Below are 461,373 nucleotides of genomic sequence, written 5' to 3' on the forward strand. Positions count from 1 at the left end.
CCGCCCGCCGGAGTTCGACGCCAGATTCCTTCGCGCTTCAATGGGGCCGCGCGCTAGGACGCGCGGAAGGCTCCGTTCCATCGGGCCCACCGTTCGATCCTTCTGGCGCTTCAATGGGGCCGCGCGTTAGGACGCGCGGAAGGCATGAAATTAAACACGTGGGCCGGGTCGACCTGCTTGCTTCAATGGGGCCGCGCGTTAGGACGCGCGGAAGGGCAGCCGATGGGGCGGGCCGATCACAGACATCATCGCTTCAATGGGGCCGCGCGTTAGGGCGCGCGGAAGGCGCAAAAAGTCGACCACGCAACTCGCCCGCCGCTATCGCTTCAATGGGGCCGCGCGTTAGGGCGCGCGGAAGGCGCAAAAAGTTGACCACGCAACTCGCCCGCCGCTATCGCTTCAATGGGGCCGCGCGTTAGGACGCGCGGAAGGCCCCGCATAGGCGGGAAAAGTCACCGGACCGACGTCGCTTCAATGGGGCCGCGCGTTAGGACGCGCGGAAGGGGAGCAAGGTCTCGATCGCGTCGAGCGCAAAGCCGAGCTTCAATGGGGCCGCGCGTTAGGACGCGCGGAAGGGCCGTTCAGGATGGTGTCAGACGAGTAGTCACCATCGCTTCAATGGGGCCGCGCGTTAGGACGCGCGGAAGGGGGCCTCCAAAGGCCCGGTGCGACTACTGGGTCGGAGCTTCAATGGGGCCGCGCGTTAGGACGCGCGGAAGGAGGCCAAGGACGCGGCGGCGTTCGGCGATGCAATCGAGCTTCAATGGGGCCGCGCGTTAGGACGCGCGGAAGGGGAGTCATTAAGGGCCGTGGACCGCTACGGCGTCACGCTTCAATGGGGCCGCGCGTTAGGACGCGCGGAAGGCCTTTCAAGGGGTTTGAGTTGTCGCTTGCTTCGCTAGTGCTTCAATGGGGCCGCGCGTTAGGACGCGCGGAAGGCTATCGATGAATGTACCCCTGATTGAAATTGAACCGGCTTCAATGGGGCCGCGCGTTAGGACGCGCGGAAGGGGTCATCGCGTCAGCCCTATCTCGACGGCTTGAGCGGGCTTCAATGGGGCCGCGCGTTAGGACGCGCGGAAGGGTGATCGGAACGGTGAATGTGCCCCCTGTCGGTTGGCCGCTTCAATGGGGCCGCGCGTTAGGACGCGCGGAAGGGAAACGGAGCATGGTGGACTGGCGAGGGCGCGGCTGTCGCTTCAATGGGGCCGCGCGTTAGGACGCGCGGAAGGGAAGTAGAGGCCGCTCAGTGTTTGCTTATAGAATACGGCTTCAATGGGGCCGCGCGTTAGGACGCGCGGAAGGGCCTCCGGGGGTGAGGGGAGAGTGAACCAACGGGAAAGCTTCAATGGGGCCGCGCGTTAGGACGCGCGGAAGGCGGGTTCGGCTCCTCAGTAGATGGCGAGGAGTACGGGCTTCAATGGGGCCGCGCGTTAGGACGCGCGGAAGGGTGGGCGGTTGTGAATCGGCTCACCGCGTTTGGCAAGGCTTCAATGGGGCCGCGCGTTAGGACGCGCGGAAGGCAGCAATGGAGTACGCAAACAATCAGAAGGAAGTTAAGCTTCAATGGGGCCGCGCGTTAGGACGCGCGGAAGGATTGAACCGGAGCCTCCGGCATCGGGAGCGGTGAAGCTTCAATGGGGCCGCGCGTTAGGACGCGCGGAAGGTTCAGCGCGATCAAGTACGTCACCCGACACCGCCGCGCTTCAATGGGGCCGCGCGTTAGGACGCGCGGAAGGTATCTTTGAGATGATCAAAGACGACACACCGGCAGATGCTTCAATGGGGCCGCGCGTTAGGACGCGCGGAAGGGAGGCCTTGCGCAAACAGGAAACGACTCATATCCCGCTTCAATGGGGCCGCGCGTTAGGACGCGCGGAAGGCTTCACCTGTAGCCGCAAGTCGCGCACGGCGTTTTCGCTTCAATGGGGCCGCGCGTTAGGACGCGCGGAAGGGGCGAACAAGACGGCCGCGGATCCACAGAACGGTTCGCTTCAATGGGGCCGCGCGTTAGGACGCGCGGAAGGTTCCTCTATACCGTTCAAAGGAAACATCAACATATTCGCTTCAATGGGGCCGCGCGTTAGGACGCGCGGAAGGCTGACCAATGAACAACTCCTACATCTTTGATGTTCGCTTCAATGGGGCCGCGCGTTAGGACGCGCGGAAGGCAACTCGGAAGTTGATTACGTGATGGTGATCTCATTCGCTTCAATGGGGCCGCGCGTTAGGACGCGCGGAAGGGGCTCAAGGAGGACATCGGCCGCTGCAAGATCGGCGGGCTTCAATGGGGCCGCGCGTTAGGACGCGCGGAAGGGACTCGGCTGACAGGGACAGGACTTCGCTGGGTGGTGCTTCAATGGGGCCGCGCGTTAGGACGCGCGGAAGGTGCTCGCTTCGCAAATCGTTCTGAAACCACAACTTAACGTCCGCGATTCGAGCGGTTCGGGGATCGACGGGCAGCCGAGGGCGTTGCCAACGACCCGGCTGCGTAAGTGGTTGTCAAAGAACGAGTTCCGCATGCGAGGGCTCACGGGGGTTTGCGCGGCACCGAACCGCTCGAAGAGTATAATGCGATTTTGCCGCCATCTCAAACGATAGTGGCAGCCGGTTCAGACGGTTCGACAAGAGGGGCTCCCCAGTACTCGATGCTGTCATCGGCGGCGCCGCCGACCGGACCGAGTCTCAAGACCATGACCCGGTCATCATCAAGTTTTAAGATATTCCACAACCGGCTTTTCAGGTCCTGAAGTTCCAGCGGTGTCAGTTCACAGCGGAAGATCGAGTACTGTAGCGGATCGCCAAAGCCTTTCATCTGGCGGTGGACCCGGCGCAGCCGCTTCGCGTCACAGATATCATAGGCGATGACATAGAGCGTTCGCATGGCTTCCCCTTTGCGTTAATTAACGCGTCGTAAAAGGGACGTACTCCGGGAGATCGCCGAGCACCCGTCGGGAGAGCAATCGGCTTTGCACTTCGAGGACGCGGCGGTAAGAGATCTTATAGCCGAAAATCGGATGCGTGATTTCGGTCGAGAGGCGACGTTCGAACGCAGCGAGAACGGCTTTGCGGGCGGTGTCGGTCAAAGCCACGGCACCGGCGCGAGAAATGAAGCTGCCCGGGGTCAGCTCACCGTTATTAAACAGAGTGAGTGTGACGGAGTCGCCGATGAGTGGCCGGAACTCCTCGGCCAGATCGAGTGCCAATGAGGGGCGACCGTAGCGGGGTGTGTGGAAGAATCCGAGCAGCGGGTCGAAGCCGACGCTTCTTAAAGAGACGGTCAGCTCTTTGACCAGCAGGGCATAGACGAAGGAGAGGACCGCGTTAACCGGATCCTTCGGCGGTCTCCGATTGCGGGAACTGATATCGAATTCGTACGGACCGCTAATCAGAGGAAAGAATGCCTGAAAATAATCTCGCGCAGCCGCGCCTTCGAGGCCGAGAAGTGTCGGGGCGGAGTCGGCCGCAGCAGCCTCGGCGGCGGCAACTTTTAATCGACGAAGGACGTCGGCGCCCGGGTCGCCGAGATGCCGCCGGAGCAAGGTCCGGCAATTCTTAATCTTGCCGACGATCAAATCGCGGGCAAGACATAGCGACTCCTCGGGTCGGCTCGCGATGCCGAACTGCCGGATGCGAAGTTCCACGTTCTTGTGGTCGTGCCCCGTCGTCATCGAGTGGAACCAGCCGCCGTAGGTGTAATGACAGATCGGAATATTCCGGACCGAAAGCTCCTTCGCAGCGGCGGCCGAGACAATGACATTGCCGAATAGCGCGACCTGGCTGACGTCGATCAGCTTGGTATCAGAAAGCTGCTCACCCTTAAATTTAACCGTCAGCCGTTCACCGGACTTACCCACGAAGGCTCCCTGTTTCGTCACATACAGTGGCAACGCGTTGTCACGAGACGGAAGAAGTTTGCGGAGTCCGTTGCGGGTCGAAGCGGAGGTGTGGTCCTCTAAATCGTTGTTCGGGGTGATGCGCTTCAGAAAGTTCGTCTCGTCCGGCAGGCAGATGCCGACGAGCGAGCAACGGGGACATTTCGGGCTGTCGTCGAGCGGCGGCGGCATCTGCTCGGATTCGGTCGCCTGTGTTAATTCGGAAACAAGTGATCGCGTACGACTGACAAGTTCATCGTCGAACGGCACGACGACGCGCTTTTTCGAGGCGATAAAGTAGAGCACTCCTCCGTCGGACTGAAAGCCGTTCTCGCGGAGAATTAATCCCTGAGCACAGAGTTGAACCCGCTCGGGTTCGTAAGCCTGCGCCGGCACATCGGGGACGCGGCCGCGTTTATAGTCGACGGGAGTGGCGACGTTGCCTTCGATCTCGGCGAGGTCGAGCTTGGCGACGAGACCTTCGGCGGGTGCGGACAGATCGAGCGAACGGGCATGAAGCTTCGGCGGCTCATCGTCACAGGCTTCGCTCTGCTCTTCTTCGGCACCTTCTTTCGGCCTGCGGATAAATTTTCGATCGGGCCGATCGACCCGCCGATGCCCGAAGGTTCCTTGGGCGGTTTCGAGGTTGTCGGCCCACTCCCCCTGCACCCACTCGAGGTAAGCGAGCCGGGGGCAGTAGGCGAACTCATTGAGCATCCGGGCGGGGATGAGGGGGGTGGTGAGCGTCGCGTCGGTCATCGGCTGCCTCACACGATGCGGCGGGCGGGGGTGAAGTTCTTGTAGTAGGTGCTCGGGCGGAACTGGTCGGATTGATAGACGGCGGATATTCCCCTTTCCGTTGCTTCACGGCGCCCGTCATCGGTGGTGGGCCAGGAGAGTGTTAAGAGGGACTTAACGAGTGAAGCAGAAAGCGGGCGATTCCAGATCGGCCAGACGAAAGCCGGATCGTTCCGTTTCGCAGTTTTGCGAAAGCCCACCGTTGCGGCAGAGCTGGGTCGTGGAACAATTGGGAAGAATGGTAGCCCTACGAGCGCCAAGAAGTTCGCGCCGCGCACGGACTCGGGCTTTTCGGTCTTGGGATCGTCGGCCCGATAGGCGTAGGACTTTGCCTCTTCGGGAGCGAGACGAAGTGGCGAGCCTGCGGGTCGAAAAACCCACCTTTCGAAAAGGGCGTGCCGGACTTCTTCGAGCGTAGCTTGCTGGATGATCTCGTGTGCGTAATGAAGGAACCCCTGTCCTTGCGCGTCTCCGGACCGGACCATTCTGAGCGCGGTGTCGATGAAGGCACTTCCACCTTTCGAGGCTATATCCACCCCTAGAGCCGCGAGCAAGTCCGCTGCGACGCGCGATTCGCCTGAGGCGGCGTGCTGTTTTTTAATAAGATGCTCGCGGAACTTGAGGCGATCGAACGGCAACTTTTTGTCGATCACCCAGCAGTCACGGGGCATGTTCTTCAACTGGTCGGTGACGACGTTTGGGAAGTCGACAGAAGCAATGCCGTGCCCTGTTAACCGTGGCAGCCACGTGCCGCGTGCGGATTCCCAACAGAGACGGACCATATCTCGCGCACCAATTTCGGATACGACCCGCAGGAGCCCCACGGCGGCGAGGAAGCCGAGCGGGTTGGTGCCGTCCAGGCCGGGCAGGAGGAGGCCTTCGGACGGTTCGGCGGTCTGAGTTGCGGTCATCAAATCTTCCGTTTCCCGTTGAAGGATTTATGCGTTGTCTTCCTTCGCGCTGGCCCGTTGATCGGCGAGGCGGAGGAGGGCTTCGAGGTAGGCCAGGCCCCACCAGCCGTACCGGCGGGTAAGTCGCCAGAAGCGTTCCCCGACGCCGGAGTCGAGCCGGTGGGCGGGGATGAGTTCGGACCGCTGGGCTGCCGTCAGCGCGACGTCGTCGACGCGGACGGCGGGGAGTTCTTCATCGGGCACGACGGGCGCGAAGGGGCGGGCATAACCGTGGTGCGCGGCGATGAGATGCAGGGTCAGTTCGGGATCGCCTTCGCCTGCAGCCAGGCCGTGGGCCTCGACGAGTTGCATGCTCAACATTTCGTGCCGGAAGCCCCACGGGAGGCCGGCGCGTCGATACGCGTCTTTAATTGCAGTCCGACTGAGGGGAACGCCATCGGATTTGGCAAGGATCCGGGCTGAGGTCCCGGCCCGAAGGCACGCATCGGTGCGGTCGCCCCGCCAGAGCATCGCCTGAAAGCGTTCATCGGCTTTTCCCAAGTCATGCCATTTCGCGGCGTTGCCGAAGAGTTCGTGAGGGAGACTTTGGCCGACCAATGCCAGCGTCTGTTCGATCTCGGCGACGACATGGGCCGTGTGATCTTTCAGGGAGATTTCTCCCAGCTGGTTACGCGAAGTTTCGTCCTCTTCGTCGTCGAGCGTGGGGAGGGTTTGGCCGTGGTGCGGGTCGAGACGGTTGCGGGCATAAAGCACGACGCCCTTGCGGTCGGGGTAGAGTTCGATCCGCGGGTTGCCAAGCGAGGCGAAGGCCGAAAACTCGGCGTGCTTATCTGCGGCCGCGTCGATAAACCCTTGCCAATCGTCATTCGAAAGCTTCTCGTGAAGGTGCCGGGATGCCGCTTGGAACAGCGCTTCGATCGCCGGCGCATCGGCGGGGTACAGGTGCCGCAGCGCGGGATGGAGTCGGACCGCGGCGCGGTTCTTGGCGGTGCGAAAGGCCTGTTCGGCGCGGTCTCGGATTCGGGTCCGCGTCTCTCCCTCATTCTGCACCTGCTCCCAATCAGGGAGATGCCCGAGCCATGCGGAGTTTTCCATATCGGCCGGAAGGACGAGCGTGGATCCGGGCTTAAGATCTGCCGGCTCTGATAGGAGCGTGGAATCTCGTTTCCCTTTCCAGAGAACCCCCAAGGGCGGGCGATCACCTTTCGTCTCTTTGGAGCCGTCGTCCGGTTCGGGTTGACCGAGCGTGTCGGCGTATTGATTGACTTGGTCGAGCGCGCCGTCGAGCCAGCGTCGGACGCGTGAGATCGGCAGCCTCAGACATTCGGCGGAGGTCGGCGGGAGGAGCGCGACGGTGTCACACCAATTCTTCGGCCCGGAGCCGTCTTCGTTGATCAGGTCGGCCCGCCAACAGACCGCGACGTCGGGTTCGGTCTCTTGGGGGCCGTGAATGAAGAGGGCGACATCGGGGTCCGGTTCCGGAGTCGGCTCGGTTTGGCACCACAGGTCGACGTAGGCGGGCATCATCACCGGCGCGTCGAGGAGCGCCGAGGGTGGCAGCTGGGCGGCCGGAATCCGCCCGGAGTCATCGCTCTGCTTAAGAAGCCTTGTGAAGGCGTCGATGCCAAAGTCGACCTGGTCCGCTTCGGACTTTGCCTCGGTTAGCCAGTTCCACGTGCGGGCGAGGGCGTTCCCGTAGATCGGGTCGAGCGGCTTGTCGTCCTTCAGCTTGTCTTCGGCTTTGACATCCTTCTGGTAGATGAAGATCGAGGCCCGGGCTTCGACCGGACGGCCCCCGCGGTTAAGCCGGCCGAACCGCTGCCGCAGGGCGTCGAGCGATGCGCACTCGGTAAGCAAGACATCGAAGTCGTAATCGGCACCGACCTCCAGACACTGCGTCGCGACGACGATGCTGGACACCTCGGACTTGTCGGGGCGCTCGATTCCTCCAACGAGCGCTCGCAGTCGACGCGCCTGATCGTCCCGGTCGATCGGCCGCGTGGCGCCGATGACGAGTTCGATCGCGGTTCCTTCGGGAAGGCTCGGCTTTTTCGACTTCTTATTTCCCGTTTCTTTCGGCAGCGCTTCGAGCGTGGCGAAGATCTCCCGCGCGGTGGCGACGCGATTGACGATGATGCCGATCGCCGCCGGGCCGTTGTTTAACAATTCCGTCGCTTCGCTGACGACGTCCTTCTGGAGGTTCTTCGAGGGCGGTCTCAGGGTCGCCGGTTTCGACGCTTCGAGCCGACGCTTCAGGCGGTCGTTCGCGCGGTCCGCCTCACCGAGCCGGACGACGCCACGGCTTTGCATCGCTTCGTTGGGCGTGGCGGTCATGGGGACGACGGTGAAAGGCGGGACGCCGATGTCCCTTTCGGCCCATTTCGTGGGATCGACGAAGCGGGAGACGTTCTCCAACGTCTGTCGAAAGGGTTCGCTGATGTGGGCCTCGTCGAGAAACAGGAGGGAGTCGTAAGCGATCAGCGCTGCCGGGATCGGGGCGGCTTTCGAGGAGACCCCGTAGCCGCGAAAGAGGAGCCGCGAGCCGAGCTGATCTGGCGTCGTGCAGACGACGGTCGGCTGGACGACGGAGCGGGCCCAGCGATTGTCGCGGTAGATTCCGCCGCGGAGCTCGAGTACGTCGAGCGGCGGAGCGGGATCCTCGGGTTCGGTCCCGGCGATTCGCCGCAGGTTTGCCGCGACCTGCCGAAGGGCCGGCTTGTCGCCGGCGTCGGACTGTTCTGCGATCCACAGGGCGTTGGCGATCCTCCGAGATCGTTCGAACGCTTCGTCGACGATGACGCGCCGGTTGACGCTGAAGAAGATCCGGCGGGGGGCAGAACGTTCGGCAGGCGAACGATCGGCTTGGGCGGCGAGCGCGAAGACCGCGATGTCGATGCAGGCCGTCTTCCCACTGCCGGTGGGCAGATCGACGGCTCCCGGCCAGTCCCCTTCGATGGCATTCTCCGCGAGGCGGTGCTGCCAGTCGTAAGGCGGGTGTCCGTGCAACTCTTCGAAGAAAGACGCAAAGTCGAGGCGCGTTTCATTCACGATCCGGCCCTCCAGGGCTTGAAGAATCCGTAGCCGCGGTAGCGCCCCGCCCCGATGGCGATCGGGCCGATAACCGGGTCGGCGAACCGCAGGAAGACGTGCACCTGCGGCCGCGAAGCGTTGGTGCCTTTCGACGGATAAGGCGGAAACCCGCCGCCGGTCGCGACGGTCTGCGGCGCGGCGTCGCCTCTGTCGGTTCGCAGCTTGCGCCGCTTGCTCGTCGCGCGTGGGCTCCCGCGATGCCAGCTCGTCGTGTCGACGTCGATCTGCTCCGGCCGGGGCAAGCCGATTCGATCAACGCCGCCGCGGATGATCTCGCGGACCTCTTCTTCCCACGCGATGCGGTCGTTGCGGCGGTCGGCTTTGGGGAAGCGATCAAGGACGACCGGTGTGACCGACGCCCAGCACTCGGAACCGGGACGTCGGTTTCCTGACCCGGTCCACGTCTCGGGGTCGAGCGTTTGACTCGGTTCGTCCCACGACCGCTTTTGCAGCGTCACCTTGCCGATCCCGTGCAGATCGAGGGTGACCGCTTTCGCGCGGCCTGATTCGTCGATCAGGAGCGGGCCGAGGATTTGCCCGCGTTCGCTGCGGGTCACGTCTTCGGGAAAGGCAAGGGCGAGCCCGAGCAAATGGCCATCGGCGTGCTCCCTCCCGACGAACGGCAGCGGAAGAAACGAAAGGTGGCCGAATTGTCGATCGGCCGGCTTTCCATCGGCCGCGTGCCCGCTGACCCAATCGGGCACCTCGCCGCCTGCGGCGTCCATCACGGCCCGGCGGAGTGCCGCGGTTGCCTTGAGCGTTGTGGCGAGTAGCAGCCGGGGGCCCGATTCCTGGGCGAGGATCAACAGGTCGGAATCGAAGTGTGAGGAGCGCAGCTCGGACGGCCGAGCCTTCACGCGGGCGTAGCCGGTCCGCTGGCCGACGTGGGGCCGTAGTCGGGCCGGTGTCGCTGCGTTCGCTTTGTATTTTTCTCCCGTCTGCTCCTCGTAGGCTTTCTTCGCAATCTTCTGACGTTCTCTCGCGGCTTTCTGCAGGGTTTTGTCCCCGGACCCCTTCATCGCGGCGACGTCGCGTTCGGCGTCTTGAATTTCTGCGACCAACTCGGCGAATCGCTCGATACGCGGAATTTGCGTTTGGTCGGGAAGCGAATCCAGAAGCCCGGGAGAAATCGCGCGGCAGAAATGCTGTGACGACAGTTCTTCAGGAACCCAGACCTCTCCCGCGTCCGGCCCTGCGTCATCATCGGCGACCCACATCCGCACAAGCGAACTCGAATGCCCAATGCGGGTCACCTTGGCGCACAGGCGGTCGAGGGCGTCGCGATGTGATTCGATCGCGTCCGCCTCGGCCCAATGAAGGCGGCATGGCTCGGAGCCGACGTACCGGCGGGGAAAGGTCCGCGGCTGTCGACTTCGCGTCATCGCCGGCGTGGCCTGAATCGTCGCCGCGGAGGGGCCGGCCTTGTCGTTGACCGGAACATAGACCGTGACGATCGACCGTTCGGACGCGGCGTCGACCCGAGGCAAATGCAGCTCCGGTTCGCCGAGCCGTTCGATCACGCGGAGCACATCGGCTTCGGCGGCATAGTCCTGCCGCGCGATCTCATCGGCATCGACACCGGGCTCGGTTTCGAACCAGGCCGCTGCGAGTGCCATGAAGACGCGGGCCGGGTGGGGCGGCCATTCGGCCTGATCGCGATTCGTCGGGTCGGTCGCGACGGCGTAGCCGGTGAGGTACTCCCAGGCGATGGTGAGATCGGGCATCAGTCCTCCCCTCCCTGCTGCGCGGCGAGCTGCTGGCTCTTGGCGACCAGCTTCACCAAGGCATCCGATGGCGTGAGGACGAGGGGCTGCTCCATCCAGGGCAGGCCGACGTTGCGGGCCGCGTCGACGGCGTCGTGAAACACCTTGATCGCATCCTCAGCGGGGAGGTGGAAGGCTTCGACGCCTGAACGATCGAGGCGTTCCCACTGCAGGTCGCCCTTGGTTGGGTAAAGCAGGCACCGCGAGCGGAGGTCGAGGCCCGATTCATCGGCCAGCGCCGCCGCCGCGAGACCGAGCGCCGCGAGCACCGTCCGGCCCGCCCGATCCCGTTCGACGGAGAACACACCGTCGACGGGAAATCGCAATCGCCGCAGAGCGGGAAGGGAGAGCACGATCGTCTGCTCCGCGTAGGCGATCGTGACGCCGCCTGATGACGTGACGTCCGGGGTCACGTTGCCAAGGTTTATTTCCGAGACTTTTTTCCCGAAAGGCTTTGGGTTCTTCTTTGAATCTTTGGCGGCTTCCGGCTCCAGAACCGTCCACCCGCCGTCTTCGGCTTGGTACAGCTCCGGGTTCTTCCGGACGATCGGATCGACGCGACTCGCCGTGCGCACGCCGTGTGTGGCGTCGATCCCGACGATTTCGCTCACGATCGCCCGTTCGAATTTCGCCCCCAGGCCCCCCTTCGGACCCGTCGAGTCCCACATTCCGAACAGCAGGGCGGTCGGGCAGAGTTCGAACAGCGGGGTCGCGTTCTTCAGTGAGACGCGGTCGACCGCCCGGCCGCGTTCCGATTGGCGGAAGGGGACGCCATCGAGCAGGCTGTCGCGCAAGATCGCATCGGCGATCCGGTGCGGGGCTTCCAAGGATGTCACCTTGCCGACCGGGTCGAGCAGCCGCATCCCCTTGTCTTCGAGCGCTTCGTCGCCCGGATAGAAGGGATCGAAGTTGACTTCAATCAAGGGCAGGCGGAGACGCCCCTCGTCGAACGCCCGCTGCAAGGCTTCCTCCATGCGATTGGCCTGGCTCTGGACGGAATCGAGCAAAACGCAGTCGACCTCTGCGGTCAGGTCGGGGTTTTCGTCGGTGGGGGCAGGGACGCAACGTTTTTCGGTCGCGTACACCGCGCCGGCATAAGTCGGAGGAAAGACCTTATCGCCTTGGCCGCCGGCGGGTTGAAGCCGGGTCCGGCAACGAAAAGCCGCCGCGGTACCGCTGACGGCGGCGTGAAGGGTGTCGAGGGTGAGGGTCATCAGTAGGTTCCTTTCGATGGGTTTCCGAACTTCTCGATGAGTTTCCGAAGTTCACGTCAATTTCAGTATGCAGTCATTCCCGTTCCGCCGCCTGATACCGCCACACTAACTCCTCAGCCTCAGCCCGAATCGCCGCGACCAGTTCCTCCGGCTCCAAGACCGTGGCCTTACCGCCGAACGACAGAATCCAGCTCTTGAGCTCTTCGGTGGAAGTAAGAACGAAGGTGGTTGTCAATGCTCCGTCGTTTCCCCAGGACTTCGCTGTGCAGCCAGGCCAATAATGCTCGTCGATGTAGCGGGCGACCTGCGGGGCGAAGCGGATGCGGACGGTCGTCGGCGGGCCTTCTTCCACATAGACGCCGAAGCTGCCTTCATGGAACTTCTTAAGATTAAATGTGGGGTCTCGCACGAACTTAAAATTCTCGACGGTGACCGAACTGACGCGGTCGACCTTAAAGGTCCGGAATGTGCCGTGCTCCTCGGAGTCGGCCGTCAGGTAAAGCGTCCCTCGGTGGTTGGTCAGGCCGTACGGGAAGACGCGATAAGTGACCGGTTCGGTCGATCGCATCGATTGGTAAGTGATCTCGGCGATCCGATTTTCGTCGACCGCCATGCACAGCCGATCGACGACGTCCGCCTGTTTGCTGTAGTCGCTGAATCGCTGGCGGGTGTCGTGGAAGCCGGCGGGGAGCCGGTCGAGATGCTTCAGCATGTCCTCGCTGAGTGACGCCCGGACCTTCCGCATCAGTCGATTCAGGCCGTCCCATAAATGCGTCCCGGCGAGTGGCAGGAGCATCCGACGCGCGACGAATAGGGAGAGTAATTCGTCGTAGGTCGCTCCGATCTTAACGGCCTCATTCGGCTCTGTAAGTTTCCAGCGTTTTCGTCCGTAAGATTCTTCCACCGCTTCGAGTGGGAAGCCCATCGTTCGCAGGAACTCGACATCTCGCCGGATGGTTTTCTCGGTGACATCAAGTTCCTGTGCCAAATCCTCGACCGTGCAACCGAGCTTCCGCGCGGAGAGAATCCGCAGCAGCAGAAACTGACGTTCGATCTGCTTGAATTCACTCATACCGCGTTCCAGGTCTTGAATAATCTCGGACGGGTAGAAGTTAACGACCCGCGGTGCCAGCCCGTGTCCAACCCGCGCGTACAGATGTGATACATGTTCACATTTGCCGGTAAAAGCCGCCGCGATTCAAGCGAGTTCGAATCGGTGGAGGGCAGGCGGAAAATTGGTTCCTGCGCTCATCGCACCGCAGACTCTCGCCGGTTGGGCGATTGAACCCGGCCGTTTCGACGCGGTGCAGAGAACAGCACCGCGTTAAGACTGAAAAAAGATCAGCCTAAGCAGCGGCGACATGGAGCGACGTAGGTCGCGGGAATCGACGGACGCTGTTGCCGATCACGATTGGTTGATACTTAGCGCGTCGATTTCGACGACCCTTAATAACCAGCACTCCCAACGCTCCGGCCAGCGCGGCGGCGATGGTAATCGTATCCCCCGCCTCATCCGGCCCGGTCGACATTGCAGCGTACCTGACATTCGCCGCCATGTCAGCCGGCGGAGCCGTCACGATCATGTGCCCCGCAGTGAAGCACTTCTTCGAGGCCCGGCCCAATGCACTGACGTTGAGGCCGACGCCGGCGACGGTGATGGCGTCCATCACGCCGAACTTGCCGTCTTGGAAGTTCTGATAGGAGTTGTGCAGGCCCCCGGCCAGGTCAATGCTCTCTCTCGCCATAATCGCCGTGCGAGCCGCACGAGACTTTGCGAACAAGGCGCCACAACGAACCAGCCCCGGTCCGTAAATGCTGATCGCGAAGTCGACGGCGACACCGGTCACCACCCCGACAGTCTGCCCGGTCGCATAGGCATCGGCCTGACGATACGCCGGCCCGAGGTCCGGCACATTCAGCCAGTCGACGTGGCTGAACGGGTTGACGGTGTCGAGAAACCCGTCGGTCCAACCACGCAGGGCATCGTCGGAACTTCTGCCATTTAGATCTAATCGAATCTTCTCTAATTAAGGAACTGCACTTGGATGCATTAGCGTGACGCATGTAATATTTTGGCAGTCACTTGAGTATTGTAAATGGATAGACTTTTTGTCATCGTCGTACCGATCCCACGGTGGATTTCGTCCAAGAATAGAATCTTGATGCTGCTCGCAGCAAAGAGTCGGATCGCCCAATTGCTTGCGAACATCCTCCTTCGAATAGCTAAATCTCAACCCACATGGCAGCAGTCCCTCAAAGCGTGAGAAATTGTCCTCGAATTTCGAGTAACTTTCCGCATGTCCTCCGCACAAGAAAATGGACTCTATAAATCCTGACAACGACGCATTAATATTCACGCCGATATCTGGAAGGTGTAAATACATTATATCCCCTTCCAGCCCCGTTTCTCGCTCACCAATATCTCCATTAAACCAAGCTTGATCCGGAGTACTGTCTATCGGCTTTCCCAAGCATTCGATCAGGCGCGAAGCATCAATTGGGGGTATCATTAGTATATTCCACTTTTCTTGTTGAGTTTATCGAGAATCTTAAAAGCCTCGTCAATTTCCGCAGCTTTAAATCCCTCATCCAGAAGCTGCTGACGCCAAGCGTCGCGATCTGCCCGAAACGCCTTTCGAAGATCTTGAGCATCCCCTAAAATTCTTTGAGTCGAATTTCGCCCCCCCATACGTTCGTGAAGATTTTTGATGGCTACGTGTGCGAACCATCATCGCATTCGTTTCGCGCCGAAGGGCTCGAAATTCCGCATCGGTCAATTTTTGACTCCGAGATAGTTCAATCTTTTTTCGAATCGCCGCAAGCGACGGCATATGATCCGGCGTTAATCCATCGCCGATGCTACGTCGAGAAAGAGGGCCGAACGATCCGGTATCCAATATGTTAACGCCATCATAATCCGCATTATGCACCAGCACCGGCGGGCCGCGGGGGGCGTCGACGGCGGCGACGTAGTAGGTGTGCGCTCCGGCGACGCGGAAGTTGTAAACCGCAACGCCTGCGGGACGCTCCACGCGTTCGGTGAGCACCACCGTGTGTGACCGGCAGCCGGGGCAGGTTCCCCGTCGAAAAGACCGGCTTCGTCGCCGTGAAGCGACGAAATACCCATCATCTCCTTCCGCCCAATGACTGCCTCACACCGCTCGACGACTGACCTGCGCGGCTGTCGGTCAAACGTATACTCACGGATGCTCTTGCTCGTCGCATTTTCCGTTAGCGTAGTGATAATGTTCTGCATATGCGGACGAGAACCGCCCGATAAACTCCGACGACCTTTGATGAGCTTTGGTCGGCTTAAAAAAATTACGGCCAATCGCCCAATCGTACACAGGAGTATCAAGTTCGTACGCAGTCAAGGTGCCGGAAAGCTCATTTTCAGCAATCCACATTTCTGCAATCTCTCGCTCGCTAAACACTGCGGCGGAATGAATACCTCCCTCGCCCAAGAACACCCAAACAATTGTGTATTCCGACTCTTCCATTTATTTCCCCTCAAAATATAGCTTCCATCTCCACCATTTTCGAATTTGATTAATCGCTTTCCGGATATCTCTTTTGTTTTCGGTGATCACCGTTTTCTGGGCTGCTGACAATGGACGATCTCCATCCAAAGGCTTTCCATTGGCACCAATCCTAGTTCCTAGGCCTTGTCCGTATACGTGAGCATGCGCTGGCAAGTGGTCGTTACTGCGTGTGTAATGCTCTACACGGACGCCTTTTCGCTCCAAAATCGTCTTGTTGGGCAATGTCGGCTCAGTGTAGGTGGCATTATGCACCAGCACCGGCGGGCCGCGGGGGGCGTCGACGGCGGCGACGTAGTAGGTGTGCGCTTCCGCGACGCGGAAGTTGTAGACCGCGACGCCTTCGGGATGCTCCTCGCGTTCGGTGAAGACGACAGTGTGGGTCTGGCCGTCGGGGCCGGTTAATTTCTCGCCCGCCTTCAGCTCTCCCGCGTCGATCCATGCCTCGCGGTTGGCCGACCAGAACGGGTGCTCGTCCGTCGTTTCGAACGTTTGCGTCTCGCCGGATTCACTGCGGACTTTTAAGAACCGCAGATGGTCGGAGGTGCGTTCATATATCTCATCGACCTCCTGCCAGCCGATGGCTTCGCCGTGTTCATCACGGGCTAGCACACGGTCACCGACTTTAATGTCCTCGATCGGCTTGCGGTGTGAGGTATCGAATTCGGCCGGAGTTGCGATTGCAGCGGTAGACACCGCCGTCGCCGTCGCTTCGCCGAGGAAGAAGCTTCCCGCCAGCACGGCCGCGCTGCCGAGTAATAGCGTCAGCCCGATCACGCTTCGCCATAGCGAGTTGCGGGACCTTCGCGGCCGCTCAAGCGGCGCGTCGACTCGCTGCGGTTCTTCGATTCGCTCAACCGGCTCCGGCGGTGTCGATAGGAATCGCTGCGGCTCGCTTTGATCGAGCCCGCCATTGAGATCGAATTCGTTATTAAGGTCGACACCGACATCGCCGACGCCGTCCGGAGTCGCCGACGTGTCCCAGCCGGTCGCTAACAGTTGCCAACCCTGCGGCTTCATCTCACGCTCTCGTTTATCGCGTCGGCCTCTTAATACCACCAGCCCCAGCACCCCGGCCGCGATGACGATCGTGTGCCCGGCTGTGACTTGTAAATTTGCATGTATTATCCCAGCAACTCACAATTCATTGTGCCCAACTCCACTCAAGCCCGTGCGCGACAACTCGCAATGACCAGTCATCTCCCGGAAGGATGAATTCAATTCCGCCAAATTTCTCCATCCCAAGCTCCTCAACCAACTTAGAATTCTGCACCGAATAAAAGAAAGGGTCCGGGCATATATTTGTCCTAGTCCATCTTTTCATTCCGCCAGAGAAATCTGATGATCGCCGTGACGCCACTGGAATCTTTGTTAGATCGTAGCGCGAATCGTCAAACGATTCTCGATTTCCGATTGCACACATGAGCCTGATATCAGCGGGATGATGGAATCTTAACTCAACGGAAAACTTAGAATTCCCGCTCAGATCGCGAAGACTTAAAACCGCAAATTTAACCGACAGTCCTTCCGATTCATTGAAAGTGACGGAGATGCCTGATGCGCTCGAAAAGTTATGCCACGGCACAGGAACCGGAATTAGTGTTTCGCGCATTTCAATTCACCAAATTACTTGAGATTAATCTGCAATTGGAAGAAGAATGTCGAACAACCACCTGCCACCATCCCTGAGTTCTGTTACAGGGATAACGCGACCGCTTCCGCCTAACGTCTCCATTTTCTCAATAGCTTTACGCAGTTTTTTCGTGGTGCGGACCTGCAAAGTCTTTGTCGGCTTCTTGCCAGCGAGCGCCAATGCAGCGAGCGTTCGATTATTCGCCGTATAATACTTTCCCTTGTGACGAAAAAAATAAACTGTTACATCATCTGGTTTCAATTTCCCACTTCTTAGATCCGCCGCTACGTCTGCAACACTCCGGCCCCGAATAAGGGGATTCGGGCCATCTATCCGAAAGCGTGGTTTCATATTTGGTTGACTAAATAAGATTTCTTGATTGCAAGTGTTATGCACCAACACCCCCGCGTCGCCGGCGCGGTAGACGTGTTGACCAAGCACTTCGAGGTTATAAACCGTCTCGGGCGGGCCGCGGGGGGTGATGGCGGTGATTAGCCGCGGGCCGTGGAGTGTGTCGACCTGTTCGCCGATGTTGAGATCGCCGGCGGGGATGAAATCCTGGCGGTCGACCGACCAGTACGGGTGGTTGGCCGTGACGCCGGTCGGCGTGTCATCGCCCTCGACGGTGAGATTAATCAGCGGCGCATCGCTGGTGTGGACGAAGCGGCCGGTGACGACATGACCGGCTCCCGCTTCGATCGGCGGGCAGGCGGCGATCGCGATCACCTCGGCCGCGCCGAAGGCGCCGAGTTCCGGCATGTCGAGGTCGACGTGAGAGCCGACCGAGGCGTCGTGCGCTTCCAGCCAAGTCCGCGGCCTGAGTAGTTCGACCGTGAGGTCATCGAGCTTCAGCGTCACGGCTCGCCATGAGGCGTCCGGTTCGGGTCCATGTTCAACTTCCTCTGCGAGCGGGTTCTCGCCCAGCACGCGATGGCCGAGCCGGATGTCCTCGATCGGCCGCGAGAACGGCTCCGCCGGACCCTCAACCGTCGATGCCGCCAGCGCCGGTGCCGGCCCCGCCGACAGCCCGAACCCGAGACCTTGCAAGGCCAACCCCGCCGAGATGGTCAGGCAACCGACTAGCCACAGCCAACGGAAGACGGGGGGTTCACTTCGTGAGCGGCTCACCAGATCGGCCTAGTTCAAATACTACGACGTAACAGACTGCGCTATGGCGTACAGAGTTACGCTTTCAGTTCGCAGAAACACACACAATTCCAAGTAATATTACCGGTAGTTTTCTGAAATAAAACAAATTAGTGGAACCGCCACGCAACTTCAGAAAATCCGAAGTCAAATCGATCATTAATCACCACAAAGTCGAACTTGCCCTCAAGATATATTATGACCAAAATAAATGCTATTCAGCATGCGTCACGAGTTTAGGACACCCCTTATCGATCACCATGGTTGTAGTACTTCTTCATCTCTTCCCGGCCAATCAAGACCGTACCAACTATCCCAATCAAGCGATGAAGGGCACCGGCCCGAATTCACGTATTCCTTTAATCCTTTAAAGGTTTTTTCAAGCGAGATGAATATCCGGGCAGGCTCGCGATAGAAGGCCCCCCCATCAAACACAAGTCGATATTCGTCCATTTTGCCGTCAGATATCGCAACCGAAATTGCTTTGTCTACTTTGTTGAAGAAAATAAGCCTGAATTCACTCTCGGAGCCTCGGGTCAGTGTTAATTCGCTAAGCACAGTTCCGTCGACAACGCACGAAAAAGCTCCTTGTCCCGAGCCAGACTCCCAATAGCTCGTATCGTGCTCGTAAACGGTTCTGCGAATAAACGAAGCTGGCGGATTCTGGATCCGATGTCCTGAGGGGGATTCATATTCGATTTCCCAGTCTCTCTGCACGCTATTAGAAGACATTTATATTACCCAATTTGTCAAGAATGGTCACGGAATCAAGCTCAAGTAAATCCTTTATACCCTCAATCGTGCCGTCATTTTGACAAAACCGGCAGGTGCGTCTATCGACAAAGATTGTGATATTTTTTCGTGCGGATGAGATAATTTCGCCTGACGCTTCCATCAATGCTTGGGCCTCGGCGTGGTGGAGAGCTCTGGCTCTTCGATTTGTACCCGCGGCATCAGCAAATCCGCGACGTATCGACGGGGGAATCTGAGAGCTCGCGCCGTTTACACCATAGAACGTCTTCCCGTTCACGCTTATTCTCGCCACTGTCCCACTTGCGGGATCGCTCGGGTCGAATGGAGAAAGACCATTTCGACTTCTGAACGAGTCAATATCTTGGAAGCCACGAGGAATTCCGTTTACCTCATAATCCGCATTATGCACCAGCACCGGCGGGCCGCGGGGGGCGTCGACGGCGGTGACGTAGTAGGTGTGCGCTTCCGCGACGCCTTCGGGATGCTCCTCGCGTTCGGTGAAGACGACGGTGTGGGTCTGGCCGTCGGGGCCGGTTAATTTCTCGCCCGCCTTCAGCTCTCCCGCGTCGATCCATGCCTCGCGGCTGGCCGACCAGAACGGGTGCTCGTCCGTTGTTTCGAACGTTTGATACTCGCCGGTGTCACTGCGGACTTTTAAGAACCGCAGATGGTCGGAGGTGCGTTCATAAATCTCATCCACCTCCTGCCAGCCGATGGCCTCGCCGTGCTCGTCGCGGGCCAGGACCTTGTCACCGATCTTAATTTTCTCGATCGGCTTGCGGTGCGAAGTGTCGAATTCGGCCGGAGTAGCGATCACAGCGGTAGGAACCGCCGTCGCCGTGGCTTCGCCGAAGAAAAAGTTCCCCGCCAGTGTCGCTGCGCTGCCGAGTAATAGCGTCAGCCCGATCACGCTTCGCCACAGCGAACGACGTGATCGGTGAGAATTCTCAGGCGGTATTTCGAACATATGGGTTTCTACAGTCATTGTGTCGCAAGTTGCCAGTATTCGATTCCGGTGACTTCTTTCGATTCGAGTCTTGATTGAAGTGTCTCAGAAATGATTGTCACCATCTTGTATTCACGCAGTCGAAGCATGTGAAGATTGTCGGCCCTTGGCGGATCGATTACGAGCTTTGCAATACCTCGAATGGTCCCCGCACGATCTCCGTCACCTTCCTCATATCGCTGAACCCACGAATGAGTAAGATCGACGCAATTGCGCGACTCAAGTTCATTCATCACGAACCAATCGTTATCGCTTCCGTGCACCGATGCGGGGACAAACTGCACAGAATCCTTTGCGACATCGCGAACTATTGCGGCAAACTTTGCCGAAACGATTTGAGCACCGAACGCGGTCGGATTGTAATCCGTCGCTGGCCCGCAACTAGCTACGTCAAATGGGATGGGTATTGCACCCTCGTATTTCTTGCATCTTATAAATGCCCATCGGTCGACAGGTGTCCCATCATCAAATGCACGAGAAATCGACAATACCCACTGATCGTCTCCCGGCAACATTTTGAAATAGTGCATCATTAATACCCCCGAACGTCAACCTTCGACGCGGCAGCTTTCAAGAGTGCATCGAGCCCTTCGTTGTGGATTTCACGCCGAAGCTGATATAATTCATCAAGTAATGCTTCACGAAACGCATCTCCAGATTTTCCTGCGGTTGCCGATTGTAGACGCTCCAACACGTATGAATTGTAAAATTTTCCGTGTGGCCCTACGTGACCTCGGATACGCGTTCTGTTGTATGAATGCTGCAAGCTAATTCCGGCTTCATTAAATAATTCCTGGAATTGGGTCTTATATATTTGGTCTTTATCGGACGCGATATGATGAATCATGCCTCGATTCCGCTGCTTCGGCTTCAACGATAACAAGCCCATTTCGAGTGCTTCATCAATCGAATGTGAATCATAACTGGCATTGTGGACCAGCAGCGGGAAACTTCCAGCCGAATCTTTGCTCCCCACGTAGTACGTATGAGCGTCTGCAACGCGAAAGTTGAAGACCGCAATTCCTTCGGGGTGATTGATTCGATTTGAAAGGACGAGCGTGTGAAAATGGCCCTTAGAATCAATAAGCTTTTCGCCAGCTTTGAGGTCTCCCGCGTCGATCCATGCCGCGCGACTCGCGGACCAGAACGGGTGCTCGTCGGTCGTTTCGAACGTTTGCGTCTCGCCGGATTCACTGCGGACTTTTAAGAACCGCAGATGGTCGGAGGTGCGTTCATATATCTCATCGACCTCCTGCCAGCCGATGGCTTCGCCGTCTTCGTCGCGGGCCAGGACCTTATCACCGACCTTAATCTCCTCGATCGGCTTGCGGTGCGAAGTGTCGAATTCTTCTACAGTGGCCTGCGTGGCTGCAGCGGTAGACACCGCCGTCGCCGTCGCTTCGCCGAGGAAGAAGCTCCCCGCCAGCACGGCTGCACTGCCGAGTAATAGCGTCAGCCCGATCACGCGTCGCCACAGCGAGTTGCGGGACCTTCGCGGCCGCTCAAGCGGCGCGGCGTCTCGCTGCGGTTCTTCGATTCGCACGATCGACTTTTGCGGTGTCGATAGGAATCGCTGCGGCTCGCTTTGATCGAGCCCGCCATTAAGATCGAATTCGCGATTAAGGTCGACACCGACATCGCCGACCGGAGTCGCCGACGTGTCCCAGCCGGTCGCTAACAGTTGCCAACCCTGCGGCTTCATCTCGCGCTCTCGCTCGCGTCGATTTCGACGACCTTTAATAACCAGCAGACCCAACGCTCCGGCCAGCGCGGCAGCGATGGTAATCGAATCCCCCGCCTCATCCGGCCCGGTCGACATTGCAGCGTACTCGACATTCGCCGCCATGTCAGCCGGCGGAGCCGTCACGATCATGTGCCCCGCGGTGAAACACTTCTTCGAGGCCCGGCCCAATGCACTGACGTTGAGGCCGACGCCGGCGACGGTGATGGCGTCCATCACGCCGAACTTGCCGTCCTGGAAGTTCTGATAGGAGTTGGGCGCGTTTAACGATGCGACATGGTTGAATAGCTAAAAAGCGTCGAGGAAGATTGCGGTCCTATTCCCAGTTTTCGAACGTCAGCCCAGGCAACTTCTTAGGATCCTTTCCCTCGAACACGGAAATGATGGCCTCCCCGGCTTCTTGATAAGTGACCTCTTTCTGCAAGCCGCCGCTGAGCTCCGCGAGCGGCACCTCCATGACGATTGTCTCCGGGTCTAGATATGCGAACTGCAGCACGTCGTTTTCCTCGTTGACGACTCCAAAAAACGAACCCTTGACCGCATTCAGAATTACCCATCGGTCGAGGGCGTCGGCGAGTGTGCCGACAAGCGGATCGTCTGACGGACATCCCCGACGATACTTGGCGTCAAAGTAAAAGTGCCCCAACGACGGGTGATCGGGGTCGACGTTGTAGTCGGGTAACTTCGATGGTGACGGAACATCCGACCGCAGTGCATCCAGTTCCGCCTTGTAGTCCGGCGTCGGGCCGTCGAGCGGTTTGTATTTGTCGAACAGAGCAATCAGGCGGTCGGACTCCGGATTCTCACTGAGGATCACATATTTTCGCGCCGAATTGCCACCCTTCGCGTGCTCTCGATTCGGATCAGCTCCGCGCTTCAACATTTCCTCGATCACGTCAAACCGCCACGGCTGGTTGTTATGAACGAATGAAAGCAGAGGGATGTCGCCCTCATCATTAACGATGTCCACGTCCGCCCCTGCCTTGAGCAGCACCATCACCGTATCGGGCGTTGTCGACCGGCAGGCGTAATGCAGCGGCGTCCAGTTATGACGATCCCTCGCGTTGACATCGAGGCCAAGGCCGATCAGGTACCGCACCGCCTCGGGACTCGAAGAGCCAGCTAACGTGTCGACACCTTGGTGAAGATAAGTCTTTCGGTCATTCTCGGTAACTCGGAAAATGTTGATCCCATCGGAAATGAATGCTTGAATTTTCCCGATATCGCCTTTGCGAATAGCACGGAGTAACCAGACGCTGTCATCAATATTGCTGAAATCCATGGATCAACTACCGTTTTCGAGAAATTCTATCATGTCGTCCAAAATATCACCGATATCTCCTTTACCTGCCTTTTCTCCGAAATGTCTCAGATTATCCATTCGATCCTGAAGCTGAAAGTAGTCCGGTCTACTGTTAACGAAATCGTTCAACTGTTTCTGCGACAGGTCCAATTGATCCGCAGCCTCCGCGATGCGGCGATGCTCGTAGCCTTTTCTATGCCCGAAATGAAAGTCGTCATAGACGGCGCCCGTTTCTTTGTCCTTAAATCTTCCATTTCCGAGAGGTAAATAATCGTCCAAGATTTTCCGCTTAGTCCCGGCCCGCAGCGACGGTCGTCCTAGATTCCCTCCGGCAGGTCCGCCGGAGTAAGCGAAGCGGCCGTCGGAACCGTGGAGATTCCCAAGATGATCTCGCTTCGTTCCCGGGACATCATAATCCGCATTATGCACCAATACCGGCGGCCCGCGTGGTGCATCAACAGCGGCGACGAAGTACGTATGCGCTCCGGCGACGCGGAAGTTGTAAACCGCGACGCCTTCGGGATGCTCCTCGCGTTCGGTGAAGACGACAGTGTGGGTTTTTCCGTCGGGGCCGGTTAATTTCTCGCCCGCCTTCAGCTCTCCCGCGTCGATCCATGCCCCGCGAATCGCCGACCAGAACGGGTGCTCGTCCGTCGTTTCGAACGTCTGCGTCTCGCCGGATTCACTGCGGACTTTTAAGAACCGCAGGTGGTCCGACGTGCGTTCATAGACCTCATCGACCTCCTGCCAGCCGATGGCTTCGCCGTCTTCGTCGCGGGCCAGGACCTTATCACCGACCTTAATCTCCTCGATCGGCTTGCGGTGCGAAGTGTCGAATTCTTCTACAGTGGCCTGCGTGGCTGCAGCGGTAGACACCGCCGTCGCCGTCGCTTCGCCGAGGAAGAAGCTCCCCGCCAGCACGGCTGCACTGCCGAGTAATAGCGTCAGCCCGATCACGCGTCGCCACAGCGAGTTGCGGGACCTTCGCGGCCGCTCAAGCGGCGCGGCGTCTCGCTGCGGTTCTTCGATTCGCACGATCGACTTTTGCGGTGTCGATAGGAATCGCTGCGGCTCGCTTTGATCGAGCCCGCCATTAAGATCGAATTCGCGATTAAGGTCGACACCGACATCGCCGACCGGAGTCGCCGACGTGTCCCAGCCGGTCGCTAACAGTTGCCAACCCTGCGGCTTCATCTCGCGCTCTCGCTCGCGTCGATTTCGACGACCTTTAATAACCAGCAGACCCAACGCTCCGGCCAGCGCGGCAGCGATGGTAATCGAATCCCCCGCCTCATCCGGCCCGTTCGACATTGCAGCGTACCTGACATTCGCCGCCATGTCAGCCGGCGGAGCCGTCACGATCATGTGCCCCGCGGTGAAACACTTCTTCGAGGCCCGGCCCAATGCGCTGACGTTGAGGCCCACGCCGGCGACGGTGATGGCGTCCATCACGCCGAACTTGCCGTCCTGGAAGTTCTGATAGGAGTTGTGCAGGCCCCCGGCCAGATCGACCGCCTCCCGCGCGGCGAAGGCGCGGTGAGCCCAGGTGCCGCATTTAACCAGCCCGGGTCCGTAAATGCTGATCGCGAAGTCGACGGCGATGCCGCTGACGACCCCGACCGTCTGCCCGGTGGCATAGGCATCGGCCTGACGATACGCCGGCCCGAGGTCCGGCACGTTCAGCCAGTCGACATGACTGAAGGGGTTGACGGTGTCGAGAAACCCGTCGGTCCAACCACGCAGGCCGTCTTGAAGACTGCCGTCGTTGGCGTCCTGAAGCGCTCCGCCGACCGCATCGATGTAGTACTGGCCGAAGCCGGCGGCAGCCGCGAAGAAGGACTGAGTTTCTTCGGGGAAGATATTGATCCAATCGGCACTGGCCGGGTCGACCATTGATGTTGAGAGCAGATGTTCGTGATCCTCGAACGTCGTGCCGATGAGATTGGGAGAACTAAAAGGTGTGCCCGGAAGTGTGGGGGTTACGTTTACAATGATGGTGCCGAGGATCGACGGGTTGCCGCCGTCCATAACCGCGTGAATTTGGACGAAATCAAACTCAGGTTGCCACGTGGACCAATTAAACGGGCTGATATCTCCGGTCCAGGATGCCGTCATCTCTTCGGCCAATTCCCAGGCCGTACCCGCATCGACGAGGTCGTCGACATCAATCGAGTGATCATAGATTTCGGTGTAGGTCCAATCGGAGGAAATGTCCTCGTCGAGGGCATCGTCGACGACAACGAGCGTCGGATTGCTGACGACGTTGCCGGAACTGTCGACCCAGGTATCGATTAAGCCGTCGCCGTCGGTATCTTCGTGCTCCTGCAGCATGTCGCCGTTGGCATCGGTCATGAACCAGGTGGGAATTGTCTGGCCGACCGTATGGTCGAGCGATTCGTTAATGGTAAAGTCTGTGCTACCCGTTTCGCTGTAGGCAATGACTGGTGGTTCGTCTGCGGACAGGATCGCGGAGTAGTTCATGGAGATGTTCATCTCTCCATTTCCGGTACCGGTATGGGTTTGATCAATCCGCAATTCGGCGGTCAGACCTTGCGCGACGCTATCGGAACTGAGTGTGCCTTCGGCTTTTTCGTTGAGTGAGAAGTCCGAGTCGCCGTTGGCGATGTAGGAGACGCTGACGTTGATTTTGCCGTCCGGGTCGGCGCCGCCCCGCTGAATCAGCGTTCGGTTGGAGGAATTCTTGTGGTGGCCTTTATTCGTATAGCTGATGTCGCCGACGGCATCGGGCCATTCATCGGCCCCTTCAAAGAACCCCGGGACGACCCACGTGTAGGGAATGTCTTTCTTAATATCCCAGGTTTCGTCAAACGAGTCTGAGTCAATCTCGACGCTGCTGAAGCCTGCGGTGACGATTTCGGGATCGTTGGAGCCATCGTGCGTGACAATTCGATCCTCGGTCGAGAATCCTGTCACCTCGGAAATCGATGTGCTTTTCCAGCTATTAATATCGGGACTTGATCGGGTCACGACAACCTTTTGGTAGTCTCGGTTCATGCCGGTGATTTCCCCCTTTATATTTTCACGGGAGCCATCGGCATAATTGGTTAGTGTTCCGTAAAATCCTCGTCCGTGTTGGTAGTCTCGATCGGTGGTCGTGGTGTCGACCGTCACCCCATTTTCGACCGTTTGCTCTTCGGAATTCGTGGTCACCTCGACCCCGCTGTACGATAGTCTTGTCGAATGATTGACGATCTTGGTGGCGGGGTCGACGTTACTGCCGGACTCAGGATCCTTGTAGAGGTCGATTGGGTCGTCGGGCAATCCGTGCTGCTTGACCGTTTTAATTTTCGATGCGGTTGTTTTCGTCGTGTGCAACTTTTGCACTTCGGACACATAGACGTCACCGTCTCCGCCGACCTGAAGCACCGAATTGATGCCATTCAGAACGGCTGAGTAGAAGTTGCTATTCCAGATACCCAGCGAGCCGACTAACGAAGCGGCTGTAAGGCCTGTCGCGACATTCAAGAACGATTCCGCTTTCGCGCGGTTTTCGGACCTGCGGTCATGCGTCTCGTACCGGTCGGTCGTGACGGTCGTTTCACTACCCCATTGCTCTTCGCCGTTAGTGCCGAACACGAGTTCGGCTGTTCCGGCGGTATGCACAGTTTCAGACGAAGTGCTGTCGCCTGTCTCGAACAGGTCACGCCAGCCGTGCCCGAAATACCCGTTGGCCGACCCGCCGATCAGGCGCCAGTCGTTGTCGGTCACTTTCTTCGTACTATGAGAGTTGGTCTTAGTAGTCACTGTCGATTCGGTCTCAGAGTTTCCTCCGTCACCGGTAACGGTTTCGGTGCCGTCGAAGTCGTTCACGACGGTCTTGGCGAGTGATGCGCTGAATGAGCTTTCACCGATCTCGGTCGTGGTATCGGTCTGGTAGAGTTTCGTCGTCTTTTTCGGGCTGATGCCGACCGCTTGGCGTTCGTAAATCGTCGAGTCAATGATGACGGTCGTCGACTCGTTCCAATCCGAAGTTCCTTCGATGTTCGGGGTGCCCGATGTGGAGCGGGCGACGGTGGTCGTTTTTGTTTCGCCATCAGCATTGGTTTCGATTGTCACCGATTCGTCAAAGTTTTCGGTGACGGTGCTGTCGGTAAGTTCGGACTCGATTTGAGTACGGTCGTTGCGACCGCCGTGGGTCGGCTCGTTGATCCGCTCGGAAGTTTGAGTGAGGGAAATGCGATTGAGGCTGGTCGTCAGGTTCGATGTTCCGACATGCGTCGCCGATTCGATGCTGTTCGACTGAGCGAGGGCGTCCGTGGTGACGGTGGTTTCTGTTCGTTCGATCGTGGATTGCGTGGTCGAGTCGCCGTTCTCCGTCTGAAACGAGTTCGCAATGATCGTTAACGTTGTCAGCGGGTCGATGTTGCGTGTTCCGGTGGTCAGTGAGTTCGTTCTCGAAGTTTTGTCTGACTCGGCGGTGAAGTCTTCGTAGATGTAATTGGTCTCGGTCGTGGTCGACTCGCCAATGCCCGGGTCGGGGGTCGCGCTGGTCGTTTCGTAGTAATATGTCCCGTCCACCTTCTTGTCGGTCTGAGTGATATTAATCGTATCAGTTCTTGTAAGACCGGCATGACTTGGAACCGGTTTGGAGACGACCCGATTTGTTGTGGACTGTTTAAACTCGTCAAAGTTACCCGATTCGATACGCTCGAACGATTCGGACGATGACGCTTCTGCGTCCGAGTCGATCGATTCGAAATTGGAAGCGTCGATCGTGAAATAACCTTCCCGACTGGTATGGCCCGATGAGTCGATATCGTTTGTCGACTGTCCTCCCGATGCTGCGCCGTAGTCACGGTTGTCGTGAAAGAAAGATGATTTGTCGACATTTCCTGACCCGTCGACCGTGACAGTCTCTTCTCCGACTCGACCGGAGTTTGACGTCGTCCAGTCCCAAGTGGTCGTCGTCTTAATTTCCTCGTCAGTGACTTTGTCCGTCGACCCGCGGGTATGCGAACGCGTATAGCTGCCCGAGGAGTCGCTACCTGTCGAATCAGTGCTGAAGATACTTCGGGTCGTACGCTCCGGCGTGCTTTCGACAACGACTTCGTTACCCTGATCAAGTTCCGTTCGGAAAGAGGTGCCCGACTGATCGTGTCCGAAGTCGAGCCGCCGCGTCGTGTCGGCTGCCACTGTCGTATCGGCGTCAGTCACGGACCGGTCGTTCGATTCATAGCGGACGAGTTCGCCATCGACAGTCACATACCGCTCGATGTCTGCGGTAGAGCTCTCCAAATTGTTCGTGTTCAAAGACGTGACAAACTGGTCGGAGCCGGAATATACAAGAATTTCGCCGATGAAGTCGGCACGGCGCGATTCGTTCGACGTTGTTGTCGACTGGAATGATCCGTTTCCAGACGCGTCCTTCGAAGTCGTTTTTTCATCCTCCTTTGTACCTGCTGCGGATGACGATGTGACCTTCCGCGATGTCTCAGCGAGCGATTGAAACTCGGATGTCCCAGTCGCATCAGTGGTGCCGTTTCGATCCCATTGCTCAAAGCCTGACGTCGCTCCGTTGTCGTTTAGCGAGTAGACTTCCGTTCGGTCACTGTAGGTTTCACTTGTCGTGCTCTGACTATTCTGCCAGTTCATCGAGCCACGGGCGTTATCGACCGGCCCGCCCATTTGAATTCCCAAATTGCGAACGTCCGTTGGGGAAAGCCCGCCTGTTGACTGAGGTGGCGCGCCGGTATAGGCGGCGACTTCGCTTGAAACGCTGGAGGTGATGGTGCCGTCGTCTCGATCCTCTACCTCGCGACTCTCTTCAACACGACTTGCGAGAACTCCGTTTGTAAGGGTTCGATCCACATCAAAGTCGAGTAAATATGTCCCCGTTCCACTGTCGGTCGCACCATTCGTCGAGCCTGAAGCGCTGACAGATACGAGTTCGCTACCGGGCGTCGAGATCTGGTCCACTCGACGATAGCCGGTTGTCGACAGTCCCGAGTAGTCCGACCATGAGGTCGTTCCGGACTCATCGAAGTCATAGTTCGAGGATGAATTTTCCGAGCCGTCGGCGAATGTCGTTGTTCCGAGGACCGTGATCTCTGTGTAAGATCCGCTGCGGCTCTCACTCGATCCTCGATTCACTATGGAATGAGAGGTGCCATTCGGATCAGACCCGCTGTTTGATACGGAAGTGAGGTTGAATGCCGAACTCGCATTCGACTGCCCCGACTCGCTCCACGTTTCCGTTTCTGAATAGTCCAAGCCCGCATTGCTGATTACCCCGGTGCCGGTCGTCGTGACGGTATACTTCCCCGAGATATTAGAGGAAGAGTTTTGGTTTGATGTCGTAAAAGTCCAGTCTTCCGTTGCTCCCTGACTAGCGGCCCCCGTCAAGTGGGTCGCGTTCTGTTTTTCCGAGTGTTCTTCACCCTGAGTTCCCCATCGGAGACCGGTGTGCGACTTCGTACCACTCGCAATGCTTACGGTTCCATCAATGATCCGCTCGGTTGTATTTAACGTATTGGCCCAACTCCCGTGACCTATATCCGAATCGCTACTCGAGCCTTCTGAAAACTCGGTGCCGCCGTCGGAAGCGTCGTCGTCAGTATAAGTTGAGAAGGACTCATTACTGCGGTCCCACAGAAGAATCCCGAAATCGAAGTCGGAACTCGTGACTGTGATGTCGGAACCCGTGATAGCTGACCCGGTCCCGGAAAAACTCCCAAAGGTCGTCTCCGTGAAGAGGCCTTTGCCGAGTTGATGGTTCGAGTCACCGACGTTGAACGATTCGAATGCTCCTGTCGGCGCGGTGTAACTGCCATTGGCAGTCAAGTCATGTTTGACATCCGACTGCAGGCGGAACGTCGAGCCAAATCCATCCACGTATCCGCTCAGTGACTGGCCGCCGACCGGGTCATCGTGATGGGTGCTGGCAACTATAAAAGAGTAGTCTCGATTGCGAATCTCCGCCGTCTCGACCTTGTCTTCGAATATATAGTTTGGACCCGAGTTCGAGGTTCGGGTCGTCGTGTCTGTTCGATTCCAGTTGAGAATGTCGTCGATGATGTTCTGAGTCGAATGCTCAACCGTGGTGTTTTGAACGCCGTCGACATCGATCTGTCGAGTTCCCTCGGCCTCATAGAGCAGCGTCTGCGTCCCGACCAGACTGCCGACTTCGGTAACAGTTCGGACAATTGATTCGGCACCGATCGTGTCGGTCTCCGTCGTCGTATGGTCGACGATTATGCTGTAAGGATCGACGATGCTGTGAGAAAATTCGAACTCTTCTTCAGAAACCGAAGTTTCGCCCGGAGCGGCAGTGACCGTGGCCTCCGCGGTGAAATCCCAGTACTCGGTACTGTCGACTCCAATCGCAAGAAAGCCCCCTGAGTAAATTTCAGTCGACGTCGATTCGCCAGTCACACCAGAAAGGCTTGTCTTAAAGTAGTCGGTGTAGGGCTGAAGCGATGTGTCTGATGCCCCATCGGCACGCCGGACTCCTTCGAAAATTCCCAGGTAGTTCTGGTTTCCTGAGATGACACGACCGGTTTCCGGAACATATTCGACGGAATCATTTTGGAATTCTCGCACGCGATAAACGCTGGTCGCGCCAAGTCCGTGCGCCTCGACACTGTACCCGTAGCTCCCTGACAGCGTGACGGTATAGTCGCTGCCGCCTGCAGTCGCGAAATCTTGAGTGACAATATATGTCGCGCTTAGCGATTCCAGTCGATGCCAAACGCCCTGAGCATCTTCATACGAATGCTCAGTTCGTTGTCCGGCGATCGTGGTCGTTACCGTCAGGGTGCCGCCGTCGATGTCGGTAACCTCAACGTTCACATTACCAATATCGAAACTTGCGTCGTCGATTGCAGCGTACGTGAGTAGCCCGTTCAACGGATTAGTGTCGAACACACGAACTCCGCTATTACCGATATATGTGCCGGCAAGGTAAGCGTTCGCTTGATCGGCACGCTGGGCAGCACCGGGCCAGAAAGTCCCATCTGCAAAAGTGAGCCGGTTTTCCTCTTCAATCGTTACGGTCGGAACTGACGGGCGATCGACGATTGTGGCGGCAGCCTCGATCGTCCTTTCGAAATCGACTGTGACTAATGTCCAATCTCCCGCGGCGACGCTGCCATCGACCGCCTGCAAGGGTGCGACTCGTAGTCTGACGTTATATATCCCGTCTGCAGTCAGATATGGCAGAAGATTCAACACAAATTCGCCGCCGGACGAGACGTCGGCATAAGTTTGGCCATCCACGACTCCGTCGCCGTTGAAGTCGAACTCCACCGCGTAGACATCGGCTCCATCGTCAACGGTTGACAATACTCCCGAAATCACCGGAGCTGACGTCGGGCCCGAAGGAGAATTGACACTCGTGATCTCGGGCAGGTCGACAGGCTCAACGTTGACATCCCAGTCGAAGGCAAAGCTTGTCGAATCGCCACGAACCGCCCGCCCGTCTGGCTCGTAGCGAATCAGCGTCAGTAGGACGGTATGGCTTCCCGGTTGGCCTAGGTCCCCTGTCAAGTCGATCTCGAATGTTCCGTCGGACGCCGACCACACAACTTGATCCGCGACGCCATCACCGGTCCATTCCAGTTCAACCAGATAGGTTGAGTCGGCTTGAAGATCGGCGACCGAGCCGACCACGATTGGCCTGGCCGCTGTTGGATTGCCCGCGCCAGCTATGGGATCCAACAGTCCGACTTGGTTGAAGCTCGGGAGAACGTTGTCGAGCGAGACGGCGAGCGCCGTCCAATTTCCCAATACCTGCACTCCGTTCGCATCGATCCCGACGGCGCGAAATGCAATCTCACTGCCGAACGACTCCGGAGTGATCGCCCAGAGTGCAAATTCGAAAGATCCGTCCGACGCGATGTTTACTATGATTTCGTCATAGACGCCGTCGCTATCAAAGTCGACTTCAACAAGTGGTTGGGAGTACGACAATGTGGCATTAACCAGCGTACCCGTGATAATGCCTTCACCGCCTACTGCCGTTGTCTGCAGAAGGTTTTCCACACTTAGCGGCTGGGACTCGGCTTCGACCAGCCGTATGCCGAGACTCACCCAAGTCCCTTCGAGATAATTCGAGGTCGCCGGGTCCCATGTTCGCGCCCTTAGTGCAACAGTGTGTTCACCCGTGACTAGACCGGCAGCAAGAAGGTCGATCTGAAATGTACCGTCGATTTCAGGTGTGACGGCCCAATCCGAGAGGCCGTCTTCGTCGAAGTCGACCAAAATTTCGATGAACGAGTCGGTAGAAAACGTTCCGCTTATCAGATTGCCCGAAATCATGCCGTCAGACGTGACGTTCCATTGCCCGTCGATCGTCGAGTCGATCGCGATCAAATTTTCGACTTCGGGCACCGCCAGCTGCGCCGGACGGTTAATCTCAAATCGTTCCCAGTCTCCATAGACCGTCGCGAATGTTGTGTCGTCTTCCAACACCGCTCGAAAAAAGAGTGCCTGCGATCCTGAGCCGATTTGCGCAGCATCAACAGTTAAGGAGAATACTCCGTTGACGAGTTGAACGATCTGCTCCGAGACGCCGTCGCCGTCACGGTCAAACTCGACGGATATGCCTGTCTGGCCCGCAGGCGCAAGAATTGTTCCTGTAAGATTCAAGTCTGCGTTGGGGTCCGTGAATCCAGCATCGTCCGAAGGAGCAAAGATCACGCGCGGTGCAGAGTCGTCGTTGCCAGTCGGAGGTGCGTTCGGGTCCACATACTCGAAGATCAGTGATTTCCAATCGCCAACGCTGACGTTGCCGCCTAGATCAGTTGATGTCGCCCTGACTTGAATTTCGACGACGCCGGGCACGGAAGCCCCCGACAAGTCAATTGAAAAATTTCCGGTGGCACTCAGGCCTTGGGTAAGGTCGGCAATGCCGTCATCGTCGATGTCGACCTCGATCACGACATCAGATTCGGGAGAGATTCCGATGACCTCTCCCTCGATAGTTGGATCAAACGTAGCGAGTTGATCGTTGAGCGAACCTGCACTGCCGATTCGCAAATTCGCGACCTGCGGGTACTCGACCTCAGGCAGGACAATCGGCTCAAGTGAAACTGCGACAGTAAGCGTCGCCGTACCGCCGAACGAGTCGGTCACGAGAATGGTCAGTTCACGCGTTTCCGAGTTTGTAGAGAACCAGTCGGCAGCGAGTACCAGTTCTCCTCCGAAACCGACGCCGAACAAGCCGTCGTCGTTTCCGGACGTGATTGCAAAACTTAGGTCACTAACGGAGCCGATTTCAGGAGGTGGGACGAGCGAACCAACAAGCGTCCCTTCGCCGGAGTCGGTTTGTATGACGAAGCTCAGTGCCGCATCGCTTGGAACTTGGGCGACCAGTCGATTATCTATAACAGTTACCGATACGACTTGGTCGCTACTCGTCGACCCGTCTGACACCCGGATCGTCAACGAATGAATTCCAACTTGTAGAGGGCCAGCGTTCTCGTTTACAAGAAGCCGAGATCCGTCGATCGAGAACGTATCGGAACCGCCGACAATTTCGAAACTGACATCGGCGGACTCCGGGTCGACCGCCCGCAGCTCACCTACTAAGTGAGGGCCGACTTGTCGCTGGTCGATCGTGAATGCGGACGAGATTATCGTCGGCAATTCATTGACATCGTTGATACTCAGCGACACCGAAGACGTTGCTGCCGGCTGGTCCGTGCCGTCGAACCACGCCTCAACCAAGAACGTGTAACTCGGAGTCTGTTCGTGGTCGAGCGGCCCGCTAACCAATAGTGAGCCGTCCGGTCCGATCGTAACCGGGAGTGATTCGTCCGATGATCGGATCCTGTAGGTGACCGGCAATCCTTCAGGGTCGATCGCAGTCACTGTGCCCGGCGAGTTTAGTGCCTGATTTTCGTCAACGTCGAAGTCGTAGTGTTGCTGGGAAAACAAAACCGGCTCGTCGACATTCACGACGAGGACTTCGATCGGGATAGTGTTGATTCCTCCATATTCATCAACAATCTCCACATCAAATATCAAAGTCGTATCAACCTCGGCGTCGACTGAGCCTACAAAGCTCAGCGTTCCAGTCGTCGCATTGATGGCGAACCGCGAAGAATCCCCGCCTTCCCGAATCGAGAATTGTGCAGATTTGGTGACTCCCGAATTCACCTTGCCGAAGGCAGCGTCGGGCGGGACGGACTCTTCAACGGAGAATTGCTGCGTCTCATTCGATACTTCTGCAACATCCTCGACCTCGACCGCTACGGTAAGTGCGAGCGATCCGTACTGACCGGAGGCCCGGATCGAAAGCGATTGGATCGAAGCTAGTTCGTGATCAACCAAGCCGGTCAGCGTCAAAACACCGCTCTGCGCGTCGACGCTGAAGTCCGTATTTTGCCCGTTCATCGCAAAAGCGATTGGTCCCCCCAGCAGCTTCCTCAACTCATAGCTTGCCACCGATCCCAACTCTGTACCGGATGTCGCCGCCTCCGAGACGGAGAATCGGCGACGCAAAGTGACTCCGGTTTGCGAGGAGTCCAAATCGTACGCAGGAAGAACATCGATGCGGACGTCTGTGGTAGAAGACGCACCCTCGCCATCGGAAACGGAAACAATGATGTTGTAAGACCCGACTAGAGCGCGGTCGAGCGGTTGGACGAGACTCAGGTCGCCGGTGCCCGAGTCCAAGGCGAAAGGGCCGCTATCGCCGACGATCGTGTATATCAAGCTGCCGTGATTTTCCGGATCGGTAGCCGAAACTCTGCCGACGATAACCCCGCCATCATACGGGGCGTCCTCCTCCAAAAAGAATACATAGCTCGCCGAGTCAAAAATCGGGGCCTGATTGGCGACAACGGTTAAGGTGACGACTGAATTGCTTGTTGTCGTCCCATCGTCGGCGGTGACCGTCACCTGATGTGACGTGGCCGCCATATAGTCGAGCGGGGCAGCGAGGGTTAATTGGCCGTTGCTGTCAATATTAAACATCGCGGCGTCGGCGCCGCTGAGGGACCAGGTAAGGGAGTTGGTGTCTCCCGTGGACGCGAATTGATGGACTAGGGTGCCGGTGGGTCTGCCGTCGAGCAGGGATGTTGATACATCCGCGATCGCCGGCGCGGCATCCTGAATATTAATCGTTACATTGGCCGATGTGGCGACTCCATCGCCGTCGGTCGCGATAACTTCAATGACTTCGGTCGGCGACTGCTCGAAATCGACTGAGCCGGTGAGCGTGATCTCTCCGCTGATCGCATCAATCGCGAAACGATCCGAGCCCGTCCCCAGCGAGTAGGTGATCGTCCCGCCGGCTTCATCATCGGGATCGACGGCTACGGCGGTGCCGACGGAGGTCTCGTTCTCCGCGAGTTGGAACGGTCCCGCATTATTAAAGACCGGGGCTTCCTGCTGATCGGTGACATTAATAACAATCGTCGCCGTGTCTTTGAAGGCCGCGTTATCGGGGTCGGTGGCTTCGACGGTGAGCGTGTATTGGCCGGGGCCAACTTCGTAGTCGAGCGTCGCGGCTGCGGCGACGGTAATCGCGCCGGTTGCCGCGTCGATGGTAAACTGACCGTCTTCGTTCCCGGCTGTGATGGCATAGGTAGGCGGCAGGCTATCGAAGTCGGCATCGGTCGCCATGACAGTCGCGACGGGCGTGCCTGCAGCAGAGTTCTCGATAACGTTAGCGTTGTAAACCGGTTGCCCGAAGATCGGCGCGTTGTCGTTCACCGGTAGAACATTAATCGTGACGAGGACCGTAGCGGTTCTTAAAGCGTCATCCGGATCGGCTGCCTCAATTTGCAGCTGGTATTGAGCGGGAGGCGTGTCGGCATCGAGCGACTCTCCGGCTGCGAGCGCGATCTCGCCGCTGGATGCATCGATAGCGAATTTGCCGTCCTCATTGCCCGAGACGATGGAATAAACGGGAGAACCGCTCTCGGCATCATCGTCGATCGCCGAGACTGTTCCGACGAGCGTTTCCGATGCGGCGTCTTCACCGATCTGCCATGTGTAAGATGCGGCCCCGAAGACCGGGTCGAATTCATTAATGTCCGTCAGTTCGACGGTCACCCAATGCGTGACCGCGGTACCGCCATCGTTGCTCGCTTCGATTAAGAGCGTGTAGTCGGCGGCGACTTCCCGATCGAGTGTTGCGCCCGAGGCCACGCTGATCTGACCGGACGCGTTGATGTCGAACAAGGCACCTCCGGTGCCATCGACGATCGAGTACCCAGGAGTCGTGCCGTCGGCATCGGTCGCCGTCACTATGCCAACCGCAGTTCCGGACGAGCTGTTTTCATCGATTGAAAACGGCGAAGCCGGAGGGTCAAACACCGGCAGATTGTCGTTCTCATTAAGAACGTCAATCGTTACGACGGCCGTGTCGGTATTAAGGCCGTCAGTCACTTCAATAGTGATCGAGTGCGAGGTGGCCGTTTCATAGTCGAGCGTACCGGCTAGTCTGAGTGTGCCATCCGGGTCGATCGAAAACAGTTCATCGTCGGTGCTGCCGGGATCGTTAACGATCGACCACGTGAGGGAATTAGTGTCACCGGTCGGAATGAATTGCGTCACCGCCGTGCCGATTGCGGCGTTTTCCGCAAGGCTCGTCGTCAGGTCTGAGATTGAGACTGGAGCATCGGTGATATTGATCGTCACCGTCTCAACACTCAGCAACGTCGAATCAACGGCATCGCGAACTTCAACGTCGAGCGTGTAGCTAGCGACCGTCTCGTAGTCGAGCGATGTGCCGGAGGCGACTCGCAATTCACCGGCGGCGTTAATCTCGAACAGCCCCTGGCCGCTGCCGCCGACGATGACATAGACGGGATCAGCCGCCCCCACATCAGGGTCGAGCGAGTTCAGCAGTCCAAAGGGACTCGTGCCGTCGTCAGTCTCGTCGATCGAAAAATTGAACGGTGCGCCGACAAAAGTCGGGGCTTCATTCGCATCGGTGACATCAATCGTCACGACGGCCGTGTCGGTATTATGGCCGTCCGTGACTTCAACAGTGATCGAGTGCGAAGTGGCCGTTTCATAGTCGAAAGTGCCGGCCAGCCGGACGGTGCCGTCCGGGTCGATCGTGAACAGTTCATCGTCGGTGCTGCCGGGATCGTCAACGATCGACCATGAGAGCGAATTGACATCGCCGGTCGGGATGAGTTGCGTAACCGCCGCTCCGGCCGCAGCGTCTTCCGCAAGGCTCGTCGTGACGTCTGCGATTGAGACTGGGGCATCGGTCACGTTAATCGTAACGCTCGCCGTGACGGCGGCATTCACGCCGTCACTCACCGAAATGGTCAAGACATACTGCGGCGTCGTCTCATAATCGAGTACGGCCCCGCTTGCGACCGAGATAAATCCATTATTGTCGATCGTGAACTGATTTAGCGGATCGCCTGCGGTGATCGCATAGCTTAATGGTTGCTGCTCGGGATCAGATGCACTGATTGTTCCTGCCGGCGCCTCATCTTCCCGTAGTTGAAGCGGCCCGTTCGTCGCGAAGCTTGGAGCTTCGTTCACGTCAGTGACGTTTATTGTGACGACGGCGGTGACGAGATGATTTCCATCGTCCGCGGAAATCGTCAGTTGGTGTTGCTGGGTGGCCTCATAGTCGAGCGTCTTACCGCTCGCGACGGAGATCACGCCGGAGCCGTCAATCGTGAACAAACCGAGCGGGTCGCCGCCCACAATGTCGTATGTCAGCGGAAGTTGCTCAGGGTCGACCGCAGCGACCGACCCGATGATTAATTCGTCTTCGGTAACCTCAATCGGAGCCAATGTCGGGAAGGCTGGAGCTTCGTCGACATCGCCGATATTAATTTCAATCGTCGCCGTTGCCGGAGCATTCTGCCCGTCGCTCGCTGAGACCGTGAGTGTGTATTGCGGTGTGGTCTCGTGATCGAGGCTGACCCCGGCGGCGAGTTTAATGGTGCCGGACGCATCGATCGTAAAGAGATCGGAGCCGTCGCCCGGTACAATCGCGTAGACCGGTGTTGTGCCGTCGGCGTCCGTTGCGCTAACGGTGCCCACCGCCGCCGCGGCCACTTCGTCCTCGTCAATCGTAAACGCATACGAGGCCTGACCGAACACGGCCGGTGAATCGACCAGATCATTAACGTCAACCGTCAGCAGGAATTCATCGAAGTAACTCGTGTCGTTCTGGTTCGTCGCCTCGACGATGAGATTCAGTTGCGAATCGGCCTCGTAGTCGATTGGCCCGGCGACGGTCACCCGTCCGTCGGAATCAATCTGAAACAGCCCGGCATCGTCACCGGAGAGGGAGTAGGTGACAGGGTCGCCATCCGGAATGATCGCGGCAAATTTTTCCACCAGCGTGCCGAGGGCGACATTCTCGTCCACGCTGATCGACTTCGTCGGAGGATCGGCGACGATCACCCCGGCGGCTTGCAGGCCGTTCTCCGGAATGACCCCCGCCTCGGCGAGCCAGTTACTGACGATGACGCCTGACTCGGCGAGCGGATCGGCGATAGACAGGCCGTTATCGAGCGTGACTTTGTCGAGACGGACGTAGGACGTGCCGTACCAGTAGGTTCTTAATTCGATGACGGCATCGTCAGCCGACGAGAATTCGAGTGCGAAGTCCTGATAGGTCCACGAAGCATTAAATTGCTGACGCGTGAGAATGCGGCTTGTAAGAACCTGTTGACGAGCCGCGTCGACGACATCAATCTTCACCACATTGGCATTATTCGCCGTGTGATTGTCGACCAATAACCGATAGGTCGCGACGTGATCACCTGCGGGTACCGAGTGGGAATAGGGACCGTACGCCATGAATTGTCCGGGCGTGTCGACTCCGACTTTCGCCCGCCAACCATCAGCCTGAGCTACTCCGATTTGGTGGTAGAATGCTGCACTTTCCGCTTCGTAGACGACGCGATCGACCCGTGCCCCAGGCACCTCGGTCACGTCGACCCGATCCATGCGGACGTAGGAGTTCCCGTGCCAAAACACGCGAAGCTGAAGACTCTGGCCCGCGCTTGCTTCGTAGAAAAGATCAAAATCCTGATATGTCCAAGCCGAATGAAACTCTTTTCGAGTGATCGTTCGCTGAGCAAGCGGCTGCAACGTTGCATTATCGAAGACATCGATCGTCACAATTTGATCGTCGGCGAAGGTGTTATTGTCCACCATCAATCGAAACGACGCCTTGCCCGCCCCGGTGACGGTCGCGGTATGCCCCTTGTAAGCCAGATAGTTCGGTGTATCGAGTGCTGTATTCGCCGACCAGCCATCGGCATCAGCTCGCCCGACTGGATGTGCGAAAGCGTTCTCAGCTTCGAAGGTTCGCTTCGCGAGTCGACCACCGGGGTGCTCGGTGAAGGTCACATTGTCGACCCACACGGCTGCGGTGTCGGTCCAGAAGGCACGGAAGCCGTAGGTCTTGCCTTCTTCGGCTTCGAAGGCGATGTGGAAGTCCTGATATGTCAGCGCGGCGTCAAAGTCGTAGCGACGAATCGTCCGTTCGTGCAGTGTATTGCCCGTGGCTCCATCGTAAACATGCAAGTGGAAGATCGCGTCGTTGCTTGACGTGTGGTTATCAATTTTGGCGCGAAATGTGACGGTATGCACTTCCGCATTAAGCGCCAGCGGAACTGGAGAGTGGACGATGTAGTTTGCCGAGTCGTCAGCCACAGTCGCCGACAAACTGGTACCGTCGACATGACCGATGACGTACCCAATGTCGGTTTCCGCTTCAAACACCGTGTGGGCCAATCGAGCGCCCGGATGTTCGGTCAGCGTGACACGGTCGATCCGAATGCCGGTCGAATCATACCAGTACGTGCGAAAGCCGTACGTAGTGCTGCCGTCCGCTTCAAAAGCGAGGTGAAAATCCTGGTATGTCACCGGGTCGTCGAATTCAAAGCGGCTGATCGTCCGCTCGTGAAACACCGTCGCGCTGTTATTAAAATCAAAGACTTCCAGCCGGACAATATCGATGTCGCCGGACGTGTTGTTATCGACCAGAAGCCGTAACGTCACGGAGTGAACTCCGGCCGCCAGATCGTGCCCGGTCGGGCTCTTCGCTACGTAGCCAGCGTCGTGCAGACTGACACCAAGCGCCCAACCATCGACGCCGACCTGCCCAACATCATGTTGCAGTTCCGTCTCCGCTTTATAGGTCGTATTGGCCAGCCGAGCCCCGGGATGCTCGGTGACGGAGACGTGATCGACCTTCACAGCGGCCGCGTCGAGCCAGTACACGCGAATGCCATAAGCCGTGCTGCCGTCTGCTTCGAACGCGAGATGAAAGTCTTGAAAAGTATTTGCCTCACCGAAATCAAAGCGGCTCACCGTCTGCGACTTAAGTGCCGTGCCGCTATTAAAGTCATAGACTTCCAGCCGGGCGACATCGATGTCGTCTTGCTCACTATTATTGACCGAGAGCCGGAACGTGGCGGTGTGAACCTCGGCATTAAGATTCAGGGCGGTCTGGCTCTGAGCCATATAGCCGGCGTCGTCGAGACTGACCGACGTCGACCAAGCGGCGCCCTCCTGCCGGCCCACGGCGTTCTGCAAGTCGCTTTCGGCCTCGAACACCTGAGGGGCCAGACTCAGCGTTACTTCGGAGTCATCGGGCGATGCACCGCTGAGCAACACCCGCTGCTCCAAGGGCTCCGTAACGACCATAGGTCGTCGGCGAGTCCGAGCCACGCGGCGGGATCGAAAATACGGCGCGTACCGGGAGCGCAAATCGGTCAACCAATGGGAAAGAAGCATGGCGAGGCGAGAGGGGCGACGAGTGCGGCAGCCCGAGCACATCCTGCCGGGCGATCAGGTAGTGGTGGCAAAGACACTACCCGGATGGCTTAGGGTGTCAACACCCATGGTTGTGAAAATATTTATTGGTACAACCGGACCGATGACAGAACCTGTCACCTGTATGATAGTGCGGTATTCCGCGGTTGGCCGTAAGTGGTTACTTCGCGGGGCATTGCGGTCTACCCGCACGGGAGCGGGAAAAACGAAATGGCCGATCTCGAATTCGGAAACAATCGTCCCCATTTCTGACGCATCCGGCCTCAAGGCCCCTGATAGCTAAAAAAACCAAGGCCCGTCTCTCCCGTGATTGAATGGGAAAAAGCAGCGGCGGTTGATGTCTCGACCGCCGCTGCATTGTAGCTACTATGGGACTGAAGCCATCGAATTCAGCTTCGCCGTCGTCGTCGCCTTCGGCGACTTGGCCGCCCGTCATACTGGCAAAGCCACAATTCGGTCCCTCCGATGACAGTGAGGTGAATAAGTTCTTCCACTTTGTCTCCAAGAATTCCGTGTAAGTTAAGCCGATGTCAGGTGGTCTGCTTCCGCGATCGCTGCGAGAACAGCGACGTGTTCCGCCGGAGGTCGACGGCGTCCCAGTCGATGTAGGAGCCGCTTTTGTCCTCTTCATCCGGTCCGAAGCCGCGATGCTTGATGGTCTGGACGGTCTCGCCCGTCGCTCGGGCGACGGCACGATAGAGGTCAATGCTTTTCATTGATCGGAACCTTTTCTGGAATTAAGAAAGGCCGCTCCCTTCGGGAGCGGCCTGCGGGATTAAATCGTTGGTACTGGTTTCGCCATGCGGCTCAGCCGAATTCCTCATCAACCTTACATAGAACAGCCGACGGAGAGTTCCGCGGCCGTCAAGTTCAGCGTCTGCTCCGGCTCAGTCGGGATTCCCCGGAGCCAGCGGACGTACTGGTCCGGCATTAAGCCCGCGGCGATATGGGCGGTGTAGATCACCCCGCGGGCGGTGCAGCTTCCAGCTTGAGCCTCGTCTTGAGTAACAGCGTCGCCTCGTGCCGCTGCCGGAGCCGCTCCCGAATCTTGAGAGCCGCCCGGGCGGCCTCTCTGGTCTCCATAGTTGGTCTCCTTAATGAAAGAAGCCGGGCCGATGGTGTGCGTCGACCCGGCTGCGGTGTGTGGCGATGCGAAAGCGTCAAGCCGCGTGCCGGGCACTGTCGCCTTCGTCGGGGTGATCGAGACGCGATCACCCTCAGTCAGCACCTGCTCCGACGAAGCGGGGAGCCGGTTGACGCGAATGAGATAGTCCCGCGGCGACCCGTGGGGAATGTGCTTGGCGAACAGCTGCGAGGTCGTGGTGCCATCGGCGACCTCCACCCAGTCCGCGAATCTGCCGCCATCGTTGTTGGTCAGCATAACCTTCATAGGTTCGTTTCTTCAGTAAATGGATTTCATTAATGTCAGTCAGCGCATGAAAAGAGCCGGCTCTGAGCTGGATGAGCGAGTCGTCGTTTCCGCTATAGATTCCGCTTCAAGAAGGCCTCCTTTCGATTGGGGGCTAAGAGTTCAAACGACTAATTCGCTCCATAGATATATGCCACAAAACGAGAAGCAATTAAGCATCCGCCCTGAGTTCCAATCCGGGCCGCTGCCATTCGGTGTAAATGGTAGTGTTGGGCGGATGGAATCGATCGTCAGTGCCGCCGGTGAGGTGGCCGGTCACGGCCTGCGGATGCACTATGTGTTCCAAGACCTGACGCAGGCCAAAGACATCTACGGCGACCGCTGGCAAACCTTCGTTGCCAACTCCGGCGTCGTGCAATGCTTCTCGGCCAACGACATCTTTACGGCCGAGTGGATCTCCAAACGCCTCGGCCGCACGACCGTCGCCTACAGCGAACGCAGCGGCGCCTCCGGCATGGCCCTCGCCAGCCAACCCTTCGCCGGAACCGGCCGCACCGAAACCGTCGACCTCCTCGCCCCGCATGAAGTGATGCGGTACTTCGCCCGAGAGGATCGACACCTACGGCAACTACTGCTCGTCTCCGGCCAACCGCCGCTGGTGTGCCAGAAGGGGTATTACGACAAGATCAAGATGGTGGTTTAAAAGAGACGAATGCACTGTCGGCACCTGAGACGTGCAGATTTCGGGTTATCAAAGAGCCGCTGCCATCATACACCAGCACCACGTCGTCGAGTCCACCCTTGGCCGGGTCGGAGTCGTAGAGATAGCGGAACTCTTCGTCGATCGTCCCGTCGGCGTTCGAATCGACCGTCTTGCCGATCCGGCGGTTCGAGGCGTCGTAGGTGTAGCTGACGATCTTGGTCGCCACGCCGAGCGAGTCGCGGAAGGTGACTTCCGTCAGCCGATTGCGGTGGTCCCACTTGTATTCAACGTAATCGCCGGTGGCGATCGTGGTCTTGTTCTCGTCGCGGGCTTTGTTAAGTTGATCCGCTAGCCTAGCTCAAATCGCCCGCTTCCAGTTGGCGGAAGCATTATGCCCGACGTAGCGTGCCGATATATTAAGTGTCAACGGTCGATGTGTATTGCCCCGCGCTCGCTGGGGGCGACTAAAAGGTCGTCCCCAGCCACCCGTCGCGCGATGCAAAGCCCGTCTGCCGAGAAGGCAACCTCCGTTGCATCCCAGTTCGGCAATGTGTCGAAGACGCGACAAAGTGTGGGCCGAGGCCAAAGTTATTCAGAAAGTGTGGCGACTTTTGCTCGAAATGGCTGATCGACGTCAGATAGTGATCTGGCGGAAAATGCTTCGCGGACGGCACGTTTTCGTCCGCAGCAGCGTTGAGCATGTGTTCGTTATACTAATGCGATTATGAAACGGCTTCTAAAAAGTTGATGAGCAAATGCCGCTGGCTTGGGTACCTTCAATTTGTGCTGGCAATTACTTCGGCTTTGGGGACAAGCGTCGGATCCTTAAAGTCAGGCCCGATCTGTTCCGCGTAGTCGTCGAGGACCTTTTGCAAAGTCGCTCTCGCGGTCTCCGCGTCGGGAGATCCGGTTCCTAAGCTGATATCGTGAGTCTCATCAATATCAGTTTGCAGGTCATAGAAACGTCCGTCCCACAGTAGTTTGTAGCGAGTTCCAACCACGTAGCGGCGGTGCGCCTTCGGGACGCCATCGTAAAATTGCGAGAGTTCGCCCTTAACGATATTGGGATGAGACCCATCGTCAATATAAACCCATTCGCGAGGATTGCCCTGCTCTCCACGAATTTGTGGAAGCAGCGAGACTCCGTCGAAGGTGTCATCGGACGGAAGTTCCGCACCTGCCGCCGCAACGCAAGTCGGCAGTAGGTCTGTGATACACATTAACTCATCCCGGACCACTCCCGAAGCCCCGCCCGCCGTCCAGTTGGCGATGAAAGGCACCCGAGTCGCCCCCTCATAAAGTCCGCCTTTTGTGCCGGGCAGGTAAAGTTGGCCTTTTGCGATGCTTTTTTTATCAGCGGGGCTATCCTTGTGACCGTTATCACCAACAAACAAGATCAGCGTGTTGTCTCGCACTCCGGCTAATTCCAGAGCCTCGATAATTTGTCCGACGAGCGTATCAACGTAATTCACCGAGTTGGCATAGGAAGGCTCCGCGTCGACGCGAGGGATTTTAGGGTGCCTGATATGTGCTAGTTTCGTCGCATAATACAGGAAAAATGGATTCTCCTTGTGACGAGTGATAAAGTCACAAGCCCAGCGATTCATAACATCCGGCCCGAATTGCCCCTTGAGCACGGTCGCGTGCTCCGCCTTATAGACGTTGTCGACTGTCGCGCAGTGCATGTCGCCGCCGTTGATTCGTTTTACACTCGTCGGCTGGTTGAATTCGCTTAAGTAGCCGCGGGCGTTGAAAGTCATGACTTGCGGATCATGAAATTGGTACTGTCCGCAGTAGATGGCGGCCTCGTCATAGCCCTTGAGTGACGGGTTAAAAAGCGGCCCCATCATCCACTTGCCGACATGCCCCGTCGTATAACCTGCCCGCTTCATTAACTTCGGGATAAATATCGTTTCGAGCTTGGGTTTCGGATAGCGAAATCCGTGCTTGCCGGTCATCAATGTCTGTCGGGTCGGCGAACACATCGCCCGGGCGTGCGCGTGAGTCCATCGCACGCCGGTCTCAGCAAGGGCATCGATGTTGGGCGTGTGAATAGGAATGCCCCGGCATGTCAGGCCCCCGTTTGCCCCGACGAACTGGTAACCCAGTTCATCGACAATGATTAGAACGACATTCGGACGTGACGCCTTACGCGGCGGTTCGGCCGCTCCTGCAAGTGTCGCGATCGGACAATATGCAAGAGCCGCGAAGGCGAAAGATAATTTAACCAACCGACCAGATTGGGGAACCGTCGTCATTAATGATCTCAGTCTGAAAGTTGATTTTACTATCGAGGTGCTCGGCTTCAGCTCAAAAAGCTAAACGATCTCCAGCCCGCGCATCGTGCCCGTGCTAGTGGCGAAGCTGTCGGTCTCGATGCCGAGCCGTTGCAGAACGCTGACGAAGAGGTTGGGGAGCGGATAGTCAGAGTGGCCACCCAACGCCTGATAGCCTGAGTGACGAAATCCGCCACCGGCAAGCAGCACGGGTAGGTTCGTGTTCGTGTGAGCATTCCCGTTGCCAAGCGGAGTGCCGTAAAACACGGATGTCTCATCCAGCAGGGAATGACCACCGGTACGTGAATCATCCAGGCCGGCCAACAGATTGCGAAGCTCTTCGAATTGAGCCGATTCAATCAGTCGCAACTGCTTGAGCTTCGCGGGTTGATTGCCGTGGTGCGTCAGCGGGTGGGTGCCGGTGTCGACGCCTTTTATGTTCGGCTTCGCAGCGTTTTGGTGGATATAGATCGAAATTAATCGCGTGGAGTCGGTCTCAAAGGCGAGTCGGGTCAGGTCGAACATCGCTCGCGTTTTTTCAATGAGTGCGCCGGGGTCTTTAAAGTCCTGCGGCGGATCCATCTCGACTCGCGCCTTCGGCTTTAATTCCCACTGCTCGGTCTTGTGCAGCCGTTGCTCCAAGTCGCGGACGCCCGTATAGAACTGATCGAGCTTTTGGCGATCAGCCGGCCCGAGCCGTTTTCCTAATTGCCACGACCGTTCGCCGATCGAATCAAGAATGCTGCGGCCTTGCCGCAGTTTCTTAACCTGTGCATTCACGGCCTCGGGCGAGCCTTGAATAAATAGTTTTCGGAATAGGCTCGATGGCGAGTCTTCTCCGGGGATTTGCACTCCCGACTGCGTATAGGAGAGGCTTTGCTTTGTCCCGATCGCCAGTGCGAGCGAGGGAAAGCGGGTCAGGTGACCGATCCGCTCAGCGGCGAACTGGTCGACCGAAATTGTATTGCGAAAGCCGCTGCGGCCGGGATGAGGCGCGGCTGTGAGGAAGCAGCGCTCCGCGGTATGCCCGCCGTCGACTTCCGGGTGCGAGACGCCGGCAAAGGCCGTCATCCGATCTCGGAAAGGCTTTAGGATCTCCAGGTACGGCGACGTCTGTTTCCGCTCGCCTTCACCCTTGGCGAAGAAGTATTGCGGGAGAATTCCCTGATTGGTTTCAATCGCGACGAATCGCTGCGGACCTACCGCGTCGGTGCTCTTTGCAAAGGCCGGGGTCATGGCGTCCAAGGCAGGCAGAGCCAAACCGACGCCGACTCCTCGCAATACGGTGCGTCGGCTTAACTGTGATCGGCTGGTCGATCGAATACTCATTGCAAGTACCTCTTCTATTTCAATTGAACTGTCTTGTTGACGCTGAAGCCGAATCAATTCGACGATGAAAACGACCTCGAAGAAAGCTTCGGCTACTTCGACCGGAACGCTTCGCTGAGAACAATATCTCGCAGGATCGTCTGCACGGGATATCCGTCAGACGCGGTCTTCTGCAGGATCGATTCGATTTCGAGCCGATCCGCGAACGTCGGGCGGGCACCGGTCGCAAATGTCATCAGGCGTTCGGTCAGGTTACGCGCGAGTTGCTCTTCACGACTGAGCAGGTAGTCGCGGAACTCGTGAATATCCTTAAAAGACGACCCTTCATAGGTGACACCCGACGCATCGACCGGCAGTCCGATTTTATATTTTCCTCTCCGCTCGTTCGGCGGGATCTTCGCTGTTGTTCCCATGCCGAGCGAGCGGTAGTTCTCTCGCCATGCTCCCATGACGTCGAAGTTTTCTAACGCAAAGCCGGGGGGATCGATCTTCGCGTGACACGCAGCGCACGATTCGAACCGGCTATGTTTGGCGAGCAAGTCACGGATGGTCGTCGCCCCTCGTGTATCGGGTTCGATCGCGCCAGCCCCCGGCGGGGGAGGGGCGGGCGGGGTACCGAGAATGCGGTCTTGCACCCATGCTCCCCGCAGCACCGGCGAAGTTGTTAAACCATTCGCCGTTATCTTAAGAATGCTGGACTGCGTTAAGAAGCCACCGCGGGGCGAGTCGGATGGGAGCGAGACCCGCTGAAGCTCTCTCCCTTCAACGCCCTCGATATCATAGAGCTTGGCCAGCCTTTCGTTCACCATGACGAAGTCAGCATCGACAACCGTCTTGGCCGGAAGGTTATCGCGGACCATCACGCCGAATGTCGCCACCGTCTCATCGACTGCTGAGTCAACGAGGTGGTTGTCGCAGAAGTATTCCGGAAACAGGTCTTTGTCGGGCGACGTGTCGTGAATCTTTCGCAACTCCAGCCATTGGCCTGCGAAATCACCAAAAAATCGCCCGGCTCTCGGATCAGCGAGCAGCCGCGAGAATTCACGCATCAGGACGGCATCACGTTGTAATCCCTCTGTCCGTGCCGCCTCAAGCAGCGACTCGTCCGGAGTGGTCCGCCATAGCAAATAGGAGAGTCGAGTCGCTAACGCATAGTCATCCAAGCGACCCGGTGCTTCTTGGAAGTACAGAAAATCAGGGGAGCAAAGCACCGCCTTGTAAGCCGTCCGCATCGCATCCTGAAAACATAGCTTGTTCTTAATACCTTCGATCGCGAAGGCGAGGCATCTTTTGACCTCCGATTCCTCGGGTGGTCGGCGGTAGGCACGGTACATGAACTGTCGCAACAGTCGTTCCGCATCCGCAGCCGGTCGCCGCGATTCGACCATCATCATTTTCGGCGGCAATTGAAACGTCTCGCGAAGGCCTCTTTTGTTCGCAGTTAAATCCGGTCGATTCAGAGGCTGAGGTGGACGAAATCGACTCCGCTGCGTCCAAGGCGTCATCGGCAGGTCTCCGAAGAGTTGCTGATAACTCTCGGAGGGCCAAGGCTGCTTCTTCACATCGCGATCGCACGATTCGTCGGCGAAGGGACCCTCAATTTCAAACCAGTCCACGGCGATCCCGTGACGCGGAACATCTTTGTTCCACTTCGAATCGTTCATGGTCGCGCAGAAAAACTCGAGCGGTTCGCCTTCGTATTGCCAAGCCGTAAATTCAACGATTCCGCCCTCTGGCCCTTCGGGAACGTCAAACTTGCCGAGCACTCGCTTGGCAGCGGTATTAATCCACGCGACTTGCCCTTCGGTCGGAGGGAGCAATTTTTCTTCTTCTCCCGAACGATCAACAAGTGCGGCCCGGCATCGAACGCGGAAGCGATACCAACCCGGAATCTGCTGCGACTTATTGCGAATACGTCGGGGAGCCTGCGCGTTATTCGGCTGACCGACGAAAAATGTCCACTCCGGCCGATCGTCGATACTCTTATAAATTTTCTTCCAGCCTTTACCCAGATAACGTCCTTCTTCCGAAAACCAGGTGCGCACCGTCGTTGGTTCCGGTGCCGGCCGCAGCCGCATTGCGCCGTCGATCGCGACCTCCGCTGCCTCAAGGTAGCGGGCCAGTTGAACATAAGAAACTTCTTGCACGTCAGCGACGTTGTCGAAGCCGTGTGACTCGGGATCAGGCGGTAGCATTTCCTTCAGCTGAAGCCATGGCGCCTTGAGCAAGTCGCGAAGCGTGACTTCATACTCAAGCGGATTCAGTCTTCGTCCGCCGACCCGACCGTGCGTTGTATATCGATCCCGCCACGCGTCGTGCAGAGCATTGTCGGTCAATTCGGAGAATTGTTTAATGTCGTGCGGATCGGGACGCTCTTCCGCAGCCGGTGGCATCTCGCCTGAGACGACACGGTCGTGAATGCGGGTCCACGCGTCCAGGCTTTGGGGGTCGGCCGAATCAAACTTTAGCGCCTCAAGATTCAGTCCCGCCTCGGCATCTTCGCCTTCGTGGCAGTACATGCAGTGATTGGCAAGAAATTCATGTCCGACCGGAGACTCAGCGGCATTAAGTTCCGAGAACGAGTAGACCAATCCCGCCATGGCCGTAGTCACTGCAACCAAGTACCTTGAGAAAGATTGGGTGAAACTGCTTGATGTCGTATTGTTAATTGTCATCCGGCAACTCGTTTGCTAAGTGTGGGCACCTGCGTTCGCCCCTAATATTTGTCTTGTCATGAAGACCCGAGATCGGCACTACGCCAATATGTTTTGGGCAACTCGACCGTAGACATCGGTTAAACGGAAATCGCGTCCTGCGTAGCGGTACGTCAACGCTTTGTGGTCGAGACCCAATATGTGCAAGATCGTTGCGTGAAGATCGTGGATGTGCATCCGGCCTTCGACCGCGTTCTCACCGGTCTCGTCGGTACCGCCGTAGCTGAATCCGCCTTTGACGCCGCCGCCAGCCATCCACATGGTGAATCCGCCGGCGTTGTGGTCGCTGCCATCCTTCTTCGCGTTGCCGACGGTACGTCCGAACTCTCCGCCCCACAAGACAAGCGTATCGTCGAGCAGGCCGCGCCGATCAAGATCGGTCAGTAGGGCCGCGATCGGCTGGTCAGTCGCCCATGCACGTCCTTCGAGACAATCGCGGTGATTATTGTGCCCATCCCACCATTGATCATTAATTTCGACGAAACGAACTCCGGCTTCTAACAGCCGCCGGGCAACAAGGCACTGCGTGCCATTCACGTGCATGAGGGCATCTCGACCCATCGCCTTGCGCTTCTCACGATTGGTCACACCGTACATATCGAGTGTCGATTCCGACTCGTCGGAGACATCCAGCAACTCCGGCAACGCAGCCTGCATCCGAAAGCCGCGTTCGTACGATTCAATTAACCCGTCGATCTGTCGGTTCGTCGGATCCTGCATTGCAAGCCGCTCATTCGCGGCTCGTGCGAACGCCAATTGCTGGCGCTGCAACGCGGGAGATAAACGAGCATTCGCCAAATGTCTTACGTCATCGCGGCCAATCTCATGAAACGGCCGACCGATTGACAAACCCTGGTAAGCCGCGGGGAGAAAAGCGCTGCCCCAATTCTGACCGCCGCCCGCTTCGTGCTGCATGTTCATCACGACGAAGCCGGGCAGGTTGTCGTTTTCCGTGCCGAGACCATACTGAATCCACGCACCCATCGAGGGTCGCGTCAGCACGCTATTGCCCGTATGCAGAAAGAGCGTCGCCTCGTTGTGAATCGGGAAATCGGTGTGCATCCCCCTGAGCAGGCATAGTTTGTCGGCATGTTTGGCGATATGAGGGAACAACTCCGAAATCCAGAGCCCCGATTCGCCGTGCTGCGAGAATTGAAACCGCCAGTCCCGATTCTTGTCTTTATTGAGAAGGTAGGGCTTATAATCAAAAGTGTCCATCTGCGAGGGAGCACCCCGCATTTGAATAAATAGCACCCGCTGCGCCCGCGGCGCGAAATGTGGTTTCTTGGCGGCCAGAATACTCTCAGGTTGCGGTGCGGCCGGCGCGTTTCTGGCGGCGAGCCCGGCGAGCGCGAGATATCCGAACCCCTGCGAGGCCTGCTTCAACATCGAACGACGCGAGACAAGTTGTCCCGACACATTTGAAATCGGTCGTGATGAACTCGGCATTGGAGATCGATTTGATGAAAGAGTTGATTAAGTAGCAGCCTCAGTCGACTTCAGCGGACCCTCAAAGAGTCAGAGTAGGTAAGTGAATTCCGCGCTCAGAAAGAGGGAGTGACAATAGATTGACCAGCGTGCAAGCTCATCCCCGGGGAGTGAACTCAGAAGTCGCTTGGCCGCATTGAGGTCGCCGTCTGTCGGCAATCGTGAGTACAGCGTTTGGAACAGGTAATTCACGCGGGCTTCAATCTGGTCGTTTTCCGCCAACGCGCGCTTCGCCAAGCTTTCGGCAGCATCAAGAACCAGCGGCGCGTTCATCATATAGAGCGACTGCGACGGCACGGTTGAGACGTCGCGGACCCCCAATCCCATCGAAGGTTCGGGGAAGTCGAAGACCGCCAACAGATCGTCCGATTCGACGCCGCGGAACACCGGCAGATAAACGCTGCGAGAACGGTACTCGTGCTGCCTGCGAAGTCTGATTAAGTCATTGGGCCTGAGCATGCGATAGCCGAGTTCTTCAACGGTCGACGTGTTCTCAGGTTCCGATTCCAGCTTGCCCGCTACCGCTAGCAGACTGTCGCGAATGGCTTCGGCTTGCAGCCGACGACTTCGGCTGCGCCAGAGCAGCTCATTCTCCGGGTCGATTCGATAAGCGTTAATGTCGTGCAGGCTGGCGAGTTGGTAGGTTCGCGAGAGAACGCAATCACGGATTAACGCCTTAACTGACCATTGATGCTCATGCACAAAGCGGTGAGCCAGATAATCAAGTAACCGCGGGTGCGTCGGCGGCGTTCCCTTGGAGCCGAAATTATCGACGCTTTTGACGAGACCCTGCCCGAAGAGATGGTGCCACACGCGATTGACGAACACCCTGGCCGTCAGCGGGTTGTGCGGATCGACAATCCACTCAGCAAGTTGAGCTCTCCCGCTTTGCTTTTCCGGAATTGCGAATTCACCCACCGAGTCGATTGCCGTTAAAAAGCCTCGCGGGACCGTCTCACCGAGTTGATCCCACTCACCTCGAATCCGAATTTCCGTGGGGGCAGGCTCGGCCGAATCTGCGACACCAAAGGCGTATTCGAGCGACGATTCGCGTTTGAGTCGATTGACCTTGTTCGTCAGGGCCTTGACGGCTTGCGGGTCGGCATTTGACTTTTTCTTAAGTGCCGCAAGACGTTTATTCAACGCCGCGTGCTCTTTCGCCTTGAGGAGCTTCTTCTGCATCTCGTCTTCGTCGACGAGGGCGATCGCCCGTTCGTCATGGGCGGACTTCAATTTCCACTCGCTCGGCTTGCTCACCTTCGGCCCCGAGTGGAGCTCGGTGCTCATAAATATCCCGGCGAGGGCGTAATAGTCCCGCGTTGGAATCGGATCGAATTTGTGGTCGTGGCAACGAGCACAGGCGATAGTCAGGCCGAGCAGCGACTTACCCACGACATTAATTTGCTCGTCAGCCCAATCGGGTTTGACCTCCGGTATCTCCTTTTCGCGTCGATAAAAGCTTTTCGGGCCGATCGCCAAGAACCCCGTCGCGACCAACTGCTCGCGACGTTGCTGCTCACTTTCCGACGGCATTAAATCGCCGGCGAGCTGTTCGCGCACGAACTGGTTGTACGGCTTATCTGCATTGAACGCGTCGATGACATAGTCGCGGTACCGCCAGGCATACGGCAACGTGACGTTCCAAGCCATGCCGTTGCTTTCCGCGTATCGGGCGACGTCGAGCCAATGCCGCCCCCAACGCTCGCCGAAGTGAGGGGACGCTAGCAGTTGCTCAACGACATCCCGAACGGCGTCATCGCGATCCGCCCGATGAGCAATGAGAAACTCCTCAAGTTCGTCAGCGGGGGGCGGGAGCCCGATCAAATCAAAATAGAGGCGACGCAGGAGCCGATTCGGCTCGGCCTCTCGGACGGGACGAACTCCGGCTTGTTCCATGCGTGAAAATACGAACCGGTCAATGTCGTTAACGGCCCACGATGCGTTTCCGACTTGCGGCGATTCGTAGTCGACGATCGGTTGAAGGGACCACAGTTCTTCCGGCTTGACCGGCGGCGCAAGCGATTCACGTTTTTCGGTCGAATCTTCATCGACTCGTGGGTCGAACAGGCCATCCCCGATCCATTTCTTAAAGTCTGCGATGACCTCGTCGGGAAGCTTGCCGTCGGGAGGCATCTCCAGCGATTCGTATTGCAGCGCTTCGACCAGCAGGCTGTGATTCGGCTGACCGACGATCACAGTTGGACCCGAGTCACCCCCGCGCAACACAGATCGACGAGAATCCAGCAGCAGGCCGCCAGATTGCTCCGCATCCGAATGACACTCGTAGCAGTGCGCTACTAAAACGGGACGGATTTTTGTCTCGAAGAATTCCTTTTGGCTCACGTCACCCGCCAAGGCAGGCGCAGCGACCGCATGAAGAGCGCACAGCATGAGCCCAAGCCGAACCTCCACGGTTATCCCGCGGGAAGTTAGAAATCTCTCGTTGCTTGGTTGGACTGTCTCAATAAACAAGAATGCTCTTCCGTCGAATTAAATCTGTCGCGGCGGATCTTAGAATCGTCGCCTGCGTTGAGTTGCAGGGAACTTTTCTCTTACGATTCCATCCCGAAATTAAGGTCAATCGTGTTACTACCGCCCTCCACGGTGACCTCCATCGTCGCCCCTTCGCACGGGATCGTGATGCCTTTTTCGACATCGGAGTCACTGGGGAAGAGGCGAGCCGTATGCTTGCCGACGACGGCACCGTCGCGAAGAGCATAGGTGCTTAGCTCGTAAGTCCCTTTCTTCGTGATTTTCGACTCGGCCGTTTTACCCGGAAACATGCTGTCCTTCGAATTCGCCCCTTCCGGAACGACGGGCGAAAATTTTATATAGCCGCTTTTCACAGGTTTCCCGTCACAGGTTACCTGTCCCGTAACGGTACCGAGAGGCTTTTTATAGCCGCCTCCGCACCCCGCACAGGCCAGCACCAGCCCGCACAGCAGGAACGGTCGCATCGTCGTACTGATCATGCCGTCTCTCATCGCGATGGTTGAAAGTTCCGAGACAATATGCGGCGGTGGCCGAAGCGTCGGCCACTGTCCACGTTGCGACAAATAACCTCAGAACTTCCCGACGGTATTTCCGTCCGATTTCGCGATTAAGTACTCCAGCACACTGTCAATGTTCTCGTTATAACAATTGTCGCCGCCGTGGTTTTGGTCCCACTGAATATTCTCGCTGAGGAAATGGACAGACCCGTCGAACATGAGGATTTGAGCGCCACCGGCATGTGCACTCGACATACTGAATCCCGCGCCTCCCCCGGGCCTGTTGATGCCGCGCCTGAGGTCCAACAGCGATTCCGATATTAAATTCGGTTTATCGCCCGTGCCGATGCAACACCAACTCGCCGCCCGATCGACTTGACCACCGGGACGGGCATAAGCTCGCTCGCCGACCGCGATGGTGTTGCTCGTTCCGTCGGTGATATCACGGAATTTTGTCTTGGAATTCGGATAGAAACCACCGGATAGATTGTTGAGGTCGGAAAGCACGTGAGGCTTTGGCTTGCAACCAGAATGGTGAATGGTGGCCGCGTAGTTGCTGGTTCCCGCAAATACATTTCCGCCCGAAGCACCAATTGCCGTCCTTTGATCGTTAGCGGACGGCCCGATGTCGCTGGGGCAACGAAAGACAGGTAGCTTCGTCTGAATCAGCGCGGGGCTGTCTTCAGGGAACTTGTCGTCTCCGATGCCGAGCTCTGTGTAGAGCGCGGCTTGATCCATATAGGGTAGCAAGAGGGCAGACCAGACCCAGCAGTCGTCTGGATCGTTGCCGCCGTTATTAATGTTCGCGTTGTTAGTTTGATAGTAATCTGGCCGATTAAGAAACAGGTCGACCCCCTTGGGTAAATTGCCATAAGTCCCGTGGAAATTATGCAGCGCCAACCCGATCTGCTTCAGATTATTCTTGCACTGCGAGCGACGGGCGGCTTCGCGTGCCTGCTGCACGGCAGGCAGCAGCAGGGCGATCAGGATCGCGATGATCGCGATGACGACCAATAGTTCAACAAGCGTGAAACCCCTTCGGTTTCGACGAGCGCTTAGTGACATTGCAATTTACCTTTTCAGTGGGCGATCTGAAACGCCCGGTCATGAGATGGCCGAACGGCCTGCAAGACGTCGCGAGCGACGGCCTCGCCGAGAGTATTGATTCGCCCCGAGTTGGGCGGAAGTACTGCCTGAATCCAAAGCGGTGTCGAGCGACGCGTCATCGGCCAGCGGTGTGACCGCCTCCCAGGACGTTCCGCAGCGAATGTCATCAATGTCAAAGCGTCGCCCGGGTCCGTTAAAGATGTGAACGGAGTCAATTTTCCCGTGGTGCGAAGCGGTCCGGCCGACGACGGTCCACACGACCGGCTCGGCTGAATCGACACGATCATCACTTCCATAAACTTTAAGGAACACCTGCTCCGGGCGATCAGAGCCGGTCACGACTTTAATGACGAACAGATAAGTGGCACCGTCGACCAACGGAGTTTCACCAACGGTATTGCCGGCGGTATCGTGGATGATCGGGCGGTTGTTCGACAGAATCCCCGCACCCAGTCGTGTCTTGGTCGCCCAGTCTTTTGTTCGTTCATTTAATATGAACTGAAGCCATTGGTATTTGTCGCCCGTTGAAACGCCCGGGCGGATCAGAAAGCTCGCGTACCACACACCGTCAGAGTCAAGATCGATCGGGTGAGATAACAGCCGCTTTGAAGCCTCGCGATAAGTCCAATCGGTTTCTTCTGTGGGCAGTGTTAAGCAGCCGGGCTCCGCCGATGCCAGACCGATCGGCGTCGGTAAGAGTACATCGGGCGAGAACTCGACAGGCAATTTGCTGGCGCGAGTCGTGCGATACCAGTGCGACTTCCAACCGAGTCCGTCGTCCGCCTGCGCCTCGTTGCCGGGGGCTTCGGCAAACGGGTAATCGAAGGATTCTCGAGCCGTCAAGCGGCCGATACGACTGCGATCAATAACCGGCAAACTGTTCTGGAAACGCTCAGGATCGAAAGAAATCGTCTCTCCGAAGCCGTCACTACTAAGATCAAATCGCCGCGAATTCCCGGCTGCCAAGACGGACTTACGACCGGAGCGACCACCGAATCGGACTTCGCCCTCGAGAACATGCAATTCGGTCTCGCCAGACAACGAAACGTCGGCGGCGAACTCGGTGCCGAGGTCGATCAGGTCCTTGGCCGGCGTCCGTAGAATAAAGCCCGCCGCCTCTTCGGGGGCTCGCACGACGGCACGACCGGAATGCAGCTCGGCCTCGCCGGCAGAATGGAGATCGATCACGACGGGGCCGGTTATCCGGGCCGTCGCTCCGCCGTCGAAGCGGATCAGTGCGGTCCCACTATTAAGTTGCAGCGGCCCCGCCATGAGGCGAGACCCCTGCGGTAGAGCACGACCGCTCCAGCGGCAGTCTTCGGCACGGGCCAGGGTGGCGACATATTCGTTGGAGCGAGTGACGATCCGCTCCACGACAACTTCCCGCGTGCCCCGCGGAAACGTCGCCGCGAACGTCCAGACAGATAATACGGAAACCATTAAGGTCGAAGCAACGATCGTCAGGCCGGACCAGATTCCGCTTCTCGGTCTTGACCCGAGCCGGCCGACGACGCCATTGACGAAGTCCGATTTTTCGGCCTGAATTGCGAACTTCACGGAATCGACGAAGTCACGCGATTCATAGGGCTGCATCAGCAGGCCCAACATGCGGTGCTGCTCATAGAGATCGCCGACCTCTTTGAGTAAGTCATCATTCGACGCCAGCAATTCGTCTAATTCGGCGATCCCACTTTCGTCGAGATCACCTTCGAGGAAGTCAGCCCATAGCTCTTGAAATCGCTGATTCATAGCGAAGCCCTCGCGGCGACCTTCTGCTTAATGCACTCTTGCAACTTCTGGCGAAGCACATAGAGATGTTTCTTAATCGCACCGACGCTGCGGCCGGTGCTCTCTGCAATTTCGGCGAGCGGCGTTTCACTGCTGTAACGCAAGCCCAGCAGTTCGCGACCCCGTTGATCCAATTGCCTGACGCATTCCCGCAAGTCTTCCAATTCCCGCGGCACTTCAGCGGGCTCAACGGAAATTCGCTGTTCCAACTGGGCAGACAGCGCGACCGGCACGTAGCGCGAGTGGTAATCAGCCTGGCGACGTAGTCGGGTGCACTCTGCCATTAATTGAAATTTCGCAATCGCGAATAACCACGCCTTCAGGTCAGTTCCGGCCTCGAACTCCTCGAGTCGCCTGAAGGCTTGAATGAAGACTTTCTGGGCGACATCGTCGGCGTCCCCGCCGGGCGGGCAGCGGGAAATGAGCCATGCCCGAATCGAACGCTCGTGTTCGGCGACGATTTCACCAAACGCTTCAACGTCCCCTGCCTGAGCTTTTCGCACGCTGCGATCGAGATTTCGGCTCATGCAATCCTCCCTGCCGGAGACTTCTGCGGACTCCGCAATCGGGTCGCATCAACGTATAGCGTTATTTCGAGATCGGTTACCCGGAACGCGATGCTTTTCAGAGGATTTCGACCTGCTGGCGTCGTTTCTCCGTTGACCTGGCTCGACAGGGAGGGTGCCATAAGCCACTGTGAATAAATGGCTTACGGTCAATACGGGAGGTGTCTTGGCGACGCGATGGGGCGTTTGAAATCAGTTCAAAGGCATGTGACGCGGCGTGATGACGATCTCGGGAACGACGGCTCGGGGCGGGAGTAAGGCGACCGTGAGTGCCATCGCAGCGACATCATCCGGTTGCAGCATTGCCGCTCTTCGCTCGGGCGGCGGGGGTGTCGGTCGGCGATCGACGATCGGCGTGTTCGTTTCACCCGGATAGATATTGGTGACGCGCACGCCGTCCTCGTTTGCCTCTTGGTTAGCGATCAGACCGAGCGATCCTTGGGCAAACTTCGAGGCCGTGTAGGGCACTCCGGCGAGCGGGATGGACCGCAGCCCGCCGAGTGATACGACATTGATAATCGTTCCCGTTCCGCGGGCCCGCATCGACTTCAAAACGCTCCTCATCGCCAGGAATGTCGCATTGAGATTCGCGTCGAGCACTTTCTGAAAGTCATCCGGGTCAATGTCAGCGAATGACCGGCCCGACACATTGGTGCCCGCACTGTTGACAAGAAAATCAAGAGGACCGACCTCGGCTTCGCACCACTCGATCGCCTGCTCGATCGCCTCTCGGTCGGTCGCATCGCAGACGCGGTGGCAGCCCCGGTCTCCATATTCTGGAGCTTCCAACGCTTTGCGCAGTGTGTCTTCACTCCGACCAATGATGACGACCCGGCATCCTTCCGCGGCGAAAGACCGCGCGATCGCGTCGCCGATCCCGCTACTGCCGCCGACGACAAGGGCGACCTTACTTTCCAGCTTCATTACCTGTCCTATCAGATGGTGCAGAATTTGATTTGAGCGATAAGGATTTAAACCGGAAGTTCCCAGCCCGGTCTTCGTTCGCGTCGAATGAGTGCGTTGGCGGCCTCGTCTGATAAAAACCGTTCTTCAATAGGGTCCCACTCCAGTGGGTGTTCCAACTCTCGAACGATATTAATTAGGTGGCACACCGTCGCGGTTCGATGCCCGGCCTCGATCGGAGCTGCCAGCGGCGTGCCGTGTCGTATCGCATCGAGCCAATTTTGAAGGTGCGGGCGTGCCACGTGCCCTGCCCCCTTCCAGAGAGCCATCGCCGACCGATCAGGTTTCGAGGTTAATAGTTCCGGTTGATCCACGGAAAATTTATTGCGACCCATTTCGGCAACCCCCTTTTCACCGATAAATCGCATCGGCCCATTGTCAGGCGTTAAAGAGACGACGGTGCCGTCGGCATATTGCATGTCAACCGGAAAGTAGCGTCGATGGTCATCGCGGCCTTGAATGGGACTGCGGGAGGGCGGCGGTGTTTTCTTTAGCCAGTCCGCCGCGAGTTGCTCGCTATTTTCCACAGGATCGCACGTCAACTTCACGGGGCCGGTGTCGTCTTTACCGAGCGCCCATTGGATCATGTCGAAGCTGTGCGCACCCCAATTCGTCACCAAATGCCCTGAAAAATCACGCCACAGATCCCAGCCACGCCAATTGACACCGTGAACCTTAAATTGGTCCTTCGACCAAAGCCGGCGATGATAAGGACGCAGCGGAGTCGGCCCGCAGAACAAGTCCCAGTTCATCGCCTGCGGCACCCGCTCGGGGCGATAATCCGGGCAGGGCATCGGGCCCGGATAGTTCGAAATCTCGACGCGATGAATTCTTCCAAGGCCGCCGTTGCGAATGAACTCGCAACCGAATCGGTTCATCTCCATCGATCGCTGCTGGCTTCCGACTTGAAGTACCCGTCCTGTGCGTTCCACAGCATCGCTTAAGGCACGCCCCTCTTCAATCGTGACGGAAACAGGTTTTTCGAGGTAAACGTCCAGCCCTCGTGCGAGAGCTAGCAAGGCCACCATCGCATGATGATGATCGGGAGTGGCGATGATAACCGCATCGAGCGACTCTTCATCCAGCATCCGCCGGTAGTCTTGATAGGCGGTGCAATCGGCGGCGTCTCGCTGATGGAAGTCGGTGAGGACCTCTGAAAAAGGTTTCTTCGCCGAGAGTGTGTCCTGCACGTGCCCGAGATGAGCATCGCATATCGCAGTGATTTTCGCCTCGGCCGGTAAGTTGCCAATTAAATATCGACCGCGAATTCCCGCGCCGCCCAGTCCGACCCGGAGTCGATCCGCTTCCCGAATCGACTTCGACGCCCCGAAAGCTCTGAGGGGCCAAGCTAATGCGAGGGCCGTGCCGAATCCACCGAGGATGGTCTGCCGCCGGCTGAGTCGAGGCGTCGTCGATTGTTCGTTCATCAAGTTGTCGTGCATCGCCAAAGCCTGATTAACCTGAGCCAATGTTCCTAAATTAAGAGATTGCATCTACCGCGTTAACTTCAATGTCTCTGCCGCGTAATGCTTGCTGATTTCAATGTGCCTGTTTTCCAGTTCCGCCCGATCGGCGAGGCTGAGTGCATCGACCGGAGAAAAAATCTCTGATGAGCGCTCGCGGACCATCGACAATACTTTCGCGACATCTGCGCCCGGCACGTGGGGCATCGTCGCCCAATACTCCGGAGTCAGGCAGGGTACCTTTAAAGGGTCGCGTGTGATCATCTCGAGCGAGAAGCGGACATCGGGTTTCACCCGCCGTACGTGCGAAACGATCGATTCTAAAGGCAGGCAGCCCTCACCCAGCGGTACGTCTGCCAACAGAAAACCTTCCTCGTAAGGCTTTACACCTTGGTCTTTTAAATGGACCGAATGGGCCCATGGCGCGAACGCTTCGACCGCGGCGAGCGGGTCGTCGACGAGAGCGAGATTGTTGCCGGTATCGAGACAAACGCCAATAAATTTGCTGTCGATGCGTTTCATCAGCCCGACCCGCTCATCAACCCGTTGGTCTTTGTGATTCTCAACAGCGAGCGGCACTTGAAGTTGCTCAACGACCGGGGCGGCCAGTTTCAACATCGATTCGCCACGTTTTTCCGCAGCTTTAAATTGATCCAGCGTTTGAAATTGTTCATAGCGACGGCCCGGGATGATTGTCGTGCGCACGGCGAGCGCGCCCGCTCGGCGGGCGATGCTGATGTCTTTGCGGAATCGTCCGATATCGCCAGCGTCTTTCGGGGGGCGGGTGATGCCTTCGATATACATGCTATAGTCTTGAGCCTGCTGCCGCAGTTTCTCTGCCGCGGATTCATCAAGCCGAGATAGCTCTGCCTGAATTCCACCGACGCCCAAAGTATGGCAATGCTCAAGAAAAGTGGCGGGGTGATAAAGGTCATAGCCACTTGCCCTGTCTCGCGTTGCCTCACGCAATCGCTTTCGCGTGTAGATGACGAGTCCCATCGACGTTGTGACCCGACTCTCTTCCTTCGCATTCGCGATCGTCGCGATACGCGGATAACCCGCCAGCAACGAAGCGGCCGCGCCAGTTTTAAAAAAATGTCTGCGATTCATCTTCCACTCGAATTAAGACAAAAGGATTGGCCGATTCAATCTAACCGCCGCGTACTCTCATGTGGATCGAATAGAGGCCGGTGCGTGCGGTAATAAATAACGTCTTGCCGTCGGGGCCGCCGAACGTCACATTGGACGGCGCCTCCGGCACCTCGATGTCGCCAATAAAGCGTCCGGTCGGCGAATAAATCCTGACGGTCTTCCAAGTGACATACAAATTACCGCGTTCGTCCAACGTCAACCCATCAGACGGGTGATCGGCGGCAGTTTTTCGGTTTGAGAGCATCCCGTCTGAGTCGATGTCGTAGCGAAAGACGCTTTTCTGACGTGGCACGGCCACGAACAGGCTTTTGCCATCCGCAGAACCCACAATGCCGTTGGGGCGCCACAGGTCTTCGGTAACTCGCTGCAGATTGGTGCGATCGGGTGACAGGCGGTAGACATAGCCACCATCCTGCGTGGAATCGCCTTTGCGGGGGTACTGATCGGTGAAGTACACCGAGCCATCAGGGGCGAGCCAGATGTCGTTGTTGCCGCACAGTGGTCGACCTTCAAATTGATCGACGAGCAACTTTGCCCGACCCTTTTCGCTGAGGTCAAACACTCCATGGGCTCGTCCGGAGCAACCAACGAGTTGTCCGTCCCGAGCGGAAAGACCGCCGATGGCGAACTCGTCGCCGCGCCAGTAACGCTGCAATTTCCCGTTGTGCGACCAGTGATGCAATGCCTTCGGGGGTGTATCGACGAAGTAAACTCCGCCTTCACCATCGCTGGCAGGACCTTCGGTAAAACGAAACCCGCCCGCAAGCTTCACAACGCGACTGTCGGAATCGACGAGGTCTGACAACTCGATCTCGTCGATCTCGGCAGAGACCGCGGTCGAAGCCAAGACGAGCCAAATCGTCAACCGGCCGACGCCTCGCAATAATCCGTAAAGAGTCTCTCTGATAAAGGTTGCGCCGGATGGTGCCTCCGGGGGGCGCGATTTGTGTACCGGGCTCGGGGAGAAGGTCGCGAGCATGTGAGGCCGATCCGCAGTGCAGGTAGGGTGTTCAGGCCATGGTTTCCTGAAGAAGATAGCATCAAGGTTACTTTATCTGTCTTGCCGACGAATCGCGAACTTGAGGAGTGAGCAGGCGGTCACTTTCGAGTAACCTCGCACCGGTAAGTGCTATTATGTTGATGGGAGGATTTTACCTGTGTTCATTGAGGTCTGACGCGTGGCAACCCGTCGAGCTATTCGCCTATTTCGCCCCCGCGCGAACTCGATTCGAAGTCTGTGGCTGGTTTGCTTAGCACTCGTGTTGCCGATGGGTTCCGCGACGAAGTTGCTTGCAGCCGAGGACGCAATCTCGCCTCAACATCTTTCCGCAATGACGGAGCGATACTGCGTCGACTGTCACGGTGAGTTCCTGCAGGAAGCGGGTCTGCGACTCAATACGATGCGGTTCGATGCCACGGATGCCGCCAATTTGGCTCGCTGGCTCCAAGTCTACGACCGTGTCGCCGACGGCGAGATGCCACCGGCTGATGCCGAGCACCCGTCCGCTGAAGAGCGAGAGCAATTCGTCGCGGAACTAAGCCAATCGCTCGCGCGCGCTGAACTCAGGGTACATGCCGAATCGGGGCGGGTGCCGCTGAGAAGACTGAATCGGGTGGAGTACGAGTGGACGCTGCGCGATCTCTTATCTCAGCCCCACTTGGAATTAAAAGAAATGCTGCCGCCCGATCCCTCGGTCGGAGGAATCGAAACGGTCGCGACCGCGCAAGATTTTTCCTACGTGCAGATGTCGCGATATCTTGACGCATCGCGGTTGGCCCTCGACGCTGCGATGGATTTAAAGAGTCGACCGCAGCCAATCAACTTAAGACTGGACTTGCAGAAACAGAGCCGATTGACGCGAGATGTCAATACGAAGTGGGGTAAGATCGAGCCCGATGCCCGGCGGAAAGATGGTCGAGCGGAACGGGGCGAAGTCCGTTGGGTCGACGAATGGAGCGTGTTCGTACGCCAGCCAAATAGCGCCCAGACGCCGTATTTTCTGACGCACCGCGAACCAGTCGCCGAGGGGCTTTATCGTTTCCGATGCCGATGTCGGGGCGTTGAATATGATCACGGTTCGATTCGCGACACCGATCAAAATCATGTCCTCTCACTTTACAGCGGCGAATCTCGATTGCTTAAGACTTGGGATGTTGCGAACAAGCCGCGTGTCGTGGAATTTACGGCTTGGCTTAAGGATGGGGACGGTATAGAGCTTTACTGTGCTTCGCTCGATGATCGAAACACAGCCGGTGCGGGCAAAATGAAGCCGTACGCTGGACCGGGAATTGCCGTCGACTATCTGGAGATGGAAGGGCCGCTCATTGATCAGTGGCCGGCGGATGGGCATCGCCTGCTGTTCGGCGACCTCCGGGTCATTGATTGGCGGGAAGACTCGGGCTTTCGGAAGCCGATGGAATTAGTTGATACGGGGGCGATGGGGAAGCGGGGCAGTCAACGCCGCGAGAAAAGTCCGCCACGGATGGTTCAGTCAGCCGAACCGGCCGCTGACGCCGAACGCCTGCTCCGCCGATTTATGAATCGAGCCTATCGCCGCCCCGCCGACGAAGCGGAAGTTCAACGGTGCCTCGCCTTCGCGACCCGGGCCATTGAAGACCGATTCTGTTTTCAAGATGCGATGCGATTGGCCTATCAGGCTGCATTAAGTTCGCCCGACTTTCTATTCTTAAGAGAGCAGCCCGGCGAATTGGACGACTTCGCCCTCGCCTCCAGACTCTCTTACTTTTTATGGCGTAGTCTGCCGGACGATGAATTGAGGGCGTTGGCTGATGCGGGGCGATTGTCGGAACCGGACGTGCTGCGTGAGCAAGTCGAGCGACTATTAAACGATCGTCGCTCGGAACGATTCATCATCGACTTTTGCGATCAGTGGCTCGATCTTCGAGAAGTCTCTGCGACTGCGCCCGATCAGGATCTTTACCCCGAATACTTCTGCGATAACCATTTGGTGGAATCGGTGGTCAAGGAAGCTCGCGCCTATGTGGGAGAAATGGTTTCAAAGAATCTCGGGGCCGCCGCTATCGTTGACTCCGATTTCGCGATGCTGAATGAGCGGTTGGCGGAGCACTACGACATCAATGGCGTGCTGGGCAGCGATATTCGACGCGTCGAGCTTCCGGAGGGTTCGGTACGCGGAGGTCTACTCACGCAGGCGGCCATTATGAAAATCACGGCCAACGGGCTTACGTCGTCTCCCGTCACGCGAGGGGCTTGGGTTCTGGATAACATTTTGGGGACGCCGCCACCCCCTCCCCCGCCCAACGCCGGGGCCATTGAACCCGATACTCAAGGTGCGACGACGATTCGCGACCTGCTCGAGAAACATCGACGGGTCGAATCCTGTGCGGCTTGTCACCGCTTAATCGATCCCCCGGGCTTTGCGTTGGAGAACTTTGACGTCATGGGAGCCTGGCGGGAACGGTATCGCAGCTTCGGCAAGGGTGACCCGGTCAAAAGAGAAGTCGCCGATCGCCGCGTTAAATATCGCCTCGCTGCAAGAGTTGATGCTTCCGGGAAAACGATCGAAGGAGTCACGTTTGACGATGTCGAAGGACTTCGCACGGTGCTCCTTGAGCAGGAGGAGCAGATCGCCCGCAATATGACCGAGCGTCTGCTGACGCTCGCGACGGGAGGAAGCGTCGCTTTTTCTGATCGCACCGTCGTTGAGCAAATCTTAGAGCGAACAGAGTCCGAGAATTACGGGCTTCGCTCCATCATCCGCGAAATCGTGCTGAGTCAGCCGTTCCGACGAAAATAGCGTCGCAGCGTGACGTTCAATATCAATCATCTTCTGTGGAGCGACCGATGCGACAACGACCACTCTCAAGGCGGACCTTCTTGCGTGGCTCAGGCGTGGCGTTGTCGCTTCCGCTGTTGGATGCAATGGGGGTTGCGACTGCATCAGCCGCACCCAGCGGTTCATCAACCGCGCCGCAACGACTGATCGCGATTGAAACGAATCAAGGGATCGTCCCCCAGTATTTTTTCCCGAAGCGTGCCGGTTTCGATTGGGAAGTCACACCTTATCTAAAACACTTGAACCAATTCCGTGATCAGCTCACCGTCTTTTCAGGGGTGTCTCACCCCGAGGTCGACGGCGGCCACTCCGCGGAGCCTTGCTTCCTGACGGCTGCGCCCCACCCCGGGAGGGGCGGATTCCGGAACACGATTTCACTTGATCAATACGCGGCGGAACGCATCGGGCATCATAACCGCTTCCCATCATTGACGCTCAGCATTAACACCCCGCGTAGCATCTCCTTTACCGCTGCCGGTGTTCAGATTCCGGGCGAGAACAGTCCTCGCCGCGTATTTCAAAAATTGTTCGTGCGTGGCAATGCCGAAGCCGTTCAATCGAGAATCGCCGACCTTCGGCACGGAAGGAGTATTTTAGACTCCGTCGCCGACCGTGCTCGAACGCTCAGCCGTGAGGTAGGGTCGCGCGACCGCGCGAAACTCGATCAGTACTTCACCGGCGTGAGAGAACTGGAACGCCGACTGCATGCGAATGAAGAATGGGAGAACCGACCAAAGCCGCAGGTCGATTATCCGATGCCGGAGGAAATGAACGACCCGAGTGCCCTATTGGAACAAGTCCGCTCAATGTTCGACCTCTGCCGGTTGGCCGTTCAGACAGATTCCACCCGGCTGATCACGTTCTTTATGTATCAGAACACGGCCAAGCCGAACATTCCGGGGGTCCAAGAGGGAACCCACGGCTTGACCCACCACGGCAACAATCCGGATAAACTCTCTCAACTTCAATTAATTGAAGGGGCGCAGCTTGAAGAATTGAGCCGCTTGCTCGGTCAGCTGCGCGAGACCCCGGAGGCGGGTGCGTCTTTATTGGATCGTACCTCTGTTCTTTATGGCACTCCGATGGGGAACGCGAATCGGCATTCGAATGACAACCTCCCGGTTCTGTTGGCGGGCGGCGGTTTCCGACATGCCGGGCATTTGGCGTTCAGCCAAGAGCACAATTACCCGCTACCGAACCTGTTTGTCAGCCTGCTTCAAAGCCTTGGAGTGGAAGCTGACCGCTTCGCGTCAAGCACGGGCACGATGTCCGGCCTTGAACTGCGTTAAAGAGAGCTGCAGTTGTTGATGCTGCACCTCTCTCTCGGCAACGATGGTTTTCAATAGATTCTGGATTTTAACCCAACTCAATTACCGAATTCACAGGATGATAATGCTCCGCTTGAAGTTATTGGCTCTCGCCGTCTTCGTCGTTACTGGGCAGTATGTAGCGGGTGAAACAAAGAATATCCGGGTTAAGTCCCCTGATGGCTTTCGGGCGACGCCATTTGCGCTTCCGCCGGACGTGAACTATCCGGTCTGCCTCTCAGCGGCGGTCACGGGAGAATTATTCGTTGGCGTCGATCCTCAGGGATCGTTGGGCAAGGAAAAGGGTGATGGCAAAGTTGTCCGTTGCATCGACACCGATGGCGACGGAACCGCGGACGAGTTCACGGAGTTCTGCCGCGTTGATCACCCACGGGGGCTTTTCTTCGATGACGGGCAACTGTGGGTGCTGCATCCGCCGAAGTTAAGCGTCTTTACCGACAATGACGGAGATGGCGTTGCCGATTCCGAGAAAGTGCTTGTCGAGAATATTTCGACAGAGATGATCCGCAAACGCGGTGCGGACCACTCGACCAACGGAATCCGTATGGGCATCGACGGCTGGATTTATATTGCCATGGGCGATTACGGGGTCGTCAATGCAACAGGGACCGACGGCAGGACGGTCACCCATCGCGGCGGGGGAGTCTTAAGAGTGCGGCCCGATGGTACCGAATTGGAACTCTTCTGCACGGGCTTGCGGAACATTGTGGACGTTTGCGTCGACCCCTATCTCAATATATTCACGCGAGACAACACCAACGACGGCGGCGGCTGGGACACACGCGTCAGTCATATCATCGAAACTGCCGAGTACGGCTATCCTTCACTATTTAAGAACTTTTCCGACGAGATCATGCCCCCTCTGGGCGAGTACGGTGGCGGCTCGGGCTGCGGCGGGCTGTCACTCGATGACCGCCGTTGGCCGTCACCCTTCGCGACTTCCACCTATACCTGCGACTGGGGTCGAAACACCGTCTATCGCCATGAATTAACGAGCCGAGGCCCGACATTTACGACAACTCAGCAAACGTTTCTTAAGATGCCGCGGCCGACCGACATCGATATTGATGGTGCCGGTCGGATGTACGTCAGCAGTTGGCGAAACGGAAAATTTCGCTACACCGGACCCGATGTCGGCTTCGTGGCCCAAATCACACCACCGGGCTTTAAGCCGCAGGCAGCCGTCGCTCCGGGGGAGCTCGATTTAACGGCAGTTGTGGATCAACTCCGGTCGCCGAGTGCCGTTGTCCGTCTACACGCTCAACGGGAACTTCTGCGTCGATCAAATCATGAAGATACCGCCGGGGCGATTCGTGCCGTAATGATTGACGCTGATGCCAACCTTGCGAGCCGCGTGGCAGCTTTATTTGCGCTGAAGCAACTTCAGGGGGAAGAATCGCATTTCGAATTAGTTAATGTGCTCACCGACCCGGCGCTTCGACGATTCGCCCTGAAGGCACTGACCGATCGTCGGAATGAGACACAAGGTATTAAAGTCGATCAAATACGCGACTTCTTGAATGACGCGAATGCGAAAGTCCGTGCGCAAGCTGTCATTAGTTTGTCCCGGCTCGACGACCGAGAGTCCGTTGATGAGTTGTTGTCACTCTATAAGCGAGAAGTCGCGGCACAGCAGGGTGAAAGTCGTCCCGTAGCAATTCCGCACCTGATTATTCAAGCGTTGGTCGGGATGAAGGCGGATGAGCAATGTGTTGCCGCGCTGTCCGGTCCCAACGCATCAATCGCCGTCCGGGCATTACAACAAATGCACTCGTCTGTTGCGGTCGATGGTCTGATCAATCAATTGAACGCGGAACCCGAGCAAGCAATGCGATGCGCGCTTATCACCGCCCTCATACGGCTCTATCACCGTGAAGCATCGTTTCAAGGCCGCTGGTGGGGAACGCGGCCTGATACCGCGGGGCCCTATTTTAAAGCCGTCGAATGGGAACAGTCGCCCAGGATTGCGAAAGAACTGCGGTCGCAGGACGAGGCAGCCGATGCCGCGCTCAAAACATTCCTCCGCGAAGAACTAATTCGACATCGGGTCTCGATTGACGGCATCGATATATTGCCCTCGGAGTCGGAACGAGAGGTCGTTGTTGAAGTTAAGATTCCGAAATTTGATCCGCTGAATCCTCAGCAAATCGGAAATCGCCCGCAGCAGTCCGTCATCTCAGACGTGATGGACCGTCGCGGTAAGGCCGAGCGAGGTGCCGAACTCTTTCGGACTCAGTCGTGCCATGCCTGTCATTCCACGGCAAAAAAACAGCAAGCGATCGGCCCGCACCTCGCCGACATCGGCAAACGGTCAAAGCCCCGCGAGATTCTCGAATCAATTCTTGATCCCGATAAGAAAATCACGCAGGGTTTCGACACGTATTCCTTCATCTTGGCGGATGGTAAGGTCGTGACAGGCTTCGTCACACAAGAATCAGGCGATGCCGTTTCAATTCGCAAGTCCGATGGAAGCGCAACGACTGTCGGCAATGAGTATATTGAGGAGCGTATCAGGCAGGAGCTTTCGTCGATGCCGAAGGGGTTGGTCAATAACCTTACGGCGGAGGAACTCTCGGACCTGATTGCGTTCTTGCAATCGTTGTAGGCAAAGAGTCTGGCGGCCGTCGGTCACCATCAAAGATATTCAGGAAGAACGTGAAATATGCTCCGATTAATATGTGTGATTGTGGCTGTCGTCGTGGGGATATCTGTTGGCACCTCGCACGTGAAGGCAGAGCCAATCGACGGCGGCTGGATTCAATTGTTTGATGGCAAGACCCTCAAAGGTTGGACACCGAAATTTCGGGGCGAACCGGTTGGAGAGAATTACCTTAACACGTTTCGAGTTGAGGACGGTTTGCTGACCGTGTCCTACGATCAATACGAGACGTGGAACGAGAAGTTCGGGCATTTATTCTACAAGGAACCGGCCGGGCGATATCGGCTGCGGTTCGAGTACCGTTTTCTCGGCGATCAAGTGGGTGGCGGACCGAACTGGGCACGACGCAACAATGGGATCATGATTCACGGTCAAGAACCCGCCGCGATGAAGCTCGATCAGAAGTTTCCAAATTCACTGGAAGTTCAACTTCTCGGCGGACTCAATGAGAAATCAAAGAGACCAACCCTCAATCTTTGCACGCCGGGCACCTTCGTCCGCCTGAATGACAAAGACCACAAGCAGCACTGCACAAATTCAAATTCCAGAACATTTAATGGCGATCAGTGGGTGACCGGTGAGATCATTGTCGACGGCGATCGCTCCATTCAGCATCTCGTTGATGGCGAAGTCGTCATGGAATATTCGCAGCCGCGACTCGATGATGGTACCCCCCTTGCGTCTGGGACGATTTCGATTCAGGCGGAAAGCGCCCCGATCCAGTTTCGTCGCATCGAATTGAAACACTTGGGTGAGCGCGAATAGCCATCGTGCCGCACCTTAATACCTGATACCGATTATCCAGGACATCTTATGCGCCTTGTCTGTTTTGTTGTTGCCCTGTTCTCGACCGGTTTGGCTCTAGCGGGTGAGCGACCGAACGTCGTGGTGATCATGGCTGACGATCTCGGTTATGGAGACGTCTCATGTTACGGGGCGACGGAATACAGCACGCCGAATATCGATCGGCTCGCCGAGGAAGGGATGCGTTTCACCAGCGGTTACTGCTCTGCCTCGACATGTACGCCGTCGCGATTTTCTTTTCTGACCGGCACCTATGCTTTTCGCCAAAAAGGCACAGGAATCGCAAGTCCCAATAACCCCGCGATTATTAAACCGGGGACTCCGACAATCGCATCGTTATTGAAAGGTGCGGGCTATCGAACGGCGGTCATCGGTAAGTGGCATCTGGGGCTTGGTGGCAGCGACGGTCCTGACTGGAACGGCGACCTTAAGCCAGGGCCGCTGGAGATCGGCTTTGATCATTGCTTCTTACTTCCCACAACAAATGACCGGGTACCGCAGGTTTACGTCGAGGGTCATCGCGTCTTAAATCTCGATCCCGAAGATCCGTTGTGGGTCGGCCGGAAGAAGCCGAGCCCGGATCATCCGACCGGAATCACACATCGCGACACGCTTCGACTGGATTGGCATCATGGCCACAATCAGACGATTCATAACGGTATTAGTCGAATTGGTTATTACACTGGCGGTCACGCTGCCAGGTTTCGTGACGAAGATTTGGCCGACCGTTGGGTCGAAGAATCGGATCAATGGATTCAGCAGGAATCGGACAAGCCGTTCTTCTTATTTTTCGCCTCGCACGACCTCCACGTGCCACGAATGCCGCACGAGAGATTTCAAGGGGCGACCAAGCAGGGGTTCCGCTCCGACTCGATTATTCAACTCGATTGGTGTGTCGGACAGTTATTGGAGACGCTAGATGAAGCAGGACATGCTGATGACACATTAATCATCTTTTGTTCCGACAACGGGCCGGTCTTGAATGACGGGTACGAAGATGGCGCAGTTGAGTTGCTGGGCGACCATGACCCGAACGGCCCGTTCAATGGCGGAAAATATAGCGTTTATGAGGGAGGGACCCGCACGCCCTTTATCACCCATTGGCCCGGACGGATCGAGCCGGGCGTTTCAGACGAGATCGTGTGCACGATCGATATCGCCGCAAGCCTCGCGGCATTAACCGAGACCCCACTGCCCGACGACGGCTTTCATGACAGTGCCCAAGTCCTGCCGGCCCTTCTCGGTGAGGCCGGGGCAAGCGGTCGCGAGCTACTTGTCGAACAGGATAACGGCCGCTGGGGAAGCTTCGGATTTCGTAAGGGCGATTGGAAACTTGTTCGGAAGATGTCGCGACCGTCGAAACGAAAGCGTCAAGGCAATGATAATCCACCGAAGCCGCGATATGAGTTGTTTAATCTCGCGGATGATCGCGGCGAGGAGAATGACATCGCCAAACAAAATCCGAATGTGACGAAGTCAATGATTCAAGAGCTTGATCGAATCATTGAGTGAATTATTGCGTGAATAGGCGGAGCCTCAGCCCAATAAGAGTGATTCCGCCTAAGAACTTCGCTCTCACGGTTCGAAGTACCTTTTGCTTCTCCATTAGTGGTTAGTACTGCGGCCGCTTCGCGCGGCAATGCTTTGCCTGTTTAAATATCTATGGGGCTGATTAAATATCTATGGGGCTAAGGTGGTGAAGTAGAGTCGGTCAATGTCGAAGTACTCTTTGTCGTCGCCGAACCGGCCGTCGACACGAAGATGGACGGCGTTTCCATTCCGGAGCCGTCGGCACTGCCCGACATCTCCGATTTGCTGATATTCACTCTCGCCAGCCCGTTTCAAATAAAGCCGATAGACGCCACCGCTTTCCCCTTCATCAGGGTTGTTTTCGACTTTATCGAGTTCGAGTGCCAGTGAAATCGGCTCTTTCAGATGAGCGGGCAGCTTGATGTCGGTCGCGATGTCGCTACTCCCCTCTCCGAAGGCGGCTCCCGACAGTGAAACTGTATCGGGACCAGTCCGCTCAACGACGAATCCGGCGGTCTGATAATTCTTTTCTGACTGAGAGGTGAAGCCGAATCTCAGTATTTCATTGGCTTTATCTCCGGTCAGGTTCCATCCGGAGACCTCGAGAATTAAATAGCCCTTGGGAACTTTGTCGGTCCCTCGGGGAGCGCGAACCCGGATCGGATGATCCAGTGGGACGTACCGATTAACCGCCTTGTCACTATTTCTGCGGATGCGGAACGCCCCGTCTTTGACGACGCATTTGGTCATGCCGCCGTCCCACGATTCGCTACTCGCGGAATTCTTTGCCTCACCTAACTTCGTTCCGTTCTCGTCCGAGAAGTGAAAGTCGATTGCAACCGGCTCTACGGGCGAGTCGGTATTCGCCGGGTCGGAAGTAGACCCGTTGAGCGCGACCAGCAGCTTCGAGATTTCGGCCGAGGCAGAGGAGTGCAGCGCTAGTAATTGTGTACTTTGCGGAGGGTTGGTTTGCCAGCGTTTTCTTTCGGCGTCAACCTTTTCAAGCAGTTCGCTCTCGAGTTGATTGAGACGGACCGAGACTGAATAGAGCTGATTCGTGTCCAGCTCATTTTCCGACCGATAAAACTGTTTTCGGAGACTCGTTGAGAGATCGCAAATGTTGCGTTGACCTCCGGCTGTGGTTTCCGGGGCGGCCGCGCCCTGCTCCGCCCAGCATGGGACAGCCACCGTCAGCAGCGGTTCGCCGAGAAGTACCCACATCGTGGTCATTGAGGCCGGTTCATCCTTCAAGACGCCACGGATGACCGCCGCGGAGACAGTTCTCTTTCGATTAAGGGTTGATGTCGTGTTTACAAGCTGTGGTGTCGCCTTAACCGATTGACGCGTTGGGCTATTAGTGAAATTAAAGCCAGTTTGGATTGCTTCGCCGATGTCACGCGACACGAAACTTAAAAGATAGCTTTCGGAAAGTTTATCGTCGGCAGCCCCGGCAATGCACAATTCGGTCGCCCGGCAGAATCGATCGCCTGAATAGATGGTCTCAAAATCGGTCGGGGTCGTTCCCGATTCCTCAAGCCCCTTAAAGCTGAAGTTCGAGCGGACGATGAAACCCTGTGGTGCATCTCGCTCTGAGTTCGCATCGTAAGCACGGTAGGAACGTGGGCCGACTTCGAACATCATTGCGGCACCAGACGCATCGATGACCCCAAAATTGCCACGAGTTCGCCTGCCGCTTTCGTTTGTCTCATCGAGCAGTCTGATGAAGTCTTTAGCGGTTGCACAATTCTCAAGCGCCATGCGGATCAATCGACCGTTATTCGGCCCCGTAGTGCGGTCGCCGGACATATCGCTGCTTTGTGAATTCTCAATGCACAGGCCCGCCGAGTTCACACCCATCCGCATGCCTTCGGTTGCGCCGGCGTTGGCGACGGCGACGTAGCGGAACTTGCCCGTGTCATCGCAAACGATTTCGTTATCTCGTTGCCAGAAGTCGCGATTCTTCCAAAGCAGGGGCCGACCATCAATTGTCGCCCGGCCCGAAATGACGGCGGTGGTGCAGGCTGTCGCTTGAAGTTGAGCCGTGAGCCCGAGGCAAAGTGCGGCGGTCCCAGTTATTAATTTAAGAGTCATTGAAGATATCTCGTTTTATTTGTGGCAAAGTGTCAGGCCGCGAAACGGGGGGCGGCGCTGTGGCCGCCGGGATGTTCAAGTGTGACCAACCCAAGTTTTAAAGAAAACCCGGTTGTCGGGTCGTCGCTGAGAAGGACGTGGCCGTCAAGGTCCGCGTAGTCGATTAAGGGGAGCAGTTGCGCAGCGGAAGCGACGCCCACGCTCGATTCGATCATGCAACCCACCATTGTGGATAGGCCGACCTCCCGCGCGGCTCGGGCCATACGAACGGCGGGCGTCAGTCCGCCGCACTTGGACAGCTTAATATTGACCCCGTGGAAGCGGCTTTGGCACAGGCCGACATCGGCTTCGCGGACGCAACTCTCATCCGCAATGACCGGCAATTTAGAATGCTGATAGACGAATCGATCAGCCTCGAATCCGGCGTTCGCTGGAAGTGGCTGCTCGATAAACTCTACTCCAAGTTTCGCGAGCTCCGCCGACAATTCGACCGCTTGTTTCGGGTCCCAACCGCAATTTGCGTCGACACGGATGATCGCGTCGGTCGCGTTGCGAACAGCCCGCACCGCCTCAAGATCATCCGGACCGCCTAGCTTAATCTTAATGATTGGCCACCCCGCATATTCACGGGCTTCTTGAGCTATTCGCTCGGGCGAGTCGATAGGTATTGTGACGCTCGACAGGGGGACATCACACCATCGGCTTCCCCAGCGCTCAAAGCAGTTGGTCCCGGCTATTTTCGCAGCCAGATCGTGTGCCGCTGAATCGATCGCCGATAGGGCGAATGAATCGTCTGACAGCTTTTGCTGAAGTTGCGGCCACAGTTCCTCAGGCTCTTGAGTAGCGATCGATCGAAGCCAAGGTCTGATTGCTTCGAGCGATCTGGTGAGCGATTCGATCGAGTGCCCGTAATAAACGTGGCGCGTGGCTTCGCCATAGCCGACATGCTCTCGATGTCGCAGGCCGACCAGCAGCGATTCCTGGATGTCGATGGAGCCGCGTGAAATGGTGAAGGGTCGCGATAAGGGCATTCGGCGCGGCGTTAATTCGAGTTCATAGCCGTCACTCATCGAATCACACTCTCACGCAATGAAAGGATTGCGTCGGCGAGCAAGTCGGCCCCGTCGCGGCAGACATCGCACACCGGCAGGCCAAGCTCCGCCGAGACGCGTTCACGCTCTATGTCGGCTGCATCGGAATCAAGCCGTCGGCTATTCATCGCGATGCCGATCACACGGCAAGGGTTGCGAAACGTCGCGAGCGTTTCATAGAGCGAAACGAACTTCTCAAGCGGTGGGATCTTAATATGCTCCAATCCCTTCATTCGTTGTCGACCCGCTTCATAGCACAGGATAAGGCCGTCGGGAGCCGCGCCGTGGAGCAGGCCCACGGTCACGCCGGAATAGGCGGGGTGGACCGCACTTCCTTGGCCTTCGATCACGAGGACGTCATGTTCGTCATGCTCCAGCACGAGACGTTCGGCGGCACCATTGACGAAGTCGGACACGACGCAGTCGATCGGAATGCCCGCCCCTGAAATCATAATGCCCGTCTGGCCGGTCGCCAGAAATTTGGAGTCGACACCGCGCCTTCTTAGAGCGAGGTCAATCTCGGCGGACGCTACCATTTTCCCGACCGAGCAATCATGACCGACCGTGTGGATTCTTAGACATCCCGGTCGGAATGATGCTCCGGTCGCGGTCGTTCGTTCTGAATTGCGGCGAACATCGATGAGCCGTGATCCGCTGGCCGCGGCCGCCAGCGAAAATTCGTCGTCGTCACGAAGGAAGTCGTGGAGACCGGCGACGACGTCGATGCCTTCACGAATCGATGCGGCGATCGCAGAGCGAAGCGGCCGCGGCAAGCGTCCGCCCGCGGGCGATACTCCGATGAAGAGTGCATCCGGAGTTGCCACTTCATCGAATGAGCGAACGATCGGTATCGAGCCGCCGTGGCCAAACGCGTCGCCCGCTGTCGCGAAGGGTAATTCGGGGTCGAGTACCGCGACGATGTCATCACGGCGGTATCGCAGCAAACTCCAAGCCGTCTTGGACGACTGAGGAGCGTTGGCGAAATCGGTCGCGACAACGATTCGCCGATATGACATTAAGTCAGGAAGGGCGTCGGCGTTGTCAACTGCGGACGGCGGAACAAACGGCGGAGTTTGTAAGTCAGATATCGTCTGAGACACTGGTGTTATCCCGGAATGGATCATCTTATGAAGTACTCGTTCAAGCGCGCCGTTTAATGCGCGACAGCTTCCTTCGCGAAGAGCGTCTGTAGCGAACGAAAACCTTTGAATTCGAGGGCATGTCCGAACGGGTCATGGAAGAACATCGTGCCTTGCTCTCCCGGTTGACCTGCGAACCTCGTCCGCGGCGCGATAATGAATTCGATGTCGGCGGCCTCGAGCCGATCGGCTAGCGCTCTCCAAGTCGGCAGGTCGAACGCGACTCCGAAGTGCGGTATCGGCACGCCGTCGCCATCGACGTCGTTGACGTGTTTGCGTGGCGGAGGCATTGACGGGTCAAGATGACATACGAATTGGTGCCCGAAGAGATCGAAATCGACCCACGTTTCATCGCAGCGGCCCTCGGGACAGCCGAGGAGTCCCCCATAGAACTCACGTGCTTTCGTCAGGTCGCTGACGGGAACGGCTAAGTGAAACGGCCAAGCGGTCATAGAAATTGTGGTGCTCCGAGGTATTGCTGAACCCTCCCGTGCCGAGAGTAGGAAGGGGTTGCATCACTCGACGGTCAGGCAACAATCGTGCCGGAGAGATCATGAGCCGCGACAAAACCCCTCGCATCGCCTTTCTTGATGACATTCCCTCGTTGCGCGAGGAGATGGTCGCCATTCTTGAAGGCGCCGGCCTCGCGGCGACGGCGCTCTCTGATCCTTACGAAGCAATCGCAAAAGCGGAACGCCGCGAGTTGGACCTTCTGATCACGAGTCTCGTGATGAAGCCCCTGGGAGGCTTCGAGGTCATTCGCGGCGTGCGGGGTGTTGGGAGCGACGTCCCGATCATCATGTTGACGAGTTATGGGACAGAGCAGTCGGCGATCGAAGCGAATCGGCTCGGTATTGCGGATTACCTGACCAAGCCGATTGCCAGCCGTGAGTTGGTCGCTCGGGTTCGGCGCGTCCTGAAAGGGGACGCCGAAGGCCCGGTCACGCTGGCGAAAATGATCTCTTCGGACTCCGCTATGGAGGCCATCTTCGAGAAAGCCCGCGTCGTTGCATCCTCGGAAAGCCGGATTTTGATCTTGGGCGAGACGGGCTGCGGCAAGCAGTTGCTCGCCCACGCTATTCATGAACATAGCGGTCGGGCCAAGGCACCGTTCGTCGAAGTCAATTGCGCGGCGATCCCTTCAGGACTGCTCGAAAGCGAACTGTTCGGTCACGAGCCGGGCGCGTTCACCGGGGCGACCAAGCGTCGAATCGGCCGCTTCGAAGCGGCCGGTCACGGAACAATTTTCCTCGACGAAATCGGCGAGTTGAGCTTTGACCTCCAATCGAAATTGCTGCACGTGCTCGAAGGTGGTCGATTCACCAGAGTCGGCGGCAATGACGATCTCAAAAGCCAGGCTCGGCTCGTCACCGCGACCAATCGCGATCTGCATGTCGAGGTCGAACAGGGGCGCTTTCGTGCCGATCTTTTCTACCGTCTCAACGTGATCAGCCTGACGCTTCCTGCTCTGCGAGAACGCCCCGGCGACATTATGCTGTTGGCTGAGCATTTCCTGAAGAAGTTCCTCCCGGAGGGACGCCGTCCTCCCCGCTTCAGCAACGAGGCCGTGCAAGTTTTGACGACGTTTCCGTGGCCGGGAAACGTGCGCGAACTTCAAAACGTCGCCGAGCAGATCGCCGTGCTGCATGTCGGAACCGAGATCAACGTCGCCGACCTCCCACAGCGGATTGTCCACGGAGCGGATCAGGCGACATCGCCAACGGTCGCGGCCCCCAGCGGCAACCGGTCCTTTCGATTAGAGCCCTTCCGTGACGCCCGTGATCGTTTCGAGAGGGAATACCTGACCGAATCGATCACTGCTGCGGGAGGCAACCTCGCTGAAGCCGCGCGCAGAGCCGGACTCGACCGCGCCCAATTCTTTCGCCTCGCGAAAAAGCACGGCCTCTCCTCCAACGCCAGAAGGTAGACGATTCATCAACAAGTCAACATTACTGATGACGAATTGACAACATTGCCGGGCCTGTAGCCGTCGTGGTCTGCACAACTCGGGCGCGGCCAGTGAGTTGACGAATGCGTTGTTGAAGCGCGGACGGGGAAGCCAATGACGCGATCGCGTCGAATCGGGCTCCAATGCGCGTGGATGCCGCTTTCTCCGTGGCGAGCCTGGGTAATGTCTTTAACGGCTCAGGGCGAGTGTCAGCCTGTCGAGGTGGCTCGTGTTCGTGTTTCTGATGCCCTGATCTGTTTTAGGAGCCGTGGGTCGCACCACGCGCCTCTCGGCACGTCGCTTGCATACCGGAGTTGTACTTAGGAGGCTTCGACAGTTTTCCCATCATTTTGACCGCGTCTTGATCGGTTGCTTGCCCCGATCGAGCCATGAAGCCAGAAAATCGAACATTAAGTCTTGAGTGCGACCGCCGACGATCGGGCCGAAACGGACGTGCCCAATGACGACATCGCCTCGAAGGATCGGGAAACACCGCACGGTTCGGCACCAACGAGCCTGAGTCGGCCTTCGCGCATCGCGACCGCGATGTTGATGATTGTTGCGGTTTGCACGTCCATTTGGGTCGGCCGCAATGTCGAGCCGACGGCGGTTGTTGATCTCGTCGCAATCGACCAAGCAGCGGCTGAGAACAGCGACGACGAGATCGTACCGGTCAACGCCGTCGACGATGTCGATCAACCTGTCGGCGATCTCGTCCTCGCCGCGGCTGAAGAATCTGTCGGCTCGGAGTCCTCGGTCATCATTCAATGGATCTCGGGCGAACAGACTAAGTATTTTCACGCAACTCTCAGCAGACACTTCGGCGTATGGTCCCTGCTTCCCGCTTTCGTCGCTCTCGCTCTGTGTTGGATGACGCGCGAGCCTCTTGTTTCTTTAGCGGGTGGAGCGCTTTGTGGTGCTCTGTCGTTGGGACAGTACGACCTGACCGAAGACGTCCTTGTGCCGATCATCGGCACGCCCCAAGCGAGCGGCATCTTAATTCTCTACCTCTGGCTGCTCGGAGGACTTCTCGGTGTGTGGTCGCGAACCGGAGCGGCCGAAGCATTCGCCCGCTGGGCTGCCCGACACTTCGTGCGAGGTCCCCGCTCTGCCAAGGTCGTGGCCTGGGCTCTGGGAATTCTCTTCTTTCAAGGCGGGACGATCAGCACCGTGCTCGTCGGTACGGCGGTGCGACCGCTCGCTGATGCGAATCGGGTCAGCCACGAAGAACTCTCTTATATCGTCGATTCCACGGCTTCACCGGTCGCTTCCTTAATCGCCTTTAATGCCTGGCCGGGATATATCCAGTCATTGCTGCTTGTGCCAGGGGTCGCCTATCTTGCGACGGAATCAGCCCGCATCCAGTTTTTCTTTCAGGCGATCCCGCTGAGTTTTTATTCGATCTTCGCCATCATCGGCACATTCTTGGTAGCGATCGACCGTGGCCCTTTCATCGGATCGCGATTTCGAGCCGCGGTCGAGCGGTCCCGACAAACGGGGCAACTAAACCGCCCGGGCAGTATGCCGATGAATGCATCAATCGACCATGTCACCGCGGTGCCCGAAGGATATCGACCGCACGTTGCGGAGTTTCTCCTGCCATTGGCCATCCTCATCAGCATTGCCGTCGGGACCTTTGTTGTATCCGGTAAGCCGGAAGTGCGATGGGCGTTCGGGGCCGCGCTCCTTTCCGCCTGTGGGATCGCCCTGTTTCGGGGTTTGACGATCGCTCAATTAATGCAGGGAATTTCCGACGGGCTTAAAGGTGCGACATACGGCTCCGTCGTGCTGATGATGGCGATCGTCATGGGAACTTTAACGTCGCAACTAGGTGGCGGTCGCTACTTGGTCGACTTACTCGGAAATTCGCTCGAACCGATGGCGATGCCAGCGGTTCTTTTTGCTCTGACCGTCGCGATTGCGTTCTCAACGGGAACAAGTTGGGGGACGTATGCGGTCGTCTATCCCCTTGCGATGCCCCTTGCCGTTTCCGTGTCGGCGGAAGCGGACCTTTCATCGCCGACGCTTTACGTCATGGTCTGTTTTGCATCGGTCTTAAACGCCAGCACGTTCGGCGATCAATGCTCGCCGATCTCTGATACGACGGTCTTGACCGCTATGACGACCGGCGCCGATTTGATGGACCATGTGTTGACTCAGCTGGTTCCGGCGGGCTTCGCCGCGGGGCTCGCCGTCATCGCGTGGACCGCGGTCGCCGGATATTGCCACTAAATCCACAAGTTCAAGAAACATGATTTGCAATTCTAAACTGCAGTTATCAAATCTGCGGATTCGATTCTCCCGAATTAAACGCGAATTACTAATTGGTGTCGCAGCGACAAATCTGGTTGCGGCGATTGCCGTATCAGCCTCGCCTGTCGCCAATGCCGCAGAACCGGTGTTTGGGCCTCCGTCATCGGCCGAGAGCAATCTTGGTTTAGTCGTTTGCGAAACTCCGATCGCCGCCCGATTGGGACGTGACGTTCTCGCTGCCGGCGGAAATGCCGTCGATGCGTCGGTGACGACGGCCCTGGCGCTGGCGGTCACATGGCCCGAAGCGGGCAACATCGGGGGTGGCGGATTCATGATGATCGCGCCTTCTAACGGGGAGGTTGTTTGCGTCGACTATCGAGAGACGGCCCCCGCCGCAGCCACGGTCGACAGCTTTGCCAATTGGGCCGACCGTCGTCATGCGAGAATGGCGGGAGTGCCCGGAACGATCGCGGGATTGGCTCTCGCTCACCGAAAGTACGGGTCTGTACCGTGGTCGAAATTAATTGGTCCAGTCGCCGATCTTGCGGACGAAGGATTCGTCGTCGACGAGTATCTAGCCGACTCTTTAAACAAAACAATGCGACTGACGTCGGTGCGTCGCGAGCCAAAGTTTCAAGAGTTCCGCCGCGTATTTGCAGCGTCCGGCAATCAGGAGTGGATTGCCGGCGATATCATGAAACGACCCGATCTCGCCCGGACGCTCCGCACGCTCGCCCGTGAAGGTGCAGAGGCGTTCTACGTCGGATCGATTGCCGATCAGATCGCTTCATCAATGTCGAAGTCGGGCGGGCTGATCACGCGCGAGGATCTTGCTTCCTATCGCGCGAAGCTTCGAAAACCTGTGCGGGGCGACGTTTTTAATTTTGAATACTTTGGCCCGCCGCCGCCGAGTTCCGGTGGGACGACTATTCTGCTGCAGTTGCGGATGCTTGAAAAATGCGGCATCGCTGAGACGACCGGGACGTCGTGGACGACGCAGCGGGTTCATCTAGCTGCCGAAGCGATGAAGCGTTCGTTTCGCGAACGTGCCGCTCGACTCGGAGACGCCGACTTCGTGGAGATTGATCCCGAGATCTGGACGGAGGAGTTCGCATCAAACCTCGCGGATGGCATCGGCCAGGATCAGGCGACTTCGTCTGAGGACTTGGCCGACGGAATTAAATTGACTCCTCCGAATCGTGAGAGCCTCGAGACAACCCACTTTTCAATCATCGACGCTGAAGGCAATGGCGTTAGTAATACTTATACCTTGGAGGGACGATTCGGTTGTCGGATCGTCGTGCCGGGGACCGGCATTCTTCTTAATAACGAGATGGGCGACTTCAACTGGAATCCGGGGGTCACCGACAGGCGGGGGAAGATTGGCACCACTGCGAATCTGATTGCACCCGGCAAGCGAATGCTCAGCTCGCAGTCGCCTTCAATTATCAAGAAGGACGGCAAGTTGGTCCTGCTCGTCGGGAGCCCCGGCGGCCGCACGATTATCAATACGGTGAGCGAAATTATCGTTCAACATCTGGTCTTTAATAATGATCTTGAAGACTCTGTTGCGGCGCCTCGATTTCACCATCAATGGTTTCCAGATGAAATACGATTCGAACAAACCGGCCCTTCGGTGCAGTTATTTGACGCTGCCGCCGAGGAATTGGAAGGCATGGGGCATTCGGTCGCACTATGGAAGTCTCGACAAGGTTCGGCTCATTGCATCGCTGTCGATGCCGAGACCGAAGCAGCAAAGGGCGTTGCCGATTCTCGTCGGGGAGGCGGAGTCGCCGCGGTCGATTAAATCACTGCTGGCTGTCTATCTCTCACACTTTCTGTCGTTATGCGAGTCACGAGTTCGTGGCTCTTTTCTCAATATTTCAATGATAGGTTTATCGATGTACCGCGCGAACTTGTCGGCATCTACGAAATGCCAATCCGGCCGTGGGCGATTCTTCGTGAGCCGTCGAGGGTTTACATTAATCGAGTTGCTTGTCGTGATCGCAATCATCGCGATCTTAATTGCGCTATTGCTTCCGGCGGTTCAGCAGGCACGGGAAGCCGCGCGGCGATCTCAATGTAAGAACAACCTGAAGCAGATCGGACTCGCACTCCATAATTATCACGATGTCGCATCGTCACTGCCCTCGGCGATGCAAATGGTCAATGAAGGGACAAGCTCGGTTTTCTATCACGGTTTCGGCTGGGGCGTGATGATCCTGCCGCAGATAGAACGGGAAGCTATTTACCAGGCTCTTAATCCACGGGCGAATCGTGTCGGCGATGTTCGGCAAACGGCTGCGGCACGGACGGCCATTTCGGTTTACCGTTGCCCCTCCGATATCGCACCGACATTGAACGATGAATACGGCAACGATCCGGACGACTACGTCTCGACTTCGAATTATATCGCCGTGTACGGAGCTTACGACAATAATGACGGTTCGTCTCGAAACCTGCCGGCCGGCAATGACGCCGAAGCGAATGGGATGATGTACCTGGGAAGTGCCGTCAAATTTCGGGATGTGACCGATGGCTTGTCGAATACTCTGGCGGTCGGAGAACGCTGCTATGGCAAACGGACGGTTTTCGGAGGGACCGACACGTATCTGGGCGGCCATTGGCTTGGTGCGACGTTTAGTGGGGTCACTTTCAGCGGCGTGATGCGAGGTATTCACACGAACAACAATTCATTGATCGAAGGCTCAAATGTCCGTTCTTTCGCAAGCTGGCATGCAGGCGGCGTGCAGTTTCTTCTCGGCGATGGCTCGGTCCGATTTCTGAGCGAGAATCTGGACTCGACGATTCAGATGAACTTGGCCAACCGACGAGACGGGGTGGTGATCGGCGAATTCTGACGGTGGCCGCTCGCTCGCAATGCGACAGGAGGACTATCGACCCGATCCGAGGTAGACGCTGAAATCCCGGTTCAGTTCGACCAATAGACGCAGGAGTTGGGAACGGCTCCGCTGGCGAGAGATGCTGCGGCAAGCGAAGATGATCCGCCGCAAATTGAAACTCGACGCGGGATCGGCTAAAAGCTCGCCTGTCAGGGGCGTTCCGTTCTCGCTGCCTTTTCTCGTCGTCTCCTCGTTCGTAATGAGTCCTCCGGCATGAGCACCGCTACTGCCTTCCCGATCGATCTTGATGCCTTCCAGCCGCTGCCGCTCGATCCGAGTTCGGTAACGCTCACCGACGAGCAGCGTGAAACGCTTGAGGCGAACATTCAGCTTTGTCGCGACGCGATCGTGTTCTTCACCGCCGTCGGCGGAGCGCGCGGCGTCGGCGGTCACACCGGCGGGGCCTACGACACCGTGCCGGAGGTCATGATCGCCTACAGCTTTATGCTGCACGCCAAAGAGGGCGGCCAACCCGGTGTTGTGCCGATCTTCTTTGACGAAGCGGGTCACCGTGTGGCGACGCAATACCTGATGGCGGCTCTCGAGGGCGAACTCGACTACGAACGGCTGCTGCATTACCGCGAATTCGACGCCCATCTCCCCGGGCATCCTGAACGCAACTTCACGCCCGGCGTGAAGATTTCCTCCGGTCGGCTCGGCCACATGTGGCCATATGCAAACGGCGTTGCGATGGCGAATCCGGATAGCGTCGTCTTTCTGCTCGGCTCGGACGGCTCGCAGATGGAAGGCAACGATGCCGAGGCCGCTCGGCTAGCCGTTTCAGAGAATCTCAACATCAAACTGCTGGTCGACGACAACGACGTCACGATCGCCGGGCACCCGTCGAATTACATGAAGGGCTACGACGTCGCCGCAACGTTGCAGGGGCACGGCCTCGATGTGAACACCGGCAAAGGCGAGGACCTCGACGACCTCTATTCGCGGATGTGTGCGGCCGTTACGTCAGAGGGTCCGGTCGCGTTGATCAACAAACGACCGATGGCCCCGGGTATCGAAGGCATCGAAGGCTCGACGCACGGGCACGACGTGATTCCGACCGATGCCGCATTGACCTATCTGAAAGGCCGCGGCCTCGACGAAGCGGTCGCATTTCTAGAAAGCGTCGAGAAGGGCCCGTCGCAGCCCAAATACCGCGGCAGCGGCGACATGGGTAAGAACCGCTCACTGTTCGGCAAGATCGTCAACGAACTTCTTGATGGCATGTCGGAAGAAGACCGCGTCGCCAGTGTTCGAGTCTTCGACAACGACCTCGAAGGCTCGTGCGGCCTCGATTCGATTCGCAAGGAACATCCCGAGGTGTTCGTCCGCGGCGGGATTATGGAGCGCGGCAACTTCTCAGCCGCCGCCGGTTTTGGCTATGAGGAAGGCAAGCAGGGCATCTACGCGACGTTCTCTGCCTTCCTCGAAATGATCATTTCCGAGGTCACGATGGCCCGGATGAACTACTCGAATGTGCTCTGCCACTTCTCGCACTCCGGCTGCGATCAGATGGCCGACAACTCCTGTCACTTCGGGATCAACAGCCTGTTCGCCGACGGCGGAATCGAAGAACTCGACGAGCATCATCCGACGCGGCTTTACTTCCCGGCGGACCAGCATCAATTGCGGTCCTGCCTAAATAAAATCTTCTTCGATCCCGGCCTTCGATTCCTGTTCTCCAACCGCGCCCCGGTGCCCGACCTGCTCGATGAGGACGGCAATTTAATTTACGGCGATGGCTACGAGTTCGTCGCGGGGAAAGACGACGTGATTCGAGAAGGGACCGCCGGCTATGTCGTCTCATTCGGCGAAACGGTCTATCGCGCCCTCGATGCCGTCATTGGCCTCAAGGAAGAGGGCCTTGATGTCGGCCTGATCAATAAGTCGACGCTCAACATTTACGATGAAGCGATGATGGCCAAACTCGCCAAGGCCCCGTTCGTGATGGTTGCCGAAGGCTACAACGTGAAGACGGGGCTCGGTTCCCGCTTCGGCAGCCAACTCCTCAAGCGCGGCTTCACCGGCAAGTACGATTACATCGGTGTCCACCGCGAAGGCTCCGGCGGCCTGTGGCAACAAATGGGCTACCAGGGCCTCGACCCCGAAGGCATCGCCAGGAGCGTGAAAGAACTCGTAGGCTAACGATCCGAGGCTCCTGAGAGCCGCGGATCGATCGTGGAGACACGTTGCGTGCGCACCGATCCGCCTCGCCCCTTGTTCGATCCGCACTTCACAGGAAGTGCGGCTTGTTGAGGTCTAAGCGACGCGGTTGTCTTCCCAGCGGGCGGTGAGGGCGAAGATGGTCGGGTCGTCTGCGTAGCGATCGCCCAGCGTGCGGGCATACCACGCTTCTTCGTCGCTTCGCGGATGACGACCGTCAGGAAGTTCGAAACGGTTCGTGCGGTCGGGCACGATCTCCTGCAGCAGATCGGAGAGCCCGCTGCCTTCGTCGAATTGGAGTTTGTCCCGCCACACGATTTCGCGGGGCAGTAGGTCTTCAACGGCCTTGCGAAGAATCCACTTTTCGACCGAAACGCCCTCGATCGTCGGAAGTTTGAGTGCCGGCGCGATGCGCATCGACGCCTCGATCATCGCGGGATCAAGAAACGCGACGCGGGCTTCGAGTCCGTGGGCCATCGTCATGCGGTCGACACGTTGCAGATTGATGTTGTGCATCGAAAGCAGCCCGCGGCGCAGCTCGGCGTCGAGCTGCCCATCGTCGCGGTAATCTTTGTGGAATGTGTAACCTGCGAAGAGCTCATCGGCCCCTTCGCCGGTCAGCACTACCTTCACGTGCTCGGTTGCCAATTTGCTGACGAACCAGCAGGGGACGGACGACCGCACGAGATCGCGATCGTAGCTCTCGAGATAATAGAGGATTTCGGGAAGGGCTTCGCGGACGGCCTCCGGAGTGATAAGCAACTCATGATGTTGCGTGCCGAGATAATCGGCGACGAGTCGGGCCGCCTTCAGGTCGCCCGATCCTTCGACACCGACGGCAAAGGTGTGCATATCGGGCTGATGCCGGACGGCCATTGCGGTAATGACCGAGCTGTCGAGTCCGCCGGAGAGAAAGCAGCCGAGGGGGACATCGGTCTGCATCCGTTTTTCGATCGCGGCTTCGAGCGTTTCACGCACCAGCTTGGCCGCTTCGACCGCATCTTCGATCTGCTCGTGTGGCGGCGGAACGTGGTAGTACTGCCGGAAATTAAGGTCGCCCGATCCGATCGTGGTCGTCATGACGTGCCCGGCGGGGAATTCCTCGACTTTGCCGGGGGCATCGAGCAACGCTTTGATTTCGGAGGCAAACTGCAGCCGGTCGCCGTCTTTGGCATAGTACAAAGGCTTGATGCCGAGCGGATCGCGGGCGGCGATCAGTTGGTCGCCGTCGACGTAAACGTACGCGAACATGCCGTCGAGCATGTCGACGCCGCCGGCGCCTTCATGCTGACAGGCTTTAAAGATCGACTCGGCATCGCATTTCGTGTCGAAGTTCGACGCTCCGTAGTGCTCCCGGAGCTGCTTGTAGTTGTAGAGCATCCCGTTGGCGGCGATCGCCCGCCGACCTTCGCTCGCTCTATCGACGAGCGGTTGGTGCCCTTCGTCGGGATCGATGATGGCCAGCCGCCGGTGACCGATTCGGCTCGGCATCGGCGTCGCACCTGCCGGCAGTCGATGAACGCCCTCGCCGTCCGGACCCCGATGGGCCAGCCGCTCGAGCATCGCGTCGATCAGATTTTCTTGCGTGTCCCCGAACAGTCCGACAATGCCGCACATAACGCCTCAAAGGTCCGTACCGTAAATCGGCGAGCTGCTGCGACCGTACACGCCGTGTCGGGCCGATTCCAGCATCGAACCGGAATCGCTCAGGGCCGCGGGGATTTCCCGACCCGTCGATCGGTAAGTGCCGTAGCGTCGATTATCGAGCGTGACGTATCCTTGCTTCGTGACCGAGACGCCGCCTGATCGCGCGGCAATTGCCATTGGGGGCGACCGCGCTTCGATGTTCGACCTGCTGAGTCTTTACGAATACTACCTGGTCCTCGTTCTGATCGTGAACGTGGGATTGAGGCTGAATTATTATCGCAATTGCGTGGCGTTCGCTCGCGAATTTCCCGACCGCTGGCCGCGGATGTTGGAGATCATCAAGGAGCATGGCGTCTCAGCGATCGATCTTTCGATCCTCGTTCCGGTCGCACTCGCATTCGCGATGGCACTCATTCATTCGATCTGCAATCACTTTGTGTGGGGCTACGCGACGTTGCCGATTTCCGAAGTTTTCGGCCACCCGCTCTGCGGCATTCTGATCGTCGGCTTGGCCGGAGTGATGCTCTACAACGACTGGCTGGTACTCCGTCGGACTTCGACGCTCGACCGAGCGGAGACCGATCCGGTGCTGAATCAGGGGGAACTGGCCAGCCACCCGACGATCGATTGGGCGTCGCGAACATTCACGTTCGGTCGTTTCAGCACACGCCGGATGGTCGAGGAACGGGTCGAGGAGACGCTCACCGAACATGCCGCGGAAATGGCGGAGCGGATGAAGGGCTGGATGTTCCGATCCGCGATCCGGCTGGCATTCGGTCTGACCTGCTGGATGGTCTGGGCCTATTATCTGAAGGTGCCAGAGAACCTCGACGGCGTGCCTTAGAGCAGATTCCTGCCAACTGTGGCGGCTTTCGGACGCGCAATGCCTGCGGATTTTCAAGAATCGCCGCCGGACGCCGCTACACTGACGGGATAATTGCGATAGGGAACGCTCAATCGAATTCGTCAGCCGACGCGTTCGAGGGGAACATCGAGAATCTTCTCCAAGCGATTGACGTAGTCCCGCAGATCCGCGCCCTGAGAACCGAAGGCGTCGAACAGGCCTTGAACGGCTTCGTCGATCACAGGAAACAGCAGGGGTCCATCGAGATGACCGTCCTGAAAGTTACCGGCACCGACGAAGCGGGCCAGCATCACGCGGCTGGAGTCATGGAGTCTCACCCAAGCAGCCAGGGCGTCGATTTGATCGCCCGAGAATCCGGCGTCGGTCCTCGGATTCCAGTCATCGGCCGAAATCTGGATGGCGGCGACTTCGTCAAAGCCGATCGATCGCCGGCTCGGCCAGACCCACAGCCAATTGGTGCGAATGAGGATGGATCGTTCTTGGGCATCGACGATCACTAGTCTTCGGTAGCTGAGCAGCGATAGCGCTCTCAAAGTCCAAGGCGTCCGTGCGATCAGAAAATCTCGCCCTCCGCTAACTTTGGGTGAATAGGCGAGCAACCTTGAGCCTTTTAGCAGCAGCGATGAAATCAACATGACCGCGACTGCGCCGGTCCCGATCGCTATCAACCAGGCATCGTTCATAGCAATTTTGGCGGGTAAACGTCTTGCGAAGGGCTGTCGGCTGGCTGGGCAGGTCAATTTCGGCGTCAAGCCTCGATTTGTCCGCAATCTATCCGCCGGGGTCAAATTTACGGTTCCCACCCATCCTGCAATCAATGGCGAGGTGTATGCTGCCGAGTCGGTCTGTGTCGCGAGTATTCGCTGATCGCGGGCCAGGTTGAAGTTACGGCCACAATATACGGGAAGCGATCGCATTGTCAGTTTTCGTGTTTGATATCGATGAGGGCGTCTACCGAGGGATCGCATACGGCTTGGCGCAAACGGGGGTCGAAGTGCGTGGCACTGACGATCCTGAGGATGGAATCAAATTCGTCCGTCGGGAAAAACCCGATGTCGTGCTGCTCGACGTCGAAATGAGCGAGTCGAAAGGACTCGACATCTACAGCCAAATTGCGGAGATCGACCCTCGGCTCCCGGTTGTGATGATGGCGTCCGACGCGGACAGTGAGACCGCGATCGAGGCGATGCAGTTGGGGGCGTTCGATTATGTGACAAAGCCGCTCGATCTGGAGCCGACGCTGCAGCTCGTTCAGAAGGCGATCCGCACTCGTCGGATGATGAGCGAGCCGGTCGTCCTGCCGACGAAGAATGCGCTGGGCGCAGGCCCCGATCAATTCGTGGGCCAGTGCCCCGAAATGTTGGAGGTGTTCAAATCGATCGGACGAGTCGCCAAGCAGCCGGTCTCCGTACTTGTTCGCGGCGAAAGCGGCACCGGCAAGGAACTGGTTGCTCGAGCGATCTATCAGCACAGCGAACGATCGGACGCTCCGTTCGTCGAAATCAATTGCGCCGCCCTCCCCGACACGCTCTTGGAGAGCGAACTGTTCGGCCATGAGAAGGGAGCATTTACGAGCGCCGACCGCCGACGCATTGGTAAGTTCGAGCAGTGCAACGGCGGCACCGTCTTTCTCGATGAAATCGGGGATATGTCCCCGGCCACTCAGGCGAAAGTGCTTCGCCTGCTGCAGGAGCAGCGATTCGAGAGAGTCGGCGGCAACGAGACGATCCGCACCGACGTTCGGATCATCGCGGCCACGAATCGCAATCTGGAAAAGATGGTCGATAAAGGGACCTTTCGGGAAGACCTCCTGTACCGCCTCAATGGAATGACGATCGTCCTGCCGCCACTGCGTGAGCGGGAAGAGGACGTGCCGATTCTGCTTCAGTATTTCCTGTCGAAAGCGGCGAACGATCTGGGCCGCCGGGAGATCGAAGGCTTTTCGCCGGGAGCGCTGCGGATTCTCAAAAAGTACGATTGGCCGGGAAATCTCCGGCAGATGCAGAACATCGTGCGGCAATCAGTGGTCACCGCATCGGGGCCGGTCATTGTGGCCGATTTTCTTCCGAGCGATCTGCTGACGCCGAACGATGAACGGGATGACTCGGGCCGACCGTCCGAGAGTCTCGATCGCTCCGAATCAAACGAGATGCGGGAAAGCAATCTCCTCTCGTTCGTCGAAGATCGTCTCGACGGCGATGCCAAAGACGTCTATGCCGACGCGATTGCCGTTGCCGAACGGATTATCCTGACCCGCGTGTTGCAGCACACGAAGGGCAACCAGTCCGAAGCCGCCCGCATCCTCGGCATCACACGCGGTAAGATCCGCGACCGCATCGCGAAGTTCGGCATCACGATCGGCAGCAGCGTGGAAGTTGAACCCGCCGAAATGGCTTGACCGCGGTGGGCGGGCTTAAGTCGTGCCGCAGGTGAATGCGACGTTGCTCGACGTATTTCAGCCCGGCCTCTCATCAATATGTCGGGCGATCTGGCACGCGCGGCACCTGCGTGCCAACCCGCGTTGATTCCCTCGACGGCTGGGTATCGAGCCTGCGGTCTGACGTGTCCGCCGCAGCAATGCGGCGATTCGTGATAGTACAGCAGGGTTGATCACCGATCAGCCGAGTTATTTGTTGCTGTCGATTGCGAGCTGTTAACCCTTTCAGGCTGTCGTTCTAACTTCTTCTGATTACGCGAGATAAGAAATATTGCCGGCTGGGGTCGGTTAATTGGCATCGCGATTGCGTCCTTGGATTGGCCGAAACGTTACGAGTCACTTCGGTCCATAATTGGAGAACATGTCATGTTGGGTTGGGCAATTCTGTTTCTTGTCATCGCAATCATCGCAGCCGCCCTTGGGTTTGGTGGCGCGGCAGGGATGGCGGCAACCGCGGCTCAGATCGCGTTCGTCGTGTTTCTGATCTTGTTCGTCGTCTCGCTGATCTTCGGTCGCAAAGCACCGACCGTTTGAGCGAATCGACTTGACACTTACTCGTCACATACACCGCGGCTCGATCACTACTTAGCGAGCTGAGTTTATTACTGCTGAAGGAAAGACCAATGAAAGCCACTGTCACCATTATCGCAATCATCGTGGCGACACTGCTCGTCGGCTGGGTCGTGGTCGCCGCCACGAGCGATGAAGGGAATCTCAGCGAGAATCTCGAAAACGACGTGAATCAGACCGGTGAGGCCATCGAAGACGGGGCGAACGACGCCGCAGAAGGCGTCGGCGACGCCGTCAATGCGACCGGCGAAGCTCTTAATGACGCCGCCGATGCAGCGGGCGACGCATTAAACGATGCCGGTGAGAGCATCAATGAAACGTACGAAGACGTCGTCAATTCGGTCGATGAATCGACTGAAGATGCACAAGACGCTGCCGAAGAGGCCGGAAACGAGGCGGCTGAAACCGCAAATGAAGCGGCCGAGGCGACAGAAGAAGCAGCCAACAATGCCGCTGAAGCAGCCGAAGACACAGCGAACGACGCTGCCGATGCCGCTGAGGAAGCTTCAAATGACGCCGCCGATGCCGCGGAAGAAGCTGGCGACGAAGTCGAAGAAGAGACTGATCGGGCCAATGACTAAGTGCGGCTCGTCACTGAATCTGACGTAATATCGTAGAATTAAAAGCACCCGCTCAACGGCGGGTGTTTTTTTGCGTTTGATTTCCCTGCACTTATCTGCAAAGCTCATCTAAAGCAGAACGCTTTAATCCCCCAAACTTGCCGGCATCAACACCGGCGATCGATGTCAATTCAACTTTCGCGCGCGGAATTCTGGCTGTTGAATCTGGTTGTCGAGTGGCGCTATCCACTCGCGCGCATTGATGCGACGAATCCCGACTTCTTTAATCACCCCTGTATCGGTGTGCCGCTCGACGAGATCGTCGAGACCGTCTGGGCGATGAACGAACGCGGCTGGATTCGGATCTATAGGCTCGATGACGAGTCCGAAGTCGCCTTGTGTGGTCCGGCTGACCTCATACCGCTCATCACGCTTCCCTCGAACGCTCCGGGGCATCCCGAGAATGAGCCATTCTGGCGAAAACAGGGCCTCTCGGGGAAGCCGGTGGTTGCCTATTTCGGCCTCACTGAGATCGGCGGCGCCATCTGGGAAGAGTTCACGCAGCCGAACTGGGAATTTCGGGTGGTAAAGGAACTAAATTTCGAGTCCTACTCGCACCCCGGAAGCTCGCCCGATGACCACATCCTTTTACGTGGATCTGACGAAGCACGGCTGCGATGGGCAAGCTCACTTGTGCGTCGCAGCATCGATGTCGAATATCAGTGCGAACTCAAGCGAGAACCTTTGAAGCGATCGATCGAGCCTTATCATGCTGTCTACTGGAAACAGCTTCCTCGAGGCTGGGAAATTCGCTTCAATCTCAAGAGGCGACCGCAGGTGGATCGTGGTCGCAAGAAGTTGCATACGCACGGCCCGGCACACGAAGCGATGATGCACTGGAACTGGTTCGCGGACCTCTGGAGGCAATGGGCGAATTGACATCGGCTGGTCGGCCCGGTTTCCGGTAACCAAGGCGTGAAATAGTTCTTCGATGATCTAATAAGAAGGCTCCCGCAATATGGCGGGTGCCTTCTTATTTTAGTCATGCGAGTCTTACGGCCTACTACAACCGGATGACTATTCTTATTGAGCGGCGAATCGCGTGGCCTCGACGGGGGCCTCGTAGTCGCATTGAGGCACCGGGTTGGTCCATGGGATCCTCCACAGGTGGCTAACCAAGGCCGGAGTGTTTCGCCCGTCATTGTCGTACCGAAACTCATGGATTAATAAATCGCCTTTTGAGCTATATCCAATTCCATCCCAAGGACCATGGATGTCCGGAAACTTATAAACCTTACCCAGGTGATAACGTCCATCAATACTTTGATAGACATGTCTTAGACCAAAAAAAGTTTGAACAAAGACCGAGCCACGACGGTCGCTGATGACGAAGGGCGAATGGGGCACAGCCGGAACGTATAGTCGCTGAACTATTTTCCCATGCTGCCAAATTCGGAATTCGCGAGAGACGTGCCTCTCCCCGTTTCTGATATCGGTCAGCCAGACTTTGCCGGGATCGCCGATCCCGGCAGGAGTGCTTTCAGGGCCGTCATAATGGATTGCCCACCCGCCGTTCTCAATGGTTTGGTCAATGCCTTGGTCACCGATCCGCCAAGCGAGCTGAGCTTCGACGCGACCGGGATCATCATAAGCCCCACCATTTCCGGTCAGGCGATAGCCCGGAGCCCACATCGCCCCTTGCGAATCACGAACGGATAAATTCGGGGACCCGAAACTGAAATCTCGACGTCCGACGACCTGCGGCGCTTTCGACAACGAGACATCGCCGTCGATCACTTCTGCGAACAGCGAAATCCCACCAGGTCGAGGCGACATTAAATTACTAATTAAGACCTTTTTTCCGCTGCCGACCGGGCTGAGGAAAGCCGCGCCGCCAGCCCATTTTTGCTTCATTCCGAAGGTGACGAGGCGTGGAGTTAAGTCTTGCCACTTCCCTTTGATTACGATACTGACCTGTTGCTTCGAGTCGAGTCGCCAGATATTTCCCGCGCGATCGGCGCATAACGACGGGTCGGCCCGGCGTCGGTGGCTGAATTGGTTTACGCCCGGTTTCGGCCCGAACTCCTCGGCGATTAACGATTGCAAAAAAGGCAGCATCTCACTCGCCTGACCGGACGACAGTTCGAATCCGTCGCGGATCGCGGTCAGGTACTTGTGTCCGCGCGCCGCTCTTATTTGACCGCCCAGAGCATTCGGCGCCGGCATGTTTTCCGGGCCGATTCCGTCAGCAATGACCAAGTTGGCTTTACGGGCTGGGAGCAACGCATGAGGCTGACCTCGATTGACAGGCATGACGGTTTGCCAACGCCGACCGTCATGCCGAATCACGCCTCCGCCATCATCCGTCGCGACAATGGTGCCATCAGCGAGGATCGCGGGTTGCCTGCGAGTTGTTTTCTTCGAGGTGCCGTAGAGCGGTTGACGGTTATCGCGCCCGTCCGGTCGGTAGCGTAACGCCAGCATCGTCGGTCTCAGCGAAGCCCACGGGCCAAATCCGATGTTGTTAATGTAGAACCCGTACAGCGCACCGTGGCGGTCGATCCCCCGAAGTCCGACGCCGGGCACCGGGTGCCGATTGATGACTCGTCCTTCAATCAGGTCGACTTGCTCCAGTGGAAACCCGGTGCTGTAAGGTTGCACCCAGACTGTGTTTCGTCGTCTCCCGGAAAACGCGCCGAAAGCGAAGATTCGAGCCGATTGTGGAAACGGCGTTTGATGCCAACTGCCGTTGCGTTGCCGGAAGAGCAGTCCGCAAAAGTCGGGGTCACGAGTTTCGCCAAATTGCCCGCTAATAAGTACGTCTCCCGCATCGTTGTTGCAGATCCCGCCAATTTTCCCTGTCGAGTAGGGGCCGAATTGATCGCGACTTCGGTCTTGGTTCTCCCATGCTGCAGTAATGCGTTCATAGGCTTCTTTGCGGACGCTCTTCTGCGTTTCCCCCGATTGATTGTCAGAGGAAAGCAACTCCAAGATGAAGGGTTGATAGAGCGCTCCTGAATCGATCAAGACCGATTCCGCTTCGGCGTCCCGTCCTTCCTCAAGTAATTTGATTTTCGCGATCGCCTCGACGACCCGCTTGACTCGACCGTCGGGTTTAAAGACGCCGAGTTGGTCGACGTAGTTGACGGAAGGTCTTCGATACCGGGTGTAATAAATGAGTCGGTCCGTCCCGAGGCAGATCATCTTTCCATACTGAGTGTGTCCACTCCGCTGGTTTTCTGAGAGCGGCGGGTCTGGACCGATCTGGTGTCGCTCCCACGAGCCGTTGCGATACCAATAGACGTACGGATTACCCCACTGGTATGCGACGGCCGAATCGTCTTCCGACGACACCGATAGCTTGATGGCGCCGGCACCGGTTCGCCCCATTACGATCTTGTTCTCGGGCACAATACGCAGGCTGGACCACTTGCCCGCAGCGAATCGATGGATTCCTTTTCCACCAATTAACCAAGCGGCGTGAGGTGTGGAACGATTAGAGGTGGCGGTATAGTACTGGCCACGGGAGGGACAATTGCCGGTCAGTCGGCTTGTTGAACTGTCGCTCAAAGTGTTGTTCGGCACATCAATTGCAGATTCGGTCCAATCGAGTTCTCGTTCGACCCAATTTTGCCCATCGTAGCCAAAGACACGCGTGCCGTAGCGATATGCAAACCAGGCCCGACCGCTCGGTTCGAACAGTAGCGGCCGGAAATGCCTAAGTGCTGGCTTTCCCAAAGAGAATTGCTTCTCGACCTCGGCCTTTGCGGCCGCGTTATCCTGCTCTTCAATCTGCGGAAGTAGTGTCCTCCACACACGGCCACTCGCATCGACATGCACATGCACCGGGCTGGTTTCGTAGACATCGAGCATCGGGTTATCCGAAGGTTGCGGCGCCTCGACAGGCTTTCGAGGCGTCGCAATCTGCGCGTCTTGCTCTAAGTCCTCCCAGTGCGCGCAGGCGGAGATCGCCGAGGTGACCGACAGCGCGACCGCTGTGACAGCCGTCAGCAAGTTTTGATCTGAAATCGTCATAGGAGAAACTCACTGACGGAAAATTCAGTAGACGTTCGTTCTGTTAAATTACGCTAACTGATCTGTTCGATGAACGCCAACGTTAGTGCGTGTAAGCTCGTCGGCCCCGGTTTCCGGTTCGGCGCAAACGCGTAGAATCGGGCAACAGATTCCCGCTTGTGCCAGAGAACTCATGCCGCAGGACGCACCCGCTTCGCCCGAGGACGCAGCCACCTCCCCCCAGTCCGGGCTGTCGCAGTATCCCACTGAGCCGCGTGAGAAGGCAAAGCAGCTGCCCGATGCGCCGGGGGTCTATCTGATGAAAGACGCCGCCGGCGTGGTGATTTACATCGGCAAAGCGGTCAACCTCAAGAACCGCGTCGGCAGCTACTTCTCGAAGCAGGCACTTGAAGATCGCCGGACCGCCGACCTGGTGCCGCAGATCGCCGACATCGACTTCATTCAGACCGAGAGCGAGGTCGACGCGATCCTGATGGAGGCCCGGCTGATCAAAGACATTCAGCCGCGGTTCAATAGCGACCTCAAAGACGACAAGACCTTCCCCTACCTGCAAATCACGACCAACGAAGACTTCCCGCGGATCGAGTTCACCCGCGAACCGAAGGCGAAGGGCGTCAAGCTTTACGGACCGTTCACCAGCGCGGGCAAGCTCCGCGGTGTGATCAACGTGCTGCAGAAGGTGTTCAAGTTCCGCACCTGTAGCCTCGACATTGATGAAGACGACGCCCGCTGGCGGTGGTTCCGCCCATGCCTGCTTGCCAGCATTAATCAGTGTACCGCGCCCTGCAACCTGCGAATCACCAAGGAAGAATATCGCAACGACATCAAACGCCTGCGCATGGTGCTTGACGGCAAGAAGGATCGGTTACTCAAAGAGATGACCAAAGAGATGGAGGAGGCGTCGAAAGAGCTTCGCTTCGAGAAAGCCGCCCGGCTTCGCGATCAGGTCGCCGCCCTCGCGGCGCTCGACCTGCGAGGCGATCTCGATGAGAACGCCCAACCCGAGGTGTTCTATCAAGACCCCAAGAAAGGCCTCGCGGGACTCAAGCAGGTCTTCAAACTCGACGAGACACCGCGGATCATCGAGGGAGTCGACATCGCGCATCTGCAGGGTGGCGAAACCGTCGCGAGCCTCGTGCAGTTCATCGACGGCTTGCCGTTCAAGCCGGGTTACAAACGGTATCGCATTAAGGGTGTTGACGGCGTTGATGATTTTGCGTCGATGCGCGAGGTCGTCAGCCGACGGCTTCGGCGGCTGCAGAACGAAGACGGCCAGTTCCCCGACATTTTGCTCATCGACGGCGGCAAGGGGCAGCTCTCAAGCGTAATCGCCGCGATGGAAGCGATCGGCCTCGATGAAACGAACCGACCCTTCACGATCTCACTCGCCAAGCGCGAAGAAGAAGTATTCCTGCCCGGCGAGTCGGAGCCGAAGCGTCTGAGCCGACACTCCTACGGCCTACGCCTGCTGCAATACGTCCGCGACGAATCGCACCGATTTGCGCAGCACTATCACCATCTGCTGCGGCGGAAGAGTACGTTCGGCGAGTGAGGCAAGTCGAATTGTGCAACCGAGGCCCTGTTCGGATAAGATGGTTGTCGGGAAACTCCTTGCCGGTACTGATCCATGTCAGCTCGAACAGTCGAAGAGATTCGAAACGCGCCGCTTCCGGGAGAACCGGTTTACCGGGTCGCGGAGATGCTTCCGCAGCAGGGTCAGTGGACCGAGTCTACTTTCTTACGCTATTGCCTGGGTGATTCGCGCGTCGAGTTTGTCGACGGAAACTTGGAGTTTCTCGCCGTGCCGACGCGAACCCATCAGCGAATCCTGTTTCTGGTTGCAGAACTGTTGCGTGGGCTTGTCGATAAGGCTGCGAAAGGTGAAACGTTCGTCGCGGGGTATCGCGTCCGTATGGCGGGTGGAAATTATCGCGAGCCCGATGTCGTTGTGGTTCTGAATGAGCACCTGGCCGAAACTCGGGAAGACTTTACGCCGCACGCCGATCTCGTGGTGGAGGTCGTCAGCACCAATGATCCGGAGCGAGACTGGGTCGCCAAAAAGGCTGAATACGCGGCGTCGGGTATCGCTGAATATTGGATCATCGATCCGCGTGTTGAGACGCTGACCATCTTCCGCCTTGATCGCCAGACGATGGATTACGACCTGGCTTGCACTTGCGGTCGCAATGAACAGGTCATTTCGCCGTTGCTCGGGGATGCGGGGATTTCGGTCGACGAAATCCTCGGCCCCGTCGGCTGACGAATCGCTCTAGCCGCAATCCCCCAATTTCACGACACTCGCCGGTCCCGCGGCACAGTTCCCCATCGCGGCCTCTGGCGGAGAGTTTGATGAAAATTCGGAATCGACTGCTCAACAAGTTGCTGGCCCACAGCGCGGCATTCGCGCTGCGTTTGGCGACGCGATCGTGCCGGCCGGTGTTTCATGTCGCCGAAGCCGGGACGAATATCTTCGACGAAGACACGGGCGGGCGATATCTCGTCTCCTTCTGGCACGATCAGATCGTGCCCTACGTTTTCATCCGAAAACCCCGGTACATTGCCGGTCTCGTCAGCCGTCATCGCGACGGCGAATATCTGGCCGACGGAATGAAAGCGGTCGGCATTCGCCCGATTCGCGGCTCGTCGAAAAATGGTGGTGCCTCCGCCATTCAGCAGATGATTCGCGATGCCGAAGGGTATCACATTGCCATCACGCCGGACGGCCCGCGCGGTCCCCGGCGGCAGATGAAACAGGGGATCGTCTACCTCGCCTCACGCATGAAGCGGCCGATCGTGCCGACGTTCACGGTTTGCGAGAAGGCGTGGACGATCAAGGGGAATTGGACCGACCTCGTGATTCCCAAGCCTTTTTCACGCGTTCATATGATCGGGCGACCGTTTTTTCATGTGCCTCCCGACTTGAAGCGGGACGAACTCGAACCGTGGATTCAGAAACTGCAGGCGGAGATGGACCTGTTGGAACAACAGGGTCAAGCTATTCTCGAAGGTCGCGATCCCTGCATCGAACAGGTCGAGACCCGCGCGGCGGCCTGATGCGACCGGACGGCGATTTGCAATCGGCCCAATAAGTCGCTTCGAAACCGTGACAGGCTGAAGTGCTCATCAGCGTGGGCGCGGCACCGCCGAGAACGAGTTGTTCGTACGCTGCGATCTCGTAAGGCGAGGATCGCGGCTGAAAATGCAGCGACATCGTCGCACAGGAATCCGGTCTGCGGCACGATCTGTTCGCGGAAACCGCCGCGATTGTCGACGATCGGGATGCAGCCGCACCGCATGGCCTCGGCGCAGGTCCGCCCGAAGGATTCGGTCAACGTCGGATGGTGATAGAGCATCGCGTCCCACCGCCACAGCAGGGACCGGGCCTGTCGTGAGGCCGGGTGAAATATTGCTCTGCCGAAACAGGCATCGGCGAGTGCTCCCTTTTGTTCTTCCGGGCAGCCGACGAACTCCCACGAAACGTCGGCCGGTCCGCGGTTCAGTTGACGATAAACTTCGATCAGTTCACGCGGCCACTTGTGCGGCTTCGGCGTGCAGATTCGACCGATCACCAGTCGATCGCGAAGCGGCCGCTCGTCATCGATTTGCAAGCGGGGCGGTCGCGGTACTGCTTGATACACGACCGCGGAGTCTGCCGGGCGAGATGTCGCCTCCTCTTCAACCCGCTTGTGAAATCGTTCCGCCAGCCATCGCGAGCAGAACAGCGTCGCGTCAGCCGGGGCCGCATCGATGTGCGAGTGCAAGTATTGGAGTGTCGGGATGCCGTTCGGGCCGGGCATCCTGTCCCGCGGCGTATTGTGCAGCAGAACGAGGTCGGGGGACTGCTGCTCGACGGCAGCGTCAACGGATTCAACCGCCGCGATCACATCATGGGGCTGAAACGCGTCCCGCGTAGTTGAAGTAACAGGGCCGACAAATGCGACGGAATGTTGAAAATCGGGCAGCGACTGCGTGACCGTCCATGCACACGCGGCGGTCCCACCGAGGATGTCTCCGACGTTGCAGACCTGCAGTAGATGCAAGGTTCGCGGTGAGTGTGCGATGTCTTTCATCCAACCTCTCTCGGCACGATACGCACGTTGGCAGCGGCGTCGGACAGGCAGCCGGCAAGATCATTGGACTGCTGCACCGGAGCCGCGCCGATCGGAATCGGTTCATGAGCCTCGGCCGGTCTGCGATGCGATTTGGAACGAGGCGGTCGATAGGGTCCGACATCGCGCATCGGTCCGACGCCTTTCGGCAATCGGGGGCCGCGTGTGTGATAGCGCCCGAGGGTGGATTCGCTCATCGGGTCGCCGAAGCGAATGCGGGTCTCCTGCAGGATGTCGACGGCGGGACGGTACTCAAAATAGTCATTGAGCCGACTGCCGGGCGTGACTGAAACGATCGATAGCCCATGCGATGAAAACGTCCGTCGGGCCAATCGCAATTGCTGGGCAACGCGATCGTAATGGCGGTCGGTCAGCGCGGCTGATCGAATCGGCTTCGTCTCGGCAAAGTGATACTGTCGTCCTTGCGGCAGTCGGTCGAGTTCCTCAGCCGGCAGCCCGGCGGCCTCGCAGTCTTTCAGAAATTGCTCCAAACCGACGTTGAGATCGAAGTGCACATCGCGAGTCGCGGCCCGTTCAATTTGTTCGCGCGACGGACGGACCCGCATATCGGTTCCGGCGAGATAGAGCGTGCGGAAGCCGAGCCGATAAAGAATGTCGATCGCCTGCAACAACGAATCGGACCAGTCGAGAATGCGATCGGACGATCGATCGAAGAAATTGCCGTAATTCCGCCCGGGCTCGGAGTCGAAGAAGTATAGATTCGGGCAGTCGGCCACCTTCAGCGTCGTCTCCGGCACCAGATCAGTCGCTCGCCGGGCGTGCACGAATTTCGTGATGCCCGCGTCAAGGTAAATCGACTTCAGAAAGCGGCAGGTCGGGTCGTAACTGGTCCAGAAATTCGGACGTAGCAAGCCACTGCCCGCGAGGTTCACGGTCATCACCGGGACAGCCGAACGGCTGATTTCGTCGATCGGTAGGTCGGTCAGTGACGGCCCGCCGCACACGAGCCAGCAAGCAGACGGCAGCGCACCGGCGAAGGCATCGTCGAGTCCGACCGGCGTGCGCGCCCGATCGAGATTGATGCGAAAGAACGTGCCCAATCGGTCCCTCTCATTTCTCGGCTCGACTAGAAGCGGTTTCAAATCGCCCAGCATACAAGCCCGAGGCGCAAGCCGTCGGGGAAATCGCTGGTTGATCGACCATCGGCTTGCGCCTCTGGCTGGTATTGAAATCGCTACTAGCGAAATGGTTCACGAACTGGCGTTGCCGGACGAACTCGGTAGCGACGTACCCGCGTCGGACGACGGCGGCAAAGAGGTCCCGTCGCCAGAGGCATCCGAAGAGCCGAAGTCCGAGCTTGGCCAATCCGAACTGAAGGCATCGGAACTAGGCATGTCCGAACTCCCGAAGTCGGAGCTGACCGCGTCGGAACTCACCGAACCCGATGAACCGTTCCCGGTCGACATTCCGCCGGACGATCCGGAGCCGCCAGAGCCGTTGCCGCTGCCGAAACTCTCGTCTGGGAAGGAAAACAGCGAGTACTCGCCGCCGGGGTATTCGTCGCTGAAGAGAATCTCGTCGTAACGAGGCGTCTCCCAGCGCTCGTGGCGGTCGGGTTCAGGCCACAGTTCCCGCGGATCGGGCGGCCCCAGTTCGAGCCGAAGTCGTAACGCATGGTCGAAAAATACCCGCACTGTCTCGGCGGCCGCTGTCGCGATCGCATCACCGTTACGGTCCTGCAGCGTGAAACGACCGAGCCAGGGAAACAGCGGAGTGGTGCGATCGCCCACTTCGACGATGTGTCGAACTGTCGGCGCCGCGTATGTGCGAAAGAATTCTCGCGCGAAGGCATCCGCATCGGCCGAAGTGCGAATCCACGGCACGGAGATTTCGATTTGTCGATCGCCGAACTTCGCCCTGCTGTTCGGCTCGACATAATGCCCGCGCCACCGGAGCGAGTCGCGGACCGGCGACCACGTGACGTCTTCATTTCGATAGACATACCCGCCGGTCAGCAGGATGCGATTAAATAACAGGTCGGTGTCGCGCGTTTCGGATAACACGATCGAGTCTCGCCCTTCGCGGAACACAGCCGAAGCCCCCGATGGCTGCTCCCGAAAATAGAATTGGCCGTCCGCATCGACGCCCCACGAGGCCTGCCGGGCTCGGACCGCGAGGTCGTTGAAGATCGCTCGTAGCGACTCCTCGCCTCGAAATTTCAGCGAGGATATGGCGACCGCGTCCACTTCCGCCGGCACGGAGATCGACGCCGAGTCGTAAGCGATATCGGTCGGGCCGACGACGAAGCGATTCAGCAAAGTCAGGATGGTTTCGCGAAGGCCGCCGACCGTGTCGAACGATTCGACCCCGTGGTCTGGATCGGCAGCGAAGGGGTCGGTCACACCGATCACGTAGGGAGCGCTGTCGACGGCATCTCGAAAACCGCCGGGGAAGATATGATTGAGTTGGGAACTCATCCCGCTCAAACGCGCGACCGCTCCGGCGGGACTCTCTGCGACGACCGATTCGACGCGGCCGAAATACCAGCGAACCCCCGAGGTGTCCTCTACGGCAAACCAATCTCCCGCATCGATGGAGTTGCGATCGAGAAATCCGTCTTTGAAGCGCAGTTCGCCTGCGCCGCAGCCGCCGCCTCGATGCCAATCGAACCAACAGCCCGACACGGCTCGCGGCGCGATGTCGGCCGTGAAGTCCGTCGATCCACTTCGTGAGTGAAGAATCCGTCGCATGAGTTGGCGAATGTTCGAGAGAGGGTTATTGCGAAACGCGACACATCACGAGCCGGGGGCTGTCGTCAGCAGCGTCGGGTTTTCGGCGTGAACGACCAGCGAGTACGTAAAGAGTGAGGCTTCGGAAAGGTCCGACTCAAACCGAGCCGTTGTGCAGCCGGAGAACTTCCGATAGGTGTCGCTGCCGGTATCGTGATATAGAAAGAACTCGTATCGCGCGTCGAATCCCGATGGCGACAACGCAGCCCGGAGCGACTCGACTGCCGCGAGCATCTCCGCCTCGGTCGCGAGGATCGAGCCGGCGGCAGAACTGAACTGCCCTTCGACCAGAATGTCGATGCCGTTGGCGGATGCGCTGCCCCGCACGTCACCTGCGGAGAGCGGCACTTTAAACTGCTCGGCGTCCCACGCGTTCTGCAATCGCAACCGGGTAACCGGCCGCGGCAACACGAGCAACGAACCATCCGAGTAAACTGCGGGTTGAAACGTCAAAGACATTGGAGAGGTGAGAGGTGAGAGGTGAGAGGTGAGTGGTGAGAGGTGAGGGAAGCCGGCCGCGCCTCTTCCGTCTACTAACTTCTGACTACTATCTTCCGACTCCTTCTCTCACCCGCGCCGTTCTCTCCGGCGGGATGATTCAAAGCGAAGGTCGCGGATTAAAGAGGCGACATCGGTTCCGCTGCGGACATTAACCGCGATGTCGCCGAAGTAGCTGACGTTGGAGGTGTCGCCTTCGTGACGAGGCGATTCCGCACGGGGCGCGGCACTAACGGAATTGAGTTGTTCTAAAAACTCCCGACCGAGCCGATCGACCGCAGGCCGTCGCAACACGTACTCACCGGCGGTGAGAAAGGCGGGAACCTGATCGACGCCGCCGGGCCCGGTCACGAGGCCGCCCGAAGCGAAGCGACGGATCGGACCGCCGAAAGGCAGCGAACCACCGAACCCGCCGAAACCGATCGTCCGGAGAATTGAGACGCGGGCCGTGACGGCTTCGACCGATTGTGCCAACGCGTTTAACGCCCCGAGGGCGGGCCGAATGTTCAATGAGACCGGTATCGCCGACAACTGACGCAGTCGCACGATCAACCGATCGGCAGCGCTGCCGGCGCGCCCGATTCCCTGTTCCACGGCTCCGAATTGTGATGCAAGTCGCCCCAGAGATGCCGACCGGTCGAGCGTCGCGAGTCGATCTTCGAAACGATCGAGTAGCGCGAACGCGCTTTCCATTTCGCCTCGAAATTGCGAGCTGTCACCAAGAATGCGAACGGTGAGTGATTCGGAGAACATGCTTGGATTGAGGGGTGAGAGGTGAGGGGTGAGCGTTTTGGCGGTGATGGATGGGGTGAAGAGTTAGAAGTTAGGAGTTAGGAGTCAGAAGTTGGAGTTTAGAAGTGAGTTGATCGAAGACTTAATATGAGGCCCAGCGTTGAGAAAAATTCCCACATCCTTAAATTCTGCCTTCTGCCTTCTGTCTTCTGTCTCCCAATCACTCACTTCTTTCGATCACCGGCTTCGTTTCAAAGTCTCGTCCGACGAATGAGATCACATTCGCGTCATCGGCTTCGTTCATCGTGAGCTGCTCGCGATAAACTTTGGCGAAGGTGATTGTCTCACTCGCGACCCCGGCGGGATCGACGATGCGAAATTGGAGTTTTAAGCTGTCCTGCTCTCCGGGGTCGCTCGTGCTTTCAAGGCCGGTCCCCGAGGCAAACGTCAGGAACTCATAGAGCTGCAGCGGGTCGGCGGCATTCGCACTCTTGCCGATGAGCTGGGTCCACTTCGCAGAGAATGACAGCGAAATCGACTCTTCGTCGCCCTTCCTGGTGTGGCCAGCGGCGATTGAGCCGCGATCTTTAATTTCGAGCGTGTTTAACCGCTCCGTCCAACTTAAATCGCCCTCGTCGAGGACGACGGTCAGGGAGTTCGGCGTCGGCGTTGTTCCGTCCGACAGAACGAGTTCGCCGTCACGCAGGTTGCGAACGATATTGGAGACTGCCATGGGCATTTAAGTTTAATTAGAGTGATCGGATAACGAAGGTGCTTCAACATTAAGAAGTTGGTTGCGCCGTCGGTTGCCAGGAAATGAGGAGATGAATCAGGTCGTGCCGGGAAAATTCGGATCGTGTTAGATCACGAACCCGGCTTTCATTGAATCGGCACAGCGCGACGATCGGGTCGTCCGAGAGGTCGGTATCGCGGACGGAAACGTCACTGCCGTCAAGAAGCGTTCGTAGCTCGTCGACCAATGCCCTGCCCCGCAACGCATCGTCGCCTCGCTTGACGAACACGTGGATGTCGCAGCGGAACGAGAGAAACTGATTATTTGCCCGCCGGGCGATGTCGTCCGACAGATCGTCGATGGCGAGTTCGACCCATTCGTCGACGGACGATGTATCGAGCGTCCGGCCTGGAAAGGCGACCGGCGTATCGGGGGCGAATTCGTCGTTAAGCAGCGAGGCGATCGCCGCAGTCAGTTGTTGAGTCGAAACCATGTGCAAATGATCGCTTAGTTTAAATATTGACAGGCGAGCCGGAAGCGTCAGCGCCCGGAGTATCAACGTGTTAGATAGAGTTCCAGTCACGAAATTGATCCCACTACTTCAGCGAGCGCTCCACGCACCATGGCGAATTCCGGCGCGTTTGCTGTGCCGTATTCGAGGTGACCGACGTAGGGCACGCCGTTAATGATTTCGATTTCTGTCAGGTCGCCATCGTCGAATTCATGCACTTCGCCAGCGGCGAGGCCTTCCTCGACAGCCCGGCCTTCGGCATTCGAGCCCTGCCAACCGGGCGGGAGCGTGCCGCCGAGTTCGAGGAGGCCCTTCACCCAGGCGGCCCGGCTGCGGGCGGTGTCGACCGGATGACGGGAGATTGTCCGTTCGAGAACCTGACGAGCGACTTCGCGAACGAAGGCACGTCGGTGGTCTCTGAGCATTTCGGCCGGATCGCCTCGACCTGTTCGGTTTCGAGAGACAGTGGCAGTGACTACGAGCATGATTCTTACTTTAGGATCCGAAACTCATCGAGCGGCAACGAAGTAGCACGGTCGCGTCGTCGGCCGATCGGACGACTTCCGTCACGCGATACTCCGACTCATGCGCGGCGACATACGCTGATGGCGGGCGATAGCCCTCCGGTATGTCCGCGGTTCGAACGAGTACCGACAAGTCAGCGATATCGTGCTGCCCTCCGGCAGCGTCGTTCGGGGACCGCTCCGGTCCGCCGAGGATCGCTTGAGTTGCGGTTTCCGTCCGCGTTTCGGTCACTGCACCATCGGCCGGGTCGACGTCACGCTGTTTAACGACGAGCGTCACTGCTTCAGACCAATCGGCGAAAATGAGGTCGAGTTCATTCATGTTTTAATCCTCAAAATTAGCCGTGGCGGCATGAATCGCCGGCTGCTGTTTGAGCAACTCGCTGTAATAGCGTCGGGCGTCGAGCAAGGCGTGCAGGTTCGCCGCCCGATCACCCGCGCGACCGGCGTCGCCGGGGAGTGAGTACTTGAGCGCCGCGAGTTTGCCGTCGCGGAGCAGGTTTGTAATGTCGAGGTCAATTTGAGCGAGGATGCCCTTAATCTGAGCTTCCGTCAGATCGGCACCATTAACGCTCGAGAGATCTTCAAGGTCGGGCATTGCGAGAGGTGAGTGGTTATAGGTGAGAGGTGAGGGATACGTTTAGCCGCGACCGACAGGGAGCGTGGTCTCCTCGGCCTGCCGGATTTGTTCATAAGCCAGCAGTCGCAGTTGGTCGCGATACGGGAGACCTTGGAAGTCAGCCGGTCGCATCGCGAAACGTTCGGCGGCGCGAAGGATCAGGTAGTCGAACGACCGTGCTCCAGCGGGGCGGCGCGGGTCGATTCCTGCCGGGAAAAATCCGAGCGGGCGACCTCCAGATGGGTATCGACGAGGTTACTCATGCGGGCAACTTCATCGCAGATCAGCGTCAAATCGCCCGCCGCGAAACCGGCCGTCACGAGTTCGTCGTAGAGTGCATCCGTGTGAGCGGCGATGTCATCCGAGATTGTCGATTCAAAAGTCAATGAAGGATCCTGCGCGAGTGCCGCTTCGACGACCAATACAGCAACCCGGCGGTGATAGCGTTCGAGTTCATTTAAATAGGCGGAATCTCGCTCATCTCGCGTGAGCACGGCGAGCCCTTGCTCATCGCGAACCGGCCGCCCGCCCGCATCGCGCGCGACCTTCGTCGGAGGTGAAGGCGGCATCAACCCGCGCTCACGCAGCGAACTCTGAAACCCGAGCGGCAACGGACACAGCCGCAGCGGAAGCGAACTTCCGTCAGGGCGCGGCAAAGCGAACTCGCGAGTGTATCGCAGATCGGGAGTGTGGCCGGAGATTTTCATAGGGCGAGAAGTGTGAAGGGAGAAGCGAGAAGCGGACGAAGTAGGGAGGGCTGTGCCCGCCGGCGTTTTATTCAGCTGACGAATGACAGATTTCGAGAGAGCGAGAAGCGAACACGTCGTCCGCTTCTCGCTTCTCGCTTTTCGTTCACCGCTTCTCGCCTATGCTCCATCCACCTTCGTCACGAACGGCGTATCCACCGCGGTGACGCCGCCGAAGTAGCGGACTTTGACGCGGAGGGCGACGTCGCGTTCGAAGGCGGCTTCGCTGTCGGCACTTTGCAGGAACGTCTGGACGGGCCAGATTTCGGTCCACACGAACTGCCGGGGGAAGTCACCGATGTACCAGTCGGCCAGCGCCGCCCCGCCCTGCTCGTCGATGAACGGACTCGACAGGACTTCGAGCGTCCCGGCGATTGGGTTAGCCATCGTGGTCGAACCGTCCGGTGTGGCCACGGTGACCTCGGTCGCGTGGGCGATGCTGCGGGCGGTGCCGCGGAGCGATTCGGGCACGAGCATCTGCCGCGCGGGCATCACCATCGGTCGCGGCGTGCCGTCGATGCGATCGTCGACGACTTCGGTCGCGCGGTAGCTGAGCACCTCATCAATGTCGGTCCAGTCGACGAGCGGCACGGCGGCGTTAAACGCACTGGAGATCGTGTTGCCTGAGCCGACGTAATTGCGGTTCGAGCCGTTTGATGCGTAAAGCGCTTCGCCGCTGCCGCTAGGGCGGTAGACGAACTTACTGTTCGCCGCGTCGGCGTCGGTCACGCCGCGGACGATCGTGCGTTCGCGTTCCTGGCGGAGGTAATAGCCGAGCTGCGTTGCGCGGCGATTGATTTCGCCGGTTTGATCGAGGCCGATCAGCTCCTCCTGAATGCTGAGGATGCGGCCCTGCTTCGATTCTTCCGTGGTTACGTAGCGTTCGCCGAAGGTCGATTCCTCATAGGCGTGACCTTCTTCGACTTCGGTCGGTCCGGTGAGGGCGGTGAAGCCGGCGATACGACTTGAACGTTGCCGCGTCGGCATCACGGTGACGAGTTTGTCGCCGATGAAGCCGGAGTCGTCGTTGTAGCCTTCGAGCACCTTCCGCCCCAGCAGTTCGCCGGTGACGACGCGGAACAGATTGGTGCCGACGCCGGGATTCGATTCGCGGAGCAGCGTGACGGGGCCGCCTGCGTCAGACGATTCCTTCAGTCGAGAGAGTTCCGGCAGCACGCCGCAGGCGTCGGCCAGTTCGCGATAGCTGAAGTCATCGACACAGAGCCGCTGCTCGTTGAGCAGCGAGCAGACTTTGCGATAGAAGCCTTCGGCACCGAGGCTTTCAATGAGCGTTGTAAGGTTTTGACCGTGCATAGTGAGTTGAGAGTCGAGGGTTGAGAGTTGAGAGAAGAAGCGGGAAGCGAGGAGCAGGGAGCGGGACTGTGGAGGACCGGTGGCACGATTGCCGACCTGCTCCTCGCTCCCTGCTCCTTGCTCCTGACGCATAGCGTCATCCGACAGCCGCGTTCGCATTCGCACTGCCGGGGTGGAACGCGGAGGCGAATTGGACGCGAAGTCGGGTCGAGCCGGTGGGGGCGTACTCGGCGGCGCGGGCGATGGCGTGCGTGGCGTCGGTGGCCTTTTCGAGCGTGGTGCTCGTCAGCGTTTCGGTCGCCTCATCGGGGGCGAGTGTGTCGCCCAGTTCGAACGCCGCGGCGGCGGTCTCCAACTCGTAGACCGAGAGCGGGCTGATATCGACGGAGACCGGGTCGGTCTCTCCCGCGATAGATCGCGAATGGGCGACCCCCAGGAACGCGGCGGCGAAGGCAGCCCGTGTCGTGGCGAGGTCGGTATCCCACGCGAAATCGGCAGCGGGCTTGGCAACACCGCTGTCGAGAAACAGCAGGTCACCCGGATCGATCACCGTGTCGGAGCCGACCCGCACCTTGCGGAGCTGCACCTGACCGGAACGAAAACGAAGTTTGTGAGCGGACATGATTTCCTTGTTAGAACTGGAGTGAGGAAGTGGTTTAAGCTTGAGAGATGAGAGACCAGAGGTTCGTTTAGCCGCGCCCGACAGGAAGCGCGCTTTCGTTAAGCGTCACCGCTTCAATGCCCGCACAACGGCATCGTCGTCAGCGCGGTCATCGGGCGGGGTTCGGGAGCGGCTCAGTGGCGGAGAACGACGGCTTTGTTCGAGCAGTCGACGGCGATCCTCGATAAGTTCCTGCCGTTCGCGGCGCGATCGCGACTCGACCAACTGCCGCCGAAACAGCGGCGTGACGGCACTGCCGGGCAGCTCCGACCGATCAATCAGCAATTCGACTTCGCGGTCGCTGTCGAGTTGCTCCCGCAGCCGGCGAAGTTCTTCGCGCAGCTCCTCGGTTTCCGATCGTTCCGAAGCCGCGGAGGAAAGAATTGCAGCCCAGTCGGGCATGATGGGTTCTTCTTCATCGTGCGGACGATGCTCGCCGAGCGTGACTTCGAAGTCTTCCGAATCGGTCGTGCCGACGGACCAGGTGACGCGTAGGAGCTGCGTCTCGCCCTCATCATTTTCCACTTCGACAAGAACAACCTGAGGAAAAAGGCCGGCTCGACCGACGCGGGCGGGGGACGGGTCGAGCCGGCCGGCCAGGCCCGGCAATGCGGCATCGAGCGCAGAGAGAAGAGACTCGATGCTACCGGGCCTGATCGAAACCTCCGGCGAGGAAAGAGTGGAGGTTCCGGCAGCGACGTGATTGGGAACGGCATGTTCGCCGTTCTGATCGGTTTGTTCCGTCAGAGTGGAAGTCGTCGCGGGGAAGGTGACGGCATCGACGCTGACGACTTCGCGGATGCTGGCGATCGTTTTGCCGTCGGCGGTGCGTTCGCCGATGACGACGTGGCTCATGCCGACATTCGGCGATCCGCTTTCGGCGAGAGCGAGAAAGGTCTTGCCCGCCTCGGTGTCGAGCGTGTGAACGTCTCCACGAAGGCGCCCGTCTTCGAAGCGAACGTTTTCCAAATGTCCGACCAGGTCGCGGGTGCTCCGGCGGCGTGGGTTACCGGGCGACTGGGCGTGGTCGAGGAAAACCGGCTTCTCCTCGTACAGCTCGACGGCCTCGCGAAGGGCATCGTCATTGTAGGTGTAACCGTTGAGAGAACGGTTGCCGGTCAGGGCGACGTCGGTCACGCGTCGGCGGCGACGATCGACCCGCAGGCCATCGCTCCGCCAATCAGTAACATGCTCGGTGAAAGTTTCCATTGGGAAAGTTCAGAGTCCAGAGTCGAGGGACGAGAGTCGTAGGGCGGGCTGAGCCCGCCGGGACGTATATCGAGAAGCGGCTAACGAGAAGCGAGAAGCGGCTGTTGGATTTGGTTGGTGTTTTTCATGGTCTCTACCTTTAAGAAGTTGGTTGCGCGGTTTGCGGGATTTCTTTTGACCGATTCTTAATTCGAGTAGTCCGGCCGGTGAGTTCGAGAAGCGACGAGCGAGATTAAACAACGCGTCATTTCTTAGATTTTTTCGGGTGCCGGCGTGCGTGTCGTCCCCGGCACCCGCGCGAAGATATTTAGCCGCGACTGGTAAGGAGCGGATTAGGGCGCGGGTTGAGAAAACAATTAAGGCAACGAAGATTGGGCGAGTCCTCCCTGATCCGCTTCCTTCCGGGCGCGGCTGCATTAATTCTCATGGAAACCATCTGTCACTCTTCGCTCGTCACTTCTCGCGACATCTCTTCGCGCATTGTTTCGGGATCGACGCCGTCGCGCCTCGCGACTTCGGCGCGGCTGAGGATGCCGGCTTCGGCCATGCGTGTGTCGATGTCGCGGTCCTTGGCCCGGTCGCGATTGACGAGTTGGGGGAAAGACCATTTCGGGCGAAGTTGTGTTGAAGTCCCATCGGGCAATTCGCCGCGGCGCTCGGCCTCGAGCAGCACCCACCGCCACAGTCGATTGAACTCGCCGGCGAAGAATTGTTGCTCCGCTTCGAACAGCTTTACTGCGGGGCCTTCGGCGACCATCGTGCTGGAGAAATTGGCGTTCGAAGCGTCGCTCGTCAGCATGAACTCCGGCAGTCCCGCACCCGCAGCGATTGAGAGCAGCAATGAGCGACCGAGCGGCACGGCGTCGCCGAAGTTAGTCTTCGGTTGCAGGAACTCGAGCGTCGTGTCGCGGGAGGTGGTGAGGATCGTGCCCGGCTTAACCCGTTCGCGCCGGCTGCCGCCGGTGGCGGATTCGGACACACTTTCAGCAACATCTCGCACCTGTCCCGGTGAGCCGTGGACCTTGCGCCACAGCACGATGGACGACTGCAATGGGCGGGCGGTGAGTTCAGTGTCGAGCCACTTGTCGTGACGATCGAGCGGATCGATCAGCGGTGCAAAGAGCGACACGCCGCGTTGCTCGTTCGAGTCGACGCCGATCTGCGAGTGCAGGATTTCGTCGGCCGCGATCTCTTCGAGCAGTTCGCCCGAAGTCGCATCGATGCGGAGGTAGGCGATCGGCGATTCGATGTCGTCGGGTGAAGTGATGATGCCGCCGCAGGGGGGATGTCCGGGCACATCGCCGATTGTTTCGGGATCGACGAATCGCACTGTCGGCCCGAAGTCAGACTCCAACCCGGAACCGGCGTACAAGCGTAGGAAGCACTCGCCGTCACGCCACACGCGGCGGGTGAATTCGCGATACGAGAAATGCCGGCAGTTCGCCGCGAGGAACGACTGCCAATGTCGATCCGCCGCGCGGATGACTTCGGCGTCAATGTCGATGCCAGTCATTGCTTCGGGCATCAGCCGAAGCTGCGGCCCGGCGACGTAGATTTCGAGCAGTCGCAGGATGTTCTTAGCGTGCGGATTCTCTCGAACGAGTCGGCGGGCTTCATCGCGAATCTGCCTGCGTTCGATGGACGTCGCCGAGCCTGTGGCGTTGATTGCGTGCCAGCCACGGTCGTCGTCGATCGGTTGCGACTGCCCTTCATCGAGCAGGGTCAGCAGTCGTTCGTTGGCGAGACGTTCGTAACGCGCTCGCAGCGTCGCAGCGGAGAGTTTATCGCGGAGGTAGGAGAGCATGTCGTGCTTTAAAAGCGGATCATTCACTCGGCCATTGATGTCGGCCTTCACCCCTTAAGAGTTGGTTGCGCAGAATTTCTCGTAGGGCGGGCTGTGCCTGCCGAGAAGCGACGAGCGAGAAGCGGTCAGGAGCAGCACATTGTGTCTGGGCTGCCGGGGTGCGTGTCGCCCCCGCAGTGCGATGCTCGCCCTCGCATTGCATCACTCCCCTTGAGCGATGCTGTCGCCGAATCAAACTTTGCAACGTGCGAGCGAACCTATAACCGCGACTGGTAAGGAGCGGTTTAGGGGTCCGGGTGAGGTTCGCTGTGACGCAATGAACATGGGATGAGTCCACCCTGATCCGCTTCCTGCCGGGCGCGGCTGTATTGATTCACAACGCAAATCCGCCATCGAACGTTGGCGGCGTGATCTCGTATACGCTCGATTTGTCTTCGCTGTTCGCCTTCGTTGCGGCGAGCACGGCGGCACCGAGGGCGAAGGCGCGGTCGTCGTGAAAGCCGTGGCGGTGGTCGATGCGGACGCGGCCGGTCGAGGCCTGTTTGAGCAGCAGTGATGCGAGTTCGGTTTCGATGTCGTCGCACTCACTGGTGTCCTCGCGCTGTCCGCAGCCGGGGTACCAGCGGATGCGGCGGGCGGCGATCATATGCCGCAACGTCATCGCTAATTCGTGATTGCCCCTGCCCGCGGCGAATTCGAAGCGTTCGATGTCATGCCGCTGGCTAAGTCGCTGCACTACGCCGGCGAGTTGATACTCGTCGACAACGAACTTCACGCGGCCGAATCGCTCGGCTGTGCGTTCGATCCAGTCTTCGACCCACTGCACCGGCACCGGATTGTTCGGCGTGGGGACGACAACGTCCATGCGATCGACGATGAGCGTTTCACCCTCGGCGTGCAAAACAACGCCGACGGTGAAGTCGTGCTTTTCGCCGTAGTCGACCGCGGCGAAATAGACGTGCGATCCGGCGGCTGAATCCCGCGCAATTAGACCTTCATCGCGGCAGGCTTCGGCCTCGGCGATTGTGACGAACTCGCCGTCGCCGTGTTGCCAGCGATTCTCCCACAGTCGGGCGTAAACAGGGGGAGGCAGCAGACTGCGTTGTTCCTCAAGGTCATTGACGCGGAGCCAACCCGCTCGTGGGCCTTCAAATGTTGAGAAGTACCAGCCGGGATCGTTACGGGCCGATTCGCGGAGTTGCCAGTCCCAGCCGCGGCCAACGCCCGCGTTGGAAAGCACGATCAGCACGCCGTCCGGCTGCTTCGCCGCCGAGCTGAAGACCGACTCCCAGATATCGGGCCCCTTCCAATGGCATAGCTCATCGCAGATGACGAAGTCGGGCAACAGTCCCCACGAACTCGCGACGTGCGAGGAAACGACCCGTACGACCGACTCGGTCTCCTTATTAACTGCCGCATGTTTGAATGTCTTCAGCGGGGTGAGCAGCGTAGGGTTCGCTGACTTCAAACGGGCGATCGCTTCGACGACGAGCGAGCTCTGCTCGACATCGGCCGCGACGACATACCCATTGAGCGGTCGCTCCGCGAACAGCAGTGCCCACGTAATCGACAGCGCGGTGTCGGAGGTCTTCGCATGCCCGCGTGGCCGTTCCAGGTACGCTCGGCGAACAAGGGGATTCGGGGTGGCCCGGACGCTATACGTCCGGGTCGCGGAGCGACAAGAGGTCTCAGTGGGGTCGTGCGATGTACGGCAACGTTCCGATTCACGTGAGCATTTACCGAGACCTCTTGCGGCTGCGCCGCCGGGTTCTGTAGGAACCGGGCCACCCGACGAATCTCCCAGACACAGATTCACCCAGGCCGCGTCCAACGCCGCGAAGTCCTGTTCCTGCCAGGGTTCGATCAATCGGCCGAACGGGTTGCGATCATGTGGTGAGAGACGAATCCAGTGCCGAAACAATTGAGGATCGTCCGCGCAGCGTCGGCGGAGCAGTTCGTCACTGATCCGTATCTTCTCGATCAGTTCTCGCCGGCGGGAGTTCGCCCTTGCTCGGGATGACAACCGACCGGGAGTCGGCGATGCGTTCGAGTTCGTCATTCGTGAGTGCATTCAAATCATCGGGGAGGCCGCCCTCGGAATCTTGGTCGCCGTCGATCCAGCCGAGGGGCGGTCGCGACTTCAGCCAGAACTGCTGAGCCGAGACGCTCCCCTCCATCGCCTGTCGATAGAGGGCCGAGGCGACGTTCTGGCTGAGCGCTGCGGTGACGGCGGCGAGCCTTTCGCGAAACGCCGCGTCTTCGGCCCACGTTGCGAGATACGTCTCGAACGTCACTCCCAGTTGCGAACACGCCGCGGTCGGGCTGCCGCCTCGTGCGAGAACGTCGATCAGAAGTGTTTGTTGATCACTCGTCAGGCAACGGGATTCATTCGGCTGTTCGCCCTGCACTGCGCCGGCGTTCGAATTCGGATCGGTTGTCGAACACGTAGTAGACGGGGGCGGCGAAGCGGCTTTTGATGTGAGACTCTTGCGAGAGGAGCCGCTTTTGTTTCGAGGCCGGGCCATGTCGTTTGGTCGGTGAGCCGTAGATTGCGGAGTGACGTCGCCGATCGCTGTTCGTCGTTGTGGATGAGCCGACTCGCGTGAAGCCGGCTCTTTCGAACAGTGGGTTGATGTTTCCCATCGCGGCAAGTGTTTCGACCCACGGAAACGGGACTGCTTCACAGCTTTGACGAACGAAGGCCGCGGCGAGACCGGCTCCGCGATATGTCGGGTGGAGCACCACGCGGGAGAGGTGGACGAGTTGCCGATTGAGGACACGCAGGCCGAGCCGCGACCATCGCGACTTCCTCCTGAAGAAGCGGTTTCGTTGCGCGAGTGAAAGGGGCGGGCTGGCGAAAACGCAGATGCCGATCGGTCGGTCGTCGTGCCACAGCACCGTCACGAAGCGGACCGAGCCGAGGTTGTGGCTGCGATAATGCCACCGAGTGAAATACGGCCAGTCGAGCCGCGATCCGGTCGTGATCACGCAGCGGTCGGCGAAACTGATTCGCTTGGAGCATCCTGCTCCACGGGGGGCCCGCGTCCGATCTCCTTCGTGAATTGAAGGGCGGGAATGTCGCGAGGCCGTTGCCGCAATGAGTTCTGAATTTGTTTCTAAGTTTGTGCTGATCACCGGCTCGCCGTCGAGGTCGCAGCGGACGTGAAGGTCAGGCGTAAGGTCTTCCGCGATGTCTTCATGCGTGGTCGCGACGAGAAACCCGATGCCCTGTTTCTCTGACAGTCGGCGGACATTGAAGGCGATCACCTTTGCCAGCGTCCGGTCGAGCGTGGCGGTGAACTCGTCGATCACGATCCACTGCGGCTTCTGGGCAAAGGCCGCGGCGATGCGGAAGCGGAACCGCTGCCCGTCGCTCAGTTCCGCAGGCGTCCGCAGCATCAGCCGCGGTTCGCTGAGGCCGACGAGACTCAGCAGTTCGACGGCCTTCTCAAACGGCAGCCCGAGTGCATCGCACACGAGGGTGTCGGGCAGTTCGATCGTCGCCGCATTGATAACGCCGTCCAGTTCCGCAGCCGCGGTCCGCAATAGGCTCGATTTGCCTGATCCGCTCGGCCCGGTGAAGGCGACGATCTGCCCCGGTTCGATCGGCAAGTGTAAATCCCTTGCGACGACATGCTCGGCGGTGTCAAAGGTCAAACCGAAGTGGTCCATCACGAGCGAAGCATGAGAGGACGGCACCTTCGGCAAGGTCGGATACGAAACGTTAATTTGCATGGTGAGAGGTGATTTGGATTTAAGATCGTTTAGCCGCGCCCTATAGGAAGCGCTTCATGCCTCGGACGAATTTGGCATCCGGACGTGGAGTTCCAACGAGTGCGTTGCCACGACTCGGTCAATCTCTGGGCGGATCCGTTCCCACCGCTCAATGGGGATGGTTAATTCCGCCGTGACGGTATCGCTCTCGGTCGAAGGCTCCTCGACCGGCGGGTCCGTTTGCGGGATCATCAGTAATTCGTCCAACTCATCCGCACTGAAGCCGGTGAGCGTGGCGTCGAAGTCGGGCAGTTCTTCGAGGTCGGCCAAGACGTCAATCAGCTTGTCGGGCTCCCAGTCGCCGCCGACGCGTTCGTTGTTGAGCGTGACATTGAGTGCTTTTTCGCGAGCAGGATCGAGGTCGACGATCACGCACGGCGCGATCGCATCTCCGCGCGCCTTCAAAATTGACAATCGCTGATGCCCGCCGACGACATAGCCGGTGCGACGGTTCCATACGATCGGCTGAACGAGCTCAAACTCGGTCAACGACCGCTTCAGCCGCTCGTATTCGGCCATTCCGGGCTTGAGTTCGATACGCGGGTTGTAAGGGGCGGGGACGAGTTGATCGATCGGGATGTCTACGAGTTGCATTGTTTGGAGAGGTGAGAGGTGAGAGGCGAGAGGTGAGAGAACGGGTGGCCCGGTTCCTACAGAACCGGGCGGCGTCAGCCGCAAGAGGTCTCTGGGTGCGGTTGGCAGATCGTTGCCGGGTCGTCGTGCGAGCACGCTTCTGAGACCTCTTGTCGCTGCGCGACCCGGACCTATATGGTTCTGGCCACCCGCCGAAGTTGATTAAACAGGGGCAGCCGCGCGCGGAAGGAAACGGGCAATGTCTTTTGCCGGCCCTGGTGTGATCCGCTCCTTGCCAGTCGCGGCTTTACGAGGTCGAGTGATTAACTTTGAGGTCGATCGGGGTCGCTGAAGCCGTGGTTGTCGTCGAAAGCCGCATCGCAGCCGAGGAAATCGGGCTCGGCTCGGAAGCGTTTTCGGATTTCTTTTTTCGTCCCCTCAATGGAGCGGGAGACGTGGCCCTTATGATGACCGAAGGCGGCGGCGATCAGTTCAATCGGCCAGCCGGCGTTTTCGCGCAAGGCGACCATCGCGAGTCGCTTCCAGGTCAGCTCATCCTCCCCCGCGTAGTGCTGTTGGATCGTCTTCCAGAAATGATCGGGGCCGGTACGTGGCAGCAGGACCTTGGCTTCTTTGGAGTTCATGACCGACACGGCTACATTCCCTGTGTGAGTTTCTTGATCGAACGATTCATGACCGACGCGGATACTCTTTCCGTTTGAATGCCGTTGGGGAACATGCGTTCCGTTCTGTTTGTGATGCGTCGGCGGTTTGTGTGAGAGACGAATACGGAGGACGGAGATGGAGTCGCGGTATGCCAAACAGATTCGCTTTGAAGGGATCGGCGAAACCGGTCAGGAGCGAATCAAGAACTCGTCCGTCACCCTATGCGGGTGTGGTGCGCTGGGGACGGTGCTGGCCGAATCGATGGTCCGGGCCGGCGTCGGCGAATTGCGGATCATCGATCGCGATATCGTCGAGTTGTCCAACTTGCAGCGGCAGGTGTTGTTTGACGAGCGCGATGCTCACGAAGGACGCCCCAAGGCGATCGCGGCGTCGGAGCGGCTGGCGGCAATCAACAGCGAGGTCGTAATCGAACCGATCGTTGCCGATCTTACCTCCGGAAATGTCCGAGAACTCGTGGCCGGTGCCGACTTGATTCTCGATGGCACCGATAATTTCGAGACCCGGCTGCTGATCAACGACCTCGCGCTCGAAGAACAGATCCCCTGGGTCCACGCGGCGGTGCTGGGAGCGGGAGGGCAGACGATGCCGATCGTTCCCGGCGAGACACAATGTCTGAGGTGTCTGGTGCCCGATGACTCTTCGGCGTCGGAAGGCGAAACCTGTGACTCCGTCGGGGTGATCGGCCCAGCCGTGGGAGCAATTGCCTCACTTGCCGCGGCGACGGCGCTGAAAATTTTGTGCGGGACGCTTGAGCCGACGCAGGCGATGCTGAGCGTGATCGATACTTGGCAGCCGCGATTCCACAGCGTTCAGATCGCGAAGACCCAACCCTCCGACTGCCCTGCATGCGATCAGGGTCGGCGGGATTATCTGTCGGGTCGATTGAGCAACGAATCGACGGTTCTTTGCGGGCGCAACGCAGTGCAGATTCGCCGTGGGAGCGTGACCGAAGTCGACTTTGATCGATTGGCTCGTTCGCTCGAAGGCGTCTGCGATGTCACGCGGACCCCCCACTTCCTGCGGGCCGCGCCGGGCGATCCGACGGTTGTGGTCACGCTCTTCCGCGACGGGCGTGCGATCGTTTCAGGGACTGACGAGCCGACGATTGCGCGCACGGCCTACACGCGACTGCTGGGGTGATTTCGGCAAACAGTGTTATGCGTGCGCTCGTGGTGTGAGCGTTCGCCGCTCTTACTCACAAACACGGCGGGCACAGCCGGCCCTATTCGTTGCTCACGTGCTTTCGAGCAGCCATTGAACGGCATGTCGGGTGAGAGCGGCGCCGTTGGGGAGATTCAGTTTGGCTTTGATGTTCTCACGGTACGTCTCGACCGTCTTCGGACTCAGTTCCAACTTCGCCGCGATCTGCCGGGTGGTGATGCCGCGGCCGATCATTTCAAAAACTTCGAGCTCGCGATCGGACAGGGAATCGACGATCGATTCGTTGCCGCTTTCACTGCCGGAGACGATCCGATTGAGCATCTGGTCGGACATTGTCGAGCTAAGGTAGACGCGGCCGTCGAGAACCTGCCGGCAGGCATCGATAATGTCGGACGTTGCCTCCTGCTTGCTCACATAACCTTTCGCCCCGGCTCGCAGAACGCGTTCGGCGAACAGTGATTCGTCGTGCATTGAGGTCACGAGCATTTTGGCCTGATCATTGCGAGCTCGAATCTCTTTAATCAGTTCAATGCCGCTGCCGTCTTTGAGCGACAGGTCGATAATGGCGAGGTCCGGAACCGCTTCCGTGTATCGTTTGAACGCCTCACCGACGGATGCGGCTTCAGCGCATACTTCGAGGTCGGGCTGTTGGTTGATCAGAATTGCCAAGCCCTGCCGGACGACCGGATGGTCGTCCACAATCATGATTCGTCGTTTCCGCATTGGTATTTCATCTTTTCAGTGAACGCGGGGAGCATCCGCCCCACCCGCGGGCAACTTCTGCCGAATTTCGTCAGGAGGCATCAGTTTAGCGAATGCTCATCGTCGAGTCATTCTGCTTCGACACCGTTTCAAGGAACGCGCGATTGACCGCCGATCAGCCGGTCCGGTCGCCAGCCGACCGAACATCCGGGTCGACAGCGGCACGCAGGCGGCTCCCGACGAACTCAAACTGTCGGATGACCTCACGCAAAAGGCGGTCCGTTTTATCGCAGTCTTCCGGATTATCGCCCTCGGTGTCGAGGCAAACCTCAAGCTGCCGGGCGATCGCAGTGGCTGATTCCGCCTTCGCCGAAGCACCCAGACCTTTAAGAGCGTGTGCGGCGCCCTTGGCCGCCTTGCGGTTCGAGGCGGCAATCGCGGACCGCAAGTCGGATAGCAGTTTCTCTGTATCCTCGATGAACCACCCCACGAATTGAGATGCTCGGTCCGGTTTGCTGAACACGCTCAACGCGGGGTGCGGATCGTACGTCTCTAATTCGGCCGGCCCGTCTGTCGTTGCCTCCGGTTCAGTCGGCTGTGTGTTCCGTCCGTCGATAAGGGCGAACAAATCTTCGATGCGGAACGGCTTCGTCAGCACCGCTTCAAATACCTGCTGAAGGTCGCTGTCAAACTCGACTGTCCCGGTAAAGGCGATCAACCGCGGACATGGTCGTCCCTCCGATTCGAAAGTTGACCTCACCTTTCGGGCGACGTCCCTGCCGGAGATGTCAGGAAGATTGACATCAAGGAGCACGACGTCAAATTCCTTGGACTCGAATTCGGCCAGTGCCGCCTCGCCGGAATCGGCGCAAGTGATTTCGTGCGCATGTTCGCTGAGTAACGTTTCAACGAGCAAACGATTTGCGAACACGTCATCGACAACGAGAACACGCATCTGACAATCCGTGCCAAGTCGCTCCACAACACGCCGCAGACTTGGGGACCCAGTTCCCAACAGTCCGAAGGCGGTTATCAGCGAATCATATTAGGTGAGGTGGCGAACGCCCGTTATTGGCTAGTGACAGGATCGATTGAGGGTGATTTCACTTCGGCCTCAGCTTGATCGTCATTGTTACGATAGGGGGCTTTCCTGACCGAACCCCCGTTCGAATGAGAGCGGCAGAGCTTATCCAAAAAATTCCAAATCTGATAAAATTTTGAAGAATTTGAGGCCGAACTGTGCCGCATTAATTTTGACTTCGCCGCCCATCGACTGCCAACTTGATCGCATTGGTGAGGTTCTCGGGGGGGCCGTCTTTGGTGACGTAGTCGGTCGCTCCGGCCGCCAGCATGGAAGCCTGCATGTCGTCTTTTTCGTGCATCGAGAGCCCGATGACAATGAGTTCGGGGAGTTCGCCCTTGAGGATCCGCGTCGCTTCGATTCCGTCGACCTCCGGCATGGAGATATCCATCACGACCACGTCGGGCCGGACTTGCCTGGCGAGTTCGACCGCTTCCTTCCCGTCGGTCGCCTCTCCAACGATGTCAAAGATCGGCTCACGTTCTAACAACCCCGCCAAACTGGCCCGCATCACGCGATGGTCATCGGCGAGAAGAATCCTAATTTCGCTCGTATCGAGCAGGGAGACGGTCTGAGGCTTCGTCTCGCTCCGCGTCGACTCGGTCGCTTGAGGGATGCCGCGGCTCTCCTCGACGTCCGGGGTGAAGCTCGCATGCCCATTGGTCGGCTGTTTGGGTGCGAAGAGTCGAACGGTCGTGCCGACATCGGGCTCGCTTTCGAGCTCCATCCGGCCGCCGATCAACTCCAGTCGCTCTCGAATGCTGAATAAGCCAAACCCGCCGCCGGACGTGTCGTCGGTTTTCGCCTCATCACCGATTAAGAATCCACGCCCGCTGTCGCGAACCGTCAGTACGGTTTGGTCGTTGTTTCCGTTCTCAAGTGACACGCGTGCCTCGACCGCACCGGAATGTTTACGGACATTGAAGAGCAATTCGCGGACGGCCTGATAGAGCAATACCGAGGTGTCTTCCGCCGTCGGTTGCGCTGAATCATCATAGTCGACCGTGACATTCAGGCCATATTTACTGGCCATTTGCCGGCCGACCCATTCCAGCGCCGGACCAAGTCCCGCGTCGTACAGAACCGGCGGGCTGAACTTGAGCGTCAAGTCGCGAGAGACCTTGATCGATTCATCCAACAGCGAATCGATCTCGGTCAAAATTGCGCCGAACTGCTCGGGATTGGGGTCATTTGGCAATGTCGCCAAACGAATTCGAGCACCGACCAGCAATTGCTGAAGGTCATCATGCAGCATTTGAGCCAGTCGCCGGCGCTCCCGTTCTTCCGCCCGGGTCAGTTCCCCGGCAAGTGTCCGCAGTTGGGTGGCTCGTTCTTCGGCGATCCGAGTTCTCTCGGCGACCTGTCGTTCGAGAGATTCGTTGATTTGCCGCAGCTCTTCGTCCTGCTCACTGGAGCGCTGACGGCTCTTATGAAGCTCTCTTTCGACATGGACGCGATGGATCGCGGCATTGATCGCCGCCGGCAAACGCACGAAGTGCCGACGGTCCTTTACGATGTAATCGCTCAGGCCCGATTTCATGGCCTCCGCACAAATCGCCTCGGTACCCGATCCGGTAAACATGACGACCGGCATGTCCGACTTTCGAGAAAGTATTTCTCGAAGCACGGAGAGGCCATCGTTCCAGCGTAATTGATAGTCGGTAATGACGGCATCGAAGTGGAGTTCCTGAAGCACCGCCTTAAATTGCGACTCGCTGCTGACTTCGGTGATTTCGATCGGCTCGAATTCGTCGCGCAGCACTCGGATCGTCAGTTCGCGATCGTGCCGGTCGTCGTCGATCAAGAGAAGCCGTAGGGGCACAGTCATAATTCGCCGAAGCCGTTGTCATTAGGCAATTCGTTCACGTCGATCCAGTAGCTGATCGCTGCGGCAATCAGGTCTTTGAATTCCGTGAATGAAACGGGCTTGTTCAAGTAAGAGTTCGCCCCGAGATCGTATGCTTGGCAGATATCGGTTTGACTGTCCGAATTCGAGAGTACAACGGTGGGGATTCGGTTGCTAAACGAGGACTCTCCGCGCCACTTCAAAAAATCAAATCCCGAGGGACCCGGGAACTTCAGGTCGAGCAAGACCAATTTGATGAATGGCCCGGCATCACTCTCCAAATATTTGCGTGCAGACATGACCGATTGCACGGCGGACAGTTCACCGGTGTATCCGGTATCGGCAATAGCTCTTCTGACAAGCAATGCCTCGTCGTCCTGATCGTCGATCAGTAAAATCGATGCTGGTCCTTGCATAAATCAAACGCCTCGGTCCGTCTCGTTGGCGGTGGACCCCGCCGACTCATCTTCGGAAGCGATCGTTGCAGATTCCGATGTCGATCTCATCTCAGAGCGAGAAAAATCATGTCCATCGGCAATCTGGAGTTCAAGCCAGAATCGACTGCCTCCCGAGATCGATTCGTAGCCGGCCGCCCCGCCTAGCTGGCCGATCGCGCGGCGGCTGGTTGCCAGTCCGAGTCCTGAACCGGCAAAATGCTCTTCGCCATGGAGCCGTTCGAATGGTTCAAAAATGCGGGCCGCTTCTTCATCCGGAATCCCGATTCCGCCGTCATCGACGCAAATTCGGACGACATCGTCACGTTTCTGAAAATGAATTCGGATTCGCGCGACTTTCTCCGCCGCAACGAAATGAACCGCATTTCGCAGCAGCGGACGCAGCGCCGCCGAGAGGGTTCTGCGGTCTGCGATGACCACAACGGATTGGGATTCGATAACAATCTGATCGGGGTCGACCTCTTCGGCTACGCAGAAACGCGAGACCGCATCCCGAACGATGGTTTCGCAATCGACCGGCTCTAACTTCGGATTGATCCGCGCGGCTTCAATAAATTCCCGGACGGCTGCCAGGGAGCGCTCCATCCGCTCCGCCGCGGCGATCATTCGGGTGACGTAATCGGCTGCCGCCGGATTAAGAGAACTGCCGTGATCGGCCAGCAGTGCGTCGGAAAAGCCTAGAACACTGCGGACCGGAGCTCTCAGATCGTGTAATAGCTCGCGAATGAAGGTCTCGAACTCGGCCGTCTGTTCGATCGACGCGTCCTCCAGACGACGCATTCCAACGCCGCGGCTGGACCGAGCAGGCCCGGAGGTCGACAAAGGGGCGTTCATCCGATGGTCCGAGTCAATGTCGTGGGGCATCGACTGAGGCAATGATGATGGTCGTGACAGATTTCGATCGAAGCAGCCAAGCGCGTAAGTAGATTCTAGGCAGAATCATCTGTAACTTCTGCACTCCATCCGACATTTCGCCGGAAAAGAGAAATGATGCTGTACCTGTTCGCCGCCGAAGCCGCCGCCACCGAAGCGGCGACCTCTTCGCTCGTCGGTCAGCCTTGGGTGATGCTGACCTTCGCGATCGGGATGTTGTTCACCTATGTCGGTGTCGCCGTCGATCAACTGCACAAGACCGTCGCGGCGCTGGCGGGAGCGGCCCTGCTGGTGTTGCTCGCGATTTTTCTCGGCCTGTTCGAGTACGAGCAAATCTACAAGATACTGGAGCACGACCTCAATATTTTCGGCGTGATCGTCGGGACGGGGATTTTGGTCGACGTGATCGGCCGAAGCGGTCTGTTCCATCTGCTCGCGATGCGGATCGTTCGCGCCACGGGGGGGAAAGCTTCGACGCTGTATTTCGCGATCTGCGGTTTGACGTTCGTCTTCGTGGCCGTCCTCACGATCGTGCCGGCGATGCTTATCCTTGGCTCGCTCGTGTTCGTGATCTGCCGCTCGCTCGACTACAACCCGAAGCCGTTCCTGCTGTCGGTCGCGATTTGCGCAAACAGTGGTGCGATCGCGACATTCGCCAGCGGCCTGCCGAACATCATGATCGGGACTGCGGCTAACATTCCCTACATTCAATTTCTGGAAGTTTCACTCCCCTTCGCCGTCATCAGCATGTTGACGGCGCTCGGCCTGCTCCGGTTCGCGTTCCGCAATGAAATCGCGTGGACGCAAACTCCCGAAGAGATTGCCGCACTCGATGCGAAGATTCAGGAGTTCGACCCTTGGGCAATGGTCGACGATCGCTGGGTGCTCGTTCGCAGCGGAATCATTCTCACCGCGACGGTCGTCGGCTTCGCCAGTGCAAACGCCTTCGGGATCGGCGTCGATTTCGTCGCGATGGCGGGTGGCACCGCGGCGCTGTTCTTCGCCGGAAAATCGGTCGAAGACACGATCAATAAAGTCAACTGGACCGTGATCCTGTTCTTCCTCGGGCTGTTTCTCGTCATCGGGTGTGTGAAGGCGACGGGGGCTCTCTCATGGCTGGCGAAGCAGGTCGTCGCGATTTCGGGTGGGAACGTCTATCTCCTCGTGCCGCTGCTGACAATCTTCGCCGCCTTTGCCAGCGCGATCGTCGACAACATTCCCGTCGCCGCGACACTGATCCCGATCGTGCAGCAGATCTCGCCTGAAGAAGGGGATGATTTATTCCTCAAAGGGGCGATCCTCGAAAAGGAAGCGACGGACACCGATCCGGAGTCTGAAACTGAGGCCGACGCCGACGCCGACGCCGAAACAGAGAATTCAGAATCGGGCGATGGCAAACCTCCGATTCCGGACGAGCCGCTGTGGTGGACGCTGATCCTGGCTTGCAACCTGGGTGGCAACGGCACGCCGATCGGTTCGATCAGTTGCGTGATCGCGCTCTACACCTTGAAGAAAGAAGGGGGCGTCACCGTTGGCTGGCCGGAGTTCCTCAAGCTCGGCGGAATGATCATGATCGTGCAAATTGTCGAGATCATTGCCTATATCCTCACGTTGCACGCGACTGGATTGTTCCCGAGCGTCTAAGGGCCACGAAAGCCGAAACGGTTCGAACTGGGACAAGAGCGGTAATGGTTGACCTCTGCGGGCAGTTCCTGAATCAAGCCTCCAACAATGAGCGTGCCCGAGACCACCGATGATGCGGCTGGTTCAGATGCTCCAAGTGAGCCCCGATCGCGGTTCCAAAAACTGATCTCGAACAGTTGGATCGTCGTAGGAATCCCGGCGTTGTTCGGCTTAATCGAGCTCAGTTGGACGTTTCAGCCCACGAATGACGCCCTGTGCTATCTGTCGATCGCCCGCTCGATCGCGGAGGGCGGGCCGGCGGCGAATCTCGGCAGTCAGCGGCTCTTTTACAACCCCGGCTATCCGCTTGTAATCGCCCCCTGTTTTCTGACGAGCGAGTTCCCCTTTCTGCTCATCTCATTAGTGCATTGGGGATTGTTCGTCGGTTTTCTGCATCAGACTTTTCGTTGGGCGAAACGAATGCTGCCCGATCTGGCCGGTCCGGTCACGCTGCTGGTCGGTTCGTCCGTAATGCTCAAGATCGGCTGGCAGCATTTCCTGAGCGAAATCGCGTTCATGTTCGTGCTGATGGCCTTGGTTAACGTCGTCGCGACGGCGAGGAGGCAGCGGGGTGCAGGCGATATCTGGATATGGGCCGTGGCGGTAACTCTTGCAGCGGCCCTCGTTTTGATTCGGCCTGCGGGAGCGATCTGTGTTGCGGGCATTGCGTTTGCCGTTGCCTATTTCGACGGTCTGAGGCCGATGCTGCGTCGCAATCGAAACTCGGGCAACGTGTCGGAGGGTGATACCCGGCGGGCCCGACTTTGGGGGCCGGTTGCCGCATCATTTTGCCTCGTTCTCGCGGCGGTCGGTGCGGAACTCGGGGTCATGGCTTACGAGCGATCGCAGCCGGGTGAAGTTCGTAAGTCGTACGCAGAATACTTAATCGACACCGTGACTTCTCCGGGCAGATTCGCGACGGCAGTGGCCGACGGAATCACGTGGCGCTCTCAAGAAATTTGGCAGATGTTGATCCCCGGTCTCTTCAAGGCTGATAACGACCCGAGCCAATGGTGGGGCTTTCCGCTTCTGTGTTTTTATTTGGTCTGGGCGTTTTGCTTGTCCCAAGGATGGTGGTCGCTCGCTCGTCGCGGTGATGTTTTCGCTTGGACTCTGCCGCCGTATCTCGCGCTGCATCTGATTTGGCCGTTCGATGGTGGTGGTCGGTTTATGCTCCCGATGATCGGCCTGCTTGCGGCCTGTTGGGCTCGTAGCGACATCCTGTGGTTGTTGATCCCAAGATATCGCGTCCCGGTTCTCGTGGGATGCGCGGTGCTGCATCTCGCGATCGGGTTCGGTCATTGGATCGCCCGGGATGTCCCGCAACGCATCGAACTGACGCAATCCATGCAGGAACTTGAGCGTCTGATGGATCAGATCGAGCACCCGTCAGACGATCAGACGTTGCTTGTCAGCCGAGGACTACCTTGGCGCGAAGTGATTCAACTGCAGTACCTCCTCGACCGTCCCGTATTGACGGCCGAGGAGGTTGTCAACACTCGAGAGGACAAGTTGGTCTTCGCGGCACTCCCCGTGGAACGCGATCCTCCCATCGGCAAGACCGTGCTTGCGAGAACCGATCGATATGTCGTTTACGCTGAGAGTAAGGACTCGCCTCCGCCTTCACTCCCGGACAAATAGAAGCCGTTTAATTTTTGTGTCATACCAGCCCGAGGCGCAAGCCGTCGGGAAAATCGCCGTTTGATCGACCATCGGCTTGCGCCTCTGGCTGGTATTGAAATCGCTTCTATTCGAATCGGTTTGCCAAGCAATAACGATGCTCAGGACGGCTCAATCTCTCGTCGATTCACGATGCCCCTGCTTATTGTTCGGCCGTGTAAAAGTAGTTCTGAATATCGTGCGGAAGTTCATGAACGGTCACCTTGGTGAAACCGGCTTCATGGAGCATTTCGAGCGCCTTCTCCCGCCCCCACATTGCCCCGAGCCCCATCCCGCCTTGGGCGAGCGAAACCGTCATGCAGTGCAGGCACGAGATCGTGTAGAGGAATGGCGCGATCGGGTGCTCCGTGTTGCAATGCACGCAGCTCGACCCACGAATATCCTGCATGAGGAATCGCCCGCCCGGTGCCAAAGACTTTTGAATGCCGATCAGAACGTGATCGGGCCGCGCTTGATCGTGGATCGCGTCGAACGCCGTGACGAGGTTGAATCGTCGACGGTCGACTGCGGCATCGTTGTGAAAGTCACTCAGGTCACGCATTTCAAAGCGAACATTCCTCAGCCCGGACGAACTCGCCTGCAAATTCGCAGCAGCGACGGCTGCATCGCTTAAGTCAAAGCCGATGAAGGTGCTTCGCGGGTAACGTTCGGCCAAAGCCAGCATCGCCAGTCCGCGCCCGCATCCGACGTCGAGCACGCTGATCCCGCGTTCGAACTGTTCGGTCAAACCATCGACTAGCGGCAGAATGTGCTGCCCCAAGGCACCGACAACGGAGTTCGCACTCTCTTCGGCCATCACTTCGTGAAAGCGAGGATAGGACGAATACGGCACGCCTCCTCCTTGGTGAAAGCAATGCACAATGCTGTCCTCGACGGCTGCGAGGATGGGCAAGAATTGAGCTGTGACCGCGAGATTGTCGGCCCCGGCGGCTCGGGTCAGAACAGCCGCGTGCTCATCGGGCAGCCGATAGCGAACGTCGGCGTTTGTGGTCGGCAGCTCCGTCAACTCGTCATCAAATTCGACGATTCCGCCCGTCGCCATCGCACCAAGCCACTCTCGCACGTACCGCTCATTGAGTCCGGCCGCGGACGCTAGCTCGCTGCTCGTCAACGCAGCCTTTCCGCGTAGCGCGTCGAACAGGCCGGTGCGGTGGCCGACCGAGATCATCAGCGCCAGCGCGCCCCCGTTGAGCCAATCGACCATTCGCTCGGCAAAGGCGTCTGCCTTTGCGCTATCGAACTTTGAGCTGTCGAATTCCGTGCGTTGTGGCTGAACTTCCAATTCCGTCGACATCGTCTCTACATCCTTCCATAATTGCTCCCCCGACGTTTTGTCGGGAGTATTAAGGCCCGCACACTCAGTGAGCGGGAATGCGGCGAGGCTGTTACAAGAATTTTCGCGATCGCTCGAATACGACCGGTCGCCCATGGATTTCCGCAGATGCGGTCTCCAGTCGAAAGCAGCGGTCACCTTCATGAGTTCGTCCTTGATGCATTTCGATAGTCCCCTCCGCGTGGCGCAAGGTTCGCTCGTTGCGGCGATCACGCTTGGACTGGCCGGTGTCGTCCCGGCTGAAGAGAACCGGCTCGCCGGGCACTACGGGTTCGGTGCCATTGAGCCGGTCATTTTGACCGAGCGATCGAGTGACCTCCGCGCGGCCGATCTCGACGGCGACGGGCGAATTGATCTGTTGCTGGCCGACAACAGCAATAATCGACTTGACCTGTTGAGACAGCGAGACCCGGAGAAAGCCGATCAAGAGACTTCGGTCTCGCGCGGCGTCAACGAATTCTCCCCCTCATCGTTATTCGAACACGTCAAGCTGCCGGTCGATCGCGAGGTCATTTCGCTCGCGACCGGAGACTTCAATGCCGACGGTCACGCCGACATTGCCTACGTCGGCTCTCCCGATCGTCTCGTCATGCACCTCGCCAAGCCAGAGGCGAACACGCCGGTCGAACGATTCAGCGATTCGCTGACGATTCGACTTCCCGATCTTCCCGCTGCGGGCCTGATTCTCGCCACAGGCGATTTTGACAATGACGGCCGCGACGAATCGTGCGTGATCGGTAAGCAGAAGACGTTCGTCATTGGAGTCGACGAAAAAGGCGGTCTGGAATCACCGACGGAACTACTCAATACCGCTGATGATCTCGGACTGGCTCAGGCCGCCGACTTGAACGGCGACGAGCTCATCGATCTCTGCTACACCGCATCTGACGGCGATGAAAAATTCTTATGCTTCCGACTGCAAAACCTTGACGGTGAACTCGGCCCGGAGATTCGCTACGACGTCCAGGAACCGCGTTCCGTTACCTTGGCTGATCTCGACCAAACCGGCGGCTCTGAGGTCATGACGATCGACTCTTCGACGGGCCGTTGGTCGGCATGGAAACTCCGCCCCGGCGAACGTGACACCGCCGCAGGCCCGGCAAAGGCCGATACGCTGATCCGGTACGGCTTCGGGGACCAGAATGCCCGGATCAATCGGGGCATCGGCTTCGGCGACTTCAACGGCGACGGACGCACCGACGTCATTGTGACCGATCCGGAGGCGGCTCAGATGATCGTCTTCCTGCAGAAAGCTTCGGGCGGGCTCGATTTGGGGTCGACCTTTCCCGGGCTGCTCGGCGTCGAACAGGTCAGTTGCTCCGACTTCGATCGGGACGGTTCCGACGACGTCGTTGTCCTGAGTGCCAAAGAGGGCGCGGTGGCGATCAGCAAATATGTCGACGGTCGCCTTACGTTTCCGCAACCGATCCGACTGGCCGATGGAGATGGCGATGAGCCGACCGCCTTGGCGATCGACGCCTCCGACGGCAAGTTCGTCGCATTGCTCAAGCCCGAAGATTATCGCAAAGAGGGATATGATCTCGCCCTGTTCGCCAAGAGCCTGACCGGCTGGACCCGTGAGCCGATTACCGACGGTTTGAAGCTGACCGGTGAACCCGATCGCATGTTTGCCCGCGATCTCAACGGCGACGATCGACTCGACTTCTTGTTCTTTCCCGGACGCGGCCGAGCTGCCGAGACGTTTTTGACGGAAGCTGACGGTCAACTAAGCAAAATCGACGAATCGGCCGGGCTTGGGTTGGGTGCGACGACACCGGGTGGAATTTCCTTCGGCGAGATCGGCGATCGACCGGCCGTCCTCGCCGCTCGGGAAAACTTCGCCCGCAGTCTGACGTTGAGCGATCAGTCGCGTTGGCGAGTCGTCGATCAATACAACGCGGGTGAATCGAACGCGCGGATTGTCGGCGCAACTTCGATCGACCTCGATGCGGACGGAGAGCGCGAGGTCGTGCTGATCGATTCGGGCGTCAACAAATTGCGCGTGCTCCGGCGCGAGGGCAGCCTGTTTCGCCCTTGGCGGGAGATCGAAACCGGTCGGCTCAATTATGTGTCGTGCCATGTGGCCGATCTTGATTCGGACCGTCGCGACGACCTCGTGCTGTTCGGTCGGGGGCGAATCGCCGTCCTGTACTCGGGACAATCGACCCCGATGCTCGACCAGCTTGCCGTGTTCGAGACGAAGGTCGAGCAGACGTTCTTGCTCGATTCGGTTGCCGGTGATCTCAATCACGATGGCTTCGCCGACGTCGTGCTGCTTGATGGCCGCTCACACGTTGTGGAACTGCTCGACTACGACCCGGAAACCGGGCCCCGCAGCGCACTCCATTGGCAGCTCTATCAGGAAAAGAGCTTTCGCAACGAAACCGGCTTCGAACTCGAACCGCGCGAAACGCTGATCGCCGATGTCACGGGCGATGGTCGAAACGATTTGATCCTGCTGATCCACGACCGCGTACTGATCTACCCGCAGGACACCGTGGATGAAAACGAAGAAACCGACTCAGCCCCGTAGTGCATCGCATTTCTAATAAGCCGAGGCTCCTGCGAGCCGCGGATCGAGCGTGGGGACACATCGCGAGAACACTTTGCCGCCTCGCCCCGTGTTCGGTCCGCACTTCTCAGGAAGTGCGGCTTGTTTTCCCGGCGCACGATGGCCATTTACACCGCCGAGAAAATACCACCCATCAGCCAGTGGTTCAGGCCCGAGAGGGCTTCGCCAGAAAGCCCGGACCCTTCCTCTGAAGCGAAGGTCTCGATATGGACGTCGGCTCCGCGTTCCGACAGCTTTCGCGAGACGGACGCCATCGTCGCAATCGACGCAAGGTTCGTGACGCCTGAGCGGGCAAGCAGAATCCGGTGGTCTTCAAGTGACAGCCCCCCGACCGCTTCATTTGAAAACGTGCGGAACGAGCCGTTGAACGCCGCGACGCCGCCGTAGGCTTCGGGTCGTGAGAGGAAGACTTCCAGCGCGACGTCGGCACCGCTGCCGATCCCGGCGAGAAAGACCCGCTCGCTGTGTACGTGATACTCCCGCCTCATGTTGCGTGCGATCTCGAGCGTATCATCTTTAAGCCGCTCACGGTCGTTGACGTTGGAGCTCCAGGAGAAACCGTTGCCCGAGATGAAATCTCCGCGCAATCCGAGTCCGAGATAGTTCCGATCGCTCAGCGTCGGCATCACCTGATGAACGATCCGTTCCGATTGTTCGTCGTCATGAAACCAGACTAAGAGCGGATACGCGTATCGATTCTCATATCCCTCGGGCACCCACAGTTCGGTCCGACGACCCGTTGGGCTCAGCGTGCTGTTAGCGGCATCGGCACCAGTCGCCGTTTCGACGGGATACCCCGCGCGATCGAGCCACAGATCAAAGATGTTGGAAGTCGCCGTGCCGAGCAATTTAGCCAGCGAGTCGGACGTATCCGTCGACCAGTTGTAGCGGCGATCATTCATGGGTGGGTTCCAAATTGCTTACGGGGAGGCTTTCGCAGGCATCACGTCGCGCAGGTCGAAGAAGCGTCCGGGGCACTTCGTGGCGCGAATCTGTCCGTGAGTCATGACCGCCGAGGGCGGAATATCGAATTCGTCGACGAGTTCGGCGATCAATTTTCGCAGCGCCGACGTCTGCCGCTCGGTCGGAAGTTCCTGCTCGAAGTTGCCGACCAGCGCGATGCCGATTCCGAGGTTATTGAACTTCTTGCTTCCGGCGTGGGCTCCGGCGAGTTGCTCTTTCCAGCGAAAGGTCGGCAGTACTTCTCCGTCGTCCTCGCCGCGCCCGTTGCCGATCACGAAGTGATAGCCGATACCACGCCAAGGGTTGCCATCCGAGTCGACCCGACGACGGTGCGCGGCATCGATCGTAGCGACACTGCCTCGGACGGTCGCGGTATGATGAATCACGAGATACTGCCAATCGCGTTTCTCGATCTTCGTTTCATCGGGCGGGGTTTGTAACACCCCCTCGATATCCTGAGTCTGCGATTCTGAATCTTCGCTAACCGCAGGATCCGCGGTCTTCACTGAAGGCACGCCCCCGAGGCCCGCACGTACCTGACCGGTCCGAAAACGCTGCATGACGCCCGGGGTCACGAAGAATGCGGTCGGATGCCGCCGGGAGGCTTCGCCGGATGACTCGGACTTAATGGGAAGGCCGAGTGATGGCCCGTCGCTGGCAATCGCATTCGCAGCCCACAGCATAAAAATGCCGGCGGCGAAACTGAAAATTGTGCGGGCGAAGGGGTTCATCAATCCGGACCGGCATTTTGCTGGGTTTGGCAGCGGTATTCCGCTGTCCGGTCCGGACTCTAGTGTCGGTCGGTCGAGGGTGTCAACGTGTTGCGTTTGACCGGCCCGGCGGCACCGTTCCTCGAACGTGCCCCATGTGAAAACAGGGCAAGCTGCGTTGCCTTTAACCCTCTATCGGCCGCCGAAAACCTCAACGCAGACTCTCTAGTCTGCGGATTCAATGCGAACGACCCGATTTCGGGCCGTTTGCGAAGCCGTTTCGCGGAACGGAGTGAATAGAGGTGATCGGCCGAGTTCAGAATGGCCGAATCGGCAACACCGGACGGCTCGACCCGTCGAGTCGATACGGTCCGAGTGGTCCTGCGAAGGCGGGAACAGGTCCCATGAATGTCGGTCGCAGCCCTTGATAGCGGTCATACACGAACGGCGGCACATAGGCGGGAACTTCGGCGACGGTCGACGGAGCGACAGACTCAACGTGCTTGTTGATCGTCATTGGCCGCAACTGGCCGAACATGATCTCCATTGCCGCTTCGTGACGGTAAGAAGGGTTGGCGAGGTACTCCGATCGACGGAACCGCACGCTGCGATAGGCGGTTTCGTAATCAATACCGCACGCTCCGCCTCCGCAACCAAAACTCGAATAAGACGGTTCCGGATCGGAAGGGGGCGGAACGAGCCCGTCTTCGGCTGTCCCGTCCGCGTAAGCAACGCGGAGCGGCTCGCTCTGATCAACCTGCAACGGCATCAGATCGGCTCGCGGCCCCGGAGTGATCGCGATCCCCGAAAAAGAGTTTTCCGCGTTCGACTCGGCGGCCAACGAAAATGTCGACATCCACGGCATCGCAATCGCAATCACAAGTGCGGCAGCGACTTCTCGCAGCCGGACCGGTTGCGCAATTTGACCCAACACTTCAATCTCCCCCTCACAAGAGCAGCGTACTCGACCCCTCGAATCCGCCAGCTCAACCTCGTTGACCCAGTCGTCCCACGTTAGCGAGTCCCCCCGACCGTTCGCAAGGATTTGTTGCGTCGTTGCCACGTCGGCTCCGCAATCGCATACTCTGGGCGACCGAATCAGGAGAGCAAAATGGCTGCAAAGGCATGGGGTGGAAGATTTTCCGGCGAGAGCGACGCGCAGGTGGAGATGTTTACGGAATCCATCAGTTTCGACGCCCGGCTAGCCCCGTATGACGTCCAGGGATCACAGGCACACGCGACAATGCTCGCTGAGGTCGGCCTAATCTCGAACGAAGAGCGGGACCAGATCTGCGGGGCGCTCGACGAGATCTTGGGTGAAATCGAACGGGGGGAGATGCCCTTCTCCGCGTCGCTCGAGGACATCCACATGCACATTGAGCGGGCCCTGATCGACCGACTCGGTGATGTCGGCCGTAAACTGCATACGGGGCGCAGCCGAAACGATCAGGTTGCCACCGATATGAAGCTGTTCGTCCGCGAGGCGATCGATCGTATTGACGGGTTGCTGGCGGACGTGCAGCGGGCGTTCGTCGAACGTTGCGAGGGCGATCAAGATGTCATCCTGCCGGGCTACACGCATCTGCAGCGGGCGATGCCTGTGCTTGCCCCTCATTATTGGCTTGCCTATTGCGAGAAGTTTCAGCGTGACCGGGAACGCCTTGCCGACGGTCGCAAGCGGGTCAATCTCTCACCCCTCGGGGCTGCCGCGTTGGCCGGTTCAAGCCTGCCGATCGATCGTCACCAAACCGCTGAATTGCTCGGGTTCAGCGAACCGGCGGCGAACAGTCTGGACGTTTCCAGTGATCGCGATTACCAGATCGAGTTCGTGCAGAACTTGTCTCTCATCGCGGTCCATCTGTCAGGACTGGCCGAAGAATGGATTCTGTGGTTCAGCACCGAATTCGGGTTCCTCTCGCTACCGGAGTCCTACACGACCGGCAGCAGTATCATGCCGCAGAAGCGGAATCCCGATGTGCTCGAACTCATCCGCGGCAAGACGGCCCGCGTGATCGCAGCCGTCCCGCAAATGCTGGTGCTGCTCAAGGGCCTGCCGATGGCCTACAACCGCGATCTGCAAGAAGACAAGATCGCCCTTTTCGATGCCTACGATACGATCGCGGCCTGCCTGGAATTGATGCCCGGAATGATCTCCGGCGCGGCGCTCAATCGCGACGCGATCGCCGCCCGGCTCGAAGAGGGCTTCCTGGACGCGACCGCACTCATGGAGTACCTCATCAAAAAGGGCGTGCCGATGCGGACCGGGCACGAGACCGTCGGCAAACTCGTCGCCGAATGCGAGAATCGCGGCTGCACACTGAGCGACCTCTCGCTCGAGCAACTGCAGTCCGCCTGCGATCTCATTGACGAAGATGTGCGGAAGGTGCTCGGGACAAAGAACGCAATGGCAGCCCTGGTGAGCTACGGCTCAGGGGGAAAGGAGCCCGTGACGGAGCAGATCGGTCGATGGCGCGAGCGGCTTGACTCATAAGGGAAGTGCGAACCATGTCGTTCAACGAACTCGTCCGAATGCTGGAGCGAGAAGGCTTTCGAATCGTCAAAGAAAAAGGGTCCGTGCGATACTATGGCAAAGAGGATTGGGAAAAGCTGATTCGGGTCGACTATCATGGCTCTAAGCAGGTGCCAACCGGCACATGCAATGCGATTCTCAAAGCGGCCGGACTGAAATAGAGAAGAATATCGGAAGAATACGATGCTGAATTTGCCCTACAGCCTGATCGTCGAAGCAACGATCGACCCGGAGTTTTTCAGCTTTTATTCCCCAGATCTGGAAGGCTTTACCGGCGTGGGACATTCAATTGAGGACTGTCTCTATCGGGCTCGCCATGGAATGAGAGATCACGTCGAAATGCTGCGTGAGAATGCGCTTCCCATTCCGGATGAAGCCTTGCAACCGACGGTACTGATTCAGAACGCATCCGGGGCCAGTCTCGCAGATGCGACTGCCGGTTGATGCCGTGCGAAACATCCGCATTCGCCTCGCCTACGATGGCACCAACTACGCCGGGTGGCAGGTGCAGCCCGATCAGCCGACGATTCAGCAGGCTGTTGAGACGGCGGTCTTCGAGTTAGCCGGCGAGCGGGTGTCGGTCTTCTCCTCCGGTCGCACCGATGCCGGGGTACACGCGATCGGCCAAGTGGCCAACTTTCGCTTTGCCGGAACGCTGCCATTAAAGGCGTTTCAGCCGGGACTCAATCAGCATCTGCCCGATGACATCAGCGTACTCGCGGCCGATCAGGTGCCGCTCGCCTTCCACTCCTCGTATTGGGCGGAGCGAAAAACGTATCGCTATCTCATCTACTTATCGCGAAGCCGACACCCGCTATTGCGTTGTCGCGCATGGCAGGAACGCCGACGGGTCGACGCTGAGCAAATGAGCGAGGCGGCTGCGCTACTCGAAGGGACGCATGACTTCCGGTGCTTTGAAACACAGGGCTCGCCACGCTCCGATACGGTGCGGACGATCTACCGCTGTCGCGTGGCCCGGCTGCCGATGGCTGATATCTGGCAGACCTCCGACCTTGACGATCAATCGCGGCCCGCCGATCTCGAGCCGATGCTCTTGGCGATCGAGGTCACCGGCAACGGCTTCCTCTACAATATGGTCCGGGCGATTGCCGGGACCCTGGTCGACGTCGGGATCGGAAAGCAGGGCCCGGATCATGTCAGCCGACTCATCGCCTCAGGCGATCGGGCGCTGGCCGGCGCCACCGCGTCAGCCGAGGGTCTCTACCTCGTCAGAGTCGAGTACGACGAAGCCAGGATCGAGCGTGAGCTTCGGTCAGAATAGGATTTTGGTATCCCAGGTCTGTTGGGAATAGCCGACTTCAGGAGGCAATGGCCTTTAGAACTGGACCTGTTCGCCGTCGTTGCGAACGAGCAGTCGCCGCCAGACGTTTCGATCCATGTTCACGTTCATCGGGCGTACCGAAGCATCGCCCAGGGCGACAATGATCACGTTCTGGTGCCAGGAGCCGAAGCTGAATGCCGTCTGTCCCGAGCCCGGATACGTGATCTGAGATCCGCCGCCTTGCGAAAAGCTTCCGCAGCAGTTGTAACCGTCTCCCCAGAATCCGACGAGTGATTCGGCCAGCAGCACGGTATTGGTTTCACCGTCACTGATGTCCCGGAACTGCGTCGCGCTGTTCTGACCGAAAATGCCCCCTTCGTAATCGGGGTTACCGTCGCCATCGACGTCGTTAATTCGTTGGCCGGCGCTTCCGATATAGTTCGAATAGCCGAAATCGTTCGGCGCAATCGGAGACATCGACAGAGCGGCGCTCGGGCAGACATAGCTCTCCATTTTGAAGCGCATGGCTTGCCGGTTTGAAGCAGTGAAGCGGTCCTGGTAGTAGGGGATCGCGTAATTGATCAGGTTCTGGGTGTTCTGCTGACCCATCTCGGGCAGGATCGATGCGTGCCAGCCCCAAAATTGTGAGACATCCCGGTTTCGCGTGTCTGAGGGGCTCTGTAACACCACCGGCTGGGCTTGATACATCACCGGCTCGCCGAATGTCGCGACCTGAAACGGTGCGACCATCTGGACCATCGCGCTGCCGGAGCCGTCATCCACAGGGAATAAGTTTTCGACCCAACCCGGCGGGAAGACATTCCAGGAACCCACATACTGGTGATGGGCCAAGGCGATTTGGCGAATGTTGTTCTGGCACTGCGTCTTGCGGGCAGATTCTCTCGCACTCATCACTGCCGGGAGCAGCAAAGAGACCAAGAGTGCGATGATAGCGATCACCACGAGTAATTCGACAAGCGTGAAACCGTGACGGCGAACTGTCATCAATCAATCCGATGAAAGTGCGTTGGGCGGACCGCACGACGACTTCGCCGCGGGATAGGGGGTGAACGTATCTGAACAATGGCGTACCCGATTGTACGCGTCGACACAAGATTTGGGTCAAAAATTCTGTACGTCGGCACAAATCAACTGGTTACTCCGGGAATTTCTTCGCCGTGAGGCGGGAGCTTAACGACTTGGACGCCGGTCACTTCGGCATGTTCGCCGATCTCCTTGACCGCTTCGGCCGGCGGTGCGCTGTCGACATTCAGGATCGCAACACTGTCACCGCCCGGCGTTGCCTGTTTCCGACCCAGCGACATATTAGCGATGTTGACATCGTGCTTGCCGAGGACGGAGCCAACGAACCCGATCAGCCCCGGTACGTCTCGGTGGTGATAAATCAGCAATGTCCCGTCGAGAAACGAATCGAGCGTAAAGTCACCGAGCCGGATCAATCGCAGGTACTGGCGACCGAGCATCGTACCATCGGCGCTCAACTCGCCCTGATCGGTTTCAACGGTCACGCCGACGCGGGTCGCGAAGTCACCCGGGTCTTTGCGGCTCGTCTCGACCAACTCGATGCCGCGTTCCCGCGCGAGCATGTCGGCATTGACGATATTGACCGGGTCCTGCAGGGCATCCTTGAGCAAACCGCAGGCGAATGCGCTTGTGATCAGCTTGTACTTCTTGGACGCGGCTTCGCCGCGATATGTCAGCGTGGCCCGCTTCATATTGCGGCCCTTGTTGAGTTGGGCGATCAGCAATCCGAGGCGGTAGCCCAGTTCGAGGTACACCTTCGTGTCCGCCATCTCCGCGCCGGAGACCGCCGCGGTATTGACCGCTTGCCGAATCTCGCCGCGGGTGAGATAGCCGACCATCAGTTCGGCCGCTTCCAAGGCAACCAGTTCCTGCGCTTCGTCGGTTGAGGCCCCTAAGTGAGGCGTCAACAGAGCATTGTCGATGGTGCGTAATCGGAAGTCTTCCGGCGGCGGTTCCGACGTAAACACGTCAAGCGCCGCGGCGGCGACCTTGCCGCTCTCCAGGGCATCGGCGAGAGCATCTTCATCGATGATTCCACCACGAGCGCAGTTGACCAGCCGGACGCCCGGCTTGGCTTTCTCAAGCATTTCGGCATCGATCAAGCCGCGGGTCTCGTCGGTCAGCGGCGTGTGGACCGTGATGTAGTCAGCCTGCGGCACGAGGTCCGCGACGTTGGAGCAGAATTCGATCCCATGCTCGGCGGCCTTTTCTGCCGTGAGGAACGGATCGTAGCCGATCACGTTCATTTCCATCGCGATGGCTCGCTTCGCCACCGCAAGGCCGATCCGGCCCAATCCGATAATTCCGAGCGTCTTGCCCGCCATTTGCGAGCCGGTGAACTTCTTGCGGTCCCAGCCGCCGCCTTTCATCGTCGTGGCTGCGGGAACCGTGTTGCGGCTCATCGCGTACATCAGCGCGAGGGTTTGCTCCGCCGTGCTGATCGTATTCCCCGCCGGGGTGTTCATCACGACGATGCCCTGACGGGTCGCCGTCGGCAGATCGACATTGTCGACACCCACACCGGCCCGGGCGACCGCTTTAAGCCGGGGCTGTCCATCGAGGACTTCGGCGGTCAGCTTCGTCCCGCTGCGAATGATGATGCCGTCGAAGTTTTTCAACTCTTCGCGAACCTGCTCGGGCGAGAGGTCCGTATTGACGACGACCTCAATGCCCGGGGTCTTCTCCAGAATTTCGATTCCGGCGGGAGAGAGTTTGTCACTAATCAGCACGCGGGGCATTTCGATCCCTCAGTCCAAATTCAGTCGAGAACGCATCGAACGGTCGATCGGGGCGCGCGGTTCGCTCGCGCTTCGGATCGCCAATATCGACAGGATAAAGGGACTTCGGCAAAGAGAGAAGCAACCCGACCACCGGTGCGTCGTTCTCGCCCGAAACTTCGGTGGTCAGCCGCATTCGCAAGGCGGTTTGCCGGTGCCGCTATCGACGGATCGGGGCGGCGCTACCATTTTCGAACGGGACAACCGTCGGTCCGAACTCGAGACCGGGGCCGAACATCTGGCGGGGCGCCTCGGGATTCGTAGGCGGAACTTGGTACGCGCCTCCGTTAAACGTTCCGCCAGTCGGCGTGATTTCGGGGCGGTCGGCGATCGGGCCGCTCGGAGTGGCCGGCGGGGGCAAATTCTCGACTGCTTTTCCAGCCCCCGTTCCGTTGAGCGCGTTCCAAGTCGCCGGTGGGGCCGTGACATACTGCACGGGTCGGCTCGAGGCCATTTGTGAGGAGACGCCCGTTTTGACCCCGTTCAGGCGGGCCATCACGGCGGGCTGATTCCAGTCATACGCCAACGATTGTCGATAGAGCGAGGCCGCTTGTGCGGGCCTGCCGGTGTCTTCGTACAAACCCCCGAGCTGTGCCAACGCGATCGGATGATTCGGGCGGATTGCGACTGCCTGGCGCAGCGTTGCCTCGGCCCCGGTGATGTCGCCCATCTGCTGTTGCAGCCAAGCCATTTCGATCAGCGGCTGCGGTGACGACGGGTCGGCCGATCGCCATGAATGGACCAAATCAACCGCTTCGTTCATTCGACCCTGGTCCGCCAGCGTCGACGCGAGTCCGTGATACGATGGCTGATGCTTCGGGTCCTTTGACAAAGCCTGTCGGTAAAAGGCTTCGGCTCCGGACTTGTCGCCAAGCTTTTGGCTGGCGGAAGCAACGTTGTGCAGATAATCGACGTTCGCGGGATCGTCCACGGCGGCGCGACGGAATTCATCGCGCGCGGCAATATAATTGCCGGACGAATAATGGGCTTTGCCCGATTCGTTGAGCGCCCACGCATTGAGCTGATTGCAGCCCGATACGCAGGTGGTCAGAATCAGGACAGCGCAGCAAACGGCGGGGCCGAGAGGGCGCACGGGGAGCCTCCTCCGGTGTGGGTCAAACGGGTAACTCAATGGTCGATGCGGGTCGGGGTGACCATTGAATCCGCGGCGTTCTAGTTGTCCGCCCCAATCGCCTCAACCCGAATCCCGGTGACGGCGATACACTGCGGCGCTCGCACTTCGTCTTTCGGCATTGAATGTCAGTTTTAGATTATTGAGCAGTGATGGCAGATGAGCATGGCAGACGAGAAATTTGAACCGGGCTCGATGAACGGTCACCGCGCCGTCGTGCTGGTCAGTGGCGGGCTCGATTCGGCGACCGTGCTGGCGATGGCGAAACAAGCCGGCTTCGATGTCTTTGCTCTGTCGTTCGATTACGGGCAGCGACACCGCTTTGAACTTGAAGCGGCCGAGAAAGTCTGCCGGTCAATGGGGGCATCGCGACATGTCACGCTGTCGCTCGACCTCCGTGCGTTCGGCGGCTCAGCACTGACTGCCGATATCGATGTGCCGAAAGACCGCGCCGATGACGAGATGGAGGCAGGCATCCCGATCACCTACGTCCCGGCTCGCAATACCGTTTTCTTATCATTAGCCCTCGGATGGGCCGAGTCGCTCGACGCGTCCGACATCTTTATTGGTGTCAACGCCGTCGATTATAGCGGCTACCCCGACTGCCGAACGGAGTTCATTCAGGCGTTTGAGCAAACGGCGAACCTCGCTACGAAGTCAGGCGTCGAAGGATCGGCCCACTGGAATATCCACACTCCGCTGATCGAACTGACGAAAGCGGAGATCATCCGCGAGGGCGTGGCATTGGGGGTCGATTTCTCGCTGACGCACAGTTGCTACGACCCGGACAAAACAGGGCGCGCCTGCGGACATTGTGATTCGTGTATCCTTCGACGGCGAGGCTTCGAGAGCGCCGGCGTCCCCGATCCGACGCCGTACGTCGATTGACCGCTGATATGTTCGTCTCCGAAATCTTCCATTCGATACAAGGTGAAGGCGGCCTCGCGGGGACGCCTTCCGTGTTCGTTCGCACGAGCGGCTGCAACCTTCGCTGCTGGTTTTGCGATACGCCTTACACGTCGTGGAACCCCGAAGGGTGGCACGAAGAGTGGCAATCCGTGTTGGACAAAGCCCTCTCATTTGAGTGCGAGCACGTTGTCGTCACCGGCGGCGAACCGCTGTTGCAGCCTGATGTCGTCCCACTGACGAAAGCCCTGAGCGAAGCCGGTCGACACATCACAATCGAGACCGCCGGGACGGTTGATCGAGACGTCGCAGCCGACCTGATGTCAATCAGCCCGAAGCTGGAAAACTCGAACCCGCATCGAGATCGTCCGGTCGAACAAGACGCAAAGCTGCGGCGGCGCTGGTCGGACCGGCACGATCGAATCCGCAACCGGCCCGACGTAATTACACGCTTCATTTCCGACTACGGGTACCAATTGAAGTTCGTTGTCGATCAACCGACCGATCTCGACGACGTCGAACATTGGTTGACGCAGCACCCGAGCGCTAAGAGGGAGCACGTCTATTTGATGCCGCAGGCTCGGTCGGAAGACGAACTCGCCGATCGCAGCGACTGGCTTATCGAAGCCGCGGCGGTGCGAGGCTATCAATTCTCACCACGGCTGCACGTCGAATGGTGGGGCAACGTGCGGGGGCGTTAGCGGATTTCTCTTTCGTCGTCAGGCACGGAGTGATAGCCGTCCCACAGTTCGAGAAATTTCGCTCGGACGTATGGATCAAGGGCTTCGGCCAATGTTCGGTCGAGTTTCAGGTATCGGATTAGTTCCTGCACGTCGGCCAAGTCACGCATGCGGCCCGCAGCCGAAATTCCTGAAGCCAACTTCAACTCGATCAGCCTCGGCAGAGACACAACCTGCAGATCGCCCCGTTTTTCGGAGACCGAAGAAGGGGTGGGAAAGACAACCGGCTTCGGCTTACCGTCGCCTGGATAGTCGCCACTCGTAATGAATTCAATTTTAACTTTTGTGTGGGTGTCGCGAAGATGCTTACTCATTTCGAAGGGTGGCAAGTATCCGCGGCCCCTAAGTGCCTCGTGGATTCGTCGTCGATCCTCTTTCGTCACGAGCAGGTCGACATCCTCGGTAAAGCGTCGATACCCGTGGTAAAACAGAGCCATCCCACCGATGACGGCATAGTCGATCTTCAACTCATCCAACCGCGTCGCAATCCGTTTCAATGTTTCATGCACGCGGCCCTTGCCGTCGAGAAAGAGGCTTCCTTCGCTCAAGGCGGTCTCCAGGTCGGCGTCGAGTTCGGCGCTGAAGTCGGTAGCGGCGGTAGCAGACATCGGCTTCTCCTGATCGCGTCGACGGATTGAATTCTATCACTGCCGACAACGTGATCGCCAGATAGAGTTGGCAGTGCTCCACGGTCGTTCGGAATTCTCTCCCGACGCATCTTGCTTCGTTATTTTCTGAATGGAATGCTTCAAATGACTGCCATAGCAGTTGGTCTATAGATCGGGCCTCAGTAGGCTATGCCGATCAGCGCCCGCGCGGGTGCACTATCACGGAGGTCTTTTTGGGGGAGACCGCACGATGCCTGCTGGAAAATTTGAAGTATTCTCGGACAAAAAAGGTGAGTTCCGTTGGCGGCTGAAGGCCAGCAACGGCCGGCAAATCGCCAGTTCGGGCGAAGGCTACAAGGAAAAGAAAGACTGCATGAAGGGAATCGCTTCACTGCAGAAGAACGCACCCGAAGCGAAGATCATTGAAATGGATCCGCCGGAAGCTCCGAAGAAGACCGTTAAAAAGAAGGCGGCCAAGAAGAAGTCCGCTAAGAAGTAATTCTGACGACACGACGGGAGCGCAACCGCGCGGTTCTCATTCGCGAATCGCTTTTGAACTCCTTGTAAAATTTTCAATAGCGTGATGATGCGAAGGCGGGTCGAATTCGGCCCGCCTTCTTCGTTGCGCTCTGCTGTTTTTGCGGTACGCCTATCGGGTCGTCCGACTCACTCGGCACCGATTTTCTCAAATGTGCTTGGTCGATTCGCCTCGCTAGAGGTGGTTCCGAGATGACCACCGAGCGGTAATCGTTCAAAGTCCCCCAAATTACTTCACCGTTAAATCCGGGGAAATCGGCAATATCGCTTCAGGCGCGAACTCTCGTCAGCCGAATAAACAGTCGGGAAGAGGGGTTGTCGCAGCGACGACACCCGACTGTGACGAGCCGTAATGAAGTGGAGACGTTTGATGACCGACCCGTCCGCCGCAGAGTCGAGACCGTACCGATCCGAACCGGAGCAGAGCACGTATCCGTTCGGGCCGACGCCGACTGACTCACGGACCGCGTCTTCGCCGAATACGGCGGAACCGACACCGACACCGCACGCCGGTCCGTCACAAGAACCAAGGCCGACCGGTCACTCGTCATACGGTGCTCGGCCGGAAACGCCGGCCTCAACGCCGACGGTTCCGACCTATCCCTTTCCGCAACAACACATCACTCCGGAGCCGTCGCAGCCGACCGCCTCGGGACATCCGTTGAATGCCGATTCGTCCGAAGAAGCGTACGCCGAGTCGCACATCGCCGGGCGGATTACACCGGAAGCGACCGTTCCGGCTGCACCCGATGCCCCGAGCAGCTTGATCGAAACACTGCTGCGAGTCGGCCATCGCCTCCGCGGGCTGCTCGACAACCGCTTCTCTGAGCTCGGGCTTTCGGACGCACGGTTCGTCGCTTTGAAGATCATTCGCGAAGCGGCCCCTCACGGCTGCACCCAGGCACATTTGGCGTCGAAGCTCGGTCAATGTGAATCGAGTATCAGCACGCTCGTCGAGCGGATGCGGACATCGCAGTTGCTTTATCGCCTGCGTTCGAAAGCGGACCGCCGCAAGCGGGTCTTGATGCTCACCGAAGACGGTCGACGGCTTCTCGAAGACGCCTCCGTCAAGTATGAGCGAGAAGCCCGGCTGCTGTGCGAAGGGCTGACCGAAGAGGAACGCACGAAGCTTGCCGATCTGATGGCCGAACTCAACTCGGGACTGGAACGAGCCGAATCGGGCGTCGATTCCCGCAGCAGCAACGCGGCCTGATCGTTCGGGACTCGTTCGCCGCGTCATCCGATCTCGAAACACGCCCTTCGTTCGGCCTCCGGACGAGGGGCGTTTCCGTAAGCCGCGATTGGTCAACTCCAATAGGCTTCGCACACCGGGAGACCTCCAATGGGTCGACGCTTGCCGCCCGGCCGACTGACTTCGATTGTCATGTTGCTGATCGCTTCCGCGGCGATCGCGGTCTCCGGCTGTTCACGCAGTTATTGGCGCCGCAATGCCGACAAAGAGTCGTACGCGCTCATTCAGGAGAAGACGACCCTCGATCCGCGTTGGACGCCTCCGCGCATTGACGTCACACCGGACCCGCGCAGTCGAAACTTCGATCCCTACGACCCTGATTTCGGGCCGACGCCACCTGACGATGAGGCCGCCCATATTTACATGGAGCGGGTCGGCGATTTCGGCGAAATCAAACAGTCGAAGTATTGGAACAAAATCGGAATGTCGGTCGACGGTGAGAACCCGTTCTGGGTCGAGTCGTTGGCTGCGTCCTCGGGGGGGTTCGAACAGGTCGCCGCTGAGTCCGCCGCCGCGCCACCGGCCCCTGCCGTAATGTCCGATGATGAGTTTGACGGCGGGTTCAATACCGAAGACCCCTACGATGAGCGAGGGCAGACGGTCGATGACGGCGCGAGCGCTGAAGAGTTCACACTACCGCTCCCCGCGCCCTCGATTGAACGACTTCCAACAGAGGATCAGCGATTCGACGATATTGACCCGATTCTCCCGCCGCGGATCGAAGAAACGACCCCCCGGGCAGAGACGTTCGTTGAACCGGGAATGCTCGATCCCGAATCGTACAATGCGATTGCGCCGGAGGGCGGTCTCGACCTGACGCAGGCGAACCCCGATCTGCCGGCGCTGCGGGAGATCACGCTCGCTGATGCGATCGAACTCTCTTACATGAACAACCGCAATTATCAGTCGGTGATTGAGGACCTGTATCTGACCGCATTGGCCCTGTCGTTCGAACGATTTCAATTCGATGTCCGCTTTCTCGGTTTCGGCGGAACGCCGTCGGGAGATATCGACTTTGTCTCGCCACCCGAACCGGGGCGTGACCGCGTTGCGATGAACAACCGGGCCGGAGTCAGTCAGCTTTTGCCGGCGGGTGGGCAGTGGATCATCGAACTGGCGAACAACACCCTTTGGCTGTTCGGCGCCGGCGATCAGGAGCAGACGTTCTCGGCCCTCTCCTACTCCGTCGTACAGCCGCTGCTATTGGGAGCGGGGCGCAAAGTCGTGCTCGAATCGCTCACGCAGGCAGAGCGAAACGTCCTCTATTCCGCCCGCGATCTGGCCCGGTTCCGACAGACGTTCTTCGTCGATACCGTCTCCGGAGGACCGGGGGGCGGTTATCTGCAATTGCTCGCCCAGAAGCAGACAATCGTAAACCTCGAAGGCAATATTCGTCGGCTCGAACAGCAGCTTGACGTGCTGAAGGCCGACACGCTCGAGCAGGATGTCCTCGCCGTAGCGCAGTTGGAATCGTCGTTATTGTCCAACCTCAACCGTTTGCGTTCGGCACGAAGGTCGTTGCAAGACGATTTCGATCAATTCAAAATCCAACTCGGACTTCCGCCCGAAATCTACCTCACACTCGATGATTCGCTGCTCAAGACGTTCGAATTAATCGATAACGAGTTGGCCGATGTCGAAACGCAAATCATGGGTTTCTTCGATTTCTATCGCACGATCGACCCGGACATTCCTGAGCCGGAGCGTCTGCGTCGGTCGATCAGCGATCTTGTCCGGCTCAGGGGACTCGTTCGCCAAAGCGGGATCGAACTGGTTTCCGCGGATATGGAAGAAGTGCTGGAACTACTTCCAGCCCGGTTAGAAAGCCTGCCGGACGAGGCGAGTCGTCGGCGGGTCGAAGAAAACGTCGCCGGTGACCGCACGTTGTTCGACGAGGCGAATTCGCAGCTCGAGCTAGCGTCTGTCGAAGTGGAAGCGCTCCGGGGCATTGACTTCGATGAACCTCGCACCAACGAGCAATACGTGCAGATCTATGGCGAAGTCCGCACCGCGCTCGACCGACTGCTCAAGGTGTCACGAAATCTTCAAGCCGCACAGGCCGGTTTCCGCACGGAGTTGATCGAACTCGTGCCTTACGACATCCCGCTCGAAGAGTCGCTGGGGCTGGGTCTGGCCAATCGGTTCGACCTGATGAACCAACGGGCATTGGCTGTCGATGCACGGCGTCAGGTGGAATTGACTGCCAATGCGCTCAAAGGGGTCGTCAACGTCGTCGTCGAAGGTGATGTGCGTACCCGGCCGTTGTCGCAGAACCGGGGAAATAACCCGTTCGATTTCCGGGCGGACGATAGCACCTTCCGGGCGGGTCTCGAATTCGTCACACCGTTGGATCAGATCGACGAGCGGAACGACTATCGCGCGTCCCTGATCGCCGCACAGCGGGAGCGGCGCAACACGATCTCGTTGACAGATTCCGTAATCGCCGATATTCGCCAGAACTGGCGGCAGATTGAGGTGTTTCAACGGAACTTCGAAGTTGCACGTGACGCACTGCGGGTCGCGGCGCTGCAGTACGATTTGACGGTCGAATTGGTCAGCCCGCCGCCGGGCGAAAATCCGTCGAGCGGTCTGGACATCCTGAACGCATTATCAAACTTGTTAAGTGCGCAAAACGATTTGATCGGCATTTGGGTGTCGTATGAGACTGCAAGACTGAATATCTACTCCGCAATGGGCACGTTACAGGTTGACGAACGCGGGTTATGGACCGATCCTTTCTATCAGAACGGACTCCGCATTCCGGACCCTCCTGTAACAGAGTCGGCTCCGCCGGCACCCCTCCCCGGTCCGGAACTACCTGCCGAAGACGACGACCGCGGCATCTCGGCCCTTCGGCCGGTCCTTCGATTCGAGGATTCCCGCAAGGGCGAATCGGAGTGGAATACGGTGCAGCGCGCCGCAACACAAACATCGCCCCCCATCGGCGACTCAATCCGGTCCGTCAGTTATGAGCAGCCTTCCCGTCGAAACGCCCCCGACACCGCAACGCTCCGCGTCGAGCGCGATCGGATCGCGAAATCTCCCGAACAGAGAACAACCGGCGGCCCGAAACCCCTCTTCCCCGACACATTCGGGCTTGAGAAGCGGCTCGACCGGGGAAACTGATTCCGCTGAGCACAGATCAGGGCGTCGCATCCGTCACGCCGCAATTTGGACCTTCGCAATCGCCCTGCTCGGCGCGGCGGCATTTACGGGGCGCGATTATCTTCCGACGAACCCATCACTTTCGGCATGGTCGTCCGGAGTGGACAACACAAAATTTCTGACCGCTGCCGCCGAGCGGAAGCCGTTCCGAATTACCGTTCGCGAACAAGGTACGCTCGACAGCCTCAACAGTTCCGTGTTGAGAAGCGAAGTCGAAGGCTCAACCGTCATCCTTTCGATCGTGCCTGAGGGGACGCCGGTCGAAGAGGGCGACATCGTGTGCGAACTCGACGTCGCCGGGCTGCGGGAACGCGAAAAAGAACAGCAGATCAAAGTCACGCAGGCCGAGGCAGACCTGACCAAATCGCAGGAAGACCTCGAGATCCAAAAGCGGCAGAACGAAAGCGATTTCGCGGCTGCGAACCTCGCCTATGAGTTAGCCCAGCTTGACCTGCGAAAATATAAAGAAGGGGAATACCTGCAGTCGTTGCGCGAGGTGGAAGGGGAAAGTCAGATCGCTCAAGAGGAACTCACCCGCGCGACCGAAGTCTACGAATTCACCAAGCGGCTGTCGCGAAAAGGCTATAAGAGCCAAAGCGAAGTCGAGGCCGCCCGCATTGCGGTCCTCAAGGCCGAGAACGAACTTGAGACAGCCGACGAAAAGCAGCGGGTTCTCGAAGATTTCGAGTACGAGCGATCGGTTAAGGAACTCGACGAAGTCGCGGCCGAATCAATCCGCGAACTCGACCGCGTCAAACGACAGGCCCGGGCCGCTATCGCTCAATTTAAGGCCGAGTTCGAAGCGAACGAGTTAAAGCTTGAGGTTGAGCAGGAACAACTGGCGAACTTTCGGCGTCAACTTGAGGCCAGCGTCATGCGAGCCCCGCAGCGGGGAGAAGTCGTCTACAGCCAAGAACGAAATTATCGCAGTAATTCGGAACTAATGGGCGAGGGAACCACCGTCCGCGAACGACAGATCATCTGCAAAATTCCCGACCTCACGCGAATGAAAGTCGATGCCCGGGTCCACGAATCGATGATCACGCTGATCAGCAAGGATCTGCCGGTCGATATTCGCATCGACGCCTTTCCCGAATATGTGTTTCGCGGCACGGTGACGAACGTCTCCAGTGTCCCGGTAGCGGCGAGTTGGTATCGGCCTGACCTCAAAGAGTATGAGGTTGAAATCGGACTCGATCCGTCCTCAGTCCCGCCGGAGGTCGAACTCAAGGCCCGGCTCAGCGTCGAAGTCGAGATCATCGTCGAAGCACGCGACGACGTCTTGCAAGTTCCGATGCAATCGGTCGTCGCCATCGGTCCCGAGCACATCATCTATCGGCTGGGGCCGGATGGCCCGGTCCGCCAGGGGGTTGAAGTCGGGGCGGTCAACGATTCGAAAATTGAAATCCTTCAAGGGATCGAGGCGGGCGAACGGGTCATCCTGAATCCTCGAACGCAGTTCGCCGACGAAATCAGCGAACTCGCCGTCGCCGCACGCGAAACCGCTTCGCAACTGCTTGACGAAGAGCGGAACGCCGATGTCGAGCGGCAAAAAAGTGCCGACGTACCCTCAGAAATCCGAACGCGCGCTGGCCCGCGGCAGGAAGTAAAAACCGAGGGTGCCGCGGCCGCCAATACCGACAAGTCGTCGCCTGCCGGCAAACGATCGAAGTCTGAGCCTGCGGAGAAGAAGTCGTGACCGGGACAGCCGATTTCGTCACGACCGAGAATGCAGCCGAAGTTGTCCAACTCGAAAAGACGTACGATCTCGGCGAGGTCAAGGTCCACGCGCTGCGAGGCGTGACGCTCGAATTTCCGCGTGGCGATTTTGTCGCCATCATGGGTACGTCCGGTAGCGGGAAAAGTACTCTCTTAAATCTACTTGGGGCGCTCGACCGGGCGACCTCCGGTCACTATTACCTCGGCGGCACCGATGTTTCGCTCTTAACCGACGACGAACTCTCCGCGATTCGAAACGACCACATCGGGTTTATCTTTCAGTCCTATAATTTAATTCCGCAGTATACCGTCGTTGAAAATATCGAACTCCCATTGACGTATCGGTCTGGCGGCAAAGTCACTCCGGATGACCACGACCGGATCATCGATCTCGCCGGACGCGTCGGGCTGTCTCAGCGACTCGACCACCGCCCGTTCCAACTTTCCGGCGGTCAGCAGCAACGCGTGGCGATCGCACGTGCTCTGGTCAACGATCCCGAGATCATCCTCGCCGATGAACCGACGGGGAACCTCGACTCCGCGACCGAGGAAGACATTTTGCGATTGCTCGAACAACTAAACGCCGAAGGCCGCACCATTATTATGGTGACCCACGAAGACGCGGTCGCCGAGCGAGCTAAGCGACAGATTCACATGAAAGACGGCGTCGTCGCCGGTGAGGGATTGTTTAAAGGGTAGCTGTTAGCTTTCGGCTGTCAGCTGTCAGCATTCTTCTACCAAGCGGTGAGAGCTATTCTAAATTGATTCACGTGGAGCGAAACGTTGTCGGCACGGAGAGAGTACGAGAGCCGTAACCAATTCATTAGCCGATAGCCGATTGCCGAAAGCCGAAAGCCGATCGCCGGTCGCCGATAGCTGATAGCTAAGAGCCGATCGCTGAATACAGAGAGCTAAGAACGTGAGTTTCCTCCGCACCATCCGTCTGGCTATAAAGAGCATCCTGCTGCACAAATTGCGCAGCGGGTTGACGGTGCTGGGTATCGTGTTCGGTGTGTTCAGCGTGATCGCGATGTTGGCGATCGGCGAGGGCGCGAGCCGCGAAGCGCAGCGGCAGGTGCTCGCACTTGGTGCGACGAACGTCATCGTCCGCAGCGTGAAGCCACCGGAAGACGCGGGCGCATCGAATACGTCGCGCGTTCTCGCGTACGGGCTGACGCGAGACGACTATCGGATTCTGCGCGAGACACTGCCCAACCTCTTGGAAGCGGCTCCGATCCGGGAAGCCGCTCAGGAGTTTCGCCATGGCACGAAAGTGATCAACGGACGGCTCGTCGGCTGCACTCCGGCCTATCGTCAGCTCAATAACCTTCAGATCTCGCAGGGGCGTTTTCTGACCGATTCCGACAATGACCTCATGGTCAACGTGGCCGTGATCGCCCACGACGTGGCCGGAAAACTCTACGTCGCGCAAGACCCGATTAATAAGGTGGTCCGTGTCGGCGAGAACCTGTATCGCATCGTCGGCGTCACGAAGCCTCGTGAAGCGACGGCCGCGGTCGGTGGGTCTTTGGCCGGGCAGAGCTATTCGGCCGATGTCTATATCCCGGTCCGGACGTTTCAGGCGCGCGTCGGCGACTTCATCTATAAACGCAGTGCCGGTTCCCGCTCCGCCGAAGAGATTGAACTAAATCAAATCACCCTAAAGGTGCGTCACCGCGACGATGTCGTTCCCACGGCCGAGGTCGTCCGCGAGACACTCGCTTATACGCACGCACGGTCAAAAGACTATTCAGTCGTTGTGCCGCTTGAACTGCTCAAGCAGGCCGATCAGATTCGGCAAATCTTCAATGTCGTGCTCGGCTCGATCGCCGCGATCAGCTTAATCGTTGGTGGCATCGGCATCATGAACATCATGCTCGCGACCGTGACAGAGCGAACCCGCGAGATCGGAATTCGTCGAGCGCTCGGCGCGAAACAGTCCGATATTCTCAGGCAATTTCTGACCGAAACGATCGTGCTGTCCGGTTCGGGGGGAGTCATCGGGATAATTTTTGGTCTCTTAACGCCTTTCGCATTCGGTAGCCTCAGATCGTTCCTTCAAGCCTTCGTGCTGGAAGAATCAGCGGCGGGCACGAACGAATTTGCACGTCTGTTTACGCAAATGACACCGGTGGTCGCGCCTTGGAGCCTGCCGGTCGCGTTTCTGATTTCGGTCGGCATCGGCGTCGTGTTTGGCGTCTGGCCCGCCCGTAACGCGAGTCGCCTTGATCCCATCGAAGCCCTCCGCCACGAATGACGTAATGCTGCTATTCGGGGGGCGCCCCACTTGATGCTGAGCCAAGTGTTCCAATCGCGGAATACAAGAGTGAGGTAGATCTGCCGATGAGGACCGGCTTGCCACCGTTCGTTCAGAACCTATGAAGAACTGGTGGCCAACGTGTTTTCACGAACCCGTGTCGCGAAATTCTTAAGCGGAATTTAACCGATGTGGCGATCGAAGGCGGGGGCGAGCGTCGAATCGCCCATTTGCGTAGGATGGAGAACCGCTCAAAGCGCTTCCAAATAGGTTTCGGCGCGAAACATCGAATCTTGCTGATTCATCCTCAATTGATCTTGCCAAGTTCGCCGATTTTTAATATCGACACATCTGTTACGTGCCGCGTGCCGGCGAACGATTCTACTTCTGACGGAAACTGAAGCCTACAGCCAGACTCACTACAACTTGACGCCGGAAGACGTTCTTCGTCGACACACCGCGTAGCGCTTACGCGGACCTGCAACGAACCCACACAGGGTTGCCAGGATGGCAAACCCAGGGGACAGGTCCCAAGTCACTGCGGAACGAAGGAGCGAACCGTGGCCAAGTTGTTTGCTTTCGGATGCCTGATTGCCGCTCTGTTCGGCCTCGGCACGCTGACCCGGGCGAGTTTCAATCTCAGCCCCGTCTGTCTGATCAATTGGCAATGCCCCGCCTGCTCGTGTTCGAACGTCTCGGACGCTGCATACACGTACTATCCGCGGTGCCTGCACTGCGGCGAGCGATACGGCGTCTCCGACTGGACGCTCACAGCCGACGCAGGCGAATCGTTGTAACTATTACAATCAGAAGAGTTTACGCTTCGCCCGCGTCGTGGCCCCACTGATCAATTTGTGAGCGACTTGCGTGCAGGTTGATTGCATTCCGAGCGCGCGAAATTCGGCAGCGGCCCGCCTCCTACGCAAGTTTCCAAGTCGTAAGCGCAACACTTCAGGGATGTTATGAGAGGACTGCATCGGCAGGCATTTCGGCGGCACAGCGTTCGCATCAACAATTGAGGTTTCTCAATTATTTGCCTTTTGTTAATCAAATCTTCATAATGAAGTGAACTTCGGTGCTCGGCCGCTCCGGTCGAGTCTTCCACACTACCGGAGGCCGTGATCATGTTGAGCAAATTTGTCAGCGGGTTGGCTCTCGTCGCCTCGCTGCTGTTCGTGGGGTCGATCGCTCGTCACGCCCTGATTCCGGCAACAGGACCGATTCTCGCATGGAAGTGCGAAACCTGCGGAGCGGGCAACGCGATCCGCTCCGATGCACTGGCTGACCCGGAGTGTCGCCGCTGCGGTCATTTCGATACCGGCGTTGTCAGTTTCGCAGTGCGGGACACCGACGCGCCCGATTCGACCGGGGAGACGGCCGTCGTCGTTGCCGCATCGGAAAGCGGACCGGCAGCCGTCATTCGATAGGCCGGGCTCGGTGATCAGGCATCGGGTTCGCAGCTACCGGGCCTGCTCTTGGACGCGAACGAACTGTGGCGGGCGACCCCGAGGCGTCTCACGCGGTCGCCATGGCGGACTCGAGTCGGCGGGCCAGCGTTACGTAGGTGTCGCGAGGCGCGTTCATTTTTTGAAGCTCATCTTCGATGACTCCGGCGATCGCCTCGAGATCGAACGCAGGCCACGCCCGGTCGAGTTGGATGAGCTGATTCAATCCGTTCGGCGATTGGCGAATCGCGTCCGGAAGTAACGAGGACACGGCTACCGCCGCTGCCGGGGAGCGGCCAATTTCCTTGTCGGCCATCAATCGCAGTCCGTGGTGGTGATAGGCCACGCAGGCAACGAGTTCTTCCGGAAAATCCCATTGGCGAAGCAGTTGCCCGGCGGCCACGGCATGGTCCCACTTCAGCGACTGCCGCTCCCGTTCGTCGAGCCGCCGCTCCGACGCTTTTGACTGAGCGGCCAACAGATCGACATAGTGATCCGTCATCTCATTGGCGAGCGTGGGCAGCAAAAAGTCCTGAAGCATTCCGCCGGCGAACGCGACATCGGGATCGGCCTTCAGCAGTTTCGCAAATTCGCGGGCGAACAACGCCCGTTCGAGATTTGCGGTCCAAAACGTTTTCAGGTGAATCAGCCGAGACTCTCGCGTTTTCATTGCTTTGTCGACGGCCGCACTTAGGACGAACAGCTTTGTCGTTTTCAGTCCGAGCAGCGCAATCGCCTGCGCGGCGGTCGCGATTTTGCGAGTCAGGCCCGATGCCGCTCCGTTGACCTGCTTGAGCAATTCGCATGTCAGCCCGCCGTCCGACTCGATGATCGAGCCCAATTCCTTCGCGGTGACATCTTCCGATTTCGAACGCTGAGCGAACTCGATCGCGGCATGTGGAAGCACTGGGAGCTTCACATTTGGCGGGATTTTCGATTCCGATGTCGCCCCGAGTACGGAGTCGAGTCGGCTATTCCAGTCGATCATGAAGTTTTTGGCGGGACAGTTTTGGCGGGACGGTACGGTTCAAAAGTCTTGCTCCCCTAGCATAGATTACGAATTCAACTCCGACCGTGAATTGCGTGCGATCGCAGTAGAAATCGCGATCAACTTCATCGACTCACCACTTTCAACTCCCCCGGCCCGACCGAACCGACAATGCGAGCGCTCGTCGTAGGAATCGGGCAGACCCAAAAAGAGGCGGCACCGCGGACGCCATACGCGTCTGGAGCGGCCGAGGCGATCGCCACTGCGTTACGCACCCGCGATGCCGGCATCGCGATCACCCGGCTGATCGACCATGAGGCAACAGGCGACGCACTCTGCAAAGCATTCGGCGAACTGTCTGCTGGAGCGAATGGCAACGAACATGGCATCGTCTACTTCTGCGGTGCCGCCCGGGTGGTCGAGCACGAGATCGAACTGCTGTCGGCCGACGGACGTTGGATTGCGCTCGCAGCGGGACTCAGAAAGCTTTCTGATCAACCCGTCACCCTGTTTCTTGATCTTACCGCAGCAGACGATGCCGATGGGCTGAGCGGATTGCCGACGACCGCGGACGCCATCTGCGTTTTCTCGCCGAAGTGGGTCATTGCGGTGGCCGATGACGGTCAATCGATCTCACACGTGAGCGGTGTGGAGCAGGCACGCATTTGGAGCCATCACGTCGCAGAAGCCATTGTCGGCGATTTGTCCTCCGTAACCGATCGCACAGGATCGCTGACGGCCAAGCGATTTGATTCCGCGATCCGGTCGGCGACCAAGAGATCGCTCCGTGAGGCTTTCACATCGAAACGGATTCAGCATCCCGCCGTCTATCAGGGAAATCCGAAGGCGAAATTATTGCCGCCGCCGGGAGCCGTTGATTCGGCCGAATCGCACGGCGCGACGATTCGCTTGGCGGTGAGCCGCGAACTTTCAATCCGCGATCTGTCGGGCTTCGCACGAAACTACTCCGTGCCGCAAACTTGGAATCGGTCCGGTCGGCAATTTCTTAATGAGTGCGCTGCGGCTGATTTAAAGAACCGCATCGAAGAAGTCACCCGCCGCAGCCGCCGAGCCTTTCGCTGGAAGCGGCAGGATGTCCGGACGCTCGACCCGATAGAAGGTTCGGCATCGGTCGTGACCCCGGACTTCACGTTTTCGGTTACTTGCACACCGATTTCATCGCTGTCGTCCGGCTGCATTTGCTGGCAGGAAACGGTCGAAGAGATTGCCGAACCTGATCTGTGTTTGGGAGAGAAGTTCCAGGGCGTATTCGGCGCGAATTTTCATCGTCTCACGATGAACTTAAGAGAATCAATCTCGGTGCCGGAACTGATCGATAAGATCGAAAACGAAATGCCCCGCTCCGTTCAGAGTTTGGATTATCCACCGGAAGCAGACCGCTGCGAATTTCAATTGCGGGGCTCGAAGCTGACCGCCGGGATCGACGGCAGCTCCATTTCAATCACTGCCGAAACGGAATTCTCAGCCGCTGAATTAATGACGGCACTATTCGAATTTCAAACTGCACTGCAAGCGTGAGCGGCTTGCTCCATTGCTCGCTCTCGACCTCTTTCGGTTAGAACGAAATTTTCTTTAATTAGCGATTGCCGAGTACAAAGTCACGAAGTCCTTGGGGCGATTGCGGAGCCTCGACTGCGGTCAATCCCCCGCTAAGCACGAGTCCGTCGATCTGCACGGCGGCTTGGTTGGCGGCCACGAGTACGTTGACGTATTCGAGGTTGGTCTTGAAGAATTGCTGCCTCGCGGTCAGTACTCGTAAGAAGTTAAATTGTCCCGCCCGGTAGCCCTGATCGATGAGATCGAGCGTGCGATCGACTTTCGGAATTAACACATCCCGATAAGTTTCGGCCTGCTGGCGAGCGCGGTCATAGTTTTGCATCGACACCGCCAATCGATTCGACAGGTTGCGACGAATGCGGTCGACCTCAAATGCGTTACTCGCCAGTTCTGCCTGAGCGGCGGCGATATTCCCCTGATTGCGATTGTGGCAGGGCAACATAACGGTCGCCTGCACGTTCGCGATCGTCACGTCTGCGGCGTCGTCATAGGCAACGCCCGCCTGCGTGGTGACGTTCGGAATTTCCCAGCGTTCCTGTAACGCAACGTTATTCCGCGAGCGTTGAATTCGCGTCGACGCCCGTTGGATTTCCGGGCTGTTCGCTATTAAGCGTTCATAGGCAATTTCGAATTGATGCTCGGGCAACTCCGTCGCCTCGAGACTGCCGTGCAAAATGACGTCACCGAGGGAGTCGACTCCCATGAAGCCGGCGAGCTGACGTTTCGCCGCCTCAAAATCGATTTCTGCATTGCGGAGCAGAATTTGAATTTCGGCAAGTTGCGTTTCGGCTTGAAGTTTGTCGGGTAAGCCGGCTTCTCCCGCTTTCACAATCGCATCGGTGCTTTCGAGACCTTTCAGCGAGATCGCATCGAGTCGTCGGGCGATCTCGACTCGTTTTTGTGCGCCCAGGGCCTGATAGAACGCGGATCGAACGTCATTCAAAACGCGTTGACGCTGCGTCTGGTAAATCCAATTGGCTTCCTGTGCGTCCCACGATCCGACCGATCGGGCCAGCCCCAATTTGTCGGCGGTCACGAACAACTGTGAAAGCATGACCCCCTGCTGCCCGGCGGCCCCATCAATCCCAATTTCGTTGCCGGAATAGATGAGTTGCGTGTTGGGCTTAAGCCCCTGCTGAACAGCCATGCCGTTCGCAGAGCGCTTTTGCCATGCCGCGATTTGCAGCGTGGGGTTTGACGCGAGAGCCGTCGCCTCCGCTTCATCGAGCATTAGCGAGCGATGCTCGGATCGGGAGGCCGGTGGGTCGTCGACAATGAACTCATCCGATTCCCGGTCGGCCGGACTCGGAGGCAGCGCCGCGATGCTGAAGTCTTCGTAAGCGATTGTTCGGATTGAATCGGCTTCAGAAACTTCGCTCGCTGAGCTTTCGGGCGCGAAATTCGATTGATCTGCTGAGGCGACCTCTATGTTAATCTTCGCCAAACCGCTCGTTGATTTCGCGGGACTTTCTGCAAGGTGATTCGCGACTCGATCGTTCGTCGGCTCTACAGAGACGTCAGTTCGCGTCTTCGCCACGTCGACCGTCGTGCATGACACCGCAGCGATCAGCAGTAAGACCGTGGCGGCCATCAGCGGCGTGCGATACATGGCCGTCTCCCCGGAGTTCGTGCGTCGATCCCATCGCGGTCGATGACGGCTCTTCAGCTCGAATCGCATCGACGACTACTGACAGGGAAACCGCTCGAATCGCGGCATTCGCTATCCTTCGTATCATCGTCGAATCACGAACGACCGGCACAGTAGCGCGCGATGAACCGGCGGAACCGATATAGACCTCACAAACGGCCCAATTGGCAGCGATTCGCCAATGCTCGCGGACGGGCTGTTTCAGTCTGCGTCCTTGAGTCGCTCAAGCTCTTGGATCAGAGCGCGTTCGACACGGCGCTCGCCGATCAGTGGTGCAAGGGTCACTTTGCGACCGTCTTTCAGGAGCGCTTCGATCGTGTGTAGTTTTTTGTCGCCCACGGAGGACTTGTTCCCCGAGATCGCAATGCGGGCGATGTCGAAACTTTCAAACTCGACCGGCGAGGTCGGCCATAGGCTCCAGCTCGAGCGGACGCTCCAATAACGGCCGTCAATGCGAATGCGCGATGTCCTGAGCCAAAGTTCGAGTGTGAACCACACAATCAGCAGGCTAAATAGCATTGTGGCCCCACCGATGATCAAGCCGGGGAAAATTCCGCCGAAGAGCAACAAGCCGATCCCGATTCCCGTAAAGATGAGCGACATCAACGACGCTCCGAGTGCCGGGGCGAGATGCCTGGCCGGTGGGATGATCAGGTGCAGTGACTCGTGGTTACTGCGTTCGACACGCAGGCCGTCGCGTCGCATGAGGTCTTCAAACGGCAACTCCGCCTCAGGTGATTCTTCAAAGACCGCATCTTCAGTCACCTCTTCTCGGGAGTCTTCGGTTCTAAAGACTGGAACTACGAATTCGGAGTGGTAGTCGATGCCCGGAGTCTCAGCGGTGGCGGAGAGCTTCCAACTCACACTTCCGCCGGTGAACTCTTCGGTCTGCGGTTCGTCAAAAGGGATTGTGAAGACAACGGGAATCGCCGTCCGTTCGTCATCGGCCCGGCTGAGGGTTTCGGTGATGCTCCTCTCAGACGACCAGACAACGGTCTCCTTCGTACTGTCACCGCTCTTGTGTTTGCGGACGCAGGATAGTTTTAACTGGTAGGCGTCGTCGTCCGGATTGATTCGGGCCGGGCACAGGATCACCCCGGCGAGTCGTCCGCCGATCACGCCGGGATTTGAGGCCATTTCAAAAACCGAACGACCGTACTTACGCAATTGCAGAAATTTATAGCCGGCGAAACCTAAAATCCCGACCCCAACCGCGTTAAATGCGAGGATGATCAACGGCACGAACCAAGGGACATCGTCGTCCATAAATATCATAATCGCGATCGGCGCGCTGATGCTTTCCCACATCAGTCCGAAAACGAGCGCGGCGTACATCGCGACATTGTTGGACGATTGAATAACGCCTTCGGCCCATTCCGGTTTTTGCAGCCAGGGCTTGTCCGGATACGATTCTTCGAGAACTTGTTCTCGCTTGGCTCTCGACATCGAATAGATGGCGAACGCAATCATTCCGAACCCGGCCCCGCCGAATGCACCGACGAAGGCGAGGTGGAAGATGATCATCTCCCAACGCAACGTGCGGTCGAGTACGGAGGCGGTTGGATCGGCCGGGTCGAAATAGGCTGTTGTCGGTTGATCGCTGTTGAGATGCGGCTTTAGTCGCTCGTGCAACTCTTCGTGGAAACGGCCAACATTATCGGAACCGGAGAAGACCGTCACGCGGTCGCCGTGATACTCGCGACCCAGAACCTCGTAATCGTATTCGGCGACGACCTGATAGGTCGTTGAATCATCCCCGCGATGTTCTTCCAGTTCGAGATGAGTGATCCAGGCATCGGTCTCGCGCCACGATTGCATCGTGGAGTAGTCCCACAACCCGGTCGCGACGCGATAAGCCATGAACACGCCGACCGCGGCGAAGGGCAACGCGAATAGCACGAGGCAGCCGACGCCGGCTTTAGATGACTTCGAAGATTTTTGCTTTGATCGATTGCCCAGAAACTTCATGAGACTCTTTCAAAGTCGTGCCGTATCCGTCGGCAAGAACGCACGATTTGCTCTTCGGATCACCGGTTCTTAAGTCTCAACAGGCAGTTCGACAATGCGGGTCTCGATAAAATGAAAAAACGGGTGAGACCGCGGAGGCCTCACCCGTTCTTTGTTCAGTCTTGCGATGCAAAATCGAATCAGGTTCCGATCGTCCACAGCTTGAACGACTTCGCCTTGAGGCCCTTCTCAGCGAGTGCCTGCTTGACGGTCTTGCTGTCGTCTTTGGCGAAGGGCTGAAAGACGAGCACGCCGGCTTCGACGTAGAACGCTTTCATCCGGCCATCGACGATCTTCTCGATGATGTTTTCCGGCTTGCCGGTCGCGCGGGCTTCTTCGGAAAGTCGTTCCCGCTCGGCTTTGACCTCTTCCTCCGGCAAATCTTCAGCGTGCGTGCATTTCGGTCGCAGGGCGGCGATGTGCATCGCGACATCCCGCATGACCTGCTCGTCGGGGCTGTCTCCTTCGGCCTGAAAGAGGACGCCGACCTTGTGGTTGTGATGCACGTAACCGGCGACCGGACCTTCGAGCTTGCAGACGTTTTGGACGACGATCTTCTCGCGGATTTTGCCCGACATCTCGTCGAACAGTTCCTGCAATGTTTTGCCGCTGCCGTCGGGAGCCTGCTGGCCGAGCAGTTCCTCAGGTGTATCGGCACCGGGGCCTTCAACGACCTGCTTCAAGCAGAGTTCGCCGAAACCGACGAGATGCTCCGACCCGGAGACCGGTTCGGACTCGCATTGAATCTCGACCATCGCGGCCGACGAGAGGTCGTCTGCGACGTGCTGGAAGATTCGGCCCTCGGCCGTGACGTTACCGGCACGGTCGGCGAGCTTGCCCTTGGATCGCTCGCGAAGCCACTCCATGGCCTGCTCTTCGTCGCCGTCGGAGGCGACGAGGGCTTTCTTACATTCCATCATCGGGAGGTCGGTGCGCTCCCGGAGTTGCCGCACCGCGGCTGCGGTAATTTCGGCCATAATTCATTCTCCTTCGACTCATGAGACGCCGGTGCTGTGCCGCCGCGTCTGCTTTGATGAAATCCTTAGTTCCGCGAAGTTCGCGAACGCTACTTGATCGACGGGATCGCTCGCGGCTCATCGCCCTGCTCTTCGGCCTGATCCTTATCGGGCACTTGCGTTTTCTCGCCCGAGATCGACTGTGACAGGAAGTCGGCCACCAAACGGATCGACCGGATGCTATCGTCGTTGCCCGGGATCGGGAGCGAAACCTTGTCCGGATCGCAATCGGTATCGATCAGAGCGACAGTGCGAATCCCGAGAATGTTCGCCTCGTTGACCGCGTTGTGCTCTTTGTTCGGGTCGAAGATCACCAGGCATTCGGGCGGCCGCGTCATCGTGCGGATGCCGTTGAGGTTCCGGTGAATCTTGCGATATTCCCGCATCAGCCGCGACTGAGCCTTCTTGGAATAGGTCGCGAACTCGCCGCTTTCCTGCATCTTTTCCAGTTCTTCGAGCCGCTTGAGTCGCTGGCGGATCGTCCGGAAGTTGGTCAGCGTGCCGCCGAGCCAGCGCTCGGTCACATACGGCATTCCACAGGCTTCGGCTGCTTCGCGAACCGGCTCGGCCGCCTGTCGCTTGGTGCCCACGAACAGGGCTTGCCCGCCGCCTTCGGTGACCTGCTGAAGATATCGACGAGCCCGCAGCAGACCGCGAACGGTCTCTTTGATGTCGATAATATGAATCAGGTTTCGGCGACCATAAATGTATGGTCGCATTTTGGGATTCCAGTTGCTCGTGCGGTGCCCGAAGTGGACGCCGGCTTCCAGAATCTCTTGCGCAGAAAGGTCCGCCATTGATCAAATTCCTCGCAGGCACCACAGGGACTCGACCTGCTCCGGCCGGGCGATCGTCGCAAATCATGCGACAGTAACGCCTTGTGCCTTCGCCGTTTTAAGCAGGCCGCGCGGAACGGTTGACCCGTCCCGTAAGGGTTCGCGGATCGTAGTCGACCGCGGTCGAGGGGTCAAACCGTCGCGGTCGGTGGTCGCGGATCAATTTCGAAAGAACTCTGTGCTATTTCTTGGGTGGCCGGGGGCGGCGCTTTCGCCGCCCCCGGAACGCGATATCTCGGATTTCGATGGTCTCACGATGGCGGCGTCAGTGACAAGTTCCCTGTGGGCGTCGTAAAAACGCCGCCCATAGCCACCCTCCGTCACTCCTGATCCGCGCGAACTGATCCACTATCCGGTGGGCTTGTGTTACTCAGTCAGACACGGGCAGTAGAAACCGCGGGAACAGATTTGAAGCCAGGATTCTATGAGGAATGCCGACCCGCCTCGGTGAGCACCGCGTGCACCCGCCGGTCGTGCTCTCCGGTCGGCAAATCCGGGACGATTTGGCACTCGAAGGCGAGGCCGATCAGATGGCACTCCCGTTTCACCTCGGCCAAGAGCCGGTCGTAGTAGCCCTTGCCGTAGCCGAGTCGATCACCGGCGAGCGTGAATGCCACGCCGGGAACCAAAGCGAGATCGACCTCGTGCGGATCGATTCGTCGCTCCGCCCGGGAACGCAATTCGACATCGGGTTCGAGGATTCCGTACTTGCCCGGCTTGAGCTCCGCCATGTCTCGGAGATGAAACAGTGCGAGCGTTCCGTCGTCCCGGCACCACGGTACGGCGATCCGTTTGGGTGACTTCAATGCTATCGGCAGGACATCGCGGGTGCGGACCTCACTGCGGATGTCGACGTAAAACAGGACCGTTCGGGCGTCGCGATATTCGGCCATCGCAAGAGCACGGTTCAGAATCTGACGGCTGACGGGGTCTTTGTTCGGCTGCCGCGTTCTTCGGGCCAGCACTTCGCGTCGGGCAGCCGCCTTTTTGAGACCGATTTCGTTCTGAATTTCGATTTCGATCGGGTCTTGTGCGTCACTCATGTCGGTCTTGGGAGGGTCGGCGGGCGATGCGGCCCGAACGTCTATTTCGAGATTTCTGAGCCGTCGGCCCGTTCTCAGCCTGCCCGAGCTTCCCTAAATAGAATAAATTGATACGAATGCATGTGTCGTCGCGACACGCATCCGGCTATTGAATCGCCCGGTGGCCGAGCCAACCCCGTTAGCCCCGCTGAATCGCCCCGATGTCTTCTCCAGATTTTGTGAAAACCGGCTCCGGATCGACCGGGCAGGATGGACAGTCGAGTTCAGCAGCCGCGGCTGGCTCCGACGGGAGTAACGGTCGCGTGCCCGCCGAAGGAACGAGCGTGCTTAACACCGGAAGTCTATCGTTTCTCGAGCAAATGTATGCGGCCTATCAGGAGGATCCGCAATCGGTTTCTCCCGATTGGCGTGATTACTTCGAAGGCATGTCGGCCGAGGGGAGCGCGTCGGCCCGTCGAGGGGGGACCGAATCCAACGCGGTCATCGCCGGCACCTCCCCGCACGTGCTGAGCGAACTCAAACGAGAACTGCACGAAGCGGTCGCGACGCAAGAACGCGTCGACCAGCTCATTCGCAACTATCGCGTTCGCGGGCACATTGCCGCACAGATCGATCCGCTTGGACGACCACACGAGATGCCGGCGGAGCTCGATCCCGCATTCTACGGCTTTACCGACGCTGATATGGAACGGCAGGTCAACTCGACCTGGATGGGCGGCCCCGAAAAACGCTCGCTCCGCCAGATCATCAGTTGGCTCCAATCGACGTACTGCCGCAGCATCGGCGTGCAGTTCATGCACATCGACAGCCTCCGCGTGCGGGCCTGGCTGCAGGATAAGATGGAGGGGACCGGCAACTATCTGAAGCTCAATCGCGAAGAGCAGCTCCGCATTTACCGGCGGCTCTCCGATGCGGTGCTGTTCGAAGAGTTCATCCAAAAAAAGTACGTCTCCAAAAAACGGTTCTCACTCGAAGGGGCCGAAAGCCTGATCCCACTGCTCGATATGGCGATCGAAAAGGCGGGCACGAAAGGCGTCGACGAGGTCGTCCTCGGGATGGCGCACCGCGGTCGTTTGAACGTGCTCGCCAACATCATGGGAAAAAGCCCGGCTGATATTTTCCGCGAATTTGAAGACAACGACCCCGAGTCGCACCTGTACGGAGGTGACGTCAAATACCACCTCGGCTACAGCTCCGACTGGGAAACGGCGACGGGCAGGAATGTGCATCTTTCCCTGTCCTTCAATCCTAGTCACCTCGAGTTCATCAACCCGATCGTCACCGGTCGCATCCGCGCGAAGCAGGATCGCGTCGGCGATGAGGACCGCAAGCAGAAGATGGCCCTGCTGATCCACGGGGACGCCGCTTTCGCGGGTGAGGGGATCGTTCAGGAAACGCTCAATATGAGCGAACTCGACGGCTACACCGTCGGCGGCACCGTCCACGTGATCGTCAACAACCAGATCGGTTTCACCACTTGCGAGCAGCAGGGCCGCAGCACGCTCTACTCGACCGAAGTCGCGCGGATGCTGCAAAGCCCGATCTTTCACGTCAACGGCGAAGATCCGGAAGCGGTCGCTCAGGTCATCAATCTTTCGCTCGATTTCCGTGAGAAATTCCAGCGAGATGTCGTGATCGACATGTACTGCTACCGTCGCCACGGGCACAACGAAGCGGACGAGCCGTCGTTCACGCAACCGCTCATGTATCAGACAATCGGAAAGCGACCGACCGTCCGCGAGACGTATCTGGAGCGGTTGCTCGAGCGGAAAGAGATGACCGAAGCGGACGCCAAAGAGATATTGAAGGAGAGCCGGAAGAAGCTCGAAGCCGATCTGAAGGCCGCCCGCGCCGACGTGAAAGTGACCAAGCCTAATGCCGGCAAAGGGATCTGGTCCGATTACAAAGGCGGGCACTCCGCTGATGATCCCGAGACCGCGGTTCCCAAAGGACAACTGATCCAACTCCTGCTGCAGCAATGTGATTTGCCCGAGGGCTTCACGCCGCACCCGAAGATCGAGAAGCTGCTGTTGAGTACTCGGCGGGACATGGCCGAGGGCAAGCAGAAGTTGAACTGGGGCACCGCGGAAGCCTTGGCTCTTGCGTCAATCGTGACCGGCATCGGCGGCGATCAGCCGTATCGCATTCGCATGAGTGGTCAGGACGTCGAGCGCGGCACGTTCAGTCATCGCCATTCCGTATTCCACGATTACGTCACCGGCGAACGCTTCATGCCGCTAGCTCACCTTTCGGACGATCAGGCCCCGGTTGAGATCGTCAACAGCCCGCTCTCGGAAGCCGGCGTCCTCGGTTTCGAATACGGCTACAGTCTTGATACGCCGGACGGATTGGTGCTCTGGGAGGCCCAGTTCGGCGACTTCGTCAACGCCGCCCAAGTGATTATCGATCAGTTCATCACTAGTGCAGAAGACAAGTGGCGCCGGCTCAACGGACTTGTGATGCTCCTGCCGCACGGCTTCGAGGGACAGGGCCCGGAGCACTCCAGCGCCCGGCTGGAACGATTTCTGATGGCCGCGGCGGAAGACAATATCGAGGTCTGCTATCCGTCGACCCCGGACCAATACTTTCACATGCTCCGCCGGCAGGTGCTCCGCAAGTGGCGGAAGCCGCTGATCGTGATGACCCCCAAGAGCCTGCTCCGGGCTCCCGTCGCGACCTGCGGACTGGGAGCGCTGGCGACTGGAAAATTCATGCGGGTCATTCCCGACATCACCGACGAGTTGCACGAAGAGGTGAACCGCATCCTGATCTGCAGCGGCAAGGTCTACTACGACCTCGACGAGTATCGCCAAAAATATGAGCGATATGATGTCGCGATCATTCGGATGGAAGAGTTGTATCCCCATCCGATCGAAGAACTGCAGCAGGCGTTTGCGGGCTATCGGGAGGGGACCGAAGTCGTTTGGGTGCAAGAAGAGCCCGAGAACATGGGCGCCTGGCGGTTCGTGTGGTCGCATCATGGGCCGAACTTGCTCGATCGCTTCCCGCTCCGCTGTATCAGCCGACCCCCGTCAGCCAGCCCGGCGACCGGCTCGCATGCCAGCCATGTCTTCGAGCAAGAACGTCTCGTCACCGAGGCCTTCAGCAGCGAAGTCTGGGAAGATACCTGCCCGATCGAACCGGCCGAAGCGGCGCCGGCGTAGGCAAAGTGTCGGCAGACCGTAAAAAGCCGGTCGCCGATATTCTCGCCGCGGTTGGGACAACCGACGTCAATATCGCGATCTCGCGGAGCATTGTGGCCGGTCATCTGATTTGAGGATTGGCTGGTGGAAATTGGTCGAACGTGAGCGTGAATCAACTCGAAGACTCCGACTGGGACGCCGACCCGGACGACTTCGGCGAATACGATGAAGGCGCGGATGAGCCGACAATCGAATGTCCGCACTGCGGTGCGGAAGTCTATGAAGACTCCCCGCGCTGCCCGAGGTGCGAGCAATATCTGTCGCGCGAAGATGCCCCATCTGAACCGAAGCCGACCTGGATCATCGTCGGCGCGCTCGCGGCACTGCTCGGAATCGTTTGGTGGCTGATCGGATAGAGGTTCGCGTAATCATCTCATCCACGTCGTCACAATTTCGGCCACGTCGGCCCCCTCCAACCGCTCGTGGGCCGACAATTCATCCGCGAGTGCCGCGATAGCACTCCAAATGCGATCGTTGCTAAACTGGCGATGAATCAGCCGGGTGACTTCTTCGAGGTATGCCATCCGTCGAGCGTGATCGGAGAGCATATCTTCGGCGACCTGCCACGCCGCAGACCAGTCGGCTGACCATTCGGCAACAGTGGCCGGATGAAACGGCTCGCCGGTGTAAATCATCTCTGCCACCGGTCCGGCCAAAGCGACGGAGACCTCTCGCTCGACCGAAAGTTTCAACTGGGCCGGCGGCCATTGCACACTCAAATCGCCGGTGCGGGCCGGGCGATCGTCGTTGTCGGGATCGACCGTCACCTCCTGAACCCATCCCCCCAATCGCACCGCCATGAACGCGTGGCCGGCTTCGTGGTAGCAGGTGATCTCGTCGGAATCGAACACGGCAGATTTCAGATTGAAACATCAAGGCGCTTGGATCGGTTGACGTGATGCCGCGGCAAGGCACAACCGCGGGAGTCTTGGTAGATTGTAGAAGACAACGAAGGAACAACCGGAGAATTTGATGAATCCGTGGATCGCCGAAGAGGGAACGCTCGACCCACCCGGAGTGTACTGGGACGAAGCTGCGCAGGCTTGGAACTTTACGCTGTATTCGCGGCAGGCTCAGTCATTGACACTCCTGCTTTACGGTGACGAATCCCACAGCACGCCGCTGTTGGAATTTGAGTTCGATCTTTTCAAGAACCGATCAGGTCCGGTCTGGCACTGCCGCATTCCCAAAGCTTCGGCCCCCGGTGCCCGGTTTTACGCCTACCGCGCGAGCGGACCGATCGAGGGCATCGACGTCTGGCATGCGTTCGACGAGAAGAAGCTGCTGCTCGATCCGTACGCGAAAGCCGTTTACTTCCCGCCCCAATTCAATCGGTCCTCTGCCTGTCGTCCCGGTGACAACGCGGGCAAAGCGGCTCTGGGTGTGATCGATGCCGATCGCGAATTTGACTGGCAGGGCGACCAGCCGATCCAGCACGGACACGATCTCGTCGTCTATGAAATGCACGTCCGGGGCTTCACTCGCAATCCGAATTCCGGAGTCGCCGCGCCAAACCGCGGGAAGTTCGAGGGAATCATCGAGAAGATTCCGTACCTGGTGGAACTCGGGGTCACGGCCGTCGAGTTTATGCCAGTCTTTCAGTTCGATCCGCACGAGGGAAATTATTGGGGATATATGCCCCTTAATTTCTTCGCGCCGCACAGTCAGTTTGCCGCGATTCCTGAAGACTACTGCCATCAGCGAAATGAATTTCGCGAGATGGTCCGGCAGCTTCATAAGGCGGGGATCGAAGTCCTGCTCGACGTCGTTTTTAATCATACCTGCGAAGGCGACGAAACCGGCCCGACCTATAGTTTTAAGGGCATCGACAGCGGCTTGTATTACACGTTCTCAGGCGACGAACTGCACCCGTATGCCAATTACACAGGTTGCGGGAATACTCTGAATGCTCACAGCGTGGCAGTGCAGAAACTCGTCGTTGAGAGTTTGAAGTACTGGACGAAGGAGATGCACGTCGACGGGTTCCGTTTCGACCTTGCTTCAATTTTCGCACGTCGATCGGACGGGTCGATTGATAATCAACAGCCGCCGATCTTCGGGCAATTGACGTCCGCCTTCGAAGGCCCCATCACACCCCGTTTAATTGCGGAGCCTTGGGACGCTGCAGGATTGTATCAGTTGGGCCGCAGCTTTCCCGGTTGGTTGTGGATGCAGTGGAACGGGGCTTACCGCGATACGATGCAGCGATTTGTCGCGGGGGAATCGGGCCTGATCACCGAACTAATGACGCGGCTCTACGGCAGTCGAGATCTGTTCCCCGACGATGAATTCAACAGTTGTCGGCCCTGGCAGAGTATTAACTATATTTCATCGCACGACGGGTCTCCGCTGTACGACCTCGCCAGTTTTGAAGAAAAAAGTAACTGGGCCAACGGCGAGGACAATCGCGACGGCCCTCACGAATTTCGATTTAATTGTGGGTGGGAAGGAGATACCAACGTCCCGGCCAAAGTTATGCGACTGCGTCGACAGCAGGTAAAAAATTATTTCACCCTGCTGTTTCTCTCGAACGGAACACCGATGTTCCGAATGGGAGACGAATTTATGCAAACGCAGGACGGAAACAACAATCCGTACAATCAAGATAATGAAACGAGCTGGCTTGATTGGACGAGGCTCGAACAAAACCGTGACGTGTTTCGCTTTGTGAAAGAGTTCATCTCTTTCCGAAAAACTCATAGCACCATCAACCGATCGACCTTCTGGCGTGAAGACATTACGTGGTACGGGACGGGCAAGCACGTCGATATGGGGCCGCATTCGCAGTCACTGGCGTTCTGTCTGCGCGGCGAGCGGTGCGGCGATGAAGATATCTATGTCATGATCAACGGCTGCCCTTCAACCCTGCATTTTCAGGTGCAGGAGGGGTGGGCCGAGACTTGGCGGATCGTCATCGATACCGCGGCCGAATCGCCGGAGGATATTTATCCGCCGGGCGAAGAGCCGACACTGGAGACGCTTAAGATTGATGTCGCCGCCCGTTCGATCGTGGTGCTGATCGGCCAGGGGGATCGTGAATCCGCTGACGATGCGGATGAAGCTGAGATGTTGCCGACGGCTGACTCAGAACCGAACGACGAGATACCTGAGGAAGCGGCCCAAATTTAAGGTGAAATGCTTTCGCGTCTCAGAAAGCCCAACGCCGGCTGAATTTGGTCGATTCATCCTCTTAAGACATTGCACCTATTCATCAGGAATTAAAAGGTCCGCTAGTTTCTCTGCCGCGGGCTGAATGAATTCATCCAGTGGTTGATCTGAGCGAACTTCGAATGACTCATGCTCGAAGCTGAAGATGCCGTCAGCGGCGATTCCCTGCTCATCGATCAAGTATCCCGCCGTGTCGCCGTTGGCGTAGTCGATCACCGGCAAGTAGCGGGACGCCACGTCCGGGTGTGTTTCGGAGACGGCCTCTTGAAAATCGCCGCGTAGTGAGGGCAGTCGTGAGAGCGGCGGGACCAGCCACATCACATCATCGTCCGACCAACCGGGGTACGGCACACCGAAGCCGTTGAATGTGCCGTAGAGGCTGCGGAGTTCGGCTGGAAAACGGACGCCAAGTTCACCCTCAATCCTGGAGATTTCTTCTTCGCTTGCCGGTTGGCCGAAGACGGCGTCGGATTCGGAATCGGTGGGGATTTGCGATGGAAGTTGCGACCAGTCGGTCATGTCGATTCGTCTCTCTTCCCAAGATCGAAATTTAAATGTTAGCCGGAAGAGGCCGTCGACTCCGGCGTCTCGGGTTGAGATCCGATTTTTGCCTCGGTGCCGTTTATGATCCGGCCGATGTTCGGGATGTGGCGAACGACGATCAGGATCGGCACGGCAATGGCGAACGCCGTCGAACTCCAATTGGCCGGGCCGAATGGTTCGGGCGTCATTGCTAGTGCGACAATACTATACGCGACGGCGGCGAAGAGAGACCCGAGTGCCACAAACCGAGATAAGGCAACGCTCACCGCGAAGGTGATCACCGCGGCGAGTAAACCGGGCCATGAGATAGCACCCGCGACGCCAGCCGCCGTCGCCACACCTTTGCCCCCGCGAAATCGCAGATAGATGGGAAAGACATGTCCGACGATTGCGGCGATTCCGCAAAGGACCGTCGCGTGCCCGCGATAAAAGGGGTCTTCAAACAATAATCGAGGAAGGATCAACGCCGGGATCAGCCCTTTGAGGGCATCAAGAAATAGGCAGAACAGACCCCACTTCATCCCGATCACACGCCCGACGTTTGTCGCCCCGATGTTTCGGCTGCCGTGTTCGCGGATGTCGATGCCCCGCACATAGCGGGCGATCCATAATCCGAAAGTCAGCGAGCCGATCAGGTACGAAATGACGGCCGCGACGAAGAGTGAGACGCTTGGCGACATGTGGTGGTCGGCTCGAAGTCGGCTGTGATGCGGAGCCGCATAACCTAAACGGTCGCTGAGCCGGTCTCAACCAGCCCTCAGGCCACAGCACGCCGGTGTCGATTCTTCGTCACGCGGGCATAGAGGGCGAGCATTTCGGTCACGTTCCGAGCGAACGTGTGCCGCTGGGCCAACTGTCGGGCCTTTCGGCCCATGGCCGCTCTCCGATCAGCGTTGAGAAGCTCACGCATTCTCTCCGCTAACACGCGATCATCGCCGGGGTCATCGACCACATATCCGTCGATCGATGAAGAAATCAGCTCGGCGACGCCGTTGCGCGCCGTTGTAATCGCCGGCACGCCGGCCGCCAGTGCTTCCAACACAACGAGACTGCACGGATCATAGAAGGTCGGTTGGACGTAAACGTCGGCCGCTGCATAGAGCGGAGCCGCATCGTCAACCGGGCCGAGGAATTGAACGCGGTCGATGACTCCGAGACTCTCGGCGAGCCTGCGATAAGGTTCCGTCCGCTTGCCCCCGGCGACCACCACTTTTGCCTGCGGAGATGCCGGCGCGATCCTCGCCAATGCGCGGATGAGCGTTGGTAATCCTTTGAGTTGCAGGTTGTGCGCGACGATTAAGAACAAGCAGTCATCATCGTCGGCCAGTAGCCGCGTCCTCCAGCGAGCACCCTGAGAGACTCGCAGGGCGGGCGAGAAGCGTTGTGTATCGACACCGTTATAAATTAAGTCGATTCGCCGGGCATCAACGTCGTAATCGTTAATCAGTTCTGCTTTCACCCGCTTTGAAAGGGCGATGATCCGTGATTGGCCGCGATCGTTTGTTTTAGAACCGTACTGCTTTTCGTTTAATGCATTAAAGTCTCGGTACCTCGGCAGAAGTGAACTGAGACCACGCTTTGCTGGACGGATCCATTTCGGCGCGAGCTCGAGGTTGCGACGTTCCGCAGCCTTTCGCGAACCTCCATGAGGTTGAAGGACGTCGCAATACCACCCCAAGCCCATGTCATGAATGACGTCGAGGCCGATCTGTTGATCAACCGTTCTTAAAAGATCGGCGGCGGCATCCGCCCGATCGACGCGGTTCTTCGTCGTAGGGATTTGGTGAAACCGAATTGTCGATTCTCTGTTCGTCGCAACGTCATTGGTACACGATTCGGCCACGATATGAACTTCGTGTCCTCGTGAGAGCAATTGCCTTGCGAACTGCGCGGTCCATTGCTCGACACCACCGCGACCGGGGTCGAAGCTGTCGAGAACTAAGGCGATATTCATCGATACGACCCCAGGCGCCTCGTCATCCGGTCGGCCCGATGCTCGGCGCCTTTGCGCAGAGCATCCGTTGAAGACGTCATTTGGCTGCGCGAAAAATAGCGGCGGAAGAAACGATCAAATTCGTCGCGACCGAACAGGCGTTGCGGGCAAGAATAAATAAACTGACCAAGGTCTTTCACGATCCATCGCCGCCTTAACAGGCTCGGCCAATGCTGCACGCGTTGCAGGTCGATCAGATGCACGTCGAAGTCAACTTCAGCGTGGTGCTCTTCCCGTTCGCGGACGAAGAAGTGGCAGGTGTAAAAGTCGCGATGATTAAATCCGGCTTGGTGAAATCGCCCGGCGACGTCGGCGACCCGATCGATTAATCGATGAAAGGCGGGGGACTTCCGATCGCCTTCGGCTTGGAAACGTTCCTCAAGAAACAGGTCGAGCTGCTCGAACCCTTTTAATTCCTCGGAGAGAAAGACGCCTTCGGTCGTGCCGTTGCTGAGAACGCGGCTACCGTAGGCGATCACATTCATCGTCGGGATGCCCGCTTCGGACACGATACGATTCATCGTCGCTTCATAAGCAGCCGGACTGGGATGAAGTCCGCCCAAATAAGCGGTGGCGATTCGGCTGATTGACTGCTGGCGATGTTTCTTTAAATACGCGTTGAATTGTCCGTCGGTAGAATTAAGCGTGAGACGCCAGTTCTCGCGGTGGCCGAGGAGCCGCATGGCTTCGCCCGCGTCGGTGTCGATTAAGGCGGCAAATGAGTCGAGCTCCGCGTCGACTAGCACCTCTGCGAACTCAGGGTTCATCCAGAATTGTTGACGGAGAACTCGACCGGTTGCGGACGACCTCTGCTTCTCAATCGGAGCGAGTAATTCGGCGGTAGCCACTATGCAGCCCTCCGAGTTTCCTGCGTGTTCGCCAGCAGTTTGCGGACGGCTTGAAAGACGCGCTCGGGGCCGAGGTCTTTCATGCAGCGGTGATGCACGAGCGGGCAAACGCGTTGCTGGCACGGGCCGCAGTCGAGGTCAAGCTGCACATGAATTGATCGCTCATCGTATGTTTCGCTCCAAGCCTTGTGAGTCGGCCCGAACAGCGTGACGGTCGGTACTCCGAATGGTTTCGCGAAATGTCGGGGACCGGAGTCGGTCGTGACGAGTGCGTCGCTGTCGCGGATCGCGGCTTTTGTCAGCCCGAGGGTCAGCGGTTGATCGGCGAGACTTAAGATGTCGGGCCGGTCGGCCAGTTCGACGATCTGCTCAGCTTCTTTTTTCTCGGCCGGACCGCAAACGACGAGGACCGTCTTATCAAGGTCCGAAGATATCCGGCGAGCCAGCGCCGCAAAGGACTCAGCCGGCCAGTGCTTCGCCGCACCGAACGCGCCGCCGGGATTTAAGGTGACAATGCCCCGCTCGCGAATTGCCGGATGAAACGCTGACCAGAATTCTTCGAGTTCCAATTGATGCAGCGGGGCGACGGCCGCTTCCGTTTGACGTGAGTCGGTTCCGCAGCCGACGGCGTCGGCGAGTCGGCAGTATTCGTCAATCACAGGGTTGGGTGTCGTCCGCGACTTCGGTTGAAGCCGGTCGGTTAGCAGAAAGCCCCGGCCATCGCGAGCGAAGCCGACGCGTCGTTTGATCCGGCCACGCCAGGCGATCACGGCTGAGCGAATCGAGTTGGGGAATAGCACACCCAATTCACAGCGTGCCGCCCGCAATTTACGGACGACGCCGGTCGCTCGCTCATCGTCGTACGGGCCTTTGGGATTCCAGCGAATGACGCGGTCGAACAAATTGGTCCCGTCGACGGCGTCGAGCACATAGGGCCGCAGGATGGCGATAATCTCCGCGTCCGGATATCCGTCGCGAATCGCCCGCAGCGCCGGCGTCGCCATCACGGCGTCACCGATCCAATTGGGAAGGAAAACGGCGATCTTCATGCCGCGCGTCGCTCGGAAGGAGCTTCGTTTGAACCGGTGTCAGTGGAGGAGGGCGTGTTGCGAATTTTCTCGACGAGCGCCGTTGTCGACAGGCCGGGCACAAGTCCGAGTGGGCAGACCTCGCCGCCATAAGCGTCGACGATCTCTCGGCCGACGATTTCGTCCGGTCGATAGGTACCGCCTTTGACCAACACGTCCGGCCGTATGGCTTCGATTAAACTGTGCGGCGTCGACTCGTCGAATAGGACGACGTAATCAACTGATTTGAGGGCAGCGAGCATTCGGGCCCGCTGCTGCTGTTCCACAAGTGGGCGGTCTGCGCCTTTTCCGAGAGAGCGAACGCTGGCGTCGCTGTTGAGTCCGACGACCAAGCGGTCTCCCTTCGCGGCGGCTTCTTCCAGATAGGACACGTGACCGGCATGCATCAGGTCGAAGCAGCCGTTCGTGAAAACGACTCGCTTTCCGTGGCTGCGATCCTGTTCGATCAAACTACACAGTTCATCAAGGGATTCAGCGACATAGCCGCCGCCTGTTCTGGAGTTGGCTCGGCGAACATCCTCAATAATCTCTTCCCGCCCCACCGGAACACAGCCGACCTGTTCGACTTCGAGCCCGCCGGCCACGTTGGCCAGGCGAGCCAAGTCGTGTGGGCCGAGCCCCGCGGCTGCGGCGAGGCCGATCGTGGCGAGGACCATGTCGCCCGCTCCGGTGATGTCGTAGACCTTTCGGCGACGCGTCGGGTGCAGTTCGGCCGCACCGTCGGCGGTGACGACGGCGATTCCGTCGCTGTCGAGAGTGACGAAGATGTAGTCGAGACCGAGGCCCGCCACGAGCGTGCGGCCGGCGGCGAAGGCGTCTTCTGCGGACCGGATCGGCGTTCCGGCCGCTCGACTTGTTTCCAGTCGATTCGGGGTGAGGGCGGTCGCATCGCGGAAGTCGTCACAGCGGCCGGATGACGACGGGTCGACGATCACCGGCAGCGAACGTTTGCGGCACTGCTCGATAATCGTTCTCACGATCCGCGGCGTGCAAACCCCTTTGCCGTAGTCAGAGATAAGGACGAGGTCGACTTGCGAGAGGTAACTGTTGATCGAGCGGACGATTTGGTCGGAAATCTTCTGCGAGGCATTTTCGCGCGACTCGCGATCGACTCGCAATATTTGGTGCGGATGGCGTTGCTGGGCACGACCGAGGAATCGCTGTTTCACCGTGGTCGGGCGACCGGAATCACCGATCAGCGGGGCGTGGTCGACATTCAGGCGATCAAGCTCCGTCCGGACGGAATTGCCTTCTTCATCGGCTCCGACGATTCCCGCGAGAGTGACGTGGGCGTCGAGTCCACGCAGCATGTGGGCCACGTTGGCCGCACCGCCGAGCCGTGACTCTCGCGACTCCTCGCGGAGCAGCAGGACCGGCGCCTCCTGGCTGATGCGTTCGGCGTCGCCCCAGACGTATTGGTCGAGAATCACGTCGCCGACGACGAGAATGCGCGGCGAGCCAATGCCTTCGATCAGGCTGATCAAATCACGCGTCATGCGTCTGCCACTGCTTCCTGCAATTCTGCGGCGTTCTTGCGCGGCTCACATCCTGCCGGGCCGCGATATTGGTTCGGCCGGGGAGAGTAGTTCACGCCTCCCGTTTACGGCAATGCCGGTCCTGACATCGGCGGACAAATTGCCGATCGCCGAATTCGGGGTAAGCCGAGGCGGCGCCTACGTGCAGAAACCCTTGACCGCATCGAACACATGAGCCGCGTACGAAGTAAGCGGATCGATTGCGCAGGAGGTAGCCCGATTTGATCCGCTTACTTCGTGCGCGGCTTGTGTTATGCGCGGCTTGTTGAGATTAGACGCAGCTACCTCGCGCCGCGAAGAATCGGTGTCAATTCCTCGACGAAGTCGGCAGCGTCCTTGAACTCGCGGTAAACCGACGCGAACCGGACGAAGGCCACGTGATCGAGGCTGCGGAGCGCTTCAAAGACACGCTCGCCGACAAACTGCGAAGGTACCTCGCGGTCGAACATCTCGACGACATCGGCTTCAACGGCTGCAACGACTTCATCGATTTGATCTTGCGAAATCGGGCGTTTGTAGCAGGCTCGCTCGATGCCGCGGCGGATTTTTTCCCGCTCGAAGGGCACTCGGGAACCGTCTTTCTTGATAAGGCGAAGAGGTGTTCGCTCAACCTTTTCATAGGTCGTGAAGCGCCGCACACATTTCAAGCACTCTCGCCGACGGCGGATTGCGTTGTCCTGGCTGCCGCGCGAGTCGATCACCTTAGTTTCGTCATGGTGACAAAACGGACACATCATGGCAGCGACCTCACAATCCGTCGTTTTCAGAAATTGCCGATTTCAATGCACCTCCGTGGCGGTCAACGACTCAGAAATCTCAGCACCCGGGGAAATAATACCCGGCAACAACGCAATTTCCTACAGTGAGTTACAGAAAGAAACGGCTGACACCACTAGATGTCGCCGGTACGGTGACGTCGGCCACATTCTGTTGGGGGTCGCGCGGTCGATTGGTTCAGCTGTCGAAGAGTTGCTTCGACAGATGGCTTCGCATATCCTGCTCGACTCGACTGAGCAAGCGGTTCAGGCTGCGCACGGTCGACCGCAACCGCCGTTTCCCCAGCTTATTCTGCCTTCAATCACCAGCGATCTGGTCAGGCAGATCGGAGTATCCAGATGTCAATTGATAAAAGCCTCCGTCGAAAAGGACGCCTCGTTCGGGCTCGAAATGTGTTGAAACGCGAAGAGCGGATCGAGTTTTTGAAGAAGCAGGATCGCTGGACGGATGAGTCCAGCCCGATCGGCCTGCCCAAAGTTCGAATTCCGAAGACGGTTGTGGGGAAAAAGAAAAAGAAAAAGACGACGGAAGACGAAGATAAGAAGGAAGGGAAGAAAAAGTAGTCTGGGGTATTTGGTCGGCTCGCTAGCTGGCTGGTCTCCACAGACCCACTTCCCATCAGGGCGGTGTGGTCGATTCGATCGTCTTACCGCGTGGTCTATCCCCGGTCGTCGTTCGGTTCGATTCGCATGTCGCTCCAAGGTTCGCTTCGTAACGCCGTCGGTTCGGTACCGCGCAAGATCGCCCGCGACGCCGCCGACCGCTATCTGGCGAACGCGGTTGACTCTCAGCTCGCGCAGCAACGAACCTTGCGCCGAGTTGTCGCGCTCAATGCCGGCAGCGACCTTTCCCGTGATCTGCGACTGGATGAACTGCGGACGGTCGACGAACTGAAATCGCGACCGGTCTCATCGTTTGATGCCTTCCAGCCCTATGTGCGACGGGTACTTCAGGGCGAACTGGGGGCCATGCTGGGGCCGAAGAATCAGTTGCTGATGTTCTCCCAAAGCAGCGGGACGACGGCCGATTCGAAGTTCATCCCGGTGACCAAACCTTTTATCACCGACTATCGGGCCGGCTGGCAGATTTGGGGCATTCGAGCACTCGACTCGTATCCGGCGATTTCGCTCGGTTCGATCCTTCAACTCTCCAGCGACCACGATCGCTTTCGAAGTGAAGGCGGGATCCCCTGCGGCAACATCAGCGGGCTGGTCGCGAAGCTGCAAAATCCGCTCGTGCGGACGATGTACTGCGTGCCGAGAATCGTCGCGAAGATCCGTGATCCGGAATTGAAGACGTACGTCACGCTGCGACTGGCTTTGGCTGACTCGAATGTGCGGCTCGTCGCGACCGCGAATCCCAGCACGCTGATCCAACTCGCCAAGGCAGCCGATCGTAATGCGGAGCGTTTGATTCGTGACATTTATGACGGGACCTGCTGGGGCGCCGCCGCTCTTCCGTCCGCGGTTGGTCGTCGGCTCGCATGGCGGATGTCGCGGCCCGACACCGCTCGAGCCCGAAAGCTGGAAGCCATCTTTCGAGCGACCGACGGCCTGGCCCCGAAGTACATCTGGCCTCAACTGCAGTTGGTCGGCGTGTGGACCGGCGGATGTGCGGGGATGTATTTGCCGGAACTTCGAGAGCTCTACGGGCCGTTGCCGATCCGCGATCATGGTCTGCACGCCAGCGAGGGGCGGATGACCATCCCCCTCGACGACAACCGGTCTGACGGCCTGCTCGACGTCGGCAGCCACGTCTTCGAGTTCATTCCTGAGCGGGAATATGAAAGCGAGCAACCGACAACGCTTCAGCCGCACGAATTGGAAGTCGGGCAGGACTACTACATCCTGCTGACGACTGCGTCTGGATTGACTCGCTACGATATCTGCGATGTGGTTCGTTGCACCGGGTTTTTGGGGACCACTCCGCTCTTGGAGTTTCGCCACAAAGGGGCCCATATCTCAAACATCACAGGAGAGAAGCTGACGGAGTCACAGGCTGTCGAGGCGGTCGGCCACGCATCGCGACGGTTGGGGATCGATGTCGGTCAATTTTCGATCGCTCCCGCTTGGGGTGACCCGCCCGGGTACCGATTGGTGCTCGAGGGTGGTACGGCGGTCGAGAAAACGCTGCCGATCGCCGTCGACACCGCGTTGCAGCGGTTGAATACGGAGTATCGCGACAAGCGGCAATCGGGCCGGCTGACCACGCTGCAGGCAGAGACGCTTCCGCCGGGAACGTGGCGACGATTCGCACGACGTCGACAGGACGACACCGGCGCGAGCGTCGAGCAGTACAAGCATCCTTTTCTCTCGCCTGACTTCCGGTTTATCGAGCGCATCCGTGCCTCCGCAGCCGGGGCATTGGCTATCGATCCAGAGTTTCCGCGTCCGCATGTCGGCCCTGCCGAAGTCTCTGCCTGACGGGAATCGCCGATTGGCCTCGGCCCGCTGAGTCGACCTTGCGATGCGGTCGACGGTCGCCCTTCGATTTTTTGCGACGAACTCGCGGGAACTATCTCAGACGCCGCTGCGTCTCTATTGTGATGCTGCCGACCGTCGATCGGCTCCTGCTCTCGAAGTATTCTTCGTAGCGGAGACAAAGGTCGAGGTTTTCGCCTCCTTTGCAGGCCGGCAGTCACTTCTTCGTATACTCATCGCAAGGTTGTTTGATGACCGCCATCCGACGCGTCCTGTTCAGTTTGACGGCCATTGCACTGCTCGGTGTCGGCGCAATCGCACTTGTCGCAGCCGAGCCGAAAGCCGCGGATTCGCTCGCGACCGCCAGGAAATTGATGAAAGACGGCAATTACAAAGAAGCCTTTGAGAAATATCGCACCGGTATTCTCGACTCTGATTCTGGCGGAGCGGAGCTCGGGCAGGATGTCGCAAAGGCCGTTCAGTGCTTGAATCAGCTCAATCGGCAAGCCGAGATCGATGAGTTTCGCGAGGCCGTTGCTGAGAAACACGCCGAGCATCCGCTCGTCCTCAAGTCGGTCGCCGAAACGTATCTCAATCAGATTCACTACGGGTATCTCATCGGTGACGAATTCCACCGCGGCTATCAGGATGCCCGCGGCGAGTGGGTCAACGCGACCGATCGAGATCGCGTTCGGGCCCTGCAACTGCTAATGCAGGCGGTCGACCAAGTGAAGTCGATCCCCAACGACGAGCAGCGTGCCGACGTTTACCGCGCTCTCGCGCAGGGTCTTCTGCAGGGCCGTGGGTACAACATGGCGTGGCAACTGCAGGAGTTGACCGAACTCTCCGAACTGCCCGACTTCGAACGCAATCGATCGCCACGCTACGGATGGCGGCAGAATAATAATCCCGGCGCTCCGGTCGATGCGGATGGAAAGCCGATCTACTACCACCTGCCGGATTCGTTTGAAGCGGCGAAGAACGACGGCGAGCGCTGGCGCTGGGCGTTGAACAAGCAGAAAGAGGCGTTGCCGAGTCGGGCGAATGAAGTCGATCTGTCGTTCGCGGCGTTCCTGCGATCGCAGTTCGGCGTCCCCACGATCCGCTCATGGCAGGGTTTTGAGCGGTTGATCGCCCAGTCGGATGCCGCAGCCGAGGCAGACGATAACGGCGGAAATGACCCGGCCGCTAATCCTTACGCGCTGCACACGCTGTCCGACGACGAAACGATCGCCAAGTTGGCCAGCGGTGTGAAGCGGTTCACACTGCCCGATGAATTCAACTTTATGAAAATCTACCAACGCGTCGCCGCCACGCAGCAGGCGAGTGCGATCGGTGGAATGACCGGATTGGCCGAGGCCTATACGGACCGACGGCAATTTCCGAAAGCTGCCGAACAGTGGCGGGCCACGATCGACCGCTTCGGTAAGGGCCACAACGATTATCGGCAAAAAAAGCTGGAGCAGATCGTCAGCAATTGGGTGATGTTCGAAAACGTTCGCGTGCAGGCCGCGGGCGAACCGTCGACCGTCGATCTTCGCTTCCGCAACGGCGAGAAAATTAAACTGAAAGCCGAGCGAATCGATCTTGAAAAGCTGATCACCGATCTTAAATCACACTTAAAAAGTAACCCCCGGCAGGTCGACTATCAAAAAATCAATCTCAGCAACCTCGGTTACCGCATCGTCCGCGAAGGGCAGAAGAAGTATCTCACCGGCACCGTCGCCGAATGGGACGTCGAACTCTCCCCCCGGCCCGATCACGTCGATACGCGAACGACGATCGAGACGCCGCTCAAAGATGGTGGAGCCTATTTGCTCTCGGGCACCATGGAGAATGGCAATACCTCTCGAATCATCATTTGGGTTACCGATACGGCGATCGTTCGCAAGCAGCTCGACAACGAAATTCTGTACTACGTCGCCGACGCGAGAGCCGGAGAGCCGGTCAGCGGGGCCAACGTCGAGTACTTCGGCTGGCGAAGTAATCGTCGCAACGGCGGTCGACTGGAGACCCTGACCGATAATTTTGCGGCGCGCACCGACGAAGCGGGGCAGGTCGTCCTCGGCAAGAATAAGCTTAAAGAGCGTTATCAATACGCGACCTTCGTCCGAACGGAAGACGGCCGCTTCGGGATGCTCGGCTTTCAGGGTGTGTGGTACGGCCGGTCTTATCAGCAGAAGTATGAGCAGAACAAAGCATACTTAATCACAGACCGGCCGATTTATCGCCCCGAACAAAAAGTGAAATTCAAGTTCTGGGTTCGGCGAGCAGATTACACACTCAGCGAAGATGCCAATCAATTTGCCGGGCAGCAGTTCACCGTGAGGATGAACGACCCGCGTGGCGAGAAGGTCCTCGAAAAAACGATGACCGCCGATGAGTACGGCGGTTTCGAAGGCGATTGGGAAGTTCCCGACGACGCGGCACTCGGCCAATACAATTTCTGGATCGTTAATCGCGGCGACGTGTCCGGCGGCGGGCAATTCCGAATTGAAGAATATAAGAAACCTGAATTCGAGGTGACGGTCGACGCCCCCGACGAGCCGGTCGCGCTCGGTGAGACGATCGAGGCGACCATTAAAGCCAATTACTACTTCGGCGCACCGGTGACTCACGCGACCGTGCACTACAAGGTGACGCGGAAAGAACACGATACCGTCTGGTATCCGCCGACTCCGTGGGACTGGTTCTACGGTAACGGTTATTGGTGGTTCTCGCCCGAGTACGACTGGTATCCGGGATTCGGTCGCTGGGGCTGCCGTGCCCCACTGCCGCCGTGGCACTGGGCCCCGCAGAATCCGCCGGAATTGGTCCTCGAGAATGAGGTCGAAATCGGCGAAGACGGTACCGTCAAAGTCGAGATCGACACCGAACTGGCCAAAGTATTGTTTGGCGATTCCGATCACGAATATGAGATTACGGCCGAAGTCACCGATCAGTCCCGTCGCACGATTGTCGGCACCGGGAGCGTGCTGGCACCCGCGGAACCTTTCAAGGTCTTCGCCTGGGTCGATCGCGGATTCTATCGAGCGGGTGATACCGTCAAAGCTCACTTCAAGGCCCAGACCCCGGACCGCAAACCGGTGGAAGGACAGGGGGAACTGACGCTCCTCTCAGTCGCCTATGACGATGAGGGAAACCCCACTGAAACGCCGATTGAGACGTGGCAACTCAATACCGATGCGCAGGGCGAAGCCTCGCAACAATTGACTGCTGCCGAGCCGGGGCAATATCGACTTAAGTACGTCGTCACAGACGATGAGGGACACGCACAGGAAGGCGGATACCTCTTAAATGTTCTCGGACGGGAAGGCGAACCGGATGATTTCCGTTACAACGCGTTGGAACTGATCGTCGAGCAGAAAACCTATCAACCGGGCGATACGGCGAAACTTTTAATCACGACCGATCGCCCCGGTGCGACGGTCCTCGTCTTTCCGCGACCGACGAACGGCGTGTATTCGAAGCCGGAAGTCCTCAAACTGACCGGCAAGCGGACTGTCTATGAGATGAAGATGGGCACGCAGGATATGCCGAACAGCTTCGTTGAAGTCATGACGGTCGGCGATGGCGAAGTTCACACGGTGGCAAAAGAATTGTTCGTGCCGCCACAGAAGCGGGTGCTTGACGTCTCGATCGAACCGTCGTCTGAGAGCTATCGCCCCGGCGAAGACGCTGAAGTGACAGTCACGGTCAAAGGCCCTGACGGCAACCCGGTGACCGGATCGCTCGCCGCGACGATCTTCGACAAGAGCGTCGAGTACATCTCCGGCGGCCCGAACGTGGGAGATATTAAAGAGCACTTCTGGAAGTGGCGGCGCAATCACAATCCTTCCACTTACGACAACCTCAGCCAATGGTTCTCGCAGGTTCTTAAAAATAATGAAGAAAGCCTGCAGTATCTCGGCACCTTCGGCTACATCGCGATGGAGGAGTCAAAGGACGCGGAAGATCAAATCGGCCAGCGCGAAAATGAACGCTCAGGGGTCAACAAGAATCGTCGCAAACTTCTCGGCGGGCTCGGAGGCGGAGGCGCGTTTGGCGAGGCGGATCGAGCCGGCGCACCGACGAGCATGGCAGTCGCAGCCGACGGGCTTGCTGGTGAATCAAGGTCACTGGAATCTAATTTCCGAAAAGACGAAAAGCAGCAAGCTGGCGGTCAGGCCGGGCCGAAGGTTGAGCCGACCGTGCGAACCAAATTCGCCGACACCGCCTACTGGAACGGCGGCTTGGAGTTAGACGGCGAGGGCCGGGCCAAAATTAAGCTCACGATGCCGGAGAATCTGACCGGTTGGAAGATTCGAACATGGGCCGTGGCCCCCGGCACACGCGTGGGTGAGGCAACCTCCGAAGTCGTCACGCGGAAGAATCTGCTCGTCCGCCTGCAGGCACCGCGGTTCTTCACCGAAACCGACGAGGTCGTCCTCTCGGCGAACGTTCACAATTACCTCGCAACAGCGAAGCAAGCCGAGGTGGTTCTGGAACTGGGCGGTCGAAGCCTGGCTTTATTAGACGGCGATCAAATCTCTCGCACGGTGACGGTTCCCGCCGACGGCGAAGTGCGGGTCGACTGGCGGGTGAAGGCCGTCTATCCGGGCGAAGCGGTCGTCACGATGAAGGCGCTGACCGACGAAGAGTCGGACGCGATGCAGATGAAGTTCCCCGTGCAGGAACACGGCATCGAGCGTCAGGAATCTTACACGGGTATCATGCTCGATGGCGTGAATTCGGAAGCGGTGAACTTCTCGATTCCCGCGCAGCGTCGACCCGAAGACAGTCGCGTCGTGCTGCAATACAGCCCGTCGCTGGCTTCGGCGATGGTCGATGCGTTGCCCTACCTCGCCGACTATCCTTATGGCTGCACCGAGCAGACGCTCAACCGTTTCCTGCCGACCGTCATTACTCAGAGCATCCTGCTGGAGATGGACATTGACCTGGAAGAGGTTCGCAAAAAGCAAACGAACCTCAATCCCGGCGAACTTGGTGACCCGCAGGAGCGGGCAGCGCAGTGGGCGCGAATGCGGCGGCACGATAAGAAGTTAAAAAATCCAGTCTGGGACCGAGGCGAAGTCGACAACATGGTAACCGCCGGAGTCACCCGGCTGACGAACATGCAGGACGAATCCGGCGGCTGGGGTTGGTTCTCCGGCTTCCGCGGCACGGCAAACCCGCACATCACGGCACTCGTCGTGCACGGCTTGCAGATCGCCCGCGAGAACGACGTCGCCATCGTGCCGGGTGTCTTGGAGAAAGGTGTCGACTGGCTCAAACGACATCAGCAGGAGCAGATAAAGAAGCTGCAGAACGCCGAAAAAGATCCGAAGGTCAAACCATATAAATTGAAGGCCGACAACCTTGACGCGTTCGTGCATATGGTTTTGGTCGATGCGGGCGTGCGGAATGAAGTGATGGCGACCTATCTCTATCGCGACCGACTCGACCTCTCCGGCTATTCCCTCGCGATGTACGCGATCTCCCTGCATGAGACCGACTCATCGGAACGGCTGGCAATGGTCCGGCGTAACCTGGAGCAGTATCTCGTCGTGGATGATGAGAACGACACGGCCTATCTTCGCCTCGGCAACTCCGGCTGGTGGTGGTACTGGTACGGCAGTGAAATTGAAGCGAATGCTTACTACCTGAAGCTGCTGTCGCGTCTGGAGCCGAACGGCGACGTCGCTCCCAAGTTGGTCAAGTACTTGCTCAATAATCGCAAGCACGCGACCTATTGGAACAGTACACGCGACAGTGCGATCGCGATCGAAGCTCTCGGCGAATACCTCCGCGCCAGCGGCGAGACTTCGCCTGATATGACCATCGAGGTGTTCTACGACGGAAATAAAGAAAAGGAAGTCCGCGTTACCGGATCGAACCTCTTTACTTACGATGCCGGTTTCGAAATCTTCGGCGATGCCGTCACCACCGGTGATCACACGATCGAACTCCGCCGCAAGGGCGAAGGACCGCTCTACTGGAATGCCTATGTGATTAACTTTGATAAGCGCGACTTCATTCCCGAAGCCGGGTTGGAAATCAAGGTCGAGCGGATCGTTAAGAAATTGATTCCGAAAGACGCCACCGACACGGCCCGCACAACGACCGGGTCATCGGTCGAGCAACGGGTAGAGGCCTATGACCGCGAACCTCTTGACGTGGGGGCGACCCTCGAAAGCGGCGATCTCGTGGAGATCGAACTCATCGTCGAATCGAAGAACGATTACGAGTACATCTTGATCGAAGATATGAAAGCGGCCGGGTTCGAACCGGTCGATGTCCGCAGCGGTTACACCGGCAACAGCCTCGGGGCGTACCAGGAGATGCGTGATGAGAAGGTCGCGTTCTTCATCGAGCGTCTGCCCCGCGGCACCAATAGCTTAAAGTACCGGTTGCGCGCCGAAATCCCCGGTGACTACAGCGCTTTGCCGGCGATCGGCTCAGCGATGTACGCCCCGGAGCTGAAGGCGAATTCGAACGAGTGGAAGGGCACGATCGTCGACGCGAATTAGATGGCAGGGGGCAATCTTCGCTCGACTCGTCGGATCGACCGATTCATCGGCTCTAATGGAAGTTGGAGATAAGGCCCGGCTCGGGAGACCCGCCCGGTCGTCGATGGTCCATTTAAGATTGGCCTCGTTCGAATTCGCTTAAGCGCTCCGATCGCGAGGGCGAGGTTTGGCTCGCAGGCATCTTCGACAGTGCGTCTCGATTCGCGGGCGAAAATGCGTCAGCTCTATCCCTCGTAAACGTCGGGTCCTTGAAATTGATCCTGCTGATGCGTTCGTGCTTGTGGAAGTGCTTTGCTGGTGGGTAACGTGTTGAGACTTGTTCATCCTTCCACGTTGACTCCCGAGATCGATGGCTCGCGATCTCTCACAACTTGGTGACTCGCAGTTGCGGCAAATCGCGGCGCTGGGTCGGCATTTGTCGGCCCGTTCGAAGACGCAGTTGCCACTGCAAATCGACGAAGACCGATCGGCAAGGCTGGGCGCAGCCGGGTTGCGGCTGTTCCGTGCGTTGGATCAGGGAATCTCGCTTCCGGATGCGCTGCAGAAGGCCGGGGCTCCGCCATTGCTCAAAGCCGTTGTGGAAGCGGGGTTGAGCAGCGGCCGACTCGACGAGGCCTTGGAGGCTGTGACCGAAACGGCTGCCGATCTGTTGCGTGTTCGGCGCGAGTTGTCGCTCGCCTGCATTTACCCGGCGGTCACAGTTGTGGTCGCGTGGGGAATTCTCATGTTGATCGGATCGAATTGGTTTCACCTCTTAACCCAGTCTTTTGAAGACTTTGATCAGCCGGTGCCGTGGTTTGTGCAATGGGGCGGTTGGCTGTGCGAGAATCCCGGGGGCTGGCTCTACTGGTTTCCGATCGGCCTGGTCCTGCTGATTTTTTGGCTGGGCGGACCCGGGAGAGTCGCAATGCGTTTTCCGGGGCTCTCTGGCCCAAAGCGCGAGTTTCGCCGATCAGTTTTTCTCAAAGTGGCCGCACTATTAGTCGAGCATGATGTCGCGTTGCCGCGAGCGCTGCGACTGGCCGGGAATGCTTCGGGGTCCGGCCAATTATCGTCTCAAGCTGAGAAGGCGGCGCTTCAGCTCGAATCGGGCTCGGCGGGCGGACATTGGACCGAAGTGCTAACCGGTTTAAGTGATTACACCCGCTGGCTGCTCTTTACGGGAGAATCGAGAAATCAACTGGGCGAAATGTTTGCGGACGCAGCCGTTTCGGCGCAACGTCGCGGGCGGGCAAGTCTCGACTGGTATTGCGCGATCGCGCCGGTCGTGGTTTCGGCCGTGGTGTGTGGCGCGGTCGTCATCCTTTACGCCTGGCTGTTCTTCGGTGGATTCCTGTCGATGCTGAATGCAATGTTGAACTCGTTTCGATAATACAGGCCGCCGGTCGGCCTCGCAGTGATGGTTTCACCCATGCCGGAATTTCGGTATCGAGCTACCAACTCAGAGGGACATCGCGAAGACGGTCGGTTGACCGCCGTCGACGAGTCGGCTGCGCAACAGGAATTAAAAGGTCGCGGATACGCGATCGATGAAATCGCCATCGAAAACGAACAACCGCTCGATGTAACCGAGTTCGACGGCGAGCCAGTTCTGGGCAATGAATCGCTTGGGCTCGACGACTATACGCTCGAAGCCGCGATGCGCATGGTCGCCGAGGAATGGCCCTCCTCTCGCCATCGGCGGGCCATCGAAACAGCCGCAAGCCGACTTGGCCGTGGAGAGCCGCCGGAGCAGGTTTTGAAGTCGCTGGAATACGAGTTGCCTCCGCGACTGACTACCGTAGTGGAGGCAGGACTGGAAACCGGTCATCTTCCTAAAATGCTCACGGCGTTTATCGAGGCGACGCGGGCGCAGCGGGACCGTCGTCGCGGGGTGCTGATCGCGTTTACCTATCCGACGATTCTGATTGCCGTCACGGGATTTATCGCATGGGCGCTGTTGGTCATCGTGGTTCCCATGTTTGCGACGATCTATGAAGGCTTCGGCACACAACTCCCGGCCTCAACGCTCGCGCTACTCAAACTCTCCGAATTGGTGCGAGGGTTCGGATGGTACTTATTAGCAGCAATCGTAGGACTCACATTACTCTGCTGCTTCTGGTTTCGAACGCGTCGGCTCCCCTGGTTCGCCTCATTTTTGGTGCGTCCGTCGGAGTTGGCGACGACATGCCGGCTGCTGGCCGTGCTTGTCGACGCCGATGTGCCGCTGACGAAGTCACTAAGGCTTTTGGCTGATACAACAGCCGATGCGCGCCTTTCGCGAGACCTCGCGCGGTGCGCGAATTTAATAGCGGAAGGTGTCCCTGCCCACAGCGCGGCGGCAGGTTGGCGCTTCCCCGAAATGTTCCGCCAGGCGCTTCATTGGGCCGACCGCCGGGAGTTGTTCATCGTTGCACTGAATACGCAGGCAGATCTACTTGATCGGCGGGCCCGCGTCTTCAGCCTGATCCTGCCGACGATTTTGGAGCCGATCTCGCTGATGATCGTGGGCGGGTTCGTCCTGTTCGCAGTCTTCTCACTCTTCGCCCCGCTGCTCAAGTTCTTGAATTTCTTAAGCTAGGACATTCCAGTTTTTGATCCTGCAAATAATGGTTGATCTCAAATAATGTTTCTGTTCGGCGTATTTTTTGTCTTTGCACTCGTGATGATGACCACGTCAATGGTCGTCGCCACGGTGGTGCTGGCGTGGCAAACGTCGAAATTACGTCGGGCGAATCTGCTCTCCTGTCTAGCGGTCGTGGTCGATCGCGAGTTGCCACTTGCAGGCGAAGTGGGGCCGATCGTTGACGCCCTGTTAAAGCGAAGCCCGCAGAGAGCGCGAAAACTGATCGGTCTGCTCGAGTCGGGCAAGTCACTCTCGGAATCTCTACGAGAAGTCCGGTTGATTAGTGATCGGCAGGCCGTGGCATTACAGGCGGCGGAAGCCTCCGGCAATCTTTCGGCAGCACTAAGGCACGAAGCCGATCGGATGACCCGCGGCCGATTCTTGACATCGACCGGTTCATCATCGCCGACCCTTTCGGTCGTCTATTTATTCGCCGTCCCCTGCACCGCATTATTGATTGTGCTTTTTCTTTGCTATTGGATCGTTCCCAAATATAAAGCCATCTTTGCCGGATTCGGATCGGCACTTCCTCAAGTCTTTGTCATACTGATCAACGCAGTCGATTTACTCGTCAATTATTTCTATCTGTTTTTCGCAATCGCTATCCTCGTCTCCGTTTTTTCTTTTATGAGTTTATCTTATTTCCGGAACCGATTCGGTTTCGGCTGGTCCAATCGCCGATTCGCATCATCAATTTGTCGAGCCATCGCGTATGCCGCCAAAGCGGATCGGCCTTTGCCTGAACTGTTCACGTCAGATCGCCCCTTCAGTCCGTTGCCGCCGAAGTTAATGGCTCGAATCGCAGAACAAATTAGTCAGGGAAAAGACCCTTGGGACGCATTGCACCGCAGACGCATTCTAACCGGGCGGGAGGCGATTGCTTGTCGCACGGCACAGATCGTCGGCAACCTGCCGGAGACTCTGTTCGAACTGGCCGACGTCATCGATGACAATCGGGCTCGCCGCCGGTTGGCGTGCTTGGAATTCGTTCAGCCCATGCTCGTCGTTGCGGTGGGGCTCTTGGTATTCTTTATCAACGTTGGATTCTTCATGCCGCTCGTCAAACTCCTTAACGATCTTTCCTAAAACCAAAACCGTGATTAAGAGATGATACGTCACCAATCCAATATGAACCTGAGTAGGTCATCGACGCGTAATGCCTTCACGTTGATTGAGGTTTTGGTCTCCTGCGCGTTACTCGCCGCGATCCTCACGACCGCGGTTCCATTGATTCAAAACGCGGCTCGGCAATCACAGGCAGCCCAACGGCGGGTGCTCGCGACGCAATGGGTTCTGTCTGAGCTTGATGAAATCATCGATCAACCGGTGCAACAAATTGACGATGGCCCGATTCAGGTGGACCTTGATGAGGCCGTGTCTCGTCGATTACCCGACGCGAGGCTGGAATTTGTTGCGCATCGCGTAACGCAGCCGGCGGACGGATGCCGGATCGATGGGAGCATTTCTTGGACCGGGGCCAATGGCGAGCTCGTACGACCGGTCCGTCTGTCGACGTGGGTCTTCGACGGCGGGCGTCGAACCGGGGGTGACGAATGAATGCCCGACGTGGAGTCTCCTTAATCGAGCTTATGGTCGTACTCGCGGCCCTATCAATTCTAATGACGGTTGCCGTTCGCTTCGTCGTTCAGGTCATGCAATCTAATTCGGAGCTTCGTGACAATGCCGTGGCAATATCGGAGGCGGCGCGGCTCGGTCGCGACCTGCGTCAAGATTCGATCATGGCCCGAAGTTCGGATTGGGCGAGTGATTCCGGCAGCCTTACGTTAAAGTTTGAGCGGGGGCATGTGGTTTATTGGTTCGACGATCACGGCGTTCAGAATGAGCGGTTCTCTGATGGCGATATCGTCGGTCGGGACCGCTTCTCGATCGGCCCGAGTTCATCGCAGTGGCATACGACCGGCGAAGCCAATGAAGTTCGTCTGTATCGCATCGACCCGACCACCGACACTCGCAAGTTGAGCCTGCTTGTGCGAGTCGCCGCACCGAGTGAAGCGAATCCAAGCAGTCACGATCCACTCGAGGCCGTCCGACCGGAGGTCGATTAATGAAGGGCAATGAGCCAACAAGTCTTGCGTTGAAGACATCTTGTCGGCGTGGGGTCGCGGCTATTGTCGTGCTCGTGCTGCTTACGGTTGTGGCGGGGCTGACTGCGTCATGTCTGCAAGTATCATTGCGGGCAAGGCGGAGTGCGATTTCTTACGGGAAACGTGTCCAAGCCGACCTGCTGGCTGAGTCGGGGCTACGACTGGCGTCGGCAAGCGAGGCCGCTTCAGGCGGCGAGTTCGTGTGGAGACTTGATGACGGTGAGTTGAAGGGTAGTGCGGAAGTGACGATCAAGCCGGCGGGATCAAAGGGTGCAACAGCGACCGCACGGTTCCCCCTTTCGGATACTCACCCCGCCAAATCAACCTCGCCAATGCTCGGAAGTGATTCTAATTCGTCTGTCGATAGTGCAGATACAAAATAATAAAACGAGTGCCGCCATGAAAAACCGATTCAACCGACAGCAGTTCCGCAAACGGGCTGAGGGGTTCACGTTAATCGAACTTCTCGTGGTGATCGCCATCATCGCGATTCTGATCGCGCTGCTGCTGCCGGCGATTCAAAGTGCACGGGAGGCGGCCCGCCGGGCGACCTGTCAGGGACACATGGCGCAACTCGGCTTGGCAATCCAAAATTATGAGATGGCTCACGAAGTGCTTCCGCCGGGCAGCGTGAATCGCACCGGTCCCGTTTTCAACGTTCCATTAAAAGGTGCTTACTACTTCGGATGGGCCGCTCAGATTACACCGTTTATTGAGCTCGGCAACGTCTATGATCACTTCGACTTCGATGTCGGCATCTATGCGGAGGCCAATGCGGAGCCGATGTCTGTGACTTGTAGCATCTTTCGCTGTCCCTCTTCGATCTTGCCAGACCAAGGTATTTTGAATCAGGCGCTTGGCGATTATGCGGCGTGCCATAACGAAATCGAGGCACCGATCGATGTCACGAACAACGGGTCATTTCTATTGAACGAGGCATTAAGGATCGATCAAATCAGCGATGGATTGGCCTACACGATCTTTTTGGGTGAAAGCACTTTGCCCGTTCGAAATGGAGTTTCATTCGATTCCGAACTGGGGATATTCGGTGGTACTCGTGGATCGTTGCGAAATACCGGGGCCCCAATCAATCGAGAGCAGGTGAGCCCTGCGGTTTCGGCCGCGCTAAGCAACAGGCCCTATTGGGGAGATGTCGTCGATCGTGATGAACTGGCCAATGCGCTGGGCAAGGATTGGAGGAGCGATCCGTCGGTTACCTACGTGGGCGGCTTCGGCAGCCTTCATAAAGGCGGTAGCCAATTCACGCTCGGAGACGGGTCGGTGCGATTCATCTCGGAACTGATCGACATGCCGGTCTATCGCAGCCTCGGTGCGCGCAACGACGGACGTTTAATTAAGAAGTTTTAAGTGGATCGGTGTCGAGGCGCCCTGCAGATCGCTATCGACATCCCAAGACGCGTGTGATTTCCGCCTCGTCGACCAGTCCTAGAGCGAGTGCATCTTCGGCATTTCGGCGGAGGGGGATCATTCCGGCGGCCTCCGCCCGTCGCCCGATTTCCGACGCGTCCTCTCTGGCGATGATCGCTTTCCCGGTTGATGACTCGTCTGTTGTTAAAACCTCGGCGATCGGACGGCGTCCGACATATCCGGTCCCACGGCAGGACTCGCAGCCGCCCAATTGCCGACCGCGGCATTCGCAAAGTGTTCTCAGCAGTCGTTGACTGAGGATCGCACGAACTCCGCTGCGAACTTGAAACGGTTCAATGCCCATGTCGAGCAATCGCCCAATCGCGCCGGCCGCGGACCCGGCGTGAAACGTGGTCAAGACAAGATGCCCGCTTAGTGCGGCTTGCAGCACAATCTCGGCGGTCGGGCGGTCTCTAATCTCCCCTACAAAGATGACCTCGGGATCTTGCCGCATTAGAGAACGCAGCCCGGTCGGATAATCGAAACCCGACGCCGGACGAATCTGTGACTGGGCGACACCGTGGATGAGCGATTCGACGGGGTCTTCCAAACTGACAACGCTGCGCCGCTCGTCGGATGTCGCCACAATTTCTCTGAGGCAGGCGTAAGCCGTCGTTGTTTTGCCACTACCGGCCGGTCCGGAGATCAGAATGGCCCCGCCGGATTGATTAAGAGAGCGACTTAATTCGTCGGCGACGCTCGGAGTGAGGCCGAGATCATGGAGTCGAAAAAGTTTTCCGGGATCGGCGAAAAGCCGGATCACCGCGCGTTCGCCATGTACGGTGGGAAATGTGCTAACACGGACCTCTCCCGGCCGGCCGTCGCGAATGCGGCCCTCCTGCGGGACATCGGTGCGATAGGTCAAGAGCTCCGAAGCGACCTTAAGTCGGGCCACGATGTTCGGTTTGAGTGATTCGGGAAAGGCGTAGACGTCGTGCAAGACTCCGTCGATTCGCCAATCCATTAAGAGCGCTTCGGCCGATGGCGTTAAGTGCACATCGCTGACGCGACTTTGCCGGGCCTGGGACAGAATCAGGTCGACGATTGCCGGGACGGTTTCGGCACCGTCCGCGGCGAGTCGATCCAATTGCTGCCGGGCATCGCCGGAAAGTGGTGAAGACATTTCGGCACTCGCGACCCGCGAACGATTTCCTGCTACGTCGATCTGCGAGCTTGGTTCCGCCGAAACGATGGGTGCTCAATCTCGCAGATTGATATCCTTGAACTCGACCTTCATAGCGCGGCCCTTCTTCATCGGCCGGTGGAGTTGCAGGCCGATATAGCCTTCCTTAAAGCCCTTCTCGTCGATCTCTTTGTCCTGGTATTTCATCAGCGTGACGCCGTTGAGAACGTGCTTGAAGTTGTTGCCGTAAGCGCTGATGCGGTAGTCGTTCCATTCACCCGGCTTGTAAGGATATTCGCCCTCGTGGGTTCGCTCGCTGAGAATACCGCGGCCAGTTTTCTCTCCATAAAGAATGCCGGTGTATTGGCCGTCGAGATCGATGTCAGCCTGATAGCCTTTCAGGACGTGGCTATCCTCATCGCCGACGATCTGGCTGCGGTACTGCACACCGCTGTTGGCCCATCCGCCGTCTTCGACGGGGATGTCGCCTTGAATGCGGAACTTCAACCGCAGTTCGAAGTTGCCGGGCTGACGGCCCTTCCAGATTAAGAATGTATTCGATTTGATCGGCTTATCGACAGGAAACTGACCGACGATCGCGCCATCCTCTACGGACCACAGACCATCGCCGCCTTCCCATGAAGTTAAATCATGCCCATTAAAGATAGGCCGACCGAAGCCGTGGTCGCCTTGCTGCTTTGCTCGCCGGACTTCTTTCGGCAATTGAGCGATGAGCTCTTCTTTAATGATCTGGTGATGCGGATCATCGACCACATTGTCCCATTCGTTGGGATCGCTCTTGTGGTCGTAGAGTTCCTCGGAACCATCGCTGTAGCGCGTGTAACGCCAGTGCTCATCCCGGATGCTCATATGCTTGCCGGAATTAATCGTAATCGCGGGCGTGTCGTCCTCGGCATTCGGGTCTTCGAGTAATGGCACTAAACTGTCGCCGTCGAGGTCGTTTCGCTTGGGCAAATCGCATAGCTCAATTAATGTCGGATAGATATCGACGAGGCTGACGGGCCGTGACGATTTCTCTCCGCGTTTTTCGTCCATTGATTTCGGGACCGAAACGATGAGCGGCACCCGCGTCGCTTCTTCCCACAGTGTGCTTTTGTGCCAGCGGTCCTTCTCGCCGAGGTGCCAACCGTGGTCGGACCACAGCACGATGATCGTGTTGTCGGCCTGCGTTGAACTGTCGAGTGCGTCGAGCAGTTGGCCGACCATCGTATCGACAAATTGAATGTTCGCGAGGTAAGCCCGCACGGCCTCTTTCCACTTCCCGGCCCGCGTCACCTGACCGTGCAAGCCGCCGTTGTTGCGGGCGTAGCCTGTGGCGATCTTGGGAATGTCGCTCAGGTCATTTTCGCGGTAGGGCGGCAGTTCGATATCGCTCTCGGCGGGCTGCTGGTCGAAGAATTCTGTCGGGCAATACCACGGGCCGTGCGGCTTATAGAGGCCTACCGCCAAGAAGAACGGCTGGTCGCGATCCTGCTTCAACTGTTCAACGGCCCACGCGGTGTCCTGACCGTCTTCGGTCTTTTCCGCGGGGACGTCGATGCCGCCCCAATCCCAGTGCCAGATGTCGAGGCCGTTGAAGTTCTGCCCCGTCGGCACCGGCAAGGCTGGAAGTTGCTGATCATGCGACGGGAAGCGCGCGGTCCATGACTCGGGGTGGTTCTTACCGCGTAGCCCGCCGTGACCGCCTCCCATCGCGCTGCATTCGCCGCCGTGATTGGCGTGAAAAATCTTGCCCGCCGCGCCGGTCCAGTAGCCGTGCTCCCGGAAGTATTGCCCCATCGGGGCTTTTCCTTCGAGGTATTCGGACGCCCGCCAATCCTGCTGGTTGCCATGCACGCCGTTGGTGCTGGGCAGCAGTCCGGTCATCACGCTCGCCCGACTCGGATTGCACAGCGGGGCCGTGCAATGGGCATTGGTGAAGAGCGTTCCACGGGCGGCGAGCCGATCCATATTCGGCGTGTTTGCCTGCGGATGCCCGCCCATGCAGCCGATCCAGTCGTTGAGATCGTCGACCGCGATGAACAGCACATTTGGTTTCTCCGCCGCGGCGGCGAAGTTCATGGTCATCGCCGTAGCGGCAAGAAGGGCGAGCAATCGAAGTCGCATCGTGGTCCTCAAATTTGTCGTCAAAATGTATGCAAGGTGGCTGATGGGAGCTTACCCCACGGACCGGGCGGAGGAAAGGATTCGCGTCGCAATGCCGCACGAGGTTCACACACACTTTTACTTGGTGATCGAGCATGGATGGCGGTGGGGAGATCGAGGCGGCGCTCGGTACGCGGTTCTTTCGAACGCGCGGCTTGTTGGGAGTATCTAGAACTCGCCGACGATTTCTCCGTCGTTCCGCAAAATGAGGCGACGCAAAGTCTCAGGTTCAAGATGATCGCCTATGAAGTGGACCGATCCGTCAGCCAATGCGCAGGGAGCCCAACTCTTTCCGGGCACGTGTTCGCTGCGCGTGCCGATCGATTCAAGCGGGTCGCCCGGCAGCCGCGCCTCGTCGAAGGTCAAGTCGGTCGGCTTCATCCAATGGATGCCGCTGTTCGATCGTTCGACGATCATGATGGTGTTGGATGCTCCGTCGGGAACATCTCGGAGAGAGACGACACCGCGTTGGGGAAACATTGTATCAGGGCCGGTGACGGCGAAGTAGCTCGTGTGAACCTCTTGGTTCTCGTCGGGATAGGCATGCGCGTCCGACGGGCAGCGATAGAAGTTAAACTTCGTACTGTGCAGTTTTCGATTGTGTGGGCCGTCCCATGGCTCGTCGAAGCGGTAATCGAATTCTGCGTTTTCAACAAGGTGTGGCAGAATTAAGACTCGCCAACTGTGCCGCGGTTTCCCGTCGGGACCGTATGTGACGGCGGGCGGGAGGCTGTCCCACTTGTCGTGATAGTTGTGTAGGGCGATCGCGATCCTTTTGAGATTATTCTTGCACGCCGACCGCCTAGACACCTCCATGGGTGTCCCGAGGTTCGGCAGACTCAGAAGGACGAGAATAGCCAGGCCACCGAAGGCCACGAGCCAGTACTTGACGATCTGCCGCCGTGTCGGTTCGACCGGCTCGGCGTATTGGACGTCGAGATCGTCTGCCATCGTTTTCCCCGTGCTCGGTCCGCGGTTCTTTCGAACGCGCGGCTTGTTCGGCACGCACTTTATTTATTGCGGAGTAATAGATTGCGAAGCGATTCTTCGCGGATGTTTTTCGAGAGGCACTGCGCCGAGCCGTCTGCCATCAGGACGTTGATGCCCTCGGCGTGATAGCTTCGCATTCCTTTTCCGTCACGCTTGGGAATCAGATCGCTGTCATTCAGATCGAACGGTTGCATCCAATGGACGCGGCTATCGAATCGCTCGACGAGGAGGATTGTCTCGGTGAGATCGTCATGCGCTGCAGAGACGGACTCCGCTGCGTCGGGCGGGAACATCGTGCCCGGTCCGACCACGGCGAGATAGCTTGCGTCCGATTGATGACCGGGCTCGGGTTGGCGAGGTGGATCCTCCGGGCAGCGAAAATCGCGAACCTCGATCGCATGAAGTTCGCGGTTGTGCGGGCCGTCCCAAGGCTCGTCGAAGCGATAGGCTTCGGCCACCTCATCTAATTGCGAGCTAGCCGCGCCGTGCATATTTTGCCCGGTCATCTGAGGCAGGATCAGCGCACGCCAACTGTGCCACGGCTGGCCGTCAGGTCCGTACGTGGCGGCCGGCGGAAGCGATCCCCACTCCTGATTATAGTAATGCAGGGCGAGGCCGATTCGTTTGAGATTATTCCGGCACATCGAATGGCGTGCAGCACCGCGCGATTGCTCGATCGGCGGCAGGAAGACGATCAGGCAGACCAACGAAACACCGGTGAGAAGGGCGACCGCGTAACAGCCGATCGGGCGGCCGTCCGCTGATTCACTTCGTTCGTGTTTCATGGTTCCCACCCCATCAGAGGGGCTGGAAGGCGACGCCTTCCACAAGGCGTTATCGCTGTCGAATAACCGGGCCGTCGCGTTTGGAGACGGCGTCGGGATCAGCCCCGCGTTTGGTGGCTTCGTCGAGCCGCTTCCGCAAGGTCGCGAACGATTTTTTCACGACGGCGGGCCGATAGTTGGCCAGCGAAAGCATCGCGTCACGGACCTGAACTTCGGTGTCGCCGTAAAGGTCTTCGAACTTCGTCACGGTCGTCGGGTCGACCCGGACGAGGAGTGAGAATTGGTAGACTTCTTCCATCGACTTGAGTTGCTCTTCGACCGATCCTTCGGGGTCTTCGATCCATTCAAACGGGACTCCGACCTGCGGCTTCTTGGCGTTCGGATTCCAATCGCGATAAGCGACGGCGAATGCCCAAGCGAGTTGGCGCGAACCGTCGTAATCGTAGATTTGCTCTTGGCCGACGTTGCAGATTTCTTCCATCACGCGCTGGCCGTAGGCCTCATCCATATCGGCCTGTTCGAGGTCGGCGGCGAGCTGATCGCACCAAGCTCGAATGGCGGTGCCGGCTTCGACCATGTCGTCCGGCTGTCCGAACGGCTGGCGCGCCAGAGCGGCGTACAATTTTTGGATCGTCGATTGGTACTCGTCGCCTCGATCTTCGAGCCGAGCCGCGACCGTGACGAGGGCGTTCGGCCATTCGTGGAGCGTGGGCCGACCGGCGCCGGCCGGTTGCGGACGTTCCTGACGCCAGCTCGGCTGGTAAAGCTCATGATGGCAGGCGTAGCAATTGAAGCTCGACAGTTCGGGCCATTCAGCACTCGGCTTTTCGAGCGGACTGCTGACGGAGGGATCGCAAATGTCGGCGGCGAGCCCCACCGTTTCACGGAGCGACATCACGGCCCCGATCAGCATCTGGCGGGTCTGATGCTTCTGGTTCACGTCGAAAGTCAGGTTCAGCTTTTTGAGGTAATCGTCGCGAACATCTGCCGGCTTTTCCTCCATTTCCTTCCAGTGCCGCGGTTCCTGATTGATGAAGGTCCGCAGTTCGAAACCGGGCAGCGGCGGATGGCCGGCGGCGTACATTTCGTGCGTGACGATCTTGCCCTGCCGCACGTTGCCGACGTGACACGACAGGCAGATGCGCGCCTGCATCTTGCGATCTCGCACGTCCCAGTAACCATACTTTGAGAGCTTTTCTTCAGATGAGAGGTTGCGCCACTTCGGATCGAGGTGCGGCTGATACCACGAAGATGCGGTACTTCCTTCGGCGGGGCTGCTCGGCCCGTGACATCCTTCGCAACTGACGCCCATCCCGAACAGCGCAGCTTTCACGCTGCCCTCTTCGACCGTGCCGAAGTCTTCAATCACGAAGCGGCAGGCATCGCTACGCTCCGCAGCTTGCTGATCGAGGGTGAGTTGACTGACCGGGAACGAGGCGTGGCAGGCAAGGCAACGCTGATCGCGATGGATGAGCGAAGCCCCGTTCTCGTCGACGACGCCCATGCGTCGGGCCATTGTCTGTGACCGCTCCGACTTTAAGGCCAGCGATGCTTTTGCGTGCTTATCGAGTTGGACCCAGATCGCCTGTGAATTCCCCTGAATCCACCCGCCGGTTTGATTCACCAGCAGGCTGGCTCCCGGAGGGGCCGGTCCAACCGATTTCGTCGGCACCGGCAATTGCGAGTGACAGCGGGCACACAATCCGTAGCCGACCACCTGCCGACCCTTAATTGCATCGTGATACCATTCCGCCTCGAATTTGCCGCCCGTGCCATAGCGCGTCGGCGCGGGATCAGACTCCTGAGCCTCTTGTGCCGGAGCGATGCCGCAACAGGTCAGAGTGACGAACAGAGCCGTGCAGCAGGAGAATCGCGAGGAATAGGACTTCACGAAATCGACCAATCGAAAGGAGTGAAATGACAGAAGGGCGTCCGGTCCTGACGTGCTTTTCCTACAGATTCAGAAGTGTACTGCTTTAGAAGTGTACTGCGACGACAATCGCAATCACGAACCGCTACAACGTCGGCCCCGGAGGCGAACGCCGCCGGATGACTTCGGGATCACCAAGCGGCGCCGGTGCCGCACTTCGAAGATTCTCAAGCACGATCTCGGCATCGCGTGGCCGGAAGGACACCGGACTGGTGGCCTGTCGACGACTCCCAAGGTAAATCGACGGAGTCCGGAACGCGAGAATCGATCGGGCCGATCGCAAAGAATCTCGAGAAGCGATCCATTGCTCGGGTGTGTAGAGCGTCGGGCCTGTCCGCAGAGCTGCGGCTGCCAGATAGAGCTGCGCCGTCAGTTCCCAGTTCGGATCGCCGCTCGCGAGCCGGTTGAGCGTTTCATCCTGCGAGAGATGGTCCATCAGGGCCGCAATTTCGGCCTTTGCTAACGGCTGCGATGCGGCGGTCTCCAGCATCGTAGCGTATTCATCAGCCAGACGACCGACCTCGGCCCCGGTCCCTCGTCGCACTACGAAACTGCTCATCTTGTCGGCCAATTCGGACCGGAGCGCTATCGTCTCGTCGGATGCCAATGGCAGTTCGGTGGCGAGTACGCCGCTCCACGTTCCCCATTGCGGCTGACCGGTGCTGCCCGGTTTGAGCAAGCTGCCCTCGGGATTGAGCAGGTCTTGGTGGCATGAGTAGCAGTTGTATTCGCTGAATTCCGGCCAAGGTGCGTCGGGGTTGCCGGCCCGATGGGCCGTCAACCGGGCGGTTGACTCGGCGGACACGAGCTGTCCGATCCGCCACAACTCGGCTTTCAACGTCGAAGCGCGGGCAATGTCGCCGCGCGACAGCGATCCTTCAAATTCCGAGCGATCGACGTACTTCCGTTGGTCTTTGCTACGGTCCCAGTGTGCCGGATATCGCTCATGGTACGAGGCGAGTTCGAAGAACAGCCGGGGGTGACCGGCGGCGATCAGATCGTGATTCACTTCGCGGCTGTCATCGCCGACATGACATGAGGCACACATTCGGGCTCGCGTGACGAGATCTTCGGTATTCTGAAATCCCGCAGCTTCTTTGCGATCGGCAGTCCAAATGGAAGGGTTTTGCCAGGCGGAGGTCGCGTGTGCCGAAATCCAGTCCCGGGCCGGTCCGTGGCACGACTCGCAGCCGACACCGTAAGACATCCTCGTCTGCAGGTCGGACCCGGTCACCGCCAACTGGCTTTTCGGAATCGACGTCCCCGGCGGGTCGGCGTGACACACGATGCACGCCCGCGATTCGTAAGCGTATTTCGGCTGGAGTTCAGCATCCGGCAGTGTCGCCCGGTAGTTCGTCCAGATCTTCTGCGAGCGATCGCCATACAGCACTCGAAAGGCCCCCGCATGAGGGTCGTTGTTCCAGATGCGAAAGCTGTGCGCGATGATGCCGTCCGCGGCGACGTCGCTACCGTGACATGCGACCGCCGAACAGGAAGGCACGCCGAGATAGCGGTTGGTCCGCTCCGCCGATACCACACGTTCCTGAGCCAAGGCGAGCCCGTCGAAGCCGACCAAGATGACGACCGCGAGCGCGAGACCGATTTGAGATATTTTTTGATTCACGGTGACTCGCTTCTCCGAAAGTGTCGACGGACATCCGATAGGACAAGTACTCGCGTTCGAGTGCCACGAGCCGAGCAAAGGTCATCGACCGCAGCCCTTATCTCACATGGCCCGAGGCCATCGTGTCAAAGGCGGACTTTACGATCCCGAGGAAAAGACCTAAAAGCCGCAGTTCCTCCAACGTCTGTGCCTGTCGTCTCCGCCAGCTGAATTGTCGTGGAGCCGGATGCCGTGAGCGCGAACTCGATACCGATCGTCGAAGATCGCCCACTTCCGGTCCGGGGTCGTCGTGACCTTCGGTTCGAGCAGGTTCGCTTCGCGGGCGAAGTATCCTGGATCGTCAGCGATCCGGTCTCCGGCGACTATCATAGGATTTCGCCCGTTCAGTATCTGCTGCTCCAATCTCTCGACGGCTTAACCTCGCTTGCCGCATTAGCGCGGACGATTGAGCGGGTTTTCCCGTTTATGACCGTGTCATCGGGGGACGTGCAGCGAGATATTCAGGATTTGCACACCAAAAATTTCTGTGTCGTCGACCGTACCGGTCAGCACGCCGTCATCGATGAGCGGGCGACCAAGCGAGAGAAGCGACAGCGATTTTCATGGCTCCGCAATCCGTTGTTCATCAGCCTCAGTCTGGTCGATGTGTCGGGATTGCTCAGCGCTCTCGCCCCAGTCGGTCGCCTGATCTTCACTCGCGACGTGTTTGCTCTCACGGCTGCACTCATTGCCGTCGCCACATTCGGGTTGGTGGCACAGGTCGAACAACTGGCCTTGGAGACGACGGCTTTGCTCGCCGGCGGATCGTGGTCGACGCTCGCGCTGTTTTGGGTGACCATTGGGCTGGCCAAGGTCTGCCACGAGTTCGGACACGCCCTGGCCTGCCGGAGATTCGGCGCTTATTGCAGCGACATCGGCGTCGCCCTGCTGCTGTTCAGTCCGTGCCTCTATTGCGATGTCTCCGACGCGTGGCGACTTCCGAATAAGACGCACCGACTGATCATCGGAGCGGCCGGTGTGTGGTTTGAACTGACCCTCATGTCGATCGGTTTCTTCGTGTGGTCGATCACGCTGCCCGGCCCGATTCATACGATCGCACTGTGCTGGCTGATCGTGACGTCGGTCGGAGCTGTCCTGTTCAATTTGAACCCGCTGCTCCGGTACGACGGCTATCACCTCCTCGCCGACTATTTCGAGACGCCGAACCTGCGGCAGCGTGCTCGCACCGCGGTGCGGAAAATGTTCGGCCGAATGCTGTTCCGCGGTGAGTCGGGACGCGCGTCGACGCCCGAGCCGCTCTGGATTCCGATTTACGGGATGCTGTCCGGTCTCTATCAGATGCTCATGCTGCTGTTTATCGCGCAGATGTTTTTCCGATGGTCGTCCGGCTACGGATTGGGCGCAGTCGCGACATTGGCTGTGGCAGGGATGGTTTGGGGCCAAATGCGAAACTGGGGAAATGCAATGCGGTTGACGTTTCGAGAGCAGTCCCGCAGCGGGTTCCGCCCGGCCGGAGCGATGCTCATGCTGATGCTGTTCGGTGGTGTTGGCTACGCTTTCGTCGCGGTGCCGATTCCGCGGTTCGCCGTCGTTCCTTCGGAACTCGAGCCGACTTCCGCACCGCTCGTTTTCTCCGCGATTCCCGGACAACTCATTGATCTGCACGTTGCCGTCGGCGAGCGCGTCGAGCAGGGACAACTCATCGCGACCGTCCGGTCACGTCCGCTGGAAGACTCGGCGATCACTCAGCAGACGAGAATTGGTCGACTCAGGACAGAGCAGGCTCGCCGGATCGCGATGCGTGATCACGCCGGCCTGATTCTCGCGTCGGCTGCCTTTGAAAACGCGGCCGAGGTGCGTGAACAACTGACCGAGCACCAACGGAAGTGTGAGGTCCGCGCTCCCCGCGCGGGCATCATTGGTCCGGTCCCCGACTCGGATCGACGTTCGAAAACCGAAATCGACGTGCTCGCGGACGGGGCGATCGGCGCGTTCATCGATCGCGGCACACCGTTGTGCAGCGTGAATGACGAGTCTCAATGGCGACTGGCCGGTCTGCTCAACGCCGAAGAGCGTGACGCAGTCGGCGAGCAGGACGAAATCGAATTCCGCTTCGTTGCGGAACCTGAGACGGTTTATCGGGGACGAATCATCCGCATTCTGCCGTTCGTCACCGATGACGGTCGGGAAGAGATGACTCGCGCGGAGCGGCTCGCCGATGCGGTCGGGCTGCAAGGCGGAGCAAAACATCGGCGGCGGTATCGCATTGAAGTGGTGCCGCACGAGTTGCCGGAGTTCGCGACCCGCGGATTGACTGCCGAGATTCGCATCCCCCTGCGATCACGCACCGCATTCGAATTTTCGCGCCGCTGGTTTCATGAGAGTTTCGTCGCCCCGGAACTGCATTGAGGAGCAACAGGTCGCTGTGTCTGGGATGCTCGATTTCATTCGCCGAACAAGTGACGCGGTATGCCTCACCGCCGCGGGCCGGATTGCGCGACGTGCGAAATCGTTTGCGGCGCGGGCCAGTTCATGGTCAGCCGATCGTTTGCTCGAAGAAAGCCGGGAATTGAAGGCGGAAGCGACCGCCGGAGCGCCGAGCGCATCGCTCATCGTGCCGGCCTTCGGTCTCGTATGCGAAGCATCGCGCCGCGTGACCGGTTTGTCTCATCGGCGTCCGCAATTTGTCGGGGGGGCGGAATTGGCGAAGGGCCGAATCCTTGAAATGGATACGGGGGAAGGCAAGACGCTCACTGCTTTGTTGCCGACGTACGTGTTCGCACTCACCGGCAAAGGTTGTCACGTCGTCACGGCGAACGACTATCTCTCCTCGCGCGATGCCGAACACGCTCGAAAAATCTTCGAACTACTCGGGTTGACGGTCGGCTTTCTCGAACCCGATTCCGAATTCGATGATCGCAAAGCGGCCTATTTGTGCGACGTCACGTTTGGCACTGAAAAGGAATTCGGATTCGACTACCTGCGTGACCAATTGCGAATCGCCGACGCCCGCGCAAAGGGCATTAGGCCGGAAGTCGTGCAGCGTGGTCAGCACTTTGCAATCCTCGACGAGGCCGACAGCATCCTGATTGATCAGGCACGTACACCTCTTGTGATCGCCGTTCCGCGGGCGGAGCAACGTCGTGACGACCGTCTTGCCCGCTGGGCCTGGGCTGCGGCCTGCGAACTCGATCCGCAAGCTGACTTCGAAAACTCGAATCGCTCGCGTGAAGTTCGGCTAACTCGCAACGGGCTTTCAAAGGTCGTGTCGCGGGTCAAGCCGACCGCATTGGAAGAACTTCGTTTTGAACGGCTTGTTCGGCAGGTGGAAAGCTCTGTCGAAGCCCGCCGCCATGTCGAACGCGATCGCGACTACGTCGTGCTCGACGGGCGGATCGAGATCATCGATGAGTCGACCGGTCGCATTCTGACGGGGCGTCGTTGGCGGAACGGGCTGCACCAAGCGATCGAAGTAAAAGAACGGCTCGACCCGAGTCCGGACGATGGAACCGCCGCAGAAATCACCGTTCAGTCGTACTTCCGAAAATATGAGTTTCTCGCGGGGCTGACAGGAACGGCCCGCGATGTCGCCGGCGAAATTCGGCTAGTCTTCAACAGAGACGTCGTGAGGGTGCCTCCGTTTCTGCCGTGTCAGCGCAAGAGGCATCCAACGATAGTGACGCGAACTATTGCGGAGAAATTTACCGCGATCGTCCGCGAAACCGCTCGCGTGAGCGAAGCCGGTCGATCTGTGCTGATCGGGACGGGCACGGTCGAAGATTCGGAAAGGCTGTCGGCCGAATTTGAACGCGACGGAATCGCCCACGAGCTTCTGCACGCCCGCCATGACGCCCGTGAAGCGGAGATCGTGGCGCAGGCCGGTCAGGCCGGACAAATCACAGTGGCCACCAACATGGCCGGTCGCGGGACCGACATCCGCCTCGCACCGCAAGTGAAAAACGCCGGCGGTCTGCACGTGATTATCGCCACTTTTCACCGCTCGCGCCGCTACGACCGGCAACTCGTCGGTCGCGCGGCCAGACAGGGCGACCCGGGCAGCTATCGCATCATCCTCTCTCGTGAGGAGATCGAACTGGCGCGAAACAAGGAACCGGGGCTGACGGTGCGTAGGTTCGCGAACTTGCAACGAGCCCTCGAACGTCGTGACCGCAAGAGTCGTGCGGAGTTACTGAAGTCCGAAGAGACACGTTTCGAAGCGGCCGAGGATCTCGGCCTCGATCCCGTTCTTGAATGGCCGACCGCGGCGTGACGCCTGTGAGCCTCCGTCTTGACCGGTGGGACACGCAAAAACTACAAGCCGGGCGGTCCCTGTCGGAGTGACGACGATTTTTCGAATTGTCATTCGTCGTGGATCATCGAGTTTATTCAATCGTTTCCTTAATCGTCGGCAATATGCGACCTCACATCGTTTGCAGTGCAGTGCTCGCGACTTATTTCGTTGGGGCGATCGCTTCCGCTGAGGGAGGTTCGCTGGTCATTGATCGCTGTCGTATCGAACCATGGCGAACGACGACGCTGTCTTCTGCGGTCAACGGAGTGCTCCAGACGATCGACGTCGAAGAGGGCGACACCGTTCAAGCCGGAAGTGTCCTCGCCCGGCTCGACGCCAAAGCGGTGCGGGCCTCGCTGACGTACCTGGCCAAACAGGCCGAAAACGATATCGATCTACGCTTCGCTCGCAAGGCCGCCGAACTGGCCGAAGCGGAGTACCTCGCCGCGCGCGAACTCAACAAAGAGTTTGCTGGGGCGCGGCCGGAGTTCGATCTCAAAAAACTTCGTCTTGCCGCCGAACGCTCCATTCTGCAAATCGAACAGGCTGAGCACGCCCGACATCTGGCGCAGCTCAGGGTGAGAGAACTCGAACTGACACTGGCCGACTACTCGATCGTGGCCCCGCGTCGCGGTCTGGTCACCAAAGTTGAGAACCGTGCCGGCGAATTCGCCCGGTCGGGTAATGCGATCATCGAAATTGCCGAACTCGACCGCGTCGAGGTCACCGGCGACGTCCCCGCGGCGGTCCGCTACCGGCTTGCCGTCGGGACGCCGGTCCGGTTCACCGTGACGGGAGACGTCGGTGATGGTCCCCTTCGTAACCGTGTTTTCGCCGGGACGTTGAGCCTGATTGGTTCGCGCGTCGAACCGGTCTCGCAAACGGTGACGATTCGAGCCGTGGTCGATAATGCCGACGGGCTCCTGCTTCCCGGATTGGACGGACGAATGATCGTTGACGAACAGCCGTTCGCCAATCGCCGGGCAGCCCGGCGGCGTTAATTCGGGAAGCCGAAACGTGGCCCGGCGAATTGATCCGGAATCACGAAGATCGCAGTCGTGCTTCGAGGTTGAAATCGGATGCAAACCGAGAGCGAAATTCGACCATTTTCCGAACGCCTCGGCGATGCCGCGCGCGATGATTTCGTCCGTCTGGCCGACGATGCCTCCGACGCGCGACGTTTCTTCGCAGACCTCTTGCCGCGTCTGACCGAGCTGTTGGGCGGCCGCGCGGCCGGCGTCTGGATCGGAGAAGGGGGCAATCTCGGATTGCTCGCCGACTATCAACTCGCGCAGGTGCAGATCGGACAGGATGTCCGCGTTACCCGCGGGGCCGAAGCCTGCGTGCGTTCCGCACTGGGCAAAACCCTGCCGTCTAATCGTACTCTGACGCTGCCGGGCGGCGAACCTCTCGACTTGCTGCTGATTCCGTTCTCGCCGGATCGGTCCTTGCCGGGCGTACTGAAAATTGCCGGGCCGGCAGGTTCGCTCACGCTCGCAGACGACTCCGATCGGTCGGCTGCGGAAGAGATCGGCACACTGATCGAGCGATTCTTCGACCGCGCTGCCGAGGCGGCCCGGTCGACCGATCCCAGTTGGGTGACCGCTCAATTCGCCCCCTTTTGCGAACAGTTGCACGCGACGCTCAACGCGAAAACCGTGTGCCGTGTCGCCGTCGATGAAGGCCGTCATCTACTCAATTGCGATCGTTTGATGATCGTGCGACGGCGCGGGGGTCGTTGGCGCGTTAGCGCGGTCTCCGGTCAGGGCACAATCAGTCGACGCTCGCCGTTGGTGAAACAAGTTGAAAAACTGGCGCAGGTGATTGGTCGCCGGACAGAGCCGCTGCGCTACCGGGGTAATCTCGACGACTTCCCCAAACAGCCGGGGCGTTTGTTGGCCCAGTATGTTGATGCTCACGACGTCCGCCTCCTGGATTTAATTCCGCTCATACCTGAAGAACCGAAGGGTGATGGCCCCAAGCGCCGGCGGAGAAAGCCGCGGGCAATTCTCATGTGCGAGAATTTTCGCTCCAATGCCCCTTCGACCGAATACGAACACTGGGGCGCCGAATGCACCGGTCAAATTGCGACCGCTTTAACGAACGCCGAGCGTTTCGAACGCCTTCGACGAATCGCTCCTTTGGAATCGCTCGGCGCGGCGGTCGAGAGTCTGTGTTCTCGCCGCATCGCGATCGTCGCGCTGGTCATCTCATTGGTGCTCGGGGCGGGTAAGGTCGCTTCGCTGGTGCCGGTGCCCGATCGTGTCCGCTGTTCCGGAAATCTGTGGCCGACTGTCCGGCGCTCGGTCTTCGCCCCGGCAGAAGGTGAGGTTGTTGCCCTTCATGTTGGTGAGGGTGCCCGCGTTACGCCGGGAATGCCATTAATCCAACTCGAAAGCGACCTGCTGAAGACACGGGAAGTAAAGCTGAAAGGAACGATCAGCGAGAAAGAACTGTTGGCTCATGCGCTCGAAATCTCAGCGACCTCGGACACCAACCTCGATCAGCAGCGGCGAATCGAATTAAAGAGCGACTTGGCAGCGCTGCACGTCGAACTAATCGGTTTGCGACAGCAACTCGAACTCGTTCAAGAGTCGCAGGCTGAGTTGTCGATTGTGGCACCAATTCGAGGTGTGATCGTCGAGCGAGACCTGTCGCGGCGACTTCTCGGCAAGCCGGTCGGCATCGGCGAAACATTCCTGACGGTCGCCGATGATCAAGGCGATTGGAAAGTGGAAGCCGACTTACCGGAGCGACGTTGGCGAAAATTTGATGACGCGAATAGCCGTGGAGACGTCACCATTCGATATCGCTTCGCGGATGGTTCCGGCGAGTGGGCAGAGGCGCAATTCGTAAGCTATGCGACTGGTGCAGAAAGAGCCGACCTCGGTCAGGTCATTAAGATCGATGCGGAACTCGAACTAAAAGATCAAAAGCTGCCGCCGATCGGCTCTGCGGTCGAAGTGGAAATTGATTGTGGCCAAGTCGACCTGTTAAGTTTTCTGTTCGAAGACGCGATTGCCTTCGCCCGGCGGACGCTCTGGCTGTGATGAGAACAGTTTGCGTTCTCACTGAATTTCGAGAGCGGCGATCCCCCGGTCTTTACGGATTTCCTCAAGCAATTCGGACCCCCTCATACGATGGGCGGCATCATGCGGGCAGGCGTAAACACAAGCCGGCTCTCGCTTTTTAAGCTTCTTGATCAAAGTGTTGTCGACGTTTTCACTGGTATCGTCTGCCGATCGACCGCCCGGGGACTGGCACAGGTCACAGATGGTCGCCCGAACCTGAAGTTCGGCTTTGCCGTCGCGGCCTTGGATCGGAGCATCGCGTGAACTGCCCCCGCCACGGAGCCAACCGAGCGCCGTCGTGGCGTTGGCTTTGACCTCATGCATGTTGATATTGCCGTAAGGGCAATTATCCGCGCACTCCCCGCAACCGATGCACCAGTTTTCGATTTTCATCTCGCCACTATCGCCGCGGTGAATCGCGTCGACGGGGCAACCCACCATGCAGGTCGGGTCGAGACAGGCTCTGCAGGAACTGGCGACGAGAAACTTGTCGAATCTCATCCCATCGCGAATTAAGCGCGTAACTCCTTCGTGAGCATCCGCGCACGCGCGGACGCACTCATCGCAGCGCGTGCATTTATGAAGATCGAGAACGAGCAAGCTGCGCGCATTTTGCAGGCCCTGTTCGAGGAACTCACCGAGCCCCATCGATTCAGGGTTAAAATTGACGGTGTCGTCCGCCTGCAACCGCTTAATCGCGACCTTGTCGATCTGTTCCCGGAAATCGGAGTTGGAGCGATATAACTCGGCAAACTTGTCGGCCGGTATTCGTAGTAGTTCGACATGATCAACCGCGGTGCAAGTTGCGGTGCGTCGACCTCGGACGGCCTCAGGTAAGAGCTGCTTAATCTCCTCGCCGGCGTCCGGAAATCCGCTGATGCAGGCCAGTTCGCCAATGCAACTGTTCGGTCCGACGTAACTGCGGACGAACTCTTCCCCGTTTGCGGTCGTCGTTGACACCTTGACGAATCCGATCCGGACCAGATCGACCGAATCGGCTGGGCCGCCTTGCTGGTAAATCGTTTGGCCGGGGTTGACCTCGATGAGTTGAACTCGATCGCGCAGATATTCTGTAATCTCATTGAATTTCTGGCCGTCATTCTTCAACGGCCGAAGGATATCAATTTGCCCGAGGAAGCTGCTAATCGCGCTGCGGCGGAAGCGTTCATCGAGAATGCGTCGCGTCTTCAGGTTTCGCTTCAATGCTTGAAGCAAGTTTCGCCGGATCTCGATCACCGAGCAATCGTCGTCAAGAGCGACGACGGTGGCCGAACGGGGGTAATTGCTCAGGCAGGTCATTTCACCGAAGAGCAGGTCTTTTTCATCGAGAATCGTGCGACCATTCTCATCGTGGCCAGCGACCGCCTCGCCGACACCGCCCGAATTCTCGCCTTGGGAATCGCGTACGACCGTCTTAAAACTGTTGAATAAACCGAAAAAACTTTCGGGCTTTGATTCGGTCTTGCCACGTTCACGTCGCTTGACCTCGAATCGCCCTGATTCGATTAAAAACGCAGTTGAACCATGCTCACCCTCTTCGAAGACAGTATCACCTTTCTTTAGGCTTCGTCGCCAAAATGCCCGTTCATTAAACTGCAATAGGCGTGGAGGAAGGTCGCGGACGAGCGGAAAGCTCTTCCGCAGTTCGACAAACGAGATGTCCTCGGCGTAATCCGGAAGTTGATGCTTAGAACCTTCCTTAAAGGACAGCGCATCGGTGGGGCAACTGATCGCGCACTCGCCGCACGAGACGCAATTTGATTGACCCATCGGATCATTCAAATCAAACGATATTTTGGCGGCGTAGCCCCTTCCCGTCCGGGAAATAATATCGTTCTTCACGACTGTCTGGCAGGCCCGGACGCATCGGTCGCACAAGATGCACGCCGAGTGGTCGACATCGATCATTGAGGAGGAGCGGTCCTGCCCGCGATTCGCTGAACTGCGACCGAACCGAGGGACGCCTACGCCGACCTCACGGGCGATACTCGACAGTTCCTGCGTAATGTCGGACTCGCGGGTTGGATTCAGATGCTCTCGGGGATCCGGTTGGTCGGACGAAAGCAACTCAGTCACCATGCCGACGACCGACTTCACTTTGTCGCTGGTTTTCGCCGTGAAGATGTCGGTCTTGTCGTCGACCAGCCGGTGACATGCCGGTGCGAGCGATCCTTCCGACCTTCCCTCGGACCGAACCTCAACCATGCACACGCGGCAGACCGCGGCCGGCTCCATATGCTCGCGATGGCACAGCACATGAATCGGATTTTGCTCGTGCAGCTTCGAATAGGCCTCGTTTGCCGCGTCGTAAATTGTGGTGTAGCGATACTGCGCATTCCCGGCGGCATCCCGGATCGGTTCGGCGTTGGCATCGCGCGCGATCTGCACCCGCGGCACGGTGATCGCGCGACCGTCGATCGTCACGGAGACGAACTGATTGATCATCTGCTCGTCGGCCGGTTCAAGCGAGACGAGCTGGCCCTCGACCGTATATTGAAGAATCTCATCCCCGGTCGTGGGGTTTAAATCGAGAGCCATGTTATAGATCCCTTGGCTGGACGGTTCGCATCATCATATCTTTTGCACCGTCTTCGCTGGTGTATTCCGGGAAGAACTCCAGGAACGACGCGATGGGTACTGAGGCGACCTGCCCGAGACCGCAAATCGAGGCCTCTCGCATCGTCTGCTGTAAGGCTTCAAATAAATTCGAGTCAGGGGCCTTGCCTTCTCGAATGCCGTCGCTGATTTCGACAAGTTTCTGTCCGCCGACTCGGCACGGCACGCACTTGCCGCACGATTCGTTGCGATAGAACTCGGTCGCATTTTTAATAAGTGAATACATGTCGGTTTGCTCGCCGACAAAAATGATGGCGGCTCCAACGGCAAAGCGACCTTCGAGTGTTCTTCGGAAGAAATTATTATCGACTGGCAATTTCAAGATGTCGAAATGATCTTCATCTTTCGACATGTATTTGTCTTGAAAGCCGGACGGGAGCACGCGACGCGAAAGGCGAGGCGGCAGGAATCCTCCGGAAGGTCCCGATAAGCCGACCGCTTGCATCGCCCGGCCCCCCGCGATCCCGCCGCACAACTCAAGCATGTCGCCGACGGTGCAACCCAGAGGGACTTCATGCACGCCCGGTTTTTCGACGTCGCCGCTGACCGAGATGAATCGCCGGCCGGTGCAGCCGTTAGCGCCTTGGTCAAGATACCACTGCGGCCCTTTTCTTAAGATTGCGGGGATCCAAGCGAATGTCTCGACGTTGTTAACCAATGTCGGCTTTTGAAATAGCCCCTTGATTTCGAGGTTCGGTGGCCGCTGCCTCGGTTCCGGGCGTTTCAATTCCATCGCTTCGATCAGAGCAGTCTGCTCACCGCAAATATAATTGCCGGGGCTTACAAATACGTCGATATCGCAATCGAGCCTGGAACCGAGAATGTTTCGGCCGCAAACACCCATTTCGCGTGCCCGGGTGATCGCCTTTCGCAACGTTTCGATTTGCTGCGGGTATTCGTGACGAACGTAAATCCAGCACTCTCGGGCACCCAAAGTTAAGCCCGCAATGAGAACTCCTTCAATCACCAAGTGCGGTGCTTTGGAAAAGAGTTCGCGATCTTTAAACGTACCCGGTTCGCTTTCATCGCCATTGCAAACGACATAGCGAACATCTTGTTTTTGCGACCCGACGGTCCGCCATTTCTTCCCTGTCCGTGCACCGGGGCCACCCTTGCCGACCAGCTTTGACTCTTCGAGTGATTTCAGGACCAATTCCTGCTGGCCGCTCAAGTCATCTTTATTTGAGATGAAATCCTTAAGTGCCTCGTAAGTTTCCTCTCCCTGATACGGATCAATCTTCCACTCGGGCGGAATCGGACCTTCGTAGAGATCGTCCTGTTCAGCATTTCCTTTCAGAGCGGCTTCTATATTGCTGATGCACTGGTCCGGATTGGTGGCTTGATAAAAGTGGTGGCCGATACCAAAGGCGACCGGTTGATCGCAGCGCCCCAGGCAGGACGCACCAACGACTTTCACCCGACTTTCATCGTCGCCGAAGTGCCGCTCGACCGCTCCCCTCAATTGCGCCGAACCTCGCATGTGGCACGCCATGTCGCGGCACACCCGCACCTCGACGTCGGCGGGTTTTTCGAGATGGTACGAATTGTAAAAACTCGCCACCTCCTGAAGACGGTACAGCGGCATTCCTCGCTGTAACGCCAGCGTTCTGAGTTCTTCTTTCGGCAACCAGCCGCACCGCTGCTCGATCTCGTCGAGCATATCGAAAAGCGTTCGTTGAACCGTCGGCATCTCGCTATCTCGGCTTGACGTTCAGCATTTCGTCTGCACGTCGGAAGGTTTCTGTTCCGGGGGCGGGCAGAGAAAGGCCGGCGGGAATGTGGTCGGAACTATGATAATTGTGACAAAGCGAACAATTGTGATTAATGCCGCCAGAAACGGTGCCCGATGCGCTAGTGGTCCTTGGGGCGTGGCAACCGACGCAATTGTTAATTCCGGGAATGAGCTTTTCGTTGGCCATCGTCACGAGCCAAGTACCCTGTGTGACACTCTTCGGTCGAGTATCATCGCCGGTGACGGCACCGTCATGGCACCCGAGGCAATCGATCGTGCGGTGAGAAACGTGGTCGAACTTTGCGCTCTTAAACCAGACGGTGGGTACGTTGGTCGCCGCAATTTTAATTTGTTCGTAAGGGTTGGTGTCGTTTGACGTCTCGCCAATCAACTGCTCGCCGTTTTCCGCAACATCGCCGGCGGCTTCATAGAAGTGACACTGCGCACAAGATTGATCGGAATTGAGCATGGCATCTCGGATGCGGGCCACGCCTGCTGCCGTGGCGACAGCGTCAGAATCGTTCTTCGGCCCGGATTCAACGCGAAACCCGCGTAAAATATCTCGGACATCGGCCGAGGGAGATCGCAAATCGTATTGCCGTAATTGTTCGATGAGGCTGGTCGATTCGGTCAGCGCATTCTTGGTGACAAAAGCGGAGACCCAGTCGAGCGTTGTATCCAGCGAAAGCCCGTGAGGCACCGGCACGATCACCGGGTCAGCGCCGCTTCCCTTCGGACCCGCGGTTGCCGGTACCGCAAGATCCTGTTGATGGCAGGCGACACAATGCCGCTCGAAATTGATCGCGGAGAAATATCGCCCCGACGTTAATTCAGTCGCGGAGGCGTTGTTTGAGCCGGATTCATGACAGGAGTTACAGTTCAGCTCGACGAGCGTATCAAGGTCTGCTCGGTTCGAACCGGCATGATGAGTAAGGTATGTCGTCCGCAATGCCGCGTCCTCAATGTTTCGGTAGCGGAAATAGGCGTCGGTCTGACCGGGAATACCGGCGGCCATGTGCATTTGATGATTGAATTTCAATTTGCCTGGGTCTTCAAAATCTTTCTGCTCAGTCGAGAAGTTCGGATGCCCCTGCGTGCTGAACGACGCGATCTTCAGCCAGCCATCAGCGTGGTTTGACCCCGGGGGAGGCTCCGTCTTTAGGAACGGAGTTAAATCTGCATGGCAAACAATACATTTTGAATCTGCCACTGCGACTAAGTCAGCCTCCCGTCCGCGATGGTCGATATGACAGGAAGCGCAGGCGGCTTTTGCCCCGTAGGCTTTCAATGTCGCAATGACATGCGGATCGGGCTGATCGGCCACGTCTGGCGAATCCAAATCTTGAAGCGTGATCAGGTTTGCGTGATGGGTCGTGCCGAGGTGGCAGCGATTGCATTTCGCGTTGGTCCGCTCGATCGCACCGGTCATCAGTAAGTGAGCTGCGCTCTCGGGGCGAATCGGCGCGAAGGGCACGTGGCAGGCATCGCAGTCGTTATCCCACGCTGCATGAACCGACGATAAGACGCCATGATTCGCCCCGGCTTTAAGCAGAGGTAGCAGCGCCGCATCGATCGACGTGTCTTCGTCTCCCGAAACCGCCCTGGCAGCTTCGGGCCAATTGATCATTAACCCAATCAAAATGATAGAGGCGATCGCACCAAACCATGCCAGCCGCGTTTTCCATCGCGTCAGGCGATCGGGACGTCGAAAATAATCGTGCTCGATGTCCGCAGGAATGTCGCCGATCCGTTGACGGCTTCCGGCCATCTGCTGGCTGCGCGCCTGCAGCGACGAGGATGAGTCAGTTTCGGCACGATTAGAGGACATGGCAGGTGACGAAATCCTTCCTACCAGTACAAGATTGAGACGACGATGTGGACCGCGAGCAATACCATTACGACGACGGAGATCGGAAGGTGCAATAACAGCCAGACGTGCAGCCAGAAATGAATTTTCTTCTGTCGAATCAAATCTCGGCGACGGCCGCAAAGAGCTTCAAGCATGTCGACCGGTTTGAGCATCTCCGGCTCGACGTGTGATTTGAGAGTGCGGAACAAGGCCTGAGACTTTTTGGCGTCGGCCAGCGGGTGTGCATCATCGATCTCCGGTCGCAAAAAGGAATCGACGTAGTCTTTGCCGAACTGCTCAATCTCTTTGGTCTCGCCGGCCGACATTCCGGGAAGATCGATCACGGCAACACGGCCGGTCGCCAAGCCGGCTGACCGGACGACACCCGATACGCGATAGTTCTGCCGTTTCTGTTCGAGCTGTGCACGTTCTTCAGAGAGTTGGTCGTGGAAGGTCGGGTCGAACTTAAATTTGCTGTTTAACTGATGGAATACTCTCAACGCATCGGCTCGGATGAGTGCGGTCATGCGGTCGATTTGCGAGTAGACGGTTTCGCTTTGGACCTGTTCGAACATCAGCGTCGGCAGAATGGTCTGCAGCAGCGCCCCGATGATCCCGCTGAACCAGACGACCAGGAACAGCCACATCAACGTCTGGTTGAGCCAGCCGCCCCAACTGAATCCCGCGTGGCAAAGGGTGAGCGGGAGAATCAGGATGCCGAGCCAGATGTGAGCGGCCAGCCACATTCGTGCGGAACCGATCCGCCAGACGCGAAGCCACTTCTTGCGGACGCCCAGCAGCGCTTCGAACACCATGAGCGCGGCGGCAGCAATTCCCAGTGAAAGGCAGATGCCGCTACTGCCGCTCGGCCACCCTTGCGAAGCGAACACGCTGTAGCAAAACAGCCCGAGGCAGACCACCACGCCGATCACCAGCGCGATAATCCACGGCCGATGCTGCGGCCACGTTTGCCGAGTAAACAGTGCCACCGATGATTATCCCAGGGAGTCGACCGTGATTGGCGGGCGGTTCCAAAGTCGGATCGAGGCAAACATCAGATTGAGTTCGTCGCGGTGATCCAACTTCGACTGTCACCCGTGCCGCCAGCGTGCCTGCTCCGAACCGATTCGGCGTTGGATCGATTCGGTGATCCTGCGTGTCGCCCTTCCGCGATTAAGAAGAAGTCAACCCGATCGGACGTGATGCGTGCAGGCTGACCTTCCCTGATCAAAGCAATCGCGCCGAATTCACTTTTGCGAATCGCAGCCGGGACGATAGGCTGCGAAAAGTGAGGTGTCAACGAAATACGGATCGGATGTTCGCAGGCATTACGTTCGGTCGATCCGTCCCCATCTGAAGTGAGTTGATGATCCTGTCCAATTTGCCTGACGATCCACAGAACTTTCCAAGGTGTGTCCCCGTGACGAGTGACGCCCCTCTGTCCCATTGTCGGCGGCTCGTAGCATCCGTCGCGCTGAGCTTACTGTTTGTCACGCCGCAATTAGCAACGGCAGAGAATGCGCAAGTTTCGACTGGCAGCCCGGAAGCGGAGAACTCGAACCCGAAGAGCAGTGAAGACCACCGTCATTCCGAACTGCTAAGCGCGGCGAGTTCATGCAGCGGGCGAGGCTGTCATGGCAGAGCCCGGCCGACTGAAGGAGAGGGAGCAGGGCTCAACGAGTTTACGCTGTGGCAATACCGCGACCCTCACACGACGGCGTACGCGGTTCTCAAGAGTGCGGAGAGCGTCCGCATTTCCGAATTGCTCTATGCTGACCGGCTTTCAAAGGATGGTCGTCTACCAGATGAACTGAAACCGTGGAACGACGTCACCTGCGTTGCCTGTCACGGCTCGATTGCCAAAGTGAAAACCGAGCGGCCGGATCGGCAGGCAAACTTCACGGCGACCGGCAGAGGAATCAGTTGTGACAGTTGCCACGTCGAGCCTGCGAAGTGGATGGGAGGACATGTCGAGCTGGCCTCGTATCAAGCTGAAGCCGACCGGCGAGCCGCTTACAAGAATGTCGGGATGCCGTATCTTTCCGATCCCTACGTGGCCGGGGAAACGTGTGCGGCGTGTCATGTCGGCTCTGCGGCGACTGCTGAATTTCCCGCCCGCGACGTCAATCACGACCTGATCGCCGCCGGACATCCGCGGCTGCTGTTCGACCTGCCGACGTTTCTCGACGCCATACCGCCTCACTGGCGTGGCAAAGGGCCCGCAACCAATCGACTGGAATGCTGGGCGGCGGGGCAAGTGACCGGCTCTCGAGCTTGGATCGGACTGATGAAAGACCGTGCTCAGTTGACGCGGGCGGACCGTGACCGACCCTGGCCCGAGTTCGCCGAATCTTCCTGCTACGGGTGTCACCAAGATCTCGTCCCGCTGATGTGGAAGAGATCGGAGAGCAACGGTCGACCCCAATGGGGGAATCACTTCGCCGATTTAACGGGGGAAGCGGCCATTGTCAGCGGGATCGCAGGGAAAGATGTCCGCCGACTAGAAGAGGTGTTGGGCGAATTGACCGGCGAGATGAGTCGCTTTCGCCCGGAGCCTGATCGTGTGATCGAATTGGGGAACCAAGCGGATGGCTTGCTAGCAAAGTGCCGGATCGCAAAGCGCCCGTCGAATCAGAACGTGATCCGAGAGAAGATCGCCAGCTCCGTCCTCGATCGGCTCCCGCAGTTCGAGGCGTGGGATGGCGTCGTCAAAGCCTATTTTCTGATCGATGCACTCAACCAGGATCGCTCCGGCGGTTCACAATCGACAGAGCTCAGCGAGCTGTTTCAGAGGATCGAAATTAACAAGACGACTGGCAAGTTCGGTCGGGAGCTGAGTCCGGTCCGATTTCGGTTCGACCGTCGTGATCGTGCGATCGAGACGATGCGCGAGCTTTTGGAACGTCAGTTGAAAACACCCGGCGAACCACTTTCCGAACGGGCGGAGCCTTCTGGGCAGATCGTTGCCAACTGATAGAAGTCATCAGTTGGGCCTCACCGTCGTGACTACTCAACAGGCAGCGCATCGTACGTTCGGGCCGGCTGGCGCGAGAGTTCGGGCTGCGTCGACTCTTCAAGAACCGACTCGTTGAGAGAGGAATCTTCGAGTAACGCCGGTGCCGGTGGGGGCGAATCGATGCCCCGAGGTGGAACGCCGCCGCTCGGAGGACGCTGATTGACGAGCGTCCCGGTTGAAGCGAACCAATCGGTGACCGCGTTGGCCAGATCGACTTCCGCCGAGAATCTTGCTTGGACGGCGACGCCCCATTCGCGGCGTGCCCGTACAAGCCGGTCGACATCGCATTGCCCGTGGCGATGTAGTGACGTGATCGCATCGAGGTGTGTTTTCGCGGCACTTTCCGCTGTCCGGCTGCGATCGACCAATTCCCGCCGATAGCGAACGTCATCAGCGGCCTGGCGGACTTCGTCTTCGACCTGCCGTTTTAACTGTTGAAGCCGTAACGTCTCCTGATGCAGGTCCACTTCGGCTTGGCGGACCGACGCGTTCGCGGCTCGCTGACCGACCCAGTGCTGGTACCGGATGCCCGCGGACAAGCTCCCGAATTCTCCGCTGGAAAACGCGTCGAGGCTTCCCGGAATGTCTTCGGCCAAGCCATTCAGACCCGCACCGGCGAATAGTGACAGATCGGGCTCCAGGCCATCGCGCGCTTGCTTCAGGCGGAGGTGAGCCGACCGCACTCGGTAACGCTGCGAGTTTAGGTCAGGGCGACGCAAGCTCGACTCGGCCAATCCCCAATCGACGTCAATTTCAGCCGATTGCACCGACGGGCGATCGGCGATCAGCAATGGTTCGACCGCATCGTCCGGAAGCTCGAGCAGGCGCCGCAGTTGTCGTGATGCGGCCGCTTGCCGCCGGAATGCTTCGGTCTGCTCGCGACGAAGCTGCGCCCAATTCGACTCGGCTTGGGCTAACCCACTGGCCGACCCGTTGCCGACCTGCAGTCGCTTCCGCTCCAAATCGACGGTCCATGAAGCCTGTTCAATTAACAGTTCCAGTTGGGCAACCTCTTCCTGAGCGAGGAATGCCTGCCAGTATTGGCGATGGACCGTCAGGATCGTCTCGTTGACGGCGGCTTCCGATTCCTCGATCGAAGCGGCATGTGTTTGTCGCGCGAGGAGGATCGGAATCCGGTTGATGTCACTGCCGCGTCCCCTCATCAGCGGTTGTTCGGCGGTGACGGCTACCGCCGATCGCCAAGCCGGATTGAGGATCAGCAGCGAGCCGGTCGGATCGGACTGCTGAAAGCCGTTCGAATAACCGATTCGTGTTCGCGTTCCATACTCCCAAAGTTTGGTCGCTTCCAGCTGATCGCCTAACCCGTTGGGGGCGTCGGCATTAGTCGTCTGGATGCGATCGATGCCGGTGCCGAACGACTCGACCGCCGACGCGACCTGCTCGTTCGCCGTGCTCAGAGCCAAGCCAGCTGCGAGTCGAACATCGAAGACCGATTCCGCCGCGGTGATTTCCGGGCGCGTTCGCTGCGGGAGATACCCTGCGATCCGAATGCCGAGGTTTCGCTCCAAGGCCAGGTAAATCGCGTGGTCGAGTTCCAGCAGATCGTCGTCGGATAGCGGGGACTCGAATGAGGCTGGAATGACCTCTCGATCAACCACTTCCGATTCCTGCCCGTCAGTGAATACGGCGCTTGCGACCAGTTCGGAGGCCTTTTTGCCTGTCCCGGACGCCTCCATCGGATGGTCCGGTTGGGTCTGGCCGCGTCCTGTGAAGGAAGTCACATTCTCTCGAAATCGTTCCCACGCGGCCCGCTCGGAGGATTCCGGGACCGAAAGCGAGGCGCAACCCACTGGTATGAATAACGTTATCGCAATCGATATGGCCGCGAGCGCAGCGCGGACCGCTCCCGATGTTGAACGACGGCACGGCGGAGGTAATGTGGGCGCGCTCATGGTTGATACCAAAAGAATCGGCTCAACCGGTGTACGCCCTCTAGTGGAAATATTCCGCGCGCTTCGAATATTCGGAAATATTGATGACGCTCAATGCCGCGGTCCCACCGTCCTTTGCAACAGGTCGTCCAAGCGGTTATCGCAGATCCGAAATGGTCGGACCGGCTCGGCGATTCCTTTCAGGCGGGTTTCTTCAAGTTCTTCGAATCGAAATTTGTCGCCGAGCAATGTCCGCGTGGCTGGACTGACGACAATTTGTCCCGGTCGGGCGACCTTCGATTCGAGCCGGCTCGCGACGTTGACGGTGTCTCCGATGACGGTGAAATTTCGGGCCTTCGGAGTGCCGATATCCCCGTAGACGACGGGCCCGCTATTGACGCCGACCCGGATTCGGAGCGTCACCTCAGGGGCATCGGGGACCTTGAGACCGTCGATCGCCAGCATCATATCGATCCCCGCCGCGACCGCCCGTTCTGCATGATCTGGTTGAGCAAGAGGAGCTCCAAAGTAGGCGAGCAATCCGTCACCCATGAACTTGTCGAGCGTGCCTCCGTGTTCGAAGATTGCTTCGATTAGATGTTCGTAGAGCGTGTTGAGCACGCTGACGACTTGGTGAGGCTCCATATTCGAAGACATCGCGGTGAAGCCGGAGAGATCGGCAAACATAACTGTGACGTCTGCCCGCTTGGAGCTCATCTGCCCGACATTTTGTTCCTCGAGCACCTGTTCCATCACCGCCGGTGGCAGGTAACCCTCGAGTCTGCGGCGCTTCCGGCGTTCTTCCTTCACCCGCGCCCGGGCCTCGAACATATTCATCGCGACAGCCGCATACAGGCTGAGTGAAAGCAGGTATTCGAGGTGATTTCGTTCGAAGGCGTCTCCACTCGTTTTCGTATCGGCATAGCAGAGCCCGACCGTTCGCCCATCGCGGTACATCGGGGCGCAGATCAGGGACGAGAGCTTCTGCCGGAGAATACTGACGGCGACCTCCGCTTCTTCCTCCACATTTCCAATCAGAACTGCCTGATTCTTTTCGATCACGTCGCGGATGACGGTTCGGCTCAGATCGATTTCATCATTATCTGTGCCGAGTCCTCGGAAGACGCAAGGTTGAAGCTGGCCCTCTGCGTCCAACAGAAAGAAGGCCGCCCGCTCGGCCGGGCAAAACATGAACAGCAGATTGAGAACGCACTCGAAGAACTCGTCGAGGTCAGTCGCGGTGATCAGTGCCTTGCCCAATTCTCCAAACGATTGCACGTAGAGCTGCAGCAAGTCGACCGTGGTCGACTGCTTCAGTCGATCACTGCTCGACAGCGCGATCGAATTCAAAATCGAGCTTGGGTCGTCCGCCAATTCGGCATGGGAGTCGCCGCCGCCCAAGGCTCTCGCGTATGAGCGGGCATTGAGTGACAAACTGGCTGACATGTCGGTGTCGTTGACCGCAAGCCGCCCAGAGGACTCGAAAAAAACCTTGCCTTGTTGCGCGACCGTCGAATTGGGATCTTCGAAGAGCAGGGTCGTCCCGCCGAGTCGCACGACATCGCGAGATCGCAATTGCGATTCTTCGACCTTTCTGTCGTTGACGTAGACGCCGTTGAGGCTCTTCTGGTCACGGATCGTCCAGACGCGGTTCTCCCGCGTCAGGACCGCATGGACCCGAGAGATATCCCGATCGGTCGGGATCGACAGGTCGACGTTCGTCGTTTGGCGACCGATGACGAAGCGATCGCGATTCAACTCGAAGACGTGCCCGGTCGCCTCGTTTTTTAGGTAGGGAGTCGAACTGGCCATGGTCTTCGCGGGACGCCGCCGTACTCGTCGATTTCAAATCGGCACCGTGCGGCGCCGGGCATAGGCTACGAGATTACCGCGGCTGCCCACATTGCTCTAGCGCTTCCGCGATTCGGTCGGCGTTTCCGACTGATATTCCCTTTGACAACGCCCCCAGTTGATCCCTATTCGGTCGCGCCGCTACACAGAATATCGACACCGAATTGTCCCGATAGAGCATGTTTCGAGATCAGACTCAAAACGATTGATCGGCCGGCAAACGGATCACCAACCGTGTTCCGGGCTGCCGAGAAATTTGACGGCCAGCAAGGTGCGATCGTCGGCGGACGACGCTCCGGAGTATGAGTCGACCGCTCCCAAGATTGCCGCGGTCAGTTCTGATGAGGGGAAGCCGGAATGCTTGCTGACCAGTTTCTCCAAACCTGCCGGGGTCAACATCTCGCCCTCAAGTCCGAAAGCTTCGGTAATTCCGTCGCTAAAGAGTAGCAGTCCTTCACCAGGTTTGAGTTGTCCCTCGAAGGTGGGAATTGGAGCCGTCCCGGCCGGGGTCGACGGTGCGATCCCGATCGGAGGAATGCCGTCGAATTCAAGCTGCCGTGTCTCGCCCTTGGCGTCAAACAGGATCGGCGCCGGGTGCCCCGCTAACGAGACAGAATACTCGCCGCTTTCGTGATCAATCAGTAAATAGACTAGCGTAAAAAACATGGCCGTCTCGTTCATCGCGAACCGCCGCGTGAGCCTTGAGAGCACTGCCGCAGGATCGGCGGCTCTGACTGGGGGCCGATCCGAGTTGAGAAGATTCCACCAATTTTTCGGGGATTCTTCGGTAATAATGCATGAGTCGTCGAACGTGACCTGCAACAGTTGATGCGCGGAGACCGCCTGAAGTGCGGAGGCGATGCCGTGGCCGGTCGCGTCGAGCACGAAGAACGCCGATTTCGTTTCATCGACCTGGCAGGCTCCGAGTAAATCTCCGCCGAGAATATCGCACGGATCGAATGACCATCCGACATCGAGATTTGAGAAGGTCGTGTCTTCGGCCGGGAGCCGGGAACGCTGCAAACTGGCAGCCGCCCGAAAGTCGGTATTGATCGATGCCTGCCGCTCCGCCAGCAGCGTGTTCGCCTGTCGCAGCGCGACGGTCGAGTTGCGGAGTTCGAGTGCCTGCCTGACGCGGGCATTCAAAATCTCGGCGTCAGTCCCCTTCGTCACAAAGTCATTCGCCCCGGCATGAAGAGCCTTCACGATCGAGTCGGTATCGGCACTTGCCGAATAGACGACGATCGGCAATTCGCCAATGCTGAAGCGCTGCCGGAACTGACGGACCAACTCGAAGCCCGAAATCTCTGGCATCGTCAGGTCGATGATCGCAAGATCAAATTCACCGTGTTCGATCAACTCCAGAGCTTCGGAGGTGGTGGATGCTTCGACAAATTTTCGATCGCCCTGATCAAGGAGCACTCGAACGAAACCCCGCTGATCGGCGGAGTCGTCAACCAGTAGGATTCTTTTCTGCCCGACATCGGACGAAGTTTCGGTAGCGACGATCAATTGAAGTTCTCCGAAGCGGACCGGCCTTCGGCCGACAGTCGCGGTATTGCGGGAGAGGGTAGGACCGAAAACGCAGTGCGAGGTCCGAGTTGCAAACCTGTTGTTGTTGATTGCCACTCTGAGCAACCGCCGCGGCGGCGGCAAACCAAACTCTCACTACATTGTGCGACCGACGGACGAAAAGTTCTTTGACGAGCAGGGGCGAGAACCACGAAGTATTTTGGAAAAGCCGATGAATGCTGGCCATTTTAATTTACAGACGGCTGGACTTGAACGTATGAACCCACGAGAATACGGTCTTTGCCGACATGTCTTTCAGGGATTGCCGGGGGCGAAATGGCAAAGCTTTTCATCTGTCGCAAGTGCGGACAGCGGATTCGCACTTCAGGTTACGCCCAGGTCCGGCCGGAACGATGCAGTCGATGTCGGGCGTTGCTCGAAGGCGACGGAATCGAGTGTCCGGATCACGATGTATTCATCAGCTTTTCGTCAGTTGATCTGGAGGATGCAACGCAGATTTCCCAGTTGCTGCAACGAGAAGGCTTCCCCAGTTTTTTCTCCCAAACCGGCATCAGTGCCGGCGATGACTGGCAGGAAAAATTGGTCTCTGCGCTCGAAGAAGTCCGTGCAGTCGTACTGGTGCTATCCCGCGATGCCGATCAATCAGTGCATGTTCAGCGGGAAATTAAAATTGCGGTCGAGGAAAAACTCCCGATTGTCACGTATAAACTCAAGAGCTTTCGCGAAAAGAAATTAAGGTATGCTGTTACCGGCCTTCACTTCATTGAGGCTTACAGATTAGGTAAGAAAGAGTCCCGCAGGCGCTTAGTTAAAGACGTTGAAGAAGCGGTTAAGCGTGGCAGGTCGAGAAAGACTTTCGTCGTTCAGGTTTCCCAGTGGGCTCAAGAACGATGGCGCGGCATTCGAAAGACGTCAAAGTATTTAACTCTTGCTGCGACTGTGGCCATTGTGACGCTCTGCGCGACGGTATGGAGCATGTCGACGACATCGGCTGCACGTACTGAGCAATTGGCCGAATCGATCCAAACGTCGCTTCCTTCGACGTGGGGACGACGGGAACCTTCGGACGCTTCGTTCTCCGTTGAGCCGGGAGAACACGAATTAATCGTCACCGGAACTCTCGATCAACAGATCGCGGTGATGAAAGATCTGAACGGCCGCCGGAGAAGCAGTGATGTCGAACCTTTGAAGGCGCTGGTGGAGGGGGAGATGTGTCGGGGGTTTTGTGATCCCGCCGACCGGCCGGTCTACGAAAAGCTGTTTCAGTTGGTTCGGACGAATTTCGACGGGATGCCGCTCAGGCAAAGCCTTGACGCGTTCGACGACGTTTTGCGCCTCGGGCTCGATATCGACGAAGCCGCGTTGAAGAGGGAGGGTGTCTATTCCGGAGTCGAGATCGAACTAAAATTGCCGCCACGACCGCTGCACGAAATTTTCCGACGGGTGCTGCATCAGCATGGGTGGGGGTACTTTGTTGATCGCGGTGTGTTAAGGATCGTTCCAAAAGGGGACGCCGCAAAAAGGCGGTATCGCGTTTTTTTCGATGTGCGTGATCTCGTCGGTATCGAAATTCCAGAGGAGGATTTAGCAGCGATCTCGCCCTCGCTCACGACGACGTCGAATGCCTCGGACGTAACGACGTCGGAAATCCCCGTTGTGCCGCCGGAAGTCGTACTCGACTCCGATATCGCGGAGCAACGGCAGACGGTGCCGATCTACCGGGAGAAGGTTGAGATTAAGTTGACCGGCCCCTCAACGATTCGGGCCGCTTTCGTCGACGATAACGCGGAGACAAGTCATTTCTTTCGTCCCCCCGAGCATCTCGTTTACGAGGCTGAAGCTTTCTCTAACATAGCAAGAGCTGCATCGGACGCTCGTGAAACATCATTGACGGAATTCAAAATTCGGTTTGCCGACCTGAGTCGTACAGAGGGGAAAGAGATCGTCGGCCGGTTTGTTGCCTATGGAAATCGGGAGCGGCTCAGCAACGACCCGTTCCATCTGAAGTCGAATGACGACGACCTGGGCGGGCTCCCGCTGCCCCTGAAAATCACCGATCGGATCGCCAGTTTTGTCGCGTCCGGATGTCAGGTTGATGTGGTGTGGTACCGACCCGCTCCCGACTCTGTCGCGATGCTGCTTGAGCCCGAAGTCAGCGTGACCGATTCGACCGATCACGAGTTGAGCCAATTGTCGGAAAGCTGCGCGTCTGGGGCGTCACCACCGGCGGGCGCTCAAACGGCACTCGAATGGGCCCACGCACGGGGGCTTGTCATCGGACGGATGACACTATCGAAGGCCGAGTGACAGGCCGAAGGCGGCGGTCAAATTTGCGATCGCTATAACGACACACAAGTGTAGTGGTGTCGATCTTAATAGCACTTTGCGGCAATCGCAGCAGCGAGGCCTTTAGCGATTGCCAAGGCCCAAGTCTTTGTCATCGACCGTGAATTGAAATAGCTCTGTGAATTCGGCTCCGACGTCAACATTAATGTTGGGCGGGATCACGCCGAGTTCGACGACATAGCGTTTGTAGTCATATGGAAGAATTTTCGCGCCGATGACATGGGTGGCGCCGTCCTCCCTCAATGTGTTGACTAATTTAACTTCGTCGGTCCCGATCGACCGACGTCCTACGGACGAACGGCCCGAATTGTTACCGCCACGGTTGGGGTCCGGGACACGTCGATACCGGATACCGAGTTTGTCGAAGCGGCCTCCGAAGATCGACGTCAACTGGCCGCTGGCCGCGACGGTCGTCTGGCGAACTCGATTCACAAAGTCAAAGAACTTCTGTTTCTTAACTTCGAAGTTTTCCGCTCCCGGCCTTGGATCGAGTCGATTCGCCCGGAGATAGATTGGGTAGGTCGGCAGCGGGTCGTAGTAGATCGGAGGAATGAATCCGAGGATCGTCGTTGAATAGTCGCGTGTGACAACGATGTCTTCGGGGCGAATTTCGTCGGGCTGCCAGAATGCCTCAAGCCCATTTGGTTCCACTGTAACAATGGCGTGACGGTCCTGAATTTCTTTTACCTTTAACAAGGTTGCCAGGTAGCGGCCGGGTAGTCCGCTGCTGTCGCTTCCCAGCGACTGAAAACTGTCTGCGTCCGCACGCGCGGCCCCGGAGGGACGAAAGACGCGGAGCCGATCGCCGATCTGAATTTTGTCACTGCGTCCGAGGTCGACGACGTACTCTCCCTCCCGAATAAATCGAGCCCGACTGGCTCGCGGCAGCGTCTTCCGCAGGAGCTGGTTCATCACATATCGCAGCGCGAGATCTTTATCATCATCATGTCGGCGACTCGTAATCAGAAATCGGTCGAGCGCGTTTTCGATCGACTCGATTTCCGCGATTTGATCGCGGGGGACACGGTGGTTTTCCTTATCGAGAGAGTAAAACGGAGTGCGGTACCACATTTCGGTTCCACGTTCTGCGTCGCCCTCTTCTTCAACGTAGACGAGATGCCGGGCCGGGGCCTCCGGAGTTCGGGCATAACCGAGCAGCGGCGGCACTTCTGCGCCGCGGAAATCTTCACGAAATTCTTCTTTAACTGTCGCGATCGAGAGATTGCCGGAGTCGAGATGAAATTGAACCGGGAGACTGGGCGGAGGCATACACCGATCGGCCGCTCCCTGCCAAACGACCTCCCCGGTCGTCGTTTTAATCAGCCGAAAACTAAGGTGGTAGGGCGCTCCACCCGATGACGGACTTACGGCGACCGACAAGACGTGTGAGGCCGAGGCGAGAAAGCCTTCGGTCTGATTGGCGGAATCACGGTGGGTGCCGGTTGCGTCGCGAATCGCGGTGACTCCCTCCTCCTGCAGCAAGTCGTGCAGAGAATCGGACGGCGTAGCGCGAGGAATCCCGAGTCGCGCCAAACGCTCGCCGACCGTGTCGCGGATTTCCTGAATTGCACTCACCAGAGGAAGACTCCGACGGAAGAGGAATGTCGCGAGCATTGCCTTACGAAATTGAACGTCGCGAGCTCGCGGCGAATTGGCAATTTCGTCAATCGCTTCTTTCGACCAGTCTTTCTCGGCCCCGCCTGCAGAGTTGATGCTGACCTCGGTCAACACGCGGACGTGCCCCGGAGCAGTGCGTCGCAACCGGTGGGCGACATTCAATAGGGCGTAATCGACAAAGTCTGTGAATGTGGCGGAATCGAGGATGTTCTCCCCTTCGGCTTTTCGAGCCGAGCCGACGTCGACATCGCGACGGCTGACAGTTTTGACCTCCCCGCGGGACGTCAGCATGCTCAACGAATTGTCATCGGCCCCGAGAAAAATCCCCAATTCGGAACGATCCGACAGCGACCGCTTCAGCACCGCAAATTCGATGGCGTCATCGCTCAGCAACTTGATAAAGCTCCAGGACTTCCAAAGTTGAGCCAGTTCCCGTGCGAATTCATCGGGGACGTCTTCATCTTCTCGCAAGGTGGCGAGACCGTCGCGGAATTCCCGCCGAGGGTCACGGATGACCGGAATGCGATTTCGATAACCGGCGAGGATCGCCCAGCGGGCCTGATCGTCGCTGACGGCACGGGCCACGAAACGGCCTGAACGGTCACCCTCGCGTCCGGTCGGATCCCATGCGATCCCGACCGCCGAGTTCCCGCCGGTGACGATTACAAAATCCGATCGCTGGACACGGTCGAGCATCTCGGCCATTTGGACGAGCCGTTCCACGCTCGCCTGAACGTCCCGTAACTCGCGCTCCAGGTCGGAACGAATCCCGCCGAGCCGGAGCATGAGTTGTCGACCCTCCGCCAGCATTGCGGCGCCCTCGGCCGGTCCCGATATCGTGCCCGAAAACGACTCGAACTTGTTGCTTGCCGTCCCGGCGGCAATCCCGGCCGTCTGTTGCTGACCAGCGGTGAGCTCGCCGCTGCCTGCCAATGTCGTGTTTCCCACCGGGCCTCCGACTGCGCCCGTTATTCCAGTTGTTTGTTGATTCTGAGCAATGCCGACGGTGGCATCGAAGTCGGATGTCCGGGCGAAGTATTGGAAGTGTTTCGTTTCCCGAAACAGCTCATCCATCTCCGCGGTGTAACGTGATTTTGTCAGCCCGGAAGAAAGGGCGACCTCGACGCGTGGATGCAGCCCGGCACGTGTTTCGATGAGATTGGCCTGATCGGTCCAATTCCGACGCGCCTGGTCTTTCTTCTGTTCCAGCCGGTCGATTTCCGCAACGATTGCGTCGACCCGCTTGAACATCGATTGGAACGCATCGTCCTTTTCGTCGGCCGTCCCCTCCGGATCCGAGGTCAGTACATCTTCGATCTGATCCAGCGGCCCGGTGCGAAGACTGTCGCGGGCGTCGCCGCCGGACCACGAAACGATTCCCCACCCGGCAACTCCGAGCCCGAGCAGCACGGCAGCGGCAAGGCCGCCCGTGATGAGCCAATCCTTTGACGTACTCGGAGGCCAATCGATCATCGGCCCGTTGCCCCCGGCCGTTGAAATCTGGCCGGGCTGAATTTCCGCTGCGAGTTCGCTTTGCCGGATCGCCTCTTCGGCTTCATGCCGCGAGATTTCCTGCTCTGATTCAGAGCGGGCGTCGCCTGACGAAGACGTGTCGATGTGATGCGTCGATGGGTCAGAACCGCCGAGATCGCCGGTGTTTGTCTCGCTCGGACCTTCGGCGGTGCTCGGTTTCAGTGACTCCGGGTCGACCGGGACGTTCGCGGCTGAGCCGGCTGCTTCGGTTGAGACAGCTCCGCCGTTGGTCGCGATCGACTTTTTCTTTCGCTTTGCCGCCTGAGAAAGGCGCGCAAAAAGCTGTTGGAGCTCCGGCACATCGTGAGCAGGCACCCATTGCTCAGTCCCTTTCCGCAACACGTAGGTCGACTTCTTCAGCGAAATCTGCCCCGTCCGATGCAAGGCCGGAAGTGCATCGACTTCAAAGGGGCCGGCCGGTTTGCCGTCGACCGCCACGTAGAAAAGGTCGCTCATGTCGGGCCCGCTGAATTATCAAGAACGATCGCCAAATTTCTGGGAGATTCGAAGTTACCAGACAGTGACTTAATTTCCAGTAGTGGCGGATCGTTTCCGGCAAATTCGGCCAATTTGAAAAGTCGAACCGCACCTGCCGGCATCGACCATTCGCATTCGGTCCCAAAAACTTATACAAAGGCGATGCGCTCGTTCGATCGATTCTGCAGCGACAGTCTGGTCCGACGAATATCGTCGACGCAGGCGGAGTTCGCTTTGACCGTCCGATTCTCTTCCCGCCGCGTTCCTGAATGGCGGAATGTCGGGAAATCGTTGACGGCACGGCGGTGCCGATCGAAATTTGTTGTGTCAAAGTCCCTACAGTGGCGTTCTCGGTTCTGTGCGGAACATCGTCTGCACAGGTTCGGCCCTACGATGACTGTTCTGGTATGCTTTGGCGAAGCAGGACTCGACGGCGGGCGATCGCTCAGTGGCGTGGCAGACTTGCCTGCCGTTTCAGCTTTCGGCTTGGTTCCTCCACGTGCCCGGCGCAATCACCCACGATTAACAGAGCACGCGGATCTGACTGCATCGCGCGGAATTGATTGACAGGAGAGCGTCATTTACCGGTCTGATAGCTACGACGAAATTTTCGGCGATGACGGGAACCCTCGCGGTATTTGCGAGGAGTTCGTTGATCGCCTGCGGACGATCTCGCGCGACGAACTGCTGGAGCGGCAGAAGGCCGCCGAGCTTGACCTGCAGAACCTGGGCATCACATTCAACGTTTACGGCCACGAGGACGGGACGGAAAAGGTCTGGCCGTTCGACATCATCCCCCGCATCATCGACGGAACGCAGTGGGAGCAGGTCGAAGCCGGAATCGAGCAGCGCATTCGTGCCCTCAACATGTTCGTCGACGACCTCTACAACGACCAGAAAATCCTGAAAGACAAAGTCGTCCCGCGCGAGGTGATCGACAGCGGAAAAAGCCTTCGCGACCAGATGCGGGGCTTCAGCCCGCCGCAGGGTGTGTGGTGTCACATCAGCGGGATCGATCTGATCCGCCATTCCGATGGCGAGTTCTACGTTCTCGAAGACAACCTGCGGTGTCCCTCCGGCGTCTCATACGTGCTGGAGAATCGCGAGATCATGAAGCGGTCGCTCGCCAAGGTATTTGGCGGGATGACCGTCACGCCGGTGGAGGAATATCCGGAACGCCTGTTAGAGATGATGATCGACTGCGCTCCGTCGAAGGTGCAAAATCCTCTCGCCGTCGTGCTGACGCCAGGCATCTACAATTCCGCTTACTTCGAACACACGTTCCTGGCCCAGCAGATGGGCGTCGAACTGGTGCAGGGTTCGGACCTCGTCGTCGAAAACGATCACGTTTATATGCGGACGACCCGCGGACTGCGGCGGGTCGACGTGATCTATCGGCGGATCGATGACGACTTCCTCGACCCTGAGTGCTTCCGGCCCGATTCGACGCTCGGCGTGCCCGGCATTATGCGGGCCTACCATGCCGGCAACGTGACGATCGCCAACGCTCCGGGTGCCGGCGTCGCCGACGACAAGGCGGTTTACGCCTTTGTCCCCGAGGTGATCCGCTACTACCTCAGTGAAGATCCGATCCTCAACAACGTGCCGACGTATCTTTGCGACGACCCCGAGCAGCGACAGTACGTGCTGGAACATATCCATGAGCTTGTGGTCAAACCGACCGGCGAGTCGGGCGGCTACGGGATCGTGATCGGCCCGCACTCATCCAAGAGCGAATTGGCCGAATGTGCCGAGCAAATTAAGGCGCACCCCCGCAAGTTCGTCGCCCAACCGATGCTAAATCTTTCGACCGTCCCCACGATGTTCGACGGCGTGATGAAGCCGCGACATGTCGATCTGCGATCGTTCGTGCTGTCGGGGAAAGAGGTTTACGTGATGCCCGGCGGATTGACTCGCGTGGCGTTGCGGGAGGGTTCGATGGTCGTCAATTCCTCTCAGGGTGGCGGCAGTAAAGATACGTGGGTGCTCAAGCCGCCGAAGAATTCGTCCGGTAAAACAATGGGCCAGTCGCAGGCTCAGTCCCAATCACAGTCTGGGTCCGGGTCCCAAACGCAGTCACAGTCTACTGGCCCGGTCGGAGGGAATGCCTGATGCTCAGTCGCGTGGCAGACTCAATCTACTGGCTTAGCCGATATGTCGAGCGGGCCGAGAATTACTCCCGATTTATCGACGTCAATTACAACCTCGCGCTCAATGAGCACGGGGACGAGACGTCGAATCAATGGTGGCCGCTCATTTACACGACCGGCGATCAGGACCTGTTTCGGGAATTGCATCAGGAAGCGGATCGCGAAACCGTCTTGCAGTTTCTCGCGTTCGAAAAGGAAAACCCCAACTCCATCGTTTCATGCGTCGCCTCCGCTCGTGAGAACGCCCGCAGCGTGCGCGAGTCGATCCCGACGCCATTGTGGGAGCAGATCAATACGTTCTATCTGCTGGTGAAATCGGCGGCCCGGCAGGACGGCCCCTTCACCGACCCCCAGAGCTTCTGCCGCAGTGTGCGGATCGCCAGTCACACCATCATCGGCCAGACTTACGGCACGATGTCGCACAACGAGGCGTGGCACTTCAATCGCATCGGGCGCTTATTGGAGCGGGCCGACAAGACCTCGCGGATCGTCGACGTTCAGTACTTTCACCTGTTGCCCTCGGCCGCCGACGTCGGTTCGTCGATCGACATCGTTCGCTGGTCGGCGCTACTTCGCTCCGCCGATGCCCTGACGATGTATCGCAAAAGTCACGGGCGGATCACGCCGAACGAGGTCGCCGAATTTCTGCTGCTCGATCGCGAGTTCCCGCGATCGTTCCACTTCTGTCTGATGAACGTGCAGGAGTCGATGTCGGAGATCACCGGCAGCAAGCCCGGCACCTTTCAGTGTGAATCGGAGAAGTTAGTCGGTCGGCTCCGGACGGAATTGGACTACACATCGGTCGAAGACGTCGTTCGGATCGGGCTGCACGAGTACATCGACAGCCTCCAAACGCGTTTGAACGATATAGGCGGTGCAATCGGCGACGATTTCTTCTCGCCTCAGAGTCGAGTGACTTCTTCGCAATTTCAAAGTCAGGGATGAGCGCAATATCCAGTAGGACTTACCCTCTTTCGCCCGGTAGATGTCGGAACGCCGTTTCGCATCCTCCCACTCCCCCTGATGATCTCCAGTTAAAATTATGAGTATTCGCGTCGCCCTGAATCACCGTACGCATTACACCTACGACCGGCCGGTCAGCCTCGGGCCGCAGGTGATCCGCCTGCGACCGGCCGTCCACAGCCGAACGCCGATCGACAGCTATTCGCTGACCGTCAAACCGGATGGCCACTTTCTGAACTGGCAGCAGGATCCGTACGGGAACTTTCTGGCCCGGTGCGTCTTCTCTGAGCCGACGACCGAATTCAGTATCGAAGTCGATCTCGTCGCTAACATGACGACCATCAACCCGTTCGACTTCTTTCTGGAACCGCAGGCGACGGACTACCCGTTTGACTACTCCACCGGAAATATTCACGACCTCGGGCCGTATCTGGCGGAGGTTCCGGTCGGACCGAAGTTCGAAAAGATCCTCGCCGACGTCGACCGCACGCCCCGCCGCACCATCGACTTCCTTGTCGACCTCAACCAAACCGTGCAGAACCACGTCGGGTATATCGTCCGCATGGAGCCGGGCGTCCAGACACCGGAGCAAACGCTGGAGTTGGGCTCCGGCTCGTGTCGTGATTCCGCTTGGCTGCTCGTCGCACTGCTCCGCCGACTCGGATTCGCCGCCCGATTCGTGTCGGGCTATCTGATTCAACTCGTTGCCGACCAGAAGCCGCTCGATGGGCCGGAAGGGCCTGTTGCGGACTTCACCGATCTGCACGCGTGGACCGAAGTCTTCCTGCCCGGGGCGGGTTGGGTCGGACTCGACCCCACGTCGGGGTTACTCACCGGCGAAGGTCACATTCCGCTCGCCTGCACGCCGGAGCCGACCTCGGCTGCGCCGATTAGCGGAGGGGTCAGTCAGGCGGAAGTCGAATTCGGCTTCTCGATGTCGGTCTCGCGGATCTTCGAAGACCCGCGCGTGACCAAGCCATACACCGAAGAACAGTGGGAACGGATCGAAAAGCTCGGGCACGTCGTTGACGAGCACCTCAAGAACCACGATTGCCGTCTCACGATGGGAGGCGAACCGACGTTCGTCGCGATCGATGACCAGGACGGCGATGAATGGAACACCGCGGCCGTCGGCCCGACCAAGCGGAAACTCGGTCACGAACTGATGGAGCGGCTCAAGCAACGCTTTTCGACCGGCGGCCTACTGCACAATGGTCAGGGCAAATGGTATCCCGGCGAGCCACTGCCGCGGTGGGCTTTTCAGTGCTTCTGGCGCAAAGACGGTGAGCCGATCTGGGAGAACGAAGAACTCTTCGCCAAAGAGGGTGTGAACTACGGACACACCGCCGACGATGCCGATCGCTTCGCGAAAGCTCTGGCGGCCCGGCTCGGCGTGAACCCCGAGCACGCGATCAACGGCTATGAAGATGTCTTTTATTACGCCTGGCGTGAGCGACGGCTGCCCGCAGACGTCGACCTGAGCGATTCGAAGCTGGAAAGCAAAGAAGAACGAACCCGCTTCGCGAAGGTCGTCGAGCAGGGCCTGACAGCGCCGGTCGGTGTCGCGCTTCCGCTGCAATTCGGTTGGTGGAATCAGCAACCGGCGTGGCGCTCGGGGAAATGGGTGGTGCGATCGGACGAAATGTTCCTCCTGCCCGGCGACTCGCCGATGGGCTACCGCCTGCCGCTCGAATCGTTGCTCTATGAGGGCGGCTCAGCCGACTCGCCGCGGCATTACGAACTTGATCAGATGAACGCCGTCGAGGAACTGCCGACACGGTCGGAATTGCAGCGGCAAACAGCATTCGACAGCGTTAGTTCGGGCGGCGTTACCGCGACGAATCGGCTCTCGCAGGCTCAGACGCCGGCTCAACTGCGACAACTCGTGGGCGTCGGTTCCGGCGATGCGGCTCCCGGGTCGGACGTCCGCCCCGGCGACTCGAACGGTCACCAACAACCGGTCGGCCGCGAAAATGGGCAGCATTCTTCACCCGGCGACGGTCGCGCGGGGTCGAGCCAGTTCGACGACGAGGTTATCCGCACGGCCCTGTGCATTGAGCCGCGTGACGGCAAATTGCACCTCTTCCTACCGCCGCTCGATCGGCTCGAGCCCTTCCTCGACCTGATCGCATCGATCGAAGATACCGCGGCCGAATTGGACCTGCCCGTCGTTTTGGAAGGCTATCTTCCGCCCCGAGACAGCCGCATCGAACATATTAAGGTCACGCCCGACCCCGGCGTGCTCGAAGTCAACGTTCACCCGGCGAACGATTGGAACGAACTCGTTGAGATCACGCAGGGCGTCTACGACGAAGCCCGGCAAACGCGGCTCGGGACTGAGAAGTTCGACACCGACGGCTCACACACCGGCACCGGGGGTGGCAATCACGTCGTGCTGGGCGGGCCGACCGTTGCGGACAGCCCCTTCCTGCGTCGCCCCGATTTGCTCAAAAGTCTGGTCGGGTATTGGCAGAATCACCCGTCGCTGTCCTACTTGTTCAGCGGCAAGTTTATCGGCCCGACCAGTCAGGCTCCGCGGGTTGACGAAACTCGTGGCGATGCCATCAGCGAACTTCGAATCGCCTTTGAGCAAATTAAGTCGGGCCGCGAGTATCCGTCCTGGCTTGTCGATCGCGTCTTTCGGCATTTGCTGGTTGACCTGACCGGCAACACGCACCGCGCCGAATTCTGCATCGATAAGCTTTTCTCACCCGACACCGCGACGGGTCGGCTCGGGCTCGTTGAGTTCCGCGCGTTCGAAATGCCCCCGCACGCCCGGATGAGCCTGACGCAACAACTCCTGCTGCGTTCGATGGTCGTCCGGTTCTGGGAACAACCTTACGAGGTTCCGCTCGTCGATTGGGATACTTCGCTGCACGATCGCTTCATGCTGCCGCACTTCGTGTGGCGCGACTTCGAAGACGTTATCGATGACTGCCGGCGCTCGGGCTTTCCGCTCGAGAAAGAGTGGTTCGCCGCGCATCAGGAATTCCGCTTCCCCCGGCTTGGCGAGTTCTCTCAGCGTGACGTGCATGTCGAACTGAGAAAGGCGATTGAGCCGTGGTACGTCCTTGGTGAAGAGCCGGCCGGCGGAGCAACGGCCCGTTACGTCGATTCCTCGAATGAGCGGATGCAGGTCAAACTCCGCGGAATGACCGACGGCCGACACATCCTGACCTGCAACGGACGCCGCGTGCCGCTGCATCCGACCGGGACCGAAGGCGAATACGTCGCCGGAATCCGCTATCGTGCGTATCAACCGCCGAGTTGCCTGCACCCGACGATTCCCGCGACCGGCCCCCTAGTGTTCGACCTGATCGACACGTGGAACGGACGCTCGATCGGCGGCGGACGCTATTACGTTGGGCATCCGGGCGGGTTGAATCCCGATTCCTTCCCGATCAACGCCTTGGAAGCGGAAAGCCGGCGGGGGACGCGATTCCACAACTTCGGCCATACGGGCGGAGCGGTTGAAATTCCCCCTGTCGAAGCGAATCCTGATTACCCCATGACGCTCGATCTCAGACGTGAAGCGATTCGATGACAGAGCAGCGGCAGACTCAGGCGGCCTCCTCCGCCCCGGCTGATGCTGCGTCGCCGGAGGCGCTGTCATCACCGCCACCGGTTCCGCTCTCCAATTCGAATCCGGCGACCGCGGCTTCGGCGCTGTCCGCCTACCGGGCACCGGCGGGGCGTTATGACGAGATGATCGATAACGCCGGGCATATTCGCTCGGCGTGGACCGGTTTCCGCTCGATCGTCGACCGCCTCGGCGAACGGGTTCTGTCACGTCGCTGGGATCGGTCGCAGCGGCTGATCTACGAAAACGGCATCACCTTCGCCGCCTACGGCGACCCGTCCGACACACCCCGACCCTGGCGTGTGGACGCGCTTCCGATTTTGGTCGGCGAAGATGAATGGGGGGCGATCGCGGAGGGCCTTAAGCAACGGGCTCGCTTGATGTCGGCGCTCCTGGCCGATCTGTACGGACCTCGAACGATCCTCGCCGCGGGCGTGATGCCTGCCGAGGCGATCTATCGAAATCCGGGATACCGGCTGCCCTATCACGCTCACCTCAACGCGGAATCGAACTGGCTGCCGTTCTTCTCCAGTGATCTGGGACGAAGCCCCGACGGGCGGTGGTGGGTGTTGGCCGATCGGACCGAAGCGGCCTCCGGGCTCGGCTTCGCGCTGGAAAACCGGATCGTCGTCTCGCGAATGCTTCCCGAACCATTCCGCGATTGCCAAGTGCAGCGGCTCGCGTCGTTCTTCATGAACATGCGGAAAACGCTCGGCGAACTGGCCCCCCGCAACCGCGAGAATCCTCGGGTCGTGCTGCTGACAAACGGGCCTTCGCACCGGAATTATTTCGAAGATGCCTACCTCGCCCGCTATCTCGGTTACCCGCTCGCCGAAGGGGGCGACCTGACCGTACGCGGCGATGCGGTTTACCTCAAAACGCTCGACGGCCTGCGGATGGTCGACGTCATCTTCCGCCGACCGACCAGCCACGACTGCGACCCTTTGGAATTGGGTGGGAATTCCAGCAGCGGCATCGCCGGGTTGCTCAGCGCGGTGCGGCGCGGCGGTGTTTCGGTCGCCAATCCGCTCGGGTCAGGCTTGGTCGAGTCGCCCGCGATCATGGCGTTCCTGCCCCGGTTGTGCCGCTTTCTGTTCGGCGAGGAATTAAAGCTACCGGGTGTTGCCTCGTGGTGGTGCGGTGAAGCGGCATCGAAGGACTACGTACTGAAGAATCTGGATCGCCTCGACATCAAACCGGCATTTCGTCTTCGAGGCCGAGATGCCTCGCTGATTGAAGAAATTAAGCATCTCGATAAGGCCGCGCTCGCCGAACGGATTAAAGCCGAGCCGACGGCGTTCGTTGCTCAGGAGAAAGTCGATCGCTCGACGGCGCCTCTCTGGAACGCCAATTCGATCACTCCGACTCGTATAGCGGTCCGGACCTATCTGGTGGCGACCGGCGACGACTATGACGTGATGCCCGGAGGTTTGGCCCGCACTTCGGTCGAAACCGATCAGCTTGAAGTTTCGCTGCTTTCCGGCGAAGGGAGCAAAGATACCTGGGTCGTCGGCAGCAGCCCGGTCGAGCACACCTCGCTGTTGCCCCGCGGCGACGAATCGATCGCGCTGTTGCGCGACGGCGTCGACGTGCCGAGCCGTGTCGCCGGAAACATTTTCTGGTTCGGACGTCAGCTCGAACGGCTCGACGCGGCCGCCCGGCTCGTCCGGACGGCGATCTCGCGACTCTCCGGCGAGCGATCGGATGACCAGCTTCCCGAACTTCCGGCCATTTACCGCGCGCTGTCGGAACTCGGATTGGTGCGGTCGGATATGATGTATGAGTCGGTGCCCGATTTGGTGCCTCAACTGGCCGATGCCCTCTCGTCCGGGCTGTTCGATGTCCGTCGGCCCGGGACGCTTCGAGGGATATTCAACCGGCTGCAACGCGTGGCGACCATCACTCGAGACCGCCTTTCGCCCGATACCTGGCGGAGCGTCATCCGGATCGAAGAACGTCTTCACCGCGCTGAGAAAGCCGCGACCGACCCGGCTGACCTGCTCGATTTGTCCAACGCGCTCATTATCGACGTGGCCGCGATCAGCGGGATGGTCATCGAGAGTACCACCCGCACGACGTTGTTCGCGTTCCTCGAACTGGGCCGCCGCATGGAACGCTCGGTGCAGGGGCTGAACATCATTCGGAACTGCCTTGTCGAGCCCGAATATGTAGGCGGCGAATTGCTCGAGGTGTGCTTGGAGTTGTCTGACAGCCTGATGACCTATCGCTCCCGATACCTCGCTCGCCTGCAACTCGAAGCCGTGTTCGACCTCGTGATGACCGATGAATCGAATCCAAGGAGTGTGGCGTACCAACTCGCCGACATCTGTCGGCAGGTCGATCGGCTGCCGCGGGAGAAGTCGGCCAGCGGCTACTCGTCCGATCAGCGACTGGCGATGTCGATGTTGCACGCGGTCCGCATGGCCGATGTGGAAAAGATTTGTGACCAACGTCGGCTCGGCGACAAGGCTCCTCTGGAGAAACTGGTCGACGAAATCGACGAATCGCTACCGAAGTTGAACAATGTCGTTGCGCATCGCTATCTCGAGTTGACCGGCAAGACCCATCAACTCTCAGAGCCGGAGCACGCGGGATGACGCCGGATCCTCAAGCGAATTCAACCGGTTCGACGGCCGTGCCTGCGGAAGCGGGACCGGTTCGCTATCGCATCACGCACACGACCAGCTTCAACTACTCTGCCCCGTCACCGGTTTGTCACAATCGAGCCCGGTTGTCGCCGCGTGAGCGGGCCGGGCAATCGACCGATTTCTTTCGACTCGTTATTTCGCCGGAACCCTCCGACGCTTGGGTCAACCAAGACTACTTCGGCAACCGCGTCGACTATTTTTCCATTCAGGACGCTCACAGCGGCTTGACCGTAACGGCGGTGAGTGACGTCACCGTGCAACCGCCGATCGCGAAGTCAGTGCCGAATACTTCTTTGCCGTGGGAATCGGTCCGCGATGAATTGGCCGGTCCAAAATTGAAGTCGGACGATCTGCCGCTGCTGCGATTTCGCTCACCACTGGTTCCAATGTCGGATCAGGCGACGGCGTACGCCCAAGAGTCATTCCTGCCGGATCGACCAATCGTCGAGGCGGGGCTCGACCTTACCCGGCGGATTCACACCGACTTCAAATACGACACGCGGGCGACGACGGTCAGCACTCCCGTCGATGAAGTCTTTGAAAAGCGCGCGGGTGTCTGCCAGGACTTTGCCCATGTCCAACTCGCCTGTCTGCGGTCGTTGGGTCTCGCATCACGGTACGTGAGCGGTTACCTCCGCACATTACCGCCACCGGGGAAGCCAAGACTCGTGGGCGTTGATGCCTCCCATGCGTGGGTCGGACTGTATTGCGGCGAAGAGGTCGGGTGGGTCGATTTCGACCCGACCAACGATGTGATCCCCAAGACTGACCATGTCACGCTGGCCCTCGGTCGCGACTACGCCGACACCTGCCCGGTGGCGGGCGTCTTTATCGGCGGGGGCGACCATACCATGAGCGTCTCGGTCGACGTCGCGCCGATGGACGAGACGTAAATTACGCTCGCTGCAAAGCTGAGAAGATGCCGTCCCACGTATAGGTCGTCGCTTCGGCGGCTACGGGGATTCCGACCTCTTTTGCCGCGGCGGTCGTGACCGGGCTGATCGTGGCGAGGCGGACGGTCTGGCCCAAGTGGGATCGCATCTCATCGTCGAGCAGGTTCGCGAAGTTCCGGGCGATCGACGGGCTGCTCAGGCCGATCCAATGAATCTTTCCGGCTCGCAATAGTCGCGCGGCGTCGGCGGGAAAGCGGTCGGCATCGACGTTGCGATAAGTCGCAACCTTTGTCACGTCGGCCCCCGCCGAAGTGAGTCGATCGATCAAAACCTCGCGCCCCCGGTCGGCCCCGGCCCATAGAACACGTCGACCTGCGGCCTCTGGCTCTAATGCTCCGGCAAGGGCTTCGGCCCGATATTCGTCGGGCACGAGATCAGCCGTGAGGCAATAGGCCGTCAGAGCCGCCGCCGTGGCCGGACCGATCGCGGCGATCTTTAACCCGGCCAGCCGACGGGCATCGTAGTCGCGCGTTCTTAAACGGTCCAGAAAATACTGCACGCCGTTGGCGCTGGTAAAAATAAGCCAGTCGAATTCAGGCAGCTTCTTAATCGCCTCGTCGACCGGAGCCCAGTCTGCCGGGGGACCGATTTCGATCATCGGCATCACGATCGGTTCGGCGCCCAGTTCCAGGGCTTGATTGATCGCTCCGTCGGCCTGGCCGTCCGGCCGCGTGATGCCGATTCGCGTACCGAACAGCGTCTTCTGCTCGAACCAGCAGATCGCTTCACGCTGCCGAACGCAATCACCAATGATCGTCAATGACGGCGCGACGAGCTTTGCGTTACGGGCCGCTTCGGCGATCGTCGATAGGGAAGATGTCACGGTTTGCTGCAGGGCTTGTGCGCCGCGGCTGATGACACATGCAGGCGTCTCGGCGGCCATGCCGTGCCGAATTAATTCCGAAGAAATTTGCGTCAAACGGTGAAGTCCCATATAGAACACGAGCGTTCCCGGCCAAGTCGCAAGCTGCTGATAGTCGAGTGACGAATCGGGTTTTGTAGGGTCTTCGTGACCGGTCACGAAAGCGACCGATGATGCGTGCTTGCGATGCGTTAACGAAATTCCCGCATACTCGGCTGCCGCAACGGCGGCGGTGATCCCCGGGACAATTTCATAGGGAATCGCTTCTGCAGCCAGCGCCGCCGCCTCTTCGCTGCCGCGGCCAAATATAAAAGGGTCACCACCCTTAAGTCTCACAACGATCTTGCCGGCTTTGGCTTCGGAAATTAAGCGTTGATTGATTTCGTCCTGATTCACTCGTGGACCGCCCGGTCCGGACTCGCGGCCCGCGTGTTCACATTGCGCCTTTGTGTGGCGAAGCAAGAGGGGCGAGACGAGCGTGTCGTAGAGGACGAGGTCGGCTTCACGCAAACACTCGACACCGCGAACCGAAATTAACCGAGGATCACCCGGACCACCTCCGACGATATAGACCCGGCCGGATTGAGTGGAGGACTTGTCGGGCATCGCGAAATGAGTATCAGTAATGAAAGGCGGCAGTGCTAAGAAGTATTAATAAGGCAGTTCGAGTCGCGTCAGGTAACGCGAAGGATCAATCCATTCAGATAGGCGGTTTCGGGGCATTCCGCAGCGATCGGATGATCAGGCGCCGCTCCGCGGGTGTAAAGAACCTGCCCGCGACGATCGAAAGGGATCGATGAGCAGACGATCTTATGAAATTCGTCGGCTGACATCAGGCCGGAGCAACTGAATGTCGCCAGCAGCCCCCCGGAGGCGACGAGTTGTGATGCCAGCCGATTTAAATCGAAATAGGTCTTTCGGCCGTCTTCGAATTCGTCGCGGGAATGAATTAGTTTTGGCGGGTCGAGAACGACAACGTCAAACCGTCGGCCGCCGGATAGAATATCTCGCATATACGGGAAAGCGTCGGCATGCACGAATCGCCCGTCCGCTCGGTTTAATTTAGCATTCCGTTTCGCAACTTCGACCGCGTCCTCGTCGAGGTCGACGCCGGTGACTTCGGACGCGCCTCCGGCCACTTTGGCCGCCACGGCGAATCCTCCGGTATAGCAGCACACGTCGAGCACCGATTTCCCTGCCGCGTGGGATGCGATGAAAGCTCGATTGTCCCGCTGGTCACAGAAGAAACCGGTCTTGTGTCCTTGGGCAAAGTCGACGTGATAGCGGACCCCGTTTTCAGTGATCACCGTCGATTCCGGAAGCTCCTCCGTAGATTCCGGTTCGCCTTCGAAGCCTTCCTGCTCCAACGTTCGCGGTCCGGTTCTTAAATGGAGGTGCTTGGTTTCGAGCCGTTGAGAAATTAATTCGAGAAGTTCGGCCGCCCGCTGCCACATCGCGAGGCTGAAGACCTCCGCTGAGAGTACATCGCCGAATCGATCGACGATAAATCCTGGCAAGCCGTCCGCTTCGGCATGAATGACGCGATAGGCGTCAGTCACATCGGGTAGCTTTAAATAATCGTGCCGCAGCTCGATCGCGTCTTCGATGCGACCGGCCCACCAAGATCGTGCCGGCGGTTTCGGCTCTCGGTTTAAGACCCGGACGGCGATCTCTGCCCGCGGATTGAACATGCCGTGACCGTAGGTCGTGCCGTCGTCGCTGAGCAATTCGACGAGGTCGCCGTGCGATGCGTCGCGGGGGAACGTACCTAAGCGGCTGCGCATCAGCAGGGGATTGCGCGTGATCGAACGAAGCGGTAGCTGAGGCAACGGACTGTCGGGCAGACCGAGTCCCCGCGGCTGCAAATGCTCCGGGGAAAGGGGAGGCGCCGGCTTCGATCTTCGTGGTTTGTTCGCGGTCCGCTTCATCGAAAATCGCTTCGTGGGTAGGGAAACAGTCTGAGGTGTTCGGCAAGTACTGTGCGAGTTACGGAACGATCACGATCTTTCCCGAGAGCGTTCCCTCATTCTCAAGCGTATTCGCTTCTTGAAGCCGGTGCGCCTCGGCGGCTTCGGCGAGCGACATGGTTGTTCCGATTTGCGGTTTCCACGATCCGGCTTCATAGAGTCGGTTGATTGCCTCGCCGCAGACCCGCTGCTCGTCGGCTGAGGCTTTGAACATCGCGAAGCCGCGGATGCTCAAGTCCTGGGTGTAGAATGAACCTAAAGGGAACTCCGGGCGAGCGTCGCGGCCTGCCATCAGGATTATTCGGCCGCCTTCGGCCATCATCCCGATCGTCCGTTCCAAAGTCGGTTGCCGCAGCGTCTCGTACCACAGGTCGAAACCACTTCTTTCGGACTGCTCCAGAAACGCTCTGATTTGCTCGTCGAGGTCATGCGACCTGTAATCGAACGCGATGTCGGCCCCTAAGTCGCGGCAGCGTTCGAGTTTCTCCGGCGAACCGGCGGTTGTCGCCACAACTGCACCGGTGGCCTTGGCGAGTTGAACGACGGACGAGCCAACTCCCCCGGTGCCGCCGTTGACGAACACAGAATCGCCCGGCTGCAATTGCCCGGTGCGGTGCAATCCGAGATGAGCCGTGATGCCGACCAATGCCCCGGCGGCGGCTTCGGTGTCGGTTTCTCCTTCCGGAGTCGCGTTGCACCACTGCTCATCGACAACGATCTGCTCTGCGAACGTCCCCTGCCGACCGAAGAACGTCTGATTGCTGCCCCAAACACGGTCCCCGGGCCGAAACCGTTCGACGGCGGAGCCGACTTTCGTGACGGTGCCGGCAAAGTCGCAACCGATGATTTGCGGATTCTGAACGGGCAGCGGCACCGCGCCGGATCGGATGTATGTGTCGATCGGGTTGACCGATGCGGCGCCGAGTTCAATACGGACCTCGCACTCACCCGGTTCCGGGGTCGGCAGGTCGACGACCTCGATGACATTGGGCGGACCGGTCTTGGTGAAGACGGCGGCTTTCATCGGTGAATCTCCCAGTACGCACGAGTGCTGACGCGATCAGACCGATTATACGGCTCTGTTAACCGGTCCAAACCGTACGTCATGCAGTTTCCGCAACGACAGAATGGTACGAAGAACCGGTGTTGCGGAAACAACCGACGGTCGATCGTCTGTGGTTGCCGCTACCACCGAAGTTCGGATCGCCGCATGGATCAAGTGGTACCGATGACAAAGGAGGACTGGAGCCGACCGTCGGGAGGAACCGGCGGACTGCAACGAAGGAGCAGCCGATGCAGCAACTACGAACCCGCGCCCTAATTTCGTCGCGATCCGCTTTCGCCCTCGCGGCGACGGCCTCAATCACGTTGCTTGTCGCCTCCGGCTGCCGCACGACCAAGGAGCCGGCGCTCTCGCCCCCGTTGCGACCGGCTTATTCCGGACAGACGGACCTGGAAGAGATCCTTCCCTACACTCCGCCGTCGGTCGACCGGTCGGTGGCCCCGCAGCCGCCCAGTGTCGAACCTGAATTCAATATCCCCGAGACTCCGGAGTTTGACGGCGAACCGTTGCTGCTGCCCCCTCCGGTCCCGAGCGCTGCGCTCGAGAAAGATCCCGGCGAGTTCTACGATGTCGGCCAATCGGAGAAGAAACGCAAAGCCAAACGAACATCCTGGTTCGGCCGACGGATCAAGAGAACCAGTCGCACCGAGAGTGATTCTGCATCGCAACAAATGCCGGAACCAAAGTGGCAAGATCGGTTCAAGACACTCTTCGGAGTCGTCCCCGAGCAAGAAGGCGATGTCGCCATCATGCCTGTGGCGGCGAAAGGGGAGGATGACTCCCAGCAGGTCAGTTTCAGCGAAACTTCTGACAACGCCGAAGCCCCTCTGGTTGAACTCGGCCGACCGATCTTTCTCGACGCCGGCGAGGACGAAGCGATCGTCTCTTCCCCGGCAACGCTGCTGCCGTTGCAATTCGGTGACGAGCCGCCGCTCAAAGCCCCGTCGCCCTTGCGATTTACTGACTTCTAGGGCGTTGATCCGCGAGCTTAACCGGTTGCGAGCACTTACGGCGGGTCATAGCCACCGGGATGAAACGGGTGGCACCGTCCGATTCGGCACAGACCTTTCCAAGCGCCGCGAACGGCACCGTACTTCCGGACGGCTTGGATGAAGTAGTTGCTGCAACTCGGGTGAAATCGACAGCGACCGCCGATGATCAGGCCGAGCGATACCTGATAGACACGCACCGCGGCGATCAGGATGTCTCCCGGCAGTCGCCACAGCGTCCCGCCGAGTGATCGCGGCCGACTCTGATCGCTCGAATCGCCGATCTGATCTTCCATTTCCGCTTCTCGCAAGTCCCTCCCCACATCGGAATAGAGACGTCGGATTCGAAGTGCACGCCTCTTTGATCTGTGATTGCATCCGAATGTCGGTCGGGACGGCAAGTCTACTGACATGTAGCCCGTTCATTCCGCCGGTCGATTCTCTATCGTTGCCGGGACGATTGCGAACGGTCGGCCGGTCACCGTAGCCTGCCCGCTACTATGAAAAATCATTTAGTTGAGAGCTGGAACGAAGGCCGTTCGACTCTGAACGGCTGGATCGCGATACCGTCGTCGGCCACGGCCGAAGTGATGGCCCGAGCGGGTTGGGACTCGCTCACGATCGACATGCAGCACGGCTTGGCCGACTACCAAGCGGCACTGGGCGTGCTGACGGCGATCTCCACGACCCCGACCGTCCCGCTCGCCAGAGTGCCTTGGCTCGACGAAGGCATCGTGATGCGGATGCTCGATGCCGGTTGCCTCGGAATCATTTGTCCGATGGTCAACTCTGTTGATGAGGCGGCTCGATTTGCATCGGCCTGTCGATATGCTCCGCGCGGCAGCCGCAGCTACGGTCCTGTGCGGGCGGCGACGGTCTACGGCGCGGATTACTGGAAGCAAGCGAACGACCAAGTCGTTTCGCTGGCAATGATCGAAACGGCCGAGGCTCTCGATCAACTCGACGCGATTCTCGGCGTCGAGGAACTCTCCGGCGTCTATATCGGCCCGTCCGACCTCGCGTTGTCGCTTGGCGTCGCGCCGCGGTTTGATCCTGATGAGCCCAAGGTCGTCGAGGCAATTACCCACATCATCAAGACGGCCACAGCCGCCGGAAAACGGGTCGGGATGCACACGATGACGCCGGAGTATGCCAAGCGGATGGCCGACCTGGGCGCCGACCTCGTGACCGTCGGCTCTGATCTGCGAATGCTCAAGGCGACTGCGGAAGCGACGGTCGAGCAGTGGCGCGGTCTGCAATGACACGGCAGTCTCCAACGATGATCGAAGTCGACCGTCATCAGATCACCTATTTCCGTGACGGCCGAACCGACGGCCCGACGTTGGTGCTGTCTCATTCGTTGGGGGCGTGCTCCCAGATGTGGCGGCCGCAGGTCGCGAAGTTCGAGGCCGCCTTCAATGTCGTCCGCTTCGACTTCCCCGGCCACGGCGATTCGTCCGCCGCTGCCGAAGGCATCACGATCGAGGATCTCGGCCGACTCACGCTCGCTGTCTGCGATCGGCTCGGCATTGATCGATTCCACTTCGGCGGGCTGTCGCTCGGCGGGATGGTCGGGCTGTGGCTGGGACGATACGCCGCGGAGAGGATCGACCGGTTGGTCCTCTCAAATACGGCCGCCCGAATTGCGGATACTCGGTTGCTCGTAGAACGACTGCAGACCATCGAGCGAGACGGTTTGTCATCAATCGAGCAAAGCGTCATGGCTGGCTGGCTGACGAGTGATTTTCAAAGTGCCCATCATGAGGCGACGGCTGAGATTTCGTCGATGTTCTGTCGCACGACGGCGGCGGGATATGTCAATATTGCCCGAGCGGTTTGCTGCTTCGACTTTGAGCGGGAACTGCGATCGATCAAAGTGCCGACGCTCGTTCTCGGCGGAGAGCATGATCGCGCCACGCCGCCCGAGTGGAATTCGCACATCGCCGAGCGAGTGGGGAATGGCCGATACCATTCGCTCAACGCCGCTCACCTCTCCAACGTCGAAGCGGCCGAGGCATGGAACGACGCCGTCGCCGAGTTCTTGAATGCCCCGGTCGTGTGACCGCCAGTCTTACAGCGAGTGGCGATAGCCTTCTCGGCTCGAGAACTCGCTGAGCAGACGCCCCGATGCGGATTCGACGAGCTCCGGCTGCTCGGTCAATTTGCCGATCGGAATGACGTCGAAGTCGGTGATATCCTGCGGCGTTGCAAATAGCAGTTCGAAGTCTTCGCCTGTCGAGATCGCCTCTGCGATCGGCGCGCCGTCCCTTCTCGGAACACTTGCGAGATCGATCGCGGCTCCGACGCCACTCGCGCGGCACAAATGGCCGAGGTCGCTGAGCAACCCGTCGCTAATGTCGATCATCGCGTGGATCGGAATAGACTGGTGGAGCCGGATTGCTTCGGCCACACGCGGGCGAAACGAAAGATGATGGCCGGTCTCGAAACTCCTTCCGAGCGGCCCGGTCACGTAGAGGACGTCGCCCGGCTTCGCCCCCGATCGCAACACCGGTCCCGCTCCGGTCGGCTCGCCTAACGCGGTGACCGTTATCGCGAGCGGCCCGTCCCACGAGGTCGTGTCGCCTCCGGCGATCGACACATCGAACTCCGCAGCGAGTTCGATCAACCCCTCCATGAGTTCTTCAGCAAACCGTCGGCCTCGCCGCAGGCTCAGGCCGACGAACGCGGCCGTCGGGCGACCCGCCATTGCCGCGATGTCACTCAGATTCACCGCGAGCGATTTGCGACCGATGAGGCGGGGGTCATGTTCGGGAATTCGAAAGTGCGTGCCTTCCAAAATCGTATCGCACGCCACCAGCAATTCGTCCCCGTTCGGCGTGCGTATCACGGCGGCATCGTCACCAATGCCGACGGGCACATTCGCCGCCGGCGCGGCGCGCGCGGCAATGAAATCGATCAGGTCGAATTCATCGGAGGAAGTCGCCACTGTCACACCGGCCGCGGAAAGGGTGAAATGCGAACGAAGAGTATAGGTCGGCCGGAGCCGATTGCGATGCCCGACGCTTTGCCGCAGATGTCCGCAATATCGCGGTTCGGTCGCCAATCCCACACGCCCCGTTATACTCGCGGCGGGTGAGTTGTCGGAGGCAATCTGAGAATAGCCCGACGCGCAAGCGAGAGATTCAAAGTATGGGGATGGGTGGCCCGGACCCTACAGGTCCGGGTCGCGCAACGACAAGAGGTCTCAGAAGGGCATTTCGAATAACGGCACCTATTGATTCGTTCGGAAGATGTCGTCAAGACCTTCTGCGGCTTCGCCGCCCGGACCTAAAGAGCTCGGGCCACCCTTTATGATCGGCTCCCTCGCTTGCGCTTCGGGCTTGTTGAATTCGCGCTTCGGGGTTGTGTGAAGCAAGGAAGATTCATGAGCGAGCGTAACGGCGACGGGGCGATTCGGGTGTACTGCGCTGGGCCGCTGTTCAATGAGGCTGAGCGGCGGGAGATGACCGAGATTGCCGACGCGATGCAGTCGAACGGATATGCGGTCTACCTGCCGCACCGCGACGGCATGGAGTTCCGCCTCGTACTCGACGTGCTCGAAGAGCGGGGCTGGGAGAAGCCGGTTGCCGGGGCGTTTCTGCACGCGGCGATCTTCGCCCTCGACGTCTATCAACTCGCCGTCGAATGCGATGCGATGGTCTGGAACCTCAACGGCCGCGTCCCCGATGAAGGAGCCGTTTCCGAAGCCGCGATGGCGTGGACGTTGGGCAAGCCGCTCGTCGCGTTCGCCGATGACGTCCGCACGCTGATCGCGGGGCGCGTCAATCCGCTGCTCGTCGGGCTGGTCGACTTCCAAACGTGCGAGCGAATTGATGACCTGCCTGCGCTCCTGTCGGAGGCAATCGAAGCGACGCCGCCACGATCAACGTACCTGACCGACCTTCCCCCGAAGATGCGCCGCGCCGTCAGCGATGGTCGCATGCTCTGGGCCGTCATGCAGGAACAGGGAGACGACCTCGACGACGCCGCAATCGCCGATATGGTCGAAGAATTGTTCGCCCCTTCAGACAAGCCCGCGACCGATCTCGTTGAGAACGCTCCAATCGGCGTTCGCACGGCGTAATGAAAAGACCAACAAGCCCGCAGCGCAAGCGAGGGACGCAAGATTAAAGGGTGACCCAGTATGTCCGGTCCCTCGCTTGCGCGTCGGGCTTATTTCACGTCATCATTTGAAGTCATGTCTGAATCGCTCTTCGACATTCCGGAACTGCAGCAGCGCGGCTCGCGTGTCGGGATCATTCGGCTGCCGTTCGAACAGGACGTGCCCTTTTCGACCCGGGTCCGCCGGCTCGTCGACACACCCGAGTTCCAACGGCTCAAGCACGTCAGTCAGCTCGGTGTCGTCGCGCGGGTCTATCCGGGAGCAACGCACTCTCGCTTCGAACATGCCCTCGGCGTCTTTCACAACGCTGTCCGCTATCTCGACCAGCTCAGCCGGGACGACCGCTTCGCCGCTGCCGTCGATCGGCACGAAGCCGAGGTGTTGCTGACGTCGTCCCTGCTGCATGACCTCGGGCATTGGCCATTCGCCCATCCGATCGAAGACATGAAACTCGACGACCTCCCGCCGCACGAGGAGTTTGCCGCCGAGTTCTTAGGCGATGGCTCTGAACTCGCCGCTGTTCTGCGCGACGATTGGGGCGTTTCATCAGATGAAGTTCTTGACGCCCTCAATGGCAAGGGAGGCTCGCCCGGTCGCAAGCTGACGCGATCGATCCTCTCCGGGCCGATCGACGTCGACAAGATGGACTATCTCGACCGCGACAGCCTGCACGCCGGCGTGCCCTACGGCCGCAACTTCGACCGCGCCCGGCTGATCGGCTCGTTGGTCGTCAATGAAGCAGGCGACGGTCTCGCGTTGAGTGAGAAGGGCAAAACAGCCGCCGAGCTGATGGTCTTCGCCCGCTACGTGATGTTCAGCGAAGTCTATTGGCACCACGCCGTCCGCAGCGCGACCGCGATGTTTGCCCGAGCGTTCTATGACTTGAAAGACCGCCTCGACCTCCGGGCCTTCTTCCGCGGCACCGAGCAGGACGTGATCGACACGCTCCGCAGCGAGGCACAGGGCACGCCGAGCGAAGACCTCATCGAAGGTGTGTTCGGCCCCAAACGCCGACTCTACAAGCAGGTCGCCGAGTTCAGCCTGTTCCAGTCGCGGGAGATCTACACGCAACTCGCCCGCAGAAGTTATTCAGACCTCGTTCGCTGCGCTACGTGTCTGGCCGATGATCTCGCCGCCGCGGGGATTGCCGATCTTCGACCGACGGATCTGGTGATCGATGCCCCGCCCCCCGGTCGCGAGGTCGAGTTCAATGTCGACATCTACTTCCCGAAGGAAAACGTGTACCGCAAGCTGGCCGACATCTCCCCCGTCACCGACGCCCTCGCCCGTCGCCAATTCGATGATTATGTGAAGCGCGTGCGCGTGTTCGTGCATCCCGATCGACGGGATGCCGTTCGGGCCACCAATGGCCTCACCGACCGTATCGCCAATGCCGCCAACGATTTAGGCCCCGTTTAGCCGCGACCGAAAGGAAGCGCTCCCGATCGGTCGCATCTAGACACCCGTAAAGCGAACCTGCCACACTTGCCGCGCTGTCATAGCTGTCGTTACGCTCTGCCAAATGGACAGCCCTGCCAAAAGCGATGACGTTTCTGAAATCCCGATCCGCGTCCTTGTTGTGGACGATGATGAGGCCCATGCGCAGGCCGTTGCGGAGAGCCTGCGCGTGATCGGCTCCGACTGCACCGTCGCCAACAGCGGCGAGAGCGGGGCGAACCGGATCGAGAGCGACCAGTACGATGTGGTCGTAACCGACATGATGATGGAGGGCACCGACGGCCTCGCGATTCTCTCCAAGGCCAAGGAGGAACTGCCCGATGCGGAAGTGATTGTGGTCACAGGCCACGGGTCGATCAGCTCTGCCGTCACCGCGATGCAGCACGGGGCCTACTCGTACCTCGCCAAGCCGCTCGACATCCAGGAGCTGCGGGCCGCCGTCGACAAGGCGTCGACCCGCGTGCGACTCATCCGCAAGAATGCCGAACTCTCCCGTCGGCTCGACGAACGCTTCGGTTTCGAAGGCGTGATCGGCACCAGCACGCAGATGAACCGCATTATCGACATCCTGCGGAACGTCTCGCCAACTGACAGCACGGTCCTTATCACCGGCGAAAACGGCACCGGCAAAGAACTTGTCGCCCGGGCCCTGCATCAGAATAGCCCGCGGAAGAACAAGCCCTTCGTGCCCCTGAACGTCGCGGCGCTTCCCGAAAGCATTCTTGAAAGCGAACTGTTCGGGCATGAGGCGGGAGCCTTTACCGGAGCGATGGGACGCCGTGTCGGGAAATTTGAATACGCCAACGGCGGCACCCTCTTCCTCGACGAAGTGGGCGAGATGCCGCTCGATATTCAGGTCAAGTTATTAAGAGTGCTCGAGGAGCGAAAAATCACCCGTCTCGGCGGCAATGATGAAGTGCCGATTAATGTCCGACTCGTCGCTGCGACGAACGCCGACTTAAAACAATTGGTCGCTGAGAAACGTTTTCGCGACGATCTCTATTACCGCATTAATGTCGTCAGTATTCATTTGCCGCCCTTAAGGGAGCGGCGCGGTGATATTCCGTTGCTGCTCGATCACTTTCAAAAGGAAATCACGCAGCGCTCGGGCAAAGAGGTCCGCGGCTTCACCCGCACGGCCCGTCAGGCCCTAATGAGCTATGAGTGGCCCGGAAATATTCGGCAGTTAAGGAACTCCGTCGAGCGGATGATCGTGCTCGATATCGACGGGATGCTCGATAAGGACGACCTCCCCGAAGAAATCGCCCCCCTCGCCCGAGATGAAGACGAGACCGGCGAAATCCTCCCCACCGCCGACTCCGGAGCCGACCAACTCATCGGTCGCCCCATGAACGAGGTCGAAAAATACTACATCCAACGGGCATTAGAAGTCACCAGCGGCAAACGCGAAGAAGCGGCAAAGATGCTGGGCATCGGCGAGCGGACGCTGTATCGAAAGATTAAGGAGTTTGGGTTGAAGTGATTAGTTCTCGCGGCAACATTTTGCGTGGTGCCGAGTGGCGAATAATTTGATACTGATTTTTCCTATATCTCAGTGATGAAATGTCAGCACTACCTCTTGAATTGCGTGAGGCTAGCCAAGCCTCGCAGGCTCTTCGGCGGTGCAAGCATTGATCAGCTGGGCGTCTATCATTGCTGCGAAATTGGTTTCAAACGACCATGGGATCAAGAGGCGTCGACCGTCCTCGCCACTCCAATCCCAAACAAACTCGACTGCAGTTTTTACGGCTTGAGTCGCCATGGATTGGCTTATCTGATGTGGGTCAATGCGCCCATGGGCAATTCGATTACGAGGGCTAAACAAATGATTCTGGAGTTTTCGCTGCACTCGTGAAATTTGATTTTGAGAATAGTGTCTATCCACTGAATTGATTAACTGGCCAATTTTTGCGATGAGCCTAGTGCTTACAATAATTTCCTCACAGAATTTCTCAGTCAGGCTTGCTACTTCTAACAGTTGTGAGATTGTTTCATCAATAAATGATTCAACTGCAAAGGTCGCATGAAGAACCGCCATCGCGTAACGCTGTCGTGACGCTTCATGCATTGCGCGTTTGAGTAAAGTCCTCCACATCGGCCACTGTGCTTCTGTAGTCGACGTACCCGCAACTGCGAAACCGAAGAAGAACGGGAGCCGGGATGTCGTCGTTCGGTAATGATCTTCGAAGCACGAAATTATTGAGAAGCCCCTATCTGAAAGCGACAGAGCCTCTATGCGAATTGGGAATTGTCCGTAGCCAGATTCTCTGACTCTTGCGTTAGGGGCGTTTGGGTTTCTAGCAGGAAAGTGATGTTTTTGTATCGATGTTGGCGATTCGAGCGGATCATCAAAGATAATGTCGAGCGGCTCTCCGACTTTGATTGCAGCGAGTACGTTTCGTTGGCAACTCGCTATGTAATGGTCTTCAAAGCCGGGGAGTGACAAGGAGCGTACTTCGTAGGTCTCGACGACAGCGTCGCGAAGCGTGAAAGAGTAGATGCCATCTGACAACGTCTCATCACCGCTCAATTCGCGTGCGGTTAATTGTGATTTCGGGTAAAAGGGGCGAAAGGAGTTCTCGTTTTTAATCTGGGCCTGAAGTTCGAGTCTAGAAATTGCCTTCGGCAAGTCGTCGCGAGGGTGAGCATTTCGTGGAACGAGTAGCTCGACGCGTCGAGCGGGTGTCCACTGGCGCACGAATTCGCTGCGGATGACTGATGGCATGATACCGTCGGTTTTTTAGAATCTAATACGGTCAGTCGGATTGACAAGAACACTTTTAGTATGGTTCGTGCCGGGTTTGCGACAACCTACTCATCAGTGTCAATTCGATTTCCGCTGGCGACACTGTCCCTCCGCTTTCGCCTCTGGGACAAATCGGTACCGCCAGGGGTCAGCCCCGGGGAATTGCCAGTCGCAATCGAGGCTCTCCGTGAGTGACAGACAACCTTAACATCGCTCCAGCAATGCAGTTGCAGACCTCGCACCAGGAGCCGATGAACTTGAAGGTACCAAGGTTCCTCGTCGCACCATTGTGGTGGTAGCCTCGCACTTGATCGCCTCTTGTGCCTGCGGCACCCAGCCCGTTGGGCCGGGCCACCCATTGCAAATTGGGGCCCGCCACCAGCCTTCTCCTCTCGGGAGAAGGTGGCCGACAGGTCGGATGAGGGGGCGGTGGGGTGTTGATCGAACGGCACTGCGACGTTGCTCTTTGCAGGTTCTCAGCGAGGAATCAAGATGCGGCGATGATATGAGCCGCCGCCGTGGGCCCCTCACCCCGGCCCTCTCCCGAGGGAGAGGGGGTTCTTCTATTTGAGATGGACACGACGGCAAGCGTGGCTCGGGCCTCGGCACCTTCAAGGAATTTGTCGGTTTATTGAAACGCCCTCAATCCTGTTGATCGAGGCTGTGATTTCATGAACTGTTCGATCTGTCTGCCTTAACTCTGGGCTGTCGTTTTATGACGATAAAAATCCGAACGCGTTCGGGCAGTATGCCGCGGCATCCTCCGCCGCATGGGGTTGCGCAGCCGGTCGGCTGCACCCACCGGCGGGTTGGAGAGGCGGTGCACCATGGCCTCCAACTAAGAGAATCCAGTTGCGCGTAGAACTTCTGGAGGAGCAGTGAGACCTTCCGATTGCTTGAAAGCCGAGACCCATTGCTTGAGTCTGTATATTGCGATCGGTGTCGCGTACGCTGGCTACCTCGCTGAGACCTCGTATCGGTGTGCGACCCTGACGGGTAGAGTCCGGGCCGCCCCTGGTTGAGTGAGACGATTTCGTGAAGGCTTTGATCGATCTCGGTATTGTCTACTGTCTCGGCTTTGGCGCCTGTGTCGTGCTGACCGGGCTATTCTCTGGTCTGCAGATTCTCCTCGTCGGACTTGTGCATGTCGCCATCGGAACCGGACTGATCTTTGCCAGACGAACATCCCAAAAGTGAGGCAATCCTGTGAAGCGGGTGGCCAGTCCCAAGCTTCGGGCCGGGTCGCGTAGCGACAAATGGCGATGAACTTCGAGGTCTTCATGTTCCTCGGCGCGGAATCTTCGTGGCAGCCTTGCAATCCATCGCCTCGTGTGCCTGCGGCACCCAGCCCGGTGGGCTGGGCTACCCTCTATTGACTTTTTGACTCTTAACTCAAATGGCAGCTTATGCCGGTACGTCGTTGACGGGGCTGGCGGCAAGTTCCGGCTGTCGTGTTCTGATAATTAAGACTCTGAAGACCAGGTAAATTAAGAGGCCGAGCGGGCCGGCGAGGAATGTTAAGAGAAGGCATGGGAGCACGAACCAGTGTGATAGACCGATGCGCTGCGAGTTTCGGACCTCCCATGAGCCGACGAAAATGTCGAATGCGAGGTAGTGAATCCAACCGGCGACGACGATAAATCGATTGGTAAATAGGTTTTCGACCGCCTCGAGGGAATCGAACCCACCTTCGACCCGGCCGACCTGAGAAATGAAGATCGCTAAGTAGGCAACGCCCAGTAGAGCCGGTATGGTAAACGCAGCAATCGGCTGTGTCCCTTTCCACCGAGGGGCGAAGACGAGCAGCAGCCAGCCGGGGAGGACAACCGCATTGACAATTTTGAAGACAAGGTCGGGGGTCATAAGCATTAACTTAATCGTGAGTGGCTAAATTCGATCTGATCTGCCATCGATCGCGATGCCGTAGCGATGGTTAGCATCTTAATTCAGCAGTTGCGGCACGGCGGCGGCTGTAAAACGGCCGAGGATGTCGGCGGCGGAGGTGGCCTGCTCGCGCAGTGTCCACAGATCGGTTGCGAGAGACGGTTCTTTCAGCAACGCCCCGGCGGCGGCCCCCCATTGGCGGGGGCCGCGCTGGGTCAGCATCTTTGCGACGTCGGGCGGCAGGTCACGGGACAAATCGTCGCTGATGGCCCGAATCGCCACGCAGGGGACGCCGGCATCACGGCAACAGGCTGCGGTGCCAAAAGTCTCCATATCGACGGCGAGCGCCCCGGTCTCTTCGCCCAAGCGTCGTTTTTCATCCACGCGCGTGATGACACGGCCTGACGTCAGCAGTTTGCCGACGAACAGCCGGCGCTCAATGTCCGGGGCGACCACGGGAGAGAGGTCGATTCGTCCTCCCTCGGTGTCGATCACGCCGTCGGCCACCACGATGGCGCCGAGTGGCAGTTCGTCGGCGAGTGCCCCGGCGAGACCGCAACTGACGACGCAGCCGATGGGGTGGGCATCCAAAACGGCCTGGGTCGCGCGGCGGGCTTTCTCGCGCCCCGGCCCCGAGCAGGCGAGCACGATCGGTGTGTCGCCGAGAGTACCGGTCTCGAACGTGAAGTCCCGCGTTGTCGTCTTCGATTCGATCTGGCAGAGCCGGCGGATCGGGCCGAGTTCGAGCGCCAGCGCCGCAACGATTGCCACGGCTTCCCGCCGGTTTGAACTCTCGCTGAGGTGGTCGGTCATTACGGAATCCCTCGGTCGCGCAGCAGGGACAGCTTTATTTCGCTAGATTATCGCTATTCCAATCAACGAAACGAGTGAGCAACGACTTTCCCATGGCAAAAGACCAGCCGTACCGCGTGGGTTTCGATCTCGGCGGCACGAAGATGTACGCCGTCGTCTTCGACGAGGAGTACAACATTCTCGGCAAAGCTCGCAAGAAGACCAAAGGTCAGCAGGGGGCCAAGCAGGGCGTGAGCCGAGTGATTGAGACGATCGAGGAAGCGATCGACGACGCGAAGCTTTCCAAGCAGAAGCCGCTCGGCATTGGGGCGGGATGCCCGGGTCCGCTCGACTGGAAGGAAGGGGTCATCGTGAACACGCCCAACCTCGGTTGGAGAGACGTCAAAGTTCGAGCCGAGCTGGAGAAGGCGTTCGACTGCTCGGTCACGGTCCTCAACGACGTCGATGCCGGTGTCTACGGGGAGTACAAATTCGGCGCGGGCAAAGGGGCTCATTGCGTGCTGGGCGTCTTCCCCGGCACGGGGATCGGCGGCGGTTGCGTTTACAACGGCGACATCATTCGCGGCCGCAGTCTGTCCTGCATGGAGATCGGCCACATGCCGATTCTGCCGGACGGGCCACGCAGCGGCGTCGGGCATCGGGGTTCACTGGAAGCCGTCGCGAGCCGACTCGCGATCGCCGGCTACGCCGTCCAGGCGGCTTACCGCGGTCAGGCACCCTACCTGATGGACAAGACCGGCACCGACATCTCCGACGTTCGCAGCGGGGCACTCGAAGACGCCGTCGAGAACGGCGACTTGGCAATCAGGCAGATCATTATTGACGCGTCCGAGCAGATCGGCGCCGCGATCGGCGGCGTCGTCAACCTGCTATTGCCCGACGTGGTGATTCTCGGGGGCGGATTGGTCGAAGCGATGCCGAAGCTGATCGTCGAAGCGACAGAGCGGGTGGCCAAACTTCAGGCGATGCCCGCCTATCGCGACCAGTTCAAAGTTGTCGCCGCCGAGTTGAGTGATGAAGCGACCGTGATGGGCGCCGCCGCGTGGCATGAGGCGCAGGCGGGGTGATGGGAAATAGGGGATATGTGATTGGAAGCGGGGGATGAGGCAATCGGCACTTACCGATTCCTTCCATTCCGCGATCTGGCAACGATCACGCTGTGCCGAACAGCCGCTGTAATTGGGCGTGCCGGAAGCGAAAGCCTTTCTCGAGTTGCGAGCGAATCAGCTTCTCGTTGACGACCATTCCGATCAATCCGCCCGGCGGTTGGAAGACGATGCGGTCCCGGACCGACGTGCCGTCCGAACCGTGCGATTCGAACTCGTGCTCGTTGCGGAACATTTTCATCGGGCCTTCAATCAGGACCTCAACGAACCGTTCCGGCCGCACGAACTCCGTCACTTCGTAGATGAAGGTCTGCGTCGGACCGAAGCCGGAGAATTTCAGCTTGTTGCGTGACCCCGGCTGCATCACCTCGGGCGCATCGACCACGCTGACCCCGGCATCGGGCGCAGTGACCTGAATGACGTTCTCGGGCCGGGTCAGAAAGTCGAAGACTTCGTCGATCGGCGCGGCAACGCTGATGCTGGTATCAAATTCGTGCATGGCGAAATCGTTCTAGAAATGGCAACAATTTGCAAGATTATGAAGGTCGAGAGCCGAGAGTCGAGGGTCAACAGAAAGCTTTTGACAGCCGGAAGCCTCGCGACAAAGAATAATCCTCGCGCCTATTTGCACTCGACTCTGGCCCCTCGCCCCTCGACCCCATGCTCCTCCCTCCCGAACTCCTCCGCCGCTGCATCTTCCTCACCGGGCCGACCGCGTGCGGAAAGACCGCGGTCTCGCTCGAGCTGGCCGAGCGGATTGGCGCCGAGATCGTTGTGATGGACTCGATGACGCTTTACCGCGGCATGGACATCGGCACGGCGAAGGCGACTGCCGAAGAGCAGGCCCGCGTACCGCACCATCTGATCGACATCCTCGAGCCGCACGAGGAATACACCGTCGCGGAGTACCTGAAGGCAGCGCAGCAGTGTTGCGAAGACATTCTCGCGCGGGAACGCCGACCGCTCTTTGTGGGAGGAACGGGGCTTTATCTGCGCTCTCTGCTTCGCGGCGTGTTCGAAGGTCCGCCGGCGAATTGGGAATTGCGGCGGAAATTGGAAGCGGAAGCCGAGGCGGAGGGCGTGGAGACGATTCATGCGAAGCTCCGCGAGCTTGACCCGCCGACGGCCGAACGACTGCACCCCAACGACACCCGCCGGGTCATCCGGGCGTTGGAGGTTATGGACGCCACCGGCCGCCCGCTGTCCGAACAGCAGCAACAGGGCCCGCTCCCCGAAGGCGAGCGCCCGCAACACGTCTATTGGCTCAGCCCGCCTCGCGACTGGCTCAGTGACCGCATCGACCGCCGCGTCGACCAGATGATTGAGGGGGGGCTCGTCGACGAAGTGCGGACACTCTTAAAAGCCCCGCACGGCCTCAGCCGCACCGCCAGGCAAGCTCTCGGGTATAAAGAGATAATCACTCATCTCGAAGAGGGCCTCACGCTGGAAGACGCCATCGCAACCTTAAAAACCCGCACCCGCCAGTTCGCCAAAAGACAATTCACCTGGTTCCGCAATCTCGAAGAATGCCACGAGCTCCCCATCCAAGCCGACGCCCCGGCGTCGGAGATTGTTGCGACGCTAATCGCCCAAATTTCATAGCAATTGCCGAAACGATTCCGTGGTCAGCCCCGCATCTTTCACCAACTGCCCCATTGTAAATGCATTGACCGGGTTCGATCTTGGAATCGTCAAGATGGCCAAGTCATTCGACATAATCACGTGCTTGCCCTGTCGAACAATTCGGAAACCAGCTTTCTCGAAAGCTCGAATTGCATCGAGATGATTGATCTCGGGCAGCTTCGGCATCGCTACATGGCAACTTCAAGATCACGGTAAACTATTTCGACATCCCAATCGTTTGCCTTCTCCGCCGCAACTTCCACGTACTCCCGAATCGCAATCTGAATGTTCATCAACGCTTCCTCCTCCGTTTTACCCTGCGAACAACAGCCTGGAAGCGCTGGGACCCAGATTGCAAATCCTTCGTCGGATTCAGCCAATGCTACGCGGTAATTCATCGTTCGTTTCCTTTTCCGTGCGACGATTTAAGTATATCTGATGATTTTTCGAATCGAAAGATGTCGGCACGCCTAAACTTCCCGCTTGACCCGCGGCCGAATCGCGTCAGAATCATTATCGGGGCCGGACCAATTCAGACGCGAGACTCTTTCTATGCGCAACCGTGCCTTTACGCTTGTCGAACTTCTCGTTGTGATCGCGATTATCGCGGCGCTGCTTGCGCTCCTGCTTCCTGCGGTGCAGCAGGCCCGCGAAGCCGCCCGGCGATCCGCCTGTTCGAATAATCTGAAGCAGATCGGGATCGCGATCCACAATTACCACGGGGCTCACAACGTCATCCCGCCCAGTACGACGACGTTTATCGAGTATGGCGTCTGGTTGTCGAATCCGCAGCAGTATCACCTGCATGGTTGGGCAAGTCTGCTGTTGCCGCAGCTCGATCAGTCGAGTTTGCAAAATCTCGTCGACTACAACGAAAGCGCCGTCTCGTCGGCCAACTTTGCCGCCGCGTCGACGGTCATCCCGGTCTACCGTTGCCCTTCGTTCGCCGGGACCGACTTCGCCACTAATCACCTCTACACCGATATCTATGACCGCTTTGCGATCCGCAACTATGTGGCGATCGGTGCGACGAATATCGACAAATTGTGGAACGCGCCCAACGGGGCGATCTTTCCGGAGGGGGGTATTAAGTTTCGCGACGTGACCGACGGGCTTTCCAGTACGATGTTCGTTGCTGAAACTCGTGAGCAGGGTGTGGCCGTGTGGATCGACGGCAGCGTTTCCTCTATCGCCGCGCGACGGTATGACCGCGCCGACACAATTAATTACGCTGGACCAGAATTGCCGATTAATTATACGCCTTATTACGACGAACCGAACGATATCACCTGCCTGTGGGGGCCATCGAGCTTTCACGCCGGCGGCGCGCAGCATTTAATCGGCGACGGGTCGGTCCGCTTTCTCTCGGAAAACATGGACGACAATGTCTACGAAGCCCTCGCCTCCCGCAACGGCGGCGAAGCCATCGGTGAGTTTTAAGCGTTTGCACAAGCCCGCAGCGCAAGCAAGGGATTCCACTCGACAAATTCCGCATTAGGAGTGGATTTCAAAACGTGATATATTCGCCGAACGATTTAATCCGCGATGACCCCAACGATTTGAACAAGAGCGTAAGCCTCAAGCATTCCAACATGCGGACGAAATCTATTTTCTCACCGCTCAAAACTTCCGTCATCGCGGTATTAATCTGCGTGGCAATTTCAGGTTGCGATGCCGGTCTTTCATCTCAATTAAAAGCCCTGAATTCGGATGACCCCGAACAGCGACAGGCCGCAGCCCGCGAGTTCGCCGACGCTCAAGAGCCGATACCGCCGAAAGCCGTCGCGGCATTGATCGATCACGTGGGCGATCCGGACGAAGACGTTGCCCGGCTGAGCGTGCATGCCCTGACAAAGCAGCGCGAGCCGAGCGATGCGACGATCGGAGCCCTTCGGCAAGCGGTGCGAGACGATCGCGAACCCGTCCGGCTCAACGCCGCCTTCGCGCTCGCAGACCTCCAACAGTCCGACGAAGCGACGGTCGAAGTCCTGATGACCGCCGCCGAGGACGGGCTCAACGCTTCCGCGGTGCGTCAGCTTGGTTTGACAGGTTCGACCGGAAAACCGGCTCTGCCGCTGCTGAGCCGATTGCTGCTGAAGTCTCCCGAACCGCTGGTGCGGTCTCAAGCCGTGCTGGCCATCGGCAAGATCGGGCCGGATCAGGCCGCGCGAGCGGCACTGAAGCAGGCGGCGGCGTCGGACCGTGTGGAGATCGTACGCACACGGGCCGAAGCGTTGCTGGAATCATCAGCAGAGTGACCGAACGCCCTGTTCGATTGGGCAAAGGCGTAACCGACTCGTATACTTCAGAGGTCTCCGCTCAACCGAACAACTCCCCGAGACTTCCTGCTGATGCGCGTCGCACTGTTCGTCCCGTGTTATATCGACCAATTGTATCCCGACGTTGCCATGGCGACGGTGCGGGTGCTCCGGCATTTCGGCATCACCGACATCGACTTTCCTGAGGCACAGACCTGCTGCGGGCAGCCGATGGCCAACACCGGCTGCACGTCTGATGCCGCTCCCCTGGCAAGGCGGTTCTTCGACACCTTCCGCGGATACGACGCCGTCGTCTGTCCCTCCGGTAGCTGCACCGCGATGGTCCGCGAGCACTACGGCGAATACTTCGGCCCCGAGGACTCCTTCAGCGAATTCAAAAAGTCGGTCTACGAACTGACCGAGTTCTTGGTCGACGTGCTCAAGATCGAGCGACCGCCGGGCTCGTTCCCTCACAAAGTCGGCATTCACAACAGTTGCCACGGCCTCCGCGAACTCCGCCTCGGTTCCGACTCCGAACGAATGGACGCCCCCTTCAGCAAAACCGGCATCCTACTCGAGGGCTTGGACGGCATCGAACTGGTCGATTTGAAGCGAATCGACGAATGCTGCGGCTTCGGCGGCACCTTTGCCGTCAGCGAGGAAGCCGTCAGTTGCATGATGGGCACCGACCGCATCGTCGACCACGAACAGGCCGGGGCCGAAATCATCACCGCCGGCGACATGAGCTGCCTGATGCACATGGACGGCCTCATCCGCCGCCAAGAGCGCCCACTGAAAGTGATGCACATCGCGGAAATTCTGGAGCGAGCGATGCTCGCGGGAAGTCAGAAGACAGGAGCGCGTAGTCAGAATGAAGGTGCAAGTGTGACGGACGGGGCGACCCTCTGATGCCGCATCGACACGCGGGCCTTAGCGTTCGTGAAATCTTACAGGTAAAGAAAGCGTCGATTCGCCGGGCTCCATTGCCCAAAGGCTCACCAAGTTTCGACTCAATCTTGAATCTGCTATGGGAAGAAGTCGCTGAAAAAGCTCAGCAGCGAATGACAGGCTACCCCACAATTTATAAATTGTTGAACGATCACCGGTTCGATAAGGATTCCTAGCCATGGCAATTTCGACACTGACCGGAGTGAGTAAAGTTCACGACCTTACGACCGAGCTGAGTGCCGCTGGTATTCATTTCACGCTTCGACACTCTGAAGAAAATGTCGTGTCCATCGATTGCGCCGTTCCCGGTCAACGTTGGGAGATCGGAATTCACGCCGATGGTCGCGTCGAGGTCGAGATATTTAAGAGTGACGGTGAGCTACACGACGAAGAAACACTCAAATCGCTCATCAACGAGTTCCGAGATTAACAATTCTTTCTAACTACTGACTCCTGTCTTCTCCACTAGCCTCTCGCCCCTAGCCCCTCAACATGGCCACCCACGCCCTCAACGCCGCCGAGTTCATTAAGAATCCTGAACGCACGCGCTGGCACGACGAGTCGCTGTGGTTTGTCCGCATGAAGCGCGACAAGCAGGCGCAGTCGGTTCCCGAGTGGGAGTACCTCCGCGATTGTGCCTCGAACATTAAACAGCATACGGTCAGCCGGTGGGGCGATTATCTGGAGCAATTCGAGCGCAACGCCACTCGGCTCGGCGCGAAGGTGCATTGGGCGAAAGACGCCGCCGAGCACAACGAGATCGTCAATGACATCTTAAAGTCACACGAAGTGCGGCGCGTCGTGAAGAGCAAGTCGATGCTCACCGAGGAGTGTCATCTTAACCCCTTCCTCGAGCGCCACGGCTACGAGGTCGTCGACACCGACCTCGGCGAGCGCATCGTGCAATTGCGGAAGGAGCACCCGAGCCACATCGTCCTCCCGGCGATTCATATTAAGAAGGAAGAAGTCTCGGAGCTGTTTCACGAGCACCTCGGCACTGAGGCCGGTAACAACGACCCGACCTACCTCACCCGAGCCGCCCGGCAGCACCTCCGAGAGCAGTTCCTCGCCGCCGACGCCGGGATCACCGGCGTGAATTTCGCGGTCGCCGAGACGGGGGGCATCGTGATCTGCACGAACGAAGGCAATGCCGACCTCGGGGCGAGCCTGCCGAAGGTCCATATCGCGTCGATGGGACTCGAGAAGCTGATCCCGCGCGCCAGTGACCTCGCCGTGTTCACCCGGCTGCTCGCGCGGAGTGCCACCGGACAGCCGATCACGACTTATACGAGCCACTTCCACGGCCCGGTCGAGGGGGGCGAGCTCCATATCATTCTGGTCGACAACGGCCGCAGTGAGATCGCCTCCGACCCGCTCTATAAAGAAGCCCTGAAGTGCATCCGCTGCGGGGCCTGTATGAATACCTGCCCGGTTTATCGTCGCAGCGGCGGCCACAGCTACGGCACCACCGTCCCCGGCCCGATCGGCTCGGTCTTAAACCCCTTGATGGACGCCAAGAGTCACGCCGACCTGCCGAACGCGTGCAGCCTGTGCGGCTCCTGCACCGATGTCTGTCCGGTCAAGATTCCCCTGCACCATCAACTGCTCGCCTTCCGCAAGGAAATTAAGGCTCAGGGTCATCTCCCTTGGACGAAACGGGTCGGCATGTGGGGTTTGGGGAAACTGCTCGGCTCCCCTGCCCTGTATCAACTCGTCGGCAAAACGAGCCGCTTCGTCGTCCCCAAACTCCCCCGCTGGAGCATCTACCACGGCCTCAACCCCTGGGGCAAACAACGCGAGATGCCGGAGATGCCGAAGCAGAGCTTTCGAGAGATGTGGCGGAAGGAATTGAAGAACGGGCCGTCAGAGAATTAAGCTGACTATCCGTCATTCCTGCGCACGCAGGAATCTATTTCCGATCGAGTGTCACACCGCCCAATGGATTCCTGCTTCCGCAGGAATGAAGACCGGGTGGCTGGGGTCGGTCTCGCAGAGCCGCCCCCAGCGAGCGCGGAGTGGTCTTCGAGTCGGCGAACACGCCCGAAAACCGGGGGCGGGCGTTTTGATGATTCTTCAAGGTGACGTGGTCGCTGGTGATCGCTTGATTCGCGCCCGACCCCAGCCACCCGCCGAGTCACGACGAGATTGCCGCGGCTCCGATTTTTCGCTGTACGATCGCCACCGGACAACGTCTGTACTACACGGATGAGTTGAAGCGGGTCGATCGGCTCCGGTCGCGAGTCGTTCATTTGTACCTCTCGTTGTATTCGGTGACCTTTCCGACGATCTCTTCGACATTCGATTTGTAGGCCGAACGCTTAATTTTTCCGATATCCGCACCGTAAAGGGTTTTCAGCCAGAGCAGTGATGACACCTCAAGCATCATGGGTCCGCCGTGACCGATCAAGCCGTCGCGAAACAGGGCTTCATCACCCAGGCCGGAAATCTTTGTGACATCGGGAAGGCGCCCTTCTTCAAAGCGGCCTTTCAACTCGGAGGCTACGAACCCATAGTTGATGAAGTAGATGTGGCTCTTCGGGTATGCCTTGCGCAGTTCCGTTGCGGTCTTAAAGTTTTGGTCGCCGCTCGCTTCGATTGCCATGTTATACCGATCGCTCTCCATCCTCGGCCCGCCGAAAAACCAGGGGACGCCGATGAAGAACCGCGTCTCGCGGTTGTGTTTCAGAGCCAAGTCAATCCATCGCTGGTAGTCCTCGAACTTATTGCCACCTCCTACGGTCATGCCCATCAAGTCGATCTTGCCAGTCGCCAAGGCCTCGTCGATTCGTTTCCTCTGCCTCGGGTTGCTCCACAGTCTGCCCGGTGACCCACCAGGGCCGGGGGAGAAGACAAGCTTCACTTCATGGGACGTGAAGCCACTCTGGCGGGCGATCCTGTCGAACGATTTGGCCACCGGGATGAAGAAGCTGTGGCCGATGAAGAGACAGCTGGCCCCATCTTTGAAAATTGGCTCTGACTCAGGGACGTCTGATTTTGCAGTGGACGCCAGACCGAGGAGCCAGAGTGCGAGAATCGCGAAGGTTTTCGGCATTGGAATCTCCGAGTTGGGAAACAGGCACTGTGAGGAGAACCCCTGCCAAGTCGAGAAGTTTCGTTGTCAAGCGGCGCTGTACCCGTTGACGGCCCTCCACGACTGGTACGGTGTAGGGCGGCAGGGATGTTTGCAAGACAGCCCCGGTGATGCGAGCGCCGGGTGCCGGGGGTGCCGGGGGCGGCTCACCCCCCCTGGTGCGGCCTGCCATCGCGGGTGGCTCCCACACCGCTGAATACTCATCAACTTTGCTGTGACGAGGTGTCAGAGCGACAGTTCCCTAATACGCATCGATCGCCCAGTGAGCAATGTCGGCCTCCTGGTCACCTCTCTTGAAGTACCAATCCCAGGCCATCATCGCAGACTTACTAATTCGAGATTGCAGGAATGTGCAAAAGGTCTGGTCGCGCATCTGGTCCGCAGATTCTATTTGGTCAATTGTTTAGGCTGGTGGCCCATAGGTTACCACCTGCCCACGGAGGGTAGCGGGTCTGAACCGTAGGGCCCGGCCCGGATCGCTACGTCTGGTCTCACCGCAAAGGTTAATGGAACGACTTAACCCGCACACTTCGGGGCTCGCCTTTCAGTCGAGCCCCGCCGCACGGCGAAGGCTTGACGATCCCCTTGCCACCTTCCGGCCGTTGTGGTCGACCTCTATTGAGTGGCCGACTTGGAAGCAGAGGCTTGCCGGGGAATCGGGCGGCAACTTAAGGCTCCTCGCGATTGTCGTCGACGCCGTCGGAATCGCGATCGGTTACGCCGGTGAGCGGGTTGTTGATGACCGCCTGCCAGGCGATCTTGCGAAAGGCGCGGTCGAGTTCGTCGCTGGGATATTCAGAACGGTCCTTAAAGGCGACCGACCCTTCAATCAGTTCGGGAGAACGACCGTAAAGTGTCGCGTAAAAGACATATCCTTCCAGGCGGCCGAAGCCCGGCCCCAGGTGCCCGAGTCGGTCACGCCACAGCGATCGCTCTTGGCCTCCCACCGAAGTGTGCAGTCCTTCCACGCCCGGCAGCTCGCCGCGATGATAGTACTCCGCGGCAATCACCATCGCGTCGCTCGTCGGCAATACGAATACCTTGCCGGGGTACTCGCGGTTGAGCGTTCCGATGATTTTCGCGTAGATCGCGTGCTTTTCCGTTCCCATGCGGGCGATGACCTCCGCGGAAAGTTCCTCTTCCGACGAGGGGACCGACTTCAATTGATAGAGCTGAGGCCACGCGTCGGAGAGATAGAACTTCATCTCGGGATTGTACTTCAGGCAGAAGTCGATCCAGCAGCGGTAGTACTCGGGGCGATCGTTGAAGTAGGGGCCCCACAGCATCGTGTCCCACTTGGCGTTCGAAATCGATGCGAGGAGTTTCGGCGTCGGCCGGCCTTTGAACTGGAAGATGCCGTTCTCCTGCTCCCACTTGAAACGAGCGCTGCCCGTGATCCCGCCGCCGACATGGGTCAGGAGTGTCTGCTGCTCGAAGCCTCCCGCCTTGGCAATCGCGGGCAAGGTTCGGAATCCGGGTGCCATGAAGCTGTGGCCGGTGGCGACGATGCGGAGTGATCCGTCTTTCGGCGTCTCCGGTCGCGTCACACGCCTGTAGAGCTTTGCGATCTCCTCCGGCTGCAGATAACAGACCGCGTCATCCGGAAAGCGATCGGCATCCCATCCGGCATCGACCGAAAAGGTTCGCGGGGCGCCGCCGGCCTCGGGGCGCCCTTTGGTGACCTTTTGCCGATAGGTCGCCGCCTCCTCGGCCGTCAGCCGTCCGTCCCCGTTCGTGTCGGCTTCCGGGAATCGCTTCAGCCAGGCGTCAAGCTGCCGCTGCGACGGCTCTGCCCAGAGCGATCCATTAAGAGCAACTGTTATTACGAAGCAAAACAGAATTGAGAAGCGATTCATAAATAGTCCCTGTGCGTCTTACTGTGGAATAAGTTCGTCGCGGCGACGGCGGACGGCGGATCTGAACCGTAGAGCCGGAGCCGGGTCGCTACGCCTGGTTCACGAGCGACGGTTACTGTATCGACCTAACCCTGACACTTTGGGGCTCGCCAGACGCTGTCATCATACTTAATTCAGGCGCACATTGATGTGCTTGATGGTCCCATCAAAAGCAAAGGGCTTGCGTTTTGTGTAATTCGTTGAAACCGGTGAGCCGAGGTCGACGCCGACATCAAATGTCTCGCTGGCGGTAAATGCTACGGGAGCGGAACGCTTGGTGACCAAGGTTGCTACTTTTTCTCCATCGACTTTTAAAACAATCGTCGCAGGTCCGCCCGGACGGGGCACCTTCGTATCGACCACGATTTGATGCTTACCCGCCGGTATCCGCTGCTTCGATTTCACCGTATAGCGTTCGACGATGAACAAATTATATTCGTAGCAAAGGTAGCCGTCGTCCATATAGCAGGTGAGCCCCGCTGATGCGCCGCCCAAGGCGTATAGAACACCCTTGGATTTTTCTCGTGTCGTTAAGTCGATTTCCAACACGTTATCCTTCTTGCCCAATCCCGGTGCGGTGAACTCGGGCATCCGGCGAGTTTTCCCATGGAAGGTCCACTCCTTGTATGGCGTGGCAATCACATCTTCGGGATGCAATCGCGTCCACAGTGCCGCTCCAATGGGGAGGTCCTGATTTTCTTCGGCCAGTTCGAGGAATCGCTTCTTTAGAGCGGTGAGCTTTTCCGGGTGCTCTTGTGCCACATCATTGGCTTGTGAAAAATCAGTTCGTAAATCATAGAGTTCCCAGCGATCGCTCGCCGAGTCCCATTCCCTGATCCGCTGTGGATTGTTGGCCGGATCCCAGGGCAACGTTGGTCCAATCGTGCAGGCCATCCAGCCGTTTTTATAGATGCCGCGACTGGCGTAATTATCGAAGAACTGCTCTTTCTTGGCCGTGGGCGCCTCAGCGTGATCAAAGGTGTAAACCATGCTCACACCGTCCAGGGGAATCTGTTCGTGCCCATTGACAACTTTGGGCGGCGTAATTTCGAGGAGGTCGTAGATCGTGGGAGCAATGTCGACCACGTGATGAAACTGCGAGCGGATTTGCGCGCTCGGTTTAATTTTCTTTGGCCATGAAATCACCAGCGGATTTCGAGTTCCCCCGAAATAAGAGGCAACCAGCTTGGTTCCCTTAAAGGGAGTGCCGCCCGCCCATGCCCAACCGGCGTGATACATATTATCGACTTCCGGCGAGCCCAGAACCTCTAGACCACCCAACTCGTTTAACGCCGCAATCTGCTGTTCGTAGGGTGCGTCCAACTGATTTTGAGCGAGCAATTCACTGATTGTCCCTTGTACTCCTTCGCTGCTGGAGCCATTGTCACCCCAGATGTACATCACGATGGTATTTTCGCGGAGACCCCGCTCCTCAAGACCTTCGACTAATTTGAGCACTTGAGCATCGGTGTGTTCCACGAAACCGGCGAAGACTTCCATCAGTCTTTGCTGAAACGGACGTTGCTTTTCCGTAATGTCATCCCAGCCCTGCATGGATTGATCGCGCCGGGTCAACTTCGTTTCGGGCGGGACGATGCCCATTTCGACCTGTCGTTTGAAGACCCGTTTTCGGTACGCGTCCCACCCGTCATCGAACTTACCCTTGTACTTGTCAGCCCACTTGGCGGCGACATGGTGAGGACCGTGCGCGGCGCCGGGTGCCCAGTACATGAAGAAAGGTTTGTCAGGTGAAAACGCCTGATGGTTGTCCATCCATAACAACGCTTGGTCGACCATCCCCTCGGTCAAGTGGTAGCCGTCCTGTTCGGGCGGTTCGATGTGCAAGGTGTTGTGAGTCAGCCGAGGTTCCCACTGCGAAGTCTCGCCCGCAATAAAACCCCAAAAGTGGTCAAACCCATAACCGGTCGGCCAGCGATCAAACGGGCCGATCGAAGTTGTTTCCGTTGCGGGCGTATTATGCCATTTGCCGAAGGCCGCGGTTCGATAGCCGTAATTCTGCAACACGTCCGCGACGGTAGCGGCGGTCCTCGGTATGACTCCGGTGAACCCGTCAAAGGCAATCGCGCGTTCGGCAATCGTTCCCGAACCGACTCGCGTATGATTCCGCCCGGTCAGCAGCGACGCCCGGGTCGGCGAGCAAATCGCCGTGGTATGGAAGCAATTATAGCGGATTCCTTCGGACGCCAGCTTCTTGAAAGCCGGAGTTTCGACCTCGCCGCCAAACACTTCGGAGACACCGAAACCGACGTCATCGAGCAGGACGATTAAAATATTCGGGGCGTTCTGCGGAAGTCGTTGCGGTTGCTCGGGCCACTTCATCGTGGAGTCTTGCAGCCGTGGCTTAACGACACTTTCCATCCGCGATGGAGGAAAGGGCAGCACACTGCCGTCGTCCTCGGCCCACAAATCCGTCGCAGTAACAATGGAGAGGACGATCACCCAGCGAATCGAGATGCGACTCATACTCACTCCTACTTCGATTTCTTAGTATAGCGAATGTGTGTCCGGCCGATCTTTCCATTAAATGAGTACGGCGCCTCGTCATAATAGTCGAGCGAGACCGGCGAATCGCGATCAGTTCCGATGTCAAATGTCGCATTGCTGGTGAAATGCAATGTCATGCCGTTGGGAACTCGTCCCGATCCTACCTCTTTGCCATCAACACGAAGCGTTACATTAATCGGCCCGCCGATCTTGTCGACCAACTCGGATTCGACCTCAATTTTATGCTTGCCCGGCGTCAGCCGTTTGTTCGCTTTAATCTTTGTCCGTCGCACGGTGAACAAATTGAACTCGTAACGCAATTGGTTGTCGCGTACGTAGCAGACGAGACCGCCGGAAAAACCCGCGAGAGCATACAACACGCCGTTGGCATCTTTGGGGACGTCGACATCCATCGACACGAGACTGCTGACCTTGCCGAGTTTCGGAGCCGTCGACTCGGGCATGTTGGTGATCGGATGGTCGAAGGTCCATTTCGTGTAGGGTGATGCGGGCGCGTCTTCGGGATGATAGAGCACCGTCGACCACAATCCGCCGCCGATCGGCAGGTTCTTATTTTTGGCTGACTCGGTTAAGAACAGTGCCTTTAATTCTTCGAGTTTCTCGGGGTGCTCGCCGGCCACGTCGTTGGCTTGCGACCAGTCTTTGTCAATGTGGTAAAGCTGCCACTTCTCGGTGAGAGGCGACCACTCACGAATGCCCGGTGGAATGCCACCGACCCACGGTTCGCGCGGGCCACGCGCGGAGGCGAACCAGCCATCGTGGTAGATGCCCCGGCTGGCCATGATGTCAAAAAACTGGGTCTTTCTCTGTCCTTCCGCCGACGGATCGTCGAATGTGTAACGCATACTGACGCCATCAAATTCGTCTTGCTCAAAACCATTCACGACCTTGGGCGGAGTGATCTCGAGGAGTTCATAGATCGTCGGGACCACGTCAATCACGTGATGGAATTGCGATCGAGGCTTCGTGTCGGGTCGAATGCCTTTTGGCCAAGATACGGCCATGGGATTCCGCGTCCCCCCGAAATAAGCGCCTTGTAATTTGGTGCCCTGATAGGGCGTGCTGCCCGCCCAGGCCCACCCGGCGTGATACATGTTGTCCGTCTTGGCCGACCCGAGGGCATCGAGCCCGCCAAGTTCCTCCAGCGCCGTAAGATGCTCGGAGATTTTCGTCGGGATTCCATTCTGCGCGAGTTGCTCACTGATGGTGCCGTTAAGACCCTCGGAGGATGATCCGTTGTCTCCCCAGATATAGAGCACAATCGTATTTTTAAGATCATCCTGCGCTTCGATTTCGTCGATGATCCGGCCAACCTGAGCATCCGCGTGTTCGGTAAAGCCGGCAAACACCTCCATCAGGCGACGCTGGAAGGGCTTCTCCTCCTCGGGAATTGATTCCCATGAGGCCATGCTTTCCGGACGGGGAGTCAGCTCGCAATCGGCTGGCACCCAACCGATTTTCTTCTGGTTATTAAAGACGCGCTCACGATATTGGTCCCAGCCGTCATCGAACTTGCCCTGATACCGATCCGCCCATTCCTTGGGGACCTGGTGTGGGCCGTGCGACGCCCCGGGCGCCCAATAGACAAACCACGGCTTGTCGGGCGCGTAGGCGCGTTGCTCACGCAACCAGTGAATCGCATCATCCGCGATGTCTTCGGAAAGATGGTAGTCGTCGTTGCCGCCGGATGTATGCGGGTGGTCGACGTAGGTCGTGTTGCGAACCATTGTCGGCTCGTACTGAGACGCTTCACCCGCAAGGAATCCGTAAAAGTATTCGAAACCGTATCCGGTAGGCCAATAGTCGAAGGGCCCTTTCGAAGTGATCTGGTCTTCCGGCGTGTTGTGCCACTTGCCAAACGCAGCGGTGTTGTAGCCGTAAGCCTTCAGAACCTCAGCGATCGTGGCGGAGGACTTCGGGATGACACCACTAAATCCGTCGAAATCATTCGCAATCGCGGCAATCTGCCCGTTGCCCACGCGAGTGTGATTCCGCCCCGTCAGCAACGCGGCACGCGTCGGTGAACACATCGCCGTGGTATGGAACCGGTTGTAAGAAATACCCATTCCGGCGATCCGGTCGAGTGTCGGCGTATGCACCTCACCACCGTAGGCGCTCGGCAGTCCGTTCCCGACATCATCGATCAATACGATCAGGATATTCGGCGCGTCGGCGGGCAATCGCTTCGGTTCGACGCGCTCTTGATAGTCCGAACTTTCAATGGTGACACCGGCCCGAGAGCCCGACGGAGTGGGAGGAAACGGTAGAATACCCTGACCGAATCCCTGGCTCGGAATCGCCACCAGAAAGAGCACGAATAGCGACTTCATGACATTGCACCTGAGGTGGATGAATGACTTCGACTCGGCAGACTCTCAGCGAGACGACATGATAACAGCCGATGGCGGCAAGTGGTGGATGTAAATTGCAGGGGGCGAACCCGAATCGCGCGATCGAGTCTCACGGGCGAAGGTGAGTGGAACGACCCGACCTCCACACTTCGGGGCAAACGAGTGGCCCAAGGTTACTACCTCCGGACTACCCGCCAGACACGCGCGACTGGGGGCAGTCAAAAGCGCCTGTCCCCAGCCACCCACCGCCGCCATCGAACTGCTCCGTCACCAAACCCCCGGCTCCGGCCTTTCCTTGAACGGCCAAATTAATTACCCCCGCGGATGCCGGGGGCGGCTTGCCCTCGCATCTGGATGCTCGATTGCTTCTTGCACATCAGCCACGCGCCCCCGCGTTGATTGAGCCAGTCCGGCGGCACTCGGTCGACTCGGAGCGGTCCGGGTCGCTCGTCGATTAACTCCGCCGCACTCGACCCCTTCCAATCATTCGGCCGTTCCACCAACCCACGACGAAGCGGGTTGGCGTGGATATAGTCGACCATCTTCAACAACGTCTTCGGCTCAGTGATGTTGCGGTCGTAGCCGGGGGGTGGCCGGGGACGGTCTCGCAGAGCCGCCCTCGGCGAGCGCGGGGAAACGCGGCCTTGCTGGAGGGGTTATCTTCAAACGCACTCAACTGGGGGCAGGCGAAAGCGCCTGTCCCCAGCCACCCGCCGTTCCACGTCTTCGCGAAAACAACAACGGTTGGGGTGTATTAAAGACGAGCGATTTCACCCGCCCCGTTTAGCCGCGACCGCCAGGGAGCGCTCTTTATTCAAAGGTCATCAAAATGTCGCGGATGGCCCGGAGGTCACACCTCCGGGTCGCAAAGCGACAAGAGGTCTCAGGGCAGTGTTACTAAAGGCGACGCCGGCTGGTAATACAGTAACGGTCGTCGCAGACCTCGCTCGGTGATCAGTTTCGCCGTTGAAACTCCCCGCTGAACCTCTTGCGGCTCCGCCGCCCGGACGTAGTAACGTCCGGGCCACCCGCGTTGTGTGAGTTTGAATTGGGGATTCAGTTTCGTTGATGTTGCGGCACGGGCCCTACTCGACCGGCTCAATCTCGCCAGGACGCCAAGTCTTGTCGAAAAAAGACTCGAGTGGGCTGTAGAGTCGGAGGATGACAAACCACCCCTTGCCTGGATCTGTCTGAATCCAGTTGCCTCGGTCGACTCCGTCAGGCTGTTCGGGTGCGAAGTAAATCGTTGTCGAACCGTCCGCGTTCAACTTCGCGGCTGGACTCGGATAACTCTGACTGCCGGCCCGAGGGTATTTTTGCGGCGTCTGCAGCATCGATCGGGACTGATTGTCATACACGGTGAAAGACCAAAAACGCGCCGCTGGGATGTCTTTAGGAAGATCGACCTTGTAGGTCTTCGCACCATCGAATGGGACACCCTTCGAATCGATGTTGGCGAACAAGTACTGCGACCCAACGTTGGTCAAGTACATGCACATGGCAGGAGTAATCCCGGTTGCCGTGTAAAAGAACCCTGTACGCGAATGGAGTCGGCGTGCACCTTGATTGGGAGACTGCTTCACGCCACCATCTGCTAGAATCTCTGGTGGTGGGTTGAGAAACTGGTAGCCGCCCTCGAACAACATGTTCCACCATGCCGAAGAATCGTCGTAGAAACGCCAACGATCTGTGGGATGAGCTCCCATACCGATCGTGCGGGACGCAGCATTACCTACCACGACCGCCTTCTCCAATATCTTCCGCATTCGAGCATCGGGGGCGAATTTCTTCCCCTTGACGATACCGATCGCCGCAAACTGACCAGCAAGTTCCGGATCCAGAGCTTCAGCAGGCTCCATCTGCACCAATTCGTTTAGCATTTCAAAGTGACCGAAGTCGTTGGGCGCGACGGTATTGACGACAAGACCTGATCCTTCGACGAAACGCGGAGTGGTCCGCTCCGGCATTGTTTTATTCAGCGGAGCATCGCCGGACAAATAGCTACCCACGCTGTTGCCAAAGCCTCCCGCTTGATACGGATATATCTTCAACGTTTCTTTGGTCCGGGCGATTGAAGGAGCTGGGTCATTGTCCTCGAGAAACGCGCGAAACAACATCGTGACATGGTTTGTACGCGACTTTCGAACAAAGTAGCCACCTTCAGGAAGCGGACCATCGTAGCCAGGACCGACGAGCAGAAACGTTCCTCCCTTACCCTTGTCCGGACCGGCGAGGCCGAAATCTCCGACCCACCTGAACCAGAAGTCATCAAAAATGCCCAGAACCATCGGTGGCGTTTCGACGACGAGTGGGCCAGAGCTAAGATCGAGATTGCCCCAAAAATAGACCGTGTCTGCATTGGCTGTCAGCAGCAGTGAATTCGAATCCAGCAGCTTCGATGTGTAAAAGAATTCTCCGTCCTTGATTCCGACGTCTCCAAGCCCCTGCCTCAGTGCGTATACCGAAACACCCTGAATCGAATTCGTGAATGCCTCGACACCGTGAAGGTAATCGAGTTCCTCACGCAACTTCTCAGCCGTTTCCTTGGAGGGATATCCGTCTTTGAAATCCAGGTTTCCAAGCTTTGATTGAACGCGATCCGGCGTCGTGATCTCGGTGGGGATGCCATCCTGGTAAGCGACGGCATCTTGAGCCCAACCGGCCTCCGCCAGCAGAGCGACGAATGCCACTGTGATAAATGATGTAAACCAGTTAATTCTCATGATGGTTTCTCCTGTAGCCTGTTTGAAATAAGAGGTACGTCGTTGTTGACCGAATTCGAACCCGGGCCCGTCTAGATTTAGCCGGGTCGCCCTCGCCGACCGCCGGGTGCGGCTCGCCCTCGCATCTGGTTGTCCGATTGCTTCTTGCACATCAGCCACCCGCCACCGGCCGCTGACCTTAGGGTGGGTAGCCACCGAACCTGGCACCTGACTAATCGAGCAGCTCCACCAACACCTTCTCGATCGTCCCCGTGAATCGGGTCTCGTCGCGACCGATGCCGATGTCTGAGGCGACCGGGGTTTGATTATCGAGGCCGATATCAGCGGTTTCATCGGCGGAGAACATCAGAGGCTGCGTCTTCTCGATCTTCCCTTTCGCGGCTTCTTTACCATTGACGGTCAAAGTCGCCGTGCCTCCCTTGCCGAGTTCGCCTTCTGATCCCTCGTATTCGAAATCAACGACGATTGTGGCGTCCCCGGCCGGAACCGGTTCCTTGGCCGCGACGGTGTCCCGCGACAGGCCGAGGAAGTTATAGGTGTAAACCGGCTTGCCATCCTTCATGTAAAGGCACCAGCCGCCGAACCGGCCGCCTTGGGTTAAAATCACACCGTCGGCACCCCCTTCCGGGATCGTGACCTTCGCCGTGATGCGGACCGATTGGTTCTTCACGTTGATGAAGGTGTTTTCCAGCATCCCGTTCATGCCGTCATAGAGCGTCAGCGACTTACGATCCCCCAGGATGTCGGGCCGCCCCGCGAGCGCCGGGTTGACGCGGGCGATCACGCGGTCATCGATCGGCAGGACGTGATACCTCTCCGCCTCTTTCATAAAGAGGTCCCGCATCGCCTTCAATTTCTCAGGCTCGGCCGCCGCGAGGTTGTTCGTGAGATTAAAGTCTTCGCGCGTGTTGTACAGATCCCACACGTCGTCCTCCAGCGGACGCATCTTTGTCGTTTCCCACGGGGCGCGGTGCAGCGTGCGTGCGAGCCAGCCTTCGTGGTAGATCGCGCGGTTGCCGAAGATTTCAAAGTACTGCGTCGTGTGCCGCTCGGGGGCGTCCGCGTCTTCGAAGGTGTAGACCATGCTCGTGCCCTCGATCGGCGTCTGCGGCGTGCCGTTGACGCTCTTCGGTTCGGGGAGTCCGGCCGCTTCGAGAACCGTCGGGGCGACGTCAATCACGTGGGTGAACTGCGACCGGATCTCGCCCTGAGATTTAATGCCCTTCGGCCAATGGATGACGGTGCCGTTCCGTGTGCCGCCGAAGTCGGAGGCGACTTGCTTGGTCCAGGAGAAGGGCGAATCGAACGCCACGGCCCAGCCGGCGGCCATGTGCGGGAAGGTCTCAGGCCCGCCCCACTTGTCCATCAGGGGCAGCAGGTCTTCCACCTTTTCCGTGACATTATTGAAGTAGGTCATTTCGTTGTACATGCCGACGAAGCCGCCCTCAGCGCTCGTTCCGTTGTCGCCGGCGATATAAATAAAGAGCGTGTTGTCGAGCTCTTCGATCTCTTCAATCGCACTCACGAAGCGGCCGATCTCGTGATCGGTCTGTTCGAGGAAACCGGCGAAGACCTCGGCCTGGCGGGCGAAAAGTTTCTGACGGTCGGCGTCCAGCGCGTCCCAGTCTTCAATGTCTTCCGGCTTCGGCCCAAGTTCCGTTCCTTCCGGCACCAGACCCATCGCGATTTGTCGCTTGATCGACGCCTCGCGCACGGAGTCCCAGCCTTGGTCGAACTTTCCTTGATATTTATCGGCCCAGCGCTTCGGCACGTGGTGTGGCGCGTGCACGGCACCGGTCGCATAATAAACGAAGAAGGGTTTATCGGGCGTCATCGACTGTTGCGCCTTAACCCAACCGATGGCCTGGTTCGTCATGTCGACGGTGAAGTGATACTCCTCCATCTCGGGCGGCGTAACGCGGGTGACACCGTCGTAGATTAACGGGTACCACTGGTCGGTTTCGCCGCCGATGAAGCCGTAGAATTTGTCGAACCCCTGTTGGGTCGGCCAGCGGTCGAAGGGGCCGGAGACGCTCGTCTCCCACGCCGCGGTTTCGTGCCACTTGCCGAAGGCCGCGGTGCTGTAACCGTTGAGCCGCAGCATCTCGGCCAGCGGGGCCACGCTGTTGGGCAGTTGCCCCGTGTTGCCGGGGAAGGCGGTCGCGGTCTCCATGATGGAGCCGGTGTTGCAGGTGTGGTGATTCCGCCCTGTCTTCAGCGCCATCCGCGTGGGCGAGCACAACGCCGTCGTGTGGAAGTTGTTATAAACCAATCCACTGCCGGCGAGCCGATCGAGCGTCGGCGTCGCGATCGGCCCGCCGAAGGTGCTCGGCCCGCCGAACCCGATATCATCGATCAGCACGATCACGACGTTCGGCGCCCCATCGGGGGCGGTGACTTCGAATCGCGGCGGCTTCTCGACCTTGCGGGCGTCGAGTTCCGTGTAAGTGGGCGGCTTCGGTTCCGGGATCGGCAGAACCGTGCGGTCGAGTTCCGCTGCATGGATCGCGAGCGCAGGCAACAACAAGAAGGGCAGCGTGGACCAGAGACGCATGATCGGCTCCGTGAATGGAATAGTGAGAATGGGCCAATGAGTGAACTGTATGGCGCGGGTTGAATCAAGCGAGATCGCGTATACCGGGGGCGCTTCGCCCTCACAGCAAGCGAGCCACTCGTTATTCGCACAATATCTTCTCCAAGCAATTTAAGGCGGCCTCCAAACTCCCGTCACCAAAACTGAGACAATCTCAGGCTCGCCGACCAATTCACCCTTTCATGCGAACTCACAGCGCATGCCAATCGCTGGCACCGAGGGCATGTCGCCCGCGTAGCATAGCCGCAGCTCGGTCGTTGCATCGCGTCCAACAGAAAGTCAAATCCCTTTCGGGACGCAAAGTGGTGTAAGAAGCTCACGAACCCCCAGATGAGGGGGCGACACGCACCCCGGCACTCATCCCGAAGTAGCCGAGGTTCCTGTGAACCGCGGATCGAGCGAGCGTTCAAAGTTTGATAATCCAACAGGCTTCCCCCACGCTCAATCACAGCTTCTCAGGAAGCGGTGATTTTTATTGCCTTCCCTCACAAGTCGAGGTCCCTAATAACCGCGGGTCAAACGCCGAGCAACTATCTTTAAAGGGGCGCCGGGTGGGCATGTCACCCGACAATCAACTGTCCTCACGTGCGAACCCCCGCCCGCCTGATTAGACTTCAGGTACCCGTTCATTCGCCGTACCACACAACGGATTCCGTTATGAGAACTTTCTTCACGTTCGCGCTGTTAGCGCTGCTCCCGCTTGGCCTTTTGCGAGCCGAGGAGTCTGAATTCCCGGAGCCGACCAATCGCGGCGACGCGAGCCGAATGGGGAAAGACATCCAACGCACGATGACGTTGTTGGCCACCAGCACGCCGGAGCAGAAAAACACGGTCACTATTTTGCTCTACGGGCAATCGATCACCGCGGGCAAGTGGGGCATTTATTTAGAAGAACATCTGCGGGAAACCTATCCTGACGCGAACCTGATCTACGTCCGCAAACCGCTCTCGGGCTTTGCCTCCCATCTGCTGAGCAAGACGTCGGAGTTCGACATGTACCCCGTCTATCCCGACCTGGTGATCTTTCATGATCTCGGCAACGACAAAGACTATGAGACAATGATTCGCAACTTGCGCGAACGGACGACCGCGGAGGTGATCATTCAAGCCGACCACCTCAGACGTAACCAGAAAGTGATCGACGAATCCGACCCGGCGAAGGTTAAGGATCGAAGTCAGCAGATCAGTGCGTTCCGCAATTACCGTTTCCTGCCTGAAGTGGCTCGCAAATATGGGTGTGCGTTCGACGCAAGACGCGACCTGTGGAAAGACTATTTAAGGGAACACAATTTGGAGCCGGGCGTTATGGTGGCCGATCATGTCCACCCCAACGAGCACGGCACCTACTTGATGACGGAATTAATCAAAGCCTACCTCGTGAAGCGGGAAGACGTCAAAATTGACCCGATGAATTGCGGCTATGTCACAACGATCCCCGTTACCGAAGATATGCGAACAGATGACGGGGCGCTTCAATATCAATTTGACGGAAACCGTATTGACGTGATTTTCTCGAAGGATGCGACTCAGGCCTGTGCCGCTCAAATCGATGGAGCCCAGCCGCTCGATATCCCGGCAATGAGATATCACGGGCGAAATCGCGTGAAATGGCGGGGCACGCCGATCCCGCCCGGACCATGGCCGGCCGTGCTTAAGGTCGGCTTCGAGCAGCCCTTAATCGACGAATCATGGACGCTGACCGCCACGCAGGATCAAGCCGACCCAAAGCTTTATCTGTTCGAAGTGAGGGGCTCCAAAACGGGGGCAGACGGCAGCGGCCGCACCGATCAACGATTCGTGTCGAACTCCGGCCGGGTTGTGATCGAACCTGACGACTGGGAGATTAAATTCGCAATTACCGACCTGCGTCGACTCAAGGAATTGCCCAGCGAGTTTGAACTCAATTGGACTGTGATGAAACAGGCGACGAACGATGTGACGCCACCTAAAGCCAAGAAGGGAGTCGAACGTGCCGTGACCGTCGCTCAATTACTGACCGACGAAAAACACACGCTGATTCTGACCGGCGGTATTGAAGGTGTTCGGGCCTTGCGTATCTATTCACCATCCAAGTTCCCCTGCCCTGCGAATGGCAATTAGAGAGGTTTACCACGAGATATGGAATTCTACGGGACAAGCGGGCTGAATACTCTCCCGCTGCCGACCTCGAAACAAATCAGAGCCTCGTCACCGCGGTCGTCTTCAAAAAGCCGGACGGCTTCTCAGTGAGCCTGTCCTATGATTGCTCTTCGCTGTGGTTCGAAGGAGAAATCCTGTGTCACTGTTTCTTGACCACAAGCCCGGCGGCGGTCGCTCGCCGTTTCAGGTCGTGGTGCATCGGTGTCAAAGGTCGGTCGCTGAATAGGTATTGGACGAGGGGTTGGAACTCGTTGAGCGCCGCCACGGCGGCCGCCCACTGTTCCGGGTGTTCCGCGGCGAACGTCGGTGCGGTCTTCAGACAGATCGCGAGATACGCCGCGCGGGCACGCTCTCGATCCGACTTGGGATTCAAAATGCCGGTCCTGACCTCGTCGCCGAGTTCTTTGGCGAGTTGAGCGGTCCGCCCCTTGGGACTTTCGAGCGCGCGAATGTTCGCCGGTGACTCGGCTTTGATTTGATATTCGACGCTTCCCTGTTCCCAGCGACGTTCTCCGCCGGCGTCGAGCACGATACGTTCGGCGAGCTCGACGAGCCGGTCGGCAAAGCTCGTGATCGTCTCGTCGTTGGGCATGCCTTCGCGGGTGGTGTTGCGGTAGCGGTCGACGATCTGCCATTCCTGGGCGAGAAAGCTGCGGTACCCCTTCATGACGCCGACGATCGCACCGGCCGTCGCGGCCGAGTTATCGCAGTCCCAGCCGAAGTTGAAGGCGATCTCGAGCGTCTTCGGGAGATCACCCTCACCGTAGAGAAGCGCCGCGACGGTCGATCCGGTGGTCAGCTCGTAACCGTTGCGGTCGCGCATCCCGCCATCGGCTTGCGTGTATTTTTCTTTTAAGAGCCGACGCGTCTGACGCCAGTCGTCCGGGTATTGCTGATGCCAGCCTCGGACATCCGCAATGATCTCTCGCTGGAGGCTCTTCGGATCGATCGCTTCGACGCCGCGATCGAGGAGGACTTCGAGATCGTCGACGACGAACGCGAGGGCGATCATCGTGCAGAACAGCTGCGTCGTTTGAGCCGGCTCATCGTCGATCGCCACGCGGGTGTAATGCAGGCCGATCTTCGAAGCCGTCTGCGGCATTCCGGGAGCAGTCAGGGCGAACGTCTCGCATAAAAACTGACCGGAGATGTTGAAGTCGGCCCACGGGTTCAGCACGATCGATCCGGTCATCGGCGGGTCGATGCCGAGGTCCATCAGGCGACGGGCATAGAGGTTCGAGCACCAAATCGCGCGATTGATCCGGGCCGTCCACAGTTCCGTGATGCGTTCGTGAGGAAGGAATATCTTCCCTTCATCTTGCATGGCGACGATGTAGACCCATTCGAAGTCGGTGTCGTCATCGGTGCGGGCTCCTTCCGGCAGCGACGGCGTGTAGCCTTCGACACTTCCCGGCTCATCGACGTATTTCATCTCGTGCGGGAGGCCGTTCAGATTCCCGAGCAACTGTCCGAGCAGCCCGCCCCGGATCTTGTCCTTCAACACATGAGCGGGAATCTCGAACGACTCTGTCTGATCACGCTCACCGGCGGATGCCATCGAAGCGAAGACCGAAAACAGCATCAGCAAGCAGATCTTCGACTTGTTCATCAGCGTGCCACCTTTACTTAAATAGTAGAGACCAAAGCGAATTTGAGTTCGGCTCGTGCCGAACCCATTTAAAATACACATTGACGAGGGACTGTCGTCTTTTCCAGCGCTGCCGCGTTTGCGATGACGATCGCTGATGCCCGTGGCTTCAAGCTTTTCGCCCTAACCGCCGCCGGGGAAGTGCCGATAGACGGTCTTCGCGCTGACCTTCATTCGTTGGCCGTAGTCGTTACGCGACATTATCGCGTCAAGCAAATCGGGCTGACGTTAAACTGCGGGCCCACCTCGACCAATCGCTACCGCGGGTCGAGGTCGACGTGACTCTCATGCAGCAGATGCTGCCCAACCTGGCGTTGAATGCCACGCAGCCAATGCCCGAGGGCCAGTCGCTCGAATTGATTACCCGATTCGGGATAGAGGGCCACGAACTGTTCGTGATTGACAACGGCCCCGGCATCGTCGCCGCCCACGGCGGCACGATCAATGCGAAAGCGAAGTAGGCACGGGCACGAAGTTCAGAGTCTGGCTCCCCGCCGCTGATTGAGGCCGCGATTTACAAGCCGAGGCTCCTGTGAGCCGCGGATCGCGCGCGGGGATACATTGCGAGTGCATATTCCGGCTTCACACCGTATTCGATCCGCAATTCACAGGAAGTGCGGCTTGTTAATCCGCGGGCTGTCTGCCTTCAAGAGGTCGTTGGTATTGTTAAACGACGCTTCGGCCGAAGCCCCGATTTTCAGTTTCCCCGAAGTGAAAACGTCTGTGTGTTGAGGTTGCCGTCGATGGTGTGAAGCTTGATTGCCCCGCCGGATTTGTCTCCGGCGAGGAAACCGGCGCGGCTGCGGTTGGCCAAGTGGAGGCCGACGTTTCCTCGCTGCGTGCGGATGCCGCTGAGTTCTTTCGGCCCGGCGATCCGATTCCCGCTCTTGTCGATGATCATTCCAAACGTCTTTTGATAAGCCGCGTTCCAGCCGCCTCTCCACTGCTCATACAGAACGACGAGCCGCCCGTTCTTGAGGTCAATTAATCGCGGGCGCACGAAGTTACTTCCGGTCGGCGGTGAGGCGAGTTGTCGCTGACTGATGCCGGGCCCCGTCGAGCGATCACGCCAATTAAATGCGGGTAGAGCACTGATGTCCTGCGGGAGTGTCATCAGATAGAGCGCCGCTCCGTTGGCATCGGCTTCCCACTCTCGCTCTTGAGGCCCGAACGCCCAACCGTTTTCGACGTAAGTATAAAGCAAGGCCGGCCCGGAATTCATGCTTGCGAAATTGCCGAGACGGTAGAGGTGTTTGAGGCCCTCGCGAGCGGCTCCGGCGCCCATTTTGTCGTCACTCCAGACCCACTTGCCGTTCTGCTGTTCTAACTCGGAGACCAGGATGCCTTGATCGCCGACCTGTGCACGCAAGAAGCGAGATCCGTCGTAGAACAGCCGAGTTTCCATCGCGTGGTTCTCGGCGCCGTTGGTGTAGACCGCGTTACCGTTCGTATCGACGGCGAGCAGGCAGCCTGTGTTGTGGAGGAGTCCATCGCCGCCGATGTTGGGGCTGGGAATGTTATGAATAAACGATGCGGCCAGCACGCCTCCGCCTTGCAGCAGTTGGGCATTGGTCGAAACATTTCCGCTGTGGAGGATCGGATTAAAGATGCCCCACTTCGTATAGAACGTTCCTTGCTTTGTGCCAGCCTGTGATGGCGCATTGAGGTCGGCGAGAAGTTGAATGCTGCGTTGGCCCGCAGGGATTTTATGAATTTGAAGAACTCCGCGGCGTCTTAATCTCGGCTGCGCTCCGGCACCTGCTTTTGAATGCTCACGTCGGGCGCTTAACACGTAGCCGTTACCGGCAGAGTCTTTCGTGAAGCCGCCTAAGAGCGAGAGCAGCCCGTTCAGCGGGGTGTGCGTCGCATTTTGAAAATTCTGTCCGGAGTAGGTCGAATATAAGGTCCTCCCGTCGCTGCGTTGCCAGACGACATCGATCGAGCCGTCGGAATTGGCGACGCCGATCAGGTTTGGGATAGGGCTACTGGACGCGACGTCCACAGGCCCGGGGCCCGCTGGTTGGGCGGGACCGCCGCCGCCTGAGCCGGTGGTTCCGGTCGTTCCCGTGTTCCCGGTCGTTCCACTGGTGCCCGAGTTATTTGTCGTCTGCTCGTCGCCGATTCTTAGTGAGAAATTCGGCGGATTGGTGCCGTCGACTCGAACGACGAGCGTTTCAGCCGTGTACCAACCGGAGCCGGGCGTGAAGTCTTTCCGGATACTGGTCAATTGTTTGGCGAAGGCTTGATAGGCACCATTAGTCTTAACATTGACCCAAGTCTGTCCCATGCCCTGACCAGAGACGAAGGTTAAGGTTCCGCGGCCAATGGTATCGTCGTTCCAGCCGATGTTGTGTTTATAGAATGTTCGCTTTTGGCCACCGGCGTCCTGCTGAAAGGTTGCGAAGCCGGGCGCGGCGTTTGTTTGGTTTAAGATGAGTTTTTGAACGACATCGTCCGGAACTCGCGTCTTAAACTGGGTTACCAGTCGATTGGTGCGACCGCCTTCGCGTGCGGGAATCCCGAGCCAGTATGTCGGTCCTTGGGCCTGCTCGCCGTTGTTGCCGCCGACATTGTTGCCGCCGATATTGTTACCGCTCGGATTTCCCTGATTTCCCCCGCCCTGACTTCCTCCACTATTACCTTGCCCGCCGCCGGGTGTTCCGCGTCCATTAATCGGTAGCTGCAATGTTTGGGACTGTTGGACGACGTTTACGGCGGTTAGTTCCTGCCCCGAGCCTGCATCCTTAATGACCCAGACGTTCTTAAGACCGGTGATCTGTCGCCGCGATTCACCCGGTTGCAGGCGACCGTACGGCTTTTCGTTCCCTTCAAAGTCGATCCAGAATACGTTGACGGCCTGCTTGGAATTGTTGGTGATCTGCAGTGTCGCCCGCGAGCCGCCCGGAATCGATTTTCGACCTTGAGCGTTAGCATCTTGTTGACCACCGCCGCCTTGCTGGCTGCCGTTACCTTTCGGCGGGTTGTTCTGTTGCGGATCTGCCTTCGGTCGGCGAACGACGACATTGATGAGTTGTCTTCCGCCGCGCGCCGTGACCCGCTGCAATTCATTGCCGGCATTATCCCGGATGATCCAGGTGTGTCCCGTAAAAGTCGGTTGCTCGACTTGGGTTTTTGGCTCGACCGTAAAGTACTCTTGTGCATTGTTCTGACCGTCGAGCCAGAACCCTTTCACGGCAACGGAGGTATTGTTGACGAAAACTAATGTCGCGTTCTGAGCCGCGGCGATTGAGCCGGAGGTGAAGACAGCGAAGAGAATCGCGAATCCGATCAGCCGAGTAGTGGTCTTGCCAAACATCAAACCCGTCATCTCAATTCCTTCGAAAACCTGGAACTGTGGCCCGACTGCTGCAAATTCGAAACGTCTACAGCACGGTGAGACAGCCAGCCTATCGCCAATGGGATTGGCGACGAACATGAAACTGATTTTTCTTCGATAATTTCCGGAACGTCGTGAGGATCGACGGCAGGCAGCCCCGCGTGCACCACGTGCATCAACGCGGCAGCCGATGCAGGCAACCGAACGTATCCGAGAGAGCGAAGGAGATTTCGAAGTCTGTCCGGCGTTCAACCGAGTTGCCAACGACCTGACTCTAACGAAGCAGCTTTGGGGAATGCCGAACGGTTAACGCAACTTTACTGATTCACGCGGATTGCCGGGAGAGGGCAGCGAACTTAATCCTTCAAAGCTTAAGTCTCTGGGCGGCGTGGCGGGAATGATTGAGTGAAGAGAAAGTACAGAGGCGACGATTGATTGAGGGGAGTCCTTGCAGCAGGTCGCGGCTTTCGTTTGGGCGATGTGTGACGTTTGGTCGCGGCTGATGATTCAATATGTTAATTTGGCACCGGAGAGCACTTCAGGGATATTCTTCAGCGGCAGGGCGGCGATCATCAACAGTTATCTTCAAGCATTGGTATCGGGCCTCCAAGCGGGTCGGCGGACGTTGAAATCGCCGAGTGCTGTCCGCTTCGTTCCACTCTCGCTCGGCCTAGCCGCAGTAGTCGCGATCTATATCGTAATGGCGATTGCGTTGGTGCCGCCCGGGCAACCCCGGCAATTTAATTTTGTCGATGAACGCGGTGCGATTACGGCCCTCTCGGCCATATTTCTGGCGATCGGCTGCGGCTTCGGGTCGGCCACGTTCTTACTCTCGGCAGGGTCGTCCCGCGCGGTCCGGCTCTATTGGATGGTCGTGTCGGCTGCGCTGGGGTTCGTTGCTCTGGACGAGCTGCTCGAGTTTCACGAGCGGATTGGAGATCGCCTCGACCGGCTCGATCTGCTGGGACTGACCAGCTCTAAAACGATACGGGGCTGGAATGACGTGATCGTGATCCTCTACGGTGTCATCGCAGTCGTGTTCGGGCTATTGCTGCTGCCGACAGTACTCAGGTATTTGTCGTTTCTCCGATTGATCGGAGTCGCCGTGGCGTGTTTCGTGGTGCATACGGCAATCGATACGTTGACCGAGCCGCCGACGTTGGTTTCGGTGATCGTCGAAGAGTCCGCGAAGCTCTACTGTTCACTGTTCATCGCCATCGCCTGCCTGGCAGGCTTGATGGTTCATGCGGGGATGAGTTCGACGGCTGAGGCCGGTCAAGATTCTTCAAAGGCCTGAGCGTGCTCTTCGCCGTCTCGCATCATCGAGCCGATGGAACGGATCGGCGATTAAGCCACCCGGGCCCGCTCAGGTCGGGTTTGAAAAGCTTTAATTTATTCAGCCGACCTCTTGCTGATCAATCGAAGATTTGAGCGTTCATTTGTGGCGGCGGACCGCATCGGCGACGTACTACGGTGAAGCCGCCCCGCGTACGGCTTCGACCGGCTCGTCGTCCCGGGCGGCTCGGACAACCAGCCGCTCTTGGGAGGTTCTTACTTCGATGAGGCCATCTTCGGCGGCCTCGTATCGATAACAGACGTTGTAGCGTGCGTTCTGCTCGTGCTTGTGGAGCACGGCACCGGATCGCCGATCGAGCATCAATGATGAGTATTTGGCAGATCGAATTGAGGTCCTGCCGTTGAGCACCGTAATCGGCGAATACCGACCGCAGAAGAATACGAACGGCAGGCCGGTCGGTTGGTCAACCAAGGCCGATTGGGCCTTTACTAACTTCGACCATGCCAATTTTCCCTTTGCGGTGTCGATGCCGAGGCAGATCGCCGAGGCAGCCGATACCGATCCGCGATTATATCGATTGTTAATGCGCCTGTCCTGCGATTGATCGGGTACTTCAACCAACAGAACCGGGGTCGCTCCACCGCTGATGACGTGCAGGTTGACGAAGTCTTCGAGACCTTCGGTTTGTAAGACGGCTTCGACATCGCCCTCGGCAAGATCGATCAATTGCAGTTGACCGCGCTCATTTAATGCGTAGAGGCGCGATGCGTCTGCATCGAGACATGTGCCGACCTCTAGTGTCTTCTTCCACACGTAAGCCTCGGTGACCGGGTCGTAGAGCCCGACGCAGCGTTCCGGTCCGTCTTCGACCACCCGCACAATTAGGCCGTCGTAGTACTGTCGTCGCTGTGCAAACGGGACGGCTGAGACCTCACGCAACAGGCTCCCGTCCAACGCATCGAGTACATAAGCACGCTCAGACAGCGGCGGCGAGACGACCAAGCGTCCTCGACTCACCAACAGATCGCAGCCGGAGTCAAAATCGTCGCGTTCCCAGCGTACTTGTCCGGTTTGGGGGTCGACAGCCCTTAAGATTTGCGATTGCTGAAAGAATACGGCCTCGGCGTTTGCGGCGATCGGCCAGAAGGTGACCCGAGGCCTCGCCCGATTTTGGTTCAGGACTCCGCTGAGCAACGTCGTCTCGAGTGGCTGACGTCCGGCGTCCCACCGATCAGCCTTCCAGAGGATGCGGTTCTCGCCTTCGGTTTCAGAATCAACGACCGGTTTCTCGCTGAGGTCGAGGGCGAAAATCGCGTCTCCTCGAGCGACGGCAAGCACCTGGTCGATCTGCACGCCCGGGAGTCGCGCGTAGAGATCGACATTGCTGATGCGTGCGGCCGGTGTGGGCAATTTTGCCTCAAACAAGCTGCGAAGTTTTCCGTCCCGCACATTTAGTTTTCGTTGCCGGGGATCATGTACGGCAATGACGGGTGAGCCGTCGCCATAAAAGTTCCGAATCGCGACCTGCGAAGTGATGCTTCTGGAAAGTACCGCATCGGGCTTTTGCTCGGCATCGACTTTAAGCCGTGCGGGCCAGTCATGTGCGGGGACATTGATGACAGGCTCTTGAGAGCTGGACGATATTTGGGTGGTCTTGCTCTCGATTTCGACGTGCTGGCGCAATTTCTTCAGCCAGACGTGCGGGCGAATGCGATAGCCGGCGGCCCGGCGAATTGGCTCCAAATCAGTCCATTCGGTCGGATCGACTTCTGAGAGCAGTCGGGCCAATTCATCTTGGGCGCCTCGACTTTGAAGGGCGGCAGCGGTGTGCAGCAAGGTCGCGCACAATTCGGGGACCGCTGCGATCTCTTTACAGAAGCGATCGAACTGTTGATCGAACCCGGTCGTTTGCTCTGCAAATAACGATGCGAGCAACTTCAGGCGTGTTCGGTCCACTTCCGGGGTTCGAGAATCTTCATCGGTTCGATGTAGTAGGTCGATCGCGGTCGCCGGGTCTCCGGCAAGTTGGGCGACCCTTGCTGAGCGAATCCATGAGGGACCGGCGGGACCGTTGCCGTCCCGCTCGTTCGCCGGTTGAAATTCGGAGACGGCTTTCGTGTCGACAACCAACAATCCCCGCTCGAGTGGGAACAAGCCAGTCGGACCGGCGAGTGGGCGGTCCGACGCGAGGACGGCGAGACTTCCGTCGAAGAGCGCGACTCGGCCGATCTCGCCGGAGTCGAATGGAAGGTAAAAGTCTTTCCCATAGACTGCTCCGGGGCCGGACGGCTGTCGGCGTCCGAGGCGGACTCGGGCGACCTGTGTTGGCGTCCCGTCGGCAAGATCGAACAGACGAACGGTCCGGCGTCCGACAATGATGAGCCGATCGCCATGCACGCTGATGTCGATCCCGTCCTCGCGACGGATCGTCCAACGGGATTCCCCGTTGGTCGCATTCACGGCGATCAACTCATCCGATCCGATCGCCGTAAGCAAGATGGTCTCGCCCGTGATCAGGGCACGATTGCTGATCCAGCGATCGGGTCGCGCGATGACCCAGAAGTCTTTTTCGGCTCCGCCTGAAATCCGCCGGACCGAGGCGGTCGTGGGTGACTCAGGAAGGATCACATTGCGTGACCAGCGCACGGCTCCCAATGCAAAATCGATACAGGCGAACTGTCCGTCGGGGGCGGCCGCGACGCCGTAATCTTTGTCGACGGTCGGTGCGGCCAATCGCCGAGTTTGAAGTCCGGCAGGAATGCCGCGATAGACATAGCGGGACGGCTGTGCGTAGGCCAACGGCAGCGCAATGGGCCACGAGCGGGTCTGCCGACCCGACTCAGGATCGATCAGGATCAGCCGGGTTTCACTCTCTGTTTCGGTGACGACAAGCACGCCGTAATTGCTCACCGCCGGGGGCGAAATAATTCGCCCTTGAGGCTCATTTTTTGCGCGATCGCTCGAACGTCCGAGTGACCAGGCGAGCCGACCGGTTACGGCGTCGTAAGCCCGCAACTCCGGATCACGTTCTTCGCTGGGCCACGCAATTCGAACCCTGCCGGACCGGTTGACGATGATCGATGCTTCGAGCGGGCCGAGTCCTTCGAAACGATCGGCAGTGGCGTAGATGCGGTGGCCGTCATGAACGACCGCGTCGGATAGCGGGTCGAGCCGACACCATTTGGGAAGACTATTCCAACTGGCTTCAGAAGAGGCCCCAAGGTCTCTCAATTCTCGCTGTGGGAATTGCGCCGTCCACATGTGCTCGCCCGAGGTCGTATCGAATGCCGACAGTTCGGAGGTGCGGGCCACCGCAACGACTTCGCTGCCGATGCCGGGACGAACCGACGCAAAATTGGGGCCTTGAGCGCTGTGATATTCCGATCGCAGCGACCGGTCAAAGGGCTTCGACCATTCCGTGACCAGATAGGGGTTTCGGCTCTTGTTCGGATCCGCTTCACCGACCGATTGCCGGTCGAGGCGTTTGCCGGTTCCACCGAGCGGTCCTCGGGCTTCAAGATCGGCGACGATAGCTGGCAGTGACGGTCGCTCCTCTCCGCTCATCACGTCGTCCATCCGCTCGGCCCGCCGTGCGAGGATCAGTGCTTCGGAGAACTCTCCCCGATCTCGCAGGTGCAGCGAGAGCCGCACCAACGCTTCGAGGCCAGCCTCGGTGTACGGGTATTGAATCGCGACGTCGGCGATCGCTGACGGGCCTTCGTTTGTCGCCTGCTGAAGCGCGGCCTTGCCTGTTGCACCGAAGAGGATCTGATATTGCCTCAGTTCGTCAGGAGAAAGCATCAGGAACAGATTCTCGGCCCAAACGACGAGCGTCCGGAAGACGCGGGGCGATTCGAACACCAGCGCCTCGGGCGGACCGGCCTTCTGCAGTGAGGAAAGCACCGCCAAGGCCGACTGGAGGTCTCCGTCCTCGATCGCGGCAGCGGCGCGGCCGAGTTGGCGGGCGATCAATGCTTCCACGATCGGGTAGTCGGGTTCCGGCGCGGCCTTGGCACGGGCGGTGAAGGAAGTTCGTTGCGATTCGTACTTCACCGAGCCTGTTGCTTTGGGCGTAACAACCGGTCGAATCGACTCAACGGGGTACGGCCGCGACTTCAGCTTCGCTTCGATTTTCGCGATGAGTTTGGGCCGCTCGTCGTCAGTCTTGAGTCGATAATTGGAGTAGTGAATTGCCGAATGGGGGCTGCGTTCGATGTTCTTCACAAAATTCTTGACCTGCGTTGCCCAATGCTCGTCGGTCGGAATTTCCAGCGAGCGTGCGATCCAAAAGGCCGCGATGTCACTGACCTGGATCGATGCGTATTGCCGTGAGCCACGTTTCATCGCCCCTGTGACGATGCGGTGATCGTGCAGGAAGGATTGAAGAGCCGGGATCGATTTCTCTTTGTGAATGGAGCCAACCGCTCCGAGGGCGGCGGCGAAATATTGGGGCCGGGTTTTCACTCGCCCGGACAGAATCGATGCCGCCATTTTGAGCGTCGCTTGCTCGCAGTTGAGCGACGCTGCCAGCGATAAGGTGGAATAAACTCGACTGTCGTTGTTCTGAGTGCCTGCCAATCGCATCAGTCCTGCGTCGAGAATCTCCCGGTAGATCGGATTGGCGGTGATCTCTTTGAGGTGCCGCCGCGTGTTGCTGAGCACCTGCTGCAAATCGTTTGCGACCGACGCCGGATCGATTCGAGGATCACAAAGCAAAAAGATCATCGCCAGCATCGATTCGAGGTCGGCCGTCGGTTGCCTGATCGACACGAGATACGTTCGCGGGCGGTAGAGCATTCGCGCAAACCGCTCCGAGACGGCTTCGGCTGCCGACTCCAAGCCCTCCGTGTAAGCCAGAAATAGTTCCGGCTCTGCCAGCATGAGTTCGGAGAACGCCTTGCGATGAGCTTCGCTGTCCCCGATCTGTTCGCGGAACCGTTTCCAGGCGAGTTCGGAAAGGGGGTCGCCGCCTTCTTCAAACTCCTTCAATCGGCGACGGAAGTCGTCAGCGATTAACCGCTCGAGAATTCGTTGGCAAACGTCACTGACGTGGGGCGAGCCCGTCTTGATCGCCGAGGTCAACGCGGGCTTGGCGGCGATCCCCAACGCGACCAATTTCGATTCGGCCGATTGCCGCACGTCGTACGACGGATCGTTCAACTGCGCGATTGACCGCTTCGCGACCGCGGCGACCGGCTCTGCGTCGGCGCACCGTGCCTCAATCGAGAGAACGCATACAAGCATCGTCGCGAGCACAGGAACGACCGCGACGCTTCTTTCGAGCGGGAGCCGAAAGTTTCTTGGCATAGGTAACACCAGGTGTGATCTGTCGGTGGCGGCGGGCGTTCGGTGCGGTCGTGTTGGTGTAGTCGTCTCGGTGCAGTTGTCTCGGTGAAACGGGGTTGGCGAGCCACCCATCGCAGCGACACGTGGGGGACTCTCAAGTCCGAGCATGTCGCGAACAGCCGAGTGCAGTTCGTAGCGACGCACAGCGTTTTACGCGGAGATACATTTTGACCGCACCACTCGCCCGTGCAAAGGGGCGAAACGTCAGATCGGTCGGCATCGACCAAAGTCGTCTGCGCGCATTTCAGCGTATCCGTGACCTCGGACTCGCGTCCGCGTGAGAAGCGGGGGCGCAGAGCGGCACGCTGCGGCGCGACAAAAATATAACGCGGTGCGAGGCGGTCGAGAGACTTGGTTTAATACTCGCGTCGTTGTCGCGACGACGGGATATCCATGTTCTTGCGGTACTTCGTGACCGTCCGTCGCGCGAGGTTGTAGCCGTGCTTTTTGAGTTCTTCGACCAGAGCGTCGTCGGAGAGCGGGTTGCTTTTGTCTTCGTTGTCGACGATCTCTTTGAGTTTCATCCGGATGATGTCCCACGCGACTTCGTCGCCATCGGATGTCTGAGTGCCGCCGCCAAAGAAGCGTTTGAGCGGGAACAAACCGCGGGGTGTCTGCACCCACTTGTCGTCGACCGCCCGCGACACCGTTGTTACGTGAACGCCGACGACATCAGCGATCTGCTGCATCTTTAAAGGTGCGATTGCTTCCGGCCCGTCTTCGAAGAAGTCGCGCTGGTGATCGACGATCGCCTGTGAGACGCGCCGCAATGTGTTGTTGCGCTGCTCGATCGATTCGATCAGCCACTTCGCCGAATCAATTTTCTTCTTGATGTACTCTTTGGTCTGGGCGTCCGGATCGTTGCGAAGTTGCTTCAGATAGTAAGGGCTGATTTTCAGGCTGGGCGTCCATTCATCGAGCAAACGAACTTTGTATTTGCCGGAATCGTCGCGTGTGATTTCAACGTCGGGTGTGACGTTTTGCGACGTTTCGTCGGTGTACCCGCGCCCGGGATAAGGGTCGAGGTGCGCCAGTTCTTCGGTCGCGGCCTTGATCGTTTCAATGTCGAGGCCGGTCTTCTTTTGAATGATCGGAATGCGGTTCTGGGCGAGGTCTTCAAGATGCCCGGAAATGAGCGTGATCAGGGCATCGCGATAGGGAGTCTCCGGTTTGATTTGCAGCAGCAGGCATTCTTTGACGTCGCGAGCCCCTACGCCGGGCGGGTCGAGCATCTGAATCAGGCCGAGGGTCGTTGTGGCATCTTCTTCGGTGATCGGCTTGCCGAAGAGCATGATGGTCTCTTCGAGCGATCCCTGCAGGCGACCGTCTTTGTCGAGATTCTGGATCAAAAAATCGCCGAACTCTCCGATCTCCGGCGGGACGTTGAAGAAGCCGAACTGTTCCAGCAATGAGTCGGTCAACGACTGCGGGCGGGCCAGCATGTTCGCCATCGCATCGTGCTGACGATCTCCCATTTCGTCCATGCGATTGGATGAGACCTTGGAGCCCGAACCGAGGTTGTCGTCGGGCCATTCGCTCGACATCTCGACGAGGCGTTCGAATTCGCGGTCGCTCTCCATCGAGAGTTCTTCGCGTTCGTGCTTTTCCGTCTCAACATCTTCCCGCGCTTTTTCGGCTTCAACTTCCGCTTCGGTATCGCTGATGTCGCTCTCGTTCTCTTTCATTTCGAGCGCGACGTTCTCGGCGAGCTCCTGATCGATCCGTTCCTGCAACGCCATGACCGGCAATTGCAGAATCTCCATCGACTGGATCATCCGCGGAGCCAGCTTCATCTGCTGGCTCATCTTCATTTGCTGAGAGAAATTTAGCTGCATGGCATTTGCGGCTCGAGACCGCCTCGCAATGAGATGGTGGGGGCTGCCGACCGATTGGAACATCGGAAGAAGAATGGCAGACCGAAGTTGAAGGGAGTCGGAAGTGTGTTCATGAGCCGCCCAAGCCGCCCACGATGTTCTCAAGACCGGGGATGTTCATCCCACCGGCCATTTCACCCGTCGCTTCGCGGGCCAGTTCTCGGGACTTGTCGAGCGCATCGTTCGTCGCGGCGGCAACAAGATCGCTGAGCACTTCGGCATCAGGCGTTTCCATCAGCGCCGGGTCGATCGTGACAGCCAGCACTTTCTGCTGCCCCGACATTTCGACGGTGACCATCCCACCGCCCGACGCACCGGTCACGCGGGCTTCGGCCAGCTTGTCCTGCATTTCCTTCATGCGGGCCTGCATTTGCTGAGCCTGTTTCAGCAGGCCCGCCATGTCACCCAATCCTTTAAACATTTTCGTGCTCCCTGAGATCCGAAAGGCGGTTGCGATGCCCACCCCGGTCTGCGGCGGGGTCACGCGTCGAACAGCCGGCGAACTTCTCTGACATCAAACACCCGGACGGCGTCCTGTAAGAATGGGTCGTCCGGTATCTCCTTCAGCAATTCCGATCGTGAGGATCGCCCTTTCGGGCGAGATCGATTCGATGGCGGCTCCGCGGTCTTCGAATCGTCAATCCGTGCGGTCACCCGAACGGGCTTCCCAGTCAGCGACTCCAGATGTTTTTCGAAACGGGCGCGGTTCGGCGGATCGTCGAAGTAAGCCCGCCCGAAACTATAGCTCTTGGGAAAGACCAACTCTAGGTGATCTGGCCCGAGAATTGCTATTGACGCCGTCTGCAAGTGGGCGCGAATCGCATCTACCGATTCTGAAACAAGTTGCGCCTTCAATTGCTCTTCCTGCCCGGCCTGTAGTCTAACAAAATCAGTAGAATCCCTACCCGCAGGAGCTACTTCGGGCGACTTTTCGACGCTCTCGTCACTTTTTTTTTGCGGCCCAGGCTCGTTCGCAGCCGGTTGTGGCGGCTGTTTGCGCGGCGGCGCGGGCGCCGCGATGCGGTTTTGACTCGTCTCGACCGCAACGGCTTCGCCGTTTTTGAGCGACGCGATCAATGCGCCGAGATCGTCGAGCGAACCGAGCGAAGCCATCCGCACGAGGGCCAATTCGACGAGCGTTCTGCCGAATGCCACGCGGGCCATTCGCAGTTTCACCTCGGCTGCGATTTGCAGGGCGGCCGTAACGGAATCGAGCCCCCACGTCTTCGCCTGAGTGAGAAGGGCAGGCCGCTGCGACTCGCCAACCGAACTCAAGCCGACGGTCTCAGCACCCGCCGCCAGCAGCATCAGATCGCGCAAGTAGGCGACGACCTGATCAATCAACTCGCCGATCTGCACGCCATCGACGAGCGCCTCGTCGAGTTCTCGTAAGACGTTGTCGGGTCGTGATTCGATGGCGGCTGCGATCAGGGCGGTCAGTCGATCGTCGGAGGCGGTCCCGAACAGTCGATTCACATCAGCGACTGAAATGACATCGCCACCGAATGCGAGCAACTGGTCGAACAGAGACTGGCTGTCCCGCATCGACCCGCCGGCTCGGCGGGCGACAAGCTCGAGCGCTTCGGCTTCGACCTCGAAACCCTCGGCGGTCGCGATCTCCTTCAAACGCAGGACGATCTTTTGAGTGTCGACGGTGCCGAAGTCGAATCGCTGGCATCGCGACCGAATTGTATCGGGCACCTTCGTCGGCTCGGTGGTGCAGAAGACGAACTTCACTCCCGGCGGCGGCTCTTCCAGCGTCTTGAGCAACGCGTTGAACGCTCCCCGCGACAGCATGTGAACTTCATCGATGATGTAAACTTTGTATCGCGACCGCATCGACTTCACGTTGACATTCGCCCGCAGCGAGCGGACATCTTCGACTCCGTTGTTCGAGGCTCCGTCGATCTCGATGACGTCGACATCGCTGCCCGCGGAAACCGCCTGGCAGAGGTCGCAATCATTGCAGGGGACGCCGTCAACGACGTTGGGGCAGTTGAGCGCCTTGGCGAAAATGCGGGCCGTCGATGTTTTTCCAACGCCGCGGGCGCCGGTGAAGAGATAGGCGTGGGCGACCCGATCTTTACGGATCGCGTTGAGCAGAGCTCCGGCGACGTGCGATTGCCCGACGACCTCGTCGAACGTTTGGGGCCGATATCGTCGGGCCAGAACGGTGTAATGTCGGCTCGGTTCCACGTCAGCCTCGATCAAGTTCGGCTTCGCGAGAGCCCGCTCGAAGGCCTGAATGTGATCCTCTTCGAGCTGCGAACGGTCCGAATCATCATTCGCCCGGCGTTGCGAACGATTTGGGCGAATGTTTCCCGCGAGGGCGAAAGGCGGCCCCAAGCACACCCGGAACACCTAGCTTAGGGCTGCTCCTGTTACGGCCTGACCCGGTTCACCGATGCCCGCCGCACTTGAGACCGCCTTGCGACCCCGCGGGAGGAACGACGCGAAGTGAGCTATGACGCTGCCCATACGCGAACCGCCCATTATCGCTCTGCAAATGCATACGTCAACGATGCAGCGATTCTGCGGGTTACTGGCTCGAATCGAGCCACGGGCGCAGTCCGGCAAAGTCACGCGGCAGATTGACATCGGTTGATTTGTGACGAGACTCACTCTCGATTCATCAAAAGTTAACATTCGCCGCGACGATGCGGTCTGAGCCCCAAGTTTCCCAATTTCCCATGGAGACAAATGATGCTGCGTCAGTTCCTGACATCATCGACCATCGCCGCCGCGGTCGTCTTGACCACCGCCGGCTCTGTCGCCTTCGCCCAGGCCAAGGTTGATCCGAAGCTGCCGGAATATAAGCCGGTTCCGGGTATTTCCGGTACGATTTCGACCGCCGGTTCCGACACGATGGCGAATCTCGCCACCTACTGGACCGAGGGTTTTCTGAAGTTTTACCCGAACGTCAAAGTCGACAGCGAAGCGAAAGGGTCGAGCACCGCACCCCCGGCTCTGACCGAAAGCAAAATCAACTTCGGCATGATGAGTCGCCCGCCGAAGGAAGCGGAAATGTCCGCCTTCGCCAAGAAGAAAGGCTATAAGCCGACGGTTCTGAACTCGAGCATCGACATGCTTGCCGTCTTCGTTCACAAGGACAACCCGGTCGACGCCCTGTCGCTGCCGCAACTCGATGCGATCTTCTCTAAGACCCGCAAGCTCGGCCACAGTGATGACATCACGATCTGGAGTCAGGCTGGGGTCGACGGACCTCTCGCTCGTCGGAAGATCAGCCTCTACGGACGCAACGCCGCCTCGGGCACCTACGGTTACTTCAAAGACGTGGCGTTGGGCGACGGTGATTTTAAAGACATCGTGAAAGAACAAGCCGGCAGCGCCTCGGTCGTGCAGGGCATCGCCGGTGACAAGGCGGGGATCGGCTACAGTGGCATCGGTTACAAGACGCCGGGCGTGAAAGCGATCGCGGTTGCCCCATCGGCCGGTGGGGAAGCGCTCGAGCCGATCGAAGAAAACGTCTACAGCGGCAAGTACCCCTTATTCCGCTTTCTGAATCTGATCGTCGACAAGCAGCCGAACAAGGATCTCGATCCGCTGCGTCGTGAATTCGTTAAGTACATCTTCAGCAAGCAGGGGCAGGAAGCCGTCGTCAAAGATGACTACTTCCCCGTGCCCGCCGTCTTCGCCAAGCGGCAGTTGAAGAGCGTCGGGATTGAGTAAACCGATGGGCCGCAGGCAGCCGGACGGGGGCCGATTGCGTTCCGCGTTCGGCTGCTTTAGCGTCTTGAATACCTCACACTCCCTCAGCGAACCGCTCCCCAGTGAATAACGCCTGAGCGAACTACGCCATTTTGTAAAAGCCCCCCTTGAAGCAGAACGCCGGATTGCGTTCGGGGAATATAGTCAGCCCGCATCAACCGGGCTGACGCGATCCCGACCGAGTCAGGGAGAAATGCACTCGGTCCGGGCTGATCGACCAGAGACTATGGCAGAGAAAACTTCCGCATTTACCGGCCGGAAACGACAGCTCAGCACGCGCCGCACGGTCAAATTTGCGGACCAATTCGCCGCGTCGGTCATCACCGTGGGCGGCATCGGGACGATCGGTGCCGTCTTTCTCGTCGGCGTGTTGCTGGTTTGGGAAGTGGTCCCTCTTTTTCAGCCGGCTGAAATCACTCCAGTCGCTCTCCCGCAGACAGACTCCTCACTCGACGTCAGTCGCGGGTTCCGCGTTGACGAGTACGACGTGATCGGCTGGGGGGCCGGCGAAGACGGGTCAATCACCAGTTTTTCGACGCGCACCGGGGAATCGATCAGCACGCGCAGCGTCGTTTCAACGCAGGATGACGGCCGAGATGTCACCGCGTTCTCGATCGCCTTTGATCAGCCTGACATCGCGTTCGGATTTGCGGACGGTAGCGTCGTTACCGGACTAGCGGCCTTCAAAACCGATTTTCTCGAAGCTGAGTCGGTGCCTGAAGAGGTTCGGTCTCTCGCGACGAATCAAACCCGAATCTATGACGGCGGAATTGTTGAAGTCACCCCGCGAGGGCAATTTCGAGTGCAACGGGTCGAGTTCGATCTCCCCGACGAACCGCTCGACGTTGCCGATTCGCCGGTGACGTTGATCGACGTCGTGGGAACGTCAAGCGGCCCGGTCGTGGCCGTCTGGTCGGAAGAGCGACGGCTGCTCCTGTTCCGCATTAAGCAGTCGGAAAACATCTTCACGGGAGAAGTCACGTCGGAACCGGCCGATCAAGTCGAGTTGCCGGTCGATGGCGCCCCAACGTCACAACCGAACTTCCTGCTGATGGGCGAGTCGGGATCGCGTTTGTATTTGATTTGGGAAGACGGGACGCTGTTTCGGTATTCGCTCGACGATTCGAGAAAATGGTATCTCGCCGAGAGCTTGAAGGTCGTGCCGGCGGGGCGCACCGTGACCAGCGTGAAGCTTGCCGCCGGTCGAACGACGCTGTTGATCGGCGATTCCGAAGGCGACCTCACGGGTTGGTTCCCCGTCCGCGATACGCCCGACTTCGCCGGTACGAATCGGCCGGTCGAAGACGAAACCGAAACAGTCTTGCCGGATGACGGCTACCTGCTGACGCGGGCTCACGAATACGGCCGAGGTCCGACCGAGGCGGCCGTGTCGGGATTGGGTCCCTCGCCTCGAGATCGCACCGTCGCCGTCGGCTACGCCGACGGTTCACTGAGCCTGATTCAGACGACCAACGAACGGCGCATGGTCGACTTCGTTCGCGACGGCCCTCCCGCGAAGCACCTCGCGCTGACGCCGCAGGCGGAGCGATCGTCGATTTACGGCGTGTCCGAAGATCACGATCTGTTTCGGGGCAAAGTCGAAATCGGTCATCCCGCCGCGAGTCTCGCCGGACTCTTTGCGCCCATTTGGTATGAGGGATACGCGGCACCCGCGAGCGTGTGGCAGTCGACGTCGGCCAGCGACGCGACCGAACCGAAGTTCGGCCTCGGCCCGATCATCTTCGGGACGCTCAAGGCCACGTTTTACTCGATGCTGTTTGGCGCGCCGCTCGCGCTGATGGCCGCGATCTATACCAGTGAAATTATGCCGTCGCGTTGGCGTCCGGCGATCAAGCCGACGATCGAAAACATGGCCAGCTTGCCGAGTGTCGTCCTCGGTTATGTCGCGGCCATTGTGATCGCTCCGTACGTCGAGAAGTGGCTGCCGATGATTCTGCTCGTCCCGTTCATCGTGCCGCTGGCGTTGTTGACTGGTGCCTACCTGTGGCAGATGCTCCCGGTCCGCGTCGCGCTGCGGCTTGAGAATGGTCGCATGTTTTTCGCTGCGGTGACGGCCTTGGCCGGCGTGTTCGCAGCCTACCTGTTGGGGCCGATCGTTGAAGACGTGTTGTTTCGAGGAAACATCCTGCTCTGGTTCTCGGAACGAAAAGGGAGCGGAATCGGCGGTTGGTTTTTGATCCTGACGCCACTGGTCACGCTGGTCGTCGCGTTGCTGGCCCGAACATTCGTGACGCCTATTTTGATTAACGCTACAAGAAACTGGTCCCGTTCTGCCTGCACGGCAGCGGACTTGGGCAAGTTCGCTGTCGCCGGGCTGATCGTGCTCGCCGGAACGTACTTACTTTCATGGGCGCTCATTCAATTCGGATCGCTGACCGGCCTCGACCTCGACCCGAGGAATTCGCTGATCGGCAGCTTCGATCAGCGAAATGCGTTCATCGTCGGTTTCGTGATGGGATTCGCGATCATCCCGATCATCTTCACACTCGCGGACGACGCCCTGATGTCCGTCCCGCAGCAATTGCGCTCGGCCTCGTTGGGTTCGGGGGCGACCCCCTGGCAGACCGCCATGAGAGTGGTTCTGCCCACGGCGATGAGCGGTTTGTTTTCCGCACTCATGGTGGGCCTGGGACGCGCCGTCGGTGAGACGATGATCGTGCTGATGGCCGCGGGTAACACGCCGATCCTTGATTTCAATATCTTCAACGGCTTTCGCACGCTCTCGGCGAACATCGCCGTTGAGCTTCCTGAAGCCGTCAAAGGGAGCACGCACTTTCGGATTCTGTTCCTGTGCGCCCTGCTGCTGTTCATCCTGACCTTCATCGTCAACACCGTCGCGGAAATCGTACGCATTCGGTTCCGCAAACGCGCGTCTCAGCTATGAGCGAACCCACCCCCCAAAGTCCCGATCACGGTGAGCGTTCAGCCCGAACGGTCCGACGCGATCCGAAAGGTCGCCCGGGACCTTTTTCGGCCATGGCTGCTCGTAATGAGCCGATGCTTTGGTTGTGCAGTGGCGCGCTCATTGCCTGCCTCGCGATGATTTTGCTGCTGCTGGCAAAGATCATCTACGAAGGTGCCCGCACGTTTTGGCCCGGTCGCATCGAGGCGATCACCGTCTACATGCCGGAGGATGGCCAGCCGCACGAGTTACTGGGCGAAACCGTCGACCAGTCCACATTCATACTGACGCGAGACTTTGCCAAAGGGCTGCCGGCCGCGACCCAAGCCGTCGCGATGGAGTTGCTCGGCAAGGAAGATCAGGCCCGCATTTCGCAGACGCTGATCCGCGTCGACAATAAAGACGTGACCGGAAGTCCTTACCGATATGTCCGGGAATTCGAGATTGTCGATGGGTCGACCAGTACTCCCGAATGGGCGGTTGTCGCGGAGCGATACTCGTGGGGCAGGCTGATCGGAATCCCAATCGCATTTGAAGCGCGGTTCGAACGTCAACCTTCCGCGGATGAGGAGCAGTTGCAACAACTCGCGGCGTTTATTGACGGCAACGTCTATCGTCTCGACGAGCAGCAGCAGGCGACCCTCTCCGAAATCGGCGAGTCGCTGCGAGATCGGTTGGCAGCGCTTCGGGTCGAAAACTCGAAGTCATTTCTTGACCAATATGCGGCCAAGACCGGTGCTGAGGCCGAACTGTCCGCAGTCGTTGACGGCGGCGATCCCCTCCCTCTTGCTGAATTACCTGAAGGATCGACGGTCGATGCGATCATTAAATCGACAAACGGGTCCGCTGAGGCGTGGGAGCGTTTTTCGGTACTGCACGACTCAATCGCCGAGCGAGTTCATGAGCAGAAGCGACTGGGGAAATTCGAGATCGGCGAACTCAGCCAGGAAACCGAAGCCGCTCGCCAGGAGGTTCTCGACGCGGAACGCGAAACCGGTCAGCGGGCCGACGCAATTCGGGGCGAGGCGGTCGAGAAGATTGTGTTCCTCGACGCACTCGAAGACTCGATGGAGAGCAACGACCAACTCGCCTCCGCATTCACAAGACGATTTGGCGAGTCACGCCCGCAGGCCGCAGCGGCGTTTTCGAAGTTGGCTAAAGAAGCGAACGACGAAGTCGAAGCAGCCGCCGAGCCGGTGCGGGCCGAGTTGAAAGAATTGTTGGCATCGCTGACCGGCGAAGCACGCCGAGCCGTTGATAGCTATTTGGAGACTGAGAAACGGCTAAAGTTTCCCAACGAGGAGATCGTTCAGAAGATCGAATCGTTGAAACAGATGAACGAGCCGTACGCTCTCGTATTTGAGATAGCTGGAGGTCCGGGCGTGCCCGAAACGGTTTCCGCTCCGATCGCGGAAATCATCAGGGCCTATCCTGCGAATCAACTTACGACGCAGGGGCGGGCCGGCGTTTATTTTTCTCGTTGGGGTGAGTTCCTGACGACCGAGCCCCGCGAAGCGAATACCGAGGGCGGGGTTCTTCCGGCGATCTGGGGGACGGTCGCGATGACGCTCGTCATGACGATCGCGGTCGTTCCGTTCGGCGTACTCGCGGCACTGTATCTCCGCGAATACGCGAAGGGCGGCGTGATCGTCAGCATCATTCGCATCGCAGTCAACAATCTCGCGGGCGTGCCAAGCATCGTGTTCGGCGTGTTCGGGCTGGGCTTCCTGATCTACACGATCGGCTCATTTATCGACGGTGGACCGAAAGAAATCGGATTGCGTCCATGGAGTGGGCCGATTTGGATCGGGGTACTCCTCGCTTGGGCTGTGATTTTCGCGGGCGGCGTGGGGTTATGGTTCAGCGTCCTTCGCGCCAGTTGGCAGAGTGCCGGTTGGACCCAGCGTGCGATTCTGTGCGGCGTGATCGGTGTCTGGGCGACTGCCGTATTCGGTGGATTGTTTGTGATTCTCGGGCACGTGCCGTTTTTCGACGGGTTCTTTCGAGCCAGTCCAAGCCCCGTCTTCGGTGGCGGCGGCGTTCTCTGGGCCTCGTTGACGCTGGCACTGCTGACTCTGCCTGTCGTGATCGTGGCGACCGAAGAGGCGCTCTCAGCCGTCCCCAATACAATGCGAGAGGGTTCATACGCGTGCGGCGCCAGCAAATGGCAAACGATCAAGAAAATTGTTCTGCCGCGGGCCTTGCCCGGCATTCTGACCGGAACAATTCTCGCCGTCGCGCGAGGAGCCGGCGAAGTCGCGCCGCTGATGCTCGTCGGAGCGGTCAAGTACGCACCGGAACTGCCGATCGATACCGAGCCGCCGTTCCTCCACGTCGAACGACGGTTTATGCATCTCGGCTATCATATATTCGACGTCGGAATGCTCAGTCCCGATGTCGAAGCCGCCAAACCGATGGTCTTTACGACGACGCTGTTACTAATCACCCTGGTCGCTTTACTCAACGTGGCGGCGATCTGGCTCCGCAGTAAATTAAGGGCTAAGTTCAAAGGCAATTCGTTTTAATTGACCGCCCCGTCATGTGTTCGTGACAGATCACGAAACATCGTTTCGAAGCAAATTTCGTCGATAGCTCGCATTAAACCGAAGCCGCCTCCGACCGAACCCGATTCCACCTAGTGATTGTTAGATCGATGGCACAACCGAATTTTGGTTCCGAACTTCGTTCCCCGGCTGACGGCATGGGTGCCGGGCTGCTCGGCGGTGGTCCGGCCGTTTCTGATGACCAGTCCAATGACCCGCAGTCGCGGCTGGAGGCGATCGAACGGGGCGAATCGTTTCCCGCCGACGTGCATCGCGCCACGCTTGAGGAAACACACGTCCTCGATATCGAGGAGTTCAATTTATGGTACGGCGAGAAAAAAGCCCTGTTCGATGTCTCGATGGGCATCGCACTGAATAAGGTGACCGCCCTGATCGGGCCGTCCGGTTGCGGTAAGAGTACGTTGCTTCGATGCGTTAATCGGATGAATGACTTGCTCGACAACGTGCGTATTGAAGGCCAAATGAAGCTCAACGGAGACTCGATCTACGACCCCGCCGTCGATGTGATCGAGTTGCGAAAACGAATGGGCATGGTGTTTCAAAAGCCGAATCCCTTCCCGATGAGTATTTTTGAAAACGTCGTTTACCCCCTGCGAATCGATGGGGAACGACGGCGATCACTTTTGGAAGAAGTGTGCGAACGCAGTTTGCGCGGAGCGGCGCTTTGGGACGAAGTGAAAGACCGGCTTAAAGAGAGTGCCCTTGGTCTTTCGGGCGGACAACAGCAGCGGCTGTGCATTGCGCGGGCGATCGCCGCGGAGCCGGAAGTTCTACTGTTGGACGAACCCTGCTCCGCACTTGATCCGGTCGCGACGGGGAAAATTGAAGATCTCATTCAGGAACTGCGCGGCGAGTATTCGATTCTCATCGTGACTCACAACATGCAGCAGGCGTCTCGCATCAGCGATTACACCGCGTTTATGTACTTGGGCCGCATGATGGAATATGGCCCGACGGCCGATATTTTTACCGCCCCGCACTTGCCCGAGACAACCGCCTACGTCACCGGTCGATTCGGCTGATGATTGCCGACGATAAAAATCGTCGATTCGATAAAAATATCTATCGAAGGTCTTTTGGAGTCCAAAGCTGCTCGAGCTGACCGACTCCCACCACATTGTCGCCGGCGACTTCTTCGCCCCGCTGAAACTCAGCCCATGCGGCCACAGGCAGCGTGACATGCGCGATGGCCGCGGTGGGTAAATGGCAGGCTTGGCCGGTCAGCACGGTGACAAGGTTCTCCAGACCGGGGTTGTGGGCAATCAGAAGTACCCGCCGGGCCACGCCCCCTTCGGCCGCAATCGTATTAACGTGTGTCGTCCAGTCAGCGAGATAAAGGTCCTCAAGATATCGGACCTCAGGCTCATGATCTTCGACTTCGCGAAGCGTGTTTAAGAATAATTCGGTTGTCTCTCGCGTCCGCTTCGAAGTCGATGACAGAACCAGGTCCGGCAGGAGCCCGGCCTGCGCGAGCTGCCGGGCCATGAGCGGAGCCTCCCGTCGGCCGCGGTCCTTCAGCGGGCGATCGAAATCAGAAAGCGTCTCATCGTCCCGCGAAGCTTTCGCGTGCCGCATGATCAACCATTCGAGGTCGGCGGTGTCGTCCGACATGCTTAATTCTCCGCCGCACGGTAAGGCTCGAAGACCGTGCGACGTGCCTGCTCGGTTTCTCGCATTCGTTCGACAGCCTGATCATTTAAGATCGCTTGGCTTCGAATGGGGTCGCCCTCGCTCTTGACTCGCTCATACTCGCCGTTGGAGAGAAGTCGTCGGCTCTTGACGTTCTCTTTGAAATACAAATCAAGAATTCGTGAGAGGCGTTTGCGGTGCGTTCGCCGCTCGACGGGTACGAGTAATTCGACCCGGCGATCAAGATTCCGCGGCATCCAATCGGCGCTGGAAATATAAAATAACTCATCGCCGCCATGATGAAACTGCAGAATGCGAGCGTGTTCCAGGTACCGATCGATAATGCTGACGACGCGGATATTCTCGCTCAGACCGGGAATTCCGGGCCGGAGGCAGCACACACCGCGAACGTTGAGATCGACTTTGACCCCCGCCGTCGATGCTTCGTAAAGGGCATCGATCAACTCCGGGTCGACGACGGCGTTGAGTTTCACGCGAATGCGGGCCTTGAGTCCTTGACGGGCCCGATGCGTTTCCGCCTCGATTAATTCGCGAACCCGATCCCGCAGGCCCAACGGCGCCGCTTCCAACTTGCGAAATTGCTGTGGCTGGGAATAACCGGTGATGGCGTTAAAGAAACTGATCGCATCGGCGGCCAGGTCGTCGTTGCATGTCAGCAGGCTCGCGTCGCTGTAAATCCTCGCAGTCTTCTCATTGTAGTTGCCGGTGCCGAAGTGCAGGTAACGTCGGATGCCCGCCGGTTCGCGACGGACGACCACGCAGACTTTCGCGTGAGTTTTTAAGCCGCGCACGCCGTAGACGACCTGCACACCGGCGCGCTCCAAATCTTCGGCCCGAGCGATATTTCGCTCTTCGTCGAATCGGGCTTTCAATTCAACGATCGCCGTGACTGCTTTACCCGCTTCGGCAGCGAGGGCCAGTGCGGCGACGATTGGGCTGTTGCGGCTGGTCCGGTAAAGAGTTTGTTTAATCGCGAGAACGTCAGGATCGGCCGCGGCCTCTTCGATAAAGCGGACGACCGGCGAGAAGCTTTCGTAAGGATGGTAAAGCAAAACGTCGCCATCGGCGATTGTCTCGAAAATTGACCGGGTCGGGTCAATCGCGGGTGAGGGATGCGAGGTCCAGTCCGGATATCTCAAGTGGCCGAATCCGCGTTGCTCGGCCACCGGGAAGAACGCGGAGAGATCGAGCGGGCCCGGGATCTTTAATACATCGGCCGAGTCGACGCGGAGACCGGCCTGCAGGAACTCGACGAGCTCTTCGCTTGCGTTGTCTTCGATCTCCAGCCTGACACAATGGCTTTCTTTTCGAGCCTCAAGGACTCCGCGCATCTCACCGAGGAGGTCCGAGGCGGCGTCCTCACGCACGCTCAGATCGGCGTCGAGCGTGACCCGAAATGCCACGACTTCGACGACGGGTGTCCCCGCAAAAAACCGCTCAACAAACATCCGCACGGCGTCTTCAAGCAGAATAAAAGAGTATCCCCCGTCGGAGGGCACTGTAATGACGCGTGAGCCGGCAGTCCCAAAAGGAATAATGGCATACCGAGTCTGTGGCTCGGTCGACGGCGGTTCGGCCGGGTCATTCGGTTCGTCGGTCGGGCGGTCTCTGAATGGGCGATTGGGATCAACCGAGAGTTTCACGCACAGATTCATCGTCCCGCCGGTCGGTCGCGGGAACGGTGCTTCGTCGACGACCGCCATTGGTGTGTAAACGCCGTAAATCTCGTTCGAGAACAATCGCTCCAGAACTCGCGACTGATCGGGATTGGCGTTGTTGTGATCGACTCGCGTGAGTCTCGACTCCGCGAGCAATTTCATTAAGCTGTCGAACAAGCCGTATTGATCGCGGGTCATCTCCGCAACGCGTTCGCGAATGGCCGAGAGTTGTTCGGAAGGAGTCATGCCGCTCGGGTCGCGCTTCGCAACGCCGCTGTGGGCGAGTTGCTGCAACCCGCCGACCCGAACTTTATAAAACTCGTCGAGGTTGGACGACGTGATCGCCAGAAATTTTAATTGCTCCAACGGCGGCACTTCGCCGTCAGCTGCTTCATCGAGCACGCGCTGATTGAACTCGAGCCAACTCAGCTCTCGATTCAAGTATCGTTTTTCCTCAGTCGCCATTTCAGTGAGTTTAACTCCAACGAATGTTCAATCGATTTTCGAACGGCTCAAATTAATGGCAACGCTCGATATATGTCGCGTGAGTTCGAGTGGTCGACTCATGCTTAACGGCTCTGACGCTAAGGTCGGCGCTCTCGTGAAGCGGTTCTGAGCAGCACACGACGACCAAAAACTTCTTCGAACAGCGTGCCGCTTTGGTTAATGGCCAGTTGTTCGAGCGATAGGTCGTCGACGTCGTCGACCGTAATCAGCATTCGATTTTTTTCCCACAGCACTTGGAACTCCGTGATCCGCCGGCTGTGCGATTCATCAAGGGCGATCGCGATCCGCAGCATCGCGGCCAGTTTGGCGACGACGACCCGCTCTCGACGATCGAGGGAACTGATATATTGATGCGACGGCTTCGGCGATGCCCGGCGGTGATAGCGGGCGACGAGCGCGACAAGCAGCAGCTCTTTCTTGCCCAGCCCGAACAGGTCGCTGTTTTGAATCAGGTACATCGAATGCTTGTGATAGCCCGTCGTGCCGACGTACTGCCCGATCGCATAGAGCAGCGAAGCGAGCCGCAAGATCATCCGGTATCGCCTGTCGAGCAGGTGCTCTCGCTGCATCAAATCGAATAAACGGGCCGCCAGAGAGGCGACATGCGTGGCGTGACGTTCGTCGAAGTCAAATTTGCGTCCGAGTTCGACGGCCGAATTGATCACCTGTCGGCCGGCCTGCTCGGTCCACACCCGGGTCGCTGCCAAATCGAGAAGCAGCCCGTCACGCAGATTGACGTCGGAAACGAGAACACGCGACAGGCCCAGAACGCGGGCGAGAGAGAGATTAGCCAGCAAGGCTGGTCCGAGCGTTTCGGCGTCAGGCAGCGCGAGGTGATATTCGCGCATTAACTCGTCTTCGTTCATGCCGAGCATGCGATCGGTCAGTTCGGCGAGCGCTTCGACGTTCACTTCCGTGAAGTCGCGCGGCACACATTCTCCCGCAATTTCCTGGGCGGCGAATCGCATGTCAGCACCGAGGACGACCAGTTCGGTCGACGTTCCCGGCCGCGCCTCCGGCAGTTGACGCACGATCTGACCGACCGCGCGGTCGATTTGCCGGCTCATGATCTGCCGGGCCGTCGAGGATGGCGTATGAAACTTGTCGAGCATCTCCTGCAGTCGGAGCGTGCCGAGCCGGTAATTCTGACTCGTGACGACGTCGCCGTCCTGAATGGCGACGAGTTCCGTACTTCCGCCGCCGACCTCTGTAACGATGCAATAAGCCGGGCGCAAATCTTCACGCCGCTGAAGAATGGGCAGGATGCTCAGATAGGTGACGCGGTTGGCTTCCGATTCATCGATCGGTTCGACCTGCAGACCGGTGGCACTGTAGATTCGATCGAGAAAAGTCAGGCGATTGGTCGCTTCTCTGACCGCCGAGGTGGCGACGATTCGCATCCGCTGCGGCCGGTCGGGGAGGCCGTATTGCTTCAGCAAGTGTTGATAATCTCGCAGCACACGGACGCATTGTTCGGTCGTGCCGGTCGAAATCGAGCCGTTCGTGAACGTGTCCTTACCGAGGTGGACGGCCTGAGAGAGCCGCTCGAGAATTCGCAACTCTCCGTCGGTCGTCACCTCCGCGACCGCCATGCGGACCGATGCCGTGCCGATGTCGATCACGGCGACCGGGCCTTCGGCTACTGCGGGGGTCGTGCTGGGTTTGGTTTTCGTTGGCAAGGGTCTTCGGTCCAGTTTCCGTGTGGCGCGGTCGCCATCGAGGATCGACCGGTCGCCGCACGCAGACGACAATCAGTCCTGAGTTTAACGGATCACGTCGCAATTTTCGCCTGCCGGTCGAGATGTCGGCTCAAGCAGCGGAAAACGTGGGCCGCACAATTTTTGCCAAGAATTACGCGCAACAGTCGATAGGGGATTCTCACCGATACTCTCACCCGGGATGTCGAGGTAGCCTACTTCCTGCAACTACCATCAATGGTCAGGTACGGTCAGTCGCCCGGCTGGAAGTCTTGTTGATCTTTGGCTTTGACCTCTGTCTGAGCCGAGACCATCAGCAGTCTTTCGAGTCGCGTGCATCGGTGACCGTCGGGTCGATTCAGCATGAAGACCAATGTTCTATATGTCGTCGACGTCCTCCGCGACAGCTTTTGGTTCTTACCGATCATCGCCGTCCTCGGCACGTTATCCGCGGCTTGGGGCGTCCTGCAGATCGACGAAGCCATCCGGCTCGAAGATTTGCGGGCATTCGGGTGGGAGCCGACATCGCGGGAAGCAGCCCGATTAATTCTGACGACGCTGATCGGGGCGTTGGTGTCGGTTACCGGCGTGGTGTTTTCCGTCCTGATGCTCGTGCTCGCTCAAACCTCGGCTCAACTCGGCCCGCGCGTGATTCGCACGGTGATCGGCAGCAACATTCAGCAAGGCACGCTGGCGGTGTTACTCGGAACGACTGCGTTCTGCCTTGTGACACTGCGTTCGATTCGTGACGAATTCGACTCGGCAGATCCGTTTCTCCCCGAGATCGCCCTCTCGATTTCGATCGTCGCCTTTTTCTTTTCGATCGGGATGCTGATCTACTTTGTGCATGACGTCTCGCGGATCATTCAGGTTCCGCATTTGATCGAACGCATCTCTTACGAACTTCATAAGGCGATTACCAATCGGCTCAGCGGAAACTCTCGGCAGGCTGCCTCCGAGGTAGGCCCTTCGGAAAGCTTCGCGATGTCGACGGCGATCACAACGAAGCGGTCAGGCTACGTTCAGGCCTATAGTCGTGAGGCGATCGCTTCGATTGCTGAAAAGGAAAACCTGCGGGTACGGCTTGATGTGAGGACCGGCGATTTCGTGACGACGGAGCGACCATTCGCCGAGTTTCTTGGAGATAACTCGCCGTCGCAGGATTCGATCGACAAAGTCCGGGAATCGTTAATCGTCGGACCACAAGGCACGCCACGAGACGATATCGAGACGTCAATACTGCAAATCTCGGAAATCGGGATGCGTGCGCTCTCGCCCGGGATTAACGACCCTCGCACAGCACAAATGTGCCTCGACCGTCTGACGGTCGCCCTAACCGAACTAGCCGGCCACGGCGCTGATGCCTGGCGTCCGCCACAGGAGTATCGACTGGTTGACGAACCGTCGTTCGACTTCGATCGGATGTTGAATTCCGCCTATGGAGGGATTCTGTTCTACAGTGCGGGATTTCCGCCAATCTTACAGAGCCTCGCCGATGGCCTCGAATGCATTGCGGGTAAATTAGTCCTTGACGATGCATTGCCCGCAATGCGGAGTTTTGTCGAAGAGATGCTCGATACTATTCGCAGAGAAGTGCCACCGGGCCGCTTCCGCGAAGCGATCGTCGTGCAATTAAAAAATTTAGCCGAGCAGTTGACGCCGGTGAAAGCGGATCAGGCTGAAGAGACTCCGTCGGGGGACGACCGGCATACCTCAAATGGCGACTAAAGTTGCGTTGCCATTCGAGTCACTTTTTAAATCGGATCGCTCAGAAGCGTTTCGGTAATCACGATTACCAAGAGCAGCCCCCAAGCAATTGACGCCCCGCGCCACGTCGCGATTTCTAAGACACGCGCCAGCCCGAAGTAAGGGCCGAGCCGTTGAAACATGATGCCGCCCGCGATTAATCCGACGGCGCCGAACGTTCCGAGCAGCCAGCGGGGCGACCCGTGATGGAGCATCATCTCCGCGTCGCCGGCCGGAGTGAACACGCCCAAACCGATGTAGGAGGCATTCGCCACGAGGCAATACGCGGCGAAGAAGCCCGACAGATGTCGCGTTTGAATCCAACGCCGTGGCACCGCTAATGCAACAAACAACGGGATTAAACTACCGACGATCGGGCCCGCCCACAGTGTGATGAGCGGTCGCGGGTTCGGTGATACATCGGTCCGCGAGATGGTCAGCGGATGCATCACGACCTTCGTCACCGTTCCGCCTGAGATCACCCCGCCGACAACATGCCCGCATTCATGCACGACCTGCATGCCGAGCCAGCACAGCGGGAGGAGGGCAACGCCGGTAAGGACCCCGGCAGCGACGTTGCGGGAACGGTCGTAGTTGCGATCCGTCGATGGGATCATTAATTCGCTTTGGTCCCAACGATCAGCCGCGTGTGCACATCGCAGTCGGGCAGGCAGTGAGCCAGCAATAGGATCGGGCCGTCAATCAGCATGCCGAAAAGATTTGGAGGCCAGTACCAATTCACAGGACGCCGACTGTCGGCAGCGGGTCGGTAAGGCTGCTTACGAAAATCGGGAGCCGCAGCGACGGCGTCGGCGATCTCCCAAACCGAACCGAATGGCCAGATGTAGTACGTTCGCGTGATCTCCGTGTCACGATCCGTATGAGTCGGCCTCATGTGGTCCAAGAGAAAATAAACGATCCCGGCAGATGCCGTGACCAATAAGAATTCGGGGACGAATCCGATCCGGCAGAACAACACCGCACAAATCACAAAACCGATCAAAGCGATCGCTTGGCGTAGTGACCAGATGCGGCGCCGCCTTACCTCCATTACCGACCCGGACATTAAAACCAATTTCAGGCGCTGTACCAGTCCCCAACCCTGCCTGTGGCGAATCACGAACTTGTCAGAATCCTCGTCGTAGAATCGCCAGAGTATATGATAGACCTCAGTGACCGTTTCGTCTCCTGAATGGATCGGAATATCTTCCATCGCCTCTCCGGAAGAGAGCGTCGATGCTCTCTCGGAGAATACATCATCGATCGCATCGCAAAGCGCTTGCCGTGCCTCCCAGTCGATCATTCCGAGCTCCCGGTCCGGACCTTTGATCTTCAAACTCTTAAATTCCCCACGAGGCGGCGCGCTTCCTGCCGGTGGCGCCTAAACAATTCTCCCCTCAATCCGCAATCCGCTGCGAAGCGGTGCCTTTTAAGACGTCGCCGGGGCCAACTCGGCGCGTTTCGACGCGATGAGTTCCAGCAGCGCTTTCTGCGGATCGGCGAACTTCTTAAGACCTTCTTCCATCAGGGTCTTTTCGAGGTGTTCGAAGTCGACCTTTTCGTCGATCTCGGCCAGCACTTCCTGCGGCGGGAAATGGTCGACGGTGCGCTCGAAGGTCTTGCCTTCCATTTCCTGAATCGCGGCGTTCGTCTCCGGCGGGTTGGTTTGGATGTCCGACCCGGCCAGAGCCGAGACGTACTTGTCTTCGCTGTCGCCTTCGAGCTTCCGCCCGGTGCTGGCGAAGATCATCTCCTGATTGAGTCCCAATCCTTTGTCGGCCCAAAATTCGTTGTTCATCTTCCAAATGCGTTTCGCGTTCACGAGGCCGACCTGCCCTTGGGCGGCATCGGAGAGCTCCGGGACCTGCTTCTTGGAATAAACATCGATCCGGCTGATAAAGATGCTGTAAACGCTCTTGAACCCGTCAAGCGAGGCCCGGCGTTGAGCACCACGCCACACGGCATCGCGGGCGGCTTCGTACTGCCGGTCGGAGAACAGCAACGTGACGTTCAGCGTGACGCCGGCGGCTGTCAGGTCTTCGAGAGCGGCGATGCCGCCCGGCGTGGCGGGGACCTTGATCATCCGGTTCTTGTGCCCGGCGGCCCACTGCCTGCCGAGTTCGACGTATTTGGCCGCCTTTTCTTCGACCGACATCGTGTTCTCGGTATCTTCGAGCAGCGGATCGAGTTCGAAGCTGACCCAGCCGGTGTCGCCGTTCGACTTCTCCCAGTCCTCCAGAAACACGTCCTGCGCGCTCTGAACCAGTTTGTCGGTGACCTTCCACGCGACGACTTCGTCACTGTCGCCCGCTTCCATAAACTTGGCGATGTCGTCATCAAACCGGCCCGTCTTGATCAGTCCGGAGATGATAATCGGGTTCGACGTCGCACCGGTCGCTCCGAACGACTTGTTTTCAATCACAAGGTCCGGGTCGACACTGTCGAGCCAGAGTTTCGTCCCGGTAGCAACAAGGGATTCGAGAGGGGTCATGGCTATTCTCTTCCTGTCTCTTTGAGGCGGCCTAGTGACTCGTTTATCAGTCGCGGATCGAATTCGTAACGCTCCGGCTCGGCAATCGAGACGACATCGTCAAACTTCGGATGAAGAGGGTTGAGCAGGATGTTCCTGTCCAGTGAACGCGACGCTGTCGATGTTAAAACCGCCGAAGGAACCGTCAGCGCGACGGTCGAATTACTCTTCAGCCAACGCTCGCCAGCCTGAACGCATTCTGAATACTTTTCCGTGAGATGCCAGCCTGAACTGAGCGAGCGGTCATCGAATATTCCCACTTCCCTATCAGGCAGCGAGGCACTCATGCAGACCCAATCGGTTCTCGGAAGCTGTTGCAAACGGAAATGGACGAGTACTTCCAAGGTCGCCAGACTGAGGCTATTGGAAGCATACACCATCGGACTTCCGATGCCGTTCCAACGTCCACCGTGGATTGCTGCCCCACGCCCAGAGAAGGCTGTGTTCGCACGACGAGCTGCGCAAATGCGGAAAAGCTTCATGAGCGCTTAGCTGTACACGCTGTGTTCGATTCGGCCGAGAATTGTGCTTAACCACTCTCGATCCTGATCGGTTCCCGTCAGCAATGCGAGGGGGGAGCGGCCTCCGAAGACATGTCGCGATTCGAGCAGCCAGTCGGCCAACCGTCCTCGATCTTCGAATGTCTCGACGGCCTGCAGCAGGATTTCCGGCACCGTGCTTTTGATTGACTCTGTCGGATGATTTGGCACCTCTACGCGACCCAATGCGTCCTCCAAAACGACGCGCGCCGCGTCCCGCTCGACCTTCCCCTGTTGCCAATTCTCCGCGAGCGCTGTCAGCGTCGCGATGGCGGGAACGTCCGGCTCCGCTTCCGACAACGGGACAGAACCAGTTTGTTGAAAACGCGACGAAATGACGGCGATTTCTTTGTCGATTTCGGCAAGTTCCGCAGCAATCCGCTGGCGACGAGCGAGGGATGACCTCAGTGCTTCGACCGCTTCCCGCGTTGTTTCGGCGGAGTCGGTGATACCGGCGCTCATTGGGTTACTCGCGAATTGAATACGTGTGACACTTTCAAATGATACCTTCGGATGTCAGAACTGTAAAAGACCGTCCGTCGCCTGAAACCATGACTTCGAACTCCTGACACCTCCCGCCGATGTCCCACGACCGCTACGAAAATCCCCTCCTGACCCGCTACGCCACCGACGAGATGGCCGGCATCTGGTCCTCCCAGACGAAGCACTCGCTGTGGCGCAAGCTGTGGCTCGCTCTAGCCGAGAGCGAGCAAGAGCTCGGCCTCGACATCTCTGATGCCCAACTCGACGAGATGCGGGCCCATTTGGATGACATCGATTTCGAATCAGCCGCCAGCTACGAGAAGAGGCTCCGCCACGACGTGATGGCCCACGTCCACGCCTGGGGCGATCAGGTGCCGCAGGCTCGGGCGATCATCCACCTCGGCGCGACCAGTTGCTTTGTCACCGACAACAGCGAACTGCTGCAGATCAAGTCGTCGCTCGAACTCGTCCGTGATCGGCTCGTCACGGTGATCGACCGCCTCGCGACGTTTGCCGACGAGTGGAAGGACCTCCCCTGCCTCGGCTTCACGCACCTGCAGCCGGCGCAGCCGACGACCGTGGGTAAACGGGCGACGCTCTGGTGCTACGACCTGATCCTCGATCTCGAAGAAGTCGAGCACCGCCTTGAGAAACTGCGTTTCCGCGGCGTCAAAGGCACAACGGGAACGCAGGCGACCTTCCTGCAGCTCTTCGACGGCGACCACGACAAAGTCGATCAACTCGACCGGCTCGTCACCGAGAAGATGGGTTTCACGCAGCGATACGCCGTTACCGGGCAGACCTATTCGCGAAAGGTGGACGCGCACGTCCTCGCGACCCTCTCGGGAATCGGGCAGTCGTGCCACAAGGCGGGAAGCGATTTGAGAATTCTGCAGCACCGCAAGGAGATCGACGAGCCGTTCGAAACCAATCAGATCGGCTCCTCGGCGATGGCCTATAAGCGGAACCCGATGCGGGCCGAGCGGATGTGCGGCCTCGCCCGCTTCGCGATGAGCCTCGCCGCCAACGGTGACGACACCGCCGCCACCCAATGGCTCGAACGCACCCTCGACGACAGCTCCAACCGCCGGCTCTCGCTGCCGCAGTCATTTCTCGCCGTCGATGCCTGCCTTAACATCTACGCGAATGTGGCTGGCGGATTGAACGTCTACCCCAAGGTGATCGCGTCGAACCTGAATGCCGAGCTTCCCTTCATGGCGACGGAAGAAATCCTAATGGCCGGCGTCCGAGCCGGCGGCGACCGCCAGGACCTTCACGAACGTATCCGCACCCACAGCGTCGCCGCGGCCCGCATGGTGAAGGAGGAAGGCCAACCGAACGACTTAATCGAACGCCTCAGTCAGGACGACGCGTTTAAAGATGTCGATCTGCAATCGACGTTGGATGCGAAGCGGTATGTGGGAAGGGCGCCGGAGCAGGTAACCTCGTTCCTGGATGAGGTCATTGCAGACGTGAAAGCAAAATACGGCGGCACTGATGCGGCCATGAATGAACTCAAAGTATGAGGCTCGACTGACCCAAAGGCGTCGACCACTCATTCCGGTGATGCCTCGTTATCGCTAACTTGGTAATGAACTCGTTTCTCCGAAATCGAGATTTGTTCCGCTGCAATGAAATAAGGGTGGCTGAATAATTCGGGTGAGCTCACGATGCGGAAAAGCGTTTCCTCTTGGAGGTCAAGTTGAGCGTGTTGCTCTTGCTCCAATTTGGTGGCGATAGAGAAGATTGGCGAGTCGATGCCATACACGGGGAGATTGATATACGTGACTTTGTGAAAACGAACTTCTAAATCATGGTAGTAAGCAAGGTTGAAACTTCCAATGAGCAGCAATGAGTCATTCTGAAACGAACAGATTTGGAAGTCGGTTACTTCCTTCGCTTGGATAGCCTCATTGATTCGTTCAATTAAGCGCTGAACGGGTCCATCAACGTGATCGCTCATGGACGCAATCCTGAGGCATTTATATTAAGTGTGGCGAACCCAACGGCATTTCCAAGTTACGCGCTGATATCCCCTGCGTCCCGTCTAATAATTGGGCGCGTACGGAATCGAACCGCTTAGCACGAGACACCGGGGTTACAGCCCGGGAGAATTCCGACATTCAAGCGCTCCCGTAATCAGATATGGCGACACGCTGAAAGGTCTTGAGGTTCGCCCGCCGGGTGGTTGGGGACAGGCGCTTTCGCCTGCCCCCAGTCGATTAGTCTGGCGGTGGAGCGCTGCACATCTCGCGATCCAACGCAGCCGCGACTGGTAAGGAGCGGATCACGTCGCCGATCGGCATGACGTGAGGCCGTGTCCACCCCGGTCCGCTTACTGCCGTGCGCGGCTGAAATGGGGGGCGACTTTTATCAAGTGGCAATTCCCAGCTGAGCGATCGGAACGACTCAGAACTTTTTGCTTTACTTGAGAAAAGTGCGGCCGGCGGCGGGGTTCATCCCCTGCTGGGGAAACACGCCACTCCGGTCGGCAGGGGGGCCGACTTCCAGTTGCGTATATCCCCAGGACCACCAGAACCAGCGGTCGGGGCGGCGTTCGAACGAGGCGACTTTGGCCTCCCAACCGAGGAGGTGTTTGGGGCGATAATTCTTTACGGACAGGGTAAACGTCCTCGATTCACCGCGACCGAGATCCTCGAAACTCACGGCTCGCCTCAAGGGGAAATCGAAGCCGGGATGCGGGTAACGCGACCCGAAACCGCTTTGCACTCGCGGGGCTGGGAAAGGCTTGATCTCGAACGCCAGCTTCAGTTTTACCAGTGGTTCGTAAGGATCGTTTCGGATCCTGTACTTTACGATTGAGCCCGCATCGTCCGGCTCGATCCCCAGAAACTGAAGACGAACGTCACTATGATTGCGGCCGTAAAGCGCCTGCTTGAGCGTCACCTGATCGGTGATGACGCCCGTCGCCAAATAGGCGATCGCGGCCACCAGAATTCCGATACCGATCCACGATCTGACGTTCATTTCGACTGGTCCAGACAGATACGATAAGGGCGATCCTAAATGATCGGGACCTGCAATCAACCGGCCATGGCGGAACTTCACTCGAAGTTCACCATCCGACCCATCACCTCTTACTGGCCGCTAATGCAGCCGCGACTGGCAAGGAGCGGATCACGTCGCCGGGTGGAATGGCGGGAGGCGGGGAACGATCAACGCGCGGGGCGTCCTCCGTGATCCGCTTACTGCAGTGCGCGGCTTTATTGGCGTGCTCGATCCGCGGTTCTCAGGAACTTCGGCTTGTTGCTGTGACGTTTCCCAACTTGACTCACCTGACGGATCGATTACGCCGGGTGGCTGGGGACAGGCGCTTTCGCCTGCCCCCAGTCGATCAAGTCTGGCGGCGAAATGCCTCGCAGCGCATCACACCCGCACGATCGCCGGCTCGACTTCTAAGGTTCCGGGTGTAAATTAGTGGTAGACGAGTTTTGCATCACAGATGCCAAAATTCTTAGCCAGCCTCTCTGTCGCCGAGTTCGGAAGGAACTTACTGCCTAATGCGTGGTTTTCTCTGGCTACTTCGAGCATTTAATTCTTATTACCGCTAAGAATCATGATTAGGCGAAAGCCAGCTTCCAATCGCCAGAAATTCGTCGCTAGGTCCGCGCTCGCATTCTTATTAATCGCTATTTGGGAATTCGTGTCGACTCCGCTCGTCAGTACGAGCGACGGCAAACAGGGGATGTTCATCTCGCTTCTTGCGATTTGCTTTGCGGCGACATGCCTTTATCGAGTTGCTCCGAGACTCAGTTGGATGTTCATCTTTGGAACAGCGTGCTCAGTGCTGTTTGTCTTCCGCTTCGTGAACATGCCCAAATTTTCATTATGGATGCGTTACCAAGCCCCCGACACGACGACCATTCTTGTTTCGTGGATTGCCTTCGCCGTTGGCTTGGGCGCCGTTTGTGCCTTGTTAGGCTATTGGGGCAACTTGGCGGACGAAAACCGCGACCATCGCTGGAACAAACAGAGTTCGGAAGATTCAAACAATCAACCCGATTTGATGGAGTAAGACCGATCGCCGGGTGGCCGGGAACAAGCGGCGAAGCCCTACACCGCGCTCACAATTACAGCCGCGACTGGTAAGGAGCGGTTCACGTCGCCGGCTGGATTGATGGTAGCGGGCGTTGATTGGCGGGTGGGCTTTTCCCGCGATCCGCTTACTACCGTGCGCGGCTTTGATGGCGTGCTCGATCCGTGCTTCTCAGGAACCTCGGCTTGTGCACACTCATCCCGGCGATCAATCTGGAAATTACCTTTCGCGCACGCTACAAGGCGGTCGCCTTGCGACACGATCTCCCTAACGACACCGCCCGATGACCGAACCCGCCGCAGCGAAACGCCCGCCCGTTCTCAAGGTCGGCGTTGCCCAAGTCGAATCGATCCCGTTTGAGATCGAGCACAACGTCGACACACACTTCCGCATGATCGAGGAAGCCAAGTCGCAGGGGGTCGACTTGCTCGTGTTTCCCGAACTGTCGATCACCGGCTACCACGTTGGCTTCCGCGCACCGGAAGTCTCGATGCGTCGCGATGACCCGCTGCTGATCGGCATGGCCGAGGAAGCGGGCGACATGGCCGTGGTCGTCGGGTTCGTCGAAGAAGGCTTCGCCGCGCAGATCCATAATTCCGCCGCAGTGCTGAATGACGGCAAGGTGCAGTTCGTGCATCGGAAATTAAACCTCGCCAGTTACGGCAATCTCGACGAACGCCGCTTCTATGCCGGTGGCCGCTACTTCGACGTCTTTAATCATCACGCCCCGTGGATGGGGGCGGTCTTGATATGTGCCGACATGTGGAACCCCGGGCTGGTCCATCTGGCCGCTCTTTACGGGACCACGATTTTAATCTCGCCGATTGCTTCGTCTGAGCGAGCCCTCGGCGGCGGATTCTCGAACCCCAAGGGCTGGGAAAACGTCACGCAGTTTTACGCCATGATCTACGGCATTCCGATCGTGATGGCGAACCTCAGCGGTGATGCCGTGAATGACGACCATTTCTGGGGCGGCAGCCGGATCGTCGACCCTTATGGCAACGTCCTCGTCCGCGCCGAAGGGGGCGAGCAACTCTTAATCGCCGACCTCGATTACCAAGCCGTCCGCGATGCCCGCTTCCGGTTGCCCACGGTACGTGACTCGAATCTTGATTTGATCACCCGAGAAATTAATCGCCTCAACAGCCGCATCGGCGTCCCCGGCGGCATGCGTTCGAAATAATTAAATTCCGATGACAAGCCGCGCACGAAGTAAGCGGATTTACAGGGCGGCCCCATCCATACAAGCCCGCAGCGCCAGCAAGGGACGGGATCACTGAGTCGCCTCTCGCCGACCGCCCACCGACGAACAGGCGGAACCGTACCGGGCTGGTCGGGCCGTCAGGCGGCCGGATCGTGGAGCGACAGGTTGCCGTTCAAAAAAATTCGCCTCAGAGTTGTACCTGAATCGAGGCTCGCGACTTTCTAGAACAGCATTTTGTGACTGTCGGCATATTGTTAGAATCGGCCGGGCCACTCGCGTCTCGCTATTTTCTATCAACACGGTCGGTGCGTGCACTTTTTAAAGAGGTGAAACAATGCAGGCCGATGCCGCGAACATTTGGCGGATTCCTGTCTATTTGCCGTATCTACAGCCCACCTTGACGGACAAAACCGTTGCTGACGCCGAGGCGGAGTTGGGCGTACAGCTTCCGAAGGAATATTTAGAGCTGCTTCGAGCGCAAAATGGCGGGTATATATGCTTCGAATTGCCGGATATGGCCCATACCGTTATCGCGGGAATAGGTGAGTATTTCCCGTCAATCCTCCATGTGGACTGGGACGAGTGCCGCGAGTTTGTCAGCTTCGAACTGGACGGGCTGATTCCAATTGACGGCGACGGGCATTGGCACATTTGCTTGGACTACCGAAATAGTCGCTCCGAGCCTCGGATTACTTATGCCGACGTGGAATGTGATATTGAGAAAGTGGTCGCGTCTTCATTTTCCGAGTACTTGCGAATGCTTCATCGCGTTATCCCCGACAGCTTGGTTGTGGAATCCGTAACAGACATCAATTTGCTAAGAAGGGCGATTTCCAAGGCCTTGAACGTTCAATTCGATCAGCCGGATAGTTCCGCTCACGGTTATCCCGTTCATCGGGCTAATCTCGGCAGGGCTGGAAATCCCGAGTGGTTGTTTCTAAGCCCCAACGACGTCCCCCGAAGCTTTGCACGACCGCATGAGCGTAACTTTACGGAGCGGCACCGCTTGCTACCCGGAAACGCAGCCCACTACGCCGAGCTACCCGCAGACAGCTATCTCCTTCGAGTTCCCGATCGAGCGCGAGAGGGTTTGTTGAAATCGCTCGAACAATCGGATTGGTTGGCTGGGCCGCTAAAGGATTATGTTTCCAATCAATAGGTGGTAGCAGGCCGTTTCGGCAATTGCCCGCCGGGCCAACTGCTACCTGCTAGCTTTCCCCGTCCTCGAGAATTCTAGTTGCTGGTCTTCGGTCAATCAAGAAGTGATTGCCAAGAATTGCCGATGCTAGAATCAATACCTGCAGCAGAACGGCGATTCCAAGAATTGTCTGAATTCGGTCAACGAGAATTTGTTCCGGCGAGGATGGCCTCGCACTGTAAGTTGGGAGCGCCAACACGACCAAAACGGTTTCGATCGCGATCAGGCTCGCAAATCGAAACCAATGCCGGACGATAAATGATAGTACGCTCATATATCACTGCCGCAGGCACAAGGCACGAAGTGCCTACTCATCCGTGACACAACCCTCACTCGCGCTCTTCACATTCTTAATATACTTATAAAGCGTCCCCCGGGTGTGCTTATACGGCGGGGCGGTCCAAGCGGCTTTGCGCTTGGCCAGCTCCTCCGGTTCGACCTCGAAGGCGAGGGTGTTGGACTCGGCGTCGATGGAGACGAGGTCGCCGTCTTCGACGAGGGCGAGGGGGCCGCCTTCCTGGGCTTCGGGAGCGACGTGGCCGATGATGAAGCCGTGGCTGCCGCCGCTGAAACGGCCGTCGGTCAACAGGGCGACGTCCTTACCCAAGCCGGCTCCCATGATCGCGCTGGTGGGAGTGAGCATCTCCGGCATGCCGGGGCCGCCTTTGGGGCCTTCGTAGCGAATGATGATCACGTCGCCCTTTTGGATATCGCCATCTTCGAGGCCTTTAAGCATCGCCTCTTCGCCGTCGTAGCAGCGGGCGGGGCCGCTGAACTGCAAGCCTTCTTTGCCGGTGATCTTGGCGACGGCTCCCTCGGGGGCGAGATTGCCGCGGAGGATGCGGATGTGGCCGGTCTGTTTAATCGGCTCGGAGACCGCATGCACGAGGTTTTGTCCTTCCTTAAGACGAGGTAAGTCTGCGACGTTTTCGGCGAGAGTCTTACCAGTGCAGGTCATGCAGTCCCCTTTTAGATACCCTTCTTCAAGAAGCATCTTAATGACTGCGGGCGTACCGCCGATGGAGTGCAGGTCTTCCATCACGAATTGGCCGGAGGGCTTTAAATCGGCGAGGTAAGGCGTCGCCTCACTGATCCGCTGAAAGTCATCGATCGTGAGGTCGACGTCGACGCTGCGGGCCATAGCGATTAAGTGCAAGACGGCGTTAGTGCTGCCGCCGAGAGCGATCGTGATCGTGACCGCGTTCTCAAAGGCTTCGCGGGTCATGATATCCCGCGGCTTCAGGTCGAGTTTAAGAAGATTCAAAATGGCCTGACCGGCGAGGTGACACTCTTCAATTTTGGCGGGGTCTTCGGCGGGGATCGACGAACTGTAAGGCAGGCTCATGCCGAGGGTTTCAATGGCAGAGGCCATCGTGTTGGCCGTGTACATCCCGCCGCAGGCCCCGGCCCCGGGACAGCTTTTGCGGACGATCTCGGCCCGCTCCAAATCGGTAATCTTGCCGGCGATGTATTCGCCGTATGACTGGAAGGCTGAAACGATGTCGAGCTTCTCGCCCTTCGGCCCGCAACCCGGTTTGATCGTGCCGCCGTAGACCATGATTGATGGGCGATTGAGCCGACCCATTGCCATCACGCAGCCGGGCATGTTTTTGTCGCAGCCGGGCAGCGTAACGAGGGCGTCGTACCACTGGGCGCCCATGATCGTTTCGATCGAGTCGGCGATGAGGTCGCGCGATTGCAGGGAATAGCACATCCCCTCGGTGCCCATCGAGATGCCGTCGGAGACGCCGATGGTGTTGAACTGGAAGCCAATCAGATCGGAGCGCTGCACGCCCTCCTTGACATGCTTACCAAGGGCCAACAGGTGCATGTTGCAGCTATTGCCCTCGTACCAGACCGAGCCGATGCCGACCTGCGGCTTATTCATGTCCTCGGCGGACATCCCGGTCGCGTAGAGCATCGCCTGCGAGGCCCCCTGTGAGCGGGGCTGGGTGATGCGGGAACTGATCTTGTTGAGTTGCTGGGAAGTTTCGGTCGACATGGCACGTCTTTCTGCGAATGAAAATTGAGCGGTCAAGCTACCAGAGGGGCGGCCTCACCGACAGGTTCCCGGCGTGATCTGTCTGTCGTCTCTACTCTTGGGTGTTGTCAAAAGGCGTCACCTTTGCATATTGTTGGTCGGAATGATTCAATCTTCAGGTGGGCGAGGTCGTTCTGACTGCGCAATCTGTGGTGATATTGAGTAAAGGCGGGCTGTGATGGCTGTCGCAAATGCGGCTTGGAAGACCTGGTCAGAGGCATTTCCCGCGTCGGGCGATTGGTCGTCGCCGATATGGCTGACCGATCGGTTGCTGTCGCTGGCGATCGACCCGGAAGCCCGGCAGCGTGGAGCGTATCTGCAGTCGGCGCTGCTCGACATCGCGGCGGAGTTCGGTGCGCGCGGCGCTGCTGTTTGGGAGCGACGAGATGATTGGGTCTGCCTCGGTCAATGGGGCAGCGTCGATCCGTCGATCGCCCCGAAGTCGCTATTCGCTGAGGCGATCGATCGCGGGGCTGCCGGGTTTGAAGACGGCACCCTCGTCGTCCCGCTGGGGCGCGAAGACTCGCAACGGCTGCTGTGGCTCACGGGGCGCGGCCTCTCGCCGGAGTTGTTGGCCGCGACGATCGGAGTCGGGCGGGCCCTCTCCATCGGGTTCCGTTTCGCGGAGATCACACGCTCTGATGAATTGCACGCCGATCGGTTGCGGACGGTGCTCGGAATGTCGGCCGAGTTCACTCGCATCCTCGAAACTGAGCCGCTGCTCAATGCGATCGCAGAGGCGGCGTGCGACATTCTGCACTGCGACCGGGCCAGTATTTTCATTTGGGACAAGCCTCAGAAAGAGGTGATCGCGAAGCCGGCGATCGGCGTTCCGGAGGCGACCCTGCGAATTCCCGACAACGTCGGCATCGTGGGCAGCGTGCTTCGCTCGGGCGAGCGGGTGCGGGTCGACGATGCAAAGACCGATACGCGGTTCGGTTCCCAGGTCGACAAGCAAACCGGCTATCAGACCAAGACCTTGTTGGCCGAGCCGATGCGAAATCGCGCGGGCGAGATCATCGGGGTGTTTGAGGCAATCAATCGGCTCACGGGCAATTTTAATGATGACGATGCCGACCTGCTCGGCCTGCTCGCGACGCAGGCGGCCGTCGCGTTGGAAAACGCTCAGGAACGCGAAGACCTCGTTCGCAGCCGCGAATCACTGGCTGAACAGGTCACCAGCGGCGTCCGGCTGATCGGCGTGAGCGCCGCGATCACGGGGATTCGCGCGACCGTGGAGAGATTGGCTGAGACCGATTTGCCGGTGTTGATCCTCGGCGAAAGCGGTACTGGTAAGGAGGTCGTTGCGCAAAGCCTGCACTTCGGCGGGGCAAGACGCGACCACCCTTTCGTGGCAGTGAATTGCGCGGCGCTGGCGGAGTCGCTACTGGAAAGCGAACTGTTCGGTCACGAACGGGGAGCCTTCACCGATGCGCGAGAAGCTCGGGCGGGGAAATTTGAACTGGCCGACGGCGGGACGTTATTTCTCGATGAGATCGGCGACATGAGTCTCGGCGGGCAGGCCAAATTACTACGGGTGTTGGAGCAGAAGGTCATCACCCGTGTGGGCGGTGCGGGCACAATTCCCGTCAACGTCCGTATTGTCGCGGCGACGAACGCCAACCTGCCGGAATTAGTCCGCACCAAAAAGTTTCGAGAGGACCTCTATTATCGCCTCAGTGTCGTCACTCAGCAGTTGCCTCCCCTGCGGGACCGGGCCGAAGATATTATCCCGCTCGCGGAGTTTTTTCTAAAGGAATTTTGCCAGCAAAGCCGCCGGCCAAGATTGGGTCTTTCGGCCGACGCGAAGAAACGCTTGCAGGCTCACCACTGGCCCGGCAATGTGCGCGAGCTCCGCAACCTGATGGAGCGGGTCGCCTTTCTCGCCGCGGGAGAGAAAGTTGTGCCGGAGGACCTCGCCTTCATTCTGGCCCCGGAGCCTGACATCGGCCTCGAACCCTCGGCCGACTTCGGGCTGTCCGAAGCGACGAAAGAGTTTCAGGTCGAGTTCATCCGCCGCGGCATAAAGCGCGTCCGCGGCAATATGAGTGAGGCGGCTCGGCTGCTGGGGCTGCACCGTTCCAATCTTTATCGCAAGATGCGGCAGCTCGGAATGGAAGTGGATGAGGAAGAGTGAAACGCTCAGCCGTGCAGGCACTCCATTCATAATTAGTCCGAACTTTTTCGCAGATATAAGAAAGCATGAAACGCTCGCTCATTCTCATTGCCCTGTTGGGAATTGCCTTGGGAGGCTGTGCGCCGCGGGATACTCCGCAATCGGATGGCGCGGAGAAAACTACGTCGCTGACCTTGCAGCTCAATTGGTACCCGGAGGCAGAGCACGGCGGATACTACGCGGCTGATGTCGAAGGCTATTACAAAGAGGCGGGATTGGACGTTCAGATTCTGCCGGGTGGATCGGGCGTGCCGGTCGTGCAGAAAGTGGCTGCCGGCCAAGCTGACTTCGGCGTGGCGAATGCGGACCGCGTGCTGCTCTTAAGAGCGCAAGAGGCCGATGTCATCGCGATCATGGCGCCTCTGCAAGACAGCCCGCGTTGCCTGATGGTCCGCTCCGACGCCGAAGTGGAGTCTTTTAGCGATCTCGCCGGCTATACGATCGCCATGGGGAGTGAACCTTACAGTGACTTCTTAAGAAACGGCGTTTTGCCAGCCGACGTTTCCATCGTCCCTTATAACGGCGGCGTCACGCAATTCGTCGCTCGCAACAAGAACTTCGCTCAACAGGGCTATAGTTTCAGCGAACCCTATTTCGCACAGCAGGAAGGCGTTGAGCCGAAGCTGTTGATGGTGTCGGAGACGGGGTTTAATCCTTACACGAGTTGCCTCATTGTTTCACGCGCATTCGCCGAGGAAAATCCCGACGTTGTTAGGAACATGGTCGCGGCCTCTATTGACGGTTGGCAGGCCTACCTGAAATCACCGGAAGAGACGAATCAACTTATCTTGCAGGAGAACTCGGAGTTAACACCTGAGATTCTTCGGTTCGGCGTCAATGCGATGAAGCCACTTTGCGTGCCGGAAGGATCAAAGAAGTCCGACTTCGGCACGATGGATGCGGGCCGGTGGGCGAATCTAAGGGAGCAAATGACTCAATCCGGATCACTCGATAGCAATTCGGATGAACTCGGGGCCGGGTTCTCATTAGAATTTCTACCGAACACGCGACCCGGCGATTGAGAGGCTAACATGGCTCTTGAGTTTCGCGAGGTTGAATCACTATCGGGACGGGGAGTGCGGTTTGAAATCCGTTCCAATGATTCTGCTATCACTCGGCTCGAATTCTTACAACGACTTGTCGATTGCGAGGAACTCCGTGCCGGATTGACCACGACGCTTGCGGAAATCCAATACTCAGCTTTTCGCTGGGAATCCTTGCCGGTCAATAAGTCGTTGGCGGATCGGCCGTTCGAATTTGTACTACTCGATTCGCCTTCACTGAATCGCCAGCCCGATGCGAGTGCCTTTCAGGAATATTTTCGGTCGAATGGCGAAAGTCATTCTCAAGACAAGGTGCCGTCAGCCGTATCATTTAAGAATGTGGGTGGTGATGCGACCATGATTGTGCCGACGCCGCTTTGCCCGCCGGACGCCTACACCCATCTTGCGAGGTTCGTACGCAGGGCGCCGTCGGAGCAGGTTGATGAGTTGTGGTGTGTCGTGGGCCAAACGATGCTCAATCAAATCGATGCTGAGCCGGACCGCCATTTTTGGCTCAGCACGGCCGGGATGGGGGTTGCTTGGCTTCACATCCGGATAGATACTCGGCCGAAATACTACGGATATGAAAAATTTCGATCGGTCGAATCATAGGAATCGTCGTACTCCTCCTTGAGTGTGGTTATGGCTGTCTCCATAGTGATGATGCGAACTAATTCGAACGTTGACCCCGTGTTCGATCCGCGGTTCTTTCGAACGCGCGGCTTGTTATAAGTGGTAACATAATGAGTTTGCCATGTTGGAAGAATCCTTCGGAATTAAATTATCACGCAGCAGCCGCCGATGGGTCGTTGGCGTGGCTGTTGCGTTCGTGGTTGCGCATGTGTTGGTCGTTGCGGTTTGGCTGGCATTGCCGTCGGTTTCCAGTGGTCGCGGACCGACTCGCCGGTCAATGTGTATGAACCATCTCAAACAAATCGGGTTCGCATTACATAACTACCATGACCAGTGGGGCAGCTTCCCGCCAGCTGTTACCTATGGGCCGGACGGTGAGCCTTGGCATAGCTGGCGCGTATTAATACTACCCTATCTCGATCAATCGCCACTGTACGATCAATATGATTTTGATGAGCCGTGGGACGGGCCGAATAACTTGTCAGTGACAAGGGTTCAATTGCACGTCTATCAGTGCCCGTCTGCAAATATGCTCTTTAAGAACGAAACGCACTATTTTGCCGTGACGGGTGCGAACACCGTGTTTCCGCCCTCGGGTTGTTGCTCGCTTAACCAAATAACCGACGGCTCGTCCAATTCCCTTGCGACCTTCGAACGGTCGGGCAGCGATGTCCCCTGGGCCGCTCCGATAGATCCGGTGTTCGACCCGGCGCGATTGCCCGGCGATCCGTTCGGCTCGCTCGGAGCTCGTAGCTATCACTCCAGCAGCTGCCAATTCCTGTTCTGCGATGGCGCGGTGCGCGGGCTATCGCCCGACATTCCACCCGACACGTTTCGCAATCTCGTCGAGATCAACGACGGCACCTCTCCGGTCGAGTTCTGAGTCACGTCCGGCGGTCGCGCATTCTCGATTTGATCGTGGTAATATCTGTGCTCGGAATCATCCTAAACGCCCCCGGAGTAAACTCCATGAAATCGCTCAAGACGTTGGTTATCGTGTTTTGCTGTTCGTTTTTCACTTCGGCAATCGCCGATGCTCAAGAAAGTGTTCCGGAAGCGAATTTCTCGTCGCCCCGCGTCGACTTCGGCATCGTCGTGACCGACATCGAAAAAGCGAGGGAGTTCTATACGAAGGCCTTAGGGTTGAAAGAGACCGGGACGTTCACAGTCGCGGGGCCGTGGTCGAAGAAAGTGGGTCTGTCGGACAGTGAGCCGTTCAAGGTCTTCATTATGCAGGCCGGCGAAGGGGACGCCGCCACACGGGTCAAGTTGATGCAGTTCGAACGCGTGCGTGGCAGCCGACCCGATAACACGTTCATTCATTCGACCTACGGCATCAGCTACCTCACGATGTACGTCGAGGACCTCGACGCATCGCTCGCACAGGCAGCCAAGGCCGGGGCCAAGCCGATTGCCGATGGCCCGCAAGCGATCGAGGCGAATCCCGAGCTCAGCCTCGCGATTCTCCGCGATCCGGACGGCAATATGATCGAACTCGTTGGCCCAAGAGCGGAATAGTTGTCAGAGCAGCCTGGACCATCGTGGTTGAGTTCAATTTCGTCGGCTCGGGACAACTACGCGGAATCCTGATCCCGTTAATACCCGCGAGCAATTCGATCGTTCGCTTTGAGCGGGCCTGCGCCGTTGAAGCCGGCAATCGTCCGCCTCTTCCGGCTCGTCGCGGCAAAGGGGAGAAGTTGCGGTGAGTCTGGCGATTGGTTCGCTCATGTCGTCGATCCCTGAATTGTGACGGAAACTGGCCAATCGTTCCTACACAAGCGTTTCCGCGCGTTCCTATACTGGAATCGACTTCAATCCGTTGATTCAACGATCGGTCCAGCTGATTGCGGACCGTCGATCGATTTTTGCACACGGCTGCTCACGCATGAACCTGCGGAAGCTAAAGATCTATTTTGACACTTCCCCTGCGCTCGGACTCTTGCGGGCCCGTTCTGCGCCGTACGTGATCGACTTTCTGAACCGGCAATTCAAGCAGCCCGGCCAGATTGCGATCCCCCGCTCCGAATTGCTATCGAACTTGTCGCTCTATCTCGACGATATTCGCGATGCCGACCCGGACGCGATGGGCAATTCGGCTGAGGCCTATCTGCGAGAATGGTGCTCGTCCGACGCCCGTTGGCTACGCCGATTCATCGAGGCCGACCGCGATGAAGAAGTCTTTCAACTCACGCCCTATACCGAAGACGTGTTCGCCTTTCTTGATCAGGTTCTGGAGCGCGATCTTGATTTCGTGGCGACGGAATCCCGACTGAAGATGATCATCGAGACCCTCGCCGATCTTGTCGTGGGGGCATCGGATGATCCCAAAAAACGACTGGCGCACTTGAAGGCCGAACGGGACCGCCTGCAGGAGGAGATCGAACAAATTGAGCGGGACGGTCGGATATCCAAATATCGCCCCGCCCAGATTCGCGAACGATTTTCCAATGCGGTCTTGCTGCTGCGGCAACTGCAGGGCGACTTCCGGGCGGTTGAAGATTCATTTCGCGAAATCACAACGCAGGTGCTCCAGCGGCAACGGCAGGGAGCGGACAGCCGTGGCGAAATCTTGGAGTTTGCGCTCGATCATGAAGACTTACTGAAGCAGGAAGATCAGGGCGTCAGCTTTGATGAGTTCGTCAAATTAATTCTCTCGCCCAAACAGACACAGCGGCTTGAAGAGATCGTCCGCGAGGTTCGGCAAATTCCGGAGTTGTCGAAGCAGCGGGAGGGCTTGGAAGCGGTCCGCAATATGATCACCGTCTTGCAGGTGGAAGCGGAAAAGGTGATGCGGACCAATCAGAATCTCTCCGCCACGCTCCGGCGACTACTTGACGCAAGAGCGTTTGCGGAGCGGAAGCGTGTGTCGGGGCTGTTGGATGACATTCAAAGTTTGGCGACCGAACTTCGCGGCCGACCCGAAGACGAAACGCTCGGTCTCTCGCTCGATTTAACAGCTGGGATTGAATCGCCCTTTCGACGTTCGTTCTGGGTGGAACCGCCCCGATTCGAATCGGTCGACCTCTCCGACTTTCAGCCGGACGATGAGAGTCGCCAAGATGTCTTCGAAAACTTCGCGGCGTTAAAACATCTCGACTGGAATCGCTTGCGCGATCAGATCAAGCACCTGCTGTCTGTCGAAGATGCGCCGTCGCTTGCGGAGCTACTCGAACTGCATCCGGTATCGTCGGGGCTCGTTGAAGTGATTGGCTATCTGCAAATTGCCGCCGAAGACGGGCACCGCATCGATACGACCGACCGGCAGGAGATCGTCGTTTCTGCGGACGACCCCGACGCAACCGACTATCTCGTGACGGTGCCGCGGGTGACGTTCGTGCCACCCAAAAGAAAACGCCGTCGGAAGCCGCGTTGACCGACCAGCTCAAGCGGCAGATCGCCTTTCACTAAACAATACGTCTCACCTATTCGATCGACTTATCGATGTCAGAAAACCTTCCGGAATATCGCGATTGGAGCCTGCCGGCGGTTCGACTGCTGCAAGGCGTTGTCGAGCAGCAGGACGGCCGGGTGTGGGACGTTTTAATGTCGAACGTCTCGCAGCTTGAGCAATATATGGCGAAGATCGGGCTGCGGCTCGTCGTCGACGAAACAGAAGGCTTGGCCTTCTTAAGGCAATTCGACGAAGAAGAACTGCCGGACGGTTATGAAATGATTCCGAGACTATTTCGATCATCTCGACTCAGTTTCGGTCAAACCGTTCTCGCCGTGTTGCTGCGCGATGCGCTGCGAAAATTCGAAGAAGACCAGATCGGCGATGCCCGCTGCGTGGTCGAAGAAGCGGTCCTCTTTGATTCCTGGAAGTCGTTCTTTCCGGATCACAAAGATGAAGTGAAATTGAGGCGGGATTTGCAGTCGACTCTCCGTAAGCTTGAGGGCCTGTCGTTCGTCCGGCCGTTCGGGTCCGACCCGCCCGCCTGGGAAGTCCGCCGCATCTTAAAAGCTCGGCTGACGGCTGAGGTGCTCGAGCACCTGAAAACACAGTTGAAGAACGCGGTTGCGGAGAAACGTATCGCCGCGGTCGTGTCCGATCATTCCGAGTAGACGTTTTAGTACCTGACGGGCGAACCACCACGCCGGATGTTGAAGCTATTATGAAATCGCAATCACACTCCGCGATCGATGCACTCTCACCGCGGGGGTTCCGACTTCACCGGGTGGAACTGCTGAACTGGGGAACCTTTCACGAAAAGATATTCTCGATCCAGCCGAACGGAGACTCTGCGCTGTTGATCGGACAGAACGGATCGGGGAAATCGACGATCGTTGACGCCCTGCTAACGCTGCTCGTTCGTCCCGGCGTCCGCAATTTTAATGTCGCTGCGGGCGCGAAGAAGCGTGAACGGGATGAGAAATCTTATTTGCTGGGCGCCTATGACCGCGGGGGCGATGAGGATTCGCTGAGCGGGCGAACGAAATATCTCCGGCCGAAGGGGGATCACTACACCGTCATCCTTGCGACATTCTGCAACTTGGAGATCGATGAGTCCTTTACCGTCGCACAGCTTCTTTATCTGAGTTCTGATCAGACCGCTCAAAAAATCTATTGCTTCGCCGGCGGCGAGAGATCGATCCAAAGTGATTTTCGAGCTTTGAAGTCCGCTGACGAACTCTTAAAGACGCTGAAGAGCCGCGGATTTAAGGCGACCAAGACATTTCAGGAGTACGAGGGTTGGCTCACGAAGGCGACGCGCACCAAAGCCAAAGCGATGGAGGTCTTTAATCAAACCGTTGCCGTCAAAGATATTCAAAAGCTGAACGATTTCATCCGCAATCACATGCTGGAAGCTCACGATTGGGGCGAGAAGGTCGACCGCCTGCTCTCGCACTTCAATCAGCTCAGCACAGCTCACGACAGCCTGGTCAAGGTCCGGCAGCAGCGCGACTATCTTGAGCCGATTGGAAAGTTCGGACAAGAGTACGCCACCGAGGTTCAATCGCTGGAGCAGGTGACGCGACTGAAGAATGCCGCGGGGCTTTATTTCGCTCAGCGAACGATCGATCTGTTCACGCCACACATCGAAGCCGAGAAAATAGAGCACGCGGCCGTTGCGAATCGGCGTCGACATGTGGCGACGGAAATTGATGAGCAGGACGATTCGCGTCGCTCGCTGCAAAATCAAATTGAACAGGCGGGCGGTGACCGTCTGAAGGAGATACCCCGGCTGATCGATGTGCAGCGGGAACGCGCCGAATCGAAGCGACAGAGGTCACGATCATATGAAGAGGCCCTGCAAGCTCTCAACCTCGAACTGCCGATCAGTGAGGAAGAGTTTAAGGCCTGTCGCTCTGAGTTAACGGATTTGCAGGCCACGATTGAAACGGGAAAAGATCGCATCCTCCTGCAACGCGACGACGCGGTTGTTGAGGTCCGCTCGCTATCAGGCAGATTGAGAGAATTGCGGGGGGAATTGGCGGAGCTGTCGAGTCGTCGCGAAAACTTGCCGGGCTGGTGTGTGAGTCTACGACATGACATGTGCCAAGGACTCGGGTTTCCAGTCCGAGACCTGCCGTTCGCGGCCGAGTTAATTCAAGTTCACCCGGACGAACGGGACTGGGAATCATCCATCGAAAAAGTGCTCCGCGGCTTCGCCTTAAGTCTGCTGGTTCCGCAGCGATACTATGTTCCCGTCACAAATTATGTGGAGCAAACGCGGCTCGCAGTCGGCGGGCGGGGACAACGTCTTGTCTATCTTAGGGTTGGCGAGCAAAAGTCTTCGCCGTCCAGTAATGCCTCGCCGCACTCGTTACTTCAGAAACTCGACTACCGCGACGGCCACCCGCTGTTGCCTTGGCTCAAAGCGGAACTGGTGAAACGTTTTGACTACGCCTGCTGTGACACGATCAAAGAGTTCCGGGTTGCGAAGGGTCTCGCGATGACCGCGAACCGACACGTGAAGTCGGGGTCGATGCGACACGATAAAGATGATCGCGACCATATCTTAAACCCCCGCAATTTTGTTCTCGGCTGGGATAATCGCGAGAAGAAACGGCGTCTTGCCGAAGAGATTGAGCAACTTGCAAACGACGAAGCCGAATTGTCGGCTGCTCTGCAGTCGATCGACGAACAACTCGCCGGCTGGCAACGAAAACAACAGGCGGTCGAAAAGGCGCTGGAAATTCCATTCTTTGAGCGGATCGACTTCGAGTCGCATGAGGACGAGATTCAGCGACTCGAAGCCGAACGCCGGGCGATTGAAAGTAAGTCGAGTGCGATCCAGACCTTGAAGGCGCGTCTGGACGAGGTTGTCGAAACGATTGATGAGCTGAAATTGGAGCGGGACCAACTGATCGGCGACGAGCGGGAATTACAAAATTCAATTACCTCTGCCAAAAAGCAGGTCGACAAAGCCGAGCGGCAGCTTAAGGATGGCCGTCGCGATGGTCGCCTCGAAGAGCATCGCAAGTCTTTTGAGGAACTCGATCTTCAACTCGCCGATCCGCCGATGACGGCGGAAAGCCTGTGGGAACGCAGTCGTCAATGGCGTGATGAAACCGACGGTCAGATCGCCGATCTCAACGAACGCATTGAGCCGATTCGCAATAATCTTACCGATGCGATGTCGCGCTTTCTCCGCGTCTGCCCGGAGCGGGCCGGGGACCTGCGGGCGACCCCGGACTACGTTGACGACTTCCTGCAATTACGGAGCCGGATTCTCGAGGATGACCTGCCGCGTTTCGAGCAGCGTTTTAAGGAGCGCCTTAATCGCAAAGTGATTGAAGAGATCGGCTTGTTCCGCAGTTCGCTGCAACAGGAACGCCGAGAAATTGAGAACAAAATCGAACTGCTGAATCGATCGCTGTGGAAGCTCGACTACCGCCCCGGGATGCACATCCGGCTGGAGCCGCGTCCGATTCATGACGCGGAGATTAATGACTTCCGAATTCGGTTGGACGAATGTGTCGAGGGCAGCTTCGACGACTCTCCGGAAGCGAACGAAGCACGCTTCCTGCGGATTAAAGACTTAATTCTGAAGCTGCGTGACGATGATTCCCGGCGTTGGCGGGATAAGGTCACCGATGTGCGTCGCTGGTTTGATTTCGTGGCCGCGGTCGTCGAGGAAGAGACCTCGAAGATCGTGTCGGAGTATCGTGACAGCAGCGGGCAATCGGGCGGAGAAAAATCGAAACTCGCCTTTACGATTCTCGTCGCCGCGATCGCCTATCAATACGACCTCGACCCTGAAGACCCGGCGCAGGATCGCTTCCGCTTCGTGGTCGTCGATGAGATGTTCTCGAAGGTCGATGATCAGTATGCAGAGTATGCGCTCGAGCTGTTTCGGCAGTTCGGCCTGCAACTGCTGATCGTCGCCCCGCTCGACGCAAAAGCCCGCGTGACGCAGGCTTATGTCGGTTGCTACCTGCATGTGGTGAAGCAAGAGCATCACTCCGCCATTTACGAAATGACCGCCGCGGAGTTTGAACAAATTGCGGAGGATGAAATTTCTGCCAAGCCCCAGCGCCGCGCAAAGGTTCGGTAGAAGCAATTTCAATACCAGCCAGAGGCGCAAGCCGATGGTCGATCAACCAGCGACTTTCCCGACGGCTTGCGCCTCGGGCTGGTATGTTGGGCGATTTGATACCGTTTCTAGATTCGGTTTCTCTCTCAGCTAGAGTTGCAAGCTAAAGTGAGAGGCCCATTGCCGATCGGAGTCTTCGAGAGCCGGGTATGCAATTCGCAAGTGCGAAACTGAGGGGCTCATTCGGTCGTCCCCGAAGGCTGTTTGCGTATAATATGCGGTTCACTTTGGCAAAGTGATGCAGGATTCCACCGAAAAGATTGAATCAATTTGATGGCTGAGGCGACGACACATCCCCCGCGGCGGCAGGTTTGGGGCGGGCCGAATTATCGGTACTGCCTGCCCGATTCGATGACCGCGATGACCGACGAACTGCTGATGCGGGAGATCCCGCCGGGTAGTCGCGTTGTAGACCTCGGTTGCGGTGACGGTCGGCTATTAGGAGGCCTGCTCGAGACGCACGATTGCAGCGTGTTGGGCATCGAATTCGATGAGGATGCCGTGATCGGGGCGATTGGTCGCGGCGTCGGCGTGCTCAAGCTCGACCTCGACGACGGCCTGCCTGACCTGCCGGACGATTCGTTCGATATTGCCGTACTGTCCGAGACGCTGCAGCAGGTCAAGCGGCCCAAGCGTGTGCTCAAAGAAATGAAACGCATCGCCCCGCGGGCGGTCGTGATGGTTCCGAATTTCGGGCACTGGCGGGTCCGGCTTCAAGTCGCGTTGCGAGGGCGGGCCCCGGTCACGTCGTCGCTGCCGTTCGAGTGGTACGACACGCCGAATCTGCACGTGATGTCGATGCGGGATTTCCGCGATCTCGCCCAGCAAATCGGGTTTCGGATATTAAAGGAACTGCCGATCGTCCGCGGCGTCGCCGTCGAGCGGGCCTGGGGAGCCAATCTGCGGGCGGACAGCGCGCTGTATGTGCTTGAACGCTGTGATGCCCCTGAGGAGCCGCAAGGTTCGTAGCGGTCGCTATAATTTCGGAAGGCGCAGGGGCGAAGGGCGTGGATACTTGGTGATTGTGTCCCTTGCTGGCGCTGCGGGCTTGTGCTGCTTACCAATTGGCCCGCCGAAATCTGATTTAAATATCGAATCGTCGCCGAATCTCTTCGACGCGTTTGCGATTCGCGCCGAGGTCGGAATACCCCACCCGCGAGGCCGAACGTACATGGATGACGCCCTGCGATGGGTCAAGCAAGAACTCAACATCGTCCACGTAACGCATGATGGCCGACACGAATTCAACGTGCATGTACTCTTCTGATTGAGTCACGATCGACGTGCGCGGCATCTCCGACACGATTTCACGCAAGCGGGCGAATGCTTCGGCGGGATTGCCCTCAAACTGCAGCGGCGGAACGAAATGAACGTCGTCCGCCGGTGGGTCCTGTGAACAAACGCAGTTCGGTGAATCCGGACAGGCCCGCAGCCCGCCATCGGTGACGCCGAGGTCTTGCGGTCGCTTCGAAAACGGACCGATCATCAGCCATCCTGCTACGAGAAAAGAAACCAGTAGGAGTGACGCGAGCGCGACGACTTTGAATTGCTTGCTCACGGCGCTCGTCATTCAGAATTTGAAGTCATTACTTCGAGGCCGAGGCGGATTGTCTCGAAGTGGATATCGACGATGTCAGTCACGTTTTCCGCGTATCCACCGGCCATTACGACAGCCACCGGCAATTGTCGCTCGCGGCACTGCTCGTAGACAAGCCGATCGCGTCGGGCGAGTCCCTCTTTGGTCAGCTTCATTCGGCCGAGCCGATCATGCTCGAACGGGTCGGCTCCCGAAACGTAGATGACAATGTCGGGGCTGAACCGAACAAACACTGCTTCCAAACCGGTATTGAGTTGCTCGAGATACGGGGCATCCTCCGTGCCGTCCGGCAGGCCGATGTCGAGATCGCTGACTTCTTTGCGGGAGGGGAAATTTCGGGCGCCGTGAATCGAAAACGTGAAGATCGAAGCGTCACCCCGGCAGATCGCGGCCGTCCCGTTGCCCTGGTGGACGTCGCAATCGATCACCAACACCTCACCGACGTCGCCCGTCGCCTGCAGTTCGCGTGCGGCGACTGCGGCATCGTTGAAGATGCAAAAGCCCTCCCCCGCATTGCGAAAGGCGTGATGCGTGCCGCCGGCCAGATTGGCGGCAAAGCCATCTTGCAATGCGGCCCGGCAGGCGGCGATCGTCGCCCCGCTCGACCGGCGGGAGCGCTCGACCATTTGCGGACTCCACGGGAACCCCGTTCGGAGGATCTCTTTCCGGGTCAGTGTGCCCTCGATCACCCGCTGCAGATACTCGGCATCGTGAGCCCTCAGAAGTTGCCCATCGGTCGCCGCGTCCGGCACTCGCAGAATTGCGTCCGCTCGTTCGGCGGCCTCAAATCGCTCGCGCAGCAGCCGATACTTCGACATCGGAAACCGATGCCCGTCCGGCAGCGGCAGAACGAATGTGTCGGTATAAAACAGATTCGGCATGTTTTTCTCGAGCGGACGCGGCATTATTCACGACACCGCCCCCGTTTCCACTGCTTCGCCTCATCCGATTTCTCATCAACGCCGCTTTGAATACCACTTCAGAGTCTAACGCCGCTGATCTGGCCGTCTCGCTCGCGGGCGTGACGCTCGATTACGGGCGACCCCGCTCGGTATTCCGGGCATTGGAGTCGGTCGACCTCCGCATCTCCGCGGGGGAGTTCGTTTCGATCATCGGGCCCTCCGGCTGCGGGAAGAGTTCTTTACTGCGGACGATCGCCGGACTCGAAGAACCGACCTCGGGCATATCGCAAATCGTCGCGGCTCCCGCGGAGCGGTCCTTCGTGTTTCAGGAGTCCAACTTGCTGCCGTGGCGGACGGCGCTCGCGAATGCTCGCCTGCCGCTCGAATTGATCGGGGCTGAGAAATCAACGCGTCGAAAACGCTGCGAGGCGGCGCTGGAGCGAGCGCGATTCGCATCGGCGGACTTTCAAAAGCGCCCTGGGGCACTCTCGGGTGGGATGCGAATGCGGGTCGCGCTCGCCCGGGCCTTCGTGACGGAGCCGGCGTTGCTGTTGCTCGATGAACCGTTCGCGGCGCTGGACGACCTGCTCCGACAAAAGCTGAATGACGAACTTCGGCGAGACTGGTCGCTTAACCGTTGGACAGGGGTGTTCGTCACGCACAACGTGGCCGAGGCGGTTTTTCTGTCGACGCGGGTGCTGGTCATGAGCGGACCGCCGGGACGCATCGTTGCCGACGTGCCGATCGACCTGCCGGAGCAGCGCCGTGAGGAACTAAGAACGTCGACGGAGTTCACAACACTCGTGCGGTCGGTCGCCTCCAACTTGAAGGAGGCCGCGACGTGACAGGTTGGTTGTGGCGAGCCTTGCCTCCGGTCGCCGTCCTATTGGCGACTGTGATTGCGTGGCAGTTGATCGTGAGTCTCGGCGAGTTGCCGCGGTATCTGCTTCCGTCACCTTATGAGGTGTCGTCAGCCGTCGCCGCTCGCCCGCTTCATTTCGCGACGGCCACCGTTCGCACGCTGATTGCCGCCCTCGCCGGTTTTATGGCGAGTTTGATTCTGGGTGTCGCCATCGCGATCGTCTTCGCACAGTCCCGCATCATCCGGACCGCGTTCTACCCCTATGCGATCTTCCTGCAGACCGTGCCGATCGTGGCTATCGCCCCGTTACTCATCCTGTGGCTCGGCTACGGACTGCAGAGCGTCATCGCGGTCTCGCTGGTCGTGAGCCTCTTCCCGATCATCGCCAACACGACGGCCGGATTGACCCGCGTTCCGCCGGAGTACTTACGACTGTTTCGGCTCTATCAGACCGGCCGCCTGCGAGAACTCCGGCTGCTCCGATTGCCCCATGCGGTTCCGAACTTAATCACAGGCGCAAAAACCAGTGCCGGTCTGGCAGTGATCGGAGCAATCGTCGGCGAATTCTTCGCCGGCTACGGCAGCGGCGCGACAGGACTGGGCCAATTAATTAAAGCCAATGCCGACCAATCGCGAACACCGGAACTATTCGCCTCGGTCCTGCTGGCGACCCTCTTAGGGGTCTTAATTTTCGGCCTTGTTAATTTAGCCGGCAATACGATTTTACGAACTTGGTATGAGGAGTGATTGTTTAAGGTTCAAGGGGGATGGGGTAGCCCGGCCGACAAGTCGGCCGGGTCGCGCAGCGACAAGATGGCTTTCGAGAAGCTATAGAACGTGCGAAACCGCTGTCATGTTCGTAAGCCGCTCGAACAACATCCTATGCCTGTCGGCACCCGGCCGACGAGTCGGCCGGGCCACCCACGTTGCCATCAATTGTCAATCAGCACCTCGCAATAAAACTATAGTCGTGTCCGGTCGAGTACACTGGGATATCACCAATATTCATATAAGTCCGTGCGGAGTAAATAAGTTTTTGAAATTGAATGACTACAAGCAGGCTGAATAGGTAAGCGGCTTCGGATCCGAGTTCATTCGAAGCGTAAATTTGCTGAAGGTCTTCCATTCCGGTAAGCGTGCATTCGGGCCAGAGATCGCTTTGCCAGTTTGAAATCCAATCCGTGTCTTCAATGCCACCGTCTGTTTGGTAGGCGAAAAGGTCGAAATACCACCGATCGGGATTAATATCGAACCCGTTTGTCTCGGTGTAAATGGCGCCCACAGCGAATTGCTTGGATTCGCGCTCGACGAATGCATTGATCTCTATGGCGACATCGCGAGGGTCGTTCGTGAACTCGGACTTCAGCACGTGATCAAACGGAGACGGGGGCTCTTCGAACAGAGCTTTTCGAACAATCTCTTCGCATTTCGCGTAGTCGTTCCGCAGAAGGTGCGGAGTCGCTTCATCTGCCACATCGAACCAATCCATTGACACTACTCCGATAATACGTCGCTCGACTGGTGTTGATCCGAAGAAGTGCTTGAAGAATTCTAAAGGCGGGTAGCGGGTAGCCCGGCCGATTCGTCGGCCGGGCCACCCGCGCAGATCGAATGGAAGGAGTACCGTAAGCTTATTGTCTATTCGGGCTGTACGCTACTTCTGTCATCATGCTCGGCGTGCAATTCGAGAAAGTTTTTTGCGTCGGTTCGGACATCGCTGTCCGCGGCTTTGTTCTCTGCAATAGCGTGAAGAATTCTTAAGAAGGTGCCGTGGTTCTTGTCTTTCGCATTTACAATTCGATTGGCGAGCCAGACTGTCAGTCTCGTCGGCTTACGGTTGAGCGACTCTTGGAGTTCCGCCTCGTAGCCACTCCCGTAACACCTTTCAATCTCATGCACAAGTGGCCCCGGAGCACCAAAGTTGTGCTGGGGATGTCTCTCGAATAAACGGAGAATCGCTCCCACGGCGGGGCAGATATCGGACTGCTCTGCTAATTCGTCGGCAAGCTGTTCTGGCCGGATATCGTCCTGACTCAGGAGTTCAATTTCCTGGATTTCGGTTATTATTGTCGCTAATTGTTTCACTTGTCGTTTCCCGTCGTTTCTCGCGACGTAACGAAGGCCCGTGGCGGATTAAGGTTTATCGGGACTGGTTCCTTTACGCAGTCGTGGAGGCCCCCCTCCATGGTAATCGCTTTCGGGGTAATCCATTGTAAATAAAATGCCGGTCGACGGGCATTGGTAGTGCTCAAGCCATAAATTTGTATCGACACTTATCGATTTGAGGTGAAGGTCGGCATAAGTTCTTGCCGATGCACCATTTATTTCTGATATCTCATCGCACTTGCAATTCATTAGGAATGCCAAAAAACGTGAATTTGTGCCTCCGTTTGCGAGCAAGGTTTAGGTCACAAACCCTCGGCCGTCGCTATCTGTGATAAATGCCTCGGGCTTGTATCTTAAGCAGGCTGATTTCGTTCTTAAAGATTAATCACCCCTGCCCTACGTCGGCGGTTGATTCAAGCGTTCCACGGTGACCGACATGTCGAGGATTTCCAGTGGGTCGCCGAATTGGTTGTAGAGGGCGACGTCGGCGGCGTCGCGGCCGTAGGCGATGGCGACGCGGCCGCCGGAGAGATCGTTTTGCGTCGGGTCGAAGGTGTACCAGCGATTTCCCACGTAGGCTTCAAACCAGGCGTGAAGGTCCATCGGTTGGAGCGTCTCCAGATAGCCCACGACCATGCGGGCCGGGATCGAGAGGGCGCGGCACAGCGCGATCCCCAGATGAGCCATGTCTCGGCAGACGGCTTCGGTGCGTTCATTGACCTCCGACGCGCTGATAATCAGTTGGCCGGTGCCGGGCACGTACTGCATTGTGTCGCGAATATAGTGCACGATCGCCGTGCACTGGTCGTAGCCCGGCTGATACCCGGCGGTCAGCGACGCCGCCATCGTTGAGAAACGATCCGACTCGCAGTACCTGCTGGGCAATAGAAACGGGATCGTCGATTCGGGGAGGTTCTGCACCTCGATGAACCACGCACCGGGGGCGGTGTCGACGTGATCGGCCGCGAGGATGTCGGCCGAGGTTCGAATCGAGAACGGACCCTCCGGCGAAGTCAGCCGCTGACATAAATTCCCGAACGGATCGGCGAATTCGATCGCGGGCACGCTCGGCGTGAGCACGTATTGCTCCCGCGCCACCCACTGCTGGGCCCCGCTTCGGGGCCGCAGCATGAGGATGAACGGCGTCGCCACGGGGGCGTTAAATTCCAGCGAGCAGGAGGCTCTGAGCCACATGATGATCTCAATTGATCTCAGTTATGGCTCAGAGCGGTGCGCCCGTGCGGAGCCTTATTTGGAGAGGACCAGATACATCGTATCCTCCGGCAGGGTCACATGCACGATGCCGGCCTTATCCGACGCGATACCGACCTCTTTGGCGGGATAGCCGTTGACGTCGAGCAGCATCGCTTTGCTGATGTTGGAGTTCTTCAAAATCAGCGTGACCTGCGTATTGGCGATTTGGTACGGGTCTTCGCCGAGGCTCGTGATTTCCTCGCCCTCGACCTCTTCCTTATTTCGACCGAACGCTTCGGTGGTGGGCTTGGTTGACCAACCGGTGCGACGGGCCGTCGTCCCGACTTGAACGAGGATTTTCTCCGAGTCCGCCAGCGACATGCCATCCATGGAAACCAGTTGGACGGTCGCGTAGTCGTTGGTCGAATCGATGGTAACGTCGGAGAGTTCGAATCGGCCGCCCGCCTTTTTTAAGAATCCGGTGACGCCCTGAGCGGCGGGGGCGTCGAGTGTGAAAATGCCGTCGCCGTAATCCCACTTCAGTTCGTCGGTGGTCGACGTGATGGTCTGCTCTTCGGCGTCCAAGCGATCGGAGAAATCTTCGACGATTAAGTCGTCCTCCTCGGCCGCGATCTCGGAGACGCAGCGGCCGACCAGTAACGCGACGGGGCTGATCCGGCCGTCGGGTGTTTTTGTCGACGTCAACAGGTTGGACTCGTCAGTCACGCCGTCGATTTCGCGGTCATCGAGCGGGGCCGGCTCCCGCCGGTACATCGACTCCACCGACCGCACTTCCTTCACTAACACATCGGACTGCTCTACATATCCTTCCCGGAACAGCAGCGAGTTGGCCGGGAGCATTCCCGCGTGCATCGGCGTCGAGAAGGTCCATTTTAAGATCGGATGCTCGCCGTTAATCGTCCAGAAACGCCGCGCCATGTCTTTCTCATACCGGGCTGCGCCCGCGGAGAACCAGAACGCGGCATCGAACCCGGTCAGCGACGTGTGAGCCGCCACGAGGAAAGGCCCCTCGCTTTGGTAAAGGTTGGGGTGCTTCCAACTGGTTTCGGTCAACATCGTGGGGTGCCCGACCGTCTGCTTTAAAGTCGTCGACAAATCGAGCGGCTTATAGAGTGTGCTTTCGCTGACGATGAAGTCGCCTTTATTAATTCGATAGCCATGGGTGCCGTCGGGGGCTTTGTGTGCGTAGCCTCGACCCACATAAATGTTCTCGGCATCGACGTCGAGCGCATCGTAAGTGTATCGCTCCAACGCCTTCATTTTAAGGTTATTGGCGGTCTGCCAGTTGGTGGCGTTCAAGAGTTGCTTACAGCCGAGATCGTCACGGAGATAGCTGCCCATTCGAGCGTAAAAATCGCGTTGGTAGGTGGTATAGAACTCCGTCTGATCACGCAGGCGTTTCTCAAGCCGACCGGAAACGTCCATCGTCATTTGGTAGATGTCGAGGAGGCCGAGGATGCCGTTGTCGAGGTCGTCCCGCTTCCACTTGTGTCCGTCCCACGCTTTGCTTGCGGCCGCGAGCGATCCGTACTTTTCGGTCAGGAAGTCGGAGTAGGCTCGTTCGAGCTTCCGCATTGAGACGTCGGGGATGCGAGAATTCGTCCAGAACAGCAGGCTGTCTTCATTGTGGACCTGAATAATCGCGACGGTCGGGTCATCCTTAATGGCGAGTCCGGTATGTGGGTTGACCGTCGTATAGAGTTTTTTAGTCCAAACTTTATAGGCATCCTGCATCCGCTCTTCGATGAACAGGGCTCCCCAAGGATACTTGCCGGTGTAGCCTTCGAGTTCCCAACTCTCCGGAGTATTAAAGTGCCCGTAGAATGGGGAAATGGTGACATAGATGCCGTTCTTTTTTGCGGCGGCAAGGAAACGGAAGATGCCGTCAATCGTTTTTTGATTGACATCAGTGATCTTCGAGCCTTCCTTTTTATTGCACACCGTGGTGTGCAGGCGGGCCATGTTGACGCCGATCTTGGCGAGGAAGCGGCAATGCTCTTCCATCTCCTCGGCCGACTTCGAGTAAAGGCCGGTTCCGATCGCCCAGAACCGCGCGGGGGTTCCGTCACCCAGCACAAAGTCGTCGCCATCTTCGGAGAGTCGGACGAATCCGTTCTGGCCCGACTCGTCTTCGTTCAGGTAACGCAGGTCGAGCAGGGCGTCATCGGTGAAGGCGTCGTCGCCCGGCTTGAAGGCCCATGTACCGGACTCGGCCAGCGCGACCATGGGAACGGCCACGAGTATCGCGGAGAAAATCAGCGAACGCATCGGTTTTCCTCTTACTATTAGTATAAGATGAGGGCGACGTGACGGATCAGCGGACGTTGACGTATACCACGCCGCGGAGGGCAAGCGGAAGTGTGCGAGACTTCAAATGCCGCTCGCTCCCCTCTGTCCGCCATTCTGATTGCCGGTCGCGGTCGCGCGCCGATACTCCCCCGGCGGCACGCCCGACTCCCTTCGAAAAGCCACGCTGAAAGACTCGACGTGCGAGTAACCCACCGCCGAGGCGACGGCGGCGATCGTCAACTCGGTGGTTCGTAGCAGTAGTGACGCCCGCTCCATCTGCAGCCGCGTCAGCATTCGCCTTGGCGTCACACCTAATTCCGCCACGAATCGGCTCTCGAATAGTCGACGGGACAGCGGAATTTCGCGCAGGACGTCGCCGACCGAGATGCCGTCGAAGGCCCTCTCGCGGATGATCCGCACCGACCGCGCGATCAGCGGGTCTTCGATCGCCAAGACCTCGGTCGATTGTCGCGTCGTGATGCCCAAGGGTTTCACCAGCTTTAGCAGCGGGCCGGTTCGCTCCCCGGCGATCATCGCGTCGAGCTGTTCGGCAGCCATGCGGCCGGTGCGGGAGGCGTCCGGGACGACGCTCGACAATGAAGGCCGGCTCAAGTCGCACAGCAGCGGGTCGTCGTCAACGCCGATCACCGCCACTGATTCCGGGACCGCAATTCCGATCTCGCGACACGCGTCGAGCAGCCGGACCGCGGCGATGTCATAGCACGCCATGACTCCGGCCGGTTTCGGCAGTGACTCGATCCATCGCACCAGCCGTTTCCACTCCCGCCGCCACGAGTACCTGGGCTCGTGCGATGGTTTACTGTCGAAAATGGAAAGATCGCCACCGGCGTCTTTGACCAACTTGCTGAAGCTGTCTCGCCGGTTATTCGACCAAGCAAACTCCGGCTCACCGAGGAATCCAAAGCTGCGGAACCCGCGTTCGGCGAGATGATCGAAGGCTGCCTGCGCGATCGCCTCATCGTCGGTCTCGATGCACGGGACCTCCGGCAGATGGCGCCCCGCGCTCAGATCGATCGTCGGCACACGGGCCTTTCGGACCGCTTGGGCGATTTCCGGCGTTTCGATGCGGGCGATGATGCCGTCGCCCTTCCAACGCGTCAGCCACGTCGGCGGCGCTGCGCCCCGTCCCTGCTCCGGCAGCGAAACAGACCACCGGTCGTGTTGCTTAGTGTAGGCAATGATTCCTTCGAGCAGCCCACGCGAATACGCATTGGAACTCTCAATCAACAACGCGACATGACGCCGACTCACTGACAAAGCACTTCCCTCGACTCCTGACTTCTCACTTCCGCCACCGTAAATTCTCCTAAAGAATATGCGCGATTTCTCATGGCCGTCCCAGCCTTCACGCGTCAATATGTGTTGATAAGTGGCCTGCCGCGGCTACCGTTGATGCTGAATTGCCCACTTGATAAGAGACTGAAGATGCCTTCCGCCCCCGCCCCCGTTCGCGTTGCCGTCGTCGGACTCGGCTTTGGAGCCGAGTTTCTGCCGATTTATCAGAAGCACCCGCAGGCCGAGGTCCGGGCGATTTCCCGGCGTAACGAAGCGGAGCTCCATAAGATCGGCGACGCATTCGGGATCGAGAATCGCTACACCGAATACGAGCAGGTGCTGGCCGACCCGGAAGTCGACTTCGTCCACATCAACTCGCCGATTCCCGATCACGGTTGGATGTCGATCGAGGCGCTCAAAGCTGGCAAGCACGTGATGTGTACCGTGCCGATGGCGACCACGATCGAAGAGTGCGAGCAGATCGCCAAACTCGTCGACGAAACGGGACTCAAATACATGATGGCGGAGACGGTCGTCTACAGCCGCGAGTTTCTGTTCATTCGGGAAATGCTCAAAAGCGGCGAACTCGGCGACGTGCAGTACATGCAGGCCTCCCACCCGCAGGACATGGAGGGCTGGCCGGAATATTGGGAGCGAATGATCCCAATGCACTACGCCACGCACGTCGTCAGCCCGGTGCTGGGCTTGCTCGACAAGCGAGCCGAGTACGTGTCGTGCTTCGGCTCCGGGGTCGTCAACGCCGACATTGCCGAGAAGTCAGGTAATAAATTCGCCGTAGAGTCGTGTCATATTAAGATTAGAGGCTCCGACGTCGCCGCGCATATCTGGCGGTTCCTGTTCGACACGGCCCGGCAATATCGCGAGAGCTTCGACGTCTACGGCACAAAGAAGAGTTTTGAATGGCCGCTCATTGAAGGCGAAGACCCGGTCATTCACACGGCCAAGCAGCCGGAGGCAATGATCCCCGAACGAGTGAAGGTGACCGATTTCGCCCACTTGTTGCCGGAAGAGATACGCGAGTTTACGCAGCAGGTCGCCGATCAAGAGCACCTTTCCTTTATTCAGGGAGCCGGCCACGGCGGCTCGCACCCACACATGGTCCACGAATTCGTGTCGTCACTCGTTGACAATCGCGATCCGTGGCCGAACGCGCGGACCAGCGCGAATTGGACCTGCGTCGGAATTTGTGCCCATCAATCAGCAGTCGAAGGGGGCAAAATCGTCCCCCTTCCTGAATTCACAATAAAATAATTTGTTCTTCTGTTTAGCCGCGACCGATAGGGAGCGCTCCCTATCGGTCGCGGCTAAACAAACCAAACAATAATCTTTCACCACCCTCCATGACCGAGGACCGGTTCATGTCCCTTCGCTCTGTCGCCTGCTTGGCTTCCCTACTAATTGCCGGGGCGTGTTCGGCTGAGAACGTCGATTACGACACGATTCAGCTCTCCGACGAATTCTACGGCGAAGGAGCAGCCTTTGCCGATTTCGACGGCGACGGGCACGTCGATATCGCCAGCGGGCCGTACATCTATTACGGCCCTGATTGGAAATCCAACGTTGTCGAAGTTTACGAACCGAAACCCTTCAATCCGAAGGGCTACTCGGATAATTTCTTCGCCTTTGGGGACGATATTAATAGTGACGGAAAGCCCGATCTCTTAGTCATCGGATTTCCCGGCAAAGCAGCCTACTGGTTTGAAAACACAGGCCGCGACGGACACTGGCCCCGTCACCTTGTGCTCGAATCGGTCGATAACGAGTCCCCCACGTTCGCCGATATTAACGGCGACGGTACTAAAGAGCTGATCTGCGCTCACAACGGTTTTTATGGCTACGCGGCTCGCTCTGCTCAGCCGGAAGCCGCGTGGGAGTTTCGGCCGATCACTCCGCAGAAGAACATTCATAAGTTTACCCACGGCCTGGGCGTGGGCGATGTCAGCGGTGACGGACGGCCTGATCTATTGGAAAAGAAGGGCTGGTGGGAACAACCCGCCTCAGGCACCGGTCGTTGGACGCTCCACCCCTATCAATTTACGAATCGCGGCGGCGCTCAGATGCATGCCTACGACTTCGATGGCGACGGGGACAATGACGTTCTGACCGGCATGCACGCCCACGGCTACGGCCTCGCATGGTTCGAGCAGTTTAAAGAAAAGGGCGAAATTAAATTTCGCAAGCATCTCATCATGGGTGAGTCGGCCGACGAGCGCCCGTTCGAACTTTCCGTCTCTCAATTGCATGCGATTGAACTGGTTGACCTCGACGGCGACGGTTTGAAAGACGTCATCACCGGCAAACGCTGGTGGGCCCATGGCGGCAAAGACATAGGAGCCGACGGGCCGGTGCTACTTGTCGCGATGCTGACCCGACGCTCGGACTTGGGAAAGGTCACCTTTGAGCCGAAGCAACTCGATGTTGGTTCCGGGGTCGGTGTGCAGGTGCAGGTCGGCGATGTGAACGACGATGACGTCCCCGATGTGGTCGTGGGCAGCAAAAAAGGCACCTTTGTGACTATCAGCCAGACGAGCACCGTCGAATCGGCTCACGCCTTCGGGCGACCCGAGATGGTCGATCGAATCGTTGTCGACAAAGCCGCCGACCACATGTCGGTTCCGGAAGGGTTTCGGGTGCAACTCGCCGCCGCGGAACCCGATGTCCGGCAGCCGATTGCCATGGCACTTGATGATCGAGGACGGGTGTGGGTGGCAGAGGCTTATGAATACCCGCGCCGGGCGAAAGGCGACAAAGGCCGCGACCGCATTTTAATTTTCGAAGATACCGATCTCGACGGCACGCTCGACAAGCGAACGATCTTCTATGAAGGCTTAAATCTCGTCAGCGGGCTTGAAGTCGGCTTCGGCGGAGTGTGGGTCGGAGCCGCGCCATATTTCATGTTCATCCCGGATGCGGACGGCGACGACGTTCCCGATGGCGAGCCGGAGATTCTACTGGACGGCTGGGCCTGGCAGGATACGCACGAAACCTTAAACGCGTTCATTTGGGGACCCGATGGCTGGCTCTACGGATGTCACGGCGTCTTTACGCATTCCAACGTCGGTAAGCCGGGGGCGGCCGATTCTGAACGTCAGCGGATCAACTGCGGCGTGTGGCGTTATCATCCGACGAAGCACGAGTTTGAAGTCTTCGCGCACGGCACCAGCAATCCATGGGGCGTCGATTTTAATGATCGCGGACACGCCTTCATTACGGCGTGCGTGATTCCGCACCTGTATCACGTCATTCAGGGGGCCCGATATCAGCGTCAGGCAGGCCAGCACTTCAATCCTTACACGTATGACGACATTAAGACCATTGCGAAACATCGCCACTGGGATGGGACCAATCCGTGGCAGTCGTCGCGCCGAGGGGCCGACGAATTCGGAGGCGGACACGCCCACGCGGGGGCGATGCTCTATCTCGGCGGAGAATGGCCCGAAAAATACCGTAACAAGCTCCTGATGAACAACATCCACGGAGCGCGGCTGAATCAGGATCAATTGTCACGTGACGGCTCGGGTTATGTCGGCAACCGCTGCCCCGACTTCCTGTTCGCCAACGATAAGTCATCGCAGATTATTAACATGCGGTATGGACCCGACGGTCAGATGACAATGATCGACTGGTACGATATTCAACAGTGCCACCGTGTTGATATCAGTCAGCACGACCGCGGCAACGGACGAATTTTCCGCGTGAGCTATGACAATGCGAAGCCGATTAAGATCGATTTGAAAGACAAGTCCGACCTCGAACTGGTCGAACTGCAACTCCATGAGAATGACTGGTTTGTCCGACACGCCCGGCGACTTTTGCAGGAGCGGGGCGGCAATCCGGAAGTTCATGAACGGCTCGAAGAGATTGCGCTCAATCACAATGACGTGACCCGCCGCCTGCGTGGGCTGTGGGCGTCGCACGTGACCGGGGGCTTGACCGACGAGATCGCCGAGCAGGCTCTTAATGACAGCGATCCGGCGGTTCGTGGTTGGGCGATCCAACTGTTGATGGAAGACCGCCAATTGAGCGACGCGCAGCTCGACATATTTGTGCGAATGGCCAAAGAGGACGCGTCGCAGCTCGTACGTCTTTATCTGGCCTCGGCGGCCGGACGGATGGATATGGAGCAGCGGGTTCCGCTTCTTTGGCAACTTGTGAAGCATTCCGAAGATGTCGGCGATCACAACCTGCCGCTGATGTACTGGTATGCCTTGGAACCCGTGGCGGGGGCCGACCACGCGACCGGATTGGAAATTGCGGCCGGTTCGCCAATTCCGTTGCTATACGAATTCGCGGCGCGGCGGATCGCCGAGGGGCGTCAGGCAGAGTCGTTCGCTTTCCTCACCGGGCAAATACTTAAGACCGAAAATACCGGGCGGCGGAGAGATTTGCTCGATGCGATGCTGCTCGCATTACGTGGCGTTCGAAGCTACGAGATGCCCCGCGATTGGGTGGCGGTCCGCGAGACGCTGCGCCGCAGCGGTGAGAAGACCCTGCAAACGCCCACGCGATCTCTCGCACTGCGGTTTGGCGACAAGCGAGTTATTGGGGAACTGCATCGCTTGGCGAAAGACTCAGGGGCACCGGATGACCGGCGACGGGAGGCTATTAAAGCATTGCAAGCCGTTCGTGAACCGGGCCTGCCGCCTATTCTGTTCGAATTAGTCCAGAAGGGTGAGTTACGACCGGCCGCGTTAAGAGCACTTGCCGAATACGACCGCGAAGAGACGCCGCAGGTGATTCTTAATTATTTTGCGGAGTTCGATCTCGAGTCGCGGCGGGCCGCCTATTCGACATTGGCATCGCGAGCCTCCTATGCCCATCAATTGCTCGATGCCGCGGAAAATGGTGTGCTTAAAATAAGTGACATTCCGGCCGACATCGTTCGACAGATCACGAATTTGGGTGATAAGAAACTTTCCGATCGCATCGCCTCGGTTTGGGGGTCGGTCCGGTCGACACCGAAGGAAAAGCAGGATCAAATCCGTCGTCTCACGCGTCAGCAGAACGCGGTTTATTTTGAAAAGCCCGATCTCACGTTGGGCCGGGCGGTGTTTGTCGAAACTTGTGCGCAGTGTCACGAGCTTTTCGGCACCGGCGGCGATATCGGGCCGGGGATTACCGGGGCCAATCGGGGGAGCCTTGAGTACCTCCTGCACAACATTGTCGACCCGAGCGCCGTTATGGCTAAGCAGTACCGGCCGATCGTGGCGGTTGGGGTTGACGGTCGGGTGACGACCGGGTTGCCCGTCGATGAGACCGACGTCTCTCTCACCTTAAAAACCGTCGACGGCAAGGTGGTGCTCTCCAAAGACGAGCTGGAGTTCTGGAACCGCAGCGATCAATCAATGATGCCTGAGAATCAGCTCAAAAATAAGTCACCTGAAGAAGTGCGGTCGCTGCTGGCCTATCTGCAAAGCCTCAAGCAGGTGCCGATTAAGGCCACTCCAAAGGTTCTCCCGAAATTCTTCAACGGCGAGGATCTCACCGGCTGGATCGGTAACAAAGAATATTGGGCCGTTGAGGACGGCGAGATCGTCGGCCGAGCGCCGAAGATGAACCACCTAGAGTTCTTAACCAGCGAATTGACCTTCGGCGACTTCAAGTTGACGGTTGACGTCAAGCTGGTCGAGAACAAAGGCAACAGCGGAATTCAATTTCGTTCCGAACGCCTTTCCAACACCGAGGTTCACGGCTATCAGGCCGACATCGGTGAGGGCTGGTGGGGAAAACTCTATGAAGAGGGCGGCCGTAAGCTGCTGTGGGAAAAGTCGGGTGAAGCCTTCGTGAAGCCTGGCGAATGGAACGAGTACACCATCGAAGCCGTCGGCGACCGCGTTCGCACCTCGATTAATGGCCACGAGTGTGTCAACCTCGTCGATCCGGAGGGACGCAAGGAAGGCCAGATCGCATTGCAGCTCCACGTCAGCGGCCCGACTCATGTGCGGTATAAGAATTTTCGGATTGAATTGAAATAGGTTGCAGGTCGACAGTCGCATTCGATGGGGGCCTGGTTAATCCGCTTACTTCGTGCGCGGCTTGTTTGTCGTTTTGACACCCTCGACTCTTAAACGCAATAGAAATAAAGAAGCCCGCCGGGATCAGCGGCGGGCTTCTTCAATCGGCAGGCATTGAGGATCAGGACACCCAGCCGACTCACTTAGCTACTGCATTCCTTTTCGATTATTTTGTGGCCGTGTCGCTGCTGACTTCGGCGGCGATGGCGTGGTCACGTTGCTGCAGGATGACCCGGGCGGCCTGTCGGACTTCTTGCACGCTAAGCCGTTGCAGGTTGGCCATGTCGGCCAGCGGGGCGATGACGCGGTAGGCCCGGGTGATTGCCGGTTCGAGCATTGCCAGTTCGATCAGGTCGCGGCGGAAGCCGTTCATCATCGAAAGGTGGCGGCCCATCTCTTCGCTCAGGTCGGAAAGGATTTCGACCGATTCGACGGCGTTGGCGATGTCGTCGGAGCGATCGGCCAGCCGGTCGATCACGTTGTCGGCGTCCGTCAGGTTCTCGGCGGCAATCTTCGTCGCCCAGGCTCCGCGGTTGACACGATTTCGCAGCGAGACGAGCCCGTCGAGGTGATCGTCGGCGGCCGAGGTCGCCCCCTGTTCTTCCCCGCCGGCCAGGCGATCCCGCAGGGCGATCAGCTCTTCGGCGTTGTGCCGGGCCACACCCACTTCGGTCGCCGCCTCGTTGACGGTCTCCTTAAGCAGCACGAGGTCGGTCGCCTTATCGAGCGACTCATGCACGTCGTCTTCCGCGGCGATTTCCCGCTTGAGTCCGATGAGGGCATCGGCGGCCACGAACGCGTCTTGCACGTCGGTTCCCTCGAGGATGACGTCGTACTTGAGGTCGGCGAGGCGATCGAGGCTCTTGTCGGCCTCGGCGACGGTGCGACCGTGGGCGATCAGGCGGTCGTGCAGCCCGACCACTTGATCCATCCTCTTCGCGGCTGCGACGCCGGCTGACGACTCGGCGATCAATCGTCGCTGCATTCCGGCCATGCGGTTGAGCGACAGTTCCGCGAGCGCCTGCCGACCGCGGGCGGAGACCAACGCGTCCTGCATCTGCTCGATGCGATCAATCGAAGAGCGAGCTTCGTTGATCTGATGCGCTGAATCGGCGATCCGCTCCTGGAGTTCGGCGGTGCGGTCGTACTCTGCTGCGGCGGCCTTCGTCACGATGCGGCCGGCGATGAGGTCGTCCTGCAATCCGGCGAGCAGGTCGACCGCCGCCAAGGCCTGAAACGATCGATCGCCTTCGGCTTCGACGTCCGCCCGAAACTGACGAATCGTCTCTAAAGCGTCATTCGCGGCGTGCAATTCGCGCTGTTGCCCACGGATCGCGCTGAGCAGCGAGGCACCATGTTCGATCGATTCGGTTTCGTCGGCCAACGCGGCGACTTCGGCCCGCATTGCTGAGAGGTCCTTGCGGACCATTGACATCTCATCTTGCATCGGCCGGACGACGGTCAGGTAACCGGCGAACAACCCGGCGGTCAGGCCGACGCCGAGCAACGTCCAATTTTGGAAGTTGTCGCGGGTCATCGAGTCGTCTTCGGTCGTTCGTGTCTGCATCGAATTCTGAGGCTGCACTGGAGAATCCTCCGTTCGAGGGCGCGGTTCAGGGTTCGGCCCGCGTCACCATCACATTGATTCGGGTTTGGGCAGCCCGCGTATTCTCCGCAGACGCCTCACACTACCTGTTATCGCCAGGCTGCGGGTTTCTGCTGAGTCAAAATAGAAGGTCTGGCGAAGTCCTGCGGGGCAGGGGTCGGGCGGTACGCATCATTGCTTCGCGCGCGAAATGTTTCTGGGAAGGGAATTCGAGATCCGCGACGGTGATTGGAACTTGGCGGTCTGGTAAATCCCTGTGATCCGCGGAGCATGTTGTGATAGCGCCGCTGCGATTAGAGTCGTAATCTGATCCGTAACTTCCGACGGCTTGCCATTGCCTCGGGAGGGGAGCATTTCGAACAGGCGACGATCTCATGTCTCAGAACACAACCAGTCCGAATTACCGTCCGGAATCGACGCCGCTGGCTGATCGCGGTTTTGTGACGGTGCAGCAGCACATTTTGAGTGAGCAGACCCGCTTCCCCGGGGCGTCGGGCGAATTCAGTTGGCTGCTGTCGGGAATCACGCTGGCGACGAAACTGATTGCCAACAAGGTGCGGCTGGCCGGGCTGAACGACATGACCGGGCGAGCCGGCGCGGTCAATGTGCAGGGCGAGCAGCAGCAGAAGCTCGACGTTTACGCCGACGGCGTACTCGCCGAGTGCCTCGCGTTTCGCGAGAGCATTGGGATGCTGGTTTCGGAGGAGTCCGAGCATCCGCTGGTGCTGCGGGAAGACGCGTCGAAGTCAAAATACGCGGTGGTCTTCGATCCGCTGGATGGGTCGTCAAATATCGACGTCGGTGTCTCGGTCGGCACGACGTTCAGCGTGTTTCACAAGCCGGACGATCCCGCGACGGCGAATGACCCGGCCAAATGGGCGTTGCAGGCGGGCAGCAAACAGGTCGCCGCCGGTTACGTCGTGTACGGCTCCTCGACGATTCTCGTCTACAGCGTCGGCAACGGCGTGCATGGTTTCACGCTCGACCCGTCGATCGGGGCGTTTCTGCTCAGTCACGAAAACATGCAGATGCCGCAGCAGGGCCGCTATTACTCAACGAACGAAGCCTATCGCGACCGCTTTCCGCCACATTACGGCGAGTACATCGATATGCTCCGGCGGGGCGAACTCGGCTACAAGTATTCGTCGCGCTACATCGGCTCGCTTGTAGCCGACTTCCACCGCACGCTCCTCCGGGGCGGGGTGTTCCTTTATCCGCCGACGACCGAGCAGCCCGACGGCAAGCTGCGGCTGCTGTATGAAGCGAACACAATCGCCTTTCTCGCCGAGCAGGCCGGGGGCGTCGCACTGAGCGGAGACGAACGGACTGTCGATATCGTCCCGACCGACATCCACCAGCGCGTGCCGCTCGTCGTGGGCAGCAAGATGGAGATGGACGCCTACCAACGGATGGCATCGGGCGGATGAACCCGGCGCGTCATCACAGCACAAGCCGCGCACAAAGTAAGCGGATCATCCACGACACAAGCCGCGCACGAAGTAAGCGGATCGAACGCGCCTTGAAGTGGGCGTGCGTGCCCCGCACTACTTTCTTATCCGTCAATCACCGCGATTAAGACGTCTACCAACGCATCTTCACGAGTCGTTTTCGTGTGATCGATCGATTCCGGGGGCGGCGAAAGCGCCGTCCCCGGCCACCCGCAATTTTCGCCCGCTTGTTTCATGTGAGGCATCGACCATACTTCAACTGCCATGACCGATTCCTCAACGATCGCCAAGCTCTTCGGCCGAGTCGTGGTCTTCGACCTTTCGTCCATGTTCGTGATTCTCGGCACGCTGGTGGAAGCGGACGAACTTCATTTCAGCTTGCGCGATGCCGACGTGCATGACCTGCGCGACTCACCGACGAATCGGGAAAATTACGTGCGGGACGCGAAGTTGTACGGCATTAGTGCGAACCGCAAGCGGGTCCTCGTTCGGCGGGACGAGGTCGTGAGCTTTTCAGCGATTGACGATGTCCTCACCTGATCCCCCCGCGAAAACGCACCATGAGCAGTCGGAACTGAGCTTCGCCCAAGCGGCTGGGTTATTGCTGATCGGTGTGATGGGAATCGGGTTCGCGCCGATCCTCGCCCGTATGGCCGGATGGTACGAGGTCGACCCGACGGCCTCCGCATTTTGGCGGTTCACGCTCGCCCTTCCGTTTCTGATCGGTGCGTCGTGGTTTCAGCAACATCGCGGTGACACGAGACCCGACGATAGCCCGCGCTCACTTCGCGAGATCGCAGCCGTCGCCGTGCCGGGGGTGTTTCTCGCGTGCGACATGGCCTGCTGGCACGTGTCGTTTCTTTACACGCCGGTGGCGAACGCCACGGTGATTGCGAATCTCGCCACGCTGTTGGTCGCATTCATCGGTTGGGCGGTCCTGCGTGAGCGACTCACGTGGCTCTATCCGGCCGGTGTGGCGGCGGCTCTTGTGGGAGTCGCGATCCTGGTTGATGTCCGACTCGATACGCGGAGCACTCCCTTCGGCAACGGCATGGCGCTGGCGGCGGCGGTCTGCTACGCGGGATATCAGATTGCCGCCAAGTTGGCCCGTCGCCGCTTTACTGCCCGGACCATTCTGACGTACGCGTCGATCGCGGGCAGCCTGCTCCTACTGCCGGTGCCGATGCTCTTGGGGCATCGGTATTTGCCGAACGAAGCGATCGGCTGGCTGCCGCTGCTCGGCCTCGCGATAATCCCGCACTTGCTCGGCCAAGGCTTAATCGCGACGTCGCTACGGCACTTGCCGGTCAGCATCGCCTCTCCCCTGCTGCTGGCGCAGCCGATATTTGTCGGCCTGTTCGGGTATCTGATTTTGGGAGAAGCGGTCGGTTGGACGCAGGTCGCCGGGGGCGTGCTTGTGTTAGTCGGTCTCGGCATTGCCATCCGCGGTCGGGGCTGACGGTTCGTCCGCGTCGGGCGTGGCCTCGCTCCGCGTTGCGAACCACGCGATCGCCGCAACGACCAGTACGATCACCCCGATCACGGCGAGTCGCCCCGCCGAGACTTCGGGCCGGGCCTCCGTGTTCTTCAGGCGTTCGGTCAGCGATTCCGCAACCGCCTCTCCGGAAGTGGGGACGGCCGGTTCGACCGCCGAGGTTCGCGGAGCTATCCGCACCTCAGCGAGCAGTGCCTCGACATCGACATCATTTCCGTCGTTTTCCAATAACTTCAGCAGCACGGTTCGGACAGCCGTAGCCGTCTCGGGGCGGGCGTCACGAGATTTTTCCAGCAGTTTGGCGATGAGATCATCGAGCGCGCGCGGAATCTGCGGATTGAACTCGCTCGCCCGCGGGGGTGTCTCTTTGACGTGCGCATTAAAGATGTCGATCGTGGCGCGGCCCTCGAAGGGCAGCCGACCGGTGACCATCTCGAACAACAGGCATCCGAGTGCGTAGAGATCGACGCGGCCGTCGAGGTCGTCTTCTCCCCGGACCTGTTCGGGAGCCATATACCGCATCGACCCGACCGTCGTCCCGTCGATGGTCAGGCGGGTCGCGCCGAGATCACGGGCTAAGCCGAAGTCGCCGATCTTCAGCCGTCCGTCGTCGGAGAGAAATACGTTGTCGGGCTTGAGGTCGCGGTGGACGATTCCCTCTTTATGCAGTGCGGCGAGCGCCGACGAGATGTGCTCGGCTGACTCGACCGCTTCTTTCCAAGGCAGCCGATCTCGCTGGATGAGGATGTCGCGGAGCGAGCCCCACGGGACCAGTTCCATCGCGTAGTACAGAACGTCGCCGTGCAGGCTGCAATCGAGATGCTTGACTAAATGCGGATCGTCGAGCCGCTCGGCGATCCCGATCTCGCGCACGAACCGGCGAAAGACGTCTTCGTTTTCGGCGTGCTGCGGAAGCAACACCTTGATGGCGGCTTCGTTGCCGGTCTCAACGTGCCGACCTTTGTAGACCTCCCCTGCACCGCCAACTCCCAATTCGCTCAGAAGCTCGTAGGGGCCGACCTGACCGCCGATCATCGGTCGATTCGCCAGCATCTTTTTGTCTCATCTCATGGTTGTGTGGATTTCGCAGCAGCAATTGGGGAAGCCGGGTCGGCACAATCGCGAGGGCTCGTCGCTGCACCGGGGTTTTCCCCATTTCAAGAACACTGCGAATTTTTGCGTTAATTCGCAAGTCAATCGGTGCGGCGTCGGGCAATATTCGGGGGCCGGGGACGGTGTTCTTGCCGCCCCCGTATTGTTACGGCCTCGCTCGCGCGTCGGGCTGTCGTTGGTGTGCCGGAAGCAAGATCGCCTTTGGGTGTCGTCGAGACATCTTTTACTGCCGCCCAATTCAGTTTCCGATTTGTCGGACTGGACCACTATCGTTTTCTGCTCGTATTGTCACGGCCTCGCTCGCGCGTCGGGCTGTCGTTGGTGTGCCGAAGACGAGATCGCCTTTGACGTCGTCGAGACGTCGATTGCTGCCGCCCGGTTGAGCATTTGACTTGTTCGAACGGGCGCGTGAACGTTTTCCGGCCGTTCGCTCGGCCTCGCTTGCGCGTTGGGCTATCGTTGGACCTACTAACTGGCGGCGTCATCACTTGCGGAGCGTGCTTTGGTCAGCAGGCGATTCAAGTCGGCCAGTTCCGATTCAGAGAGGTGACCCAGCGACTGTTTGTGCAAATCCATCACCGGTCGTTCGAGCGACGCGAGCAGCTCGAGACCGGCTGAGGTGATCTTCACCGTGACGACCCGTCGGTCGGACTCGCCCCGCTCTCGCAGGACGAACCCCAATCGCTCCAGGCGATCGATCAGCCGCGTCGTGTCGGGCACCCGCGTCACCATCTGCGAGCCGATCTCCGAACAGGGCAATCCGCCGTCGTTGCCGCGGAGAATTCGCAGAATGTTGTAGAGCGGCGAGGAAATCCCGTGCCGCTTGAACAGCCGATCGTGCTGTTCCAGAACGATCCCCGCCGTCCGGCGGAGATTGAGCGCGGCCTCCTGCTCGGGGCAGTCGAACGGCCTTTTCTTTTTGATTTCTCGAGCGAGGGACATATCGGGTCACGAACGCGCACGGACGGGGATGCGTCAATGCTAAGTGACGCAAAAGATGTGTCAACAATCACTGCGTGCGAGCCGTCTTCCGCGTCGATCGCCATTCGTTGATGGATCAACGGCCCGATTCGCGGCACGATGGTCCGACTTCGTTTCCGAAACTCCCGAAAGACGGCCGATGCCCCCACTCGAACTGTTTCAATATTACGGCGTCGATCACGCGGCCATGATTCTGTGCTTCGTGGCGATGTGGCTGATCGGCAACAAGAATCCGTCCGGATTTGTCGTGTTCATGCTCGGCAATGCCTGCTGGACGGTCTTCGGCGTCATGACCGCCAGCGTCGGAGTGATCATCGGCAACGTCGGTTTCATCTTGCTCAACGCCCGCGGCCTGTGGCAATGGGCTCAAGAGAAGAAATTGGCAGCCGCGACGGAGTGAATGCCGCGGGATAATTTGGCATGGAGGGTGTTCTTCCAAGACTAATCGTTTCTCCATTACTTAACCGCGTCGCGCCCGGTCTGCTTTTCGAATGGTACTGTAGGAGGATTGATCGCCCGCACAACCGGACGCTCTTCGAGGTTCTTTGAAGTGAACATCTGCAATTGATTCGATGGAACCATCTGAGCAAAATAGATCGATTCCTGAGGCGCGACGAACTGCGCGACGATAGCCGTGCCCCTTTCAGAAAACTGCTCTTAGAACGCCACTGAGCATTATGTCTCAACAGGATTCACCAATGCGCGCATATATTCAGGAGGGGCACGAGGGGGACCCGAATTACATGAGTCTTAATCGAACAGCTCACGCGTTCTGGGAGCGCGGATACGAAGTAGTCCGGTTTAATTATCCGCAACTCGATGAGGGCTTCCTGGATCGCGGGTTGTTAAAATTCCCCGATGAAACAATTGTTGCCGGGGGCGTTTCAACCGTTCGTGAGGCTCTTGTTCGCGCGGGTCGACCTCTTCCGCCAATGTTAGATTTGCCCGACGAACTTGCTCCTTGGATCGGGAGGCGATGGTGGGAGAGCACACTCGGTGAGGTTCGGGCGCTGGTCAACAATAGATCGGATCAACTGCCCCTCCACATAAAACCTTTCAACCGTCATAAGCTTTTCAAAGGCGGCGTGATTCGAGAGTTCCGCGACCTGATCGCGTCGAACGCCATTGAGAGTGATGTACCGATACTCGTGCAAGAGTATGTCGATTTCGTATCCGAATGGCGTGCTTCGGTCTTTCGCGGACGTATTGTCAATGTCGCGCATTATCTTGGTGATCCGCTTCGATTTCCTGACGTTGAAGTAATGCAAGCGGCGCAAGATGCATTTGATAATCAGCCAATTGCCTGTGGTATTGACTGGGGCATCACATCCACCGGTCAGACGTTAATTGTCGAGGTCAACGACTCGTTCGCTCTCGGCAACTACGGCGTGCGTGATCAACTCCACTCGGTTATGATCGAAACCAGGTGGCGAGAGATGATGGGGCTGCCGGACAATGGAATCGGAGAACGATATTTCTGGTAAACGGCCACTTCTTATTCGATAGCTCAGAATCAGAGTATCGAATGTTCGGCGAGGCTTCGAAAAGTCTTTTAGCGCGACTCCAAGACCCGCCCGGCCAGTTCCATTCCACTTAAGAAGGCACCTTCAACGCGGGCGCCGTTGCACCAGTCGCCGCCGGCGCCGAGGCCCGTGTCGGGGTCATAGAAGCAGCCGGCGTCGAGCGGGTCGGGGCAGAAGGCGTAGCGCCAGCGATGGGCCTCGGCCGACTTGACCGGCGGGAGGGTCCTTTCGGTCACGATCGAAAAGTCTTCCAGTAGTGCGGCCCTGACGCCGAACGGCGGGTCTTCGATTGATCGGTTCGACCACGCGGGCGAACCGTGCAGGACCCACGCATCGGGCTCGGTCGGCCGATCGGGACGCGACGACATTCGAGCGACCCATGAAAGTTTGGCGTCCTCCCGGTTAACGAACGCTCCATCGAACGGAACTTCGAAACGCTCCGCGAACGTCACCATCACCGCCCAGCAGGGGTCGAGATTCACGTCAGCGATTTGGGAGGCGAACGGTGCGATCCCATCGAGAAGGGCTGCCGTCTGGATCGGCGGCGCGGTTACGAGGACCCGATCAAATTCGCCGAGTGAAGCATCATTTTCGTCCGTAAGCGCCCAACCGCCATTTTGCTGCTGAATCGACGCGACCCGCGTGGCTTTGCGCACGTCTATCCCTTCGGCGAGTCGCCGGCAGACATTGCTCATTCCCGGGACGCCCACGAAGCGGATGGCCTCGTCTTTGGGCTGCTGATCGTCCTCGCCGATGGCGACGATCCGACCGGTCCATTCGGCGGCGACCTCGGAATCAACCCACTGATCGACCGCCTCCTGAAATCGGGGGTCGCGGGCGGTGAAGTACTGGGCGCCGTGATCGAACAGGACGCCATCGTCGGCGCGGCGGGTCGACATGCGACCTCCGACGCCGCGGCCTTTATCGAACACGGTGACCGCCAGGCCGGCCGAGTCGAGTTCTCTGCCCGCGGTCAGTCCGCACAGTCCTCCGCCCACAATGGCAATTTTCATGCGGCCTCTGACATTTAATTCTCTGATCTTCGTCGCGAGTCCATTGTAGCGGAAATGGGTCGTGTGTCCGGCCAACCTGCTGTCAATGGGTGGTCATCGCGGGGCGATCGATACAAGTCTCAACCCCCGAAGCCGTCTTGTCCCGTTCGCGTGATTGTGCCACAACTCGCGTCGGGTTGCGCCCTCGGCGAACGCTTGCGCCGCTGTTCTCGTCCCTGCTCCGCGTGCGATTTTTAGTCCAATGAAATACCTGTTTCTCCTGTTCTTCGGCATTGCGCTCGGAGCCGGCGGGATGTGGGCCGGTTACAACTACCACGTCGTCCGGACCGGCGAAGAATTCCTGTTCGTCGGGAAAGCCTCGCCGACACTCCGAGATTTGTACGCCGATGTACGGGACTGGAATGCCCGTGATTGGTCGGACCACGCCGTGCTGACGAAATCAATGGTCGATTCTGGCCACGGCGAACTCGTGGTCAAAGAAGCCGCGACCGGCGTTCTGGGCGACTTGTTTCGCCTGGGCGGAGCCGCGCTCGGTGCCGAGGGCACCAGCACTCGCTGAGGTGGCGGATGTTCGGTGACGAGAGGTAACACGGGAGATTTGTTGATCCGCTTACTTCGTGCGCTGCTTGTTGTCGAATCCGCTTACTACGTGCGCGGCTTGTTTGAGTCATTATATTTCAACGAGAGTACTGTTCCTCTGTTCGACTCCGTCGTGACAACTCGACCCGTCATGTCTGTCGCGGGACTCATATGTGCCGCAGTCCTGCTCGCGGCGGCGGGATGTCGCGCGCCGCAGAAGCAGCCGCTCGTCCGACTGCCCGAGCAGCACACGACTCGCAACGGGCACATGGTGATCGTGAGCGACTTCAAGCTCTCCGACCGTCATCCGGTCGTGACCGACTTGGTCGGGCTGAAAGAGCGGATCGTCGCAGAGTTGGCACTGCCCGAGCCTGAGCGGGATGTGGTCGTTTATCTATTCCCGAACGAGCAGCGATACCGCAACTATCTCAACTCGATGCACCCCGGCCTACCGCCGCGGCGGGCCTACTTCGTCGGTACTAAAAGTGAACTCGCCGTCTACACCTTCTGGGGCGAGAAGATTCAAGAGGATCTCCGGCACGAATACACCCACGGCGTGCTTCACGCCTGTCTGGGGAACGTCCCGCTGTGGATCGACGAAGGCTTGGCCGAGTACTACGAAGTCCCCGAGTCGCAACGAGGGGGGATCAATTCCGATTACCCTCAACTGCTCGCATCATCCATTGTCGACGGTTGGCGGCCTGACTTGGAACGGCTGGAGTCGCTCAACGACTTCGCCGCGATGCAGCGGCTCGACTACGGGGAATCCTGGGCGTGGGTGCATTACCTGCTCCACTCGTCCCCTTCGGGCCGGGACACGCTGATTGACTACCTGAATGATCTCAAGGATTCCAAAGCGCCGGCCCCTCTGAGCGACCGATTGGCCACGACCGAGCCGATTTTCGGGGCCAGAATGCTCTCGCACGTCGCCGACTTGAACACGCCTGGGCTCATCATTCGGGCGAATGACACGCGCGCCGGCTACCGCGCCACTCCGATACGCAATTGATCCGGGCAATTGAATCGACCGAACCGGTCTTCGCAACGGGATGCGTCGGCAGATTCGCTACTGTGTCTCAGCCTTACCCGGCGAGATCGCCCGACGCCTGAATCCCAAGCGAAACGGATCACGCCCGAAATTCGTCTTTGTGACGCGACGGTGATGTGCTATCGACCGGTATAAGAAGAGCGTCAGTCCCGAAATTCAGAAGTATGGCGTCAACGCGAAAGGCCGCCGCGGCCTCTTGGTGACGCAGATTTCTGAGACAAAGCCCAGACCGAGCGTCCGGCAGGTGCGACGACCCGCAAAGTCGTGCCTGTTTGATCGCGTTCGACCCTCGCTCTCCGGAAACCCGCCGTGAGAAATAATCTGCACCGTTATTACGGTCCGTACCGCCGCGCGCGTCGACCCGCCATCGTGGCGGACGATCCGTTGCTGACGAGCCTCTACGACCAGTGCCGCGCCGCATGGCTGCAGTGCCGCCGCGCCTGGGTGGCTGAGGCTCGCAGAATCGACGGCACCGTTCCGCGAGTCGTGCAAGACCCGAACGGGACGAACTCGCGTCTCGTGTGGTCCTATCGGCCCGAATACACCGACATTCGGCTTGATCGCTTCGCCGGGACCGCAACGGCGGTCCGCGATGAGATTCGGCATGTTCGCCGTCGATTAGACGAAACGATGGTCGGCACGGTGGCCGCCATCTTCTGGGCATGGACGCTGCTCCACGACCGGCTGACCGGTCAATCATCGCACAATCCGCCGCCGTGGCGGATGGCGCCGAAGACCCCGTCGGCCGCACCATTGCGGTCGCACAATCGGTTGTCCGCGAGCACGTTCTCAACCCCATCAGACTCACCCGAATCCATGTTCCATTCCAACCACCTATTCCGGTCGCAGCGGCCGAACGACGACGGTACTTTCAACTGGCGCGGCTTTCTGTGGACCGCAGCCACCGTCACCGGCACCGTCGGGCTGATGCTGTTGATCCTGTTGTTCCAATTTCTTCCGACGACGCAAAGCAATGTGATCGCCGCGGAAGAACTGCCGCCGATCGAAAAAGTCGACGACCCGTTCGGCGGTTTCCCCGACCCGTTCGCGCCTGTCGCCGTTCCCGAAGAGGATCCTGAGCCGCTGCCGACCCCGGAGCCCCATCTGACAGCAGACAGCTATCGGGCGGAGCTGCCGTATGATGTCGCCCGGTTCGATCTCGAAGAGCAGGGTCGGGAATTCTTTGTCCGCGGCGAAACCAAAATTCAGACCTCGGAGCCGACCGGATTCGACGACTGGAGCCTCGCCTCCCGTCGACGTGATAGCGAACCGCTGATGCGTGCCGGCTACGAGTCATCTCAACGCTCCATTGAATTGGGGCGAATCCCCGGACCGTCGGATGCCGTCTACAACGAGGATACGTCTCCGAAGACCGTCGCGATCATCGTCGAGAAGTCGCAACCGCAGACGGCGTCGAGCGGAACGATCACGTACTCCCTGACGGTCACCAACACCGGCGAAGCGACCTCCGATGCGCTCGTTGTCGAAGAGTTAATCGCCGACCCCTTCCGCGTGGCGGACGCCGAACCCGCGGCGGCTTACGAAGACGGAACTCTCCGCTGGCACCTCGCGGGTTTGCGAGCCGGCGAATCGCATCAACTGACCGTCACCGTGTTCGCTGAAGACAAAGGTGAAGGCGAGTTTCACAGCCGCGCGACCGTTCGCTCCGTCCAGTCATTAGCCGCCACGACCGAGGTTCTCGGCGGGAAAATTCGAATCCGAATGACGCTTCCCGAGTACTTCAGCGCCGGCGGCGATTGCCCGATTCGTTTCGAAATCGAGAACACCGGAGAGTCCCCCCTGACGGGCGTCAAACTCGTAGGTCGAGAAGACACGCCGCTGCGGTTCGGTAATGATCGCGACCTGTGGCAGAACCTTGGCAACCTCTCACCCGGCGAAACGGTGTCTCGCGAGTTGGTTGCGACGGCGAAGCAAGCCGGTCGGATCGACATTCCGGTCGAAGTTATTTCGACCGAAGGGATTCGCCAGGAACTCGACGGCTATGTCGACGTGGAAGAACCGCAACCCGCGACGACAACCACCGCAGCCAAGCCGAATTCAAAGTCTGAACCAGAGCCGAAGCGAGAGAAAACCGAGTGCGCCGCCGCGTGCCGGATGATTTACTACGTCCCCGTTTACGGGCTGTATTGAGTGTCACGGACACCGTCCGTGCGGCGCAGCCGCCAGAGCATCAAGAAAACGATCACATCAAATATTCGATGCCGATTCAGCAAGGAAATGTTTGACTGACGGCACTTCTCGCTGCGCAACCCGGACGTCTTCCGCGGCACGCTCTTCACCGCGTCACCTCAACCCTCTTCGACACGTTTTTTGTGCTCGGCAAGTCGGCGGTTGTAAGCGGCGATCGCTTCTTTGCGACGGACGAACCCGAGGATTTTCGTCGACTCGATCGGGTCCATCACCGGTAGCTCATCGAGATTGAGCGCGGTGAATCGCCGCATCGCGTGGTTGAGGTCATCGTCCGGAAGCACCGAAACGAATTCGGTGGTCATGACGTCGCGGGCATTGGCGAGTTTCCACAATGTCGAATCGAAGATATACGCACGCACGTCGTCGGCACTGAAAATGCCGATCATCTCGTCGTTCTTGTCGACGACCGGGAAGTAATGCTGGTGAGACTCGGCCAGGCGATGCACGATATCGTCGAGCGAGGCCGATTCTGGAATGGTCATAAAGGGGCGGTCCCTGCGGAAGATGCCGTCCACTTTCAAACCCGCGAGAATATCGACGAGAAAGTCGCCGCGGTGCGCGGGCGAATCGAGCCGCGTCGGCACCTGCTTGACGTAGATCGTCTGGCCGTGAAGCAGCAGAAAACAGAGCGTCGACACGAGCATCGTCGGTGGCAGCAGCCCGTAATCGCCGGTGAGTTCGTGGACCATTACGATCGTCGAGATCGGGGCTCGGGCCACGCCGGAGAAGAACCCCGCCATACCGACAATCGCGAAGGCTTCCGGCTCGGTCACGAGTGACGGCCAGACCGATTGAAACGCCAGTCCGATCGCGCCGCCAAGGCACCCTCCGATCACCATACTCGGGCCGAAAACGCCCCCCGATCCGCCGGAGCCGATCGTCAGAGAGGTCGTCAAAATCTTGACGAGCGCGACCGTCAAAAGGATCGGGATGCCGACGTCACCGGCGCTGCTGACCGCCATCTGAAGCGTGCCGTAACCGGTTGCCAGAACCGCCAGCACTTCACTCCGACCGTCAAACGCGTAATACAGACCGATTCCAACGACCCCGGTGAGGAATGCACCGATCGCCGGACGCACATGCCGCGGCAACGGCAGGCGATGAAACAGGGCTGTCGTTCCGTAAAACGATTTGATGTAGAGAAAGCCGGTGATCGCGAGGGCGATCGACAACACCGCGTACGGAATCATCAGCAACACCGACCCGCTGGTGTGCTGCAGGTCCGGCCCGAACAGCGGCATGAAGCGAATGTCTTCCGGCAGAGTTTGCGTGAAGACCGTGTATCCGACGATCGAGGCGATCGCTGCCGGAACAAGGACGTCGGTCTCGACGTCGGAGTCTTTGTAAAGAATTTCTGCCGCAAACAATGCCCCGGCCAATGGGGCACGGAACACCGCACCAACGCCGGCCCCAATGCCCGCGGCCAACAGGACCCGCCGGTCACGTGATGAAAGATTTAACTGAGTGCCGAGGAGCGAACCGAACCCGGCGCCGATCTGCGCGATCGGTCCCTCACGCCCGCCACTGCCTCCCGTGCCGAGTGTGACGGCCGAGGCCAGCAGTTTGATGATCGGGATCCGCGGGGAGATGTAGCCCCGTTTCTGGTGAAATCCTTCGATCGCCGCATCGGTCCCATGCCCTTCGGCCTCCGGCGCGAATGTGAAGACGAGAAATCCGGAGACAAGGCCGCCGATCGTCATGATTGCCAGCAGCCACAGCGGCGAGAATTCCGCGTGCGCGGAGCCGATCCAGATCTCCAGCAACGGGCTGATGAACTCCGGCTCACCGATCGGCTCGGGCGGATGGTATCCGGCAATTCGCCCGAGGCCGAACCAACTGACGATCTGGCTCAGAATTTGGAAGACAATTCCCGCCAACCCCGCGACGATGCCCACCAATGTCGCCAGCAGCACCCACTTTCCGCTGGTAAGCAGATCGAAAGTGTGAACGAGTTTCCTTAGGAAGAACACGGCGGTGGGGGATGAAAGGAAGAGCAAGTATCAAAGTCTCACCCTACCGTGCGGCCCCTGCGGCTGAAAGCTACGTCAACGCATGCGAGGAGGCAACGCGATCATCTCGCTCATCAATTCTCGCAACCCGTTGAGTTTTTCTGGCACGAATGAGATTGCGAGCGACAAGCACGTGATGGCTCGGACTGACAATCCCGTAAAACGCAACGATGAGATAGCAATATCCAACCGATCCGAACGGGTAACCCGCGATTCCCGCGACCAAACAGACGGCGATCCACGACGGCACCGCAAGGACTAAGGCATCAGCGTGCAACCGCATCATGGCGGAAGAATTGAGTGGCCCAGAGCAAAAGTGGCTCAAATGCCGGACACTGTGCCACGACAGAAAAAATAATCCGATAAAGAACAACGGATGCAGCACAGCCGCAGCCGTAAGGACGACCCCGACCTCAATAATGTCGAAAATGCGCAAATCTCGCCGCAACATCGCCCGAAATAGAACGATTGCCGCAGCGGCCAAGCCGATCGTTCCAACGCCGAGCCATGTACCGTCCGGAATCGGACCGAGTAATCCGTCGCTGCCGGTGGTGAATGACAAGCCGCGAACGGCTTCGCCATATTCCGCAGCATGAAAAAAGGCAGGTAGCGACAAAACGAGCAGGCCGATCGCCGAATCGTCGAACAGCGAATGCGAAGATTTAACTCGCTCTCGATCGCGTTCTCCGAAGTGGATCGCCGTAACGGCGAAGAAGACGCTCACAAATAAAATTGGCACAACGAGAAGCAGTATCAGACTGAGCAGCATTCCCGCCACATAAATTATGGCGATTATCTTCCGATCCGGGCCGGTCGCCGGTTGCGAGTTGAGGAAGGTGAGGCGAAAGTCCAACGCCCCGTGCGGCAGGCCAATTACGAACCACGATATAAGAAAAGGCAGACCTGCCCAATTCCATGAATAGTCGGGATCAGCAAATGAGCCGAGTGTCGCCGCGATCAGAACTGCCGGCCCAATAATTCGGACACACATGACTGCACCTCGACAGGGCGTCATAATGAATTCCGGGCGAAAAAGCCCGCCCGGAATTCAAACGATTTAGAATCGCAACTCTTAGGCCGCCGCGGGATAGTCTTCGACGTCCGTCTTGACACCACCGCCCGGACCTTCTTTTGTCAAAGCCTGGATTCCGGCCAGTGCGACGAGCCCGAAACCGACTTTGTTGATCACATCGGCGACATTATAGAAAATTTCCCGGTACTCACCCGCGCCTCCGAGCGCCATGAGAAACCCGACCGGGTAGATCGCCCAGCCGATCAAGATAAAGTATCGCATTACGCGAGTAGCGTCAGCGATGGGCGGCGGCGATTTGGCAATCGCTTTGCCGATTTGCGTGTAAAGTACCGCCACAATCGCAAGTTCAAAGACGCAGGCAACGATGAAGAAGCCCCACCACGCGCCGCTGCCGATCGCAGACGTCTCGGCGATAAATGCCGTGACGATCATCAGCACATCGAGCACAATGAGCTGGGCCATCAACTTTCCGGCGCCCTTCTTAATTTGTAAGAGCAGCGGGAATTTAACGAGCAGCAGAGGCGTAGTGAACAGCCAGTCGACGTAACGCAGTGCTGTCGGGAACGCCTCGCCCGACATGTATTGCGAAGTCATTTTTGAATAGTGAAAGCAGGCAATTCCGCAAATCAAGGTCGATACCGCCATCGCAGAACGATACTGCGGCGCGACATTAAAGAACTGCATAAAGAAGTAGATCGCTCCCGCGCCCATGCCGACGGTACCGGCAAAGAACAGGTACAGCGTTAACGACTCCAGCGGTGTATTCTGCGCGAAATCCATCGACAGGCCGCCTTCGACGGCTGCCAGCAAGAATGTCATCGGTCTCTCCCGACGTGGTTGACTGTTTGACTGGGTTAATTCGGATGAGATGTCGCAGGCCTGGCGTCGACATATTTTTATAGGTTCGCGATGACGATCGGCGAGGGCATATCAAGCCCGAACCGACTTGCGTCAGAAGGTCGCACCCAGTAGGTCGCCCGTCCGGTCCTCCAATTGCTTAATGCGAACGTCACGGAGTTGCGGGTTTTCCTGGCACTTCCACTCGGCTTGCTCGGGAGGTGGCGACCGCGCAGTGCTGTGACGCTGCTCAACGTGGAGGAACCTCAAACTGCGACTTCGGAGTCGGCCTGAGGGAATTGGCGAAGAGGTCCGCATCACTCTCCGCGGGCGCACCCGTTGCGCCTTCGACCTCGGTATGGGTGCATGTCCTGCGGGATCACGGCGGGGTCCCCGTACGCGCCGGTGAACTCAGTTCGGACTTCGAGTGTCGGACCGTTGCCGTTGCCGTTGCCGTTGCCGAACCTGACACTCAAACCGTAAATCGCTGCCCGTCGGCAATCACGGACAGTTCAAGAGTGGGGCGACCGGTCCCGCTCGCGAGCCCCCACTCGATGCCGAGCGTTTCGGTCATGAGGGAAATCGGCTGGTCCGCCTGCACGAGGCCCTCGAACTTCATCGCACCGTCGGTGTTGCGAAACAGACTCAACTGCCACGGATCACGATCGAGCAGCAGCAACTCACGCGTGCCGACCGAGGCGTAGAATTCGCCTTTCTCATGGGCCCGGTCGCCTTCGCTGACGACTTCGATGGCGAGGTCCGGTCCGCCGACCCAGTGCGTCCCGCAATCTTCGGCCGGGTTGCTGGCGAGATAAACCGCGACGTCCGGGCAACGAAAGTTCTGCGCCCAGTCCTGCTTTCGGTCACTGACGTTGCAGCCGGCAAAGACCCGCCCCCGCCCCGGTCGCTCGATCACGCCGAGCAGAACCCCGGCGAGATTCGTTACCAGTGATTGATGTTCGTTATTCGCTAGGGGCATGAGGATGTACACACCTTCCCACACCTCGTCCCAACGGTCGAGACCTTCCTCCCGCCGTTTTCGGATCAAGTCCTGTGCTTCCCGAGGGTCGGCGACGTAGGCGACCATGACGCTTTTCTCGTAGAGCAATCGAAACATCAACGTACTTTTGAGCAGACCGTCGTTTCGCTTGATCCCCTTCCGCTTGATCAATGGCGGTCCGGAAATCATCGTAACAGGCGGACGACCCATTGGCAGAGGTCGGACGACAAACTTTATTGACGGAACCGTGCATGTCCGCCGCGACTTACCCGCTGACCTGGGACCTCGACTCGATCTTTCCGAATCCGGAAACGCCCGCGTTCGAAGGCATCATCGATACCTATGAGGGCGATCTGAAAAAACTGGCGACAAGGTCCGAGGCACTCTCCGCGGTCGAGCCGGATGCCCATTCGACCTCGGAATGGGTGCATTTCCTGCGAGATTACGGTGGAGTCGCCGAACGCGCCGGTGATTTGAGATCGTTCATCGGATGTCATGCCGCCGCCGATGCGGGGAACGCCACCTATCGGAAGTACGAGGCCCACCTGGCTTCGCTGTCGCCCTTTCTGGAAGCCATTGCCACGAACGTGGAACTCCGACTCAAGGACTTGGACGGTTCAGAGTTGGAGTCGTTCCTCTCGACCGATCCGGAGTTGCGTCGCAACGCGTTCTTTCTTCAAAACTCGAAATCGGTCGCGGCCCTGCGCTACCCGCGCGAGCAGGAGTTGCTCGCCGCCGAACTTGGTGTCGACGGCATTCACGCTTGGGGCCGGCTGTATGACCGGATCAGTGGCGACCTCCGCATTACGGTAATGGAGCGCGGCGAACTGGTGGAGAAGTCGGTCGGGCAGGTCACGTTCGACTCGCGTGAGCGGAACGTGCGGCAGAACAATTTTTTCGCCGCTGATAAAGCTTGGGAAACGGTCGCGGACGACTGCGCCGATGCGCTCAATCACATCGCCGGAACCCGCCTGACGCGGTATCGTCGGCTGGGTCTGGAAGACCACCTGACGGCTCCGCTGCTCTATAATCGAATGAAGCGGGAAACGCTCGACGCGATGTGGTCGGCCGTCGCCAACCGCAAGTCGCGAATCGTCGATTACGTTGATCGCAAAGCGAAGGTGCTCGGCCTCGAAAAACTTGCTTGGTACGACCAGGCGACGCCCTTTCCGGTCGTAAGGGGGTCTGATGCCCGGCTGAGCTATGACGACGCCTGCGCGATGATCTTCGATACCTTCGACGGATTCAGCCCCGACTTCGGAGAGTTCGCCCGCATGGCGATCCGGGATCGATGGGTCGAAGCCGAGAACCGTGGGGGCAAGCGACAGGGCGGGTTCTGCACCGACTTTCCCGGGCAGAAGCAAACGCGAATCTTTATGACCTTCACGGAGTCAGCCGACAGCATGTCGACGCTCGCGCACGAGCTGGGCCATGCCTATCACGCCTGGGTGTTAAAGGACCAGCCGGTCTTTTCTCAGGATTACCCGATGAATCTGGCGGAGACCGCCTCCACCTTTGCTGAACAGGTGCTGGGCCAACGCCGACTCGATCAGGCGGAGTCCGCCGACGACCGGCTCGTCACGCTCGACCACATGTTGTTCGACGCGGTTTCGTACCTGATGAATATCCACTCGCGGTTTATTTTCGAAAGTGCCTTTTATCAAGAGCGGGCTCAAGGCGAGTTAACCGCCGATCGTTTGTGCGAATTAATGCTTGCCGCGCAGAAAGAGGGATATCAAAACTCACTCGCCGCGGACGGCTGGCACGAGCGGTTCTGGGCCGGAAAACTTCACTTTTATATCAGTGAGCTGCCCTTTTATAACTTCCCCTACACCTTCGGTTACCTGCTCTCGCTCGGGCTGTATGCCGCGGCTGATGAAATCGATGACTTTCCCTCGGCCTACCGCGAATTCTTAATTGCTACGGGATGCATGACGGCGGAGGAAGCGGTCCAAAGCACGCTCGGCTACGATCTGACCGAACCTGAATTCTGGAATCGATCAATCGACGTTATTGATAAGCGAATTACGGAATACCTCTCGCTGACAGAACTGCTTTTCGGCGACTCAAATGGGTCGTGAGACGGGTTCGTCAACAGGCTACGGAGCAGGCAAAGGCCAACCTTGATGTGCTTCGCAGCCTCGCAGGTTAATTGATTGGCAATGTAACGTAAAACGAAGTTAGTTCGCAGACTCCATGATTGCCCCCGCCGATCGCAAGAATTCAAGAACGCGGGATTGGCAGCGCACGGGCGATTCGCTCGACCGCGAACTGCCCGGGTTTTCTTTAAAGATCGTCACGCCCGAAAATGTCCGGCTGTCTTATACACCGGCCGGGCCCGGTAGCCGGGCCGCGGCTTATTTTATTGATATGGTGGTTCGCCTGATGGCGACGAGCGCGATTGCCGTGCCGATTATGTGTGCCGGTGTGTTGCTGCCCGGCACGGCTATCGGCGTATTTATGCTCATCATGTTTGCCAACACGTTCTTCTACTTCGTCTTATTAGAGTACTATTGGAATGGACGCTCGATCGGCAAACGCGTTTTCGGATTGCGGGTGATTCACGAACGGGGTTACCCCGTTACCTTCTGGACTTCGGTGACGCGGAACTTGCTGCGGATTGTTGATTCCCTCGGCTTCTACGGCATTGGCTTAATCTCGATGACCCTGTCGCCTGATTTTCGCCGCATCGGCGATTGGGTCGGGCGAACGATCGTGATTAAGGATCGACCGGCAAAACTGCCGACGCAGCCGGTCATCCTCGATAAAATTGAATCGCTTTCGCGGGGAGAGATTAATTCGTTCGTGCCTTCGCAGTCGGTGCTTTCTCTGATCGATCGATTTCTGGCCCGGCGGCATGTGCTTTCTGTGCGCCGCGGGCACCAGATGGCGCGGCCGCTCGCGATGGCGCTGGCCGAACGTCTTAATTTCAGCGGCGACGTCGACGTGGTCGCGAAATATCCGATGGCCTTCCTGGCACGGGTTCACGCCACCTTCTTGCGACGCAACGAAGTCGAACGGCAGGCCGGGGTCGCGGCAATTGACGGGCAAGACTCATTTGCGTCGGCCCGTGCGATCGGGAGGGGCGTGTCATGACCAAGCAGGACTTCATTAAGCGCCGCCGCGAGCATTGGGATCAATTTTCCGATTTGCTCGAGTCGATGGACAACGTGGTCGCTCGCACGAGGACGGCTGCCGACGTCGACAATCTTTCGCAAGGACTCCGCGAGATATCAGCCGATCTGGCAATTATTCGCGCGCAAGATTGGGACCCGGCGTTAGAGGCCTACCTTAATGATCTCGCAGCCCGCGGCTATAACGTCTTCTATTCAGCCCCGTCGGGAAGCATCGCGAAAGCGTCTCGGTATCTGACCGTCGATTTTCCGCGGTTGTTCCGATCGAATATCGGCTATTTCGTAGCGGCCTCTCTCCTATTCTTCGGGCCGTTTGTGGCGTCGTGGATCGCGGTCGCTGCAAATGTGGAATTGGCAAAGAAGGTCCTTCCGCCGGCGAACTTAGAGCAGTTTGATCAGATGTACGGCCCGGCCGAACAGAGTGATGACGCGAGCGGCGAGGAAGAAGAGGAACTGAGCTTCGGCGGGTTCGGTGAAGAACGCAATTTGATGTTCGGCTTTTATGTGATGAACAACGCCGGGATTGCCATTCGCTGCTTTCTGCTCGGGGCGACCTTCGGGATTGGCACCGTGTACGTGCTCGTGTTTAACGGCATCGTGCTGGGGACGGTCTTCGGGTATGTGCAGGCGCAGGGCAATGGTGAGCGGCTCTTCAGTTTCGCGGTGTCTCACGGATCATTCGAACTGACGGCGATCGCGGTCGCCGGGGGCGCGGGTCTGATGATCGCCGATGCGATGATTCATCCGGGCAATCGTTCGCGGTTGGAGAGTCTCCGCGTTCGCGGTGTCGCGGCGATGCAGATCGGACTTGGCGCTGCCGCGATGCTGGTTGTCGCCGCGTTGATTGAGGCCTATTGGTCACCTCTGCCGATCGACCCGTCGATTAAGTACAGCATTGGCGGGCTGCTTTGGATCACGGTTGCGTTATACCTCGGCTTATCGGGCCGCGGCGCAGCGAGAGCGCCCGCCGAGGTGCGGAGATGAGTGGCGCAAAGTCTGAGCCGATTCCGACCGGTCGCAACGGCAAAGCAGCTCACAGCGACGGTCTCGCGACGGTGGCTTCCGTTCGATTGCCGTTAGAGCCGCGCAACGTCCTTGGTTGTCTTGACGCCGCGGCCGCGATCGTCGCGAATTTCGCGTCCGAGATCGGTCTGCTGGCGGCAGCGGTGCTTGCCCCGTCGATCGCGATTGTCTTCACGATTTGTCGATTCGCCGGAGGCGATTTGCGGGTTGCACTCGTCGTGGTTTACACAACGGTCGTGCTGCTCAATCTGGTGATTCCCTCCGCGATGACGCGCGTTCTCTTTGATGGCCGATTCGATGTCGCCCCGCAGCAACGCTCGAATGCCGCACGATGGTGGGCCGCCGCACCCAACGCCGGCGCACTTGCCGGACTCGCGTTGCTCGTGATCGCTCTGATCGAATCGAGGTTTTTCGGTGGAGCGCGTTTGCCGAATTCGAATGGGTTTCTCATCTTTGCTTTGATCTGGGGCGGTGTCCTCGCCATGCGTTCGGCGATGCTGATCGCCAATCGCTTTCCCATGCCCCGGCAGGTCCGCCGCTTAATTCCCCGCCGGATCGTCAAGAGCGTCCTCGATGCGGCAGTGCCGGCAATGTTGTTTTTCGGGCCGACATCGGAGTGGAAGATTGCGGGCGGGATATTAATCCTTCCGGCGCTTCTGATCTCGGTTTGGGTGAGCGTTCGCTCTGCATTCGCGACGGAGCGAGCCGCGTTTCGAAGTCGCAACCCGGAACTCCATAACGCTCGAGCCGATGCGCTGTTTCGGGGGATTGACTCTCGTAGCGAATCGCTCGGCCGCGGCTTCGTGTTGGCGGGATTGACGATGCTATTCACCGCGGTGCTTTGTTGGACACTGCAATGGTTGTATTCGACGGCGACGGGGACGGCATCGTTCGGCGGAGCGTTCGTGGAGATGACTCAGGTCTCTGATCAATGGCTTATTCTGCGCGGCGTGTTAGCCGACCCGGTCGTTGCAACGTGTTTCGTCGCGGCCGCTATTTGCGCGTGGATCGTGTGCCGGATCGCGTGGTACTTTGGCTATCTCGATACCCGGGTTCGGTTCGACTGCTGGGATCTAGAATTGGAGATCGGCAAAGAACTCGAGTCACTCGGTCCGGCTTCGTCGGCCGAACGGAGAGCGAGCAGCCGGACGACCGCTGTCGCGGATACTTCCTCGAACGTAGCAACGTAGCGCTTCCGCATGAACAGATTGATCGACACCCGACAGAGCAGAAATCGGCTGAGCGGCGTCGCGTCTGTCGCGCTTGTGGTCGCGGCGTTTTTCGGACTATCGACACATGTCGTCGCTGCGGAATCGGCTGAGGGAGCGGAGGCGAATTACGTTTCGGACGGGTTGGGGTGGGACGACGACGTCTTCACGGCTGAAGAGATTCGCGATGCCGCCGAGTCGGTCATGCAGTCTCCCGACTTGCAACGGTTTGCCGATTTCGAGGGCCAAGCTTCCGGTGGCGAGAAGACGAAGAAGGAGCCGGAGACCGCCAAGCAACCGCAGTCGTCGCGATCGAATCAAACATCGATTCGGTCCGCCGGATTGCTCGGCGAATTGTTCGGCGGTTTACTCCACTTGTTCGCCTACGGACTGATCGGGATCGTTGTGCTGGCGATCGTCTATCTCGTGTTCCGAGCGCTGAGCGAACGGCAATCGCGCGGGGCGATGGGATCGGTCAACGAAGCGACGATTGTCGATGTCGAAGAAGAAGGGGTCGACGCCGGAGCCGTGGGGTTGGGATCAGATCAACGGCGGGACGCGGCCGTCGAGGCTGCGCGCGAAGGACGCTTCGGGGAGGCGATCGCCTTGCTGCTGATCGGTTTGCTCGCGCGGTTAGAACGTGCCGGCATGATCCGCCCCCGTCGAGGTTTGACCCACTTTGACTACCTGCGGGCCGCCCGCAGTGAACCGTCGCTTTATGAGGCGCTTAAGGCCGTACTCCGCATCTATCACCCGATCGGATTCGGCCGGCGCTCGGCCGATCGGACCGCGTTCGAACAGTCTCTCTCCGCTTATGATCGTGCCACCGTGCCGGTCGCGGAGGCGACGACGTGAAGTTGCGATCCCACTTTGAAACTGATTTGCGTTGGGCGGCGGCGGTACTGATCGCAATCGTGTTGCCCGTCACCCTGCCCGATCTCACGCCCCCCGATCCCTCCGACAGCTACTCTGATAACGCACTCGGCAAACTCGCCGCCGTCCGCTTGTGTGATGCGCTCGGAGTGGAAGCGCGACGAAATACGGAGGACTTAACGCGGGTGCTCGGCGATACGAGCAAATTCGATCCGTGGGAAACAGTGCTGGTCCTCGCGGGACCGGCTCGCTACCCGACCCCCGCCGAGTGGTCGGTCCTGCTCGACTGGATCGACGAAGGCGGAGCGGTCGTGCTCGCGGCGAACAGTGCCCAACCTGAATTCGAAGTTCCGGGCTACGACATCGCTGTCGTCGAGTTGGGGGAACCACTTGAGGTCGCCCCCGATGATGAGAGTGGCGATCTAATTCTTGACTGGGGTGACGCCGTCGATTCCTACGCTTGGACGTCTTACGGCCGGATCGAAGGTTCCGGCGTCGAACCGATCCTGGAGATCGACGGCACCGTTCAAGCCGGACGCATCGCCATCGGCGACGGCGAACTGACGATCGTCGCGACCGATTCACCGCTGACCAATATCGGCCTCGGTCGCGGTTTGACGAGTGTGATCACATGGCGTCTGCTCGAGGGGGCGACGTACATCCGAAGCGTCTATGTGTTCGACGAATCTCTCAACGTCTCGGGCACGCCGCGGATCGTTTCGCTTCTGATTTCCGAGCCCTTTCGCCCGTTCACGATGCAATGCCTCATCGCATTGCTGCTGTTCGCGTGGTGGCAGTCGCGGCCGTTCGGACCGGGCATCGCCGTCGCCGATCCGGTTCGAGACGATATCGTCGCCCACGCGGACGCAGCCGGCACCCTGCACTACCGCCAGGGAGACGGTCGCCGGTTGCTGATCCGGTATCGCGAAGCACTCATTTCCGATCTAAAACTGCGGCGCTTGAAAGGGCGTGAAGATCGCGTGCTCGCCCCGATCGCGGACCGAATGAACAGCTCCGTCGCTGATGTCCGCGCGGTCTTTCGTGAGACGGGAAGTAATGCGAAGGCCCCGCGTGATCGCGCCGCGGCCGCCCGGCTAATTCGCCGACTCGCCGAAGTCCGTGAAGCCTCCGGCAGGCCGACTCCGCAGGGCGAGAACTGAAATCGCCGCTCGATCGCGAACGAGCGACGGGTCCGCGTCCGATTCGCAACTCTTTCTCGATTCAATACTTACGTCGTTGGTTCCTCGGTCACGTCGAATCGCTCTTCGCCGCGAGTTTTCAAGATCGCTTGGCTATCGAAGTTTGCTTCAGCGGGCCGACCGTTTGTGCCGATGAGGTAAACTATGCGGTTTTTTCCGCCGAGGAACCGTCGTCTGCGCTGCGGCCGACAACGAAGGATGCGCCGAATGAAGACCTTGCGATCCGATCGAATCACCACGTTTGGGGCTGCCGGTATCGTCTGCGCCGGATTGTGCATCGCGATGCCAATCCGGACCGAGGCGGCCGGCCCGAGAGCCCAGACCGCAACGCGGCACCAAGTTCAATCATTCCAAAATGGCGCGACGTCGGCGACGTACATCGGAGTCATCGGGCAGATCGCGCGACCGGGCTCGTATCATTTCGATTCAGCCAGTCCCACCATCGGTGAGGTCTTGAAAGTTGCCGGTCCGCTGACGGACGAAGCAACCGGCTCGGTGCGGATCATTCGCCACGGACGAACCGGAATTCAAATGTCGGTCCGCCCCGGCAGTGACTATCGCCTCGTCCCCGGTGACGTGCTTGTGATCGATGGCACGAGGGGGCGGCGGTTCGGTGTCACCGGCGTGACACAGACGGCGTATCGCGCGGAGCGAAAATTTGCCAAGACAAATGATGCGGCGCGACCGGCCGTGCAATTGGCCGTGGTCGGGATCGCCGAACGACCGGTAATTCTGAAGGTGGCCGGAGAACGGGCAACGCCGCGGGCGATGGTCGCGAGCCTCGGTCAAACCCACCTCGATCCCGCGCGGGACATCCACGTGATCGCCGCCGGAATGAATGGCAAGGCGATATCGGATCGGCCCCTGCCGGAAGGTTCGGTACTCGTGTTCGACCCGCGCCGCGTTCGCGCCGAAACGATTCCGACGTTGCCGGAGCCGATCGCCGTTGATGCCTCGGCAATCGCCCTGACCGATGGACAAGCCATTCCGCCGGCACCAACGACCGCAGCGCCGGCGCTTCCGCCGCTGCCGACCGGACCGGCGATCACCCCGGAACCGGCATTCGACGGTCCGGGCGAAATTTCGTCGATCGATGATGGCCCGCTGATGAGCGATCTGACATCGATTCCGAAGCTCGAAATGCTTCCGCCCCCGCCGACTGACAATCCACTACAGGTCGCCGATTCGACCGGTTCACACCTCTCCTTCATCGACCCGCCCGGCGGAGCTGCTTCCAACTCGATTTCCGGAACCGGAGTCGAAAATGTTCCGCCTCCGACCGAAGGGCTGACTACTGACTCCGGTGAGATCAAACTCGTCGAAGAAGGCGAAGCGACCGAACAAGTTGCGGAAGCCGGGACGGTCTCGACCATTCTGATTCTACTGACGTCGCTGCCGGCGGCCTTCGGACTCGGCACCTTGGTGTTTTTCGGTATCCGCCAATTCCTGGCGTTCCGATCCGACTTCCGCGCGTTCCCACTTCATCGCGATTGGGTGGCGACGATTCTTCGACGTTCACGCAGTGCCGTTGCCATCAGCGAAGAACGAGCGACCGCGCCAGCGAATCAAATCGCAGTGGCTGCCGCTCCGATTATCGCCGCCGTGCCGGAGCCGGAGGAATCACTTCCGGAAACGACTTCGCATCAAGAGGATGACGCGAACGTGGTGATCGCCGAGGAAGCGAGCCTCGCCGTCGAAACAGAGGTCACCACAACGGAGTCGGAAGAGACCGAGTTCGATTCCGCGCCGATTCCTGTTCAAGAATCAATCGCGATTGAAGAACCGATTTCTTCTGAAACGACGGAAGAAGTCGCGGACGATCCGTTCATGACGGCGATCGCGTTGATGTGCCACGCCGAATCGATCGAAGAAGAGCCGGTCCTCTGGCCCAGCGAACTCCATATTCACGGTCGCTCGACCGGCTTGGCCCGGCTGCGAGTCGACGCGGCCGAGAACGTGCTCGACGCTCCGCATTTTCTGCGGACCGGCGACGGACGTCAGCAGCAACGTGAAGCCGCAGAGACCGCCGCCGCGGTCTCACCGTCCTATCGCGTCGATGCCGCCGCCGAGGTGGCCGCGTCGAACTCCGCCGAGGATTCGCTCACCCGCGCTCTGGCCCGGCAGTACTCAAAGACCCCATCCGAATAATGGCGGGATTGCCCGCGACAGGTCTCCAAGGATTTTCAAGCCGCGCACGTCGCCGCCGACCAATTCCAATTTTGTCAGCGTTACGAATTGAGGTAAGCCATGAATATCGGTCTTGATCTCGGAACGGATCGATTTCGCTCGTTGCGCGCCATCGATGGCCGATTGGTCGCGCGTGCGGTGCCGTCGCGATGCAGTATGGTCGACGATACACCCGCGGCCCGCCGCCTGTTGGAGCGGGCTTCGCTCCCCTATGCGGTTTGCCAAAGCGATCTGATCCTCTTGGGAGAAGCCGCCTTGGAATCGGCGGCGCTCGTCGGGAAACCGTCGATCGAACTGCTGCCGGGCGGGAATGTCCCCTCGAACGATCCCCCGGCTCGGCAGGTCATCGCGGCGCTGATCGAGAGCCTATTGCCGGCCCCGACGCTGAGCGGGACACGCCCGGTTTGCGGGTTGGTTCTTCCCCACAGCGGAACGGCTGACGGAGCCGACTTCCTGACGCATCTGGTCGAGTTGCGAGGATACGTCGCAGAGCAAATTCGCGCCGCCGACGCGGTCGCCCTGGCAACGCTCAGTCAGGAAATGCTGACCGGAGCCGTGCTGACGTTAGGGGCGAACTCCGCCGAATTCGCCGTCATTCATCACGGTCGCCGTGCCGCTCACATTCTAATCGATGTCGGGACCGCCGATATCGATCGGGCGATCGCCGAAGCCGATGACCTGCACATCTACGACACCGCCGGAGTTCGCTTTCGTGACGACGCGAGCGTCGGTCGCTCCAGGGAAAATCTGAGTGGCAGCCTGCTCAATCCTGGCGATGCCCGGGCGAAGCAGATCGAAGCCGCCTACACGCGATGGCTCGACTCGATCATCCTGCAGGCGACTGAGCTAACCGGGAAGACGGTTATGGCCGGCGTGCCGGGGAAACTGCCCCTCGTCTGTGCCGGCGGTCCGACGCAGATTCGCGGGTTCGTTCCGTTTCTCGAATCGCGATTGCGTTCGGCCGACTTACCCTTTGACGTGTCGGAAATCCGCGTCGCGGACGCCGCTTACACGGCCGCCCGCGGAGCATTGGCACATGCGGAACTCACGCGGGCCGAAGCCCAACGCCCGACGGCAAAGGTGGCGTGAACGCGAACGGAGCCTGACCGCGAAGATAATTTCGCGGTCAACTTCCAACTCGGCTCAATCGCTTTCGACGAGGCTCCATTCGGGCAGGTCGGCCGTCTCGTTCGATCGCACTCGCGAACGGGCGAACTTCGGCCCGGCCAGCGTTTCATGAGCCGCGTGAACCTCGTGCGAGGTTCCCGGTGCCAGCGGAACGAACGATGAACGGCTCGGCTTCGCCATTTCGGCATCGCGCCGGGACATTTCGTCGAGCACGATCGGATGCCAGCCCGCGTTCCGTTCTTCGCCGGTGACGTAATTCTCGCGAGCCCATCGCCGCAATCGAAGTTCTCGGATCGGATCGAGCGGACGCCGATCGGCAATTCCAGTTTTTGTCGACATACGATTCCCTTTTCTACTGGTGAAGCTCCGCGAGCGGTGCGCCCGTCGTGCCGCACATGGCGAGTCCGTTATTCTCCCATCGGAAAAGTCAAGGGTGAGCGAAAGCAGAACGATCAGGCGGCTGACGCGTTCCCGGCAATCGGTGCCGGTCGCACCGGATCTGCCGCGTGTTGCCGATAATCGCTGGCGTCCGAAGAATCCGTCTGAGCCGAAGAGCCGATACGAAGCGGTTCGATCCGAGCTATGAGCGCGCGTTGGAGAATCGCATCACCGCTGCATCGCCGCCCTGCCCCGCCAACCGGTTAACGATGCGGGCCGGAGCGTCGATAGCGCCGCAGTCCGCGACGGGTCCACGCGGCGAGGTTCGACGTGGCGGCTTTGACTTCGCCCTCGCTGCGATCGCTGCTGAGGATCAGTCCGAAGACCATCAGCGACGCGGCAATCACGACGGCTGTGCAGCGAATCACGCTTGATTCCGCGATCGGACGCAACAGCATCGCCGCGGTTGATCCGCGGACGACCGAGGTCACCGGCTCATCCATCGGCGAGAACGACGGTTGCGACTTGAGGCGGAGCGACGGGTCGACCGGAATGACCTCTTCACCCTGACGCCCGGCTGCGAACTCGATCCTCGCGATTTGTTCGGCGAAGCCGGGATCATTTCGCAGAGTTCCGGCGATCGACTCGAGACGTTCGACCTGTCGGGCCAACTCGACCAGTTTGAGATGATCGGAGCGGTACGCGGTCGTCAACTCGTCGAGCCGAACGGCCTTTGGTGCCAGATGCACAATCGCCAGCAAGGCTGCGGCAATCGACATGGTGGCCAGCGCGATGCCGTCGATACGAGTCAACGGAAAACGGCGGTGGCGTCGACCCGGGGGAAAAGAAGGGCCATCCATGGCCGACGAGTCACCATCCATGTGACCGACTCAAGGAGCAGTTGTCAGAATTTGTTGTCAGATACGGTTGTCGAAATTAGAGCTGCATTAACAGTTTGGTATGGGGCAGCCGACTCGACGCGGGATGGGTTCTAGCAAGTCAAAAGCGGGTCGGCCATCCCGGTCCATCGGGATGTCGCGCGACCCAGGTCAACGCCTCGGTCAGGCAATCGTGCCGCCGTAATTGGCGTCGGCCCCGAGCAACTCTTCGATTCGCAGAAGTTGGTTGTACTTCGCGATTCGATCGGTCCGGCTCGCCGAGCCGGTCTTGATTTGTCCGGTATTGAGCGCCACGGCAAGATCGGCGATCGTGGTGTCTTCGGTCTCGCCAGAGCGGTGGCTCATGACGGCGGTGTAGCCGTTGCGATAGGCCGTCTGCACGGCTTCGATCGTTTCCGACAGCGTGCCGATCTGATTGACTTTGACCAAAATGCTGTTGGCGACTTCGTCTTCGATGCCTTTTTCCAAGCGTTTCACATTCGTGACGAACAGGTCGTCGCCGACCAGTTGGACTTCGTCGCCGACGGCATCGGTGAGCTTCTTCCAAGTCTCCCAGTCATCTTCCGCACAGGCATCTTCGATCGAGCAGATCGGGTATTTCTCAACCCAGCCTTTGAGCAGGTCAACGACTTCGTCTCCGCCGTAGCTTTTGCCTTCGATCGTGTATTTGCCGTCCGAGTAGTACTCGGTCGCGGCGCAATCGAGGGCGATCTTGATCTGTTCGCCGGGCGTGTAGCCGGCGTTTTCGATCGCCTTGAGAATCACGCCGATCGCTTCTTCGCTGTTGGGCAGATCGGGAGCGAACCCGCCTTCGTCACCGACGGCGGTACTCATCCCCTTGTCAGACAGCACCTTTTTGAGGTGGTGGAAGGTTTCGACGCCGGCCCGCAGGGCCTCGCTGAAATTGTCGAACCCGAGGGGCATCACCATGAATTCCTGCATGTCGATGCCGTTCGACGCGTGCTCCCCGCCGTTGATGATATTCATCATGGGAGCCGGCATCGTGTTGGCGCCGACGCCGCCGAGGTACTTGAACAGCGGCAGGAAACTCGACTTCGCGGCCGCATGGGCTGACGCCAGCGAGCAGGCGAGAATCGAGTTCGCCCCGAGTCGGCTCTTGTTCTCAGTGCCGTCGAGTTCGAGCATCACGCGATCGATTTGCATCTGATCGGTCGCATCGAGATCGACAAGCGCCTCGGCAATTTCTTCGTTGACGTTCTTGACCGCCTGGGAAACGCCTTTTCCCATGAAGCGGCTCTTGTCGCCGTCTCGCAATTCGTGGGCTTCGTGGGCACCGGTGCTGGCGCCGCTCGGGACGGCGGCCCGTCCGACCATGCCATCTTCGAGCACAACGTCGACCTCAACGGTCGGGTTTCCGCGGCTGTCGAGAATCTGTCTGCCATGGACCGAAGCGATCGCCATGCTCATTCCGCAAGCCTTTCACGATAAGCGCTCATCGTCCGATTTTGTCGAACCACGAGTATCGATGCGAATAGAAATAATCAGGCATTATTGAAGTGTCGCGTTCAACTGCCCTGCGGACGTTGCACGGCAGAAATCGTCGGGGTGAGCGACTCCGAAGATCGACACGTTCAGTCCCGACAGATCATCGGGACGGCGAGTTGTTGTATCAATCTCCCGGTGGAGTCTCCATCGACTTCGGGAAAGATTTTTGAAGCAATTGTGAATCCAATTCGGGCAGTTCGACTCATCGCTCGGCGCTGCAAGAGTTAGCGACATCGCAGAAAAATTTTCTTGACCCGCTGAGCTTGTGCAGAAAGTGTCGGCAAGCCGCTGCAGCGATTGATCTTCGACAGTTGTGGCAATTGCGATACGTTGGGAAATGGTTTCGCTCAAACCGCCGGTCGCCGCCGTCTCTGCTTCCCCACGGGGGGTGCGTATAATGTAGACTGGGAGTACTTTGCGACGGATCGCGACGATTCGTAGGACTCGAATACGACACGAACACAGGCGGCTCGAAGCATCGGCTTTGGGCCGAATGACCCATCATGAGCCGGGCCATAGATCAGGACATGCAGCGGTTCAAGGACATCGTCCGGGGCCGCATTCGCAAGGACCTGCGTCGCTACATAACCCATGGGGAACTCTACGGACGCAAGGGCCGTGAGACCGTGAGTATCCCCGTACCGAATGTCGAGACGCCACGGTTCCGTCACGGCAACAAAGGCTCCGGTGGCGTCGGACAGGGGGAAGGCGAAGACGGAACCCCGATCGGTCGCGGCGGCGATCAGGACGGCGACGGCACCGGCCAAGCCGGCAGCGAACCGGGCGGCCACGTGCGCGAGGTTGAGGTGACGCTGGACGAATTGGCCGAGATGCTCGCCGCCGAACTCGCGCTGCCCAACATCGAGCCCAAGGGCAAAGACAGCATCAAGAGCCGTAAGGACAAGTACTCAAGTATCCGCCGCACCGGCCCCGATTCCCTGCGTCACGTGAAACGAACCTACAAGCGAGCGCTCAAGCGGCAGATTGCGGCGGGCGAATTCAATCCGAAGGAGCCGCGGATCATCCCCGTCAGAGGCGACGAAGAATACCGCTCATGGAAACCGGTGCTGGAGCCGCAGGCCAACGCCGCGATCATCTACATGATGGATGTGTCCGGCTCGATGACCGATGAGCAGAAGGAGATCGTGCGGATCGAATCTTTCTGGATCGATACCTGGCTCAAAAAGCAGTACGACGGCGTCGAACGTCGCTACATCGTCCACGATGCCGTCGCCCATGAGGTCGATGAAGACACGTTCTACCGCACGCGCGAATCAGGCGGCACGCGCATCAGCAGTGCCTACAAGGCCTGTAGCATAATCATCGACCGCGACTTCCCGCCGGCCGACTGGAACATCTACTGCTTTCAGTTTTCCGATGGCGATAACTGGGGCGAAGACAACGAAGGCTGCCTGAAAGTACTGACCGACTCGATCCTGCCCCATTGCAACCTGTTCTGCTACGGGCAAGTCGAAAGCCCCTACGGCTCCGGCGACTACATCCGCGAACTCCGGCGCATTAAAGACGAATACGAGCAGATGATCCTATCGGAAATCGACGACAAGGATGCGATCTTCGATTCAATTAAGACGTTTCTGGGAACGGGGCGGTGAGGCGAGCCGGAAGCGTCAGCGCCCGGAGTTGGCTTCAACACGATTCAAACGAAATGAGCCCTTGATGAGCACCGCCATCCAACAGCGATTGACTCCCGAAGACCTGCTCGACATGCAGGACGGGGACCAATACGAACTTGTCGACGGACAACTGGTGGAGCCTGCGATGAGCACCGAGTCGGGTTGGTTAGCTAGCTGGATCGCGTTCGTGTTGACCGGCCATGTCGCCGAAAATGGCCACGCATGGGTCTGCTCAGAGACGGTTCAATATCGCTGCTTCCCCGACGACCCGAATCGTGTACGCAAGCCGGATGTCTCGGTACTGCTGAAATCAACTCGCCCGCAACGACCCGATCGCGAAGGCTTCTGCCTCGAACGCCCCGACATTGCGGTCGAAATTATCTCGCCAAGCGATGCGCTACTCGCGATTAAAGAGAAGCTGGCCGATTATCGTGCGGCGAAGATTCCCCTCATTTGGCTCGTGCATCCGGATGATCTGACGATATGGGTATACCGCGATGCCGCGAAGGAGCCGCAATATCTGGAGATCGACGACCAAGTCGATGGCGGCTCTGTCCTGCCCAACTTTCAAAAGAAGGTCGCGGAACTGTTTCCCCCCGAACTGGTCCAGGAGTTCCGACTAAAGTGAATCCGATTGGCTTTAAGCTAAATTTCTCACGCCCGGGTCGCGGTTCATCCAACTGTTAGCTCTTGACCCTCAACTCTCGACCCTCGACTCGAAATGCCCATCTCCACCCAACGCGAACTCCCCGCCGAAATCCGCTCCTTACAGGATCGGATCGAGGACAAGGCTCGGGAATACGGGCTTGATTTCTTCGAGACCATTTTTGAGATGGTCGACTACGAAGAGATGTCGATGCTCGCCGCCTACGGCGGCTTTCCGATCCGCTATCCGCACTGGAAGTTCGGCGCCGAATACGACGAAATGATGAAGTCGTACTCTTACGGCCTCTCGAAGATTTACGAGATGGTCATTAATACCGACCCGAGCTATGCCTATCTCTTGACCGCGAACGAGATGGCCGATCAGAAGCTCGTGATCGCGCATGTCTACGGTCACGTCGACTTTTTTAAGAACAACTACTGGTTCAGCCGGACTAATCGGCGAATGCTCGATCAGATGGCCAACCATGCCGCGAGGATTGGTCGGTATGTCGATCGCTACGGATTCGAAGAAGTCGAACGGATGATCGACTGCGCGCTTTCGATCGACGACCTGATCGACCCTCACCTTCCGTTCGTTGACCCGAAAGATCGCAAAAAAAGCGACAGCACCCCTGATGGCGACAAAGTCACCCCTCGCCGTTTTGAAGCGAAGGGTTACATGGATTCGTTCATTAATCCGCCCGAAGTGATGGCTTTGGAGGAGAGCGATCAGAAGGAGCGCAGGCGAGCCAGCGAAGAGAGTCGGTCATTTCCGGCCGCGCCTCAGCGGGACGTGCTGTTATTTCTCTTGGAACACTCGTCGCTCAAAGACTGGCAGCGAGACATCTTAAGCATCATTCGTGATGAGGCTTATTATTACGCTCCGCAGGGGCAGACGAAAATCATGAATGAGGGCTGGGCCAGCTATTGGCACACCACCATCATGACGCAATTCGCACTCGATCCTTCGGAGGTCGTCACCTACGCCGACCATCACTCCGGAACGATGGCGACAAGCCCGCAGCGACTCAATCCGTATAAGCTCGGCATCGAACTATTTCGTGACATCGAGGAGCGGTGGGACAAAGGGCAGTTCGGTTTGGAGTGGGAGCAATGCGATGATGTGGATCGGAAGGAAAACTGGAATCTCGATCTCGGGCTGGGTCGGGAAAAGATTTTTGAGGTCCGGCGGATCCACAATGACATTACTTTTATTGACGAATTCCTGACGCCGGAGTTCTGCGCGAAGCACAAGATGTTCAGTTTCGCCTATAATGACTCCAACGATTTCTATGAAATCGCCAGCCGCGAATTTCAAAAGATCAAACAGCAATTGCTGACGAGCTTGACCAATCACGGTCGTCCTGTCATTCGGGTTGTCGACGGCAACTTCGGCAACCGGGGCGAATTACTCTTAAAGCATGAGTTCCAAGGCATTGAGTTGCGACAGGACTACGCACGCGACGTAATGCAAAACCTGGAATTGCTCTGGGGCCGACCGGTCAATATTGAAACCGTCATCGACGAGGAGCCGGCCCTGATGACCTTCGACGGCGAAGAACACGACGTCGCGCCGATGTAAGAGATTGAAGAGTCTATAATCACCACTTTCCTTTGACCACTCGCTTGCCAGCAATGTCCGTCCAGCCTCAACTTGACACCGAATTGAAACGCCTTGCTGGCTTTAATGGGCCGGGGACGACGGTCTCGACATTGAACGCCGCAGGCGGTGTGGTGGTCTCCATTGAGTTCGTTGGGGTGGACTCCATGTCCGCGTCACTGAAGGAATTGACTGTTGACGTCCCTCATCTGGCGGGTGCGCCTTTCGACAAGCTCGAAGAGTGGGCCGCCGCATTAACGAAACGGATTACCTATCTCCTCGAAGGCCTCGGCGTGATCGAACTCGATCCGACTCACGATGAGGTACAGATTCGTTCGACGCCGCCGGACGCACAGGGGACGCAAACGCAGTATTACGAGATCATGCTTTCGAAATCGAACACCGGTCGCTTCACGCTCCGGCGATACTGGACCGACAAGACGACCTCAGGCCGAATGCTGGTCGACCTGCAGGTGACCCACGAGCAATTGCGAAAGCTCTGCCGCGACGTTCTCGATACGATTCCCGGGCCTTAGAAAGTACTGAAAACATGTCAGTAACGACCATCGCAACTGCCGGAAATACGACCGTGCCAGCGTGCTTGGCTATTCGACAGTTGGGTTACGACCTGAAGTTCCCCTCCGGAGATACCTGTCTTTGTGAAGCCGAAGGGCCGCTCGGCCGTTTCATTGCCGAGGATCCCGTAACGCTCTTGGGCCTTATCAAACTTCGTGAGACTCGTGGTGAAGACTGGATGGCATCTGACGCGGAAATTGAAGCTCATTCGAAACTCTTTGCTGACATTGAGTCGATTCGGCGTGGGCTCGACGACTCGCGAGCCGGACGGACCCGGCCGATTGAAGAGGTCGAAGCGGAACTGCGTCAGAACTTCTTCGAATCCGGCGGAGCGGTTTGATGCCACGTCCGATTCGGCTTACAGCTGAGACAGAGTCTCAATTGGCTCAAGCGACGGCATGGTATCAAGAGCGTTCAGGAATTTCGGAAATCGCCCGACAATGGTATGACGGCTTTTTAATTGAAATGAAAAAGCTTCGTTTCATTGAAGACGAGATCGGCCTGACTCCGCTTCAAGAGCAAGAGTTTTTCGAAGAACGACTATTCGAATTGCACTACGGGAGCGGTCGCAACAAGACACACCGGGCGATATTTCGGTTCGTCGGAGGCACAATTGAGATCGTTACGATACGCCATCTCTCACAACGTGGGCTGACGAACGATGACTTGAAATTTGACTAGTTCTTAATATTGTAAGATGGAATCGATAATCGCGACATTATTTGGCGAAAGACCACGTTCGCTCAATCGCCGCCGTTTTCTCGCAGGCTCAGCGGCCGGCCTTTTCACAGCTTATTGGACGGTCGCCGACGGAGGCGATCACGCTGAGGGCGGTTTAAAACTCCGCAAAAACCTCGCAGTTAAGTCGCTCGCGATTGCAGCCATTGAACTGCTGCAAGATCGCAACAGGTACTGGTGCCGGGTGAGTGGTCCCGAAACGGCCTTTGGGGTCGCCGAGGTTCCGAATCGGGTTATGAAGTCCCGCTCGCTGCTCAACGACGCGGTTGCCCCTTACTTTCTCGGTCGCGATGGCTGGAGCCTCGAAACGCTGGTCGATGGCGTTTACGTCGCGAACAGCAACTATAAATTGGGCGGTGTGCCATTTTGGATCTGCGTTGCGGCGGTTGAACTGGCAACGCTCGATATGCTCGGTCGGCAGGTGGGCAAGCCCGTCGGGGAGCTGTTTGCTGATCGACGGCGCAACGAAGTTCCGATCTATATTTCGCGCTTTAATCGGGATAACGCGGCCGCCGGCGAAGTAGCAAGTGTCGCTGACGTTCTTAAACGCACCGGCGCGACGGCTTGTAAGCTGAAGGTCGGTCGCCGGATGTCGAACACCAAAGCACAGGCGAGACGCGACCTTAAGATGGTCGAGCTCGCGCGAAGCGAATTCGGCGATGATGTCGCGATCTACCTCGACGCAAACGGCTCCTATACGACTGAGGGAGCGATTCGGCTGGGGCGGGAATTTGCCAAGTCGGGCGTCGGTTTTCTTGAAGAACCCTGCCCTTGGGAAGATTTTGAATCGACGCGACAGGTCGCCGAGGCTTTGGAGCTACCGATCGCCGGCGGGGAGCAGGACTCGAGCCTGCCGAAGCTTCGCTGGATGATGCGGCACGGGGCGCTGGACCTTGTGCAACCCGACCTGTTCTATCACGGCGGCATGATCCGCTGCCTTCGGCTCGCAAAGATTGCCGGCAAATTCGGTCTTAAGGTCACGCCACACAGTCCGAAGGTCGGGGGTCAGGCCAACCCAATGCTTCAATTTGCCTCGATCGTCCCGAACATCGGCCCCCATCAGGAATATCGCGAAACCGGCCGAATTAATGACGGAAAGGTCACGATCTCTGATACACCCGGTCTGGGAATTAAGTCTTCCGACCTTAAAAACGCGAAGTCGGTTTTGCGGGTGGTCGGGCAATAGAAAACTATTCGGGATCTGCGAGTGATCTGATTCGCGTTCCGCTCCGATCAAATAGATGAACGTGCTTCGGTTCGATAACGATGGCGGCCCGCCCCCGCGACGGCTCCTTCTCCGGCGTGACAGATAAAATTAGCGTTGCTTCTGCAGCGTTCGCCTCGACCAGAAGCATTCCGCCCAAGCGTTGAATGTCGCGGACCTCGGCCGCGATCGAGATCGTCGCGGAGGACGCGTCAACGCCCGGCGATGCGAACGAGCCGTGCTCAGGCCGGAAGCCGACGGTGGCCGTCCCTTCAGGAAAAGATTGAGACGGTATCGACTCAACCGGTAGCAAATTCATTGGCGGTGAACCGATGAAACCAGCCACAAATGTATTCGCAGGCCGGTCATAGACCTCGGCGGGCGGGCCGACTTGCTGGACCGTTCCGCCATTCATCACGGCGATGCGGTCGCCCAGCGTCATGGCCTCGGTCTGATCGTGGGTGACATAAACCATCGTGGCTTTTAATCGCTGATGCAGCGATTTCAGTTCGCGACGGAGCTGATCGCGGAGGGCCGCATCAAGGTTCGAGAGAGGTTCATCGAACAGAAAAGCCGCCGGTTGCCGCACGATCGCCCGTCCGACGGCTACCCTCTGCATCTGTCCGCCCGAGAGCTCCCTCGGCTTGCGATGCAGCAGATCGCCCAGCCCCAGCAGTACCGCAGTTTCCTCAACCCGACTGCGAATGGCCGCCTTCGAGTCGCCCCGCATCCGCAACGCGAAGCCGAGGTTGTTCTCGACCGACATGTGGGGATAGAGGGCGTAATTCTGGAACACCATCGCGACATCGCGATCTTTCGGCTCGGCGTGCGTGACATCGCGATCGCCGAGCTTAATCGACCCTGCCGTCACCTCTTCCAGTCCCGCGATCATCCGCAGCAGTGTCGACTTCCCGCAGCCGCTCGGCCCCAGCAATACGAGGAATTCCCCATCGGCAATCGTGAGCGAGACCTCTTCAACGGCGTGTACCGGATGTGGGTCACGCCCAGCTCGCCCGAAGGTCTTCGAAACGTCGGTGAGGGTCAGCGAGGACATTATAGAAATTGGGGCATCGGGGAATGAGATGTGACCTTAAGAATCGAATCAATTCAGTGAGCATCTTTCTTCACGGATCACTCATTCCCACGGAGATCTTCCGGTTCCAATTCCGCGACGTACGGCAGATGGCGAAATTCGTCCGCATAGTCGAGGCCGTAACCCACTACAAATCGGTCGGGGATTCGAAAGCAGTAATAATCGGGAATCCGCTCGACCTCCGAACGTCCCTCCTTCCAAAGCAGCACCGCCGAGCGGATCGAGGCGGGCTCTTCCTGCCGGACGCGTTCGTGCAGCGCGACGAGCGTGTGACCCGTGTCAAAGATATCATCGACCAATACGACGTCGCGGTCGCGCAGCTCAGGTAGCAGGCTGGCGTTGATCGACAGGTGGCCCGGTTCAGTCACCGCGCCGCGATAGCTGGAGGCTTGGATCAGTCCCACGCGATGAGGCAGCTCGATCTGCCGCATCAGGTCGGAGAGGAAAATCAAACTGCCGGTCAGCACGCCCAGCAGCGTCAGCGGCTTCCCCCGATAATCGGTCGCGATCCGCTCGCCCAATTCGGCGACCTTCTCGCGAATCTCGTCAGCTTCGATCAAAGTCTTCACGGCACGGGAGCCAGGGCGGAATACAATGGGGCCGGAGAGTTCGGACAGACCGAGCGCGAGCGGCGTTTCTACGGAGCAAGGTAAGTGAGTTGGCGAGAAGAATCGATCGAAGGGGTGACGGCGGATGTCTATCCACCCAGCGAAGCCGGCAACGCGGTGCTGTTGTTTTTGCATGGGCACACAGGCCGGACACTCAGGGACAACCCCGTCTGGACCGAACTGCTCGACCGGCACGGCTTCGGCTGCGTCTGCCCGCACGGGGCTCGGTGCTGGTGGCTGGATCGGCATTGCAGCGAGTTTGCTTCTGACAAGACCCCAATATCGTTTCTCCGAGAGAGCGTCGTTCCGTGGATCAGCGAGCAGTTCAACGTCGCTCCGCCACGCATCCCTTTGAGCGGCGTCAGTATGGGGGGGCAGGGTGCGCTTCAACTTTCGTATCGACAGCCGCGTGAGTTTCCGATTGTGGCCGCGATCAGCCCGGCGGTCGACTTTCAAATTTGGCACGGCCGCGGTTTGCCGCTCGATGAGATGTTTGCCACCGCCGAAGCCGCTCGCCAAGCGACGGCGATCCTCGAACTGCATCCACTGAACTGGCCGCGGCATCAGCTCATTCTGTGCGACCCGACCGATGAGGAATGGTTCGAAAGCGCCGAACGCCTCACGATGAAACTCTCGTCGATGGGCATCCCGCACGAACGCGACCTCGAAACCGAAGCCGGCGGCCACGGCTGGGAGTATTACGACGCGATGGCCCCGAAAGTAATGTCATTTATTGCAGAGCGCCTTGAAAAATAAGCGCTAAATAAAGCCCCGACCGGTAGGGAGGCGGATTAAAGTGGGGGTATCAACAAGAACCGCGGCTGGCATCGACGCAAAATCACCTCACACGAAAATGTTCTTCCGAGATTAAGGGGCCTTCGCTTCTCACTCTTAGATAGGGCAATTCGGGTGCCGGGGGCGTGTCGCCCCCCGGGTTGAGCCCGCATGTGAAATGCATCGGCTCCACGTCCTGTTCAAGAAAGTTGACGGCTATTCGGCTAATGCAAGAAGTAATCGAGCATCTCACTGCGGGGGCGACACGCCCCCGGCACCCTTGCGCTTAGAGGCGACTAGTTGTTGCACGACTCGGACCTATCGCGTCCGGGCTATCCTTGTCGAGCATCCAGATTGACCGCATAGTTTCTTCTGGTTGTTCGGGATTGAAAACGGGGCCACTCGTTGTGCAGGCGAGAGGAGCCCAGAAGCCGACCATCAGGTGGATCCCGGAGGCGAGAGCGAGACAGCCGCTATCAAGAAATCGCTCTTCAGGGTCGCTCGGCAATAGAAGGTCGGCAATCGGCGAACTCCAGATGTCGAAACGCCATCGGTAAGGCCCGGTGAACCACGAGTCCGAAGTCTGGTAGTCCGACGGCACTTCGACAGCCGGACACTCGATTCTCCCTTCCCGCATGTAATCAGGCGTTGGCAGTCGAAACGCGATGGAATTGTTTAATTCAATGATCACATCGCAAAAGTTGATTCGATCGTCTGACCCTGATTTGCAGATGATACGCCGCAGCTTTTGGCCGACGACAAGTTCTCGTGCGATTAGTGAATCAGACTCGGTGTGCTCTGGCATCTCCGCACCCAAATTGACGAAAACTGTTCTATAGAGGTGTCGCAAGAGGTCCCAGTGCGATCTTTGGGACGAGGCAACAGGTGCCGATGACTGAAGTATTCCTTTAAGATCTTTTGTGACTGGCCCGCCCGGACGTGTCGGTTCCGGGTCACCTTGGTTTAATGCCCCGCGTCCAGCCAAACTGTTCTTAGCGGCGGAATCGGGCGGTCGGTGGAGAGGGACTCGCCGGTGATCAGGTCGGTGCCTTTGGGGCATAGGACCCGGGCGGCGGCGGGTAGTTCGACGGGCTTTGATGACGTGTTGCAGGCGACGAGGATCGTCTGGCTTTCATCGACCGCCCGCCGGGCGAAAACCACCAATTCGGGGGGAGCATCGGCGAAGACGCTCTGCGGGGCGTCGGGATGAAATGCCTGCTGCTTGCGGCGGACCTTGAGCAGGCTGCGATAAGCATTAAACACCACAGCCTGCGGCGAAGACTCGTTGTTGACGATGCCCTCCAACTCGTCCAGCTCAAACTTTCGGCGATTAATGGTGCGGGCTCGCCCGGTCTTCGCCATCCCTCTTAAGTCGTTGAGTGTCCCGATGAGGCTGTGAAAATAAACGCCCGGGATGCCGCGAAGAGCCAGCATCACGGCTTGCGAGGCGAGGAATCGTCGAACAGGTCGATCCGACTGTTCGTCCGAATCGCTGTCGGCCATCGCGGAAAAATAAGTGATGTTGAGTTCGTAGGGGCTATCCGACCCGTCGGCGTTGCGGCGCGTGCTGACGCGTCCTCCGCGGGCTTTTACGGCGTCGGCTAATTCTTGAACTCGCTCGGGGGGCACGAGTCCCTCAAGCGGCCTCACGCCGATGCCGTCGTGTGAGGCCGTGAAATTAAAGTAAGTTCGGGACCCGCCGAAGTGCTCCAGCTTCGCGAGCCAGCGGATTAAATAGGTGGCGTCTTCATGCAGGAAGGCATCCAGCAGTAGGGGGGCGAGACTGAATTGATAGACCATCTGCGCTTCATCGCCGCGGTTCTCACCGGGGACGTTATCGCCGAAATAGCCGACGTTCTCCGAGTGCGGCACGTTCGTTTCGGTGAGCAGGATGGTGCCGGGGGCAAGCTCATCGAGCAGCACCCGCATTAACTTAACGACCGCGTGTGTCTCGGGAAGGTGAATACAGTTCGTCCCCAACTTCTTCCACAGGTAGGCTATCGCGTCGAGCCGAATAATTCGGCCGCCTTGCTTGGCGTAGGTCAGCAGCACGTCGAACATCTCAACGAGCACGTCCGGCTCGGCGAAATTAAGATCGACCTGATCGTCGCTGAATGTCGTCCAGACATGTTTGTCGCCGCGTGACGAGGCATATTGCGTCAGCAGCGGCAGGCTCCGAGGCCGGGTGACCATCGCAAGGCGCTCGTCTTCCGGGTCGGCTTCGATAAAGAAGTTCGTGTAAGGTTCCGTCCCCGCGAGATAGCCTTTGAAATAATCGCTGTGCTGCGAGCAATGATTCAGCACGAGGTCGTACATCACGTCGAATTGTTCACCGAGGGCGGCGACATCGTCCCAGGTGCCGACGTCGGGATCGATTTCGCGATAATCGATAACGCTGAATCCGTCGTCCGATGAATAAGGAAAACAGGGCAACAGGTGGACGGTGCTGAGCCCGTCTTTTAAACCGTGATCGAGCAGAAACTTTGTTTGCGCCGCCAAGGCCGCCCCTTCGCCGCCGCGGACCTGATCGCCGTACGTGATCAGGACGATATCGCGCTCATCCCACAGGCCGTCGGCATCGCGTTTCGGCAGGTCGGTGTAACGTCCGGCGAGTTCGTCCAATCGGCCGGCGACCTCGTCGACCCGGTCGGGGTAAAGCGGTTCGAGCAGCGAGCGAATTTTCGACAGTGCATCGTCAGACAGATTCATTAAAGCGCTCCCGGGCGGTCGCGGCTAAATATTAAAGGTCGTCCTGGCCGGTGAAGTTGCAGACGATGGCCCGCAACTTACGCAGAAGCACCGAGTAGCTGAAGAAGCGTTTCGCGAGTTCATAATTCAGGTCGACCATCGCTTCTCGATACGGGCGATCCTGTATGACGCGGCGGACGTCTTCAATGACGGATCGCGTTAAGAAGCCATCCATTGTAATGACGCGAAATCCCTTCGGCTCGATATCGGTCCGAAAGATCGAATAGCGGTTTACGAGGACAGGCTTACGAAAATAGAAGGCCTCCAATAACGCGTTGCCGAAACCTTCGTAGAGGCTGGGGTAGGTGATGAAATCGGCGTGTGGGTAGGTGTCCCACAGGGAATAGACTTTGCGGCCTTCGGCGTCCGAGTAACGCGTCTCACCGACCCGGGCCGCGACGAATCGCAGGTCGACGTTGGCATTGCTTGCCATTTCCATCAGGGCGTTTTGATATTCCTGCCCTTCGTCGCCCGACTCGTGAGTGACTACTAATTTGCACCGCGGGTCGTTCAATTGGGCGAGGAGGTTAATCGAGTGTTCGATGCCTTTTCGGGGGACGACGCGGGTCGGCTGGAGGATAAGGATATCGTCCGGCGCGATATTAATCTCTTTTCGAAAATCACTGGAATAAAGGTCGCAGGCTTCCGGTTCCTGATCGAAATCGAGCACGTTGGGAATCAGGATCGAACTGCATCCGGTGCGCCACGAAAGGTCTTCCTGGGCGGGGGAATTAATGGTGACGTGCTGAATGCTGGGTAATTTGGGCGGGAACGCCATCTCGAGATAATCCCCGACGGCGTTGACCATGAAGCGGTCTCGCTCCCAATAAAAGTCGTGATGGTGCGCGATCGTGGGAAAGCCGGTTTCCGCGATGAAGTTCGTGAGTGCGACGCCGAGCGGGATGTTCATGGGAATCGTGAGCGAGTTCTGCGCCACGAGAATGTCGATCCCGAACTTCTCCACGAACTCGTAGAGCGTGTCCTTGAGCCGATCGGCCATGTCCTTAATTTTTTTTGTCATCTCTTTCGAGCGTTTGATCTGCCCGAAGACGGCATCATTGATGGCAAGGATGTCTGGATGTCCGAAATAAGCCTCCGGCACGCACATGCTGATCGCCGGATCGCGGTCGAGTTTGCCGGCGTACCAGAAGCTGACGTGCCGGTGGTCCCACAAGACCTCCGCCCATTTCGAACTTTCGAGCGAAACGCCGTCGGTTCCGGCGAATCGGGTCGAAATAAAGCCGATGTGTTGCGCGTTCATGGTGTCGACTCAGGCTGCTCTCACGTTTCGCGGCGGGATGTCACCGGCATGCTGTTGTCAGTCAGGGAGAGCGCGAAGCCGGAGTGTCGACAATCGGGTCACGGTTTGCCAGTCGCTTAACCGGTTCGATCGGTCACAATCCCCGAAATTTGGGCGAGATCGGTCACGGTCACATCAGCGGTGACTCCCGTGACACGCGCATCATCCTCGCGCATCCGCAAACTGCGCGCGTCGCCGGCGAACAGCGCGGTGCGAAATCCGACCGCCGCCGCCGGGGTCACGTCGTTGAGCATGTCGTTGCCCACGTAGAGCGTTTCGGCCGGGGTGATGCCCAATTCGACCAGCGCCGCGGCCGCGGCTTCGTAGAGGAATCGCCCGGGCTTTGCCTGCAGATGCTCGTACGAAAAATACTCCAATCGCGGATCGAACCCGAGCTCCGCACGCGTTTGATCGAGCAGCGCCGGGAACAGCGCCGGCGTGAAAAATTGAGCGTTACTGACGATCCCCAGTTTGAGTCCGGCGTCGCGCAGAGCCTCGAGCGATTCCCGGCAGTGCGGCATCGGCCAGACCGGATTGACCCGCGATTCGTATTCGATCGCCAGTTGCTCGATCGCGTCGGGAGCCGGGACCTCTATGCCTGCCGCTTCGAGCGTCCGCCCCCACACGTCACGAATCTCGACTTCGGGGTACTCGGTCCCGCTCGTCCGCCGCTCTTCCTGAAACGTCTTGATCTCGGCGATCATTCGCTCGACGACTGTGTCCGCATCGGCGTCGAACTTGATCCCGCAGGCCTCGGCCGCGTCGGTGAAGGCCTTCCCCTTCGCCCCGGCGGCGGCGGTGCCGACATCGCCGCTCCCGCTGATGAACAGGGTTCCGTAGACGTCGAACATCACCGCCTTGATGCCCGCAATTGGGGTCAAATCGGGCCGGGCATTCGTTGAGTTCGGTTCGAGCTTCGAACTCAATCGGCGAATGACAGATTCGGGGGTTGCGATCATGTGTTGCCGCTCAGGCGGAGAGAACAATCTCGATCCATTCGGCGGACAGCGTAACTCGTCGATCCGCCTGTTCCTATGTCGGACGGAGCGCTATGTCGGTCGGAGAGCTGTGTCGGACGAAGAGCTGAGCCGGGCGGGGGGATGCCGAGTCGCCGGTGGCCTCAGCTTCCGCAATACCGTTCCTGACCGGCTCGATCCGCAAACTCCACGCGATCCGCACACTCTTTGAGACGATTTCATTTCGCCCCGCCGGTCGACTCAAGGGGATCGCGGCCGGGCGTCGATGCTCGATGCGTAGGGTCCTCCCGTACGCCGATGCTGCGCGCGCTAAAGCAACGCCAAATCTATGTCCTCCGTCACCACAACCACCGGCTTGATCAGCGGTCTCGATACCGGTGCGATCATTGACGCACTGGTCAACGCCGAGCGTGCGCCGGTCCGTCGATTGGAAAGCCGGAAGACAAACTACGAGTCGCAGCAGGCGGCTTTCGACTCCCTGCAATCGATCCTGCTGACCATGTCAACGGCGGTCGAATCGCTCGGCAACAACGCCGTCTACAACACGTTCAAGGGGACGATTCCCGAGAACGCGGGCTTCAGCGTCACCGCCAGCAGCAGCTCGACGCCCGGCGACTACACGTTTCAGTCGATCCGCACCGCGGCCTCGCACGCGGCGATTTCGTCCGGCTTTGCCAGTACCTCTCAACTGGTGGGCGAGGGCACCTTCGTAATTGGGACCGGGGGGGAAATCGACCGGGAACTGACGCTGAACGAACTCAACGGCGGAGCCGGAGTCCGGGCGGGAACGATCGGCCTGACCGATCGGTCGGGCGTGACCGCAGAGGTCGATCTGTCGAAGGCTTACACGGTTCAAGACGTACTTAGCGCGATCAACGATGCCTCAACGTCCATCACCGCGACGACCTCCGGCGGGCAGATCGTGCTGACCGATACCTCGGGCGGAGCGGGCAGCCTTTCGGTCGCCGATCGCAGTGGAGGCAAGGCGGCCGTCGATCTTGGGATTCTCGGCTCGACCACCGGCGACACCCTCACCGGCAGCGAGGTTTACGCCGCGACTGAAAACCTGACGCTCGGCCAACTCGATGACGGCAACGGCCTGTACGCCGCGGCCGGAGACGATCTGCGGATCACTGCCCGCGACGGGACGAATATCGATGTCGACCTCTCAACGGCCCTCACCGTTGGCGAGGTGGTCGAGGCCATCAACGACGATGCGGAAAACGGCGGCAAGGTCACCGCGTCAATTTCCGATGGTCGCATCGTGCTGTCCGACTCGACGGGAGGCGTCGGCGATCTCTCGGCGAGCAATCTCGGCACGGCTGATGTCGTGGACGCTTTGGGAATCGACTCAACCGTCTCGGCCGACACGCTAACCGGCGGGCGTTTGCTGGCGGGCATTAATTCAGTGCTGCTCCGCAATCTGAATGCTGGCGCGGGCGTGACGGCCGGAACGATTAGCCTGACCGACCGGGCCGGGAACACCGCCGCGATCGACCTCTCAGCAGCCGAGTCGCTCGATGAAGTGCTCTCCGCAATCAATGCCGCCGAGACGGCCGGCAGTGTGAAGCTGAATCTCGTTGCTGAAGTCGATGACGCCGGCACCGGCATCACGATCCGAGACACATCGGGTTCAACGGTTTCGAACCTCGTGATCTCCGATACGTCCGGCACGCTCGCTGCTGATCTCGGCCTCACGATCGATGCGGCGGAGACATCGATCTCGTCCGGGAATCTCGATCGGCAATACGTCGGCAAGGCGACTTCGCTCGATGATTACGCTCCCGACGGCGGGCGGGTTTCGGCAGGCTCGTTTGTGATCACGGATTCCTCCGGCGCGACGGCGACCATCTCGGTCACTTCCGGCGACGAGACCATCGGCCAGATTATCGACCGGATCAACACCGCCTCGGTCGGAGTGACCGCCTCGCTGAACGACACCGGCGACGGCCTCAAACTGGAAGACACGGCCGGCGGCACCGGCGACTTCACCATCACCGAAACAAACGGCGGCAGCACGGCGGCCGACCTGCGGATTCGCGGCACCGCCGAAGACATCGGCGGAACGCTCACGTTCGAAGGCCGCAAGGCGATCGTGGTCGATACGGACGAAACCGACACGCTCGAATCCCTCGTGACCAAAATCAACGCGGCATCCGGCGGCGCGACCGCCAGCATTGTGGATGACGGGTCGCAGTTCTCGCCGTTCCGGCTCTCGCTCAGCTCGACGGTTTCGGGCGCGAACGGCCGATTCTTCATTGATGACGGCGGCCTCGGGCTGAACGTCACGACCACCTCTGAGGGTACCGACGCCCTGCTCCGTCTCGGCGGCAGTTCCGGACCATTGATCACCTCGTCCACGAACACCTTCAACGACCTCCCCGGTGGGATCGACGTGACGGTCAGCCAGCCGACCGACAATCCCGCCACCGTCTCGATCACGGCCGATCCGGGGGCGATCAAAGGGGCGATCGAGCAGATCGTAAGCTCCTACAACGGCTTCATCGACGGGTACGGGGAACTCACGCGGTTCGACCCCGAAACCAACAGCCGGGGCATTTTGTCCGGAAGCAATACGGCTCTGCGGATTCGCAGCCGCATGGACAGCCTGTTCGCCCGGACGTTCGGCGACTCGACTGACTCGATCCGCTCGTTCGCGTCGATCGGGCTCACGATCGGGGCCAACGGCAAGCTCGCGTTCGACTCCGAACGCTTCGACGAAGCCAACGCCGCGGATCCCGACGCCGTTCGCGAGTTCCTCGACGGCACCGATGGTTTTGCCGACGTGGGCGAAGAGCTGCTCGATGGTCTGACCGATCCGTTCACCGGCCTGTTTCAAATCGAGGGCCGCACACTCACGACCAATATCGAATCGCTCACCAACCGGATCGACGAACTCGACGTGCGGCTCGACTTGCGACGGGAGCGGCTCGTCGCCCAATTCGCGGCGATGGAAGCGTCGATCTCCAGCATTACCTCCCAGCAGCAGGCGTTGGCCGGGCTGGCCAACCTGCAGTTCGGTCAGTCGAGCGGCTGATCTCATTAGTTTGTGAAACCCCATCTGCACGGAGCGCAGAGTGAATATCGTTGATGAATACCTCGAATCGAAGGTCATGGGCGCTCAACCGGCGCACCTGCATTTAATGGTCGTTGAAGGCGCGATCCGTCACTCGAAGCGGGCCGCCGCGGCGATTGAAGAGGACGACCGCGAAACGAGCTGGCGCGAGCTCAGCTCCGCCCGCGACTTCGTGACGGAACTGATCAGCGGGTTGAAGAAGGATCAGGCTCCCGAAATCGTGAGCAACGTCGCCCTGCTGTTCGTGTTCGCGTATCGGCAACTCGTCGAAGCGGACACCTATCAGGACGCCGCCAAGGTCCGAGAGGCCGTCGGCATTCTCGAATCGCACCGCGACAATTGGTTGGAACTGATCGAGCAGGGCGACCTGTCGCAGCCAGCCCCTTCAGCAGCAAAGCCGCACTTCGCCACCGACACCCCGTCGGCCGAAGAAACCGAACACATCAGCCGCTCCTGGAGCGGCTGATTGCCCGTCAAAACACTTTCAGAACCCTGGGGCAATTTAAGAGTGGCCCGGACACCGTCCGGGTCGCGTAGAGCACTCAGGTAGAGATTGCCCTACCAATCTGGCGTCCAATTTTAATTGTGGCCGGTAGCTGCATGCTCTGGCGGCTGCGCCGCACGGACGGTGTCCGTGTCACACAGATTCAAGATAAACAACCGCGGACGGGCGGACAAATGAGGGGAGGGCTGCGCGTCTTTCGGACGCTACCAATTGCGACTGGCATTAAGGCGTTCGTTGCGTCGATTGTGTTGCTGGTGTGCCAGGCGTTTGTGTTGATTGGATTAACGTTTCAGCCGGGCTGGGCGAACGGTTGGCCATTGGGCATTTCGAAGCATTCCGTCTTCGCCGCTGCAGTAACCATAGTGCGGGCAGCGATGTCGCTGACCATGGTCGGAGGCCTTTCAGCCCTCGCGGGAGCCAATCTCGAACGCATTGTGAGACGTCCGTACGTCGGCTACGCCGTAATCGCAGCGGCACTCATCGGCACACTATTCATCGCTTCCGCCGTTCTTCCCGGTGTTTACAGCGATGTTCGAAACGCAATCTCAATAGAGTGGCCGTAGCCTCACTGCGATTAGCCCGGCCTTTAACAACCGGGGCGTTTTAAGAGTGGCCCGGACATCGTCCGGGTCGCGTAGAGCACTCAGGTAGAGATTGCCCTACCAATCTGGCGTCCAATTTTAATTGTGGCCGGTAGCTGAATGCTCTGGCGGCTGCGCCGCACGGACGGTGTCCGTGCCACTCAAGGATTATTAAGTTCTTTCCAGTTGGCAGCCTCTCAATCTTTTTTAGTGTTCTCAAACGGCATCTTGTGCCTGTCGGCACCCGGCCACAAAAGGCCGGACTACCCAAGTCTTGCCGATAGCTGACAGCCGATAGCCGACAGCTCAAATAAAATCGGACGCGCGCCCGGCAGTTTTGCCGCGGCAACATCCGCCGCATGGGGATAACGCAGTCAAGTGACTACTCCCACCGGCGGGGCGAACAGAGGCGGTGCGCACCGTGTGTTCCTCCAACCATGGAAAGATGGTTGCGCCGGACAAAAAATGGGTGGCTGGGGACGGTCTCGCAGAGCCGCCCCCAGCGAGCGCGGGGCGACGCCGACTTGCTGTTATCTATTCGATCGCTCCAGCACTGGGGGCGGGCAATCGGCTATCGGGTACGCCTGCAGAGTTCGAGGAGGACAACTTTCGATCTCGCGCCCGTCCCCAGCCACCCGCCGCTCGCTTGGTTCTTGCAAAGGTGCTTACGGCGACAGCCCAAACGGATTTGACGGCTGGAGCCGATGCAATGAGAAACCAAGTTCCAACCTGCGGAGACAAGTTGCCCCCGAAGTGACAAAAAAATTCACTTATTATGAACACTCAAGACCGCACATCGTCTCGTTCTGGCCACAATCACAGCAGGTCCCCTGCACCGATATCACGTGAAAGAGGTCTTGCGGTCGCTCATTCAATCTGGAATTCCCCAGCTCATCTTCAAATGCCATATCGAACGTCTCAGAGGACAGATAAAACGTGAGGATCATGCGAAACTGGGCGGACTGACACGTTCGGCAGCGATATAAGGTCGAATCCCCTTCTCCTCTCAACGTGGTGGAACCGTGGCCGAGTTCCGCATCGTAACCGTGTAAATCGTTGTCGAAGAGTAGACGCGTTTGATTACAGCTCTCGCAGCGAACATGGAGTGGGGAAACGAAGACCCGTATGGTCTTGTTACCGAAATTGTTTTCGATGTCGTGGCCCAACAGCGAAAGCTTATCTGCCCCGCACGAACAGGAGAGACTGTAAACGATCTCACCCTCACCGTATTCGCTCGTCCGGTCGTCGACCATCTCCGTCCGAAATTCACGGAGACAGGTTGGTGATTTAATTTTCGATCGAACAAACCTGAAGTATTCATTGAGTGAGGGGTCGTCTCCGGTTGCCATCTTGCTGAAATCCTTTCACTACGATCAACGCTACGCACAAAATGGCCAGCGAAGGATAGTAATAATTGACGGAATCGCCGAGTGCCGGGGTGCGTGTCGCCCCCGCATCTGGCGGCTCGCTTCTTTCTTGCAGGGCTCACTTCCGCGACCGCCGAACGAGCCTCCAAGACTTGAAGTGATGTATAAACGAAACCAACCTGACCCTGCGGGGGCAAGCTGCCCGGGCACCCGGGTTTTATGTAATATTGACGCCGCCGCCCTTTGCGTGAGCATATTCGGCAGCACGTAGGAAATTATGAAGGTAGTGCGGGAGTGCGCAGTCAGCTTTCCGCTTCAGTTCGACTCGTAAGTCGTCAAGGTGGTGCAAAAGCTCGCGCACCTCGACCACGAAGTCATCTAAGTCTTCCGGCGTGATCCAAAGGTCTGACTCGGCGAGCAATGGTAAGTACTTGGCTCCGCGACGGCGAATCGCTGTCGAGCCCCACAATTCTGTGCGAGCACGCTCTGCGCCTGCCATGTGTCGGCCTTCGGACCAATCGGTAAATTCCTTGGTTTCTCCGCTGACTGGGTCACGCCAATAAGCCGACACGACAAGCGTCATTAAATTGTCCCACTGCGAGTTTCGACACCGATTAATTCGGAAGAACTGCCTGCAGATTCTTTGATAATATTGTCGGATTTAATAGCGGGGAATGCTCACTCCACTTCCCAAACCGCTTCGATCTCCACGCAGGTATTCAGCGGCAGGCTCGGTACGCCGACGGCGCTGCGGGCTCCCTTTCCCGCGTCGCCGAAGACGTGGGCCATGGTGTAGCTGAAGCCGTCGATAACTTTGGGGTGGTCGGTGAAGTCGGGGGTGCAGGCGACAAAGCCGGTGGCTTTGACGAGGCGTTTGACTTTGTCGAGGGAGCCGAGCTCCCGCTTGAGCGTCGCCAGCATGGAATGGGCGATGCTGTTGGCGGCGAGGTGCGCCTGCGAGGGGTCGACCTCGCCGCCCACCTTTCCCTTTATCATCGCGATGTGCCCGGCGGTGAAGAGCAGGTTGCCGGTGCGGACGATCGGGACATAATTGCCGGCAGGAGCGGGAGGCTCAGGCAATTCGACATTCAGTTCGGCGAGGCGGGCTTCGTGACTCATGACGCGTTTCCCCGTGGGAAGAAAGAGTGAGCGAATACCGGCTAGAAGCTAGTGCCTCTTCCCGAGAGGAACCAGTTCACCGGGCTTGCTTTGCTCGACACTCACCCCTGACCTCTCGCCCCTGGCCTCCTTAAAGCCGCCGCCGGTTGACAGGTGATTGCCTCTCGCGTCTGCTATGCGGAACCGGCGAGCGTGCCGATTTGATCGGCGAAGCGTATTTGACAGAGTCCTGATTTCGACAGAGTCCTACGACCGAGAGAAGTGATGCCCGTCCTTCCCCTGTTTGCACAACCCGGCGGCAATATCACGGCTGTGATCATTATTGCGGTGATCGCCGTTGCGGTGCTGCTGGCGTTCATCTTTTTCGTGCTGTTCGCGCGGTACGCCAAGTTGTGGCTACGTGGATTTGTGACCAAAGCGGGCATCAGCCCGTGGTCGCTCGTCTTCATGTCACTGCGGAAGGTCAATCCGGTCACGATCGTCGATGCGAAGATCATGACGGTGCAGTCGGGCCTCGCCTCAATTTCCACCGACCAGCTCGAAGCTCACTATCTGGCTGGCGGTAACATTCGCAATGTCGTGCGGGCTTTGATCGCCGCGCAGCGGGCTCAGCTCGATTTGAACTGGGAGACGGCCACGGCGATCGACCTCGCGGGGCGGAACGTGCTCGAGGCGGTCCAGACGAGCGTTGACCCCAAAGTTATCGATTGCCCCGACAGCCGCCGCCACGGCCGCAATACGCTCGATGGCGTCGCCAAAGACGGAATTCAGCTCAAGGCCCGGGCCCGCGTGACGGTGCGGACGAACCTGAGACAGCTCATCGGCGGGGCGACGGAGGAAACGGTCATCGCTCGAGTTGGTGAGGGCATCGTCTCGGCGATCGGCTCATCGGCGAGCCACAAATCGGTCCTGGCGAACCCGACTCTGATTGCCCAAACGGTGCTCAAGAAGGGGCTCGATTCACAGACCGCTTACGAAATTGTCTCGATCGACATCGCCGACATCGACGTGGGAGCGAACGTCGGGGCCCGTCTGCAGGCCGATCAGGCCGAGGCGGACGTCCGGATCGCACGGGCCAAAGCGGAAGAACGCCGGGCCCGGGCCGTCGCCGAGGAACAGGTGATGAAAGCCCGCACCCAAGAGAACCGGGCGAAGGTCGTGGCCGAAGAGGCGGAAATTCCCAAAGCGATGGGTCAGGCCTATCGCGACGGAAACTTGCGGGCACATGAAGAGACAAACGGCGAAGCCGGTTCGAACGGGCAGGCGTCGTCGACTTGAGATTGGGGGAGCGTTCGACGGGGCGCACATTCAAGTAGGAGAGCTTGTGATGTGGTCCCTTGCTGGCGCTGCGGGCTTGTTTATTGATAACAATGACCCGGAAAATAGGTTCGCGCGCGAATGTTTGCGTACTTCTCCTGATCGGAAGCCCGGACGGCGATCCGGGCCGAATCTGAAATTGAGGGGAGCAAATTGTTGAGTCAACCCCGATTCGGGGGTAGCATATCGGAGCGTTGGACTCGTCCGACGTGGTTTTCGACCTATCAGACGGGTCGGTTTGATCGTTGCAGACGGCGTCAGGGATGTTGAGGTCCGACCCCCGGTTACCGGCCGGTCGGGCGGAAGGAAGCCGAGGCAAAGGCAATAATCAGGGGCACTTGCGTCGATGAACGGAACGATGAGCGAACAACACACGGTCGGACTGACGACTGAACAACGCGACTTGTTGATCCGCGGCTTGCGCTTTATGCGAAGCTCGATTTCGATGGAATTGATCGATCCGTACGAAGATGCGTCGGCGGGTCGCGAGCAGCGTTTGCAGGAAGTTGCTGATCTCGAAGCCCGTCTCGGGGCGGTTGCGACGTCCAATAACGGCTGAATTGCGACGCATTGCCGTCGAAATTCTGTCGAGTGAATTATCCATTCGGGGCGGTCACTCCCGCTCAAACTGCCCCCCACGTTCTCCCCCATGCAGTATCGCCGCGTCCGAATCGCTTCCGTGGCGCACGTGCTGCCACAAGAAGTCGTCACCAGTGACGAGATCGAAGCGCGGCTACTTCCTCTCTACGAACGACTGGGGTTACCCGCCGGTCGTTTGGAGTTGATGTCCGGCATCGGCGAGCGCCGATTTTTTCCTCCCGGGACTAAGCCGGGCGGCATCAGCGGGCAAACGGCACGCCTCGCGATTGAGCAATCGGGCATCGATCCGGCCCTCATCGGGATGTTGATTCACGGGTCGGTCTGCCGCGATCAAATGGAACCGGCAACCGCTTGCGGGGTTCACCATGCGGCCGGACTGCCCGCCGCCGCGTCGGCGATCGATGTCAGCAACGCTTGTCTGGGATTACTGAATGGGATGCTGGTCGCCGCCGACCGCATTGAGCTCGGACATATCGACGCGGCGGTCGTCGTGGGGACCGAGACGGGTCGCGGACTCGTCGAAGGCACGATCGACTCACTCAACCGCGACGAATCGGTCACCCGCGCGGATGTCAAACAGGCCTTCGCCTCGCTGACGATCGGTTCCGGTTCGGCGGCGATCGTGCTGTGTCGAGACGATCTGAAAGCCGACGCATCGCGGCTGCTCGGCGGCGTGATGCGGGCCGATACGAGCCACCATCAGCTTTGTGCCGGAGACGTCGCCGCGACGACCCACGGCGATGACCGCCCGCGGATGGCTACCGATTCCGAAGCCCTGCTCCATGCCGGCGTCGGACTGGCGAAAGAGACCTGGGCCGATTTCACCCGCGAGTTCAGTTGGACGCGGGGCGATATTCGCAAAGTCATCACTCATCAGGTCGGCCGAGCTCACCGGAAGTTGTTGCTGGAAGGGATCGGACTTGAGCAGGAGAAAGATTTTCCGACCGTCCAGTTCCTCGGCAACACCGGCGCCGTCGCGCTGCCGACGGCGTGGTCGCTGGCGATCGAGAAGGGACACATCGCCAAGGGAGACACCGTCGCCCTGCTCGGTATCGGCAGCGGCCTGAGCTGCGTGATGCTGGGGATTGAAAGTTGAGAGTTAAGAGTCGAGAGCTGCTGATCTCTCAACTCGCGACTGTTTGCGAAGCAATCACTTCCAGTCCCAGAAGGATTTTGCTTTCGGGTTCGGCGGGCCGGTCATTTCGCCGATGATGCGAAAACCCCGCGCCTGATAGTTCGAAAGCGCATGGGGATGATCGCGGTCGCATGTCGTGAGCCACAACCGCTGTGGGTTGGTGGAGAACGCATATTCGACAACGTCGGTCAGAAACGTGCCGCCGTAGCCTCGCCCGATGAATTCGGGCACCAGTCCGAGCGTCAGAATTCGCAGGCTGTCGTCCGTTTGCGCTTCGAGTTCCGCGTAGGCGATCGGTGTGTGGCCGACCGTTCCGACGAGCGCCGTAATTTCGTCGCTGGCGGCGAACGACTCCCACTGCTTCCGTCGCCAATGTTCGCGGTGGGACCACCCGTAGTCGGCCCCGATCAGCGTGAACAGAAAGCGGTTCAAAGCCGGCAGCGGAGGATCGAGCACGCCGACTCGCAGTCGTTGATCGTCCGACCGACGCGGCACCAACTCGCCGAGATGCGACAGTTCCATCTCGTAAACACGCTTGGGCGAGAACGCCATCGCTGTGGTCTGCTCCGCGAAATCGGGGGGCTACGATCGTCGGTTTCCCCGGCTGCGGCGGCCGGGCCTTATGTCCGCTTTAAAATATAGACGACATCCTCGGTCATTTCATCGACCTCGATCGGGTCGTCGATGTCGTAGCAAAAATCATAGGTCTCGACCGTCTCGAATTCCGGAATCTTCTTGAAGAGTGACTGCATCTGCTTCCACGTGTAAGTCCGGTAGTGCATCGTGTCCTCGATGCGAAAGTGTTCCTGCAGCGTGCGGATGTCGAACAGCATGTGCAGGTTCTCCATCCGCTTCTTCGCGTCGTAGCCGGTCGTCCGCAGTTGGCTGATGACCGACAGATTGCCCCGGCGGGCTTGCCACTCTTCTTCGCCTTCCCACTCACCTTCGGTGGGCGTCAGATGCAGGCCGAGGACGTAGATGCCGCCTTTGAGCAGATGATTGGCGATGCACTTCAAATGCGCGACGGCTGATTTTTCATCGGGCAGATGGCGGAACGAGTTGATCGTGTTGAACGCCGCGTCGACCTTCTTCGGCAGCTTGAAGTCGGCCATGTCCCCGACGAATGCGCTCTCGGGGAAGCCGTGCCGCTTGAGGCGTTTGTTGCAGTATTCGACGGCCTTCTCGTTGAGGTCGCAGCCGGAGACCTCGAACTCTTTTTTCGCGAGCTGATACATGAGCCGACCAGTACCGCAGGCGGGCTCGAACAGTTTTGACGTGTTCTTCCGGCCGTGCTTCTCGAATGCCGCCCGCAGGAACTTCACCTCCGCGGCCCAATCGCTGCCGAATATGATGTCATAATACTTGGGGTAATCGTACAGGTCGGCGTGGATCGTCTCGGGCATGGGCGTGTTGAGTCGAGAGTCGAGGGGCAAGAGTGGAGAGACGATACACAGGGGGCCGTTGAGCCGCGACCGAGAGGGAGCGCTTTTGCGAGCGGGCTGAGGGGGTGAGCGAAGAGCAGGGCTTAGGTGTCACCGCCGACGTGCCGAATGTGAAGCACCGTCACTAAGCGATCGACCGGAGAAGCTGAAAACACGCATTGGATCGGGAGCACATCGATCGCTCGCTCATTTGATTCCGCATTGCGGCGTCGCCCTTTTTCATGAGCGTCATGCCTCAGGAGCGCGTCGAGCAGCGATGTCGCGTTCGTAACGGAATCGCGGTCGGGGGCGGAAAGCCAGATCAGTGCAAGGTCCGCCTCCGCCTCGTCCGAAAACGTAACAGTATATTTCACCGTCCAGTTTCCTGCTCATAGTAGCCGGTCCGCAATCGCTCAAGCACGACCTCCGCCGGAGTAGTGGAACTCCCCGAAGATTTTCGCCGATCGACCTCCCGCCATGTTTCTTCAGGTACTTCGCTGGTTCCGATCTGGGTGACACCTGCAGAGCCTGGGATGAACATGCCGATGACCCGGCCAGTCTCGTCACGTAATTCGATCGGCTCCGTCTCGCGGTTCATGCGGTCCAGCAAGTCGCCCTCAACCTGGATTGACGCCATAATTTTCCCTCGTGGGTTCGACAAGTTTCACACTGAATTATTTTATGACCAACCCATCGTGTACAACATCGATCTCGCAAACCTCTCATTATTCGAAGCCATTGATGATCGTTTCCGTTTCTCTCGCCGAGCGTTCCTACGGCATCGCCATTGGCCCCGGTCTGCTGTCGCAATTTGAAGACGCCGCGGAGCGGTTGGAGTTTGACGTACCGCGGACGGTCATTGTTGTGACCGATGAAAACCTGCGCGACTCGCACGCTGAGTCGGTTGCTCAGGCACTCGCGAAAGAACGACGCAATGTCGCGGTCCATGCCGTTCCCGCGGGGGAACGCTCCAAGAGCATGGAGCAACTGTCGGCCATTTATGATGCCCTGGTCGATCTGAAGGCCGATCGGAAGTCTTTGGTCATCGCGGTCGGCGGCGGAGTGGTTGGCGATCTCTCAGGCTTTGCGGCGGCCTCATACAATCGTGGGATGCCCTTCGTGCAGGTGCCGACGTCGCTGCTCGCGATGGTCGACAGCAGCGTCGGCGGCAAGACCGGCATCAATCACCCCAAAGGCAAAAATCTGATCGGAGCGTTCCATCAGCCGGTGGGGGTGATTGTCGACACAGATGTGCTCAGCACCCTGCCCGATCGCGATTACCGCGGCGGCCTCGCCGAGGTGGTCAAATATGGCGTGATCCTCGACGCCGAGTTCTTCGATTGGCTGGAGCAAAACGTCGCCCCGATTAACGCTCGTGATCCCGCCGCATTGGAGCACGTCGTCGCTCGGAGTTGCGAGCTGAAAGCCTATGTCGTGAAGGAGGACGAGCGCGAGACGACCGGCCTGCGGGCGATCCTGAATTACGGGCACACGTTCGCTCACGCCTTCGAGGCGCTCGCCGGTTACGGCGAGTTGTCACATGGCGAAGCGGTCGCCATCGGGATGATCTGCGCGAGCCGGCTGGCCGAGCTGCGCGGGTTGATCGATGCCCAAACGACAACTCGGCAAATCGAACTGCTGTGTGCGTTCGGGCTGCCTGCGTCTCTCGGGGACGAAGAGGTGAGCTCCGGTCGCTTACGCTCCCGGCTCGCCTTTGACAGCGATGAGGTGATCGAGCGGATGAAGCTCGATAAGAAGAACTCCGGGGGGAAAATTCGCTTCATTCTGCCGAAGAAAATGGGCGAAGTCGGGCTGTTCGATGACTGTGAAGAAGAGGATGTGCGAGGCATTCTGGCGGAAATTGCATAACACCCGGCGAGCGGAAGGCGTGAGCCTTCTGGTACATTGTGGTGTCGAATATCTGACGGACTGACCGAGGCAAACCGGAGCATGTTTTCGTGACGACCAAATTGCTAAAAACAGACGCGGGCTGGGTGCTGCCGCTCGACGACGAACTCGTGGCAAAAGCGCAGCTCGATGGTGAGACCGTGCTCGACGTGGAACTCACGTATGGCGAGTTGCGTGTGGTGCCGTTTCGAGTCGGCCTGACGGACACGGAACGCAACGCTGCCATTGAGGCGATCAATGAGCAATTCGGAGATACTTTTGCTCGCCTCGCCTGACACGCTCGAAGATGATGGGAATCCTGATGAGGGAGCAACCAGAAGGGCGTTCTCGCGACAAGTCGAAAACTAAGTGCCGTGAGGATTCCAAACATGAATCACGGGAACAAAGACTTCGACGGATTCTCTTAGACATCGACGCGCGGTTCGGTGAAACCCTCCGTCGCTTGGCAAAGTAAGTGATTCCTCAATGCCTGACCCCGCCCTCATCGCCGCCCTGCGATTGACGCTGACGCCCGGCGTGGGGCCGCGGATCAGGCAGACTTTGATCGACGCTTTCGGGGCGGTCGATCGCATCTTTGCGGCGCAGCGGTCGGAGTTGTTGGAACTGCCGGGGATCGGGCCGAAGCTGGCGGATGCGATCACGGCGGCTGCCCAGTCGGACGAGCCGGAGCGGGAACTTCGCCGGTGCGATGAACTCGGTGTGAAATTGATCCTGAAGGGGACCGACGAATACCCTGCGATGCTTTCGGAACTGCCCGATGCTCCGCCGGTGCTGTATGTGCGGGGAGAACTGTTGCCGCAGGACCAGCTCGCGCTGGCGATCGTCGGGTCACGGGGCTGCACCTATTACGGACAGCGGCAGACGGAGAAGATCGCTGGCGGACTCGCCCGGGCCGCGGTGACGGTCGTCAGCGGTCTGGCCCGCGGTATCGACGGCCATGCCCATCGTGCCGCGCTGAATGCGGGCGGACGCACGATCGCCGTGACCGCGACCGGGATGGAAACGGTCTATCCGCCGGAACATGCGGATCTGTCCGATGAGATCACCGCGAACGGTGCGATTGTGACGGAATTTCGTCTTGATCAGAAACCGCTCGCCGGGCTGTTTCCACAGCGGAATCGCATCATCAGCGGATTGTCGCTCGGCGTGATCCTGACAGAGGCTTCCCGGAAAAGCGGGGCGCTGCACACGGCCCGTCACGCGGTGGAACAAAATCGGGAGGTTTTTGCGATCCCCGGCCCGATCGACAGCGGAGCGAGCGAGGGCTGTCACGATCTGATCCGCGACGGAGCGACGTTGATCCGCGGCGTTGATGACGTGCTCGAAGCGCTGGGGCCGCTCCGCGAGTCGATTCGCGTTCCCGTTACCGAACGGGGCCGCCGGCCGAAGAAGAACGATCGAGATGAGCCTTCCGAAGAGCGTACCGTCGCCAGTCCGGCCGAGTTACTGCTGACCGATCAGGAGCGGCAGGTGCTCGATGCCGTCGCGGCGCAGCCGGAGGCGGTCGACCTTGTTCTGGAGAGGGCGGCAATCGAACCGGGGCGGACCTTGGCAACGCTGACGATGCTGGAGATGAAGCGGCTGGTCCGCCGGCTCCCGGGAAATCGCATCGTCCGATCATCGTGACGGGCCGGTCTCTCACGTGCCCTCCGAGGCGAAGCGCGTGTCAACCCCGGTGCGGGAAATTGGTGTAGGCACCTTCCCCGAGGTTTGCTAGCGTTCGCGCGCTTCCATTTCATCTCAGGGAAAATCCCATGGCTTCCCGCCTTCGCAGCGATCGACCGTACGATGCCTTTATCTGGACCGTCGCCTTATTGGCGTTCGGCGGCTTGACGATGTGGCACTTCGAAATGTGGCCGACCGGCTGGAATCCGGAGCATGCCATCGAAGTCACCGACCTCAATGGTGAGGGAACCGAAGCCGTTGAAGACTTGCTGCCGGAAAGCGAGCTCGACGTTCCCGGTACGCTGGTGAACAACGACTTCGACGAGTCTGCTCACGAGGCGACTAACAACAACCAAAATTCCGATGTCGACCTCGCCGTGTTCGAGCAGAGTGAACCGCCCCAGCAGGCTGAGCCACGATTTCCGGAAGAATTAAATCTGCGCGATCAGGTTGCGGCATTGCCGCAGCGCGTGCCGCCGCAGTGGCCGCCGACCGAACCGGCCCGGACCGCCGAAATCGATGGCCCGGACCGTGCCGTGAGGTCTCAAGCCGGCGCGGTGATTCCGGCCTCTTCTGTACGGAACGAAGGCGTCGATGATGGCTGGCCTGCTCAGAAAGGGGCAACCGACGCGTTCGCAATCAAATCGTTTCACCCTGACGACCAGCATGTGCTTCCGCCGACGACCTCGGCAAACTTGGGGCGGACCGATGAAGACTTCAGTTCGGAACAGCTTGCCTCGCCGCGGCAACTGAGCCAGTGGTTGCAAATCGCCGATGCGAAATTGGCTGAGGGGAATCTTCGCGACGCCAATCGCCTGTTCAGTCGAGCTCTCTGGGGGTCCGAACGGCCTTCGGGAGAGTTGCTTGAGAAAATCGATCGGACTGCCGCAAAGTTGTTCTTTCGGCTCAGCGATCGCTATCAAGCGGACCACGTGGTCAAAGCCGGCGAGTCGATCGAGCAAATTGCCCGCAAATATGACGTTTCGTGGCAGTATCTGGCTCGACTCAATCGACTCAATTCGTTCAAGCTGACCCCGGGCACGAAACTGAAGGTCGTGACCGGGCCGTTTGGCGCAACGATCGATCAATCCGATTTCGTGCTGACTTTGCACTTAGGCAAGGAGCGTCAATACGTGCGCCGTTACCCGACCGGTTTCGGACAGGATGCCCCGATTCCCTCGGGCCGCTACCTTGTGGCCGGACGGGTGATCAATCCTGACTACCGCGGGCCTGACGGAACGATGGTGGCCGGTGGATCGGCCGCCAATCCGCTCGGCGGGTTTCGGATCAAGCTGACCGACGCTACGGGCCGCCTATCCTCCGTCTCGATCCACGGGACGAATGATGCGAATCTCGTGGGTCGGCCGAGCGGTCCTGGCACCATTCGGCTGCGAAATGAAGATGCTGCCGAGCTGTTCGATATGCTCAGCGACGGCTCGGTGATTACCGTCCAACCGTAGCGTCGGCTCTCGAAGACATACTTACAAGCCGCGCACGAAGTAAACGGATCTATTGCGTCGATCCGCTTACTTCGTGCGCGGCTTGTTGCGTGATCGACACTTCGCGTCTTTCGAACCGGGCTCGTCATTCGCCACCAAGGTTGGTGTGCCTGAATGCGGCTGGTACAATCTCTGGCTCAATCGTGATGGACCGAGCATCGGGCGACGTTGAAATGTCGCTTTCGCGTGCGTCGGTCCGTCAGACAGGTTAGCCTCTCGCCATCGTGCCGGTGTCAGTTTTCGTTCGGCAGGACGAAGCGGCGACACGGCCTCAGTATAGCCATTGTACGGAACAGACCGCATGTCGAATGAGACCGTCGCCGAGCCCGCCTCCGGCATCGACGAATTGGAGCTCCAGGATTGGTACGAATCGCTCGAAGATATCCTGTATCGCTACGGGCCGGAAGAAGCCGGCCATTTGCTTGAGCAGTTGGAGGAGCGGGCGGCCCGGCGTGGCGTCGTGTTGCCGTTTTCCGCTACCACGCCGTACCAGAATACGATTCCCCTGTCGCAACAGCCCGAATACCCGGGTGACATGGAATTGGAACAGAAGATTCGGCGGCTGATCCGCTGGAATGCCGCCGTGATGGTCGTGCGGGCCAACAAGCACGAAGACGGCATCGGCGGGCACATCTCAACCTACGCGAGCTCCTGTACGCTCTACGAAGTCGGCTTCAACCATTTCTTCCACGCCCGGACCGACGACCACACCGGCGACATGGTCTACTTCCAAGGGCACGCCTCGCCCGGAATGTATGCCCGCGCCTTTATCGAAGGGCGGTTGGAAGAGTCGCACCTGGAGAATTTCCGCCGCGAATTGCCACGCGGCAGCGGCCTGTCCTCCTATCCGCACCCGTGGCTAATGCCGGAATTCTGGCAGTTCCCCACGGTCAGCATGGGTCTCGGGCCGATCACGTCGATCTATCACGCACGCTTTTTGCGATACCTCAAGAATCGCGGAGTGATGGAGACCGATAAATCGAACGTCTGGTGCTTCCTCGGCGATGGCGAAATGGACGAGCCGGAGAGCCTTGGGGCGATCACCCTGCCCGCTCGCGAAAAGCTCGACAATCTCATCTGGGTCATCAACTGCAACCTGCAGCGGCTCGATGGACCGGTCCGCGGCAACGCCAAAATTATCCAGGAGATGGAAGGCATCTTCCGCGGCGCGGGCTGGAACGTGCTCAAAGTCGTCTGGGGCAGCACCTGGGATAAGGTCTTCGAGAAAGACGAACAGGGCAAACTCGTCAAACGCCTCGGAGAGATGGTCGACGGTGAGTACCAGCGTCTCAGCATTGAGTCGGGCGCTGAGAACCGTGCGCAGATTTGCGGGGATGACGAAGACCTGCACCGCATCCTCGGCCACTTCAGCGATGAAGAAATCGACGACCTGCGTCGCGGAGGCCATTCGCAGCGCAAGGTTTACGCCGCTTATAAGAAGGCGACCGATCGAAACGGCAAGCCGACCGTCGTGTTGGCGAAAACAATTAAGGGCTGGGGACTCGGCAGCGCGGGTGAAGGCAAGAACGTCGCCCACAACGCCAAGAAGATGACTCCGGACGAATTAAAGGCGTTTCGCTCGCGGTTCAGTCTGAATTTCACCGACGAAGAGCTTCAGGAAAAACCGCCCTTCTTGCGGCCGGAGAACGGATCACCCGAATACGAATATCTCCACTCGCGGCGAAAAGAACTCGGCGGCTTCGTCCCAGCGCGACGACCGACCGATGAGAGCCTGCAGATTCCGGCGTTGGATGTCTTCTCGAAATACCTTGAAGGCACCCGCGAAGGCCAGTCCGCCAGCACCACATTTGTCTTCGGGCAGATCATCGCTTTGCTCATGCGGGACAAGAACATCGGCAAACGCGTCGTGCCGATCATTCCCGACGAGGCCCGCACCTTCGGCATGGAAGGCCTCTTTAAGCAGGTCGGCATCTATGCGCCGTTCGGGCAGCTCTACGAGCCGGTCGATCGCAATCAATTGATGTACTATAAAGAATCGCAAAGCGGGCAGTTGCTCGAAGAAGGGATTAATGAAGCCGGGGCGATGTCCTCCTTCATTGCGGCGGGCACGGCTTACGCCAACCTCGGCTACAACATGATCCCCTTCTATGTTTATTACTCGATGTTCGGGTTTCAGCGGGTCGGCGACCTTTGCTGGCTCGCCGGCGACAGCCGCACCAAAGGCTTTCTGGTCGGCGGAACGAGCGGCCGGACATCCCTGAACGGCGAAGGCTTACAGCACCAGGATGGGCACAGCCAGTTGATGGCGTCGACGATCCCCAACCTTGTCGCCTACGACCCCGCCTACGCCTTCGAATTGACCGTCATCATTCAGGACGGATTGCGTCGGATGTACGCCGATGGCGAGCAGGTCTTCTATTACCTGAGCGTCTACAACGACAACTACGAGATGCCGCGGATGCCCGAAGATGACGACGGGCATATCCGCGAGGGCGTCCTCCGGGGCATGTATCAATTCAGCAGCACGCTCGAAGGCAAAGAGTCGAAGGCATCGGTCAGGCCGCAATTGTTCGGGAGCGGGCCGATTATGAATTGCGTGCGGGAAGCTCAGGATATCCTCGCCGAGAAATTCGGGATCGGAACCGACGCCTGGAGTGTGACCAGCTACAACGAATTGCAGCGTGAGGCTCGCGCCTGCACTCGTTGGAACCGGCTTAATAGCGACAAGTCGCCTCGCAAGAGCTTCCTCGAAAACCAACTCGACGGCATCGACGGTCCGGTCATTGCCGCCAGTGACAACATTCGCGCCGTGCAGGATCAGGTTCGCGAGTGGGTTCCGACCCGCTACGTTGCGCTCGGCACCGACGGGTTCGGACGCAGCGAAACGCGTGACAACCTGCGACGACACTTTGAAGTCGACGCCGAAAGCATCGTCTACGCGACTCTGGCCGCGCTCGCAGAGGACGGCCACTTCGACAAGTCGAAGCTTCCCGGCATTCTTAAAGACTTCGGCATCAACCCCGAAACCATTGACCCGATCAAGGCCTAGCGGCCCGAAACAAGCCCGCAGCGCAAGCAAGGGATTTAATCGAGAACACCACGCGTGCACGAGAAACCAAATTAAGGCATCGTGGTAATGCGATGTCTTAAGAGCGAAATCCCTCGCTCGCGCTTCGGGCTTTTCTCACACTGAATTTTAACTTTTATCTCCTTCCTCCTCGCCCCTGACTCGTTCAAGCAATGATCGAATTTAAACTCCCCGAAGTCGCCGAAGGCGTGACCTCCGCGGACATCTCCGAAATCATGGTCTCGGAGGGTGACACCGTTGAGGAGGGGCAGACCGTTTGCGAGGTCGAAACCGAAAAGGCCGTCGCCCCGGTCGAGTGCCCGCACGCCGGGACGATCGCCAAGATTCACGTCGCCACCGGTGACAGTGTCGAAGTCGGCGCGGTCTTAATGTCGATTGAAGAGACGGCCGGAGCGAGCAAAGAGGGGGCATCGGCCTCAACCGAGCCCGCAAAATCAGAATCGGCCAAGCCCGCTGCGGAACAGCTTGCTTCGGAAAAGGCGGCGTCGGCGGAACCGTCACCGCAGCCCGCGTCGGCCCAAGGGTCGGCGGAGCCTCGCTTCACACTCACCGACAGCAACGGCAAACGTCCGCCCGCTGCGGCGGCCCCGAGTGTTCGCCGGCTCGCCCGTGAAATGGGAATCGACCTGCAGGACGTCCCCGGCTCCGCTCGGGGCGGCCGAATTACCAAAGAAGACCTCGAAGCCTATGCGTCGGGCCAAACCACCGGTGCGGCCACTCCGGCGATCCACCGCGGCGATCTGACGACAACGGCGACCGGTTCCGATGTCGGACTGATGGCCGCGCCCCCGCTGCCCGACTTCACGCAGTTCGGGTCCGTCTCGCGCGAGAAGATGAACAAGCTCGCGCGAACCGCCGCCACGAATCTCTCTTACAGTTGGCAGACGATTCCCCATGTCACGCAGCACGACATGGTCGACATTACCGACCTCGAAGCCTCCCGTAAGAGCTTTATGGCGGGGGCCGGCAAGAACGGCCCCAAGATCACGATGACCGCCATCATGATCAAAGCCTGCTGCGCCGCTTTAAAGCAGCATCCGAAGTTTAATTCGAGCCTCGATCTGGGCTCCGGCGAGATCGTGGTGAAGGAATACTTACACATCGGTATTGCGGTCGACACCGAGGCCGGTCTGGTCGTGCCGGTGATCCGTGATGCTGACCAAAAGACGATCCTCGATATCGCTGCGGAACTGACCGAAATCGCCGGACGGGCCCGTGACCGCAAGTTGTCGATCAACGAAATGCAGGGCGGCACCTTCACGATCACCAACCTCGGCGGCATCGGCGGCTCCAGCTTTACGCCGATCGTGAATCACCCCGAGGTCGCGATCCTCGGAATGAGCCGCGGCCAGAAGCAATTAAAACTAGCGGACGGCCAACCGGTCGAACGGATGATGCTCCCACTGAGCCTCAGCTACGACCACCGCGTCATCAACGGAGCCGACGCCGCCCGCTTCATCACAACCCTCAACCGCAGCCTGAGCGACTTCATGACGCTGCTGGTCAGTGCGTGAAATTGAACGACTTCGCCGACGTGGACGACCAACTCGGTCCGTTCATAAGCCGAAACTCTGAATCATCGTTGGCCGGTTCGCGATTAAACTCGGGTCGGTCCCACTGGACGAAACGAGTGAGACATAATGCATCCATGGCATGACGTAACCCCCGGTGAGCAGTTGCCTGAGCAGTTTCAGGCGATCGTGGAGATCCCGCAGGGGTCGAGCGTGAAGTATGAGCTCGACAAAGAGACGGGGCTGCTGCGGCTCGATCGGATGCTCTATTCGGCGGTTTATTACCCGTCGAACTACGGCTTTATTCCGCAGACGTTGGCGGAAGACGACGACCCGCTCGACGTGCTTGTACTTTGCAAAGAGCCGGTCGATCCGCTGACGATCCTGAATGCCCGCGCGATCGGCCTGATGACCATGATCGACGCCGGGGCGAAGGACCATAAGGTGCTCGCCGTCGCGACCGACGACCCCGAATACAACTGGTGTACCGAGGCGGGCGAGTTACCCGCGCACCGGTTAAATATGGTCCGACGGTTCTTTCAGGACTATAAGATGCTGGAGGGCAAGGCGGTCGAAGTCGACGAAATCCAACCCGCCGCCGCCGCCCGCCCGGTTATTGAAGACGCGCTTAACGAATACAGCAAGAAACGGCGTAAGGGCTTTCAGTATCATAAGGGGTGAGTGGCAAACCCGACGCATGTCCCGACTGTGCAGCGTCGATTGAGTTATTACTCAAAGTCATCGCGTTCAAATCCACCCCCGATGAACCTCACGCTGGGTATCAACGGCCCCGACCAGACGATGGCGGGGGCGAGTTCGACGGTCGAGTCAGAATAACCGGAGCCGGGGCCGACGTTCTGAAAGCCGGGATTGAGTACTCCGTCGCCGTTAAGGTCGTTAACCCGCTTCACTCTCCCGTCGGCCATTAAGATGCAGGCGAACGTCGCCCCCAACGGCCCGCTCGAATGAGGCGTTCCCCACTGCCGGGTGTCCTGCAGCCATTCGCGTTTCGTCGGAGGCGTGATCGTTTTGATGTCATAATTGATTTGCTCGTCTCGAGTGAAACAGTGTGCATGGTTGTGATCGCTTACCAACCCGGACTCGACCAGCATCATTCCCGGCTGAGGGGTGAGAAACGTTCCGCTTGACTGATCCCAGGCAATCGGACCACCCGTCTGCGTTTCCGCCAGCGGGTCGCCTTGTTGAAAATTATTGCCGAAGTCGCTGACCAAACTCCCTCTTTCGCCGGGGGCGATGCCGCCGTCGGCTGCGAATGGGATTGCATTGGAAGGAATCGAGCCCGTCTCAAGATCGCGCCTCCGCATCGGTCCGAAGCTACCGGCCGGATCGGTCACACGACCCTCTTCCCGGACCACGGCAATGTGGTTGCCATCGCAGTCGTGTCGTATTTTGCTGCGTGTGAGAAACCAACTCGCGACGTAATTCGTCTCGTAACCTGCGGCGACCATCTTGTCGACGCGATCAATACGCTCCGAACTGCCGGGATCGAACAGTCCGATATCGCTTTTCCCGTCACCGTCCGTATCCGCAGCGAATCCTTCGCACAAACCGATGTTTCGGTCGGCGAACGTCCCGGCATCGACCAATGGCTGTGTCGGTGACTCCGATCGGCCAATTAGATCGTTTAACGTGGCTGAGCCGAATGTGAGATACTCCGGGCACAACAGCGGGTTCGCAGGGTCCTCACTCTCTCGAAGCGGCTCAAGTACCTGAAAGTCGGCGACCCAGCCGTATGTATCGGGGCAGCCGTCGCGGAGATAGTCGTATCCGCCGGAGCAAAACGCCTCGCGCGGATCATTGACGGAAAACGTATGCAGCGAAACCGCGATCATTCTCAGCCTGTTTTCGCAATCCACCGCGCGGGCGGAATGCGTCATCGCCTGTAGCGCGGGAATCCCGAGGGTGACAAGCAACGCGATGACGCCGATTCCGACCATCGTCGAGGCCAGTCTTACATTGTAATGCGGCGCATTCATTCGAACGTCCCTTTATAAGGGATGCTCGAAGGAATACACGGGCCGGACCAGGCGACTTTGAGCGTGAGCTCAACTGTGTCACTCGCGTAGCCCGATTTGGATTCTTCGCCGACTTGAAAGCCCGGGTTGAGTCGACCGTCTCCATCGACGTCGCTGATGGTCTTCGCGCTCCCGTCGGCCATCAAGATCACTCCGACCTGCTTTGCCTCCGAGCCGCCGTAGTGCTCGGCGGCCCATTGGCGGGTGTCCTGCAGCCACAGCTTTTGGTCCATCCCGCCATCGCCCGGATTTTCTTCATCCGGCAACTCGTCCAGGCAGAACGGCTTCAGTTTTTCATCTTTTCGATTGGCCGGCACCAGAACTGTTCCCGGCATGAGCGGGATGAAGACCTTTCGATCGGCGTTCCAGTAAACCGGACCGCCGGTCTGGGTTGCACTGAGCGGATCACCGGCAGACAAAGTTTCGCTCAGATCAGCAATTAAACGCCGGTCTTTCTTTGCCGACGTACTTCCATCGCATACCCAGGGAGTGGCATTGGAACTAATAGTGCTGGTTTCCAAATCACGTCGCCGTACCGGGCCGGTGCTGCCCCGGCGATCGGTCACGGGCCCCTCTTTCGAGACAATTAAGTTTCCCTCGCGATCGTAATCGGTCCGAATCGACCAACGCGTCAGGAACCAGCTCGGGACGTAGGTCGTGTTGTAATTTGCTTTTAATATGTCGGCGACGTGGTCTCGCCGGGCCGCACTACCGGGCGGCAGCAGGTCATCTTTCGCCGATTCCGGATCGACGCCCCCATGCAAGAACGGCTCGCAGCGACCAACAGAGAGCTGGCCATACTGCTCTTCGGGCAACAGCGGCTCGACGGGCTGACCCTGCACACCGATTAAGTCGTTTAAGGTCACACCGCCGCGACTCTTGGTATTCGGACATAAGACCGGCTCTTCAAACGCCCCCAAATCCATGATGTCAGAGACCCAGCCGATCTCGTCGGGGCAGCCGTCACGTCGATAATCATAGGCTCCGGTGCAGAATCGCTCCTTCGGGTCGTTAATACTCACCACATGCAAAGCAACCCCGACCTGCCGAAGCTGATTCGTGCATTTGATGGTCTTGACGTAATTCTGTGACCGATAGATCGCCGGTGCGCCGATGGCGAACAGCAGCGAGGTCGCGATCACGATGCCGATCAGATCAGGCCAGCGGTGGCGACCTTGGCTGTCATTCTGTTGACATTTCGCTTGCATCGTTTGCTCGTTCCTCGCTGTGTCAGTCTCATTGCCGACGGTAGAATGACCAGCCGGCTACTATACATGGATTAGGGGAATGAAGATGAAGAACGTATTAAAAGTATGTCGCCCTGTTTTCTCGGTTGTGATCGCGACCGCTCTCGTTCTTGGGACCGGATATGCTCTCGCCGACCAGCCGGTCTACATCGGTGCGATCGGCAAGGCCGATGACGGGCCCGGCATTTATCGAATGATGCTTGATAATGACGGGCAACTATCGGCGCCGGAGAAGTTGGCCGAAATCGCCGGGGCGGGTTTCTTCGGTTTCGCGCCGGAGGGGGATGCGTTGATCTCGATCTCGAGGCCGCCGCGGGGTTCTGGGCGCGAAGGCGAGCTCGTCGGCTTTAGGATCGACTCCGACGGAATGCTTACCAAGCGAGGCACGATTCGCACCGGCGGCATCGGCCCGTGCTATGTCGAAGTCAGCAAGCGGGGTGATCACGCGCTGGTTGCTCATTACAGCAGCGGCAGCGTTTTCGTTGCTTCACTTGCTGATGACGGTTCGCCGACAAAGCAGACGGCGTTTGTGCAGCACGAAGGTTCGAGCGTCCACCCGAAGCGCCAGTCGGGACCGCACGCTCACGCGATCCGGCTTGATCCTTCGGGAACGATAGCCGTCGTTCCCGATCTCGGAGCCGATCGATTGTTCGTCTATCGCTTCGATCCGGCTACCGGCGAATTAACGCCCGCCGATCCCCCGTCGATTAAGGCGAGTGCCCCCGGGTCGGGTCCGCGACATAACTTCTTCAGTCCGGACGGTCGGTTCATGTATCTCGTCAATGAGATGACTTCCAAGGTGACCGCGTATGCGTTCGATGCCGAAGATGCGACTCTTAAAGAATTGCAAACCCTCTCGACGTTGCCCGCGGATTACGAAGGCGGCAATTCGTGTTCCGAGGTGCGTGTCCATCCGACAGGGCAATATGTGTTTGCTGCCAATCGGGGACACAATAGCATCGCGGCGTTCGCGATTAACGCCGATGACGGCACGTTGACCTTTCTGGAAGCGGAACCGACCGGCGGCGAGATCCCCCGGCACTTCAACGTCACGCCGGACGGCAAATTTGTCGTGATTGCAAATCAACGCTCGAATACGGTCACAGTGCTGCCGTTCGACGAGGAGGCCGGCGAACTCTCGGAAGCGGTCAGTTCGGTGCCGCTGCCGAATCCGATGTGCGTTCAGTTCCCGCCTGGGAATTGAATCTGTGAGCGGTCAAATCCCTTGCTTGCGCTGCGGGCTTGTGTTGCTTAATCGACTGCGAACGCTTTGAGGTCTTCGAGGCGGACGAACTGCAGGGCGTTCTCGTGTGTCGCGGCGAGGACCACCTGCGGGGCCATTCCCGCTTCGAAGGCCTCCTTCCAGCGCAGCACGCACAGACACCAATGATCGCCGTCGACGAGGCCCGGAAAGTTCCACTGCGGGTGCGGTGTGATTAAATCGTTGCCGCAATCACGCGAGAACTTGAGGAATTCGTCCGTCATGACGGCGCAGACCGTGTGCTGTCCGGCGTCTTCCGGCCCGGTGTCGCAGCAGCCGTTGCGATAGAAGCCGGTCAGGGGATCGGTCGAACAGGTCTTCAGCGGCTCGCCCAGCACATTGCGAGCGGTTTCCACGACTGGTTCGGCAGGTTTGGCGGGCGCGATCATGATTTCCAATTGTCCAGAATTAGTGCGATTTGAGCAGCGGCTGCCACCACGTTCCGGGACGAGCTTCTCTGATCGGGATTGGCGGCATCTTTCAGATGTGATACCAACCGGCCGCGCTTCTCTCCACCTCCGCGCAACTTCATTTCCCCCGCAGTGAAAATGTCTCTCCGCTCGATAGGGTCGGTCGCGCTGGCGATCTCGCTCAGTCATTCCGTCTTTGCCGACGAACCGACCGATTCGACCGTGGTTGCTGCTGCGCACGAGCAGTCGACGTGGACGGTTTCCGAAGCCATTGAGGATTGGGAAGTCGGCTATGCCGGAGGCTTCTTTCTGCGTTCCCCCAAGCATCCGCCGCCGTTCAGTCTGATCATCAACGGTCGGCTGCAAATGAGGCACACGGGTCTGATCGTTCGTGAGCCGGTCTTTGTCGACAATGGGGGCAACCGATTTGATCGCCCCCCCCGCAACGATTTCGAAATGGAGCGGGCACGTCTGCAATTCAAGGGCACGTTTTTCGATCCGAAGCTGAGCTATAACTTCGTGATTGACGGCGACACGGATGAACTGGCGCGGCTCGATTTCCTGATCTATAAGTTCGAATATGAGTACGAGCCCTGGCTTATTTTCGGTGTCGGCCGAGAAAAAGTTGCGGCCAGTCGCGAGTGGCTCGACAGTAGTAAATTCATGCCATTTACCGATCGCTCCGTCGCCACCACATTCTTCCGCCCCAGTTTCAGCGACAGCGTTTGGGCTCGCGGAGCGCTGACCGACGATCTGAGATATCTCGCGATGATCTCGAACGGTCTGAATACAACGCGCGTCTCACCGGCGAATGAAGACGATCGGCTCGCGCCCTCGTTCACCATGTGGTGGGAACCACTCGAAGACTACGGCGTCGACTACAGCGATTTGGAATACCACGAAGACCCCGCCGTGCGACTCGGGTTCGGAACGGCTTATGCGAGCCAGGATGAATTCATCGACCCCGACCTTGTGACGAATGAGCTCATTTTCGTCAGGCTCGTCGACGGCACGCGGTTGATCGAGGACGGCGCCCTCGCACCCGGGGTGCAGGTCGAGCAGTTTGATGTCGCCCTGCTCTCGCTGGACGCCGCATGGAAGTACCGCGGTCTTGGGTTGTGGGCAGAGTACTACCTTCGCTGGATCGAAAATATTAAGGGAGACGGCCCTCTGCCGATGAATGAACTATTCCAGCATGGTTTCATGGCCGGCGGCGGTTACTTCTTAATTCCTGAAAAGCTCGAAGCGGTCGCTCGCATGTCGGCGATCTACGGCGAATTCGGGTCGGCCTACGCCTACGCGGCCGGACTCAATTATTATGTCCGGGGGCACGATTTAAAATTTCAGTTCGACGTCACCCAACTCGTCGACAACCCCGCTCAAAACGGAGGTCCGAATCTCCGCGCCGGCGACGACGGCGTCCTGATTCGTTCGCAGGTCCAATTGGCATTTTGACGCGAGCTGCGGACTCCCAATCAAATTGGCAAAGCAGTGCCACGCCCTTGGGCTTCAGCCCGCTTCAAGACTTCGGCGGCGAGGGCGACATCCTCGATCGCCAGTCCGACCGACTTAAACAGCGTAATGTCTTCGCTGCGGGCTCGGCCCGTCGCGTTTCCCGTGATGATGTCGGACAGTTCACTCATCCGTGACCACTCGATCGCCCCCGCTTCAAGGGCCTCGCGGAAGTCGCCCGCTTCGCCTCGGCAGGCTTCGATGCTATCGCAGACAAGAATGTCGGCCCGCTCGACGGTGGCGGCATCAACTTCCGTGCGACGAAGCGAATTTGACCCTACCAGGTTTAAATGCACGCCGTCGCTGAGCAATCGACCATCGAACAGCGGTGATGCGGAGGTCGTTGCGGTGATCACAATGTCGTGATCCATCGCAGCCAAATCGGGCCGAACGACCGGTTCGACTGCGATGTTTAATATCTCAGACATCCGCTCGGCGAACGCGTTGCGTGTCGAGGCGGTACGGCTGTAAACGCTGACTCGGTTAATTTTACGAACCGCGCAGACCGCTTCCAATTGCGTTGCCGCCTGAGTTCCGGCGCCGAATAGTCCGACCGACGTCGCGTCCGGCCGGGCCATGAATTCGGTGGCGACGCCGGAAGCAGCCCCCGTTCTTAATTGCCCGAGCCGATCGGCTTCGATTAAGGCCGTCAATCGGCCGCTTGCATTGTCGTAGAGCCCAACGAGGAACTGTGCTCCCGATCTTGTGGTCGTATATTGCTTCCAACCGCTGACGCCGAGATACTCCGCCGCCGCCGACATGGAATGCAATCGAATACCTTTTGACCGGGCCCGCTGTCGGGGTACGTTGTCAGCCCGGCCGGCGGCTAACTCTCGAAATGCCGTCTCGAGGACGTCGATCGCGTCGCCGACACTGACGAGTTCGTTGACATCGTTCTCACGCAGGTAAAGCGTAGACATCACGTGGCCTCGGTCATGTACAGTTTAAGGCACGTCAGCTCTCCACATTGTCGGAGATCGCCTTGAAGTCATTTTTTAAAGATTGGTAGAGTCGGCCGTATTGAGGGTAGAGGCGGCCGTACGTTTTCTTGTTTGACTTATCGGCTGCGGTTTCCCCGACAACCGAGATGGCTGCTTTACAGGCTTCGACGATATCCTTGTACTCGCCGGTTCCGGCCGCCGCGAGCAGGGCTGCCCCGTAGGCCGGTCCCTCTTCCGCATTAATCGTGACGACTTTCCGCCCGTAGACGTCTGCCTGCATCTGCCGCCAGAATTCGCTGCGGGCTCCTCCGCCGGAGAGCCGAACCTCTTTAATTGGCACGCCCATGTCTTTAATGATTTCAAGGCAGTCTCGCATGGCGTAGGTCGCGCCTTCCATAACGCTTCGCGCCAAGTGCGGTTTGCCGTGTCGCAAGCTGAGGCCGATCCATGCGGCCCGGGCATACGGGTCGGCGTGGGGAGTTCGTTCCCCGGTGAGATAGGGCAGAAAATAGAGTCCCTCCGAACCGGCCGGAGCTTCCGCAGCCTGGGACGTTATTAATTCGTAGGCATCCAGCTTCTGCTTCTTGGCCGCCTTGACTTCGTCTGCGCAAAGTTGATTGCGATACCACTGCAGGCTGCCGCCGGCGGAAAGTACGACCCCCATCACGTGCCATTTCCCGCTGACCGCATGGCAGAACGTGTGGACCCGGCCCTCGGGGTCGACCTCGACCTCATCGCTGTGGGCGAAGACGACGCCGCTGGTGCCCATCGTGGCAGAGATCACGCCCTTGCGGACGATCCCGTTTCCGATCGCGCCGGCGGCTTGATCGCCGCCACCACCCACCACCGGAATGCCCGACGACAATCCGAGTTGCCGGGCGACAGAGGCCGTGATTTCGCCGCTGACGACCTCCGACTCGAATGACTCCGGCAGCAGCGCGGAATCGAGATCGAGCTTTTGCAGCAACTTCTTCGACCAGGTGCGATTCTTGACATCGAAAAGCAAGGTACCGGAGGCATCACTGACTTCGGTGGCCAATTCGCCGGTCAGTCGAAATCGGACGTAATCCTTTGGCAACAGCACCTGACGGCAGCGGTCGTAGTGCTGCGGCTCATGATTTCGCAGCCACAAGATTTTCGGCGCGGTGAAACCGGTCAGGGCGGGATTAGCGACCATGTCGATCAGTTTTTTGCGGCCCCCGGCCGCCTTTTCGATCTCAGCGCATTCGGCCGCCGTCCGCTGATCGTTCCAGAGGATCGCCGGTCGGATCACCTCGTGGTTGGCGTCGAGAAAGACGCTCCCGTGCATCTGCCCGCTCAGGCCGATTCCCGCGACCTCCGCTTTATTGATCTTGCCGTCTTTGACGACCTGCTTGATCGTTTTGAGCGTCGCCCGCCACCAATCGTGCGGGTCCTGTTCGGACCAGCCCGGTTTCGGGTTCGAAAGCGGATACTCGGCCGTTGCCGATGCGATGATCGTGCCGTCCTCACGAATCGCTAACGTTTTGGTGCCGCTCGTTCCGACATCGACCCCCAAAAAGACGCTCATCGCCGCAGCCTCGTATGGTGTAGAACTCTCGCAGCACCGAATGTGATCTCGATTCGGCAACTCGTTGAATTTTCGGACAGTCTACCCGACCAGAGCCGACAGGCGAACGCTGCACGCTGAAGTTCAGTGCAATGAACTCGGCCCTGAATAAGCCTTCTGCGGGTCGGGAGCGTTCCCACGGTCGCCCAACTGCACTAAACTTTCAGACCGCAGGGAGGTGTGACGGCAATCGGCGAGAGTTCCGGGCCGTCTCTCCGGGCCGAAACTTCCGCTTGCCCGATCGTATCGCGACATGGATATCCGCTTCTACAACTCGCTCAACAACGCCGTTGAGCCGTTCCGCACCGTCGAGTCGAACAAGGTTCGCATGTATTCGTGCGGACCGACGGTCTACGACTTCGCCCACATAGGTAACTTCCGCAGCTTCCTGTTCGCCGACTTCATCCGGCGTTTCCTGGAAGTGGCCGGGTACGACGTGACCCACGTCTGCAACATCACCGACGTCGGCCACATGACCGATGACTCCGTCGCCGACGGCGCGGGCGAAGACAAAATGGCCACCGCGGCGACGCGGATCAAAGAAGATAAAAAGTCGGGCAAGGTGCCCGAGGGGGCGATCGAAAACCCCGATGATCCTTATCAGGTGGCGAAGTACTACACCGATGCGTTCCTCAACGACGCACGACAACTCGGCATGAAGGTCGCATTCGAGGAGGAAACCAATATCCTCCGCGCGACCGAGCACATCCCCGACATGCTCACGATGATCGAGGAACTCCTTTCCAAGAATGTCGCCTATCGCGTCGGCGACGTCGTTTACTTCAGCGTCGAGTCATTCTCCGACTATGGCAAGCTCTCCGGCAACACCCTCGAAAAACTGCAAGCCGGCATGGGCGGACGCGTCAGCGATGACGAACTTGCCGGCAAACGTCACCCCGGTGACTTCCTTCTCTGGAAGGCCGACCCCCGGCACATCATGAAATGGGACAGCCCCTACGGCGAAGGCTATCCCGGTTGGCACATCGAATGTTCGGTGATGGCCCGAAAGCTCCTCGGCGACGTGATCGATATTCACACCGGCGGCGAAGACCTGATCTTTCCCCATCATGAATGCGAGATCGCGCAGTCCCGCTGCGCGACCGGCGCGGACTCTTTCGCCAACTTCTGGATGCACGCCCGCTTTTTAATGGTCGAGGGCGAAAAGATGTCCAAGTCGAAGGGCAACTTTTACACCGTCCGCGACGTGCTCTCCGGCAAGGCAACCGGGCGCGAGGTTCACCCCGCGGTTCTAAGATATGAGCTGACGAAATCGCACTATCGCGCGAATATGAACTTCACACACAAGGGTTTGACCGACAGTGCGGCCAACGTGAAGAAGTTGATCGATCTACGTCAGAAATTAAGTTCCGAAGCCAATGGCAACGCAGCCGAGGTCGACAATTCCCACCCGGTCTTAAACGACTTTCTCGGCGCACTCGCCGACGACCTTAATATCAGCGGCGCTCTCGGCGTGCTCTTCCCCTGGGTCACCAGTGAGCATCGCAATCCCGCCGAGTCGCTGGCCGTACTCGACAAGATTAATCACGTTCTCAGCATCGCCCCGATCGACGTCCCCGCCTCGTTCCGCGAGCCGGAAGCGTCAACGCCCGGAGCTGAATCTTCCTTCGACCCAACGGCCCTTTGCCGCCAGATCGACGAAGCCCGTGCCACCAAAGACTGGGCCACGGCCGACAAAATTCGCGACGAACTTCAATCCGCCGGCTACGCCGTCAAGAACAGTCCCGAAGGCACCGTCGCCGAAAAGCAACTGGCATAAGGCGAACAGCACGATATCCAGCTACCCCCGAGTCAAACCTTACTGCATAATTCTCGACGCATCTAGCAGCCAACGCGGTTAGCATGACCAACCGGAGTTCGTGACTTAGTTCGCCGAAGATTCATGTTGCTTGAAATTCACCGCGGAACCAGCCCGCCGAAAACTTGCAGTTATCTGCCGGCGGAGACGATGCAGCTGGATTATCGCTATTTACTCGATATCTCTGCGGCGGAATATTCCGACTTGCTCGCCCGCGGCTGGCGCCGGCAGGGGATCAGTTTCTTTCGTCCCGCCTGTGCGGCCTGCGTGAAATGTCGCAGCCTGCGAGTTCGGATTGATGACTTCAAACCTTCCAAGAGCCAGCGGCGCTGCTTGCGGCGCAATGCCGACATCCGGCTCGAAGTCGGCACGCCCGAACTGACACCCGCCCATATCTACGTCTTTAATGCCTACCATAAAGACATGAGCGAACGCCGCGGATGGGACGATGACGCGACCACGCCGCAGGAATATGCCCAATCGTTTCTCGCCGGCGACTTTTCGTTCGCACGCGAGTTCCGATATTTTCAGGGCGACCAACTCGTCGGGATCGGTCTGGTTGATGTCTTGCCCGACGCAATTAATAGCATCTACTTCTATCACGACCCGGCATGGCGGCCGGATGGGCCGGGAACGTACAGCGCGCTGCGAGAGCTCGACTACGCCCGCACCGCCGGCTGCACCTACTCATATCTTGGCTATTGGATTCCCGAAAATGCTTCGATGTCTTATAAGAACCGCTTCGGGCCGCATGAAATTATGACGCGTTATCCGAGCGAGGACGAAGAGCCACAATGGCGATTTCCCAAGGCGGATGCCCGCAATCAATAGTTGCGAATAGAGCGCGGCGCTGATGACGTGTTCGACGAAAGTGTCAAGATCGATGACTGCCGATAAACTTCGGACCTCCTGCAGCAGCCGGAGGCGCAAGCCGATCGTCGAACTGTCGAAGAGTTCCCAATTAGTTTTCGCCTGTAACGCTGGTTCAACGCGCATTCGCCTGATTAGTAGGGCATTCTTAATTTGCAAAATATTTGTCCTCGCCGGGTGCGCGGTTAAAACGGAACCGCCGCGTCGCCCGGCGACACATTTTCTGGTCATCGGCGGCGGTTACTCCCCCGATTCCAATGCGATCGCGATCGAGCGCAACGTCATCGAGTTCGATCGATGGCTCGATGAGCGGAACGTACCGCAAGATCGTCGGGCTATCCTGTTTGCCGACGGTGACGATCCCGGGCGTGACGTGCAATACGATGACCCGGACGCGGCGATCCCGGAAGTCAACCAGGTTCTCGCAGCCGTCTTCGCGGAAGAAGACGGCATCTCCGATCGCTATCGCACCAACGACATTAAGAACGTGACCGGCCCGGCAACGCCCGAAAGAATCGCCGACTGGTTCGACAAAGCCGCAGGCCGGCTCCGCAAAGGTGACCGGCTCTTTATTTTCGTGACGGCGCACGGAGATCCGGCAGTGGACGACATCTCACAGAATACGTCGCTCTTGTTGTGGGATGATCGGAAGTTGTCGGTTGAAGAGTTTACGGCGGAGCTAGATAAACTCGACCCGCAGATCGAGGTCGTCACCGTGATGGTGCAGTGTTATTCCGGCGGGTTCGCGAACATTATTTATCGGGGAGGTGATCCCTCCGCCGGTCTATCGCCGGCCCGCCGCTGCGGTTTTTATTCGACAACCTTTGACCGCGTCGCCGCCGGTTGTTCCCCCGCACTGCAGGACGACAAATACGATGAATACAGTGAACCGTTCGTCGCCGCAATCAGCGGCGTGGAGCCACGGGCAAATGTTGATGCCGATCACGATGGAGCGGTGTCGTGGGAGGAGGCGCACTGCTTCGCCTTGGCTCGCCTCAACACCATCGACATCCCCCTTCGCACGAGCGATCAGTTCTTGCTGCAGATGACGCCGCCGGAGAATACCTTCGACATTAAACAAGACGCTTCCCCGGCTGAGCAGGATGCGATTAAGAAACTCGCCGCGGCTCTCGAGATCAATGATCCCTTTTCAAAGGATGCTTTGGAATCGTTGGAAGCAGAATGGACCGAGACGTATGAGCTTCTCGACGCCGAACTCGTCGCCTTGGAGGACAAAGCGGAAGACGCTCGTGCAATGCTGGAGCGGGTCGTGATTCAGAAATGGCCGGAGTTGGCCGGCATCTGGAATCCTCGCGCCCATGCCATTGTAAGAGAGCAGGGAGACGCCATCGTCAGCACGGTGACCAATCACGAGTTATGGGAAAAGTTCTTAAAGCACCGGGAGGAAGTCGCCGCCGCCGATGAGCGATTGCTCGCAACCGAGCGTCAACTCGCCAAAGTCACGCGCCTGCGGCTGCTCTTAGCGACCGTCGCAAATCGCGCCAGCCTTTACCGCAGCGCCGACCAGGCGAAGATCGATCAATATCGCCAACTTCTCGATTTGGAGCGGGGCGTATTCGCAGAATAAGGTTCGATCTCTTGAGAGCAGAGTCTTCCATCGCCTATCTCATTGCGAGCGCTCACCAACCGCGGCTGCTGCCTCCGAGCCGACTCCACCATCCGCCTCGGCGTAGCCGGTGTCGTCGCATCAGAGCGTTTTAACGAGAAGATGCAGGCGATTGCGGCATGATGATTTATCAGCAAAGGAGGGCCCGGCTGATCGTTGGCCTGGTGCCGACAGGCAAGAGATGTTGTTTGAGGAACTCTCGAATTGTTCGAGCAGTCCATTAAAACGAAATCTGCTCGAACAGCATCTTATTGCTTCGCGACCCGGCTGTTGCAACGGCCGCGCCACCCGTCGAATGATCTTCCGAACCGGCTTCCTCTTGTCGCCATATCGAATATCGAAGAAGCCCGCGCCGCCAAAGACTGTGCCACCGCCGACACGCTCTGCGACGAACTCCAATCCGCCGGCTACGCCGTCAGGAACAACCCCGAGGGCACTATCCGGAAAAGCAGTTGGCGTAGTCAACCGCCACCACCACTTAAGCTCTCACGCGTTTGTTAGCGGCCTTCCCAGCGGAATTTGTCTTCGCCCGTATTAAACGGATTGTCCTGACGGCTTCTCTTTTCCGAGCGGTTGGTACTCAAGTACTCCGGCTCTGAAGTACCGACAGCAGGCCGACTCGTTGTCATCTCGTTGCCGATTAAATAAATTTCGCTGGTGCGATCATTCATTCCAGGTTCGGACGACAACTCTTCGGCTCGCCCCAATCGGGCTGGAGCGGTCCGCGACCCGTGCTGCTCTGCACGAAGTCGCTGGTTTTCTTCCACAAGCGCTTCACACAGGCTCGCCAGTCTCTCCAGTCGCGTTTCGACACGTTGGAGTTGATCGGGTTGGGACCACTCTGGACTTTCCGGCCATTGACGTGAGGATCGAATTGGCCGGGCGTCCCGGTATCCCATGTGACCGGCAGCGGGGTCCGCTGGTGATGGGGGCGGACATTCGTAGCGGACCTTTGGTGGCGTGGGAGCCATATATTCGTTGTCGCACGACGGGGCACAACTTTGCTGTCCACATTTTTGACGCAAGCGATAGAGTTCGTTTTCGAGCTCGCGAAGTCGCGCGGCGGCACGATCCTGATCGACGTTTGCGGATCGATCGTCTTCAATGCTGGCGTAGCGGTCTTGCTGCACTCTGGCGAATCTCACACGCCCGGTCGGTTCGGCCTTCAAAAATTCATTGCGACGGGAGCCGAGGATTCGCTGGCTGTCCACTCTTAATTCCGGTGCCGTCCGCACGGAAAAAACATTGGGAAGACGTAGCTCCGGCAGGGCAAACTTCATTTCAGGAATCCGAACTTCAAGCCCGCGTATCCCGATGGTACCCGATTCCCCAATCGTATCACCGCCGGCAGGGGGCTGAACGAACAAAGCTTGTTCCCGTTCCTGACCAGTCTGATACGGCGCTACGCGATCCTCTGTCGGTTCATAGCAGCGTTCGAACGATTGGTCACAGGGGACACCGCCGGCGACTGCAACGCCGACCGCTGCAAATGTGAGCAACACCGTCCCAAGTCGGATAAAGTGGTGCATAATGAACATCCTTTTTCATTCCGAACTTTATGTTCGTTGTTGATGCGATCGGGTGACGTCCGTGTCGACCGTAAGATTCTAAATATGAGGTTTACAGATTTCGCTACTTGGACTCGCCGAAATGTTTCCCTAGCTGCAATGTCAGCGCATCGAGCCGCTGATTTAATTGCTCGATTTCTTTGAGTGCTTCTTCGAGATGCTCGTCTTCCGTTTTCTTCTCTGACTGGTTACCGCTTTGAAGCTTACGGTCGAGGGCTCGGAGTTGTTCAATTTCACGACACAGTGACTCAAGTGATCGATTTTGTCCGGCTGCTTGGAATTCGAGCTGTCCGATTGAGCGAGCAAATCCTGGCTCGACTCGCACCGGAATCGAATCGGTGACAATCGCTTCAGGGGGGGCTTTGAAATAGAAGCACTTGCAAAATTTATCTTTTTTCTCTTTGACGATGACGACTCTTGGCTCGCGATTATCAACCATGCAGGATCCGTCACATTCGACTTCGTTTTTTCCAATTGGGGAGAAAAACTTTAGTCCAGCGACGGCCGGCGATGTAGAGCTGATCGAAGCGAAAACGATCAGGCAAGCGAGCGAAAGTTGGAGAGAGTGACGCATGACAGGATCGTTCCCGATCAGGTGGACAAGTTAGACTGAGTTCCCACACCGGGAGTTTTCGACATGCTACGGATGCACATTCAACTGTTGTGAATTTATCGTGCCAAATGCCTTTGTTGAACACTCCACCACGTAGAAAAGTTTCACTAATGCAACCACCCCGCGCGCGATCAAATTGCCTGGCGAAGACAACGAATGAAAAAACGGCACGGCCCAAGTGAGAGCCGCACCGCAAATTTGATTCTGATCGGCGACACTGAAGCCTATTTTTTCAAATTTCCGATTCGTTCTATGAATTCATCAAGCTGTTGACTTCGCTCTGCATGTTGCTGATATTGCTGCTCGATTACTTCGGCCACGCGTTCGAGCGAAAGTTCCGAAGTTGGCTGTGGTGCCGGCGGGGCAGCCTGTTCGTTCAGCTTCGCAATTTGCTCGGTAAGGGCAGCGAGTTTCGCACTGGTATCTTTGAGTTGTGTGGTTAATTGACCGATGGCCTTGCACGAGTCACTTTCCTCGGTAGAGGGCGTCTCGCCTGTATCGGGATTAGAAAAGCCGGAGGCTGTTGTCGGCAATTCTATTCCTGCTGCACGCAGTTTCTGGACGGCGCGTACAGTTTCGGAGACTGAGAGGTCACTTCGATCCACTGCGGAGTCACGCAGTGATACGGTTCGGAGGAATGACGAACGTCCGGAAAGGTAAACAGTTGGTGCGGAACGTTCGACGACGAGTGTCGAACGGCCGCTGTCGAGGAAAAACGGCTCGTCGACACGCACATTTTCGATGTAACTGGACCGATTCGAGCCAACGCTGTCGCGATCTTTGAAGCAAAACCCGCCGGCAAAGGCGAGATCGCACACACCGGTTGTAAATACAGCCACGGCAAAAACCGCGATTGATTTGAAACAAACGGACATTGGTGTGAGTTCCTTTTTTGAAGTTTGATTGATCAAACGGTTTCGACTTAATGCCAGACTATCACTTCGCCCAAGCAACTGAAAGAATTTTCAATAGCTGGTACGCGATTCGTTTCGTTGGCCAAATTTGTTGGCCACGTTCGACTCATTATCCGGAAGCCCTTCGGGACAGCAGAACTCCACTTGATCAGGCCGTCTTGCAGGCGATAAGTAGCGAGACGACTGAACCACATAAACTTTTCGTGCTCATGAAAACACCGCTATCATCCTACTTCGACCTGAATGGGCGCTAATCTTCCGCGCCAGAACCGGCGTTGGACTCACTGGCGTTTTCGGTGCTATCAGCATAAATGCTCTGATCCACGATTCGCGGGAGTTCAATAAGGGGCTGGTCGGTGCGTTCACCGGTCAGCGAAAACACCCCGAAGCGACGGCGGCTTTCGTAAGCTGCCACTTGATTGCCAATCCATGTAATCAATTCGCTTCGCAGGGTCGTGTATACCCCCCCGTCCCGACCGCAGCCATTGCCGACGCCGCGCGAGGTGAGACCCGCCACCGGGATGGTCGCGTTGCTGAAGGGGGTGGTCGGGTCTGGCGGGAGAGCGTAAGCAGGTCCTCCGCTGTCTCCGCCGCACGAGTCGTTGCCTTTACTTCCGGCCAGGAATTCGCGACCGCCGTATTGAAAATTCATCATTGCGACATCAACTCGACGCTTCGTGCCGAGCCCGGCATTTCCGCTGAGGGCTCCAAAATCGCTCTTTCCGAAGCCAGCCAGACGTACTGAGTGAATCTCCGCGATCAGGCTCTCCGAAGCAATTACCCGCACGCGGCTGGGGTCGACCGGGCGTTCCAGGATCAATAACGCGACGTCGTACCCGTTGATACGACGAAAGTTTGCATGCGGAAATTCGGCGGCAACGTCTACAATGTCCGGGTCCGTGAGTGAGTTGATCGAGGTCCCAATGCCGATTCGCCTGATCCGAGTACGGGCTCCGGTCTCCTTACAGTAAACGCAATGGGCGGCCGTCAGCACGAGTTGCGGCGCAACGATGACCCCGCTGCAAACTCCTTGTCGAGAGCACTCGTTAAGCATGACGACGCAGTCTTCAAGCTGCCCCGGCTGCACGTTGATCGCATCGGGCCCACCGACTCGCTCCCAAACGGCGCTGCTTTCTTGGCGGACGCGATTTCGAGCGTTTGCAAGAAGTTCCTTTAGCTTTTTCACATTCCTTTCGTACAGCCAGGAATCGTCGAGCTTAATTTCCTTGGCGTCCGTCGGTGCTTCGTTCTCTCCAAATCGACCGACTTCTTTAGGCAACTCAATCGCACTGCGCCCAAGCGACCCAGATCGAGTCGGCGGTGTGAACCTTGGGTCTGGCTCTGGTGGGATACGACTACCGATTTTAATATTGCTTTGTTCCGTTGCCGACGGCTCATCAAGATCGGATGTGCCTGCCGCGGCTTCGGGCGAGACGTTGTACTTCTCCAAGAACTCGGCCCGCAGTTGTGATGTTGCGTCGTCTGCCGAAATCGACTTCGCAAACAGAGCCAAAGCCGCCATCGCGAGGAGCAAATGCGAGTGCTTTTTCATGAAATTTTCCCAGTAACAACAGTTTTTCGGATCGCCTCTTCGTCGGTCACGGCGCCAATGAAGATGGGAGAATAGATGTGCGAACATAAGACTCGTGAGTGTTTCAGTACAGCAGGAACATGGAATTTTCCCCACTCTTTGTAAATTCAGTAGAATCCCCAATATCCGTAGCTGGAGCATGGACGTGACCGGGCGGGGGTCCTGCCAAGAGCCGCATGGAAGTGGACGCATGGCAATATTAAGCGCCGTTCCTGGCAAGGATGTTCAGACTTGTGTTCGACCTTTTGAATTGCTTCAGGAATGATCGCGCACCCAACTCGCGTGTCATGGGAAGCATTCACCATTTGCCGAAAGACACCCCATGCCCCGTCATAAGCGTTCCGCGCCTCCTGGCCCGAGTACCGAGAACGCGGAGATTGTTCCTCGGGTGCAGGTCGATCGTGACCTTAAACGGCAGACGAGATATTGATGTTGGAGTCTCGGCAGAATGCGGGGATTGAGGATCGCTTCATTGATGGGTACCGACCAAGCAGGGGAGGCGGGATGCCGACAGGCACAAGATGTTGTTCGAGCGGTCGATTGAAACGGAATCCTCTCAAACAGCATCTTGTCGCTTCGTGACCCGGCCGTCATGACGGTCGGGCCACCCGCTATGCACCCCTAATTTTCTTTTGAATCTGCTCGGTCACGCGGGTAACCTTCGAGGGAATGTCCACCCGTCGAGGAGTCGTCTGATGTTGCAACTGCGTTGTGTCAGTGTTTCGCTGCTTTCAATTTTGTGTCTCTGCGTGCTCTCGTTGGAGTCGGTTGCCGCCGACTGGGAGGCGGTGAAACTGAAGCGGGATTCGGTCTCGTACGGGCGGATCAGCGGAAGCGGGATCGCCGTCGATGGGCGGTTCACCGACACCGGCCGCACCTACGACGTGCTGGAGGAGCGGGACCGCTACGTCAGGATCACCGACGGCACGAACTCAGGCTGGGTCTTCAAGATCAGCGTGACGGCGGTCGAGAAGCCGAACGCGCCGCAGCGGTCGGGGACGCGGATCGACCGCAATCACCCGCTCGTAGGCAAGCGGGTGACCGTTATCAAGTGGGACGCCGAGTTCAAAGTCGGTCGCGACGTGGTGGGGACCAGTACGTTGGGGGACGACTACACCGTGGCCGGCGTCTCCGGGAACTGGCTGTGGCTGGAAATCCGCGGCGGCTGCTACATTAACCGCCGCGACGTGGTGCCGTATGACGAGGCGATCGCTCACTTCACCGCGAAGATCTGGCGGGATGCCTCGGCAACGAATTACAACGACCGCGGGGCCACGTGGACTGAACGTGGCGAGTTCGACATCGCGATCGGCGACTACAACGAGGCGATCCGCAAGGACCCCAACTCTGCAGCGTCCTTCAACAACCGCGGTGTCGCGTACTTCAACAAAGGCGATTACGACCGGGCGATCGCGGACTACGACGAGGCCATCCGGCTCGATCCGAAGGAAGCCGTGTCCTTCGGCAGCCGCGGCGACGCGTACAACCGCAAAGGCGATTACGACCGAGCGATTGCGGACTCCAGCGAGGCCATTCGGCTCGATCCGAAATACGCATCCGCCTTCGCTGGCCGCGGCAACGCGTACGCGGACAAAGGCGATTACGACCGGGCGATTGCCGACTACAGCGAGGCGATTCGGCTCGATCCGAAGGAAGCCTTGGCCTTCAACAACCGCGGCACCGCGTACTTCAACAAAGGCGATTACGACCGGGCGATCGCCGACTACGGCGAGGCCATCCGGCTCGATCCGAAATTCGCCTTGGCCTTCAACAACCGCGGCGTCGCGTACAATCGCAAAGGCGATTACGACCGGGCGATTGCGGACTCCAGCGAGGCGATTCGGCTTGATCCGAAATACGCCTTAGCCTTCAACAACCGCGGCTTCGCGTACTTCAACAANGGCGATTACGACCGGGCAATCGCCGACTACGGCGAGGCGATTCGGCTTGATCCGAAATACGACTTGGCCTTTCGCAACCGCGGCAACGCGCACGCCAACAAAGGCAATTACGACCGGGCGATTGCGGACTACGGCGAGGCGATTCGGCTTGATCCAAAGAAAGCCGGGANTTTCGACAACCGCGGCCTTGCGTACGCCAACAAAGGCGACTACGACCGCGCGATCGCGGACTACAGCGAGGCGATTCGGCTCGATCCGAAATACGCATCCGCCTTCGCTGGCCGCGGCAACGCGTACGCGGACAAAGGCGATTACGACCGGGCGATTGCCGACTACAGCGAGGCGATTCGGCTTGATCCGAAATACGACTTGGCCTTTCGCAACCGCGGCAACGCGCACGCCAACAAAGGCAATTACGACCGGGCGATTGCGGACTACGGCGAGGCGATTCGACTCGATTCGAAATACAGTTACGCCCTGAACCAATTAGCCTGGCTGCTGGCGACCTGCCCGGACGCGGCTTACCGCGACGGCGAACGCGCCGTCGAGTTGGGAACCAAGGCTTGCGAGCTGAGCGGGTGGGAGACTGGCAATTGGATCGACACGCTCGCCGCGGCCTATGCCGAGGCGGGTGACTGGGAGAAGGCTGTCGAAATGCAACGGAAGGCAATCAAAATAGTGCCTGCCGATCAGAAGGAAGATTTCCGGAGCCGACTCGAACTCTATCAGTCCGAAAAGCCTTACCGGGAAGAGTAGCGGGGGCGGTCAGGCTCGAGATGTCGTTCGAGGGAATCCCGATCCGTTCGAGCGATTCATTAAAACGGAATTCTCTCGAACGGCATCCTGTCGCTTCGTGACCCGGCCGTCGTCACGGTCGGGCCACCCACTATCGCAACCGCCGCGATGCCCTGACCTCCACAACCTTCTTCGCCCCCAGCACTACCAGCACGACAAACCCGGTCGACAGGGCGATTGCTCCTTTATTGGCATCGGACAGCACGTAGGCGATGGCCATGGCGAGGCCGGTCAGCACTAATATCGCGGTGTTGCCGAGCATGCCGGTGAAGAAGGGGCGTTTGAGGCCGCCTTCGGTGCGGAGTTCATTAAAGGCGACGGTGAGTAAAATTAAGAGGCCGACCACCAGGCCTTCGAGGACGTCGGGGCTGACGGAGCCGCGGGCGAGTTTGGCGACCGAGTCAATCGCGCAGCGAAGAAACAGGGCGCCCAGGACGATCCCCGGGACCGAGCCGCTGCCGCCGGTGAGGATGCAGCCACCGATCACCGCCGCGGCGATCGCATTAAGCTCGTAACCCATCGCCTGCGAGGAGGGCTCTGCCTGGGCCGACTCGGCGAGAAGGAATACACCCGCGACAGCCGAAGTAAACGCCGCGAAGCCGTAGGCGAGCCACTTCAGGCGGTCGGTGCGAACACCCGAGAGCCGGGCGGCTTCTTCGTTGCCTCCCATCGCGTAAAGGTGTCGGCCCGCAATGGTCTTCGACAGCACGAACCACGTCAGCCCGGAGATCACAATTAAGGTGAGCGGCGGGATATACCAGAGCTTAAACAGCAGTTTAAAATTCTGATCGAAGATCGAGATCAGGCGGGCCGACTGCTCGCCCTCCGACGCGAACCGGTAGACGTCGGGGATGACCATCCGCGACAGGCTGCGCAGGCCGATCAGCGAGGCGAGCGTTGCCACGAACGGGGGCAGCCGGACGGCGGTGATCAGCCACGCGTGCAAGCTGCCCACCAATATTGCCGCCAACAGCGCAGCGACGATCGCCAGCACCATCACCCAAATAGGTAAGTCGCCGGGATAGATGTTGCCGTACTTGTCGAGCGGACTGAGCAGGACCATCACGCAGCCGCAGACCGTCGCGCTGTAAGCGATCATCGCTCCGCTGGAGAGGTCAATTCCGCCTGAGATAATCACGACCCCCGCGCCGAGAGCGAAGATGCCTAAGACGCTGGCCTGCCGGAGTAGGAGTTGGGCGTTGTAGCCGGGCTTGTCGCGATAGGAATCGTCGAACATCGCCGTCGCCCCCAGGACGACGGCGATCGCGATCAAAAGTCCGAGTTCAGTCCGGAAGCGGGACATGATTGGGTTTGTGGAGGGGGTGAGCGGCGTCAGTCGGACGGTGCGAGCTGCGCTCGCGGTTTAGAGTTGAGGGATGAGAGGTTAGAGAAAACTTACTAACCGCTCCCCTCAGCTCTCAGCTCTAAACTCTTAACCATTCGCGCAGCGAATCTCTCTGCCCGATGTGTCGCGTCTCGGGCTTGTATGGCGTCGGCTTAGCTGCTCGTTAGGCCGTACTTGTCGAGCCAAGCTCGGAACTCGTCGTAGGTCAGGAATTCGGTCGAATCCTTCAGAATGTCAGCGGTGACCGGCGACTCTTTCGACGGCACGACCAACTTGAGTCCTGAGCCGACGATGTCTCCGTCGGGTTCATCATGATTGGGGAAGATTTCTGCGAGCAACTCCGGCTCGTCTTCGGTCAGCGCGTACAGCGCCTTCGTGGCAAGATAGCCCATGCGATAGGGATTCTGGACGACCAGCACGTCGATGTTGCCGTTCTTCATTTCTTCAAGCGCGAGGGGGCTGGCGTCGAAGCCGCCGATGGTGACCTGTTCGCGGATGCCCTGTTCGGTGACGACGTCGGCGATGGCCGGCATGTTGTACGCCCACAGTCCGACGAGGACGTCGATGTCAGCGGTCCGGTCGAGAGCATCGCGAACGTTCTGCCGGGCCTTCGACTTGTCGGTATCGTCCGAGAGGAAGTCGGCTTCTTCATAGCCGTCGCCGAGACCCATCGCGACGCCGTCGTGACGCTGCACGGCGTTGGCCTGCACCGTCGAGCCGACAAAGACCGCGTACTTGCCGCCGTCGGGATCGATCGCTGCGAGGGCCTTTCCGAGTTCCTTGCCGGCTTCGACGTTGTCGGTGCCGATGTAACCGTAGCGGGCTTTGCGGAAGGCCGGGTTCTCGCGGTCGATGTCGGAGTCGATCGTGACGACCGGGATGTCGTTGTCACGCAGGAGTTGAATCGCGTCGAGCAGCGCGGGGTTTTGCGGTTCGAGAACGCTGAGTGCGACACCGGCAACGTCGGAGGCTCCGGCCCACTGCTGCAGTTTGCGGATCTGGCTGGTGATCGTGCCTTCGGAGTTTTGTTCAAACTGAACTCGATAGCCTTGGGCGTCGAGATTCAGTTCTTTGGCCGCCTCCCGAGCCCCGACCTCACATGAATCCCAGAACGGGTCGGCGACATTCGTCAGAATGATGAACCGCTTTGCATCAGCGGACTCCGCGGTGGCGACCGATGAGCCGGTGGTGACGTCCTCGCCGGGACTGCAGCCGACCAATACGGCGATGAGCGACCCGAACAGGATCGTCAGAAACGATACGAGGCCCTGGAAGGACTGAATTCTCGGCATGATGAGCGCCCGGCAAAAGGTAACTGCGGGATCGGTGTCGCGACTGATTGCGAAAAGTGACCACGAGAAAGCGGGCCGAACGACGCCGACCCTTCGTGAAACGATAAGTGGTGGCACCGGTACTCACAACCAGACGACCGGTCTGCCCGGGCGGCGATCTCAAATTGAACCCTTTCCTTGGCAGTCACCGGCCCGAACAATCATCGTATCGGTGTGCATCTGAGAGATGCGATTGTCTCACTTCCACTGCGTCACTAGAATCCGCGGCATCGAACCGTAAGACTTGGTTCGCCCGTCGGAACTTCGGCCAGTCGTGGGCCTTTCCGGTTGCCTGATTGCACCGGACGAGCTGCGACATCCATCGCTTGACCCGAACCGTTTATGTCGCTCGATCCTCAGCAATACGTTTGCGACAGCGAGTTCATCAAATTGATGTCGGCACGTCGCGACGTCGATCTCGTTGCCGCAGCGCTCGAGATTGCCCGCGATGAGGATCCTCACGTCGACTTCGAACGCTGTTACCTCTGGATCAGCGATCGCGCCGCCGAACTTCGCGGCCCCGTCGCTTCTGCCGACCACGAGTGCGATGCGCTGCGAGAACTGGGCAAATGTCTCGCGGGCCAACATGGTCTGAACGGCCATGCGACCGCGTTTTGCGATGCAAACGGAAGTCTGCTGCACCGCGTGATCGAAACCGGCCGCGGCCTGCCGATCAGCCTGAGTCTGATCTACATCGCCGTCGCCCGGCACGTCGGAATCGACCTCGAAGCGGTCGCGGCGCCGGGACGATTTGTCACGCGGTACAATGGGCCTTGCGGTCGACACTACATCGATCCGTTCGACGGCGGACGGGTATTATCCGAGGCCCAGTGCGTCGAACTACTGCAGCAAACTTCTGGAGCGACGCCGGAGCAGATATATCGTTCGCTTCACCCGGCTGATCCCCGCACGATTGTCATTCGGATATTGAATAATCTTAAAGCGATTCATGCCGAACGCGAGGAATGGAATGCCGCGTGGCGGACGCAATGCCGCCTCGTCTCGCTCCTTCCTGCCAGCTACAGCGAACGGCGCGATCTTGCGCTGCTGTCGATGAGGGCCGATCGCCCCGGGCAGGCCATCGATCTGCTGGAGAACTGTTGCAAGAGTGCCCCGGCGGCCGAACGCGAAATGCTCGGCGAGCAATTAAAAGTGGCCCGCGGGCTACTGTGCCGCTGGAATTGAGAACGCCTTTTAGCGGCGAATCGTTCTCAATCAGCCACGCTCAGAAGGGCAAACTCACTCTTCGATCTACGCGGCGTCTTTCTGCCAGCGCTCAGCCAATGGTCCGAGTTCATCCGACTTTGCCGCACGCCACTTGACCGATGTGTGGTCCCCATGGGCTTGAAAGCCGGGGGCCAGATTCTCCAGCCGTTCGACCTCGGCGGCGAGTAGTTCGCAACGCATCTGTAAGCGCTCGGAGTCCGACGCCATTGCGCGCGGTCGTGACAGCTTCCGCTTTAACTCGCGGAGCGGCGATTCCAATTGAGGGGCGGCTGCCAGGACGTGTTCCAACGCGCGAAAGACGGTTCGCGAGACGATATTGAGCAGTTTCGATTTGAATCGCGTCACCGATGAAGGCATCGACGGCCTTGCGTCGGGACGCGATCGCGTCATCGGCTCTTCCGAGGGTTCCGGAAGTGTCGGCGAAGCCGGTCGAACATCGACCGACGCAATCGTCCGCGCTTTGAGCAAGCGCAGCGGCAGTTCGGATCGCCGGCCGACACTGCGCGCCGTGATCACAGCGGCCGAGAGGAATCGATCGGCCACCCGGTCCCACGTCCATTCCGCCGCTCGAGCGACACCGCGTTTACGGTATTCGTCAGCCAGCTCCTGATCGGACAGGAATGCGGCGATCTGCGCGCTGATCGATTGCGGCGCGTGCGTGTCGCACAGCAAGGCCGCATCTCCGGCGATCTCAGGTTGCGACGAGTTGTCTCCGGCGATCACCGGAGCGCCGCAGGCCATCGCTTCGAGAATCGGGAGGCCAAAACCTTCATAGTGCGAGGGGAATACGAACGCCGAGCAGCGACTCATCAACAGTCCCAGCGTGGCGTTGTCGACCCCGCCGGTGAGTATTAGTTGATATGCGATCCCGAGCCGTCGGGCCGTGGCCCGCAGAATGGCTTCCTGAATGCCGGTCATTCCGCAGGTAATGACGAGTTGCGTCGACACACGTAGGTGCCACGGAAGACGCGCGAATGCCCTCAGCAGGCCCTCATGGTTCTTTCTCGGATCGGCGCCGACGAGCGAATAAACAAATCGCTGGCTGATGCCCAAGTGACCCAGGGCCGATGTCACGAGGCCGTCAGTGCGATCCCCGTCCGACATAAATTCTGCCCCATCGACGCCCGCACCGACGACGTGAATGCGGTCCGCATCGCAGGCGAGCCAATCGACGAAGTCACGCTTGGTGGCTTCTGAAATGGAGAATAAGCCGTCATAGGTGGCGATGGTCTCGGCCACCATTTCGTATCGCCCCGCATCTTCGGCGCTAGCGAAATACCACGAGGGGAAGTGGAAGGGAATCAGATCACAGGCGACCGCTCCGATCGCCACATTGCCGGAGGGGCGAGGAATCGGCCGAAACCCGTCCGTTAAATCGAACGGAGACGACAGCACGATCAGATCGAGTTTGTCCCGATTGTTGCGTGCTGCCTGCTCCAACGCCACGTTCGGGGGAGAGGATTTGGCCAGCAGACGCCGTGTCAGGCGGACGTTTTCGGCCAACCCCGGATTTGGCAGCCCCGCATATTGATACAGCAGGACATCACCGCCCTCAGGATGGCGGGCGACCGCTTCGACCAGTTGACGCGTCAACCGACCGATACCGCGCTTTCCGTCTGACGGCGACTGCGCGCCGAGCAGATCGATCGCGATTCGAGGAATCGAGTTGGGGCACGACATCGGCGGCTCCACCAGTTTTATGCCGCGGCTGCATTGACGGCAGTAGCTAACGGTGAAGCCAGAAAGTAGAAGTGCGGTCCCTCGTGCCAGAACTTCGCGAACTCATCAGGTGTGATGGGTTCTACGCCGTCCAGCCAACGATCCATCGTTGTTAAGTGGAGTCCATACTTTTTTGTCAATAACGCGTAGAACTCTTTAGGCTCGACACCATATCGACCGGTTGAGCGAACACTGGCCTCAAAAATAATGTGAGGTCTTGAACGGGTAATCACATTTTCAGCGCCCTCGAGCGCCGAGTACTCCCCACCCTCGATATCAAGCTTAATAATATCAACTTTTTGCGTTTCGCCGATCACCTCATCAAGTCGCCTAATCTGAACTTCAATGTCGTTCACGATTACGTCAGGGCGATCATAGTCCCGGCGCTGCAACCCACTATAAGCTTGAGCGTTCACAACGTGTTTAAAGGTCCCAGTGCCAGTCGTATTCGAGAGCGCAACTTCAAATATCTTTGCATCAGGGAATTGCATTCTGAGTCCCTCGGCAAGTGCGGGGATGGGTTCAAACCCATACACAATGCCCTCCGACGCAACGCTTAACATATGCTGTAAGATGTCACCCGCATGTGCGCCGATATCGACACCGCAGCCGTCCTTGGGTAGGACGCGCCGAATCATTTCGGCGGTCTGTTCATCGTACTGCGGGTTGAGAGGTTGATTGAAATCGATTGGCATTGAAGTCCCCTTTATTGGGTTCGCGAGAAGTTCGTGGACGGCGGAAACTATGCCGCAAGTCTGCGAATTGCATCGGCTGCTGGAACCAAGGTGTTCTCCCATGTAAGCGACCGACGATCTTCCATGATCTTCCAATTGTAAGTCGGGCGGTCGCGAAGACGTTGTTCCTCTAGTTTGCACCGAATTTCATCACGGAACAGTTTCGGATCATCGCAAACAGTAACATTGTGGTTCGTAATGTACTGCTCATATCCACGCATTGCCGTCGTCGTGGCGATGATCGGACTACCGCTCACAAGTGCGTCGGCTGTCTTGACATTGGTTCCCCCACCCCCGGTGATCATTAACAGCTGCAGCGAGGCCAACACTCGGAGTGCGTCAAGTTCGTGGTCCGGTAAGAAACCAAGGGCGGTGACTTTCTTTTCATTGAGACCAATAAATGGGGGCTTTTGAAGCGACTCTTCGATTGGCCTGCCGCAACCGCCTACCAAAAGGATACGACAACCCGGAGGTACATATCCGCAATTGTCAGAAAGGATTTTCTTCATTCCCGCAATATTGGGAGGATGGTTGCTCGAGACCGCCAAAGCGAATGGTTTCCCGGAAAGTGAATACTTCTCAACGCATCGCTTTATCACTTTTTCCGTAACGCCCGGAACCGTGGCGCCATTTCGGGCTAGCACTACTTCGGCCTTAGCGTGCTGCTCATAATTTGATCGATCTTCATCTGAAACGGCTAACGTCAGCGACGATTCTCTAAGCAGTTCCGTCTCTAATTCATAAACGGCAGTAAGGTGCCTCTCTGCGTCGTCTTTCTTAAAGTTCGCGTGGTAGCATTCAGCCTTATGTTGGTACTCCACATTATGCCCGCTGTATATCACGGGCAAATTTGGGATCATCCGTTTCTCGATAAGGACTTTGACCACCGGCCAGAGAAATGGGTGCTCAAGTTGGTAGGCGTCGGGTTGATGACGGTTGACATCATCTGCAACCATCCGAAGCGTACTCTCCGACTTGCTGGCGATTTTGCCAATAAGCACGTCTTCCAGGAGCGGAGTCTTCATGAATTGATCCATAGCGATTGACGATATGTCAATCAAACTAATGTTTGGATCACTTTGGTTTTGACGTCTTAGAAACTGGTCCCAAAATGGCTTGAACACAATGCTCGTGCCGCTGGCTGCAATGCGACTGTTCGTGTACGACCGGAGAATTTCTTTGACGCGACGCTGACCGCCGTGAATAACGAGCGACATCGGGTACGTCGCAAATAGGTGAACTTTCATCGGTAGCTCCCTCTCCAATTTATCAGGCCGCGACAGGAACAGCGGTTTGGTTTCGTGACGGTTCTTGAGATTTGGCCGTCGTCCCGACCAAAAGCTGTAGCAATTGGTCAGCACATTCAGTCCACGTGGTGATTTCGTATTCGTCTTGAATTCGCTGTTCCCTGTGGCGCAGTAGCTCGTTGTCTAGCAAGTAAGCGCGGACAAGTTCGTAGCAACGTTGAGTGTCATGCGGGTCGAAATAGTCGACGAGATCTCCAGCGATTTCCGGGATCGATGAATTGTCGGTCGCGATGCAGTGTCGTCCGTGACGAAGTGATTCGCCGACCGGGAGGCCCCAACCTTCGTAAATTGATGGGTATACTGTGAAGCGACAGTTGTCATATAGCCACAGGAGTTCCGCATCGCTGACCCCGTGGACGAACTTGATTTTGTCAAATGTGAGTGGGTCATTAAATATCTCGTATTCGAGTTCTCCGGTTAGGAATCCGGGGCTCCCTACGCATACCAGTGAAGGGCATTCTTCTCCCAACTCCGCAGAGAGTTTTCGCCACACTTGATACAAAATTCGATGATTTTTTCGTGCTTCAATTGTTCCGACCGTAAGGACGAAGCTGTCGTTTAGCGCGTCGGCGAACTTAGGTTTCGCTGTTACAGTTCGCTGCGAAATGTTATCCCCTAAGCGGATCACCGAAGTCCGCGGTGATGGGAGGTGGACTTTCTGTGCGAAGAGCCGTAGGTCTTCAGCCGTCTTCTCCGAAATGGCAATGGCGTGGTCGCACACATGCAGCATGTCGGCAAGCCATGCCGTGAAGTGGCCGGAAAAACCGGGCCCCCATAGTTGCGGCATAAACGTTGGTATGCAGTCATAAATGATTTGGGCGACCTCAAATCCGTGTCGAGCTTTGAGGTCGGCTATGAGCCGAGGTGTTTCGAGTGAGGTCCAAGAGGCACCAGCGGACAAGAATATCTCACCTTCACGGATTAATGCTTCTTTTGGCTTCGGCGTCCTCTTGAGGTGGCGATAAAGCCGATGAGCATCGCGTTTGGCCGATCGAAGAAAGTTGCGAACCGGTGCCGGGCAACGATAGACGACCGGCCGCGCACGATTCAGTATAGAGTGATAGAGGGGTCGTGGAGCAAACGATCGAAGACCGTTACGGAAGTTACCGCCGAAACGATTAAGCACTCGGATTATTCTGTGTTGTGTACCGCCTTCAACTACGATCGGGCTTGAGTCCGGCTCCTCTGCGACCGCGGGAAACATCCGGTCGACCCAGTCCTCAACAACTGCAGAATCAACTTCGACGAGACGATCATCTTCGAGGTCGACTTGGCAGAACTTCAAATTAAAATCCGAAGTGCCCTGATATTCACGAATCAAACTCGCCAAAGTTCGTGGAATTCCGGCGTGCGGCGTCGCAATTCCGTATACGAAATTCTCGACATCGAACCAGACTGTGGTCGGCTGCCCATTCACTTGTGAAGAGTTCATGAAAGTTTACACCGTTTTGAGGATGTCGTGTGAATGCTATCTAAGAGGCAGTTCGTCAAGCGGCTTCAGGCATAGGTGCAGCCGTGAATTTGTTTTCGTCTTGATAGGCTGCGATGACGTCGGCGGCAGGGCCATCGAGGACGACGTTGCCTCGCTCCATCCATACTACTCGTGTACATAGCCGCTCAATCGCACCCAGATCGTGGGATACAAGCACGATGAGCTGGGCCCGGGATATCATCTCATCCATCCGGGCTGCTGCTTTGGCCTGAAATGAAGCATCGCCGGCGGCTAAGCACTCATCGATAAGTAAGATATCTGGGTCCACGGCTGTGCTGATTGCGAAGCCTAGTCTGACCAACATGCCGGCAGAGTAGCAGCGAATTGGGATGTCGATGAATTCATCGAGTTCGCTGAACTCGATGATCTCATCGATATGATTTCTAATTGATGACGGCGACTGACCCTGCAAATATCCTCTGTAATAGACATTATCGCGGCCAGTTGCGTTCTGTTCAAAGCCCAAAGAGAAGTCAAAAAGCGCGTTGACGTTTCCATCAATTTCGCAACGACCGGCCGTCGGCGGATAAACACCAGCCATCATCCGAAGGATGGTACTTTTCCCCGACCCATTATTCCCAATGATTCCAACACGCTCACCCTCGACGATCGACAGCGTTACATCCTTAATCGCTTCAATCCGTCGACGTCGTGGTTGTGGGCGTCGCAGCATCCACGAGATGAATGCTTGTTTGAATGAAAATGACTTGTCGTCGTAGACGTCGAACGTCAGTTTCGCATTCGAGAGATTGATTTGTCGCATCGCCTGCTCGCTAAGCTGTATCGGGTACGTTGAGCCAGTTCCGCATCATCAAACACGAAAGACGACTCTGTGCTCGTACTTGACGGTAAGATAGATAGCTAGACTTCCGAGTAATACCACGGTCGCAAGGATTGAAAAGTAAACGCCGGTTGGCGCACTCGGATAACAAAGCAGTGGTGCCCGCAAACCTTCGACGATCGCGCCGAACGGATTGTACTTGACAATCCAGCCGATCCCTCGCCCTTCAAGCAGAGACAGCGGATACAGGATCGGTGATAGGTAGAAAGCGACTTGGAGGAGGATGTCGACCAAGTGCGCGGTGTCCCGAAAATAGGCATGGGCATAGCTTAAGCAAATCGCGATGAGCCAGCCGATGACAACAAGAAGTACGGCGATAGGCAGAATCCAAAGCAGGCCGATAAGCTTTGAAGGTCCGTTGAAAGCGGCGTTGGCAATGACGCTAACAGTCAGTGTAATCAGAAGATGGACCGCCGCGGCCCCGACAACTCGCAATGGATAAAGCGTTCCGGGGGATCGCCGTTGTTTGATAAAGGCGACGTTGCTGAGAAATGCAGTACACCCGCCGATGGCGCAGGTGGTTATGAAGGCCCACATGCTCAGCCCCGCCAGCAGGCGTGGTCCAAAATCGCTTGTGTTCATTCCGAACAGTGTTTGAAACACGCAGCATAGTACGACTGCCATGGCTAAGGGCTGTGCCACTGACCAGCCCAGGCCGATGATTGAGCCGCGATACCTGGAATTTAAGTCCAGTGCTATGAGCGCTCCTAAGAAATGTCGTAGCGCCCACAGCTCTTGAAAATGTTGCAACATCAGTCGGACCTGTGACGATCAGGAAAGCGGAACTTTAGTGGCAGGCGTAAAAAGCAAACTTGCCCGGCAGATGTGCCGGGCGAGTTCGCTATTGCGATTTCATCGTCCGAGCGATTAGGCGGCTTTCAGTTTCACCGAGGTCACACGTTTCGATTCGGCGAGTTCTCGCTCGGCTTTCTCAACGTCGGTGTCAGTCATCATTTCGACGAGCTGCTGGAAGGAAACTTCCAGTTCCCAGCCGAGTTGCGTTTTTGCTTTGGTCGGGTCACCGAGTAGCAACTCGACTTCGGCGGGACGATAGAAACGCGGATCGATTTCGACGTAGTCGTTGTAATCAAGCCCGACGCGTCCGAAGGCGATTTCAAGGAATTCGCGAACGGAGTGCATTTCGCCGGTGGCGATCACGTAGTCGTCCGGAGTGTCCTTCTGGAGCATCATCCACATCGCCTTGACGTAATCGCCGGCGAAGCCCCAGTCACGCATCGCATCGATGTTGCCCATGAAGAGCTTGTCTTGAAGCCCGACCTTAATTCGGCCGACGGCTCGCGTGATTTTGCGGGTCACGAACGTTTCGCCGCGGCGAGGCGATTCGTGATTAAACAGAATCCCGCTCGAAGCGTGCATGTTGTACGACTCACGGTAATTGATTGTGAGCCAGTGCGAGAAGAGCTTCGCACAGCCATAAGGGCTTCGCGGATAGAACGGAGTCGTTTCCTTCTGCGGCGTCTCGACGACTTTGCCGTATAGTTCGCTCGTCGATGCCTGGTAGTATCGAATCTCGCGGCCTGACTTTTCTTGGCAGTCGCGAACGGCTTCGAGCAAACGGGCGGTTCCCAATCCGCTGACGTCGCAGGTTTCGAGCGGCATGTCGAAGCTGACTCGGACGTGCGACTGAGCGCCGAGATTGTAAACTTCGTCGGGATTAATTTCGCTGATGATTCGACGCAGGCACAGGCCGTCGGTCAGATCGCCGTAGTGCAGGCAAACCTGATCGGTGTCTTCTGATTCTTCTTTACACAGGTGTGAGATGCGCTCCATGCCGAAGGTGCTCGACCGACGAATCAGGCCATGAACTTTATAGCCTTTCTCCAACAGCAACTCGGCAAGGTAACTTCCGTCCTGACCGGTGATTCCGGTGACGAAGGCGGTCTTCTGTGTTTCGGACATCGTGATTTCTCAAATCCTGTAAATGTGGAGAGACAAAGAAAACGCAGTTCGATTGGATGCCTGCTGTCGGATAGCCCGTCGGGCGGCCTCCACTTTCCGCGGCGGGTTTGTAGGTTGAACCTTTTGCAAAGGTCAAGCCGTTTTAGTCGGATAATCGACGGTTCGATTTTGTTGCCGAAGCTGAAATCGTCCATCTTCCAGAGAACTGGACAAATTTAGGTCGTGGCGGGGCTTCATGAACGGTTTCATCCCGACTGATCAGGGCGCGGAGGCGGCGACGGATTCGCTCGGTGGACGGCGGACGGTCGAATCTTGCCTCGAACAGCCGACGCGAACGCTGGCCCATCGCGATATTTGTCTCGCGCAGGTCTGCGGCTTGTTCGATCCGCCGTGCCAGACAGGCCGCGTCATCGGGTGGGGCCACGAAGCCGAGTCCGGCCGAACGCACAATTTCGACCAACTCTGTTCCCGCACGACCGGTCACCAGCACCGGGCGGGCCGACGCCATCGCGGCGTACAGTTTTGACGGCATGAGAAACCGATCGACCCCGATGGCCAGCGGGACGAAATGGAGATCTCCTGTCGACAAGTGTTCCGACAGCGAGAATTCGGCTGAGGGGTGCATCAGACGGATGTTCGACGACGATCCGCGCAACCTCTGCTCCAAAGCGGGCCGACCCGCACCGTCGCCCGATATCACAATTTCGATATCAGGCCGGTGCCGCAGCAGATCAGCGGCATCCACGAGTTGATCGAGCGGCTGAGTCAGGCCGATGTTCCCGGAATAAAGTATCCGGAATGGTCGAAGATTCTCGGACCCATTCGCTTCGGAAGCGGCTTGACTATCAAGCGGCTCGATGAATCGACCGTCCGACCAATTCGGTACATATTCCAGCCTGTCAGTTTGAATTCCCTGGCTGGCAAGTTCGTCGCGCATATCTCGACTAACCGCCCAAACACGGTCCGCTCGGCGGTAACTTATTCGGAAGGCACGCGAGATGCAGCGTGTGAGGAAGGAGTCCTTAAGTTTGCCGATCGCGACGCCCACGTCCGGGTGGAGGTCCTGAATGTGAATGACCAACTTCGCGCCGAAGCGGAATTTGAGCAGTGCCCCGGTCAGGCAGAGCATCGGTGGATCGGTCATCACGAGAACAATGTCAGGTCGGCCAAGACAAAGGCCCCGCAGGGTTACCGCCATCAGAAACGAGGTGAGATCGGCAATGCGGCCGAGCATTGATCCCTTCCCCAGCGTCGTGCCGGCAGCGCGGATCACACGCGGTTGCTGAGGCGAAGCGGTGGCCGCTTCATCGACGGTGTTCCGCGCAGCCTTTGCATCGCTTTTGTCCCGCTTTTCGAGCGGGCCGGCAAGAACGGTCACATCAAATTCGGAGGTCAAATCTTCGGCGAGATCACGCACGATCCGCCCGGTCGCCCCCGGGCCCGGAGGGTAACTGCGATTGATGATGAGAATTCGCGGCTTGCCGTGATCGGGCACAATAGTCATCCGTGAATGTCGTCCGACCAAGCGGACCGTTTGTTCCTGGCGAATCTGAAGTTCGGCTTGGCGAAGCTAGTTCCGGGCCCGTAGACACGTCAATGTCGATGAATCGCGTCACAAATCAGGAGAAGACCGGACGGATCGGCCCCGAAAACAGTCCGCGGAGCTCATTGCGTCCTCGGCGTAAGCGATTCTGTTGTGAACGTCTTGTGGCTGGCCAATGAATTTCCTACAAGCCGCGTCGGCCTGACCTTTTGGTCCGACAGACCTCGCTTTTTGCGTTGGGCCGATTTCTCATCCGCTCGAACGTCGATGACTGTAGGCCGGGACTGACAATGTCGTGGATGTGTCATGCGGCGTCCGTTCTTCAGACAACGCCTGCGGCGGACTATGATGATCCGTTGACCACACAGCGCGATGATTCGCTGAGCCGACTGACCTGGCAATTGCTCATCGGTCTGACGGTCCTCGCGGTCATCTTGAGGCTTGCATCCCTTTACGACGATGCGCCGCCGGTGCGAGACGCGTTTTACTATTCGGCAGTCGCCCAGTCGTTAGTCGACGGGAACCTGTTCGATGCGTTCGAATATCTGAATCTTAACTTGTTCACGGCGATCCTTGGCGCGGCACAGGCGTGCGGTATCGACCCCTTGGCCGCCGGGACAGCGATCGGAATTGTGTCCGCCGGATTGACGGTCCCGCTGCTGTTCGGCTGGGTTCGTCGCATGTACGACGATCAGGTTGCGTTAGCCGCCTGCCTGCTATTCGCTCTGCATCCGCGGCTGGTGCGTCTCTCCGTCGAACCGCTCAGAGAATCTTTGTTTTACCTGATGTTCGTAGCCGCACTTTATTGCTTCTGGCGTGCTGCGGCTGAACAAAAATGGCGATACTTCCTGCTCGCGGGAGTAGCCATGACCTTGGCGATTCACACCCGAAGCGAGGGGTGGTTGCTGCTTGTGCCTGCGATCGGATGGCCGCTCGGGCGCTGGTGGGTGGACCGCGGATCGTGGCGTGTCTCCCTTGGCGGATTAACAACGGCCTTCCTCGTACTCCCGGCCTGTTTGTTGCTCGTCAACTGCACTTTGCTGGCCGGTCACCCACGATGTGAGTGGGGTCGACTGGCGCCTCTGCAGCTTGTGTTCGGCTGGCAACGAACGGTCGATGCACCTCCGACCGAGACCGCACTTGCAGCAACGCCATCAAGCTCTAAGACAAATCGTTCTGAACCGAATCTGGAAACGCGTGACGATTTGGAGGGGCGATCGGCGCTCGCCAATGTGCCGACCGCGCCAACAGCAATTCACGTTTCCGCGGTTTCAGGCACGTCGACCGAACGGGCCGAACAAGCATTGAAGGCCAGAGCGAAGCACGACATTGCCTCCGATCGGCGGCCCTTGCAAGTGCTATTCATCAATGATCTGAGCGCAGCGCTCAACCCGTTGATCGCTTTGCTGATGCTCGCCGCACTGATCCGTTGGCGTCACCTCGTGATCCGACGGGACAAACTCGTATTGGCGGCGATGGCGTTGGCAATCGCCGCTGCCGTCGTTTTGCGTCAGGAACGCTTCGGCCAAATTAACGGGCGCTATTTCTTCGCCGTCTTTTTCATCGGAGCCGGATGTGCCGGGCAGGGATTGCTACTCGTCGCGACGGCGATTTTTCGCCGACTGAAGATCGGCGAACAGGCCAAGGTCGCCATCGCCGGCGGACTGATCGGCTGCTGCGGCGTCGCGGGGCTTGCGTGGATCACCATGCGGGACGACCCGCACGGTTTCGCAGAGCAGCGGCTCGGGCATCTGATTGCCGCATCACTTCCGGATGATTCATCACTCGCCGCAACGCATACGGCTGCGCGTGTCGCAATGTATGCCCAGCCGGGGCGATCACTGACGCTGCCTCATTCAATCTCTTTTGCCAAACGTGTTGACGAAAGTGGCATCGACACCGTTTTGGTCGAAACCTATTTTTCCGCCCGTGGAAAAACCAATTTGCTTCTCGCCGAATTATTGCAACGAGGGTATCGGGTCGTCGGCCTGCCGCGGTCCGAGGTGAGTGCGAAGTACCTGATGCTAAGCCGCGATGCGGCGTTTGAGGCCACGGACGCATCGCGCGTGGCGGCACGACTCGACGAGCCGACTTCGCCCGACACAACTCGGCGATAAATCCCTTTCAACTGCCCCGTTTGACGGATTGCACAATCAGCACCATGTGGCAGGCGAGCCTTCCTGAACTTGTTTCTTCGACAGCCGTGATCGCCGGTGCGCTCGCAGTTCTCGGATCGGTCGTCGCAACCGCTGCCGCCATTTGGGTGGCAAAAAACATCGATTTACACGACCGGCCCGACGGCGGGCGCAAAGCGCACGCTTGTCCGATTCCGGTCCTCGGCGGCGTCGGCGTGCTCACCGCATTTGTAAGCACTTCGGCCATTATTTTGTGGATGACCGGTTGGGCTGACTCGCCCTATCTGACGCAGCAGTCGATATCGTTGTTCTGTTCCGCTTTGCTGTTTGCAGCAATCGGCCTGTGGGATGACATTTTCCCCGTCCGTCCGTGGACAAAGTTCGTTGGGCAGATCGTTGCCTCCGTTCCCTTTGCCGTGTTCGGTCAGCCGATCGATTGGTTTGAGTTCCTCGGCTTTCACATCACGCTGGGCGGGACCGGCACGGTCTTCACCATCTTCTGGCTGACGGCCTGTGCCAACGCCGTCAACTTAATCGACGGACTCGACGGTCTGGCCGGTACCCTCGGACTGATCGCAACGGCAACCATCGCGGTCGTCGCCCATCGGTTGGGAATGGAAACGACCTCTGTCCTCGCGCTAATGACGGCCGGCAGCATCGTCGGATTTCTCTGCTACAACCTGCCGCCCGCCAAGATATTTCTTGGCGACTCCGGCAGCCTGCTGATTGGTTATCTTATCGGGGCACTCTCGATTCAATCATCGATGAAGACCGCGACCGGCTTCGCTTTGGCGATGCCGCTGATATTAATTAGCGTTCCGGCGTTCGACGTGATGATGGCGATCTTGCGGCGGACGTTGTCGGGCAAAGGGATCGGCGAAGGAGATCGCCTGCACTTGCATCATCGACTTCAGGACCGCGGGCTGAGCCGCTTTCAGACGTTGCTCGTCGTATCGGCCCTGTCGTCCATGACCGCAGCCATCACTGTGGCGACGATCGTATTTAAGAATGACCTTCTCGGAATGGGCCTTTGCGCGGCGCTGCTGATCTCACTCATCGTCGGCCGGGTGTTCGGCCATCACGAAACACTGTTGGCATTTCGCAAAGCGCAAACCGTCGCGGGCGTGATTGCCGAAGCATCCGGCGTGATCAGCCGACGTCGACTGACGCTGCCGCGACCGAACGTGACCGGTTGGAATGTTGCCGTTGATCTGCTCCGGGAGGTCGGCGGCGACGAATTGACGCTCTCCGAGAATGATGAGCTCGGTGCCCGCACGATCCGACAGTGGCGACAGGATGAGCCGGTTCTCAACGGGATCGGTCAACGATGGCACGTCGGAATCGAACGCCGCATCACGCCCGATGAAACCGTGACCCTGTCGGCAACCGGTCATTTCATCACCGAGGTAGCGCAGGATGAGGCCAGCCGCGCCGCCGTCATTTTACAGGCTTGTGTCGAGGCGTGGACTCAAGAATTGTCGGCTGATTCCGGCAACGAGCACGATCGCCCGATGATTCTGCCGATCGCGTCGCCCGCTTGCGCCGATCTGCCGATCAGCAAGTCAGCCTGAGTCAGCGCTGGATGACTCTCCATCGCGGATGGCTCTAAGGTCCGTAGGCCGGTGCGATTTCTTCGTCGTCCAACTCTCGATCGATCCCCGATGACCGGGTCTCGGCATCACCGAAGGTCGGCATGGGTTCCGCTGACGGCTCAGGGGCGCTCTCGGGTGCCGGCGGCAGCATTTGATCGGGAACGGTCCTAGCATGAGTTGGAGAAGCGGCCGTCGGCTCCTCGTGTCCGGACAGGAGGACACCGAATTCGTCGAACAGCGAACCCTTCTCAAAATGCACGTTCTTAAGCGCGATCTCATAGGAGGTCATCGACCGGAAGAATTCCGATTCCGCGTCGGCCAGCCGGCGCTGAGCGTCGAGGAGTCGGTCGAGGTCGATATCTCGTCCAAGTTCGCGCTGCTCTTCGAGTGACCGGAGCAAATTGTAGGCGGCTTTATAGCGGTTCAGGCTCGTCTGTGCCGTTTGATAAGCGCGGTCTTTGTCGGCGATCGCGTCGCTGAGGTTATAGACGATCTCGCGTTCCTGCTCGCGCAGTACGGCCCGTTCCCGCGCGATCCGCAACTCGGCGTTCTGCACCGCGGCGTGTCCTTGGCGGAACCCGATCGGCATCGAGAATTCGACGCCCAGTTGCCACTCTTGGAAATCGCCGTGAACAAGACTGTCGACGGCGTTGTCGAGATCGGCCGTGCCCCCGGCGGCAGTCGCCCCCGCGTTGTAATCGAGCAGGTCGTCGCCGAAACCTCTCCAGCGATACAGTCCGACGGCGTCGAGACGCGGCGAAAGAAAGTTCTTCGCGGCGGCCAATTCCATTTCGCGACGCTTGATCGTCAGCTTCTGTCGACGGATTTCCGGACGTCGGCCGAGCGCCTCACCAGTGATGGCTTCCCAATCGAAGATGATTTCGGGCCGTTCGCCGTTCGATTCGACCGGCCGGATCATGCGATGATCGTTGATCGGGGCACCGATCAGCAGTCGAAGCCGTCGCTCGGCCGATTGCACACCGCCTGAGCCGCGGAACGTACCGCCCCCCTCGCCTGAACCGGTCTGAGTGGCCGTGCCGGGGCGTCCGGCGAGCGCCACTTCGACGTCCTGCTGAAAGCGGAAGTACTGTTCGCGGGCGAGTGCTTCGCGATCAGAGTCGACGCGATCTTCCTGCAGCAACGCGTCAAACGATTCCCAAGTCTCTTGAGCCCGGTCACGTGCCTTCTTGAGCGCTTCCAGCTCCCGATAGCCGAAGTGCAGCTCCCAATAGCTGTTGATGACGTCGCTCATGAAGGCTCTGAGCGCGGTTTCGAACTCGGCTTGGGTGATGTCGTTGTCCGTCCGCGCGATGATCACACCAGAATAAATTCCGGCTGAGCCGTCCGGTCCGGCAATCCGGTTAAACAACACGCCGCTGCCTTGGAGCAACGGCTGACGGATTTCGGTCTCAATGTTCGTCTGCCAGAAGCTCGGAAAGACGTTGGCCGGTGCGTTGTTGTTGTCGTATTCGGTGTTATTTCGCAGAAAGAACTGCGTACCCGTTGCGGCGGTCTTGCGCAGTTCGGTCTGATAGATATTAAGGTCTTGCTGGAAAATCGTTGTGCCGCCGCCGAAGAACAGGTTGTTCGTGAAGCGGTCGTTGTTTTCGAAGAACGCCCGCGTGGCAAACTCGGCATCGAATGCGGCCAAAGCTGCTTCCGGACCGCTTCGCGGGTCGGTGTATTGGATGGCCGTTTCGTAGCGGGTCTGCACCGTATCGGGGGCTGAGAGAACACGGCCGCCGAGCCGACGCATGACCTTGGCATTCGCCAAGGCATACTGCACGGCTTCGTCGAGCGTCATGTCCCAATATTCGATCGGCCCGTCGGGATCGCGAGCGATCGTGCGGGGCCGCGGCGTCGTGATCGGATTCGGATCGGGTGTCGGTGCGACTCGCACATCCGGCGCATAAGCGACTTTGACGATCGGCTCTTGCGGGTGCGTGTTCCCGTAAGCGTTGTCATTCTTGAGCCGCCACCAATCGTACGAGGAGCAGCCGGAAGTGAGTCCGGCCATCGTGCCGATTGCCAACAGCATCAGAACCCCGCGAGCGAGGCTGATGCCCGGACGGTCATTGCGACGGTCGTTTTTCGGGATACAGATCACGACGTTTCATCTGCTTACGGGCTTAATGGCAGCGGTCCGGCGCAACGCATTCGGTCGGCAGTAGAGCTACTGATCATCTCTTAGATCGACGGTCGGACCGAGCCGATTGAGCGTGAAGTAGGCTTGATGACGACTTCTCCAACTTCAACGGATGATTGGTTCCTTCGACACAGGATCGTTTGCGCGTCTTTGACGATTCCTCCGTCGTGTGCGAATCATTGGGAGGCGAATCATCAGCCAGTGAGAAGGACGACTCGGAAATCCGAGCAACGATCGCTGACAAATTTCGGCCGGTCGCTGTACCCTTGGAACAGAAATTTCGGCAATCCGTGATGGAAGCGGGGTCGAAATCGTTCGCCGTCGTGCGGCGCGGACGACCTGATTTTAGGCGACACGACTGAGCCAGGCCGGTGCAACGCGAGGCGGCAACCACGACCACCAACGAGGGCGACTTCGACTGGCCGCGGATCGAAGACGCCCTCGACCGGCTGGCCGCCTTGACCGACCGCTCACCGGACGAGCAGGTCTTCGCCAAAGCGATCACGGAGCAACTTGCGACGGCAACGCCCGCGAACAGCGTGCGCTACTGGTCCGTCGAAAAAGACGACGCGGTGGTCCTATATCAGAGCGCGGCGCCTCACTCCGACGCTCTCGACTCCGAAGCCCCGCTATCATCACACGCTGAACTCGTGCGGGACGCGGCACAACATCGGCGCATCAGGCTCGTTCTGCCCGACACCGAAGAAGCTGACGCCGAACAGACGTCGAATAAGTCGAAGTTCGTCGTCGCCTTGGTTCCGCTCTATTCCACGGTCGGCTCGGCCCGCGTCATCGAATTGTTCCTTAATACCTTCGCCGGGTCGGAGTCCCGAGTTCGCTGGCAGGAAGTGCTGCGTTCGTTCGCCGAAATCGCCGAGGATTATTTTCGCCGCGGCGAACTGCGACGGCTCCGCGGGCGGGTCGAGCTAGAAAGTCGTCTCGATGTTTATGCCCGAGAAGTCCACGCATCACTGAATCCCAAGCGGGTGGCAACGGCCGTAGCCAATGAGGGGCGGGCGGTCGTGAGATGCGACCGTTTAACGGTCGTCGATGGTCGAACAGGCCGGGTGCTCGCGGTCAGCGGTCTCGACACGTTTTCCCGACGCTCCGATATCATTTCTCGGTTGCAGACACTGGCGCGGCGGGTTGCCCGTCAGGATTCGATGATCGTCAAAAATCACACAGCGACTCAGCGACACGCCGCCGACCAAGACCCAGATGTCGGCGGCGATACGGGAGTCGACGCGCGTCTCGAAAGGGCGTGGGACCGTTACGCCGAGGTCTCGCCGGTCGAAGAATTAGCTGCGGCACCCTGCCGGGCCGCGTCGGACAAGCGTGCGGTGGCGGTTTTGATTGCAGAGAATTTCTCAAGAGAGCAATCTGACGACGATGGGCATTCTGATCAAGACGGGTCGGAAGAACCTCCGCCCGCTTCGATCTCGATCGATCGGCTCAGTGCGTTACTACCTCATGCCGCGCTGGCCTTTTCCAATTGCGACGAAGCCGGAACCGGTCTGTTCGCGGTGCTGCTGCGTCGAGTCATGCGGCTGTTCGCCCCGAGTCGGGTCGTTTTAACCGCCCTCGCGACCGCGATTCTAGCCGCCGCGGTGCTCTCGCTGTTTGTCGTGGAGATGCCGTTCCGTGTCCGAGCCCGAGGCGAACTTCGCCCGGTCAACGAGCGTGACATCTTCGCTCCCCGCGACGCGTTCATCGTCAGAGCGATTGCCAAAACCGGCGAGCAACTTGCGGCCGGCGCAGCGGTCATCGAACTCGAATCGCCGGAATTAGAAGTTGAACGGCAACGCGTCAACGGCGAGTTGCAAAGTTCGCTGGAGCGTCTCGCTTCGATTCGCGCGCTGCGGGCGTCGGGATCGGGTGGTGCCGATCGTCTGACCGAAGGGGCGAAGCTGGCTGCGGAGGAGTCGGAACTCATCGAACGGGTCAAAGGACTGCAAGAGCAGGCAGAGATCATCGAACGGGAGCGGGATCATTTGCGCGTGAGCGCACCGATCGCGGGAACACTGCTCACGTGGGACGTCGAGCAGCTTCGACCGGGCCGGCCGGTCGTTCGCGGTCAGCGATTGCTCACTCTTGCCGATTTGTCCGGTGAGTGGGAACTGGAACTGCGTCTGCCCGATGAACGGATCGGCGATCTGCTCGCCGCCATGGAGCAAGCTGAAGCCGACGAAACTCAGGGTTCGATCTCTATCCAGTTCTTGCTCGCGACGGAACCGGAGAAGACCTACGACGCGGTCCTGACCGAAGTCTCGCTGACGGCCGAGGCCTACGATGCGGAACCGTCCGCCGTCAAACTGTCGGCGGCAATCGTCGGCGATCGCCGCCCGCCCCTGCGACCCGGAGCCACCGTGGTGGCCCGAATCGATTGCGGCGACAGACCCCTGTGGTACGTCTGGTTCGGCGACTTCGTCGAAGCCGTGCGGGTGAAATTGCTGTTTTGGTAGATGCTCAATTGAGCGATTGGTCTTGGCGAGTAGCTCAGAATTTATGGGTCTAACGAAAGCAACGACACATGCTCGACGAATTTTTTGTCGCCGACCTGCTGGCGTCCGGACCTGTCTTCTTTGCCGTGGTCATCGGGATGGTCATCGTGTTGTCGCGCGCGGAATTATCAACTGAGTCAAAGTTCACAGCCTTAATTGGTGCAACTTTTTTGACGGTCGGCGAAACGATTTTCTTCATCTATTCATTGACCGCTGCAATTGATTTGCCGGAGTGGGTTTTCACTCCTGTTTTCGGCGAAGTCGACCTGCTGTTTTTTCTCGTCTATTGCGGCTCAGGCTTATTTCGCGCTCTCGGTCTCTGTTTTCTTTGGGTTGCATTGACCTTGAAATAAAAGAGCAGCAAACCGCTTAATTCTGAATCGGATTCTTTTTGATGAACCACTAAAGCGCGAGCCGTTTTGAGTGAGAAGGGCACGTCATGGGACAGTAAGACTTTTGGTTCATCGTGAGAGCGGTGATCGTCATTGTTCAGTGCCTTGTATATCTGTCCGGCATCGTTATAGCGATCAGATATCGGCATCGTGCGAGTAATTCTGTGAAGCTCGCAGTCGGAGCCTTTGCACTGCTATTGAGTTGCCAAATCTGTGATGATCTGATTTATCGAATTCCGGATGCACATGACCATTTGACGCGTGCCGCTTCCATCGACGACAAGTATTTTTTCTCGTTACTTGGCGCTCAGGAAGACGCGGCAATACTCGCGAAGTTGACCGGCGTTGGTCTCTTGTTGGCCGCGTTGGTTACTGCTTGGAACAGACCAGGTTACGACGACCAACTAAACTCGTTGAAGTCGACTCAGCAACCACGGCACGGCACCGATCGCCGCTCCGACGGCGAGTCCCACGAAGTGGGCGACGTTGGCGATCGGCCCGATGGCCCCGGTCGTGCAAATGACGAGCCAAATCATCATTAAGACGGCGGTCTGTTGCGGCATGATGAATCCGCTACGGGGATCGGTCTTGGCCCGGACCCAGAGATAGCCGAACAGTCCGTAATTCACTCCCGACAGGCCGCCGAACAGCACGCTCTTTTTAAAGCTGAATCCCGTCGATAGTTCGAACGAGCAATTGTATTCGGCAAGATTCGAGATCGCGGCGATCGTTAAGACCAACAGAAGTAGCCGGAGCCCGCCACGCCGTAATTCGATCGACGCCCCCAACGTCCACAACCACATTAAATTAAACGTGAGGTGAAGTAATCCGAAGTGCAGGAACATCGGCGTGAAGACGCGCCAGATCTGGCCCTCCCAAATCGGTTCCAACCCGTCAAATTCGATCCAACCCGGGCGGTCAGCTTCCTGATAGGTCGTGATCAGCAACAGCATGCGAACCGGGCGTTCGAGGCGTCCGAACCCGTTAAAGAATCCCTCGCCCGGATCGAAGGTGAGTAGGGCCACCAGGCAGGTGATGGCGGCGAGCCCGACCGTAACCGGGCAGCGTTTCCACAACGGCCCCGACCAGCGCTGCTTCAGGTCGATCTGACGTTTCCGAGACGCTTTGGCGGCAAGCTCGGCTTCGCGACGACGCTGTTGCGCTTTTTCCGCAGCATCGGCGTACCGGTCACTCTCCGGGTCAGCCAGAAACGCTTCGAGTTCCGCGGCGATGCGATCGCGTTCGTCCTCGTCAATCGCCCAGACCGTCCATTGGTCCTCGCCGGCCTGCTCGATTCGAACGTTGAGCCGATCGGCCAAGGCGACTTCGGCGAAACGGTGGGCCAACTCACCGCCCGTAATCTCTCCGGCTTTACGCATAGATCAGCAATACAATTAAAAATGAGAGAAACAGAGAGGGCCAATCGCGATTCGCCGGCTCTACTCGCCGTCCCAACGCAGCTTGACGATTCGAATACCGTCAAGCTGCGGCGTGAGTGCGGCGAGATAATCCTGTCCGTCGACGCGGATATACTCGGGGGCGGCAAGGGGCAACGTGGCCACGATTTTGGAGTCGTCGTCGATGCCGAAATCGAGGTGGTCTCTCGAACGATAGACCGTCGTGATCGGTTCGTCATCGTAGCGCGACGTGCGGAAGAGAAAAAACCACCCGTCATGCTCGACGACGTGCGGACATTCGGCCTGCCACCAATTCTTGCCGGGGCGGCCGAGTGAACACACTTTGATGGGCTTACTTTGGCCCCAGTCGCCGAGCAGATCTTTGGAGCGGCGAACGAAAAAGCCTCCCGAAGTTCGCTCCGCACAGTAATAACAGTGCCACACGCCACCGATCTCAATCAGCATGGGGTCGCGGGTATTGTTGCCGATTCCGTCGCTGAAGAGGTACGCATCGGCCGGGTTCGTCACCATCGCAGACGAGCGTGTGAATTCTTTCCCGTCGCTGGAAAAAGCAATGCGAATCCGCTCCCAGTCGCCATAGAACATGACGTAACTGTCGTTCTGTTTGACGACATATGGAGCCTGCAAGCCGCCTTCGACTTCGCCGAGTTCCGGCTTCGCCCGCATCACCACGCCGCGGGGCGACCAGTCGGAATCGGTCAGCGCTTTCCCCTGCCACGCGTGGAACAGGCGGGTATGACCGCCTTCCTTCGTGTGGCGAATGCATGACCAGAGTTGCCATGTGCCGTCGGCAGCCTGCCAGACAGCGAAGTCGACCGGTTGCTGCTTCGGCGAAGTCAGCTCGCCCAAGTCGGGATTGGACGCAATGCGCCACCAATCGCCGTCGAGCTTCGGAACCGGGTTGGCTCCGTAACAAGTCGTCGCGATGAATCCGGCGGCGAGACAGGCGACAAGGAAGCGCACACGCATCGGGACTCTCTCCGTATCAAGATCGATACGACTAGCCTACGCCGAAACGGTGCCGGGGGAAAATCTGCGTCGCCGTGACAGTCGCGGTTACTTGTGGTAACCGAGGCCCTCAATGACGCCGTAGAGTTCTTCGAAGGTGATGAAGCGACGGCGGTGCATCATCTTGTATTGATCGATCGCTTCGCCCAATTCGGCGACTTCCGGACGATCGTTGCCGTAATTGTTACGAAACTGGCGTCGTTCGGGGCCGGCATTGCGGCCAGAGTCCTGACGCCGCCGATCAACAAAACCGGCTTCCTTCTGATCGATGACCTGTTCCATTACGATGCTCCCGCGGGGCGAGAAATGTGGACGTGAGACGTGATACGTTCGGCATCCTGAGAAGACTTTCGGGACGCGCCTCGAAAAATACCCCGCCGGAGGCATCGGGCAACCTGATTCGGCCCTGCCGGTTAGTTTCAATCGCGAAACATCCCCGCATTGGTCATCTAGCGCGACTATAAGAACTGGCCGGTCTGTGACGGATTGTGCAGTTGCATGACGAGAGGCTAAAGGCGAATCGGACATGGCAACGCGGCGAATCGCAATTCTCGGCGGCGGGGCGATGGGCACAGCGTGCGCGACCGTGCTGGCCGAGAACGACGAAGTACGGCCCGTTCTTTGGGTGCGTGAGCCTGAACTGGCTGACGCGATGCAGACGAGCCGTCGCAACGAACGATACCTCCCCGACGTTCCCATCCCCGACGTCGTCGAGATCACATCAGACCGGGCGGCTGCCGTTGCTGATGTCGCTATGCTGGTGGCGGCGGTTCCGAGTCAGTTTCTGTCGGCCACGATGAAACCCTTCGCTGAATTGGTATCCCCGGAATGTCCGATCGTCAGCGTGATCAAAGGGATTGAGATCGGCACATTTCGGAGACCGACGGAAATCTTGCTCCAGGTGTTGGGGGAGCGTCCCGTCGCGTCGATGTGTGGCCCCAGTCACGCTGAAGAGGTCGGTTTGCGACTTCCGGCCAGCGTCGTCGTGGCTGCCAGTGACGATCAATTCGCCGCGCAGGTCCAGCAGGATTTCACGACCGATCGCTTTCGCGTTTACACCAATCCCGACTTAGTCGGCGTCGAATTTGCCGGCGCGCTCAAGAATGTGATCGCGATCGCCGCGGGCATCAGCGACGGCCTCGGATATGGAGATAACGCTAAGAGTGCGCTCATTACCCGCGGCCTCGTCGAGATCGGTCGATTCGGTCAGTCGCTGGGCGCCGATCCGGAGACGTTTGCGGGACTGGCCGGCATCGGCGATTTGATGACGACCTGCTTCAGCCGACACAGCCGGAACCGGGGTTTCGGAGAGCGGATCGGTCGCGGCGAAACATTGCAGCAGATTCTCGATTCGACACCGAAGGTCGCCGAGGGCGTTCCGACAACACGGAGCGTTCACGAACTGGCGGTCTCACGCGGCATCGACCTGCCGATCACTCGCGAAATCGCCGCGATGCTGTTCGAGGGAAAATCGCCTCTTGAGGCAACCGACGCGCTGATGAATCGCCCGGTCGGAAGTGAATAGGGCGTCTCACAGGACAAGCCCGCAGCGCGAGCAAGGGACGTAACATTCCGCTGGTTGAATGTGATGGGGGCAGGCAGGCAGTTTCTTTCGCCCGCATCTTTGACACGCCGCTTCTCACGACTTATCCGCGCACAGTACCGGGTCCCTTGCTTGCGCTGCGGGCTTGTTTGCGGGCATCACATCATCAGGTGAGGTGGTAATCCCAGCGCAGAGGCGAGTTCCGCCGTTTCTTCCGTTGAGAGCCTGATCGCCGAGATGCGCTTGCCGCCATCGTGACGCTGGAGGTAGCCCGCCTCGAACCAGAACGTCGTCAGCGTCCGGCCATCGGCTTGAAGTTCGAGTTGGAATCGCGACGTGCGGGGATCATCTCGCACTCGCTTCCAATCATCTTGATGCCGTTCAAGGAAGTCCTCAAACGCGGCGAGCCGGCTGGGATCGGCGATCTCCGACGGGGGGCGAGCTTCTTGCAGCGTCTCTTTGCCGAACGACTTCGCGTCCGTCACGACAATCCGCTGCGCGCCGTGAAACGATTGCGTTCGGGTCAGCGGTCCGCCGCAACCGGCCAGAATCGTTGAGCCGATCATCACGATGCCGCTGAGCAATACAGATCGATAACGCGTCACAGCTAAAGCCTCCCTGCCCTGCTGATGGATATTTCTCGGATGCCGCTCAAGAAGCCGGTTACTTAAGAACTTCCGGCAATGCCTCGCGGAGATCGTCGACCGAGATATTGCGGCTGACGACTTTGCCATCCGGTCCGACGAGGATCATCGTCGGAAGTGACACGATGCCGAGATCGAGTGCCGGTCCTCCGTCGAACCCGCCTCGCTCATACACTTGAGGCCAGCGAATCCCTTTCTGCCGGAGGTACTCGGCGACCGGCTCCGGCGAATCATCGAGCGCGACGCCGATAATTTCGAAGCCGCGACCTCGGAACTTCGCATACAGGTCCATAATTTGGGGGAGGTCTTCAGCGCATGGTTTGCACCAGGTCGACCAGAACAGGATCAGAACGGCCTTCCCGCGGAACGACGCAAGATCGATATTACCCCCGCCGAGGCTGGGGCCCGAGAAGGGAAGCACCTGACCCTTCAAACCGAGTCGGCGAACGGCACCGCGGGCCCGTTGCCCGGCCGGGCTGTCCGGAAACGCTTTCGCCAGTTTGGCGTAATAGGCATTCGCTTCGGCCATTTCACCGGCAAATTCTTTGGAGATTGCCAGTTGCATCAGGGCTTCGGTCGTGTCGTCGGCTTCCGGGTATTTTTCGGCAAATTGCTTCAATTCGCCGAGCCACCATTTTTGCACGGCGGTTCGCTCTTCCGAATCCGTCCCCCGCAGTCGCTCAGAATATTCGGAGAGCAGCCGACGGTACATCACGTATGGCAGGATCGACGACTCTTCTGACAGGGAGCGAGTTTGTTGCTCGAGCCGTCGCAATTGTTCGAGCCCTTGCGAGTATTGGCCTGCCTGCACGGCGGCGGCGAGGCTATCGGCAACCTGTGCCGTCCACTGTTCTTTTTCAGCCGTGGTGTCGGCCGCTGCCACAAGCCCCTGCAGAATCTTCGCCCGCTGCACGTTGTAAGAAGCGAACTTCTCCGGGGAATCATTCGGCGTGGGACTGGCCGCATCGAGCTTTTGAAGTTGTTCCAGTAGAGCGCGAACGTTATCGGACAGACCTTCCGGTGCCGGGTCGCCGCCGACGGCCGTCGCCGAGGGCTGCATCAGAATTCCGCCCGCGATGACCTGCACCGCTCCGCTACCGAGAGGTTCAGGAATTTGGGTGAGCTTCCAGACTTCGCCGATACGAATCATCTCGCCGACCTGAACCAAACCGGGTTCGCCGTTCGTCTCGACGATCGCCATCGCATTCTCGTAAACGAGCAGGTCGCGTTTCGACTTGCCTTCATCGGCGGGAATCAAACCGGGGACCGCGCTGTCGAACCGCATCCATTTCGTGGTTGGTCCGATCACTTTGGAATTGCCCGCCGCTGCTCGCATTTTGCCTGCGGCATTGCTGACCGACCTTTTGATTTCGACCGCCAACTCTTCGGCAATACCGAGCGTCTTCAACTCTTCGGGTGAGATCAGAACGGTTTGCAGCGCCGCGGCATCACCCGCCACAATTGCTTCGACCGCAACCTTGCTGGCTTCCTCCGGGCTGAGCATTCGCCACTCGTCGATCGTCCCGTCTTCATTGCGGTCGATCCCCCAGCGGGTGCCGCCGCTGTTGAGCCAGCGAAATTGGTCGATCTTGCCGTTGTTGTTGGAATCGATATCGCGATAGACCTCCAACCCGCGGTTGTAATACCGCCAGTTGTCGACCACGTTGTCTTCGTTGGTGTCGACGAAGCGGCGGAGCACCTGTCCTTCGGGACCGACGACGATCCAGCCCGACAGTTTGCCCGAGCGTTCGACCGTCACCTTGCAGTTGGGCAACTGATTTTTCGCCGGAGTTTCGACATCGACTCCCCGGTGCTTCGGCTGAAAGGACAGCGCCAGTTCCGGGGTCGGAGCATCGGCCGCACCAGCTTGCAGGCCGCACGCGGCCATACCCAGCATGATCGCTGCGCGAGCCGCAAAGCTCGGGAATACTTGCGGGACAGTCATCCGCTCTCTCCGTTGAAATCCGTTCGCAACTGGAATCCGTTCGCAACTGATATTCATCAACAGCAAGTTGCGGCCGACGATCAATCGACGGCTTCTTCAGTAATTTGACGTTAGCTATCGGCGAACTGTTTAAAGCCGCCGGGGATTGACCGAAGTCGCTGCTCTCCGTTAGCTCACACCGTGCCGATGCCGACGGCTTCGAAAATTCGTCGACCTGCAAACTTTAGGTAAATGGGGCCGACCGAGTCAGCACCAGTTCCGGCTTCGCCCTCAAACGACTTCATTTCTCCTCGCCAATGACTGGCGCGACGACCGGCGGATCGTCCGCCGAGCCGCTCGTTCGCATGATTCGCTCGACATCCTCGACTGTCCAATCGCCTTCGGGATAGATGAGCGGCAGGCCGTTGGGAAGTCGCGTCGGCGTCACGCGATACCCGCCCCCTGCCGCAAGCTGTAACGGCAGCAGGTAGGTTGATTGTGTCGGGGCACTGACTTCGGGGAGGTTCAGGACGCGAATCGTCTCGGTCGAAATTGGATCGCCGACAATCACGGTTTCGACTCGAACCTCGTCTTTGGAAGTGATCTCCCCGACGAGAACGGCATCTGAATTTCGCAGCTGCATCACGTTGAGCGTGATCGGATTTGCAGTCCGAATCGCGATCGTCACCAGAAATACCCACCAAACGAGGGCGATCGCGAGGCAAATCACGAAAGCGATGACGCGGTGGCGATTGGCAACGCGGTCCGGTTCAGCGGCATCAATGCCCTGATCGACCGATTCGCTCGGCTGCGATGTTGCCGTCCTTGCAGTGGCAGTATCGGGCATCAGGCCCTCGTAGGATTCAACCGGATGCGAGACTCGCTTCGGTGCGAGTGGAAACAAAGCTGATTCGGAGCGATGTTTGCTCGACCACCGCCGAACTCTCTTCACGTCTTCAGCAATTGCCTTATCGACAATTCACCAAACTGTTGACGGGCGGACAGTCTACGAAATCAGGCTGAACCGCGGAAGGCGTGCGAGGTGTCGATCCGGTAATCATCAACGAGGGCGTGCTCGAAATCGAATACGTCCGCGAAATCGCTGAGCCGATCGCGATCCGTTTTCCGCATCTCTCCGCGCTCGATCAATTCAAAGACGATGCGACCCACATCGTCGGTGGACCGAATTCCCCATTGCTCAAGCACCGTCTTAGCGAGCAGTCCAAACTTGTCGTGCGACAGTTCCCGAAGCCCCAGACATAATTCGGGCCCGGAGATATGGGCTTCCTCTTCCTCGACGACGTGAGCTGCCGTGCGCTGCAATTTCTCTTGAGCGTGCTGCAGGGCCGTGAACACGAAGTGATACGCGTTCCGATGATAGCGGGGCTTGGTGCGGGTGGGTCGCTCGGTCAGACTGGCCATAAGATATACCCGCAAAACCGAGCCAAATCGCTCGGAGGAATACCGTCTTTTGTTGTACGGAGATCGGCGAAATCGAAACTGCGTTGAGATCGACCGAACCGTTGCTCCGTCAAGCACTATGACTCAAATATACCGAAGTCACGGGGCGGAAAACACCCCCTGCCGTCGGCCCGACTACTGTTCGGAATCCTTTTGCGAATCGGCTCCCGCAGCCGGATTGTCCGTCGGCTTTTGCTGGGAGGACTTCTTCGCATCGCGATTGCCACCTTTGATGACCGTCAAGATTTCCGCTTCGTCAGTCAGAACCCGCCGGCCTCCTTCATATTGGACGATCACTTTTCGCGCCAGCAGTTCCTGTGCGATGACTTTGCCCTCGCCGATTTTCGTGACCGCCGTCGCCCCGACCTTCGGCAATTCCTTCCGATGGGCTTCGTAGGTGTCGTATTCGTACCGGAGGCAGCATTTCAGACGTCCGCATCGGCCGGAAATCTTGTTCGGGTCGAGCGTCGCCTTCTGC

General features: G+C 58.6%; 349 protein-coding genes, 1 other RNA gene and 1 CRISPR repeat array (1 of these 351 running past the window's edge). Of the genes, 151 read left to right on the forward strand and 199 right to left on the reverse strand.

The window, feature by feature from the left end; genetic code table 11:
- The first annotated feature begins 34 nt into the window (after window positions 1-34).
- Window positions 35-2,389: a CRISPR direct-repeat array (repeat unit 36 nt; unit sequence GCTTCAATGGGGCCGCGCGTTAGGACGCGCGGAAGG).
- Between the two features lie 201 nt (window positions 2,390-2,590).
- From cas2 to Pan189_RS21175, 20 genes are all read right to left on the reverse strand, one after another.
- On the reverse strand, window positions 2,591-2,884 hold the full coding sequence (gene cas2, locus Pan189_RS01860; protein WP_145362270.1) for a CRISPR-associated endonuclease Cas2: 294 nt from the start codon (window positions 2,882-2,884) through the stop codon (window positions 2,591-2,593).
- A 19-nt stretch (window positions 2,885-2,903) separates the two neighbouring features.
- Complete coding sequence (gene cas4g/cas1g / locus Pan189_RS01865; protein ID WP_310820951.1) at window positions 2,904-4,634, reverse strand: CRISPR-associated endonuclease Cas4g/Cas1g; 1,731 nt, start codon at window positions 4,632-4,634, stop codon at window positions 2,904-2,906.
- A gap of 8 nt (window positions 4,635-4,642) precedes the next feature.
- Window positions 4,643-5,584, reverse strand: a complete 942-nt coding sequence (locus Pan189_RS01870; protein WP_145362271.1) for a type I-G CRISPR-associated protein, Cas3-extension family — start codon at window positions 5,582-5,584, stop codon at window positions 4,643-4,645.
- A gap of 27 nt (window positions 5,585-5,611) precedes the next feature.
- Complete coding sequence (cas3g, locus tag Pan189_RS01875; RefSeq protein WP_145362272.1) at window positions 5,612-8,632, reverse strand: type I-G CRISPR-associated helicase/endonuclease Cas3g; 3,021 nt, start codon at window positions 8,630-8,632, stop codon at window positions 5,612-5,614.
- The gene (csb2, locus tag Pan189_RS01880; RefSeq protein ID WP_145362273.1) at window positions 8,629-10,398 is read right to left on the reverse strand and encodes a type I-G CRISPR-associated protein Csb2; all 1,770 of its coding nucleotides are present in this window, start codon (window positions 10,396-10,398) and stop codon (window positions 8,629-8,631) included. The genes cas3g and csb2 overlap by 4 nt, the downstream gene beginning before the upstream one ends.
- Window positions 10,398-11,651, reverse strand: coding sequence for a type I-G CRISPR-associated RAMP protein Csb1/Cas7g (cas7g, locus tag Pan189_RS01885; protein WP_145362274.1), 1,254 nt, complete (start codon window positions 11,649-11,651; stop codon window positions 10,398-10,400). Before cas7g ends, csb2 begins: the two co-directional genes overlap by 1 nt.
- Window positions 11,652-11,724: 73 nt before the next feature.
- Window positions 11,725-12,723 (reverse strand): helix-turn-helix transcriptional regulator, encoded by a 999-nt coding sequence (locus Pan189_RS01890; RefSeq protein ID WP_145362275.1) that lies wholly within the window; start codon window positions 12,721-12,723, stop codon window positions 11,725-11,727.
- Between the two features lie 274 nt (window positions 12,724-12,997).
- Entirely contained in the window at window positions 12,998-13,564 is a 567-nt protein-coding gene (locus Pan189_RS01895; RefSeq protein ID WP_145362276.1) for a hypothetical protein, read from the reverse strand.
- Between the two features lie 114 nt (window positions 13,565-13,678).
- A complete protein-coding gene (locus Pan189_RS01900) occupies window positions 13,679-14,161 on the reverse strand; it encodes a DUF6392 family protein (RefSeq protein WP_145362277.1) in 483 nt (160 codons plus the stop codon).
- A 690-nt stretch (window positions 14,162-14,851) separates the two neighbouring features.
- Window positions 14,852-15,151, reverse strand: coding sequence for a DUF7710 domain-containing protein (locus Pan189_RS01905; RefSeq protein WP_145362278.1), 300 nt, complete (start codon window positions 15,149-15,151; stop codon window positions 14,852-14,854).
- On the reverse strand, window positions 15,152-16,210 hold the full coding sequence (locus tag Pan189_RS01910) for a polymorphic toxin-type HINT domain-containing protein (RefSeq protein ID WP_145362279.1): 1,059 nt from the start codon (window positions 16,208-16,210) through the stop codon (window positions 15,152-15,154).
- Window positions 16,211-16,826: 616 nt separating this feature from the next.
- Window positions 16,827-17,951 (reverse strand): Hint domain-containing protein, encoded by a 1,125-nt coding sequence (locus tag Pan189_RS01920; RefSeq protein ID WP_145362281.1) that lies wholly within the window; start codon window positions 17,949-17,951, stop codon window positions 16,827-16,829.
- 273 nt (window positions 17,952-18,224) lie between these two features.
- Entirely contained in the window at window positions 18,225-18,701 is a 477-nt protein-coding gene (locus tag Pan189_RS01925; RefSeq protein WP_145362282.1) for a hypothetical protein, read from the reverse strand.
- A complete protein-coding gene (locus tag Pan189_RS01930) occupies window positions 18,691-19,707 on the reverse strand; it encodes a polymorphic toxin-type HINT domain-containing protein (RefSeq protein WP_145362283.1) in 1,017 nt (338 codons plus the stop codon). The genes Pan189_RS01925 and Pan189_RS01930 overlap by 11 nt, the downstream gene beginning before the upstream one ends.
- Window positions 19,704-20,243, reverse strand: coding sequence for an imm11 family protein (locus tag Pan189_RS21170; RefSeq protein ID WP_310820953.1), 540 nt, complete (start codon window positions 20,241-20,243; stop codon window positions 19,704-19,706). Before Pan189_RS21170 ends, Pan189_RS01930 begins: the two co-directional genes overlap by 4 nt.
- Window positions 20,244-20,260: 17 nt before the next feature.
- The gene (locus Pan189_RS01940; protein ID WP_145362285.1) at window positions 20,261-21,685 is read right to left on the reverse strand and encodes a polymorphic toxin-type HINT domain-containing protein; all 1,425 of its coding nucleotides are present in this window, start codon (window positions 21,683-21,685) and stop codon (window positions 20,261-20,263) included.
- A gap of 100 nt (window positions 21,686-21,785) precedes the next feature.
- The gene (locus tag Pan189_RS01945) at window positions 21,786-22,751 is read right to left on the reverse strand and encodes an ankyrin repeat domain-containing protein (protein WP_145362286.1); all 966 of its coding nucleotides are present in this window, start codon (window positions 22,749-22,751) and stop codon (window positions 21,786-21,788) included.
- A 3-nt stretch (window positions 22,752-22,754) separates the two neighbouring features.
- Complete coding sequence (locus tag Pan189_RS01950; RefSeq protein ID WP_310820954.1) at window positions 22,755-40,400, reverse strand: cadherin domain-containing protein; 17,646 nt, start codon at window positions 40,398-40,400, stop codon at window positions 22,755-22,757.
- A gap of 635 nt (window positions 40,401-41,035) precedes the next feature.
- The gene (locus Pan189_RS01955; protein WP_145362288.1) at window positions 41,036-41,221 is read right to left on the reverse strand and encodes a hypothetical protein; all 186 of its coding nucleotides are present in this window, start codon (window positions 41,219-41,221) and stop codon (window positions 41,036-41,038) included.
- Window positions 41,222-41,334: 113 nt separating this feature from the next.
- The gene (locus Pan189_RS21175; protein ID WP_310820955.1) at window positions 41,335-41,895 is read right to left on the reverse strand and encodes a hypothetical protein; all 561 of its coding nucleotides are present in this window, start codon (window positions 41,893-41,895) and stop codon (window positions 41,335-41,337) included.
- A 169-nt stretch (window positions 41,896-42,064) separates the two neighbouring features.
- Here Pan189_RS21175 and Pan189_RS01965 point away from each other — a divergent pair, with 169 nt between their 5' ends.
- A complete protein-coding gene (locus tag Pan189_RS01965; RefSeq protein WP_310820956.1) occupies window positions 42,065-42,577 on the forward strand; it encodes a type IV secretory system conjugative DNA transfer family protein in 513 nt (170 codons plus the stop codon).
- Here the strand turns inward: Pan189_RS01965 and Pan189_RS01970 are convergent.
- The 14 genes from Pan189_RS01970 to Pan189_RS02035 form a co-directional block, all read right to left on the reverse strand.
- Window positions 42,561-42,803 carry a hypothetical protein gene (locus Pan189_RS01970; RefSeq protein WP_145362290.1) on the reverse strand — a complete coding sequence of 81 codons (243 nt, stop codon included), beginning with the start codon at window positions 42,801-42,803 and terminating at the stop codon, window positions 42,561-42,563. The two genes, Pan189_RS01965 and Pan189_RS01970, sit on opposite strands and share 17 nt — an antisense overlap.
- 550 nt (window positions 42,804-43,353) lie before the next feature.
- Complete coding sequence (locus Pan189_RS01975; RefSeq protein WP_145362291.1) at window positions 43,354-44,835, reverse strand: sulfatase-like hydrolase/transferase; 1,482 nt, start codon at window positions 44,833-44,835, stop codon at window positions 43,354-43,356.
- Between the two features lie 60 nt (window positions 44,836-44,895).
- Window positions 44,896-46,182: a DUF1552 domain-containing protein gene (locus Pan189_RS01980; RefSeq protein WP_310820957.1), complete on the reverse strand. Its 1,287-nt coding sequence runs from the start codon at window positions 46,180-46,182 to the stop codon at window positions 44,896-44,898.
- 92 nt (window positions 46,183-46,274) lie between these two features.
- Window positions 46,275-48,782, reverse strand: coding sequence for a DUF1592 domain-containing protein (locus Pan189_RS01985; RefSeq protein ID WP_145362292.1), 2,508 nt, complete (start codon window positions 48,780-48,782; stop codon window positions 46,275-46,277).
- A gap of 153 nt (window positions 48,783-48,935) precedes the next feature.
- The gene (locus Pan189_RS01990) at window positions 48,936-50,315 is read right to left on the reverse strand and encodes a DUF1501 domain-containing protein (RefSeq protein WP_310820958.1); all 1,380 of its coding nucleotides are present in this window, start codon (window positions 50,313-50,315) and stop codon (window positions 48,936-48,938) included.
- A gap of 99 nt (window positions 50,316-50,414) precedes the next feature.
- Window positions 50,415-52,727, reverse strand: a complete 2,313-nt coding sequence (locus Pan189_RS01995) for a PSD1 and planctomycete cytochrome C domain-containing protein (RefSeq protein WP_310820959.1) — start codon at window positions 52,725-52,727, stop codon at window positions 50,415-50,417.
- 209 nt (window positions 52,728-52,936) lie between these two features.
- A complete protein-coding gene (locus Pan189_RS02000) occupies window positions 52,937-53,356 on the reverse strand; it encodes a hypothetical protein (protein ID WP_145362295.1) in 420 nt (139 codons plus the stop codon).
- Window positions 53,357-53,446: 90 nt separating this feature from the next.
- Window positions 53,447-54,439 (reverse strand): DUF1559 domain-containing protein, encoded by a 993-nt coding sequence (locus Pan189_RS02005; RefSeq protein ID WP_145362296.1) that lies wholly within the window; start codon window positions 54,437-54,439, stop codon window positions 53,447-53,449.
- A gap of 39 nt (window positions 54,440-54,478) precedes the next feature.
- Window positions 54,479-56,230, reverse strand: a complete 1,752-nt coding sequence (locus Pan189_RS02010; RefSeq protein ID WP_145362297.1) for a FecR family protein — start codon at window positions 56,228-56,230, stop codon at window positions 54,479-54,481.
- Window positions 56,227-56,796, reverse strand: coding sequence for a sigma-70 family RNA polymerase sigma factor (locus Pan189_RS02015; protein WP_145362298.1), 570 nt, complete (start codon window positions 56,794-56,796; stop codon window positions 56,227-56,229). Before Pan189_RS02015 ends, Pan189_RS02010 begins: the two co-directional genes overlap by 4 nt.
- A gap of 231 nt (window positions 56,797-57,027) precedes the next feature.
- The gene (locus Pan189_RS02020) at window positions 57,028-57,759 is read right to left on the reverse strand and encodes an SDR family oxidoreductase (protein WP_145362299.1); all 732 of its coding nucleotides are present in this window, start codon (window positions 57,757-57,759) and stop codon (window positions 57,028-57,030) included.
- A gap of 47 nt (window positions 57,760-57,806) precedes the next feature.
- Entirely contained in the window at window positions 57,807-59,291 is a 1,485-nt protein-coding gene (locus tag Pan189_RS02025; protein WP_145362300.1) for a Gfo/Idh/MocA family protein, read from the reverse strand.
- Window positions 59,292-60,371 (reverse strand): sugar phosphate isomerase/epimerase family protein, encoded by a 1,080-nt coding sequence (locus Pan189_RS02030; protein ID WP_145362301.1) that lies wholly within the window; start codon window positions 60,369-60,371, stop codon window positions 59,292-59,294.
- Between the two features lie 40 nt (window positions 60,372-60,411).
- On the reverse strand, window positions 60,412-61,278 hold the full coding sequence (locus tag Pan189_RS02035; RefSeq protein WP_310820961.1) for an SMP-30/gluconolactonase/LRE family protein: 867 nt from the start codon (window positions 61,276-61,278) through the stop codon (window positions 60,412-60,414).
- A gap of 403 nt (window positions 61,279-61,681) precedes the next feature.
- Here Pan189_RS02035 and Pan189_RS02040 point away from each other — a divergent pair, with 403 nt between their 5' ends.
- From Pan189_RS02040 to Pan189_RS02060, 5 genes are all read left to right on the forward strand, one after another.
- Window positions 61,682-64,192 (forward strand): DUF1592 domain-containing protein, encoded by a 2,511-nt coding sequence (locus tag Pan189_RS02040; protein WP_145362303.1) that lies wholly within the window; start codon window positions 61,682-61,684, stop codon window positions 64,190-64,192.
- A gap of 47 nt (window positions 64,193-64,239) precedes the next feature.
- Window positions 64,240-65,520, forward strand: coding sequence for a DUF1552 domain-containing protein (locus tag Pan189_RS02045; protein ID WP_145362304.1), 1,281 nt, complete (start codon window positions 64,240-64,242; stop codon window positions 65,518-65,520).
- A gap of 103 nt (window positions 65,521-65,623) precedes the next feature.
- On the forward strand, window positions 65,624-68,164 hold the full coding sequence (locus tag Pan189_RS02050) for a DUF7133 domain-containing protein (protein ID WP_310820962.1): 2,541 nt from the start codon (window positions 65,624-65,626) through the stop codon (window positions 68,162-68,164).
- Window positions 68,165-68,221: 57 nt separating this feature from the next.
- Window positions 68,222-68,983 (forward strand): 3-keto-disaccharide hydrolase, encoded by a 762-nt coding sequence (locus Pan189_RS02055; RefSeq protein ID WP_145362306.1) that lies wholly within the window; start codon window positions 68,222-68,224, stop codon window positions 68,981-68,983.
- A gap of 48 nt (window positions 68,984-69,031) precedes the next feature.
- Entirely contained in the window at window positions 69,032-70,534 is a 1,503-nt protein-coding gene (locus Pan189_RS02060; RefSeq protein ID WP_145362307.1) for a sulfatase family protein, read from the forward strand.
- A gap of 168 nt (window positions 70,535-70,702) precedes the next feature.
- Here the strand turns inward: Pan189_RS02060 and Pan189_RS02065 are convergent, their stop codons facing one another.
- Genes Pan189_RS02065 through Pan189_RS02080 form a run of 4 tightly spaced genes read right to left on the reverse strand, consistent with a single transcriptional unit; the run spans window position 70,703 to window position 75,325 of the window.
- Window positions 70,703-72,643 carry a carcinine hydrolase/isopenicillin-N N-acyltransferase family protein gene (locus Pan189_RS02065; RefSeq protein WP_145362308.1) on the reverse strand — a complete coding sequence of 647 codons (1,941 nt, stop codon included), beginning with the start codon at window positions 72,641-72,643 and terminating at the stop codon, window positions 70,703-70,705.
- A gap of 32 nt (window positions 72,644-72,675) precedes the next feature.
- Window positions 72,676-73,713 (reverse strand): dipeptide epimerase, encoded by a 1,038-nt coding sequence (locus Pan189_RS02070; RefSeq protein WP_145362309.1) that lies wholly within the window; start codon window positions 73,711-73,713, stop codon window positions 72,676-72,678.
- Window positions 73,710-74,834: an N-acetyltransferase DgcN family protein gene (locus Pan189_RS02075; RefSeq protein WP_310820964.1), complete on the reverse strand. Its 1,125-nt coding sequence runs from the start codon at window positions 74,832-74,834 to the stop codon at window positions 73,710-73,712. Before Pan189_RS02075 ends, Pan189_RS02070 begins: the two co-directional genes overlap by 4 nt.
- Window positions 74,835-74,887: 53 nt before the next feature.
- Entirely contained in the window at window positions 74,888-75,325 is a 438-nt protein-coding gene (locus Pan189_RS02080) for a VOC family protein (protein ID WP_145362310.1), read from the reverse strand.
- A 101-nt stretch (window positions 75,326-75,426) separates the two neighbouring features.
- Between Pan189_RS02080 and Pan189_RS02085 the strand changes: the two genes are divergently transcribed.
- The 5 genes from Pan189_RS02085 to Pan189_RS02105 all read left to right on the forward strand — a co-directional run bounded on the left by Pan189_RS02085 (window position 75,427) and on the right by Pan189_RS02105 (window position 84,119).
- The gene (locus tag Pan189_RS02085; protein WP_145362311.1) at window positions 75,427-76,800 is read left to right on the forward strand and encodes a sigma-54-dependent transcriptional regulator; all 1,374 of its coding nucleotides are present in this window, start codon (window positions 75,427-75,429) and stop codon (window positions 76,798-76,800) included.
- A 438-nt stretch (window positions 76,801-77,238) separates the two neighbouring features.
- On the forward strand, window positions 77,239-79,053 hold the full coding sequence (locus tag Pan189_RS02090; protein ID WP_145362312.1) for a Na+/H+ antiporter NhaC family protein: 1,815 nt from the start codon (window positions 77,239-77,241) through the stop codon (window positions 79,051-79,053).
- A 19-nt stretch (window positions 79,054-79,072) separates the two neighbouring features.
- On the forward strand, window positions 79,073-80,881 hold the full coding sequence (gene ggt, locus Pan189_RS02095; RefSeq protein WP_145362313.1) for a gamma-glutamyltransferase: 1,809 nt from the start codon (window positions 79,073-79,075) through the stop codon (window positions 80,879-80,881).
- A 154-nt stretch (window positions 80,882-81,035) separates the two neighbouring features.
- Window positions 81,036-81,935 carry a DUF1559 domain-containing protein gene (locus Pan189_RS02100; RefSeq protein WP_310820967.1) on the forward strand — a complete coding sequence of 300 codons (900 nt, stop codon included), beginning with the start codon at window positions 81,036-81,038 and terminating at the stop codon, window positions 81,933-81,935.
- A gap of 255 nt (window positions 81,936-82,190) precedes the next feature.
- On the forward strand, window positions 82,191-84,119 hold the full coding sequence (locus tag Pan189_RS02105; protein ID WP_145362315.1) for a thiamine pyrophosphate-binding protein: 1,929 nt from the start codon (window positions 82,191-82,193) through the stop codon (window positions 84,117-84,119).
- A 114-nt stretch (window positions 84,120-84,233) separates the two neighbouring features.
- Here Pan189_RS02105 and asnB read toward each other — a convergent pair whose 3' ends face one another.
- Window positions 84,234-85,754 (reverse strand): asparagine synthase (glutamine-hydrolyzing), encoded by a 1,521-nt coding sequence (gene asnB / locus Pan189_RS02110; RefSeq protein WP_145362316.1) that lies wholly within the window; start codon window positions 85,752-85,754, stop codon window positions 84,234-84,236.
- A 151-nt stretch (window positions 85,755-85,905) separates the two neighbouring features.
- Between asnB and Pan189_RS02125 the strand changes: the two genes are divergently transcribed.
- On the forward strand, window positions 85,906-86,628 hold the full coding sequence (locus tag Pan189_RS02125) for a hypothetical protein (RefSeq protein WP_310820968.1): 723 nt from the start codon (window positions 85,906-85,908) through the stop codon (window positions 86,626-86,628).
- A gap of 122 nt (window positions 86,629-86,750) precedes the next feature.
- Here Pan189_RS02125 and Pan189_RS02130 read toward each other — a convergent pair whose 3' ends face one another.
- Window positions 86,751-87,332, reverse strand: a complete 582-nt coding sequence (locus Pan189_RS02130; protein ID WP_145362319.1) for a hypothetical protein — start codon at window positions 87,330-87,332, stop codon at window positions 86,751-86,753.
- Window positions 87,333-87,565: 233 nt separating this feature from the next.
- Between Pan189_RS02130 and Pan189_RS02135 the strand changes: the two genes are divergently transcribed.
- From Pan189_RS02135 to Pan189_RS02150, 4 genes are all read left to right on the forward strand, one after another.
- Window positions 87,566-89,047, forward strand: a complete 1,482-nt coding sequence (locus Pan189_RS02135) for a sigma-54-dependent transcriptional regulator (protein WP_310820969.1) — start codon at window positions 87,566-87,568, stop codon at window positions 89,045-89,047.
- Between the two features lie 405 nt (window positions 89,048-89,452).
- Window positions 89,453-89,620 carry a DUF1328 family protein gene (locus Pan189_RS02140; RefSeq protein WP_145362320.1) on the forward strand — a complete coding sequence of 56 codons (168 nt, stop codon included), beginning with the start codon at window positions 89,453-89,455 and terminating at the stop codon, window positions 89,618-89,620.
- A gap of 89 nt (window positions 89,621-89,709) precedes the next feature.
- On the forward strand, window positions 89,710-90,237 hold the full coding sequence (locus Pan189_RS02145) for a hypothetical protein (protein WP_145362321.1): 528 nt from the start codon (window positions 89,710-89,712) through the stop codon (window positions 90,235-90,237).
- Window positions 90,238-90,399: 162 nt separating this feature from the next.
- Window positions 90,400-91,155: a hypothetical protein gene (locus Pan189_RS02150; protein ID WP_145362322.1), complete on the forward strand. Its 756-nt coding sequence runs from the start codon at window positions 90,400-90,402 to the stop codon at window positions 91,153-91,155.
- A gap of 144 nt (window positions 91,156-91,299) precedes the next feature.
- Here the strand turns inward: Pan189_RS02150 and Pan189_RS02155 are convergent, their stop codons facing one another.
- Entirely contained in the window at window positions 91,300-94,251 is a 2,952-nt protein-coding gene (locus Pan189_RS02155) for a hypothetical protein (RefSeq protein ID WP_145362323.1), read from the reverse strand.
- Between the two features lie 172 nt (window positions 94,252-94,423).
- On the opposite strand from Pan189_RS02155, the gene Pan189_RS02160 reads away from it, so the two are divergent.
- The 3 genes from Pan189_RS02160 to Pan189_RS02170 all read left to right on the forward strand — a co-directional run bounded on the left by Pan189_RS02160 (window position 94,424) and on the right by Pan189_RS02170 (window position 97,305).
- Window positions 94,424-95,803, forward strand: a complete 1,380-nt coding sequence (locus Pan189_RS02160) for an excinuclease ABC subunit UvrC (RefSeq protein WP_145362324.1) — start codon at window positions 94,424-94,426, stop codon at window positions 95,801-95,803.
- 75 nt (window positions 95,804-95,878) lie between these two features.
- On the forward strand, window positions 95,879-96,511 hold the full coding sequence (locus tag Pan189_RS02165; protein ID WP_145362325.1) for a Uma2 family endonuclease: 633 nt from the start codon (window positions 95,879-95,881) through the stop codon (window positions 96,509-96,511).
- Between the two features lie 89 nt (window positions 96,512-96,600).
- A complete protein-coding gene (locus Pan189_RS02170; RefSeq protein ID WP_145362326.1) occupies window positions 96,601-97,305 on the forward strand; it encodes a lysophospholipid acyltransferase family protein in 705 nt (234 codons plus the stop codon).
- Here Pan189_RS02170 and Pan189_RS02175 read toward each other — a convergent pair.
- From Pan189_RS02175 to Pan189_RS02270, 20 genes are all read right to left on the reverse strand, one after another.
- Window positions 97,242-98,321, reverse strand: a complete 1,080-nt coding sequence (locus Pan189_RS02175; RefSeq protein WP_145362327.1) for a glycosyltransferase family 4 protein — start codon at window positions 98,319-98,321, stop codon at window positions 97,242-97,244. The genes Pan189_RS02170 and Pan189_RS02175 overlap by 64 nt on opposite strands.
- Window positions 98,318-99,421, reverse strand: a complete 1,104-nt coding sequence (locus tag Pan189_RS02180; RefSeq protein WP_145362328.1) for a hypothetical protein — start codon at window positions 99,419-99,421, stop codon at window positions 98,318-98,320. Before Pan189_RS02180 ends, Pan189_RS02175 begins: the two co-directional genes overlap by 4 nt.
- A 150-nt stretch (window positions 99,422-99,571) precedes the next feature.
- Window positions 99,572-101,071 carry a hypothetical protein gene (locus Pan189_RS02185; RefSeq protein WP_145362329.1) on the reverse strand — a complete coding sequence of 500 codons (1,500 nt, stop codon included), beginning with the start codon at window positions 101,069-101,071 and terminating at the stop codon, window positions 99,572-99,574.
- 45 nt (window positions 101,072-101,116) lie between these two features.
- The gene (locus Pan189_RS02190; protein ID WP_145362330.1) at window positions 101,117-101,569 is read right to left on the reverse strand and encodes a hypothetical protein; all 453 of its coding nucleotides are present in this window, start codon (window positions 101,567-101,569) and stop codon (window positions 101,117-101,119) included.
- Window positions 101,570-101,677: 108 nt separating this feature from the next.
- A complete protein-coding gene (locus Pan189_RS02195) occupies window positions 101,678-102,361 on the reverse strand; it encodes a hypothetical protein (RefSeq protein WP_145362331.1) in 684 nt (227 codons plus the stop codon).
- A 199-nt stretch (window positions 102,362-102,560) separates the two neighbouring features.
- The gene (locus Pan189_RS02200; protein WP_145362332.1) at window positions 102,561-103,073 is read right to left on the reverse strand and encodes a hypothetical protein; all 513 of its coding nucleotides are present in this window, start codon (window positions 103,071-103,073) and stop codon (window positions 102,561-102,563) included.
- A gap of 49 nt (window positions 103,074-103,122) precedes the next feature.
- Window positions 103,123-103,566: a hypothetical protein gene (locus tag Pan189_RS02205; RefSeq protein ID WP_145362333.1), complete on the reverse strand. Its 444-nt coding sequence runs from the start codon at window positions 103,564-103,566 to the stop codon at window positions 103,123-103,125.
- Between the two features lie 86 nt (window positions 103,567-103,652).
- Window positions 103,653-104,069, reverse strand: a complete 417-nt coding sequence (locus Pan189_RS02210) for a hypothetical protein (RefSeq protein ID WP_145362334.1) — start codon at window positions 104,067-104,069, stop codon at window positions 103,653-103,655.
- Between the two features lie 10 nt (window positions 104,070-104,079).
- Window positions 104,080-104,430 (reverse strand): hypothetical protein, encoded by a 351-nt coding sequence (locus Pan189_RS02215; RefSeq protein WP_145362335.1) that lies wholly within the window; start codon window positions 104,428-104,430, stop codon window positions 104,080-104,082.
- Window positions 104,431-104,433: 3 nt separating this feature from the next.
- Window positions 104,434-104,706, reverse strand: coding sequence for a hypothetical protein (locus tag Pan189_RS02220; RefSeq protein ID WP_145362336.1), 273 nt, complete (start codon window positions 104,704-104,706; stop codon window positions 104,434-104,436).
- A 179-nt stretch (window positions 104,707-104,885) separates the two neighbouring features.
- Window positions 104,886-105,383, reverse strand: a complete 498-nt coding sequence (locus Pan189_RS02225; protein ID WP_310820970.1) for a hypothetical protein — start codon at window positions 105,381-105,383, stop codon at window positions 104,886-104,888.
- Window positions 105,384-105,593: 210 nt separating this feature from the next.
- Complete coding sequence (locus tag Pan189_RS02230; RefSeq protein ID WP_145362338.1) at window positions 105,594-106,919, reverse strand: phage major capsid protein; 1,326 nt, start codon at window positions 106,917-106,919, stop codon at window positions 105,594-105,596.
- Between the two features lie 4 nt (window positions 106,920-106,923).
- Window positions 106,924-107,409, reverse strand: coding sequence for a capsid cement protein (locus Pan189_RS02235; RefSeq protein ID WP_145362339.1), 486 nt, complete (start codon window positions 107,407-107,409; stop codon window positions 106,924-106,926).
- Between the two features lie 105 nt (window positions 107,410-107,514).
- Window positions 107,515-108,657, reverse strand: coding sequence for a hypothetical protein (locus Pan189_RS02240; RefSeq protein WP_145362340.1), 1,143 nt, complete (start codon window positions 108,655-108,657; stop codon window positions 107,515-107,517).
- Between the two features lie 439 nt (window positions 108,658-109,096).
- The gene (locus Pan189_RS02245) at window positions 109,097-110,488 is read right to left on the reverse strand and encodes a phage portal protein (RefSeq protein WP_145362341.1); all 1,392 of its coding nucleotides are present in this window, start codon (window positions 110,486-110,488) and stop codon (window positions 109,097-109,099) included.
- Between the two features lie 346 nt (window positions 110,489-110,834).
- Window positions 110,835-112,520 carry a terminase large subunit domain-containing protein gene (locus tag Pan189_RS02250; RefSeq protein WP_310820971.1) on the reverse strand — a complete coding sequence of 562 codons (1,686 nt, stop codon included), beginning with the start codon at window positions 112,518-112,520 and terminating at the stop codon, window positions 110,835-110,837.
- A complete protein-coding gene (locus Pan189_RS02255) occupies window positions 112,420-112,869 on the reverse strand; it encodes a hypothetical protein (RefSeq protein ID WP_145362343.1) in 450 nt (149 codons plus the stop codon). Before Pan189_RS02255 ends, Pan189_RS02250 begins: the two co-directional genes overlap by 101 nt.
- A complete protein-coding gene (locus tag Pan189_RS02260) occupies window positions 112,847-114,196 on the reverse strand; it encodes an ATP-binding cassette domain-containing protein (RefSeq protein ID WP_145362344.1) in 1,350 nt (449 codons plus the stop codon). The genes Pan189_RS02255 and Pan189_RS02260 overlap by 23 nt, the downstream gene beginning before the upstream one ends.
- Before the next feature lie 54 nt (window positions 114,197-114,250).
- A complete protein-coding gene (locus Pan189_RS02265) occupies window positions 114,251-114,829 on the reverse strand; it encodes a ParB N-terminal domain-containing protein (RefSeq protein ID WP_145362345.1) in 579 nt (192 codons plus the stop codon).
- A gap of 302 nt (window positions 114,830-115,131) precedes the next feature.
- Complete coding sequence (locus Pan189_RS02270; RefSeq protein ID WP_145362346.1) at window positions 115,132-115,461, reverse strand: hypothetical protein; 330 nt, start codon at window positions 115,459-115,461, stop codon at window positions 115,132-115,134.
- Between the two features lie 148 nt (window positions 115,462-115,609).
- Here Pan189_RS02270 and Pan189_RS02275 point away from each other — a divergent pair, with 148 nt between their 5' ends.
- A complete protein-coding gene (locus Pan189_RS02275) occupies window positions 115,610-116,635 on the forward strand; it encodes a ThiF family adenylyltransferase (RefSeq protein ID WP_310820972.1) in 1,026 nt (341 codons plus the stop codon).
- A gap of 93 nt (window positions 116,636-116,728) precedes the next feature.
- Here Pan189_RS02275 and Pan189_RS02280 read toward each other — a convergent pair whose 3' ends face one another.
- The 5 genes from Pan189_RS02280 to Pan189_RS02300 all read right to left on the reverse strand — a co-directional run bounded on the left by Pan189_RS02280 (window position 116,729) and on the right by Pan189_RS02300 (window position 121,574).
- Entirely contained in the window at window positions 116,729-117,379 is a 651-nt protein-coding gene (locus tag Pan189_RS02280; RefSeq protein WP_145362347.1) for a response regulator transcription factor, read from the reverse strand.
- Between the two features lie 154 nt (window positions 117,380-117,533).
- Entirely contained in the window at window positions 117,534-118,313 is a 780-nt protein-coding gene (locus Pan189_RS02285) for a response regulator (protein WP_145362348.1), read from the reverse strand.
- Between the two features lie 292 nt (window positions 118,314-118,605).
- A complete protein-coding gene (locus Pan189_RS02290) occupies window positions 118,606-120,261 on the reverse strand; it encodes a response regulator (protein ID WP_310820973.1) in 1,656 nt (551 codons plus the stop codon).
- A 2-nt stretch (window positions 120,262-120,263) separates the two neighbouring features.
- Window positions 120,264-120,701, reverse strand: coding sequence for a response regulator (locus Pan189_RS02295; RefSeq protein WP_145362350.1), 438 nt, complete (start codon window positions 120,699-120,701; stop codon window positions 120,264-120,266).
- Between the two features lie 3 nt (window positions 120,702-120,704).
- Window positions 120,705-121,574, reverse strand: a complete 870-nt coding sequence (locus Pan189_RS02300) for a sensor histidine kinase (protein ID WP_310820974.1) — start codon at window positions 121,572-121,574, stop codon at window positions 120,705-120,707.
- 153 nt (window positions 121,575-121,727) lie between these two features.
- Here Pan189_RS02300 and Pan189_RS02305 point away from each other — a divergent pair, with 153 nt between their 5' ends.
- The gene (locus Pan189_RS02305) at window positions 121,728-123,257 is read left to right on the forward strand and encodes an ArsB/NhaD family transporter (protein ID WP_310820975.1); all 1,530 of its coding nucleotides are present in this window, start codon (window positions 121,728-121,730) and stop codon (window positions 123,255-123,257) included.
- 87 nt (window positions 123,258-123,344) lie between these two features.
- Window positions 123,345-124,937 (forward strand): hypothetical protein, encoded by a 1,593-nt coding sequence (locus Pan189_RS02310; protein WP_145362352.1) that lies wholly within the window; start codon window positions 123,345-123,347, stop codon window positions 124,935-124,937.
- 181 nt (window positions 124,938-125,118) lie between these two features.
- On the opposite strand, the gene Pan189_RS02315 is transcribed toward Pan189_RS02310, so the two are convergent.
- Window positions 125,119-126,270 carry a class I SAM-dependent methyltransferase gene (locus tag Pan189_RS02315; RefSeq protein ID WP_145362353.1) on the reverse strand — a complete coding sequence of 384 codons (1,152 nt, stop codon included), beginning with the start codon at window positions 126,268-126,270 and terminating at the stop codon, window positions 125,119-125,121.
- A gap of 196 nt (window positions 126,271-126,466) precedes the next feature.
- Between Pan189_RS02315 and Pan189_RS02320 the strand changes: the two genes are divergently transcribed.
- Window positions 126,467-128,842 carry an FG-GAP repeat domain-containing protein gene (locus tag Pan189_RS02320; protein ID WP_310820976.1) on the forward strand — a complete coding sequence of 792 codons (2,376 nt, stop codon included), beginning with the start codon at window positions 126,467-126,469 and terminating at the stop codon, window positions 128,840-128,842.
- Between the two features lie 146 nt (window positions 128,843-128,988).
- Here Pan189_RS02320 and Pan189_RS02325 read toward each other — a convergent pair whose 3' ends face one another.
- From Pan189_RS02325 to Pan189_RS02335, 3 genes are all read right to left on the reverse strand, one after another.
- On the reverse strand, window positions 128,989-129,783 hold the full coding sequence (locus Pan189_RS02325) for an alpha/beta hydrolase (RefSeq protein WP_145362355.1): 795 nt from the start codon (window positions 129,781-129,783) through the stop codon (window positions 128,989-128,991).
- An 18-nt stretch (window positions 129,784-129,801) separates the two neighbouring features.
- Window positions 129,802-130,575, reverse strand: a complete 774-nt coding sequence (locus Pan189_RS02330; protein ID WP_145362356.1) for a peptidoglycan recognition protein family protein — start codon at window positions 130,573-130,575, stop codon at window positions 129,802-129,804.
- 295 nt (window positions 130,576-130,870) lie between these two features.
- A complete protein-coding gene (locus Pan189_RS02335; protein ID WP_145362357.1) occupies window positions 130,871-131,488 on the reverse strand; it encodes a hypothetical protein in 618 nt (205 codons plus the stop codon).
- A 177-nt stretch (window positions 131,489-131,665) separates the two neighbouring features.
- On the opposite strand from Pan189_RS02335, the gene argH reads away from it, so the two are divergent.
- The 4 genes from argH to truA are packed head-to-tail and all read left to right on the forward strand — an operon-like array spanning window position 131,666 to window position 134,366.
- On the forward strand, window positions 131,666-133,045 hold the full coding sequence (gene argH / locus Pan189_RS02340; protein ID WP_145362358.1) for an argininosuccinate lyase: 1,380 nt from the start codon (window positions 131,666-131,668) through the stop codon (window positions 133,043-133,045).
- A 14-nt stretch (window positions 133,046-133,059) separates the two neighbouring features.
- Window positions 133,060-133,245, forward strand: a complete 186-nt coding sequence (locus Pan189_RS02345) for a type II toxin-antitoxin system HicA family toxin (protein ID WP_145362359.1) — start codon at window positions 133,060-133,062, stop codon at window positions 133,243-133,245.
- A 22-nt stretch (window positions 133,246-133,267) separates the two neighbouring features.
- Window positions 133,268-133,528 (forward strand): type II toxin-antitoxin system HicB family antitoxin, encoded by a 261-nt coding sequence (locus tag Pan189_RS02350; RefSeq protein WP_145362360.1) that lies wholly within the window; start codon window positions 133,268-133,270, stop codon window positions 133,526-133,528.
- Window positions 133,512-134,366 carry a tRNA pseudouridine(38-40) synthase TruA gene (gene truA / locus Pan189_RS02355; protein WP_145362361.1) on the forward strand — a complete coding sequence of 285 codons (855 nt, stop codon included), beginning with the start codon at window positions 133,512-133,514 and terminating at the stop codon, window positions 134,364-134,366. The genes Pan189_RS02350 and truA overlap by 17 nt, the downstream gene beginning before the upstream one ends.
- A gap of 54 nt (window positions 134,367-134,420) precedes the next feature.
- On the opposite strand, the gene Pan189_RS02360 is transcribed toward truA, so the two are convergent.
- The 3 genes from Pan189_RS02360 to Pan189_RS02370 all read right to left on the reverse strand — a co-directional run bounded on the left by Pan189_RS02360 (window position 134,421) and on the right by Pan189_RS02370 (window position 138,281).
- The gene (locus Pan189_RS02360) at window positions 134,421-135,371 is read right to left on the reverse strand and encodes a DUF1559 family PulG-like putative transporter (RefSeq protein WP_145362362.1); all 951 of its coding nucleotides are present in this window, start codon (window positions 135,369-135,371) and stop codon (window positions 134,421-134,423) included.
- Window positions 135,372-135,514: 143 nt separating this feature from the next.
- Window positions 135,515-137,149, reverse strand: coding sequence for a phosphoglycerate dehydrogenase (gene serA / locus Pan189_RS02365; protein ID WP_145362363.1), 1,635 nt, complete (start codon window positions 137,147-137,149; stop codon window positions 135,515-135,517).
- A 199-nt stretch (window positions 137,150-137,348) separates the two neighbouring features.
- A complete protein-coding gene (locus tag Pan189_RS02370; RefSeq protein WP_310820978.1) occupies window positions 137,349-138,281 on the reverse strand; it encodes a tetratricopeptide repeat protein in 933 nt (310 codons plus the stop codon).
- A gap of 204 nt (window positions 138,282-138,485) precedes the next feature.
- On the opposite strand from Pan189_RS02370, the gene queC reads away from it, so the two are divergent.
- Together queC and Pan189_RS02380 are read left to right on the forward strand one after the other, a co-directional pair.
- A complete protein-coding gene (gene queC / locus Pan189_RS02375; protein WP_375154899.1) occupies window positions 138,486-139,208 on the forward strand; it encodes a 7-cyano-7-deazaguanine synthase QueC in 723 nt (240 codons plus the stop codon).
- Between the two features lie 8 nt (window positions 139,209-139,216).
- The gene (locus Pan189_RS02380) at window positions 139,217-139,927 is read left to right on the forward strand and encodes a 7-carboxy-7-deazaguanine synthase QueE (protein ID WP_145362365.1); all 711 of its coding nucleotides are present in this window, start codon (window positions 139,217-139,219) and stop codon (window positions 139,925-139,927) included.
- Here Pan189_RS02380 and Pan189_RS02385 read toward each other — a convergent pair.
- Window positions 139,924-140,574 carry a nucleotidyltransferase family protein gene (locus Pan189_RS02385; RefSeq protein ID WP_145362366.1) on the reverse strand — a complete coding sequence of 217 codons (651 nt, stop codon included), beginning with the start codon at window positions 140,572-140,574 and terminating at the stop codon, window positions 139,924-139,926. The genes Pan189_RS02380 and Pan189_RS02385 overlap by 4 nt on opposite strands.
- Before the next feature lie 250 nt (window positions 140,575-140,824).
- On the opposite strand from Pan189_RS02385, the gene Pan189_RS02390 reads away from it, so the two are divergent.
- The 8 genes from Pan189_RS02390 to Pan189_RS02425 all read left to right on the forward strand — a co-directional run bounded on the left by Pan189_RS02390 (window position 140,825) and on the right by Pan189_RS02425 (window position 150,931).
- The gene (locus Pan189_RS02390; protein ID WP_145362367.1) at window positions 140,825-141,073 is read left to right on the forward strand and encodes a YegP family protein; all 249 of its coding nucleotides are present in this window, start codon (window positions 140,825-140,827) and stop codon (window positions 141,071-141,073) included.
- A 408-nt stretch (window positions 141,074-141,481) separates the two neighbouring features.
- Window positions 141,482-142,324 (forward strand): MarR family winged helix-turn-helix transcriptional regulator, encoded by an 843-nt coding sequence (locus Pan189_RS02395; protein WP_310820980.1) that lies wholly within the window; start codon window positions 141,482-141,484, stop codon window positions 142,322-142,324.
- Between the two features lie 129 nt (window positions 142,325-142,453).
- The gene (locus Pan189_RS02400; protein WP_145362369.1) at window positions 142,454-145,489 is read left to right on the forward strand and encodes a TolC family protein; all 3,036 of its coding nucleotides are present in this window, start codon (window positions 142,454-142,456) and stop codon (window positions 145,487-145,489) included.
- Between the two features lie 139 nt (window positions 145,490-145,628).
- Window positions 145,629-147,227, forward strand: coding sequence for an efflux RND transporter periplasmic adaptor subunit (locus tag Pan189_RS02405; protein WP_310820981.1), 1,599 nt, complete (start codon window positions 145,629-145,631; stop codon window positions 147,225-147,227).
- Window positions 147,224-147,946: an ABC transporter ATP-binding protein gene (locus Pan189_RS02410; RefSeq protein WP_145362371.1), complete on the forward strand. Its 723-nt coding sequence runs from the start codon at window positions 147,224-147,226 to the stop codon at window positions 147,944-147,946. The genes Pan189_RS02405 and Pan189_RS02410 overlap by 4 nt, the downstream gene beginning before the upstream one ends.
- 220 nt (window positions 147,947-148,166) lie before the next feature.
- Window positions 148,167-149,504, forward strand: coding sequence for an ABC transporter permease (locus tag Pan189_RS02415; RefSeq protein WP_145362372.1), 1,338 nt, complete (start codon window positions 148,167-148,169; stop codon window positions 149,502-149,504).
- A 560-nt stretch (window positions 149,505-150,064) separates the two neighbouring features.
- A complete protein-coding gene (locus Pan189_RS02420; RefSeq protein ID WP_145362373.1) occupies window positions 150,065-150,301 on the forward strand; it encodes a hypothetical protein in 237 nt (78 codons plus the stop codon).
- Between the two features lie 327 nt (window positions 150,302-150,628).
- Window positions 150,629-150,931 (forward strand): hypothetical protein, encoded by a 303-nt coding sequence (locus tag Pan189_RS02425; RefSeq protein WP_145362374.1) that lies wholly within the window; start codon window positions 150,629-150,631, stop codon window positions 150,929-150,931.
- 88 nt (window positions 150,932-151,019) lie between these two features.
- Here the strand turns inward: Pan189_RS02425 and Pan189_RS02430 are convergent, their stop codons facing one another.
- A complete protein-coding gene (locus Pan189_RS02430; protein ID WP_145362375.1) occupies window positions 151,020-151,937 on the reverse strand; it encodes an HDOD domain-containing protein in 918 nt (305 codons plus the stop codon).
- Between the two features lie 171 nt (window positions 151,938-152,108).
- Between Pan189_RS02430 and Pan189_RS02435 the strand changes: the two genes are divergently transcribed.
- The gene (locus Pan189_RS02435; RefSeq protein ID WP_145362376.1) at window positions 152,109-153,476 is read left to right on the forward strand and encodes a hypothetical protein; all 1,368 of its coding nucleotides are present in this window, start codon (window positions 152,109-152,111) and stop codon (window positions 153,474-153,476) included.
- 58 nt (window positions 153,477-153,534) lie between these two features.
- On the opposite strand, the gene Pan189_RS02440 is transcribed toward Pan189_RS02435, so the two are convergent.
- From Pan189_RS02440 to Pan189_RS02460, 5 genes are all read right to left on the reverse strand, one after another.
- Window positions 153,535-155,124, reverse strand: a complete 1,590-nt coding sequence (locus Pan189_RS02440) for a TolC family protein (RefSeq protein ID WP_310820982.1) — start codon at window positions 155,122-155,124, stop codon at window positions 153,535-153,537.
- A 240-nt stretch (window positions 155,125-155,364) separates the two neighbouring features.
- Window positions 155,365-157,131 carry a DUF3592 domain-containing protein gene (locus Pan189_RS02445; RefSeq protein ID WP_145362378.1) on the reverse strand — a complete coding sequence of 589 codons (1,767 nt, stop codon included), beginning with the start codon at window positions 157,129-157,131 and terminating at the stop codon, window positions 155,365-155,367.
- Between the two features lie 179 nt (window positions 157,132-157,310).
- A complete protein-coding gene (gene tsf, locus Pan189_RS02450; protein WP_145362379.1) occupies window positions 157,311-158,147 on the reverse strand; it encodes a translation elongation factor Ts in 837 nt (278 codons plus the stop codon).
- 89 nt (window positions 158,148-158,236) lie between these two features.
- Entirely contained in the window at window positions 158,237-158,983 is a 747-nt protein-coding gene (gene rpsB / locus Pan189_RS02455) for a 30S ribosomal protein S2 (RefSeq protein WP_145362380.1), read from the reverse strand.
- A gap of 461 nt (window positions 158,984-159,444) precedes the next feature.
- Window positions 159,445-160,065 (reverse strand): 5-formyltetrahydrofolate cyclo-ligase, encoded by a 621-nt coding sequence (locus tag Pan189_RS02460; protein WP_145362381.1) that lies wholly within the window; start codon window positions 160,063-160,065, stop codon window positions 159,445-159,447.
- Between the two features lie 200 nt (window positions 160,066-160,265).
- On the opposite strand from Pan189_RS02460, the gene Pan189_RS02465 reads away from it, so the two are divergent.
- Together Pan189_RS02465 and Pan189_RS02470 are read left to right on the forward strand one after the other, a co-directional pair.
- On the forward strand, window positions 160,266-163,229 hold the full coding sequence (locus Pan189_RS02465; protein WP_145362382.1) for a 2-oxoglutarate dehydrogenase E1 component: 2,964 nt from the start codon (window positions 160,266-160,268) through the stop codon (window positions 163,227-163,229).
- Window positions 163,230-163,369: 140 nt separating this feature from the next.
- Window positions 163,370-163,624: a zinc ribbon domain-containing protein gene (locus Pan189_RS02470; RefSeq protein ID WP_145362383.1), complete on the forward strand. Its 255-nt coding sequence runs from the start codon at window positions 163,370-163,372 to the stop codon at window positions 163,622-163,624.
- A 12-nt stretch (window positions 163,625-163,636) separates the two neighbouring features.
- On the opposite strand, the gene Pan189_RS02475 is transcribed toward Pan189_RS02470, so the two are convergent.
- A complete protein-coding gene (locus Pan189_RS02475) occupies window positions 163,637-164,119 on the reverse strand; it encodes a hypothetical protein (protein ID WP_310820983.1) in 483 nt (160 codons plus the stop codon).
- Between the two features lie 121 nt (window positions 164,120-164,240).
- On the opposite strand from Pan189_RS02475, the gene Pan189_RS02480 reads away from it, so the two are divergent.
- Window positions 164,241-166,397 (forward strand): glycogen debranching protein, encoded by a 2,157-nt coding sequence (locus Pan189_RS02480; protein WP_145362384.1) that lies wholly within the window; start codon window positions 164,241-164,243, stop codon window positions 166,395-166,397.
- 75 nt (window positions 166,398-166,472) lie between these two features.
- Here Pan189_RS02480 and Pan189_RS02485 read toward each other — a convergent pair whose 3' ends face one another.
- The 7 genes from Pan189_RS02485 to nrdR form a co-directional block, all read right to left on the reverse strand.
- A complete protein-coding gene (locus Pan189_RS02485; protein WP_145362385.1) occupies window positions 166,473-166,955 on the reverse strand; it encodes an SMI1/KNR4 family protein in 483 nt (160 codons plus the stop codon).
- 38 nt (window positions 166,956-166,993) lie between these two features.
- Window positions 166,994-167,659, reverse strand: a complete 666-nt coding sequence (gene plsY / locus Pan189_RS02490) for a glycerol-3-phosphate 1-O-acyltransferase PlsY (RefSeq protein WP_145362386.1) — start codon at window positions 167,657-167,659, stop codon at window positions 166,994-166,996.
- 77 nt (window positions 167,660-167,736) lie between these two features.
- Window positions 167,737-168,933 carry a glycosyltransferase family 4 protein gene (locus tag Pan189_RS02495; protein WP_145362387.1) on the reverse strand — a complete coding sequence of 399 codons (1,197 nt, stop codon included), beginning with the start codon at window positions 168,931-168,933 and terminating at the stop codon, window positions 167,737-167,739.
- Window positions 168,930-169,820, reverse strand: coding sequence for a lipopolysaccharide kinase InaA family protein (locus tag Pan189_RS02500; protein ID WP_145362388.1), 891 nt, complete (start codon window positions 169,818-169,820; stop codon window positions 168,930-168,932). The genes Pan189_RS02495 and Pan189_RS02500 overlap by 4 nt, the downstream gene beginning before the upstream one ends.
- The gene (gene waaF, locus Pan189_RS02505) at window positions 169,820-170,869 is read right to left on the reverse strand and encodes a lipopolysaccharide heptosyltransferase II (protein WP_145362389.1); all 1,050 of its coding nucleotides are present in this window, start codon (window positions 170,867-170,869) and stop codon (window positions 169,820-169,822) included. The genes Pan189_RS02500 and waaF overlap by 1 nt, the downstream gene beginning before the upstream one ends.
- Window positions 170,866-172,404 (reverse strand): D-glycero-beta-D-manno-heptose 1-phosphate adenylyltransferase, encoded by a 1,539-nt coding sequence (rfaE2, locus tag Pan189_RS02510; RefSeq protein ID WP_145362390.1) that lies wholly within the window; start codon window positions 172,402-172,404, stop codon window positions 170,866-170,868. Before rfaE2 ends, waaF begins: the two co-directional genes overlap by 4 nt.
- A gap of 320 nt (window positions 172,405-172,724) precedes the next feature.
- Window positions 172,725-173,180 (reverse strand): transcriptional regulator NrdR, encoded by a 456-nt coding sequence (nrdR, locus tag Pan189_RS02515; RefSeq protein WP_145362391.1) that lies wholly within the window; start codon window positions 173,178-173,180, stop codon window positions 172,725-172,727.
- A gap of 378 nt (window positions 173,181-173,558) precedes the next feature.
- Here nrdR and Pan189_RS02520 point away from each other — a divergent pair, with 378 nt between their 5' ends.
- From Pan189_RS02520 to Pan189_RS02560, 9 genes are all read left to right on the forward strand, one after another.
- Window positions 173,559-173,783 (forward strand): small basic protein, encoded by a 225-nt coding sequence (locus tag Pan189_RS02520; protein WP_145362392.1) that lies wholly within the window; start codon window positions 173,559-173,561, stop codon window positions 173,781-173,783.
- A 126-nt stretch (window positions 173,784-173,909) separates the two neighbouring features.
- Window positions 173,910-175,643, forward strand: coding sequence for a GH3 auxin-responsive promoter family protein (locus tag Pan189_RS02525; protein WP_145366076.1), 1,734 nt, complete (start codon window positions 173,910-173,912; stop codon window positions 175,641-175,643).
- Window positions 175,644-175,891: 248 nt separating this feature from the next.
- Window positions 175,892-182,149 carry an alpha-2-macroglobulin family protein gene (locus Pan189_RS02530; protein ID WP_145362393.1) on the forward strand — a complete coding sequence of 2,086 codons (6,258 nt, stop codon included), beginning with the start codon at window positions 175,892-175,894 and terminating at the stop codon, window positions 182,147-182,149.
- Window positions 182,150-182,498: 349 nt separating this feature from the next.
- Window positions 182,499-183,521, forward strand: coding sequence for a type II secretion system F family protein (locus tag Pan189_RS02535; RefSeq protein ID WP_145362394.1), 1,023 nt, complete (start codon window positions 182,499-182,501; stop codon window positions 183,519-183,521).
- 39 nt (window positions 183,522-183,560) lie between these two features.
- Complete coding sequence (locus Pan189_RS02540) at window positions 183,561-184,709, forward strand: type II secretion system F family protein (RefSeq protein WP_310820984.1); 1,149 nt, start codon at window positions 183,561-183,563, stop codon at window positions 184,707-184,709.
- Window positions 184,710-184,754: 45 nt separating this feature from the next.
- Window positions 184,755-185,840, forward strand: coding sequence for a type II secretion system F family protein (locus Pan189_RS02545; protein ID WP_145362396.1), 1,086 nt, complete (start codon window positions 184,755-184,757; stop codon window positions 185,838-185,840).
- Between the two features lie 21 nt (window positions 185,841-185,861).
- The gene (locus tag Pan189_RS02550) at window positions 185,862-186,311 is read left to right on the forward strand and encodes a type II secretion system protein (RefSeq protein ID WP_145362397.1); all 450 of its coding nucleotides are present in this window, start codon (window positions 185,862-185,864) and stop codon (window positions 186,309-186,311) included.
- Window positions 186,308-186,820, forward strand: a complete 513-nt coding sequence (locus Pan189_RS02555) for a prepilin-type N-terminal cleavage/methylation domain-containing protein (protein WP_145362398.1) — start codon at window positions 186,308-186,310, stop codon at window positions 186,818-186,820. Before Pan189_RS02550 ends, Pan189_RS02555 begins: the two co-directional genes overlap by 4 nt.
- Before the next feature lie 438 nt (window positions 186,821-187,258).
- Entirely contained in the window at window positions 187,259-188,227 is a 969-nt protein-coding gene (locus tag Pan189_RS02560) for a DUF1559 domain-containing protein (RefSeq protein ID WP_145362399.1), read from the forward strand.
- 31 nt (window positions 188,228-188,258) lie between these two features.
- On the opposite strand, the gene Pan189_RS02565 is transcribed toward Pan189_RS02560, so the two are convergent.
- The 6 genes from Pan189_RS02565 to Pan189_RS02590 form a co-directional block, all read right to left on the reverse strand.
- Window positions 188,259-189,410, reverse strand: coding sequence for a GspE/PulE family protein (locus Pan189_RS02565; RefSeq protein ID WP_145362400.1), 1,152 nt, complete (start codon window positions 189,408-189,410; stop codon window positions 188,259-188,261).
- 75 nt (window positions 189,411-189,485) lie between these two features.
- Window positions 189,486-191,537: a sulfatase-like hydrolase/transferase gene (locus tag Pan189_RS02570; protein WP_145362401.1), complete on the reverse strand. Its 2,052-nt coding sequence runs from the start codon at window positions 191,535-191,537 to the stop codon at window positions 189,486-189,488.
- 207 nt (window positions 191,538-191,744) lie between these two features.
- Window positions 191,745-192,527, reverse strand: coding sequence for a DUF1559 family PulG-like putative transporter (locus Pan189_RS02575; protein WP_145362402.1), 783 nt, complete (start codon window positions 192,525-192,527; stop codon window positions 191,745-191,747).
- Between the two features lie 59 nt (window positions 192,528-192,586).
- On the reverse strand, window positions 192,587-193,351 hold the full coding sequence (locus Pan189_RS02580) for a DUF1559 family PulG-like putative transporter (protein ID WP_145362403.1): 765 nt from the start codon (window positions 193,349-193,351) through the stop codon (window positions 192,587-192,589).
- Between the two features lie 49 nt (window positions 193,352-193,400).
- Window positions 193,401-195,242: a hypothetical protein gene (locus tag Pan189_RS02585; RefSeq protein ID WP_145362404.1), complete on the reverse strand. Its 1,842-nt coding sequence runs from the start codon at window positions 195,240-195,242 to the stop codon at window positions 193,401-193,403.
- Window positions 195,243-195,366: 124 nt separating this feature from the next.
- Window positions 195,367-196,905 carry a multiheme c-type cytochrome gene (locus Pan189_RS02590; protein WP_310820986.1) on the reverse strand — a complete coding sequence of 513 codons (1,539 nt, stop codon included), beginning with the start codon at window positions 196,903-196,905 and terminating at the stop codon, window positions 195,367-195,369.
- Between the two features lie 231 nt (window positions 196,906-197,136).
- On the opposite strand from Pan189_RS02590, the gene Pan189_RS02595 reads away from it, so the two are divergent.
- The 4 genes from Pan189_RS02595 (at window position 197,137) to Pan189_RS02610 (ending at window position 204,246) form a co-directional block, all read left to right on the forward strand.
- Window positions 197,137-199,314: a hypothetical protein gene (locus Pan189_RS02595; RefSeq protein WP_145362406.1), complete on the forward strand. Its 2,178-nt coding sequence runs from the start codon at window positions 197,137-197,139 to the stop codon at window positions 199,312-199,314.
- Window positions 199,315-199,339: 25 nt separating this feature from the next.
- The gene (locus Pan189_RS02600; protein ID WP_310820987.1) at window positions 199,340-201,175 is read left to right on the forward strand and encodes a preprotein translocase subunit SecA; all 1,836 of its coding nucleotides are present in this window, start codon (window positions 199,340-199,342) and stop codon (window positions 201,173-201,175) included.
- Between the two features lie 98 nt (window positions 201,176-201,273).
- Window positions 201,274-202,197, forward strand: coding sequence for an efflux RND transporter periplasmic adaptor subunit (locus Pan189_RS02605; protein ID WP_310820988.1), 924 nt, complete (start codon window positions 201,274-201,276; stop codon window positions 202,195-202,197).
- A 78-nt stretch (window positions 202,198-202,275) separates the two neighbouring features.
- A complete protein-coding gene (locus Pan189_RS02610) occupies window positions 202,276-204,246 on the forward strand; it encodes an efflux RND transporter periplasmic adaptor subunit (protein ID WP_145362409.1) in 1,971 nt (656 codons plus the stop codon).
- An 18-nt stretch (window positions 204,247-204,264) separates the two neighbouring features.
- Here Pan189_RS02610 and Pan189_RS02615 read toward each other — a convergent pair whose 3' ends face one another.
- From Pan189_RS02615 to Pan189_RS02630, 4 genes are read right to left on the reverse strand one after another with little or no spacing between them, the layout of a single operon-like run.
- The gene (locus tag Pan189_RS02615) at window positions 204,265-206,805 is read right to left on the reverse strand and encodes a cyclic nucleotide-binding domain-containing protein (protein ID WP_145362410.1); all 2,541 of its coding nucleotides are present in this window, start codon (window positions 206,803-206,805) and stop codon (window positions 204,265-204,267) included.
- A gap of 1 nt (window position 206,806) precedes the next feature.
- Window positions 206,807-208,573, reverse strand: a complete 1,767-nt coding sequence (locus tag Pan189_RS02620) for an NADH-ubiquinone oxidoreductase-F iron-sulfur binding region domain-containing protein (protein WP_145362411.1) — start codon at window positions 208,571-208,573, stop codon at window positions 206,807-206,809.
- Window positions 208,574-208,577: 4 nt separating this feature from the next.
- Complete coding sequence (locus Pan189_RS02625) at window positions 208,578-210,443, reverse strand: hypothetical protein (RefSeq protein WP_145362412.1); 1,866 nt, start codon at window positions 210,441-210,443, stop codon at window positions 208,578-208,580.
- Between the two features lie 20 nt (window positions 210,444-210,463).
- Window positions 210,464-211,453 (reverse strand): hypothetical protein, encoded by a 990-nt coding sequence (locus Pan189_RS02630; RefSeq protein ID WP_145362413.1) that lies wholly within the window; start codon window positions 211,451-211,453, stop codon window positions 210,464-210,466.
- Window positions 211,454-211,830: 377 nt separating this feature from the next.
- Between Pan189_RS02630 and Pan189_RS02635 the strand changes: the two genes are divergently transcribed.
- Window positions 211,831-213,438 (forward strand): multiheme c-type cytochrome, encoded by a 1,608-nt coding sequence (locus Pan189_RS02635; RefSeq protein WP_145362414.1) that lies wholly within the window; start codon window positions 211,831-211,833, stop codon window positions 213,436-213,438.
- Window positions 213,439-213,470: 32 nt separating this feature from the next.
- Here Pan189_RS02635 and Pan189_RS02640 read toward each other — a convergent pair whose 3' ends face one another.
- The 3 genes from Pan189_RS02640 to Pan189_RS02650 all read right to left on the reverse strand — a co-directional run bounded on the left by Pan189_RS02640 (window position 213,471) and on the right by Pan189_RS02650 (window position 218,735).
- Complete coding sequence (locus tag Pan189_RS02640) at window positions 213,471-215,222, reverse strand: TolC family protein (RefSeq protein WP_310820989.1); 1,752 nt, start codon at window positions 215,220-215,222, stop codon at window positions 213,471-213,473.
- 261 nt (window positions 215,223-215,483) lie between these two features.
- Window positions 215,484-217,184, reverse strand: a complete 1,701-nt coding sequence (locus tag Pan189_RS02645) for an adenylate/guanylate cyclase domain-containing protein (RefSeq protein WP_145362416.1) — start codon at window positions 217,182-217,184, stop codon at window positions 215,484-215,486.
- A 264-nt stretch (window positions 217,185-217,448) separates the two neighbouring features.
- Window positions 217,449-218,735 carry a PP2C family protein-serine/threonine phosphatase gene (locus Pan189_RS02650; protein WP_310820990.1) on the reverse strand — a complete coding sequence of 429 codons (1,287 nt, stop codon included), beginning with the start codon at window positions 218,733-218,735 and terminating at the stop codon, window positions 217,449-217,451.
- A gap of 336 nt (window positions 218,736-219,071) precedes the next feature.
- Here Pan189_RS02650 and Pan189_RS02655 point away from each other — a divergent pair, with 336 nt between their 5' ends.
- Window positions 219,072-221,063 carry a toll/interleukin-1 receptor domain-containing protein gene (locus Pan189_RS02655; RefSeq protein ID WP_145362418.1) on the forward strand — a complete coding sequence of 664 codons (1,992 nt, stop codon included), beginning with the start codon at window positions 219,072-219,074 and terminating at the stop codon, window positions 221,061-221,063.
- A gap of 102 nt (window positions 221,064-221,165) precedes the next feature.
- On the opposite strand, the gene Pan189_RS02660 is transcribed toward Pan189_RS02655, so the two are convergent.
- A complete protein-coding gene (locus tag Pan189_RS02660) occupies window positions 221,166-224,708 on the reverse strand; it encodes a DUF4339 domain-containing protein (RefSeq protein ID WP_145362419.1) in 3,543 nt (1,180 codons plus the stop codon).
- A gap of 873 nt (window positions 224,709-225,581) precedes the next feature.
- Between Pan189_RS02660 and Pan189_RS02665 the strand changes: the two genes are divergently transcribed.
- The 5 genes from Pan189_RS02665 (at window position 225,582) to Pan189_RS02685 (ending at window position 234,963) form a co-directional block, all read left to right on the forward strand.
- Window positions 225,582-226,841, forward strand: coding sequence for a circularly permuted type 2 ATP-grasp protein (locus Pan189_RS02665; protein WP_310821333.1), 1,260 nt, complete (start codon window positions 225,582-225,584; stop codon window positions 226,839-226,841).
- On the forward strand, window positions 226,841-227,824 hold the full coding sequence (locus Pan189_RS02670) for an alpha-E domain-containing protein (RefSeq protein WP_145362421.1): 984 nt from the start codon (window positions 226,841-226,843) through the stop codon (window positions 227,822-227,824). Before Pan189_RS02665 ends, Pan189_RS02670 begins: the two co-directional genes overlap by 1 nt.
- Before the next feature lie 97 nt (window positions 227,825-227,921).
- A complete protein-coding gene (locus tag Pan189_RS02675) occupies window positions 227,922-231,386 on the forward strand; it encodes a transglutaminase family protein (protein WP_145362422.1) in 3,465 nt (1,154 codons plus the stop codon).
- Window positions 231,383-234,019, forward strand: a complete 2,637-nt coding sequence (locus tag Pan189_RS02680) for a circularly permuted type 2 ATP-grasp protein (RefSeq protein ID WP_145362423.1) — start codon at window positions 231,383-231,385, stop codon at window positions 234,017-234,019. The genes Pan189_RS02675 and Pan189_RS02680 overlap by 4 nt, the downstream gene beginning before the upstream one ends.
- The gene (locus Pan189_RS02685; RefSeq protein ID WP_145362424.1) at window positions 234,016-234,963 is read left to right on the forward strand and encodes a transglutaminase family protein; all 948 of its coding nucleotides are present in this window, start codon (window positions 234,016-234,018) and stop codon (window positions 234,961-234,963) included. The genes Pan189_RS02680 and Pan189_RS02685 overlap by 4 nt, the downstream gene beginning before the upstream one ends.
- Window position 234,964: 1 nt before the next feature.
- Here the strand turns inward: Pan189_RS02685 and cobA are convergent, their stop codons facing one another.
- The 3 genes from cobA to Pan189_RS02700 all read right to left on the reverse strand — a co-directional run bounded on the left by cobA (window position 234,965) and on the right by Pan189_RS02700 (window position 238,876).
- On the reverse strand, window positions 234,965-236,491 hold the full coding sequence (gene cobA, locus Pan189_RS02690; RefSeq protein WP_145362425.1) for a uroporphyrinogen-III C-methyltransferase: 1,527 nt from the start codon (window positions 236,489-236,491) through the stop codon (window positions 234,965-234,967).
- Between the two features lie 68 nt (window positions 236,492-236,559).
- Window positions 236,560-237,813 carry a class I SAM-dependent rRNA methyltransferase gene (locus tag Pan189_RS02695; protein WP_145362426.1) on the reverse strand — a complete coding sequence of 418 codons (1,254 nt, stop codon included), beginning with the start codon at window positions 237,811-237,813 and terminating at the stop codon, window positions 236,560-236,562.
- Window positions 237,814-237,871: 58 nt separating this feature from the next.
- Entirely contained in the window at window positions 237,872-238,876 is a 1,005-nt protein-coding gene (locus Pan189_RS02700) for an NADPH:quinone reductase (protein ID WP_145362427.1), read from the reverse strand.
- A gap of 119 nt (window positions 238,877-238,995) precedes the next feature.
- On the opposite strand from Pan189_RS02700, the gene Pan189_RS02705 reads away from it, so the two are divergent.
- On the forward strand, window positions 238,996-239,886 hold the full coding sequence (locus Pan189_RS02705) for a hypothetical protein (RefSeq protein ID WP_310820993.1): 891 nt from the start codon (window positions 238,996-238,998) through the stop codon (window positions 239,884-239,886).
- A gap of 35 nt (window positions 239,887-239,921) precedes the next feature.
- Here the strand turns inward: Pan189_RS02705 and yidD are convergent, their stop codons facing one another.
- Complete coding sequence (gene yidD, locus Pan189_RS02710) at window positions 239,922-240,200, reverse strand: membrane protein insertion efficiency factor YidD (protein ID WP_145362429.1); 279 nt, start codon at window positions 240,198-240,200, stop codon at window positions 239,922-239,924.
- Window positions 240,201-240,404: 204 nt separating this feature from the next.
- Here yidD and Pan189_RS02715 point away from each other — a divergent pair, with 204 nt between their 5' ends.
- Window positions 240,405-241,166 (forward strand): HpcH/HpaI aldolase family protein, encoded by a 762-nt coding sequence (locus Pan189_RS02715; protein WP_145362430.1) that lies wholly within the window; start codon window positions 240,405-240,407, stop codon window positions 241,164-241,166.
- 17 nt (window positions 241,167-241,183) lie between these two features.
- Window positions 241,184-241,966, forward strand: coding sequence for an alpha/beta fold hydrolase (locus Pan189_RS02720; RefSeq protein WP_310820994.1), 783 nt, complete (start codon window positions 241,184-241,186; stop codon window positions 241,964-241,966).
- Window positions 241,967-241,975: 9 nt separating this feature from the next.
- On the opposite strand, the gene thiL is transcribed toward Pan189_RS02720, so the two are convergent.
- The gene (gene thiL / locus Pan189_RS02725) at window positions 241,976-242,851 is read right to left on the reverse strand and encodes a thiamine-phosphate kinase (protein ID WP_310820995.1); all 876 of its coding nucleotides are present in this window, start codon (window positions 242,849-242,851) and stop codon (window positions 241,976-241,978) included.
- A 438-nt stretch (window positions 242,852-243,289) separates the two neighbouring features.
- Between thiL and Pan189_RS02730 the strand changes: the two genes are divergently transcribed.
- The 3 genes from Pan189_RS02730 (at window position 243,290) to Pan189_RS02740 (ending at window position 246,968) form a co-directional block, all read left to right on the forward strand.
- Complete coding sequence (locus Pan189_RS02730; RefSeq protein ID WP_145362433.1) at window positions 243,290-243,988, forward strand: nucleoside 2-deoxyribosyltransferase; 699 nt, start codon at window positions 243,290-243,292, stop codon at window positions 243,986-243,988.
- Window positions 243,989-244,102: 114 nt separating this feature from the next.
- Window positions 244,103-245,446, forward strand: coding sequence for an HD domain-containing protein (locus Pan189_RS02735; RefSeq protein WP_145362434.1), 1,344 nt, complete (start codon window positions 244,103-244,105; stop codon window positions 245,444-245,446).
- A 103-nt stretch (window positions 245,447-245,549) separates the two neighbouring features.
- Window positions 245,550-246,968, forward strand: a complete 1,419-nt coding sequence (locus tag Pan189_RS02740) for a sigma-54-dependent transcriptional regulator (RefSeq protein ID WP_145362435.1) — start codon at window positions 245,550-245,552, stop codon at window positions 246,966-246,968.
- 111 nt (window positions 246,969-247,079) lie between these two features.
- Here Pan189_RS02740 and Pan189_RS02745 read toward each other — a convergent pair whose 3' ends face one another.
- Window positions 247,080-248,210: a hypothetical protein gene (locus Pan189_RS02745; protein ID WP_145362436.1), complete on the reverse strand. Its 1,131-nt coding sequence runs from the start codon at window positions 248,208-248,210 to the stop codon at window positions 247,080-247,082.
- Between the two features lie 1,056 nt (window positions 248,211-249,266).
- Here Pan189_RS02745 and Pan189_RS21180 point away from each other — a divergent pair.
- Window positions 249,267-249,428 (forward strand): hypothetical protein, encoded by a 162-nt coding sequence (locus Pan189_RS21180; protein WP_310820996.1) that lies wholly within the window; start codon window positions 249,267-249,269, stop codon window positions 249,426-249,428.
- 207 nt (window positions 249,429-249,635) lie between these two features.
- Here Pan189_RS21180 and Pan189_RS02750 read toward each other — a convergent pair whose 3' ends face one another.
- Both Pan189_RS02750 and Pan189_RS02755 read right to left on the reverse strand, forming a co-directional pair.
- Complete coding sequence (locus tag Pan189_RS02750; protein WP_145362437.1) at window positions 249,636-250,100, reverse strand: ABA4-like family protein; 465 nt, start codon at window positions 250,098-250,100, stop codon at window positions 249,636-249,638.
- Between the two features lie 72 nt (window positions 250,101-250,172).
- A complete protein-coding gene (locus tag Pan189_RS02755; protein WP_145362438.1) occupies window positions 250,173-250,928 on the reverse strand; it encodes a phosphorylase family protein in 756 nt (251 codons plus the stop codon).
- Window positions 250,929-251,020: 92 nt separating this feature from the next.
- Between Pan189_RS02755 and Pan189_RS02760 the strand changes: the two genes are divergently transcribed.
- Window positions 251,021-251,995, forward strand: coding sequence for an ROK family protein (locus Pan189_RS02760; RefSeq protein ID WP_145362439.1), 975 nt, complete (start codon window positions 251,021-251,023; stop codon window positions 251,993-251,995).
- Between the two features lie 85 nt (window positions 251,996-252,080).
- On the opposite strand, the gene Pan189_RS02765 is transcribed toward Pan189_RS02760, so the two are convergent.
- A complete protein-coding gene (locus Pan189_RS02765) occupies window positions 252,081-252,533 on the reverse strand; it encodes an SRPBCC family protein (protein ID WP_145362440.1) in 453 nt (150 codons plus the stop codon).
- A gap of 161 nt (window positions 252,534-252,694) precedes the next feature.
- On the opposite strand from Pan189_RS02765, the gene miaA reads away from it, so the two are divergent.
- Entirely contained in the window at window positions 252,695-253,636 is a 942-nt protein-coding gene (gene miaA / locus Pan189_RS02770) for a tRNA (adenosine(37)-N6)-dimethylallyltransferase MiaA (protein ID WP_145362441.1), read from the forward strand.
- On the opposite strand, the gene Pan189_RS02775 is transcribed toward miaA, so the two are convergent.
- Together Pan189_RS02775 and Pan189_RS02780 are read right to left on the reverse strand one after the other, a co-directional pair.
- Window positions 253,631-253,843 carry a type II toxin-antitoxin system HicA family toxin gene (locus tag Pan189_RS02775; protein ID WP_145362442.1) on the reverse strand — a complete coding sequence of 71 codons (213 nt, stop codon included), beginning with the start codon at window positions 253,841-253,843 and terminating at the stop codon, window positions 253,631-253,633. The two genes, miaA and Pan189_RS02775, sit on opposite strands and share 6 nt — an antisense overlap.
- Before the next feature lie 2 nt (window positions 253,844-253,845).
- Window positions 253,846-254,055, reverse strand: a complete 210-nt coding sequence (locus Pan189_RS02780) for a type II toxin-antitoxin system HicB family antitoxin (RefSeq protein ID WP_145362443.1) — start codon at window positions 254,053-254,055, stop codon at window positions 253,846-253,848.
- Window positions 254,056-254,209: 154 nt separating this feature from the next.
- On the opposite strand from Pan189_RS02780, the gene Pan189_RS02785 reads away from it, so the two are divergent.
- The 5 genes from Pan189_RS02785 (at window position 254,210) to Pan189_RS02810 (ending at window position 258,738) form a co-directional block, all read left to right on the forward strand.
- Complete coding sequence (locus tag Pan189_RS02785) at window positions 254,210-255,097, forward strand: DUF1559 domain-containing protein (protein ID WP_145362444.1); 888 nt, start codon at window positions 254,210-254,212, stop codon at window positions 255,095-255,097.
- A gap of 152 nt (window positions 255,098-255,249) precedes the next feature.
- Window positions 255,250-255,915: a HEAT repeat domain-containing protein gene (locus Pan189_RS02790; RefSeq protein ID WP_145362445.1), complete on the forward strand. Its 666-nt coding sequence runs from the start codon at window positions 255,250-255,252 to the stop codon at window positions 255,913-255,915.
- Between the two features lie 93 nt (window positions 255,916-256,008).
- Window positions 256,009-256,824 carry a (Fe-S)-binding protein gene (locus tag Pan189_RS02795; protein ID WP_145362446.1) on the forward strand — a complete coding sequence of 272 codons (816 nt, stop codon included), beginning with the start codon at window positions 256,009-256,011 and terminating at the stop codon, window positions 256,822-256,824.
- 217 nt (window positions 256,825-257,041) lie between these two features.
- Window positions 257,042-257,293, forward strand: a complete 252-nt coding sequence (locus Pan189_RS02805; RefSeq protein ID WP_145362448.1) for a hypothetical protein — start codon at window positions 257,042-257,044, stop codon at window positions 257,291-257,293.
- A 62-nt stretch (window positions 257,294-257,355) separates the two neighbouring features.
- On the forward strand, window positions 257,356-258,738 hold the full coding sequence (locus tag Pan189_RS02810; protein WP_145362449.1) for a lactate utilization protein B: 1,383 nt from the start codon (window positions 257,356-257,358) through the stop codon (window positions 258,736-258,738).
- A gap of 370 nt (window positions 258,739-259,108) precedes the next feature.
- Here the strand turns inward: Pan189_RS02810 and Pan189_RS02815 are convergent, their stop codons facing one another.
- The 8 genes from Pan189_RS02815 to Pan189_RS02845 all read right to left on the reverse strand — a co-directional run bounded on the left by Pan189_RS02815 (window position 259,109) and on the right by Pan189_RS02845 (window position 272,003).
- Window positions 259,109-259,915, reverse strand: coding sequence for a hypothetical protein (locus tag Pan189_RS02815; RefSeq protein WP_145362450.1), 807 nt, complete (start codon window positions 259,913-259,915; stop codon window positions 259,109-259,111).
- Window positions 259,916-260,195: 280 nt separating this feature from the next.
- The gene (locus Pan189_RS21185) at window positions 260,196-260,327 is read right to left on the reverse strand and encodes a hypothetical protein (protein ID WP_310820997.1); all 132 of its coding nucleotides are present in this window, start codon (window positions 260,325-260,327) and stop codon (window positions 260,196-260,198) included.
- A 295-nt stretch (window positions 260,328-260,622) separates the two neighbouring features.
- Window positions 260,623-261,810 (reverse strand): hypothetical protein, encoded by a 1,188-nt coding sequence (locus tag Pan189_RS02820; RefSeq protein ID WP_310820998.1) that lies wholly within the window; start codon window positions 261,808-261,810, stop codon window positions 260,623-260,625.
- A gap of 168 nt (window positions 261,811-261,978) precedes the next feature.
- On the reverse strand, window positions 261,979-264,228 hold the full coding sequence (locus tag Pan189_RS02825) for an arylsulfatase (RefSeq protein ID WP_375154900.1): 2,250 nt from the start codon (window positions 264,226-264,228) through the stop codon (window positions 261,979-261,981).
- Window positions 264,229-264,341: 113 nt separating this feature from the next.
- Window positions 264,342-266,705, reverse strand: a complete 2,364-nt coding sequence (locus Pan189_RS02830) for an arylsulfatase (protein WP_145362452.1) — start codon at window positions 266,703-266,705, stop codon at window positions 264,342-264,344.
- 329 nt (window positions 266,706-267,034) lie between these two features.
- Window positions 267,035-267,268 (reverse strand): hypothetical protein, encoded by a 234-nt coding sequence (locus Pan189_RS02835; protein WP_145362453.1) that lies wholly within the window; start codon window positions 267,266-267,268, stop codon window positions 267,035-267,037.
- 543 nt (window positions 267,269-267,811) lie between these two features.
- Window positions 267,812-269,656: a DUF1254 domain-containing protein gene (locus tag Pan189_RS02840; RefSeq protein ID WP_310820999.1), complete on the reverse strand. Its 1,845-nt coding sequence runs from the start codon at window positions 269,654-269,656 to the stop codon at window positions 267,812-267,814.
- Window positions 269,657-269,660: 4 nt separating this feature from the next.
- Window positions 269,661-272,003: an arylsulfatase gene (locus Pan189_RS02845; RefSeq protein ID WP_145362455.1), complete on the reverse strand. Its 2,343-nt coding sequence runs from the start codon at window positions 272,001-272,003 to the stop codon at window positions 269,661-269,663.
- Between the two features lie 696 nt (window positions 272,004-272,699).
- Between Pan189_RS02845 and Pan189_RS02850 the strand changes: the two genes are divergently transcribed.
- Complete coding sequence (locus Pan189_RS02850) at window positions 272,700-274,142, forward strand: SGNH/GDSL hydrolase family protein (protein ID WP_145362456.1); 1,443 nt, start codon at window positions 272,700-272,702, stop codon at window positions 274,140-274,142.
- Between the two features lie 178 nt (window positions 274,143-274,320).
- Here the strand turns inward: Pan189_RS02850 and Pan189_RS02855 are convergent, their stop codons facing one another.
- Window positions 274,321-275,790 (reverse strand): ADP-ribosylglycohydrolase family protein, encoded by a 1,470-nt coding sequence (locus Pan189_RS02855; protein WP_310821000.1) that lies wholly within the window; start codon window positions 275,788-275,790, stop codon window positions 274,321-274,323.
- Between the two features lie 326 nt (window positions 275,791-276,116).
- On the opposite strand from Pan189_RS02855, the gene Pan189_RS02860 reads away from it, so the two are divergent.
- Window positions 276,117-276,290: an ATP-binding protein gene (locus Pan189_RS02860; RefSeq protein ID WP_145362458.1), complete on the forward strand. Its 174-nt coding sequence runs from the start codon at window positions 276,117-276,119 to the stop codon at window positions 276,288-276,290.
- A gap of 236 nt (window positions 276,291-276,526) precedes the next feature.
- Here Pan189_RS02860 and Pan189_RS02865 read toward each other — a convergent pair whose 3' ends face one another.
- Complete coding sequence (locus Pan189_RS02865) at window positions 276,527-279,265, reverse strand: VHL beta domain-containing protein (RefSeq protein ID WP_145362459.1); 2,739 nt, start codon at window positions 279,263-279,265, stop codon at window positions 276,527-276,529.
- 403 nt (window positions 279,266-279,668) lie between these two features.
- Here Pan189_RS02865 and Pan189_RS02870 point away from each other — a divergent pair, with 403 nt between their 5' ends.
- Window positions 279,669-280,463 carry a DUF8692 domain-containing protein gene (locus Pan189_RS02870; RefSeq protein WP_310821001.1) on the forward strand — a complete coding sequence of 265 codons (795 nt, stop codon included), beginning with the start codon at window positions 279,669-279,671 and terminating at the stop codon, window positions 280,461-280,463.
- A gap of 171 nt (window positions 280,464-280,634) precedes the next feature.
- Here Pan189_RS02870 and Pan189_RS02875 read toward each other — a convergent pair whose 3' ends face one another.
- The 5 genes from Pan189_RS02875 to ffs all read right to left on the reverse strand — a co-directional run bounded on the left by Pan189_RS02875 (window position 280,635) and on the right by ffs (window position 290,111).
- Entirely contained in the window at window positions 280,635-285,770 is a 5,136-nt protein-coding gene (locus tag Pan189_RS02875; protein WP_310821002.1) for an outer membrane protein assembly factor BamB family protein, read from the reverse strand.
- A gap of 395 nt (window positions 285,771-286,165) precedes the next feature.
- Window positions 286,166-287,644: an RNA polymerase factor sigma-54 gene (rpoN, locus tag Pan189_RS02880; RefSeq protein WP_145362462.1), complete on the reverse strand. Its 1,479-nt coding sequence runs from the start codon at window positions 287,642-287,644 to the stop codon at window positions 286,166-286,168.
- A 109-nt stretch (window positions 287,645-287,753) separates the two neighbouring features.
- Complete coding sequence (locus tag Pan189_RS02885) at window positions 287,754-288,104, reverse strand: YbaB/EbfC family nucleoid-associated protein (RefSeq protein ID WP_145362463.1); 351 nt, start codon at window positions 288,102-288,104, stop codon at window positions 287,754-287,756.
- Window positions 288,105-288,163: 59 nt separating this feature from the next.
- Window positions 288,164-290,029 (reverse strand): DNA polymerase III subunit gamma/tau, encoded by a 1,866-nt coding sequence (gene dnaX / locus Pan189_RS02890; protein ID WP_310821003.1) that lies wholly within the window; start codon window positions 290,027-290,029, stop codon window positions 288,164-288,166.
- Window positions 290,016-290,111, reverse strand: an RNA gene (gene ffs, locus Pan189_RS02895) — signal recognition particle sRNA small type. The genes dnaX and ffs overlap by 14 nt, the downstream gene beginning before the upstream one ends.
- 272 nt (window positions 290,112-290,383) lie before the next feature.
- Here ffs and Pan189_RS02900 point away from each other — a divergent pair.
- From Pan189_RS02900 to pstB, 4 genes are all read left to right on the forward strand, one after another.
- A complete protein-coding gene (locus tag Pan189_RS02900; RefSeq protein WP_145362465.1) occupies window positions 290,384-291,373 on the forward strand; it encodes a PstS family phosphate ABC transporter substrate-binding protein in 990 nt (329 codons plus the stop codon).
- A gap of 265 nt (window positions 291,374-291,638) precedes the next feature.
- On the forward strand, window positions 291,639-294,317 hold the full coding sequence (locus Pan189_RS02905; RefSeq protein WP_145362466.1) for an ABC transporter permease subunit: 2,679 nt from the start codon (window positions 291,639-291,641) through the stop codon (window positions 294,315-294,317).
- A 92-nt stretch (window positions 294,318-294,409) separates the two neighbouring features.
- Window positions 294,410-296,860, forward strand: coding sequence for a phosphate ABC transporter permease PstA (locus Pan189_RS21190; protein WP_310821005.1), 2,451 nt, complete (start codon window positions 294,410-294,412; stop codon window positions 296,858-296,860).
- Window positions 296,861-296,988: 128 nt separating this feature from the next.
- Entirely contained in the window at window positions 296,989-297,921 is a 933-nt protein-coding gene (pstB, locus tag Pan189_RS02915) for a phosphate ABC transporter ATP-binding protein PstB (RefSeq protein ID WP_310821006.1), read from the forward strand.
- A gap of 40 nt (window positions 297,922-297,961) precedes the next feature.
- On the opposite strand, the gene Pan189_RS02920 is transcribed toward pstB, so the two are convergent.
- The 3 genes from Pan189_RS02920 to Pan189_RS02930 form a co-directional block, all read right to left on the reverse strand.
- Window positions 297,962-298,510: a SixA phosphatase family protein gene (locus tag Pan189_RS02920; protein ID WP_145362467.1), complete on the reverse strand. Its 549-nt coding sequence runs from the start codon at window positions 298,508-298,510 to the stop codon at window positions 297,962-297,964.
- A gap of 2 nt (window positions 298,511-298,512) precedes the next feature.
- Window positions 298,513-300,672 (reverse strand): polyphosphate kinase 1, encoded by a 2,160-nt coding sequence (gene ppk1 / locus Pan189_RS02925; protein ID WP_145362468.1) that lies wholly within the window; start codon window positions 300,670-300,672, stop codon window positions 298,513-298,515.
- A gap of 119 nt (window positions 300,673-300,791) precedes the next feature.
- Complete coding sequence (locus tag Pan189_RS02930; RefSeq protein WP_310821007.1) at window positions 300,792-302,393, reverse strand: Ppx/GppA phosphatase family protein; 1,602 nt, start codon at window positions 302,391-302,393, stop codon at window positions 300,792-300,794.
- 381 nt (window positions 302,394-302,774) lie between these two features.
- Between Pan189_RS02930 and Pan189_RS02935 the strand changes: the two genes are divergently transcribed.
- Window positions 302,775-304,139, forward strand: coding sequence for a DUF2254 domain-containing protein (locus tag Pan189_RS02935; protein ID WP_145362469.1), 1,365 nt, complete (start codon window positions 302,775-302,777; stop codon window positions 304,137-304,139).
- A gap of 26 nt (window positions 304,140-304,165) precedes the next feature.
- Here the strand turns inward: Pan189_RS02935 and Pan189_RS02940 are convergent, their stop codons facing one another.
- The 5 genes from Pan189_RS02940 to Pan189_RS02960 form a co-directional block, all read right to left on the reverse strand.
- The gene (locus Pan189_RS02940; RefSeq protein WP_145362470.1) at window positions 304,166-304,774 is read right to left on the reverse strand and encodes a M50 family metallopeptidase; all 609 of its coding nucleotides are present in this window, start codon (window positions 304,772-304,774) and stop codon (window positions 304,166-304,168) included.
- On the reverse strand, window positions 304,774-305,460 hold the full coding sequence (locus tag Pan189_RS02945) for a hypothetical protein (protein WP_145362471.1): 687 nt from the start codon (window positions 305,458-305,460) through the stop codon (window positions 304,774-304,776). Before Pan189_RS02945 ends, Pan189_RS02940 begins: the two co-directional genes overlap by 1 nt.
- 126 nt (window positions 305,461-305,586) lie before the next feature.
- Window positions 305,587-306,648, reverse strand: coding sequence for a transaldolase family protein (locus Pan189_RS02950; RefSeq protein WP_145362472.1), 1,062 nt, complete (start codon window positions 306,646-306,648; stop codon window positions 305,587-305,589).
- 2 nt (window positions 306,649-306,650) lie between these two features.
- Entirely contained in the window at window positions 306,651-307,169 is a 519-nt protein-coding gene (locus Pan189_RS02955) for an RES family NAD+ phosphorylase (RefSeq protein WP_145362473.1), read from the reverse strand.
- A gap of 6 nt (window positions 307,170-307,175) precedes the next feature.
- Window positions 307,176-307,688, reverse strand: a complete 513-nt coding sequence (locus Pan189_RS02960) for an MbcA/ParS/Xre antitoxin family protein (RefSeq protein WP_145362474.1) — start codon at window positions 307,686-307,688, stop codon at window positions 307,176-307,178.
- A gap of 119 nt (window positions 307,689-307,807) precedes the next feature.
- Between Pan189_RS02960 and purB the strand changes: the two genes are divergently transcribed.
- Window positions 307,808-309,235 (forward strand): adenylosuccinate lyase, encoded by a 1,428-nt coding sequence (gene purB, locus Pan189_RS02965; protein WP_145362475.1) that lies wholly within the window; start codon window positions 307,808-307,810, stop codon window positions 309,233-309,235.
- Between the two features lie 29 nt (window positions 309,236-309,264).
- Here the strand turns inward: purB and Pan189_RS02970 are convergent, their stop codons facing one another.
- Both Pan189_RS02970 and Pan189_RS02975 read right to left on the reverse strand, forming a co-directional pair.
- Complete coding sequence (locus Pan189_RS02970) at window positions 309,265-309,672, reverse strand: hypothetical protein (RefSeq protein ID WP_145362476.1); 408 nt, start codon at window positions 309,670-309,672, stop codon at window positions 309,265-309,267.
- A 461-nt stretch (window positions 309,673-310,133) separates the two neighbouring features.
- On the reverse strand, window positions 310,134-310,697 hold the full coding sequence (locus Pan189_RS02975) for a hypothetical protein (RefSeq protein ID WP_145362477.1): 564 nt from the start codon (window positions 310,695-310,697) through the stop codon (window positions 310,134-310,136).
- A gap of 790 nt (window positions 310,698-311,487) precedes the next feature.
- Between Pan189_RS02975 and Pan189_RS02980 the strand changes: the two genes are divergently transcribed.
- From Pan189_RS02980 to Pan189_RS02990, 3 genes are all read left to right on the forward strand, one after another.
- Complete coding sequence (locus Pan189_RS02980) at window positions 311,488-311,745, forward strand: hypothetical protein (RefSeq protein ID WP_310821008.1); 258 nt, start codon at window positions 311,488-311,490, stop codon at window positions 311,743-311,745.
- Between the two features lie 304 nt (window positions 311,746-312,049).
- Window positions 312,050-312,949, forward strand: a complete 900-nt coding sequence (locus tag Pan189_RS02985; protein ID WP_145362479.1) for a nitrilase-related carbon-nitrogen hydrolase — start codon at window positions 312,050-312,052, stop codon at window positions 312,947-312,949.
- A gap of 355 nt (window positions 312,950-313,304) precedes the next feature.
- Complete coding sequence (locus tag Pan189_RS02990) at window positions 313,305-314,129, forward strand: SMI1/KNR4 family protein (RefSeq protein ID WP_145362480.1); 825 nt, start codon at window positions 313,305-313,307, stop codon at window positions 314,127-314,129.
- A gap of 346 nt (window positions 314,130-314,475) precedes the next feature.
- On the opposite strand, the gene ilvD is transcribed toward Pan189_RS02990, so the two are convergent.
- Window positions 314,476-316,170, reverse strand: coding sequence for a dihydroxy-acid dehydratase (gene ilvD, locus Pan189_RS02995; RefSeq protein ID WP_145362481.1), 1,695 nt, complete (start codon window positions 316,168-316,170; stop codon window positions 314,476-314,478).
- Window positions 316,171-316,387: 217 nt separating this feature from the next.
- Between ilvD and Pan189_RS03000 the strand changes: the two genes are divergently transcribed.
- The 9 genes from Pan189_RS03000 to metW all read left to right on the forward strand — a co-directional run bounded on the left by Pan189_RS03000 (window position 316,388) and on the right by metW (window position 328,568).
- Complete coding sequence (locus Pan189_RS03000; protein WP_145362482.1) at window positions 316,388-318,346, forward strand: sigma-54 interaction domain-containing protein; 1,959 nt, start codon at window positions 316,388-316,390, stop codon at window positions 318,344-318,346.
- A 65-nt stretch (window positions 318,347-318,411) separates the two neighbouring features.
- The gene (locus Pan189_RS03005; protein ID WP_145362483.1) at window positions 318,412-319,407 is read left to right on the forward strand and encodes an ABC transporter substrate-binding protein; all 996 of its coding nucleotides are present in this window, start codon (window positions 318,412-318,414) and stop codon (window positions 319,405-319,407) included.
- Window positions 319,408-319,416: 9 nt separating this feature from the next.
- Entirely contained in the window at window positions 319,417-320,040 is a 624-nt protein-coding gene (locus Pan189_RS03010) for a DUF6940 family protein (protein WP_145362484.1), read from the forward strand.
- A gap of 142 nt (window positions 320,041-320,182) precedes the next feature.
- Window positions 320,183-320,944, forward strand: a complete 762-nt coding sequence (locus tag Pan189_RS03015; protein ID WP_145362485.1) for a DUF1559 family PulG-like putative transporter — start codon at window positions 320,183-320,185, stop codon at window positions 320,942-320,944.
- A gap of 86 nt (window positions 320,945-321,030) precedes the next feature.
- On the forward strand, window positions 321,031-321,579 hold the full coding sequence (locus Pan189_RS03020; RefSeq protein WP_145362486.1) for a VOC family protein: 549 nt from the start codon (window positions 321,031-321,033) through the stop codon (window positions 321,577-321,579).
- A gap of 367 nt (window positions 321,580-321,946) precedes the next feature.
- Window positions 321,947-323,434, forward strand: a complete 1,488-nt coding sequence (locus tag Pan189_RS03025; protein WP_145362487.1) for a DUF3375 domain-containing protein — start codon at window positions 321,947-321,949, stop codon at window positions 323,432-323,434.
- A 68-nt stretch (window positions 323,435-323,502) separates the two neighbouring features.
- Window positions 323,503-324,123, forward strand: a complete 621-nt coding sequence (locus Pan189_RS03030; protein WP_145362488.1) for a DUF4194 domain-containing protein — start codon at window positions 323,503-323,505, stop codon at window positions 324,121-324,123.
- A gap of 50 nt (window positions 324,124-324,173) precedes the next feature.
- Complete coding sequence (locus Pan189_RS03035) at window positions 324,174-327,560, forward strand: ATP-binding protein (RefSeq protein WP_145362489.1); 3,387 nt, start codon at window positions 324,174-324,176, stop codon at window positions 327,558-327,560.
- Between the two features lie 312 nt (window positions 327,561-327,872).
- Window positions 327,873-328,568 carry a methionine biosynthesis protein MetW gene (metW, locus tag Pan189_RS03040; protein WP_310821009.1) on the forward strand — a complete coding sequence of 232 codons (696 nt, stop codon included), beginning with the start codon at window positions 327,873-327,875 and terminating at the stop codon, window positions 328,566-328,568.
- Between the two features lie 115 nt (window positions 328,569-328,683).
- Here metW and Pan189_RS03045 read toward each other — a convergent pair whose 3' ends face one another.
- Together Pan189_RS03045 and Pan189_RS03050 are read right to left on the reverse strand one after the other, a co-directional pair.
- The gene (locus tag Pan189_RS03045; RefSeq protein WP_310821010.1) at window positions 328,684-329,169 is read right to left on the reverse strand and encodes a DUF1499 domain-containing protein; all 486 of its coding nucleotides are present in this window, start codon (window positions 329,167-329,169) and stop codon (window positions 328,684-328,686) included.
- Window positions 329,166-330,077: a histone deacetylase family protein gene (locus Pan189_RS03050; protein ID WP_145362490.1), complete on the reverse strand. Its 912-nt coding sequence runs from the start codon at window positions 330,075-330,077 to the stop codon at window positions 329,166-329,168. Before Pan189_RS03050 ends, Pan189_RS03045 begins: the two co-directional genes overlap by 4 nt.
- 86 nt (window positions 330,078-330,163) lie before the next feature.
- Here Pan189_RS03050 and Pan189_RS03055 point away from each other — a divergent pair, with 86 nt between their 5' ends.
- Together Pan189_RS03055 and Pan189_RS03060 are read left to right on the forward strand one after the other, a co-directional pair.
- Window positions 330,164-330,943: an ABC transporter ATP-binding protein gene (locus Pan189_RS03055; protein ID WP_310821011.1), complete on the forward strand. Its 780-nt coding sequence runs from the start codon at window positions 330,164-330,166 to the stop codon at window positions 330,941-330,943.
- Window positions 330,940-331,707 (forward strand): ABC transporter permease, encoded by a 768-nt coding sequence (locus Pan189_RS03060; RefSeq protein WP_145362492.1) that lies wholly within the window; start codon window positions 330,940-330,942, stop codon window positions 331,705-331,707. Before Pan189_RS03055 ends, Pan189_RS03060 begins: the two co-directional genes overlap by 4 nt.
- Before the next feature lie 196 nt (window positions 331,708-331,903).
- Here Pan189_RS03060 and Pan189_RS03065 read toward each other — a convergent pair whose 3' ends face one another.
- The 6 genes from Pan189_RS03065 to Pan189_RS03090 form a co-directional block, all read right to left on the reverse strand.
- Window positions 331,904-332,449, reverse strand: coding sequence for a hypothetical protein (locus tag Pan189_RS03065; RefSeq protein ID WP_145362493.1), 546 nt, complete (start codon window positions 332,447-332,449; stop codon window positions 331,904-331,906).
- A 149-nt stretch (window positions 332,450-332,598) separates the two neighbouring features.
- The gene (locus tag Pan189_RS03070; protein ID WP_145362494.1) at window positions 332,599-333,045 is read right to left on the reverse strand and encodes a hypothetical protein; all 447 of its coding nucleotides are present in this window, start codon (window positions 333,043-333,045) and stop codon (window positions 332,599-332,601) included.
- Between the two features lie 48 nt (window positions 333,046-333,093).
- Window positions 333,094-333,315, reverse strand: coding sequence for an Imm27 family immunity protein (locus Pan189_RS21615; protein ID WP_145362495.1), 222 nt, complete (start codon window positions 333,313-333,315; stop codon window positions 333,094-333,096).
- 147 nt (window positions 333,316-333,462) lie between these two features.
- On the reverse strand, window positions 333,463-334,260 hold the full coding sequence (locus Pan189_RS03080; protein ID WP_145362496.1) for a transglutaminase domain-containing protein: 798 nt from the start codon (window positions 334,258-334,260) through the stop codon (window positions 333,463-333,465).
- Between the two features lie 54 nt (window positions 334,261-334,314).
- Window positions 334,315-336,549 (reverse strand): hypothetical protein, encoded by a 2,235-nt coding sequence (locus Pan189_RS03085; RefSeq protein ID WP_145362497.1) that lies wholly within the window; start codon window positions 336,547-336,549, stop codon window positions 334,315-334,317.
- Between the two features lie 102 nt (window positions 336,550-336,651).
- The gene (locus Pan189_RS03090) at window positions 336,652-337,842 is read right to left on the reverse strand and encodes a XylR family transcriptional regulator (protein WP_145362498.1); all 1,191 of its coding nucleotides are present in this window, start codon (window positions 337,840-337,842) and stop codon (window positions 336,652-336,654) included.
- A gap of 174 nt (window positions 337,843-338,016) precedes the next feature.
- Between Pan189_RS03090 and Pan189_RS03095 the strand changes: the two genes are divergently transcribed.
- Both Pan189_RS03095 and Pan189_RS03100 read left to right on the forward strand, forming a co-directional pair.
- The gene (locus Pan189_RS03095; protein ID WP_145362499.1) at window positions 338,017-339,138 is read left to right on the forward strand and encodes a Gfo/Idh/MocA family protein; all 1,122 of its coding nucleotides are present in this window, start codon (window positions 338,017-338,019) and stop codon (window positions 339,136-339,138) included.
- Between the two features lie 107 nt (window positions 339,139-339,245).
- Window positions 339,246-343,862: a PVC-type heme-binding CxxCH protein gene (locus Pan189_RS03100; protein ID WP_310821015.1), complete on the forward strand. Its 4,617-nt coding sequence runs from the start codon at window positions 339,246-339,248 to the stop codon at window positions 343,860-343,862.
- A gap of 205 nt (window positions 343,863-344,067) precedes the next feature.
- On the opposite strand, the gene Pan189_RS03105 is transcribed toward Pan189_RS03100, so the two are convergent.
- Window positions 344,068-345,468 carry a coiled-coil domain-containing protein gene (locus Pan189_RS03105; protein ID WP_310821016.1) on the reverse strand — a complete coding sequence of 467 codons (1,401 nt, stop codon included), beginning with the start codon at window positions 345,466-345,468 and terminating at the stop codon, window positions 344,068-344,070.
- Between the two features lie 413 nt (window positions 345,469-345,881).
- Here Pan189_RS03105 and fbp point away from each other — a divergent pair, with 413 nt between their 5' ends.
- Entirely contained in the window at window positions 345,882-346,934 is a 1,053-nt protein-coding gene (gene fbp / locus Pan189_RS03110; protein ID WP_145362502.1) for a class 1 fructose-bisphosphatase, read from the forward strand.
- Window positions 346,935-347,059: 125 nt separating this feature from the next.
- Here the strand turns inward: fbp and Pan189_RS21195 are convergent, their stop codons facing one another.
- Complete coding sequence (locus Pan189_RS21195) at window positions 347,060-347,221, reverse strand: hypothetical protein (RefSeq protein WP_310821017.1); 162 nt, start codon at window positions 347,219-347,221, stop codon at window positions 347,060-347,062.
- Between Pan189_RS21195 and Pan189_RS03115 the strand changes: the two genes are divergently transcribed.
- Window positions 347,220-347,495 carry a hypothetical protein gene (locus Pan189_RS03115; RefSeq protein ID WP_145362503.1) on the forward strand — a complete coding sequence of 92 codons (276 nt, stop codon included), beginning with the start codon at window positions 347,220-347,222 and terminating at the stop codon, window positions 347,493-347,495. The genes Pan189_RS21195 and Pan189_RS03115 overlap by 2 nt on opposite strands.
- The gene (locus Pan189_RS03120; RefSeq protein ID WP_145362504.1) at window positions 347,482-348,414 is read left to right on the forward strand and encodes a DMT family transporter; all 933 of its coding nucleotides are present in this window, start codon (window positions 347,482-347,484) and stop codon (window positions 348,412-348,414) included. The genes Pan189_RS03115 and Pan189_RS03120 overlap by 14 nt, the downstream gene beginning before the upstream one ends.
- Here Pan189_RS03120 and Pan189_RS03125 read toward each other — a convergent pair.
- Together Pan189_RS03125 and Pan189_RS03130 are read right to left on the reverse strand one after the other, a co-directional pair.
- Complete coding sequence (locus Pan189_RS03125) at window positions 348,376-349,503, reverse strand: serine/threonine-protein kinase (RefSeq protein WP_145362505.1); 1,128 nt, start codon at window positions 349,501-349,503, stop codon at window positions 348,376-348,378. The genes Pan189_RS03120 and Pan189_RS03125 overlap by 39 nt on opposite strands.
- 528 nt (window positions 349,504-350,031) lie before the next feature.
- Window positions 350,032-350,505 carry a MarR family winged helix-turn-helix transcriptional regulator gene (locus Pan189_RS03130; RefSeq protein WP_145362506.1) on the reverse strand — a complete coding sequence of 158 codons (474 nt, stop codon included), beginning with the start codon at window positions 350,503-350,505 and terminating at the stop codon, window positions 350,032-350,034.
- Between the two features lie 178 nt (window positions 350,506-350,683).
- Here Pan189_RS03130 and Pan189_RS03135 point away from each other — a divergent pair, with 178 nt between their 5' ends.
- Window positions 350,684-350,944 (forward strand): nicotinamide mononucleotide transporter, encoded by a 261-nt coding sequence (locus tag Pan189_RS03135; protein ID WP_310821018.1) that lies wholly within the window; start codon window positions 350,684-350,686, stop codon window positions 350,942-350,944.
- Window positions 350,945-351,221: 277 nt separating this feature from the next.
- Entirely contained in the window at window positions 351,222-352,028 is an 807-nt protein-coding gene (locus tag Pan189_RS03140; RefSeq protein ID WP_145362508.1) for an ATP-grasp domain-containing protein, read from the forward strand.
- 68 nt (window positions 352,029-352,096) lie between these two features.
- Here the strand turns inward: Pan189_RS03140 and Pan189_RS03145 are convergent, their stop codons facing one another.
- Window positions 352,097-353,080, reverse strand: a complete 984-nt coding sequence (locus Pan189_RS03145; protein ID WP_145362509.1) for an NAD(P)/FAD-dependent oxidoreductase — start codon at window positions 353,078-353,080, stop codon at window positions 352,097-352,099.
- 241 nt (window positions 353,081-353,321) lie between these two features.
- Between Pan189_RS03145 and Pan189_RS03150 the strand changes: the two genes are divergently transcribed.
- The 3 genes from Pan189_RS03150 (at window position 353,322) to Pan189_RS03160 (ending at window position 356,858) form a co-directional block, all read left to right on the forward strand.
- Window positions 353,322-353,639 (forward strand): hypothetical protein, encoded by a 318-nt coding sequence (locus tag Pan189_RS03150; protein ID WP_145362510.1) that lies wholly within the window; start codon window positions 353,322-353,324, stop codon window positions 353,637-353,639.
- Between the two features lie 42 nt (window positions 353,640-353,681).
- Window positions 353,682-354,668: a DUF1570 domain-containing protein gene (locus tag Pan189_RS03155; RefSeq protein ID WP_310821019.1), complete on the forward strand. Its 987-nt coding sequence runs from the start codon at window positions 353,682-353,684 to the stop codon at window positions 354,666-354,668.
- A gap of 348 nt (window positions 354,669-355,016) precedes the next feature.
- Window positions 355,017-356,858 carry a COG1361 family protein gene (locus Pan189_RS03160; RefSeq protein ID WP_145362512.1) on the forward strand — a complete coding sequence of 614 codons (1,842 nt, stop codon included), beginning with the start codon at window positions 355,017-355,019 and terminating at the stop codon, window positions 356,856-356,858.
- A 158-nt stretch (window positions 356,859-357,016) separates the two neighbouring features.
- On the opposite strand, the gene Pan189_RS03165 is transcribed toward Pan189_RS03160, so the two are convergent.
- The 4 genes from Pan189_RS03165 to Pan189_RS03180 all read right to left on the reverse strand — a co-directional run bounded on the left by Pan189_RS03165 (window position 357,017) and on the right by Pan189_RS03180 (window position 362,007).
- Complete coding sequence (locus Pan189_RS03165) at window positions 357,017-358,888, reverse strand: chloride channel protein (protein WP_145366083.1); 1,872 nt, start codon at window positions 358,886-358,888, stop codon at window positions 357,017-357,019.
- 70 nt (window positions 358,889-358,958) lie between these two features.
- Entirely contained in the window at window positions 358,959-359,918 is a 960-nt protein-coding gene (locus tag Pan189_RS03170) for a Brp/Blh family beta-carotene 15,15'-dioxygenase (RefSeq protein ID WP_310821021.1), read from the reverse strand.
- Between the two features lie 81 nt (window positions 359,919-359,999).
- The gene (locus Pan189_RS03175; RefSeq protein WP_145362514.1) at window positions 360,000-360,779 is read right to left on the reverse strand and encodes a bacteriorhodopsin; all 780 of its coding nucleotides are present in this window, start codon (window positions 360,777-360,779) and stop codon (window positions 360,000-360,002) included.
- A gap of 490 nt (window positions 360,780-361,269) precedes the next feature.
- Complete coding sequence (locus tag Pan189_RS03180) at window positions 361,270-362,007, reverse strand: Uma2 family endonuclease (protein WP_145362515.1); 738 nt, start codon at window positions 362,005-362,007, stop codon at window positions 361,270-361,272.
- Window positions 362,008-362,048: 41 nt separating this feature from the next.
- Here Pan189_RS03180 and Pan189_RS03185 point away from each other — a divergent pair, with 41 nt between their 5' ends.
- From Pan189_RS03185 to Pan189_RS03220, 8 genes are all read left to right on the forward strand, one after another.
- A complete protein-coding gene (locus Pan189_RS03185; protein WP_145362516.1) occupies window positions 362,049-363,878 on the forward strand; it encodes a M3 family oligoendopeptidase in 1,830 nt (609 codons plus the stop codon).
- Window positions 363,879-363,993: 115 nt separating this feature from the next.
- Window positions 363,994-364,893 carry an RDD family protein gene (locus Pan189_RS03190; protein WP_145362517.1) on the forward strand — a complete coding sequence of 300 codons (900 nt, stop codon included), beginning with the start codon at window positions 363,994-363,996 and terminating at the stop codon, window positions 364,891-364,893.
- A complete protein-coding gene (locus Pan189_RS03195; protein ID WP_145362518.1) occupies window positions 364,890-365,915 on the forward strand; it encodes a stage II sporulation protein M in 1,026 nt (341 codons plus the stop codon). The genes Pan189_RS03190 and Pan189_RS03195 overlap by 4 nt, the downstream gene beginning before the upstream one ends.
- On the forward strand, window positions 365,912-367,144 hold the full coding sequence (locus Pan189_RS03200; protein WP_145362519.1) for a hypothetical protein: 1,233 nt from the start codon (window positions 365,912-365,914) through the stop codon (window positions 367,142-367,144). The genes Pan189_RS03195 and Pan189_RS03200 overlap by 4 nt, the downstream gene beginning before the upstream one ends.
- A 9-nt stretch (window positions 367,145-367,153) precedes the next feature.
- Window positions 367,154-368,017, forward strand: coding sequence for a DUF4129 domain-containing protein (locus Pan189_RS03205; protein WP_145362520.1), 864 nt, complete (start codon window positions 367,154-367,156; stop codon window positions 368,015-368,017).
- Window positions 368,014-369,195 (forward strand): DUF4350 domain-containing protein, encoded by a 1,182-nt coding sequence (locus tag Pan189_RS03210; protein WP_145362521.1) that lies wholly within the window; start codon window positions 368,014-368,016, stop codon window positions 369,193-369,195. The genes Pan189_RS03205 and Pan189_RS03210 overlap by 4 nt, the downstream gene beginning before the upstream one ends.
- Before the next feature lie 246 nt (window positions 369,196-369,441).
- Window positions 369,442-371,382 carry a polysaccharide biosynthesis/export family protein gene (locus Pan189_RS03215; RefSeq protein WP_145362522.1) on the forward strand — a complete coding sequence of 647 codons (1,941 nt, stop codon included), beginning with the start codon at window positions 369,442-369,444 and terminating at the stop codon, window positions 371,380-371,382.
- A 99-nt stretch (window positions 371,383-371,481) separates the two neighbouring features.
- Window positions 371,482-372,510 carry a disk-shape morphogenesis protein volactin gene (locus tag Pan189_RS03220; RefSeq protein ID WP_145362523.1) on the forward strand — a complete coding sequence of 343 codons (1,029 nt, stop codon included), beginning with the start codon at window positions 371,482-371,484 and terminating at the stop codon, window positions 372,508-372,510.
- 54 nt (window positions 372,511-372,564) lie between these two features.
- On the opposite strand, the gene Pan189_RS03225 is transcribed toward Pan189_RS03220, so the two are convergent.
- From Pan189_RS03225 to eno, 3 genes are all read right to left on the reverse strand, one after another.
- Complete coding sequence (locus Pan189_RS03225; RefSeq protein ID WP_145362524.1) at window positions 372,565-372,888, reverse strand: hypothetical protein; 324 nt, start codon at window positions 372,886-372,888, stop codon at window positions 372,565-372,567.
- A gap of 302 nt (window positions 372,889-373,190) precedes the next feature.
- Complete coding sequence (locus tag Pan189_RS03230) at window positions 373,191-373,808, reverse strand: hypothetical protein (RefSeq protein WP_310821023.1); 618 nt, start codon at window positions 373,806-373,808, stop codon at window positions 373,191-373,193.
- Window positions 373,809-373,988: 180 nt separating this feature from the next.
- Window positions 373,989-375,254, reverse strand: a complete 1,266-nt coding sequence (gene eno, locus Pan189_RS03235) for a phosphopyruvate hydratase (protein WP_145362526.1) — start codon at window positions 375,252-375,254, stop codon at window positions 373,989-373,991.
- A gap of 581 nt (window positions 375,255-375,835) precedes the next feature.
- On the opposite strand from eno, the gene Pan189_RS03240 reads away from it, so the two are divergent.
- The 7 genes from Pan189_RS03240 to Pan189_RS03270 all read left to right on the forward strand — a co-directional run bounded on the left by Pan189_RS03240 (window position 375,836) and on the right by Pan189_RS03270 (window position 381,711).
- Window positions 375,836-376,945 carry a DUF444 family protein gene (locus tag Pan189_RS03240; protein ID WP_145362527.1) on the forward strand — a complete coding sequence of 370 codons (1,110 nt, stop codon included), beginning with the start codon at window positions 375,836-375,838 and terminating at the stop codon, window positions 376,943-376,945.
- A 64-nt stretch (window positions 376,946-377,009) separates the two neighbouring features.
- Window positions 377,010-377,594 (forward strand): Uma2 family endonuclease, encoded by a 585-nt coding sequence (locus Pan189_RS03245; protein ID WP_310821024.1) that lies wholly within the window; start codon window positions 377,010-377,012, stop codon window positions 377,592-377,594.
- Between the two features lie 93 nt (window positions 377,595-377,687).
- Window positions 377,688-379,193 carry a SpoVR family protein gene (locus Pan189_RS03250; protein ID WP_145362529.1) on the forward strand — a complete coding sequence of 502 codons (1,506 nt, stop codon included), beginning with the start codon at window positions 377,688-377,690 and terminating at the stop codon, window positions 379,191-379,193.
- Between the two features lie 185 nt (window positions 379,194-379,378).
- Entirely contained in the window at window positions 379,379-379,747 is a 369-nt protein-coding gene (locus Pan189_RS03255) for a hypothetical protein (protein WP_310821025.1), read from the forward strand.
- 14 nt (window positions 379,748-379,761) lie between these two features.
- Complete coding sequence (locus Pan189_RS03260; RefSeq protein WP_145362531.1) at window positions 379,762-380,127, forward strand: hypothetical protein; 366 nt, start codon at window positions 379,762-379,764, stop codon at window positions 380,125-380,127.
- The gene (locus Pan189_RS03265) at window positions 380,127-380,468 is read left to right on the forward strand and encodes a hypothetical protein (RefSeq protein WP_145362532.1); all 342 of its coding nucleotides are present in this window, start codon (window positions 380,127-380,129) and stop codon (window positions 380,466-380,468) included. The genes Pan189_RS03260 and Pan189_RS03265 overlap by 1 nt, the downstream gene beginning before the upstream one ends.
- A gap of 16 nt (window positions 380,469-380,484) precedes the next feature.
- Window positions 380,485-381,711, forward strand: a complete 1,227-nt coding sequence (locus Pan189_RS03270) for a mandelate racemase/muconate lactonizing enzyme family protein (protein ID WP_145362533.1) — start codon at window positions 380,485-380,487, stop codon at window positions 381,709-381,711.
- 4 nt (window positions 381,712-381,715) lie between these two features.
- Here Pan189_RS03270 and Pan189_RS03275 read toward each other — a convergent pair whose 3' ends face one another.
- Complete coding sequence (locus tag Pan189_RS03275; protein ID WP_145362534.1) at window positions 381,716-382,783, reverse strand: ABC transporter ATP-binding protein; 1,068 nt, start codon at window positions 382,781-382,783, stop codon at window positions 381,716-381,718.
- Between the two features lie 77 nt (window positions 382,784-382,860).
- Window positions 382,861-383,391, reverse strand: a complete 531-nt coding sequence (gene hpt / locus Pan189_RS03280) for a hypoxanthine phosphoribosyltransferase (protein WP_310821027.1) — start codon at window positions 383,389-383,391, stop codon at window positions 382,861-382,863.
- Between the two features lie 84 nt (window positions 383,392-383,475).
- Between hpt and Pan189_RS03285 the strand changes: the two genes are divergently transcribed.
- Window positions 383,476-384,186 (forward strand): alpha/beta hydrolase-fold protein, encoded by a 711-nt coding sequence (locus tag Pan189_RS03285; protein WP_145362536.1) that lies wholly within the window; start codon window positions 383,476-383,478, stop codon window positions 384,184-384,186.
- 304 nt (window positions 384,187-384,490) lie between these two features.
- Here Pan189_RS03285 and Pan189_RS03290 read toward each other — a convergent pair whose 3' ends face one another.
- The 4 genes from Pan189_RS03290 to Pan189_RS03305 all read right to left on the reverse strand — a co-directional run bounded on the left by Pan189_RS03290 (window position 384,491) and on the right by Pan189_RS03305 (window position 389,211).
- Entirely contained in the window at window positions 384,491-385,009 is a 519-nt protein-coding gene (locus Pan189_RS03290) for a hypothetical protein (RefSeq protein ID WP_145362537.1), read from the reverse strand.
- Window positions 385,010-385,167: 158 nt separating this feature from the next.
- On the reverse strand, window positions 385,168-386,913 hold the full coding sequence (locus Pan189_RS03295; protein WP_145362538.1) for a sugar phosphorylase: 1,746 nt from the start codon (window positions 386,911-386,913) through the stop codon (window positions 385,168-385,170).
- 31 nt (window positions 386,914-386,944) lie between these two features.
- A complete protein-coding gene (locus Pan189_RS03300) occupies window positions 386,945-388,213 on the reverse strand; it encodes a glycosyltransferase family 4 protein (RefSeq protein WP_145362539.1) in 1,269 nt (422 codons plus the stop codon).
- A 116-nt stretch (window positions 388,214-388,329) separates the two neighbouring features.
- Window positions 388,330-389,211: an HAD family hydrolase gene (locus Pan189_RS03305; RefSeq protein ID WP_145362540.1), complete on the reverse strand. Its 882-nt coding sequence runs from the start codon at window positions 389,209-389,211 to the stop codon at window positions 388,330-388,332.
- Here Pan189_RS03305 and Pan189_RS03310 point away from each other — a divergent pair.
- The 4 genes from Pan189_RS03310 to Pan189_RS21200 all read left to right on the forward strand — a co-directional run bounded on the left by Pan189_RS03310 (window position 389,210) and on the right by Pan189_RS21200 (window position 393,373).
- Window positions 389,210-389,440 (forward strand): hypothetical protein, encoded by a 231-nt coding sequence (locus Pan189_RS03310; protein ID WP_145362541.1) that lies wholly within the window; start codon window positions 389,210-389,212, stop codon window positions 389,438-389,440. The genes Pan189_RS03305 and Pan189_RS03310 overlap by 2 nt on opposite strands.
- Before the next feature lie 117 nt (window positions 389,441-389,557).
- A complete protein-coding gene (fliD, locus tag Pan189_RS03315) occupies window positions 389,558-392,266 on the forward strand; it encodes a flagellar filament capping protein FliD (RefSeq protein WP_145362542.1) in 2,709 nt (902 codons plus the stop codon).
- Between the two features lie 40 nt (window positions 392,267-392,306).
- On the forward strand, window positions 392,307-392,771 hold the full coding sequence (gene fliS / locus Pan189_RS03320) for a flagellar export chaperone FliS (RefSeq protein WP_145362543.1): 465 nt from the start codon (window positions 392,307-392,309) through the stop codon (window positions 392,769-392,771).
- Between the two features lie 134 nt (window positions 392,772-392,905).
- A complete protein-coding gene (locus Pan189_RS21200; RefSeq protein ID WP_310821028.1) occupies window positions 392,906-393,373 on the forward strand; it encodes a hypothetical protein in 468 nt (155 codons plus the stop codon).
- 1,602 nt (window positions 393,374-394,975) lie between these two features.
- Here Pan189_RS21200 and Pan189_RS03330 read toward each other — a convergent pair.
- Together Pan189_RS03330 and Pan189_RS03335 are read right to left on the reverse strand one after the other, a co-directional pair.
- Window positions 394,976-395,341: a hypothetical protein gene (locus tag Pan189_RS03330; RefSeq protein ID WP_145362545.1), complete on the reverse strand. Its 366-nt coding sequence runs from the start codon at window positions 395,339-395,341 to the stop codon at window positions 394,976-394,978.
- A gap of 95 nt (window positions 395,342-395,436) precedes the next feature.
- On the reverse strand, window positions 395,437-395,877 hold the full coding sequence (locus Pan189_RS03335) for a RidA family protein (RefSeq protein ID WP_145362546.1): 441 nt from the start codon (window positions 395,875-395,877) through the stop codon (window positions 395,437-395,439).
- Between the two features lie 264 nt (window positions 395,878-396,141).
- Between Pan189_RS03335 and floA the strand changes: the two genes are divergently transcribed.
- From floA to Pan189_RS03350, 3 genes are all read left to right on the forward strand, one after another.
- Window positions 396,142-397,155 carry a flotillin-like protein FloA gene (gene floA, locus Pan189_RS03340; protein ID WP_145362547.1) on the forward strand — a complete coding sequence of 338 codons (1,014 nt, stop codon included), beginning with the start codon at window positions 396,142-396,144 and terminating at the stop codon, window positions 397,153-397,155.
- A gap of 397 nt (window positions 397,156-397,552) precedes the next feature.
- The gene (locus Pan189_RS03345) at window positions 397,553-397,753 is read left to right on the forward strand and encodes a hypothetical protein (RefSeq protein ID WP_145362548.1); all 201 of its coding nucleotides are present in this window, start codon (window positions 397,553-397,555) and stop codon (window positions 397,751-397,753) included.
- A gap of 90 nt (window positions 397,754-397,843) precedes the next feature.
- Window positions 397,844-398,890, forward strand: a complete 1,047-nt coding sequence (locus Pan189_RS03350) for a 3-oxoacyl-ACP synthase III (protein ID WP_145362549.1) — start codon at window positions 397,844-397,846, stop codon at window positions 398,888-398,890.
- A gap of 54 nt (window positions 398,891-398,944) precedes the next feature.
- On the opposite strand, the gene Pan189_RS03355 is transcribed toward Pan189_RS03350, so the two are convergent.
- The 4 genes from Pan189_RS03355 to Pan189_RS03370 form a co-directional block, all read right to left on the reverse strand.
- Window positions 398,945-399,481, reverse strand: a complete 537-nt coding sequence (locus Pan189_RS03355; protein ID WP_145362550.1) for a GNAT family N-acetyltransferase — start codon at window positions 399,479-399,481, stop codon at window positions 398,945-398,947.
- Window positions 399,482-399,549: 68 nt separating this feature from the next.
- The gene (locus tag Pan189_RS03360) at window positions 399,550-400,332 is read right to left on the reverse strand and encodes a class I SAM-dependent methyltransferase (RefSeq protein ID WP_145362551.1); all 783 of its coding nucleotides are present in this window, start codon (window positions 400,330-400,332) and stop codon (window positions 399,550-399,552) included.
- Between the two features lie 122 nt (window positions 400,333-400,454).
- Complete coding sequence (locus Pan189_RS03365) at window positions 400,455-400,724, reverse strand: hypothetical protein (protein WP_145362552.1); 270 nt, start codon at window positions 400,722-400,724, stop codon at window positions 400,455-400,457.
- Window positions 400,721-400,987, reverse strand: coding sequence for a hypothetical protein (locus tag Pan189_RS03370; protein ID WP_145362553.1), 267 nt, complete (start codon window positions 400,985-400,987; stop codon window positions 400,721-400,723). The genes Pan189_RS03365 and Pan189_RS03370 overlap by 4 nt, the downstream gene beginning before the upstream one ends.
- Window positions 400,988-401,091: 104 nt before the next feature.
- Between Pan189_RS03370 and aroB the strand changes: the two genes are divergently transcribed.
- The 7 genes from aroB (at window position 401,092) to Pan189_RS03405 (ending at window position 410,663) form a co-directional block, all read left to right on the forward strand.
- On the forward strand, window positions 401,092-402,219 hold the full coding sequence (gene aroB, locus Pan189_RS03375) for a 3-dehydroquinate synthase (RefSeq protein ID WP_310821029.1): 1,128 nt from the start codon (window positions 401,092-401,094) through the stop codon (window positions 402,217-402,219).
- An 89-nt stretch (window positions 402,220-402,308) separates the two neighbouring features.
- The gene (locus tag Pan189_RS03380) at window positions 402,309-402,533 is read left to right on the forward strand and encodes a hypothetical protein (RefSeq protein WP_145362555.1); all 225 of its coding nucleotides are present in this window, start codon (window positions 402,309-402,311) and stop codon (window positions 402,531-402,533) included.
- Between the two features lie 190 nt (window positions 402,534-402,723).
- Entirely contained in the window at window positions 402,724-403,884 is a 1,161-nt protein-coding gene (dprA, locus tag Pan189_RS03385) for a DNA-processing protein DprA (protein ID WP_145362556.1), read from the forward strand.
- Window positions 403,885-404,012: 128 nt separating this feature from the next.
- Complete coding sequence (locus Pan189_RS03390) at window positions 404,013-405,383, forward strand: L,D-transpeptidase family protein (protein ID WP_145362557.1); 1,371 nt, start codon at window positions 404,013-404,015, stop codon at window positions 405,381-405,383.
- A gap of 340 nt (window positions 405,384-405,723) precedes the next feature.
- Window positions 405,724-408,432 (forward strand): pyruvate dehydrogenase (acetyl-transferring), homodimeric type, encoded by a 2,709-nt coding sequence (gene aceE, locus Pan189_RS03395; RefSeq protein ID WP_145362558.1) that lies wholly within the window; start codon window positions 405,724-405,726, stop codon window positions 408,430-408,432.
- Between the two features lie 191 nt (window positions 408,433-408,623).
- Entirely contained in the window at window positions 408,624-409,985 is a 1,362-nt protein-coding gene (locus Pan189_RS03400) for a 2-oxo acid dehydrogenase subunit E2 (RefSeq protein ID WP_145362559.1), read from the forward strand.
- A 123-nt stretch (window positions 409,986-410,108) separates the two neighbouring features.
- A complete protein-coding gene (locus Pan189_RS03405; RefSeq protein WP_145362560.1) occupies window positions 410,109-410,663 on the forward strand; it encodes an inorganic diphosphatase in 555 nt (184 codons plus the stop codon).
- A gap of 47 nt (window positions 410,664-410,710) precedes the next feature.
- Here the strand turns inward: Pan189_RS03405 and Pan189_RS03410 are convergent, their stop codons facing one another.
- Together Pan189_RS03410 and Pan189_RS03415 are read right to left on the reverse strand one after the other, a co-directional pair.
- A complete protein-coding gene (locus Pan189_RS03410; protein ID WP_145362561.1) occupies window positions 410,711-411,979 on the reverse strand; it encodes a DUF1559 domain-containing protein in 1,269 nt (422 codons plus the stop codon).
- Window positions 411,976-413,226: a hypothetical protein gene (locus Pan189_RS03415; RefSeq protein WP_145362562.1), complete on the reverse strand. Its 1,251-nt coding sequence runs from the start codon at window positions 413,224-413,226 to the stop codon at window positions 411,976-411,978. Before Pan189_RS03415 ends, Pan189_RS03410 begins: the two co-directional genes overlap by 4 nt.
- A gap of 79 nt (window positions 413,227-413,305) precedes the next feature.
- Between Pan189_RS03415 and Pan189_RS03420 the strand changes: the two genes are divergently transcribed.
- The gene (locus tag Pan189_RS03420; RefSeq protein ID WP_145362563.1) at window positions 413,306-414,469 is read left to right on the forward strand and encodes a lactonase family protein; all 1,164 of its coding nucleotides are present in this window, start codon (window positions 413,306-413,308) and stop codon (window positions 414,467-414,469) included.
- Between the two features lie 47 nt (window positions 414,470-414,516).
- Here the strand turns inward: Pan189_RS03420 and Pan189_RS03425 are convergent, their stop codons facing one another.
- Window positions 414,517-414,915, reverse strand: coding sequence for a DUF2237 family protein (locus Pan189_RS03425; RefSeq protein WP_145362564.1), 399 nt, complete (start codon window positions 414,913-414,915; stop codon window positions 414,517-414,519).
- A gap of 159 nt (window positions 414,916-415,074) precedes the next feature.
- Between Pan189_RS03425 and Pan189_RS03430 the strand changes: the two genes are divergently transcribed.
- Window positions 415,075-416,391, forward strand: a complete 1,317-nt coding sequence (locus Pan189_RS03430; RefSeq protein ID WP_145362565.1) for a porin — start codon at window positions 415,075-415,077, stop codon at window positions 416,389-416,391.
- 20 nt (window positions 416,392-416,411) lie between these two features.
- Here the strand turns inward: Pan189_RS03430 and Pan189_RS03435 are convergent, their stop codons facing one another.
- The gene (locus Pan189_RS03435) at window positions 416,412-417,368 is read right to left on the reverse strand and encodes an ornithine cyclodeaminase family protein (protein ID WP_145362566.1); all 957 of its coding nucleotides are present in this window, start codon (window positions 417,366-417,368) and stop codon (window positions 416,412-416,414) included.
- Window positions 417,369-417,402: 34 nt separating this feature from the next.
- Window positions 417,403-418,938 carry a xylulokinase gene (gene xylB, locus Pan189_RS03440; protein ID WP_145362567.1) on the reverse strand — a complete coding sequence of 512 codons (1,536 nt, stop codon included), beginning with the start codon at window positions 418,936-418,938 and terminating at the stop codon, window positions 417,403-417,405.
- Window positions 418,939-419,230: 292 nt separating this feature from the next.
- Here xylB and cysS point away from each other — a divergent pair, with 292 nt between their 5' ends.
- The 3 genes from cysS (at window position 419,231) to Pan189_RS03455 (ending at window position 423,251) form a co-directional block, all read left to right on the forward strand.
- Window positions 419,231-420,754, forward strand: coding sequence for a cysteine--tRNA ligase (gene cysS / locus Pan189_RS03445; RefSeq protein WP_145362568.1), 1,524 nt, complete (start codon window positions 419,231-419,233; stop codon window positions 420,752-420,754).
- Window positions 420,755-420,877: 123 nt separating this feature from the next.
- On the forward strand, window positions 420,878-421,624 hold the full coding sequence (locus Pan189_RS03450; RefSeq protein ID WP_145362569.1) for an arginyltransferase: 747 nt from the start codon (window positions 420,878-420,880) through the stop codon (window positions 421,622-421,624).
- 52 nt (window positions 421,625-421,676) lie between these two features.
- Window positions 421,677-423,251 (forward strand): hypothetical protein, encoded by a 1,575-nt coding sequence (locus Pan189_RS03455; protein ID WP_145362570.1) that lies wholly within the window; start codon window positions 421,677-421,679, stop codon window positions 423,249-423,251.
- A gap of 536 nt (window positions 423,252-423,787) precedes the next feature.
- On the opposite strand, the gene Pan189_RS03460 is transcribed toward Pan189_RS03455, so the two are convergent.
- From Pan189_RS03460 to Pan189_RS03475, 4 genes are all read right to left on the reverse strand, one after another.
- Window positions 423,788-424,819 carry a hypothetical protein gene (locus Pan189_RS03460; protein WP_145362571.1) on the reverse strand — a complete coding sequence of 344 codons (1,032 nt, stop codon included), beginning with the start codon at window positions 424,817-424,819 and terminating at the stop codon, window positions 423,788-423,790.
- Window positions 424,820-424,922: 103 nt separating this feature from the next.
- On the reverse strand, window positions 424,923-425,297 hold the full coding sequence (locus Pan189_RS03465; RefSeq protein ID WP_145362572.1) for a hypothetical protein: 375 nt from the start codon (window positions 425,295-425,297) through the stop codon (window positions 424,923-424,925).
- Between the two features lie 398 nt (window positions 425,298-425,695).
- On the reverse strand, window positions 425,696-426,382 hold the full coding sequence (locus Pan189_RS03470; protein ID WP_145362573.1) for a hypothetical protein: 687 nt from the start codon (window positions 426,380-426,382) through the stop codon (window positions 425,696-425,698).
- Window positions 426,383-426,635: 253 nt separating this feature from the next.
- The gene (locus Pan189_RS03475) at window positions 426,636-427,937 is read right to left on the reverse strand and encodes a S1 family peptidase (protein ID WP_310821031.1); all 1,302 of its coding nucleotides are present in this window, start codon (window positions 427,935-427,937) and stop codon (window positions 426,636-426,638) included.
- Window positions 427,938-428,671: 734 nt separating this feature from the next.
- Between Pan189_RS03475 and Pan189_RS03480 the strand changes: the two genes are divergently transcribed.
- Window positions 428,672-430,633, forward strand: a complete 1,962-nt coding sequence (locus tag Pan189_RS03480) for a tetratricopeptide repeat protein (RefSeq protein WP_145362575.1) — start codon at window positions 428,672-428,674, stop codon at window positions 430,631-430,633.
- 130 nt (window positions 430,634-430,763) lie between these two features.
- Here the strand turns inward: Pan189_RS03480 and Pan189_RS03485 are convergent, their stop codons facing one another.
- Entirely contained in the window at window positions 430,764-431,975 is a 1,212-nt protein-coding gene (locus tag Pan189_RS03485; protein ID WP_145362576.1) for an ABC transporter permease, read from the reverse strand.
- 194 nt (window positions 431,976-432,169) lie between these two features.
- Window positions 432,170-433,309: a substrate-binding domain-containing protein gene (locus Pan189_RS03490; RefSeq protein WP_145362577.1), complete on the reverse strand. Its 1,140-nt coding sequence runs from the start codon at window positions 433,307-433,309 to the stop codon at window positions 432,170-432,172.
- 381 nt (window positions 433,310-433,690) lie between these two features.
- Here Pan189_RS03490 and Pan189_RS03495 point away from each other — a divergent pair, with 381 nt between their 5' ends.
- On the forward strand, window positions 433,691-434,533 hold the full coding sequence (locus Pan189_RS03495; RefSeq protein ID WP_145362578.1) for a SirB1 family protein: 843 nt from the start codon (window positions 433,691-433,693) through the stop codon (window positions 434,531-434,533).
- A 66-nt stretch (window positions 434,534-434,599) separates the two neighbouring features.
- Here Pan189_RS03495 and Pan189_RS03500 read toward each other — a convergent pair whose 3' ends face one another.
- The 4 genes from Pan189_RS03500 to Pan189_RS03515 are packed head-to-tail and all read right to left on the reverse strand — an operon-like array spanning window position 434,600 to window position 439,236.
- Window positions 434,600-436,255 (reverse strand): glycosyltransferase family 4 protein, encoded by a 1,656-nt coding sequence (locus Pan189_RS03500; RefSeq protein ID WP_145362579.1) that lies wholly within the window; start codon window positions 436,253-436,255, stop codon window positions 434,600-434,602.
- Between the two features lie 17 nt (window positions 436,256-436,272).
- Window positions 436,273-436,989 (reverse strand): FkbM family methyltransferase, encoded by a 717-nt coding sequence (locus Pan189_RS03505; RefSeq protein WP_310821032.1) that lies wholly within the window; start codon window positions 436,987-436,989, stop codon window positions 436,273-436,275.
- 47 nt (window positions 436,990-437,036) lie between these two features.
- Entirely contained in the window at window positions 437,037-438,275 is a 1,239-nt protein-coding gene (locus tag Pan189_RS03510; protein WP_145362581.1) for a glycosyltransferase family 4 protein, read from the reverse strand.
- 22 nt (window positions 438,276-438,297) lie between these two features.
- Window positions 438,298-439,236, reverse strand: coding sequence for a glycosyltransferase family 4 protein (locus Pan189_RS03515; protein WP_310821033.1), 939 nt, complete (start codon window positions 439,234-439,236; stop codon window positions 438,298-438,300).
- A 69-nt stretch (window positions 439,237-439,305) separates the two neighbouring features.
- Here Pan189_RS03515 and Pan189_RS21620 point away from each other — a divergent pair, with 69 nt between their 5' ends.
- The gene (locus Pan189_RS21620; RefSeq protein WP_145362583.1) at window positions 439,306-439,509 is read left to right on the forward strand and encodes a hypothetical protein; all 204 of its coding nucleotides are present in this window, start codon (window positions 439,306-439,308) and stop codon (window positions 439,507-439,509) included.
- Window positions 439,510-439,822: 313 nt separating this feature from the next.
- On the opposite strand, the gene Pan189_RS03525 is transcribed toward Pan189_RS21620, so the two are convergent.
- The 4 genes from Pan189_RS03525 to Pan189_RS03540 all read right to left on the reverse strand — a co-directional run bounded on the left by Pan189_RS03525 (window position 439,823) and on the right by Pan189_RS03540 (window position 444,092).
- A complete protein-coding gene (locus tag Pan189_RS03525) occupies window positions 439,823-440,590 on the reverse strand; it encodes an ABC transporter ATP-binding protein (RefSeq protein ID WP_310821035.1) in 768 nt (255 codons plus the stop codon).
- Window positions 440,591-440,638: 48 nt separating this feature from the next.
- Window positions 440,639-441,421, reverse strand: a complete 783-nt coding sequence (locus Pan189_RS03530) for an ABC transporter permease (protein WP_145362584.1) — start codon at window positions 441,419-441,421, stop codon at window positions 440,639-440,641.
- Between the two features lie 114 nt (window positions 441,422-441,535).
- Window positions 441,536-442,588 carry a GDP-mannose 4,6-dehydratase gene (gmd, locus tag Pan189_RS03535; RefSeq protein ID WP_145362585.1) on the reverse strand — a complete coding sequence of 351 codons (1,053 nt, stop codon included), beginning with the start codon at window positions 442,586-442,588 and terminating at the stop codon, window positions 441,536-441,538.
- Window positions 442,589-442,730: 142 nt separating this feature from the next.
- Complete coding sequence (locus tag Pan189_RS03540) at window positions 442,731-444,092, reverse strand: glycosyltransferase family 4 protein (RefSeq protein ID WP_145362586.1); 1,362 nt, start codon at window positions 444,090-444,092, stop codon at window positions 442,731-442,733.
- A gap of 329 nt (window positions 444,093-444,421) precedes the next feature.
- On the opposite strand from Pan189_RS03540, the gene Pan189_RS03545 reads away from it, so the two are divergent.
- Both Pan189_RS03545 and Pan189_RS03550 read left to right on the forward strand, forming a co-directional pair.
- Window positions 444,422-446,248: an ArnT family glycosyltransferase gene (locus Pan189_RS03545; RefSeq protein ID WP_145362587.1), complete on the forward strand. Its 1,827-nt coding sequence runs from the start codon at window positions 444,422-444,424 to the stop codon at window positions 446,246-446,248.
- Between the two features lie 44 nt (window positions 446,249-446,292).
- A complete protein-coding gene (locus Pan189_RS03550; protein ID WP_145362588.1) occupies window positions 446,293-447,837 on the forward strand; it encodes an MraY family glycosyltransferase in 1,545 nt (514 codons plus the stop codon).
- A gap of 34 nt (window positions 447,838-447,871) precedes the next feature.
- Here Pan189_RS03550 and Pan189_RS03555 read toward each other — a convergent pair whose 3' ends face one another.
- Entirely contained in the window at window positions 447,872-449,965 is a 2,094-nt protein-coding gene (locus tag Pan189_RS03555; RefSeq protein ID WP_145362589.1) for a TolC family protein, read from the reverse strand.
- A 410-nt stretch (window positions 449,966-450,375) separates the two neighbouring features.
- Between Pan189_RS03555 and Pan189_RS03560 the strand changes: the two genes are divergently transcribed.
- Together Pan189_RS03560 and Pan189_RS03565 are read left to right on the forward strand one after the other, a co-directional pair.
- Window positions 450,376-452,466: an efflux RND transporter periplasmic adaptor subunit gene (locus tag Pan189_RS03560; RefSeq protein WP_145362590.1), complete on the forward strand. Its 2,091-nt coding sequence runs from the start codon at window positions 450,376-450,378 to the stop codon at window positions 452,464-452,466.
- Window positions 452,467-452,534: 68 nt separating this feature from the next.
- Window positions 452,535-452,858: a hypothetical protein gene (locus Pan189_RS03565; protein WP_145362591.1), complete on the forward strand. Its 324-nt coding sequence runs from the start codon at window positions 452,535-452,537 to the stop codon at window positions 452,856-452,858.
- A 443-nt stretch (window positions 452,859-453,301) separates the two neighbouring features.
- Here Pan189_RS03565 and Pan189_RS03570 read toward each other — a convergent pair whose 3' ends face one another.
- The 3 genes from Pan189_RS03570 to Pan189_RS03580 form a co-directional block, all read right to left on the reverse strand.
- Window positions 453,302-454,276, reverse strand: coding sequence for a rhomboid family intramembrane serine protease (locus Pan189_RS03570; RefSeq protein ID WP_145362592.1), 975 nt, complete (start codon window positions 454,274-454,276; stop codon window positions 453,302-453,304).
- A 60-nt stretch (window positions 454,277-454,336) separates the two neighbouring features.
- The gene (locus tag Pan189_RS03575; RefSeq protein WP_145362593.1) at window positions 454,337-455,284 is read right to left on the reverse strand and encodes a glycoside hydrolase family protein; all 948 of its coding nucleotides are present in this window, start codon (window positions 455,282-455,284) and stop codon (window positions 454,337-454,339) included.
- An 87-nt stretch (window positions 455,285-455,371) separates the two neighbouring features.
- Entirely contained in the window at window positions 455,372-455,605 is a 234-nt protein-coding gene (locus Pan189_RS03580; RefSeq protein WP_145362594.1) for a hypothetical protein, read from the reverse strand.
- A gap of 244 nt (window positions 455,606-455,849) precedes the next feature.
- On the opposite strand from Pan189_RS03580, the gene Pan189_RS03585 reads away from it, so the two are divergent.
- A complete protein-coding gene (locus tag Pan189_RS03585) occupies window positions 455,850-456,848 on the forward strand; it encodes an NAD(P)H-dependent glycerol-3-phosphate dehydrogenase (protein WP_145362595.1) in 999 nt (332 codons plus the stop codon).
- Window positions 456,849-457,024: 176 nt separating this feature from the next.
- Here the strand turns inward: Pan189_RS03585 and Pan189_RS03590 are convergent, their stop codons facing one another.
- From Pan189_RS03590 to Pan189_RS03610, 5 genes are all read right to left on the reverse strand, one after another.
- Complete coding sequence (locus Pan189_RS03590) at window positions 457,025-457,471, reverse strand: hypothetical protein (RefSeq protein WP_145362596.1); 447 nt, start codon at window positions 457,469-457,471, stop codon at window positions 457,025-457,027.
- A gap of 58 nt (window positions 457,472-457,529) precedes the next feature.
- Entirely contained in the window at window positions 457,530-459,455 is a 1,926-nt protein-coding gene (locus Pan189_RS03595; protein WP_310821037.1) for a redoxin domain-containing protein, read from the reverse strand.
- Window positions 459,456-459,735: 280 nt separating this feature from the next.
- Window positions 459,736-460,281: a hypothetical protein gene (locus Pan189_RS03600; protein ID WP_145362598.1), complete on the reverse strand. Its 546-nt coding sequence runs from the start codon at window positions 460,279-460,281 to the stop codon at window positions 459,736-459,738.
- Window positions 460,282-460,448: 167 nt separating this feature from the next.
- Window positions 460,449-460,856 (reverse strand): Minf_1886 family protein, encoded by a 408-nt coding sequence (locus Pan189_RS03605; RefSeq protein WP_145362599.1) that lies wholly within the window; start codon window positions 460,854-460,856, stop codon window positions 460,449-460,451.
- 174 nt (window positions 460,857-461,030) lie between these two features.
- On the reverse strand, window positions 461,031-461,373 hold the final stretch of the coding sequence (locus Pan189_RS03610; protein WP_310821038.1) for a PSP1 domain-containing protein. It continues 626 nt past the right edge of the window; 343 of the gene's 969 nt are visible here — the last part of the coding sequence; the start codon falls outside the window, past its right edge — the gene reads right to left on this strand; it ends in the stop codon at window positions 461,031-461,033.

Origin of the sequence: Stratiformator vulcanicus, from assembly GCF_007744515.1 — a bacterium.
GTDB classification, from domain to species: domain Bacteria; phylum Planctomycetota; class Planctomycetia; order Planctomycetales; family Planctomycetaceae; genus Stratiformator; species Stratiformator vulcanicus.

Coding starts and splice junctions, on each gene's coding strand:
- cas2 (WP_145362270.1), bottom strand. CDS start 2,884: ATGCGAACGCTCTATGTCATCGCCTATGATATCTGTGACGCGAAGCGG.
- cas4g/cas1g (WP_310820951.1), bottom strand. CDS start 4,634: ATGACCGACGCGACGCTCACCACCCCCCTCATCCCCGCCCGGATGCTC.
- Pan189_RS01870 (WP_145362271.1), bottom strand. CDS start 5,584: ATGACCGCAACTCAGACCGCCGAACCGTCCGAAGGCCTCCTCCTGCCC.
- csb2 (WP_145362273.1), bottom strand. CDS start 10,398: ATGCCCGATCTCACCATCGCCTGGGAGTACCTCACCGGCTACGCCGTC.
- cas7g (WP_145362274.1), bottom strand. CDS start 11,651: ATGACCCTCACCCTCGACACCCTTCACGCCGCCGTCAGCGGTACCGCG.
- Pan189_RS01890 (WP_145362275.1), bottom strand. CDS start 12,723: ATGAGTGAATTCAAGCAGATCGAACGTCAGTTTCTGCTGCTGCGGATT.
- Pan189_RS01900 (WP_145362277.1), bottom strand. CDS start 14,161: ATGATACCCCCAATTGATGCTTCGCGCCTGATCGAATGCTTGGGAAAG.
- Pan189_RS01905 (WP_145362278.1), bottom strand. CDS start 15,151: ATGGAAGAGTCGGAATACACAATTGTTTGGGTGTTCTTGGGCGAGGGA.
- Pan189_RS01910 (WP_145362279.1), bottom strand. CDS start 16,210: ATGAAGCCGCAGGGTTGGCAACTGTTAGCGACCGGCTGGGACACGTCG.
- Pan189_RS01925 (WP_145362282.1), bottom strand. CDS start 18,701: ATGTCTTCTAATAGCGTGCAGAGAGACTGGGAAATCGAATATGAATCC.
- Pan189_RS01930 (WP_145362283.1), bottom strand. CDS start 19,707: ATGACTGTAGAAACCCATATGTTCGAAATACCGCCTGAGAATTCTCAC.
- Pan189_RS21170 (WP_310820953.1), bottom strand. CDS start 20,243: ATGTTGCCGGGAGACGATCAGTGGGTATTGTCGATTTCTCGTGCATTT.
- Pan189_RS01940 (WP_145362285.1), bottom strand. CDS start 21,685: ATGGACGCCATCACCGTCGCCGGCGTCGGCCTCAACGTCAGTGCATTG.
- Pan189_RS01945 (WP_145362286.1), bottom strand. CDS start 22,751: ATGGATTTCAGCAATATTGATGACAGCGTCTGGTTACTCCGTGCTATT.
- Pan189_RS01955 (WP_145362288.1), bottom strand. CDS start 41,221: ATGAAAAGCATTGACCTCTATCGTGCCGTCGCCCGAGCGACGGGCGAG.
- Pan189_RS21175 (WP_310820955.1), bottom strand. CDS start 41,895: ATGAAGGTTATGCTGACCAACAACGATGGCGGCAGATTCGCGGACTGG.
- Pan189_RS01965 (WP_310820956.1), top strand. CDS start 42,065: ATGCCACAAAACGAGAAGCAATTAAGCATCCGCCCTGAGTTCCAATCC.
- Pan189_RS01975 (WP_145362291.1), bottom strand. CDS start 44,835: ATGACGACGGTTCCCCAATCTGGTCGGTTGGTTAAATTATCTTTCGCC.
- Pan189_RS01980 (WP_310820957.1), bottom strand. CDS start 46,182: ATGAGTATTCGATCGACCAGCCGATCACAGTTAAGCCGACGCACCGTA.
- Pan189_RS01985 (WP_145362292.1), bottom strand. CDS start 48,782: ATGGCGGGATTGGTCTACTCGTTCTCGGAACTTAATGCCGCTGAGTCT.
- Pan189_RS02000 (WP_145362295.1), bottom strand. CDS start 53,356: ATGATCAGTACGACGATGCGACCGTTCCTGCTGTGCGGGCTGGTGCTG.
- Pan189_RS02005 (WP_145362296.1), bottom strand. CDS start 54,439: ATGTCACTAAGCGCTCGTCGAAACCGAAGGGGTTTCACGCTTGTTGAA.
- Pan189_RS02010 (WP_145362297.1), bottom strand. CDS start 56,230: ATGAATCAGCGATTTCAAGAGCTATGGGCTGACTTCCTCGAAGGTGAT.
- Pan189_RS02015 (WP_145362298.1), bottom strand. CDS start 56,796: ATGAGCCGAAATCTCGATCGCAGCGTGCGAAAAGCTCAGGCAGGGGAC.
- Pan189_RS02020 (WP_145362299.1), bottom strand. CDS start 57,759: ATGAAGCTGGAAAGTAAGGTCGCCCTTGTCGTCGGCGGCAGTAGCGGG.
- Pan189_RS02025 (WP_145362300.1), bottom strand. CDS start 59,291: ATGCAATCTCTTAATTTAGGAACATTGGCTCAGGTTAATCAGGCTTTG.
- Pan189_RS02030 (WP_145362301.1), bottom strand. CDS start 60,371: ATGAATCGCAGACATTTTTTTAAAACTGGCGCGGCCGCTTCGTTGCTG.
- Pan189_RS02040 (WP_145362303.1), top strand. CDS start 61,682: ATGGGTTCCGCGACGAAGTTGCTTGCAGCCGAGGACGCAATCTCGCCT.
- Pan189_RS02045 (WP_145362304.1), top strand. CDS start 64,240: ATGCGACAACGACCACTCTCAAGGCGGACCTTCTTGCGTGGCTCAGGC.
- Pan189_RS02050 (WP_310820962.1), top strand. CDS start 65,624: ATGCTCCGCTTGAAGTTATTGGCTCTCGCCGTCTTCGTCGTTACTGGG.
- Pan189_RS02055 (WP_145362306.1), top strand. CDS start 68,222: ATGCTCCGATTAATATGTGTGATTGTGGCTGTCGTCGTGGGGATATCT.
- Pan189_RS02060 (WP_145362307.1), top strand. CDS start 69,032: ATGCGCCTTGTCTGTTTTGTTGTTGCCCTGTTCTCGACCGGTTTGGCT.
- Pan189_RS02065 (WP_145362308.1), bottom strand. CDS start 72,643: ATGACTCTTAAATTAATAACTGGGACCGCCGCACTTTGCCTCGGGCTC.
- Pan189_RS02070 (WP_145362309.1), bottom strand. CDS start 73,713: ATGAGTGACGGCTATGAACTCGAATTAACGCCGCGCCGAATGCCCTTA.
- Pan189_RS02080 (WP_145362310.1), bottom strand. CDS start 75,325: ATGACCGCTTGGCCGTTTCACTTAGCCGTTCCCGTCAGCGACCTGACG.
- Pan189_RS02085 (WP_145362311.1), top strand. CDS start 75,427: ATGAGCCGCGACAAAACCCCTCGCATCGCCTTTCTTGATGACATTCCC.
- ggt (WP_145362313.1), top strand. CDS start 79,073: ATGATTTGCAATTCTAAACTGCAGTTATCAAATCTGCGGATTCGATTC.
- Pan189_RS02105 (WP_145362315.1), top strand. CDS start 82,191: ATGAGCACCGCTACTGCCTTCCCGATCGATCTTGATGCCTTCCAGCCG.
- asnB (WP_145362316.1), bottom strand. CDS start 85,754: ATGTGCGGCATTGTCGGACTGTTCGGGGACACGCAAGAAAATCTGATC.
- Pan189_RS02130 (WP_145362319.1), bottom strand. CDS start 87,332: ATGAACGATGCCTGGTTGATAGCGATCGGGACCGGCGCAGTCGCGGTC.
- Pan189_RS02140 (WP_145362320.1), top strand. CDS start 89,453: ATGTTGGGTTGGGCAATTCTGTTTCTTGTCATCGCAATCATCGCAGCC.
- Pan189_RS02145 (WP_145362321.1), top strand. CDS start 89,710: ATGAAAGCCACTGTCACCATTATCGCAATCATCGTGGCGACACTGCTC.
- Pan189_RS02150 (WP_145362322.1), top strand. CDS start 90,400: ATGTCAATTCAACTTTCGCGCGCGGAATTCTGGCTGTTGAATCTGGTT.
- Pan189_RS02155 (WP_145362323.1), bottom strand. CDS start 94,251: ATGACGATTTCAGATCAAAACTTGCTGACGGCTGTCACAGCGGTCGCG.
- Pan189_RS02160 (WP_145362324.1), top strand. CDS start 94,424: ATGCCGCAGGACGCACCCGCTTCGCCCGAGGACGCAGCCACCTCCCCC.
- Pan189_RS02165 (WP_145362325.1), top strand. CDS start 95,879: ATGTCAGCTCGAACAGTCGAAGAGATTCGAAACGCGCCGCTTCCGGGA.
- Pan189_RS02170 (WP_145362326.1), top strand. CDS start 96,601: ATGAAAATTCGGAATCGACTGCTCAACAAGTTGCTGGCCCACAGCGCG.
- Pan189_RS02175 (WP_145362327.1), bottom strand. CDS start 98,321: ATGAAAGACATCGCACACTCACCGCGAACCTTGCATCTACTGCAGGTC.
- Pan189_RS02185 (WP_145362329.1), bottom strand. CDS start 101,071: ATGCGACGGATTCTTCACTCACGAAGTGGATCGACGGACTTCACGGCC.
- Pan189_RS02190 (WP_145362330.1), bottom strand. CDS start 101,569: ATGTCTTTGACGTTTCAACCCGCAGTTTACTCGGATGGTTCGTTGCTC.
- Pan189_RS02195 (WP_145362331.1), bottom strand. CDS start 102,361: ATGTTCTCCGAATCACTCACCGTTCGCATTCTTGGTGACAGCTCGCAA.
- Pan189_RS02200 (WP_145362332.1), bottom strand. CDS start 103,073: ATGGCAGTCTCCAATATCGTTCGCAACCTGCGTGACGGCGAACTCGTT.
- Pan189_RS02205 (WP_145362333.1), bottom strand. CDS start 103,566: ATGGTTTCGACTCAACAACTGACTGCGGCGATCGCCTCGCTGCTTAAC.
- Pan189_RS02210 (WP_145362334.1), bottom strand. CDS start 104,069: ATGCTCGTAGTCACTGCCACTGTCTCTCGAAACCGAACAGGTCGAGGC.
- Pan189_RS02215 (WP_145362335.1), bottom strand. CDS start 104,430: ATGAATGAACTCGACCTCATTTTCGCCGATTGGTCTGAAGCAGTGACG.
- Pan189_RS02220 (WP_145362336.1), bottom strand. CDS start 104,706: ATGCCCGACCTTGAAGATCTCTCGAGCGTTAATGGTGCCGATCTGACG.
- Pan189_RS02230 (WP_145362338.1), bottom strand. CDS start 106,919: ATGCGTCAGGAGCAAGGAGCAGGGAGCGAGGAGCAGGTCGGCAATCGT.
- Pan189_RS02235 (WP_145362339.1), bottom strand. CDS start 107,409: ATGTCCGCTCACAAACTTCGTTTTCGTTCCGGTCAGGTGCAGCTCCGC.
- Pan189_RS02240 (WP_145362340.1), bottom strand. CDS start 108,657: ATGGAAACTTTCACCGAGCATGTTACTGATTGGCGGAGCGATGGCCTG.
- Pan189_RS02250 (WP_310820971.1), bottom strand. CDS start 112,520: ATGACGAACTCGAACGCATCGCCGACTCCCGGTCGGTTGTCATCCCGA.
- Pan189_RS02260 (WP_145362344.1), bottom strand. CDS start 114,196: ATGCAAATTAACGTTTCGTATCCGACCTTGCCGAAGGTGCCGTCCTCT.
- Pan189_RS02265 (WP_145362345.1), bottom strand. CDS start 114,829: ATGCAACTCGTAGACATCCCGATCGATCAACTCGTCCCCGCCCCTTAC.
- Pan189_RS02275 (WP_310820972.1), top strand. CDS start 115,610: ATGGAGTCGCGGTATGCCAAACAGATTCGCTTTGAAGGGATCGGCGAA.
- Pan189_RS02280 (WP_145362347.1), bottom strand. CDS start 117,379: ATGCGGAAACGACGAATCATGATTGTGGACGACCATCCGGTCGTCCGG.
- Pan189_RS02285 (WP_145362348.1), bottom strand. CDS start 118,313: ATGCGTGTTCTCGTTGTCGATGACGTGTTCGCAAATCGTTTGCTCGTT.
- Pan189_RS02295 (WP_145362350.1), bottom strand. CDS start 120,701: ATGCAAGGACCAGCATCGATTTTACTGATCGACGATCAGGACGACGAG.
- Pan189_RS02300 (WP_310820974.1), bottom strand. CDS start 121,574: ATGAACGCCCCTTTGTCGACCTCCGGGCCTGCTCGGTCCAGCCGCGGC.
- Pan189_RS02305 (WP_310820975.1), top strand. CDS start 121,728: ATGATGCTGTACCTGTTCGCCGCCGAAGCCGCCGCCACCGAAGCGGCG.
- Pan189_RS02310 (WP_145362352.1), top strand. CDS start 123,345: ATGAGCGTGCCCGAGACCACCGATGATGCGGCTGGTTCAGATGCTCCA.
- Pan189_RS02315 (WP_145362353.1), bottom strand. CDS start 126,270: ATGTCGACGGAATTGGAAGTTCAGCCACAACGCACGGAATTCGACAGC.
- Pan189_RS02320 (WP_310820976.1), top strand. CDS start 126,467: ATGCATTTCGATAGTCCCCTCCGCGTGGCGCAAGGTTCGCTCGTTGCG.
- Pan189_RS02325 (WP_145362355.1), bottom strand. CDS start 129,783: ATGAATGATCGCCGCTACAACTGGTCGACGGATACGTCCGACTCGCTG.
- Pan189_RS02330 (WP_145362356.1), bottom strand. CDS start 130,575: ATGAACCCCTTCGCCCGCACAATTTTCAGTTTCGCCGCCGGCATTTTT.
- argH (WP_145362358.1), top strand. CDS start 131,666: ATGGCTGCAAAGGCATGGGGTGGAAGATTTTCCGGCGAGAGCGACGCG.
- Pan189_RS02345 (WP_145362359.1), top strand. CDS start 133,060: ATGTCGTTCAACGAACTCGTCCGAATGCTGGAGCGAGAAGGCTTTCGA.
- Pan189_RS02350 (WP_145362360.1), top strand. CDS start 133,268: ATGCTGAATTTGCCCTACAGCCTGATCGTCGAAGCAACGATCGACCCG.
- truA (WP_145362361.1), top strand. CDS start 133,512: ATGCGACTGCCGGTTGATGCCGTGCGAAACATCCGCATTCGCCTCGCC.
- Pan189_RS02360 (WP_145362362.1), bottom strand. CDS start 135,371: ATGACAGTTCGCCGTCACGGTTTCACGCTTGTCGAATTACTCGTGGTG.
- serA (WP_145362363.1), bottom strand. CDS start 137,149: ATGCCCCGCGTGCTGATTAGTGACAAACTCTCTCCCGCCGGAATCGAA.
- queC (WP_375154899.1), top strand. CDS start 138,486: ATGGCAGACGAGAAATTTGAACCGGGCTCGATGAACGGTCACCGCGCC.
- Pan189_RS02380 (WP_145362365.1), top strand. CDS start 139,217: ATGTTCGTCTCCGAAATCTTCCATTCGATACAAGGTGAAGGCGGCCTC.
- Pan189_RS02385 (WP_145362366.1), bottom strand. CDS start 140,574: ATGTCTGCTACCGCCGCTACCGACTTCAGCGCCGAACTCGACGCCGAC.
- Pan189_RS02390 (WP_145362367.1), top strand. CDS start 140,825: ATGCCTGCTGGAAAATTTGAAGTATTCTCGGACAAAAAAGGTGAGTTC.
- Pan189_RS02395 (WP_310820980.1), top strand. CDS start 141,482: ATGACCGACCCGTCCGCCGCAGAGTCGAGACCGTACCGATCCGAACCG.
- Pan189_RS02400 (WP_145362369.1), top strand. CDS start 142,454: ATGGGTCGACGCTTGCCGCCCGGCCGACTGACTTCGATTGTCATGTTG.
- Pan189_RS02425 (WP_145362374.1), top strand. CDS start 150,629: ATGTTGAGCAAATTTGTCAGCGGGTTGGCTCTCGTCGCCTCGCTGCTG.
- Pan189_RS02430 (WP_145362375.1), bottom strand. CDS start 151,937: ATGATCGACTGGAATAGCCGACTCGACTCCGTACTCGGGGCGACATCG.
- Pan189_RS02435 (WP_145362376.1), top strand. CDS start 152,109: ATGCGAGCGCTCGTCGTAGGAATCGGGCAGACCCAAAAAGAGGCGGCA.
- Pan189_RS02440 (WP_310820982.1), bottom strand. CDS start 155,124: ATGTATCGCACGCCGCTGATGGCCGCCACGGTCTTACTGCTGATCGCT.
- Pan189_RS02445 (WP_145362378.1), bottom strand. CDS start 157,131: ATGAAGTTTCTGGGCAATCGATCAAAGCAAAAATCTTCGAAGTCATCT.
- tsf (WP_145362379.1), bottom strand. CDS start 158,147: ATGGCCGAAATTACCGCAGCCGCGGTGCGGCAACTCCGGGAGCGCACC.
- rpsB (WP_145362380.1), bottom strand. CDS start 158,983: ATGGCGGACCTTTCTGCGCAAGAGATTCTGGAAGCCGGCGTCCACTTC.
- Pan189_RS02460 (WP_145362381.1), bottom strand. CDS start 160,065: ATGAGTGACGCACAAGACCCGATCGAAATCGAAATTCAGAACGAAATC.
- Pan189_RS02465 (WP_145362382.1), top strand. CDS start 160,266: ATGTCTTCTCCAGATTTTGTGAAAACCGGCTCCGGATCGACCGGGCAG.
- Pan189_RS02480 (WP_145362384.1), top strand. CDS start 164,241: ATGAATCCGTGGATCGCCGAAGAGGGAACGCTCGACCCACCCGGAGTG.
- Pan189_RS02485 (WP_145362385.1), bottom strand. CDS start 166,955: ATGACCGACTGGTCGCAACTTCCATCGCAAATCCCCACCGATTCCGAA.
- plsY (WP_145362386.1), bottom strand. CDS start 167,659: ATGTCGCCAAGCGTCTCACTCTTCGTCGCGGCCGTCATTTCGTACCTG.
- Pan189_RS02495 (WP_145362387.1), bottom strand. CDS start 168,933: ATGAATATCGCCTTAGTTCTCGACAGCTTCGACCCCGGTCGCGGTGGT.
- waaF (WP_145362389.1), bottom strand. CDS start 170,869: ATGAAGATCGCCGTTTTCCTTCCCAATTGGATCGGTGACGCCGTGATG.
- rfaE2 (WP_145362390.1), bottom strand. CDS start 172,404: ATGACGCGTGATTTGATCAGCCTGATCGAAGGCATTGGCTCGCCGCGC.
- nrdR (WP_145362391.1), bottom strand. CDS start 173,180: ATGATGTGTCCGTTTTGTCACCATGACGAAACTAAGGTGATCGACTCG.
- Pan189_RS02520 (WP_145362392.1), top strand. CDS start 173,559: ATGTCAATTGATAAAAGCCTCCGTCGAAAAGGACGCCTCGTTCGGGCT.
- Pan189_RS02525 (WP_145366076.1), top strand. CDS start 173,910: ATGTCGCTCCAAGGTTCGCTTCGTAACGCCGTCGGTTCGGTACCGCGC.
- Pan189_RS02530 (WP_145362393.1), top strand. CDS start 175,892: ATGACCGCCATCCGACGCGTCCTGTTCAGTTTGACGGCCATTGCACTG.
- Pan189_RS02535 (WP_145362394.1), top strand. CDS start 182,499: ATGGCTCGCGATCTCTCACAACTTGGTGACTCGCAGTTGCGGCAAATC.
- Pan189_RS02540 (WP_310820984.1), top strand. CDS start 183,561: ATGCCGGAATTTCGGTATCGAGCTACCAACTCAGAGGGACATCGCGAA.
- Pan189_RS02545 (WP_145362396.1), top strand. CDS start 184,755: ATGTTTCTGTTCGGCGTATTTTTTGTCTTTGCACTCGTGATGATGACC.
- Pan189_RS02550 (WP_145362397.1), top strand. CDS start 185,862: ATGATACGTCACCAATCCAATATGAACCTGAGTAGGTCATCGACGCGT.
- Pan189_RS02555 (WP_145362398.1), top strand. CDS start 186,308: ATGAATGCCCGACGTGGAGTCTCCTTAATCGAGCTTATGGTCGTACTC.
- Pan189_RS02560 (WP_145362399.1), top strand. CDS start 187,259: ATGAAAAACCGATTCAACCGACAGCAGTTCCGCAAACGGGCTGAGGGG.
- Pan189_RS02565 (WP_145362400.1), bottom strand. CDS start 189,410: ATGTCTTCACCACTTTCCGGCGATGCCCGGCAGCAATTGGATCGACTC.
- Pan189_RS02570 (WP_145362401.1), bottom strand. CDS start 191,537: ATGCGACTTCGATTGCTCGCCCTTCTTGCCGCTACGGCGATGACCATG.
- Pan189_RS02575 (WP_145362402.1), bottom strand. CDS start 192,527: ATGGCAGACGATCTCGACGTCCAATACGCCGAGCCGGTCGAACCGACA.
- Pan189_RS02580 (WP_145362403.1), bottom strand. CDS start 193,351: ATGAAACACGAACGAAGTGAATCAGCGGACGGCCGCCCGATCGGCTGT.
- Pan189_RS02600 (WP_310820987.1), top strand. CDS start 199,340: ATGCTCGATTTCATTCGCCGAACAAGTGACGCGGTATGCCTCACCGCC.
- Pan189_RS02610 (WP_145362409.1), top strand. CDS start 202,276: ATGCAAACCGAGAGCGAAATTCGACCATTTTCCGAACGCCTCGGCGAT.
- Pan189_RS02615 (WP_145362410.1), bottom strand. CDS start 206,805: ATGGCTCTCGATTTAAACCCCACGACCGGGGATGAGATTCTTCAATAT.
- Pan189_RS02620 (WP_145362411.1), bottom strand. CDS start 208,573: ATGCCGACGGTTCAACGAACGCTTTTCGATATGCTCGACGAGATCGAG.
- Pan189_RS02625 (WP_145362412.1), bottom strand. CDS start 210,443: ATGTCCTCTAATCGTGCCGAAACTGACTCATCCTCGTCGCTGCAGGCG.
- Pan189_RS02635 (WP_145362414.1), top strand. CDS start 211,831: ATGATCCTGTCCAATTTGCCTGACGATCCACAGAACTTTCCAAGGTGT.
- Pan189_RS02645 (WP_145362416.1), bottom strand. CDS start 217,184: ATGGCCAGTTCGACTCCCTACCTAAAAAACGAGGCGACCGGGCACGTC.
- Pan189_RS02655 (WP_145362418.1), top strand. CDS start 219,072: ATGGCAAAGCTTTTCATCTGTCGCAAGTGCGGACAGCGGATTCGCACT.
- Pan189_RS02660 (WP_145362419.1), bottom strand. CDS start 224,708: ATGAGCGACCTTTTCTACGTGGCGGTCGACGGCAAACCGGCCGGCCCC.
- Pan189_RS02670 (WP_145362421.1), top strand. CDS start 226,841: ATGCTCAGTCGCGTGGCAGACTCAATCTACTGGCTTAGCCGATATGTC.
- Pan189_RS02675 (WP_145362422.1), top strand. CDS start 227,922: ATGAGTATTCGCGTCGCCCTGAATCACCGTACGCATTACACCTACGAC.
- Pan189_RS02680 (WP_145362423.1), top strand. CDS start 231,383: ATGACAGAGCAGCGGCAGACTCAGGCGGCCTCCTCCGCCCCGGCTGAT.
- Pan189_RS02685 (WP_145362424.1), top strand. CDS start 234,016: ATGACGCCGGATCCTCAAGCGAATTCAACCGGTTCGACGGCCGTGCCT.
- cobA (WP_145362425.1), bottom strand. CDS start 236,491: ATGCCCGACAAGTCCTCCACTCAATCCGGCCGGGTCTATATCGTCGGA.
- Pan189_RS02695 (WP_145362426.1), bottom strand. CDS start 237,813: ATGAAGCGGACCGCGAACAAACCACGAAGATCGAAGCCGGCGCCTCCC.
- Pan189_RS02700 (WP_145362427.1), bottom strand. CDS start 238,876: ATGAAAGCCGCCGTCTTCACCAAGACCGGTCCGCCCAATGTCATCGAG.
- yidD (WP_145362429.1), bottom strand. CDS start 240,200: ATGGAAGATCAGATCGGCGATTCGAGCGATCAGAGTCGGCCGCGATCA.
- Pan189_RS02715 (WP_145362430.1), top strand. CDS start 240,405: ATGAAAAATCATTTAGTTGAGAGCTGGAACGAAGGCCGTTCGACTCTG.
- Pan189_RS02720 (WP_310820994.1), top strand. CDS start 241,184: ATGATCGAAGTCGACCGTCATCAGATCACCTATTTCCGTGACGGCCGA.
- Pan189_RS02730 (WP_145362433.1), top strand. CDS start 243,290: ATGAGCGAGCGTAACGGCGACGGGGCGATTCGGGTGTACTGCGCTGGG.
- Pan189_RS02735 (WP_145362434.1), top strand. CDS start 244,103: ATGTCTGAATCGCTCTTCGACATTCCGGAACTGCAGCAGCGCGGCTCG.
- Pan189_RS02740 (WP_145362435.1), top strand. CDS start 245,550: ATGGACAGCCCTGCCAAAAGCGATGACGTTTCTGAAATCCCGATCCGC.
- Pan189_RS02745 (WP_145362436.1), bottom strand. CDS start 248,210: ATGCCATCAGTCATCCGCAGCGAATTCGTGCGCCAGTGGACACCCGCT.
- Pan189_RS02750 (WP_145362437.1), bottom strand. CDS start 250,100: ATGCTTATGACCCCCGACCTTGTCTTCAAAATTGTCAATGCGGTTGTC.
- Pan189_RS02755 (WP_145362438.1), bottom strand. CDS start 250,928: ATGACCGACCACCTCAGCGAGAGTTCAAACCGGCGGGAAGCCGTGGCA.
- Pan189_RS02760 (WP_145362439.1), top strand. CDS start 251,021: ATGGCAAAAGACCAGCCGTACCGCGTGGGTTTCGATCTCGGCGGCACG.
- Pan189_RS02765 (WP_145362440.1), bottom strand. CDS start 252,533: ATGCACGAATTTGATACCAGCATCAGCGTTGCCGCGCCGATCGACGAA.
- miaA (WP_145362441.1), top strand. CDS start 252,695: ATGCTCCTCCCTCCCGAACTCCTCCGCCGCTGCATCTTCCTCACCGGG.
- Pan189_RS02775 (WP_145362442.1), bottom strand. CDS start 253,843: ATGCCGAAGCTGCCCGAGATCAATCATCTCGATGCAATTCGAGCTTTC.
- Pan189_RS02780 (WP_145362443.1), bottom strand. CDS start 254,055: ATGAATTACCGCGTAGCATTGGCTGAATCCGACGAAGGATTTGCAATC.
- Pan189_RS02785 (WP_145362444.1), top strand. CDS start 254,210: ATGCGCAACCGTGCCTTTACGCTTGTCGAACTTCTCGTTGTGATCGCG.
- Pan189_RS02790 (WP_145362445.1), top strand. CDS start 255,250: ATGCGGACGAAATCTATTTTCTCACCGCTCAAAACTTCCGTCATCGCG.
- Pan189_RS02795 (WP_145362446.1), top strand. CDS start 256,009: ATGCGCGTCGCACTGTTCGTCCCGTGTTATATCGACCAATTGTATCCC.
- Pan189_RS02805 (WP_145362448.1), top strand. CDS start 257,042: ATGGCAATTTCGACACTGACCGGAGTGAGTAAAGTTCACGACCTTACG.
- Pan189_RS02810 (WP_145362449.1), top strand. CDS start 257,356: ATGGCCACCCACGCCCTCAACGCCGCCGAGTTCATTAAGAATCCTGAA.
- Pan189_RS02815 (WP_145362450.1), bottom strand. CDS start 259,915: ATGCCGAAAACCTTCGCGATTCTCGCACTCTGGCTCCTCGGTCTGGCG.
- Pan189_RS21185 (WP_310820997.1), bottom strand. CDS start 260,327: ATGCGCGACCAGACCTTTTGCACATTCCTGCAATCTCGAATTAGTAAG.
- Pan189_RS02820 (WP_310820998.1), bottom strand. CDS start 261,810: ATGAATCGCTTCTCAATTCTGTTTTGCTTCGTAATAACAGTTGCTCTT.
- Pan189_RS02825 (WP_375154900.1), bottom strand. CDS start 264,228: ATGGAAAGTGTCGTTAAGCCACGGCTGCAAGACTCCACGATGAAGTGG.
- Pan189_RS02830 (WP_145362452.1), bottom strand. CDS start 266,705: ATGAAGTCGCTATTCGTGCTCTTTCTGGTGGCGATTCCGAGCCAGGGA.
- Pan189_RS02835 (WP_145362453.1), bottom strand. CDS start 267,268: ATGGTCGACTATATCCACGCCAACCCGCTTCGTCGTGGGTTGGTGGAA.
- Pan189_RS02845 (WP_145362455.1), bottom strand. CDS start 272,003: ATGCGTCTCTGGTCCACGCTGCCCTTCTTGTTGTTGCCTGCGCTCGCG.
- Pan189_RS02850 (WP_145362456.1), top strand. CDS start 272,700: ATGAGAACTTTCTTCACGTTCGCGCTGTTAGCGCTGCTCCCGCTTGGC.
- Pan189_RS02855 (WP_310821000.1), bottom strand. CDS start 275,790: ATGAACAAGTCGAAGATCTGCTTGCTGATGCTGTTTTCGGTCTTCGCT.
- Pan189_RS02860 (WP_145362458.1), top strand. CDS start 276,117: ATGCAGCAGATGCTGCCCAACCTGGCGTTGAATGCCACGCAGCCAATG.
- Pan189_RS02865 (WP_145362459.1), bottom strand. CDS start 279,265: ATGTTCGTCGCCAATCCCATTGGCGATAGGCTGGCTGTCTCACCGTGC.
- Pan189_RS02870 (WP_310821001.1), top strand. CDS start 279,669: ATGATTCAATATGTTAATTTGGCACCGGAGAGCACTTCAGGGATATTC.
- Pan189_RS02875 (WP_310821002.1), bottom strand. CDS start 285,770: ATGCCAAGAAACTTTCGGCTCCCGCTCGAAAGAAGCGTCGCGGTCGTT.
- rpoN (WP_145362462.1), bottom strand. CDS start 287,644: ATGCAGCTAAATTTCTCTCAGCAAATGAAGATGAGCCAGCAGATGAAG.
- Pan189_RS02885 (WP_145362463.1), bottom strand. CDS start 288,104: ATGTTTAAAGGATTGGGTGACATGGCGGGCCTGCTGAAACAGGCTCAG.
- Pan189_RS02900 (WP_145362465.1), top strand. CDS start 290,384: ATGATGCTGCGTCAGTTCCTGACATCATCGACCATCGCCGCCGCGGTC.
- Pan189_RS02905 (WP_145362466.1), top strand. CDS start 291,639: ATGGCAGAGAAAACTTCCGCATTTACCGGCCGGAAACGACAGCTCAGC.
- Pan189_RS21190 (WP_310821005.1), top strand. CDS start 294,410: ATGGCTGCTCGTAATGAGCCGATGCTTTGGTTGTGCAGTGGCGCGCTC.
- pstB (WP_310821006.1), top strand. CDS start 296,989: ATGGCACAACCGAATTTTGGTTCCGAACTTCGTTCCCCGGCTGACGGC.
- Pan189_RS02920 (WP_145362467.1), bottom strand. CDS start 298,510: ATGTCGGACGACACCGCCGACCTCGAATGGTTGATCATGCGGCACGCG.
- ppk1 (WP_145362468.1), bottom strand. CDS start 300,672: ATGGCGACTGAGGAAAAACGATACTTGAATCGAGAGCTGAGTTGGCTC.
- Pan189_RS02935 (WP_145362469.1), top strand. CDS start 302,775: ATGAAGACCAATGTTCTATATGTCGTCGACGTCCTCCGCGACAGCTTT.
- Pan189_RS02940 (WP_145362470.1), bottom strand. CDS start 304,774: ATGATCCCATCGACGGATCGCAACTACGACCGTTCCCGCAACGTCGCT.
- Pan189_RS02945 (WP_145362471.1), bottom strand. CDS start 305,460: ATGATCGACTGGGAGGCACGGCAAGCGCTTTGCGATGCGATCGATGAT.
- Pan189_RS02950 (WP_145362472.1), bottom strand. CDS start 306,648: ATGACCCCTCTCGAATCCCTTGTTGCTACCGGGACGAAACTCTGGCTC.
- Pan189_RS02955 (WP_145362473.1), bottom strand. CDS start 307,169: ATGAAGCTTTTCCGCATTTGCGCAGCTCGTCGTGCGAACACAGCCTTC.
- Pan189_RS02960 (WP_145362474.1), bottom strand. CDS start 307,688: ATGAGCGCCGGTATCACCGACTCCGCCGAAACAACGCGGGAAGCGGTC.
- purB (WP_145362475.1), top strand. CDS start 307,808: ATGTCCCACGACCGCTACGAAAATCCCCTCCTGACCCGCTACGCCACC.
- Pan189_RS02970 (WP_145362476.1), bottom strand. CDS start 309,672: ATGAGCGATCACGTTGATGGACCCGTTCAGCGCTTAATTGAACGAATC.
- Pan189_RS02975 (WP_145362477.1), bottom strand. CDS start 310,697: ATGAACGTCAGATCGTGGATCGGTATCGGAATTCTGGTGGCCGCGATC.
- Pan189_RS02980 (WP_310821008.1), top strand. CDS start 311,488: ATGTTCATCTTTGGAACAGCGTGCTCAGTGCTGTTTGTCTTCCGCTTC.
- Pan189_RS02985 (WP_145362479.1), top strand. CDS start 312,050: ATGACCGAACCCGCCGCAGCGAAACGCCCGCCCGTTCTCAAGGTCGGC.
- Pan189_RS02990 (WP_145362480.1), top strand. CDS start 313,305: ATGCAGGCCGATGCCGCGAACATTTGGCGGATTCCTGTCTATTTGCCG.
- ilvD (WP_145362481.1), bottom strand. CDS start 316,170: ATGTCGACCGAAACTTCCCAGCAACTCAACAAGATCAGTTCCCGCATC.
- Pan189_RS03000 (WP_145362482.1), top strand. CDS start 316,388: ATGGCTGTCGCAAATGCGGCTTGGAAGACCTGGTCAGAGGCATTTCCC.
- Pan189_RS03005 (WP_145362483.1), top strand. CDS start 318,412: ATGAAACGCTCGCTCATTCTCATTGCCCTGTTGGGAATTGCCTTGGGA.
- Pan189_RS03010 (WP_145362484.1), top strand. CDS start 319,417: ATGGCTCTTGAGTTTCGCGAGGTTGAATCACTATCGGGACGGGGAGTG.
- Pan189_RS03015 (WP_145362485.1), top strand. CDS start 320,183: ATGTTGGAAGAATCCTTCGGAATTAAATTATCACGCAGCAGCCGCCGA.
- Pan189_RS03020 (WP_145362486.1), top strand. CDS start 321,031: ATGAAATCGCTCAAGACGTTGGTTATCGTGTTTTGCTGTTCGTTTTTC.
- Pan189_RS03025 (WP_145362487.1), top strand. CDS start 321,947: ATGAACCTGCGGAAGCTAAAGATCTATTTTGACACTTCCCCTGCGCTC.
- Pan189_RS03030 (WP_145362488.1), top strand. CDS start 323,503: ATGTCAGAAAACCTTCCGGAATATCGCGATTGGAGCCTGCCGGCGGTT.
- Pan189_RS03035 (WP_145362489.1), top strand. CDS start 324,174: ATGAAATCGCAATCACACTCCGCGATCGATGCACTCTCACCGCGGGGG.
- metW (WP_310821009.1), top strand. CDS start 327,873: ATGGCTGAGGCGACGACACATCCCCCGCGGCGGCAGGTTTGGGGCGGG.
- Pan189_RS03045 (WP_310821010.1), bottom strand. CDS start 329,169: ATGACGAGCGCCGTGAGCAAGCAATTCAAAGTCGTCGCGCTCGCGTCA.
- Pan189_RS03050 (WP_145362490.1), bottom strand. CDS start 330,077: ATGCCGAATCTGTTTTATACCGACACATTCGTTCTGCCGCTGCCGGAC.
- Pan189_RS03065 (WP_145362493.1), bottom strand. CDS start 332,449: ATGGATTGGTTCGATGTGGCAGATGAAGCGACTCCGCACCTTCTGCGG.
- Pan189_RS21615 (WP_145362495.1), bottom strand. CDS start 333,315: ATGAATTGCAAGTGCGATGAGATATCAGAAATAAATGGTGCATCGGCA.
- Pan189_RS03080 (WP_145362496.1), bottom strand. CDS start 334,260: ATGTGGCTCAGAGCCTCCTGCTCGCTGGAATTTAACGCCCCCGTGGCG.
- Pan189_RS03085 (WP_145362497.1), bottom strand. CDS start 336,549: ATGCGTTCGCTGATTTTCTCCGCGATACTCGTGGCCGTTCCCATGGTC.
- Pan189_RS03095 (WP_145362499.1), top strand. CDS start 338,017: ATGCCTTCCGCCCCCGCCCCCGTTCGCGTTGCCGTCGTCGGACTCGGC.
- Pan189_RS03100 (WP_310821015.1), top strand. CDS start 339,246: ATGTCCCTTCGCTCTGTCGCCTGCTTGGCTTCCCTACTAATTGCCGGG.
- Pan189_RS03105 (WP_310821016.1), bottom strand. CDS start 345,468: ATGCAGACACGAACGACCGAAGACGACTCGATGACCCGCGACAACTTC.
- fbp (WP_145362502.1), top strand. CDS start 345,882: ATGTCTCAGAACACAACCAGTCCGAATTACCGTCCGGAATCGACGCCG.
- Pan189_RS03115 (WP_145362503.1), top strand. CDS start 347,220: ATGACCGATTCCTCAACGATCGCCAAGCTCTTCGGCCGAGTCGTGGTC.
- Pan189_RS21195 (WP_310821017.1), bottom strand. CDS start 347,221: ATGGCAGTTGAAGTATGGTCGATGCCTCACATGAAACAAGCGGGCGAA.
- Pan189_RS03120 (WP_145362504.1), top strand. CDS start 347,482: ATGTCCTCACCTGATCCCCCCGCGAAAACGCACCATGAGCAGTCGGAA.
- Pan189_RS03125 (WP_145362505.1), bottom strand. CDS start 349,503: ATGCTGGCGAATCGACCGATGATCGGCGGTCAGGTCGGCCCCTACGAG.
- Pan189_RS03130 (WP_145362506.1), bottom strand. CDS start 350,505: ATGTCCCTCGCTCGAGAAATCAAAAAGAAAAGGCCGTTCGACTGCCCC.
- Pan189_RS03135 (WP_310821018.1), top strand. CDS start 350,684: ATGCCCCCACTCGAACTGTTTCAATATTACGGCGTCGATCACGCGGCC.
- Pan189_RS03140 (WP_145362508.1), top strand. CDS start 351,222: ATGTCTCAACAGGATTCACCAATGCGCGCATATATTCAGGAGGGGCAC.
- Pan189_RS03145 (WP_145362509.1), bottom strand. CDS start 353,080: ATGAAAATTGCCATTGTGGGCGGAGGACTGTGCGGACTGACCGCGGGC.
- Pan189_RS03150 (WP_145362510.1), top strand. CDS start 353,322: ATGAAATACCTGTTTCTCCTGTTCTTCGGCATTGCGCTCGGAGCCGGC.
- Pan189_RS03170 (WP_310821021.1), bottom strand. CDS start 359,918: ATGTGTGTCCGAATTATTGGGCCGGCAGTTCTGATCGCGGCGACACTC.
- Pan189_RS03175 (WP_145362514.1), bottom strand. CDS start 360,779: ATGACATTCTTGCTGGCAGCCGTCGAAGGCGGCCTGTCGATGGATTTC.
- Pan189_RS03180 (WP_145362515.1), bottom strand. CDS start 362,007: ATGGGTCGTCCGCCTGTTACGATGATTTCCGGACCGCCATTGATCAAG.
- Pan189_RS03185 (WP_145362516.1), top strand. CDS start 362,049: ATGTCCGCCGCGACTTACCCGCTGACCTGGGACCTCGACTCGATCTTT.
- Pan189_RS03190 (WP_145362517.1), top strand. CDS start 363,994: ATGATTGCCCCCGCCGATCGCAAGAATTCAAGAACGCGGGATTGGCAG.
- Pan189_RS03195 (WP_145362518.1), top strand. CDS start 364,890: ATGACCAAGCAGGACTTCATTAAGCGCCGCCGCGAGCATTGGGATCAA.
- Pan189_RS03200 (WP_145362519.1), top strand. CDS start 365,912: ATGAGTGGCGCAAAGTCTGAGCCGATTCCGACCGGTCGCAACGGCAAA.
- Pan189_RS03205 (WP_145362520.1), top strand. CDS start 367,154: ATGAACAGATTGATCGACACCCGACAGAGCAGAAATCGGCTGAGCGGC.
- Pan189_RS03215 (WP_145362522.1), top strand. CDS start 369,442: ATGAAGACCTTGCGATCCGATCGAATCACCACGTTTGGGGCTGCCGGT.
- Pan189_RS03220 (WP_145362523.1), top strand. CDS start 371,482: ATGAATATCGGTCTTGATCTCGGAACGGATCGATTTCGCTCGTTGCGC.
- Pan189_RS03225 (WP_145362524.1), bottom strand. CDS start 372,888: ATGTCGACAAAAACTGGAATTGCCGATCGGCGTCCGCTCGATCCGATC.
- Pan189_RS03230 (WP_310821023.1), bottom strand. CDS start 373,808: ATGGATGGTGACTCGTCGGCCATGGATGGCCCTTCTTTTCCCCCGGGT.
- eno (WP_145362526.1), bottom strand. CDS start 375,254: ATGAGCATGGCGATCGCTTCGGTCCATGGCAGACAGATTCTCGACAGC.
- Pan189_RS03240 (WP_145362527.1), top strand. CDS start 375,836: ATGAGCCGGGCCATAGATCAGGACATGCAGCGGTTCAAGGACATCGTC.
- Pan189_RS03245 (WP_310821024.1), top strand. CDS start 377,010: ATGAGCACCGCCATCCAACAGCGATTGACTCCCGAAGACCTGCTCGAC.
- Pan189_RS03250 (WP_145362529.1), top strand. CDS start 377,688: ATGCCCATCTCCACCCAACGCGAACTCCCCGCCGAAATCCGCTCCTTA.
- Pan189_RS03255 (WP_310821025.1), top strand. CDS start 379,379: ATGTCCGCGTCACTGAAGGAATTGACTGTTGACGTCCCTCATCTGGCG.
- Pan189_RS03260 (WP_145362531.1), top strand. CDS start 379,762: ATGTCAGTAACGACCATCGCAACTGCCGGAAATACGACCGTGCCAGCG.
- Pan189_RS03265 (WP_145362532.1), top strand. CDS start 380,127: ATGCCACGTCCGATTCGGCTTACAGCTGAGACAGAGTCTCAATTGGCT.
- Pan189_RS03270 (WP_145362533.1), top strand. CDS start 380,485: ATGGAATCGATAATCGCGACATTATTTGGCGAAAGACCACGTTCGCTC.
- Pan189_RS03275 (WP_145362534.1), bottom strand. CDS start 382,783: ATGTCCTCGCTGACCCTCACCGACGTTTCGAAGACCTTCGGGCGAGCT.
- Pan189_RS03290 (WP_145362537.1), bottom strand. CDS start 385,009: ATGCCAGAGCACACCGAGTCTGATTCACTAATCGCACGAGAACTTGTC.
- Pan189_RS03295 (WP_145362538.1), bottom strand. CDS start 386,913: ATGAATCTGTCTGACGATGCACTGTCGAAAATTCGCTCGCTGCTCGAA.
- Pan189_RS03300 (WP_145362539.1), bottom strand. CDS start 388,213: ATGAACGCGCAACACATCGGCTTTATTTCGACCCGATTCGCCGGAACC.
- Pan189_RS03310 (WP_145362541.1), top strand. CDS start 389,210: ATGTGTTGCCGCTCAGGCGGAGAGAACAATCTCGATCCATTCGGCGGA.
- Pan189_RS03305 (WP_145362540.1), bottom strand. CDS start 389,211: ATGATCGCAACCCCCGAATCTGTCATTCGCCGATTGAGTTCGAAGCTC.
- fliD (WP_145362542.1), top strand. CDS start 389,558: ATGTCCTCCGTCACCACAACCACCGGCTTGATCAGCGGTCTCGATACC.
- Pan189_RS21200 (WP_310821028.1), top strand. CDS start 392,906: ATGCTCTGGCGGCTGCGCCGCACGGACGGTGTCCGTGTCACACAGATT.
- Pan189_RS03330 (WP_145362545.1), bottom strand. CDS start 395,341: ATGACGCTTGTCGTGTCGGCTTATTGGCGTGACCCAGTCAGCGGAGAA.
- Pan189_RS03335 (WP_145362546.1), bottom strand. CDS start 395,877: ATGAGTCACGAAGCCCGCCTCGCCGAACTGAATGTCGAATTGCCTGAG.
- floA (WP_145362547.1), top strand. CDS start 396,142: ATGCCCGTCCTTCCCCTGTTTGCACAACCCGGCGGCAATATCACGGCT.
- Pan189_RS03345 (WP_145362548.1), top strand. CDS start 397,553: ATGAGCGAACAACACACGGTCGGACTGACGACTGAACAACGCGACTTG.
- Pan189_RS03350 (WP_145362549.1), top strand. CDS start 397,844: ATGCAGTATCGCCGCGTCCGAATCGCTTCCGTGGCGCACGTGCTGCCA.
- Pan189_RS03355 (WP_145362550.1), bottom strand. CDS start 399,481: ATGGCGTTCTCGCCCAAGCGTGTTTACGAGATGGAACTGTCGCATCTC.
- Pan189_RS03360 (WP_145362551.1), bottom strand. CDS start 400,332: ATGCCCGAGACGATCCACGCCGACCTGTACGATTACCCCAAGTATTAT.
- Pan189_RS03370 (WP_145362553.1), bottom strand. CDS start 400,987: ATGGCGTCAATCCAGGTTGAGGGCGACTTGCTGGACCGCATGAACCGC.
- aroB (WP_310821029.1), top strand. CDS start 401,092: ATGATCGTTTCCGTTTCTCTCGCCGAGCGTTCCTACGGCATCGCCATT.
- dprA (WP_145362556.1), top strand. CDS start 402,724: ATGCCTGACCCCGCCCTCATCGCCGCCCTGCGATTGACGCTGACGCCC.
- Pan189_RS03390 (WP_145362557.1), top strand. CDS start 404,013: ATGGCTTCCCGCCTTCGCAGCGATCGACCGTACGATGCCTTTATCTGG.
- aceE (WP_145362558.1), top strand. CDS start 405,724: ATGTCGAATGAGACCGTCGCCGAGCCCGCCTCCGGCATCGACGAATTG.
- Pan189_RS03400 (WP_145362559.1), top strand. CDS start 408,624: ATGATCGAATTTAAACTCCCCGAAGTCGCCGAAGGCGTGACCTCCGCG.
- Pan189_RS03410 (WP_145362561.1), bottom strand. CDS start 411,979: ATGAATGCGCCGCATTACAATGTAAGACTGGCCTCGACGATGGTCGGA.
- Pan189_RS03415 (WP_145362562.1), bottom strand. CDS start 413,226: ATGCAAGCGAAATGTCAACAGAATGACAGCCAAGGTCGCCACCGCTGG.
- Pan189_RS03420 (WP_145362563.1), top strand. CDS start 413,306: ATGAAGATGAAGAACGTATTAAAAGTATGTCGCCCTGTTTTCTCGGTT.
- Pan189_RS03425 (WP_145362564.1), bottom strand. CDS start 414,915: ATGATCGCGCCCGCCAAACCTGCCGAACCAGTCGTGGAAACCGCTCGC.
- Pan189_RS03430 (WP_145362565.1), top strand. CDS start 415,075: ATGTCTCTCCGCTCGATAGGGTCGGTCGCGCTGGCGATCTCGCTCAGT.
- Pan189_RS03435 (WP_145362566.1), bottom strand. CDS start 417,368: ATGTCTACGCTTTACCTGCGTGAGAACGATGTCAACGAACTCGTCAGT.
- xylB (WP_145362567.1), bottom strand. CDS start 418,938: ATGAGCGTCTTTTTGGGGGTCGATGTCGGAACGAGCGGCACCAAAACG.
- cysS (WP_145362568.1), top strand. CDS start 419,231: ATGGATATCCGCTTCTACAACTCGCTCAACAACGCCGTTGAGCCGTTC.
- Pan189_RS03450 (WP_145362569.1), top strand. CDS start 420,878: ATGTTGCTTGAAATTCACCGCGGAACCAGCCCGCCGAAAACTTGCAGT.
- Pan189_RS03455 (WP_145362570.1), top strand. CDS start 421,677: ATGACTGCCGATAAACTTCGGACCTCCTGCAGCAGCCGGAGGCGCAAG.
- Pan189_RS03460 (WP_145362571.1), bottom strand. CDS start 424,819: ATGCACCACTTTATCCGACTTGGGACGGTGTTGCTCACATTTGCAGCG.
- Pan189_RS03465 (WP_145362572.1), bottom strand. CDS start 425,297: ATGGTTGATAATCGCGAGCCAAGAGTCGTCATCGTCAAAGAGAAAAAA.
- Pan189_RS03475 (WP_310821031.1), bottom strand. CDS start 427,937: ATGAAAAAGCACTCGCATTTGCTCCTCGCGATGGCGGCTTTGGCTCTG.
- Pan189_RS03485 (WP_145362576.1), bottom strand. CDS start 431,975: ATGTCCCGCTTCCGGACTGAACTCGGACTTTTGATCGCGATCGCCGTC.
- Pan189_RS03490 (WP_145362577.1), bottom strand. CDS start 433,309: ATGCCGAGAATTCAGTCCTTCCAGGGCCTCGTATCGTTTCTGACGATC.
- Pan189_RS03495 (WP_145362578.1), top strand. CDS start 433,691: ATGTCGCTCGATCCTCAGCAATACGTTTGCGACAGCGAGTTCATCAAA.
- Pan189_RS03500 (WP_145362579.1), bottom strand. CDS start 436,255: ATGTCGTGCCCCAACTCGATTCCTCGAATCGCGATCGATCTGCTCGGC.
- Pan189_RS03505 (WP_310821032.1), bottom strand. CDS start 436,989: ATGCCAATCGATTTCAATCAACCTCTCAACCCGCAGTACGATGAACAG.
- Pan189_RS03510 (WP_145362581.1), bottom strand. CDS start 438,275: ATGAAAGTTCACCTATTTGCGACGTACCCGATGTCGCTCGTTATTCAC.
- Pan189_RS21620 (WP_145362583.1), top strand. CDS start 439,306: ATGAGCATCGCGTTTGGCCGATCGAAGAAAGTTGCGAACCGGTGCCGG.
- Pan189_RS03525 (WP_310821035.1), bottom strand. CDS start 440,590: ATGCGACAAATCAATCTCTCGAATGCGAAACTGACGTTCGACGTCTAC.
- Pan189_RS03530 (WP_145362584.1), bottom strand. CDS start 441,421: ATGTTGCAACATTTTCAAGAGCTGTGGGCGCTACGACATTTCTTAGGA.
- gmd (WP_145362585.1), bottom strand. CDS start 442,588: ATGTCCGAAACACAGAAGACCGCCTTCGTCACCGGAATCACCGGTCAG.
- Pan189_RS03540 (WP_145362586.1), bottom strand. CDS start 444,092: ATGACTATTGTGCCCGATCACGGCAAGCCGCGAATTCTCATCATCAAT.
- Pan189_RS03545 (WP_145362587.1), top strand. CDS start 444,422: ATGTCGTGGATGTGTCATGCGGCGTCCGTTCTTCAGACAACGCCTGCG.
- Pan189_RS03550 (WP_145362588.1), top strand. CDS start 446,293: ATGTGGCAGGCGAGCCTTCCTGAACTTGTTTCTTCGACAGCCGTGATC.
- Pan189_RS03565 (WP_145362591.1), top strand. CDS start 452,535: ATGCTCGACGAATTTTTTGTCGCCGACCTGCTGGCGTCCGGACCTGTC.
- Pan189_RS03570 (WP_145362592.1), bottom strand. CDS start 454,276: ATGCGTAAAGCCGGAGAGATTACGGGCGGTGAGTTGGCCCACCGTTTC.
- Pan189_RS03575 (WP_145362593.1), bottom strand. CDS start 455,284: ATGCGTGTGCGCTTCCTTGTCGCCTGTCTCGCCGCCGGATTCATCGCG.
- Pan189_RS03580 (WP_145362594.1), bottom strand. CDS start 455,605: ATGGAACAGGTCATCGATCAGAAGGAAGCCGGTTTTGTTGATCGGCGG.
- Pan189_RS03585 (WP_145362595.1), top strand. CDS start 455,850: ATGGCAACGCGGCGAATCGCAATTCTCGGCGGCGGGGCGATGGGCACA.
- Pan189_RS03595 (WP_310821037.1), bottom strand. CDS start 459,455: ATGACTGTCCCGCAAGTATTCCCGAGCTTTGCGGCTCGCGCAGCGATC.
- Pan189_RS03600 (WP_145362598.1), bottom strand. CDS start 460,281: ATGCCCGATACTGCCACTGCAAGGACGGCAACATCGCAGCCGAGCGAA.
- Pan189_RS03605 (WP_145362599.1), bottom strand. CDS start 460,856: ATGGCCAGTCTGACCGAGCGACCCACCCGCACCAAGCCCCGCTATCAT.